The sequence below is a fragment of the Bacillus sp. Medicinal_06 genome, from assembly GCF_056711665.1.
Map to the genome: position 1 here is coordinate 1 of NZ_JBWYHD010000001.1, position 461,373 is coordinate 461,373.

462 protein-coding genes, 24 pseudogenes, 6 riboswitches and 6 other annotated features (1 of these 498 only partly in view) are annotated in these 461,373 nt (G+C 34.5%); of the genes and pseudogenes, 106 read left to right on the plus strand and 380 right to left on the minus strand.

Annotation, left to right across the window (positions count from 1 at the left end):
* Nucleotides 1-177: 177 nt before the first annotated feature.
* Together speD and AC1M36_RS00010 are read right to left on the minus strand one after the other, a co-directional pair.
* Nucleotides 178-1,044, minus strand: a complete 867-nt coding sequence (speD, locus tag AC1M36_RS00005) for an adenosylmethionine decarboxylase (RefSeq protein WP_336451116.1) — start codon at nt 1,042-1,044, stop codon at nt 178-180.
* Nucleotides 1,045-1,402: 358 nt separating this feature from the next.
* The gene (locus tag AC1M36_RS00010) at nt 1,403-1,531 is read right to left on the minus strand and encodes a hypothetical protein (RefSeq protein ID WP_479845607.1); all 129 of its coding nucleotides are present in this window, start codon (nt 1,529-1,531) and stop codon (nt 1,403-1,405) included.
* A 326-nt stretch (nt 1,532-1,857) separates the two neighbouring features.
* On the opposite strand from AC1M36_RS00010, the gene AC1M36_RS00015 reads away from it, so the two are divergent.
* Together AC1M36_RS00015 and AC1M36_RS00020 are read left to right on the plus strand one after the other, a co-directional pair.
* The gene (locus AC1M36_RS00015; protein ID WP_174099851.1) at nt 1,858-2,013 is read left to right on the plus strand and encodes a hypothetical protein; all 156 of its coding nucleotides are present in this window, start codon (nt 1,858-1,860) and stop codon (nt 2,011-2,013) included.
* Nucleotides 2,014-2,315: 302 nt separating this feature from the next.
* A complete protein-coding gene (locus AC1M36_RS00020) occupies nt 2,316-2,639 on the plus strand; it encodes a hypothetical protein (protein ID WP_336451117.1) in 324 nt (107 codons plus the stop codon).
* 93 nt (nt 2,640-2,732) lie between these two features.
* Here AC1M36_RS00020 and AC1M36_RS00025 read toward each other — a convergent pair whose 3' ends face one another.
* A complete protein-coding gene (locus tag AC1M36_RS00025; RefSeq protein WP_336451118.1) occupies nt 2,733-3,248 on the minus strand; it encodes a GrpB family protein in 516 nt (171 codons plus the stop codon).
* Between the two features lie 128 nt (nt 3,249-3,376).
* On the opposite strand from AC1M36_RS00025, the gene AC1M36_RS00030 reads away from it, so the two are divergent.
* Together AC1M36_RS00030 and AC1M36_RS00035 are read left to right on the plus strand one after the other, a co-directional pair.
* Nucleotides 3,377-3,550 carry a hypothetical protein gene (locus tag AC1M36_RS00030; protein ID WP_420792330.1) on the plus strand — a complete coding sequence of 58 codons (174 nt, stop codon included), beginning with the start codon at nt 3,377-3,379 and terminating at the stop codon, nt 3,548-3,550.
* Between the two features lie 135 nt (nt 3,551-3,685).
* Nucleotides 3,686-4,942: a HAMP domain-containing sensor histidine kinase gene (locus tag AC1M36_RS00035; protein ID WP_336451119.1), complete on the plus strand. Its 1,257-nt coding sequence runs from the start codon at nt 3,686-3,688 to the stop codon at nt 4,940-4,942.
* Nucleotides 4,943-5,067: 125 nt separating this feature from the next.
* On the opposite strand, the gene AC1M36_RS00040 is transcribed toward AC1M36_RS00035, so the two are convergent.
* From AC1M36_RS00040 to AC1M36_RS00060, 5 genes are all read right to left on the minus strand, one after another.
* Nucleotides 5,068-5,862: an alpha/beta fold hydrolase gene (locus AC1M36_RS00040; RefSeq protein ID WP_336451120.1), complete on the minus strand. Its 795-nt coding sequence runs from the start codon at nt 5,860-5,862 to the stop codon at nt 5,068-5,070.
* 598 nt (nt 5,863-6,460) lie between these two features.
* Nucleotides 6,461-6,568 carry a YjcZ family sporulation protein gene (locus AC1M36_RS00045; RefSeq protein WP_336451121.1) on the minus strand — a complete coding sequence of 36 codons (108 nt, stop codon included), beginning with the start codon at nt 6,566-6,568 and terminating at the stop codon, nt 6,461-6,463.
* Nucleotides 6,569-6,730: 162 nt separating this feature from the next.
* Nucleotides 6,731-7,558 (minus strand): energy-coupling factor transporter transmembrane component T family protein, encoded by an 828-nt coding sequence (locus AC1M36_RS00050; RefSeq protein ID WP_336451122.1) that lies wholly within the window; start codon nt 7,556-7,558, stop codon nt 6,731-6,733.
* Complete coding sequence (locus AC1M36_RS00055) at nt 7,551-9,251, minus strand: ABC transporter ATP-binding protein (protein WP_336451123.1); 1,701 nt, start codon at nt 9,249-9,251, stop codon at nt 7,551-7,553. The genes AC1M36_RS00050 and AC1M36_RS00055 overlap by 8 nt, the downstream gene beginning before the upstream one ends.
* 10 nt (nt 9,252-9,261) lie before the next feature.
* A complete protein-coding gene (locus AC1M36_RS00060; RefSeq protein ID WP_336451124.1) occupies nt 9,262-9,810 on the minus strand; it encodes an ECF-type riboflavin transporter substrate-binding protein in 549 nt (182 codons plus the stop codon).
* A gap of 138 nt (nt 9,811-9,948) precedes the next feature.
* Nucleotides 9,949-10,066, minus strand: a riboswitch (SAM riboswitch).
* A 155-nt stretch (nt 10,067-10,221) separates the two neighbouring features.
* On the opposite strand from AC1M36_RS00060, the gene AC1M36_RS00065 reads away from it, so the two are divergent.
* Nucleotides 10,222-10,902, plus strand: a complete 681-nt coding sequence (locus AC1M36_RS00065) for an aspartate/glutamate racemase family protein (protein ID WP_336451125.1) — start codon at nt 10,222-10,224, stop codon at nt 10,900-10,902.
* Nucleotides 10,903-10,986: 84 nt separating this feature from the next.
* Here the strand turns inward: AC1M36_RS00065 and AC1M36_RS00070 are convergent, their stop codons facing one another.
* The 3 genes from AC1M36_RS00070 to AC1M36_RS00080 form a co-directional block, all read right to left on the minus strand.
* On the minus strand, nt 10,987-12,768 hold the full coding sequence (locus AC1M36_RS00070) for an ATP-binding protein (RefSeq protein ID WP_479845473.1): 1,782 nt from the start codon (nt 12,766-12,768) through the stop codon (nt 10,987-10,989).
* Between the two features lie 329 nt (nt 12,769-13,097).
* Entirely contained in the window at nt 13,098-13,958 is an 861-nt protein-coding gene (locus tag AC1M36_RS00075) for a Cof-type HAD-IIB family hydrolase (RefSeq protein ID WP_479845474.1), read from the minus strand.
* 329 nt (nt 13,959-14,287) lie between these two features.
* The gene (locus AC1M36_RS00080) at nt 14,288-15,499 is read right to left on the minus strand and encodes a cytochrome P450 (protein ID WP_479845475.1); all 1,212 of its coding nucleotides are present in this window, start codon (nt 15,497-15,499) and stop codon (nt 14,288-14,290) included.
* A gap of 140 nt (nt 15,500-15,639) precedes the next feature.
* On the opposite strand from AC1M36_RS00080, the gene AC1M36_RS00085 reads away from it, so the two are divergent.
* Nucleotides 15,640-16,161, plus strand: a complete 522-nt coding sequence (locus AC1M36_RS00085; protein WP_479845476.1) for a PadR family transcriptional regulator — start codon at nt 15,640-15,642, stop codon at nt 16,159-16,161.
* 66 nt (nt 16,162-16,227) lie between these two features.
* On the opposite strand, the gene AC1M36_RS00090 is transcribed toward AC1M36_RS00085, so the two are convergent.
* The 20 genes from AC1M36_RS00090 to AC1M36_RS00185 form a co-directional block, all read right to left on the minus strand.
* On the minus strand, nt 16,228-16,383 hold the full coding sequence (locus tag AC1M36_RS00090; protein ID WP_174099877.1) for a DUF1540 domain-containing protein: 156 nt from the start codon (nt 16,381-16,383) through the stop codon (nt 16,228-16,230).
* 72 nt (nt 16,384-16,455) lie between these two features.
* Nucleotides 16,456-17,106, minus strand: coding sequence for a Vat family streptogramin A O-acetyltransferase (locus tag AC1M36_RS00095; protein ID WP_336451130.1), 651 nt, complete (start codon nt 17,104-17,106; stop codon nt 16,456-16,458).
* Entirely contained in the window at nt 17,096-18,367 is a 1,272-nt protein-coding gene (locus AC1M36_RS00100; RefSeq protein WP_336451131.1) for an MFS transporter, read from the minus strand. The genes AC1M36_RS00095 and AC1M36_RS00100 overlap by 11 nt, the downstream gene beginning before the upstream one ends.
* A gap of 275 nt (nt 18,368-18,642) precedes the next feature.
* On the minus strand, nt 18,643-19,878 hold the full coding sequence (locus tag AC1M36_RS00105; protein WP_479845477.1) for a cytochrome P450 family protein: 1,236 nt from the start codon (nt 19,876-19,878) through the stop codon (nt 18,643-18,645).
* Between the two features lie 176 nt (nt 19,879-20,054).
* On the minus strand, nt 20,055-20,471 hold the full coding sequence (locus AC1M36_RS00110; RefSeq protein WP_336451133.1) for a hypothetical protein: 417 nt from the start codon (nt 20,469-20,471) through the stop codon (nt 20,055-20,057).
* A gap of 230 nt (nt 20,472-20,701) precedes the next feature.
* Entirely contained in the window at nt 20,702-21,721 is a 1,020-nt protein-coding gene (locus AC1M36_RS00115; RefSeq protein WP_336451134.1) for a DUF1835 domain-containing protein, read from the minus strand.
* A gap of 73 nt (nt 21,722-21,794) precedes the next feature.
* Complete coding sequence (locus AC1M36_RS00120; protein ID WP_336451135.1) at nt 21,795-22,211, minus strand: DUF3995 domain-containing protein; 417 nt, start codon at nt 22,209-22,211, stop codon at nt 21,795-21,797.
* 299 nt (nt 22,212-22,510) lie between these two features.
* Entirely contained in the window at nt 22,511-23,701 is a 1,191-nt protein-coding gene (trpB, locus tag AC1M36_RS00125; protein WP_336451136.1) for a tryptophan synthase subunit beta, read from the minus strand.
* A gap of 82 nt (nt 23,702-23,783) precedes the next feature.
* Nucleotides 23,784-24,048: a binding site (T-box leader), on the minus strand.
* A 221-nt stretch (nt 24,049-24,269) separates the two neighbouring features.
* Nucleotides 24,270-25,037 carry a DUF3959 family protein gene (locus AC1M36_RS00130; RefSeq protein WP_336451137.1) on the minus strand — a complete coding sequence of 256 codons (768 nt, stop codon included), beginning with the start codon at nt 25,035-25,037 and terminating at the stop codon, nt 24,270-24,272.
* A gap of 303 nt (nt 25,038-25,340) precedes the next feature.
* Entirely contained in the window at nt 25,341-26,261 is a 921-nt protein-coding gene (locus AC1M36_RS00135; RefSeq protein WP_479845478.1) for a macrolide 2'-phosphotransferase, read from the minus strand.
* A gap of 107 nt (nt 26,262-26,368) precedes the next feature.
* Nucleotides 26,369-27,901, minus strand: coding sequence for an alpha/beta hydrolase (locus AC1M36_RS00140; RefSeq protein ID WP_479845479.1), 1,533 nt, complete (start codon nt 27,899-27,901; stop codon nt 26,369-26,371).
* Between the two features lie 323 nt (nt 27,902-28,224).
* Nucleotides 28,225-28,914 (minus strand): thiaminase II, encoded by a 690-nt coding sequence (tenA, locus tag AC1M36_RS00145; RefSeq protein WP_479845480.1) that lies wholly within the window; start codon nt 28,912-28,914, stop codon nt 28,225-28,227.
* Between the two features lie 180 nt (nt 28,915-29,094).
* Nucleotides 29,095-29,201, minus strand: a riboswitch (TPP riboswitch).
* A gap of 102 nt (nt 29,202-29,303) precedes the next feature.
* Entirely contained in the window at nt 29,304-30,026 is a 723-nt protein-coding gene (locus AC1M36_RS00150) for an MBL fold metallo-hydrolase (protein ID WP_336451141.1), read from the minus strand.
* Between the two features lie 157 nt (nt 30,027-30,183).
* A complete protein-coding gene (locus AC1M36_RS00155; RefSeq protein WP_336451142.1) occupies nt 30,184-31,209 on the minus strand; it encodes a homoserine dehydrogenase in 1,026 nt (341 codons plus the stop codon).
* A gap of 135 nt (nt 31,210-31,344) precedes the next feature.
* Nucleotides 31,345-32,532: an esterase/lipase family protein gene (locus tag AC1M36_RS00160; protein WP_336451401.1), complete on the minus strand. Its 1,188-nt coding sequence runs from the start codon at nt 32,530-32,532 to the stop codon at nt 31,345-31,347.
* Between the two features lie 303 nt (nt 32,533-32,835).
* Nucleotides 32,836-33,516 carry a lipoprotein BA_5634 family protein gene (locus tag AC1M36_RS00165; protein WP_336451143.1) on the minus strand — a complete coding sequence of 227 codons (681 nt, stop codon included), beginning with the start codon at nt 33,514-33,516 and terminating at the stop codon, nt 32,836-32,838.
* A gap of 96 nt (nt 33,517-33,612) precedes the next feature.
* Nucleotides 33,613-35,550, minus strand: a complete 1,938-nt coding sequence (locus AC1M36_RS00170; RefSeq protein ID WP_336451144.1) for an ABC transporter permease — start codon at nt 35,548-35,550, stop codon at nt 33,613-33,615.
* Complete coding sequence (locus AC1M36_RS00175) at nt 35,525-36,295, minus strand: ABC transporter ATP-binding protein (RefSeq protein WP_174099893.1); 771 nt, start codon at nt 36,293-36,295, stop codon at nt 35,525-35,527. The genes AC1M36_RS00170 and AC1M36_RS00175 overlap by 26 nt, the downstream gene beginning before the upstream one ends.
* 144 nt (nt 36,296-36,439) lie before the next feature.
* Complete coding sequence (locus tag AC1M36_RS00180) at nt 36,440-37,423, minus strand: sensor histidine kinase (RefSeq protein ID WP_336451145.1); 984 nt, start codon at nt 37,421-37,423, stop codon at nt 36,440-36,442.
* The gene (locus AC1M36_RS00185) at nt 37,420-38,127 is read right to left on the minus strand and encodes a response regulator transcription factor (protein ID WP_336451146.1); all 708 of its coding nucleotides are present in this window, start codon (nt 38,125-38,127) and stop codon (nt 37,420-37,422) included. Before AC1M36_RS00185 ends, AC1M36_RS00180 begins: the two co-directional genes overlap by 4 nt.
* A gap of 209 nt (nt 38,128-38,336) precedes the next feature.
* On the opposite strand from AC1M36_RS00185, the gene AC1M36_RS00190 reads away from it, so the two are divergent.
* The 3 genes from AC1M36_RS00190 (at nt 38,337) to AC1M36_RS00200 (ending at nt 41,345) form a co-directional block, all read left to right on the plus strand.
* Complete coding sequence (locus AC1M36_RS00190; protein WP_336451147.1) at nt 38,337-39,485, plus strand: DUF418 domain-containing protein; 1,149 nt, start codon at nt 38,337-38,339, stop codon at nt 39,483-39,485.
* A 101-nt stretch (nt 39,486-39,586) separates the two neighbouring features.
* On the plus strand, nt 39,587-40,705 hold the full coding sequence (locus AC1M36_RS00195; RefSeq protein WP_336451148.1) for a sensor histidine kinase: 1,119 nt from the start codon (nt 39,587-39,589) through the stop codon (nt 40,703-40,705).
* A 34-nt stretch (nt 40,706-40,739) separates the two neighbouring features.
* Complete coding sequence (locus tag AC1M36_RS00200; protein ID WP_336451149.1) at nt 40,740-41,345, plus strand: response regulator transcription factor; 606 nt, start codon at nt 40,740-40,742, stop codon at nt 41,343-41,345.
* Between the two features lie 144 nt (nt 41,346-41,489).
* On the opposite strand, the gene lysS is transcribed toward AC1M36_RS00200, so the two are convergent.
* Nucleotides 41,490-43,049 carry a lysine--tRNA ligase gene (lysS, locus tag AC1M36_RS00205; protein WP_336451150.1) on the minus strand — a complete coding sequence of 520 codons (1,560 nt, stop codon included), beginning with the start codon at nt 43,047-43,049 and terminating at the stop codon, nt 41,490-41,492.
* A gap of 84 nt (nt 43,050-43,133) precedes the next feature.
* Nucleotides 43,134-43,391 (minus strand) — a binding site (T-box leader).
* Nucleotides 43,392-43,519: 128 nt separating this feature from the next.
* On the opposite strand from lysS, the gene AC1M36_RS00210 reads away from it, so the two are divergent.
* Both AC1M36_RS00210 and AC1M36_RS00215 read left to right on the plus strand, forming a co-directional pair.
* A complete protein-coding gene (locus tag AC1M36_RS00210) occupies nt 43,520-44,419 on the plus strand; it encodes an SMP-30/gluconolactonase/LRE family protein (protein ID WP_479845481.1) in 900 nt (299 codons plus the stop codon).
* The gene (locus AC1M36_RS00215; RefSeq protein WP_336451152.1) at nt 44,416-45,120 is read left to right on the plus strand and encodes a class I SAM-dependent methyltransferase; all 705 of its coding nucleotides are present in this window, start codon (nt 44,416-44,418) and stop codon (nt 45,118-45,120) included. The genes AC1M36_RS00210 and AC1M36_RS00215 overlap by 4 nt, the downstream gene beginning before the upstream one ends.
* A gap of 74 nt (nt 45,121-45,194) precedes the next feature.
* Here AC1M36_RS00215 and AC1M36_RS00220 read toward each other — a convergent pair whose 3' ends face one another.
* Nucleotides 45,195-45,542 carry a hypothetical protein gene (locus AC1M36_RS00220; RefSeq protein WP_336451153.1) on the minus strand — a complete coding sequence of 116 codons (348 nt, stop codon included), beginning with the start codon at nt 45,540-45,542 and terminating at the stop codon, nt 45,195-45,197.
* An 11-nt stretch (nt 45,543-45,553) separates the two neighbouring features.
* A complete protein-coding gene (locus AC1M36_RS00225; RefSeq protein ID WP_336451154.1) occupies nt 45,554-46,723 on the minus strand; it encodes a ParM/StbA family protein in 1,170 nt (389 codons plus the stop codon).
* A gap of 243 nt (nt 46,724-46,966) precedes the next feature.
* Between AC1M36_RS00225 and AC1M36_RS00230 the strand changes: the two genes are divergently transcribed.
* A complete protein-coding gene (locus AC1M36_RS00230) occupies nt 46,967-47,371 on the plus strand; it encodes a hypothetical protein (protein ID WP_336451155.1) in 405 nt (134 codons plus the stop codon).
* Nucleotides 47,372-47,637: 266 nt separating this feature from the next.
* Here the strand turns inward: AC1M36_RS00230 and AC1M36_RS00235 are convergent, their stop codons facing one another.
* The 4 genes from AC1M36_RS00235 to sleB all read right to left on the minus strand — a co-directional run bounded on the left by AC1M36_RS00235 (nt 47,638) and on the right by sleB (nt 51,035).
* Nucleotides 47,638-48,147, minus strand: coding sequence for a GNAT family N-acetyltransferase (locus AC1M36_RS00235; protein WP_479845482.1), 510 nt, complete (start codon nt 48,145-48,147; stop codon nt 47,638-47,640).
* Between the two features lie 153 nt (nt 48,148-48,300).
* Nucleotides 48,301-48,897 (minus strand): YhcN/YlaJ family sporulation lipoprotein, encoded by a 597-nt coding sequence (locus AC1M36_RS00240; RefSeq protein WP_336451157.1) that lies wholly within the window; start codon nt 48,895-48,897, stop codon nt 48,301-48,303.
* A 26-nt stretch (nt 48,898-48,923) separates the two neighbouring features.
* A complete protein-coding gene (ypeB, locus tag AC1M36_RS00245) occupies nt 48,924-50,264 on the minus strand; it encodes a germination protein YpeB (RefSeq protein WP_336451158.1) in 1,341 nt (446 codons plus the stop codon).
* 15 nt (nt 50,265-50,279) lie between these two features.
* The gene (gene sleB, locus AC1M36_RS00250; RefSeq protein ID WP_336451159.1) at nt 50,280-51,035 is read right to left on the minus strand and encodes a spore cortex-lytic enzyme; all 756 of its coding nucleotides are present in this window, start codon (nt 51,033-51,035) and stop codon (nt 50,280-50,282) included.
* A 144-nt stretch (nt 51,036-51,179) separates the two neighbouring features.
* Here sleB and AC1M36_RS00255 point away from each other — a divergent pair, with 144 nt between their 5' ends.
* The gene (locus AC1M36_RS00255; protein ID WP_336451160.1) at nt 51,180-51,512 is read left to right on the plus strand and encodes a YqzG/YhdC family protein; all 333 of its coding nucleotides are present in this window, start codon (nt 51,180-51,182) and stop codon (nt 51,510-51,512) included.
* A 434-nt stretch (nt 51,513-51,946) separates the two neighbouring features.
* Here the strand turns inward: AC1M36_RS00255 and AC1M36_RS00260 are convergent, their stop codons facing one another.
* From AC1M36_RS00260 to AC1M36_RS00270, 3 genes are all read right to left on the minus strand, one after another.
* The gene (locus AC1M36_RS00260; RefSeq protein WP_336451161.1) at nt 51,947-52,672 is read right to left on the minus strand and encodes a nucleotidyltransferase domain-containing protein; all 726 of its coding nucleotides are present in this window, start codon (nt 52,670-52,672) and stop codon (nt 51,947-51,949) included.
* A 219-nt stretch (nt 52,673-52,891) separates the two neighbouring features.
* Nucleotides 52,892-53,353 carry a hypothetical protein gene (locus tag AC1M36_RS00265; RefSeq protein WP_336451162.1) on the minus strand — a complete coding sequence of 154 codons (462 nt, stop codon included), beginning with the start codon at nt 53,351-53,353 and terminating at the stop codon, nt 52,892-52,894.
* A gap of 250 nt (nt 53,354-53,603) precedes the next feature.
* The gene (locus AC1M36_RS00270; RefSeq protein WP_336451163.1) at nt 53,604-54,512 is read right to left on the minus strand and encodes a serine hydrolase domain-containing protein; all 909 of its coding nucleotides are present in this window, start codon (nt 54,510-54,512) and stop codon (nt 53,604-53,606) included.
* A 210-nt stretch (nt 54,513-54,722) separates the two neighbouring features.
* Between AC1M36_RS00270 and AC1M36_RS00275 the strand changes: the two genes are divergently transcribed.
* Entirely contained in the window at nt 54,723-54,875 is a 153-nt protein-coding gene (locus tag AC1M36_RS00275) for a DUF4021 domain-containing protein (RefSeq protein WP_336451164.1), read from the plus strand.
* A 34-nt stretch (nt 54,876-54,909) separates the two neighbouring features.
* Here the strand turns inward: AC1M36_RS00275 and kynA are convergent, their stop codons facing one another.
* The 3 genes from kynA to kynU are packed head-to-tail and all read right to left on the minus strand — an operon-like array spanning nt 54,910 to nt 57,703.
* Nucleotides 54,910-55,749 (minus strand): tryptophan 2,3-dioxygenase, encoded by an 840-nt coding sequence (gene kynA, locus AC1M36_RS00280; protein WP_336451165.1) that lies wholly within the window; start codon nt 55,747-55,749, stop codon nt 54,910-54,912.
* A gap of 34 nt (nt 55,750-55,783) precedes the next feature.
* On the minus strand, nt 55,784-56,413 hold the full coding sequence (gene kynB, locus AC1M36_RS00285) for an arylformamidase (RefSeq protein ID WP_336451166.1): 630 nt from the start codon (nt 56,411-56,413) through the stop codon (nt 55,784-55,786).
* Nucleotides 56,414-56,416: 3 nt separating this feature from the next.
* Complete coding sequence (gene kynU / locus AC1M36_RS00290) at nt 56,417-57,703, minus strand: kynureninase (protein ID WP_336451167.1); 1,287 nt, start codon at nt 57,701-57,703, stop codon at nt 56,417-56,419.
* Nucleotides 57,704-57,864: 161 nt separating this feature from the next.
* On the opposite strand from kynU, the gene AC1M36_RS00295 reads away from it, so the two are divergent.
* A complete protein-coding gene (locus AC1M36_RS00295) occupies nt 57,865-58,482 on the plus strand; it encodes a TetR/AcrR family transcriptional regulator (RefSeq protein WP_336451168.1) in 618 nt (205 codons plus the stop codon).
* Between the two features lie 41 nt (nt 58,483-58,523).
* On the opposite strand, the gene AC1M36_RS00300 is transcribed toward AC1M36_RS00295, so the two are convergent.
* From AC1M36_RS00300 to AC1M36_RS00330, 7 genes and pseudogenes are all read right to left on the minus strand, one after another.
* Nucleotides 58,524-58,961: an NUDIX domain-containing protein gene (locus tag AC1M36_RS00300; RefSeq protein WP_336451169.1), complete on the minus strand. Its 438-nt coding sequence runs from the start codon at nt 58,959-58,961 to the stop codon at nt 58,524-58,526.
* Between the two features lie 387 nt (nt 58,962-59,348).
* A pseudogene (locus AC1M36_RS00305) lies at nt 59,349-59,615 on the minus strand (YxeA family protein); the annotation flags it as partial.
* Nucleotides 59,616-59,807: 192 nt separating this feature from the next.
* Nucleotides 59,808-60,281: a YbaK/EbsC family protein gene (locus AC1M36_RS00310; protein WP_479845483.1), complete on the minus strand. Its 474-nt coding sequence runs from the start codon at nt 60,279-60,281 to the stop codon at nt 59,808-59,810.
* 134 nt (nt 60,282-60,415) lie between these two features.
* Entirely contained in the window at nt 60,416-61,270 is an 855-nt protein-coding gene (locus AC1M36_RS00315; protein WP_336451171.1) for a DMT family transporter, read from the minus strand.
* Between the two features lie 353 nt (nt 61,271-61,623).
* Nucleotides 61,624-61,986 (minus strand): annotated as a pseudogene (locus AC1M36_RS00320) (RidA family protein); the annotation flags it as partial.
* Nucleotides 61,987-62,106: 120 nt separating this feature from the next.
* Nucleotides 62,107-62,883, minus strand: a complete 777-nt coding sequence (locus AC1M36_RS00325) for a PhzF family phenazine biosynthesis protein (RefSeq protein ID WP_479845484.1) — start codon at nt 62,881-62,883, stop codon at nt 62,107-62,109.
* 56 nt (nt 62,884-62,939) lie between these two features.
* Nucleotides 62,940-63,359, minus strand: a complete 420-nt coding sequence (locus AC1M36_RS00330; RefSeq protein ID WP_336451173.1) for an acyl-CoA thioesterase — start codon at nt 63,357-63,359, stop codon at nt 62,940-62,942.
* A 369-nt stretch (nt 63,360-63,728) separates the two neighbouring features.
* Between AC1M36_RS00330 and pdxR (AC1M36_RS00335) the strand changes: the two are divergent.
* A pseudogene (pdxR, locus tag AC1M36_RS00335) lies at nt 63,729-65,213 on the plus strand (MocR-like pyridoxine biosynthesis transcription factor PdxR).
* Between the two features lie 454 nt (nt 65,214-65,667).
* Here the strand turns inward: pdxR (AC1M36_RS00335) and AC1M36_RS00340 are convergent.
* The 4 genes from AC1M36_RS00340 to AC1M36_RS00355 all read right to left on the minus strand — a co-directional run bounded on the left by AC1M36_RS00340 (nt 65,668) and on the right by AC1M36_RS00355 (nt 68,841).
* Nucleotides 65,668-65,997, minus strand: a complete 330-nt coding sequence (locus AC1M36_RS00340) for a TnsA endonuclease N-terminal domain-containing protein (protein ID WP_336451174.1) — start codon at nt 65,995-65,997, stop codon at nt 65,668-65,670.
* 280 nt (nt 65,998-66,277) lie between these two features.
* Nucleotides 66,278-67,732: an Msr family ABC-F type ribosomal protection protein gene (locus tag AC1M36_RS00345; RefSeq protein ID WP_336451175.1), complete on the minus strand. Its 1,455-nt coding sequence runs from the start codon at nt 67,730-67,732 to the stop codon at nt 66,278-66,280.
* 398 nt (nt 67,733-68,130) lie between these two features.
* Entirely contained in the window at nt 68,131-68,175 is a 45-nt protein-coding gene (locus tag AC1M36_RS00350; protein ID WP_135111488.1) for an erythromycin resistance leader peptide, read from the minus strand.
* Between the two features lie 429 nt (nt 68,176-68,604).
* On the minus strand, nt 68,605-68,841 hold the full coding sequence (locus AC1M36_RS00355) for a DUF3977 family protein (RefSeq protein ID WP_336451176.1): 237 nt from the start codon (nt 68,839-68,841) through the stop codon (nt 68,605-68,607).
* A gap of 186 nt (nt 68,842-69,027) precedes the next feature.
* Between AC1M36_RS00355 and AC1M36_RS00360 the strand changes: the two genes are divergently transcribed.
* Complete coding sequence (locus AC1M36_RS00360) at nt 69,028-69,579, plus strand: hypothetical protein (protein ID WP_336451177.1); 552 nt, start codon at nt 69,028-69,030, stop codon at nt 69,577-69,579.
* A gap of 135 nt (nt 69,580-69,714) precedes the next feature.
* On the opposite strand, the gene AC1M36_RS00365 is transcribed toward AC1M36_RS00360, so the two are convergent.
* From AC1M36_RS00365 to AC1M36_RS00410, 10 genes and pseudogenes are all read right to left on the minus strand, one after another.
* Nucleotides 69,715-71,571: a sigma-54-dependent Fis family transcriptional regulator gene (locus AC1M36_RS00365; RefSeq protein WP_479845485.1), complete on the minus strand. Its 1,857-nt coding sequence runs from the start codon at nt 71,569-71,571 to the stop codon at nt 69,715-69,717.
* 353 nt (nt 71,572-71,924) lie between these two features.
* Complete coding sequence (locus tag AC1M36_RS00370) at nt 71,925-72,473, minus strand: N-acetyltransferase family protein (protein ID WP_479845486.1); 549 nt, start codon at nt 72,471-72,473, stop codon at nt 71,925-71,927.
* Between the two features lie 232 nt (nt 72,474-72,705).
* The gene (locus AC1M36_RS00375) at nt 72,706-73,539 is read right to left on the minus strand and encodes an alpha/beta fold hydrolase (RefSeq protein WP_479845487.1); all 834 of its coding nucleotides are present in this window, start codon (nt 73,537-73,539) and stop codon (nt 72,706-72,708) included.
* Nucleotides 73,540-73,886: 347 nt separating this feature from the next.
* On the minus strand, nt 73,887-75,266 hold the full coding sequence (lpdA, locus tag AC1M36_RS00380) for a dihydrolipoyl dehydrogenase (protein ID WP_479845488.1): 1,380 nt from the start codon (nt 75,264-75,266) through the stop codon (nt 73,887-73,889).
* Nucleotides 75,267-75,281: 15 nt separating this feature from the next.
* On the minus strand, nt 75,282-76,487 hold the full coding sequence (locus tag AC1M36_RS00385) for a dihydrolipoamide acetyltransferase family protein (protein WP_479845489.1): 1,206 nt from the start codon (nt 76,485-76,487) through the stop codon (nt 75,282-75,284).
* A gap of 17 nt (nt 76,488-76,504) precedes the next feature.
* Complete coding sequence (gene acoB, locus AC1M36_RS00390; RefSeq protein WP_336451183.1) at nt 76,505-77,539, minus strand: acetoin:2,6-dichlorophenolindophenol oxidoreductase subunit beta; 1,035 nt, start codon at nt 77,537-77,539, stop codon at nt 76,505-76,507.
* Nucleotides 77,540-77,556: 17 nt separating this feature from the next.
* Nucleotides 77,557-78,555, minus strand: coding sequence for an acetoin:2,6-dichlorophenolindophenol oxidoreductase subunit alpha (gene acoA / locus AC1M36_RS00395; protein ID WP_336451184.1), 999 nt, complete (start codon nt 78,553-78,555; stop codon nt 77,557-77,559).
* Between the two features lie 230 nt (nt 78,556-78,785).
* Complete coding sequence (locus tag AC1M36_RS00400; protein WP_479845490.1) at nt 78,786-79,616, minus strand: alpha/beta fold hydrolase; 831 nt, start codon at nt 79,614-79,616, stop codon at nt 78,786-78,788.
* Nucleotides 79,617-79,775: 159 nt separating this feature from the next.
* Nucleotides 79,776-80,072, minus strand: a pseudogene (locus AC1M36_RS00405) (MFS transporter); the annotation flags it as partial.
* A pseudogene (locus AC1M36_RS00410) lies at nt 80,063-80,383 on the minus strand (AraC family transcriptional regulator); the annotation flags it as partial. The pseudogenes AC1M36_RS00410 and AC1M36_RS00405, both read right to left, overlap by 10 nt.
* A 174-nt stretch (nt 80,384-80,557) precedes the next feature.
* Between AC1M36_RS00410 and AC1M36_RS00415 the strand changes: the two are divergent.
* Nucleotides 80,558-81,400 carry an SDR family oxidoreductase gene (locus tag AC1M36_RS00415; protein WP_479845491.1) on the plus strand — a complete coding sequence of 281 codons (843 nt, stop codon included), beginning with the start codon at nt 80,558-80,560 and terminating at the stop codon, nt 81,398-81,400.
* Between the two features lie 48 nt (nt 81,401-81,448).
* Here the strand turns inward: AC1M36_RS00415 and AC1M36_RS00420 are convergent, their stop codons facing one another.
* From AC1M36_RS00420 to AC1M36_RS00430, 3 genes are read right to left on the minus strand one after another with little or no spacing between them, the layout of a single operon-like run.
* Nucleotides 81,449-81,922 (minus strand): NUDIX domain-containing protein, encoded by a 474-nt coding sequence (locus tag AC1M36_RS00420; RefSeq protein WP_336451186.1) that lies wholly within the window; start codon nt 81,920-81,922, stop codon nt 81,449-81,451.
* Between the two features lie 31 nt (nt 81,923-81,953).
* Nucleotides 81,954-82,778: a PP2C family serine/threonine-protein phosphatase gene (locus tag AC1M36_RS00425; RefSeq protein ID WP_336451187.1), complete on the minus strand. Its 825-nt coding sequence runs from the start codon at nt 82,776-82,778 to the stop codon at nt 81,954-81,956.
* Nucleotides 82,762-83,235, minus strand: coding sequence for an HIT family protein (locus AC1M36_RS00430; RefSeq protein WP_479845492.1), 474 nt, complete (start codon nt 83,233-83,235; stop codon nt 82,762-82,764). The genes AC1M36_RS00425 and AC1M36_RS00430 overlap by 17 nt, the downstream gene beginning before the upstream one ends.
* Nucleotides 83,236-83,448: 213 nt before the next feature.
* Between AC1M36_RS00430 and AC1M36_RS00435 the strand changes: the two are divergent.
* Nucleotides 83,449-83,694: pseudogene (locus AC1M36_RS00435) on the plus strand (hypothetical protein).
* A gap of 78 nt (nt 83,695-83,772) precedes the next feature.
* Here the strand turns inward: AC1M36_RS00435 and AC1M36_RS00440 are convergent.
* Entirely contained in the window at nt 83,773-84,612 is an 840-nt protein-coding gene (locus AC1M36_RS00440) for an ABC transporter permease (protein ID WP_336451402.1), read from the minus strand.
* Nucleotides 84,605-85,810, minus strand: coding sequence for a quaternary amine ABC transporter ATP-binding protein (locus AC1M36_RS00445; RefSeq protein WP_336451189.1), 1,206 nt, complete (start codon nt 85,808-85,810; stop codon nt 84,605-84,607). The genes AC1M36_RS00440 and AC1M36_RS00445 overlap by 8 nt, the downstream gene beginning before the upstream one ends.
* 202 nt (nt 85,811-86,012) lie before the next feature.
* Between AC1M36_RS00445 and AC1M36_RS00450 the strand changes: the two genes are divergently transcribed.
* Entirely contained in the window at nt 86,013-86,870 is an 858-nt protein-coding gene (locus tag AC1M36_RS00450) for a glycine betaine ABC transporter substrate-binding protein (protein ID WP_336451190.1), read from the plus strand.
* Nucleotides 86,871-86,923: 53 nt separating this feature from the next.
* Here the strand turns inward: AC1M36_RS00450 and clpP are convergent, their stop codons facing one another.
* Nucleotides 86,924-87,505: an ATP-dependent Clp endopeptidase proteolytic subunit ClpP gene (gene clpP, locus AC1M36_RS00455; protein ID WP_336451403.1), complete on the minus strand. Its 582-nt coding sequence runs from the start codon at nt 87,503-87,505 to the stop codon at nt 86,924-86,926.
* Between the two features lie 21 nt (nt 87,506-87,526).
* Nucleotides 87,527-88,225, minus strand: coding sequence for an RNA polymerase subunit sigma-70 (locus AC1M36_RS00460; protein ID WP_336451191.1), 699 nt, complete (start codon nt 88,223-88,225; stop codon nt 87,527-87,529).
* Between the two features lie 147 nt (nt 88,226-88,372).
* Here AC1M36_RS00460 and AC1M36_RS00465 point away from each other — a divergent pair, with 147 nt between their 5' ends.
* Both AC1M36_RS00465 and rpiA read left to right on the plus strand, forming a co-directional pair.
* Nucleotides 88,373-88,693: a 2Fe-2S iron-sulfur cluster-binding protein gene (locus tag AC1M36_RS00465; RefSeq protein ID WP_336451192.1), complete on the plus strand. Its 321-nt coding sequence runs from the start codon at nt 88,373-88,375 to the stop codon at nt 88,691-88,693.
* A gap of 16 nt (nt 88,694-88,709) precedes the next feature.
* Nucleotides 88,710-89,372 carry a ribose 5-phosphate isomerase A gene (rpiA, locus tag AC1M36_RS00470; RefSeq protein WP_479845493.1) on the plus strand — a complete coding sequence of 221 codons (663 nt, stop codon included), beginning with the start codon at nt 88,710-88,712 and terminating at the stop codon, nt 89,370-89,372.
* A gap of 330 nt (nt 89,373-89,702) precedes the next feature.
* Here rpiA and ppsA read toward each other — a convergent pair whose 3' ends face one another.
* From ppsA to AC1M36_RS00530, 12 genes and pseudogenes are all read right to left on the minus strand, one after another.
* Entirely contained in the window at nt 89,703-92,318 is a 2,616-nt protein-coding gene (ppsA, locus tag AC1M36_RS00475) for a phosphoenolpyruvate synthase (RefSeq protein WP_336451194.1), read from the minus strand.
* 755 nt (nt 92,319-93,073) lie between these two features.
* Complete coding sequence (locus AC1M36_RS00480) at nt 93,074-93,319, minus strand: hemolysin XhlA family protein (RefSeq protein WP_336451195.1); 246 nt, start codon at nt 93,317-93,319, stop codon at nt 93,074-93,076.
* Nucleotides 93,320-93,583: 264 nt separating this feature from the next.
* Nucleotides 93,584-93,973 (minus strand): ribosomal maturation YjgA family protein, encoded by a 390-nt coding sequence (locus tag AC1M36_RS00485; RefSeq protein ID WP_336451196.1) that lies wholly within the window; start codon nt 93,971-93,973, stop codon nt 93,584-93,586.
* A gap of 242 nt (nt 93,974-94,215) precedes the next feature.
* On the minus strand, nt 94,216-94,659 hold the full coding sequence (locus AC1M36_RS00490; RefSeq protein WP_336451404.1) for a DUF6241 domain-containing protein: 444 nt from the start codon (nt 94,657-94,659) through the stop codon (nt 94,216-94,218).
* Between the two features lie 189 nt (nt 94,660-94,848).
* A complete protein-coding gene (locus AC1M36_RS00495; protein WP_336451197.1) occupies nt 94,849-95,460 on the minus strand; it encodes a DUF4241 domain-containing protein in 612 nt (203 codons plus the stop codon).
* 138 nt (nt 95,461-95,598) lie between these two features.
* Nucleotides 95,599-96,060: pseudogene (locus AC1M36_RS00500) on the minus strand (DUF2441 domain-containing protein); the annotation flags it as partial.
* Nucleotides 96,003-96,296: a hypothetical protein gene (locus AC1M36_RS00505; protein ID WP_420792331.1), complete on the minus strand. Its 294-nt coding sequence runs from the start codon at nt 96,294-96,296 to the stop codon at nt 96,003-96,005. The pseudogene AC1M36_RS00500 and the gene AC1M36_RS00505, both read right to left, overlap by 58 nt.
* 50 nt (nt 96,297-96,346) lie before the next feature.
* Complete coding sequence (locus tag AC1M36_RS00510; protein WP_336451198.1) at nt 96,347-96,775, minus strand: GNAT family N-acetyltransferase; 429 nt, start codon at nt 96,773-96,775, stop codon at nt 96,347-96,349.
* A gap of 132 nt (nt 96,776-96,907) precedes the next feature.
* Entirely contained in the window at nt 96,908-97,687 is a 780-nt protein-coding gene (locus AC1M36_RS00515; RefSeq protein ID WP_479845494.1) for a serine hydrolase, read from the minus strand.
* Between the two features lie 92 nt (nt 97,688-97,779).
* The gene (locus AC1M36_RS00520) at nt 97,780-98,118 is read right to left on the minus strand and encodes a DUF952 domain-containing protein (RefSeq protein ID WP_336451200.1); all 339 of its coding nucleotides are present in this window, start codon (nt 98,116-98,118) and stop codon (nt 97,780-97,782) included.
* An 87-nt stretch (nt 98,119-98,205) separates the two neighbouring features.
* A complete protein-coding gene (locus AC1M36_RS00525) occupies nt 98,206-100,302 on the minus strand; it encodes a HelD family protein (RefSeq protein ID WP_336451201.1) in 2,097 nt (698 codons plus the stop codon).
* Nucleotides 100,303-100,491: 189 nt separating this feature from the next.
* The gene (locus AC1M36_RS00530; RefSeq protein WP_336451202.1) at nt 100,492-101,739 is read right to left on the minus strand and encodes a tetratricopeptide repeat protein; all 1,248 of its coding nucleotides are present in this window, start codon (nt 101,737-101,739) and stop codon (nt 100,492-100,494) included.
* A 288-nt stretch (nt 101,740-102,027) separates the two neighbouring features.
* Here AC1M36_RS00530 and AC1M36_RS00535 point away from each other — a divergent pair, with 288 nt between their 5' ends.
* A complete protein-coding gene (locus tag AC1M36_RS00535; RefSeq protein ID WP_336451203.1) occupies nt 102,028-103,230 on the plus strand; it encodes an MFS transporter in 1,203 nt (400 codons plus the stop codon).
* A gap of 50 nt (nt 103,231-103,280) precedes the next feature.
* Here AC1M36_RS00535 and AC1M36_RS00540 read toward each other — a convergent pair whose 3' ends face one another.
* Genes AC1M36_RS00540 through AC1M36_RS00550 form a run of 3 tightly spaced genes read right to left on the minus strand, consistent with a single transcriptional unit; the run spans nt 103,281 to nt 106,783 of the window.
* The gene (locus AC1M36_RS00540; protein ID WP_336451204.1) at nt 103,281-103,679 is read right to left on the minus strand and encodes a gamma-glutamylcyclotransferase family protein; all 399 of its coding nucleotides are present in this window, start codon (nt 103,677-103,679) and stop codon (nt 103,281-103,283) included.
* 22 nt (nt 103,680-103,701) lie between these two features.
* Nucleotides 103,702-105,819, minus strand: a complete 2,118-nt coding sequence (recQ, locus tag AC1M36_RS00545) for a DNA helicase RecQ (protein WP_336451205.1) — start codon at nt 105,817-105,819, stop codon at nt 103,702-103,704.
* A 49-nt stretch (nt 105,820-105,868) separates the two neighbouring features.
* Nucleotides 105,869-106,783 carry a LysR family transcriptional regulator gene (locus AC1M36_RS00550; RefSeq protein WP_336451206.1) on the minus strand — a complete coding sequence of 305 codons (915 nt, stop codon included), beginning with the start codon at nt 106,781-106,783 and terminating at the stop codon, nt 105,869-105,871.
* Between the two features lie 133 nt (nt 106,784-106,916).
* Here AC1M36_RS00550 and AC1M36_RS00555 point away from each other — a divergent pair, with 133 nt between their 5' ends.
* Together AC1M36_RS00555 and AC1M36_RS00560 are read left to right on the plus strand one after the other, a co-directional pair.
* A complete protein-coding gene (locus AC1M36_RS00555; RefSeq protein WP_431612984.1) occupies nt 106,917-108,182 on the plus strand; it encodes an APC family permease in 1,266 nt (421 codons plus the stop codon).
* 885 nt (nt 108,183-109,067) lie between these two features.
* Nucleotides 109,068-109,436, plus strand: coding sequence for a cytoplasmic protein (locus AC1M36_RS00560; RefSeq protein WP_336451208.1), 369 nt, complete (start codon nt 109,068-109,070; stop codon nt 109,434-109,436).
* A 60-nt stretch (nt 109,437-109,496) separates the two neighbouring features.
* On the opposite strand, the gene AC1M36_RS00565 is transcribed toward AC1M36_RS00560, so the two are convergent.
* From AC1M36_RS00565 to ppaC, 3 genes are all read right to left on the minus strand, one after another.
* Nucleotides 109,497-109,880 carry a hypothetical protein gene (locus AC1M36_RS00565; protein WP_336451209.1) on the minus strand — a complete coding sequence of 128 codons (384 nt, stop codon included), beginning with the start codon at nt 109,878-109,880 and terminating at the stop codon, nt 109,497-109,499.
* 97 nt (nt 109,881-109,977) lie between these two features.
* Nucleotides 109,978-110,430 carry a DUF6884 domain-containing protein gene (locus AC1M36_RS00570; RefSeq protein WP_336451210.1) on the minus strand — a complete coding sequence of 151 codons (453 nt, stop codon included), beginning with the start codon at nt 110,428-110,430 and terminating at the stop codon, nt 109,978-109,980.
* 390 nt (nt 110,431-110,820) lie between these two features.
* Entirely contained in the window at nt 110,821-111,753 is a 933-nt protein-coding gene (gene ppaC / locus AC1M36_RS00575) for a manganese-dependent inorganic pyrophosphatase (protein WP_336451211.1), read from the minus strand.
* 182 nt (nt 111,754-111,935) lie between these two features.
* Here ppaC and AC1M36_RS00580 point away from each other — a divergent pair, with 182 nt between their 5' ends.
* Nucleotides 111,936-112,742: an alpha/beta fold hydrolase gene (locus AC1M36_RS00580; protein WP_336451212.1), complete on the plus strand. Its 807-nt coding sequence runs from the start codon at nt 111,936-111,938 to the stop codon at nt 112,740-112,742.
* Between the two features lie 80 nt (nt 112,743-112,822).
* On the opposite strand, the pseudogene AC1M36_RS00585 reads toward AC1M36_RS00580, so the two are convergent.
* The 5 genes and pseudogenes from AC1M36_RS00585 to AC1M36_RS00605 form a co-directional block, all read right to left on the minus strand.
* A pseudogene (locus AC1M36_RS00585) lies at nt 112,823-113,152 on the minus strand (lytic polysaccharide monooxygenase); the annotation flags it as partial.
* A 76-nt stretch (nt 113,153-113,228) separates the two neighbouring features.
* Nucleotides 113,229-113,594 (minus strand): carboxymuconolactone decarboxylase family protein, encoded by a 366-nt coding sequence (locus AC1M36_RS00590; RefSeq protein WP_336451213.1) that lies wholly within the window; start codon nt 113,592-113,594, stop codon nt 113,229-113,231.
* Nucleotides 113,595-113,724: 130 nt separating this feature from the next.
* Nucleotides 113,725-115,215: an alanine/glycine:cation symporter family protein gene (locus tag AC1M36_RS00595; protein WP_336451214.1), complete on the minus strand. Its 1,491-nt coding sequence runs from the start codon at nt 115,213-115,215 to the stop codon at nt 113,725-113,727.
* Between the two features lie 279 nt (nt 115,216-115,494).
* Complete coding sequence (locus tag AC1M36_RS00600) at nt 115,495-115,803, minus strand: YxcD family protein (RefSeq protein WP_336451215.1); 309 nt, start codon at nt 115,801-115,803, stop codon at nt 115,495-115,497.
* Entirely contained in the window at nt 115,791-116,240 is a 450-nt protein-coding gene (locus AC1M36_RS00605; RefSeq protein ID WP_336451216.1) for a hypothetical protein, read from the minus strand. The genes AC1M36_RS00600 and AC1M36_RS00605 overlap by 13 nt, the downstream gene beginning before the upstream one ends.
* A gap of 256 nt (nt 116,241-116,496) precedes the next feature.
* Here AC1M36_RS00605 and AC1M36_RS00610 point away from each other — a divergent pair, with 256 nt between their 5' ends.
* Nucleotides 116,497-117,258, plus strand: a complete 762-nt coding sequence (locus AC1M36_RS00610; RefSeq protein ID WP_336451217.1) for a DUF1836 domain-containing protein — start codon at nt 116,497-116,499, stop codon at nt 117,256-117,258.
* Nucleotides 117,259-117,332: 74 nt separating this feature from the next.
* Here the strand turns inward: AC1M36_RS00610 and AC1M36_RS00615 are convergent, their stop codons facing one another.
* Nucleotides 117,333-118,019 (minus strand): DUF421 domain-containing protein, encoded by a 687-nt coding sequence (locus AC1M36_RS00615; protein WP_336451218.1) that lies wholly within the window; start codon nt 118,017-118,019, stop codon nt 117,333-117,335.
* A gap of 185 nt (nt 118,020-118,204) precedes the next feature.
* Between AC1M36_RS00615 and AC1M36_RS00620 the strand changes: the two genes are divergently transcribed.
* The gene (locus AC1M36_RS00620) at nt 118,205-118,378 is read left to right on the plus strand and encodes a hypothetical protein (RefSeq protein ID WP_336451219.1); all 174 of its coding nucleotides are present in this window, start codon (nt 118,205-118,207) and stop codon (nt 118,376-118,378) included.
* A gap of 331 nt (nt 118,379-118,709) precedes the next feature.
* Here the strand turns inward: AC1M36_RS00620 and AC1M36_RS00625 are convergent, their stop codons facing one another.
* On the minus strand, nt 118,710-118,994 hold the full coding sequence (locus AC1M36_RS00625; RefSeq protein ID WP_336451405.1) for a hypothetical protein: 285 nt from the start codon (nt 118,992-118,994) through the stop codon (nt 118,710-118,712).
* Nucleotides 118,995-119,079: 85 nt separating this feature from the next.
* On the opposite strand from AC1M36_RS00625, the gene AC1M36_RS00630 reads away from it, so the two are divergent.
* A complete protein-coding gene (locus tag AC1M36_RS00630; protein WP_336451220.1) occupies nt 119,080-120,759 on the plus strand; it encodes a DUF6044 family protein in 1,680 nt (559 codons plus the stop codon).
* 82 nt (nt 120,760-120,841) lie between these two features.
* On the opposite strand, the gene AC1M36_RS00635 is transcribed toward AC1M36_RS00630, so the two are convergent.
* Complete coding sequence (locus AC1M36_RS00635; protein WP_420792332.1) at nt 120,842-120,985, minus strand: hypothetical protein; 144 nt, start codon at nt 120,983-120,985, stop codon at nt 120,842-120,844.
* Nucleotides 120,986-121,146: 161 nt separating this feature from the next.
* Here AC1M36_RS00635 and AC1M36_RS00640 point away from each other — a divergent pair, with 161 nt between their 5' ends.
* On the plus strand, nt 121,147-121,371 hold the full coding sequence (locus tag AC1M36_RS00640) for a hypothetical protein (protein WP_336451221.1): 225 nt from the start codon (nt 121,147-121,149) through the stop codon (nt 121,369-121,371).
* 56 nt (nt 121,372-121,427) lie between these two features.
* On the opposite strand, the gene dltD is transcribed toward AC1M36_RS00640, so the two are convergent.
* The 8 genes from dltD to AC1M36_RS00680 all read right to left on the minus strand — a co-directional run bounded on the left by dltD (nt 121,428) and on the right by AC1M36_RS00680 (nt 129,501).
* Complete coding sequence (dltD, locus tag AC1M36_RS00645; protein WP_336451222.1) at nt 121,428-122,609, minus strand: D-alanyl-lipoteichoic acid biosynthesis protein DltD; 1,182 nt, start codon at nt 122,607-122,609, stop codon at nt 121,428-121,430.
* A gap of 368 nt (nt 122,610-122,977) precedes the next feature.
* On the minus strand, nt 122,978-123,496 hold the full coding sequence (locus AC1M36_RS00650; RefSeq protein ID WP_336451223.1) for a GNAT family N-acetyltransferase: 519 nt from the start codon (nt 123,494-123,496) through the stop codon (nt 122,978-122,980).
* Between the two features lie 354 nt (nt 123,497-123,850).
* Entirely contained in the window at nt 123,851-125,473 is a 1,623-nt protein-coding gene (locus AC1M36_RS00655; RefSeq protein ID WP_336451224.1) for a peptide ABC transporter substrate-binding protein, read from the minus strand.
* Nucleotides 125,474-125,514: 41 nt separating this feature from the next.
* On the minus strand, nt 125,515-126,516 hold the full coding sequence (locus AC1M36_RS00660) for a C40 family peptidase (protein WP_336451225.1): 1,002 nt from the start codon (nt 126,514-126,516) through the stop codon (nt 125,515-125,517).
* Between the two features lie 70 nt (nt 126,517-126,586).
* Nucleotides 126,587-127,636 carry a dipeptide epimerase gene (locus tag AC1M36_RS00665; protein ID WP_336451226.1) on the minus strand — a complete coding sequence of 350 codons (1,050 nt, stop codon included), beginning with the start codon at nt 127,634-127,636 and terminating at the stop codon, nt 126,587-126,589.
* 67 nt (nt 127,637-127,703) lie between these two features.
* A complete protein-coding gene (locus AC1M36_RS00670; RefSeq protein ID WP_336451227.1) occupies nt 127,704-128,030 on the minus strand; it encodes a DUF3870 domain-containing protein in 327 nt (108 codons plus the stop codon).
* 129 nt (nt 128,031-128,159) lie between these two features.
* Entirely contained in the window at nt 128,160-128,912 is a 753-nt protein-coding gene (locus tag AC1M36_RS00675; RefSeq protein ID WP_336451228.1) for a serine hydrolase, read from the minus strand.
* A 232-nt stretch (nt 128,913-129,144) separates the two neighbouring features.
* Nucleotides 129,145-129,501, minus strand: a complete 357-nt coding sequence (locus AC1M36_RS00680) for an FtsB family cell division protein (protein WP_336451229.1) — start codon at nt 129,499-129,501, stop codon at nt 129,145-129,147.
* A gap of 283 nt (nt 129,502-129,784) precedes the next feature.
* Here AC1M36_RS00680 and AC1M36_RS00685 point away from each other — a divergent pair, with 283 nt between their 5' ends.
* Complete coding sequence (locus tag AC1M36_RS00685) at nt 129,785-130,711, plus strand: aldo/keto reductase (RefSeq protein ID WP_431612994.1); 927 nt, start codon at nt 129,785-129,787, stop codon at nt 130,709-130,711.
* Between the two features lie 89 nt (nt 130,712-130,800).
* Here the strand turns inward: AC1M36_RS00685 and AC1M36_RS00690 are convergent, their stop codons facing one another.
* From AC1M36_RS00690 to AC1M36_RS00705, 4 genes are all read right to left on the minus strand, one after another.
* Nucleotides 130,801-131,274, minus strand: a complete 474-nt coding sequence (locus AC1M36_RS00690; protein ID WP_336451231.1) for an ankyrin repeat domain-containing protein — start codon at nt 131,272-131,274, stop codon at nt 130,801-130,803.
* Nucleotides 131,275-131,723: 449 nt separating this feature from the next.
* A complete protein-coding gene (locus AC1M36_RS00695) occupies nt 131,724-131,954 on the minus strand; it encodes a hypothetical protein (protein WP_003198034.1) in 231 nt (76 codons plus the stop codon).
* Between the two features lie 246 nt (nt 131,955-132,200).
* On the minus strand, nt 132,201-134,000 hold the full coding sequence (locus AC1M36_RS00700; protein ID WP_336451232.1) for a Xaa-Pro dipeptidyl-peptidase: 1,800 nt from the start codon (nt 133,998-134,000) through the stop codon (nt 132,201-132,203).
* Between the two features lie 104 nt (nt 134,001-134,104).
* On the minus strand, nt 134,105-134,599 hold the full coding sequence (locus tag AC1M36_RS00705) for a transglycosylase SLT domain-containing protein (protein ID WP_336451233.1): 495 nt from the start codon (nt 134,597-134,599) through the stop codon (nt 134,105-134,107).
* A 617-nt stretch (nt 134,600-135,216) separates the two neighbouring features.
* On the opposite strand from AC1M36_RS00705, the gene AC1M36_RS00710 reads away from it, so the two are divergent.
* A complete protein-coding gene (locus AC1M36_RS00710; protein WP_336451234.1) occupies nt 135,217-135,486 on the plus strand; it encodes a DUF1292 domain-containing protein in 270 nt (89 codons plus the stop codon).
* Nucleotides 135,487-135,711: 225 nt separating this feature from the next.
* Complete coding sequence (locus AC1M36_RS00715; protein ID WP_336451235.1) at nt 135,712-135,921, plus strand: hypothetical protein; 210 nt, start codon at nt 135,712-135,714, stop codon at nt 135,919-135,921.
* A 197-nt stretch (nt 135,922-136,118) separates the two neighbouring features.
* On the opposite strand, the gene AC1M36_RS00720 is transcribed toward AC1M36_RS00715, so the two are convergent.
* From AC1M36_RS00720 to AC1M36_RS00740, 5 genes and pseudogenes are all read right to left on the minus strand, one after another.
* Nucleotides 136,119-136,748 carry a class I SAM-dependent methyltransferase gene (locus tag AC1M36_RS00720; protein WP_336451236.1) on the minus strand — a complete coding sequence of 210 codons (630 nt, stop codon included), beginning with the start codon at nt 136,746-136,748 and terminating at the stop codon, nt 136,119-136,121.
* Nucleotides 136,745-136,932 (minus strand): annotated as a pseudogene (locus tag AC1M36_RS00725) (hypothetical protein); the annotation flags it as partial. The gene AC1M36_RS00720 and the pseudogene AC1M36_RS00725, both read right to left, overlap by 4 nt.
* Nucleotides 136,933-136,937: 5 nt before the next feature.
* Entirely contained in the window at nt 136,938-137,351 is a 414-nt protein-coding gene (locus tag AC1M36_RS00730; RefSeq protein WP_336451237.1) for an Rrf2 family transcriptional regulator, read from the minus strand.
* 324 nt (nt 137,352-137,675) lie between these two features.
* Nucleotides 137,676-139,058: a sensor histidine kinase gene (locus tag AC1M36_RS00735; protein ID WP_336451238.1), complete on the minus strand. Its 1,383-nt coding sequence runs from the start codon at nt 139,056-139,058 to the stop codon at nt 137,676-137,678.
* Nucleotides 139,051-139,698 (minus strand): response regulator transcription factor, encoded by a 648-nt coding sequence (locus AC1M36_RS00740; protein WP_336451239.1) that lies wholly within the window; start codon nt 139,696-139,698, stop codon nt 139,051-139,053. The genes AC1M36_RS00735 and AC1M36_RS00740 overlap by 8 nt, the downstream gene beginning before the upstream one ends.
* Nucleotides 139,699-139,855: 157 nt before the next feature.
* Between AC1M36_RS00740 and AC1M36_RS00745 the strand changes: the two genes are divergently transcribed.
* Complete coding sequence (locus tag AC1M36_RS00745; protein WP_336451240.1) at nt 139,856-140,272, plus strand: hypothetical protein; 417 nt, start codon at nt 139,856-139,858, stop codon at nt 140,270-140,272.
* 47 nt (nt 140,273-140,319) lie between these two features.
* Here the strand turns inward: AC1M36_RS00745 and AC1M36_RS00750 are convergent, their stop codons facing one another.
* The 5 genes from AC1M36_RS00750 to AC1M36_RS00770 all read right to left on the minus strand — a co-directional run bounded on the left by AC1M36_RS00750 (nt 140,320) and on the right by AC1M36_RS00770 (nt 145,441).
* Entirely contained in the window at nt 140,320-140,766 is a 447-nt protein-coding gene (locus tag AC1M36_RS00750) for a GNAT family N-acetyltransferase (protein WP_479845495.1), read from the minus strand.
* A gap of 78 nt (nt 140,767-140,844) precedes the next feature.
* On the minus strand, nt 140,845-141,546 hold the full coding sequence (locus AC1M36_RS00755) for a 5'-methylthioadenosine/adenosylhomocysteine nucleosidase (protein WP_336451242.1): 702 nt from the start codon (nt 141,544-141,546) through the stop codon (nt 140,845-140,847).
* A gap of 39 nt (nt 141,547-141,585) precedes the next feature.
* The gene (locus AC1M36_RS00760; RefSeq protein ID WP_336451243.1) at nt 141,586-142,338 is read right to left on the minus strand and encodes a WecB/TagA/CpsF family glycosyltransferase; all 753 of its coding nucleotides are present in this window, start codon (nt 142,336-142,338) and stop codon (nt 141,586-141,588) included.
* Nucleotides 142,339-142,384: 46 nt separating this feature from the next.
* Entirely contained in the window at nt 142,385-144,025 is a 1,641-nt protein-coding gene (locus tag AC1M36_RS00765; protein ID WP_479845496.1) for a M3 family metallopeptidase, read from the minus strand.
* A gap of 135 nt (nt 144,026-144,160) precedes the next feature.
* Nucleotides 144,161-145,441 carry an APC family permease gene (locus AC1M36_RS00770; protein ID WP_479845497.1) on the minus strand — a complete coding sequence of 427 codons (1,281 nt, stop codon included), beginning with the start codon at nt 145,439-145,441 and terminating at the stop codon, nt 144,161-144,163.
* A 142-nt stretch (nt 145,442-145,583) separates the two neighbouring features.
* Between AC1M36_RS00770 and AC1M36_RS00775 the strand changes: the two genes are divergently transcribed.
* Nucleotides 145,584-146,018, plus strand: coding sequence for an Lrp/AsnC family transcriptional regulator (locus AC1M36_RS00775; RefSeq protein WP_479845498.1), 435 nt, complete (start codon nt 145,584-145,586; stop codon nt 146,016-146,018).
* 73 nt (nt 146,019-146,091) lie between these two features.
* Here the strand turns inward: AC1M36_RS00775 and AC1M36_RS00780 are convergent, their stop codons facing one another.
* From AC1M36_RS00780 to AC1M36_RS00790, 3 genes and pseudogenes are all read right to left on the minus strand, one after another.
* On the minus strand, nt 146,092-146,928 hold the full coding sequence (locus AC1M36_RS00780) for an endonuclease I family protein (protein ID WP_336451247.1): 837 nt from the start codon (nt 146,926-146,928) through the stop codon (nt 146,092-146,094).
* Between the two features lie 87 nt (nt 146,929-147,015).
* Entirely contained in the window at nt 147,016-148,437 is a 1,422-nt protein-coding gene (locus AC1M36_RS00785) for a zinc dependent phospholipase C family protein (protein WP_479845499.1), read from the minus strand.
* A gap of 232 nt (nt 148,438-148,669) precedes the next feature.
* A pseudogene (locus AC1M36_RS00790) lies at nt 148,670-148,807 on the minus strand (helix-turn-helix domain-containing protein); the annotation flags it as partial.
* A gap of 480 nt (nt 148,808-149,287) precedes the next feature.
* On the opposite strand from AC1M36_RS00790, the gene AC1M36_RS00795 reads away from it, so the two are divergent.
* Nucleotides 149,288-149,491, plus strand: a complete 204-nt coding sequence (locus AC1M36_RS00795; RefSeq protein WP_336451249.1) for a hypothetical protein — start codon at nt 149,288-149,290, stop codon at nt 149,489-149,491.
* A gap of 174 nt (nt 149,492-149,665) precedes the next feature.
* Here AC1M36_RS00795 and AC1M36_RS00800 read toward each other — a convergent pair whose 3' ends face one another.
* Nucleotides 149,666-150,583 (minus strand): aminoglycoside phosphotransferase family protein, encoded by a 918-nt coding sequence (locus AC1M36_RS00800; RefSeq protein WP_479845500.1) that lies wholly within the window; start codon nt 150,581-150,583, stop codon nt 149,666-149,668.
* Nucleotides 150,584-150,872: 289 nt separating this feature from the next.
* Complete coding sequence (locus AC1M36_RS00805; protein WP_336451251.1) at nt 150,873-151,733, minus strand: DegV family protein; 861 nt, start codon at nt 151,731-151,733, stop codon at nt 150,873-150,875.
* Nucleotides 151,734-152,001: 268 nt separating this feature from the next.
* On the opposite strand from AC1M36_RS00805, the gene AC1M36_RS00810 reads away from it, so the two are divergent.
* A complete protein-coding gene (locus AC1M36_RS00810) occupies nt 152,002-152,433 on the plus strand; it encodes a GNAT family N-acetyltransferase (RefSeq protein WP_336451252.1) in 432 nt (143 codons plus the stop codon).
* Between the two features lie 77 nt (nt 152,434-152,510).
* Here the strand turns inward: AC1M36_RS00810 and AC1M36_RS00815 are convergent, their stop codons facing one another.
* The 3 genes from AC1M36_RS00815 to AC1M36_RS00825 are packed head-to-tail and all read right to left on the minus strand — an operon-like array spanning nt 152,511 to nt 153,687.
* Complete coding sequence (locus tag AC1M36_RS00815) at nt 152,511-152,789, minus strand: hypothetical protein (protein WP_336451253.1); 279 nt, start codon at nt 152,787-152,789, stop codon at nt 152,511-152,513.
* 42 nt (nt 152,790-152,831) lie between these two features.
* Nucleotides 152,832-153,059 (minus strand): alpha/beta fold hydrolase, encoded by a 228-nt coding sequence (locus tag AC1M36_RS00820; RefSeq protein ID WP_479845501.1) that lies wholly within the window; start codon nt 153,057-153,059, stop codon nt 152,832-152,834.
* Nucleotide 153,060: 1 nt separating this feature from the next.
* Complete coding sequence (locus tag AC1M36_RS00825; RefSeq protein WP_479845502.1) at nt 153,061-153,687, minus strand: alpha/beta fold hydrolase; 627 nt, start codon at nt 153,685-153,687, stop codon at nt 153,061-153,063.
* 286 nt (nt 153,688-153,973) lie between these two features.
* Here AC1M36_RS00825 and AC1M36_RS00830 point away from each other — a divergent pair, with 286 nt between their 5' ends.
* A complete protein-coding gene (locus AC1M36_RS00830) occupies nt 153,974-154,294 on the plus strand; it encodes a hypothetical protein (RefSeq protein WP_336451255.1) in 321 nt (106 codons plus the stop codon).
* Nucleotides 154,295-154,351: 57 nt separating this feature from the next.
* Here the strand turns inward: AC1M36_RS00830 and AC1M36_RS00835 are convergent, their stop codons facing one another.
* The 5 genes and pseudogenes from AC1M36_RS00835 to AC1M36_RS00855 form a co-directional block, all read right to left on the minus strand.
* A complete protein-coding gene (locus AC1M36_RS00835; RefSeq protein ID WP_336451256.1) occupies nt 154,352-155,887 on the minus strand; it encodes an MDR family MFS transporter in 1,536 nt (511 codons plus the stop codon).
* Nucleotides 155,888-155,910: 23 nt separating this feature from the next.
* Entirely contained in the window at nt 155,911-156,618 is a 708-nt protein-coding gene (locus AC1M36_RS00840) for a cytoplasmic protein (protein WP_431613010.1), read from the minus strand.
* Nucleotides 156,619-156,642: 24 nt separating this feature from the next.
* Nucleotides 156,643-157,353 (minus strand): polymer-forming cytoskeletal protein, encoded by a 711-nt coding sequence (locus AC1M36_RS00845; RefSeq protein WP_336451258.1) that lies wholly within the window; start codon nt 157,351-157,353, stop codon nt 156,643-156,645.
* Nucleotides 157,354-157,365: 12 nt separating this feature from the next.
* A pseudogene (locus AC1M36_RS00850) lies at nt 157,366-157,989 on the minus strand (YhbD family protein).
* Between the two features lie 153 nt (nt 157,990-158,142).
* The gene (locus AC1M36_RS00855; protein WP_431613011.1) at nt 158,143-159,933 is read right to left on the minus strand and encodes an SgrR family transcriptional regulator; all 1,791 of its coding nucleotides are present in this window, start codon (nt 159,931-159,933) and stop codon (nt 158,143-158,145) included.
* Nucleotides 159,934-159,981: 48 nt separating this feature from the next.
* Here AC1M36_RS00855 and AC1M36_RS00860 point away from each other — a divergent pair, with 48 nt between their 5' ends.
* A complete protein-coding gene (locus AC1M36_RS00860) occupies nt 159,982-161,187 on the plus strand; it encodes an MDR family MFS transporter (protein WP_479845503.1) in 1,206 nt (401 codons plus the stop codon).
* A gap of 27 nt (nt 161,188-161,214) precedes the next feature.
* Here AC1M36_RS00860 and AC1M36_RS00865 read toward each other — a convergent pair whose 3' ends face one another.
* The 3 genes from AC1M36_RS00865 to AC1M36_RS00875 form a co-directional block, all read right to left on the minus strand.
* Nucleotides 161,215-161,898, minus strand: a complete 684-nt coding sequence (locus AC1M36_RS00865; protein WP_479845597.1) for a YjgB family protein — start codon at nt 161,896-161,898, stop codon at nt 161,215-161,217.
* A 225-nt stretch (nt 161,899-162,123) separates the two neighbouring features.
* Nucleotides 162,124-162,519: a hypothetical protein gene (locus tag AC1M36_RS00870; RefSeq protein ID WP_017151969.1), complete on the minus strand. Its 396-nt coding sequence runs from the start codon at nt 162,517-162,519 to the stop codon at nt 162,124-162,126.
* Nucleotides 162,520-162,614: 95 nt separating this feature from the next.
* Nucleotides 162,615-162,863, minus strand: coding sequence for a GlsB/YeaQ/YmgE family stress response membrane protein (locus tag AC1M36_RS00875; protein ID WP_336451262.1), 249 nt, complete (start codon nt 162,861-162,863; stop codon nt 162,615-162,617).
* Between the two features lie 338 nt (nt 162,864-163,201).
* On the opposite strand from AC1M36_RS00875, the gene AC1M36_RS00880 reads away from it, so the two are divergent.
* Complete coding sequence (locus AC1M36_RS00880; protein WP_479845504.1) at nt 163,202-163,690, plus strand: DinB family protein; 489 nt, start codon at nt 163,202-163,204, stop codon at nt 163,688-163,690.
* A gap of 109 nt (nt 163,691-163,799) precedes the next feature.
* Here the strand turns inward: AC1M36_RS00880 and AC1M36_RS00885 are convergent, their stop codons facing one another.
* The 4 genes from AC1M36_RS00885 to AC1M36_RS00900 all read right to left on the minus strand — a co-directional run bounded on the left by AC1M36_RS00885 (nt 163,800) and on the right by AC1M36_RS00900 (nt 166,613).
* Entirely contained in the window at nt 163,800-164,765 is a 966-nt protein-coding gene (locus AC1M36_RS00885; RefSeq protein WP_336451264.1) for a nucleoside hydrolase, read from the minus strand.
* A gap of 75 nt (nt 164,766-164,840) precedes the next feature.
* Nucleotides 164,841-165,029, minus strand: coding sequence for a YvzF family protein (locus tag AC1M36_RS00890; protein WP_336451265.1), 189 nt, complete (start codon nt 165,027-165,029; stop codon nt 164,841-164,843).
* A 68-nt stretch (nt 165,030-165,097) separates the two neighbouring features.
* Nucleotides 165,098-165,883, minus strand: a complete 786-nt coding sequence (locus AC1M36_RS00895) for a class I SAM-dependent methyltransferase (RefSeq protein WP_336451266.1) — start codon at nt 165,881-165,883, stop codon at nt 165,098-165,100.
* A 142-nt stretch (nt 165,884-166,025) separates the two neighbouring features.
* Complete coding sequence (locus AC1M36_RS00900) at nt 166,026-166,613, minus strand: hypothetical protein (RefSeq protein WP_479845505.1); 588 nt, start codon at nt 166,611-166,613, stop codon at nt 166,026-166,028.
* Between the two features lie 231 nt (nt 166,614-166,844).
* On the opposite strand from AC1M36_RS00900, the gene AC1M36_RS00905 reads away from it, so the two are divergent.
* A complete protein-coding gene (locus AC1M36_RS00905) occupies nt 166,845-168,047 on the plus strand; it encodes an MFS transporter (protein WP_336451268.1) in 1,203 nt (400 codons plus the stop codon).
* Between the two features lie 32 nt (nt 168,048-168,079).
* Here the strand turns inward: AC1M36_RS00905 and pduL are convergent, their stop codons facing one another.
* Nucleotides 168,080-168,649 (minus strand): phosphate propanoyltransferase, encoded by a 570-nt coding sequence (gene pduL / locus AC1M36_RS00910; protein WP_336451269.1) that lies wholly within the window; start codon nt 168,647-168,649, stop codon nt 168,080-168,082.
* A 183-nt stretch (nt 168,650-168,832) separates the two neighbouring features.
* On the opposite strand from pduL, the gene AC1M36_RS00915 reads away from it, so the two are divergent.
* From AC1M36_RS00915 to AC1M36_RS00930, 4 genes are all read left to right on the plus strand, one after another.
* Nucleotides 168,833-170,032, plus strand: coding sequence for an LL-diaminopimelate aminotransferase (locus AC1M36_RS00915; RefSeq protein WP_336451270.1), 1,200 nt, complete (start codon nt 168,833-168,835; stop codon nt 170,030-170,032).
* 70 nt (nt 170,033-170,102) lie between these two features.
* Nucleotides 170,103-170,510, plus strand: coding sequence for a 3-hydroxyacyl-ACP dehydratase FabZ family protein (locus AC1M36_RS00920; RefSeq protein ID WP_336451271.1), 408 nt, complete (start codon nt 170,103-170,105; stop codon nt 170,508-170,510).
* Nucleotides 170,511-170,565: 55 nt separating this feature from the next.
* Nucleotides 170,566-171,387, plus strand: coding sequence for a type II pantothenate kinase (gene coaW / locus AC1M36_RS00925; protein WP_336451272.1), 822 nt, complete (start codon nt 170,566-170,568; stop codon nt 171,385-171,387).
* Between the two features lie 24 nt (nt 171,388-171,411).
* Nucleotides 171,412-171,897: a DUF6584 family protein gene (locus AC1M36_RS00930; RefSeq protein WP_336451273.1), complete on the plus strand. Its 486-nt coding sequence runs from the start codon at nt 171,412-171,414 to the stop codon at nt 171,895-171,897.
* A gap of 41 nt (nt 171,898-171,938) precedes the next feature.
* On the opposite strand, the gene helD is transcribed toward AC1M36_RS00930, so the two are convergent.
* The 7 genes from helD to AC1M36_RS00965 form a co-directional block, all read right to left on the minus strand.
* Entirely contained in the window at nt 171,939-174,305 is a 2,367-nt protein-coding gene (helD, locus tag AC1M36_RS00935) for an RNA polymerase recycling motor HelD (protein WP_479845506.1), read from the minus strand.
* A gap of 303 nt (nt 174,306-174,608) precedes the next feature.
* Entirely contained in the window at nt 174,609-175,115 is a 507-nt protein-coding gene (locus tag AC1M36_RS00940) for a 2'-5' RNA ligase family protein (RefSeq protein ID WP_336451275.1), read from the minus strand.
* A 20-nt stretch (nt 175,116-175,135) separates the two neighbouring features.
* On the minus strand, nt 175,136-175,603 hold the full coding sequence (locus tag AC1M36_RS00945; RefSeq protein WP_336451276.1) for a CcdC family protein: 468 nt from the start codon (nt 175,601-175,603) through the stop codon (nt 175,136-175,138).
* 50 nt (nt 175,604-175,653) lie between these two features.
* Nucleotides 175,654-176,313 carry a DUF4052 family protein gene (locus AC1M36_RS00950; protein ID WP_336451407.1) on the minus strand — a complete coding sequence of 220 codons (660 nt, stop codon included), beginning with the start codon at nt 176,311-176,313 and terminating at the stop codon, nt 175,654-175,656.
* Nucleotides 176,314-176,315: 2 nt separating this feature from the next.
* Nucleotides 176,316-177,191 (minus strand): ABC transporter ATP-binding protein, encoded by an 876-nt coding sequence (locus AC1M36_RS00955; RefSeq protein ID WP_336451277.1) that lies wholly within the window; start codon nt 177,189-177,191, stop codon nt 176,316-176,318.
* Complete coding sequence (locus AC1M36_RS00960; RefSeq protein ID WP_336451278.1) at nt 177,188-177,565, minus strand: GntR family transcriptional regulator; 378 nt, start codon at nt 177,563-177,565, stop codon at nt 177,188-177,190. The genes AC1M36_RS00955 and AC1M36_RS00960 overlap by 4 nt, the downstream gene beginning before the upstream one ends.
* A 134-nt stretch (nt 177,566-177,699) precedes the next feature.
* The gene (locus AC1M36_RS00965; RefSeq protein WP_336451279.1) at nt 177,700-178,197 is read right to left on the minus strand and encodes a DinB family protein; all 498 of its coding nucleotides are present in this window, start codon (nt 178,195-178,197) and stop codon (nt 177,700-177,702) included.
* Between the two features lie 471 nt (nt 178,198-178,668).
* Here AC1M36_RS00965 and AC1M36_RS00970 point away from each other — a divergent pair, with 471 nt between their 5' ends.
* From AC1M36_RS00970 to AC1M36_RS00990, 5 genes are read left to right on the plus strand one after another with little or no spacing between them, the layout of a single operon-like run.
* On the plus strand, nt 178,669-178,803 hold the full coding sequence (locus tag AC1M36_RS00970) for a YrzI family small protein (RefSeq protein ID WP_336451280.1): 135 nt from the start codon (nt 178,669-178,671) through the stop codon (nt 178,801-178,803).
* A gap of 27 nt (nt 178,804-178,830) precedes the next feature.
* The gene (locus tag AC1M36_RS00975; protein WP_336451281.1) at nt 178,831-178,974 is read left to right on the plus strand and encodes a YrzI family small protein; all 144 of its coding nucleotides are present in this window, start codon (nt 178,831-178,833) and stop codon (nt 178,972-178,974) included.
* A 30-nt stretch (nt 178,975-179,004) separates the two neighbouring features.
* Nucleotides 179,005-179,148, plus strand: a complete 144-nt coding sequence (locus AC1M36_RS00980) for a YrzI family small protein (RefSeq protein ID WP_336451282.1) — start codon at nt 179,005-179,007, stop codon at nt 179,146-179,148.
* A 29-nt stretch (nt 179,149-179,177) separates the two neighbouring features.
* On the plus strand, nt 179,178-179,318 hold the full coding sequence (locus AC1M36_RS00985; RefSeq protein WP_336451283.1) for a YrzI family small protein: 141 nt from the start codon (nt 179,178-179,180) through the stop codon (nt 179,316-179,318).
* 27 nt (nt 179,319-179,345) lie between these two features.
* Nucleotides 179,346-179,486, plus strand: coding sequence for a YrzI family small protein (locus AC1M36_RS00990; RefSeq protein WP_336451284.1), 141 nt, complete (start codon nt 179,346-179,348; stop codon nt 179,484-179,486).
* A gap of 261 nt (nt 179,487-179,747) precedes the next feature.
* Here AC1M36_RS00990 and AC1M36_RS00995 read toward each other — a convergent pair whose 3' ends face one another.
* Nucleotides 179,748-180,833 (minus strand): AI-2E family transporter, encoded by a 1,086-nt coding sequence (locus AC1M36_RS00995; RefSeq protein WP_336451285.1) that lies wholly within the window; start codon nt 180,831-180,833, stop codon nt 179,748-179,750.
* A gap of 151 nt (nt 180,834-180,984) precedes the next feature.
* On the opposite strand from AC1M36_RS00995, the gene AC1M36_RS01000 reads away from it, so the two are divergent.
* The gene (locus AC1M36_RS01000) at nt 180,985-181,815 is read left to right on the plus strand and encodes an HNH endonuclease (protein ID WP_336451286.1); all 831 of its coding nucleotides are present in this window, start codon (nt 180,985-180,987) and stop codon (nt 181,813-181,815) included.
* Between the two features lie 300 nt (nt 181,816-182,115).
* Here the strand turns inward: AC1M36_RS01000 and AC1M36_RS01005 are convergent, their stop codons facing one another.
* The 22 genes and pseudogenes from AC1M36_RS01005 to AC1M36_RS01110 all read right to left on the minus strand — a co-directional run.
* A complete protein-coding gene (locus AC1M36_RS01005; protein WP_001289320.1) occupies nt 182,116-182,208 on the minus strand; it encodes a putative holin-like toxin in 93 nt (30 codons plus the stop codon).
* Between the two features lie 144 nt (nt 182,209-182,352).
* Nucleotides 182,353-183,474, minus strand: coding sequence for an FMNH2-dependent alkanesulfonate monooxygenase (ssuD, locus tag AC1M36_RS01010; RefSeq protein WP_336451287.1), 1,122 nt, complete (start codon nt 183,472-183,474; stop codon nt 182,353-182,355).
* Between the two features lie 331 nt (nt 183,475-183,805).
* On the minus strand, nt 183,806-184,657 hold the full coding sequence (locus AC1M36_RS01015; protein WP_336451288.1) for an ABC transporter permease: 852 nt from the start codon (nt 184,655-184,657) through the stop codon (nt 183,806-183,808).
* Nucleotides 184,658-184,674: 17 nt separating this feature from the next.
* Nucleotides 184,675-185,613, minus strand: a complete 939-nt coding sequence (locus AC1M36_RS01020) for an aliphatic sulfonate ABC transporter substrate-binding protein (RefSeq protein ID WP_479845598.1) — start codon at nt 185,611-185,613, stop codon at nt 184,675-184,677.
* Between the two features lie 69 nt (nt 185,614-185,682).
* Nucleotides 185,683-186,438 (minus strand): ABC transporter ATP-binding protein, encoded by a 756-nt coding sequence (locus AC1M36_RS01025; RefSeq protein WP_336451289.1) that lies wholly within the window; start codon nt 186,436-186,438, stop codon nt 185,683-185,685.
* Nucleotides 186,439-186,816: 378 nt separating this feature from the next.
* Nucleotides 186,817-187,875: a hypothetical protein gene (locus tag AC1M36_RS01030; RefSeq protein ID WP_336451290.1), complete on the minus strand. Its 1,059-nt coding sequence runs from the start codon at nt 187,873-187,875 to the stop codon at nt 186,817-186,819.
* A gap of 14 nt (nt 187,876-187,889) precedes the next feature.
* Nucleotides 187,890-188,363, minus strand: coding sequence for a tetratricopeptide repeat protein (locus AC1M36_RS01035; protein ID WP_479845507.1), 474 nt, complete (start codon nt 188,361-188,363; stop codon nt 187,890-187,892).
* Nucleotides 188,323-189,135, minus strand: a complete 813-nt coding sequence (locus tag AC1M36_RS01040; protein WP_336451409.1) for an HAD family hydrolase — start codon at nt 189,133-189,135, stop codon at nt 188,323-188,325. Before AC1M36_RS01040 ends, AC1M36_RS01035 begins: the two co-directional genes overlap by 41 nt.
* Nucleotides 189,136-189,165: 30 nt before the next feature.
* Nucleotides 189,166-189,879, minus strand: a complete 714-nt coding sequence (locus tag AC1M36_RS01045; protein WP_336451292.1) for a phosphopantothenoylcysteine decarboxylase domain-containing protein — start codon at nt 189,877-189,879, stop codon at nt 189,166-189,168.
* Between the two features lie 3 nt (nt 189,880-189,882).
* Nucleotides 189,883-190,689 carry an AAC(3) family N-acetyltransferase gene (locus tag AC1M36_RS01050; protein ID WP_479845508.1) on the minus strand — a complete coding sequence of 269 codons (807 nt, stop codon included), beginning with the start codon at nt 190,687-190,689 and terminating at the stop codon, nt 189,883-189,885.
* A 204-nt stretch (nt 190,690-190,893) separates the two neighbouring features.
* Nucleotides 190,894-192,108: a GNAT family N-acetyltransferase gene (locus AC1M36_RS01055; protein WP_336451294.1), complete on the minus strand. Its 1,215-nt coding sequence runs from the start codon at nt 192,106-192,108 to the stop codon at nt 190,894-190,896.
* Nucleotides 192,109-192,227: 119 nt separating this feature from the next.
* Nucleotides 192,228-192,644, minus strand: coding sequence for a GNAT family N-acetyltransferase (locus AC1M36_RS01060; RefSeq protein ID WP_336451295.1), 417 nt, complete (start codon nt 192,642-192,644; stop codon nt 192,228-192,230).
* Nucleotides 192,645-192,791: 147 nt separating this feature from the next.
* Entirely contained in the window at nt 192,792-193,511 is a 720-nt protein-coding gene (locus AC1M36_RS01065; protein ID WP_336451296.1) for a histidine phosphatase family protein, read from the minus strand.
* Nucleotides 193,512-193,809: 298 nt separating this feature from the next.
* Complete coding sequence (locus AC1M36_RS01070) at nt 193,810-194,043, minus strand: hypothetical protein (RefSeq protein WP_336451297.1); 234 nt, start codon at nt 194,041-194,043, stop codon at nt 193,810-193,812.
* Nucleotides 194,044-194,100: 57 nt separating this feature from the next.
* Entirely contained in the window at nt 194,101-195,039 is a 939-nt protein-coding gene (locus tag AC1M36_RS01075; protein WP_336451298.1) for a DMT family transporter, read from the minus strand.
* Between the two features lie 93 nt (nt 195,040-195,132).
* The gene (locus AC1M36_RS01080; RefSeq protein WP_336451299.1) at nt 195,133-195,651 is read right to left on the minus strand and encodes a DinB family protein; all 519 of its coding nucleotides are present in this window, start codon (nt 195,649-195,651) and stop codon (nt 195,133-195,135) included.
* On the minus strand, nt 195,648-196,592 hold the full coding sequence (locus tag AC1M36_RS01085; RefSeq protein ID WP_336451300.1) for an alpha/beta fold hydrolase: 945 nt from the start codon (nt 196,590-196,592) through the stop codon (nt 195,648-195,650). The genes AC1M36_RS01080 and AC1M36_RS01085 overlap by 4 nt, the downstream gene beginning before the upstream one ends.
* Nucleotides 196,593-196,615: 23 nt before the next feature.
* Nucleotides 196,616-197,116, minus strand: coding sequence for a GNAT family N-acetyltransferase (locus tag AC1M36_RS01090; protein ID WP_336451301.1), 501 nt, complete (start codon nt 197,114-197,116; stop codon nt 196,616-196,618).
* Between the two features lie 69 nt (nt 197,117-197,185).
* The gene (locus tag AC1M36_RS01095; RefSeq protein WP_479845509.1) at nt 197,186-197,728 is read right to left on the minus strand and encodes a GNAT family N-acetyltransferase; all 543 of its coding nucleotides are present in this window, start codon (nt 197,726-197,728) and stop codon (nt 197,186-197,188) included.
* Nucleotides 197,729-197,743: 15 nt separating this feature from the next.
* Nucleotides 197,744-198,445: a nucleotidyltransferase domain-containing protein gene (locus AC1M36_RS01100; protein WP_336451303.1), complete on the minus strand. Its 702-nt coding sequence runs from the start codon at nt 198,443-198,445 to the stop codon at nt 197,744-197,746.
* 291 nt (nt 198,446-198,736) lie between these two features.
* On the minus strand, nt 198,737-199,402 hold the full coding sequence (locus AC1M36_RS01105; protein ID WP_336451304.1) for a hypothetical protein: 666 nt from the start codon (nt 199,400-199,402) through the stop codon (nt 198,737-198,739).
* 139 nt (nt 199,403-199,541) lie between these two features.
* A pseudogene (locus tag AC1M36_RS01110) lies at nt 199,542-199,739 on the minus strand (DinB family protein); the annotation flags it as partial.
* Between the two features lie 592 nt (nt 199,740-200,331).
* On the opposite strand from AC1M36_RS01110, the gene AC1M36_RS01115 reads away from it, so the two are divergent.
* Complete coding sequence (locus tag AC1M36_RS01115) at nt 200,332-201,159, plus strand: peptidoglycan-N-acetylglucosamine deacetylase (protein WP_479845510.1); 828 nt, start codon at nt 200,332-200,334, stop codon at nt 201,157-201,159.
* Nucleotides 201,160-201,212: 53 nt separating this feature from the next.
* Here AC1M36_RS01115 and AC1M36_RS01120 read toward each other — a convergent pair whose 3' ends face one another.
* The 15 genes from AC1M36_RS01120 to AC1M36_RS01190 form a co-directional block, all read right to left on the minus strand.
* The gene (locus tag AC1M36_RS01120; protein ID WP_479845511.1) at nt 201,213-202,484 is read right to left on the minus strand and encodes a PTS ascorbate transporter subunit IIC; all 1,272 of its coding nucleotides are present in this window, start codon (nt 202,482-202,484) and stop codon (nt 201,213-201,215) included.
* Nucleotides 202,485-202,518: 34 nt separating this feature from the next.
* Nucleotides 202,519-202,788, minus strand: coding sequence for a PTS sugar transporter subunit IIB (locus AC1M36_RS01125; RefSeq protein ID WP_000757314.1), 270 nt, complete (start codon nt 202,786-202,788; stop codon nt 202,519-202,521).
* A gap of 12 nt (nt 202,789-202,800) precedes the next feature.
* Nucleotides 202,801-204,906 (minus strand): BglG family transcription antiterminator, encoded by a 2,106-nt coding sequence (locus tag AC1M36_RS01130; protein ID WP_336451307.1) that lies wholly within the window; start codon nt 204,904-204,906, stop codon nt 202,801-202,803.
* A 299-nt stretch (nt 204,907-205,205) separates the two neighbouring features.
* The gene (gene ltaS, locus AC1M36_RS01135; RefSeq protein ID WP_336451308.1) at nt 205,206-207,179 is read right to left on the minus strand and encodes a lipoteichoic acid synthase; all 1,974 of its coding nucleotides are present in this window, start codon (nt 207,177-207,179) and stop codon (nt 205,206-205,208) included.
* 414 nt (nt 207,180-207,593) lie between these two features.
* The gene (locus AC1M36_RS01140; protein ID WP_017151930.1) at nt 207,594-209,219 is read right to left on the minus strand and encodes an ABC-F family ATP-binding cassette domain-containing protein; all 1,626 of its coding nucleotides are present in this window, start codon (nt 209,217-209,219) and stop codon (nt 207,594-207,596) included.
* Nucleotides 209,220-209,356: 137 nt separating this feature from the next.
* Complete coding sequence (locus AC1M36_RS01145) at nt 209,357-210,529, minus strand: GNAT family N-acetyltransferase (RefSeq protein ID WP_336451309.1); 1,173 nt, start codon at nt 210,527-210,529, stop codon at nt 209,357-209,359.
* A 126-nt stretch (nt 210,530-210,655) separates the two neighbouring features.
* On the minus strand, nt 210,656-211,780 hold the full coding sequence (tnpB, locus tag AC1M36_RS01150) for an IS200/IS605 family element RNA-guided endonuclease TnpB (protein ID WP_336451310.1): 1,125 nt from the start codon (nt 211,778-211,780) through the stop codon (nt 210,656-210,658).
* A 348-nt stretch (nt 211,781-212,128) separates the two neighbouring features.
* On the minus strand, nt 212,129-215,245 hold the full coding sequence (locus AC1M36_RS01155; RefSeq protein WP_336451311.1) for an MMPL family transporter: 3,117 nt from the start codon (nt 215,243-215,245) through the stop codon (nt 212,129-212,131).
* A gap of 115 nt (nt 215,246-215,360) precedes the next feature.
* Entirely contained in the window at nt 215,361-215,927 is a 567-nt protein-coding gene (locus AC1M36_RS01160) for a TetR/AcrR family transcriptional regulator (RefSeq protein WP_336451312.1), read from the minus strand.
* Nucleotides 215,928-216,186: 259 nt separating this feature from the next.
* The gene (gene aroA, locus AC1M36_RS01165) at nt 216,187-217,476 is read right to left on the minus strand and encodes a 3-phosphoshikimate 1-carboxyvinyltransferase (RefSeq protein WP_336451313.1); all 1,290 of its coding nucleotides are present in this window, start codon (nt 217,474-217,476) and stop codon (nt 216,187-216,189) included.
* Between the two features lie 16 nt (nt 217,477-217,492).
* The gene (gene tyrA, locus AC1M36_RS01170) at nt 217,493-218,593 is read right to left on the minus strand and encodes a prephenate dehydrogenase (RefSeq protein ID WP_336451314.1); all 1,101 of its coding nucleotides are present in this window, start codon (nt 218,591-218,593) and stop codon (nt 217,493-217,495) included.
* A complete protein-coding gene (gene hisC / locus AC1M36_RS01175; RefSeq protein ID WP_336451315.1) occupies nt 218,586-219,686 on the minus strand; it encodes a histidinol-phosphate transaminase in 1,101 nt (366 codons plus the stop codon). Before hisC ends, tyrA begins: the two co-directional genes overlap by 8 nt.
* A 16-nt stretch (nt 219,687-219,702) precedes the next feature.
* Entirely contained in the window at nt 219,703-220,875 is a 1,173-nt protein-coding gene (gene aroC, locus AC1M36_RS01180) for a chorismate synthase (protein WP_336451316.1), read from the minus strand.
* Nucleotides 220,876-220,927: 52 nt separating this feature from the next.
* Nucleotides 220,928-221,162: a binding site (T-box leader), on the minus strand.
* Between the two features lie 9 nt (nt 221,163-221,171).
* Nucleotides 221,172-222,248: a bifunctional 3-deoxy-7-phosphoheptulonate synthase/chorismate mutase gene (locus AC1M36_RS01185; protein WP_336451317.1), complete on the minus strand. Its 1,077-nt coding sequence runs from the start codon at nt 222,246-222,248 to the stop codon at nt 221,172-221,174.
* A 139-nt stretch (nt 222,249-222,387) separates the two neighbouring features.
* Nucleotides 222,388-222,622, minus strand: a binding site (T-box leader).
* Between the two features lie 56 nt (nt 222,623-222,678).
* Nucleotides 222,679-222,911: a binding site (T-box leader), on the minus strand.
* A 112-nt stretch (nt 222,912-223,023) separates the two neighbouring features.
* Nucleotides 223,024-226,521 carry a DUF4020 domain-containing protein gene (locus tag AC1M36_RS01190; RefSeq protein ID WP_479845512.1) on the minus strand — a complete coding sequence of 1,166 codons (3,498 nt, stop codon included), beginning with the start codon at nt 226,519-226,521 and terminating at the stop codon, nt 223,024-223,026.
* Nucleotides 226,522-226,699: 178 nt separating this feature from the next.
* Between AC1M36_RS01190 and AC1M36_RS01195 the strand changes: the two genes are divergently transcribed.
* On the plus strand, nt 226,700-227,137 hold the full coding sequence (locus tag AC1M36_RS01195) for a YndM family protein (protein WP_241816258.1): 438 nt from the start codon (nt 226,700-226,702) through the stop codon (nt 227,135-227,137).
* A 132-nt stretch (nt 227,138-227,269) separates the two neighbouring features.
* Here the strand turns inward: AC1M36_RS01195 and AC1M36_RS01200 are convergent, their stop codons facing one another.
* Nucleotides 227,270-227,794, minus strand: a complete 525-nt coding sequence (locus AC1M36_RS01200; protein ID WP_336451319.1) for a cysteine hydrolase family protein — start codon at nt 227,792-227,794, stop codon at nt 227,270-227,272.
* Between the two features lie 20 nt (nt 227,795-227,814).
* The gene (locus AC1M36_RS01205; protein WP_336451320.1) at nt 227,815-228,351 is read right to left on the minus strand and encodes a GNAT family N-acetyltransferase; all 537 of its coding nucleotides are present in this window, start codon (nt 228,349-228,351) and stop codon (nt 227,815-227,817) included.
* 201 nt (nt 228,352-228,552) lie between these two features.
* Between AC1M36_RS01205 and AC1M36_RS01210 the strand changes: the two genes are divergently transcribed.
* The 3 genes from AC1M36_RS01210 to AC1M36_RS01220 are packed head-to-tail and all read left to right on the plus strand — an operon-like array spanning nt 228,553 to nt 229,945.
* Nucleotides 228,553-228,972: an SgcJ/EcaC family oxidoreductase gene (locus AC1M36_RS01210; protein WP_336451321.1), complete on the plus strand. Its 420-nt coding sequence runs from the start codon at nt 228,553-228,555 to the stop codon at nt 228,970-228,972.
* 40 nt (nt 228,973-229,012) lie between these two features.
* A complete protein-coding gene (locus AC1M36_RS01215; protein WP_336451322.1) occupies nt 229,013-229,492 on the plus strand; it encodes a GNAT family N-acetyltransferase in 480 nt (159 codons plus the stop codon).
* Entirely contained in the window at nt 229,493-229,945 is a 453-nt protein-coding gene (locus AC1M36_RS01220) for a VOC family protein (protein WP_336451323.1), read from the plus strand. It begins immediately after the preceding gene.
* A gap of 317 nt (nt 229,946-230,262) precedes the next feature.
* Here AC1M36_RS01220 and AC1M36_RS01225 read toward each other — a convergent pair whose 3' ends face one another.
* A complete protein-coding gene (locus tag AC1M36_RS01225; protein ID WP_479845513.1) occupies nt 230,263-230,829 on the minus strand; it encodes a GNAT family N-acetyltransferase in 567 nt (188 codons plus the stop codon).
* 39 nt (nt 230,830-230,868) lie between these two features.
* Nucleotides 230,869-231,360, minus strand: coding sequence for a nitroreductase (locus AC1M36_RS01230; protein ID WP_336451325.1), 492 nt, complete (start codon nt 231,358-231,360; stop codon nt 230,869-230,871).
* Between the two features lie 302 nt (nt 231,361-231,662).
* Between AC1M36_RS01230 and AC1M36_RS01235 the strand changes: the two genes are divergently transcribed.
* The gene (locus AC1M36_RS01235; RefSeq protein WP_336451326.1) at nt 231,663-232,043 is read left to right on the plus strand and encodes a VOC family protein; all 381 of its coding nucleotides are present in this window, start codon (nt 231,663-231,665) and stop codon (nt 232,041-232,043) included.
* Between the two features lie 149 nt (nt 232,044-232,192).
* Here the strand turns inward: AC1M36_RS01235 and AC1M36_RS01240 are convergent, their stop codons facing one another.
* Nucleotides 232,193-232,945 (minus strand): aminoglycoside phosphotransferase family protein, encoded by a 753-nt coding sequence (locus AC1M36_RS01240; protein WP_336451327.1) that lies wholly within the window; start codon nt 232,943-232,945, stop codon nt 232,193-232,195.
* A 266-nt stretch (nt 232,946-233,211) separates the two neighbouring features.
* On the opposite strand from AC1M36_RS01240, the gene AC1M36_RS01245 reads away from it, so the two are divergent.
* A complete protein-coding gene (locus AC1M36_RS01245) occupies nt 233,212-233,796 on the plus strand; it encodes an HAD-IA family hydrolase (RefSeq protein ID WP_479845514.1) in 585 nt (194 codons plus the stop codon).
* 147 nt (nt 233,797-233,943) lie between these two features.
* On the opposite strand, the gene AC1M36_RS01250 is transcribed toward AC1M36_RS01245, so the two are convergent.
* Nucleotides 233,944-234,324: a VOC family protein gene (locus AC1M36_RS01250; protein WP_479845599.1), complete on the minus strand. Its 381-nt coding sequence runs from the start codon at nt 234,322-234,324 to the stop codon at nt 233,944-233,946.
* A 210-nt stretch (nt 234,325-234,534) separates the two neighbouring features.
* Nucleotides 234,535-235,413 carry an aminoglycoside phosphotransferase family protein gene (locus tag AC1M36_RS01255; protein ID WP_336451329.1) on the minus strand — a complete coding sequence of 293 codons (879 nt, stop codon included), beginning with the start codon at nt 235,411-235,413 and terminating at the stop codon, nt 234,535-234,537.
* Between the two features lie 269 nt (nt 235,414-235,682).
* On the opposite strand from AC1M36_RS01255, the pseudogene AC1M36_RS01260 reads away from it, so the two are divergent.
* Nucleotides 235,683-236,042, plus strand: a pseudogene (locus AC1M36_RS01260) (IS6 family transposase); the annotation flags it as partial.
* Nucleotides 236,043-236,329: 287 nt separating this feature from the next.
* Here AC1M36_RS01260 and AC1M36_RS01265 read toward each other — a convergent pair.
* Complete coding sequence (locus tag AC1M36_RS01265; RefSeq protein WP_336451330.1) at nt 236,330-236,764, minus strand: hypothetical protein; 435 nt, start codon at nt 236,762-236,764, stop codon at nt 236,330-236,332.
* Between the two features lie 182 nt (nt 236,765-236,946).
* Between AC1M36_RS01265 and AC1M36_RS01270 the strand changes: the two genes are divergently transcribed.
* From AC1M36_RS01270 to AC1M36_RS01280, 3 genes and pseudogenes are all read left to right on the plus strand, one after another.
* Entirely contained in the window at nt 236,947-237,555 is a 609-nt protein-coding gene (locus AC1M36_RS01270) for a TetR/AcrR family transcriptional regulator (RefSeq protein ID WP_336451331.1), read from the plus strand.
* A gap of 342 nt (nt 237,556-237,897) precedes the next feature.
* Nucleotides 237,898-238,443 (plus strand): hypothetical protein, encoded by a 546-nt coding sequence (locus AC1M36_RS01275; RefSeq protein WP_336451332.1) that lies wholly within the window; start codon nt 237,898-237,900, stop codon nt 238,441-238,443.
* A gap of 195 nt (nt 238,444-238,638) precedes the next feature.
* A pseudogene (locus tag AC1M36_RS01280) lies at nt 238,639-238,896 on the plus strand (IS6 family transposase); the annotation flags it as partial.
* A gap of 159 nt (nt 238,897-239,055) precedes the next feature.
* Here the strand turns inward: AC1M36_RS01280 and AC1M36_RS01285 are convergent.
* From AC1M36_RS01285 to AC1M36_RS01320, 8 genes and pseudogenes are all read right to left on the minus strand, one after another.
* A pseudogene (locus tag AC1M36_RS01285) lies at nt 239,056-240,052 on the minus strand (hypothetical protein).
* Nucleotides 240,042-240,617 carry a sigma-70 family RNA polymerase sigma factor gene (locus tag AC1M36_RS01290; RefSeq protein ID WP_336451333.1) on the minus strand — a complete coding sequence of 192 codons (576 nt, stop codon included), beginning with the start codon at nt 240,615-240,617 and terminating at the stop codon, nt 240,042-240,044. Before AC1M36_RS01290 ends, AC1M36_RS01285 begins: the two are co-directional and overlap by 11 nt.
* A 149-nt stretch (nt 240,618-240,766) precedes the next feature.
* Complete coding sequence (locus AC1M36_RS01295; protein WP_336451334.1) at nt 240,767-241,813, minus strand: DUF2332 domain-containing protein; 1,047 nt, start codon at nt 241,811-241,813, stop codon at nt 240,767-240,769.
* 115 nt (nt 241,814-241,928) lie between these two features.
* Nucleotides 241,929-242,528: a VOC family protein gene (locus AC1M36_RS01300; RefSeq protein ID WP_336451335.1), complete on the minus strand. Its 600-nt coding sequence runs from the start codon at nt 242,526-242,528 to the stop codon at nt 241,929-241,931.
* A 174-nt stretch (nt 242,529-242,702) separates the two neighbouring features.
* Nucleotides 242,703-243,746 (minus strand): autoinducer 2 ABC transporter substrate-binding protein LsrB, encoded by a 1,044-nt coding sequence (gene lsrB, locus AC1M36_RS01305; protein ID WP_336451336.1) that lies wholly within the window; start codon nt 243,744-243,746, stop codon nt 242,703-242,705.
* Entirely contained in the window at nt 243,743-244,741 is a 999-nt protein-coding gene (locus AC1M36_RS01310; protein WP_336451337.1) for an ABC transporter permease, read from the minus strand. Before AC1M36_RS01310 ends, lsrB begins: the two co-directional genes overlap by 4 nt.
* Complete coding sequence (locus AC1M36_RS01315) at nt 244,738-245,715, minus strand: ABC transporter permease subunit (RefSeq protein WP_336451338.1); 978 nt, start codon at nt 245,713-245,715, stop codon at nt 244,738-244,740. The genes AC1M36_RS01310 and AC1M36_RS01315 overlap by 4 nt, the downstream gene beginning before the upstream one ends.
* Entirely contained in the window at nt 245,712-247,205 is a 1,494-nt protein-coding gene (locus tag AC1M36_RS01320) for a sugar ABC transporter ATP-binding protein (RefSeq protein WP_336451339.1), read from the minus strand. Before AC1M36_RS01320 ends, AC1M36_RS01315 begins: the two co-directional genes overlap by 4 nt.
* Nucleotides 247,206-247,385: 180 nt before the next feature.
* On the opposite strand from AC1M36_RS01320, the gene AC1M36_RS01325 reads away from it, so the two are divergent.
* From AC1M36_RS01325 to lsrF, 4 genes are read left to right on the plus strand one after another with little or no spacing between them, the layout of a single operon-like run.
* Entirely contained in the window at nt 247,386-248,336 is a 951-nt protein-coding gene (locus AC1M36_RS01325; protein WP_336451410.1) for a sugar-binding transcriptional regulator, read from the plus strand.
* Complete coding sequence (lsrK, locus tag AC1M36_RS01330; protein ID WP_336451340.1) at nt 248,336-249,898, plus strand: autoinducer-2 kinase; 1,563 nt, start codon at nt 248,336-248,338, stop codon at nt 249,896-249,898. The genes AC1M36_RS01325 and lsrK overlap by 1 nt, the downstream gene beginning before the upstream one ends.
* A 25-nt stretch (nt 249,899-249,923) precedes the next feature.
* A complete protein-coding gene (locus AC1M36_RS01335) occupies nt 249,924-250,286 on the plus strand; it encodes a cupin domain-containing protein (protein WP_336451341.1) in 363 nt (120 codons plus the stop codon).
* Between the two features lie 6 nt (nt 250,287-250,292).
* Nucleotides 250,293-251,075 carry a 3-hydroxy-5-phosphonooxypentane-2,4-dione thiolase gene (lsrF, locus tag AC1M36_RS01340; RefSeq protein ID WP_336451342.1) on the plus strand — a complete coding sequence of 261 codons (783 nt, stop codon included), beginning with the start codon at nt 250,293-250,295 and terminating at the stop codon, nt 251,073-251,075.
* Between the two features lie 84 nt (nt 251,076-251,159).
* On the opposite strand, the gene AC1M36_RS01345 is transcribed toward lsrF, so the two are convergent.
* The 3 genes from AC1M36_RS01345 to bla form a co-directional block, all read right to left on the minus strand.
* The gene (locus AC1M36_RS01345) at nt 251,160-253,139 is read right to left on the minus strand and encodes a penicillin-binding transpeptidase domain-containing protein (RefSeq protein WP_479845515.1); all 1,980 of its coding nucleotides are present in this window, start codon (nt 253,137-253,139) and stop codon (nt 251,160-251,162) included.
* Between the two features lie 382 nt (nt 253,140-253,521).
* On the minus strand, nt 253,522-255,654 hold the full coding sequence (locus AC1M36_RS01350; protein WP_336451344.1) for a peptidoglycan D,D-transpeptidase FtsI family protein: 2,133 nt from the start codon (nt 255,652-255,654) through the stop codon (nt 253,522-253,524).
* A gap of 386 nt (nt 255,655-256,040) precedes the next feature.
* Nucleotides 256,041-256,817: a subclass B1 metallo-beta-lactamase gene (gene bla / locus AC1M36_RS01355; RefSeq protein WP_479845600.1), complete on the minus strand. Its 777-nt coding sequence runs from the start codon at nt 256,815-256,817 to the stop codon at nt 256,041-256,043.
* Between the two features lie 156 nt (nt 256,818-256,973).
* Here bla and AC1M36_RS01360 point away from each other — a divergent pair.
* A pseudogene (locus tag AC1M36_RS01360) lies at nt 256,974-258,753 on the plus strand (peptidoglycan D,D-transpeptidase FtsI family protein).
* An 11-nt stretch (nt 258,754-258,764) separates the two neighbouring features.
* On the opposite strand, the gene AC1M36_RS01365 reads toward AC1M36_RS01360, so the two are convergent.
* The 5 genes from AC1M36_RS01365 to AC1M36_RS01385 all read right to left on the minus strand — a co-directional run bounded on the left by AC1M36_RS01365 (nt 258,765) and on the right by AC1M36_RS01385 (nt 263,609).
* Nucleotides 258,765-259,592 (minus strand): SH3 domain-containing protein, encoded by an 828-nt coding sequence (locus AC1M36_RS01365; protein ID WP_336451347.1) that lies wholly within the window; start codon nt 259,590-259,592, stop codon nt 258,765-258,767.
* Nucleotides 259,589-260,113, minus strand: coding sequence for an RNA polymerase sigma factor (locus AC1M36_RS01370; RefSeq protein WP_336451348.1), 525 nt, complete (start codon nt 260,111-260,113; stop codon nt 259,589-259,591). The genes AC1M36_RS01365 and AC1M36_RS01370 overlap by 4 nt, the downstream gene beginning before the upstream one ends.
* Before the next feature lie 744 nt (nt 260,114-260,857).
* Complete coding sequence (locus AC1M36_RS01375) at nt 260,858-261,184, minus strand: antibiotic biosynthesis monooxygenase family protein (protein ID WP_241818558.1); 327 nt, start codon at nt 261,182-261,184, stop codon at nt 260,858-260,860.
* Between the two features lie 82 nt (nt 261,185-261,266).
* Nucleotides 261,267-262,544, minus strand: coding sequence for an MFS transporter (locus AC1M36_RS01380; protein WP_479845601.1), 1,278 nt, complete (start codon nt 262,542-262,544; stop codon nt 261,267-261,269).
* Between the two features lie 21 nt (nt 262,545-262,565).
* Nucleotides 262,566-263,609, minus strand: coding sequence for an ArsR/SmtB family transcription factor (locus tag AC1M36_RS01385; RefSeq protein WP_336451350.1), 1,044 nt, complete (start codon nt 263,607-263,609; stop codon nt 262,566-262,568).
* Nucleotides 263,610-263,771: 162 nt separating this feature from the next.
* On the opposite strand from AC1M36_RS01385, the gene AC1M36_RS01390 reads away from it, so the two are divergent.
* Nucleotides 263,772-264,416: an alpha/beta family hydrolase gene (locus AC1M36_RS01390; protein ID WP_336451351.1), complete on the plus strand. Its 645-nt coding sequence runs from the start codon at nt 263,772-263,774 to the stop codon at nt 264,414-264,416.
* Between the two features lie 330 nt (nt 264,417-264,746).
* Here the strand turns inward: AC1M36_RS01390 and AC1M36_RS01395 are convergent, their stop codons facing one another.
* The 5 genes from AC1M36_RS01395 to AC1M36_RS01415 all read right to left on the minus strand — a co-directional run bounded on the left by AC1M36_RS01395 (nt 264,747) and on the right by AC1M36_RS01415 (nt 267,592).
* Entirely contained in the window at nt 264,747-265,307 is a 561-nt protein-coding gene (locus AC1M36_RS01395) for a class I SAM-dependent methyltransferase (protein WP_336451352.1), read from the minus strand.
* Between the two features lie 167 nt (nt 265,308-265,474).
* Nucleotides 265,475-265,978 (minus strand): GNAT family N-acetyltransferase, encoded by a 504-nt coding sequence (locus AC1M36_RS01400; protein ID WP_336451353.1) that lies wholly within the window; start codon nt 265,976-265,978, stop codon nt 265,475-265,477.
* Nucleotides 265,979-266,068: 90 nt separating this feature from the next.
* Nucleotides 266,069-266,647 (minus strand): kinase, encoded by a 579-nt coding sequence (locus AC1M36_RS01405; RefSeq protein WP_336451354.1) that lies wholly within the window; start codon nt 266,645-266,647, stop codon nt 266,069-266,071.
* Nucleotides 266,648-266,651: 4 nt separating this feature from the next.
* Nucleotides 266,652-267,194: a GNAT family N-acetyltransferase gene (locus AC1M36_RS01410; RefSeq protein WP_336451355.1), complete on the minus strand. Its 543-nt coding sequence runs from the start codon at nt 267,192-267,194 to the stop codon at nt 266,652-266,654.
* Nucleotides 267,195-267,208: 14 nt separating this feature from the next.
* The gene (locus tag AC1M36_RS01415) at nt 267,209-267,592 is read right to left on the minus strand and encodes a VOC family protein (RefSeq protein WP_336451356.1); all 384 of its coding nucleotides are present in this window, start codon (nt 267,590-267,592) and stop codon (nt 267,209-267,211) included.
* A 327-nt stretch (nt 267,593-267,919) separates the two neighbouring features.
* Here AC1M36_RS01415 and AC1M36_RS01420 point away from each other — a divergent pair, with 327 nt between their 5' ends.
* Nucleotides 267,920-268,165, plus strand: coding sequence for a DNA alkylation repair protein (locus AC1M36_RS01420; protein WP_336451357.1), 246 nt, complete (start codon nt 267,920-267,922; stop codon nt 268,163-268,165).
* Between the two features lie 74 nt (nt 268,166-268,239).
* Here AC1M36_RS01420 and AC1M36_RS01425 read toward each other — a convergent pair whose 3' ends face one another.
* The 3 genes from AC1M36_RS01425 to AC1M36_RS01435 form a co-directional block, all read right to left on the minus strand.
* Entirely contained in the window at nt 268,240-268,518 is a 279-nt protein-coding gene (locus AC1M36_RS01425) for a hypothetical protein (RefSeq protein WP_479845516.1), read from the minus strand.
* 165 nt (nt 268,519-268,683) lie between these two features.
* Nucleotides 268,684-269,217, minus strand: a complete 534-nt coding sequence (locus AC1M36_RS01430) for a DUF2812 domain-containing protein (RefSeq protein ID WP_336451359.1) — start codon at nt 269,215-269,217, stop codon at nt 268,684-268,686.
* A gap of 1 nt (nt 269,218) precedes the next feature.
* A complete protein-coding gene (locus tag AC1M36_RS01435) occupies nt 269,219-269,542 on the minus strand; it encodes a PadR family transcriptional regulator (protein ID WP_336451360.1) in 324 nt (107 codons plus the stop codon).
* Nucleotides 269,543-269,759: 217 nt separating this feature from the next.
* Here AC1M36_RS01435 and AC1M36_RS01440 point away from each other — a divergent pair, with 217 nt between their 5' ends.
* From AC1M36_RS01440 to AC1M36_RS01450, 3 genes are read left to right on the plus strand one after another with little or no spacing between them, the layout of a single operon-like run.
* A complete protein-coding gene (locus tag AC1M36_RS01440) occupies nt 269,760-270,689 on the plus strand; it encodes an AAA family ATPase (RefSeq protein ID WP_336451361.1) in 930 nt (309 codons plus the stop codon).
* Complete coding sequence (locus AC1M36_RS01445; protein WP_336451362.1) at nt 270,686-271,852, plus strand: DUF58 domain-containing protein; 1,167 nt, start codon at nt 270,686-270,688, stop codon at nt 271,850-271,852. Before AC1M36_RS01440 ends, AC1M36_RS01445 begins: the two co-directional genes overlap by 4 nt.
* Nucleotides 271,830-272,930: a DUF4018 domain-containing protein gene (locus AC1M36_RS01450; RefSeq protein ID WP_479845602.1), complete on the plus strand. Its 1,101-nt coding sequence runs from the start codon at nt 271,830-271,832 to the stop codon at nt 272,928-272,930. The genes AC1M36_RS01445 and AC1M36_RS01450 overlap by 23 nt, the downstream gene beginning before the upstream one ends.
* 48 nt (nt 272,931-272,978) lie before the next feature.
* On the opposite strand, the gene AC1M36_RS01455 is transcribed toward AC1M36_RS01450, so the two are convergent.
* The 10 genes from AC1M36_RS01455 to AC1M36_RS01500 all read right to left on the minus strand — a co-directional run bounded on the left by AC1M36_RS01455 (nt 272,979) and on the right by AC1M36_RS01500 (nt 280,425).
* On the minus strand, nt 272,979-273,272 hold the full coding sequence (locus tag AC1M36_RS01455) for a putative quinol monooxygenase (protein ID WP_336451364.1): 294 nt from the start codon (nt 273,270-273,272) through the stop codon (nt 272,979-272,981).
* A 25-nt stretch (nt 273,273-273,297) separates the two neighbouring features.
* Entirely contained in the window at nt 273,298-273,936 is a 639-nt protein-coding gene (locus AC1M36_RS01460; protein ID WP_336451365.1) for a nitroreductase family protein, read from the minus strand.
* A 29-nt stretch (nt 273,937-273,965) separates the two neighbouring features.
* Nucleotides 273,966-274,394 carry a MarR family winged helix-turn-helix transcriptional regulator gene (locus AC1M36_RS01465; RefSeq protein WP_336451366.1) on the minus strand — a complete coding sequence of 143 codons (429 nt, stop codon included), beginning with the start codon at nt 274,392-274,394 and terminating at the stop codon, nt 273,966-273,968.
* A gap of 178 nt (nt 274,395-274,572) precedes the next feature.
* Nucleotides 274,573-275,115 (minus strand): TetR/AcrR family transcriptional regulator, encoded by a 543-nt coding sequence (locus tag AC1M36_RS01470; RefSeq protein WP_336451367.1) that lies wholly within the window; start codon nt 275,113-275,115, stop codon nt 274,573-274,575.
* Between the two features lie 166 nt (nt 275,116-275,281).
* On the minus strand, nt 275,282-276,184 hold the full coding sequence (locus AC1M36_RS01475) for an alpha/beta hydrolase (RefSeq protein ID WP_336451368.1): 903 nt from the start codon (nt 276,182-276,184) through the stop codon (nt 275,282-275,284).
* Nucleotides 276,185-276,498: 314 nt separating this feature from the next.
* The gene (locus AC1M36_RS01480; protein WP_479845517.1) at nt 276,499-277,482 is read right to left on the minus strand and encodes a DUF4003 domain-containing protein; all 984 of its coding nucleotides are present in this window, start codon (nt 277,480-277,482) and stop codon (nt 276,499-276,501) included.
* Nucleotides 277,483-277,597: 115 nt separating this feature from the next.
* Nucleotides 277,598-278,065 carry an NUDIX hydrolase gene (locus AC1M36_RS01485; RefSeq protein ID WP_336451370.1) on the minus strand — a complete coding sequence of 156 codons (468 nt, stop codon included), beginning with the start codon at nt 278,063-278,065 and terminating at the stop codon, nt 277,598-277,600.
* 31 nt (nt 278,066-278,096) lie between these two features.
* Nucleotides 278,097-279,566 (minus strand): serine hydrolase domain-containing protein, encoded by a 1,470-nt coding sequence (locus tag AC1M36_RS01490; RefSeq protein ID WP_336451371.1) that lies wholly within the window; start codon nt 279,564-279,566, stop codon nt 278,097-278,099.
* A gap of 8 nt (nt 279,567-279,574) precedes the next feature.
* Complete coding sequence (locus tag AC1M36_RS01495) at nt 279,575-280,087, minus strand: hypothetical protein (protein WP_336451372.1); 513 nt, start codon at nt 280,085-280,087, stop codon at nt 279,575-279,577.
* Nucleotides 280,084-280,425, minus strand: a complete 342-nt coding sequence (locus AC1M36_RS01500) for a PadR family transcriptional regulator (RefSeq protein ID WP_336451373.1) — start codon at nt 280,423-280,425, stop codon at nt 280,084-280,086. The genes AC1M36_RS01495 and AC1M36_RS01500 overlap by 4 nt, the downstream gene beginning before the upstream one ends.
* Nucleotides 280,426-280,606: 181 nt before the next feature.
* Here AC1M36_RS01500 and AC1M36_RS01505 point away from each other — a divergent pair, with 181 nt between their 5' ends.
* Nucleotides 280,607-281,167: a hypothetical protein gene (locus tag AC1M36_RS01505; protein WP_336451374.1), complete on the plus strand. Its 561-nt coding sequence runs from the start codon at nt 280,607-280,609 to the stop codon at nt 281,165-281,167.
* A 99-nt stretch (nt 281,168-281,266) separates the two neighbouring features.
* On the opposite strand, the gene AC1M36_RS01510 is transcribed toward AC1M36_RS01505, so the two are convergent.
* From AC1M36_RS01510 to AC1M36_RS01525, 4 genes are all read right to left on the minus strand, one after another.
* Nucleotides 281,267-281,485, minus strand: coding sequence for a penicillin-binding protein (locus AC1M36_RS01510; RefSeq protein WP_336451375.1), 219 nt, complete (start codon nt 281,483-281,485; stop codon nt 281,267-281,269).
* Between the two features lie 240 nt (nt 281,486-281,725).
* Nucleotides 281,726-282,763: an NAD-dependent epimerase/dehydratase family protein gene (locus tag AC1M36_RS01515; protein WP_479845518.1), complete on the minus strand. Its 1,038-nt coding sequence runs from the start codon at nt 282,761-282,763 to the stop codon at nt 281,726-281,728.
* Nucleotides 282,764-282,933: 170 nt separating this feature from the next.
* The gene (locus tag AC1M36_RS01520) at nt 282,934-283,503 is read right to left on the minus strand and encodes a histidine phosphatase family protein (protein ID WP_336451377.1); all 570 of its coding nucleotides are present in this window, start codon (nt 283,501-283,503) and stop codon (nt 282,934-282,936) included.
* 31 nt (nt 283,504-283,534) lie between these two features.
* A complete protein-coding gene (locus AC1M36_RS01525; protein ID WP_336451378.1) occupies nt 283,535-284,005 on the minus strand; it encodes a GNAT family N-acetyltransferase in 471 nt (156 codons plus the stop codon).
* A 186-nt stretch (nt 284,006-284,191) separates the two neighbouring features.
* Here AC1M36_RS01525 and AC1M36_RS01530 point away from each other — a divergent pair, with 186 nt between their 5' ends.
* Together AC1M36_RS01530 and AC1M36_RS01535 are read left to right on the plus strand one after the other, a co-directional pair.
* Nucleotides 284,192-285,493 carry an MFS transporter gene (locus tag AC1M36_RS01530; RefSeq protein WP_479845519.1) on the plus strand — a complete coding sequence of 434 codons (1,302 nt, stop codon included), beginning with the start codon at nt 284,192-284,194 and terminating at the stop codon, nt 285,491-285,493.
* A gap of 54 nt (nt 285,494-285,547) precedes the next feature.
* Nucleotides 285,548-286,531, plus strand: coding sequence for an ornithine cyclodeaminase family protein (locus tag AC1M36_RS01535; RefSeq protein WP_479845520.1), 984 nt, complete (start codon nt 285,548-285,550; stop codon nt 286,529-286,531).
* 184 nt (nt 286,532-286,715) lie between these two features.
* Here AC1M36_RS01535 and AC1M36_RS01540 read toward each other — a convergent pair whose 3' ends face one another.
* On the minus strand, nt 286,716-287,117 hold the full coding sequence (locus tag AC1M36_RS01540; RefSeq protein WP_479845521.1) for a DUF3980 domain-containing protein: 402 nt from the start codon (nt 287,115-287,117) through the stop codon (nt 286,716-286,718).
* Nucleotides 287,118-287,246: 129 nt separating this feature from the next.
* Between AC1M36_RS01540 and AC1M36_RS01545 the strand changes: the two genes are divergently transcribed.
* Nucleotides 287,247-287,693: an NUDIX hydrolase gene (locus AC1M36_RS01545; protein WP_336451382.1), complete on the plus strand. Its 447-nt coding sequence runs from the start codon at nt 287,247-287,249 to the stop codon at nt 287,691-287,693.
* 36 nt (nt 287,694-287,729) lie between these two features.
* Here AC1M36_RS01545 and AC1M36_RS01550 read toward each other — a convergent pair whose 3' ends face one another.
* Nucleotides 287,730-288,641: a DMT family transporter gene (locus AC1M36_RS01550; protein WP_479845522.1), complete on the minus strand. Its 912-nt coding sequence runs from the start codon at nt 288,639-288,641 to the stop codon at nt 287,730-287,732.
* A gap of 128 nt (nt 288,642-288,769) precedes the next feature.
* On the opposite strand from AC1M36_RS01550, the gene pdxR (AC1M36_RS01555) reads away from it, so the two are divergent.
* The gene (gene pdxR, locus AC1M36_RS01555; protein WP_336451384.1) at nt 288,770-290,233 is read left to right on the plus strand and encodes a MocR-like pyridoxine biosynthesis transcription factor PdxR; all 1,464 of its coding nucleotides are present in this window, start codon (nt 288,770-288,772) and stop codon (nt 290,231-290,233) included.
* Between the two features lie 293 nt (nt 290,234-290,526).
* Here pdxR (AC1M36_RS01555) and AC1M36_RS01560 read toward each other — a convergent pair.
* The 8 genes and pseudogenes from AC1M36_RS01560 to AC1M36_RS01595 form a co-directional block, all read right to left on the minus strand.
* Nucleotides 290,527-292,197, minus strand: a pseudogene (locus AC1M36_RS01560) (IS200/IS605 family accessory protein TnpB-related protein).
* Nucleotides 292,198-292,500: 303 nt separating this feature from the next.
* Nucleotides 292,501-293,748, minus strand: a complete 1,248-nt coding sequence (locus AC1M36_RS01565) for a DUF4153 domain-containing protein (protein ID WP_479845523.1) — start codon at nt 293,746-293,748, stop codon at nt 292,501-292,503.
* A gap of 48 nt (nt 293,749-293,796) precedes the next feature.
* Entirely contained in the window at nt 293,797-294,012 is a 216-nt protein-coding gene (locus AC1M36_RS01570; RefSeq protein WP_336451386.1) for a helix-turn-helix domain-containing protein, read from the minus strand.
* 11 nt (nt 294,013-294,023) lie between these two features.
* The gene (locus AC1M36_RS01575) at nt 294,024-294,506 is read right to left on the minus strand and encodes a DUF2975 domain-containing protein (protein WP_479845524.1); all 483 of its coding nucleotides are present in this window, start codon (nt 294,504-294,506) and stop codon (nt 294,024-294,026) included.
* Between the two features lie 688 nt (nt 294,507-295,194).
* Nucleotides 295,195-295,392 (minus strand): hypothetical protein, encoded by a 198-nt coding sequence (locus tag AC1M36_RS01580; protein WP_336451387.1) that lies wholly within the window; start codon nt 295,390-295,392, stop codon nt 295,195-295,197.
* 149 nt (nt 295,393-295,541) lie between these two features.
* A complete protein-coding gene (locus AC1M36_RS01585) occupies nt 295,542-296,282 on the minus strand; it encodes a metallophosphoesterase family protein (RefSeq protein ID WP_336451388.1) in 741 nt (246 codons plus the stop codon).
* Between the two features lie 14 nt (nt 296,283-296,296).
* On the minus strand, nt 296,297-297,238 hold the full coding sequence (locus AC1M36_RS01590; RefSeq protein ID WP_336451389.1) for an aminoglycoside phosphotransferase family protein: 942 nt from the start codon (nt 297,236-297,238) through the stop codon (nt 296,297-296,299).
* Between the two features lie 14 nt (nt 297,239-297,252).
* Nucleotides 297,253-298,056 carry a VOC family protein gene (locus tag AC1M36_RS01595; RefSeq protein ID WP_336451390.1) on the minus strand — a complete coding sequence of 268 codons (804 nt, stop codon included), beginning with the start codon at nt 298,054-298,056 and terminating at the stop codon, nt 297,253-297,255.
* 209 nt (nt 298,057-298,265) lie between these two features.
* Between AC1M36_RS01595 and AC1M36_RS01600 the strand changes: the two genes are divergently transcribed.
* The 5 genes from AC1M36_RS01600 (at nt 298,266) to AC1M36_RS01620 (ending at nt 302,956) form a co-directional block, all read left to right on the plus strand.
* Nucleotides 298,266-299,165 (plus strand): sulfite exporter TauE/SafE family protein, encoded by a 900-nt coding sequence (locus tag AC1M36_RS01600; protein ID WP_479845525.1) that lies wholly within the window; start codon nt 298,266-298,268, stop codon nt 299,163-299,165.
* Between the two features lie 410 nt (nt 299,166-299,575).
* A riboswitch (Lysine riboswitch) is annotated at nt 299,576-299,768 on the plus strand.
* A gap of 113 nt (nt 299,769-299,881) precedes the next feature.
* Nucleotides 299,882-301,345 (plus strand): amino acid permease, encoded by a 1,464-nt coding sequence (locus AC1M36_RS01605; RefSeq protein WP_336451392.1) that lies wholly within the window; start codon nt 299,882-299,884, stop codon nt 301,343-301,345.
* Nucleotides 301,346-301,447: 102 nt separating this feature from the next.
* Nucleotides 301,448-302,053, plus strand: coding sequence for a GNAT family N-acetyltransferase (locus AC1M36_RS01610; RefSeq protein WP_336451393.1), 606 nt, complete (start codon nt 301,448-301,450; stop codon nt 302,051-302,053).
* The gene (locus AC1M36_RS01615) at nt 302,050-302,559 is read left to right on the plus strand and encodes a GNAT family N-acetyltransferase (protein ID WP_479845526.1); all 510 of its coding nucleotides are present in this window, start codon (nt 302,050-302,052) and stop codon (nt 302,557-302,559) included. Before AC1M36_RS01610 ends, AC1M36_RS01615 begins: the two co-directional genes overlap by 4 nt.
* A 97-nt stretch (nt 302,560-302,656) precedes the next feature.
* Complete coding sequence (locus AC1M36_RS01620) at nt 302,657-302,956, plus strand: Fe-S cluster assembly protein HesB (RefSeq protein ID WP_336451395.1); 300 nt, start codon at nt 302,657-302,659, stop codon at nt 302,954-302,956.
* A gap of 46 nt (nt 302,957-303,002) precedes the next feature.
* Here AC1M36_RS01620 and AC1M36_RS01625 read toward each other — a convergent pair whose 3' ends face one another.
* Nucleotides 303,003-303,779, minus strand: a complete 777-nt coding sequence (locus AC1M36_RS01625) for a TerC family protein (RefSeq protein WP_479845527.1) — start codon at nt 303,777-303,779, stop codon at nt 303,003-303,005.
* Nucleotides 303,780-304,356: 577 nt separating this feature from the next.
* Here AC1M36_RS01625 and AC1M36_RS01630 point away from each other — a divergent pair.
* Entirely contained in the window at nt 304,357-305,118 is a 762-nt protein-coding gene (locus AC1M36_RS01630; protein ID WP_479845528.1) for a class I SAM-dependent methyltransferase, read from the plus strand.
* 293 nt (nt 305,119-305,411) lie between these two features.
* Here the strand turns inward: AC1M36_RS01630 and AC1M36_RS01635 are convergent, their stop codons facing one another.
* The 5 genes and pseudogenes from AC1M36_RS01635 to AC1M36_RS01655 form a co-directional block, all read right to left on the minus strand.
* The gene (locus AC1M36_RS01635) at nt 305,412-307,082 is read right to left on the minus strand and encodes an IS200/IS605 family accessory protein TnpB-related protein (protein WP_479845529.1); all 1,671 of its coding nucleotides are present in this window, start codon (nt 307,080-307,082) and stop codon (nt 305,412-305,414) included.
* Nucleotides 307,083-307,326: 244 nt separating this feature from the next.
* Nucleotides 307,327-309,480, minus strand: a complete 2,154-nt coding sequence (locus tag AC1M36_RS01640) for a peptidoglycan D,D-transpeptidase FtsI family protein (RefSeq protein WP_479845530.1) — start codon at nt 309,478-309,480, stop codon at nt 307,327-307,329.
* Between the two features lie 827 nt (nt 309,481-310,307).
* Nucleotides 310,308-310,715: a DUF3942 family protein gene (locus AC1M36_RS01645; protein WP_420792389.1), complete on the minus strand. Its 408-nt coding sequence runs from the start codon at nt 310,713-310,715 to the stop codon at nt 310,308-310,310.
* Between the two features lie 361 nt (nt 310,716-311,076).
* On the minus strand, nt 311,077-311,796 hold the full coding sequence (locus AC1M36_RS01650; RefSeq protein ID WP_336454537.1) for an NAD-dependent protein deacylase: 720 nt from the start codon (nt 311,794-311,796) through the stop codon (nt 311,077-311,079).
* A gap of 69 nt (nt 311,797-311,865) precedes the next feature.
* A pseudogene (locus AC1M36_RS01655) lies at nt 311,866-312,218 on the minus strand (pyroglutamyl-peptidase I family protein); the annotation flags it as partial.
* 149 nt (nt 312,219-312,367) lie between these two features.
* Here AC1M36_RS01655 and AC1M36_RS01660 point away from each other — a divergent pair.
* On the plus strand, nt 312,368-312,586 hold the full coding sequence (locus AC1M36_RS01660; protein WP_336454536.1) for a hypothetical protein: 219 nt from the start codon (nt 312,368-312,370) through the stop codon (nt 312,584-312,586).
* A 412-nt stretch (nt 312,587-312,998) separates the two neighbouring features.
* Here the strand turns inward: AC1M36_RS01660 and AC1M36_RS01665 are convergent.
* A pseudogene (locus AC1M36_RS01665) lies at nt 312,999-313,273 on the minus strand (DUF2953 domain-containing protein); the annotation flags it as partial.
* A gap of 117 nt (nt 313,274-313,390) precedes the next feature.
* Between AC1M36_RS01665 and AC1M36_RS01670 the strand changes: the two are divergent.
* Nucleotides 313,391-314,008, plus strand: a complete 618-nt coding sequence (locus AC1M36_RS01670) for a DUF2238 domain-containing protein (RefSeq protein WP_336454535.1) — start codon at nt 313,391-313,393, stop codon at nt 314,006-314,008.
* Nucleotides 314,009-314,877: 869 nt separating this feature from the next.
* Here the strand turns inward: AC1M36_RS01670 and AC1M36_RS01675 are convergent.
* The 3 genes from AC1M36_RS01675 to AC1M36_RS01685 all read right to left on the minus strand — a co-directional run bounded on the left by AC1M36_RS01675 (nt 314,878) and on the right by AC1M36_RS01685 (nt 319,098).
* On the minus strand, nt 314,878-316,548 hold the full coding sequence (locus tag AC1M36_RS01675; protein ID WP_479845531.1) for an IS200/IS605 family accessory protein TnpB-related protein: 1,671 nt from the start codon (nt 316,546-316,548) through the stop codon (nt 314,878-314,880).
* 475 nt (nt 316,549-317,023) lie between these two features.
* Entirely contained in the window at nt 317,024-317,851 is an 828-nt protein-coding gene (locus AC1M36_RS01680; RefSeq protein ID WP_336452225.1) for an alpha/beta fold hydrolase, read from the minus strand.
* A gap of 107 nt (nt 317,852-317,958) precedes the next feature.
* Nucleotides 317,959-319,098 (minus strand): MGDG synthase family glycosyltransferase, encoded by a 1,140-nt coding sequence (locus AC1M36_RS01685; protein WP_336452226.1) that lies wholly within the window; start codon nt 319,096-319,098, stop codon nt 317,959-317,961.
* A gap of 185 nt (nt 319,099-319,283) precedes the next feature.
* On the opposite strand from AC1M36_RS01685, the gene AC1M36_RS01690 reads away from it, so the two are divergent.
* Nucleotides 319,284-320,135, plus strand: a complete 852-nt coding sequence (locus AC1M36_RS01690; RefSeq protein WP_336452227.1) for a metallophosphoesterase — start codon at nt 319,284-319,286, stop codon at nt 320,133-320,135.
* 256 nt (nt 320,136-320,391) lie between these two features.
* Here AC1M36_RS01690 and AC1M36_RS01695 read toward each other — a convergent pair whose 3' ends face one another.
* Nucleotides 320,392-320,991 (minus strand): YkoP family protein, encoded by a 600-nt coding sequence (locus AC1M36_RS01695; protein ID WP_336452228.1) that lies wholly within the window; start codon nt 320,989-320,991, stop codon nt 320,392-320,394.
* Between the two features lie 212 nt (nt 320,992-321,203).
* Here AC1M36_RS01695 and AC1M36_RS01700 point away from each other — a divergent pair, with 212 nt between their 5' ends.
* Nucleotides 321,204-321,503 (plus strand): hypothetical protein, encoded by a 300-nt coding sequence (locus AC1M36_RS01700; protein WP_336452229.1) that lies wholly within the window; start codon nt 321,204-321,206, stop codon nt 321,501-321,503.
* Between the two features lie 137 nt (nt 321,504-321,640).
* Here AC1M36_RS01700 and pcp read toward each other — a convergent pair whose 3' ends face one another.
* The 9 genes from pcp to AC1M36_RS01745 form a co-directional block, all read right to left on the minus strand.
* A complete protein-coding gene (pcp, locus tag AC1M36_RS01705; protein ID WP_336452230.1) occupies nt 321,641-322,288 on the minus strand; it encodes a pyroglutamyl-peptidase I in 648 nt (215 codons plus the stop codon).
* Nucleotides 322,289-322,303: 15 nt separating this feature from the next.
* On the minus strand, nt 322,304-323,266 hold the full coding sequence (locus tag AC1M36_RS01710; RefSeq protein ID WP_336452231.1) for a DUF979 domain-containing protein: 963 nt from the start codon (nt 323,264-323,266) through the stop codon (nt 322,304-322,306).
* Nucleotide 323,267: 1 nt separating this feature from the next.
* Nucleotides 323,268-323,963, minus strand: a complete 696-nt coding sequence (locus tag AC1M36_RS01715; protein ID WP_336452232.1) for a DUF969 domain-containing protein — start codon at nt 323,961-323,963, stop codon at nt 323,268-323,270.
* A gap of 20 nt (nt 323,964-323,983) precedes the next feature.
* A complete protein-coding gene (pxpA, locus tag AC1M36_RS01720; protein ID WP_336452233.1) occupies nt 323,984-324,742 on the minus strand; it encodes a 5-oxoprolinase subunit PxpA in 759 nt (252 codons plus the stop codon).
* A gap of 14 nt (nt 324,743-324,756) precedes the next feature.
* The gene (locus AC1M36_RS01725) at nt 324,757-325,746 is read right to left on the minus strand and encodes a 5-oxoprolinase subunit C family protein (protein WP_431613193.1); all 990 of its coding nucleotides are present in this window, start codon (nt 325,744-325,746) and stop codon (nt 324,757-324,759) included.
* Nucleotides 325,743-326,450, minus strand: coding sequence for a 5-oxoprolinase subunit PxpB (gene pxpB, locus AC1M36_RS01730; protein WP_336452235.1), 708 nt, complete (start codon nt 326,448-326,450; stop codon nt 325,743-325,745). Before pxpB ends, AC1M36_RS01725 begins: the two co-directional genes overlap by 4 nt.
* Nucleotides 326,450-327,217 (minus strand): IclR family transcriptional regulator, encoded by a 768-nt coding sequence (locus AC1M36_RS01735; RefSeq protein WP_336452236.1) that lies wholly within the window; start codon nt 327,215-327,217, stop codon nt 326,450-326,452. Before AC1M36_RS01735 ends, pxpB begins: the two co-directional genes overlap by 1 nt.
* A 170-nt stretch (nt 327,218-327,387) precedes the next feature.
* Nucleotides 327,388-327,942, minus strand: a complete 555-nt coding sequence (gene lepB, locus AC1M36_RS01740) for a signal peptidase I (RefSeq protein WP_431613192.1) — start codon at nt 327,940-327,942, stop codon at nt 327,388-327,390.
* A 21-nt stretch (nt 327,943-327,963) separates the two neighbouring features.
* Nucleotides 327,964-328,647 carry a copper homeostasis protein CutC gene (locus tag AC1M36_RS01745; RefSeq protein WP_336452238.1) on the minus strand — a complete coding sequence of 228 codons (684 nt, stop codon included), beginning with the start codon at nt 328,645-328,647 and terminating at the stop codon, nt 327,964-327,966.
* 407 nt (nt 328,648-329,054) lie between these two features.
* On the opposite strand from AC1M36_RS01745, the gene AC1M36_RS01750 reads away from it, so the two are divergent.
* A complete protein-coding gene (locus AC1M36_RS01750) occupies nt 329,055-330,203 on the plus strand; it encodes an SH3 domain-containing protein (protein WP_336452239.1) in 1,149 nt (382 codons plus the stop codon).
* A 438-nt stretch (nt 330,204-330,641) separates the two neighbouring features.
* Here AC1M36_RS01750 and AC1M36_RS01755 read toward each other — a convergent pair whose 3' ends face one another.
* The 19 genes and pseudogenes from AC1M36_RS01755 to AC1M36_RS01845 form a co-directional block, all read right to left on the minus strand.
* Nucleotides 330,642-330,863 (minus strand): YdbC family protein, encoded by a 222-nt coding sequence (locus AC1M36_RS01755; RefSeq protein WP_174101151.1) that lies wholly within the window; start codon nt 330,861-330,863, stop codon nt 330,642-330,644.
* Between the two features lie 155 nt (nt 330,864-331,018).
* Nucleotides 331,019-331,681, minus strand: a complete 663-nt coding sequence (locus AC1M36_RS01760; protein WP_336452241.1) for a methionine ABC transporter permease — start codon at nt 331,679-331,681, stop codon at nt 331,019-331,021.
* Nucleotides 331,671-332,432: a methionine ABC transporter ATP-binding protein gene (locus AC1M36_RS01765; RefSeq protein ID WP_336452242.1), complete on the minus strand. Its 762-nt coding sequence runs from the start codon at nt 332,430-332,432 to the stop codon at nt 331,671-331,673. Before AC1M36_RS01765 ends, AC1M36_RS01760 begins: the two co-directional genes overlap by 11 nt.
* Nucleotides 332,433-332,438: 6 nt before the next feature.
* Nucleotides 332,439-333,599, minus strand: a complete 1,161-nt coding sequence (locus tag AC1M36_RS01770; RefSeq protein WP_336452243.1) for an acyl-CoA dehydrogenase family protein — start codon at nt 333,597-333,599, stop codon at nt 332,439-332,441.
* A gap of 13 nt (nt 333,600-333,612) precedes the next feature.
* On the minus strand, nt 333,613-334,431 hold the full coding sequence (locus AC1M36_RS01775) for a MetQ/NlpA family ABC transporter substrate-binding protein (RefSeq protein ID WP_336452244.1): 819 nt from the start codon (nt 334,429-334,431) through the stop codon (nt 333,613-333,615).
* A 58-nt stretch (nt 334,432-334,489) separates the two neighbouring features.
* A riboswitch (SAM riboswitch) is annotated at nt 334,490-334,580 on the minus strand.
* Between the two features lie 170 nt (nt 334,581-334,750).
* Nucleotides 334,751-335,380: a YdcF family protein gene (locus AC1M36_RS01780; RefSeq protein ID WP_479845532.1), complete on the minus strand. Its 630-nt coding sequence runs from the start codon at nt 335,378-335,380 to the stop codon at nt 334,751-334,753.
* A gap of 332 nt (nt 335,381-335,712) precedes the next feature.
* Nucleotides 335,713-336,210 (minus strand): GNAT family N-acetyltransferase, encoded by a 498-nt coding sequence (locus AC1M36_RS01785; protein WP_479845533.1) that lies wholly within the window; start codon nt 336,208-336,210, stop codon nt 335,713-335,715.
* A 9-nt stretch (nt 336,211-336,219) separates the two neighbouring features.
* Entirely contained in the window at nt 336,220-336,798 is a 579-nt protein-coding gene (locus tag AC1M36_RS01790; protein ID WP_479845534.1) for a GNAT family N-acetyltransferase, read from the minus strand.
* 452 nt (nt 336,799-337,250) lie between these two features.
* A complete protein-coding gene (locus AC1M36_RS01795) occupies nt 337,251-338,579 on the minus strand; it encodes a YjiH family protein (protein ID WP_479845535.1) in 1,329 nt (442 codons plus the stop codon).
* 465 nt (nt 338,580-339,044) lie between these two features.
* Nucleotides 339,045-339,440 carry a YidH family protein gene (locus AC1M36_RS01800; RefSeq protein WP_336452249.1) on the minus strand — a complete coding sequence of 132 codons (396 nt, stop codon included), beginning with the start codon at nt 339,438-339,440 and terminating at the stop codon, nt 339,045-339,047.
* Nucleotides 339,441-339,602: 162 nt separating this feature from the next.
* A complete protein-coding gene (locus AC1M36_RS01805; RefSeq protein WP_479845536.1) occupies nt 339,603-341,027 on the minus strand; it encodes a M20 family metallopeptidase in 1,425 nt (474 codons plus the stop codon).
* Between the two features lie 224 nt (nt 341,028-341,251).
* Nucleotides 341,252-342,490, minus strand: coding sequence for an MFS transporter (locus tag AC1M36_RS01810; RefSeq protein WP_479845537.1), 1,239 nt, complete (start codon nt 342,488-342,490; stop codon nt 341,252-341,254).
* A gap of 88 nt (nt 342,491-342,578) precedes the next feature.
* Entirely contained in the window at nt 342,579-344,147 is a 1,569-nt protein-coding gene (locus tag AC1M36_RS01815; protein WP_479845538.1) for a class I adenylate-forming enzyme family protein, read from the minus strand.
* 25 nt (nt 344,148-344,172) lie between these two features.
* Nucleotides 344,173-345,357 (minus strand): CaiB/BaiF CoA transferase family protein, encoded by a 1,185-nt coding sequence (locus AC1M36_RS01820; RefSeq protein ID WP_479845539.1) that lies wholly within the window; start codon nt 345,355-345,357, stop codon nt 344,173-344,175.
* A gap of 18 nt (nt 345,358-345,375) precedes the next feature.
* Nucleotides 345,376-346,578, minus strand: coding sequence for an acyl-CoA dehydrogenase family protein (locus tag AC1M36_RS01825; RefSeq protein WP_479845540.1), 1,203 nt, complete (start codon nt 346,576-346,578; stop codon nt 345,376-345,378).
* Nucleotides 346,579-346,869: 291 nt separating this feature from the next.
* Nucleotides 346,870-347,778, minus strand: coding sequence for a LysR family transcriptional regulator (locus AC1M36_RS01830; RefSeq protein ID WP_479845541.1), 909 nt, complete (start codon nt 347,776-347,778; stop codon nt 346,870-346,872).
* A gap of 245 nt (nt 347,779-348,023) precedes the next feature.
* Entirely contained in the window at nt 348,024-348,539 is a 516-nt protein-coding gene (locus AC1M36_RS01835) for a GNAT family N-acetyltransferase (protein ID WP_336452256.1), read from the minus strand.
* Between the two features lie 55 nt (nt 348,540-348,594).
* Nucleotides 348,595-349,604, minus strand: a pseudogene (locus tag AC1M36_RS01840) (phosphotransferase enzyme family protein).
* Nucleotides 349,605-349,927: 323 nt separating this feature from the next.
* Entirely contained in the window at nt 349,928-350,749 is an 822-nt protein-coding gene (locus AC1M36_RS01845; protein WP_336452258.1) for a UTP--glucose-1-phosphate uridylyltransferase, read from the minus strand.
* Between the two features lie 202 nt (nt 350,750-350,951).
* Between AC1M36_RS01845 and AC1M36_RS01850 the strand changes: the two genes are divergently transcribed.
* Nucleotides 350,952-352,241, plus strand: coding sequence for a UDP-glucose dehydrogenase family protein (locus tag AC1M36_RS01850; RefSeq protein ID WP_479845542.1), 1,290 nt, complete (start codon nt 350,952-350,954; stop codon nt 352,239-352,241).
* Nucleotides 352,238-353,191 carry an NAD-dependent epimerase/dehydratase family protein gene (locus AC1M36_RS01855; protein WP_336452260.1) on the plus strand — a complete coding sequence of 318 codons (954 nt, stop codon included), beginning with the start codon at nt 352,238-352,240 and terminating at the stop codon, nt 353,189-353,191. Before AC1M36_RS01850 ends, AC1M36_RS01855 begins: the two co-directional genes overlap by 4 nt.
* A gap of 194 nt (nt 353,192-353,385) precedes the next feature.
* Here AC1M36_RS01855 and AC1M36_RS01860 read toward each other — a convergent pair whose 3' ends face one another.
* The 4 genes from AC1M36_RS01860 to AC1M36_RS01875 form a co-directional block, all read right to left on the minus strand.
* Entirely contained in the window at nt 353,386-353,853 is a 468-nt protein-coding gene (locus AC1M36_RS01860) for a hypothetical protein (protein WP_479845543.1), read from the minus strand.
* Nucleotides 353,854-353,938: 85 nt separating this feature from the next.
* Nucleotides 353,939-354,601 (minus strand): hypothetical protein, encoded by a 663-nt coding sequence (locus AC1M36_RS01865; RefSeq protein WP_479845544.1) that lies wholly within the window; start codon nt 354,599-354,601, stop codon nt 353,939-353,941.
* A 1-nt stretch (nt 354,602) separates the two neighbouring features.
* On the minus strand, nt 354,603-355,670 hold the full coding sequence (gene cotS, locus AC1M36_RS01870; RefSeq protein WP_420792348.1) for a spore coat putative kinase CotS: 1,068 nt from the start codon (nt 355,668-355,670) through the stop codon (nt 354,603-354,605).
* Between the two features lie 6 nt (nt 355,671-355,676).
* Nucleotides 355,677-356,822, minus strand: coding sequence for a glycosyltransferase family 4 protein (locus tag AC1M36_RS01875; RefSeq protein WP_336452264.1), 1,146 nt, complete (start codon nt 356,820-356,822; stop codon nt 355,677-355,679).
* 201 nt (nt 356,823-357,023) lie between these two features.
* On the opposite strand from AC1M36_RS01875, the gene AC1M36_RS01880 reads away from it, so the two are divergent.
* The gene (locus tag AC1M36_RS01880) at nt 357,024-358,088 is read left to right on the plus strand and encodes a CotS family spore coat protein (RefSeq protein ID WP_336452265.1); all 1,065 of its coding nucleotides are present in this window, start codon (nt 357,024-357,026) and stop codon (nt 358,086-358,088) included.
* 103 nt (nt 358,089-358,191) lie between these two features.
* Here the strand turns inward: AC1M36_RS01880 and AC1M36_RS01885 are convergent, their stop codons facing one another.
* Both AC1M36_RS01885 and AC1M36_RS01890 read right to left on the minus strand, forming a co-directional pair.
* A complete protein-coding gene (locus AC1M36_RS01885) occupies nt 358,192-359,394 on the minus strand; it encodes a M20 family metallopeptidase (RefSeq protein ID WP_336452266.1) in 1,203 nt (400 codons plus the stop codon).
* 92 nt (nt 359,395-359,486) lie between these two features.
* Nucleotides 359,487-359,591: riboswitch (SAM riboswitch) on the minus strand.
* Nucleotides 359,592-359,677: 86 nt separating this feature from the next.
* Nucleotides 359,678-361,987 (minus strand): AAA domain-containing protein, encoded by a 2,310-nt coding sequence (locus tag AC1M36_RS01890; RefSeq protein ID WP_336452267.1) that lies wholly within the window; start codon nt 361,985-361,987, stop codon nt 359,678-359,680.
* A 371-nt stretch (nt 361,988-362,358) separates the two neighbouring features.
* Here AC1M36_RS01890 and AC1M36_RS01895 point away from each other — a divergent pair, with 371 nt between their 5' ends.
* Nucleotides 362,359-362,751 carry a VOC family protein gene (locus tag AC1M36_RS01895; protein WP_336452268.1) on the plus strand — a complete coding sequence of 131 codons (393 nt, stop codon included), beginning with the start codon at nt 362,359-362,361 and terminating at the stop codon, nt 362,749-362,751.
* A 60-nt stretch (nt 362,752-362,811) separates the two neighbouring features.
* Here the strand turns inward: AC1M36_RS01895 and cuyA are convergent, their stop codons facing one another.
* Nucleotides 362,812-363,807 carry a D-cysteate sulfo-lyase gene (gene cuyA, locus AC1M36_RS01900; protein ID WP_479845545.1) on the minus strand — a complete coding sequence of 332 codons (996 nt, stop codon included), beginning with the start codon at nt 363,805-363,807 and terminating at the stop codon, nt 362,812-362,814.
* 202 nt (nt 363,808-364,009) lie between these two features.
* Here cuyA and AC1M36_RS01905 point away from each other — a divergent pair.
* Nucleotides 364,010-364,374 (plus strand): annotated as a pseudogene (locus AC1M36_RS01905) (class I SAM-dependent methyltransferase); the annotation flags it as partial.
* A 39-nt stretch (nt 364,375-364,413) separates the two neighbouring features.
* Nucleotides 364,414-365,454: a serine hydrolase domain-containing protein gene (locus AC1M36_RS01910; RefSeq protein ID WP_336452270.1), complete on the plus strand. Its 1,041-nt coding sequence runs from the start codon at nt 364,414-364,416 to the stop codon at nt 365,452-365,454.
* A gap of 242 nt (nt 365,455-365,696) precedes the next feature.
* On the opposite strand, the gene AC1M36_RS01915 is transcribed toward AC1M36_RS01910, so the two are convergent.
* The 40 genes and pseudogenes from AC1M36_RS01915 to pulA form a co-directional block, all read right to left on the minus strand.
* The gene (locus AC1M36_RS01915) at nt 365,697-366,935 is read right to left on the minus strand and encodes a DUF4073 domain-containing protein (RefSeq protein ID WP_479845546.1); all 1,239 of its coding nucleotides are present in this window, start codon (nt 366,933-366,935) and stop codon (nt 365,697-365,699) included.
* A gap of 280 nt (nt 366,936-367,215) precedes the next feature.
* The gene (locus AC1M36_RS01920) at nt 367,216-367,563 is read right to left on the minus strand and encodes a DUF4260 domain-containing protein (RefSeq protein WP_336452272.1); all 348 of its coding nucleotides are present in this window, start codon (nt 367,561-367,563) and stop codon (nt 367,216-367,218) included.
* Between the two features lie 112 nt (nt 367,564-367,675).
* Nucleotides 367,676-368,347, minus strand: a complete 672-nt coding sequence (locus AC1M36_RS01925) for an ABC transporter ATP-binding protein (protein WP_479845547.1) — start codon at nt 368,345-368,347, stop codon at nt 367,676-367,678.
* Nucleotides 368,347-369,411, minus strand: coding sequence for an ABC transporter permease (locus AC1M36_RS01930; protein WP_336452274.1), 1,065 nt, complete (start codon nt 369,409-369,411; stop codon nt 368,347-368,349). The genes AC1M36_RS01925 and AC1M36_RS01930 overlap by 1 nt, the downstream gene beginning before the upstream one ends.
* 199 nt (nt 369,412-369,610) lie before the next feature.
* Complete coding sequence (locus tag AC1M36_RS01935) at nt 369,611-370,081, minus strand: YbaK/EbsC family protein (protein WP_336452275.1); 471 nt, start codon at nt 370,079-370,081, stop codon at nt 369,611-369,613.
* 168 nt (nt 370,082-370,249) lie between these two features.
* The gene (locus tag AC1M36_RS01940; protein WP_336452276.1) at nt 370,250-370,930 is read right to left on the minus strand and encodes an HAD family hydrolase; all 681 of its coding nucleotides are present in this window, start codon (nt 370,928-370,930) and stop codon (nt 370,250-370,252) included.
* 132 nt (nt 370,931-371,062) lie between these two features.
* Nucleotides 371,063-371,230, minus strand: a pseudogene (locus AC1M36_RS01945) (ATP-binding protein); the annotation flags it as partial.
* A 43-nt stretch (nt 371,231-371,273) separates the two neighbouring features.
* Nucleotides 371,274-371,897 carry a response regulator transcription factor gene (locus AC1M36_RS01950; RefSeq protein WP_336452277.1) on the minus strand — a complete coding sequence of 208 codons (624 nt, stop codon included), beginning with the start codon at nt 371,895-371,897 and terminating at the stop codon, nt 371,274-371,276.
* Nucleotides 371,866-373,449, minus strand: coding sequence for an ATP-binding protein (locus AC1M36_RS01955; RefSeq protein ID WP_479845548.1), 1,584 nt, complete (start codon nt 373,447-373,449; stop codon nt 371,866-371,868). Before AC1M36_RS01955 ends, AC1M36_RS01950 begins: the two co-directional genes overlap by 32 nt.
* A 78-nt stretch (nt 373,450-373,527) precedes the next feature.
* Nucleotides 373,528-375,498, minus strand: coding sequence for an ABC transporter permease (locus AC1M36_RS01960; protein WP_336452279.1), 1,971 nt, complete (start codon nt 375,496-375,498; stop codon nt 373,528-373,530).
* Nucleotides 375,499-375,521: 23 nt separating this feature from the next.
* Entirely contained in the window at nt 375,522-376,277 is a 756-nt protein-coding gene (locus AC1M36_RS01965; RefSeq protein WP_336452280.1) for an ABC transporter ATP-binding protein, read from the minus strand.
* A 278-nt stretch (nt 376,278-376,555) separates the two neighbouring features.
* Nucleotides 376,556-377,932 carry a sensor histidine kinase gene (locus tag AC1M36_RS01970; protein WP_479845549.1) on the minus strand — a complete coding sequence of 459 codons (1,377 nt, stop codon included), beginning with the start codon at nt 377,930-377,932 and terminating at the stop codon, nt 376,556-376,558.
* A 1-nt stretch (nt 377,933) separates the two neighbouring features.
* Nucleotides 377,934-378,611, minus strand: a complete 678-nt coding sequence (locus tag AC1M36_RS01975; protein ID WP_336452282.1) for a response regulator transcription factor — start codon at nt 378,609-378,611, stop codon at nt 377,934-377,936.
* An 81-nt stretch (nt 378,612-378,692) separates the two neighbouring features.
* Entirely contained in the window at nt 378,693-379,148 is a 456-nt protein-coding gene (locus AC1M36_RS01980; RefSeq protein ID WP_336452283.1) for an AraC family transcriptional regulator, read from the minus strand.
* Nucleotides 379,149-379,647: 499 nt separating this feature from the next.
* Nucleotides 379,648-380,895 carry a DUF1015 domain-containing protein gene (locus tag AC1M36_RS01985; protein ID WP_336452284.1) on the minus strand — a complete coding sequence of 416 codons (1,248 nt, stop codon included), beginning with the start codon at nt 380,893-380,895 and terminating at the stop codon, nt 379,648-379,650.
* A gap of 13 nt (nt 380,896-380,908) precedes the next feature.
* On the minus strand, nt 380,909-382,081 hold the full coding sequence (locus AC1M36_RS01990) for a 3-phosphoglycerate dehydrogenase family protein (protein WP_336452285.1): 1,173 nt from the start codon (nt 382,079-382,081) through the stop codon (nt 380,909-380,911).
* A 12-nt stretch (nt 382,082-382,093) separates the two neighbouring features.
* Complete coding sequence (serC, locus tag AC1M36_RS01995; RefSeq protein ID WP_336452451.1) at nt 382,094-383,176, minus strand: 3-phosphoserine/phosphohydroxythreonine transaminase; 1,083 nt, start codon at nt 383,174-383,176, stop codon at nt 382,094-382,096.
* Nucleotides 383,177-383,383: 207 nt separating this feature from the next.
* Nucleotides 383,384-383,575 (minus strand): DUF378 domain-containing protein, encoded by a 192-nt coding sequence (locus tag AC1M36_RS02000; protein WP_241816663.1) that lies wholly within the window; start codon nt 383,573-383,575, stop codon nt 383,384-383,386.
* A gap of 84 nt (nt 383,576-383,659) precedes the next feature.
* Nucleotides 383,660-384,688: a glycoside hydrolase family 113 gene (locus tag AC1M36_RS02005; RefSeq protein ID WP_431613188.1), complete on the minus strand. Its 1,029-nt coding sequence runs from the start codon at nt 384,686-384,688 to the stop codon at nt 383,660-383,662.
* 84 nt (nt 384,689-384,772) lie between these two features.
* Nucleotides 384,773-385,123: a hypothetical protein gene (locus tag AC1M36_RS02010; RefSeq protein WP_336452287.1), complete on the minus strand. Its 351-nt coding sequence runs from the start codon at nt 385,121-385,123 to the stop codon at nt 384,773-384,775.
* A 141-nt stretch (nt 385,124-385,264) separates the two neighbouring features.
* Nucleotides 385,265-385,984, minus strand: a complete 720-nt coding sequence (locus AC1M36_RS02015; protein WP_336452288.1) for an endonuclease V — start codon at nt 385,982-385,984, stop codon at nt 385,265-385,267.
* A 21-nt stretch (nt 385,985-386,005) separates the two neighbouring features.
* On the minus strand, nt 386,006-386,398 hold the full coding sequence (locus AC1M36_RS02020) for an immunity 22 family protein (protein ID WP_336452289.1): 393 nt from the start codon (nt 386,396-386,398) through the stop codon (nt 386,006-386,008).
* A gap of 111 nt (nt 386,399-386,509) precedes the next feature.
* Nucleotides 386,510-387,001 carry a hypothetical protein gene (locus tag AC1M36_RS02025; protein WP_336452290.1) on the minus strand — a complete coding sequence of 164 codons (492 nt, stop codon included), beginning with the start codon at nt 386,999-387,001 and terminating at the stop codon, nt 386,510-386,512.
* A gap of 86 nt (nt 387,002-387,087) precedes the next feature.
* Nucleotides 387,088-387,606 (minus strand): SecY-interacting protein Syd, encoded by a 519-nt coding sequence (locus AC1M36_RS02030; RefSeq protein WP_336452291.1) that lies wholly within the window; start codon nt 387,604-387,606, stop codon nt 387,088-387,090.
* Between the two features lie 107 nt (nt 387,607-387,713).
* Nucleotides 387,714-388,061, minus strand: a complete 348-nt coding sequence (locus AC1M36_RS02035; protein ID WP_479845550.1) for an immunity protein Imm33 domain-containing protein — start codon at nt 388,059-388,061, stop codon at nt 387,714-387,716.
* Nucleotides 388,062-388,104: 43 nt separating this feature from the next.
* Entirely contained in the window at nt 388,105-388,548 is a 444-nt protein-coding gene (locus tag AC1M36_RS02040) for a hypothetical protein (RefSeq protein WP_336452293.1), read from the minus strand.
* A 116-nt stretch (nt 388,549-388,664) separates the two neighbouring features.
* Nucleotides 388,665-391,052, minus strand: a pseudogene (locus AC1M36_RS02045) (penicillin acylase family protein).
* Nucleotides 391,053-391,735: 683 nt separating this feature from the next.
* Nucleotides 391,736-392,350, minus strand: a complete 615-nt coding sequence (locus AC1M36_RS02050; RefSeq protein WP_336452294.1) for an immunity protein Imm33 domain-containing protein — start codon at nt 392,348-392,350, stop codon at nt 391,736-391,738.
* 34 nt (nt 392,351-392,384) lie between these two features.
* A complete protein-coding gene (locus AC1M36_RS02055; RefSeq protein ID WP_431613187.1) occupies nt 392,385-392,951 on the minus strand; it encodes a DUF1444 domain-containing protein in 567 nt (188 codons plus the stop codon).
* Nucleotides 392,952-393,026: 75 nt separating this feature from the next.
* Entirely contained in the window at nt 393,027-393,554 is a 528-nt protein-coding gene (locus AC1M36_RS02060) for a SecY-interacting protein Syd (RefSeq protein ID WP_336452296.1), read from the minus strand.
* Nucleotides 393,555-393,560: 6 nt separating this feature from the next.
* Nucleotides 393,561-394,097 carry a SecY-interacting protein Syd gene (locus AC1M36_RS02065; protein WP_336452297.1) on the minus strand — a complete coding sequence of 179 codons (537 nt, stop codon included), beginning with the start codon at nt 394,095-394,097 and terminating at the stop codon, nt 393,561-393,563.
* Nucleotides 394,098-394,540: 443 nt separating this feature from the next.
* Nucleotides 394,541-395,272, minus strand: coding sequence for a DUF4261 domain-containing protein (locus tag AC1M36_RS02070; protein ID WP_336452298.1), 732 nt, complete (start codon nt 395,270-395,272; stop codon nt 394,541-394,543).
* Nucleotides 395,273-395,355: 83 nt separating this feature from the next.
* The gene (locus AC1M36_RS02075; protein WP_420792349.1) at nt 395,356-395,598 is read right to left on the minus strand and encodes a hypothetical protein; all 243 of its coding nucleotides are present in this window, start codon (nt 395,596-395,598) and stop codon (nt 395,356-395,358) included.
* Nucleotides 395,591-395,983 (minus strand): immunity 22 family protein, encoded by a 393-nt coding sequence (locus AC1M36_RS02080; RefSeq protein ID WP_336452299.1) that lies wholly within the window; start codon nt 395,981-395,983, stop codon nt 395,591-395,593. The genes AC1M36_RS02075 and AC1M36_RS02080 overlap by 8 nt, the downstream gene beginning before the upstream one ends.
* Before the next feature lie 137 nt (nt 395,984-396,120).
* Entirely contained in the window at nt 396,121-396,627 is a 507-nt protein-coding gene (locus AC1M36_RS02085) for a hypothetical protein (protein ID WP_336452453.1), read from the minus strand.
* A 44-nt stretch (nt 396,628-396,671) separates the two neighbouring features.
* Nucleotides 396,672-397,223, minus strand: coding sequence for an SUKH-4 family immunity protein (locus AC1M36_RS02090; protein WP_336452300.1), 552 nt, complete (start codon nt 397,221-397,223; stop codon nt 396,672-396,674).
* 68 nt (nt 397,224-397,291) lie between these two features.
* The gene (locus tag AC1M36_RS02095; RefSeq protein ID WP_479845551.1) at nt 397,292-397,888 is read right to left on the minus strand and encodes an SUKH-4 family immunity protein; all 597 of its coding nucleotides are present in this window, start codon (nt 397,886-397,888) and stop codon (nt 397,292-397,294) included.
* Between the two features lie 46 nt (nt 397,889-397,934).
* A complete protein-coding gene (locus AC1M36_RS02100) occupies nt 397,935-398,291 on the minus strand; it encodes an Imm3 family immunity protein (protein WP_336452302.1) in 357 nt (118 codons plus the stop codon).
* 152 nt (nt 398,292-398,443) lie between these two features.
* A complete protein-coding gene (locus tag AC1M36_RS02105) occupies nt 398,444-398,809 on the minus strand; it encodes a hypothetical protein (RefSeq protein WP_336452303.1) in 366 nt (121 codons plus the stop codon).
* Between the two features lie 243 nt (nt 398,810-399,052).
* Nucleotides 399,053-401,617 (minus strand): type I pullulanase, encoded by a 2,565-nt coding sequence (gene pulA, locus AC1M36_RS02110; RefSeq protein WP_479845552.1) that lies wholly within the window; start codon nt 401,615-401,617, stop codon nt 399,053-399,055.
* A 654-nt stretch (nt 401,618-402,271) separates the two neighbouring features.
* Between pulA and AC1M36_RS02115 the strand changes: the two genes are divergently transcribed.
* Entirely contained in the window at nt 402,272-403,093 is an 822-nt protein-coding gene (locus tag AC1M36_RS02115; RefSeq protein ID WP_479845553.1) for an alpha/beta fold hydrolase, read from the plus strand.
* A 56-nt stretch (nt 403,094-403,149) separates the two neighbouring features.
* On the opposite strand, the gene AC1M36_RS02120 is transcribed toward AC1M36_RS02115, so the two are convergent.
* The 15 genes from AC1M36_RS02120 to AC1M36_RS02190 all read right to left on the minus strand — a co-directional run bounded on the left by AC1M36_RS02120 (nt 403,150) and on the right by AC1M36_RS02190 (nt 417,768).
* Nucleotides 403,150-403,332 carry a hypothetical protein gene (locus AC1M36_RS02120; RefSeq protein ID WP_336452305.1) on the minus strand — a complete coding sequence of 61 codons (183 nt, stop codon included), beginning with the start codon at nt 403,330-403,332 and terminating at the stop codon, nt 403,150-403,152.
* Complete coding sequence (locus AC1M36_RS02125; protein ID WP_479845554.1) at nt 403,333-403,488, minus strand: hypothetical protein; 156 nt, start codon at nt 403,486-403,488, stop codon at nt 403,333-403,335.
* A 50-nt stretch (nt 403,489-403,538) separates the two neighbouring features.
* On the minus strand, nt 403,539-403,946 hold the full coding sequence (gene imm47 / locus AC1M36_RS02130) for an Imm47 family immunity protein (protein WP_479845603.1): 408 nt from the start codon (nt 403,944-403,946) through the stop codon (nt 403,539-403,541).
* 298 nt (nt 403,947-404,244) lie between these two features.
* Nucleotides 404,245-404,709 carry a GNAT family N-acetyltransferase gene (locus AC1M36_RS02135; RefSeq protein WP_336452306.1) on the minus strand — a complete coding sequence of 155 codons (465 nt, stop codon included), beginning with the start codon at nt 404,707-404,709 and terminating at the stop codon, nt 404,245-404,247.
* A 124-nt stretch (nt 404,710-404,833) separates the two neighbouring features.
* A complete protein-coding gene (locus tag AC1M36_RS02140; protein WP_336452307.1) occupies nt 404,834-405,331 on the minus strand; it encodes an SMI1/KNR4 family protein in 498 nt (165 codons plus the stop codon).
* A gap of 155 nt (nt 405,332-405,486) precedes the next feature.
* Nucleotides 405,487-405,957, minus strand: coding sequence for an SMI1/KNR4 family protein (locus AC1M36_RS02145; protein ID WP_336452308.1), 471 nt, complete (start codon nt 405,955-405,957; stop codon nt 405,487-405,489).
* Between the two features lie 27 nt (nt 405,958-405,984).
* Nucleotides 405,985-406,491, minus strand: coding sequence for a hypothetical protein (locus AC1M36_RS02150; RefSeq protein ID WP_336452309.1), 507 nt, complete (start codon nt 406,489-406,491; stop codon nt 405,985-405,987).
* A 131-nt stretch (nt 406,492-406,622) separates the two neighbouring features.
* A complete protein-coding gene (locus tag AC1M36_RS02155; protein WP_479845555.1) occupies nt 406,623-406,751 on the minus strand; it encodes a hypothetical protein in 129 nt (42 codons plus the stop codon).
* A complete protein-coding gene (locus tag AC1M36_RS02160; protein ID WP_479845556.1) occupies nt 406,739-407,617 on the minus strand; it encodes a DnaD domain-containing protein in 879 nt (292 codons plus the stop codon). The genes AC1M36_RS02155 and AC1M36_RS02160 overlap by 13 nt, the downstream gene beginning before the upstream one ends.
* A gap of 368 nt (nt 407,618-407,985) precedes the next feature.
* Complete coding sequence (locus tag AC1M36_RS02165; RefSeq protein ID WP_336452311.1) at nt 407,986-408,264, minus strand: hypothetical protein; 279 nt, start codon at nt 408,262-408,264, stop codon at nt 407,986-407,988.
* The gene (locus tag AC1M36_RS02170; RefSeq protein WP_479845557.1) at nt 408,236-409,873 is read right to left on the minus strand and encodes an SWIM zinc finger family protein; all 1,638 of its coding nucleotides are present in this window, start codon (nt 409,871-409,873) and stop codon (nt 408,236-408,238) included. The genes AC1M36_RS02165 and AC1M36_RS02170 overlap by 29 nt, the downstream gene beginning before the upstream one ends.
* On the minus strand, nt 409,849-410,955 hold the full coding sequence (locus AC1M36_RS02175; RefSeq protein ID WP_336452312.1) for a VWA domain-containing protein: 1,107 nt from the start codon (nt 410,953-410,955) through the stop codon (nt 409,849-409,851). The genes AC1M36_RS02170 and AC1M36_RS02175 overlap by 25 nt, the downstream gene beginning before the upstream one ends.
* The gene (locus AC1M36_RS02180; protein WP_336452313.1) at nt 410,945-413,251 is read right to left on the minus strand and encodes a DUF5682 family protein; all 2,307 of its coding nucleotides are present in this window, start codon (nt 413,249-413,251) and stop codon (nt 410,945-410,947) included. Before AC1M36_RS02180 ends, AC1M36_RS02175 begins: the two co-directional genes overlap by 11 nt.
* Nucleotides 413,212-414,318, minus strand: a complete 1,107-nt coding sequence (locus tag AC1M36_RS02185; protein ID WP_336452314.1) for an ATP-binding protein — start codon at nt 414,316-414,318, stop codon at nt 413,212-413,214. The genes AC1M36_RS02180 and AC1M36_RS02185 overlap by 40 nt, the downstream gene beginning before the upstream one ends.
* Nucleotides 414,319-414,333: 15 nt before the next feature.
* Nucleotides 414,334-417,768, minus strand: coding sequence for a DUF4132 domain-containing protein (locus AC1M36_RS02190; RefSeq protein ID WP_336452315.1), 3,435 nt, complete (start codon nt 417,766-417,768; stop codon nt 414,334-414,336).
* A 570-nt stretch (nt 417,769-418,338) separates the two neighbouring features.
* On the opposite strand from AC1M36_RS02190, the gene AC1M36_RS02195 reads away from it, so the two are divergent.
* Nucleotides 418,339-418,878, plus strand: coding sequence for an STM3941 family protein (locus AC1M36_RS02195; protein WP_336452316.1), 540 nt, complete (start codon nt 418,339-418,341; stop codon nt 418,876-418,878).
* Between the two features lie 303 nt (nt 418,879-419,181).
* Here the strand turns inward: AC1M36_RS02195 and AC1M36_RS02200 are convergent, their stop codons facing one another.
* A complete protein-coding gene (locus AC1M36_RS02200) occupies nt 419,182-420,297 on the minus strand; it encodes an RNA-guided endonuclease InsQ/TnpB family protein (protein WP_479845558.1) in 1,116 nt (371 codons plus the stop codon).
* Nucleotides 420,298-420,737: 440 nt separating this feature from the next.
* Between AC1M36_RS02200 and AC1M36_RS02205 the strand changes: the two genes are divergently transcribed.
* Nucleotides 420,738-421,370, plus strand: coding sequence for a DUF6985 domain-containing protein (locus AC1M36_RS02205; RefSeq protein ID WP_479845559.1), 633 nt, complete (start codon nt 420,738-420,740; stop codon nt 421,368-421,370).
* A gap of 342 nt (nt 421,371-421,712) precedes the next feature.
* On the opposite strand, the gene AC1M36_RS02210 is transcribed toward AC1M36_RS02205, so the two are convergent.
* From AC1M36_RS02210 to phaZ, 14 genes are all read right to left on the minus strand, one after another.
* The gene (locus AC1M36_RS02210; protein ID WP_479845560.1) at nt 421,713-422,207 is read right to left on the minus strand and encodes a hypothetical protein; all 495 of its coding nucleotides are present in this window, start codon (nt 422,205-422,207) and stop codon (nt 421,713-421,715) included.
* Nucleotides 422,208-422,720: 513 nt separating this feature from the next.
* Entirely contained in the window at nt 422,721-423,122 is a 402-nt protein-coding gene (gene imm48 / locus AC1M36_RS02215; protein WP_479845561.1) for an Imm48 family immunity protein, read from the minus strand.
* A gap of 10 nt (nt 423,123-423,132) precedes the next feature.
* Nucleotides 423,133-423,618, minus strand: a complete 486-nt coding sequence (locus tag AC1M36_RS02220; protein ID WP_479845562.1) for a hypothetical protein — start codon at nt 423,616-423,618, stop codon at nt 423,133-423,135.
* Nucleotides 423,619-423,630: 12 nt separating this feature from the next.
* Nucleotides 423,631-424,020, minus strand: coding sequence for a type IV secretion protein Rhs (locus AC1M36_RS02225; RefSeq protein ID WP_479845563.1), 390 nt, complete (start codon nt 424,018-424,020; stop codon nt 423,631-423,633).
* Nucleotides 424,017-424,322 (minus strand): hypothetical protein, encoded by a 306-nt coding sequence (locus AC1M36_RS02230; protein ID WP_479845564.1) that lies wholly within the window; start codon nt 424,320-424,322, stop codon nt 424,017-424,019. Before AC1M36_RS02230 ends, AC1M36_RS02225 begins: the two co-directional genes overlap by 4 nt.
* A 357-nt stretch (nt 424,323-424,679) precedes the next feature.
* Entirely contained in the window at nt 424,680-425,219 is a 540-nt protein-coding gene (locus AC1M36_RS02235) for a T6SS immunity protein Tdi1 domain-containing protein (RefSeq protein ID WP_336452323.1), read from the minus strand.
* 8 nt (nt 425,220-425,227) lie between these two features.
* Entirely contained in the window at nt 425,228-426,907 is a 1,680-nt protein-coding gene (locus AC1M36_RS02240; protein ID WP_479845565.1) for a polymorphic toxin type 15 domain-containing protein, read from the minus strand.
* A 32-nt stretch (nt 426,908-426,939) separates the two neighbouring features.
* On the minus strand, nt 426,940-427,278 hold the full coding sequence (locus tag AC1M36_RS02245; protein ID WP_343267194.1) for a hypothetical protein: 339 nt from the start codon (nt 427,276-427,278) through the stop codon (nt 426,940-426,942).
* Nucleotides 427,278-428,009: a DUF5081 family protein gene (locus AC1M36_RS02250; protein WP_336452326.1), complete on the minus strand. Its 732-nt coding sequence runs from the start codon at nt 428,007-428,009 to the stop codon at nt 427,278-427,280. The genes AC1M36_RS02245 and AC1M36_RS02250 overlap by 1 nt, the downstream gene beginning before the upstream one ends.
* Nucleotides 428,010-428,032: 23 nt before the next feature.
* A complete protein-coding gene (locus AC1M36_RS02255; RefSeq protein WP_174102493.1) occupies nt 428,033-428,338 on the minus strand; it encodes a WXG100 family type VII secretion target in 306 nt (101 codons plus the stop codon).
* Between the two features lie 40 nt (nt 428,339-428,378).
* Entirely contained in the window at nt 428,379-428,789 is a 411-nt protein-coding gene (locus tag AC1M36_RS02260; protein WP_336452327.1) for a hypothetical protein, read from the minus strand.
* 241 nt (nt 428,790-429,030) lie between these two features.
* On the minus strand, nt 429,031-429,231 hold the full coding sequence (locus AC1M36_RS02265) for an NETI motif-containing protein (protein ID WP_336452328.1): 201 nt from the start codon (nt 429,229-429,231) through the stop codon (nt 429,031-429,033).
* Nucleotides 429,215-430,411, minus strand: a complete 1,197-nt coding sequence (locus AC1M36_RS02270) for an MFS transporter (RefSeq protein ID WP_336452329.1) — start codon at nt 430,409-430,411, stop codon at nt 429,215-429,217. Before AC1M36_RS02270 ends, AC1M36_RS02265 begins: the two co-directional genes overlap by 17 nt.
* A gap of 121 nt (nt 430,412-430,532) precedes the next feature.
* Nucleotides 430,533-431,450, minus strand: a complete 918-nt coding sequence (gene phaZ / locus AC1M36_RS02275) for an intracellular short-chain-length polyhydroxyalkanoate depolymerase (protein WP_336452330.1) — start codon at nt 431,448-431,450, stop codon at nt 430,533-430,535.
* A gap of 174 nt (nt 431,451-431,624) precedes the next feature.
* Here phaZ and AC1M36_RS02280 point away from each other — a divergent pair, with 174 nt between their 5' ends.
* The 4 genes from AC1M36_RS02280 to AC1M36_RS02295 all read left to right on the plus strand — a co-directional run bounded on the left by AC1M36_RS02280 (nt 431,625) and on the right by AC1M36_RS02295 (nt 436,231).
* Nucleotides 431,625-432,044 carry a MarR family winged helix-turn-helix transcriptional regulator gene (locus tag AC1M36_RS02280; protein WP_241816628.1) on the plus strand — a complete coding sequence of 140 codons (420 nt, stop codon included), beginning with the start codon at nt 431,625-431,627 and terminating at the stop codon, nt 432,042-432,044.
* Nucleotides 432,045-432,058: 14 nt separating this feature from the next.
* Nucleotides 432,059-433,258: an MFS transporter gene (locus AC1M36_RS02285; RefSeq protein WP_336452331.1), complete on the plus strand. Its 1,200-nt coding sequence runs from the start codon at nt 432,059-432,061 to the stop codon at nt 433,256-433,258.
* Between the two features lie 100 nt (nt 433,259-433,358).
* On the plus strand, nt 433,359-434,618 hold the full coding sequence (locus AC1M36_RS02290; RefSeq protein ID WP_336452332.1) for a serine hydrolase domain-containing protein: 1,260 nt from the start codon (nt 433,359-433,361) through the stop codon (nt 434,616-434,618).
* A 266-nt stretch (nt 434,619-434,884) separates the two neighbouring features.
* Nucleotides 434,885-436,231 (plus strand): short-chain fatty acid transporter, encoded by a 1,347-nt coding sequence (locus tag AC1M36_RS02295; protein ID WP_431613184.1) that lies wholly within the window; start codon nt 434,885-434,887, stop codon nt 436,229-436,231.
* A 63-nt stretch (nt 436,232-436,294) separates the two neighbouring features.
* Here the strand turns inward: AC1M36_RS02295 and AC1M36_RS02300 are convergent.
* The 3 genes and pseudogenes from AC1M36_RS02300 to AC1M36_RS02310 form a co-directional block, all read right to left on the minus strand.
* Nucleotides 436,295-436,648 (minus strand): annotated as a pseudogene (locus tag AC1M36_RS02300) (group-specific protein).
* Nucleotides 436,636-437,220: an NAD(P)H-dependent oxidoreductase gene (locus AC1M36_RS02305; protein WP_336452334.1), complete on the minus strand. Its 585-nt coding sequence runs from the start codon at nt 437,218-437,220 to the stop codon at nt 436,636-436,638. Before AC1M36_RS02305 ends, AC1M36_RS02300 begins: the two are co-directional and overlap by 13 nt.
* Nucleotides 437,221-437,502: 282 nt before the next feature.
* On the minus strand, nt 437,503-437,763 hold the full coding sequence (locus AC1M36_RS02310; RefSeq protein WP_420792352.1) for a hypothetical protein: 261 nt from the start codon (nt 437,761-437,763) through the stop codon (nt 437,503-437,505).
* Between the two features lie 102 nt (nt 437,764-437,865).
* Nucleotides 437,866-437,964: riboswitch (SAM riboswitch) on the minus strand.
* A 122-nt stretch (nt 437,965-438,086) separates the two neighbouring features.
* Here AC1M36_RS02310 and AC1M36_RS02315 point away from each other — a divergent pair.
* Nucleotides 438,087-438,278, plus strand: a complete 192-nt coding sequence (locus AC1M36_RS02315; RefSeq protein WP_336452335.1) for a hypothetical protein — start codon at nt 438,087-438,089, stop codon at nt 438,276-438,278.
* A 34-nt stretch (nt 438,279-438,312) separates the two neighbouring features.
* On the opposite strand, the gene AC1M36_RS02320 is transcribed toward AC1M36_RS02315, so the two are convergent.
* The 7 genes from AC1M36_RS02320 to rraA form a co-directional block, all read right to left on the minus strand.
* Nucleotides 438,313-439,035, minus strand: a complete 723-nt coding sequence (locus AC1M36_RS02320) for a YwiC-like family protein (protein WP_431613183.1) — start codon at nt 439,033-439,035, stop codon at nt 438,313-438,315.
* Between the two features lie 216 nt (nt 439,036-439,251).
* A complete protein-coding gene (locus AC1M36_RS02325; protein WP_336452337.1) occupies nt 439,252-439,971 on the minus strand; it encodes an ECF transporter S component in 720 nt (239 codons plus the stop codon).
* Entirely contained in the window at nt 439,944-441,605 is a 1,662-nt protein-coding gene (locus AC1M36_RS02330) for an ABC transporter ATP-binding protein (protein ID WP_336452338.1), read from the minus strand. Before AC1M36_RS02330 ends, AC1M36_RS02325 begins: the two co-directional genes overlap by 28 nt.
* Nucleotides 441,578-442,456: an energy-coupling factor transporter transmembrane component T gene (locus AC1M36_RS02335; protein WP_336452339.1), complete on the minus strand. Its 879-nt coding sequence runs from the start codon at nt 442,454-442,456 to the stop codon at nt 441,578-441,580. Before AC1M36_RS02335 ends, AC1M36_RS02330 begins: the two co-directional genes overlap by 28 nt.
* 22 nt (nt 442,457-442,478) lie before the next feature.
* A complete protein-coding gene (locus tag AC1M36_RS02340) occupies nt 442,479-443,321 on the minus strand; it encodes a DUF4430 domain-containing protein (protein ID WP_431613182.1) in 843 nt (280 codons plus the stop codon).
* Between the two features lie 55 nt (nt 443,322-443,376).
* The gene (locus AC1M36_RS02345; protein ID WP_336452341.1) at nt 443,377-445,302 is read right to left on the minus strand and encodes a DUF4430 domain-containing protein; all 1,926 of its coding nucleotides are present in this window, start codon (nt 445,300-445,302) and stop codon (nt 443,377-443,379) included.
* Between the two features lie 375 nt (nt 445,303-445,677).
* The gene (rraA, locus tag AC1M36_RS02350) at nt 445,678-446,157 is read right to left on the minus strand and encodes a ribonuclease E activity regulator RraA (protein ID WP_336452342.1); all 480 of its coding nucleotides are present in this window, start codon (nt 446,155-446,157) and stop codon (nt 445,678-445,680) included.
* 406 nt (nt 446,158-446,563) lie between these two features.
* Here rraA and AC1M36_RS02355 point away from each other — a divergent pair, with 406 nt between their 5' ends.
* A complete protein-coding gene (locus AC1M36_RS02355; protein ID WP_336452343.1) occupies nt 446,564-446,773 on the plus strand; it encodes a hypothetical protein in 210 nt (69 codons plus the stop codon).
* A 149-nt stretch (nt 446,774-446,922) separates the two neighbouring features.
* Here the strand turns inward: AC1M36_RS02355 and ybaK are convergent, their stop codons facing one another.
* The gene (ybaK, locus tag AC1M36_RS02360) at nt 446,923-447,396 is read right to left on the minus strand and encodes a Cys-tRNA(Pro) deacylase (protein WP_336452344.1); all 474 of its coding nucleotides are present in this window, start codon (nt 447,394-447,396) and stop codon (nt 446,923-446,925) included.
* 461 nt (nt 447,397-447,857) lie between these two features.
* Here ybaK and AC1M36_RS02365 point away from each other — a divergent pair, with 461 nt between their 5' ends.
* On the plus strand, nt 447,858-449,150 hold the full coding sequence (locus AC1M36_RS02365; protein WP_336452345.1) for a histidine--tRNA ligase: 1,293 nt from the start codon (nt 447,858-447,860) through the stop codon (nt 449,148-449,150).
* A 290-nt stretch (nt 449,151-449,440) separates the two neighbouring features.
* Here the strand turns inward: AC1M36_RS02365 and AC1M36_RS02370 are convergent, their stop codons facing one another.
* From AC1M36_RS02370 to AC1M36_RS02410, 9 genes are all read right to left on the minus strand, one after another.
* Entirely contained in the window at nt 449,441-450,403 is a 963-nt protein-coding gene (locus AC1M36_RS02370) for an aromatic ring-hydroxylating dioxygenase subunit alpha (RefSeq protein ID WP_336452346.1), read from the minus strand.
* Between the two features lie 120 nt (nt 450,404-450,523).
* The gene (locus tag AC1M36_RS02375; protein ID WP_336452347.1) at nt 450,524-451,216 is read right to left on the minus strand and encodes a hypothetical protein; all 693 of its coding nucleotides are present in this window, start codon (nt 451,214-451,216) and stop codon (nt 450,524-450,526) included.
* 360 nt (nt 451,217-451,576) lie between these two features.
* Nucleotides 451,577-452,335 carry an SDR family oxidoreductase gene (locus AC1M36_RS02380; RefSeq protein WP_336452348.1) on the minus strand — a complete coding sequence of 253 codons (759 nt, stop codon included), beginning with the start codon at nt 452,333-452,335 and terminating at the stop codon, nt 451,577-451,579.
* A 61-nt stretch (nt 452,336-452,396) separates the two neighbouring features.
* Nucleotides 452,397-454,052, minus strand: coding sequence for a putative ABC transporter permease subunit (locus AC1M36_RS02385; protein WP_336452349.1), 1,656 nt, complete (start codon nt 454,050-454,052; stop codon nt 452,397-452,399).
* Complete coding sequence (locus tag AC1M36_RS02390) at nt 454,045-454,770, minus strand: ABC transporter ATP-binding protein (RefSeq protein ID WP_336452350.1); 726 nt, start codon at nt 454,768-454,770, stop codon at nt 454,045-454,047. Before AC1M36_RS02390 ends, AC1M36_RS02385 begins: the two co-directional genes overlap by 8 nt.
* A 237-nt stretch (nt 454,771-455,007) precedes the next feature.
* Nucleotides 455,008-455,202: a hypothetical protein gene (locus AC1M36_RS02395; RefSeq protein WP_241816601.1), complete on the minus strand. Its 195-nt coding sequence runs from the start codon at nt 455,200-455,202 to the stop codon at nt 455,008-455,010.
* Nucleotides 455,203-455,492: 290 nt separating this feature from the next.
* Entirely contained in the window at nt 455,493-456,188 is a 696-nt protein-coding gene (locus tag AC1M36_RS02400; protein WP_336452351.1) for a YjjG family noncanonical pyrimidine nucleotidase, read from the minus strand.
* Nucleotides 456,189-456,261: 73 nt separating this feature from the next.
* Entirely contained in the window at nt 456,262-457,284 is a 1,023-nt protein-coding gene (locus AC1M36_RS02405) for a tyrosine-protein phosphatase (protein ID WP_336452352.1), read from the minus strand.
* 123 nt (nt 457,285-457,407) lie between these two features.
* Nucleotides 457,408-458,241, minus strand: a complete 834-nt coding sequence (locus tag AC1M36_RS02410; RefSeq protein WP_431613181.1) for a hypothetical protein — start codon at nt 458,239-458,241, stop codon at nt 457,408-457,410.
* A 126-nt stretch (nt 458,242-458,367) separates the two neighbouring features.
* Between AC1M36_RS02410 and AC1M36_RS02415 the strand changes: the two genes are divergently transcribed.
* Nucleotides 458,368-459,207 carry a DUF2785 domain-containing protein gene (locus AC1M36_RS02415; protein WP_336452354.1) on the plus strand — a complete coding sequence of 280 codons (840 nt, stop codon included), beginning with the start codon at nt 458,368-458,370 and terminating at the stop codon, nt 459,205-459,207.
* A gap of 20 nt (nt 459,208-459,227) precedes the next feature.
* Complete coding sequence (locus tag AC1M36_RS02420) at nt 459,228-459,695, plus strand: NUDIX hydrolase (RefSeq protein ID WP_336452355.1); 468 nt, start codon at nt 459,228-459,230, stop codon at nt 459,693-459,695.
* An 8-nt stretch (nt 459,696-459,703) separates the two neighbouring features.
* On the opposite strand, the gene AC1M36_RS02425 is transcribed toward AC1M36_RS02420, so the two are convergent.
* On the minus strand, nt 459,704-460,702 hold the full coding sequence (locus AC1M36_RS02425; RefSeq protein WP_336452356.1) for a tryptophan--tRNA ligase: 999 nt from the start codon (nt 460,700-460,702) through the stop codon (nt 459,704-459,706).
* A gap of 42 nt (nt 460,703-460,744) precedes the next feature.
* Nucleotides 460,745-460,956, minus strand: a binding site (T-box leader).
* Between the two features lie 132 nt (nt 460,957-461,088).
* On the minus strand, nt 461,089-461,373 hold the end of the coding sequence (locus AC1M36_RS02430) for an AI-2E family transporter (protein WP_431613180.1). Its footprint extends 837 nt past the window's final position; only the last 285 of its 1,122 coding nucleotides appear in the window; the start codon falls outside the window, past its right edge; it ends in the stop codon at nt 461,089-461,091.

Consider the following 461,373-nt stretch of genomic DNA (forward strand, 5'->3'; position numbering starts at 1 on the left):
AATATATCTACTTCTATAACTATAAACGATTCCAAAAACGACTCAACCACCGAGCTCCGATAGAATATCGAATCTTGATGGCTGCTTAGTCTTTTTTATAGCTGTCTACTTAACAGGGCTAACACCACTAGCAAGGCTTTTTCTTTTGGACATTCCATAATTAATTTCTAAATGGACCTAGGAGTTATTTGTATTTTCCGGAAAAGAATGATCATTCAGAACTTCCTCAATTAATCCATGATTCATGTTTTTTCCGTAAAATATTTCATCCATTTCTGTTTTTAACTTTTGAGTAATTTCCTCTTGTTCTTTTACCGATAATTTTTCTTGTGTATATCCAAATAGATAGTTGTTCAAATCAAATTCTTTTAGTTTACATTTTGTATGAAAGATATGTTCTTGATAAACATTGACATCAATCATATCGTAGAGGCTTTTCACGTTATTTGGAATGTAATTTTGTATAGAACTTATTTCGTGATCGATAAATAATTTGTTACCTGTTATATCTCTTGTAAAGCCCCTAACACGATAATCAATTGTCATAATATCTGTATCAAATGAGTGAATTAGATAATTTAACGCTTTAAGAGGTGAGATTTCACCGCATGTAGCCACATCAATATCAGCTCTAAAAGTGCTAATACCTTCGTCTGGGTGATATTCAGGATACGTATGAACCGTTATATGACTTTTATCTAACTGCATGACAACGGAATCTGGAAGAGGTCCAGGAGATTCGGTGAATGATTCAGTTGGCACTTCTACCACTGGGCCTTCTGATACTAATATAGTTACGCTTGCGCCTTGTGGTACATAGTCTTGTTTAGCGATATTTAATACATGCGCTCCTATAATATCCGAGACATTTTTCAAAATCTTAGTTAATCTGTCTGCATTATATTGTTCATCTATGTATTCTATATAAGCTTCTCGTTCCTCTTTTGTTTTTGTATAGCAAATATCATACATGTTAAAACTTAATGATTTTGTAAGGTTATTAAATCCATGTAATTGAATCCGTTGCTCTGGTGTTAGTTTCATGATAAAATTCCCCATTCTGCTGTTGAATAATATTTGATAAATCCTTTACGCAATATAATTCCATACTACAACTTTTTCATGCATGCTCTTTTGAATTAGAATTACTTGAAATATATTAGTTATTTCTAATTCACGACTGACAATTAATTGAATTGAATATTTTTTATTGTAAAAATACGGTAAATGAAATTTAGAATAACAACAATATAGAATTTGAATCAAGAAACCATTGTGACTAGATTAACCAAAAATGAAAAGATGTACGAGTTTATGTTAACCTGTACATCTTTTCATTTTCTTTGTGATCAAGACTAATTAGATACTGTGTCAACCTGTATAATTAGTCTCAATTTAAACTTTATTTGTTTAAATCTTTTTTTGTTACTTCACTTCTAATATTCACATCTTTTGAGAATTCAGTATCGTTTTTTAGATTATTCAGATGTTGATCTTTACGCTTGCGATTATCATTCCGATTCGTCATCATTTATCCCCCTCTTATTAACGTTCGTACCTATTTTGTACAGAAGGAACTATTTCATACAGATTATTTCGTAAATATAGTCTCATATTATTGAGAATTTTAGTTAGATTTTATTATCTTATAAAATAAATTAAGTTGTTATCTACTGTCTTCGGCATTAGGAATGATTCATAAAAAGTATATGTTTTGTTCATTGTTTTAATCTCTTTCGTCTAATGCACTATGAATCGATTGATGAGGTCTATAACCATTTTCCACTTTTTATGAAATTTCTTTTTGGCAAAACACTTGCTTGTTGGTGCATACTATGATTATTGGAGGTGACAATCATGGGACACAATCAAAACCCGTTTACAACAAAGAAGCGTAATGCCAACGGACAATACGATAAAGAAGCACATAGCATCGACAGCCATGGTAATTTTGTACCTAACACACCAACGAATGACGCTGTTCTTCGCGCTGAAAGACCGAAGAACAAATAAAAAACCCCTGGATTTCTCCTGTTTTTTTATTTCTAATTAATTTTCATTGATATCGTTTGTCAAAAATAACGAGTGTATGATTATCTCTCTTCCATTGGCGGTTACTGCTTGAGTACCAATTACTGATGGAAGAAGCGATTTTTATGACTAGAAACAGAATAAAATTAATTCAAGAAGCTTACACGCTAGATGTAAGCTTCTTTCAGCCTGCGCAATGAAGATTCGAATTTCATCCCATTTAACACAATGTGTTCAATATCTTTCCAAACTATTTGGACATGATAAAGAATGAGGTGACTGTAATGAAAAATGAAATATCAAAGTTAGTACCAGAAGCAGTTAGCAAGTTAATTCAGAAAGAAGTTAAAGATAGAAACCAACGCATTATTGACTTAATTATCGATGATGCAACTGCATATGGATTTGATTCGGAGCAAGTGGTCCCTTGTATCATGGCTGCTTATTATGCTCATCAGTCCGCGCATTATCCTAGTGAAATGGAAGATGAGTGGATCGGAATCTTAGTCTTCTACACAGCTATACGTTCAGCAATGAAGCTTTTATCTTACGGTAAATTTAAAGCAAAGCGATCAGAGAGTGGATGGATGACGTATACAGATCATTGAACAAATCTTATTTTGGAGTAAGAGATTTCTATTAACGAACCGCGGAAATCTCTTACTTATTGACAAATAAATACGAGGTTATATTTAAGTAATTTAATCTAATGTTTCTTCTGCTAACGAAATAATCTTTTCAATATATGGAGATTTTCCATTTGTATACGACACTCGATCAAATGGGTACTTCATGGCAAGCTCTTGTTTTAATTGTTTATATTCCATACGTGCCCATTCATGATTTCTCATAAAATCACGGAATAATAAATTGTTCTTCCACTCTTCACCACCATACGTATAGACGTGTAAATGATGTGTACCTGCTCTCCATTTCCCTTTTCTAAAAAAACGTCTCTGTGGAAAATGTTTATGAAATACATATTCATATCCTATTGTTTGCATTGGTTCTATCCAATCATCAACTACTTTTAAATCTTTAACACCTATCATCATATCAATGAGCGGTTTCGCGTCTAATCCTTCTACTGACGTACTTCCAATATGTTCAATCTCTAAGATGTCCTTTTCTAGTAATGCGATAAATTTCTCTTTCTCTTTCAAAAATTCTGTATGCCAATTTAAATTATACGGTTCAATGATTATTTCTTTATCCATCTCTTCCTCCTTTTATACTCGTAATCTAAGTTTATAAGCTATCTTTTTTATTAATCAAAATAGGACATTCTGCATCACTCTCGAATATATCAATGTTTAATTTAATTATATAAAATAAGAGGCGTAAAATGAACGAAATTCCGATAACAATTCATTTAGATGATGCCCCTTTTCAATTAAAGGAATATCAAGGTTTCGATTGGCTTGTAAGACTTGGTAGAGTAGTTGCAGTGTTCGATCAGCGAGATTCAGCGAATATTTACTTCGGTATTGAAAAAAAAATCAACGCTATACGCAAGTGAAAGAGTTTTATTTAGCATAGGGATTTACTCGTAACAAACATTCTCATTGTAGTAAAATAATTAATAATGAAGAAGTTACATTTTTTCTGTATAATACTTATTAGTATTGAAAACTACAATAATGAGGCATGCTAGATGAATTTTATGTACATCAATCAAAACGTATTAAATAATTTGCTTTACATTTTAAGTAGCGTCTTTGTTTTTTATTTTATATATGATAACGGGATGTTTTTCAAAAAATACAAAAAAACCCTTATTGTAATCTGCACGAGTATACCGTTAATTTTATGTATGAAATACCCTATATATATTGATGAAAATTGCGTTCATGATTTAAGACAAATTCCATTTTTCATAGGTACACTTTATGGTGGATTACCGGTTGGAATCGCTTTATTAACTATCATGTTATTAATTCGGTTTGTTTTTTATGGTGTGAACTTTTTAACAGTTATTGTTTATATTGCAATGCTAATTTTTACTGCTCTTGCCTCTTCTAAATTTAATCAATTAAATAGAAGAAAAAAACTCATTATGTCAATATTTTTACCTTTTTCTCTTGCTTTACTTACAACATTTATCGCTGTAATTTTATCGGATTTTCCAATTACACAGCCATATATTACTTATTTTATTATACTGCCCCCTATTATCATGTTATTTGTTGTATATATGAATGAAGTTTTAAGAGATGCCTTTATGATGAGATCTAAATTAGTAAAAATGGAGAAAATGGAGATTGTGAGTCAACTTGCTGCAAGTATTTCGCATGAAGTTAGAAATCCTCTTACTGTAGTAAAAGGATTTACTCAGCTCCTGAAAACACCAGATTTATCACAAGAGTCGCGAGAACAGTATATTGAACATATTCTGGGAGAGTTAAACCGTGCACAAGTTATCATTGATGATTACTTAACATTCGCTAAGCCTGCATCACAAAAAGTTGATAACATTATAATAGATCAAGAATTAAAAAGAGTAATAAGTATGATGATGCCATTATGTAATATGAATTCTATAAATGTTTCTGAAGAATTAGTAACAGGATCCATTATTGGGAATACACAGCATTTTCAACAATGCTTTTTAAACTTGATAAAAAATAGCATTGAAGCAATGCCAAATGGCGGGAAACTTCGTGTTCAATCATCGGTTTTTGAAAACAAAGTTACGATTGTTATTAAGGATAGTGGAATTGGTATGACGCCAGAACAAATAAATCGATTTGGCGAACCATATTTTAGCACAAAAACAAAAGGAACAGGTTTAGGTACGATGGTTGCAGTAAAAATCATTGAAACGATGAACGGTACTTTAGATATAAAGAGTATTGTTAATAAAGGAACGACTTTAACGATTACATTTCCACAAAATAATGAGGTTGCTTAATAAAATAACATCTTGATTTAAAAGGAGCTCCTATGCTCCTTTTTATTTTCCCTTATATAAAAAGCTATGCTTTTATAAGATTTTGCATAAATTAGTTATATAAAAACCTTAATATTCATCCATCTTTATGAGTGTGGAAAAAGTCTCATCTCGGTATGAATAAAAACAAACTGCTGAATCATTTCATTTAAACATTTCGCTGCTTTTGTAGGAATTTGATGCTTTGCATTATCAATAAATTTTAATTCATTACATGGTAATTTTCCATGCAGTAATTTCGCATGGCTATAAAATACCTTATCTTTCTTACCATAAACTAACAAAACCGGAAGCTGAATATTTCTAAGCTGATTCGTACAATTATAGTGCAAACTATAACGATAATATTGCCAAATATTTTTGGCATTCCCTTTTCGTGCTTCTTTAAACATCTTTTTGAACAATTTATGTGTATTTGAATTGCCCCATGAAATAGACCATGCTAAAAATGAAATCGCTCCCACTTTCGCAAGTTTCACGCCAAGTGAAATCTTATTCTTTAGATATCCATCCCTCACTTCTGACATCCCCCCAATTAGAATACCCCCTAACGCTCTTTCAGCAAAAGCCAATAAAAATTCTAATGCGACAGAGCTTCCAGTCGAATATCCACATACAAATGCTTTTTTGATCTCCAAATGATCCAACAAACATCTAATGTCTTCAGCAATCAGTGGATAGGTTATCGGTTGTTTTGAATACTGACTCCTTCCATGCCCTCTAATATCAAAAGTAATCACTTTAAAATTTTGGGATAATTCCTCTATTTGGTACTCAAAATTCTCACAAGTAAGTACAGGAGGATGGATAAAAACAATAGGAACCCCTTTTCCTTTAACGATATAATACAGACTACTACCGTCCACATCCAACATTGGCATATATGTAATCACCTCAACAATCTAAAATCATCCCAACTCATTTTTAGAAAAATATCTCTAAAAATGATGCATACTAAAAATTAATTTTAGTACATGAGTATTCTCCTTTTGTTATTAATTCCTTTCTAATTTACTAGCCGTAAGCTGTCGATGATATTCTGTTATACATTCCTGATAACGTTGAAACTGATTTTTATTTTAAAAAATGAATTTAGTTGTCCGTCAAGTTTTTATTTTTTCATTTATTTAGACAGAAAAATAAATAACTTCTTACAGTACACTTGATGATGTGCTTTTTCACTCATTTCCGTTATTATGTGGCACTTCTTTTTTTCTATTCTGGCAACTATTTAGAATAAATTACATAGAAAATGAATATCACTCCTTTTAATCTTATTTGGCATATACTTCATCTCATTGAGTAAGAATCAATCATCGGTACACAAAAAAATTCAAAACTCTAGAAAATTTCTATTGAAAAAAGGAGCATGATAGCTCCTTTTTCATGTTGAATCTCGTATTGATACTAAAGAAGTATCTTTAATAGTTTTTCTGATTACATGATTCTGCGACGAATGATTAAAAAATCGTTTGTTTTTTAATACCCTCCGCCCCAGCAGCTGCATCCAACAATAATTAATAAAATAAATAAAACAACTAATAAAGCAAATCCTCCGCCAAAACCGCAAGAACCAACATGACTCATATTTTCTCCTCCTTTTAGTAATAAAACTAATGGGTAATTAATCGTTTATTAACGGGTTCGTATTATACAGTATGTATCTATGTAAATTTGGAGCATGTCTTGGATAAATTAAAAAAAGCACTCCGCGAGTGCCTAAATTTTATCTGAATAACATCGAGAAACTTACAATGGATACCAAAACCCTTTGAAAACGTTGAATTTCAAATAAATGGCAAGTGATAAAATTATAATACCAATAATGAGTCCTATATAGTCCTCTTGTTTTGCCTTTGTTGTAAAATACCATGTTCGTTTCTCTTTTTTTCCGAATCCTCGTAAATCCATCGCATTTGAAACGGTATCGATTCGCTCTAAAGATTGAATAACAAGTGGCCCAAAAATGAGTACCCGGTTTTTAATACGTTCCAAAAAATTCGCCTCTCCTCTTTCAAATGGTACACCTCTTGCTTCTTGAGCCTGTTTAATCAATTTGTATTCCGCTTGTATATTCGGTATGTAACGGAGTGCAATGTTTATTGCATAGGCAATCTTATACGGTAAACCAATTTTATATAAGCTGCTAGCAAACTCACTTGGATGTGTCGTGTATATAAAAATAAGTGTAAATGGTAATAACGTAAAATACTTTAACGAAAGCGTAAGAGCATAAAAAAGCGTTTCGAATGTAATGGTAGCGTATCCAATATGCAAGAATGCTGTACTTGTACCAGTCAACTCAGATCCATGGGTTGGTGTAATCAATAAAATCATAACCGAATTTAGCATACTAAATGTGAAAATGACACTAAATATAATGACAACTTTTTTCAAAGGGATTTTAGCAATCACTAACCCTAAACAACCAATGAAAAATAAGCATAATAAAATACGAAAATCAAAAAATATAAATGTAAGAGTCATCCAAATTATAAATAACAACAATTTAATTGCGCCGTCCATACGATGAAAATATGTATGATTATCTATATAAAATAAATCTGATTTACTCATAATCTCCCCTCCTTTTTGCCTCCATATACATTTGTACAAAAACTTCTGGAAAGGGGATTTTGCTCAATTTTGCTAATGTTGTTAACGAACTTTCCTGTAAGTTAGCTTGTTGTAATACTTGGCTATTTGCTAATACGATTGGAACTGTATCATCGGCAAGTATTTTTCCTTGATGAAGAACAACTGCACGGTCTGCATATTCTAAAGCTAGGTTCATATCATGTGTAATAAAGATAAATGATATTCCTTTTGCCGCTAATACACTTATACAAGACATAAATTGTTCATAATGAAAATAATCTTGTCCTGCTGTTGGCTCGTCTAAGATGATGAGCTTCGGATTCGTTGTTAAAACTGATGCAATGGTAAGCCTCTTTTTTTGCCCGTAGCTTAACGCTTGAATCGGCCAATTTCGAAATGGATATAACCCACAAATTTGCAACGCATCTTCCACTCGTTTATGTATTTCTGCCTTAGAAACCTTCTGTAATTTTAATGAAAAAGCAACTTCATCCCAAACAGTAGATTGTGTAATCATATGATTAGGATTTTGCATGACGTAAGATATCACTTCTCCACGTTTCCGAATAGACCATGAAGTTATATTATCATTATCAAGTACAATTTTCCCTTCCTGTGCTGTGTTCATTCCAGTTAATAAATGTGCAAATGTAGATTTGCCTGCACCATTATGACCTAATAATGCTAATATTTCTCCTCTTCGTATAGAGAGTGTTATGTCCTTTAATGTGAAATTTTTGTGGGAATATGAAAATGAGAGATTTTCTATTTGACATAAGACTTCTTTTTTACATTGTTTTTTAGAAGCAGTAGAACTCATCATCCATTGCTTTATCGTTTTATTTAACTCCTCATTATTTAAAGTTTCAATTGGATAAATTTCTTCATCTAAAATATTCATTTTTAGATTTTTTAACACTTCAATATATATAGGTTCTCTTAACCCTATACTTTGTAAAATGTTTGCTTGTAAAATCTTTTTTGGTGAATCGATTGCTACAATATTCCCTTCATCTATTAATATAATTTTATCTAAGTCTAATTTTAATATCTCTTCTATTCTATGCTCAATAATAACGATTGTTTTATTTAATTGTTGATGTACCTTTTGAATAAGTTCTACTGCTTTTAAACTACTTATTGGGTCTAGATTTGCTAATGGCTCATCAAATAGTAATATGTCAGCATCCGTCGTTAGTAGCCCAGCAAGAGAGACAGTTTGTTTTTGACCACCAGATAATTCATGTGGGCTTCGTGAGTGAAATCTATGCATCTGTACTTTCTGTAAAGAGTCCATAACAACCGCCTTCATTTCCTCCTGTTCTACGCAATCATTTTCTAACGAAAATGCAACATCTTCCCCTACAGTTAACCCAATAAACTGGGAATCTTGATCTTGCAAAATAGTTCCTACAAGCTTACTTTGCTCAAAAATACTACTTTTTCGTGGATCCTTACCACATATTGAAATGTTCCCAGTACTTGATCCCTCATATGAAAAAGGGATCAGCCCATTTATACAATGGGCCAATGTAGATTTTCCTGATCCACTTCGACCAGCAATCAATACTTTTTCACCTGGATAAATATGAAGTGTGATATTCTTTAAAGTAGGTTCTGTCACTTGTTGATATTGAAATGTAAATTGTTCAAAGGAAATAATCGGCTTCATTGTGCTATCCCTACTTTTCAATTTTTAAATGTGTATGTTTTTTATTTGCTTTCGCTAATCCAAGTGTAATTGGTAAACCAAGGATTAAGAAAACAAGGACATCTGCAATCGTTGCACCAAGTACTTGAATAATAATTTTATCTAAAGGCTCTCCCATCACGATAATATCGAAAGCGCCGGCAAATATAATTCCAATAACAATCCCAAGTAAACCTGTTACAGCAAAATATGAAATATCTCGATTACCGAATGTTCCATTTTCCACACTGAAACTTGCTCGTTTTTGTACAAGTCCCATCGTAAATCCAATAATGCCTGAGCTAAGTACCCATCCCCACCATATTCCCCATCCAGCGATAGTATCTGTCACTGTATGACCGATAAGACCAATCAAAAGTCCTGCAAATGGTCCGAAAATCGCACCAAAAATTGTTAATATGGCCAGAGCTGGTTTTATAAATGTATTTGGGGCAATTGAAAGTCCCCATAGACCTAATACCCCATATATTGCAGAACCAATTCCAATTGCTACGACTAATTTTGTAGATAATTTGTTCATATGAATTCCCCCTCATTCTAGTTAGCTTATATTAGTCCTATATGTAAAAGAAAATGGAATTATTCATCTTCACTTCCTTTCTCCCCAATAAAAAATGACCTCTTATAGAAGAGGTCATTTGCGTATGGATATATGATCCTCTTATCTTTCAAAAGACAATATGTCTTTTGTGGAATTAGCACCTTCCTATTTCTATGAATAAATAGGGGTTGCTGAGGTTTCATAGGGCCGTTCCCTCCACCTCTCTGGATAAGTATTCGTTTGTAATTTGTATTATTGCACTAACGTGAATTAATTTCAATATTATTCTCACTATTTTTATTTTTATATAAAATGACAAATAAATCATTGTATTCTTATCGGAATTATGGAATAATTAATAACAAAACAGGTTAACAGGGGGAATGAGACATGAAAGTAATTGGGTTAATTGGTGGATTAAGCTGGGAATCAACATCTCTTTATTATAAACATATTAATACACTAACTTTATCTCAGTATAATCATAATGCAAAGCTTGTTCTATATAGCATGGATTTTGGCGAAGTGACGAATTTACTACAAAATCAACAATATGAAGAAGTGCAAAACCAACTCGTTCAAGTAGCTAAAAAAGTAGAACACTCCGGTGCAGATTGTATACTTATGTGTTCAAATACAGTACACCAATTTGCGGAAGAAGTAGAAAAAGCAATCTCTATCCCACTTCTTCATATTGGCGATGTAAGCGCTGAAGAAATTGTTGAACATGATGTGAAGCGGATTGGTTTGCTTGGAACAAAACAAACAATGGAACAAGATTTTTATAAAACGAGACTAGCTAATTATGGTATTGAAACAATTATTCCCAAAGAAGATGAACGAAATTTCATTCATCATGTCATTCTCCAAGAGTTAAGTAAAGGTATTATTTTAAAGCAATCCAAAGACCGTTTCTTACAAATTGTTCAAAATCTCATTAAAAACGGGGCAGAAGGAATTTTATTAGGATGCACAGAAATACCGTTACTCATTTCACAACAAGATCTTTCTATCCCTGTATTTGATACTGCTTTTTTACATGCCAAAATTGCAGTGCAATTCGCTGGCTAATCAAGAAAAGAAGCTATCTTACAAGATAATAAGATAGCTTCTTTTCTTTGCTGCTACTCTATATGAAATGGAAATTAATCTCTATTACCAAGACCCTGTTATAGATGGCATAGCTGAATGAGAAGTACCCTGCTCACTTTGAAACATAGGTAAATAAATAGTAACGGATGTTCCTACTCCTACCTCACTCATGATACTAATTCTTCCTTGATGACTTTCAATGATTTTATAACTGAGCATGAGTCCAATGCCAGTTCCTTTTTCCTTTGTACTATAAAAAGGTTCACCAAGCCTTTTTATTCTTTCTTCAGGAATTCCTACGCCCTCATCAACTATATTAATAATAACCTCTTCACGTTCTAATTTTTTCACAGAAATAGAGATTTGCCCTCCATCTGGCATTGCTTCAATTGAGTTTTGTAAAATATTAATAAAAACTTGTTTTAATTGATTTTCACAGCAATCAATTATTAATTCTTTTGATTCTATATGGAGATTAATTTGAATATTTGTCATGATTGCCTTTGTATTAATTAATGAAACGACATTTCTTAATATCAAACAAATATTTTTCTTTTCAGTTGGAATGACATCAGTCTTTGCGATTGATAAAAACTCATGAAGGATAGATTCAATTCGCTCAATTTCTGACAGCATAAGATCGAAGTATTTATCCTGATCTTCTTGATTAATTTGAAATAGTTGAATAAATCCTTTAATCACTGTCAGTGGATTTCGAACTTCATGAGCTACCCCAGCAGCTAACTGTCCAATTGCTGCAAGTGTATCTGATTTATTCAATAACTCTTCAGTCTTTTTCCGCTCAGTAATATCTCGAACAATTATCATAATCTTATCTTGTAAAAGTGGTAAACACCTAGCTTCAAAGAAACTAATACTTCCTTTAAGCGTTAACGGATATTCAACAATAACTGTAGATTCTTTTTGCCTTACTTGGTGAATCGCTCCTCGAAATTGCTGTGCTACAGGTGATGGTAAGACTTCATAAAACTTTTTCCCCATAAACGATTCTGCAGGTACGTAAAACTTAGCTGGTGAACCAGCTTTATAATCTATAATTGTTCCATCAGCTTCGGTTAAAAAACACAAATCAGGTAATGCTTTAAAAATAAGCTCTAGCTCAGATGTTTGTTGCTTTAATTGTTCTTCAATTCCTTTTCGATGCGTAATATCAACTCCAACTGCCCAGTAACTATAACCAGGTACTGGAAAATGTTCTGAGATGTTTGACCACATGATTGTCTTTATTTCTCCATTTTTGCATGTTAAATTCATTTCCCAATCTCGAAAACTTTTTCCACGCATCGAAAATTTCTTTTGAATGTGTCTGCGATAACTTTCATCAGGATATAGCAATTCAAGTGCTTTTGGATTTTCAATGATTTCTTCTGCAGCATAACCTGTTACAAGCTCACATTCTCGGTTCCATAATATAAAATTCCCATCTTTATCAAGAGCATCAACCATAATGGGCATATTTTGCAAGATTGTATGTAACTGTTCTTCTTTTTTAGAAAGTAAATGTATATTTTTTGTTTGATTTTGAAGTTTATTCATTGCATTATCTACAATGAGATTTGAAAGCATTTCGAAGTATTTTTGACAAGTACGGATATCTTTTTTTATTGAACAAGCAACAAATGACCCAAGATGTTGCTCATGTAAAAAAAACGGAATTTCAATCTTTATAAGTTCTATATGTTCTTCTCGATTCATACCAAATGAAAAAATACATTCCATATTTTGATCAAGAAGTTGATGTGAAATGTTTGTTAAGTTATAAAATTGTTCTGCCATGGTTTCTATTGTGTTCACGTCAATGAGTTCCAATAGCCGAGCATTCATTCTCTTTCCACCTCTATATGTAAAATTAATACCATTTTTTATTCACGCTTCTTCATTATACGAATAATGTTCTCGTAGGTATATAGCAAGAGCATAATTATTCAAATAAATTTTATTTTTCAATAAAAAACATTCCCAACGTTCTATAATTCTCTTTATATCAATGTATTGAAATTTAAATATTCACAAAATATTCATAAATATATTGAAAAACATATACATTTTTTTCCAATATATTCTATAAAATAAAAAGTAATAAGGCTTCTATGAATCTCATAGAATACCTTACCCCTAATAAAAATAAAAAAGAATCCAACAAGGATTCTTTTTTATTTTTTGACCATGACATATTGATAAAGAGCATGTGCCACTCCATGTTCTTCATTCGTCAGTGTTTCATAATCACAAATCTGCTTCATTTCGTCTACTGCATTTCCCATTGCGATAGATATATTTGCCTTTTTCATCATAGAAATATCATTTAGACCATCACCTATTGCAACAGTATTTTCTACTGGAATATTAAGATATTCCGCTAAGGTATATAAACCATTACCCTTTTGAGCGTCACAATGATTAATCTCTACATTATGCCAATATGAAGCAGTAATTGCTAGCTCAGTATGATGTTGAAAGTGCATTTTTAACTTTGTTAATTTCTCAATATCATAGGAAAATGGTAAAAGTTTATGCACATAAATCTCTCCTTCTAATATTGATTTACAACTTTCTATTATATGAAACGCTGTATGCTCAAGGTACAACGCTGCAATAGTTTCAAGCTCTTCTTGATCAATATCTTTATTTGACCTTTTTATCCATTCTATTTCATGATTCACACTTTCTTCACCGTATGCCGGAACGTATACTCCCCTGTCTGTATACAGTTGATAATACATACGATTTTGTTCAAGATACTCGACAATTTCGAGTACCTTTGTATTTTGAATTGGGTATCGCTTCATCATTTGTTGATCTGTATAAATAAGAGCACCGTTTTCTGCGATAATAGGACATTGTAAATTAGCTTCTAGTAGCAAATGTTCAATATCTACGATAGAACGTCCTGTACAAATCACCACTACATGTCCCTGCTCCTGACATTTCCGAATTGCTTCTGCATTTTCTTTACTAATTATTTTATTTCCTGAAAGAAGAGTTCCATCTAAGTCAATTGCGATTAGTTTCATTGTTTCGTCACCACTTTCTATAAATAAACATACTCGGATAAAGTTTTACTTATTGTGATTTTACAGACAGTTGATTCCTCCACTTGCTTTCACTATAATTTAAGGTGGAAGATTTTCTGTTCGTAAATAGCGGAATAAATATACAAACTAGGTATCGTTTCCATATTTACTTTGCCAAGCACAACTTAGTTATAATTTATGAAAAGCGTTTCAGGTCAAGGAATATTTTTTAAGTCGTTTAAAAAGTTTATAGAGAACAGTAAGATAAATATAAAAAGCAAGTAAAAATCCCTACTTAAACAGGAATTTTCACTTGCTTTTAAATATGCTTATTTCATTAAAAGAATAGGCAGTTGTTTTAACGTTTGTTCATTCTCTAATATACAGTTTTCTAGATGAAAGGATGGAGAAAGCACCAGTCTTTTAAAATTGCTAATAAACGTAGTTAATGCAATTTCAGCTTCTAAACGAGCAAGTGGCGCACCTAAACAAAAGTGTGGCCCTTTCCCAAACGTTAAATGTTTTTCATTTCCAGGTCGGTGTAAATCAAAGCGATCTGCTTGCAGGAATTTATTTTCATCTAAATTGGCAGCACTGATCCATGTAACAATCATTTGTCCTTTTTTCATTTTTGGTCCAAATATTGTTGTATCTTCCGTTATAGTACGAGCTAACGTGACAGGGAAACGATAGCGTAGTACCTCTTCTATCGCTTGAGGAATCAGCCCTAAATTGTTACTTAACTCATTGTATACATGGGGTGCATCTACTAAAAAGCAATAAAAGCTATTAATAATGAGGTTTGTAGTCGTTTCATTCCCTGCGGCTAAAAGTCCTAATGCAAATGTAACAATTTCATCGTCAGTCAACCTTTCTCCCTCATACTCTGCTCTGATTAAGTCTGAAATAATATCTTCTTTCAAATGGTATCTTTTTTCCTGAACAATCGGCAAAAGATAGGCTTTAAAATCATGTAAAGCAACTTCTTTCTGTGTATCTAAATCGCTAAATTGTTCTTTGCTATATGGCATGAACAAAATATCTGACCACATCTTAATTTTTTTCCTGTCTGTTGTTGGAACACCTAATAAATCAGAAATAACGGTTACAGGTAGAGGTGCAGCAAACTGCTCTACAATATCAATTTCAGTATAATTATTCATATCTTGCACCAGTTCATTTGCAATTGCTTGTATTCGTGGTTTCCAATGCTGAAGACTTCTTGGGGTAAATGCTTTTGAAACAATTGAGCGGACATTTCGATGCTCTGGAGGATCAGAAGAATTTAAATTCACTCTTGTTTCTAAAGGTGGGACAGAAAATTGACGACGATCTCTTCTACTTGAAAATAAGCGATAATCAGATAAAACACGATTCACATCATCATATAAAAAGACGTTCCATACATCTTGCTCTGGATCATAGTAGACTGGATGATTTTCCCTCATATGTTTATACCACTCATAAGGATTCCATAGCTCTTCTTTTGTTTTGAGCTTTGAAATTTCATGAACCAAAATCACATTTTCAGGCGAATTCATAGTACTTTCCTCCCTTTTCTTTTAAAATAAAAAATAATAGGTAGTCAGTGCAAAGGTGTATAGGCTAACATATGTTATTTTAACATATGTTAAAGAAATATTTATGGATATAAACTTGAGAAAAAATTAGGAGGATACATATGTATGTTGATATTTTGCTACTCGCAGAATTAACTTCTGGACCAAAGTATGGTTATGAAATAAAGAAAAATATTCAAAATCGTCTTGGAGAAAATTTTGAATTGAATCATAACATGCTCTACCCTGCTCTTCGTCGTTTTGAAGATATGGGAGCAATTACAAAAGAGATTCATCAACAAATAGGCAAACCAAACCGTAACATTTACAAATTAACTCCTACAGGTGAAGAAATCTTTTACGAAATGATGCGAGAGTTTCCAGAGAAACTAGCTGCTAATGAGGCTGAATTTCTTGTACGTGTTGCACTATTTGAGAAACTGGATTACGAAGCTCGTAAAGAGGTTTTAACGACTCGTCAAAATGTGTTACATACACAATTAACCTCTATTCAATCTTTAGCTGAAACATCACTTTTTATTTCTGAGGTCGTAAAGCATAGAAAATCATGTATTGAACATGAGTTAGCTTGGATTACATCTCTTATGAAAAAAATAACAAAAAAAGAAAAAAACTATGAATGAAAATGAGATTTATTATCAATACTATAATTAATAAAAGGGCAACCAGATGCGGTTACCCTTTCTCGTTTAAGCTTCCGGAATGAATGTTTTGCAATCAGTTTCTTCCGTTTTCGATGCTTTGTTACCTTTATGACTCACTACATAAATTGCATCTGCATTACATTTGTTTCCGTTACCCCAATATTTACAGTTGTTTACTTCACATAAAACATCTTGTGCCATAAGTATCACACCTCCTTATTCTTTTATCATTAACAAATTTGTGAGGTATGATACCATTTGGTGATCCGTTTTTTACTTTTGACGTACTTTTTTGCTTAGGGCAATCTTTCTTAAAGCTCCTATATCTCCACTTACAATCACATGAATATTGTTAGAAATAGTCTGAATGTCCAAGTCCCACCACTTCATCTCTAACAATTCACTTATTACATCATTTGAAAATCGCTTTTTTATCTCAATAGCAGGATTACCACCAGCAATTGTATATGGTGGAACGTCTTTTGTTATAACAGCTTTAGCAGCAATAATTGCTCCGTCCCCTATCTTAACTCCAGGCATAATCGTCGCATCCATTCCAATCCATACATCATTTCCGATTACCGTATCTCCTTTAAACGGTAAATCAGAAAGCGTAGGTGTGAATTTCTCCCAGCCATGACCGAAAATATTAAATGGATAAGCTGAAAACCCATCCATTCTATGGTTTGCGCCATTCATAATAAATGTAACTCCAGGTGCTATGCAACAGAATTTTCCCATAACCAATCGATCTCCAAAAAATTCATAGTGGTATAGCACTTGATCTTCGAATGTTTCTTCATTTTTCGAATCATAATAAGAATAATCTCCAACAATAATATTTGGTTTGGTTATTGTATTTTTAATAAAATGAACACTCTTGTTTCCTTCGATAGGATACTTCACATTCGGATTAGGATTCATGCTGGACAGCACCACCTTCATTTGAAGTTTCTACTATTGGTTTCAAATTGTATATTGGCAAAATAAATAAGGAACCAATAATAAATAATAATGCTGTTCCTTCATACATTGTACTAAGTGAAAATACTTCTTTTAATGAACCGGCAATACTCATCGTTAATACCATCGAACCCGTAAATAAAGGGCTCAAAATCCCATTTACGCGTCCAATAAAGTCTGTATCCGAATTTTGAATAATGAGTGTGTTTATCCCGATTTGGATACAAGGAAGAGCGAGACCACTGAAAAACTGAGCGATAAGTGTGATCCATAAATTTGTCGAAAATCCAATGATACCAATACCAATTGCCTGTGCAACCATCCCTAAAATTAACATCTTTTGCGGAGCGATATTTTTCGCAAATACCATTGCTAAAGCTCCACCAATAATCATCCCAGCACCATTTACAGTTAATAGCCATTGTAAGCTTTCTTTTGATAGACCTAATTGCTCTGTCACGATAAAAATACCTAGTGGCTGAATGAGACCAATTCCTAATCCTGCTGCCATAAAACAAATACCAAGTAATGTTAATGCTTTCTTTGCTTTTACATATTTAATTCCATCCACCATTTCTTGCAGTATGCTCACTTTTTTCTTTTCTTCCTGTTCTTCAGCATCTTTTGGCAGAAATAACAAAACTAACGCCGCAAGTAAAAAAGCAATACCTGTCACAATAATAGAAGTGTAAATTCCGAAGGCTTGAAATATAAATGTTCCAAGTATAGGACCTAATACCATAAAAATTGCAAAAATGGTTTGATATAAAGACATCGCCAATTGTACTTCTTCTGTAGATAGATGTTGTTTAAATAATTTCATACCTGAAGGCTGTGAAAACTGCGAAAGAATTGCAGAGATAAGCGTAACAAAAAACACAACTTTCCATGTACCAAACATAAGTGCGAAAAGTACTGCAAATACAGATAATGAACTTAAAGTTTCGCACCAAATCATCGTTCTTTTTGGTTTCCACCTATCCGCGAATGTGCCTCCTATAAATGAAAAAATAAAAATTGGGGCAAATTCCGCAACTGAAATCATAGAAATGGCAAACGCATCGCCATTTGTCATTTCCATTACAAAAAGCAGTACCGCAAAGTTTCGGATCCAAATCCCTACCTGGAGAAATAATGCCGAAGCAATAATTGCTTGCACAAATCGATTTTTTAATACTACAGACATATTACTCTTTTGTTTCACTTCTACATTCATTGACATAAAAAAGCCCCCTATTCCGCATTCTAAATAGGAGGCAGCACAATCATATCATAAAAGACAGGTCTATTCGCAGTGCGAAAATACATCCCTTTTACATATAAAAATGTACATACTAATCCTATTCAGAAGAATATTTCGTTCTATAACGAAGATTTCTTAAAAAATAGAATTAGTTGATCATTGGGATGTCTTCACCCTTCCGTTTCAATTTAAAATCACACATACATACTCTATGTAAACCACCAAACATGTATGCGTGTCTCAATTTATTTATTCTAGAAAGACAATGGTAATTCCTCTAAAGAACGCATTAAATAATTACCTTGCCACTTCACTTTTTCACGCTCACCTTTTATTTGTATGTTCGGCATATGGGTTAGCAATGTGGAAATTGCAATTTTTGCTTCTAGCCGGGCAAGTGGTGCTCCTAAACAAAAATGACTCCCCAGTCCAAAAGCAATGTGCCTGTTATTTTTCCTTGTAATATCAAAAACCTCTGGATTTATAAAAACATTCTCATCGCGATTCGCTGAAGCTAATGAAATAGTCACCATATCCCCTTTTTGAATTTCTTGACCATGTATCATAAAAGGTTCAGCTGCCCAGCGTGCTGTCGTAACTTCAACAGGGGAATAATAACGTAATCCTTCTTCAATCGCCGAATCAATAAGCTCTGGTTGTTCTTCTAATAACTGTAGTTGACTTGGATTCTCCAGTAAAGCCAAAACTGTATTGGTAATTAGATTCACAGTCGTTTCATGCCCAGCTACAATTAGTAACATAATCATTGAATAAAGTTCTCGGGCACTTAACTTACTACCTTCACTTTCAGCTTGGATTAATGCACTAACCAAATCTTCTTTTGGATTTTTCCGCTTTATATCAACCAAGTATTGGAGATATGTAATGAATTCTGCTAGTTTCATTTCAGTTCCCTTTATTTCTTCAGGGGTTTCGGGTGAATCAATTACCGCATGAGACCACAATCTAAATTTTTCTTGATCCTCTTTTGGAATCCCTAGCATTTCACTGATTACATTGATTGGCAATGGAAATGCATAGTCATTAACAAGGTTTAAAGAGCGTTTCTGTTCGGCATGATCTAATAAAGTATCCGCAATATGCTGAATACGTTCATCTAATTGTGAAATCATCTTAGGAGTAAATGCTTTCTGAACTAATGAGCGTAATCGATTATGATCAGGCGGATCCGAATTTAACATATGAGTCGTTAAATAATCTCCATTGTCTACAGAAAGAAATGGATTAACCTCTACTTTTTCAAATACATTTTCAGGGTTTTTCTTTAAACGAGAATCTTTTAAAAACGCTAATGCATCTTCATATCTTGTAATGAGCCATTCTGTCCCAAGTTCACTCTGATTTACGAACAAAATAGGTTGTGATTTACGTGATTCCTTATAAATCTCATAAGCATCTTCTTTAAACTCTGCAGAAGCTAAATAAATACCATTTTCTATTTTGTAGCCCACCATGTTTTTGAAAGACATCGTACTCCCTCGCTCTCTTCTATTTGTGAAACTCACTCCAACATATGAATTATAACTTATAAAAAGAGGGAATTTTGTTAATTTTTCGTTATAAGCTTACTTTATATATTGAAAAATAATTCTTTTCAAAAAACAAGCGATAAGAAGATGAGTTCTTCTTATTGCTTGTTTTTTCACTAAGAAAAGCACATAAAATTACTAATTTGCTGGTATCGATAACTAACTTTACGGCGACGGCCACCTTGCCATGTATAGCCCGAAACTCCATTCCGTCTTACTTCCGTTGGAAAAAACCATAAATCTCTTCCAAACGGACCTGGGCGATGTAAACGTAAGTATCCCCATCTCCCTAAACAATTGCACATCCATGATTTTATATTACCGCTTTGTACAGGAGATGCGAATGTTGATGGTACGGCAGGCGCTTGTGATGGAGGGGGTCCCGTTGGAGCATCCTCAGCATCATCTGGTCGATATTCTTCAAGTTCGACATCTCTCATTTCATCAGATGCTTCATAGCTAGGAATTTGTGGGTTATAATATGCTGTTTGATTATAATCTGCATACGGAAAATACGTTGGTTGATTATACATAGAAAAAATCACCTCTTATGATTTATTACTCTATCCATTCATATGTTGTATCGCTTTTATATGAAGCTTATTTATATAGCCCAAAATAGAAGTTGAGGGATTCTGTATTGAAATTACTGTAAAACAATAAAAGGGGTCTCATTTCTTTCTCTGAACAAAAAGCCCAATTTCTCAACTTTAATGCTGAGAGATTGGGCTTTTTATAATGGACACTGCAAAGCAATCCTTTCTTAATGGTTCCTCTTCAGCTTGACGCTATAATAGCGCATCGCTTTCAAAGTACCTTCCATTTTAAATACACCTTGCCCAATTAACGTACGCAAGCGATATTCAAGAAAAACATCTCCAACTGACTGTTCCAAATTCCCAAGAACTTCACCAATTAGTCTTGGAGCCTTATAAAAGTCTCCTTCTATTCTTTCTTTCTCCAAATTCTTTGCACATTCAATGATGAAAGAATCGAAATAATCTTCTTGTACAGATTGGACTTGGTTTTCATTCCAAATTCGTAATAAATCCGTAGTCTCAGAGAGTAATTCCCATTCTCGCTCAAGAGTTTTCCGTGCCTCATTAGTCAGTAATGTATCTTTACCGTACTTTTCATAAATATCTGCTAGTTTCTCTGGAGATAACTCCCCTGTTGCGCGTATATCATAACCTTCTGGGAACAGTTCTCTATATGTTTCAGATGTGTTAATTACACGAATATTGTCTCGATCTTGTAAATGTGCAAGTACAAAACAAAGCCCCACATGTTCATGTGCATTATTAGCTTTCCAAATTGTGATTGGTATATCTTGAGGAATAGACTGTAATTCCTCCATCGATTGTCTAAATGTTGATAAATATTCTTCTTCAAAATAAAGATCATAAGAGTTTAAATTTCTAGATAGCCATTGCTGACGAGCTACTTGTCCAGCTTCTAACTCCAATTGATGAATTGGACCGATAGAAAATGCATCTGAGAAGAGAATAACATAGTCTTCTGTTAAATTAGCTTGTTTCAGCATGTACTTAATACACCCAGCTGGTGAGTCACCAAATGCTATATGTACATGTTTACTCTCTTTGATATGTAACCTAGGTTTTTGTGATTCAATGAGTTGTTTTGGGATTTCTGTTAAAATTGCCATTCTATCTTCACTTGGCTCTGTTTCCATTAAATCAAGTTGAATTAAGATGAGGCGGAGTAATGATTTTGCTTCATCTTCTGGCATATTATCGATTACTTTACTTAAATTATCTATCATATATTTCCCTCTATTCATTTCTAAAATAATGTAGTTTATAGCGTAACATATAATGAGACACATGCTATTCTTTTCATCTAATAATTGCCAAGAAAAATGAAAATGATAAAAAAACACATAGCGGGACAAACAACATTGTATCCATTTTAGCAAAATATGTATCTTTTTTTCTTTTAAAAATACCAAAGTAGTTGAATTCTCCAACCACTCTTAATCCAAACACAATCATACAAATCCAAGAGCCGATTTGAACAATGATATGTGGAATAAAAGAGGAAATAACATTTGCCTGTAATAACAAAAGTAACGCCGCTACACATAGTAATAGTGCAACTAATAATGTCATACCCGTTCCAGGAGAAAAAGCTTTTTCTCCTGACTCAGTTGGAATCGCTGCCTTTATTCCTCGTTTTCCACCAAATGCCCAGTAAACATGCAATAAACTAATACTTACTAAGAGACATGCTGATATAGTGATGATAATAAGCAATATTAATCCCTCCGTCAATGTGCTTCTTTTAAAGTTAAGAATATTCAACAAAACAACAATGAACAATCTATTTCTAAATTGTTCACAATATCGTCATTTGTAATATTATTTAATTTTCATTTTTTATATTCCGAAACCGTATAAAAACAATAGAATATAAAGGCATTAAGTTTACTTGTAATTAATGGGCGGATTGCTCTAATTGAAAAAGGATGTGATTCCGGTGAAAAACATAGAGAAAAGCGATTTTCTATTCAAAACTGAACGAAAAATCGCTTTTCCAATTCTTTTACATACGTTTATTTCTGGTTATTCATTTCAAATACTTGCTGTACGTCTTTATCGCCGCGCCCAGATAAATTAACAATAATACTTTGATCATTTCGTAAAGTTGCTGCTAATTTCATAGCATAGGCCACTGCATGAGAACTTTCCAATGCAGGAATAATCCCTTCCACACGAGACAATTTATGAAATGCTTCTAATGCTTCATGATCATTAATCGCTACATATTCTGCACGTCCAGTTTCTTTATAATAACTATGCTCTGGTCCAACACCTTGGTAATCCAGTCCTGCCGCAATGGAGTGCGCCTCTGCAATTTCTCCATTTTCATCTTTCATCATATAACACTTAAATCCATGGATGATACCAGGTCCTCCTGCTGTAAGAGGTGCTGCATGCAACCCTGTTTCAATCCCTTTACCACCTGGTTCAACACCTACCATTTTTACTTCTTTATCATGATAAAATGGAGCAAATAACCCAATCGCATTACTTCCTCCACCTACACAAGCAACCAAATAGTCAGGTAGACGCTGTTCTTTTTCAATGTGTTGTGCTCTTGCTTCCCTTCCAATTACAGCTTGGAAATGACGAACGATTGTTGGATATGGATGTGGTCCCAGTGCAGAACCTAATAAATAAAATGTATTTTCATAGTTTTGAGCGTAATCTTCAAGTGCTGCATCTACCGCCTCCTTAAGAGTACGTCCTCCTTCTTGAACAGCAATTACTTTCGCCCCTAATAATTCCATACGAAATACATTTAATTGTTGACGTTCTGTATCCATTCCTCCCATATAAATCGTACAATCTATTCCAAACATAGCACAAGCAGTAGCTGTAGCCACTCCGTGCTGTCCTGCCCCAGTTTCTGCAATGATACGTTTTGCTCCCATTCTCTTTGCGAGCAAAATTTGTCCTAATACATTGTTAATTTTATGGGCTCCTGTATGATTAAGGTCTTCTCTTTTAAGATAGATTTTTGCACCACCGATTTCTTCACTCAAACGATTGGCATAATACAATGGATTTGGACGCCCTACATATTCTTTAAGATAGTATTCATATTCATTTATAAACTCTGGGTCATCTTTATATTGATGAAACGCGCTCTCCAAGTGAAGTAAAGCCTCTTGGAGTTGTTCTGGCACAAAACTACCCCCAAATTCGCCAAAATATCCATTTTCCGCTTGTAATAAATTCATGTTAATTCCTCCCTTTGGTTTTTAATTGTTGTATAAGAAAAAGCGTGTGAACGCAAAAAGCCCCCTACATGCATTAAAGCATGTAGAGGGCGATATATCCGATTATACCGTGGTGCCACCTCTTTTGATTCTTTGTCACATAGACTAAGAACCCTCTCGTTTTTGGATACAGAAAAACAAATTCGATATCCTCATCCTTGTAACGGCGGAACCCGGGTCGCATACTCCTAACGTTTCAGCGTACCTCTCCTAAGTCCATTCAGTATAATCTATCGTACTGGATTGCACCATCTCCAGCTCTCTGTAACGCATCAATTACACGTACTCTTCTTAGTCAACGATTTTTATTATTTAAATTTAATTATGATATTATCGAACTATTTTTATTTTGTCAATAACAATAGAAAGAAAATTCATTCTTTTGTGATTAGTTAATCGATTTGTTCATCTTATATTTCATAGTAATTTTAAATAATTAATATATTTATTCAACAATAGTAAAAAACACAATACCCTTTCATCGTACAAAAGGGCATTGTGTTTTTAAATCTTTGTTTAGGAATATCCTCTACACATTATAACGATTTCTTCTTCGTTCCATCCTTGTTTGGCCTTGTGTTGTTTCCATTTCATGATGTTGATGCTCTGTTTGCGCTGTATGATACGTCGGTACTCTTTCTTCACGGTTTGGTTCATACGTGCGTGTTTCTTTTGCTTTAGAAGATTTTCTACCGACTTTAAACATCTTAATTTTTAATCTTGGCAGGCTCGGAATACGAATTTTAAACTTAGGCTTGAATGATTTCTTCTTTTGTTTAAATAGATTTGTTTTTTCTTGTTTTTCATTACTATTCCCACGATGTAGTGCATTTGCAAGAAACCCACCAAATAAAAAGCCTGCTACCAGCAGTAATAGATACAAACGTTCTGTAGTCAATAAGTTCATAATACGTCCGAGAACAGCTAATGATTGGGCTTGTTTCATATCCCATAATAAACCACCCCATAATGCAAGTAACCCTAAAGTAATTGCATATGTACGGAATCGGAGTATAAGTGGAATAACGGCAATACATGCAGCGATTTTAGCATTTGCTAGTAACGAACTAGCTGTTGCGTATTGATTCCAAATCGCCAGCAAAAACGTAATAAATATAGTGTAAGCAAGCCAACTACATATTCGTGAATACATTCGTTTCGCATAGTAGCTTCCAAAACTTGTGAAAAACAACAGTCCTCCTAAATACAATGACAATTCAAGAGAAATTTGTTTCATAATACCTGCAATTGGAAATAGGAAGCTGAGTACCATTAAAAGCACATCAAGTTTCTTCATAACTCTCATCCCTTTCAGTTTTCTACCTTTCTTCTATATAACAAAGCAAATTTTGTTGTTTTTAGCATATTCCTCACTTCCACCAAATTATAAATAACATTCCTAAAAATCATCTTAATCCTACTAGTACCCAAAAGTAAACAAAAAAACAAAGCTATAATTGACAATAGAGATCTAGATTTGTATAAAGAAATGACAAATCCCGCTATTTGTAAATTAGCGGGATTTTGAAATTATCTTGCTGTATATTTAATATGATTATACTTTCCCTCACAACGCAGCTACTTCACACAATATAATTTACTATTTTTCACCTATCCCTAAAGCTCCACGTGCCATTTCCATATGTGCTTCTTTCTTTGTCTGTAGTGCAAATAATCCAATCATAACTGGATAAGCAGCGCCAAGTTCAATAATATGTTCAAGCATTCTCGGCCAAACTTTCCCTCCTGCTTTTTCATATTCGTTTAATAGTACTTTCAAATTCTCCTGTCCAAAGATTGTAAGATAAAGAGTGAAATCAGTAGCTGGATCTGTCACTTTCGCTTCTGTCCAATCCAAAAGTCCTGTTACTTTGTCATTTTTATCAACTAAAATATGCGGCGGATGTAAGTCACCATGAACAAATGAAGAGTGCTTTGGCCAATACGATTCATCTGCAAGCCATGTTTGCCAACGCTCCCATAGTTCATCTGAAACACCAAGTTTTGATTTTATTTGATGCATTCTATCTATTAACAATTGCTTTGCTTCAGCAGGTTGAAGAACTTCAATTCCCTTTTTAGTAGCCTCATTATAATCAATCGAATGCAAGGCGACAAGTGACTCTGCTAAAGATCGGATAAATGTCATAGATGGTGGATCATTTTGAATATGCCACACATAATTTTGTATTTCTAAATCAATCACTGCTGCAGGGTTACCCTTTACTAATGGATAAGCAATTAATTCTGGTGTGTTGATTTTCCAATTTGGTACTGCAACAGGTACATATTTTTGAACAAGCTCAAGTATTTTCCCTTCTAATGCCCCTCTTTCAATTACATCTGGTCTTCTTGGTTTCCGGAGAACCCATGAAACACCCTTTTCATCAGTAGCAAATACAACTTGAAAGTCCATTCCTGATTCATTTAATTCAGCGCTTTCTTTATTTAATTGTAAACCATTCTTTTCTGCAATCTTTAACATTGCTTCTATACTTTTCTGTTCATTTGTATTTGTCATAGATAGACACTCCTCTGAAATTTTTCATATAATTACAAAAAACACAGACTGGGTGCCCGTGTTTTTTGTAAACGAAATGAGCTCTTATAAATATACTGTCCTTATTTTTATTTCGCTCTTCCTTGCACCCACGTAGCAATATCATTTATAACATACTCAGGAATATTGGCTGGACTATAATATTCATCCGGTTTACTTAATTCCCCATCTCCTTCTGTAAAGAAGTGATTTAACTTTGGATAAAGTCGATAATCTACATTATCTCGCTCTTTTAATTGTTCTTTCCAAAGAGGAATTTCGATTTTTGATTGAACTTGATAGTCTCTTTCTCCTTGAATAATAAGAAGCGGTGTCTTTTGTTCTTTAGACATTTCTGCCGCCTTAATTTTACGGATAGAATCCCAAAATACAGGCGCTCCTAAATAAAAATCTTTTGGAGGGTTTTTTCCAGAAAAATTAGGGTCATTTAATAATTCATATTGCGCTTTATAAAATTTATATTCCTCAGCTGTCATTCTGCCGATAGAATACAAGTAATCAAATTGATCTAAAACAACATCCTGGAATGTACGAGCTGGTCCTCCCATCACAATTGCCCCAGCAATATTTTGATTTTGGTCTTTTTCGATCATTTTCGGAACCATCATTCCGCCTTGACTATGGCCGAGAACATAAATTTGATTCTTGTCTATCATAGGATTATTTTGAAGAAAACGAGTCGCAAAAAGTGCATCATCTGTTGTTTCTTTATCAACTGTATAAAACGGACTAAATTGTGTTTTCAATCCATGTTCATATGTTCGTTTATTATAGCGAAGAACAGCAATTCCTTTCGAAGCAAGACCTTCAGCTAAATCGCGAAACGGTTTTAAAGCAAACGCAGTTTCATCTCGATCGCTTGCTCCAGATCCTTGCACAAGAATAACCGCTGGGAAAGGCCCCTCTCCCTTTGGAACAGACAGTGCTCCTGGTAATGGGAACGCGCCACTTCCGACTACTACTTCTTCTTCAGTAAACGAATCAGGATTACTATATGCCGGGCGCTGTGCAACAGAGTCGGATGACATACTAAGCTGGAAATCGTCTATTTTTCCAGATGGATCTAATCTAAACATGAAAGGTACAGTGAATTTTTCAAATACTAATCCAATTTCAATGTTTGTATGAACGGAATTCGTCTCTTTTTGCTTTACCTCTCCAATTCCAATAAAAGAACCTGCTTGTAACTGCAGGGGAAGTTCCTTCCAATAACTCTCCAGCCACTTTTCAGATATTATCTTCTGTAAAGGTCGAGAAGTTAAATCAAATGCAGATTTATAATTTTCAGTATGCATATAACGGATAAATGTAAGAGTAGTAGATATAACAGGATTTTCATCATCAGCATTGTTTATTTCTTTTATATTTGTGTTTGTTTCTTTGGATGTTGAGGTAAATTGATGGTTGAATGGATTATTATATGTATAAGGATAAAAACTTATTTTCAATGCATCTGTATTTCCCCTCTCATACAGACTTGGAGAAATTGCAAAATTTTTAGGTTGAATGGATTCTGCTGCGTATGAAACTGAGGGAATGCTTATTGCACAAATTGTACTAACGAGTAAAATCTTATTCGTTATTCGTTTTCTCGTTTTCATATTTATTGACTCCTTTCAAAGTTAAATTCTTTTAATACAACATTCCAAGCATTGTAAGGAAAATAAAAAACATCAAAGAGATTAATAAATTTCTTTACGCCCTCTAACAAAGAATGTGATATTATAAACAAACTTCAATAAAAACTACCTTCTTCCTCCTTTTTATTATGTAATTTTTTAATAATATATGAGCATCTAATTAGTGAAGTTGATTCTTCTAAAAACAGAGAAATAGAAATATTATTTTCGTACAAAAAAATGACTAAACTAAGTTAGTCATTTTCTATACTTTTTACACGCGTGATAAGAGACATATTTGTTTCTTATAAACTTATATCTTCTACTTGTTTTTCTACTGGCCATTTTTCTAATGTGTAAGCCATCTCCCAAAATGAATATTCATATTGACTACTAATGACAAAATGCTGTTTCATGCGCTTACGATCAGTTTCTGTTACTGTTTCTGCAATGGCATCTAATCTGGCAATTTGCTCTTCTACTAAAGTACGGAACCAGTCAGAACCATATGCAGAAATCCACTCTTGGTAAATGGGTTCTTCCGGTTTACATTCCTTAAGTCGCTCACCAATTTCATAATAAAGCCAATAGCACGGCAAAATCGCTGCGATAACATCCCCAATATGTCCCTCGTATGCAGCGCGATACATATGTGATGTATACGCATAAGCCGTCGGTGCAGGAATGAACGATTCTTTTTCTTTTTCCGTAATTCCTAATTTTTTCGCAAAATTCTCATGCAGCGATAATTCAGCTTGGTATGTATTTTGTGCATGGTGCGCCATACGAGCTGTCGTTTCTAATTCAATCGCTTTTGCTGCTCCTAACGATTGGACTCTTGCAAAATGACTTAAATAATATGAATCTTGCAGAACGTAATAGCGAAAACTAGCTAAATCTAATGTTCCGTTCCCTAGTTTTGTCACAAATGGATGATTAAAACTTGCTTCCCAAATCGGATTAACTTCTTTACGTAATAACTGTGAAAATAACATGATAGACCCTCCAATAAACGTTTTAATAATAAAAAAATGAAACAAGTTTCTTAACGAATTGCTCGTTAGCTACTAGATTACTGAGACTCACTTCAAGTAGGTGCGCAAAATAAAAAAGCTTTCTTTACACACACGTAAAGAAAGCGGACTGGACATTATCAATATTTAAAAAAATATCATATTCTGTCACTTCCACTTCCCTACGCTGGTATTACCCAGATCAGGTCCTAAGGGTTTCAAAGATATTTTTTGATCTCAGCCTTTAAAAGGCCCCCCTAGTGGATAAATATATATAACTATTTAACTTTGATATTAATCATAACATATTCTAGAATACTATCAAATATTATTTGTAAATTCAATATCGCTAACATATAGGCACGAAAATGTTAGCAATCCTCTTCTACTAATCTCGCTATTTGCTCCTTCACATTCAAATTACAAACACCACCGTGATAACAAATCACCGTCTCAATATCAAATTCTAAAAATCTTCTAAGCGATTTTGTAGCTGTATCCATGTCTGGCGTTGTATGCGGAACAGGTCCTTTTAAGTTTCCACCAACGCATACTATCGCGTCGCCCGCAATTAATGTTTTATATTTTTCACTATATAAACTAATATGTCCCGGAGTATGCCCTGGTGTATGAATCACTTCAATGCCTCCGAAAAATGGTAGTCTTTCTCCGTCTTCTAATGTCCGATTTACTTTTGCCGTCGGAGGATTTTCATATAGAAATTGCATAACTTCTGGAAGTGCATCCCATTTGTCTTTACTCATTTTACTTGGATCCGTTTTCATTAAATGCACTTGTCCTTCAATATATGGCTTGTCTAATTCATGTGCGTATACTTCAATAGAATGGCCTGCCTTCTGCTGTATTTCAGGAAGACTTCCAATATGGTCTATATCTTGATGGGTTAAAATAACTGCTTGTAATTGTTCAAAAGGGACACCAATACCAATCATTGCATCACGAATCCCTTCTAATTGGCCTGGCATACCAGTATCGATTAATATAGCTTCTTTTTCATCCCAAAGTAACGTGGGATTTAATTCGAATTCTTGAATTTTTAATTTTAACACCGCTAAACCGTTTTCTATTTTCATATTACACGTCTCCCTCGATACATAAATTAGTGAAGGTATTTCACTTACTAAAATGTATCACGTTAAGGATATTTAATCAAACACTAAATTTATAATCATAACACAAAAATATTTATTTGTCAAATTTCTTTATTTGATCTACAACCAGAATTTTTCATCACACATCTTTCCGATACAAATTAATTAAATCTTTCAGAGCTGCCGCTGCTGCTGCTCTTGGGTTCGAGGCTCCCCCGATTGAAGTAACTCTTCCCATCGTATCAGTATGAAAAGTGATTCCTTTTTCCGTTCCATTTACATGAGCTAAAGGATGCTCTTTCCCTATTTCACGCGGACATACTTCAAGTTTAGGGTTCCCTGAATGGTCTCTATATGCCGCTCCAATTAGTTTTAGAGATTTACCTTGTGCTTTTGCTTTCTCTATATCTTGTTTCGTAATACCCTCTATCCCATTTACATTTACGTAATCAAGAGAGTATTCTGACTGAAATAAACTGTTCGCTAACAATAATAGTTTACAGGCACTGTCCATTCCACTTACGTCTAATGATGGGTTTGTTTCAGCGATTCCTTTTTGCTGCGCTTGATGCAGTGCTTCCTCAAATGTTACATCTTTTTCGTACATCTTTGTAAGAATATAATTTGTTGTTCCATTTAAAATACCTTCTATACTTTCAATTTGGCACCCTGCTAAACTAAATTGTCCAATATCTAATGTAGGGAGCGCAGCTGCAGTTGCACCACTATAACGAATACGTACGTTAGCTTTCGTTGCTTTTTGCTTTATTTCTTTCCATGCGCTAACGAGTGCACCTTTTGAAATAGCGACTACATCCATATGATTTTCAATCGCTGTTTCAATATATGTTCTTCCAGGTTCACCTGTTTGAAGATTAGTTGGTGTTGATTCTATTAATACATGACCAAAAGGCATTTTTTCACTTTTATCGAGTGGATAGTTTTTGAGATATCTCTCCAATGCATTAGAACCTGTACCATAAGTTAATAATTCTTTAATATGTAAACCTTTGGCGCTAAAGAGATTGACTGTACTTCCCATAACTCCAGTAAGGACAAGTTCGATACCGTACATCTCATTTATATATAAAGCTTTCTCAAATACCAATCTTACAAACTCTTTTCCAACAGTTCCATATCCAGATATTACTATGTTAACTCTCACATCATCACCTCAAACTATTGTGCTATTTTAATGTTAACTCCATTATACTCCGAAAATATGATGTGATTCACGAAAGAAAACTCCCTCAAAAAAATTTGAAGGAGCTGCTACATTTCAATATAAATATGAAGCCAGTTATTTCGGTAAATTGGATAGCTTTTCAGCAATCTTTCGGTAAAAAGCATTAATATCAGAGAACCCTAAGGAATCCGAGACACTTAATCCAACCATATCGAGGTGATCCCAGTTTTGTTTTGTCTCAATATGATTCCATTTCCCAAGTTCTGGCGCACTACTATTATTTATAACCACATCAGTTGATGGTCCTACCATAGAGTTTGTATTTACTACTCCGTCATTTTCCCACCAGGATGAATCAATGAATGTACGATTCTGTTCGTATCTTGCATATGACCCTAAGAAAATTGCATTTCCCATCAGTGCCTTATTCATGGTGATGTGCGGTAAATGAATTCCCGTTATAGGTGCTACTTGTGTTGCATGTCCACTGTAAGAAAAATAATATACATCTGGTTGCGCTTTTACCCAAGTGTTCAATTCCTTTGCTCCATCTGTACTTAAATCCCATTGGCTTATATCTTTTGTATCCTTCAAAATGGAACTATTTAAGACACGGTTTGAATATTGATAAAATGATTCCCCAGCTCTTTTTTTAATTCCCCATTGATCCAATTTAAAATCGTATAGTGATAGATTGTTATTTTCTCCAACTCCAGCAGTTGCGACGAGTAATTGCTTTACAGCTGGCAAGAGTAAACTTCCATCTGCAAGGGTTGTCCCATTGTGAGGAGTGGCTAATGTCGTTACACTATGAACGTATGATTTTCCTCCCTGAAACAACGGAGACATTTTCACATCAGCATGTTGTTTTACATATTCTCTCTCTTCTTGATTCCCTTCTTTTAACAATTGGACTAGCGTACGTATTGTTTGTCCTCCCATACTATGTCCTACTAAATGAAGCTTATTTGTCTCACTCCAATTTTGAACAAACCCTGTATATGTTCTTCCATATCGATCGTGTCCATGTTTTTCGGCATGAGCTGCTCCATAATCTACTGTTCCACCATTGATTTGAGCGTATAACTCACAAGCACGATCCCAGTTACTTGATAACGGCCCAACAGCGGCAGTATGAACATTGTATCCATCTCTCTTTAAATTTTCTTGAATATCGTGAACACCACCCCAATACTTTACACCCAATAATTCATCTCTGCCCCATCCTGTAAAACCATGTACAAGAATAATCGGATTGTTATTTTTCTTCCCTTCTTCTGCTTGTATTGGCATCGGTAGCATTACACTCGAAGCGATACAACATAAAATTAATAATCCCCAAAGTAATCTTTTCATTTTACATCCCCTTTTCTTTTTCTCTACATCCCTAATAAAACGCTTTCAATTCTACCTCCTTCTTATGTGATAGAAAAAAGATCCACAAAGATATACCAACGCAATTTGCAATGGCTATATAATGTGGATCTCCAATTCTCTATCACATTTATTAACTTAAAAATAATGTAAACAATATTATTTGAATTGTCTATCTATTATGAAATATTACATAGTTGATAAAGTTTTGTTGACAATTCCCTTTCCCTTTTAACCTTCATCCTCAAAAGTAACAAATTTGACCGATATTAATTTATGAAAATCTTTGACTTGCCTTTTTATCTTTAAATATTCAGTTTTTAATGTATTATCTGTCGACATTTTAGGCTTTTCGTAACCCAATAATTTTTTGAAGTGAATAATCTGTAACTTTGTTTCATCCGCTTTTATCTTTCTATATACATCCTTTTTTGCAACAATAAGATACCATTGAGACTTATAATCACGAGAATTTCCAATCCAAGCATCGCTGTCATATGAAACAGGAATTTCTTTACTGTTTAAATCGATACTTGTAATATGTTTTTCCTCTTCATGTGTAAATAATAACGAAGCTTCTTTTGGGATTTCCGGTAATTTTTTTATAGAAGTATAACCGGAGCGATTATTCATATCATTCTTCCGCAAAATTCGATCTTTTATCATAGCTTGCGCTGTTGTTTCATCTATAATAAGCACTTTATTTTCACCAAAAACGCCCGTTTTCACTTCAAATACTTCTTTTTCTTCTATATTTTCTTTGTAACGTTCAAAAATAGGTAAAGTAAATTGTTCGTCTCCAATCATTATCATCCCGTTCGCAGGCCGTTTATTTTCTTCAGAGGAAGAACAGGCACTTAGGCTTATGACAATCAGGACAATTAATATAAAAAAAGATATTGTTTTTCTCATTATGACTCCTTTCATTGTCTAAATTAATTTTCAAGTATACTCATTATGGTTATTTTCCATTTACCTTTGATACAATCAAAACTTAATAGTCATATTTTACTGATCCATAGTCCTATAAAGTTTTTGTAAGTAACGCCAACGAGTCATAAAAAAATACAAGATTTGTATACATACAAATGAAATTAAGATGATAATTGAACTATTTAAAATAGAAAAATCCACTAATTGTTGCAGTGCGGTATATGCAACTGCAGTATGAATTACCGCAACAACAATTGGTAAAAAGAACATGATTAACAACTGTCTTGTTACAACACCTTTTAGTTCTCGCTTACTTAATCCCATTTTTGAAATCATTTTATATTGTTGTTGATCCCGGTCTAAATCTGTATATAAACGGAAATAAATAAAGCTCGCTGCAAATGTAAAAAAGACAATTCCTACTAAAACACTCGCCATAAGTAACAATCCGTTTGTTTGTTTCGCTTGTAACCACTGCAATGCTAAAGCTTCAAAATAAAAGCTACGCTCTCCATTCTCTATACCCAATATGTTATTTAATTGATGTGAAATTTCCTTTGTTCTCATCCAATCATCTACAACAAATCCGTAAATACGCTCTTTAGAGAACGTGATATCCTCACGAGCAATGAATGGAACTTTATCATATACTTGGTCTTGTACTGCAATTAAAGTATTTCCTACTTCATGTGGTAGAACCAAGTTCTTTACAGCTTTCTTTACATGAAATGTTTTCATCCAATCCCCATGAATCACTTCAATTTCCTTTTTAAATTGATTATTTTCAAACTCTTGTTTTTGCGCTATCCACCCTGGAACTAGCAAAATTTCATCTTCTCTATCAAGCGTTTCTTTTTGGTAGCCAAGAGACTTCGCAAGATCATTATATTCACTTAATTTCATAACAGAAACATCGCTTTCTGTATATTTAGTAGAGGCAGAACCCAGTCGATAAGCAATATTTGCCTCATTAAGATATTTCTTAATTAAAGCAAGGTGCTCATTTTCCATCTTATTGTCTTCAAAACTCATATAGGTAAACGTATACGGATTGGTCATTCTTGACAGTTCTTTATTTCCAAGTGCAGCAGTAGTTCCAATTGCAGTGAACGCGACTGCCGAAATGATAGACACAATAAAAAACATCATTGCATTATCTTTCATTCGATATATTAACTCTGAAAACGTTAGTATATTTGTTTTCTTTAAAAATAAAGATTCCCGCTTTTTGGCAGCTTGCAATAGAAAAACACTGCATTGCGTATACAGAAAATATGTACCAATTATAACCAATAACACACCTAATCCTAATAACGGAAAAGAGATGATTCTTCTAAAGATAATATACAGTACGATTCCATATCCAGAACTGATACTAACAAATGATAGAAGCGATAAAATAATAGAAGCTTTCGGTTCAGGCTTTGGTTTTTCTTCTGCTTGAATAAGTTCCACAAGTTCAGTTACTTTAATCATCTTAAAAGTAACAAGTGATACAATTAAAAATAAGATAAGGAATGTAACAATAGTTAGTAGAATCGCTTGAATTGGAATATAAAAAGGTAGTCCCTTGTTAATCATTAAAATACTTGCACTAATAAGTAGTACCAACTTGGAAAATATAAGGCCAATCATAATGCCTATAAAGATTGAACCAAATCCAATTAACATATTTTCAATAAGCACTAACTTTTTCAACTGTCTTATAGACATTCCTTGCATCATTAAAATGCCAAACTCTTTTTTACGTGTTTTTAAAAATGAGCTTACTGAATATAAGATAAAGAAAAATGAAAACACAAAAATCAAGCTTTGTGAGATCCTAAATCCAATTGTACCAAGTTCACTTATCGTTTCACTTGTCGATTTTAACTCACCAGTTAAATCAGGGTGAAATAATAAAAGCGCATACGTAAAGAAAATCATAATAGAAAATGTACTACTTAAAAAATGAGCGGCGTACGTCCGTTTATTACGGAAAACATTATTAAATGCGAATTGACGAAAAGTCATGTCTTTTCCCTCCTAACAACGAGAGAACATCCATAATTTTTTGATAAAAAGCTTGTCTACTTTCACCGCAATAAATTTCATTATACAATTCACCGTCTTTAATAAAGATAACGCGACTACAATAACTTGCTGCATATGGATCATGAGTAACAAGCATCATGGTTGCACGTTCTTTCTTATTCAGTTCTTCTAACATACTCATCACATCATTCGAAGACTTAGAATCTAAATTTCCCGTAGGTTCATCCGCTAATAACAATTGTGGTTTATGAATGATTGCACGAGCAATTGCGGTTCGCTGTGCTTGACCACCTGAAATTTCATATGTTCTTTTATGCAAAATATCCAGAATGCCTAACTTTTCTGCAACTTCTTCTACCCGCTTATTCATTTCCTTTACAGCCACTCCATCTAACGTCATTGGCAACACAATATTTTCTTTTACGGTAAGTGTACTGAGAAGATTAAAAGACTGAAAAACAAATCCTAGCTGTTGTCGACGGAATAATGCTAGTTTTTCAGATGACAGCTGAAAAGGATTCATCCCATTTATTAAAATGTTTCCTGATGTTGGTGAATCAATCGTAGATACCATATTTAACAATGTTGTTTTCCCACTACCAGACGGACCCATAATACCAACAAACTCACCTTCTTGAATAGATAAATCAATATCAGCAAGAGCTTTATAAGGAACTTTCCCCTTATATACTTTACTAATTCCTTTCGCCTGCAATATTTCCATACCACATTCTCCCTTCATTTATTCTGCTTAGTTTAAAGTGTAAAGGAGTTATCTTACATCTCATATTGATTCGTCTTTCATTCACCTTACAACTTTGTAAGATTTCTAAAAAAGCTGATGAAAAAGTCTATTTCATCAGCTTTTTTATGAAGTGTAAAAAATAATTCTTACAGTTGTACCTTTTCCAACTTCAGAATGTATTTCTACTTGATGACCTAACTGTTTCGCAATTTCATATACGAGGTATAAACCCATCCCAGTAGATTCTTTGAAATCTCTACCATTTTCTCCTGTAAAGAAAGGTTGAAACACACGTGGCATATCTTGTTTTGGTATGCCTACTCCAAAATCTCTTACTTCTAAGGTGACGGTCTTATCTACACTATATGCTTTTATTATAATTTTTTCTCTACTACCGGCTGAATACTTAATTGCATTAGATAAAATTTGACCAACTAAAAATCGAAGCCACTTCACGTCACTTTCTACAACGATGTCTTTTTCTATTTTGACTTCTGGATATACAAAATTCCGAATAAAAAAGCGCTTATGTTCATGTATTGCTTCGTTTACTAAATTATATAATTGCACTCTTTCTACGTAGAAATCTTGTGTGAAAGTTTCTAGCCGCGCAACATATAAAGCCATTTCTAACCCTTTTTTTAGTTTATCTGCTTCTTCGTTAATACTAACAAATCGAGGGTCAACTTCATCTTGTGTCATTAATTCAATAACAGATAAAGGTGTTTTCATTTGGTGAATCCATTGATTCATAAAAGTTAAATGTTCCTCATTTTTACGTTCCTGCACTTGTAATTGATTCTGATAATGACGATATTGTACTTCTAATAACTCATGCAATGCAGTTGACAAAGGGGAGAAGTCAGATTTTTGTACAGATTCATCTAATGATTGCATCGGATTTGCTAACCTTTCATAAAAAGACTTATGAGTAAAATAGCGATATAATAAATAAGCAAGTAAAAAACATACTCCTAAAAACATTGCATAAAGCGCGGTGGTTACATGGCGATAGCCATCAAACCAATACACAAGAAAAATAGCGATGAGCTGGAAAGCTGTAAAACATAGAAGCGGGATATGTTCTCGTAGAAACAGTTTTATCATTTTCTCCCACCATTTTCCCATGTAATATGTAAACGATAGCCAACACTCCGAATTGTTTCAATCGCCTCTCGAATTCCTAATGCTTGGAGTTTTTTACGAACACGCGTTGTGTTGACGCTTAACGTATTATCATCAACGTAAGATTCACTATCCCAAAGCTTATTTAATAATACTTCCCTACTTACAACACGCGGATAATTTTTCATTAGCATCTCTAACAAAATCGCTTCATTTCTTGTTACATCAACTTCTTGACTGCGCAATTGTAATACTAAGCGCTCTGGAAATAAAGTAAATCCTTGCTGCTCAATCATTCGCTCTTCTATTTTTGGTGCATAATCTCCATATGCACGTCTTAGTTGACTACGAATTTTCGCCATTACAACTTCATAATGAAACGGCTTTGGTATATAATCATCCCCGCCATTTTCTAAAGCCATGACTTGATCCATCGTACCTTCACGAGCTGAAATAAATAAAATGGGACACGTAGAAACAGCACGAATTTGCCTACACCAATAATAGCCATCAAAACTTGGTAAATTAATATCTAATAACACCAAGTCTGGTTTTGCTTGTAAAAAAACATCTAATACGCGTTGAAAATCGACGATAACAATTCCTTGATACCCATATTTTTCGATGTAAGAAGATAATAATTCTGCGATTTTAGGATCATCTTCCACAATCATAATTTTAACCATTTTTTCATTCCTTTCTTATAATCTCTACGTAAGCATATACTACCATATTTTTTCGTACTTATTTTTAAGAATTCATTGCATGACTATTTAAATACTTCATTTCTTCACCTATATGACAGGTGTCATTTCCTTTAACTGACACCTGTGCATATAAAAAATTCCTTTTTAAAGATACAATAATGACAAAATTATAAGAAAAGAGGAAAACAATGAGAAATAACAACAAAAGAATTCGTTTGCTTGATATATTAAGGGGTTTCGCTGTGTTAGGAACACTCGGTACAAACATTTGGATTTTTGCATATCTAGGAGATCTTTCTTATATTTTTACGTTTGATCATGCAATTTGGTGGGCGTCACTTAATGATTTCATTCGGCTTTTCTTCTTATTTTTAGTAAACGGGAAACTTCTTGGTTTATTAACAATCATGTTTGGTGTAGGACTTGAATTGAAATATCAACAATCTTTACGAAAAGGCAATACATGGCCTGGTGTTTACCTATGGACTTCTTTTCTACTTTTATTAGAAGGTTTCATTCATTTCACTCTTGTTATGGAATATGATATTTTAATGAGCTATGGAATAACCGCAATGATTGTTGCTTTTATGATTAAACGTGGTGATAAATGGATTCATCGAGCTATGAAGATAATAGGTATCTTTCATGGAACTGTTATGCTTTTGATTCTTGCTATATTTATGTATTTAAAATTTACAGGAATCAACATTTCATTAGGTAGCGCTAATGAAGTTGTAGCACTTTATAGCAATGGAACTTGGTTCGAACAAATTCACTATCGACTAACAAACTTTATTTTGAATCGAATAGAAGTCATTTTTGTTATCCCAATGAATATTTTTCTTTTCTTATTAGGAATACGTCTTATGCGTGCTGGAGCCTTTTCCCCTGATGAAAACGGGAAAAGAATTCGTACAAAAATGCTAAAAATCGGAATTGTGATTGGTGTCCCTCTCAATCTGTTAATCTTTATTCCAGGCGGTATCTTTGATTTACCAGTTCGCTATTTATTTGCACCTTTCTTTTCTATTTTGTATATTGCATTGATTGCTAAAATGATAGAAGGATTTGAAGACTTTTGGCTATGGCAGCGCCTTGAAAACGTAGGAAAAATGTCTCTTAGCTGTTATGTTCTTCAAAACATCCTCTCTTCTATACTCTTTTACGGTTGGGGCTTCGGCTTTGGCGGGAAAGTGACTTCATTATCGATTGTCTTTATTTGGCTCTGCATCTGCCTATTTGAAATTTACTTTGCAACATTTTGGCTAGCTAGATTTAAATTTGGTCCAATGGAGGCCGCTCGAAGATACACAGCTGGTTTAATGAAGGATTCTTAGTGGGATTTCACTAAGAATTCTCCTTTCACGTTCTTGTGAGCTTTAACCTAAAATAGGACTTATTACAAGGCCTTATTCCCTCTTTGTAGGAGGATAGTGGAATGTTAAAAAAAATTTATCCACACGATCAAATCGAAAAGTACTTATACTTAGATGTTATTTTTATTGTCCTTTTAATTTACAATGTAATTCGAGCAGAAACGAGCGTTAACTTATTCTTAAAAATTGTTCTTTTACTGCTCGTTTTATTATCTTTTTATTTCGAATTGTGGTATAGAGATTGGCGCCTTCTCCTTTCCAGTTTATGTAGCTGCGTATTATTTGCACTACTTGCAATACTCATCGAATCATGGCTACTTTTATATGGTTTTATCATCGGAAATTTATTAGGAAGAGCCCAATCTAAATTGTATATCGGCATCGGTACAGTCGGTATCGCAATGATGTTTTTTCTAGTTAGTTGGTATACCTTTGGTCACCCTTTTTACATATTAAAAACTTCATTTCTTCTTGCTTTTATTCTTCAACTTGTACAGCCAATTGTTATCCATATTCGTGAAAAAGCGAAGTCTTTACAAAAAGAGCTGAGCGTCGCAAACTCTCAAATTGAAAGATATATTCAAGAAGAAGAAAGACACCGCATCGCAAGAGACCTTCATGATACACTCGGACAAACATTAACAATGATTAAACTGAAAAGTGAACTGACAATACGATTAATAGAAAAGGATCCACTACAAGCAAAACAAGAATTAAATGATATTTTAGATACATCACGTTTTGCATTAAAACAAGTACGTGAACTTGTTACTGATATGAAATACATATCAATAGAAAGTGAATTAGCTCATGTACAAGAGCTATTACATACAGCCGGCATCCAGTTCACTATGAAAACAGCTGGAAATGCACCTTTGCTTTCAAATGTTGCAGAAACAATGATTGCTCTCTCTATAAGAGAAGCCGTCACAAACCTTTTAAGACATAGTCAAGCAAAACAATGCACAATTATTCAAGAAACAGACGGAAAATGGCATCAAATCAAAATAAGTGATGACGGAATTGGTTTCCAACATGATTCGCTTGGTTTTGGGATTCAATCCATTCAAGAGCGAATGAAGATATTGCAAGGCAACGTAGATATACATACATTACGAAACAACGGGACAACAATTCTATTAAAAATACCGATTTCAGCAAATATAAGAAAAATAAATTAGCTTTGTAAATTGAGAAAAGAAAGGCGGAAGTGAAATGATTCGTATCGTAATTGCGGAAGATCAAAAGATGCTTCGCGGAGCACTCGTTTCTTTATTAAAGCTAGAAGATGATATCGAAGTAATCGCAGAAGTTTCAAATGGACAAGATGCCTGGGATATTATTTTGGGTCAACAACCTGATGTATGCCTTCTTGATATTGAAATCCCAGACATTACTGGACTAGAAATTGCCGACAAATTAAGAACTATAAGGCACCCTTGTAAAATAATGATCGTTACAACTTTTGCTCGTCCAGGATATTTACAAAAAGCGATGGACGCAAAAGTAGAAGCATATTTATTAAAGGACGAACCGATTGACTTTCTTATTGAATCTATTCGTAAAGTAATGAACGGAGAACGTCTAGTGAGTACAGACTTAGCTGCTACATTGTTTTTAAAAGAAGATAACCCACTAACTGACCGTGAAGCAGAAATACTCCGTATGGTTAAAAACGGAATGACAACGAGAGAAATCGGCAGAACATTGTATTTAACAAACGGGACTGTTAGAAACTATCTATCATCCGCTATGCAAAAACTTGAAGCGGAATCAAGGTTTCAAGCTATCCGTATTGCTGATGAAAAAGGATGGATATGATGTAAGATGTAGTGTAGAAAAAGGGATGCTTTTACATCCCCTTTCCTCTCTTTTAAAATATAGTATAAAATGTTTTGTATGTTATTAATCACCTCATACATAGTTTAATACCATAATTTTCACTTAAGGTAGTCCCTATCCTAATTACTCACAAAAATCTAATAATGAAACAACTTTTTCAACGCCTATTGCATCTATAAGTAGTGGTATTCGTGGACCGCTTGGATGATTAATAACAAGTCTATAAATGATTCTAAAAAGTAATTTTTGATTCTCTTTCATTATCTTTTTATTTTCATTCTGACAAATTGCATATATTTGTTCCATTAAATTTGAACTATCTGCATTCATACGAACCAGTTCACAAACTTCTAAAATCCATTTTCTCTGTTCATCTTCTAATGTTTCGTAAAACTCCCAATTTTTCCCTTGATTTGCTTCGATTAGTTTTTGAGGCTGTAAATTTCGAATCCAGTGTTCTACACGGTTACTTATTTTCATGATGTCAATCAAGTTATAGTCTTCATCCGTTTTTACTAATACTTCCTGTAAAATTTGATTATCAAAATTCACTAATGGTAAGATACCTGCTACTTGATTAAACTTTGGTAGTTTAACTTTTTCAGTATTCGTTCTTGAAAGTTTCAATGCATTACATAGATCTTCATTATTTAACATTTTGTTTTGATAGCTTTCCTTATATCTTTCATACTCTGTATAATTCCGAATTACATCTTCATCCATACCAATATGAAACGCTGCATTTGGTTTATATTTTGAAAACATAAATAGAATGACCTCTGGTAAATATACATTTAATAACTCACTCGGGGTAATAATGTTCCCAGCGGAACTGGACATTTTTTGATTATCCCCTTTTATTCTAATGAAATCGTAGGCAACATAATTCGGTGCCTCATAATGAAAAATTTTACTAGCTATCTCCTTTGAAACATTGTAGCTACCCGTTTCAGCTGAATGATCTCTACCTCCCGGCTCAAAAATCACATCTTCCACCATCCACCTCATCGGCCAATCAATTTTCCATTTTAATTTTAGAAGATTCGTTTGCATTACTGCTAATGTATTTTGCTTTCCACATTCACACTCATATCGGATTGTTTCCGATATTTCATCAAAATTTGTTATTTTCGTTGAATCTTTCTCGCATCGCTCGCAATATAGGGTAATTGGATAAAAATTCTCTCGCTCTTCTTCAGTTGGTTCACTCGTTTTAAATTTTATTAATACATCATAGATTTCTTTTCTTCGTTTTAATGCCTGGAGTATATGTTGATTATATCGACCCGTTCTATATTCTTGATGCTGATAAATAAACTCTACTTCAATACCAAAAGTTTCTAATGATTTTTCAAATTCTTTTTCAAAATGCTCTGCATATGATTTGTGGCAACCATACGGATCTGGAATATCACAGTATGGCATGCCTATATATTCCTCGAATGATGGATCAATATTTTTAGGAACTTTTCTAAAGCGGTCATAATCATCCCATGAAAATATAAATCTTGTTTTTTTTCCTAAATCTTGAAGTGCTCTTACAACAAAGTAAGTGGTTATAACTTCTCGAAAGTTTCCTATATGAACAGATCCAGAAGGACTAATTCCAGATGCGCATACAAACATTTCTTTATTTGGGTGTTTTCGAATCAGTTCATGCGCTATTTGATACGCCCAATGCATATAATTCACCTCGGTATAAATTTTTTTGTTTATTAATTTCTTTTTAAATACAATAAAAAAACTCCCACCCCCAAGATTATTCATCTTGAGGACGAGAGTTGTTCACTTCGTGGTACCACCTCAGTTTATTAATATGTCACCATATTAATCTCTTCAGGTACGGCAATTATTTGCTTATACCCTATCTCTATAACGGGAGAACCCGTCGCATCATCCCTAAATAAATTAGTTCCATGCGCAGCTCCAAGTCTTTTTTCATTAAGATTCTTACTCCTCCTTCTCAGCTACCGGAGTTCTCTGTATGCAATCATTCTTAACTACTCTTCTCTTCATTGCTATTTTTGTTATAAGTTATTTTCCATATAATAATTTATAATGTTATGATTGTCAATTTTTTCCGCAATAAAAGGTTTTGTCACCATTTTCATCGAATTTTTATAAGTTAGCCTTTTAGAAAGGAGAAAAATACATTGTTAGGAAAATTAGAATTAGTTATTGATGCTAAAACGAGTTTAGGAGAAGGTCCTTGTTGGGATGAACAGAAACACCTGCTATACTGGGTTGATATTCTAGAAAAAAAGTTGTTTATATATAATCCTATTACAAATATAAATCGTGAAATTTCATTTGACCAACAAATTGGATGCATCATTCCAGATACATCTGGCGGAGTTATATTAGCTATGGAGCGTGGTTTCCATTCTCTTAATCTTGAAACAGAGGAACTAATGCTTATTCATGACCCGGAACCTCATCTGCCAGAAAATCGCTTTAACGATGGGAAGTGTGATCCGGCTGGTCGCTTTTGGGCTGGAACTACAGATTTATATGGTATTAATGGAGCTGGTTCTCTCTACTGTTTAGATGCTGATTTTAGTGTGAAAAAGAAATTGAAACACGTCAACACATCCAATGGCTTAGCTTGGTCACCTGACCATCGATACCTTTACTTCATTGACACACCTACTAAAAAGGTCACTCGCTTTGATTATGATATACATACTGGAACAATTAGTACTCCAATAGATATTATTACTATTCCTAATGATGAAGGGCTACCAGATGGCATGACAATTGATGAAGAAGGCTTTTTATGGATTTCACATTGGGGCGGTGCCAAAATTACAAGATGGAATCCAACTACTGGCGAAAAGGTTTTAACCGTTCCTATTCCAGCACTGAATGTAACTTCCTGTACATTTGGAGGACCAGATTTAACAGAATTATATATAACTACTGCCAGAACAAGAATGAATCCGGATCAATTAGAAGTTTATCCGTATGCTGGTGGTGTATTCCGAATAAAAACACAAATTAAAGGTTGTCAAACCTATCCGTTTAATTATAAGAAATCGCAGGTGAAAAAATGAATCAAATAGCGTACATTAGACAAGAAGAAAAAAAGTATCATGACCTTTGTTATGAACAATATAAATTGTTCGAGGCTGGCTCTTGGCTTTACAAACCAGTAAAAACAGTAATGGATATGATGAGTTATTTTGAAAACAAAGCTCAAGTGAAAGTACTCGATCTCGGTTCTGGCGTCGGAAGAAATAGTATTCCAATCGCACAAAATATAATCGATAATGGCGGGAAAGTTACATGTGTCGATTTACTAGACTCTGCATTAACAAAGTTAAAAGAAAATAGTAAAGAACACCATGTACTTGACGCAATCGAAATAATAAAAGCAGAAATTGAAAATTATGATATTCAGCCTGAAAGTTATGATTACATTGTTGCAGTGTCGAGCTTAGAACATGTCCAGTCAAAAGAAGCCTTTGAAAAAGTACTTCTATCAATGAAAAATGGGACGAAACATAACGGCATCAATTGTCTCATTGTAAATTCTAATGTTCAAGAAATTGATTTAACTACGAATGAAGAACTTGAGGCGCTAATAGAAATAAATCTTTCTACTGAAATCATGCTGGATACACTTAAAAATATGTATAAGAGATGGAAAGAAATCCATATAGAAGTTAAAAATTTAACATATAACATCATGCGTAACAATAAATCAATTCAGCTAAAAACAAATGCGGTAACTTTTGTTGTTCAAAACGTGTAACCTGCAAAATTAAAAAAGGCCTTCCACTTAATCCATATGTACAGTGGAAGGCCTTAAATATTCTTTCATATGTGTTAAAAAAAAGGACAATCTATTTCATCAGTAAATGCCCAAGGTTTATTTTCTACACGTTCAGTAGACTCTTTCTTTCTCATGGTTACATTTTGGGTTACATTTTTAAAAGGATTTACTTCAATTTTAAACATAGAAGTAGGTTCAATGTAAACGGAAAAAACATGGCTGCTTGGTAACGTTTTTGATACATCAATATCCCCTACTTGTTTAAATAGTTGCTGCACACCGTATAAAAAAAAGTTTGTTACATCAGATTGCTTATTAATCCAAGTAATCATTTCAGGAGATACAGATTTATTTAAATATATTTTTACCCGATCACCACATTTATACTTCTTACGCCGCATACTCACACCAACTAACTAATTGTTAGATTCGTAAACCCTAATTCTTTTTGTTTATATTCTCTATACCGTGGTGAACATGTGTAAACTAATAATCCGCGTGCATTTGTAAATAAAGGGTTTTCTACAAAAATTACATTTTTCAAACGGCCTTTTTGTTTTAAAATAAGTTCTAAGCTATTTTTGATGATAACCGCTCCACCCCCATAAATAAATACATATGGATCATCTTTCATATCATCAATTTTATTAATAATGTCCGTTGCAACTCGTGCAGCCAATCCTAGAAATGCTTGTTGTGACTCTTCTACTAGCATTGCATGTCTTGGGTGTTTCTCATTTAAATAAATTTGATTAAACTCTGTAATACTATCTATCGTTTTTGTGGGATGCTTCCGGTTCCATCTTGTAATAATCTGCAATAAAGTTTCTTTCACTCCATAGGACAATCCTTTACTTAATTGTGGTCTAAAATTCACTCCAAATGAAACTACTTCTTCAGTTGTACCAGCACCTATATCAAAAGATAATAATGTTTTGTCAACGAAATCAATCTCAGTTGTTTTATTTTTTTCACCTTCGACTTTATGTTTTAAGACATTACCATCTTCATCGTATACGATTCCCCAAGTTCCAGATGCTCCTTCAGGCAAACATTTACAGTACTCAATGGAGACATTTATCGTTACATCTCTTCCGTTTGGATAATGAAAAATAACTTTATGATTTCCCATATAACGTTTCGCATTTTCTGCCGCTACTTCTTGCGTAATAATTTGCATTGGAAGAGCAACTGATAAATCGTAGCGAATATTAATATGATCTAATTTTGGACTATGACGCATAGCACCAATTGCTAAACCTGATAAAATCGTTAGAACCATTAATTCGTCTGTAGATTTATCAGATTTCTTCTCTACTTCTGTCCCTTTCAACTGATCATTGATAACCTTTTGCCCAACAATGTAACGTACATTATTTAACATGAGAGATGGTGAATTTATAGTTACATCAATATGATTTTCCACTTCAGTTATCGGTACATCTTCTTCATCCAATAAACCTGTCGTCTCCCCAATATATAGTGAATATATACTTGGAATATAAATCGGATTTTGGCCTTTTACCATTAATTTTAAGCCATTATTTCCAGCGTCTGCACCCGCTTTTAAAAGTATGGACATATTTACCCCCCAATTTAATCTGACATCCCTTCCCAATATATGCGGTTCATCACTTTGACATTCAAACCAAATAAAAATCTTTTCATTTTTGTATTTTTATATTTGTCTCTAAAATGAGAAATCAATTGTAAAGTTTTTTAAGATTATCTATTTATGTAAAATATATTTGACATTAACCTCTACCATTTTTATACTATTAATTGTAAAAATTTTTTTACAATTAGTTGTAAAAGAGGAACTATATTGAATCAGAAGAAGTTTATTTTTCTAATTTCTCTACTATCATTATTTGGGGTATTCATACATGGGACATATAAATATGTAACTGGAGGAGCAATTTTAGGAGGGACTATTTTTGGTGGTTCTTTAATCCTTAGTTATTTAATAAATCATATTACATGGGGAGATCCAAACGGTGTGTCAGAAGAAAGTCAAGATGAAATGGGCCAACACATTGCATATAAAAGTTTCAAAATTGGGTATTTTGTATTAGTTGTTATTATGTTTATTTTATTAATTTGGTCAGAAGAATTTTCTGCCTTATACTCACTTGACAATGTTCAAAATCTTCCTTTGTTTATTGCACTTTGTTCTTCATTCATTGTCATTCCACTTGTAGAGTTCATTGTTTCAAAACGATATGTATAAAGAAATATATCATAAGAGAAGGCATTCCTTTACTTAGGAACGCCTTCTCTTTCTTTTTCATATTTTCTACAAACTCGTTCTAATTCTTCTAACATGTCATGAATTGATAATATTTCAAATAAAATAATAGCTTCACTTATTCACGAATTCCTTCATTTCTGTTTCGTTTTTACATCTTTACAAAATATTATTCCACCTATATCGTAACAAATAAAAAAGCTTACTGCATAAAATATTTTTGAAGTAAGCTTTTTCACTATAATTATTTACTTTTCTAATGGTAGATATAAAATCAGTTGCCTTCCAATTGGCCCCATTCTTCTTTGGCCTCTATCTTCAAAACCTACTTTGAAATACAACTTTTGAGCAGGAATATTCCGTTCGTTTACAGCTAGTACAATTTCATTTTTATCCGAAAAATAGGATGCAACAAAGTCATGCAACAATGCTAATCCTTTTTGGGCATACCCTTTTCCTTGTTTCTCATAATTGATAGAAAAGGAAATCAAAAGTAAAGCATTCGGATTATCTGTGTATTCAGCTACCCTTGTTCCTGATTGCAATGCAAAAACCCCAACTGGTATTTGGTTTGCCGTAATGACTACTACATTTCGTGTTGTATCTTTTTTTGCTTTTTCTAGTAAGTCACTTGGTTTTGCTGTAAACTGAATTTGTTCACCAGGTAAAGTAAATACTTCTATGATTTCTTTATATTTTTCATCATATGGAATTAGCTGAATCTCTTCTGTTTGTAAATTCACTTTCATTTCCCCCATCTCTTTTCGATTATTTCTAAGTGATTTGATAGAACTTTAGGAATTATCAAACCTTAATCCTATTATTATTATTAAAACATATACTCACCTTTAAATAAACTGAATATTAGTAGATAAAAAAACATCTCGTACTATATAGCACGAGATGTTTTTTTATCTGTTAAGATGATTATTCGATTGATCATTTTGTTCTTTTCTTAATTCATTCTCTTCACCTTTCGGTAATTGTTTATCATTCTCTTTAATCGGATTTGTTTCTTTATTTTCTATCATGTCATTTGGTACTTGCGGCATAACCCGTCCCACAATGGCAGCAAGCTCATCAAGAATTCCTTCTCCTGCTTTCCCATGTCTAATTTGATTACCCATTTGTTTTAATCGTTCATACGTATCAACATCGGCTACAACTACTGCATTTGCACCATTTGGATCATGTTTTAGACTTTCAGCAACAGCATATTTGATTGATTCTACTCGGGAGCGATCCAATTTCGCTTTTACATCTATCCCAACGACTGCGTATTTTCCTACAACTACTGCTGTAGCATCTCTTACGCCTGGTATACTAGCAGCTAAAGATGCTAGATGATCAGCTACCTTTTCATTTGGTCTGTTTTGATCTGCCCTATAATTAACGTTTCTCATAGAAATATTTCTTTGCTCTGGTTTTTCTTGAGCATTATCTTGCGTTCCAATGCTACACCCAGTAATAGCAAAACAAATCATAAGCATGTATATAAGAAGTTTCATTATTCTCACCACTTTATCATTGATGTTTAATCATAAACCTTTTCTACAGCCTGCATCTTTTGCACTTTTTCTTCTGTTCCGTCATTTGCATTAATAAAAATTTGATACGTATCTTTTCCTAATGTACCAACAAATTCATAACACAGTACTTCCTTATGCACATCATTTACAACAAGCGCCTTACGTTCTTCCATCACTTTTACATCTGGATTGATTTTCTTTCTTGCATCAGCAACTGTTAATTTTGCAGTTGGAATAGTCCGTTTTTGATACGATGCTAAATAATTCTTTGCTGAAAATCCAACAATTGATCCATCATCTAAAGCAATTTTCATTTGAATGGCTTCTGGGTAAATGCGCACATTATTTTCATTAACAACGTACGTAAACACACCAATATTATCGTATTGTGAACTATCATAAAGCTCCATATTGGTGAACTTATGGTCCTTTAAGAAAGTTAATCCTTTATTTCCTGCGTCATTCAAACTAATTTTTTGTTCCTTAATCTCACGGTTATTCATTACCCAAATTGGATATCCACCTTTTTCGGTAATATCCATATAAAATTCATTTTTTGTTGCAGGATCTTGAATTTTCACACTGTAAAAAGATTCTTTCGCACCTTTTCCACTTTTCTCAACTTCTACTTTTTCATTTCCTTTTAAATTTAAAAACGTTTTTGCGATTTTTGCCGCTTCATCTTTTGAAATTGCTTTACCCGTTGCTTCAAATCCACCTTTTTTAGCTTTTTGCATACTTGTAAAAGTCGGCCCAAAATTATTTGATGAATAGGATGCGACGTTCTTTTCAACCGTTTTGAGCCCATCAATAATCGTGTTATCTGCTGGATCTTTATTTGATGCAAGCGCAAGTTCTACATCCATCCAACGCAAATTATTTTTTAAAACAAGATGTTGTACTTTCCGAAGCTCGTCTTGAATATCACTTGCATTTGAATATAAATTTTGCAATGATTTGTATTCTTGATCATTTAAAGGCTCTTTCTCTAAATCACGAATTGCAGTGCGATAACTAAAATCGCCAATATTCGCTAGAAATTCCTCCGTTTTATTAAAGGGCATTAATGTTAAAGGAAGTTGTCCTACATCAGAACGAGCTTCCGATGTTAAACGCCATACATCCGCTAATGCCGGTGATAAAGATGTGCGCGAATTCATTGCGAGTGTCGTTCCAATTTTATCGTGCAGTAAGTCGACCTCATATGCTAAATCATGAAATGCACGCTGATAACTGTTTTCAGCTCGAATCAATACCGCATTTTTTTCTTGATGTTCTTTATACCCCCAATATCCTGTTCCAACTACGCCGATTGTTAGCAATACGATGATGATACCTCTTAACATTTCTTCACCTCCGCTCTATTTACAAAAAATATGTTTGCCGATTTTTTTAATTTGTGGTCGAGTCCAAATCCATTTACTTGTCGCGGTATCTGGATTGAAATAATACAGTGCATTTCCGGTAGGATCCCAGCCGTTAATCGCATCTAATACAGCTTTTTTTGCCGTTTCATTTGGTGTTAAGTAAATTTGTCCATCAGCAACTGCTGTAAATGCACGTGGTTCAAAGATTACCCCAGAAACTGTATTCGGGAATGATGCACTTGTCACGCGATTCAAAATAACTGCCGCAACTGCTACTTGGCCTAAATATGGTTCACCACGTGATTCGCCATAAACTGCATTCGCCATTAATTGAATATCATTTTGCGAGTAACCATTTGGTACATTTGTAGCTTTATTCTGGGTTGGTTTTTTACCTTGTCCACCCGTTTGTCCTTTATTAGCAGTCGATTTCTCATACTTTGTCGCTTTTACAAGCATCTGTTTCGTCTTAGCACCCGCTAAACCATCTACAGGTAAACCAAACTTTTGTTGAAAATTTCTTAGTGCCCAATATGTACCCCAGCCAAATACACCATCCACTTTTCCTTTATAAAATCCGTTATATTTCAAGCGAGACTGTAATTCAATAACATCCTCTCCAGAGGCACCTCTTTGAATCACTTGATTAGAAAAAGCTTGGACATTTCTCATTTGCCCACTACTAACAATTACAGATATACCGATTAATACAAACAAAATCAGTATTTTAAAAATAACTGTATGACGCATATGTTCCCTCCTTATTTGCAGTAATGATTTCATGGTTATGTTTTGTAAATAAAACGCTTTTATGTAAAAAAGACAAAAAAATCCACACTTATATGATTTAGACTGCATGTATACAATAAGGAAAACGAATAAAAGGAGTTTATTATGAAGCGTATTTTTGCATGTTTCGTATTAGGAATTGTATGTATTACAACATATTACAATACATATACCCATTCATCAGTTGTTCACGCACAACCACCATATGCAAAATGGGGGAAACTTGCAGTAGAAAAAACAAAAGAAAAGTATCCAAAAGCGCAAATTATTGATTACCTTCATATAGGAAGAAAACCGAAGACGGTGAACATAACAACTGAAAAATTCAAATTATGGCTGCGTGAAGGTGGAAAAGAGTATGGAGTTTTTGTTGATGTAGAGTTTGATACAAAAACGGAGAAGTTTTTGGAGATTACATTTCAAAAAAGCAGTAGATAAAGTTTAACTAACCAAGCCGATACAGCTTTTTATTTTCTCATCTATCTTCTGTTATTTCTTTGATTCTTAACCTTATAATCTTACTGTCAGCAAATAGCGGGATAAAAAAGAGGAAATCATTTCGATTCCCTCTTTTTATTACTATTTAATTTTTATTTTTATTTTACGACCTGCAAGGTTTTTACATAACCATCTCTTTTCTCAAGATTTTTTGGCCCTTTAGCTGTTAATACGTAGTCGGCAAACAAACGTGTTTGTTTGAGTGCCAAGAAGGTCTTCGCATACAGCAGATTGTCAATTCCTTCATGCTCTCTTTGGTTGGTTTACCATTGGCAATCGCCAAATATGGCATTGCACATTTTTATAAAATTGAAAACAACGATTCAATTGTTTGGAAGGCGTTAAAAATGATCCTTGTTAAACTTACGCATCCGTTAACTCAATAAGGAATTATCTATTTGCTGTTCTAAATTCAATAGAACCCACTCAATAATTAAAATTGCTGAATGAATACGTTCAGTCGTATTACCTAGGAATATTTTATTAAGCAAGTCATCTAAATGAGTGCGTCTATTAGATAATTCTTTAATATGTACCAAAACAGATCCAGAAGGAGGTATTGGTTTGTTGTTTATGGCCCATATGCCTTCTAACATTACCCAAGTTGATGTGTTCAATATATATGAAGCTTTTAATACATTATTTACTTTTAGGGCAGCATTAATCTTAATGAGTGAACTATTTAACCAATGAGAAATTCCTTTTATTTTATTTTCAAAGATACAATAATCATTATATTTTTGTTGAGCTATCCTCATTAATTGCTTCAGAACCCCTTTATTATCAAATAAAATTTTACCATCTAAAAAAGAGTATAGTTCCATTGGATTCTTATCAAAGTTTAATTGGACTTGATTAAAATCTGCATATTTATACTCAATTAAAATATCTCCTTTAATCTCAGAATGGAATTTTTTATTATATCCATTTTCTAAAAGAAAATATAAATCTAAATCGGAGTCAGGGTAAGCATCTCCTCTTGCAACAGAACCAATAAGCACTAATCCAATAATTTCATCTTTAACCATACAATCATTTAAGATTGTTCGGACTAATTTTTTATGGTGTTCATAATGAATGAATGAAAGGTTTTCTATCATTTTAACCCTCCGAATTTAATTTTGTTTAATAAGACGTTCGGCCCTCTCTTCTTAAACTATACTGATCGCATGTATAAACCTGATATGTCACAAGATGTTAAACGTAGTAACAGAACAGGTAGACTACACATAATATTTATTTTTGTTATATTTCATTTCCTTTCTTATTGTTATTTTATAATAAAAAAATATTACAAACTAATAAACAAAAATAAAATTCTATGATTCTGTATCATGCAAGAAACGATAGTAATCCAAACACTGTAGTGGTTTTTCTTCCTCTTCATCTGGAACATAGTATTCTCGATTGCTATATGGCAGCTCTAATTCACTCCATTTTTCCATATCATCTAGGCATTTTACAAAAGTCGTATATCCTTCTCCATCAGATGTAAATGAATTATAGCGCGCTTCACCTTGCAGGAGTGCACGATCAATTGCATTACGTAATTGCTGTAACGATTCTCGATTTGCAATAATGTACGCATCATCGTGCCACATTTGTTGACAATATAAATGCTGTGTTTGATTAAAAACTTCAACACGTTTTTCCAAAACGGCTCGAAATGCTTGAATCGCACTTTCGTGAGAAAAGGAATCAATCTTTACATCCATTTCATAGATTTGAGCAGGATTACCTAACATTTCTAAATATAACGTTAAATATGGTGTTATATTCACGAATAAAATTTGCTTTTCTATAAAGTAATATGTATGAACTTCTTCCCCATTCTTCTTATAACAAATATACTGAACATCATCTTTACACTGTTTTCGTTCTATTTGTTTAAAATCAAATTATTTTTTGTTCGCATTCTTTATGAAACACATCGTTTTTGAATCTAAAGCAATAAAAAAATATGGTGGATTCACTTCATACATTCCCCCTTTTATTATCATTTAACTTTACATCAATATAAAAAACAAGAGTTTACGAAAACTCTTGTACATGCTCTATAAATAATTTCAGCGGTACTAGTCCACGCTTGGGCATTTGACTGCTTATAACAGCAACAAGCTCTAGTTGTGGCACAATGATAATATATTGTCCACCATATCCCATAGCAAAATACATACAATACGGTATGTGAAATCTTACGTTATCTATCACCCACCAATGATAACCGTATGCTCCAACATGTTCATATGTTAAAAAAAGATTCTTACTTGATTGTTCAATCCAACTTGAAGATATAACCTTTTCTCCATGCCAGTATCCATTTTGTAAACATAATAGTCCTAATTTTAATAAATCGTCCGCTTTCATTTTCATGCCGAATCCACCAACATAAATACCTTGTGGGTCTTGTTGCCACTCATATTCGGTAATTTGTAAAGGGTTAAATAGATATTCCTTTGCAAATTGTTCTGTTGTCTTTCCGGTTGCAATTTGTAGTATATAACTTAATAAATGTGAAGAACCTGAATTATAATTCATTTTCGTACCCATCTCTTCTATTAAAGGCTTCTGCAAAATATATTTTATCCAATCATCTGATTCCACAAAATCGTTTGGAAATACCACTCCATTTCCAAACTCTTTCCAATCTTCACCGGTTGTCATTGTCAGCAAGTGATAAATGGTTAATTCCTTCTTTTCTTTGGGTACATTTGGAATCCACTTTACTATAGGCGTATGTATATCATTTATATAACCTTTGTCTATTGCTATACCGATTAACATCGATACGATACTTTTCGTGATAGAGTTAATTTTATATAAATTGTCTGCACATTCTTTTGTTTTATAATAATTTGTCGTTAATTCACCTTTTTGGTATACGAGAAATGCATTCACTTTCTTTTTCATAAACATATTTTCTAACTTGTAAAAATCCAATATATGTTCCTCCAAATGCGTACTTTTTCTTGTTATTCTTTATTATTCTACTCAAATCCAATAAATATTTCTATTTATATATGCCTTCTTAGAAAAAGTGAACCTTTAACCAGTGGAGATTTCCCTCACCTCTCGCCTCACCACTTTGTTGTTCCATTATCATGAATATACATCTTACTATTTGCCATTCTATAAATGGAGGTGAGTGAAATGAAAAAACAATACGCTAAGGAAGTAAATGTAGATAAAAATGACTATAATACTGTTGGACTTGATCAAGATGAACAAGCTATGAACGGCCTATATGGAATGCCTGAAACAAATATTGAAGATAGAGCTAGAAAAAATAAAAACGAATTATAAAAAAATCAGCATCTCTTAGGAGATGCTGATTTTTTTATAATTTTGTCCGCACATTCCAAAGTTCAGGGAAAAAGCGTTGATCAAGAACGCGTTTTAAATACGATACTCCAGACGATCCACCCGTTCCCATTTTATGACCAATAATACGCTCTACTGTTTTCATATGACGGAATCGCCACTGTTGGAGCCAATCTTCAATATCGATTAATTTCTCCGCAAGTTGATATAAATCCCAATATTTTTTCACATCAGCATACACTTCTAACCATGCTGCTTCAACTGTCGCATCTTCTTCATAGGGCTGTGTAATATCACGATTTAATACATCTTTGCTAATTGGGAACCCTTCCTTTACAAGCGCCTGAATCGCAACATCGTATAGACTTGGTGAATGAAGAGCTTTATGCAAGCGAGCATGTAACTCTGGATCTTTTTCATAAATTTTTAATGCGTGCGGTGTTTTATAACCAAGTGCATATTCAATCATACGGTATTGATACGATTGAAATCCAGATGCTTGACCGAGTGAATCTCGAAACTCAATATATTCTGATGGTGTAAGCGTCGCAAGAATATCCCAAGATTGGATAATTTGCGATTGAATTTTTGAAACGCGCGCAAGCATTTTAAAAGCTGGTGCCAATCTTTCATTTTGAATCGATTCAATCGCTGCGCTCAGTTCATGTAAAATTAGCTTCATCCACAGCTCACTTGCTTGATGAATAATAATAAACAGCATTTCATCATGATGGTCGGAAAGCCTTTTTTGACTCCCTAGTAGACTATCTAATTGTAAATACTCTCCATATGTCATATTCTCTTTAAAATCTGTGTGGATTCCTTTTTCCATAATTACTTTTTCGTTTTCTTTCATAAGCTGAACATCCCCTCTATGCATTATGACTATTCTATAGTGGTCTTATTACCGCACGAACTGGACTACCATCTGCATCTGTCAATGCAAGCGGCAAGGCAATCAGTTCATAATCTCCGTCTTGTACGTGATCTAATACAACGTTTTCTAAAATATGAATACCGTGCTTAAATAGTTGATGATGCGCTGCTAATTCTTTATCATCGAGCGGATCTACAGAAGGTACATCTACTCCGATTAATCGAATGCCTTTTTCCGAAAGAAACGGCGCAATATCGGCACGTAAATATGGTATTGTTTTAGGAAATTGTTGTGCATTTCCATGTGAAGAGGTCCGTAGCAACAATCTCTCTACACCATCTAACACAAATCCCTCTAATTCTTTTGCGCCAATACTTTCCATACCTGATACATCAATGATTCGAGCTTTCCCAACATAGACATTAATATCTAAATCTAGTACCCTTTTTCCGTTGTTATCAAAATGGAATGGTGCATCAATATGCGTTCCTGTATGAATGCTCATCATTAACTTTCCAACATTGACAGATCCACTTTGTTCTTTTGACCACGAAACTTCATATAAAAATGGTGTATCTCCTGGCCATGTCGCAATGTTATTATTTAATGGCTGTGAAATATCAATCCAATCAGATTCTTTCATCGCTTAAGCCACAACCTCTCGCTTATTTTCAAATTTTTTATATTCTTCATCCTTCATGATTTTCTTTAAAATTTGCACAGACTTCCAAACCTCTTCATAAGTGTTGTATAAAGCAACTGGCGCAAGGCGAACTCCATTCGGTGCCCGAAAATCAGGAATTACTCCATTTGCTTTTAAAGCTTTACATATACGTGCAGCCTCTGGATGTTCTAAATAAATATGTCCCCCGCGCTTATCATCTTCTAATGGATTTCCAATTGTAAAACCCATACCCTTCAATTCATGATTGATTAAATTTAGCATATAGCGGGTAATGTGTAATGACTTTTCTCGTAATCTTTCAATGCCGGCTTCTTTGAAAATCTCAAGTGAACCGATTAGTGGCGCTGTACTTAACACGTGAGGTGTACCAATTTGATATGCTCCAGCATGTTCAGCTGCTGTTAATGTATGTTCCATATCAAATTGCTTATCTTTTCTAGAACTAAACCAACCAGAAAGTCCTGGCAGACGCTCAAAATGTTTCTTGTTTACATATAACCCTGCAACACCACCAGGGCCTGCATTTAAATATTTATAATTACACCATACTGCAAAATCAACATCCCATCCCTTGAAATCATGCGGAATTGAACCGATGGAATGGCATAAATCAAAACCAATATGGATACCACGTTTATGTGCTTCAGCAGTTAATCGCTTCATATCTAAAATTTGCCCACTACGATATAACACAGCTGGTAATAAAATTAACGCAATATCATCCGTCATCGCATCAATAATATCTTCCTCTTGAAGTGTTCTACCATCTCGGCTCTTTACTCGTACAAGATGTTCATCTGGATCTAACCCTTTTAAACGGATTTGACTTTGCAAAGCATAAATATCTGACGGAAACGTTAGTTCATCCGCAAGAATCTTTGTACGAATTCCTTTCGGTTCATAAAACGTCGCAATAACTTGATGAATATTCGTTGTCGTGGAACCGGTTACAATTACTTCTTCCGGCAAAGCACCAACAAGTGGAGCTGTTAATTCACCTAATCGCTCTGAAAGAAAGAACCAAGGATGTTCTCCCTCTGTCCATCCATCAATACCATACTCTTTCCATGAATCTAGCATAATAAGTAAAGATTTCTCTGCTCTTTTCGAAAGTAACCCGAGTGAATTTCCATCTAAATATATTGTATCTACTTTTTTATAAAATTCTTTTTGAAAATCAGCAAGATCGTCGTGTTTATCACATTCCATTGCATACTCATAAGACGGTTCAAATGGTTTTTGATACATTCTTTCACCTTCTCTTAATTTTCTTTTTATTCTAACTAGTTGAAATATACCATTATAACTGACATAACGTCAATGATATTATGTCAGTTGACTTTTAGTATTCACTTCTACTAGAATAAAGTTATATTTTCAGATATTTCAGTATAAAGGAGGTATTATTTATGGAAAAAGGTCTTCTTTCAACAAGACAACAGCGATCTATAGAAACGAGAAATAAGTTATTAAAATCCGCACGCGATGTTTTTTTAGAAAACGGCTTTCACAAAACAACAATCTCTCAAATTATTAAACATGCTGAAACTGGTTATGGTACGGCATATGTTTATTTTAAAAATAAAGATGAGCTCCTTATTGTCCTTATGGAAGATGTTATGAATCGTTTTTATCAAATTGCCGAACGTTCTTTTTTTCCTAAAACAAAAAAAGAAGCTCACAGTATGATACAAAATCAAGTGCGAGCTTTTTTACAATTAGCTGATGAAGAAAGAAACATTCTACAAGTCGTTGAAGAAGCTATTGGTACATCAAAGGAAGTTCGCAAAAAATGGAATGAAATCCGCGAACGTTTTATTAGCCGAATTATACAAGATATTACCTATTCTCAAAATAATGGATTAGCTAGAAAGGAATTAAATAAAGCAATCGTGGCACGCAGTTGGTTTTATATGAACGAAATGTTTCAGTGGGAGATCGTCCGAAATGAGGCCGGTGTAAATCTAGAGGAAGTTGTTTGTACATTAACAGAGATGTATACGACAGGTTTATATAAAAATGAATAGCACACTCTCGTCTCTATAAAGAAAGTGTGCTGTTCAATCGTTTATAGGAATATTTCTTCTGGGTATGGCAATGCTAGCTTTGGTTTTTCATGTGATGAAAAATATTGAAGTTTTAATGATTCTCCATCTATTGCCCTCAATTCTCCTTCCATTACTTCGCATTCAAACACAACAACGATATATTCCACCTGATCTCCATTTGAGTAGGTATGGCGAAATTCTTCTCCTCCATATACGCCTTTTATCCCTTTTATTTGTACTCGTAAACCTGTTTCCTCCCACACTTCGCGAACAACTGCTTCTTCTGGTGTTTCACCAGGTTCAATTGCCCCTGCAGGAAGACTCCAAAATTTTCCGCCGGGATATTGGAATAAGATCTCTCCTAACTCATTTTTTATGACCGCCGCTACACTTGGCATGAAAATAAGGCTAGATCCTAATTTTTCACGGATTTTTTTGTAGTATGTAGAAATTGGCATGTTCATTCTCCTTATATATTTTCTATTTATACAAATCTTTGTAAGTAATTCTTTTTTTATGTATGAATTCCTTCCTTAATAATTTTTATAAACTACTATGTAATGATTTACTTCATTATTGTACAACGACATGATTCTCTAAACTATTATGACAAGAAAGTCTAAACTATGAACAACTTAACATATACTTTCGTTTGAAAATAATCTATTCTCATTCATATTGTTTTATTTCTGGCTAAGTAGTTTAGAGTTTCTTGTCCTTTTATTGAGATATGAAAGTACCAAAAATGTTTATGATAATGGCTATCTATCAATGTGTGTTCATAACATTTTAGTTTAGACTTAAAAAACTACATCTTATATAGAATGTAGTTTTTATGGATATTTTCAATTCTCATTTATTTTTTCAAGTATATTTTCTGGAATACCTTCTTTTTTGATAACTGAAATATCATGCATTCTTGTATCGCTTCCTTTTTTCACTACCTTAATATATGTGCCTATCGGGAATTTATTATCTGACCCAAAACCTAAGTCAATTTTATTTAAATCCTTATCATATCCAATTAAATCATACGAATAATTAATTACATCCTTAGGGGCTTTAGGGTTTCTTTTAGCTTCTCCTTTTACTACACCGTATACATCTGTCTCACTTGTAAAAGGACTATAACGATCCTATTGTTCACAGCCAACCAATCCAATACTAAATAGCATAACTAACATTAATATGAAAAATCTTTTTTTCACTCTTATTCAATCCCTCTGTAATTTATATTCCTATGAAAATATCGTACAGACGTACATATTTGTAAGATTATCCGAAGATTCATCTAAGATCGGTTCTTAGTTTGCAAATCCCTTACAAACATCAATCCACTTTAAATATTTTGAGTATCTTTCTAGTTCTTCTATTGTTAATTCAATAGCACTATTTCCACTACCACAAGCAGGAAAGACAGTCATAAATCTTTGTAGTGATACATCCAAATACACTTCTACATCTTCATTTACAGCAAATGGGCAAACACCACCTATTGCGTGACCAATTAACTCTTCTACTTTGTTTGCATCAATCATCTTTGCTTTAACACCAAATTGTTCCTTATATTTACGATTATCAATTTTAGCATCACCTGCGGTTACTATTACTAAAACACGATCTTCTATTTGAAAAGATAAAGTCTTTGCGATTCTTTGAGGTTCACATTGCAACGCTTTTGCTGCTAATTCAACTGTTGCACTAGATTCTGTTACCTCTATAATTCTATCTTCCATACCATATTGTTTGAAATAGGAAATGACTTTTTCTAATGACATTTTACGATCCTTCCTTTTCATAAAATTTTTATTTATATTCATGCACATACATGCTTACTATCATCACTAATATTTCATAATTAAATCTTCCATTGTTCGTTTAGCTCTACTATTATTGTTCACTTTTAGCAATCTTATAAACTTGCTAAAATAGCCCCCAAAATAGTGATGAGACCGCCAACAACCGTGATGATAGATATCTGTTCTTGTAATAAAAGAACTCCTAGTAACACTGTCCATACTGGAAGTAAGTTAATATAAGGTGCAGCATGTCCTGCTCCAACTATTTTTACCCCTTTATTCCATGCGAAATAGGCAATTACAGATGCAAAAGTACTAACATAAATAATACAAACCCATGCACTTTTGGTTATATGAATCATATTTGTCTGTACAGTGCCCATACAACTTATTGCACTAAAAATTGTCCCGTAAAACGCTGCTCCAGCAGTCATTACTAGAGGGTCTATATTTCCCCCATACTTTTTCCCGAATACTGTATATAAACCCCAGGCGACACATGATAAAAGTATCTCAGCATCCCCAACAATCGAGTCTTCAATTGGATTTGAAGATTTCCCTCGAATTAAAACCATGACACCAACTATAGAAACCAGTGCACCAATCCATGCCTTTGTTTTAATCTTTTCTTTAAGAATAAAAGGCGTGAAAAGTAAAATCATAATGGGAATCCCTGCTGAAATCATTCCTGCTCTGGATGCGCTAATGGTTTGGAGTCCTAAATAATTTAAAGTTGAAAAGGCATATACACCTAAAAAACCTTGTATACTAAATTCTTTCCAATTTTTAAAGAGAGGCAATCTTTGCTTATTGAGCATTAACAAGCAAATAAGAATCATTGTAGAAATTGCCCATCGAATGGTGTTAAGTAATATTGGTGGTAATGCAGGCCCTAAAAAACGCCCACAAATGTAGTTTCCTGCCCACAGGAATGTCGCAAATATTAGTAATAGAATTCCTTTTTTCATACTTGCATCCCTTTCCTACCTTGTAAACAAAGAAAATTTGGACTTTGTTATATGAGTTAATACTATTGCTTTGTTCTTCTAGTGAAAAATTTCAATAAATCTTTACAAGAAAATAAAGATTGATATTTATAAAATGATTCATATTGCCACTGATCACTATTTGAAAGTTTAAGAGTTTTACATTTGTTTTGATTAACAATTAAATCATTCTTTTTATTCATATATTCTTCTCCATCTAATGCAAGTGTTATAATTGAAAGCTAAATTATAATACTTGCTAAATATCCTTATAATCTAGAAGTTAATTTTAGTATGTGTTAGTAATTTAAGGAAAAACTTCGTTTTTAATCCGCTTATTGGGCCTGAACTTCAAATATAGAATCAATTTCCACTGTGATATTCATGGGTAGCTGATTAACTCCAACTACCGTCCGGGCATGTTGACCTTTCACTCCAAAAATATCCTGTAACAATTTTGAAGTAGTATTAATAACGATATGTTGTTGATCGAAGTGAGCTTCACTATTCACAAAGGCTTGCAGTTTAATTACATTTACAATACGGTCTAAATCACCAATATAGTCTTTGACTGCTGCTAGCGTATTGATTATACAAATTGTTGCTGCTTCTTGTGCTTCTTCTACGGTTCTTTCTCCACCGACTTTTCCTGTATAAGCGGGTGTACCATCAATAAAAGGAGCTTGTCCTGAAACAAAAAGGGAATTCCCTAATTATTTGACAGGTACGTACAATGCTTTAGCAGGCGAAGTTTTCGGTAAAATAATACCAAGTTCTTCAATTCTTTGTTCTATTTTCATTTTCCATCCTCATTATCATTATATTCGAATGTTACCGATAGCATATACAACTGCTGTTCCAGCAATTTTTACTCTGTCTCCTTCATGTTTACAATATAGTGTTCCACCTCGGTCAGACAGTTGCCTTGCTACCATTTCATCTTTACCAAGACGTTGCGCCCAAAATGGGATGAAACTACAATGTGCTGAACCGCAAACTGAATCTTCATTTACATTTAGTTTTGGGAAAAAGACTCTGGAAACAAAATCATATTTAGCACTTCTGGCTGTAACTGATACGGCTAATCCTTCTGGTAACTCCTTCATTTTCGCAAAATCAGGAACTAGATTTCGAACATCCTCTTCATCTTCTAATACGAATATCAAATCTCTACCTAAGTAGCTTTCAACAGGTTTTATACCAATTGCTTCAACCATTTCATCTGTTAATGTAATTTTTTCAGGCATTCTGCTAGGGAAATCCAGCTCATAAATATCCTCTTTCTTTGTTACAACAAGCTCCCCGCTTTTTGTTAGAAATTTAATTTCTTCAATACCATTTTCATAATAATTTGCAATTACGTATGCTGCCGCTAAAGTTGCATGACCGCAAAGATCAATTTCTCCTCCAGGAGTAAACCATCTTAGTTTGTAGCCCTTCCCTTCTTTTACAGCATAAGCTGTTTCAGAAAGGTTATTTTCTATCGCAATTCTTTGCATCAACTCATTTGAAATCCACTCTTCCATGATACAGATTGCCGCAGGGTTTCCTTCAAATACGTTTTCTGCAAATGCGTCTACAACATAATATTTCATTGTATATACCTCCATATTGTCCTCTTTTATATTAAGATTAAATGATTGTGGTGTTATTATCTCAGCATCGGAACACCTTTAGGTGCCTCATTATGTTTCGAAAGTACGCGCCTTATTTCTTTGGGTAAAGGAATTGATTTTTGTGATTGAAAATTAAAATGAACTAAAATAACTTTACCTCTTGCAATCCAATTTTGATTTTTATCTTGTATAACATGTTCAACTTGAAAACTTGCATTACCAATTTCACTAATCCATGTATAAACAGTTATTTTTTGAGCATAAGCCGCCTCTCGAATAAAGTCGCATTGAGTTGAAGCAACAATTAAATTCCAGGATTCTATCTCTAGACTCGGATTAAAAATTTTAAAGAGTTCATTTCTTGCTTCTTCAAAGTACGTAAAATAATTTGCATTGTTTACATGTCCTAAAGAATCACATTCACTAAAACGTACAATAATATCTTGTTTAAACATAATATATCTCCTTATAAGCGTGGTAATCTAACAATCCCTGGCTACATAGAAAAATATTGAGTCAAAATTAAATATTTGCATGAATTTTAAAAATCGAGTATATTGCCTTTATACTATAAGACTCGTTTAGTTAACATTACTTAATAGGCTGTAAATATATAACGCTTTTGTGCTAAATGATTAAAACATCGTCACAGATGGGTATCTTTTTAAGCAAATACGTTTAACCTAATACTTATCAATAGAGCTATTACCTCCTTTCGTATTTTTAATTCTTCATTTCAAAAAATCCCTTGAACTACTTGTATCTTATATCGAAACCATATATAACACGCAACCACCTTCTATAACACTGAAAGGAGATTTAATATGCATTTTGAAATTCAACGTAACAGTGAAACTTCACTTTCCAAACAAATATATCTATCTATTGTCGATCAAATTCGTTCTGGCTTTCTACAAGAAGGAACACAATTACCTTCTATACGCACACTTACAAAACAATTGAAGGTGAGTCTAGTGACAGTAGCAAAAGCATATAAGAAACTCGAAGAAGATGGCTTTGTTACCTCCATTCAAGGAAAAGGATCCTTTGTTAATCCAGAAAGAAAAGAAGTTGTTAATCGGCAACCAAAAGTTTCTCCTTATAATTGGCAGCTATCAATTCAGGATTACTTACCTAGGTCTCAATTTTCTCGTTTTCATCATGTTCCAGAAATGATTCAATTATCATCTTCGATGATTGATCCAAGGCTATTTCCGAACCGTTTTTTAGAACAAGAAGTTCAAAAAATATTTGTTCATAATCCAAGAATTTTATCTCAATATGCAGAAGTTCAAGGAGATCTTGAACTCAGAGTTGAAATGGCTGCATATTTAAAAAGTATGGAAATTACTACAGTTCCAGAAAATATTTTAGTTACAAACGGTTCTCAACAAGGAATTGGTCTTATTGCTCGTACATTTATCGGGCCGGATGATGTGGTTATAATGGAGGCTCCTACTTACCCAGGAGCAATCGATGTTTTTCGTGGAAGAGGTGCACATTCCAATCGATAAAGATGGCATGAGGATAGATATCCTTCAGAGTTTATGCGATAAATATAAACCAAAGGTCATATATACAGTCCCCACTTTTCATAATCCAACAGGTATTGTCACGACCGCCAAAAAACGTAGACAAATTCTTAATATAGCTCAAAGTAGTAATAGCATAATTATAGAAGATGATCCATGGAGTGAAATTTACTTTAGTAAAAAACCACCCGCTCCTATAAAAAACTTAGATAATTCCGGTCATGTTATTTATTTGAAAGGATTAAGTAAAACATTTGCACCTGGTTGTAGAATTGGAGTTTTAGTTGCTTCTGGTTCCATATTTAATCGATTATTAGCAGCAAAAGCTAACGCAGACTTAGGCAGTCCTTTACTCACTCAAAAAATGATATTGCCGTTTATTAAATCAGAGAAATCAATGGAACATATAAAAAATTAAGAACCGCATTGAAATTACGAAGAGATCTAGTTTTAGATTTGTTGTCAAATCATGTTCCTTCTGAAGTTTCATGGTACATTCCTGAAGGAGGATTAAATCTTTGGATTAGTCTACCTGATTGGATAGATACAAATTCTATTCTTTTAGAAGCACAAAAGAAAAAAGTGACATTTTTGCCTGGTTCAGCTTGTTATCCTGTAGAACTAGAAAATCACCATATGAGATTAAGTTATTCTTACATGAGTGAGCAACAATTAAAAGATGGTGTTAAAATTTTATGTAGTATATTCCGTTCTTTCATTTCAGCGAAGAAATCTCACGACAATTCACCATTTTTTAACACCAAGTTAACATTATAAAATCCAAGTATTTTTAATTAACAGGAATATAATTTATCAATATATTTTGTAACAGGGACTTTTTATTAGTCCCTTTTGGTATATTAATTAAATATCATTAAAAGGTTAATGAACCAAAAAGATAGATAAGCCTGAGAAATAGCTTTATCTATCTTTTTTGGTAATTTAATTGAAAGTGTGTATATAAAATTACTACACCTATAACTAAAAGGACACGTCCAATGGATATTAATAATCTATTTGAGGGGATTTGAGTTGCTGTAATTAGTGAATTTAGTTGGGTTCTTTGTGTTCTATTATGTTTTAATATCTTCATAATTTGATATCTATCGGTATCGATTTATTTCTTTTGTTGTTTATTTCCTTTTACAAGTGTCTTTGAATTAGAAAGTAAAGTTCTATTTGCACGAATAACTCCTTCTGTTCTTATACGATGCTGGAATCCATATTCTGCTCACCAATATTTTTGAGTGAAAATCTGATTTATTACCTTTTGTTTAATCAAATCTGAGGAATATTTAATTTCTATAAATTCTTCACTTCCATCGGAATATTTTACCCACATATCGACAATAGAAGTCACTGATTTTCCATTTATACATGCAGTCATTACTAAAGGTTGTTCACAAAAATTTATAATTTTTGGGTTTGATTCTACCATTAACCAATGTTCGTATTCTAAATCACTGAATAAAAAAACTTCTCTTTGTAATTTAGAGCTATACGTTACCCACCTATTATTCCCGTACTTCTTACTAACATTAGTAACTAGCGGTTTATACATCAACTTCCCCCTTGTATTATTAATTCATCTAAAGGCCTGAATTTTAGGAATTTTATACTTTCGTGTCTTTAGTTTAAAAATTTTAGACATTCTTGTCCACTACAAAAAACAAAAAAGTACCTACAAAACAAGTTGTAAGTACAGCTAAATCAATATTTTTTTGCTTTAAATTTAGTTTAGAATTTCATGTCTTTTTACAATTATGCAATCTATTGAAATACTCACAACAAATAAGCCACCAAGGTTGTCTCAGTAGCTTATTTAGAAATCAACTAAAAAATCAAACTCGAATTAACTTTCCTGCATCAATTTTATATTGCAGTTCTGCTACATGATTGATAAAGGTTTGATCATGAGATACAAATACGATTGTTCCTTCATATGCGGCCATAAACCGTTCCAAAGCCTCAATCGCATAAATATCTAAAAAATTGGTCGGTTCGTCTAACAATAAAATGTTATATTCCCCTAAGAACAGCTGACAAAGCTGAAGACGAATTGCTTCTCCCCCGCTTAATGATTTCACACTCTTTATTATATCTGTGCCAACAAACTGCATCGAGTGTAAAACACTTCGTAAAAATCCATCATCATATTCCGAGCGATTTTTGACAAATTGTAATACCGTTTCGTCACTTGTAAATTGATAACTCATTTGAGTAAAATAACCAATTTTTGCTTTTGGCGAAATAGTTAAACCTGCACCTTGATTCGCAATGTGTTGAAGCAACGTACTTTTTCCACTACCATTTGCACCAGTAATCGCTATTTTTTTACCGAGAGGAAGTTGGAAACTCACTCCATTCAATAACACTTTGTCCTGTACTTGAAGAGTTAGTCGGTCTGCCATAATTGGGAACTTATTATGCAGTTCACTCGCCTTTGATTGGCGGAACACAATTTTCCGTTCCTCCTGTACAGCTTCAATTTTTTGCAGCCTTTCCATTCTTTGTTCAATCGCTTTTGCTGCGCGATATATTGCTTTTTGGCTCGTGCCTTTCGATTTCGATTCAAACATACGATTCGCTTTCGCCTTTGATTCTTTCTTTGACATATTTCCCGCTTGCGCGATTTTGTTAGCCTTTTTTATTTTTTCCTGCGCCGCTTTTTCAAGTCGATTTTTTTCTTTTATAAATTGCTCGTGAGCTTGCTTCTGTTGTTCTCGTTCTAACTGTTTCTGCATCGTATATTCACTATAATTCCCGGAATATACATGTACTTTACCTTCATCTACTTCCCAAATCGTTGTGACAAGTTCATCGAGAACAGCACGGTCATGACTAATCAAAACAAGCGCTCCATAATAATATCGCAGTTCATCAAGCAAAAATGAAATGCCCTCCTGATCCAAATGTGTTGTCGGTTCATCAATAAGCAATGCCTCGTGATAATGTGTAAACAGTTGTGCAAGCTTTAATCTTGTTTGCTCTCCACCACTTAACCCATTCGTATTTTTCGGAATAGCTAATCTTCCGAGTAACACTGCATCAGCTTCGCTAGTGGTAGGAGCTTCAAGTTGTTCAAAATAACCAGATTCTACATGAAACTTTACTACACCACTTGTGGGTTCAATTTTACCAGCAAGTAACTTTAATAACGTACTTTTTCCAACGCCGTTCTTTCCCACAATACCGATGCGGTCAAATTGATGTATAGCTAATCGTTCCATTTTCAATACTTCTTTATCTAAATATGTCACTTCGACATTCTCTAATTCAAAACATAATTTTTCCATGTTCGCTACCTCCGAAATTTTGTTATTTCGTATCGATAGCTAGGATCGATACGAGCTTCGCTTACTTAGCTCGTATCAATAGAAGAGTAACATCATCATATAAAGCCCCCCAATCATATAAAATGACAACAAAAAATCACAGACAATCTGACTGTGATTCAGAGTAAAGGGAATTTAATCCATCCTTTAAGAGGGAATCTAAATAAAAGTAACGATTACCAAATAAATTCCCTTTATTGTTAAACACAAAAAAGAAAATTTATATAAAAATAAAGAAAGGCAGAACCATCCACCTTTCTTCATCGTACATAATTGTATTGGAAATGAAGTTTATTAAAAAAGGACAGACTACTCCCGTTTACTCTGCATATACAAACAGAGTCTTTGAACGTATTCAATTACTGGTTCAAAGTTGGGAAACGTAATTTCATTGCGTGTGTCATTTTTTAATAATCCTCCTTAAAAACTTAATAGTATAATAATTATTATAGGGTTTCTTTTACAAATAGTCAAAGTAAACAATTTTTTGCCAACTAAAATGATAATGTTTTAAAGAAATATTACAATGACAAAAAACAGAATCTGTGTTAACACCTTCTGAACTAACTTATTGGATAACGGAAAAATTTCAAATTGATCGAGTATTATATGAGCGTACTGTAGCAATATGTAATGAGAAGCGCATTGCTTACTAGAAAATAAACGTTACCAACATATAATTGGTAACGTTTATCGCCCCTTAAGTTGCTAAACCTATACAACATACTTTTTTTGAATTATCCTCCAGCTATAAGCGGTGTATCTCATTACAATGATTGCTAATAAAAATATCACAATTCTTATAAACAAGCATCCCCTTTCCCTATTTATGATCATTTACTCACAATTCCCAAAATAAACTTATACTCATTTCGCTTCTTTTGTACTTTCTTAAACCCTTCTTTAGAATCTAAAATGAAACAAGTTTTTCGAAACCAAATCCGTACATATAGGGATTCAAAGTAGATAGGTTTCGCAACTCCTTTTTGCTCATACTCAGTTCCATCTACCCGCTCTGTTTCTGTTCGAACTAGCCATTTATTTCCGATACCAACTTCTATGTACTTCACGTATAACTCTCCTTCTTCATTGCTTTTAGGAAATTTTTTTAAACATTCTACTATTTCCTTGGTAAGCGCAAGTTTTGACATATTCCTCTTTGTTTCTGCTTTACTAAAGTTAGAGAAAGGGAAAAGTTTTATAATGCCGAATAATTCAAAAGTGAGTAAGTATTTCTTAAGAAAGGTATATGAGTTATGAATCATCAGTTTACTAGTCTATTAAGTGAAATGATTTTTATAGAAAGACAAAATAAACTTCTAAATCCAGATGTTGTTCTTTACCACCCTGGTCATTACGCTGAATTAAATGAGCAAATCATTACATTATTTCATCAAGAAGGCTTTAAGAAGCTCATGATTCCAAGTATATATAATAGATTTTTAAATGAAAATGAGTTTATCTTTCATAAAGAAATACTAGTAAAATCAGGAATTCCTGAGGAACTAGTATTTCCAATAACAGGAGAGGCTCATACAGCTAATGATGTTATTAAAAACGCCATGCTTCATCTTTCAAAAATAGCTATAAACCAAAATATTTTATTAGCAGGTAAAAGCTTTTTTATGAAAAGGTTCTTACTTATAGCTACTGCATTTGCTACTAGTGATATGGTGATAGATGTTCTTCCGTTACAAGATCATAGAAATATTACAAAAGATACATGGCACCTAACCGATATAGGTAGAAAAAGGATTTTGAATGAGTATCACATGATCTCCCAATTCCTTCAGCAAAATTACATTTGAAATACATCTTTGTTACCATAATTTATTTCCATATATGGCATCCTATTATTGTTTACTATTTCCCCGGTAAGCGCATATTCCGACAGAACGCGCACTAACATATAAAAGAAGCAGATTGATAGAAACCTGCTTCTTTTATAACTGAAATCGCTGCATTCGTTTATAAAATGTACTGCGCGGGACATCTAATAGTTTTGCTGCAAGTGATACATTTCCCTTTGTTTTTTGAAGTACTTCAATCATTCCGTCTCGCTGTATTTTTTCCCGGAAGGTTAGTGTATGCTTATGCTCAATCTCTTTTTTTTCTCTTAGTTCAAGACTCTTTTGATTTACATTCATTGTTTGTAACAAGAAAGAAATTTGCTTTTCACATATTTCCCGCCCTTGTGAAAGAATGTATATGCGCTCTAACACATTTAACAATTCACGAATATTCCCTGGCCATTCATGTTGTAGAAACTGATTACATATGCTAGTTGGGAATTGAACATCCCAGTCTTTCTTTTTACAAAAATCTTGAATAAAATAGGGAATATCCTCTTTTCTTTCACATAAAGAAGGTACATAAATCGGATATACATGTAACCGGTAATATAAGTCTTGACGAAAAATCCCTTCCTCTACTAGCTGCAGTAAATCACGGTGCGTTGCCGTAATGACACGAATATCTACTGCCACTTCTTTCGTGCTTCCAATCGGTGTTACTTTACGCTCTTGTAAAACCCGCAATAGAGCTACCTGCATTTCCGGGGGAACTTCTCCTATTTCATCAAGAAAAATCGTTCCACCATTCGCTTGTTCAAACTTCCCTTTATATCCTTGGCGGCGTGCCCCTGTAAAGGCTCCTTCTACATAACCAAACAATTCACTCTCCATCAATTCTTTTGGTAATGCTCCGCAATTAACAGCTACAAACGGTCCATTTTTCCTTGTACTGTTTTCATGAATTGCTTTGGCAACATACTCTTTCCCGACCCCAGTTTCCCCGCAAACATAGACACTTGCATCCGTCTGCGAAACGAGTTTAATTTCTTCTAACGTACGCTGGAACGAATCACTTATTCCAACAACCCCTGGGAAATGTACTGCCTTTTGCATTTGAAAAGAGTGGTGCTTTTTTTGGAATTGATTTTCTGATAGGTATATACATTTCCCGATCATCCTATCATTATTATATACAGGTACCTCCATCCTACTTCGAAATCCGTACTGTAATAAATCATTTACTTTCATCCGTGACCAATTAGAAACGTGTTCCCGAACTGGTTTACTTGCCGAAATGACAACTTGTCGATGATTACAAATGACTAAAGACTCCTCACTCTCAATTACATCTAAAAAACGGTGAATTAATTCTAATTCATGTTGATGCACACGAATGCTACATTCACGCTCAATTGCATGTGCAATGGATGTTACCATGCCAAACATATATGGATGTGAAAATTCAATCGGGCACGAAAAATCAAGGACACCAATTAATTTCCCATCGTCATTACGAATGGGTGCGGCTGCACAGCTCCAGCTATGAGACGCGACAGAATAATGTTCTGTACCACTTATCATAATTGCTTCTTCTATCGCAAGCGCTGTACCAATTGCATTCGTCCCAACAGCCGCTTCGGTCCAGTTCACACCTTCGATAAAATTAATATGATTTGCCTGTTTTAATGTCTTTTTATTTCCTGTTATGGAAAGTACATATCCATCAGGATCGATTAAGAGTGCCATCATCTGTAAGTCATGAATTGTTTTTTGCATATTTTGCAAATGCGGTAAAGCGATATCAAGGAAAATTTCACTTTTTTGTTTTTGTTCATCAAACGTATCTGAAGTTAAAATATTCTGACCTTTATTCATATGCGGATTGACATTCGCTTGTTTACAGCGATGCCATGATTCTGAAATTCTTTTATTTATTCTAGCAGAATCAAGAACACCTTCATCAACAAATTTTTTCCAAGTATGTAAGTAAAACGGTGAAGCTAACATTCTATCATCTCCCTTTTTATTATTTTGGAGATTCTTTTTTAGGAGTTCATGCGAGGAAATATAATTTTATTATAAAACTCCATAAAAACGTTTTCAATAAAATGAGGAAGATGACACAAACATGTTAACAATTCGAATATTTTAATGAACACTTTTATATTTTCTAAATAACACTACATTTTGTACAACAGAGCTCACCGTTATACAAACCCATAACCATTTCATCGGATAATTGTCCATAAAAAAGATTGTACTTGCTATAATGAACAACATAGTAGACACGATACTTATATAAAACCTGATTTTAAGTTGCAAGGTTCTCACTCCTTTACATCTATATGTAATTTTATAAACTATTCCCCGTGAAATCTCCCCATAATGATAGTATTATAATATTGACCATCAGCAAGCCTTTTATCATTTTTTAATATCCCTTCAATTTCAAATCCTAACTTTTTATACAGTTTAATAGCTTTCTCATTTATTTCCAACACATTCAAAGTAATCTTTTTAATTCCATTGGTGTCAGCCCAAGAAATAGACTTTTGTAAAAGATTTTTACCAATCCCATGTCCCCAAAACTCTTTTAATACACATACTCCAAACTCTATTTTATGAGAGAATCTCTTTAAATACACTCCTTCGCATCTTGAAAACCCGACGATTTGATCATTCACTACAGCAACTAAAAATAAGTTCCTCGGACTTTCAGTATCCTTTTTTATAATTTCTTTAAACCCTGGTATATCTATGAATGCCTCTCCTTTTTCTCTATCCATATTTTCAGTCTCGCCATCAATCTGTAATCTTAAATCAGATAAATCTTTTGCATCTTTTTCAAGTGCGGATCTAACAGTATAATTGATCCCATTTACATAAAATTCTTGTTTGTTAATTATCATGGTACACTCCTTTGATATGAAGTTGATTTAAAGAATACAACAAGTAAAAATCTTTGTAATTCACAACAATTCTAGCCAAATAACCTACCCTAATTTATTGCCATAGGATATTTTTCGTATGGTAAATATCGGTAACATCAGTCTATCATAGATTACTTGACAATCTATAATACAGTGCATTTTTTACACATTCTTCTCCTCGAAATATCCTTAAAAAGGTGACCTTATTGATTTAACGAATCTTCTGTTTCTTTTCATACGGATTCTCTGTTCGTTTCATCCATTCCCCTACTAAACTCTCAAATAGCTCAGGTTGTTCAATTTGTAAATTATGACCAGCCATATCTAAAACAGCAAATGTTGCTCTTGGATACTCTTCAATAGTCTCCAATAAATCTTGATATCCTACAACTATATCCTGCCTCCCAGCAAGTAAAAGAACTGGTTTTTCATATTTTTGTCCATCTGTATTGAATGATAATGTATAATTGCATTGCAACATTTCCACAAACTCTGTATTAGCCACGGTAAGGCCTGATTTGATTTCTCTTTTATATCGGTTGTATGTATATTCATTTGCTATCACTGCTAACTCACAAAACTCGTTTTTTTCATCCGATGAAAGTTTATTTAAAAATTCATCATCACTTATAATCCTATTATATTTTGGAACTGTTCTCGCTTTATGATTTGCAATTATAACAGGGCATATGAGTAATAAACCATCAATTCGCTGAGACATTTTCGAAAGTATTGCTCTAGACAAATATCCGCCATATGATTCTCCTACGAGTAAAAAATTTTCATCAGGAATAATCTTTTCGATAAATAAAATCAAGATATCTAATAAAATATCTGAACTATTTATACAATTAGGGGCCGTCGATTTTCCCATACCCGGTAAATCAATAAAAATGCGCTTATAGCCTGCATGTTTCTGAAACACTGATTCCATACATCCCATCATCAACCTATGATCGACAGAACATCCGTGTAAGAGAATTACAGGTTTTCCCTCACCAATTATTTCATAATATATTTGTGCATCTTTAATATGGCATATCATAAAAAATCCTCCTTATTTTAAAAACAGAATCTTTTCTATTCCATTTCTTCATTCAACTCACAATATACTTTACATGTCTGATTTTCAATCAATAAAGTTTCAACATATTAGTTCAAGGACTTGCTATATTAATACTTTTCCAGAAGATATCTTTGTATCTATCTACTAGAATATACGTTCTTATTATATAGCACCCAGCCAATAACTGACAACTTTGATTTTTCAGATCGCAATGTTTTCACTTACAAATAAACAGTCTATATCGATGCCAAGTTATTTTGCAATTTGGTCATACAATAAAAAAGAACAAGTTTAATATCAAACTTGTTCTTTTCCACCTATATTCTTCACGCATGCACAGCATGCCCTATCGCCTGTAACACCGCTTCATGAATTGCTTCCGATAACGTCGGATGCGCTGCGATAAAATCTCTCATGATATCAGCTGTTACTTCCGTATGAAGCATGACAGTTCCTTGTCCAATCAATTCTGTTGCATGGGGTCCAACAATAGAGATTCCAATGATTTCTTGATATTTCGGTTCAACAATTACTTTCACTTTTCCAATTTGTTCTCCTAAAATAAGCGCTTTTCCGTTTGCGTTAAATGGAAATTCGCCAACGAGAATATCTCCATATTGATTACGTGCACCTTTTTCAGTTAAACCAACACTTGCGATTTCTGGTGCTGTATAGATGCACCGCGGTACTGCGTGATAATTCACTTTCGCTTCTTCACCACACGCATGTAGTGCAGCTGTAGCTCCTTCATGGAAAGCGACATGAGCAAGCTGGGTTCCACCAATAATATCACCTGCTGCGTAAATGTGTGAAACGTTCGTCTGCATGTGTTCATTTACAGGAATGCCTTTACTCGAAAATTCTATTCCTGCTGTTTCAAGCCCCAATTCATTCACACGTGGTTTTCTACCAACTGAAACAAGAACATACTCTGGATCTAGTTCATGAGAGCCATCCTTATTTTCAAACAATGCTTGTTTCTTATGATTATTCAAACCTTTCAAGCTTGTTTCAGTAAAAATTTGAACACCATCACTCTCTAGTTTTTCTCTTAAAATACTTGCGATATCTTCATCTTCACCAGGCAAAATTTGCGATGCCATTTCAACAATTGTTACTTTTGTCCCAAGCCTACTATAAATACTAGCAAACTCACATCCTATTACTCCGCCACCAACAATGAGTAAGGATGCTGGTATATGATCAAGGGACATCGTATGACTGCTATTCAAAATCCAGTTCCCATCGAACGGTGCAAATGGCAATTCAGTAGGCTCTGATCCAGATGCGATAATAAATTGATTTGCATCTACAGCTTCTTCTTTGTTACCCTGTATAATTTGTAAACGATGATCCGTTTGAAAGCGAGCTTTTCCTTTTATCACTTTAATTTTATTTTTCTTCATTAAATATTGAATACCTTGTACAAGCTGTGTAACGATTTTCTGTTTCCGATTTTGCATTTGTTGCCAATCAATTAAAATATCATTTTGAGGAAGTCTTACTCCAAATTCCTTTGCATGTTTCACTATATCGTGTACTTCTGCACTTTCTAACAACGATTTTGTCGGCATACACCCTACGTTTAAACATGTACCACCAAGCGCATCTTCTTCAATGAGAACAACTTCTTTCCCGTTTTGAGCAGCAGTAATTGCTGCTACATATCCAGCTGGGCCCCCGCCAATTACAGCTAATTTACTCATTCTCTCACCTTCTTTTTATAAAAGAATTGTTATCGGCTCTTCTAAATATTGTTTAATCGTACGCAGTAATGCAGCGGCTGGCGCACCATCTAATACACGATGATCAAATGTTAAGCTTAACGGTAAAATGCTGCCTTTTTGTAATTCTTCTCCTTTATATACAGGTACATGTTCAATTACGCCTATACCTAAAATTCCTGTCTCAGGTGTATTAAGTACCGGTGTAAAATATTCAATTCCATACGCACCTAAGTTACTAATTGTAAATGTTGTACCTTGCATATCATCACTACTTAATGTACCTTCTCTCGCTTTTGATGCAACCACTTTGATTTCTTTCGATAATTGCACAAGTGATAAATTGTTCGCAAAACGAATCGCTGGGACAACCAAGCCATTTTCTAATGCAACTGCCATACCTAAATGAACATGTTCAAATTGATGGATAGTATCATCGATATACGCACTATTCATACCTTTATGTTCTAATAGTGCTAAAACAACAGTGCGAGAAACAAAATCTGTAATTGTTAATTTATTTTCATAACGTTTTTGCATGCTATCAGCCAGCTGTTTATGTAATGCAACTAAATCCGTAACGTCCACTTTCATCGTTAATGTTAATTGCGCGCTGTTTTGTAAACTTGCATGCATACGGCTCGCAATTGCTTTCCGCATCCCTACAACAGGTATTTGCTTACTTTGTTCTTGCGCGGTCGCTTTTGAGAGTATATTTTTTTCTTCTAACGCTTTTAACACATCAACTTTCGTAATTCTTCCTCCAGGTCCTGTCCCTATTAATTTCGTAATATCAAGCTTTTCAGCTCTCGCCATCTTTTTAGCTACTGGAGAAATTTTAATTCTTTGTTTTGTTTCTTCTTTCGCATATGGTTCTGGGCGTTGTACATTTTTAGCAAGTGTTTCTATTTTAAGTGCTGTTTTTTCTGAAATAGATTGTTCTTCATGCTGTGGTAATGCTTCATTTGGTTTACCGATATAACAAATAACAGTACCAGGAGGAACGCCTTGATCCTCTTCTATAGCTATGTCTAAAACAGTACCATCTGCCGGAGCTTCGATTTCCATTTCAATCTTTTCGGAGTTAATACTTGCAATTGATTCACCTTTTGTCACATGATCGCCCGTTTTTATGTTCCAAGCAGTGACAATTCCTTCTTTCATTGCCATTCCTAGTTTCGGCATTACAACTTCAACAGCCATACCTCTCTCTCCCTTCGTTATACGTTTAATAATGAACGGTCTCCAATCATTTCAGATACTGTTTCAATTACTTTTTCAGGCGTTGGTAAATATAACTTTTCAAGCGGTGGTGAGAACGGAACTGGTGTATGTGGTGCTGTAATTCGTTTAATTGGTGCATCTAGTAAATCAAATCCTTTATCTGCAACAATGGCTGCAATATCCGTTGCAATGCTACATCTTGGGTTCGCTTCATCAATTACAATTAGGCGATTTGTTTTTTCAACAGATTTCAAAATTGTATCTTCATCAAGCGGTGATAAACAGCGCGGGTCAATTACTTCTACTTCAAATCCTTTCTTCGTTAACTGCTTCGCAGCTTCTAACGCCGTATGCACTTGTTTCCCAATTGCTACAATCGTCACATCAGATCCCTCTCGTTTTACATCTGCTTTTCCTAATGGAATTGTGTAATAGTCTTCCGGAACTTCTCCTTTCATATTGTAAAGCGTTTTATCTTCAAAGAAGATTACCGGATCATCATCTTCAATTGATGCTAGTAATAGCCCTTTTGCATCATACGGAGTTGACGGAACAACTACTTTAATGCCAGGAATACTTGTAAATAATGCATATAAACTTTGTGAATGCTGCGCTGCTGCACTAAATCCAGCTCCGTGCATTGTACGAACCGTAACAGGTACTTTCGCTTTACCGCCAAACATGTAGCGGAATTTCGCCCCTTGGTTTAACACTTGATCCAGACAGCTACCAATAAAGTCATTAAACATTAACTCAGCAATTGGACGTAATCCTGTCGCAGCAGCAGCCATCGCAGCCCCCATATAACCAGCTTCAGAAATTGGCGTATCTAAAATACGCTCGCGGCCAAATTCTTGAACTAGTCCTTTTGTAACCCCAAGGACACCGCCCCATGCTTCGTCATCTTGTAAGTGATCTACTTGTGCACCACCCGCAACGTCTTCCCCCATTAAAATGACATTTTCATCACGGCGCATCGCTAATTTCATCGCTTCATTAATTGCAGTTGACATACTCTCAATTCTAGTCATTCTTTTTCACCCTCCTCTTATTTATAAGAAACATATACATCTGTTAATAACTCACTATTCTCTGGATATGGACTATTTTCACTAAATTCAATTGCTTTTTGCACTGCCTCATCGACTGCTTTTTCCATATTTACAAGCTCAGTTTCTGTCAGCAAGCCTTCATTGATTAAATGTTTGCGGAAATTGACAATCGCATCTTTTTCATTTAAATGCTCTTCTCTTTCTTCTGCTGTTTTATATGTTTGTGCTTCACCTTCGAAGTGACCGTAATTTCGATATGTCATGCACTCAATTAAAGTTGGTCCTTCTCCATTACGCGCACGTTCAACCGCTTCTTCCGCCGCTTTATATACTGCTAGAAGGTCTTTTCCATCAACGCGAACGCCAGGAATATTATAAGCCTTCGCACGATCCGCAATTGATTTACAACTAGACGCATATTCAAACGGTGTAGCTTCACCATAACCATTATTTTCAGCAACAAAGATAACCGGCAGTTTCCAAATCGCAGCTAAATTCACACCTTCATGAAACGTCCCTTCATTGTTTGCACCATCCCCAAAGAAACAAACACTTACATCCTTTGTCCCTTTATACTTTGCTGTTAACGCAGAACCGCATGCAAGTGGAAATCCACCTCCTACAATACCGTTTGCACCAAGCATTCCTTTATCTAAATCGGCAATGTGCATAGAGCCGCCTTTTCCTTTACATAATCCAGTTGCTTTTCCGAAAAGTTCAGCCATCATACCATCTAAATCGCAGCCTTTTGCAATACAATGTCCATGCCCTCTATGTGTACTTGTAATACTATCGCTATCTGTTAAATGGGCACACACACCAACTGCTACCGCTTCTTCCCCGGCATATAAATGAACGAAACCTGGTAATACACCTTGCGCGAACAATTCGTGTACCTTATCTTCAAATTTACGAATCTCTAACATTTTTTCGTACATCCAACGAGCTTGTTCTTTTGTCATTTCATTCCCTTTACTTTCAGTTGTTTTTAACATGTTTCAGCCCTCCTATTTTCTTGTTCACTTTTTAAATTGCAAGTATCGTGCCAAATTTAAAACGTTAGAATGATGGGACTTTTCTCTTTTTAAAAGAGAAAAAAGTGGACATAACGAGACAGCTGTCTCATTATGTCCACTTTTGTACACTTCATAGATTTAAACTCTTTTATTACTATAAAAATATAATTTATTATGAAATTTCTTCTTAATTATATTGGTGTAAATGACTAAAAAACATCATTTAAACTCGCAACAGTATTTACTCTCACTAACCATTCTTTCACTAAAGCTTCGAATAATTCAGGCTGTTCAATCTGTAAGTTATGCCCTGCCATATCTAGAACAGCGAATGTCGCCCTTGGGTAATCTTCAATGACATCCAATAAATCTTGATACCCCACAACGATATCTTGCCGCCCTGCAAGCAAAAGTACCGGATTTACATATTTTTGTTCATTTTCAGAATAGGTAAGACGATAATTTTTTTGTAAATTTTCGATAAACTCATCATCAGCTACTGTAAGCCCTGGCTTAATTTCTTCATTATATCGATTATATGTATACTCGTTTGCTATTACTGCTAGTTCGCAAAACTCTCTTCTCTCTTCTAGTGAAAGACTGTTTAAAAATACATCATCACCCTTCATAAGGTTAGTACTTGGAACTGTTCTCTTTTCATGCTCTGCAATTACAACCGGACAAATTAGCAATAAACCGTCAATTTTGTTAGGTATTTTTGAGGTGATTGCTCTAGATAAATATCCTCCATAAGATTCTCCAACAAGTAAAAAGTTTTCATTAGGAAGAATCTTTTTTAAACAGGAAGTTAAAATATCCAATAACATTTCAGAACTATCTATCCATCTAGGTGCATTCGATTTCCCCATACCTGGTAAGTCAATATATATCCGCTTATAACCTGTATGTTGCTGAAAGATTGGTTCCATACATCCCTTCATTGCTCTATGGTCAATAGAACATCCATGCAGCATAACGATGGGTTTTCCTTCGCCAATAATTTCATAATATATTTCCGCATCTTGAATATGACATATCATAATAACTCCCCCTTTGCATCTCTCTTTTCTCATTAATCATTCAAATACTCGCTCTTAATAGAACGTACGATCTTATTTTATATTATCCACTATTAGCTAATAAATCAAATTTTTCGTTACTATGTCATAATTCGATATTTTCTATATTTAAACTATACATTATTTTTCTAACGGTTTACGCTTCAACAATTTCAAATCCGTACTTCTTTCACTTTTTAAAATCATGCCAATACAGAAACTAATAAGAAAACCAAAAACGCCTAACCCATATGATGCCGCAAAACCATACCTTTCAATCATCCAGCCAGCGAGACCTGGTCCCACCATTTGCCCTACTGCATAAAAAATAGAAATAAATCCTATTGCCACCGAAACATATTTTGATGATACTTGTTTTGATGCTGCAACTTGAATTAGTAATAGAACACCTCCTAAACTTGATCCCCAAATGACACTTCAAAATCTCTCATAAAATACAAATAACAATTTCCAGACACAAGATTATAAGATGAATTAGAAATATGTATTTCCCCTGACCCTTGTAAACAAAAATTAAGTTCAACCATTGCCGCACCTGATGCAAATTGAATACGATGATTATTATGAAATTGATAGTTTGATAAAACAATTTCCATACCGGAAAATGAGGTCCATCTTTGTATTTCTCCCTCTCCTATCGGCTTTAATACACGCATCGTCTGTTCTTGTTCTACATGTAATCCATTGAAATATTTATAAAAAATATCATGAAAACCGCTAAGCCCCATGAAATTCACACTCCTTTTTTCATAACAACACCCTATTATAATTGATAATCATTTTCAATTATTACAAATATATAGAGAGAAACAATATCTATGCTTGGCTATGTAATATAAGAGAATAATAGATTTTCTTTACATAAATCGTTATGATGTAAGAAAAAAGAAAGTGAGCGGAAAATGAATAAAATCGCGATTATTACAGGTGCATCCAGTGGATTTGGCCTTTTAACTACCCTCGAGCTTGCAAAAAAGGACTATTTCGTCATCGCTACAATGCGTAATCTTGATAAACAAGCAGAATTATTATCTCAAGCGACTGCATTACACTTACAAAAAAATATCAAAATCCATCAACTAGATGTAACAAATCAAAAATCTATACATACATTTCAATCATTTTTAAAAGAATTAAAACGAATTGACCTTCTCATCAATAACGCAGGGTATGCGAGCGGTGGATTTATAGAGGAAATTCCGGTAAAAGAATATCGCAGACAATTTGAGACAAATGTATTTGGAGCAATATCCATAACTCAAATTGTATTACCTTATATGCGAAAACAAAAAAGCGGAAAAATTATTAATGTAAGTAGTATTAGTGGCCAAGTTGGATTTCCTGGTTTATCTCCCTATGTTTCTTCAAAATACGCATTAGAAGGTTGGAGCGAATCCCTCCGCTTAGAAGTAAAACCATTTGGGATAGATGTTTCTTTGATCGAACCAGGTTCCTATAACACAAACATATGGGAAGTTGGTAAAGAACTTGCTGAAAATTATTCAGAAGCAGACTCTCCTTATAAAGATTATATGGATAAAATACAACGTCATATTAATAGTGGGAGTGATACATTTGGCAATCCGATTGATGTCGCTCAAAAGGTTGTAGCGATTGCTGCTGCAAAACATACAACACTTCGATATCCAATTGGAAAAGGCGTAAAATTGATGATGCTTGTGAAAAAAATGCTTCCGTGGAGAGTGTGGGAATTTCTTGTACTTAAAAGTTTTAAAAAAATGTAATGACAAGTAAAAAAACAAGAGTAGTTACACACTACTCTTGTTTTGACTTTAAAACAAATACATTACAACACTGAATGAAATCGTTAAGCATATAACTCCAAAAAAAGAAATTACATATTCCTTTGATTCTATTAAAGAAACAATTCCTTCAGGATAAGTCGGTTTATCTTTCAGCTCCTGTATCTTTTTCCATGTAAGAATAATATTTTCATGTTCTTTATGAAATAACGGTTCATTTATCTCCGTTATCGACTTACACCAATGAAATAACGTACATTGATGATGTAGCTTTCCATCAATTTGAAATATATGTTCATTTACAATCGCTAATGTCTCCACTTGAACTTGTAAATCATATTCCTCAAATAATTCCCGATTAATTGCTTCACATGCTAGCTCACCAAATTCAATGGATCCGCCAGGGAAACGATAGAATGTTTCTTTGTCGTCACATTGAACAAGAACCTTAGAACGCTCCTCATTCATGATACTGGCTTCCGCACGCAATAAAGGTCTTTTCATTTTCTTACCCCTTATTTTACTGATTGGAAGATTATCTTTTCTCCGGTTGATCACTCGGATAAGTAGAATAAACATGATTTTCATAGTCCCAACTAATTATTGTCGCACTATCTCTCCCAAGTTGATGATGAACATGCTCTAGCACATTTTGAATACATTCTGTTAGTTTTACTTTATTTTCGTATATATCCTTATATAAATGAATTGGATTTTCATAACGACGCTCTCCACATTCGAGTACACCATCTGTTACCATTACGATTCTATTGCTTCCTGTACGTAGCTCTCGAACACCTGAAGAATAACATGGAACGGGTAAAGAAAATGTATTCACATTCCCAATCCATTCATAAAAATGACGTTGGTTTAGCATATGCTGTCCTAATTTATGCAACTCTTCATGAAATACATAAACAAGACAATCTCCGATAGAAAGCCACCAAATATAATTTTCTTTTCGTACGCATATTAAGCACGCTGTTTCACCCTTCACTTGCTGACACGCCTGTTTAAATGAATGAGATTGAAAAAGTGTAAGAATATGATGTTCAACAGAACGAAATACCGTTTCAATGGGTTCTTCTAATAAAACTTTTATATTCTCATAGGCATTTTGGATTGTATGTACGACTAAAGCGACACTTTCTACACTATTGTGTCCATCTAATATCATCGCAAATTCCCAATTTCCATTTGACCAAAACAAGGCACCGTCTTCATTCTTTTTTGCACCTGCACTTGTATTCCCACCATATCTGCCAAGCGCCATATCACCATACTGCTGAACTGAAATTTCCCCTAAACACATTTCATCACTACCAACCCATAAATATTGTGTATTATTTGTTGTATGCATATTCGTTCACCATATACGTTCGTATTCTTTCACATAATTTTTGTATTTGTTCTGCTTGTCCATGAGGAGCGCCTTCCCAATTTACAAGTTTAGCCGGAGACCAAAATTCTTGCGGCATGTTTGGGTAACGGGGAATGAGATGCATATGATTTGCCCCATTACCAGAAACGACAGCGTATATATGTTCTGCACCCTCACATTCTTTTAGCGCACGGCTCACTCTACTCATAATTAGGCCGAAACCTTTTGCCTCTTCTTCAGTTAATTCAGCTAGCCCTGGTGTATGTCTTTTTATATCAATCATTACATATCCAAGATACGTTTCATCTTCTTCCCAATGAACATGTCCCACATATACGAGCTCATCTTTATAGATTGCCCCGCCTGGCACTTTAATTTCCCCTCTATGTTTCCGACATATAAAACAGTGTTCTTCAGCGTGACTTTGTGTAGACATGTATATCCCTCTATTCTTTGAATTTACCATAATAATACCATAAAATGCCGTATATTTCAGACTATTCGGAAGAAGCTTGTTGTATATTCCTATTATTACAAACCAAAAATATAAGACCTTGTAATTCCTTTGCTTTTTCATCGAGTCACTTTTTAAACAGAGATGGGCATTTATTATAGAGAAAAATTCTTTCTTGAAGAAGGAGAAAATCATATGCACCCACATTGGAATTCTCATATGAATGATCCACCCATCCCCTATCCAAACAACACTGTATGAACTACAACACCAATTCCTCATGGTTCTCATTACACGATACAACGAATGACAAATCTTGAAAATCAATTAGCAAAATTGATCTCATTAATCGAAGAAAACCATCAATTAATAAAATCGATGGAACAAAAACAAAATCAAGTGTGTACACCAGCTGGAGGTTCAGTAATTGTGTGTATGTAATCCTGTTTCATTCTATACTTTCATTCAAATAAAAAACACGCATCGTAACCTCGCTTACGATGCGTGTTTCATTTCTCTTTACACTCTTTTTTTCTTATGAAATCCTTGTGTAATCCGATCTAATATAATCGCAATGACTACAATAGCTAGTCCAGCTTCAAATCCCATTCCAATATTTACTTGGGTTACAGAACGATATACATCTACCCCAAGTCCAGGTGCTCCTACAAGTGAAGCTGTAACAACCATCGATAAAGACAGCATGATGCTTTGGTTTACACCAGCCATAATAGTTCCTGTTGCGAGAGGTAACTGAACTTTAAATAACTTTTGCGATGTAGTTGAACCAAATGCATTTGCAGCTTCAATTAAGTCTTCCGGTACTTGCCTAATTCCAAGATCAGTAAATCGAATCGTCGGTGGCATCGCAAAAATGACAGATGCAATAATACCAGGAACAACACCTACTCCGAAAAATGTAATCGCTGGAATTAAGTATACAAAAGCCGGCATTGTTTGCATAAAGTCTAATGTTGGTTTTAATATTTTTGAAAACCGTTCATTTTGGGATGCTAAAATACCAATTGGAATCCCAACAATAATGGAAATAATGACTGATGTGAGAACAAGCGCCAATGTTTGCATCGTTTGTCCCCAATAGTTAATGTTTAGAATAAATAATAAGCCGATTAACGTAAATACCACTAAAGATATTTTCCTTGTAGTATACCAAACGAGAAAACATACGATTATAATCATTAAAAATGCTGGAATCCATGTTAAGGAATTTGTCAGTAAATCAACGAAACCACCAATCACATATGAAAATCCTCTAAAGAGTCCTTCAAAATTCTCATATAAACTTGCAACAAATGCATCAACCCATTCACCTAAAGGAATACGCGGAATACTATTCATCGTCATTCACCTCTTCCTCGATATTTCCTGCAAGGGCTTGAATGACACTTTCCCGTTTTATGATGCCTCTTAGCCTTTTCTTTTCATCAATGACTGGTAACGGTAGCTTCATTTCCGCCATTTTTGCATACGTTTCTTCCAACAATGTATCTACATACACGTGCGGAATATCTTTTATTAACAAATCAGCAATTGGCCACTGTTTGTGAACGGCTTTACTCGCATCATCAGCTGTTAATACCCCTAAAAATTCATGTTTTTTATTTACAACATATACGGTAGACACCCCCGCATTTCTCATAATTTGCAGGGCTACTCGAGGACCACGGTCAATTAATAATGTTTCCGGTCTTTTTAAAATTGATTCAGCGGTAATAACCTTACCTAAATTCACATCTGCAACGAATTTCTCTACGAACTCATTTGCAGGACTCATCATAATTTCTTCAGGCGTTCCGATTTGTACAATTTCTCCGTCTTTCATTAACGCAATACGATCACCAATTCGAAGCGCTTCATCTAAATCATGCGTAATAAAAATGATTGTTTTTTCCATTTTATCTTGGAGCTCTAACAATTCATCTTGCATTTCTTTTCGAATAAGCGGATCTAATGCGCTAAATGACTCGTCCATGAGAAGAACATCTGGATCATTCGTAAGAGCCCTTGCAATCCCAACACGCTGCTGCATTCCGCCGCTTAGCTGGCCTGGAAAGCTATCTTTATGATGATCTAATCCTACTAACTTAAGTGATTCCAGTGCCTTTTCTTCTCTTTCTTCTACTGGAACTCCTTGTATCTCTAAACCATAAGCAACATTTTGTATAACTGTACGATGCGGAAATAACGCAAACTTTTGAAAGACCATGCTCATCTTGGTTCTTCGGACTTTTCGGAGTGCCTCTTTCCCCATTGTCGCGATATCTTCTCCATCTATGTATATATGACCTGTTGTTGGTTTTATTAATTGGTTTAGCATACGTACAAGAGTTGATTTCCCGCTCCCAGATAGCCCCATAATGACAAAAATTTCTCCTGTATATACTTCAAACGTTGCTTTTTTCACTCCAACGTTCATTCCCGTTTCTTTTAATATTTCTGATTTACTTTTTCCTTCCTTTAATAAGGCAACTGCTCTTTGAGGATTTTTTCCAAATACTTTTGTTACGTTTTCAACACGTACTTTTGTATTTTCCATACAACGACTCCTTTTCTGCCTATCTATTCACATAGTGTAACGATTTTAAACAGAAATATTACATAGAAATGACATAAATAAGCTTTTTTTAAAATTCTTGTTTCCGTTCATAATAAGAAGGTTCACTTATAGATTTATTCATAAAAGCAATGCTATACAAAATGAAACAAAACAATTTTTATTTATGAAACGGGAGGATTCAATGAAACGGAAAATATGTCTTATAAGCATTTTGTTATTTATCAGCATGATTATTACCTCTTGTAATGCTACGAATGCAAATATGAAAGGGAAAATTAAACTTGGTGTAACAAGTTGGAAAGAAAATATTGCAACCGCAAATATGTGGAAAGTTTTATTAGAACAAAAAGGCTATAAAGTTGAACTCATGTATTTAGAAAAAGCAGCTATTTGGACTGGTGTCGCCCGCGGTGATGTTGATGCAAACTTAGAAGTATGGCTTCCGGTTACCGATAAACCCTTAAATGATCGGTATAAAAATGACATTGTCTTAAAGTCGAAATGGTATGAAGGAACTGGACTTGGTTTAGTCGTCCCTTCTTATATGAAAGACATTAACAGCATCGAGGATTTAAACGCCCATAAGGATGAATTGAACAACAAAATTGTTGGAATTGAACCTGGTAGTAGCCTTATGAATTTAACGGGTAAAGCAATGAAAGAATATGATATAAAGCTAAAACTTGTCCAATCTTCAGAAGCGGCAATGATGAGTGAGTTAAAAAAAGCTTATACGCAAAAGAAACCAATCGCTGTTACGCTTTGGAATCCACACTGGGGCTTTTCAGAATTTGATTTAAAATATTTAAAAGACCCTAAGAAAGTATATGGTGAAAAAGACGACATTTATTACTCTGTACGTAAAGGTTTCGAAAAAGATTATCCGGAAATTGTGAAATACTTCGATAAATGGAAAATGAATGATGAACAGCTTGGTACATTGATGGTGATGTTAAATGAAACGAAGGATCCTGAAGAGGCTGCCCGAAAATGGATTAAAAAGAACCAGGCATTAGTAGATCAATGGATAAAAGACTAATTTCTCATACAAAAATAGACCAGAGAAGATAATAGTCTCTGGTCTATTTTAAATTATTTTTTCTCAATAACAGCATCAACGATACCATATGTTTTCGCTTCTTCCGCTGTCATAAAGTAATCTCTTTCTGTATCATGCGCTACTTTTTCAATTGGTTGACCTGTTCGATCCGATATAATTTTGTTAATATCGTGTTTTAACTTTAATATGCGTTTTGCGGTTATTTCAATCTCTGTCGCTTGCCCTTTCACTCCGCCAAGCGGCTGATGAATCATAATCTCACTATTTGGAAGCGCAAACCTTTTTCCTTTTGCTCCAGCAAGCAACAATAATGCTCCAAATGACGCTGCAAATCCCATACAAAGTGTTTGAACATCTGGTTTAATAAGATTCATCGTATCCAATATCGCAAATCCTGCTGTAGTGGAACCACCTGGGCTATTAATATATAGAAAGATATCCTTCTCCGCATCTTCGGCTTCTAAAAATAATAACTGCGCGACTATACTGCTTGCTACTTGATCATTAATTTCTGATCCAATCATAACAATTCGGTCTTTTAACAACCTTGAATATATATCATAGGAGCGTTCTCCTAATTTTGTTTGTTCTACAACATAAGGAATTGCATTCATCATAATCCCTCCATCTACTTTTTAAGCTGCGCATCGCATATCACCGTAAGAAAAAGGTGTTTTCGTATTGAATAGTAGTACTGGCTGCTTCGATGATAGATGTGTAAAGTCGATTGTTGGAAGAAGTTTTGTCAACAATTCTGGTCTTTGTTCACGAATGGCTGTTACAACTACTTCAACATCATCCTCCTGCCCTGCTAATTCAATCTCCCCTTCTTCATTTACTATTTTCAACCTATTTCTACTACGAAACAGTGAGGCCTTTACTGCACCTTCTGATATTGAACATATCTCCGCAATATCGGATAAACTATATTGAAAAACATCTTTTAATAAGAAGATGACGGATTGCTGTACATTTAATAATGACAAAACTTTCTCCACCATCTCATGCACATCAGCAATTTTTTCATGTGGTTCTTCAAATGTAATCTCCTGCTCTAATTTCTTCTTAACTGATTTTGCTTTCATTTGATCTAGCCATTGATTTCGAGCGATTTTATATAGAAGCGTAATACAAACCTCTTTATATTCTGCACCTACATATTTTTGGAGTACTTTACAAACCGTTTCTTGGGCAAGATCTTCTCCGTCCCATTTGCTTTTTGTTAAAAACGTACAGTACCTTTTTAACTCCGCATAATTTTCAATGATAAAGTTTATATTTGAATGATTCATATCGATATGATTTTTTAACATTCGAGTTATTTTTGTGCACAAAATAACCACTCCTTTTCAGCGCTTACTTTATAAACGATTTTACCGATAAAAAAGTTACGGGTCTGATAAAAAATTTTACAACGTTTATGATTACGAAAATGGGGTCATAAATATGTTATGTAGAATTTTACATGAGGAGGCAATCATATGCCAAAATTAACCGTTATAGGTAGTGGCACGTTTGATGTAAAAGAAGGAACAAAATTAGTACTAGCACTTGAAGATAATGGTGTCCATATTCTTCATCGATGCGGAGGGAAAGCACGTTGTACCACTTGCCGCGTTGAAATTATAGATGGAGATTTTCGCGAACCTACACATATTGAGAAGAATGCGATTACTGAAAAAGGAATTGAAGACCACCTGCGATTATCATGTCAAATGTACGTACATACAGATCTCACCGTTCGTCCCATATTAACAGTTGAAAATTCCGGATTAGATGCTGGACCACGACCTGCAGAATAACTTTTGGAGAATGATAATGAATTTAAAACGTTTAGCTGGTGAATATGCTGCTGATTTTATAAAAGATGGGATGAAAATCGGACTTGGCACTGGTTCTACTGTATACTGGACGATACAAAAATTAGGACAGCTAGTTAGCGAAGGTTTAACGATTCAAGCTGTACCAACATCAATAGAAACTAAACAGTTGGCACAACAACTATCTATCCCTTTAATCTCGTTAGATGACATAGATTATCTTGATCTCACCATTGATGGCGCAGATGAGATTAATCCCAACTTACAATTAATTAAGGGGGGCGGTGGTGCTCTTCTACGTGAAAAAATAGTCGCCACTTCTTCCCAAAAATTTACTATTATTGCTGATGAATCGAAACTTGTAACACATTTAGGTACCTTTCCTCTTCCTATTGAAATCGTACCGTTCGCTTGGGAACAAACCGCAAAAAGAATTCGATCATTTGGTTGTCAGACAATTTTACGTATGCAAAACAATCAACCGTTTATAACAGACAATGGTAATCTAATCTTAGATTGTGTTTTTCCAAACCAAATAACCAAACCAATCGAAACTCATCAGCAGTTAAAAATGATAACTGGTGTAATTGAAACTGGTCTATTTATTAATATGGTGGATAAAGCAATTATTGCTACGGAAAACGGTAAAAAAGAATTATAATGAAAAGGCTGACTATAATTACGTATCATCGTTGAAGTCAGCCTTTCTGTATTGATAACTGTAATTTTGGAATACAGTTTACTAAAAACGGATTCCCTTGTTATAAATCTGAATTCATTTTTTATAAAAAAGTTTGATTATAATTCTTTTAGAATTCTTTAGTTAAAAAGAAGAAAAACGTTGTCATATATACCTTTTTACAGAAAATCATTATATTTTTTCTCTAATTAAAGTAACCAACCTTTTCTCTGAATCCCCCTCCATATCCACCAAGATCTCCATGATTCTCCTAATTCACATTCTCTTCTTTTATGATTTAAATGTAAAGAATTATAGTATTTCTATATACCCTTCTGTTCCATTCACCCTGATCCTTTGTCCATCCTTAATCATCTTCGTAGCATTTTCCACACCGACAACTGCTGGTAAGCCATATTCACGTGCGATAACTGCTCCATGGGTCATCAGTCCACCAACTTCGGTAACTAGACCTTTTATGGATACAAATAATGGTGTCCAGCCAGGATCAGTAAAGGAGGTGACTAATATATCTCCATCTTCTAAATCAGCGTCTTCCATGTTTAAGATGACACGTGCTCTTCCCTCTATAACTCCGGAAGAAACAGGCAGACCTAAAATCGCTTCAGCTGGGAGATTTTCTCGTTTGTACTCACCCGCAATAATTTCACCATCAGACGTAATAACACGTGGGGGAGTTAGTTTTTCATATAATTTGTACTCGTCTTTTCGTTTGCTGATGATCTGGTAATCCAGTTTGTTTGTACGTACGACTTCGTGAAGTTCTTCAAAAGTGAGATAGTATATATCTTCTTTTTCATGAATAACGCTGGATTGTACGAGTTGTTCGGCTTCTTTCAGTAAAGCCTGCTTATAAACGAAGTAACGATTAATCATGCCGTATTTTGGATATTCACGATAACCGATGAAATTCCGTATTATGCTAATCATTCGTTTTGTCTCTTTGGCTTTTCGTTTACCATCCGGTAATTGCTTCAATCGATCTAATAACTCTTGTTCTTTTTTCAAAGCTTCCTGTCGCCCTTGCTCAAATTTCCGATTTCCAGAATTAGGCTCAAATTCTTTGATGTTATTGAGAATCATGTGGACAAGTGTAGTTGGTTTTTCACTCCAACGAGTTTTAGTAATATCGATTTCTCCGGCACATCGCATTCCGTATTTGTTGAGATAAGCATAGATAGCGTCTTGGATTTCCTTGCCACCATCAAACTTAACCAGTTCATCCAAAAAGTTATTATCTTTTACATGTTGTAAATAATCAATTACTTCTGGATAAGGACGAATCACATCTGCGACATCCAATAGCGCCAGACCCATTTCTGAAGTAATATTGTTTGGTGCAGATAAAGAAAGCGTGTCTGCTACGTTTTTTTCACCTAACCACTTGTTCATTTTTTCATTGATCCATGATGAAGCATCCATAGCAGCCATAATCACACCCAAACTTTGTGGGTCAAATAAAATCTTCTTTAATTTCTGGATATCTTCTAGAATAAAATCAAATAAATCTGATCCTGATTTCGTTTGGATGTTTTGTTTTAACTCTTCTATCGATGTTTGACTACTCTTAATTAAATCAGAAACGATTGTCAGATCGTTTTCGATTTGTGCTTGAAAACCTGAAGACGATATATCTTTATTGCTTTTACTAGGACTCGGTGCTTGCTTATCATCTGGTGACGATTTTATAAAATCTTCTCGCTCTATTATAGTCATGAGTGCGTCTTTTATGAGCGGATCGGATTGTCCCAAGGTATCTATTATCGTTTTTCTGCTGACAGGCGAAGCCAGATTATGCGTGATATCAACAAATAACCTTCCAGCAGCTTTAAACCTGGGTCCAAAAGATGTTAACTGGAATAAAGACATTCCCAATGGTTTCATGGGATCAGTCATCATTTGTTGATGACCAACAGATACATAGACGTGATTTTCTTGATCGTTCGCTTCAGGGATGGGGTATAAAGTAGTGATTGGACGACTCTGGACAATATAAAATGTATCATCAACCAAACTCCATTCGATATCTTGCGGACAGCCAAAATACGCTTCCAGCTTTCTACCGACCCTTTCAAGTTCTAACACTTGCTCATCTAAAAGTGTAGATATATTCTGCTGGTTCGGCTCAATCTCCTTTTTCTCCGTTCCGCCTTCTTTTCGTACATGTATAGCCAACTTTTTGGTAGAAATCGTCTTCTCCACAATACTACCTTCCCGCACTTTATAATTGTCCGCAGACACTAAGCCAGAGACAAGTGCCTCACCCAGTCCAAAGCTAGCATCGATCGACAGCACCTTTCGGTTTGAGGTAACTGGATCAGCGGTAAATAGTATTCCGGAAGCTTGCGAAAAAATCATCCTTTGAATAACAACAGACAGATAAACCTTTCGATGGTCAAATCCGTTTTGCATGCGATAAATCACTGCACGATCAGTAAATAGCGAAGCCCAGCACTTGCTAATATGTTGTAAAATTGCATCTTTTCCTTTGATGTTTAGATAGGTGTCCTGTTGACCAGCAAAGGAGGCGTGTGGTAAATCTTCAGCAGTTGCACTGGAACGAACTGCATAAGCATGTTCATTGCCAAACCGGGAGAGATAGTGAGCAACAGCTTTCACAACATCGGAAGGAATTTCTACTTCCAAAATGATTTTCCGAATCTCCCTACTGATTTCACCAATTTGATTTCGACCCTCTACTTTTAGCAGTGTTAGTTGATCCAACAATGCATGGAAGGCTTCATTTTTTTCGAGGGATTTTCTATAAGCTTTTGTCGTAACACAAAATCCTTCTGGCACTTGTATTCCATGAATCTTCGATAGTTCCCCTAAATTACCCCCTTTTCCTCCAACCACCATTTGTCTCGTTTTATCAATCTCCCGAAACTCTAGAACATATGATTCCATTTCTTTCCCTCCCATTTATCCCGCATTAATGGGCAGTAAGACCCCCACCTCAAGATTCAGAGAGAAACGAGGAAAATAAGTGGGGGGCAACTGCCCGTAAAGCCCGATTGGTGAAGGCTAATAATCAGTGGGGAATGAAGAACCCCCCCACTGATTAAAGTTTCACTTTATCGCTCAATACCAAAACGAATCATATGACAAAAATTGTTCATCTCATCAACTACTTACGTTTAAATATATCATCGAAGAAGCAACTTCATTTTATTAATACTAACAATTTAATAAATAAAAAACAGACTAAAAATGGTGAGTTAATAATGGTATAATTAAATTAGGGAAAAGGACAGTTACCGATTATTTATCGTCACTGTCCTTTTTGTAACAAATCATTCTTGAACTATCCTGCATCGTTAGTTGAAGAAGGAAACTAATGTGTTATAAATTCATAAAATATTCCGTAATCTTCCCCTCTTCTTTTTCAAGTAATTGTTTATTTTCTTCTTCTAAATTTTTTATTCTTTTTTTACATATTTTTAATCCATCTTACCCACTAGGCGACCATGATTGGTAAGCATACTAGAAAAAATAAGCTTACTTCACATTTATTGTGATATAAATTTATACATATATGCATCTCAAAAATAGTCAAACAAAAAAGGCTACTGCAGTTCTTCCAGCATAAATGCAGTTCACCTTCTTTGAAAAGTAAACAAGAGAGAAATCGTTCCTCTTTTCTGTAAAAATATTAATTTATATCATAACGTTGCTTTAATTATCAACCCTAATACCCCTGTTAAAACTGCCCCTATTATAATCCGCAAAATCCAAGTCGTATTCATATTAATTCTTTCTAATCGCTTATTAATGGTAGATATATCCTTTTTATTTATATTTACACGTGTTTCTAAAAGGCGAATATCTTTTGTCATTTCTTTTATGGTTACTTGTAAATCGTCAATTTCTTCATGCAAATCTCGAATCTCTTCATCTGAACTTTTCATGCCACCACATCCTTTAAATGAAAAATCTATCTCTATATAATATGAGACAAGTTTTTCAAGGTGAATGTGTATACCAATACATTTATAGTGAACTACCCACCACTTAGCTACCGCCTACCGAAAATTCATCCCCCACCTACTCGCTGGGCCACGCCCTTCTCGCTCCTTGAGGAAGGGGACTTCTCTTCGGAACATATGTTAAAATCCCTTTTCTACATCAGTGAAAAGGGATTTTAACATTTTGTTATTATACTGCTGTCACACTTATAATCTTTTTTGAAAAACGAATTCACAAAGCATACCAACACCAACCCCAATTGTATAAGCCAATAAATCACTCCACAAGAACCCATACCCTAATACAAGTCCCCCTAAAGTCGTTGCACGAATATTATCTATCCATTCCGCATGATATAATTGACTCATTTCAATCCCATAGCAAAATAGCAAACTCAATAAAGCAACCTTTTGGGTCCCCATTTTATGAAAAAGGAATCCAAATCCAATAAAAATCATGAGAGCCCATAATGCATCTCCTAAGTAATCATTCAATAAATCTGGTAAAGCGTATGCAAATTTTCTTGATACCAATCCTAAGATGATTACTGTTATAGTTAATACCGCATACAGTAGTCTATTTCGTTTATAATCCATTCTTAAATCCTCTCTTATCACCACAAACTTTTTACAAAACCCGTCTCTTGTGCAAGGTGTTGAAGAATATATGAAGATAGATGTCGCTGTAGTTCTGCAATGAACAAATGAAACTCATCTACAATAATAGATTCATACAACAACGCCATCCTTTCTGCGTATTTCTACAAAAGAATAACGCTTTCTATGAATGATGGTATAAAGTCATCTTAGATTGATAGTAATGTGACGCTACCCCTTTATTATTTTTCAGACTTCGCTTGTTCTAGAATGTATTCTTCTTCTTGCTCCGGTGTAGCTAATTCGTATGCTTTACCATTGCTAGTATTTTCCCATTCCCATAATAAATTATGCTCCTTAACCGCTTGAGAGAAATCCCCTTCATACCAACGGGTCAAAATCTTGAGGTACTGTTCTTTATGTTGTAATGTTCCACTATTACTTTCATCAATCATTCTTCGCACTTCTTCGATGTTTTCTGGAGTCATTTTGATAAATCCTTGCTTTTCCTGAGATAATACTTTTTGATGAGTCATTTTGTGCATTGTATTAATTATATGACGATCTGAATTGAGATCAAATGTTATCTTTTCTCCTTTAACTCTCTCAGTCTGCCTGTCTTCACTGTCTGAACCTACATACGTACCTACTTTGTAACCAATAAAAATACCAGTAACGATAGTAATAACTCAGATTGATATGATTTTAATCCACTTTTTCAAACCTCTTCTCCCCTTAAAAAAGAACTATATACCTACATTTATATTATGAGATTTATATAACGTATCATTTGCAATTATATTTTTTACTAGGTACATTTAAATCCCTCTGAGAAATCTAATTTATCTCATGAAAAAACAGCAATTCTTTCATTCTCAATCCTCGTTATATAACACATTAAAATCAGTAACAATTGAAACGATATTCCCTCTTTCATCAATCCCCCAATAAGAAGGATAAAAACCGTCACCATAACCGGAACGGAACATAATCACATTACTTCCTGTTTCCTCACAAACTACACAGTTTCCCCATTCATCATCATGTTCTGTTAGAATGTCGTCTATCAAATCATCATACAAGCTTATAAATTCGTCTCCTAATTCTTGGTGTAGCCTATCTTCTATTTCTTCTAATTTATCAATTGCTTTTACATCTGCAAAACATCCTAGTCCTGTATCGACTGGGTAACCAAAAATATATCCTTCCTCTAGTTCGCTTACATTCTGCCCTGGTTTTGTTGCCATCTTCCACTCAATCACCTTTGATTCCGCTAATTTCAATTCAGCGCCCGCAATTACGCCGTCGTTCCACCAAGCCACAACTGGATATGTACCGGGCTGAATTGTATGTTCGAAGTGATTTTTATGAAAAATAAGAGGGTCACAAGCAATGATTTTCCCCGAAGTAACTTTTAAGTTCTCTAATACTTCAGAACGTAAAACCTCACTATTCGGTTTGGATAATTCATGTAGTAGTTTTGACATAATATTTCTCTTCCTTCCGTTTTCTGATAAGTTTACATTTTATTTCAACCAAGTTTGAATATGAGGACCAAAATATTTACCAATTTTCTCAACTTCAGTTATTATACGACTGATCCCAATATACAATTTTCCTAGAATTTAAACTGAGAAATCATCAATAATTTCTATCACTTCAATTTTTCCGTTAATCAAAAGCTCAGGAAGCTCATTTTTCACATTACCCTTCCAATATTCTTTAGCTTGTTCAATTTTTCGAGAAAAAGGAGCACCATCTTCCTTTGGTAAAAGGTTTCCATCACCCTCAAAAGAATTCCCAATCACTCGAAGTTTAGCAATCTGAAAAACCTTCCGATTGTAAGAATCAAATAATTTTTTCCATTTCAAAGCATCTTCATAGCTTTTCGCAGCGTATAAGCAAGACAATCTTGAAGGATATTCAGGATATTCTTGTAATCTAACCATTTCTACTATCACTTCTCTAAGCGCCCTGATTGTTTGATCTACATATTTCATAGCTACTTCAGTATTTTCTTTATTCATGTTCAAGCCTTCATTTGTATCATGGCCTTGTAAAATCTGAAAAAAATCTTCACCACTTGATTGTTTAAAAGTAGCTTTTTTATAATTTTTCGAGCTCTTTTTCCATTAGAACCTTTAAGATCATACTCACTTTTCCCTATTTGAACACCTTTATGATTCCTTAAACGCCAGGTACACTCTACAGTTAAAAAGCCATCTTGAAACATAATAGTAAGAGGAGTATCTATTTCTAGATTTATTTCTTGAATACACTGATTAATTAATTCTGAGAAATAATTCTCACTTAAAATTTGCATATGGCTCTCCTTCTTTATTTACTTAACCCTATTACTAAAAATTGGTATTTTTAAATATCAATATCTATTCTTTTTTCGAAAAAGTGCTGACTATAACCTTTCGGATGATCTTCAACTACCCCAAACTCCCTGTAACCATGTTTCTTGTAAAATTCAGGGGCCTGAAAACTAAATGAGTCAAGCAGTATCAATCTACATCCTTTTTCTTTTGCAATTTCTTCTATTTTATTTAGCAGTTGACTACCATATCCTTCATGGCGTACTGACTCATCCACCCATAAAAAATCAATATGAAGATGATAAAAATACATCGTTCCTGTTATGCCGCCAAATATTTTGCCAGCATCGTCTTTTACTAGAAAGCTTACATGCTCTAATGGGCTTTTTACTTCATCTGGTAGTACAGACATATTGTATTGAATTACTTTATTTTTTATATACTCACTTTCGTTTGGTGTGTACTGTTCGGTAATTTTCATATAATAATACTTCCTTTCCTAATTAATGAAATAAGGACTAAAAGTCTCTTTTACTTAAGAAACTTTTAGTCCACATTATTTAATTGTCTTTATTTTTCTAGTCAAAAGACTAACAATAACAAATCCCTCTGCTTATATATGAACATATTTCATTTCTTTTCTAACACACTCTTTATACAGACACCTTAAAACTTCCATTATTTTAGAATCAACTTCTTGATTCTCATAGCGATTTGGTAGATCCATTCCGCCAACAACATAAAGCAATGGATTTTCATGAAATGTTCCTAGTATACCGATATTTATAACAGCAGTAGGCAATCCACCTGTCATATGCGCCAAGTGGTAATTTGGTATTCCCTCATAGTTTCCTTGTTGTCTCACCATTCCATTTATAATGGGTTCCCATAACACCGGATTCGATTCATATCCTTGGAATATACGAATTAAAAGTTTAAGAACTTGTTTTAATTTCCCAACGTTTTTCGCATCCCTTGGGTCTTTCGTAATATTAATCTTTGAAAAAGAACTTTGAATTCTCTTATTTACCGCTTCCCATCCCCCGCAAAATCCTACAACAGATTGTGCAATAAAATTGTCATGACATGCAATCATTACTTCCACAGCATTTCTGAGTGTTAATACTGTTCTTTTTTGTAGATGCGGATATATTTCTTTACTATTCTCTTTGTGACTAAATGCTATATTGTCGATCTCATCACTCCAGCAAATCTGGTTTTCTTCAACCATTTTAGCTACAGCAAATCCGATTACAATTTTTGCTGCCGACGCTAACGGAACCAATATATCATCATTATATAAAGTGACAATATTTTGGCTTTCTGCTGAATAAACAACTATACCTACCTGACTTGATTTTATCTCCTTTATTTTCTTGATTACTTCCTCCATTTGTACGCCTCTTCTCGATTTCGTTTTATCCCTTTCAGTATTTCGATAATACGAATCAAAAATCCTTTTATGAGGTTAACAAATGTATTCTATTATTTTCGTTCTAATTCTACCGGTAAAACATAGACGCCATTTTCTTTCTGAAGTTCTACTACTTTCACAACGGCATTAGCATTTACGGTTCCATATATGTGTGGATAGGTTTGTCCATTAGACGCCAATTCATATTTTATATCCGCAGCAACTAATGACGGATCAATAAAAAGTAATACCAACTCCATTTCCGTACGAAAATGCTTTTCTGCAACTTCAAGCGATTGTTCTAAAAAAGAACAGTGAATAACCCCTTCTTGCTGAAGTGACACTTCGATGATTTCTCCTTTTGTTTTTCCTACTTCCCATTCACTTTTTCTCATTACCTTAGTAATCATAATGATCCTCCTTTTTTCCCGTCTTTGTTATAGAAAAAACAAGAGGATTTTCCCGCTTACCACTTGAAAACCCTCTTTAAATATTCATTATTTACTTTCATAAAACTCTTTTGGTATTCCTTGAATTAAAGGCGAAGCCTCCCCAGAATAAAAAATTCGTAAATCATGGAGAGATCTTGTACATCCAACATATAATAACTTTGCATCATGCTTTGTACCTTTATAATGTACTTCATCAACATCGATAAGAAGAACTGCATCAAATTCTAATCCTTTTGCTAAATAAACTGGTACAACTGAAATACCGCCTTCATATTTACTTTGATTTGCTTCAATGACATTGACAGTTATTCCTACAGCAGTTAGCTTCTCATATATATCACGGCACTCATCATCTGTTCTTCCTATTACAGCGATCGTCTTCACATTTTCTCGTTGCATTTTTTGTAGTGTTTGTACAATCTCCGCAAATTGGTCGTCTGTAGAAATAATCTTTACTTTCTCACCGCTACGAAAAACAGGCGTTGCAAGCCCTACTGGAATGTCCGCGTTTTTAATGACTTCATTTGCAAACTCAATAATTTCTTTTGTAGAACGATAACTTCTTGTCAGTTCATAGTAACCCGTTTCTTGAAATACCTCTCTAAAGTCATTCCAGTCTTCAATTCCTTGATAATCATATATCGCTTGCGATAAATCCCCTAAAATCGTAAACGAGTTACCCATTGTAATTTCTTTTAATATATGAATTTGGAAGGGTGAAAAATCTTGCGCTTCATCTATTACAACATGGTGGAATTTTTGCCCGATTTCAATACCTGCCAATCGATGGTGAATATGAATAAGAGGCGCTAAATCTTCTACATACACTTCTTTTTTACGGCAATTTTTTTCTGTTTCTTGCACAAGTTCTTCAGGCAAAACATCTAATATTTCTTTTTGCTTCATGAGCGAACTGTAAAATGATAATGGGCTCATTTTTGGCCAAAATTTCATATAAGCATTTAATTTCTTCGTCGCTTCTTTTTTCAACTCTTTTTTCTTGTTCGTTCCTTCAAACTTTTTCAGTTCAATTTCAATCCAGCGTTTCATTCGTCCCATCAATCGCTCTCTGCGCTTTGCTAATGGGTAGTGCTTATATTCAACTTGTATCCATTTTTTGATTTCTTCTACTGTAATAACCGCTTTATCCCACGCTTCAAAATCTTTAACTGGTACTACATTCTTTTCAAATTGAACAACGCTTTCCTCAATAAATGCTTTAAATTTCATCGTTCCTTTTAATTTACCGAGCATAATTTTGTTTTCATCACGATTGATTGAAAAGGCTTGTTTCAACTTTTCTTCCGTATCTTTCAACTTCACCGCATCATCTAATGTACGCAGTGCCCAATCTTGAAATGTTGTTTGCCTAATATTTCCGACGCCAAGTTCAGGAAGTACACTAGAAATATAATCTAAAAACAAACTGTTTGGTGCAAATACAATCATTCGTTCCGCCTCTAACTGCTCACGATATTCGTAAATTAAAAAAGCAAGGCGATGTAAAGCGATTGTTGTTTTTCCGCTTCCTGCAACTCCTTGAATCAATAGTGGTAAATTCTTCTCTGCACGAATAATATCATTTTGTTCTGATTGTATCGTTGAAACGATATCTTTTAATTTATTATCTTTGTTCTCACCTAATCGATATAGAAGAAAATCATCTGCAAGTGATACATCTTCACTTCCTTTTACATATGTATCCACAACACGTTCTAGTTCCCTTTTACGAATGGCAATGTTTCGCTTTAAATGAACATCTCCTTCTACTAATCCATCTGGTGAATGATAAAAAGCCGGTTCTTCACCACCAGCAAATGAATAAAACATACTCGCAACAGGCGCACGCCAATCAATAACAATCGGTTTCATCGTTTCTTCATCTGAAACACCAACTTTACCGATATAAATCGGATTTGGCTCTAACTGTCCATCCTCTTGAAAATCTAGTCGTCCAAAGTATGGTTCTTGTACACCGACGCGTAAGTTTCTCCGACTTGATTCTCTCATACTTTCAAGAATTTGCTCTTTAAAATCATCCCCATAATAAACTGGAACCTTTTCTAGTCTGTCCAATTGCTCATCCATTGTAGATAAGGTCTCTTTCATCCGCTGTAATTCTTCTTCAAATATGTTGCTCATTATGATGATTCCCTCCTGTCCGTTCTAAATTTTCAGTCGAGATACAATTGTATAAAAAATCCATTCACAAAGTCAATAGTTTAATTGAGAATTTTCTAAAATATAAAAAAGACAGGAACTCCTCCCTGTCTTTTTTTATTCATTATCTTTAGTATATAAATACTTGCTTAACCATAGAAAGATACTGTTTTATATAGTTATTAAATAGCTCTTATGCTCTTCATCTAATAGATCCTCTTTTTCCCATGTTTCGAGATATTTTCTAAACACTGGCTGTAGATCATGATTTAATTCCTTTGCGATATTAAACCCATTTATCCCTGCTGATATATTCGTAGAATCTAATTTTAGTGTTTGAAGAAACTCATGAAGCGACTCTTCTTTCCTTCCTACCAAGTTGAAGCAATACCCTAACATGAAGTGTGTAAAAGTCACTCTTGGTAAACCAACTTCTTTAGCTTTTTCAAACATTGAAAGTGCTTTTTCTGGCTTATTCATTTTCAAATAAAATTCGGCCATTTCATGATAAGATATACTCCAATTAGGATCCGTGGCTATTAAGTCATATCCAGCACGTTCTGCTTGATTATAGTTTTTCGATAAATAAATATGTTCCTTCAGTTCTGATTCATAGCAGGTTTTAATAGCATCTAATTTTCGGTATTCCTCTAAATCATTAGTGGCTTGAGCAAAATTAGCATAATATAGCGCTTTTTGCATCTCTTCTCTTGTTTCATTTTTCTCTTTCTTTTCAGCTGGTATCATTGCAAATGCACGGTGAAAAGAAGAGATTGCAATATGTTCACTAAAGTTATTTCCTTCTTTCATTTTTCTGCGGGAACTTACCCCTTGGTCTATATACCATCGAAAGAGCTCATTTCCTACTCTTTTTTGTTTTAATTCCCATACTATTGCTTGAGTAGCTATTTTTAATCTTAAAGTTTCTGGAAAGCGGTTTCTCTCTAACAACTCTTTCATTTTATTAAATTCTAATTCATAAGACATTTCATCTAAGCGGTTTTTCAAAAGAAAGCTTAAATAATAATAACGAAGTTTTTCTTGAGCTGAAAATTGCTCTGGATTAATTAGTTGGAGAATATGTGAAGTATATTCATAACGCGATATTGATAAAAGGCTGTGGGCAAGGTTCAATTTTTCTAATGGAGATAATTCTTTAATAACTGATAAACGACTTTGTAGCTGTTGAATAGGCCCTTCCGAAACATAATCTAATTTCAATACGTTTTCTATTGGAATCTTTGTAATCTCAGATACTTCAAATAAAATAGATGGCTCTAGTATTTGCCCTAACGTGTATGATGAATCATCAAGTGCATGAAACTTGAAAGAACGACAAACAGTCTTTGACCAAATATTAGAATTCTCATCCGTTTCCTTTAGGTGTATGATTGCTGATAAAAATGCGTTCTCACCCATATCCATTGTACCTCCTTCAAATAAAACGATAAGTTTTTTGATATATTTTATTAGAGATATGTATATATTATAATTTTAATAAACTTATTTAGGGAGAAAATAGTGAACCCCTATAATGCGATTCACTATTTTCAAAGTGTTATTAGTTAAATAGTCCAGATAACATGTTGATTTTTTTGCTTGAGAATTTCACCATATTTCTCACCTCCTCAAAACTTATAGTTATGTTATACTATAGCAAGTGTATAAAATTCAATATTTTCAGAAAAATAAAAAGGGGGAAATATATTGAGAAAAAAATTATGGACAAAAAGTTTTATCTTTCTTTCTCTTAGTAATTTTTTTACCTTTGTAAGTTTTTATATGCTACTTCCCACATTACCTGTATTTTTATTAGAGGTTTTGAAGGGAAAAGAAGAACAAATTGGACTCATTATTGGATTTTTTACATCGGCACAAATATTTTCTCGTCCTTTATCTGGTAAATGGCTAGATGAATTTGGACGAAAAAAAGTTTTTTTAATTGGAAGACTTTTGTTTTTCTTCTTGATGTTTTTTTATTTAAAAATTATGGGACTCATTTTGTTTCTTCTACTTCGCTTTATACATGGCTTTAGCTTCGGGGTTGCATCTACTGCAGCAGGCACTATTATCGCAGATATCATACCAGAGGAAAGACGCGCGGAAGGAATCGGATATTACAGCGGATTTACTAGTCTAGCTTTAGTCATAGGACCTTCTATCGGATTATTAATAATGAATAAATACGACTATAACATACTATTTATATCTTGTTTCATATTAGCTGGAATTAGTGTGATTTTAGGTTATCTTGTAGAATTTAAAGATTCGCCAAAGTCTAACAAAACACTTGATAACAGAACATTCGTTGAAAAATATATTGAACCTAAAGCAATCCCAATTTCTATCATTTCCATATTATTAGTAGCTGTTTATGGAGGCATCGTTTCCTTTATTTCTTTATATGCTATGGAATTAGGTGTAGTATCTGCAGCAGGCTATTTTTTCTCCGTTTATTCAATCGCACTTTTAATTTCTAGACCAATAACGGGTAAAATATCTGATCGATTTGGTCCTAATTATGTTATTTATCCTGGCATGATTACTTGTATTATTGGAATCATTCTACTTAGTCAAGCACACTCTACCATATCATTTTTAATATCTGCGCTCATGATTGGAATAGGATTAGGTTCCCTTCAGCCTACTTTAAATGCTATGGTCATTCAATCTGTTTCTCCAGAACGAAGAGGTGCAGCAACTGCTACATATTTTATGTCTGTTGATATCGGTATTGCACTAGGAGCATTTATCCTTGGCGTTATTGCAAAGTTTGTAGGATACAATGGTGCCTTTTTATCTTCAGCATTCTTTGTTGGCTTCAGCTTACTTTTTTATTATCTCTATCAAATGAAGCAATCAAAAAAATTAAGCAACTCTACTAATGAAATAACAAAAACATCTTTATAACAATAAAAAACGTTCATTCCTTTTGAACGTTTTTTATTGTTGAGAAAATATTATATTTTATTTTGATTGGATAATTTCAAGTAATCCAACCAATCACCTGAAATTATAGGCTCCAGTAACATATGCTCGCTATAGGCAATATATACATACGCTGTAATCGTTTTATCGCCTAAATAAACTGGTTGAGTTATCCTGTTATATAAATCTTTTTCAGGATTATCTGTATATTCTTCTAACTCATCTAATTTTTCTAAAACCATATCACTTACCTCATAAACTTCTCCGTATACTTTTTCACCTTTTGAGAGAATCATTGCCGGATAACCTTCATTTGTATCAAAAAGTCTCCCATAAGTCCATGCTTCTTCAGCTATACATGTTGCCTCATGTAAATAATGAGCATTTGCCTGTTGTTTTCTTAATGTGCCGTAAACAAATACATACTGCATTTCCCTATCCCCCTCGTTCTCTTTATTTTCTCATTTGTAAATATGCACGAATCATAAAGTAACTTACTTCAGCTGGAAGTTGTTCTTTAATCGACTTTAATCCACCTTCTGCATGTTGTATTGCTGTTTCAATAAGAGATTCATATTCTGCCGGTACAAAACTTGACCAATCCACTTCCATTCGTTCCTCAAAACAACGAATTAAATGATTTTCAACCGTTTGACGTGATAAACCTCGTTCTTTTGCAATCGTACTTAACTCAGTTCCTTGTTTATACATTTCATACGTTTCTAAGTGAGAATTGGTTGATGCTTTTCCAGATTTTTTGCGTTCCGTAACAACTTCTGTTTTAATCGTATCAGCGTAATCAGGGTTTTGTTCAATAAAATGAATGACTGCCTGTAAAAAGTGAGAACCGTACTTCGCAAGTTTATGTTCCCCAATCCCTTTTACTTGTAAAAGTTCCGCATCACTTTGTGGCATTTTCGCACACATATCTTTTAAAGTTTGATCAGAAAAAATAACAAACGGTGGTACGCCTTCTCCTTGTGCGATTTCTTTCCGCACTTCACGAAGTATTTCAAACAGTGGATGATCTTGTACAATTTGTCTTGTTTCCACTCTTTCTTTACGTAACACATTTTCATTTCCAAGTAATACTTCTTTCCCTTTTGCCGTTACTTTTAAGGTTGGATACGTCCCGTGTTCCACCGCAATTAACTCTTCTGAAATTAAAAACTCAATAAACTCACTTACCTCTTTTACACTACGATTCGATAAAAGGCCGTAAGTTGGTAATGTATGAAAATTAAATTCAATCACTTTTTTATTTTTTGATCCGGTCAACACTTGCGCAATCATTTGCTTTCCAAATCGCTGGTTTGTTCGAATCATACACGATAAGACCATTTGTGATTCTCGCGTAACGTCGACGCTTTCACGTTCATCAATGCAATTCCCGCAGCGCCCACAATCTTCTTTCGGTTTTTCTCCAAAGTACTCTAGAATAAATGATTGTAAACATTGTTCTGTATGACAGTAATCTGTCATATGTTGTAGTTTTTCCAGTTCATTTGAGAAACGTGATTCCCCGGTAGACTGATCAATTAAAAAGCGCTGCACTTGTACATCCTGAGAAGAATATAACAAAATACACTCACTATCTAGTCCGTCACGTCCTGCACGTCCTGCTTCTTGATAATAACTCTCCATGTTTTTTGGAAGTTGATAATGAATCACGTACCGTATGTTTGACTTATCGATTCCCATACCAAATGCAGACGTCGCTACCATAACGCTCACTTCATCACGTAAAAATCGCTCTTGCTGTTCATTGCGATCATGATCACTCATTCCTGCATGATAACGTGCAACTGAAACGTCTGCTTTATATAAATCTTCATACAATTGATCCACAACTTTTCTTGTCGCTGCATAAATAATTCCAGATTCCTTTTTATTTTGACGGATATAATCTGCTAAATATGCATTTCGGTCCTGTCCCTTAATCACTGAAAATGATAGGTTTTCCCGTTCAAACGTTGTCATAATTGTATTCTTTTGATCGATTTCTAGCGCACGACAAATATCTTCACGCACTTGCGGTGTTGCAGTTGCCGTTAACGCAAGTACAAGCGGTTTTTCTGGGAGATAATCTAATATGCGGTGTATATGTAAATAACTCGGGCGGAAATCATGTCCCCATTGTGAAATACAGTGTGCTTCATCAATTGCAATCATCGGTATTTTCATATCAATTAATTGATCTACAAATTCCATTGAATCAAGGCGCTCTGGCGCCACATATAAGAGCTTATAATGACCTTGTTTCGCCAATTGGATTCGTTGATTTGCTTCTGTTATTGAAATAGAACTATTAATATATGTAGCTGAGATTCCGTTTTGTACTAACGTATCTACTTGGTCCTTCATAAGGGAAATGAGCGGCGATATAACTAATGTTGTTCCCTCAAATACTAATGCCGGAATTTGATAACAAATCGATTTACCACCGCCTGTTGGCATAATACAAACGGTATCTTTTCCATCCAATACATTTTTAATTGTCTCATCTTGTCCTCTGCGGAATGATGAATAACCAAAATAGGACGCTAAAAGTTCTTGTGCTTTTGTAAACAAAAAAGATTCACCTGCTTTTCTTAGTCTTTCGTCTACTAGTATTATATCATTACTTAAAAGTCATTGTACTCTCTACTTGTCTCCATACCTTCGCATGCTTACGTATAATCGTTAAAAACTCATGCAGGGCTGGAGAAAACCATTTGTTTTTATGATACGCAAGTTGCGTTGCAAACCTTGTTTCATTTGAAATAACAGCGTGCAATCTCTTATCTTTCCATTCTTGCTGGACCGTAATAATTGGTAATAAAGAAATTCCTAATCCACACATTACACATTGTTTTATCGCCTCAATACTCCAAAATTCAAATGTACTTTCATGTTGGATACCTTGTTTTTGTAAATAATGTTCAAAAAATGCTCGGTAACTACAATCACGTTCTGTATACAAAAAAGTTTCCTCTTGAGAAAATTGGACATTTTGCGAATCTGTTTGTCTCACAGTGTAATCTTTTGGAAAAACAAACGCCATTTGCTCCATGACAAGTTGCTCAATATGTAAATCCTCTTCATGGCGCTCGGTGTCTAAGAGGAAAGCAATATCTATATTTCCACTCTTTAAATCATTTCGCAATTCCCAACACGTTGAAGCTTTTAATGTGATTTTTACTTTTGGATACTTTTTTTTATATTCATGAAGAATAGAGGGCAGTCGGTAAATTGTTAATGATTCTGGAGCACCAATTACAATTTTTCCAGTAATCTCATTATCCGCGCTTGGAATTTGTTTTGCTTTCTCAGACAAAGCAATCATTTCATTTGCATAAGGTAGTAAATGCTTTCCTACATCTGTTAACACCATTTTTTTCCCTAACCGATTGAATACAGGCTGTCCCATTTCTTGTTCAATTGCTTGAATATGCCCTGTTACAGTAGATTGTGCATAGCCTAAATAGTCAGCTGCTCTCGTATATCCTCCTAACTCCACAATCGTTTTAAAAGTTTTCAAATGTCGAATCTCCACTTCAATCTCCCCATTCTAACATCATGATTTCCGATCATTAACTTCATATATATCTATTTTACTGATAGATATACTCCAATTACAATAAAAGCAACGCAATATTTTAACTTTTCAAAAGGAGATGTATATAAATATGAGAAAGAAAAAATTAGGGGCTGTACTTCTCAGTGGTTTAATTATTGGTCCAATTTTAGGATCAGGAATCATTTTACTCCCTCCACTTATTTACAAAACAACTGGAGATTATGCCATTATTGCTTGGCTACTTATTATGGGAGTTGGATTTCTATTTGCATCATTATTTGGTAAGTTAAGCATTTACTTCCCTAGTGAATCTGGAGTTGCACATGCAGTAGATCAAGCTTTCGGACCTTCTATGAAACAATTAACTTCTATTTTCTTTATCATCGCTGGTTGTCTAGGACCTACTGCTGTTCTTATGACGGCCAGTCAATATATCGCTGCTTTATTTCCACACTTTAATGTTCCGTTAGAGGGAATTGGTTTTCTTTTAATGAGCCTTTGTGTATTGATTTTAGTATTAGATATATCATCTATCGGAAAAATATCATTTGTATTTTCAACAGTTGCAACCGTTCTTTTACTAAGCGGAGGAATCAGTTCTATTCCTCATTTCCGATCAGAACAGCTATTTCAAACACCTTTTTCTTTTGGAGATTTTGGATATAGTATTTTATTGCTCTTTTGGGCTTTGGTAGGTTGGGAGATTATTGGGAATTACAGTATGGATGTCAAAAATCGAAAGAAAACGATTCCACAAGCAATTGCGATAAGTACACTTACTGTAACGATTGTTTGTCTTGTCGTAGCAGGCGCCACACAATGGATTGAAATTCCCAGTTCAAATCAAGAAGACTTACGAATAACAGCCATATTAGCTACTTTATTCGGAGAGTTTGCTATTCCTCTTATTGCCTTTATTACTACTGTACTTTGCATGAGTACATATTTATTGGTTGTTGGCGGTGTCTCACGGCTCATCGCTTCTGAGGCAAAATATATAAAAAAATTATCTAAACTTTCCTATCGTACAAAATCGAATGTACCAATCATTTCTTTACTGTTATTAATAAGTATACATACTACTGTATTCATCTGCCTATATAACCATCTCATTACAGTTGAACAAATCGTAGCCATTGCAAATGCTTTCTTTATCTGTAATGCCATATGTGGAATCTTTGCAGCATATAAATTATTACCAGGTCTCTTTAACAAAGTTCTTTCTTTAAGTTTAATTGTCTGTTTCTTAATCATTCTGTCTTTCTCTTCTATCTGGATTTTAATGAGTATTGGAATACTAGTTTCTTTTTATGGATTACAGTATTTCAAAAACAGATCAAATCCTTATGAAAAGGAAATTTCAATAAAACAATAAAAAATCATTAAAAACGATTCATCACACAACTTACACATTCATTTTCATAATATATACGCATCAAATTAAGGGAGGTTTATTTATGAAATGTAACAATAATCTAATTGATTTTCGTACTTCAAATAAACAACTCAAAGTTTCTAATCTTGATGCTTGGAAAAATGAATCTATTTATAAATATCGGCCTTTATTTTCATACAAAAAGCTTATTAGCATCTTTTTTAAAGAAACAAAACATTGATATTTTTCATACAAAGTTTCTCAACATGTAACCTATAGACTTCATTCATCGTAATTGGTAGCATGTAAGTAAACTGTTGAACTAAAACCCCTTTTTACGACCTGCTTTATACTTGTAGGTCTTTTTTTATTTTTTCATCCAATAAATATGTAGTACAAAACACCAAAATAAAGAAACATGATATGAATCAAGCAAATTCACATCACAGTTTTATTTTTTCTCAATACACAAAATGAATTTCATTTGTTACGATAAAAGTACTCCAGATGGGTTATTCTCATCAACATTATCTAGTTAAAGGGACCTGCCGCGGGAAGTAGGTCTCTTTGACTTTGTTTAAAAGATTTCTTACAAGCCCTCCATTCATTTGGACACATTTACCAGGTTCCTTTCCAAGAAATTCATGTTAAGATTATTTTGTCGATTCCGATATTCTCGACTATACCCTTACGAATCCCTGTAACTTCCCTTACAGGGATTCATTTCTTTTATATTCACTTTAAACATCTACTTCAACTAAATTTTCTATAATTTACTTAAGAATATTCTCCGTAAACTTTTACCAGTCAGCTTATCTCTTTACATTTAACATGTATCAAGATATTTTATTAATATCTTTGTTTACATTTGTAGGAGGAAACGTATTGATTAATGCACTAGGTCTCGCTTTTATTCTGTCTAATAAGCCTGAAAAGAAGAAAAAAGTTTATCTTAATGATAGATTTGCACTAATAGACATTATTGAATCTAAAGATGTATATGATTCTGAAGGTAACCCACTAGTAGAGCTAACATGTAAATATAGTATTTATTTGGATGAAAAATACTATTGTAAATCTCTCGAAGACTACACTGGACAAGTATTTCCTTTCCTAAGTGCAAAAGTTGGAAAAGGTCTTATTAGAAATTTAAATTATCATTTTTCATATGTTGATGTATACGATAAAAAACCACCAGTTAAAGAAATAAGAAGCCGTATGGAACAAGTAATAAATTATACATGTTCTAAATGAAGGTTCTCTATCAAAAAAAGGGGGGATTTCTACAACCTCCCTTTTTTCATGAACGAATGATTAATTTTCATCTCGATATGTTAATTCGGTTAAAAATTTTTCTAGTGAATCGCTATGTAAAAGTGGCTCCCACGCATCCATGCCATGTTCAGCTGTATACACTGGAAAATGAACATCTTTTACATCAACAAAAAATGGATCACCCATTAATTCCTCATATCCAATAACAAACCAGCTATCTTTCCAATCTCCTTTTTCGTTTCCAATAAGAGATTCATTCTCTAATCCTCCTACACGGTAACCTAGTTGTCCTTCCTCAAACTCATCTCTAGAAAATATATAAACAGGCACCATTTCATCAGTAATATCTAAAATTTCTACCTCATGAGTTTTTAACCGCTCAAGCATACATAGTAATTTATCAATTTCATTTTTGTAGGACATTTTACTATCTCCTCATCTAAGTTTTCGTCTTATAAGCCTATATTTCTAACAATACACAACACGTTGATGTACACTATAAATCAAATCCTTTTAACTTTTACTGAATCTCGTTATGATTTTCAACCGCACACTTCAACTTCTGCAACATATATCCAATCCCTTTACATCCTTCTAGCGGATAGGAAATCATTTCTTCTGGATATAACTTTGTCACTACTTTTTTATGCTTCTTTCCTGCAAGCAAAACAATTTCATCAAATTCTAGCAGTCCTTTATCAATCATCTGCTTTTTTAATTGTTCTATACGAATAATCTCATCGCTTTTTGAATCAAAAGCAAGGTCATAGTTTTCTTTCACTATATCAGTCGGTCGTAAAAAGCCATGCTTTGCGGATAAAATAACCCAGTTCTCAAAAAACTCAGAAGCATACGCTTGGCACGCTTTTCCAAACGGACTAATGTATACATCTTTCGCTTCTATCGGCCCTTTATCAGGATACTTATCCCATACCTTCTTTTTTCCGCATGGAATTATACATAGCCTTTTCATTGTTATATTCTTACCTCTTTTCTCCCTCAATCCCATATAAAGTGAAACTTTAATCAGTGGGGGTTTTCCTCATCCCCCACTGATTATCAGCCTTCACCAATCGGGCCTTTACGGGCAGTTTATCTCCCACCTAACTTCTTTTCTCCCGCCGAATTTTAAGGTGGGAGTATTACTGCCCTAAAGTAGCGGGATAATCTATCCATAATGAAATCATAGCATGTTTTCATTCATAGATAAAAAGATGAGATATTTCTTTTCCCCTATCCAATTTCTATTTTTCCTAAATGAAACATGAGAATAACAGACCTTAATATCCGAAATTGTATGTTTCCTAAACACAAAAAAAGAACAAGCAGACTATATATCTGCTTGTTCCATCCAAAGTTACTCTTATAGAGCTTGGAACGTTTCTGTTAATACAGGAACGATTTGTTTTTTACGAGATACAACACCTTTTAATGTAGCAGTGTTGTTTTCTAGTGATACATTGTAAGCTTTCTCAACAGCTTGTGCTGATTTACCGATCGCAAGACCAACAGAATCGTTCGTTAAGATATCAGTTACAACGAATAAGAATAGGTCTAAACCTTTTTCTTCTACTACTGTAGAAATTACTTTTTCTAATTCCGCTTGGTGTACAAGAACGTCGTTTGTATCAACAGCGTTTACTTGTGCGATTTCAACTTTCGCATCGCCCATTTGGAATTCTTTTGCGTCAAGGGAGATTAATTGCTCCATTGTTTTACCGCTTAAATCTGCACCAGCTTTTAACATTTCTAAGCCATAGCTTTCTGCGTCAACGCCAGCGATTTCCGCTAATTCACGAGCTGCAGCTACGTCTTGTTCTGTACAAGTTGGAGATTTAAATAATAAAGAATCTGAGATAATTGCAGATAACATTAAACCTGCAACTTCTTTACGAATTGCAACGCCATTTTCTTTGTACATTTTGTTTAAGATTGTAGCTGTACAACCAACTGGCTCACAACGGTAGTATAAAGGATCGCTTGTCTCAAAGTTAGCAATACGGTGATGATCGATAACTTCTAACACACGAACAGATTCGATATCGTTAGCACTTTGTTGACGTTCGTTATGGTCAACTAAAATAACGTTTTCCACTTCATTTGCTACTGTCTCAACAAAACGCGGTCCTTCTACTTTGAAATGATCTAACGCAAATTGAGTTTCACCGCTGATTTCACCTAAACGTACAGGCTCAGCATTCATTCCTAATTCTTTTTTCAGCTCTGCATAAGCAATTGCAGAACAAATTGCATCTGTATCTGGGTTTTTATGCCCGAAAACTAGTACTTTTTCCATGATTTCCACCTCTTCATGAAAAGGATATCTTAAAGAAGCAAATATGACAATATTTTAAACACATTTTTTATAAATAAAATCAAGTTTTTATCATATTTACAAAAAAAACATCTCTCTTCTCTTATATAAGAGGAAAAAAGTTTGAAAAAGCGAATAAAATCATGAAAAGGAGGTTTATTATTATGCCTATTATAAAGCTTGAAAATGGTGTGGAATTATACTATGAAGAGCAAGGAAAAGGTACGCCTGTTCTTTTTATTCACGGTGTTTGGATGAGCAGCCGTTTTTTTCATAAACAAATCCCCTATTTTAGTGAAAAATATCGTGCGATTTCAATTGATTTACGAAGTCACGGGCGCTCTCCTCATATTGAAACTGGGCACACGATTGCAAACTATGCCCAAGATGTACATGATTTTATAGAAAGTTTATCTTTAAAAGATGTTATCTTAGTCGGTTGGTCAATGGGGGCATTTGTTATATGGGAATATATAAAGCAATTTGGAGAGGAAAATATTAAAGCTTCTGTTATTGTAGATGAACTTGCATCAGATTTTAAATGGCCCGACTTTCCCATCGGTGCCTTTGATTTTCCAACGCTTATACATTTCATGAGAGAAATTCAAACAAATCAAACTGAATTTCTAAAGGGATTTATTCCTCTCATGTTTAAAAACTCTCTTTCTACAGAAGATGAAACTTGGATGCTTGAAGAAGTAACAAAAGTTCCAGCATCTATTGCGAGCGCTATTTTGTTTGATCAATCTGTTGTTGATTACCGTGAAGAATTAAAGGCAATTACAAAACCAACTTTACTTTGCTTTGGCAGAGAAGAAAAATTAATTCCGGTGGCTGCGGGGGAACACCTATATAAGCATATTCCTAATTCCGAACTTATTATTTTTGAAAATAGCTGTCATTGCCCATTTTTAGAAGAAACAGAGCGTTTTAATAATATACTAGACTCTTTTATTCAATCTATTTCATAGCTTTTCATTTCTATTAACATAAAAAATAAAGGTCAACCTATACTAGGAATGACCTTTATTCAACTTATTTACTGTTGTCCTCAGAATAGACGCGAAGGAGGTAAATCTAAATATGAATATTGATGCGTCGCATCAGTTACGCCATGATTTACAAGATTCACATCTATAACTTGATAAAAAGCATTCCCTGTATCAGCAATTTCCCATACAGCTAAAATGAGTTGATAACCACTGCGATCAACCGGTACATTCGCTTCATGAGTAACAGTTGTTCCTGGTCTCACACCGCCATCATTTTTTACATAAAACGGTACTAAATCCAAATCAGCACGAGTTAATGGTTTATTGGGGTTCCAATCTTTTTTCGTAATATAATATTTCCATTCTTTCGTACTGTGTGGTGCAGTTAATTAGCTCTCACCAATCGGTTTTTTATAGGCAGTTAATGTGGGATAAAAAACCCCTCTTTAATTAAGAGGGGGGGACTTAATGTTTCTGATTTCTTAATTCTGTCATACATTCCTGCACTAAAGTTACCGCCTGACTCATTGCAGCTCCACCTGCAAATGCTGCCGAAACACCACAAGCTTCTAAAATTTCTTTATCGGAGCAGCCCTCATCAAGGCAACCCTTTGTATGATAAACTGTACAGTATTCATCTTGTGTTGCTAGACTAATTCCTAATGCAATGAGCTGCTTTTCACGTTTCGTTAATGCACCTTCTTGAAAACAGGCTTGTGTAAAAGCGTTATATGTTTCTGCAATTTCTGGAATTTGTTTTGTAAAATTACCAATTCCTTCTTTATAATGACGCAATACATCATTTGTAGAACCATGCTGTTGATATTCCATTATATATCTCCTCCATCTGCTCAAATCAATACAACCTTTAGTATAAGTAGATGGAAAAAATAGTATCCTTTTTTCTCTCTAAAATAAAATTAATTAAATTTTCAGAATAATAAAAGCGTATTTCGTGTAACTAAAATTTTATTCCCTTATCAATCGGTATAGGCGAATTAGAAACCTTCTCTTCTAATTCATTATATCTTTCTTCCCAAAATGCAGCACCTTCAATTCCTACTCTTTTAGGATCAAAAACAGGATCTTTTCCTTCTTTTTTCTGAGCTTCATAGTCCCTTAATACTTTTAAAGCGGTCTTACTAAGTAGTAAAATTGCTAAAAGGTTGAGCCACGCCATACTTCCGATTCCAAGATCCCCAAGATTCCATAATAAAGAGGCTGACTCGACACTTCCGATATAAACCATGATTAAAAATGCTATTTTTAACACTGTATTACCCCATTGAAATTTTAATTTTTGATCTAAATACGTAAGTGTAGTTTCTGCAATATAGTAATAAGCAAGTAGAGTCGTAAATGCAAAGAAGAAAATCGCGATAGAAACAAATAATGAGCCGAAACCAGTAAACACAGTTTCTACAGCTTGTTGTGTATAAATTGGACCCGCTTCAACATTTCCCATCGTTTTTACAATTGCACTCTTTCCTTCTGGCATAACATTATACATTCCTGTTATGAGAATCATAAGTGCTGTCGCTGTACATACAACAATCGTATCAATATAAACCGAGAATGCTTGAACTAGCCCTTGTTTAGCAGGATGTGATACTTCAGCTGCCGCTGAGCTATATGTTGCCTCTCCGACTCCTGCAACATTGGAAAACACTGCTCTTTTTACCCCCCAAGCAATAGCAGCTCCAACAATTCCCCCAAACATTTCATTCACTCCAAATGCACTGGAGAAAATGAGCACAAACATACTAGGGATTTCTGTTATATTCGCGATTAAAACGATGCATGTAACGACAACATATCCAACTGCCATAAAAGGCACAAGTGTTTGAGAGACTCCTGCAATTCTCTTAACCCCACCAAAAATGATCGCCCCAAGTAATATGACTAAAAGAATACCAGTCATATATTTACTTATGCCAGAAGAGTTTTCAAACCCAACCGCAATACTACTCGATTGAATTCCCGGTAATAAAACACCATATGAAACTGTAACAACAATCGCTACCAATACTGCAAACCATTTAATTTTTAAGCCTTTTTCAATAAAGTATGGTGTACCTCCTCGATATTCATTGCCTATCTTACTTTTATATAATTGAGCAAGTGTTGATTCGATAAATGCACTAGCTGCCCCTAATAATGCCATAACCCACATCCAAAAAACGGCCCCAGGTCCTCCAAAAGCAATTGCCGTCGCAACACCGGCAATATTACCGATTCCAACGCGCCCTGATAAAGCTAAACAAAAAGCTTGAAAAGATGATATCCCTGTTTCTGAAGTCTTCCCTTCAAACAATAACTTGATCATCTCTTTAAAGTACCTAATTTGCAAAAAACGAGTAACAATCGAAAAAAACACCCCTGCTCCTAACGCGAAAATGACTAGCCCAATACTCCAAACTTGTCCAACTAACCATTCTACCAATTTCTCCATCCAATCCCCCCTAAATAATCTCACCATTTCATCATGCAATTCACATACCAACTCATGATAAATTTTTGCATACTTAGGGATGACTATTTGTGAGACAGAATATTTTTACACACCCGTGTAAAATTTTTTTGAATTGTTATTACTTTTTTACATAAATATAACATTATATAATTTTTATGTATTGAACAATAGATGTTTTTTAAAATTCAAGGTTTATTCCATTTAAAAATATACATGCTAAAAAGAGCTGTCGAGATTACTCTCAACAACTCCTTTTCACTACTCATCTGAATTATTTAAATTCGCTAATGCGAAAATACCTTCTTCATCATCTAACTCAAGCTGTAATCTTACCGCAAATGGATTGACATTGTACTCCCTATCAAGCCATAAGCGAAGTGCTTCAATTAAGTTTGCTTGAATTAATATTTGTTTGCGACCATTTACTTCTACTTCCGCAGAAAAACCATAGTCATCATCATACATCAGTTCCGCTAATACCTCTTCTGGACCAACTTGACGCTTTTCAGCGATATATACACATAGCGCGTTTATTAGCTCTTGTTCCGAAATTTTTATCGTTTCCATGCTGCTTCTTCCGCCTGCTTCTTACGTTGATTTTTGAAATATTTAAACGCTCGAATTGCTAACATTATGATACCAGCCATTACCAACATGTTTACCATGAACGCTAATACAGAACCAAGTGCTCCCATGTTTGCGAATAAGCTTCCCATTAGTAATCCACCAAGACCACCAAGTAATAAACCTTTCATAAAGCTTCCTTTATTACTTTTTGGTGCTGTGTTTGATGCTTTTGTTTTTGTATCAGGATTTGTTTTCTGTGCATTTACATTGGAGTCTTTTTTGTTTAAATCAACTTTTGACTTTTGACCTGAACTTGGTGTAAATGATTTTTTACCAGATTTGTAACTTTTCGCTGCTGCATGATCTACAAATACAAAGCTACTAGCTCCAAAAACAACCATGAATGCAGTCATTACTGTAACGAGTTTTTTCAACATAGTATACCCATTCTCCTTTTACTATAGATATATGTTAAATCTACCTTTCTTTAAAATAAGAATGATAGATTTATTTTAAACTTAAATAAAAAGTTCTTATGAACTTATTATATGAACTTTTTTTGAATTTAGCAAGCATTATTTATTCATGATAATTTAATGAAACAGGAAAAATTAAGCAAAACAGAATTGACTTTAAACGAAACAAAACATATTATATGGTCATAAGAACTTTTTAAATTTTGGAGGTGAAAAGATGGAAACATTTCATCTCACACGAAACGAAATGGCGACGCTCCTTCTTTCTCTTAGAGGATGGAATGCAAAAAAACCTCTCGTTATTTTACAAGAAGCTTGGGCAAAGTCACATAAAAAAGATATTGAGTGTGGTCAAAGTGTTACAGCTTTTATTACAACCGCTCTTTCACCTATTTTTGAAAAACTGATTAAAATTGAAGATACAGACATTGGTTTTTCTTTAAATGAGATTGTTGCGCTTGGTAATCAAATTGAAAATACCAGTTTTTCTGTAACAGCTATGCAAAACTGGGTAAAACGAGATATAAAAGAAATGATTGGTTCACCGCAAAAAGGAAAAAAATACTCAATTGAACAAGCAGCACTACTATTCATTGTAGAAGATTTAAAAACCGCACTGGACTTTGAATCTATACGTAAGTTATTAAGACTAATTGTAAATGACCCAGCCGATCGTAGTGATGATTTAATCAACCCCGTTCATTTATACGTCGCTTACTCCTCTTTATTTGAAGAGTTGAATCAAGGTGGTTGTTTATTAAACGCAACTGATACCATTCATACAATTGAAAATACTGTAAAAGAAAAAGCGGATAAAATCGCAAGCAAGCTGGATCAAATCAATAACGAACAACGAGAAGCCATTCGCAATGCGATTATTATCGCTACACTCTCTGTACATACAGCATATGTACAAATGTTAGCAAAGCGCTATGTATCCGCAACATTATTTTTACAAAACTTAGATGTGAAACCATAAAAAATAGGAGCATAAAATGCTCCTATTTTTTATTGCATGAAAGTATAATCAGCAATCTCAAACTACTATTACAACTATATTGTACAATCAAAAGTTTGAACGAATAATCCATCTCCCTCTAACCACTCTGCAATAAATACATGTTTATACTCCGTAATCCCCTGTTTTTTTAGTTCATATTTTATCCATTGCTCATCTCTCCCAAGATCATTTAGTTCATCCTGTAATACTTCTCCATCTCTAATAATCGTTACAGGCACATGAACGGACGTTCTCGGAAGATTAAAGTCTTCTTGCGTTGTCTTTTGATAAGCTGACTGTTTCAATATACTAAGTGAACCATTTGCTTCTAAATAACAATATGCAACCTCACGCATTGAAAAAGTTTCTGATTGTCGTAATAAACTTTGAAGCTGATTTAAGTTCATCCGACTTTTTTTAAGCTGATCGCGATTTACTATCCCATTTCGAATCAACACCGCCGGTTTCCCTTCAAAAAATCCGCGCATTTTTAAAAACCTTTGTCCTAAAATTTCAACCCCAAACAATAAACCTCCCCATAAACACATAGCGTAGATGACATATTGCACCCCCACCTTATCATCATATAACGCATTTCCTAGTAACTCTCCTAAAACAATCGCTGCAATAAATGTAAATGGTGTAGCTTGATTTATTATTTTTTTACCAAGTACTTTTATAAGGATAAATAAAAAAAAGAATCCAATTACTAATTCTAGTGTTAAATAAGACAGCTTCATCACTAATATCTCCTAACAATTGATGTTAGTACAATTTTATCCCATTCTTTAAATTTTATTGATTTTACCAAAACAAATACGATATCTCTAAATACGATGGAAAAAAAAGTAATCCTAAATTCTACATAGTATCCTCTTTCCAAGTAAATATTAATGGCAGCTTGATAAAAAGGAGGAAACATTCCATGAAAAAGAAAAAATATTTATTCGCTCTAATGGCTACAGTTTTATCGACAGGATTATTATTTGGTTGCAATCCCGGTGTTGATGAACAAGAACCCGATCCAACAGAAGAGCCTTCTGAACAAAAACAGCAAGACGAAAGACAAAATGAAAATAATACTAACAACAATCAATAATTGATTATCGTAATACAAAGGCTACAGATAAATTTTCCATACATTAAACATAGAATTATCAATATACACCATCTTCTAATCTGAGGATGACATAGATTAGAGAAATGTATTTGAATTTATCCATAATCACCATTGCTAGTAACAGATTATATCGATTTTTAAAATCACTTTTCCATTTCTCTATGCGATCATAAAAAAATAGGAGCAATTTTGCCCCTATTTTTTTATAATTAACGTAAACGTCAAATAACTTCAAAATCAACTTTTATTGTATATTTTGGAGTTACTTGACGTTTACATATATTTAATTCTGTCATACTAACGGGCATTACTATGTTTGTATAGATGATTCATACCATTTCCTATCAATGTAATACCAACCTTCCACTCGAATACCGCTAGCATTATAATAGCTCCAGTAATACTCATGATAATACCAATCTTTTACCATTTCACCTTTACTAGGGTTTAAGTAGTATGTGTTATTTTCTTCGTATAAGTGACCGGTTTCCATTCTTCTAGAAACACTAAAATGATACCACTTTCCTCTAATATTTTGCCATCCTATTCTACGCTTACATTTAGATAAGAATTTTCTTGTTTGTAAAAAATTGATAGTAACTTGATTACCGAGGGGATAATTTCTTTCGTTTCGGAAATTTTATAAGTAAACTTTTTAAGAATTTCTTGAGGTGTAGTGAATGTTTTCAATCCAGAACAACCACGAAAAAAAGTTACTTGTTTTTGCAGCAATTATACTCATTCTTTATTTGTCTCCTTTATTTATTCTTGGAGAAAATGCGCATATTCGCGTTCATGATAATCTTGATTCCAATTTGTCTTGGTATAAGGTTTTGGCAAGAAGCGGGGAGATACTAGGTCCGATTGATGCTACAATTCCACAGGTGATAAACAATCAATTATCAAGAAACGCATTTAGCACGGAATTTAGTAGTATTGTTTGGTTGTATGCTTTTTTTCCAAATATGGTTGCGTATGCATTAAGTCAGACGATTACAAGAGTGGTTGCTTTTATAGGGATGTATCTTCTTTTAAAACATCATTTTTTACCTAGAGAGGAATGGATAATCATTTCGGTTGGAGTTTCATTGGCTTTTGCTCTTACTCCTTTTTGGCCGTCAGGAATGCTTAGTACTCTCGGAATGCCTCTTGCACTTTGGGCATTTTTAAATATTCGAAAAGGGGAAAGGTCGTGGAAGAACTATTTCGTACTCACTCTTATTCCTCTATATTCGAGTATTGTTTTAGGTTTTTTCTTCTTTTTAAGCGGGATGGGTGTTCTTTGGTTAGTGGATGTAGTAATAAAGAAAGAATGGAACTTTCGTTTCCTTTTTTCAATTGTTTATATGACGCTCATTTACATGATTGTAGAATATCGCTTAGTATCTTCTTTCTTCTTATCCACTGCACCTAACAGCAGAGATGAATATTTTCATGCAAGATTATCGTTATGGCGGTCTCTCCGTCTTACAGTGAAAAATTTTCTTTTAGGACATAACCATGTCATGACAGTCCATACATTTGTTATTTTACCTGTCATACTTATTGCGTTGTATTTTATCATTTCCAAGGGGCTATGGAAGCAAGAAAAACTCTTTGTTTTTTTGTTCTGGTTTAACATAGCATTATCAATTTGGTATGCTTTTTGGTTTTATAAAGGTTGGCTTCCATTAACAATACGTTTTCACATTTTGGATACGTTTAATTTTGCACGTTATCATTTTTTGCGCCCGTTAGTTATTTATGTTTTATTTGCTCTTGGATTAAAAGTTTTATGGTTACAAGGGAAAATATGGAGACACGCAGTGACAGGTTTTGTGATAGCTCAAATTATTTTGTTAAGCTTTTTTAATGAGGAAATTATTTTTCAAAGTAAACCTTCAGTAAAGGAATTTTTTGCAGAAAAACAATTTCAGGAGATAAAAGAGTACATCGGTTTACCTTTGGAGCAGTACCGTGTCGCTAGTATTGGTTTACATCCTGCCATCGCTCAGTACAATGGATTCTATACACTTGATACATATAACAATTTTTATCCGCTATCCTATAAATATGAATTTCGAAAAATAATCGAGAAGGAACTAGCGAAAAATAAAACGATTCGTACGTATTTTGACGAGTGGGGTGGCCGTTGTTATATTTTCACCGATGAACTTGGAAAACACTATATGTTTAAGAAAAACTCGAAAAAACGCTTGGAAAATTTACAACTAAATATAGAGCATTTTAAAAAAATGGGTGGTCGATACATGTTTTCTGCTGTCCCTATTGAAAATGCAGTAGAAAACAATTTATCCCTTGAGAAAGTGTTTACATCAAAGACATCCGCTTGGAAAATATATTTGTATAAGGCAATATAGATGCGTGAAATAAATTGCCTCTCTCGATGTAAATTCATAAAAACCAAACTAATATTTAGATGCAATATTAGTTTGGTTTTTACTATTTCGTATTAAAATAAATGATGAAATGTGATATAACACCTGCAATTCCCCAAGATCCAGTTCGAGAAGGCTGAAACCATACATCATCAGGTACAGGTTTTAATCCTTGGCACCATTTGTTTAAGTTTAACTTTTTATTCAAAATAGATTCTTTTTCTATGTTCCTCTCTTTTTTTCTATTACAAATCGTTAACTTTGACTTATTCTAGACAGTACAAGAAAATCCTTCAACATAAAATCAGACGGATAAGCAACCATCTCTTCTCTCAGTTCGTATATTATCGTAAAAGGAGGAATATACACATGCAATGGCAACAAAAAGTACAGTATTTAATTGGTCAACCAGTTGGTGTTTCTCTCGTAAACGGTCAAGGAACATCTGGAGTTTTATGCGGTGTACACGGTGGACATATTTATTTGTATGAGTACTTATATCAAGCACAATTCGCAATGAAACATTATGATTTTAGACAAATCCAAGATATACATCCCTTCCCAAATTGTCCACATCAAAATCCCCTGTATTAAAAAAGAGGAACAGCTTAAAAAGCTAGCTGTTCCTGTTTTTATGTTTGTCCTAAATATTATTGTCCCGCATGAAATTGCTGTAATGCTTCATCCACATATACCCAGCCTTTCCATCCTAAATGAATGGTATCCTTTAAAAAATACTTGTCATATTCATGACTAGTAAAATCTGCAACTGGAAATCCAGCTGCCTCAACTTGTTCCCGAACTTTCTTATAATAAACATCACGGCGTTCTTTTGGGAATCCTGCGTAATCATACCAAGGTCCATTTACAGGGACAGAAATGAAAAGTGGTTTCACTTTCTTTTGTTTGAAAATATCTAAAATGATTTGTAAATCTTCATATTCTGGCGATTCATCATAAGATTCTTTTGCTTTATATCCTTTTAGTCCATGTAACTTCTTTTGAAATTTGTTTTTATAGTAATATGGATTTTCAATTCCGAATGTATTTGATGTAGACTCTACTTTCCCAACTTGTTCAGCATGCTTTCTTGTTTCTTCCCAAGAAAGTGAACGTAATTCCATATTTCTTTGTTCTTTTTTTGGTTTTACATTAAATAAAGATTTCACTAAATCTTTATGATCCGTAATATTTCGATTTATATAGATAACAGGCTTAAATACTCCCGCTTTTATCTTCTGAATTGTATCATTGTATACAATTCCTTCTAATGAAGTTTTTAATATAAAATCGTCGCGGACAACTTTAAAATCTAACAACCGCTTCGCGATTTTTTTCTTCATTTCAGGTTTTATTTCATCATTAAAAATAAAATGATATGTTTGCTGTTTTGAGAAATTAGTACTAAAATTCCCTTCATTTACACCCTGTTTGGTAAACCATTGTGGTGAAAGGATAAATACTACTTTTTTTCCTTCTAATTGATCCATTGTGGAAGTCACATTTAAAATATGAGCAAGACTCTGCGTCCCGCCCGTCCCTATTAGAAACGGTGTAAATCCTTCAGGTTTTACTTTAAAATAGTTAGACGGATGATATGCATCCATCCGAGAAAATTCAGATGAACCATACATCGGTAAATACTTCGAATTCTCTAACATTTTTTGTTGTAAAAAAACACCTTGTAATTTTTCTTTTTGTAATGAAGTCGCCGCATCTTCTATCTTTTCATTACTAATAAGTGAAACTAAATATTTGGATGGAATAAGCAATATAACCATAAAGATTATACATGCTAAAATGATTGGGCCAAAAGCATGTTTCATCTTCATTTGTTGACCCACTCTCTTTTCCAAGTAATAAAATCCCTTACCATCATTCTCTTACTAACTCGGTATTGCATGTCTACCGATAACTCTAACCCTTGTTTACAACACGTCATCATTCTTTTTCTTCTCCTTTATCCTGTCAAATGCTCCATTCTATTAATCTCTTATTTATTTTCCTCCTTTAAAAACTTATTTATCAATCTTAGAAAAAGTTTCCAGGTAAACATTTTAATTATATAGGATTTTCTATTTCTTTCACACTCTAAATTCAGCAATGATTTTATTTCTTGACAAAATATATTTATATACAAAGATACATTTTTTCTAAACTACCTGGATAGTTCCTCTGAATATTGAAATTTTCATAGAATTTAATTCTTATACACATAATATGATAATTGACTTCCATCAAAATCTACATTATGTGTGTACTTAAATCCAGCCTTTTCTAAAACGTTCTTTGATTTTTCATTTGCAATTCTAATTCTTGCGGTTAATTTTTCAACCTTTAAATCATGAAAAGCATATTGGATTGTTGCACGAGTTGCCTCCGTAGCATATCCTTTTCCCCAAAACTTCGGATCAAGAAGATACATGATTTCTACCTCTTTTGTTCCAGCGATATACCTTAAACCACAATGCCCCATCATTTCTTCGGTGATGTGATTGAATATGAGCCACACACCAAAAGCATTTTTATCCCAATGATCTATAAACTTCCGAATATATTGTTCGGTTTCTTCTAATGACATGCCTCTTGATATAGCAAGCCACTTACCTACCTCACTTTTTTTTACAATTTGATAGAAATCATCAATATCTTCTAGACTCGGTTTTCTCATATAGAGTCTTTTCGTATTCATTGACTTTTCATTCCCATGAATGGACATATCCTCTTCCCCTTTAATATAATTCTAATGTGCATCTTGGTGTTGCTTTGAAATAAAGTTTGATCAAAATAAATTCTTCTTTAGCATATTTAGGTTTCGCTTTTATAAAAAAGTTTGATCATTTTCTACCTCTGGTCTTCAACAATAGTGCCCTCTAACGGAACAACTTTATTGGCATTCAACAGTTCTTTAATCGATCTTTCAATTCAGATGTCCTTTTAAACGGTATGACTTTATTTCAAATTCACACATGGTAAATTATACCATAAAATCTCTCCACAATATATGAGCACGCCATTTTTATACAAAAAAACAGACCGTTTCCTCAACACAGTCTGTTTTGTATACTTCATTTTATTTTTTCACATCCGCCCATTTTAAGCTAGTCGCCGGTCCGAATTGATGTACATATAAATCTTTCACATATGGTTTTTGTAAATACGATAATCCGCGCTGAAACACCGGTGCAATAACCGCTTCATCTAACAACATTTTTTCTGCATCTTGCATCGCTTTCCAACGTGCTTTTTCATCATTTCCTAAATCCGTTTTTATTTTTTTGATTAATGCATCATACTCCGGATTTGCATACCCCGTATTATTAACGCCACTTTCTGAAATAAAGACCTCTAAGTATGTCATTGGATCTGGATAATCAGGTAACCAACGTGATAATGACATTTCATATTCTTTCTTTTTCTCTAATGCTAGTTTCTGAGAATGTGGTTGTAGTTTCACATTCACCGTTAGTCCTGGTAAGTTCTTCTCTAATTGCTCTTTAATATATTCTCCTACCTTTTTAAAGTTTTCTAAATCATAGTTGAGCATTTCTACAGTAACTTCATTCGTTCCTGTTTCTTGCTTCGCCTTTTCCCAATATTCCTTTGCTTGTTTTACATTCGTTTTATTAAACTCTGTCGTTGTTTCCCTGAAATCTTTTTTATCTGGTCCTTTTAAGAAGCCATTTGGAATGTAGTAGTTTGCAGGTACTGATCCATCATTTAAAAATGAAGTCGCAAGCCCTTTTTTATCAAAAGCCATACTAAGCGCAAGGCGAGCATTTTTATTTTTTAAAATTGGGACATTTTCATTAAAGCGGAAGAAATACATGACCGGATCTGTATATTGTTTCAATTCTTTATCATTTTTATATTTATCAACAAATTCTGTTGAAATAACAGCACGATCGATTTTATTTGTTTGATATAGATTTACTACCGTCGAAATTTCTTTAACAATTTGGTAGTTTACTTCATCTAATTTTACTTCTTTTTTATCCCAATATTGATTATTTTTCTTCATCGTAAAGCTTGCTTCGTGCTTCCATTCTGATAATGTAAATGGACCATTATATATGGTTGTATTTGCTTCTAAACCATATTTATCTCCTTGCCCCTTTGCATACTTTGGATTAATTGGATAAAAGGATGGTAAACAAAGTAGTTTTGTAAAGTATGGAACAGGATGCTCTAACTCTACAGTAAAAGTTTTTTCATCTTGTGCTTTTACTCCTAATTCGTCCAGACCCATCTGCTTCTTGTTTATTTTTTCCGCATTTTTCACGTCGTACATAATATATGCATATTCAGACCCTGTTTCTGGATTAATAAGCTGTCTCCAAGCAAATTCAAAATCGTGAGCTGTTACAGGATCACCGTTAGACCATTTCGCATCACGCAAATGAAATGTATATGTTTTCCCATCTTTACTCACCTCATACTTTTCCGCAATCCCAGGAATGACCTCATCATTTTTTGAAAGTCTAAATAATCCCTCCATTACATTATTTAATACGTTAAATGAAACAGCGTCTGTTACTTTTAAGGAATTCAATGATGGAATTTCTCCTGTTTCTGTTAACTGCAATATTTTCTTCTCTTCTTTTGGTTTTGTAGTCGTTTTTTCTTTTCCACAACCAGCTAAAAATGAAGAAAGTAGTAACGTACTAACTAATGAAAAACGAACAACTTTGTTCATTCAAAAACCCCCTTGTATTATTGTTCTATTACTCTCTCTTGTTATGGTAAATAACGGCGCGCACCTGCATATTCTTCAATGTACCCTGGCGTGTTCACAGGGATAATTTCAACGGTCTTCGCTGCGTTTGGAGAATGAATCATTTTCCCGTCCCCAATATACATACCTACGTGATGAACACTTCCCTTTCCTTGATTATAAGCAAAGAATATTAAGTCACCTTTTTGTAAGTTTTCTTTTTCAACAGCAACCCCCGCTTTTGATTGTGGACCGGAGTCACGTGGAATTGTAATACCATGAGATTTGTAAATCGTATGTGTAAAACCAGAACAGTCAAAGCCGAAACCACTTGTTCCAGCCCATATATATGGCAATCCTAAAAATAATTTCCCAGTATTCACTAAATCATCACCTGTTGGAGCCGGAATATCATTTTGCGATTTATATACTTTTCCGTCATTTTTCCGTAACCATGCTCTTTGTCCGTTTGGTAACAATACTCGATACGATATATGATCTTCACTTATTAATGGTAAGCGTGTGTTATAACTAACCTCTAAAGATTTATATTTATCAGATGGATTCATGTATAAAATAGCTGTCGGCTTTGTAATAAGAACAAATGGTTGTTCCTTTTTCTCTGCAAATTCTTGATTATAGGTTAGTTGTTTTATTGGGACCCATCCTGGATAACCAGCCTCATTTCTTGGCGTTGGCTGACCATGAACTACTACTTTTGCCCACTCACCTTGCCGATCTATGATTGTTACTTCCTGCCCTAATAAAGCTTGTGTTTCTAATTTATTAGTACTTGTTAGCCAAAGTTTTTCATCGAGTGTCATCGATTTCGTCCATTTCCATAGATTAACAGGGTTCGTCGCACTTGGCTCATCAATTGGACGAAGCAAATTGGGCCCAGTCCATAACGTTGCAGCTGCTACATCGACATACGCTTCATTACTTTTTGCTTCTTCAGCATTTACAACAGAAAAAGATGAAAATACTAACAAACTACTAAAAAGTCCAGTAATAAGTTTCCTCATAAGCACATCCCCTTTATTCATAATTTTCCTGTTCAAACAGGTTATAGCTTGTAAAACAACAACTAAAGCTTTATTTTATATTCACTGCATGATGCAGGTTAACCTTTGGCCCGTTATATGTGATTCCGCCTGGCTCTTCCATTAACCATAAAGGAGCATCCAGATCAAAGTAATGAATGTTCGGATGAGCTGCTGCTACATGTGTAATCGCTGCCACAGAAAGCGATGATTCCATCATGCTACCAACCATGCATTTTACACCGGCAGCGCCAGCAATATCAGCAATCTTCCACGCTTCTCGTATCCCTCCGCATTTCATTAATTTAATATTTAATAAATCAGCGTACTGTCCTTGAACAAGTTTTAAAGCATCCTGCGCCGAAAACACACTTTCATCAGCCATAATTGGTGTTTGCACATGATCTTTTACATATTTCATTCCTTCCCAATCTTTCGCGTGAACGGGTTGTTCTACGAATTCTATATTTAAATTTCTATTTTCCATTTCTCGAATAATCGATACAGCTTCTTTTGGACTCCATCCTTGATTTGCATCTAATCGTAAAGTTACATCCTTCGGCACAACATTTCTAATCGCTTCAATGCGTTCTAAATCCAATTCTGCTGATTTACCAACTTTAATTTTTAATGTGTTAAATCCTTTTTCTACATGACTTTTTGCTTCTTTCGCCATTAATATAGGTTCATCAACACTTACTGTAATGTCCGTTTGAATCTCTTTCTGTCCACCTAGCAACGCATATAATGGGATATTATGAAACTGGCAATACACATCATATAAAGCCATATCAACTGCTGCCTTTGCACTCGTATTTCCTACACAGCTCATTTGAATCTGTAACAACAACGCTTGAAATTGCTGCAATTCTTTCCCAATTAGTACAGAACGGATCGGCCCTAAAATAGCTTCTTCCATTCCACTCGCAAAATCTCCTGTAATAACTGGTGTCGCAGTTCCAGCGCCTTTCCCTATAACCCCTTCATCTGTATGAATAAAAACATCAATACTTTCGATTTCAGTTACAGTGCGCAAAGCTGTTTTAAATGGTGTATGAAGCTTGATATAACGATGTTTTACTGTTAAATCTATGATTTTCATTTCATTCATCCTTTCTGTCTAATAAAAAAATCCAGCCATAAGAACGAATCTTATGGCTGGATTTTGTCTATGAATGTGTAGACAAAGCAGCAATTTGATTATATTTTTTTTGTGCATCTTTTAAAGCTACAAGCAATGCTTTTTGAGACGATCCGAAATACCGAGTTCTAATCTCTTCTACTAATTGTGGGTCATTTATATTTCTATGTAGAAATAAATGTTTTACAAACTGACTCGTCAATGAAATGGTTGCTGAACAATCCGCATCCACAATCTTTCCTGTATCTTTTTCAACAACAAATGCAACGAAATAACTCTTGAATTTTTCTGTAATCGGATTGTTTTGAGGTGCTTTTGCGTCCCCTACGATATAAATCGTATTAGAAGCGTACACATAAATCTTCCTTTCTTATACGAGGATAACGGTTTTCTTAACAGTCGAATAAGCTGATGACTCATCGTTAATCAAGAAATGTATCCGCTTACTGAATATTATATACAATTGACAGAATTTTAACAATATTTATTTTAGTAAATATTGTACAATTAGACTTCCAATCTCTGAAAATATATAATTTGTATGATTTATACATTCAACATTTGAACTTAGGACAGCTACATATACCGTCTTATTATTTATGTTCAGCCTTGCAGCATCATGTGTAACAGTTTGTAATTCTCCCGTTTTGTTCGCTGTTAAAAGTCCTTTCATCCCATCTAACTTCCCACATAATTTATAGGTAAATTGTTGATTTTGAAGCGGGTTATAAAATTGTTCTTTATTCTCATAATGCTTTAGTAGAGACACAATATCTTCAGCTGTTGTAAAATTATCCTTTCCCGGTTCCTGAGGTGGTTGCATCATATATCGTTGTAGTTTCGTTCCATTTAACTGCAGTGAATCAATGTGTTCTTGAATGCGATTCATTTTCAACTTATTTATAAGCCAATTTGTCGCAGTGTTATCAGAAACTGTAATCATCAATGTAATAAGATCTTGTATCGTTACATTTGGTGTATGTAATGAAGCAACAATACCGCTTCCACCAGTCTTTTCAAGAGATGAAACAGAAATTACTTCATATGGATTTAAAATTCCATCCTTCATCGTTTCTATCGCACACGAAAGAATAGGTAACTTAATAAGGCTAGCTGATGGATGTACCAAATGTTCATTGTACCGATACATCATTTCTCCTTGTATCATGACGCTTACATTTCCATTTATACTTTTAATTCGTTTTTCTATTTCATATATAAAGTCTGCTTTTTTCATATTTACCTCTTTACCTCTCCTTTTTGAAAATTATAGCACTAATAACTATTCGCGGTTATTGATATATCTCTTTAAAAAGTGCTTGACTCAGTAGCATTTTTCTTCTCCTAACCAACTACTTTGTAAAAAAAGTCGTGTTTCCTAAAAAGAATTAATAAAAAACTGCACCCCAACTGTAGACAGTGTCTAACAATTCGGGTGCAGTTCGCTTTATTTACTGCTTTTTACATTCTTACTTAGGTAGTACAAATATAGTTTCGTTCGGCTTAGAGAATTGATACTCCTTTCTTGCATACTTTAAAATTTCTTCTTCATTATCTGTCAAATTATTAACTTCGCTTTTTAAATAACGTGAATCTTTTTCTAAAGAAATTAATTGCTTTTGCTGATTTTTAATCGTATCTCGCTTTTCTACAATTATTTCTTGCTGCTTATTAAGAATATATTGGACATAAAAAGTGGCGGAAAAAATAAAAATAAAAACGAAAATAAACCGGCGTAATTTTTTCTTATTTATAACTCGATATTCATTAGACTGTATTTGCTGTTGTGGCGTATTAGGAACATTTACTTTCTTGAGTTTCCTCATTTTTTAAATCCCCCTAACTCATTTTATTTCACTACCACAGGTGTACTTTCTTACTACCCTAAATTCTCTTCTCATAAAATAAGCTCCTCCATAAAAAAATCTCATAAATTAACCAATTAGAGATAGCTTTCGACGACATCTCTATATTTCAGATGAAAATTTTATTTTTTGTGCTATAAATTAGTGTTTTATGTTTTTAAGCTAAGCAAAAAGATCTCACAAACACATTCGCTTTTTCACTGAATAATTTATTAGGTATTCCTTTTATTAAGGAGGTAAACAAATGAAATACCGTGCATTAGGAAAAACCGGTTTAACTGTTTCTGAAATTGGATTTGGAGCATGGGCAATTGGCGGTGATGAATGGGGTCCTGTAAATGACAAACATTCTATCTCTGCAATGAAAACAGCAGTTGAATGCGGAGTGAATTTTATTGATACCGCTGATGTATATGGTTTAGGGCATAGCGAAAAATTAGTGGCACAAGCAATAAAAGAACATCGAAATGATATCGTTCTTTCCACAAAGGGAGGATTAGTTGGTCATCACTATGATCCTAATGGAGAACCTGTCTACGATACAGCAGAAAAGGTAATTGCAGTATTTGAAACGAGTTTACTCCGCCTTCAAACAGATTACATTGATGTTTATTTTTGTCATATTTGGTGGGATAAAAAAGAAGAAACCGAAGCCTTCCTTCGCGCATTTGAAATTTTAAAACGAGATGGAAAAGTAAGAGCAGTTGGTGTTTCTACGCATGACTTACAATATATTAAAAACTTTAATAAAGCCGGGAAAATTGATGTTGTACAGCTTGACTACAGCATACTAAACCGAGAACCTGAAAATGATATTTTACCTTACTTACAAGAGAAAAACTTAGGAGCTGTCATTCGGGGGCCATTAAAAATGGGGATATTGACTGGAAAGTTTACAGAACAAACAACATTTCCTGATGGTGATTTACGACAAGATTGGCCAAAAGAAACATGGTTTCAAGATGCTTTACGAAAGGTTGAGAAATTGAGATCACTTTCAAACCCTAAACGAACTTTGGGGCAACTGGCCCTTCGCTATGTACTATCGCATCCTGCTGTATCTGTTGCTATTCCCGGAGCAAAAACAGCTAATCAAGCAGCCGAAAATGCAGCTGCTTCTGTACGCCCTCTTCTATTAGAAGAAGAATTGGCATATATACAAGACTTCTAAAAAAAGATTGGTAGCAATGCAATGCTACCAATCTTTTTTGTTATTTTATTATTCTCATATTATATATGTATTGTTTATTTCAATTTCCTTTATACAAGATGTAGTAGATGCTGATGTCCCTTCTCTAACGCGATATCATATGCTGTTTTACCATCCTCTTTCTTAATATTTTTATCCGCTCCGTTTTCAATAAGTAAAGCTACGATTTTTTCATCGCCTAATAAAGCTGCTTCATGGAGCCCTGTCCAACCACCACTTTGTACAGCATTAACATCTGCCCCTTGTTCAATTAAAAATATAGCGAGTTCAATTTTTTTGTTTGCAATTGCTGCTTGAAGGGGTGTATTTTCATTTTGATTCTTCGCTTTCACATGTAAATTAGCACCCTTTTTCAGAAGGAAATTTGCAATTTCTTTATAACCAAAATAAGCTGCTAAATGAAGAGGTGTCCAGCCATCCTCACTATAAGAATGCACAAGATCTTGATCTTCATTTATTAATCCCACTACCTTCTCCTCTTCCCCATTCATTACTGCATTTGTAATTGCTACAATTGAATTCATCGTTATCCCCCCTTTTACATAGAATTATTTTATTTTCTAGCATAAATAATTCTATTAAACATGGTAAATTCCTTTTTTATCTAATTCGGTTTACATAATAATATTATAAGTATTATTTCATTTTCATTAATCATACAAAAAATGTTTTTATATTAAAAAGCAGCCCATTTCAAAAATGGACTGCTTTAGATTTAAACAAAACATATTTTTATATCATTTTTCTATTTCTTAATAAATACAAAAACATACACTACCAAATTGATCACTCTTTATTTTTTAAAATTCGGATATTCCTTTATAAATTAAAAAAAATGATTGTTAATTTAATAAAAAATAATGGTTAGGCAGCATCTATTTGGATTATTTTTTCAAATAAAATTTAAAAATCATTTTTATGTTTCATCTGAAAAATAATTGAATTTTATATTCTTTTAAAGATACAATAACTCCTACATTAACCTATAGCAATTTTGCCTTCTTCCCTTACCCGTCTCTTTTAATACGTACGATTTTACCACGAGTTCCGTTAACGAATCTGTTAATGTTTTATATGATAAATTAGATAGTGCTAGCAAATCATTTGTATATAAAATTCTATGTTTTTCTAACAGTAATAATACTAATCGTTCAGATGGCTTTAATGTTTCATCACTTTCTAGTATAAAATCTACATCTTTCATAGGATATATTCTCCTTATTTTAAAAATTACAATTATCCATTATTAATACGAAAATATTATATAATAAATCTGTTGTTATTTCAAAATAACATATTACCTATGCTAGGATTATAAGATATCCTTTTAGTGAAAAATAATCTCTCCCCTTCTTCTCTCCTTTATAACATCCTTTTGAAAATTTCATTTAACATCCATCTCCTTTTTTCAATACAAAAAAACAAAGCCTCCGAATGTGGAGGCTTCTTTCTATTTTACAATTGGTAATGTTACTTCACTTAATTTTACTGTAAGTTTCGTTCCTGCTTTTGGGCGAATTGTATAGTCATAGTCACTTGCAATTAATACGACTCCTATTTGATGGCCGGCTTGGAATACATAATCATCCGGCTGCATGTCCCATGTAAATGTATAATCTTTCCCTGGTATAATTGGCGTTGACTGTTCTTTTCCATTCAAGTTTTGTGGATCCATCCATCCTCTCGTTACAATTTCTGGTTTCGCACCGCCATAATCAACAAGTAATGCAGTTAAATTTGAGACTGGACGATCAATACTTCCCTTAAATGAAATTTTTGGTGTACCACTTATTCTCATTTCTTTTTCGAGCTTAGGCATTACATATACTAACCGATTTGATGATTCTAATTCTGGATTTGCTGCTAATTGATTCGATTTAATTTTTGCATCATCTAACAATGAAGATACTTGTTGCATCGCACCCACTCGAAGTGGTAAATCTACGGCTTTATTACTTAAAAGCATACGTATTTTAGACGAAGCTGCTGCAGGGTCTGGCCAATTTTTTAATTTCTGCCACGTTTTATTTTCTCGCTCGACATCTACCATCGGTTCGTTCATAATCCCATTTTCAATTCCGTATAACCAATAGTCAAACCATTTATTTTGTGTTTGCTGCCAGTTATTACTTGATGTTCCACCATGTCCACCTTGATGTAACCACATTTTGCGAGGAATATTATTTTCTCCAAGAGCTTCCCACCACTCTGAAAACTGTTTTGTCTTTACATTCCAATCGTTTAAACCATGTACAACAAATACACTTGCCTTTATATTTTTAGCATCCTTCACGTAGTTACGCTTATCCCAAAAATCATTATAATCTCCTGTTTTTCGGTCTTGCCCTTCAGTTAGCTCTTTCGTAATTTTTTGACAAACTTCAGGATTCTCTCTCGTTAATACTGCTTCGGCCATATTATCTGTATCTTCACCTTGGTAACCACCTGGTGCAACAACTGCACCATTTGCACGGTAATAATCGTACCAGCTACTAATTGCGGCAATCGGAATAATTGTTTTTAATCCTTCAACTCCGGTTGTTGCAACAGCGTTTGGTAATGTACCATTATAGGAAACTCCTGTCATCCCGACATTTCCTGTAGACCAATCCGCCTGTATTTCCTTACCATCTGCTGTGAATGCTTTCGCTCGTCCATTTACCCAATCAATGACAGATTTTGTACCGAGAATTTCTTGTTCGTCACCAGTTGTTGGACATCCATCTGATTTTCCAGTTCCGATGCTTTCTCCTAAAATAACGGCATATCCACGAGGAACATAGTAATTTCCATATGAACCGAGATTAGCTGGTCCTGCATAAGGTTTGCCTTCAGTAGGATGTAATTCTTCATCTACATTATAAACTGGGACGTCTTTTATTCCCGAACGGTAAGGACTCATTTCATAAATAACGGGAATTTTCACACCCGGTTCTGTTTTCGGTCGCATTACCTTTATCGATACACGATCTCTTTTTCCATCTCGGTCGCTATCAATCTCAGTTTCTACAAATAAATTTTCTACAATCGCCTCATCAGTTGAATAAATGGGCTTCGTCATTCCATTTTCCAACTCAATCTTTGTTGACTGAGCTAATGTTTCTGGCACTTTACCATTTAACGGTAAAGCAGAAAATTTTATCGAACTCTCTTCGCTTTTTTCTGCATGTACTGTAATACTCGAAATACTTGATGTAAATGTTAAAGAAAACATTGCTGAGAGTGCAACTGCTAGCTTTTTTTTCTTCAAATTTCTTCCCCCTTTATATTTTTCTATTACATCTTTCACTATACAACAAAATAACAGAAAATTCAGTTTGTTAAAGGGTGAAAACTTGAGAAATTTGTAATACTTTAATCTTTCTTATATAATTTATAGGATTTTTCTAATCCCACGTTGTATTTCGTATTGTTATCCGTCCAAGCTTCTTCTAAATTCCCAGGCCATCCTGATGTATTAGCTACATATTTTAAAAGCGCTAATTCTGTTAATCCTTTGTTTACTCCGCGTTTATAGGAATTTACCATATGCGAGATTGCTATTGTCGCATTCGTTTTTGCATCTTTTAAATTCTCTTCTGATAGTTGCGCAGGTGCTAATCCACCCCGATGTAACTGAAATAATCCAAAAGATGTCCCTTTATCTCCAACAGCTTTTCGATTAAATTTTGTTTCATGATCGGCAATTGTAAGTGGGATCCATTCTGGTATACCGTACTGTTTTGAGACTTCACTAATTACTAATTTATTATTTTCAATTTCTTTTTGTTTTTCATACTTCATATAAGCTGCATAACATAAAAGTGTCAACGTGCAAATTACTACTATATATTTTAATAATTGTTTCATAGATTCATCCCCTATATTGTGTATGTTTAATCCTGTATACCCCTACTATAAAATGTTCATGTGACATCTATTTGACAGAATGAAATTAAAAAATAAAAGACCGATTTTGCTAACATACTATTATTCGAAGAAGATACTATATTCAATATAGAAGCATAAATCCAAACGACTATGAACTGATAAATATACTGGCAGTACTCATGCACAGTTAAGATAAACTGTGTATAAATTGAGTAAGATAATAGTTTATCTATTTTTTCAGTTAAGTGGATCTTGATTTTCTGCTACTTATGTTTACCGCCACATGCCCATCAAGCTAATATTTTAAAATGTCTCCAAAACGGAAATTTTATTATTTTACAGTTATTTATGAAAGTTCAACTCATTTTTTTCGTTTTTTGGGGCAACCCATTTCTTAAGTTAATGGGCATATGACGAGAACCTAAAATGTATTCATTCATATTCACAGATGATGTCCTTTTAGTGGGATTCTTACGCTGAAGCAACAAGAAATTGTTGTTCTTTACGCATGAATTTGATTTTTTATGGAAAGATATACTAGTACGTATACGATTTGAACGTTCTATTTTTTAGAGCATAACAGGAGGAGAATGAATATGTCGGAAATTGAAGTAGGCGAAATTTTTACCCTTAGCGATGAGAGTAATGAGGAGCAGGAAGTTGAAGTGCTCGGAACGATGAATGTCGAAGGAGCAGAATACATTGCAGTTGGCTTTGTAGAAGACATTCAAACGGAAACAGAGGACGACATTGATATCTTCTTTTTAAAAGTAGAAGAAGATAGTGAATTCTCATACATTGAGAGCGACGAGGAATTTGAAAAGGTATCTGCTGCGTTTGAGAAAATTATGGACGAGCAAGAATAATATTAGTTGGGCACAAGAGGGGGATGTATATCTCCCCTCTGTTCTTGTATATAGGGATATCACCCCATTGTCATCAGCCTAGTACCTTGAAGTATCCCCAAAACGAATTTTCTATTTTATAGTTATTTATTAGAACTCAGATTATTTTTTTGTTTTACGGAACAACCCATTTCTTAAGTTGATGGGCATGTGGCGATTTCTCATATAAAGTAATTTTTATAAAAAATGAAGCAAGGAATAACTCTAGCTGAGTTTGCATCTAAAAAAGGCATAGATGAAGCAAAGTTAATCCATTATTTTGCAATAGAACAAAAAAAACAATTAGATATTGCACTAAATAAAGGGGAAATAGATCCTCAGATGTATCAAGATCTCTTACCTGATATCCATCATAGTATTTATAGAACTATTCATTATAATCCTAATTCTAAATAGACGTTTCCTTCTTGAGTTAGGATGAGATATACTTGATTAATTCAAATCATAAATTTAAATGATTATCAATGAACTTTCATGCTTTTCAAACGGCTTTATTGTAAATTAAACAATTTTTTGTTACTTAACGTGAATAGGTTACACATAAGCTTTATCAATTAACAATTCACTATTTTTGTTTTTTTATGCAATTGTAATTATAGTTCTTTTTGACATTTTACCATTATAAATTTAAATGGAGGTTTATTTTCCATATTCTTATGTGGCTCAACAATTTCCGAAAATTCTATCAGCCCATATTTTCCGAATTCTTGTTTTATCGAGTCAGAATCATAAAAAAACATTTTTACCCCTTCCATTATCTCGAAATAATCTTTACCCAGTTGTTTGCCCTTTCCAAACATTGGGGCTTCTTTTGAAATAGTAGTAAAAATCATATATCCGTTTGGCTTTAACTGATTATAGCAATCTTTAATAAACTTCTCTCTCTCACGATTATTCAATAAGTGAATAAGTGCATAACAAAATATACCATCATAAAGTTTGTTATCAAAAGGCATATCGGTTATTGAACCATGAAAAATACTAATATTAAGCTCATTTCGCCTTGCCAATTCAATCGCTGTTTTTGAAATCTCAATACCGGTTACATTCATTCCGTTGTCAATAAAAACCTTTGCATTTCTACCATATCCAATACCAGGAATCAATATATCCTTAACTTTCTTTTCAAGGAAAAAGTCCTTTGTCAAGATTGCGGAGTCTGAAGGTTCAAATCCCCACATCATTTGATTTTCTATAAAACTTGATTCCCAGAATTCTGTCATACTTCAATCTCCTTTACAAATATTAGCTCTCTTTTTTAAAACCTGCTGTTTTTGTATAAGCATAGGCTACATTACATTGAACCATAAAATTCTTTACCTTTATTGCTTCTTTATGTTTTCCTCTTTTTACACGCTTATGGTCTAATGAAAAATCATGGGCGAACTGAACATAACTCTTATTGGAGACATTTATGATTTTTTATTGATTTGGTTTGCAATATCAATAATATATTTATTGTTTAGTTCATCTTTCATCTTTTTTTCTGCTTCAAACATCACATTTTCAATTAAACAATCTCCATTTTTCAAGTCTTCATGTTCTAAAGAACATGTGAATAAAGTTGTTTTACCTTCAATAGCTTGAATTACATCTAAAAAAGAAATATTACCAGACTTTCTTACTATACTATATCCACCATTAACACCAGGATTGGATTCAATTAGTCCTGCTTTAACAAGTTTTGTTAAAATCTTAGAAAGATATGTTGGTGAGAGATTTTGAATTTTAGCTAACTGTTCTACTCCAATCGCTTTTCCTTTTGGTGTTAGTGTTAAATATACCATTGTGTGTAAAGCATAATTTGTAGCTTTTGAATATTTCATTACTTCCCCCCATTATAAATACATTAAAGATCTTTTATGTCTGGAATTCATTTTAATTTAAAGTGAAAGAAATAGCAAGCTTTTATGCAGAGTCTGAACATACTACGCACTTATTCACCCCCCTTCCTTTTCGTACAATAAAAAAAACCGCATCACTATCATTTCAGATAAGAGATTCCGTTACTCTTTTTATAAACGGTACAACTTTCTTATAAACAATGCATCTTTGTTTCAAACCGATAATAAAAAGAGCAAAAGCTCTCACAAATTAGTCATATCTAATTTGTGAGAGCTTCTTATTTTTAGCATTTAGGTCTTGCTAACTCAAAGTAAGTTCTTTTCTATATACATATAAAATTGTATTTCATTTTTTATAATGGAGACACCATACTCAAAACCATGTCGTTCTAAAATACTCTTTACAATAGCTAATCCTAATCCAGTCCCTGATATTTCTTTATTACGTGAAGCTTCTAATACATAAAATGGTTCCCAAATTTTTTCGATATCTGTACTTACTTCAGGGTTAATTCCATTTTGAATACTAAAATATACACAATCATTTCTTTCTTCCAATACAATCTTGATATTTTGATTTTCTGTATATTTGATTGCATTGGAAATTAAATTATTAAATACCATGTGCATTTTATCCAAATCTGCATATATACTAGCATTTTCTACGTAACAATCCATTTGTAAATGTATGCCTTTAGCCTGGAGTTCAATTTCATATTTATCAATTACACTTTGAATAAGTGGTACTACCTGAAATTCTTCTTTCTGCAGTAAGTCTCTTTCAAGCTTAGAAAAGCGAAGCAGTTCCTCTATTAAATTTGACATTTGATCCGTTTGTTTAATAATTGTATCCAAATATGTCCCATCATCTAGTCCATCTTGAATCCCCATTGAATATGCCTTAACTAATGCAATTGGTGTTTTTAGTTCATGAGTAATATCACCCATAAACTGCTTCAAATGTTCATTTCTATCCGTTAAATCTTGATGAGCTTCATGTAACTTATTACTCATAATATTAATGCTACTAGCTAATTCACCAATTTCATCGTTTGTTTTTACCTGCGATTGCTTAAATTTAAGGTTAGAAATATCTTCTGCGACATCGCTTAATTCTTTTAATGGAGTTGTAATTGTTTTGGATAGTACCCAGACTAGTACAACGACAAGTAATATTGAAAATCCTAAAATATATAAATAAAATGTGTTAAGTACCTCTATCAGTTCGTTTGAATGCGCAATCGAAACCCCTACTAAAATTAACATATCATTTTTAGCGATATATTTTGCAAAAAAGCTCGCTTTAAGCTTCTCTTGATCATATAATTTATTCGATTGTCCAGAACGCTTTACTTTCATTACCTCTTCTTTTGTAATCCAAAGCTTATTCAATGTCACCCTCTTATGGGCAAGCTGCGAACGTAATGCGTCATTCATTTCATCTTCTGTGCCTTTTATAGAAGTGTAAACAATTGTTACATTGTTTTCATTCTCAATTCGATTGATCATATCTACTAGTGTTTCATCAGAGGCAGATTGTATTTGAGTCGTAATTTCATTTAGGCTTTCTCTTGTCTTGTATATATTATATTTCGGCAAAAAATAATTTATTAATAATAGCGAAATTGTAAAAATAAGAATAATCGTTAAGGAAATACTTAGAAACAGTTTTTTACCAAGTTTATTCACGAGCTTCCTCCAAACTATACCCTAAACCACGATGCGTTTTAATAATCTCTTCACCTATTTTTTTTCGCAATCGTCTAACATGTGTATCCACTGTTCGCTCATCCCCGAAATAATCAAAGCCCCATACGATATCTAGTAACTTTTTACGCGTTAATATTGTACCTTTATGATTTAAAAAACATTTTATTAATTCTAACTCTGTTTTTGTAATTTCTAATTCTTTATCATTTTTATATACTTTATTTTTTAGTAAATTGATTTTTAAATTTTGAACTTGTATGACTTCATCTTGATTTAAAAGTTTTTTAGCACGTGTAAGTAAAATCCCTGGATGAAATGGCTTTTTTACATATTCATCCGCCCCGTTTTGCAAAGCCGCAAGTTCATCCTCATTTTCACTTTTAGCAGTTAGCATTAACACTTTCACGCTTGAGTTCTTTTTTATTTCCTGACATACAGTGATTCCATTCCTTTTTGGCATCATCCAGTCTAAAATAGCTAAATCAATTTTTTCTTCATAAAATCTTTCAAGTGCTTCTTCTCCATCCTTTGCTAGGAGAACTTGGAATCCTTCTTTCTCGAAATAAGCTTTTAATATTTTAAGCATATCCTGTTCATCATCCGCGATTAATACTTTCATGTGTTTCTTCCTCCATTAACTATCTGTAAACCTTATCATACCAAAGTAAAATGAGAAATTCATACTTATGGCGCTATCATACACTTTCTTTGTTACATAAATGTGACAAAAAATATTTATAGGATTTGAGGGAATAATAAATATGAGGTGTTGTTCCATGTTTAAAAAAATAGGATTCCTTTTTCTGTTTTCATTTTTATTATCAACAAATGTTCTCGCAGAAACAAATAAACAAATTGAAGTATTTGATTGTCAAAAAGAGATGGTCGTGCAAAAACAATCTCTAGATGCAGAAATTCAAAAAGAGGCAATACAATATGCAAAATCCATTACTGGCCCATTTAAAAATCTAAACGTTGTCCCTAAAACTGGTCATTTGATAAAAATCCCTTTATCTAAACCGGTTACCATTACAAACCAATGGATACATACAACGATAGATGAAGTTCTTGTACTCCTTCCGCTTAACGAAAAACCCTATATCATGATTTATGATGATGAAAATAATCCGCATTTTTATTATGTACAAGGTCATCCTGAACATTTATTGAAGCATTTAAAAGTAAAATTATAATTACTTATAAAAAAGATTCCATAAGCTTGTGCCGTATGGAATCTTTTTTATAACCTTAAATAATGAGTCGATCCTCGATACCCTTCACTTTTCCTAAATCCATTTGAAATATAAAATTGACTACCTTGTTTTGTGTCTGTATACAGAACGACAATTTGAAAATGCTCTTTTGCATCAGATAAGATTTTCTTTAATAATAAATTTCCTATCCCTTTCCTTCGATATGTTTTAGAAATATAAAACCTTCTTAACCGTCCAACTGCTTTAACTTTCGTATACGGATCTTGATTTATGCCACCAATTCCGATAAGAACTTCATCTTGAAAAACGCCATACAAGCACTCCCCCTTTTGATTAAATGTATTTGTTTTATCTCTGTATTCATTTACTAACTTTATAAGAAAGTTAAATCCTTCTTTTTTACTTTCTTCCACAAGATGAGTGGTATCAACTTGTGATAAGCTTTCAATTTGTTTCAATTGAAAGTTCCACATCTCCATCACCTACCAATAATATGAATTACTACCAAAAAAGGACTTTCCCCTTTACAAGAAGTCCTTTTTTCATTCCTATCACACTACTATATTACTTTTCATATTCTTAATCATTTCAACAATAATCCTCGAAGATTGATTCGCTGCGACTTTTGCAAAGCTTTCATAAGATATAGTTGCCTCATCATCTGCAGTATCAGAAATACACCGAATGACAAGAAATGGTACATCATTTATATACGCAACATGACCAATCGCCGAACCTTCCATCTCTACACAATGCGGCAAGTATTCAGCAATTAATTTCTCTTTCAGCTGCGCATCTTCAACAAAGCATTCTCCGCTTACAATTCTTCCCTCATAAACATTTCCTTCTAGCCCAATTGTATTACATGATTGTAATGCAAGCTCTCTCAATTCCTTATTTGCAATGAACGTTTCTTGAAACGGAAATAAATTCTTCATTTGTCCTTTATCTACATCATGATGTGTAACATTCGTGGAAATTACGAGATCTCCAACTTTAATACCTGTATGTAATCCACCTGCAACGCCAGTATTAATCATACAATCTACTTCGAATTTGTTTATTAAAGTTTGTGCACATGAAGCAGCATTCACCTTTCCAACACCACAGCGAGTAAGGATAATTTCTTTATTCATAAATGTTCCTTTATAAAAAGGCATTTTGGCAATCGTAAATTCTTCTTGAATCTCTATTTTTTCTAAAAGTAAGTCTATTTCAATTTGCATTGCTCCAATAATACCGATTTTTTTCATTTGTCATTTCCCTCTTCTCGATTACATATACAGTTTAAGTTAATGAACACTTTTCCGGACTCTCTCAGCCATAACTGATACTAAAAATTTCGGAAGGACAAGCTGCCTTTTTATTCTCTTAGGCTGTGTTACTAATCTATATAACCATTCTGTACCAGTATCCCTCATTAGTTTTGGAGCTCGTTTTACTGTTCCGGATAAAATATCAATCATACCTCCAATCCCAATAGATAAAGGTACGTTTAATTTTTGCAGATTTTCATAGATGAATAACTCTTGCTTAGGAGATCCTAACCCTACCAATAGTAAGTGCGGTTCGAATTGTTGAATTCGAAGTTTAACTTCTTCTATCTGCTCTTCATTTACAAAGCCATGTTGTCCTTCAAAAGTAGCATGTGGAAAACGCATTTTTAAATTTCCTAATGCTTTCTCATTACTTTCTGGTGCAGCACCAAAAAGAAACACACGGTATCCCTTTTGATTACAATACTCTATTAAGTCATGCGTTAAATCTGCACCTGTCACACGCTCTTTCAATTTTCCTTTTAAAATTTTAGAGCCGAGTATCACACCTATTCCATCTGCTGTTATTAAATCCGCAGATAGTAAAATGTTTTTGAAACGTACAGATTCAGCTGAAGTTTCTTTAGCAGACATCACAATTTCAGGATTCGCTGTAACAATAAACCTTGGTTTATTTTCCTTTTCAGATAACCAATTTTTTAATAAAGCTATTACTTTTTTATACTCTAAGCTACAAAATGGTATTCCTTTTATGTACTGTTGTTCCATTTCTTACATACACTTCCCTTATGGTTCTTATATTATAATAAATGACTTATACTTCTTCTTTTACAAGCTGTAAATACTCATCAACATCCTTATTTATTTGAAGCAATGCTTTCTCCCAAAACTCATAATTAGCAAGGTCGATATGAAAATATTGTTTCACCAACTCTTCAACTGGACGCTTTCCAGTCTCACACAAGAATTTTTTGTACTTCGAATGCAATTCACCACCATCTTGCTTTGCAATTTCTAATAATCCTAAACTGAGTAGATAACCAAATGTATATGGATAGTTATAAAATGGAACATTTGCCGTATAAAATTGAACATATTTCATCCAAACAAAAGGTTGATATTCTGTTAAACAATTACCATAAGCTACTTCTTGTGAACGTATAGATATGTTTTCTATTTCATCTGCACTTAACGGCCCTTTTTGAATTTCTTCATAAAAAGTTTGCTCAAATTGAAAGGATGCTCGAATGGCCATTACATAATTAAAGCTATTTCTGATTTTCCAGCTGAGCAACGATTTTCTCAGCTCTCTACACTCTGCTGTTTTAACTAAGTAATCTACAAGTACCATTTCAAAGAAAATGGATGCTGATTCAGCCATACTCATTGGAAGATAATCATCCAAAAATGCGGTAGACTGCTCATGACTCATTACATAAAAATGCCATGCATGTCCTAATTCATGCGCTAATACTCTTACACTATCAATTGTTCCATCATACCGTAATGAAATTCGAGACTCTCCTTCGCTTAAAAAAGGAGCACAAAATCCACTAGGAGGCTTATTATCTCTTGGCTCAGCATCTACCCAACCATTCATAATAGCGTGCTGTGCAAATTGTGCTAATTCTTCATCAATACTCTTTAAAGCATCGTATATATCCTTTACTGCTAGTGAAAAAGGGATTTCAATCTGATTACTTTCTTCTAATGTCATCAAATCATGCCAAGTAAATATCTCTTTATTACTTTTATGAAACGCTATAACACTTGATAACTTTTCAAGATTCCTTTCAATTGCATCCCACATTTCCAATAATGCATTTTTAGAGATACCGTTTGCTTGAAGAGATTGTGACAAGACTCCCTTTTCTTGCAGCAGATTACTTTTTAGATTACGCAATCTCCCCATTTGATTAAGTACGCTAGCAAATACTGTTTTCTCTTTTTCTAATGCCTTAGTAAAAGAAGAAAATACTGATAATCTTTCATGATGAGTTTCAGCATTCATCGCAAGATAGTTTGCTTTTCCAAATGAAAAGACTTCATTATTATTATGTATTTCCAGTCTATTTCGTAATTGTATGTACATGTCTTCCCAAGTTTTTAATTCATTTTCTATAAAATTGATATTTTGATATTCGGAGAAGTTACTTTTTTCACAATTCGCTTCTTGTAGTAATAAACGAACTTCAGTTTTTAAATCATTTATTTTTGTATGTGGTAAAACAACTGTAGATTCATCTACTTGTTCAGTAGAAAGACAGTAGAAGTAATACTCTGCCTTTTCAATACTTTGTATAATTCTTGAAAGGATTGCTGAGTCTCGATTTTCTTTATATGTTGCTATTAATTGCTCAATTTTCTCTTTTTCTGTAGAAAACATAGGGTCTTTTGTTTCAGGATATAATCTTTCCAAATCCCACCGCGTTGGATGATTGATGATTTGATTCATTTTATAGCCTCCTGCTTTTACAGATACTTACAATCATGCATTCATTCGCTAATTATATACGAATTATTTTAATTTTAATATCTTGAAATATTCCGACTTTTATGTAAGTATTTTATTTTCCTTTTCTATTTCTTCTTATCTATATATCGTGCATTTACTGCCTCTTCTTTTGGGTATGTATAGATACACTAAACACATCAACGCAACTACAATCGGAATGGCAATTACATCACCAATAAACGGATATACCATTACGCAACATGTAAATGCTGTTACAGAAAAAATCTTTCCTAGTCTATTCTTGATTAGCTTTATTCCCGCTGCAGTACCTACTATATATGTAACAATTCCTAACGAATTAGGGATTAATACTAATTTATCTAGGTTAATATGAAAAATAAAACTTATGAAAATCCCTGCTATTGCGATGAACCCAACTGTCATTAAGGCATACGTCGGTGTATTCCTTTTATTATTTAAATATCCAAGATACTTAGGTGCAAATCCTTCTTTTCCTAAAGAATAACCAAGCCGGCTCATACTTACTATAAATGCATTTGTTGTACCTAAGCAAATCATGAAAGCTACTAATCCAACTAACCATGCAAATTGGTCACCTAATATATCTTTGATAACGATTACTAGAGCAGTACTATTATCAGACTCTGTAGAATATGATTTCGTACCAATTACTGAAACGGCAATGCCTATATATAAAAATCCAATAATCACAATAGCAACTCCTGTAGAAAAAATGATATTCCTTTTTCTTGGAGATTTAAATTCTGGTGCTAAACTTGAAATTGCTTCCCATCCAAAAAAAGACCAAAAAATTAATAATGACGCATGTAAAATAGGTTGTATATTATTTACTGAAACGTTCATGTTCATATTCTTCATTTCAATATTAGGTAATGAGCAAACAATGGTTATAAATAAAATAAGAAAAGTTAATACGCCTATACACACTTGAAATACTCCGCTCATTTGTAACCCGAAGACATTTGAACAAATAGCTGTACTTAATATAATAAAAGCAATTACATATGCAAAGTAAGCAGGGAAATCGAAGACTTTAGTAATATACATCCCGACCGTTAGAGACACGATAATTTGTCCAACACTTCCAGCAATAAAAAAACACCACCCTATTATAGCCCCAACATTTTTCCCAAAAGCTTTTTCAGAAAACGTTGCAATTCCACCTGCACTAGGATACTCAATAGATAAAAAGGCAAACGTAAACGCAAGCGGGATACTGAGCAAAATCATTATAAACCAAGAAATAATAGCATTTCCCTCCGCTATACTAGCTGTCATACCTGGTAAAATAAGAATTCCTGATCCTAAAACTGCTCCTACATATAAAGCGGTTCCCTTTCGAATAGAAATCGTTTCCTTAAAATCATTAGACATTCTATGCACCCCCATTTATATTTAAATTATAGAAAGTTATTTATCTATTTTATATTCAAAAATGAACATAGTTTTTTTCTAAACTTTATATTATGAAGGTATTTTAGTTACTTATTTTCACTTTCGTAAAGGAGTGCATATTATGGATGAAATCGATAAAAAAATAATTTTACTTTTACAAGAAGAAGCCAGAATGACGATTAAAGAAATGACGGAACATTTACACCTTAGTCGTCCTAGTGTTACGGAAAGACTCAAACGATTACATGATGCAGGGATAATCGAAAAATATACAGCACGTATTTCTCCTGATGCAGTTGGCAAAGGAATTCAAGCGTTTTTAAGAATAGAGAACTTAAAAATCTCCTGTAAAAAATTCGAAGAGAAAATATACAACGAACATAGAATACTTGAATGTCATCGAGTAACAGGAGAAAGTAGCTATTACTTAAAAGTAGCTGTGCAATCAATGAAAGAATTAGAAGCATTAATCGATATTGTAATCCCATTTTGTTCTGTAAAAACCTCTATGATACTCTCCTCACCAATCCCTTATAGACCAATTATTGTAGAATAAATATAAGAAAGGAGTGGTCATAAGGACCACTCCTTTCTACTTTAAATTTTTACAAAATCATGATTTTACTTATTTATTTCCAAATCTCATTTACCCATTCAGGATGATCAATAAATGGATTCCGGTTATGTTGATACTTTGTATAGATAATTTCATTGCGATTTTGTTCAAAATCATCGACAGGATCTTGTTCATTCCATTTTAGTAAGACTGATAGTTTCCCCATATATGGATCTTTATTGTTATTCACTTTTTCATTAAGTTCTAAATCTATTTCACCATTATCTCCTTCATAACGAACAGCCATGTAAAACAACATTCTAGCGATATCTCCTTTTACACTATCACGAGGTTCCCAAGAATCACTATCAAATTTACATTCTGTTGCTTCCGAATGATTCACACCGCCATTATCAAAATCCAAATTTCCACGTGAACTATTTACAGATACATCCGTCGCTCTTAAATGGTGAAGATCCGTTCCTGGTCCTGCTGCTGTCCCAAAATCACCATGAGATTTTGCCCAAACATGCTCTCGGTTCCAATTATCTACTCCTGAACCATTTGTAAATTTTCCTTGCGAACGCCCTGTATATAAAAGAAGCACGTTATTTTTATTATTTGGATCTTCATCAGTATCTCTTAGTGCTTCCCAAACCGCACTGTATGATATCTTTGTATGATTATCAATAATAGTATGAAGCTCCTTTTTTAATTCTGAACCCGTTTTCCCCTTCGCACTATTATAATACGTATCATCATAATTAGTTGCGATTACCCCTTGATTTACTTTTGAGGCCGAGGAAGCTCCTTCACCATATACGGTATCTGTAAATGCTAGGGATGAAGAACCTAAAATAAAAAATGAAGAAATAGTAAAAATAGCAAGTTTTGTATTTCGAAACGTCATATACAGCTATCCCCTTTAAAATTTAATATAAACACATTAAATATTTCAAAATTACATACACATTTTCTCTCTTTACGATAGAAAATCCTATTCAGCCTGTATAAATTTCCATGCTTTTGGTTTTTCTGTTTTCTTTCCTAACACTATCCAGCTTTTCTCTTTTCCATTTTCTTGATAATTCACTGGGTATCCATCTGTATATAGGTAGTATTCAGATGGATTACCCGGATTTGGATACACTTTAAACTGCGCAGTATTTGTTTTTTGTTTTGCAAGATGTACCCAGTTTGTCAAGTTAGAGTAGTTTAGAAATACGTAATTATCATAATTTGATTGCGTCATTTTCAGCAGTACACTTTCTCCCCTATGAAGGATACCGTTATTCTCTTTATCAAATACAAACTGAACTGGCGTACCATGAACTTTATTATCGTCTACGTAATTAGATAATAGTGCATAGTCATTCCTCGCATACACTTCAAAGGTCAAACCTCTATTTGAAAGCTCACTTGGCACAATGAAGTATTTTTTATTTTCTTGTATTGCTTCTCCTTCAGAATCTTTCACTACAGTATTTTCAATTTCTTCAGCGGCAGCATTTCCAACAAATGTTTTAAACCATAAATGAATAAATCCCGCTGTATTTCTTTGTGCGTTCTCTAAACTTCTCTGGACAGCTGGCATAACTTCTTGTTGCCAAAGAACATTGTTCCCTTTATTATAGTGAGATTTAATCTCGTCATTGGTAATGTTCCCGATTTCCACTTTTGCGAGTCTCGCTGTTTCATGTATCCACTGTTTCGGATCATTAGAATCAACTAAATTATATGTTCCCTTGTCATCCTTCACTTCAAATTGTGTCTGAATAGTAGTCACATAATTCTCAAAAGCGCTATGAAACTTTAAAGCACTCATATCAACAGCCGTAAAATTAGCGGCATGCATTGGTTGAGTCGCATCTGTAAAATAATGCGTTGCAACACCTAAATAATAAAAAGCTTGTTTTTGATCACCCTTCTTAAAGTATTCACCTGCTAAATTAAAATATTTATCTCCTTGCGAGAGGGCTGTTGGCTCCTCTTCCCCTTTATAGTTCTTTCTCGTATCAGGATCGTAGAAATGAGATTTCCATCCTCCCCTAATTAGCCCATCGATGCCGATTGTACCTGTACCTCCATCGTTAAACTCATCAATGTAATCAGCATCATAAAGACCTCTTTCAAATAACTCCTTATATTCAGGAGTATTTAAAAATTGCAATTCATTTTCTTGAACCGTCTTATCTTGATTGCGACTCATAATTTGAATCGCATTTCGTGCAATCCATAAATGCGTACTTTCATTAGGGTGATGCGGATGCTCTGCAGACCACCTCTTCACACGTTTGTGCTCTTGATTCTCCTGTTTCATTACTTCTCCTATTCCACAAGCTTCTGCTACTGTTGGGATTACTGTAGCACTAGAAGTAATTGCTGTTATGAGAGCCAATGTACATAATTTATTTTTCATACCATTCTCCTAAGTCTTAATTTCATTGATAACGTAAACGGTTTCACTTCGAAGTAAAAATATCCTTCTACATTAAAAATGTAGTTTAATAATAACTTATATATTTTGATTTATTTATGCAATTATACATATTTGATTACTAGCTAAAAAGGAAACGGTTCACAATAAAAATCTCTATGTAACAAAATATAAAACAGAAGATTAAAAATAAGAGTTACTACCATTTTCAATATTCTGACACCTTAGCTAAGAAACCATTTGATTTTAATATTCTACTTAAATCAGCGATAGAGCATACTCTCGACACGAGTTCACCTTGTGACATTCCTTTATGTATACGAATTTGACGGATTCTTTCCCCGATTTGCATGTTTCCACCTCTCATTTAAACATTCCCAATAATGAAATAACTATTTAAATACTGATGTACTATATTTTAATTGTACTGTTGTAATTCTATAATTTCTATCCACTTGTTAAAAAAATTGGTAAAAAATCCAATTTTTTCGTCATTTTTTTTATAAAATTTAACTACTTGTTATTAACATAAGCAGCATTGTATACTTTAAATACGATAAACTTGCTAGAAAAAATTTGAAACAATTGTTATTTTTATCCTATCTTTAGTAGCTTGCACTTATTTTTTACACAAATAAGATGAATCGGATATTATACATGTAATATCCGATTCATCACACCAACTTATTACATATGGATTTATCTATTACGTATTCAAAAAATCAAAATATCTTAATAGACAAAATAACGGTTGTTATGTGAGCAACAAGTAGTTATAGTTTATCGATTATTACAATCAAAAATATTTATTAAATAAGAAAGAGGGATGAATATGGTTTGGAGAACACATGACAGAAAGGCACGAAAAATAGTAAGATATGCTGCAGGATTTGTTATCCTTTTAATACTAGTATCCTTTATCTATCAGTGGAATAACGGTTTAGTGATTGATACAACTGAAAGAGTTTCTTTCGGGCTAGTTCTTACTACTTTCCTTTCAAGCTTCTTACCCGTTAAAAAACAAATTAATGAATAAAAAAAGCACTTGCGGTTTGACCTAAGTAGTTCAGTTATTATGGGGAAAATTCCTAATCACAGCCTCAATATTAAATCACATAGTAAATAGCACATAAAAAGCTCAGAGTTTATGTATCTGAGCTTTTCTTTTTAAAGACAGCACTAAATTAAAGCCCTATTTAATAATAGTAAATTATTTAAAGGAGTTATACCATATAGGCTTATTCGAATTAAAAAAATCATGGTCTCTTACTATTAAATCAATCCTTTCTAAAGCATCATTAAATGATGCAGGATCATATTTTCTAGTCCATACAATGGTAGAAAATATATTCATCGCGGCATATAGTGCGTACAACCGCCAGAATGTTTCGTCAGGTTCGTATCGAAAATAACCTTGTATCTGTCCAATACAAAAAGGGATACTTTGCCTTCTACTAAATAATGAAAGGTTATAGAAATCATGATATGGGTCACCAAAGTCATATCCATTAAAATCAATTACTCCATTATAATTATCATGAAGTACTATGATATGTCCTAAATGAAAATCATCATGAAGTAATGTTACTGGTCTATTCTTTAACAAAGATATGTTATCCTCAATGAACGTGATTAATTTATCTTCCTTTTGAAGTTGGAAGTTGTCTCTTTTATACTCATTTAAATAAAAGTTAAATTTCTTTTTTTGAACTTCCTCCCAGTTCATATATTTGGGAGCTTTAAATTGATGGATTTTTCTTAATTCTTCCCCTGCAGCTATTCCAATTTTATATTGCTTTTCATCAGATATATAAGCAATTACTTCATTTACAGGAGTTCCTTCAATATAACTCATTACCATCAAAGATAGTTGCTTATCTTTTAATACTCTATATTCTATCGGCTTGTGAGTTTGTACATGTAATGTATCTAATTCTTTAAGTAATGTAAATTCTAATTCTTTCTTATCATTTTGTTTTGTATCTAAAACACGCAGAAAATAATCGTTATTCCCCACGCTGACAATGTATTTACTATCTAATGAATACCCCTTTTCAATTTTTCGGATAGATGAATATCCATTTAGACACGGTAATTCATCAATTATATCGTTAATCAAGTATGACATATTCTCACTCTCTCTATGAAAATTTCAGAAAAATAGAATAACAATTTATACAATATCTGTCAAAAAAATATGTGTATTCTTTTCATCTAGCAATGAATCCTATCATCTTATCCTTCTCTATTTCATAAAGTGAAACTTTAATCAGCCCTCACCAATCGGGCCTTTACGGGCAGTTTATCTTCCACCTAACTTCTTTTCTCCCGCCGAATTTTGAGATGGGAGTATTACTGCCCTAAAGTAGCGGGATAAAAATGGTATAACAAAAAGGATTGATCAAAAGATCAATCCTTTACTCTACTTCATTTAAGAAAAACAATGTTAAAACACCTGGCCCTGTATGTGCCCCGATTGCTGCTCCAATTGTATTGACAATAAATACTTCACAACCAAATTTTTCAGTAATTAATGCTTTTAATGCATTCGCAGTTTCTAAATCATCACCATGTGTGATTCCGATTGTTTGTCCCTTCAGTTCTTTACCGCGTTCTTCCATGATATCAACAATTCGGCCTAAAACTTTCTTTCTACCTCTTATTTTTTCAAGTGGTACAAGCTTTCCTTCTTCTACATTTAATATCGGTTTAATGTTTAATAAACCCCCAATAAATCCAGCTACTTTACTTAAGCGACCACCTCTTACAAGATACTGCAGGTCAGCTACAGTAAAGATATGCTCCATATGTTTTGTTAGAAAAGCAATTCGGTTCAAAATTTCTTCTTTTGATGCGCCCTCTTTCGCCATTTTTGCAGCTTCTATTACTACAAGCCCTTGCCCAAGTGAAGCACATTTTGTATCAATAATTTCTAAATCTAAATCTGCATATGTTTCTTTCACTTCTTCTTTAATAACTACTGAAGATTGATATGTACCTGAAAGTTCAGAGGAAAAAGCTAAATATATACAAGGTGTACCTAGCTTTGCATATGTAACAAATTTTTCTTGAAATGTTTCTAGTGAAGGTAGCGATGTTTTATACACTTCGCCTTCTCTCATCTTTTGCAACAAGTGAGTTGATTCTAATGTTACTCCGTCTAAATACTCTGCTTCTGCTTCATCATATACACGGAGTGGAATTAAATCTATATCGTAAGCTTGCAGCAATTCTTTTGGTAAATCGGCCGCACTATCCGTAATGATTTTAACGCTCATTTTTAAACCTCTATTCTATTATAAGTATACTAATATAAGAACAATTACCTTTAAATTATATACGTAAAACAGGAATGAAGAAAGAGAAAGTGTTATTAAAGTATTCTATATTCTATATTCTATGCTCGAAATGTTCAGAAATTAACCTCATTATTAAAATGATTTTTTATAACAGGAATATTGATTCAAATGAAACACCGAATTTTCATTACAATTCATTTTCTTCTATATATAATAAACATATCAGAAAGTTAAGGGGGCTTAAGTTATGGGAATTAAATTCGCTACATCAGAAGACTTAGAATGGATTAATAATCAATATGTGTCAGTGGGATTTGTTCCAAGTGATTTAAAACAAGATAAAGTCGCAATTATCACATACAACGGTGAGAATGTAGGATTAGGACGTTTAGTATATATTGACCAGAATACGATAGAAATGGGCGGTATTTACATACTTCCCGAATACAGAGGTAATAAATTAGCCGGAGATCTCGTCTCTTTTTTAGTACAAGAAGCCAAACAATCAAACGCATCTCATGTCTATTGTATCCCTTTTGAGGAACTTGCCACTTTTTATAAAAAATATGGTTATAAAGAAGTTGATACAGATCAAGAACCTGTTCATCCTACTATCATGGCGAAATATAAATGGTGTTTGCAAGAATATGATAAAAATGTTTTATTGTTTGCATTATAAAATTTAAATCAGTTACGACTGACAGAAGTCCCCTCCCTGACACTTGCTTGAGGAAGGAGACTTCTGTTCGAGTGCTGTTAAAGTGTATTATATTTTTTCACTTGTAACGGAATGGTAACTACATATAAATCAACAGCATAATAAGTAATCCAAATCCCTTTGCCTTCCGCATCAAGCTTTGATTGAAAAAATTGTTCTGAAACTTTTCTTTTCCCCCACTTTTTAGGAAACCATTGAAATACTTTCGGAACATTATATTTCTTGTTGGACCATACCTTTAATCTCCAAAGAACGACAATAACTGCAATAAAGATGATAAGATTAACAAAATCAGAATAGGAAATTTTCAAAAACATATCTTTCTACCTTTTTATTCTTTTTTTATAAATATAACATAATTAAATCATCAACTCTTTCTTCCCTCTAATAAAGTTAAATGCCACGTTACACATCTTTTCTGGTTGTTCCACAACTGTCCAATGACCACATTCCTCAATTTCTACTAATTGTATGTGTGGTATATGTTCTGAAAATAACTCTTTAATAATAGAGGGCGTTAAAATATCGTGACTCCCTTGCGCAATAAGGATAGGAATGTTTGAAAGATGATGTAAATCTCCAGTCACATCATAGTTGTTTTCCCATATCTTTTCCGATTGTTTTATTTACTTCGCTGCTAAATGTGATTTTTTCTTTACGTTTTAAAGTTTCTTGAGAGAAAACATAATAGGGGTCTAGTATATGAAGAATATCATATATTGAAGATTCTCCAATTTTAAGTTGCTCCTCCAATTCGGAAAGTTTACGTTGATCATCCTCGGTTAGTCTCTTCTCCAGTTCTTTACTAAACCTTTCTAATCCCTTAACAGTAACACCTATTGCAGCTGTTAACAGTATTTTATTCACTCTCTCTGGGTATGTAGTTGCGTAAAGTAAAGCAAGCATAGATCCCCATGATTCTCCGAATAAGTTCATTTTCTCAAAACCGAATTTTATGCGCAGTGCCTCTAAATTTTCCACTTCATTTTTCATAGAGTATTGGTTATTTTCCGATAGATCTGATTTCCCGCAACCTCTTTGATCATAGAAGACTAGCTGAAACTCTTTTGATAACGGAATCATATGCGGAAGAAAAAAGCGGTGTTCACTTCCTGGTCCTCCGTGGAGAAATACGATTGGCTCTCCTTCACCTATAAGATTAACATACAATTGATAATCGTTGATTTTAATAAAACTAACACTTTTTGTATCCATAATGCCCCCTATATTCTTACTTTATATTTCATTTCTTCTTTTTTATAAAAATCCCCTTTTCAACAGGTTTATAAAGTAAAACTTTAAGCAGTGGGGATCTTAACTACACGTTAATAAAATTATTATTTTTAGAGATAATTCAAAGTTTGATTAGCCTGTTATGGTAAAGTTAAATTTCATTCCCCATCAATTTTAATTTAATAAAGGAAACAATTTCATGTTTCCACTAAAAAACGTTATAATAAACTGTAGCCTCTACGATTACGTTATAAAGGAGAATGAAACAATGGCTAAAATTAAAGTATATCAAGCAAAAGAAGAACACATGGAAACAGTAAAAGACATTATTGACGTTCAAGAAGAAAACCCAACTGCTGAACATTTACAAATTCTATACACATGTGTATTAGATACAGAGGATATGGCATTGCCTGAATCATATATGGAAGAAGATATTTTAATTGATTCTATTGAAGTAATGGTAAATGTTTCTCAAAATAAATTAAGAGATCTAGGTCCATACGATGTAATTGAAGTACAAAACAAAGGTAAAAAAACTCAAATTTTATTATTAGCAGACGAAGAATACGAAGTAATCGAAGGTTAATTTATAACGTTACATACGAAAAACTCCTTTCTAATCTAGAAAGGAGTTTTTCATTTTCTATGCTTTTGATGTCTCTGCTTTTATCTTTTCTTGTTGTTTCTGGTATACCATTCGTTCATTCCCCATAAAGAAAATAAATACGAATGCTAGGCCGGCTGGAACTAATGCCCACATAAATATCTGAACGATAGAACTAGAAAGGGCTTCAATAATTTTATCTAATATTTGCGGCGGAATTTGAGATCTTGCACCTTCTGAAAGAATCGCTCTTGAATCCCCTAGCACGTTGCTACCCACTCCGCTTCCCATTCCTTTAAACACTTCTTCTAATTTGTCTTGAAAACTTGTTCTTTGAATCATACCAAAGATTGTAATTCCAAGCGTCATCCCTAGTGAACGAACAAAGTTACTCGTTGAAGTTGCTGATCCTCGTTGATTCATACCAAAGTTATGGATTGCAGCCATACTTAATACCGAGAATGAGAAACCTACGCCAAAACCGATAATAATCATATAAATTGTTAACCATACACGGCTTGTTTCCGGTGTTAATGTACTTAATAAGAACAATCCACCTAACATAATAACAGCTGAGATAATCATGATATTACGATAGCTTAACTTTGATGTTAAAAATCCACCTAAATGCGCTGTAACGACTGATCCTAACATCATTGGTAATAGTAATAAACCGGAATTGGTTGCGGACCCGCCATATACGCCTTGAATAAATAAAGGAATATAGACAGTTGCTGACATGAAAGCAGCCCCGTAAAATAACGCGATAATTGTACTCATCCCAAATAAACGCTGTTTAAACATTTCAAACGATATGATAGGTTCTGCCACTTTTCTTTCAATAAAAATAAATATAATCATTAAAATAGCAAATGCTGCAAATAAACTTAAAATAAAAGTAGAATCCCATTCATACTTCTGTCCACCAAGTTCTAATGCAAACATTAAGCAGACGACTGCACCAACTAATGTAATTGCACCAAACCAATCAATCTTTTGTTTTTGGTGAACGCGTGATTCTTTATAGAAGAATACAATAAAAATAAGTGATAGAATGCCTAATGGTAAGTTAATGTAAAACACCCAGTGCCAACTAATATAATCTGTAATATATGCACCAAGTAACGGTCCGAAAATGCTAGATAACCCAAACACTGCACCAAATAATCCACCCATTTTCCCGCGCTTTTCGGGTGGGAAAATATCAAATACTATTGTAAATGCAATCGGAACAAGCGCTCCTCCGCCAATACCTTGAATCGCACGATAAATACCTAACTGCGTAATATTTTCTGCTGTACCACAGAGTGCCGAACCAATCATAAAAACAATTAAACCGAAAATAAAAAACCTCTTTCTACCATACATATCTGATAGCTTTCCGAAAATCGGCATCCCTGCCATTTCTGCTACCATATAGGCGGATACGACCCAGACAAAGTTTTCTAATCCACCTAAATCACCAACGATTGTCCCCATCGCTGTCACAACAATGGTATTATCCATTGATGCCATTAAAATCCCTAGTAATAAACCGGCAACTACAAAACCGAGTTTACTGTTCTTTGCAACCATATTTCTTGCTCTCCCTCTTACACCTATATTTGTTTATGTTCTTTTACAACGGATCTTCCTTTTTGATTAAAACTCGTATGATATTCTACAACACTGATTTCACAGCCAGGGCCAATTGTAACGTTGTTTCCTCTTACTATTTCAGCTACTGTGTGTTCTAAATAAATGTCATCCCCTTCAATAATTGATGTTTGAAGGTTACCAGTATGACTAGTGAAAGGAATAAATCTAGCTTTTTTTCGTACGGTAATCTTTTTTCCACCAATTTCTCTTACTTTACTTCCTTCATAACGCAAAATGATATTAATATTTTCAGCATTTAAAAGCCCTTCATTTTCAAGACCACCAACTAATAAAAGCTCTTCTACTTCAATATCTTCTTTTACTGTAAGACCTCCTTTAATATCTACAAAGTTTCCAGATAGCTTGCCATTCACTTCAAGCATCCCTCGAATTTTTGTTTTGTTTATATGACAATCACGCTGAACTTGTGTATTACCATACACTTTCAAATACTCCGCATGTAAACTCCCTTGTACTTCACTATCCCCATATACAATATACGACTTTGCTGTCATATCACCTCGAACATCACTCGTTCCATATGCCTTAAATTCATTACAGCTCACATCATTTGAAATTGTTCCTTCGCCTCGAATTTTCACCTTATTGTATGCTCCACCAGATGAACTACCAGACCCATTCAAAGTGAGACTATTTTGCTTTTCCATTGCCATTCCTCTCTCCATAAGAAATTAAACTTGCTGAATTTCTTTTACTTTCGCATTTTTATCCACATGAAGAACTCCTGTATATTCAATCAGTCCAATCTCGCAATTTGGCCCTACCGTAACATTGTTCCCTCTTACGGTTTGAATTTGTACGTAATCAATATCAATATTGTCACCTTCTAACAATTCAGCTTCTAAATGCGATCCAAATACCGTTTGAAAAAGTCTACTAAATGCTGTCGCTCTATGCCTTACTTTAATTGTTTGACCACCTATTTCTTTTGCTCTACATGTACCGTGAATATCGATGTCAATTTCATCTGCACTTAGTAAGCCACCGACTGTGAACTGTCCTTCTGACGAAAAGATATCTACTTCGCAATTACCGTCAATCGTCGCTTGCCCACAGATTTTAAGCTCTTCACCTTTCAAAGTACCACCAATTGTTCCTTTACCAGCAATTTTTAAATTGTTAGCCTTTACATCTTTTGTAATCGTTGCTTTTCCATCGATTCGCATGTTTTCAGTATCTACTTTCCCATCAACTTTGCCAGAACCGCTAATTCTTGTACGTTCACTTTTCAAATCACCATTCACATTACCTGACCCGTTGCATTCAAAATCATCGCAATCTATATTTCCATTAACAGTCCCTTTTCCATTTAACTGTACTTTATGAAACTCCCCACCATTAGAAGAACCGTAACCATTTATAATTAATTTTTCTGATCGCATCATTTTCCCCCACTACAATAGTTTTGATTTTAACGCTTCTGTATATTGCATGATTGCTAAACGTACCACTATCTTCGTTCCTTTTTCAAACAGTAAATCATCTACATTTGAAATTAAGAAACATGTAGAAACACCCAGCTTCCGAACCACAACTAATTCGCTATTCTTTTGTTTCATGATTTCATAATGTTCGTGAAGTACTTACAGTATCATCTTGCCTTCTTCCAAGCTAATTTCTCCAGATTGAAGCAATTCCTCTAAAATAAATACATAAAGAATATCAGCAAACTGAAATTCTGCCTGTTTATTCATTTGTTCTATAAAAAATTGTACAACCGGTTCTGAAGCAATACCCTTTCGGATGATGTCTTCTTTCATGAAAGAAATCTCAGATACACTTGGTGAAAACATATTTGCTAGTTCATCAAGCGATAGGTCTTCTTTCATCGTTTGAATTTTATCAATACGCTCTAATATCTTTTCTTTCGGAAAAAATGTTTCTTGCCCTGTAAAAGTCGATTTCCTGATAAACCAATCTTCTGGTATTAAATTCTTTCGTTTCCACCTATATAGTTGCCCGTATGAAATACCAGTCAGTTCCAATAAATCTTTTTTTGAAATTAAATCTGTACTCAACTGTATAACACTCCTTCCTGATAACAACATAACACTGTTACATTGTAAATGAGCGTTTATAAAAACATGCGTAACAATGTTCAAAACCAACCTTTTATTCCATACAAAAAGGCCCTTTCGTACTCCATTTAATACCGAAAGAACCTTTATATATCAATGTTTAAACCATATATGATAAAAATCAATCCAGCCCTGAGAATTAATCATTATATTTTGTACTTTTTCATGTGTACTTATGTGCTGTTTATTACGATATAAAGGAATAATATGAATGTTACGTAACAATGTGTCCTCCACATCGCGTAACAGTGTAATTCGTTTTTCTAAATTAAGTTCAATAAAATATGAATGGAATTGTTCATTCCAATCAAAAGAGCTATGTTGATTTATAAAACTATTTTTCGCAAGAAACATTTGTAAAAAGCTTAGTTCTATTTGCTCACTAATTGTAGCACTATCATGAATCATATCTGCTTGTTCAATTGTTTCTACTTGTAATAATTCCTGCGCATCGAGAAAATGTATTTCAATCGTTATTCCGTACTTTGCACATTCTGTTTGAATCCATTTAGAATCTTCCACATGATCTTGTTCTTTAAACGTATACAAGTATAATACTTCGCCATTATATTTGCTCTTTTGTAGCAGATTATTCATATCCTCTTTTATTCTCCAAACAGTGCGATTTCCTAACAACAATTCATCTGCGACCTCACCGCGTTCTCCCCCTAACTCGTCTATCATTTTGTTACTATGAATCATTTTATATAATGCTTGCCTGAATGTGATATCTTGTAAAGGCCCTTGTTTTTTAGTATTTAACGTAACATATGTTACGTTGGATTCCATTTTAGAAAGTTCTTTATGAGGGCTCTCTATCCCTTTATGCTCGGATTTCATCGAAACGTCATATTCATCCATACTTCTCGGTACATTCCAAAGTTCAATTCGATCAAGAAAGGGGCGTTCACGAAAGTATAAATTATGTGCTTCTAATACAAAGATAGAATCGTTATTTTCTCGTAGTTTAAATGGCCCCGTTCCACTTAAATTTCCTTCCTCATCTTCCGTTACAATAGAACACTGTTCTGTACCTAAAATATGTAATAATAACTTATTTTCTGTATGCAAGTAAATCTCCACAATATATTCGTTTACAATATGGATTTTTTCAACATGTTGCAACATCCACAAATACGGATTATCTTTCTTATTCAGAAACCTATTCAATGTATATGCAACGTCATCAGCAATAAATCGTTTACCATTATGAAACTGTACACCTTTACGTAAATAAAAAGTCCACACTTTTTGATCGTTATTATATTCCCAGTGAAACGCAAGTCTCGGTTCTATTACGTTTGTACTCTCGTTCACATATACAAGCGTGTCATATATATGTTTCACCATATGACATTCGGAACGCATTGTAGCATATACAGGATCCAAAAAAATCTTCGGCCTCATTTCAACTTGTAAACGAAGTACATCTTGTCTACCTTGAGTAGTCATTTCAATTTGATAACCAAATATTGAATTTATCCAAGTTTGGAATTGTTTTTGCAACGATGGAAAATACACAATATATTGTTCAACAAATGCTTTTCCACCCCTTACATCTCCTTGTTTGGTTATTTCTTTCCCATGTTCTAAAATTAAGAAAGCTGGATTCTTTTGAAATGATACCTTTGACCGATTCCCTCTCCCGCGTCCTGGAAACCAACAAACCCAACCTAGCTCTTCTAATTTTTTAATAATAAATTTACTATTACGATCGGTACAAAATAACATTTCCGATATGTTTTGTAGTGATATTTCTATTTTTTCTTCCCCTGTTCTCCCTTTTCCATACTGGAGCCACAGCTGTATATATTGCTCCAAAATAACCATACTTTTCCCCCTAAAAGATGAAAATTTTCCCTCTTTTATTCTACCCTTTTTCATTTTTCACTTCCATCTTAAGATTTCAATATAGAAAGGAGGAAATGAAAAATGAAAGTTCTTATAAAACGCTATAGCAAACCAATTTGGATTCGACTACTAGGTGAATTGTTAACAAGAACGACTGAGGCGATGTTAGCGATAATTTTTATTGTACATGTCAATAAAGCTTTAGAAGGAAATGTCGTCCTGACGATGCTTCTCTTTGGCTTGCAACCTCTTTCTGATATTGTGTTCACAATCATTGCTGGAGGTGTGACAGATAAATACGGCAGAAAGAAAATTATGTTACTTGGATTATTCGTACAGGCAATTGCAATCGGCGGATTTGTTTTTGCTACATCAGTCCCTTTCTTTGCTTTGTTATATGTAATGAATGGTGTTGGCCGCTCCTTATATATTCCTGCTCAGCGTGCTCAAATTGCAGACTTAACTGCACCAGAACAACAAGCGGAAATATTTGCTGTTCTTCAATCAGTAGGAGCAATCGGAGCTGTAATTGGTCCGTTCATTAGTGCCTTTTTTTATAATAGTCATCCTGAATACTTATTTATGATTCAAGCTATGACTCTCCTGCTATATGCCATTCTCGTATGGACGCAGCTTCCCGAAACAGCGCCAATCATTCAAACAGCTCAAAAATCAACACAAGTCACAACAAAGAAAGAATTTATTTTTAAGCATTATGTCGTATTTGGACTTATGATATCTACTCTTCCGATTAGCTTTTTCTATGCGCAAACTGAAACGAATTATCGCGTATTTGCAGAGAATATCTTTCCAAATTTCTTATTCGTTCTCGCATTCATTTCAACTTGTAGAGCAATTATGGAAATCATACTACAAGTTGGTCTTGTCAAATGGTCTGAACGATTTTCAATGCCCAAAATTATCGTGATTTCATATTTTTTCTATACATTGGCTGCCATTGGTTATGGCTATTCCACAACATTATGGTCACTCTTCTTTACACTGCTTTTCCTTACAATTGGTGAAAGCATTGCTTTAAATCATCTACTCCGATTTGTTTCGGGAATCGCACCGAGTCATATGCGTGGATTATATTTTTCTATTTACGGGATACACTGGGACATTTCTCGAACATGCGGTCCGGTTATTGGAGCAATGATATTAGGTCATGTAAATGGCAGTACCCTATTTTATATTTGTGCCTGCTTATTAATAATCGGTGGAATCATTCAAACCTATTTTGTTTCTTCCGTAGAGAGTAACAAAGCAAAAGAGCTGTCCTTATAAAAGAACAGCTCTTTTTTCTTCCCTTTACTAGCCTGCCATATTATTAATACTATCTTCTGGAGAAAATACAGAAATATGATCGACTTTTCCAGTAGAATTTGGAATTACAAATTTCAATTCAAATTGGCCATTCGCTTTATAAATATATATTTTGTCATTCCCATTTACCTTAACTGAAATAGGTTTCCCTAAAACTTTTTCGATGTCTTGTAAAGTAAGTGTGTGAAGCTCTGAATGATTGGAACGAATGTCAAAAATTTGAGATCCTTTATTAAATCCAATAACAACATTTTTATTCGTAAAAGTTGCATACATACCTTTCCCTGCTGGCTCAGTTTTATCAGCTTTCCCCCATACCTTTTCAACTTCTTCAATATCTCCTGTATGTGCAGCAAATGTAACATTCGGTACTTTTCCTTGTTTTGCTTGTTCTAATATATTCTTAATTCGATTACTTTTTTTAGGGTCTATAGATGAATTTGACGGATTTTGTGGCTTTGGTTTGGGATCTGTTGTTTCCGATTTATCTGAAGGTGGTTTTTCATTCTTCTTTTCAGTTGACTGATCAGCAAAAGAATCTGATTTCACTTCAGAATTCTTCTCAGGTGTTTGTGTAGTTAGTCTCTGTTCATCTGAACTCTTACAAGCTGTTAGAGTTAACAATGTCAAACTAAAAAACAATATGAGTATTCTTTTACAACTTTTCATGATTTCAACCTCCTACCTTATCGTATTCACCCTTACATCCAATCCATTACACTCAAGTTAATATCATCATATAACAGTTTCCTAAACAATCTCATCAAAAATACGCTGTATTGTAATAAGCAAAAAATGGTTTTATATTGAAGGAAGTATAAAAATAGGAAACAGATTTGTTGAATTCATTCTAAATAAAAAAACTGCCCTATTTATAGGGCAGCGCCAAATATGTAATTACACTTCAATACTCTTTCCATCTTCAACGATATGGTAAAGTAAGTGAGCTAAATGATGAATCGGACCATATTCTTCCTCTTCTTCATCTGTTTCACCTTGGAATTCAAGGTCATTTAAGTAAAGTGCTAAAAATTGATAGAATAATTTTAAATCAAATCCGTAGCAAGCACTTGGTTCTTCGTGATCTCCCTCATATTGCAACATTAAGTATTGTTCGTTTCCTTCTGCATCTTCTGCATCAAAGAATACAAAGAAACCGACATTTGTATCTAAATCAAATAAATGACGAGTACCATTCTCTGTTGCTTTATTAAAATCCTCTTCACTTAACTTATGTACTGTTGTTGCTTTTGCATTGTCTTCTTGATGAAAGTTTACTGTAAATGATTTCAATGCTGACACCTCCTGATTGTATAACAGTAGCATAACAGATTAGAACACATAATACAAAAATGGATTGCCTACTATTGTAGGCAATCCATCTCATTTCACTTTCGGATCGCGCGAAGTAATAAGCTTACAATAAAAATTAAAACAATGGCACCTATTAATGCCGGAATAATTGCATATCCTCCGATAACCGGTCCAAACGTCCCCAATAACCATGTTCCAAGCCAAGAACCAATAATCCCAGCGATAATATTTCCAATTACACCACCAGGTATATCTTTACCAACGATTAAACTTGCTAGCCATCCTAAAATACCTCCGACAATTAAAGACCATATAAATGCCATATTATTTTACCTCCTTAATTTTACAAAACAAAAATAATGACAAAAAATTATTGCTTACCATTAGTTATGCTACTTTTTTATTGAGTTATACTATCAACTTGTGGATAGTAGAAGTACGATTATACCGAACGATTTAAAGTGACACTTCCATCGCCAACAGCCCTTTTTTTAGAGAAATCATCCATATCTTTATTCTTTGATCTAATTATTCAAAACTGAGTTTAGGGGGCATGTAAAATCCCACTCTAAAGGTACCTACAAAACGAATAAATATTTTGATATGTTTCTTAAAATTCAGTAAACTGAAAAATGAGTATATGAACAGGGGGGAACATAACTTGAATAATGTCGATTTGTTATTATTAAACCTATCAGAAGTAAGAAGACGAAGCATAAAAGTTTGGACAACTATTCCTGAGGAGAGATTAGATTGGAGACCAGATTCTGAGGCATTGAGTTGTAAAGAGACGATAAGGCATGTTTTAGAAGCTGAATATCTTTATCTACAAATATTAAGAAATCAAGATAATGTCCAAAATATAACATCACCTTTTGAAGCAAAAGTATTTACATCTGTTAAAGACGAGCTCCATTTTGCACAACCATACCATGAACTGTTTATTGATTTTGTCAGATCTTTATCAAATGAAGAATTAGAAAATATAAAAATAGATCGTTCAAACCTAACTGAACTTGGCTACACGGGCTATATTCGTTCTTTAGGTGACATGCTACTACGAATCGCGTATCATGAAGGTGTTCATACAGGACAAATATTAGATTATATGAGAACGATGCAGATAGACCGACCGGATATTTGGGACTAAAGTCCTTGATATTTACATATTTAAGGGAATAATTCTCTTTTAATTAAGCATACTATTGTATTTTCTAACACAGATTGTTCTTGCTTCTTCACGTATTCATATATACCATCTAAGAACAATCTGGTTTCAACATTGTTCTCATAAATTCTCTTTTAAACGCTTGATAATTAAAATCAACAGCAATTCTTTGTACAGGTCTATTATCAAATCTTTTCAGTTCAGCAATCTCTCTAAAATCAGCTACACTTTGCCCTCTTGTTTCATCATTTGTTGTACTTATCCATATAGCAGACTTTTTATATTCAAAGATATTATCATTGATTAATGAAATGAATGGTAATAGATCATGAATCGGACTTCCACCAATTCCAGGGTATTCTTTTTTATAAAAGTTTTCATAATAAAAATCAATCATTGGCTTAATTAGTTTTGCTTGCCCTGTTCCTTTTTGATGAATAACGTTTACCATTTGAGGAGTAATAAGTGCTCGCTGCGTTACGTTTAACGGATAAACACTAACATTCTTGGCATATTTCATGACAATATTAGTAGCCATTGGGTCTCCATAAAAGTTAGCTTCTGAAACAGGAGTAACATTACCTGGAAATAAAAATGCACCGCCCATTATATAATAAGAGCATACTTGGTCCATTACATCTGGATACAAAAGAAATAGTGTCGCAAGTGAAGTTAAACGTCCTGTCGCCACAATAATAATATCTTCTGGACATTGTTCAATAAGCTTAATGACTTCGCAAAAGTTTTCTCTTTCCGGCCCTCTCATTTTCGCTGGAATAATTGATCCCAAACCGTGATCTCCATGGATTTCTGGAAAAAACAAAGGATCTTCCGCCGTCATCGGCCGACTTGCTCCTTTTATTATTTTTACCTTCGTAGCATAGTAGTTCTCTAAAAAATAAACATTTTCGGTTACAATCTCTCTTGAAATGTTACCATAATCGGCCACAACCCCAAGGATATCAATATTACATGTTTTATCAGCATAAATTAAAGCAACTGCATCATCGATACCAAAATCTCCAAAAAAGATTATTTTTTTATTAACGCCTCTCACCCTCCTCACCATATTCTACTATTATTATTATGTAGAAAAGACAAGGCGGTGAAACAGTTTAAAAGAAAAAACCACCTATTTATTGGTGGTTCCCAGCTTTTTATATGATAAATATGCTAACACATTCTTACTGTTTTCATACTTCGGGTTATTTCCTTTTCTCGGCTCCCTCGTATGTGTTTTTTCAAATCCAGTAATTTCAGGCATGTTCTCCAAAAAATCAACAATCTCTTTTTCAGTTCCCTCAATACGTACACGAATCATTATGACTACTCCTCAATCCTATTTTCTCTATAACAAGTATAACGTACTCGGGAAAGACTGCAAGATAATTATCTTTTTAAAGTTGCACTTTTCTGGCAAACAAAGAGTGCCATCTCAGTATAGAACGATTCAACTTTATTATTTTCAACATGTATTTTGAAAAACTCCTTCATTTCATTGGAGGTTTTCATCATGCAATCTGTTAACTTTGAACGGATTTCCTGTGGTACATCCATCATATTGCACCACCAATCAAAATCAAATTGTTTCTCAAATGTGAGGCATGATTGCATTTGCAAACCATTTTTCTCTAATAATGAAATCCATTCTGTTTTTTTCAGCGCGCGCCTATGGCTCGGATCTCGCTTTTTCTCAATAAAGTTATAAAATGTATCGTATTCATTATTTTCAGGAGCAACATTGTCAATTAATATAAATAACCCATTTTCTTCTAACGTGCGATGTACTTCAAAAATAAATTGTGAAGGATTTGAGAAATGATGCGCTGCAATACGACACACAATTGTATCAAACGATTCATTAGAAAATGGTAAATCCTCTGCATTTCCTATAACAAATGAAACATGATCATGTCCATTAGCATGAATGAATTTTTTTGCTTTTTCCAACATTTTTTCCGTTAAATCAAGAGCGACTACGCTTTTGAATAATGGCGCTAGCGTATTCGCTACATGCCCACCACCTGTAGCAATATCAAGAAGACGAGTATTTTTACGATTTTTTACTTGCTGAACTAAATATTGCAAATCTGATCCTTTTGCATGAATTTGACTTTTGACATACTTTTCAGCGTTACTACCAAACTGAGTCTTTACAAGTTCTTCATTACTCATTCTGGATCATCTTCTTTCTACATATATTTACATATTCTTTTCAGCAAGAATACGCAAATCTCCTCTTTTAACTAGACTTTGAAAAAAGTCTCTTATCTCTATGTGTAAACAACAATGTAATTCCTCTCTATTCCTTTTTTACTCAATGAACTAATAGCTCTATTTCTTTCTGACTTTCCTCTCGCTTCATATATTCACGTACATTCGTACTATATGCTTGTACGATTAAGGACAGTGACAATACGAATAGTTTCTTTAACACATTCTCTTCATACTCATCAATCCAATCCTTTGCCTCTACACAATGATTCAAAATCGATGTATAGAAACTCGCAAATTCAATTTCTGTTTTATCCACTCCTATTTCTCTTAGCAATTCTTTACATAATAACGAGCGCTTCTTAATAAAACGCGGAAAGTAATACGCATAAATCATTTCACGGCACTTTTCTCTAATCATTTCTTCAAATTTTATATGATATATTTCAATTCCTACATAGAATGTTCCTCTCATTCCCCCACTATACCCTCGTAAAAAATCTTCAATTGTATGATACGTATAATCTTCGTGTGTTTGATTCATATGTACCAAAACACCACTAGCATTCACAATATATTTAGGAACTGCTATGTAATAATAAACCACCCAAAAACAAAGTTTTTCTAGTATTTCCTCTTCTTGTTCCTGTAAAAATTGGTCAAGCAGTTTCTTGAAAAATTGTTGTACCATCAACTCGCCTCCCCTCATATATTTTAAATTTATCCTCGTCTACTTTCCAATGTGTAAAATTTGTTTTTAGCCCTACAAAAACAAATTTTTATCTAAATCAAAAAGATTGAACTTTGATTATCAAACACGTAATATAGACTCTGGCTCTAAAAAATAATGATTAACATATAGGAATGAAAAGGAGGATTTATATACGATTTTTTCTATTTTAAAAGACTGTGAGGTTTTGTTATGTGGCGTAATAGAAATGTCTGGATTGTTCTAATCGGTGAATTTATTGCCGGACTCGGTTTATGGCTAGGGATTCTTGGCAATCTAGAATTTATGCAGAAATATGTTCCTTCTGATTTTATGAAATCAGTCATTTTATTTATTGGGTTATTAGCCGGTGTTTTAGTTGGTCCTATGGCGGGACGAGTAATTGATCAATATGAAAAAAAGAAAGTTCTCCTTTACGCAGGCTTTGGCCGCGTTATCAGTGTGATTTTTATGTTTTTCGCTATTCAATATGAGAGTATTGCCTTTATGATTGTTTTTATGATCGCCATTCAAATTTCGGCAGCTTTTTATTTCCCTGCTTTGCAGTCTGTTATTCCGCTTATCGTTCGTGAGCATGAATTATTACAGATGAACGGTGTACATATGAATATCGGAACGATTGCTCGTATTGCTGGAACCTCCCTAGGCGGTGTTCTTCTGGTCGTAATGAGCTTACAGTATATGTATGCATTTTCAATGGCTGCCTACTCTTTATTATTCCTTTCGACCTTTTTCCTACAATTCGAGGATCGAAAATCTAATATATCAAGTAAAAAGGCAGCGAAAGATAATAGTTTTATAGAAGTATTTCGTATTTTAAAAGGGATTCCAGTCGCATTCCGTGCACTTATTTTAAGTATTATCCCCCTTTTATTTATCGCGGGTTTCAATTTAATGGTAATTAATATTAGCGAAATGCAACATGATCCAACAATTAAAGGGTTTATTTATACAATTGAAGGTATAGCTTTTATGTTAGGTGCTTTCGTAATCAAGCGTTTATCTGATTATTTTTCACCTGAAAAATTGCTTTATTTCTTTGCATTCTGTACTGCTGTTGCACACCTCTCACTATTCTTTAGTGATGTGAAATGGATGGCGCTTGTATCATTTGGCCTGTTTGGATTTAGTGTTGGCTGTTTCTTCCCTATTATGTCGACAATTTTCCAAACAAAAGTTGAAAAAAGTTATCATGGGCGTCTTTTCTCATTCCGCAATATGTTTGAAAGGGTTATGTTCCAAATTGTCTTACTTGGAACAGGCTTCTTCTTAGATACAATTGGATTACAGTATATGGTGCTTATTTTCGGTGTTATTTCATTATTTATTATTTTTATGTCCTTATCAAAACAGAAGCAGACGAATAAAAATACTTCCCAAGTATCAAACATGTAAAATCCATCTCAATTTTGAGATGGATTTTACCTTTATTGTAAGAGTTGACCTAAGTCCCCGGTTATTACATTCCCGCTATTGGCTTCATCCGTATCAATATGCATATCTAATGCGTACGTATCTTTTACACGAATTAATACTCGATTAAAAACTAATCCTCTGTCTCCTTCTACTTTAACACTTACATACTGTCCATCTTTCACTTGAAATTTCTCAGCATCTTGAGACGTCATATGGATATGACGTTCAGCAATAATTACACCTTTTTCAATTTTTAAAGATCCCTTTGGACCAATAAGAGTAATCCCTGGTGTTCCGTCAATATTGCCTGATGCCCGAATCGGAGCATCCACCCCTAATTTGCGTGCATCTGTTTTTGAAATTTCAACCTGCGTAAATTTCCGAATAGGACCAAGGATACGAACCTTTGAAATTTCTGCTTTGTCAGTCTTAATGGTTACTGTTTCTTTTGCTGCAAACTCTCCTGGTTGTGAAAGTTCTTTTGCAACCGCTAGCTCATATCCTTCCCCAAAAAGTTTTTCTAAATCTTCGTTTGTCAGATGGATATGCCGATTTGATACACCAATTGGAATTTGTTTCACCTAAAACACCTCTTCATTATGTAATAGTATTCCTAATCTTTAGCTTTCCCTTCTTTTTCTTTTTACACAACTACGTTTTGAATTCTGCCCCAAAAGTGATAAAATATAATTATGTGTTTTCAGAATAATAAAAGAATATACAAACTACAGAAATGAAAGCACAGTTTTTTAGGAGGGGTTTTGATGACTTATACGTTGGCAACTAGAATGAAAGCATTTCAATCTTCTATATTTAGTGAACTAGCAGCTTATAAAAAAGAAAAAATTGCAGCAGGTCACAAAATGATTGATTTAAGTATCGGCAATCCAGATATGCCTCCTGCTGATATTGTAAAAGAAGCTATGATACATACAGCAAGCGGAAAAGAAAATTACGGTTATACTTTAACAGGTATTCAAGAATTTCACGAATCAGTAACTGAATATTACGATAACACTCACAATGTTACATTAGATCCAAACAAGGAAGTTTTATTATTGATGGGTTCCCAAGATGGACTTGTTCACTTACCTATGGTATTTGCAAATCCAGGTGACCTCATTTTAGTACCTGATCCTGGCTATACAGCATATGAAACAGGCATTCAAATGGCAGGTGCAAAACCCTACTTCATGCCTTTAAAGAAAGAAAATGACTTTTTACCTAACTTACAAGACATCCCTGAGGAAATTGCTAAACAAGCAAAAATGATGATATTAAACTTCCCTGGAAATCCAGTTCCAGCAATGGCTCATGAAGATTTCTTCAAAGAAGTAATTGCGTTCGCAAAACAGCACCATATTATTGTCGTACATGATTTCGCCTATGCTGAATTTTATTACGATGGAAAGAAACCAATCAGTTTCTTATCTGTTCCTGGCGCTAAAGAAGTTGGTGTTGAAATTAATTCCCTATCCAAAAGCTATAGCTTAGCTGGTAGCCGCATTGGTTATATGATTGGAAATGAAGAAATTGTAGGTGCACTAGCGCAATTTAAATCAAATACAGATTACGGCGTATTCTTGCCAATTCAAAAGGCTGCATCAGTTGCCTTGCGTCAAGGGGCTGATTTCTGCGCAAAAAACCGCATCATCTACCAAGAACGTAGGGATACGTTAGTTGACGGATTCGCTTCTTTCGGATGGCATGTTGATAAACCAGCTGGTAGTATGTTCGTATGGGCCGAAATACCAAAAGGTTGGACTTCATTAGAATTTGCTTATGCATTAATGGATCGTGCGCATGTTGTTGTAACCCCTGGCCATGCTTTTGGACCTCATGGTGAAGGTTTTGTTCGCATCGCACTTGTCCAAGATAAAGAAGTATTACAACAAGTTGTTGAAAACATTAAAAATAGCGGTATTTTCTCTCTTGAAAGAGCAGATGCATTAGTCAAAAATTAATTACAAATCCCCTGCCCATTTTTAGCAGGGGTTATTTTCATTTTTCTTTTGAAAATTAGGAGGTACATATATGAATATGAAAAATATTAAAGACACTCTCCCTCATCGGCATCCATTTTTAATGATTGATAGAATCACAGAAATTGAAAATGAAAAATCCGTAAAAGGATACAAACTAATTACAAGTAACGAATGGTTTATAAATGAGCATCAAAACAGTATGCCTCATATGCTAATTGTAGAGGCACTTGCACAACTTGGAGCATTCGTAGGAACAAGTGGGTCGAATGGATTAGGATTTCTCTCCTCATTAGACGGTGTAACATTTAACGGAACTACTATACCTGGTGACAAGCTAGATTTACAATATGAAGTTCTGCGGAATAAACGAGGGTTTATTCTCGGAAAAGGAATTGCTTCTGTAAATGGAAAAACGATTGTTACAGTTGAAAAATTACTAGTTTATATTACACAATAAAGATTGTATTTTAAATGTTCACTATAATAACTATACAATGACAAGGGGTACAAAAATGAAGAGCGCCGTTGGTATTGATGCTGGGGGAACACTAACAAAAATTGCTTATTTTAATCAAGACAATGAATTACGTTTCGAAAAATTTTACTCCCATGAACAAAACAAAATTAAAGATTGGTTACATAACAATAAATATATAAATAGACTATCTATAACTGGTGGTAAAGCTGAGCAATTACAAACGTTATTTTTAGGAAAATATAATATAGAGCACCTTGCAGAATTTGACGCCACGCTTTCAGGTGTTCATTACCTCATTGATGTAGAAAAGCACCTTATCAATAACTTTGTTTTAACCAATATCGGTACAGGTACATCCATTCATTATGTCCAAAATACCGAGTATATTCGTGCTGGCGGAACAGGGGTTGGTGGAGGCACTATCATGGGATTATCAAAGCTATTAACAAACATAGATCATTTTGAAGAAGTCATCGGGCATACAAAACTAGGATCTAGGCGGAGTCTTGATATTACAGTTGGAGATATTTATAACGGCATTCTTTCTCCTATTGATAGTAACTTAACAGCTAGTAATTTCGGAAAAGCTGCTATTCATGAACCTGATTATAACAAGTCCGATTTAATCGCCACCCTTCAAGGTCTTGTTGGTGAAGTAGTTACTGCATTAAGCCTTCAATTTGCAGAAGCAAAAGATATAGATCATATCGTTTATATTGGATCTACACTTTCAAACAATAAACATCTACGAGAGATTATAAGTAATTATACCGTGTATCAAAATAGAACACCTATATTCTTACAAGATCATGGCTTCAGTGGAGCTATAGGTGCTTTATTGAGTGCAACAAAATAAATTTATTACACAAAGGAGGCTTCTGTGAAAGAAAAAACATTACTTAAAATTGAAAAAGACATCGAAAATCATGACTTAGGAAAAGCAAGAGAGCGCCTTCACGGCTTAATTCATTCTTATCCTAGTGACCTGTCACTTCGCAAAAAATTAGGTGATATCTATTTTAGGTTACACTATCCAACAATGGCTGGACGATATTGGTATCTTGAAGAAAACAAAACGCCCGAAATGATTCAAGCATGCCAACAATTTGAAAAATCGTTGGGCAACAGCCCTAATGAGATTGTAAGAGCTTTGAAATTTAAAGGTGATTCCGCAATAATTAATAATTTATCATTAAAATATAGCTGCTCAGTTATACAAAGTCGTGTAATAGAACAAATTGCACAAGAACCTGAAGAAACGTGGAAAGATAACTTAGTTCACATTGGATGTATTTCTATAGTAGCTGCAATCTTTGTTTCTACTTGTATTGGTCTGTATACCATTTTCAATTGGTTATTTTCATAATATATGATTCAATAAAAAAACTGGCATGTAAGCCAGTTTTTTTATTGAATCTTTTCCTTTTCTAACATATACGTATCTGTAGAAACAGACTGTAAGAACGTATTCATCTTCATCTCCCCTACAGAATAAATATATAACTCATGCATCGCACGCGTACAAGCAGTATAAAATAATTTCCGTTCACTTTCCCTGCCGTATTTTTCCGTTGATGCATCATAGATGATAACTGCATCAAACTCTACCCCTTTCGATAAATACGATGGGATAATCAAAATACCTTCATCAAACGAGCTCGTTTCTTTCTTAATAAGACGAACTGGCAATGATGTTTGCAGGGCATGGTATGCTTCTTCACTTTCTTCCGCTGTTTTACAAATAACCGCAATTGTCTTGTGACCATCTTGTTGCAGTTGTTTGATTTGATTCATAATCTTTTTATGATGCTCCTCCCGATCTTTCACTTCTGTTATAACCGGTTGCATACCATCACGCTGAAACGGTTCAATTTCATCACCATTCGTAATTAACTGCTTCGTAAATTCAATGATTTGTTTTGTGGAGCGATAACTACGCGTAAGAACAATTCTTTCACTTAGTTCTTCCCCATACAGCGTACTTAACTGCGAAAATTCATTCTCTGACGCATGTTCATAAATAGTCTGATTAAAATCACCTAGTATTGTCATTTTTGTATGCGGAAATATTCGTTTCAAAAATGCATATTGAAATGCAGAATAATCCTGCGCTTCATCAATAAATACGTGCTGCACAGATGTATTTTTTTGCAATTCTTCCAGTTGATCTTTCAAATATAAATAAGGCGTTGCATCTTCATATGACATATAAAAATCTTGTATTTTTTCTATTGTTTCTTTACATATTTCATTCCATCTTTGCGGTAATTTATGTTCTTCTACAAGTTGTTTAGCGAACTCAGGATCTTTAAATAACTGTATATAAAGTGCCGGTGTATGAATGAATTGTAAATTTTTCACACGTCTTTTCAGCGGTTTAAAATGCTCTTTTACAACAATTGCTGCTAGCATCTTCTGTTCCCGCTCAAAATCATCAAATGCACCATTTGAATGTTCTTCTTCTCGTTGCAATTGATGATACACTTTCGCATATGTTTCTTTATCTAATAACTGTATTTCTTCTTCCACCCATAACTCTTTTCTCTCTATTTTTTCTTGTTTTCTTAACTCTTTTAATAACCACTCAGAAATTAATTTTATTCGATTTGGAATTCGGATTGAAGAATCAAATTCATAAAACTTTTCTTTCATTTGTTCTTTAGAGATTAATACTTTCCCTCTAAATTTTATATCTTTAAATAACATACCTTCTCGTTTTAAATAAGATACATACTGATTTACTACTTCAATAAAATCAGTACTTGCTTTATATTTAATTCCTTCTAATCGTGTTTCATAGCTCTCTTCTTCCATTCTTGTCAATACATATTCCATCTGTGTAAATGGATCTTCTAATTCAAATTTCTTATCAATATGACGTGCTAAGTATTCTTGGAATGTCGTTTGCTTCATATTGTCTTCACCAAGTTCTGGCAGTACTGTGGAAACATAGCTATTAAACATCGAATTTGGAGAAAAAAGAATGATTTGATCAGCGTGTAATGTCTTACGATAACGATACAATAAATATGCGATGCGCTGAAGTGCTGCCGATGTTTTACCGCTTCCTGCAGCTCCTTGCACAACCAGCAAACGACTTTTTTCATTCCTAATAATTTGATTTTGTTCCTTTTGAATTGTTGAAACAATGCTTTTCATTTGTGTGTTCGCGTTATTTCCTAATACTTCTTGCAATAATTTATCGCCAATCGTAACACCTGTATCAAACATACTTATAATTTGACCATTCCGAATCACATATTGCCTTTTTAATGTCATTTCACCCGAAATCGTATCATTAGGTGCCATGTATTTTGCTCTTCCTACAGAATAGTCATAATACAAACTTGATATAGGGGCTCGCCAGTCATATACAAGAAATTGTTCTGTAGTTTCATCGTAGAATGAGTGAATACCAAGATAAATAGCATCCTCACTTTTTTCACCGTCTTCTAAAAAGTCTACCCTTCCAAAGTATGGTGATTGCTGTAATCTCTGTAATCCTTTTAGTTGATTATAAGCATGGCGATGACTTTGTTCTCGTTCGGATAATAGCTCTGCTTGTTGCTTAATACTTGCTGCCGTTTCTATAGCCTCTTCTGTATTATCAACATTCACAGTTACATCGTCCCAAAAATGTTTGCGAATCTGGACAACATCTTTTGTTGTTGCACTTGTATAACGTTCTAATGTATCAATATGTTTTTCAATCTTTCCAACTACGTCTTCCACACGATGTTGTTCCTGTTTCCATTCTTGACTTGTTTTTTCCATATCGCCACTCCTTATCAACTGATCGTTCTGATGCTCATTGTTTGATGCAATACAGTAAAACTTTAATCAGCCCCCACCCAACTTCTTTACTTTCGGTGAATTTTAAAACGGGGACTTGCCACCTGTTAATGCGGGATAAAATTTTTCAACAAACCGTTTGACAAACAAGCAAATAGTTTGTTATAATTAAATTGGGTAATTATTGAGTTTTTTACAATAGAATAAACAATGAGCGTTTTTTCATTTTAACACATATATATGAAAAAGCAACAAAAAGGAGATACAAATTTGTATCTCCTTTTTTTATTTTGAAAGTTCTACTTCAAATTCTATTATCGATTCTCCACTTTCCCCAATACGTTCAATACTCACCTTTTCAATTAAACATCGCAATCGCATGCTTAATCTCGGCATCTTCTCTACAATTTCTATTGCCTGTTTTTCATTTTCTTTTCGTCCAACTGTAACGTGCGGTATGTAGGGTATATCACTTCGTAAAAATTCCGCTAACGGCCCTTCGTATAACGTATCATGCAACTTCTTTACTTGTTCTTTCCCTTTTTCAACATTTAAAAAGATATATTCTCCTTCATTGCGAATGTGATTAGTAAACTCAATCGCTATCGGGGGAATCCCTTCTACCTTTTCAATTATATGCTGTTTTAATGCATCCTTAGAAATTGCACTTTCAAAAGGAAATACGAGTGTAATATGCGGCTTGATTAACCCAAATAAAGGATCGTGTTTTTGTCTAATCGTTTCAATTTCATCTAGTTGTGTTTCGTCTTGAAAAAACAAAATCGTACGCACTTTCCATCCCTCCTTCACCTCTATGAAACCGCCTGAAAAACCTTTCTAAACTTCATATAGCAACCAATTCGCCACGGTACAATATAAGAAATCGCAACAACATAAAACAATAATCCTATCGTTTGCTGATCTAAATTAATGATATATTGCCTTGAGACATATCTTAACGCTACAATACCAATAAACGTCATAAGAAAAGCTACACTTTTTTTCGTATATATGTTGCCATCTTCTCTTCTTTCATAGTTTGTAAGGATGATAAGTGGAATCGCGAAAAGAAATCCAAATAACATCGCAAAACTAATGTACAATGTGGCTGGATGAACAGGGCCAAAAAACATAAAAATACCTGGTGATAAAAATAATAGCGGCAATAAAATTCGCTTTCCATTTCCTTTTATCGGTTTATGCATAGAGCGGTAACGTCTCCATAAAATTAGCATTGCAATACATAAAAACATCATTACTAATGAAGATGTATCTCTCATATGTTTTCCTTCTCTCCTAAAATATCTATTTAACACTATTATACAATTTATTAAACCATTTGTTCTAGAGAAATTTTACGAATAAAGATGCCACTAACCAGGAAGTAAAGTATAATTAGCCCAATGGAAATGATGATAAACGAAGGGATATTCATCAAAACTTCAGTTTTTGTAAGCGTCATTTTTAAGCCTGTATTATAACATACACTTGTTAAGCCTATAAAAAAGATCGAACCAATTGCGCATCCAATCCAGTTAAATCTTTGCTGGAAAATAACAATACCTTGGAAAAGGCTTGCGACCGTAACATACAGTAAAAACTGTACAAAGAACTGCTCAATTGAACCATCTAACAAACTATTACTTTCTATATGATAAAATAGACCCGGTAAAAAAAGAATTTGAAGAAGCGAAAAAAATGCTGATTGTAAAACAATATAACAAATCGATCCAATAAAAAATTGTAACCTTGTTGCTCCAAAAGAAACTGCTAAGTGAAATAGATCTAACTGTATAAAGAAAGTACTCACTACAATGAAAAATATAACCGCAATAGAAGGATTGTTAATAACATCTTGCAAAAAGCCAATTCGTATATCTTTTATATCTATGAAATTCGGTAAAATTTGAATAATGAACGCCAAAGCCCAAAATACGAAAATAGCTTTGTAATGATAATTGATTTGTAATTTCAACTGTTTCATTAACATCTTCACTTTACATCACCATCCGTTATATAAATAAATAATTTCTGAAACGAAACCCCCTCAATTTCTAAATCCTCACTTTTGATATAATCATAGTCTTCCTCAGAAAACTCTCCCCACATAACACCAATCCCTTTGTTCCCAAAGTATTCTCGATGAACAACATGTTTATTCATCATAAATTCATCTATTTTATCTTTTCGTCCTGATATGTAATGGGCTTGCTGTAAGAAATCTTCAACAGCTGATTGAACAATTACTTGCCCATCCTTCAAAATCAACACATCTTCGACAATATGCGCTACCTCTTCTACTAAATGCGTCGATAAAATAATTGTTCGCGGGTGATCACCATAATCTTCTAATAAAACGTTATAAAACAAGTCTCGGTGTGCTGCATCTAAACCAGTCGTCGGTTCATCAAAAATAGTAATGGGTGCCCGGCTCGCTAACCCTTTAATAATTCCAACAACAGTTTGCATACCATGCGACAACTTATGGTACTTTTCGTTTACATCCATTTGAAACTTAACTACAAGTTCCTCCGCAAATTCTCGGTCCCAATTTGGATAAAATAGGTTACATAGCTTAAAGATTTCTTTCACTTTATAACTCGAATAAATCTCCTCTTTCACTTTAACAAAACAAATGTTTTGCAACGCATGACTATTTTCATACACATCTTCACCAAATATAGATACGCTTCCTTCACTTGAAACAATTTGTCCAGTAAGAAGGTGTAGTAGTGTCGTTTTTCCAGCCCCATTTCTACCAAGCAAACCATATATTTTATTCTCTTCTAGCGAAAAAGTTAATCCATTTACAGCTATCTTTTTCTTATATTGTTTTGTTAATCCTTCAGTTTTAATTGCGATTGTCATTCTTCCCCCTCCTTTGCGGCCATTTGAATCATTTGAATGAGCTCCTCTTTTGAAATTTCAAGCACTTTCGCTTCTTCCAACACTTTAGGCAAAAATTCATTTTGAAAAGCGCTTTGCCGCTTCTTTAGTACCACTTCCTTCGCTCCCTTTGTAACAAACATTCCAATCCCCCTCTTTTTATATAAAATCCCTTCATCAACTAACAAATTTACTCCTTTCGCCGCTGTAGCTGGATTAATTTGTAACATCTTTGCAAATTGGTTTGTTGACGGAACCTTTTCTTCTTCAAGTAGGATCCCCTTTAAAATATCCGATTCAATCGTTTCTGCGATTTGTATGTATATTAACTTATTTTGTTCAAGAGATTGTTTCATATTTTCACCCCCTCAGGTTCATAGGTTCATTACTTATGTAATTAACCATATCACAAGAATATATTTCCATTCAATATTTTTCCATGATTTTTTACAAAAAAAAGAAGTATCATACCTTGGAGGATGATACTTCTCTATAAAATCGTTGTATTTTCTATACACAACCTTAATTTCTTTTCATTCAAACCATTTTGACAAAAATCAAACTTCTTTCCCTTTAATAATTTGGTTCGATCTACCACCTGTCCTAAATGATAACTTGTATGCTCAACTAAATGAAACAAGCTATGTATGTCTATACGAGTATTTTCATTATAAGCTTTAACATACTCTTGTTTCCATTCATCAAATATTCCTTGTATAATTTCAGATAACGTTTTGGAATCCAACCGCATAACCGGAAAGTATTCTTCAATCCCGTTTTCAAAGTGTATATTCGGATTCGAATAACGACTGCTATTCCTTTTTATATGCTCACAAATATGTAATACAATGCCACCAATTGAATTGACTGTCCCTTCTGTTTTCCACAACTCGTCCTCATTTAAGTATCCAATTGTTTGCAGTAGTTTAGGCAAATAATGATCATACATTCGGTGATAGGCAATCTTGTAAAACAACTCTACTTTCATCCTCCATCTCTTCACTCAGCTTAATCTTTTCATTTAATCAATTTCTTTAAATACTTACAAAACCACGCTTCACTTTCCCCATAATAAATACGTAAATTTATTGAAATCACCTTCCGAAAAATACGCACTTTAATCAAAATTAAAAATTTTCATTTTTCATGTTTACAATTATCCACTAATTGTATATAATTACTAACGTAAGAAAAAAATTCTAAAAGGAGGTCGAATAAAATGATGAAATTAAAATTACATGTTGCACCTGTTTTACAATTAAATATGAATTCGACCACCCTAATGGAGAATTGAAAATCGTTCGGTATTTTCTTTAATTAACAAATTCGCCACAGGAGGTCGTATACTTTCCTGTGGCTTTTTCACGCCCTGCCGCAGGAGAACTATATCATTCTGTGGCTTTTTTGTGCGATTTTTTAATCTCTAACACTATTTCTTTTCGAAAGGAGCAAATATCCAATGACTTTTCACGTACTATTTTTCAGCATTACAATTCAGCGAAAGCAATTATCTGAAGTCGAAATGATGCACGATCTACACATTGAAAAAGCTATGAGTGATATAAAGGAGCGTCAAAGTCCTTACAGTATGTAATTCCTTTACGAAAGGAGGAATTCATTTATGACTTTTCATATTTTCTTTTTTACGATTACTCTTCAGAAGGAATCTTTATCTGAAACTGAAATTTTACGTAAACAGCAATTAAAAGAGATTATAGACAAAGTAAGAGATCGTAAAAGTTCTTATTATAATCAAATGTATTAAAAAATAGTTTTCAAAAGGAGCAATCATCTAATGAAATTTCGAGTATTCTTTTTAACCATTACGATTCACAAAAGTAATTTTTCTGAGACTGAGATTTTACATGAACAGCAAATTCGAAAAATTATGACTGAAACAAAAGAGCGTCAAGTTTCTTATTACAACCATATGTACTAAAAACTCATATTAAGAGGAGGATTCACCTAATGAAATTACAAGTATTCTTTTTAACCATCACGATTCAAAAAAACAAACTTTCCGAGTTTGAAATGTTACACGAACAACAAATTCAAAATGCTATGGATGAAGTGAAAGAACGGCAACTCCCTTATTGCAGTCACCTATAATTCCTTTACGAAAGGAGGAATTTATGTATGAAATTCCATGTTTTCTTTTTAACAATTACGATTCAAAAGAAGCGATTATCTGAAGCTGAAATTGCACAAGAACAGCAATATAAAAAGATTATGGATGACATCCGAGATTGTAGAAGCAAATACTATACGCATCTATAATGATCTAACTTAAATATAATGAAAGGAGAAGATTAAGATGTTAATGGTGCGCTGCAAGGAAATGATTTGGATTATTGAGAGGGATTCCACATAGTCTACAATTTTTTAAAAGGCTAATTCTTTCAAAAAAATCAGTAAAAATTACACAATAAAAATGCCTAGTTCTCATTTTAAAACTAGGCATTTTTATTGCTCTAAATCATCATAAAAAAGATACATCACTTAAAGCAATGTATCTTTTATGATTCCTATCAATACTTTTTATTTCCGATTATTTCTTTTCATCTTAAATAATCTCACCAAATTTGAAACAATTGTTTTCGTCACAGCGTAAACTGGTACTGCTAAAATCATTCCAATAATACCAGCGAAATTACCTACACCAAGAATTAACACAATAATTGTTAAAGGATGGATATTTAATTTCGAACTCATAATACGCGGTGAAATGATGTTACTCTCAAATTGTTGCACAATGGTTACGATAACGATTACCCAAGCTGCTTGCACCGGGGATACGAATAAAGCAACAATAACAGCTGGTGCCGCTCCAATAAAAGGGCCTAAATTTGGGATAATATTTGTAAATGCCGCTATAATTCCTAAAACGAAGGCATATGGCAAATCAATAATTACATAACCTATAAACGTAAATGCCCCAACAAATAAACAAACTAATGCTTGCCCTTGAATATACGCAGATAACGTTTCATTTGTTTCTTTTAAAATGCGCAGTCCTTCTTCACGATACGATTCTGGTAAAAAACTAACAGCTTTCCCTGGGAATGCATGACCATCTTTAAACATGTAAAACAAGATAAATGGTACTGTAAATACGACTAATGCAACGTTTGTAATAATACCAAATAAAGCCGTTGCACTCGACGTTATCGTGTTTGGTATTTCCTTTAAATACTCAATTGCGTTTTGTTCAATCGTTTCAATCGATACATAATTTTGTGTAGCTAACCATTCAAATAGCCTATGATGAGATAATTCTTGTATGTATACTTTCCCCTCTTTAATATATGTTGGCATGTTTTTCACTAGGTCCATTAGCTGCTGTGAAATCGTCGGAACGACTACACCAATTGCGACTGCAGTCAGTGAAATGATAAAAACATATAACAACAATATCGCTAAGCTTCTAGGAACTTTTTTCGCCTCTAAAAACACTAATACAGGATTAAAGATAAAGTATAAAAACAAAGCGATTAAAATTGGGAAAAATAAAGTTGAAATGAATATGCCAATCGGTTGAAATAAAAATGATATTTTTGTGCAAATAAATATAATCCCTACAACCATTAGCACTTCTAATGTCCAAAAGTGCACTTTCGATTTCAAAAAAACGGCCTCCTTTAAACTAGCACTTCCCTCTATTGTATCAAAACATCTATGAATTTTACACGCTATTTTCATCTTCAATGTTCCAAAATACGAATAAATACACTACAATGAGATTACATACAAATTTGCAGGGTAAAAGGTGATAAATATGACGCAATGTATCATTTGCAGAAAAGAAACGAAAGAACTTAGTGAACAACATGTTATCCCAGAGATTTTATGTGGACATTATTTAACAAAATCAATTTGTGATACTTGTTATGAACATCTCACAACAAACGTTGATCGACCATTAATTAGACACAAACTGATTCAATATAAAATCGAACAAATGAAGCAACAAATTGATTCTCCTCTTTATACGAATGAATATGGTCAAGAATTGGCTGCAGCGGAAACTGAAGAAGTGGAAACGAATGACGAAATATACTATTCTAATGAGTTAATTATGAAACTATGTAAAAAACATGATATTTCATTACATAATGAAATTTGGAAAGAAGAACGCGTAACCAAAGTAGCAAGCTCCATTCAACGTGAATTACTTTTAGATAACCGTAAATATAAAATGAGTATCTTAAAAATGGCTTATACATTCGCAGTACATACAATTGAAGGTTATTTTAATGATCCAGATGCGATGGATATTTCTACTATTATATCTAATGTTGACTTTATCGAATTAAAAGAACGAAGTATTGTTCGTGATTTAAGTAAAAGTTCATTGTGGAATACCCTCAATACAACGAGCGATAACCACTACTTTATTTTATTAAGTGATAAAGACGGCTTATTCTGCTTCATCCGTCTATTTGATATTTTTGATGTGGTTGTCCACCTCTCTAGAAAAAAATATGAACTTTCCTCTCCAATTGTTGGGGTGAATGATGTAGAAAAACAAGAATTCTATATTGAGAGCTTAAAACAATACATGGATGAGTTATTTAAACAAAAGAGTACACAAGCTACTCGGGTTTAAAAATACAGAAAGGAAATAACTTGGTAACAAAGTTATTTTTTACGAATTGAATCATAGTTAAATCACAATAATTCAAAATAAGAACATACGGTCTCCTTTCTTGATGAAAAGACACTATGTTATAATGAGTATGAAAAGAACAATACAATCACATAAAACAATTATAAATTGTATATAAATAAAAAAGACTAGTGTGCGGCTACACACCAGTCCATGTAACTTAGCAGATTGGATTGTTCATTTATCCTATTTGTTTCTTACAAACGAGACAACCCACATTCTATTGGCGTAGGTGGGTTGTTATTTTTTGAGCTTATCGATTAAAACGACAACAAACGTTAACAATGCAACGAGAAATAATCCGCCTTGCAATAATAACGCAATTTCACTCATACATTATCACCTCCCTTCTACCCTGGAGAAGTGATAATTGAACAACCAACCATACCATAAGTTACCTCTTAATTTTATCATATTTTTTAATAGTTTACGATGAAAACCAGCAAGCGAGGAGCTTGCTGGTTTATTCTTTTCTCTCTATTTTTTTAATGCATATGCGTCCGCTATCATTTCTCCAACAATTTTATCTTTTTGATTCGTCTTATTGTTTGATAGGGGTAAAAGTGGAAATAATAATTCTGCCACTTGATAAGCTTCTTCTAAATGCGGATATCCTGATAAAATAAATGTATCTATACCTAAAGCTTCATATTCTTTTATTCTTTCAGCTACAGTATTGGGATCTCCTACTAGTGCAGTTCCTGCTCCGCCACGTACTAATCCAATTCCAGCCCATAAATTTGGACTAATTTCCAATGACTCTCTCGTCCCTTTATTTAAATAGGTCATTCGCTGTTGACCAACTGAATCATAACGTGCAAATGTTTTTTGCGCTAGTTCAATCGCCTCATTATCCACATATTGAATCAATCTCTCAGCTTCTTCCCACGCCTCTTCCTCTGTCTCCCTTACAATAACATGTAATCGGATACCAAAGCGGACTGTACGCCCTTTCGCTTCTGCAAGTTTCCTTACTTTTTTGATTTTCTGTTCTACCTGCGCTGGTGGTTCACCCCACGTTAAATATACATCACTATGCTCTGCTGCTACTACTTGCCCGGCTTTTGATGACCCTCCAAAATAAATGGGCGGATAAGGAGATTGAACTGGCGGGAATACAACTTTACTGTCCTTAACTGTAATATGTTTTCCCTCTAAAGAAACATTCTCCCCTTGTAAAAGTGATTTCCATACTTTCAAAAATTCATCTGCTGCTTCATAACGTGCATCATGGTCAAGGAAAAGACCGTCTCCCTGCAGCTCTACTGGATCCCCTCCGGCTACAACATTAATTAGTAAACGGCCATTCGAAATTCTATCAAACGTAGATGCCATTCTTGCAGCAACTGTTGGTGACATAAGCCCTGGTCTTACTGCAACTAAAAAACGTAATTTTTCCGTTTCAGCTGCGAGTGCAGAAGCAAGGACCCAAGGATCTTCACACCCTTGACCAGTCGGTAATAACACACCGCTATAACCTAAATAGTCGACTGCCTGAGCCACTTGTTTATAGTACCCATACTCAGCAGCTCTCCCTCTTTTTGTTGTCCCTAAATACCGGCCATCTCCATAAGCAGGAATAAACCATAATACTTCCATTTCGTAACACTCCTTTTATATATTCTCCAATAAAGTGAAACTTTAATTAGTGGGGGTTTTCCTCATCCCCCACTGATTATTAGCCCTCACCAATCGGGCCGTTACGGGCAGTTTATCTCCCACCTAACTTCTTTAGAAAAGCGGAAGCGCCTCGTCCGAGGGGGTGCGGGCGACCGAAGATTCTAGCCGCTAGAGCTGGACATTGCTCCCGCCGAATTTTGAGGTGGGAGTATTACTGCCCTAAAGTAGCGGGATAAAATTACTTATACAACGCCCCTCTCATAACGCACTTATCACATAAATTTACTAGAATTTATATCTATTACATTCTCTAATTTATATTTTCTCCCTTATAGTTATCTCTCCATCTTAAAAATCTAACTTCTAATAATCGAACTAACGAATCGGAAAATTTCCCAACAAACGCAAAAATAATAATCCCTACAAAGACAATATCTGTATTTGAGAATTGCCTTGCATCCATAATCATATATCCAATCCCTTCAGTTGACCCCATTAATTCTGCAACTACTAAACTTACCCAAGCAACCCCTAATGATAATCTCGCTCCTAATAAGAGATTCGGCAAAGCAGCAGGTAAAATCAATTTCGTAATTAATTTCCTTTTACTAAATTCTAAAACTCTTGCAACATCAAATAATTTAGAATCAACACCACGTATTCCTAAAAAGGCATTTACATAAAGAGGGAAGAATGCCCCGTCTGCAATAAGTAATACTTTCGATATTTCTCCAAAACCAAACCATAATACAAAAAGTGGCGCAACAGCTAAATGAGGAACTGTCCTTAACATCTGTACTGATGGATCCAAATATTGCTCACTTCTAGTTGAAAAACCGACAATTGTTCCTAATAAAATACCTAAACTCCCTCCTATCAGAAAACCAACAGCAGCTCGAAATACACTGATACCTAAATGGTTAAATAGTTCGCCTGATTGAATAAGCCCTTGAAAAGCTAAGAAAATATCCCAAGGTGTAGGCAAAACTGTTTTAGAAACAAAACCCAAAATCCCTGCTAATTGCCATATTATTAAAACAATGATTGGTATAATAAGTGCTCTTGTCACAATAGATACTTTCCTTTTACGTGTACGAAGTACTTCTTTTTTTGAAAGACCATGCACTTTCGTTGGTTCAATCATTATTTTGGTACTTTCCAATTTACAACACCTCCCTGTTATTTCTCTTTTAAGGCTTTCTCAACGTACGAATTATCAACAACCTGAGCTGGCTTAATTTTCTTTTTAATAGAATGAAGCTTATATTGAAAATCCGCTGTACGTTGTTGTTCTTCTACTATGTCTTTTGTAATTGGAACTAAGATAGGTTTGTCATGATTAAATACTTCTTTAACAATTTCAGCATCAATTTTCTTTGCAGAAGCATAAATATTTATTGCCTCTTCTAAGTTATTCTCCTGCCAAACACGCGCTTTTTCGTATACTTTAAGAAATCGTACGACTAATTCTGGATTCTCTTCAGCGAATTTTGTTCTAGTAATTACAAATTCGGGTGATGAAATATTTAATGTTTCACCATCTGCGATAACTTTCGCCCCTTTTTTTAACGTATGTAATGATATGAATGGATCCCAAATTGCCCACGCATCTACAGAGCCTGATTCAAATGCTGGCTGTGCTTCATCAGGTTGTAATTGAATCACATCTACATCTTTTGCATCTAATCCTTCTTGCTCCAATGCCCGATATAATAAATTAAATGCGCTACTTCCCTTTGCTACTGCAATTTTTTTCCCCTTTAATTCTTTGATACTACTGATTTTACTGTCCTTCTGCACAAGAATCCCTGTTCCTTTTCTCGCGTAACTTGTATTCGCTATTTCTGTAAAACCAATATTAGCAGCTTGAGCCGAAATAACTGGTGAATTCCCTACTTCTCCGAAATCTAAACGATCCGATGCAATAGCCTCAAAATATGGAGGACCACTTTGAAACTCAGTCCACTTCACTTTTACACCAATTTTCTTAAATTCCTCTTCAAACCAACCCTTTTTCTGTGCTAACAACAACGGACTTAGTCCTTGCTGTATACCTATTTGAATTGTTATATCTTTTTTCTTATTCTTTCCGCTTGCTGCATTGCTCTGACATCCCATCAGAAAAAGTAAAATTGCTACAATAAAATAAATGAATCCAGTTCTTTTCTTCACCTCAAGTCCTCCTCTTTATACGCTTTTGTTTACAAGCTCTCCATACTCAAATTCTTGCAGTACTTTACTTCTAAATTGTTGAAACAAAGAGGAAGTTTTACTTCGTGGATACGGTAAATCATTCGGAATAATTTTATTTATCTTCCCTGGTCTTGCACTCATAATCACAACACGATTTGAAAGATAAATTGCTTCATCTATGTCATGTGTCACTAAAATCATTGTTGTTTTCTTTTTTTCCCAAATATCAAGTAAAACGTCTTGCAAATGAGTTCTCGTAAATGCATCTAATGCACCAAATGGTTCATCTAGCAATAATACGTTAGGACCCCGTAATAAAGCTCTTGCAATCGCAACCCTTTGCGACATTCCACCAGATATTTCTTTCGGATATGATTTCTCGAACCCTTCCAAACGAACAATTTCAATCCATTCTTTTACATGTTTTTGAACTTCTTGTTGTTTTAATGACAAGTTAGCAGCGATATTTTCTTCCACTGTTAACCATGGGAAAAGACGATGCTCTTGGAAAATAAATCCTTGTTTCATACTTGGTTTAACAACATGTTCCCCATCAATTAAAATCTCACCGTCATAATCGTTGTCTAAGCCAGCTATTATTTTTAATAAAGTGCTTTTACCACAACCACTCGGGCCAATTACTGTTACAAAATCCCCTCTTTCCAAAAGTAAATTTATATCCTCTAAAACTTGAACGCGTCCGGAAGTCTTCAAAAAAGACTTCGTTACCTGTTGAATTGAAACTGTCACTCTTTCTACCTCCTTTTCAGATGTAATTTCTCTTAATCCTCTTTAAACATCCCTCCTTAAAACAATTAATATAGATTAATTGATTCTTTAATTATGTAACCAATAAAAAAACCAAAGGACATTTCATCAAATTATGAAATGCCTTTGGTTTTTCCAATCAGCTATAAAGACTTATTGAATTAACTACATAATATATAAACATTTCCGATAAGTCAACTATGAATTATGTAAAAATTTCTCAATAAACTATTTTAAACCTCTATTCCCTCCTAATTTCAGTACAAAAGAAGCTGCTAATTTTAAGAGATTAGCAGCTTCTTTTGTATACATTCTTCCTCAACATCGAACACTCGACGCTACTTTCTACCTATGTTTATATCATCTATCTTGTTCTATTTTTCCATCAATCGCTTCATAAAATTCTCTCTCATCATCCACATTTACATGTACACGATTTACCTTTTTAGTAAACCCATATAATAACTGCGCTGTTAACGGTTCTTTTAATTTTATTTCAAAAGTAGCTGGTTCTTTCATAAATTCCATTATAGTTGCTTCAAATACTACTTTTTCTTCTTCTTTCGTTAATACATCACCTTTATAAAATGAAATTTCTTCTATTTGAACAAATGGTACAACAATTTTTTTACCTAATCCAACTTGGATTATAATTTCTTGTTCTGTCATAATATATGGATTTTTACGGATTGCTTGTATCTCAGCTAAAAAATATAATATTCCATATATATTTAAAATGAGTAAAATCCAAGCTAAGACCGGATTCCATTGATGAAGTAAATAATGAAATCCAATACTTTCAATTAATGTTGCATGAATTAACATGATATAAAATGCAATTGCTCCTGTTTTTTTATGATATGAAAAAGTATTTTTATTTTCTAGAGACTTTGTATGCCAAGAAAATAGCGCATAATATAGTAATTTCCATTCTGACACAATAACATTTACCGCTACGGTTCTTTTCAATGTAGCATCAATTGCTTTGTCAATTGCATATGAAAAATTTAGAAATTCTAATTTATGTTCTTTATACCTTTTCATAATCTTAGGTAGTTTTCTTGCAATCTTATATAATATAAATAACTCAAAACATACAAAAGCAATTTCTCCTGCAACTATAATATAAGAAACAAACGAAAACGACTGTAAATAATCGCTTGGAATAACGAATCTTGCGGCAATATAGCCCACTATTACAACTGGAAATATATAAGTTAACGAATAGCGTTTACGTATAATAAAAAAATACGTAATTACGGGAATGACAATAAGAAAATCTAACAAAGATCCTAGCACCATTTCTTTCGGTACAGCCGGTACAATAGGAAGTGTGTATGCTAGATAATTTGATATTACAATTAAAGCTATAAAACCAATCGAAATATTCCTTCGTTTACGTGAAATTGAACTACTCATGCACTCCCTCCTTTTCATTTAAAAATCTTATGAAGATGCTCTTTATAAAACGAGATAGCTCCTTCGTATTCTTTTACACTTTCTAGTTTTACAACAGTTTCAAGCAATAATTTCATTGCTTCTTCATAAGCTTTTACGTTATATTTCGCTAATGAAAGAAATACTTTCATCGCATCACTGTTTGGAAACTGTTTGAGTCCAGCTTCTAACGTAACCATCGCTTTATCGTATTCACCAATGCAGCGGTATGTACTTCCAAGTCCAATATATGCTCCGCATAGTGATTCCCCTGTAAGTCCGTTAGCAATTGCCTGTTCATAGTATGAAGCAGCTTCTGTTTCAAGTCCCATCGCATCATGTGTCCATGCGCATTGATAGAAGACTTCGGGATTTTGAGTTAAGTTCGCTAAACTGACTAATATGTCTCTTGATTCTTCATACTTCTTTTCATCCCGGAGTTGAATCGCTTGCTCGAGTAACTGTTTCACCTGCATCGCTCCTTATTTGTTCCAGAATAGATGCTACACCATCATCTTCATTGCTATCCGTTATATAATATGCTAATTCTTTCAACTCTGAAATTGCATTTTCCATTGCAATTGGATAACCACATTCTTTGAACAAACCGATATCATTCCAATCATCACCAAATACCATTACTTGTTTTGCACTTATCTCATGCTTTTGGCACCAATTTAGAACTGCATTCTCTTTTGAAACATTACGCCCCATAATTTGGATGAGCTGATTTTGATCAGTACAAATTACATTTACTTTATGCTGAAATTGTTCTTTTAATTTCTCATAGTGAGAAAACGAGTGTAACAGTATTTTAGATACAGAACGTTGCCTCATTTCTTCATTTGTAATCACAATCGGCTTCGTTGCTGTTATAAAATTCGTTTTTATATTTTGATTTATGTAACATATATCTTCTACCTCAATAGCGATGAAAGAAGCAGGTTGTGTTTGCGTAACAAAATTGATAATTTCTGCTGTGTGAATTGCATCAATTGGATAATGATAGTTTACTTTTGCTATTGGATCACGTAATAGAGCTCCATTGTAATACACGATCATTCCGATGCTTTGTAATTCTTTCGGAAGAAACTGCTTTACAGAACGAGGGGCTCTTGCTGTCGCAAAAATGATAGGTATTCCTTTTCTATAGCAATCCATAATTGCTTTTCTATTTCTCTCTGATACCTTCTTTTCATGATTTAATAATGTGCCATCTAAATCTAATACAACGGCTTTAATATCTTAAAAAAACATGAACACCTCTCCCTTTTATAAACGACTCAAACTCCCCTCTTCTACACGATTGCATAACTGTTCTAACCTATTTACAATCTCTTTCGCTGTTTCGTCTTTCCCTTCACATAGACCAACATTTCCATCCTCTCCAATCACATGATGGATGGCTGCATGTGAATATAATGAATGCGGAGAATTTGCTATCATAAGATTTGCTTTCGCCTGCCCCATTCTTTCACTTGCACGTTGAATTAGCTCTACCTCATTGACATCGCTTTCAAGTTTGAATCCAACTAAAATCGTTTCAGGATCCCATTGTTTAATTTGTTTTAATATTTTAGGCGCTTTTTGAAAATGAATAATTGGTGCTATATTACTTGAAATCTTTCCATTCATATCAAGTACATTTCCATCTTTATCACAAATTTTATCAACGATCCAATCTGATCCAGCAGCTGCCATAATAACTACATCGATTTTCTCATGTGTAATAATACTTTTCATTTTATCTTGTAAATCAATAATCCCTTCAAATGGATGTAATTCTAATTGGTTATTTATAGCATTCGGCTTTTCAGCAAAATAACCATGTAAGTATATAACATGCGCTCCTTTTGACATCGCTTCTTCAGCCAACATTCTTCCAATTGTACCTTTTGCTAAATTTGTATGACCGCGTACTTGGTCCCATTTCTCTAAACAGCCACCACTTGTAATTAAAATCTTTTTCCCTTTCATCATAACCATCCCTTACTTATTTTTCGAACGAAACCATTGTACACCAAAGTCAACAATTTCTCGTTGTTTCATTAATCTACACGTTGCATTTCCAACTTTACCAATTGTTACAGCGTTTATTTGCTCAAACTCTCTTCCAATCTCAACAAACAAGTCAGAATCATAGTCCATTTCATCGAACTCTTTCCATACCCTTGTACCATTTTCTATAATTGGCGCTCCAACTTTTACTAGTTCACGTGCTCCCGTACGTATTTCAGATAAATGCACGGATGTGTTCGAATCATAGCCTACACCTATCAACAATACATATCCATCTAAATCATATATTTTCTTTAATGGTGAATGCTCTCCCAAACTAATTGAAAGTGAATGCTCAGCTATAATAGCCTCTGCATGTTTCCCCCATGCTGCGAAACTATTTAAAGGATGATTACTACGTTTTACATTCGGATATGTACGGAAACATTCTACAACTTTTCCCATCGCTAGTGTTGGAGTTATATCTGGATGAAACGCTGGAACATTGTCTCGAATAATTTGCCACCAGCTTTCTGGAACAGGTGGTCTTACCCAATTTTTCGGATCTGATAAATCCGATGTTTGCGTTGGCATGATAATCGTACCGTCTTCAGTAACTACATTCATTAAAGCTTCAACTACAGAGACTGCTCCTCCAGATATCCATCCAATTGAACTAAGAGAAGAATGGACAATCACTGTCATTCCTTTTTTTAGTCCTAATGTAAGCAAGTCATTTGATATCGTTTCAATTGTATTTGGTAATTGAGTTCCTGCCACTATATCATTTATCTTCATGATTATCCCCCGTCTACTTTATCGCAACTCTTATAAACTTAAATTTTGAACTCACACCTAATATTTTATCATATTTTTCTTAATTTTCAATCTGATTAAACCCATGGCTAACTCTATTTAAGAGAATATAAACAACAATAAGTGCAAGAATAAAAAAATCTCTCCAAAGTAAATCATACATTACTTTGGAGAGATTTCTGTGTTTTAAAAGTAATCAAAGAAACAGGGTGGTGAATCCGGAATAGCATCCTCTAGTACTTCTACCATTTCGTAAGGTCCTTTTATTCTTCCGATATCATACAAAAATGCAGGGCTTTTATAGCTTAGCAACATAGTTGCTAATGTTTGAATCGTTAATGACATTCCCTTCATATCATTCATTTCTTTCTCATACGTTATATGTAATTGTTTGTCAGAATTCCACTCTAGAGAATAAGTCCCTTTATTCCACTCCAACATAGGATCATCTAGATGCAAAATTAGTTTTTCACTTTTCACCCGTTTAAATGGGTATTGTTTCAGAAAACCAATGACGTCCACAATTCTTCCCATATAGTAAGGCGCAATTGTCTGTTTGATTTCGCTATCTTCAAGTAAGAAAGCGACTGGTTCATGAACGCATGTCTTTCCTTTCACATAATACACCATCGAAAAATGAGCACTAATGAAATTCCATAACCCTCTTCTCGCCTCTTCATTTAAATAAATCATTTCTTCTATATAAAATTTTTCCTCAAGGACTCGATAAAATAAGTACCCATGGGGAATATCTTCATCTGTGTAAAAAATCGCTAATTGCAAATCAATTGTTTCCTCGCGAAATCTTTCTTCCCATGCGAGTGTATTTCGAACCATCGCCCCATTTGTTTTTCTCGCAAAATCATCATAAATCTTTTCTTTTTCTTTACTTTTTAATCCAACTCTCCTTACTCGCCCACTAATGTTGCCACGGTACTTCGGAAGCTGTGTATCTTTAATTTGGTATTCAATGATATCAGAAATAATTTCCCAGCCTTTTTTCCGGTAATAAGGAATCGAATAAGGGAACAAATACGAAATATATTGTCCATTCTCTCTCATCGTTTTTAAGCTTTCTTTCATTAATGAATTCATTAATCCATGCCCGGCATACTCTGGATATGTCCCAACTCCAGTAACTCCCCCCATTTCATAAATCACACCATGAATATTGACTTGAAAAGGAAGAACGACAATTTGAGAAATTAATTTATCATGATCAAACCAGCCTAAAGCGGTCCCTGGCTTTAACTGATGACTTTTCTTTTGCACCATTTTCTCTTCATCATTAATCATTTTTTTAGAAACTTGGAACACGTATTTCATCAAATTTGAAAACTGTTCCACTTCACTTTCTTTAATCGGTCTCATAACCAAACCTTTATAATACTTCTCATTCATTTTTATATGCTCCTTTATACCATTACCTATAAACCCAACCATTTTGTTAGTATATACAAAATGCGTTATAAACAAGCATGTATAATGAGATTGTTATTGAATGTAGTGGGCGATAGGAATCAGCTGTTTTCATTATGAATGAATAAAGCACAATGAAACCTTTCTATCCCCGGATATTTCTCTCCCAAACTTGTAACGGTAAAGCCACATTTTTTATAAAATCCTACCGCTTCATCATCTGTTTCTGCTTCTACATAAATTAATCCATGCATATGAATCACTTTCTTTATCATTTCGAAAGCAATTCCTTTATAACGACTATTTGGCAAAACTGCTATATGGCATATTCTCGCTTGTCTTTCAGCATAAAATTCCATGCCAATACAAGCTATCGCTTTATAATGATATAGTGCGGTATTTCTATTTTCTTCATAGAACTTTATAGCTTTTTGTAAACTTTTTTCCCGGGGCCCCACTGCATACTTTAATAGCGGAACCATTTTATCCTCACTTAGATTTCGCACAATAATCACCATATTCTTCCTCCTTTACAATACAAAATTATTCCGCTAGTCATGAACAGTAAAACATTCAACTCTAAATTCGGTAAAATTAAAGAAAAAGGCATCCTTACCTCTGTAAGAAATCTGCCTTTTTCGCATTCTAACAATCTATAGTACTTTTTATAATTCTGCAATTTCGCTTCCTTTTTCAGCATAACTCATATCACCAACAGACTCTACTGTATATTCTCCATCTTTATAGAGAATTTTAGTTACACTTGCATTTTTTACCCCCATTTTTGTTTTACTACTATCAAGCATTTCTACTAATGCAGTGATCATCATTCCATGACATACGACTAAAACGTTACCTCCTCCATTTTTGGCCGTGTCTTCACTAATTGTATCGATTTCTTTTTTTATACGAGTTGAAAATACTTCCCAATTTTCAGCTTGTTTCGTAGCATCTGCTTTTGCAATAAAATTCGTAAATTCTTTAATAGAAAACTCTATTGATTCAGTTGTGTCTTTAACACCGGCAGTATTTTGAATAGCCTGCAACATATTTTCAACCTTATCACCTTCAAAAATCCCAAAACTCAATTCACGTAAACCTTTCCGTTGTTCAAGTTTTAACTTTGACTGTCCACTATACTTTAATACTAAGTTAGCAGTTTCAATTGCACGGCCACTATCACTACTATAAGCATCAACAAAAGGTATATCTTGTAATCCATTTCCTAAACCTTTCACTACTTCAATTCCCTTCTCCACTAATGGAGAATCTGCCCAGCCTTGTACACGTTTATTCGTGTTTAATATTGTTTTTCCATGTCTCGTAACATATAACGTAACGATGTTATCTTTATTTTTATGTGTTGTATTCATATCTTTTTCCATATTTCTCTCCCTTTAGACTATTTCATTTATTTTAAAGTCTTCATTCCTTCCCAAACCCAAAGACATCTCAGTAAACTTAAAAATCTGATTCATTTACTGATATATTATAATTTTAGTTTATATAAATTCATATTATATACTATGAAAACGCAACAAAAAAGGAACCGATTCCACAATTATAAATCAATTCCTTTTCACCCTTTTTATACTGTTATCTTTTCACTCGTCTTCATAACACCTGCAACATGAAAGGTCAGTCCTATTCTTATCTATCTTGAAATCTTGCTAATCTCTTTACTTAATCACTACAATCTGCAAACAGGAAATCAATCTCTTTCCCATCATAAAAATCCCCATCAACAATAAACTTTTCAATCCCAACTGTGCCATTCTCCATAAATTTAATCTCCCATCGTTGACCTACTGCAGCCACTTCGACCATAACACTTTCCCTTCTCACTTTACTTAGTTTATAGAATATATGATTGTCTTCTAATCTATTTAGAAAATGAATGAATTCTTTTAATGCCATGTAATTTCCTCCACATAAAAAATATTAGCTCTTTATTTTTAAAGAGCTAATATTCATTCACGCTGTTATCTTTTCTTCTTTTTTCACAACCACTGCAACATAACTATGCAGAATCATTCCTACAACAACAAGGCTCATTCCAACCCATGATAATGATGATGGAAATGGAGCAGATAGCCAGATTAGCTCTCCTAGTAACGCAAATAAAACTTCACCAGATTGTGTCGCTTCTACTGTTGCCAATTTCTGCGGATCATCTTTTACAAGATCTGTTGCAAAGAAAAATAATACAGTCGCAATTAAACCAGAACTAATCGCTACGATAAAGCATTGGAAAACTTGGTCACTTGATGGTAATCCGCTTGTTGCAACCTCATATCCAGACAATAAAAACCAGAACGGTAAACTTGCTAATGTCATTCCGAGAACTCGTTGAAAGACATCTAACTCTCCTCTACACACCTGCATCATTTTTCGGTTTCCAAGTGGATAAGCAAATGCTGCAACAATTACTGGAACCACACATAAAACGGTTTCACGAATCCCTAATGAAGAAGCGTGCTCTACTTGCATTAGAAGAACACCAAGTAATATAACCGCAGACATCATCAATTCTTTCATTGGAACTTTTTTATGCAGTGAATTTGTTGCGAATAATGGCGTTAATAAAATTCCTGCTATAATTGTAATTTGCCATGTGGAAGCAACAAGCCACCCTGGTCCAAATGCACCCGCGAAGCTAAGCGGTGCGTAAAACAGACCAAAACCAACAATACTCCATAACAACCACTCTCTCGGGTTACCTTTCATATATTGAAAGAGTTGCTTTAAGTTTCCTCTATACATGACAATTATGACAAGTAGCGGAACCATAAAGTAATACCGCAGTGATGCACTCCAAATCCAGCTTCCCCCTTGTAAGTCCATCGCACGGTTTAAAATAAACGTAAAGGCAAAGAAAAACGATGCCAATACCCCCGCTGCAATTGCTTTCATCCTAAAACTCCTTATACAGTTTTCTTCTACTATATAACAGAATACATTTGATTTAAAATAAATTTCTAAAATTTCATACTACAAATAGTGTTTTTATACGCTTATTTCTTGGGGATACAATTTACGTAATCGGCTTATATGAGCTTGATGATAGCGGTTATGGTCAGCTATATGCCAAATTCCCCACCTAATTGTAGCCGTTTGACCTTTTTCATAATAGACTTCGCGGGTTAAATCCGCTTCCGTTAGTTTCATACATTCATCATAAAACATATTTTGAACATCTTGATAAGATTGCATGAGTTCTTGCAAAGAACCTTTTTGGATATTAGGTAATTCTCCTTTTTCATTAAGCATAGGGCCATATTTTTCTTGTAATGATATTGGAACTTGCACACCTTTCAGGCGAAATACCCAATGTAAATCTACAACAGCTAAATGTTGCAACAATTGTCCAATACTATTCTCATCATTAGCAGGACCTTTATAATATAGTTCTCCTTTTCCCACGCCTTCTACTAAGTCTCTTAATCTTTTGAATGTGTCACTTACAGTAGCATATAATATTGCAACGTGCGGATTCATATCCCTTTCTAAATATAAATCTTTCATTGTATTTCTCCCATCCAACTCTTTATCTTCTCATTGATTTCATTGGCCTGTTCATGATGAATATAGTGATTTGTACTTGGAAGTATAACTTTTTCCGTTCGTGAAGGGATGTTTGACAGTTCATTCTGCGTCTTCTCCCAATTTTCATAGCCATTATTTGTGGAAGAAAATTGCAATACCGGCATGGTTCCTAAATTTCCATTTTCTATTATCTTTTTTCCGTTTTTACTCATTGAATCTAATTCTTCTTTCATATTTCGGTTATTTGTATTTTTAAGAGCCATTGAAACTTTGAGTTCCTGTAATTCTCTCGGTAAATTAGGGATATCTATAAACATATGATCCATCAGTCCAAACAACGATAACGTGCGCAATATTCCGATATTTTTACCTATATTCATAGTATACCAACTAACATTCATACCTATATCCATTTTAAAATTCTTTGCATACTCTGGACTAATTCCATCAATAAAGACTAACCCTACAATTTCATTTGGATATAACTGTGCATACCGAATGCTTTCTAACACCCCCATCGAATGTCCTACTAATATAAAAGGAGGTTTCTCGCCTGATCTCATTAATAATGAACGCAATTCATTTACAATTGTATCAATATCTCTACTTTTCTCTGTTTGTTCACTATATCCATAACCAGGCCGTTCATATACAACTATTCTATTTTCTTTCTCCAATTGATGATAAAGCGGATAAAAATCCGCATACGGTGTTGTCGTACCGCTTCCTGCTGTCATCACGATCGTTGGTTTATCTTCACGTTTCCCTGTTGTAAAAATGTGCATATCATGATTGTTAACTTCAATTACCTTACCAGGTACTTTCATATCGTTATTTACAGAAACAGCTTGATATAGTGTGCTAGCCATAAAAACAATGAACGCAATAAACAATGCAATCCGCTTCTTGCTTTTAAACATCCGCTACTCCTTTTCTATAACTTTTAAATAAATAAAACCATTAATTCATCATCACGATATATTCCATTCATTTTTAGAGCCTTACTTTCTATCCCATACGTTGCAAACCCCATTGATTGATACAGTTTTTTCGCTACTTCATTATCTGAAACAACCCCTAAATTAATTTTCTCTATTTCTAGTTCTTTTGCTTTTTCAATTAACGCTCGAATTAAACCTTTTGCTAAACCTTTCCCTCTACTTTGATGATCCACATACATCGCAACAAGATGTCCTTTATGTTGATAAGCTGCTTTTTGCTCCGTAAGCAACGTGACTACACCTAGCAATCTATTTTCTTCATTAAAAGCACCGAATGTGTAACTCGTTTTTGAATTTAAATTTTGAGCAACTTCCTCCACGGGATTTTCTTTTTGCATCGCTTCTTCATACGTTGTTACAAATGCATCTGGATTTACTTGCAATGCTTGTAAACGTAAGGCCCAATATTGTACTGCATCTAATTCTGATAAAATTCGAAGCATTTATATACATCCTCTCATCATTAAGTTTCTAAATTTAACCCACAATTGTTTACATAATAATATTATATATTACATGTTATTAATAATTTCATATTCTTCTTTCAACATACTAAAGCGATAACGATTAATAAATACACCTTCTCGCAATCTATCATTTCTCATAATTCCTTCACAAACGAATCCAGCTTTTTCATAACTTTTAATTGCTTTTACGTTATCGACATCAACGCGTAGCCACACTTTCTCTAAACCAAACTCATAAAATCCAATTTGTAACATGCTGTATAACGCTGCAATCCCATATTTGCGTCCCCAATATTCTTTATTCCCAATTGCAATTCCTAATTCAGCATTTTTATTCGTTTTATCAAAGTTTTTCAGATCAACCCAGCCGATATGCACACCATCTTCAGAAACAATAGCTCTTTGTTCATACTCATTTTCACGATTCATACACATCTTAATCCATCTTCTTGTCTCATCACGTGTAAAAGGTGGATATTGATCGGGTACAACTAAATGTTTTGTCACTTCTTTATCTAATGACCATTGATATCGATCTTCTATATCATCTAATGTAAGTTCTCTTAATACAATAACTGGTACATTCATTTTTCTATCTCCCCTTTATTTCCCTACAGAAAACCCCTCAAACAACCTGCCTCCATATTTTTCTAGCGTTCCTTCTATAAAATCAATCAGTTTCACCTTCTCACCAGTTCTATAAAAATGATCAAAAGCCTCTACAAACTCTTCCGCAAATACTTCATCATATTTTCTTAAAACGCGAATAAACCATTTAGAATTCCCCACCCATTGTCCGTTTACTCTAAGAACATATTCATGAACTAAATCAGCGAGAAGATTCGCGATAAACAATTCCTCTTCCCTCTTTGTTGTCCCAATAAAATCGTCTAATGCATCTGTTAGAAAGTACCGTTTCTGTCTCATAAGCTCTTCTGTCCATTTTTCAGGACCTTGATCTATTAATTGCCTAGCTTCTTGTTTTAAGCTTGTTACAATTTCTTTTTCTCCCCTTAACACAATTCCTTCAGAGACAAGTTGAGGTAGCGTCGGCTTCCCTCTCTCACAATCACTTTTAAAATATTTTTTATATGTTTCAAAATTATGTACAAACACTTCCACTGGCCAACCGTTACTAATAAAAGATTCGCGATAACAATTGGGTAGCTTACTATCAATGATGATAATATCAAGATCAGATGTTTTTGTTGCTTCCCCCCTTGCAACACTTCCTCCTAATAATGCAACATCGCAATTTAAAAATTGTAATTTGATAATTTTTTGTGCAGCGTCGATTGCTTTCATGCGGTTTTCCTTCTTTCATTTTCTTTTTTATTTTTCCTTGCCTAAAATATGTACTTACGATATATTCGACACTATTTCTTATTTTCCTAGTTTTTTTCTTCCGGTACGGTATGTGAAATTAATCATACCTAAAAACAAAATCACTTTATATAAAGTGATTTCTTCATGCTCTACTGGTTGTTTTCATGGCCAATCAAACTTTTACTGTAGTAAGATATTTTTATGAAAAGATGCCCCTAAATATCTTACTTAACTAAAGAAGGAATTTTGATTTATTTCATCTCGTATTTCTCACTTTCCCCTTAATGTTATTCGGTTCAGACTGTACTCGGCCAAAATGTCTAATGGATTGATTATTCTCTTCCTTGTTCTCTGTTCACACTTTTCAGCAGCATCTACCATTGATAATTGTGCAACCGAAATAATCTGATTTTCATCTTTCATGAGCTGATATATATACTTACTCACTTTATCATCATATTCTTCTTTACGTCCTTGTATAATTAATTCAAAAGTATCTTCAATAATCATTACTTTAATATCTATAGATTTCTGTTTTTGCTGTGCATATTGATTCAAGCGCTTCACTGTCCCAGTGACAGTACTAGGATTTGTGAATAATATCGTTTGCGGCCCTTCAACCTTACATATCATTTCAAAGAATGATTCATCAATTTTTAATATAGGTTTTGCAATTAAAAACTCTTCCTCCTGTACTAGCGTGATATAATTTGTACATGTAATTAGAACTGCATCTATATTACTTTCTGCTATCCACTTCAGCTGATCCTTCAACTTGTTTTGGGCTTGCTTTCTTCCAAACCCTTTATCACTTTCCATCCTCTTAGATAATATGGGATCTACAAAGTGGATCAATTCTATCTCAAATAATTCAAATGCCCTCTCTATATACGCAATATTTGAATGATGAGCATGTAAACAAGCTAGTTTTTTCATTTTTATCACACCTTTTTCATTTTGGCTTTGTCCATGTAAAGTGTTGATATTTTGAGATATAAAAAATCAACACCTGCAAAAATGGTGATTTTTTCGTATTTTACTGTTTAAGATGCTGTAAAATTAATCCTTTACCATTTTCATCAGCAGTAGCAAATGAAAAATCTGCTCGCTTTTGGTTAAATGCAAATGATTCAAGCCAATATCGATAGCAATCAGCTACATGAATACGAGTCTTTATAATGCTATCACTTCCAAAATTCGGAACGGTGCTGTGCAACTTTTGCAGTGGGATTCCTTCTAAAAAGATAAATAAAGTTTCCCTGGTAGAGCTAATAAAGCCATATTGTTGCTATAAAACATTTAACATTCAATACCACTCCCCTTTATTTACGTCATACGCAATATAAATATAGAAACTAACTCTATACTCACCAGGATGAAACCTTTTTCACTTTAGAAACCTTATGTAAGAATATAGGCACTCTTGTTTTATTACGTATATTTCCTCACAATCATTCTTAAGGTTCCTATGTAACAGGTCCCTAGCTGCTGTATAGTTTAATAGCGTAATTAATTTTGATAAATTGTCCATCTAAAATAACTCATTCAGATTGGTGAAATCCACGACTTGTTTAATAATGAATAAACTCATCACCTTTCATTCGCTATATTACGATCAAAATCCTTCATTATAAAAGGTAAATTGAAACAATGACGTTTTTTTCTTCATCCTCTAGCTTCTTTACTTCTGCTGAATTTTGATGTGAGGATCTTACTACCTCTAGAATAGTGGAAAAAATACTAAACAACAAAATCTTACATACTCTTTTACAATTTTTTTGTATTTATACCAATCTTTTTTTGCATTTACCTACCTAAAATTGCTAATATAGTAGAGTAGAACAATTATAGAGAGAAGGAAAATTATGCACAATGGAATTCGAATGACGACCTTAGTAAAAAGAGCATTGTTGATTTGCGTCGGGGTATTATTTTTATATGAAGCGGTTTATGGATCAACTCATATTGCTTTAGCAAGTACGGAAGATGAAACAAAATCCGTTCAACTTGTAAGTGAAATTCAAACTGCTCTAACTCCAAAAGAAGCTCCAAAGCAATATAACGGACAAGTGAGAAAAGTTGCTTACTTAACATTTGACGATGGTCCTGGCAAATACACTGCTGAGCTGTTAGACATGTTGAAAAAAGAAGATGCGAAAGCTACATTTTTCCTTATTGGAGCAAATGTTAAAGCATTTCCTGATCTTGTAAAGCGTGAAGATGCTGAAGGACATTATGTTGGTATGCACAGTATGACACATAACTATAAAAAACTTTATACAGAAGGTCGTTATGTGGATGAAATGAAAGAAGACCAAGGCTTAATCGCTGGCGTTATCGGAAAATCACCTGTATTAACTCGTCCATCTTACGGATCTATGCCTGGATTAAATGAAGCGCTTCGTAATAAAGTTGTCGAAAACAGTCTAAAAGTTTGGGACTGGACAATTGATTCCTTAGACTGGAGATACAATAAAATGCCAGTAGACGCTGCTGCTGCACAAATTGTACAAAATGTTCTCGCTGGTGCAACAAACCCAACAGAGGTCATTTTAATGCACGATATTCATCCACAATCTGTGAAAGCTGTACCTGCTATTATTAAAGGTCTAAAAGAAAAAGGTTATGAATTTGAAAGTTATCATGAAGATGAACATTTCCCATTAAACTTCTGGCATGATAAACGCATTTAACGAAAAAAGGCTTGATTTTCTTCTTTAGAAAATCAAGTCTTTTTTCATTTCTTTTAGAAAATTGCTGATAATAATTTTGCAATTTCACTTATCAAAATACCAACTACTGCGAAATCAGAATCACCAAATGTTGTATTTTCAAAACCTAATCCGCCTAATACCGGTAATAACAATGCTGGTAAGAACGATATAAGTAATCCATTTACAAAGGCTCCTAAAATAGCTCCTCTTCTTCCCCCAGTTGCATTTCCAAACACACCCGCTGTTGCGCCTGTAAAGAAATGAGGAATAAGACCTGGTACAATGACACTTAGACCAACTATTGGAAGAATAAACATAGACAATAATCCAGCAACGAAACTTGTTAAGAATCCGATAATAACTGCGTTTGGCGCAAACGGGAAGATTGTTGGACAATCTAACGCTGGTTTCGCATTTGGTACAAGCTTATCTGCAATCCCTTTAAATGCAGGTACAATTTCCGCAATCAACATACGAACACCCGCTAAAATAATGTACACACCTGCCGCAAACGTAATCGCCTGCATGAAAGAATAGACAAGGTAGTTTTGTCCGTTACTAAGTTCTGTTTCAATAAATTGTTTTCCCGCGAATGGTGCGACAATAAAGAATAGAATTGCCATTGTGAGTGACATAGAAACCGATGTATCACGTAGAAATCCTAGAAACTTCGGCACTTGAATTTGCTCTGTAGATTTTTCTTTATTTCCAAATTTACTACCGACAAAACCTGCTGCCAAATACCCAACAGATCCAAAATGTCCAATTGCAATATCATCCATACCTGTGATTTTTCTTACATATGGCTGTAATAGTGCTGGAAAAATTACCATGAGTAGTCCTAAAAGGATAGATCCCATCATTACAAGTGAAAAACCTTTTAGTCCTGCTGTAGAAAATACAGCGGAAATTAAACATGCCATAAAAAGCGTATGATGTCCAGTTAAAAATACATATTTAAATTTTGTAAATCGAGCGATAAGTAAATTCACAATCATCCCAAATACCATAATAAACGCTGTTTCTTTTCCTAGTGTTTGCTGAGCAATCGCAACGACAGCTTCATTATTTGGAATAATTCCTTTTATATGGAACGCTTTATCAAACATTTTTCCAAAAACATCTAGCGCTCCAATTAATATTGTGGCTCCGCCTCCTAGTACAACGAAGCCCATAATTGTTTTTAATGTCCCGGACACTGTATCAGCAAAACTTTTCTTTTGTAAGAGTAAACCACACATCGCAAATAATCCAACAAGTATTGCTGGTTGTCCTAAAATATCTTTCATGATTAAGTCAAACATAACACTGCTCCTCCCTCAGATGTTTAACACTTTCTTACATCAGATGTTTTTGCAATGCCTCTTTAATTTCATTTTGATCTAAAATGTTTGTTAACCCTGCCACTGTACGAACACCATCTTCAAGATTACAAATGATATCCTTTGCTCCTAAATATAAATCTGCTTGTTCTGATTTACTTGATGCTAAATCTGTATGAGAAACTTCAGCTTGTAAACCAAGCTCCCCTAAAATCTTCTTCACATTCATCTCCACAATAAAGCTACTTCCTAATCCATTTCCACAAACAACTAATACTTTTTTCATTTTACTTCCCCCTTAATTAGAATATTTAGCTATCATTTCTAGCATTTGTTCTTTTGAATTTGAATGAATTAATGTTTCTACATTTTCAGGTTGAGATAGCATATCGCTTAATTGTGCCAATGCTTTTAAATGTGTTTCATTATCAATCGCTGCCAGAACAATGATTAAATTTGCAGCGTGCTCTTGCTTTTCTGAAAATGAAATACTTTCTTTCAACTGTAATAAACTCATACCTAACTTTTTCACTCCCGCTTCAGGGCGAGCATGAGGAATTGCAATTTTAGGTGCAATCACGATGTAAGGTCCTAACTTGTTTACATTCGCAATCATTTCTTGAATGTATTCTTCTGAAATATACTCCGTTTGTAACAACGGTTTAGCTGCCACTTGAATTGCTTCCTCCCAAGAATCAACACGATCCTGAAGCTGAATATATTCTCTCGTCAATAGTTCGTTTAACATAGGTTTGTATTTCTCCTCCTTGCACAAATGCGCTGGACCACTTATAAACTCTCTCAATTCTTTCTTTAATGAATATTCGTCTATCACATTCGCATATTTTTGAATAACCTGCATCATAATATCAACTGAATCATTTTGATCCTTGCTAAATAATGCTGCATTTACTTTTCTGAGTAGCGATGCTTTTTCAGAATCTGTTAAAATAGGATTCACCATAAAAATAGGTATTGTCCCCTTCTCTAATTCAGTTGTAGTAATAATACAATCTACGTCAAATGTATGTGACTCATATTCTCGCTTTGAGATCGCTTGCAAAATATCAATACTCGAAAATAATTGCTCTAATTGATATTGCAACATACGCGATGTACCAATCCCATTTGGACAAACAAGTAGAGCTGTTTTCCTAGGATTGGGAACGATTCCCTCTTTCCTCATCCAAGCACCAAAATGCATAGTGATATACGCAATTTCATCTTCTGAAAGTTGTTTTCCAACATGTTCTTCAAAATGATGCACCACTTTTTTCGTAAGGATATATACTTCTTCATAACTTTTTTGAATCATATGCAGTAATGGATTTTCGATTTCAATTCCATATTTCACACGATAAAACGTTGGTTTCATATGCAGATATAAATCTGAAGCAAGTCCCGTAAAATCTTGAAATATAACACAAGCATAGTGCTGAAAATCCTTTATCATACGATCTACGATAAAATGGATACCTTTCACATCATTCTTTTCATACTCTTTTTGCTGAGCATTTACTTTTGCACCTAATAAATGAGTCGTAATATAATAAATCTCATCTTTTGGAAACTTCACATGTAACAATTTTTCAAACTGCTTTCCAATATATTTCGCTGCTTCAAAATGTTTTGTTTCACGAAGAACATCTTTTTCAGCTTCTTCCATTTCAACGCATTGTCCTTTAACAATACGATTGTGAAACAAGTACATGTAAACGCTTAAATTTTCAAGCACCTCATCTGTATATTGAACACCTAAAAACTCTTCGCAATTTGATAAAATACTTTTTATTACAAACAGTTCTTCTTGCTCTTTCTTGTTCTTTTCACTTTCTTCACGATTTACAATCCGTCTTACATGAGATATTAAATATTCCCATCCATGCTTTGCAATTAACTGTGAAAGATAAAAGGTGAGTAGATTTCGTTTTCCTTGTTCAGTACCTTCGATATAATATCCCTGCTTACGATTAAAGTGTAAAGAGAGCTTAAACTTCAACAAGTCTGCTTTCATTTTTTTCAAATCAGTAAGTGTCGTATTACGACTTACCTGTACAAGATCAATTAAATCTTCTAATAAGATTCTTTTTTCTTTCGTTAATACATACAAAGCTAACCAAGCTTTTCGTTCTTGTGGAGAATAATCGTATTGAGCCATTGTAAATCCGTGTAGCTTTTGAATGACCGTTTGTTTTGTTTCATCATCTAAACAATATCCGAATGAGCGAACATATTTGATTGGTGCTAAGTGCTCTGTCTGTAACCAATCATCTACTTTCTTCATATCGTAATAAACTGTTCTTTTAGAGATTTGTAATACTTCCATAAGTTGCTCTACAGAAGTATAGCCATCCGCTTGAATAATTTGCTGTAAAATAGCGGTACTGCGGTGATCTAATATCATATATGATGTACATCCTTTCTATACTTGTTTTGATTTGTCTTGCAAGTATAGATACTAACTTTGCAAAATTAGATTTTTAAAATCACTTTCTACTACTATAGTATCTCTTCTTTCTTACAAAATTAAGTCCAAATTATCGTTTTTATATCGTGCAACGATTGTACCTTTTTATATCATAATCATATAGTAACAGTATGGTATGTGAAATTATAAAAAATATGTTATCATTTTTCTTCATACAACAAAAAATCCTACTCATATGGTATTGTTCCATACGAATAGGATTTCATTATATGAAGTTATTCAGTTGTACCTTCTTGCGTTGTTTTTACCTTCGTTTTATTTTTATCACGATGATTATAGTTATACTTCGAACGATCTACTGGCGTAAATCCTTCCGGTGTGTAGAATCGGAGTAAATCCCCATTTACAACTTGGTCAGAAAACTTAAGTTTCTGCTGAACCATTTGTTCATTTTGTTTGATTTCATCTGTTACTTCTACAGATTTTCCAGTAGTTGTATCATAATACTTTCCGTTCAGTGCAGTAACCGTCGGACTTACATAATTACCATTACGGAATGCCACAACTTGCTTATGCTCTGGCGATAATAAATCCGTACCAAATTGGATATAATTTTTTGTATCCGTACCTAGTAAATGTAACAACGTTGGAAGGACATCGATTTCTCCACCGTATTGATGCTGAACTCCGCCCTGCATACCTGGAACACGAATAATTAATGGTACACGTTGCAATTGTGCATTTTCAAATGAATTGATTTCTTTACCCATTATTTTTGACATTGCTGCATTATGGTTATCTGAAATACCGTAATGATCTCCATACATAACAATAATGGAATTATCATATAAACCAGATTGCTTCAAATAATCCATAAAGCTTTTTACAGCTTCATCTAAATAACGTGCTGTTTGGAAATACGTATCTACAGATGAATCGCCTGTTTTAGCTGGTTCAATTGTCGCTTCTTCCTTATTTATTGGATAAGGGAAATGATTTGATAGTGTAATAAATTTCGTATAGAACGGTTGTTTTAACGTTTGTAACAACGGAATAGATTCATTAAAGAATGGCTTATCTTTCAAACCATAGTTTACAACATCTTTCTCATTCATATCGTAATAGGTTGCGTCAAAGAATTTATTGAAACCAAATGATTTGTAAATATCATCACGGTTCCAGAATGTTTTATAGTTACCATGAAACACTGCAGATGTGTATCCTTGTTGTCCTAAAATAGCTGGTGCGGATTGATACGTATTATGAGATTTTGTTGTAAATACAGACCCTTGTGGTAATCCAAACATTGAATTCTCTAACATGAACTCCGCATCAGACGTTTTACCTTGTCCTGTTTGGTGGAAAAAATTATCAAAGTACAAGGTATTCGCATCTTTCGTAAATGAATTTAAAAATGGTGTTACCTCTTGACCATTCAAATTGTAATCAATTAAGAAGTTTTGGAACGATTCTAAATGAATGTAAATAACATTCATACCTTTTCCCTTACCGAAATAATCTGGATTTGGGCTTGCATAGTTAGATGCGATAAAGTTTCGCACACCTGTCATACTATCTCCATCAGCTAATGCTCGTTCCGTTGATGCTTTCATACTTTGAATCCCATCATAAATCGTATAGTTGTATGCTCCTAAATATTTTACAATATAGTTTCTGTCAAATGTTCTTGTTAATAATTCAGGACGATCCTTTTCTGCTAATCCTAAATTAACACTAAAAATTAAAATTGCTGAGATAAATACAAGCGAAAGTTTATGCTTTGCAACACGAATAGGTTTTGGGTTTGCAAATTTCGTTACTACTAATACAAGTAAAATAATTGTATCTAAGAAATACAATGGGTCATACGGTTGTAATAATGCAAGAATACTTCCGCCTAATTCTCCGAAGTTATTCGTCTGTGTTAACGTCGGAAACGTAATAAAATCACTGAAAAAGCGATAATATACAACGTTCGCATATAAAAGACTTGTCATGAGTAAGTTAATGATAATTAACCATACATATGATTTTCTTCCTTTTGCAAATAATGCCAGTCCTAAAAATAGAACTGCTGAGCTTAGCGGGTTGAAAAATAGTAAAAACTTTTGGATTGTATTTGATATTCCTAAGTTAAATTCTGTCACATATGCTGCATATGTTTTCAACCAGAACAACACAACCGCAAATACGAAAAAACCGAAGTGATTACTTAAAACACGTCTGCTCTTTAACAATAATTGTTTCATCTCTCCACCTCTTTTAATCATCCAAGGCTTATTTTTTATAAGTCTATCTCTCTTTTTATGTGTCTTCTCCAAATAGTCTTCTCAATTATTTAACCATGTGAAGAATATTAGTAATTATAAGTTTAAACTTTTATTTATTCAACTATTTCTTATGAAATATGTTGACCTAGATATATATTTAATGAAATACATTTGTAACATTTTTTCATCGTTAAAATCTAATGACCACCCGTGTAACAAGATACAATTACTATAAACCTTTATAATCTACTTCGCAAACATTCTTATTTCCAAAATTACCAATTGGATTTATTGTTACTAATTTATTCATGTGAAGAAATTAGTAACAACATCTAAAATGCCAACAAAAATAAACCCTTTACTCTTTTAAAGTAAAGGGTTTATTTGGATCTATTATTTACCTTGGTACATTGCATCCACTTGTTTTTGAAGTTCTTCATTTTCTAAGAACTCATCGTATGTTGCTTCTTTATCGATTACACCGTTTGGCGTTACTTCGATAATACGGTTTGCAATTGTTTGTACGAACTGATGGTCGTGAGATGTAAATAGTAATGTTCCTTTAAATGCGATTAAACCGTTGTTTAATGCTGTGATAGACTCAAGGTCTAAATGGTTCGTTGGATCATCAAGTGTTAATACGTTTGCGCCACTTAACATCATTTTAGAAAGCATACAACGAACTTTTTCTCCACCAGAAAGTACAGAAACATTTTTCTTTACTTCTTCACCAGAGAATAGCATACGACCTAAGAAACCACGTAAGAAGCTTTCTGTTTCATCTTGTGGGGAGAACTGACGTAACCATTCAACTAAGTTATATTCACTGTTCTCGAAGTACTTAGAGTTATCTCTTGGGAAGTAAGCTTGAGATGTTGTAACGCCCCACTTAAATGAACCGCTATCTGGCTCCATTTCGCCCATAAGAATTTTAAATAATGTTGTCATTGCAATATCATTACGTCCGATAAATGCAACTTTATCACCTTTATTTAATGTGAAGTATACATTATCTAATACCTTTTCTCCATCAATCGTTTTTGAAAGACCTTCAACAGTTAATAAGTCATTTCCTACTTCACGCTCTGGTGTGAAACCAACGAATGGATAACGACGTGATGATGGTTTAATATCATCTAATGTAATTTTATCTAATAATTTTTTACGAGAAGTCGCTTGCTTCGCTTTAGATGCGTTTGAACTAAAGCGTGCGATGAAGTTTTGTAACTCTTTTACTTTCTCTTCTTTTTTCTTATTTGCATCCTGTGTTAGTTTTAATGCTAATTGGCTTGACTCATACCAGAAGTCATAGTTACCAACATATAATTGAATTTTACCGAAATCAAGATCCGCCATGTGCGTACATACTTTATTTAAGAAGTGACGGTCATGGGATACAACGATAACTGTATTTTCAAAGTTCATTAAGAAGTTTTCTAACCATTGAATCGCTTTTAAGTCTAAATGGTTGGTAGGCTCATCTAGTAATAGAATGTCAGGTTGACCAAATAGTGCTTGAGCAAGTAATACTTTTACTTTTTCTGCCCCTGTTAACTCAGACATCTTTTTATCATGAAGATCTTCTCCAATGCCTAATCCTTTTAAAAGGATTGCAGCTTCAGATTCAGCTTCCCAACCGTTTAACTCAGCAAATTCACCTTCAAGTTCTGCCGCGCGCATACCATCTTCATCACTGAAATCTTCTTTCATGTAAATCGCATTTTTTTCTTGCATTACTTTGTAAAGACGTGTGTGACCCATAATTACTGTTTCTAATACAGGAAACTCTTCGTATTCGAAATGGTTCTGTTTTAATACTGCTAAACGCTCACCTGGCGTAATATGCACATCGCCTGTTGATGGGTCAATTTCTCCAGATAAAATCTTTAGAAATGTTGATTTACCAGCACCGTTTGCTCCGATTAAACCATAGCAGTTACCTGGTGTGAATTTTATGTTAACATCTTCAAATAATTTTCTGTCCGCAAAGCGTAATCCTACGTTACTAACTGTAATCATGTGGTTCCTCCAATTTTGATACTTTTATATACATACTTCACTTACTATAACATATTTAGCCATCTAAAGGTATATCTAATCATCTTTCTATTTCAGCAATCGAAATTTTCTATTTTAAGTCAAAAATAAAAAAACACTTAAAAGAAATCATAAAGAAACGGTCTATGTAATGGAATCAAATGTTCAAGCTCTTCTACTTCTTTCTCAGTTCCTGAAAGAGTACCAATTTCGTATAGTTCTAATGGACGCTTATATCCAAATAACATTGCTGATAAATCATTTATATTTAAATGGATTCCTCGACTGTTCTGCGTTTCTTTTTCTTCGTTATGAATCATTACTATTTCTTTATTCTGTAATTGAACCGTCACATTATTCCATGGTGCAAATGAGTCTGAAATATGTAAAATAACTTCATTTTGTTGATTACTCCAAACAAATGAATATTGATTTAAAAACTGCTCCACGTCTACAATTCGAGTCATAAAATAAGGAGTGATTTCAGCCTTAACTCGAGGCTCTTGTAAAGTATAAAGTAATGGCTCTGTTTCACTTAGTATCATCTTAAGGTCTTTTATCATCGAATCATGCTGACAAATAAAATTCCAAAGTCCATTTCTAGCTTCATTGTTTAGCGGTACAAATTCTTCTACTGTCATTTTTGAATCATTTATTTTGTACAACATATAACCAGTAGCTTCATTTTCTTCATTGTAATAGACTGCCGCCGTCAAATCATGATAAACTGCCTGCCTCCACCATTCACGGCTGCGAACTAACATACCTGCAAACCGTTTCGCAAACGTTTCATATATTGCCTCAATTTCATTTGGATGATTATCTTTATTAAAGCGTCTTATATTCCCTTTTACATGCTTTTGCATCACTAAATCACTCTTCGTCATTGAACATATGAAACGGTTTGCAAATAGTTCCCATCCATACTTTCTGTAAAATGAAACTGCAAATGGATGTAACATAGATACGCTAAATCCGTCTTGTTTCATTTTTTGCAGCGCATACTTCAATAATTCTTTTACATGTCCACTCCGTCTATACTCTGGGTATGTCGCCACCCCTGCAATTCCACCCATTTTAAAAATTTCATCACCAATATTTATTTCTAACGGAAGAAGATGCAGTTTTGCTGCAAGGTGATCACTTTCCAAAACCCCAAACAGTTGATGGTGTTTTTTCATTAATGTAAGGCGCTGTTCAATCTGATCTTCCGGTACTTTATATTGAAAAGCATATTCAGATAAGGTAATGGCTTCTTTATATTGGTGCTCTGCTAATTCAACTACTTTCATAAATATTTCCTCCTATCCCCTTTATTACATTCGTACTCATACAGTTGAACTATCCGCCACTTAACGTCCTTACAGACTGTTTGAAGTGGAGGATTCCTACGAACACCAAATTAATCCTCGGTTATCTTAGTAGGCTAACCCCGTAGTTCCTACGGTTAGAAGTCTTATGGCTTCATTTTTAAGGTTTTGTCCTGCGTTAATATCTCTGTCATGATGCATATCACAAGAAGGGCACTCCCATTCACGGAGGTTTAGATTCTTAACGTCTTTGTTTTGGTAGCCACAACAAGAACAAAGCTGACTGGAAGCGAATGTTTTAGACACAGCGATGACTTGTTTGCCGTACCATTTTGCTTTGTACACTAACATCTTTCTAAATTGCGACCAAGATACTTCACTTATGGCTTTCGCTAATCTATGGTTTTTTCGCATATTCGATACTTGCAAATCTTCAATACCAATGATGTCGTGGTTTTTGACAATTTCGGTAGAGACTTTTTGCAAGTAATCTGTTCTTGCGTTTGTGATGTACTCATGGATTCTTGCAACTTGAATCCGTTGCTTATTCCAATTTGAAGAACCTTTCACACGTTTGGAAAGAATACGCTGTGCTTTCGCTAATTTTTCTTCAAGCTTACGAAACCATTTTGGGTTAGAGAACACCTCTCCAGTTGAAAGAACAGCAAAATCTTTTAATCCAACGTCTACACCAACAGCCGAACCCGTTTTAGGTAATTCCTGCACTTCTGTTTCAACAAGAAGTGAAACAAAATATTTACCGCTTGGATTACGTCTAACGGTAGCGTTTAGACTACGCCCATGTACTTCACGACTTTTCACAAAGCGAATAAGACCAAGTTTTGGTAACTTTATTTTGTCGGCTACAACCGCAATATTTCCGTTGGTGTGCTTCGTTTGGTAGGACTGTACTTTGTTCCTTTTAGACTTAAATCGCGGGGCATCATTTTGTTTTTCAAAGAAGCGAGCAAACGCATCTGCAAGATTGCTGACAGATGACTGTAATGCAGTGCTGTCTACTTCTTTTAACCAAACAAATTCTTTCTTCAGCTTAGGAAGTTCTGCTGAACATGTTCCATACGCTAACCCCTTTCCCGCTTCCTTATATGCATCGTTCCATTTAGAAAGGAAATGATTAAATACAAATTGAGAACAGCCAATTGTTTTATTGATTAAAGTTGCTTGTTCTTTGTTTGGGTATATCCGGAATTTGTATGCTTTATTGACAATCATGACTTTCACCTCCCCTACATGCCGCAATATCCATATTATACTATTTTTGATATGTTTCTTCCTATCATTTCAGGAGTAGAAACATAAAAAAAACAAACAGTATCCTTAACATTCTTTTAGAAAGAGTGGATGCCTACAAAGCGCAAAAGGGTTTTGGTACTCGTACGCAAGCTATTTTTCATTTATTACAAGTAGCGCTCGAACAGTCGGACAATCGAGACGACAAATTGCCATCTCTTGTCCGAAGGCAATTCATCCCCCACCTACTTATTGGGCTACACCCTTCACATTTCTTGAGGTGGGGGTATTCTCGCCTATTTTAGATAAAAAACATCCTTTTGAATTTAATTACTTCGCATCAATTATTTTCTTTTTATAACTCTGTATTTTACTCGTTAACCCTATTAATGCAGGTAACAAAATCGGCATAATAATTAAAGCTAATAGTAAAAGGGCAATGCCAACAACTGCTGCAACTTGTATAAGCGTTAATACACCAGAAGGAATTAACGCTGCAAATGTCCCTCCTAAAATAAGCGCCGCTGATAATACGACTCCTCCTATATGACGAGATGCTGTTACAATTTTTGTTATTGAATCTCCTTCCAATTCGTTATAGCGCATCATTAAGAAAATGCTATAATCCACTCCTAAGGCGACAATCATAATGAAGCTAAAGAATGGAACATTCCAGCTTAGTGACTCTACATTTAATAAGTGTGAACTAATTTGTTCACTTATACCAAGTGATGTAAAGTACACTAAAATTAATGAACCGATAATAAAGATTGAATGTAAGAATGAACGGGTAATAACGATTAATACAAGCGCAATACCGATTAACATAATCGTAGCTGTACGTAAGAAATCTTGTTGTGTTACTTCTTTTAAATCAACGTTTCTAGCTGTTGTCCCGCCGATTGCTTTTTTCGCACTCTTTAATTCTGTACCATTTAAAGTACCGTCTACTGTTTTATTAATCTCTTGAATGATTGGCATCGCCTCTTTTGAATACGGATTTACATTTAAAATGATTGTCATTTTAGCAGTCTTTCTATCATGTGACATATACGTATTCAATGCTTTCTGAAAATCTTCTCCTTCTAAAACTTCTTTTGGAATATAAAATTTCTCAGAACTTTTCGATTCATTAAGATCGCTTAAATACTTTTGAGCATCCTGCAAACCGTTGCTTACTTTTCCAAGTCCTTCTGTACTTTTAGATAAACCGGATTGCAATTGCCCCATCTTTTCTTGCAAATCTTTAAGCCCAGTTAATAGCTGCCCTTGCCCATCGTTTATTTTCGTTAAACCAGATTGCAAATCAGCTGACTTGTTCGCAATTTCTTTTGAACCTGTAGCTCCTTCGTTCAATCCATTTTTTAGTTCGGCAGCTCCTTTTTGTAACTCAGTAACTCCATTATTCATTTCCTTTAAGCCGTTATCTACTTTCATTAATGACTGATTCGCCTCTTTAAATGAATTCATAGCTGCTTTGTGCTGCACAGTTAATTGATTTAACTCATTTGAAAGTCCACTTAGTTGCTTCTGAGCCCCCTTTGCAATTCCTAATGTTTGCTGTACGTTAGGATCATTTGCTAGTTCTGGCTTTGTTCTAATTAAATTGTTCATTAACGTTTCAATTTGTTCGTATCCTTTTTTCGCACCATCAATCGCTTGTGAAATATTTTCGAAGTATTGATCGTAAGAACTTAAACCTTTTTCTAACTGAGCATAACCCGCATGAAGCTGTGAAGTTGCATTAGATAAAACATTTATATTTTCGTTTAATGAGGCTAATCCATCCTCAATTTGTTTCGCTCCTTGTGCTCCATCGTTTATGCCTTTCGTTAATTGATTTAAAGCCGTTCCTAATGCCGACACACCATTTTCCGCCTCATTTGTTCCATCAATTAGCTTTTGAACATTTGCAAGACTATTTGAGTCATTCCCACCCATTTTATCTTTAGCATCAGTTAGTCCGTCATTAATTTCTTTTATGCCACCATTGGCATCTCCTATGCCTGTATTCAGTTCTCCCGCCTGTTTATTTAAATATAATTCTTTAATCTTATCTCCAGTTGGACGCGTCGGTGAATATACTTCTGAAACCTCTTTAACTTTCGAAATTTTATCAGCTAGTTCATCTAAAGTTTGTAAAGAAGTCGTCTCATCTAGCTTTTGATCAGATTGAATTACCAACGTACTTGGTGAAGAAAAACCAGGCGAAAAATGCTCTTCTATTACGTTAATCCCCATCTTTGATTCATACTTATTATCCACTTCAAATAAATCATTATAATTAAGAGTGTTAGAATATTTTAATACGAAAGGAATTGATATTACGAATACAATGATTAAAGCAACAAATGGTCTTACTACTGAGTTTTTCGCAAAGAATCCCCATAAACGACTATCCTCATGCTCTTTAAATGTTTTAACTGGATAAAACATTCCTCTTCCTAATAACACCATGAAAAAAGGATTTAAAGTGATTAATACAAGTAATAATACTGCAATCCCAATCGCTACTGCCGAAGTAGCTTGATACAATTTAAAACTTGCTAAAATGAGTGATGCAAAACCTATAAGCACTGCCACCCCACTATATAATACGGTTTTTCCTGCCGATTTAAATGTCTCTTTCGTAGCTAAAAATACATTTTCTTGGTTGCTTAATTCTTCTTTAAATCTCGTATATAACAAAATGTTATAATCTGTTCCTACTCCAAATAGAACAACGACTAAAAAGACTTGGGTAAAATTTGAAAATGGAAAATGAAATTGATCTACCAGATGAGCAATTACTCCCATTGAAACTAAATAGGATATCCCAACTGTAAGAAGAGAAACAATCGGAACAATTGGTGAACGGAAAACAACAATTAAAACAACAAGAATGAAAATGATTGAGATAACTTCTGTTTTTTGTACTCCCTCTTGTGTAGATTTAAGAAAATCATCTCCTATTAAATCACTTCCTGTTAAATACGTTTTCACACTTTCTGGTTTCATTTTATTATGAAGCTCATTTGCAACTTTTGATATTTCACCATGTTTTTTATCTACCGATATTTGTGTTAAAATAGTCGTATTATCTTTAGAGACTAATTGTTTCTCCAAGTCTTTATTATCTAGATGTGAAACAATTTCTTTAATTCCTAATTGCTCTTTTTCATTTTGTAAAGAATTGATAACTTTCGCTATTTCCTCTTTTTGTTCACTTGTTAAAGCCGTCTTACTCCCGCTATTAAACACGGCTATAATTTCATACTTTTCAACGCCCTCCTGATCCATTTCTTTTATCATCTTGTCAGCAATACTACTTTGCTCTGTTTTAGGAATAGTAATTTGCCCTTTCTCTTTCACTAATCTATCCATATTAGGCATCGTTACTATCATAGTAATAGTAATAACTATCCATAATAGAAAAGATAAACTTCTCCAATTCTTTAGCTTACTCATGTTGATCCTCTCCCGCTATTTGAGTTTTAGATTAGAATAGGAATGAATATTCATTCCTATTCTAATCTTTTTTTACGGAATGAACGTTCATTCCTATTCTTTTAAAGCTATAGAATCAATTGATTCTAATAGCATTCCAAGAACTTTCTTCCAATTCTTTTACCAATTCTTTTGTGTATTTTAATTCCCCTGTCGCCATTACTTTAATTAATTTTTCAATTGGTTGATATACAATAATAATTAAAGCAACTGGCGGTAATGGACGAAGAAAACCTTTTTCGATTCCATCCTCTATAATATTCATAAAGAAGCCCATAAAATCATCAAATATTTCCTTACTATGTTCATCGAGAAAATAACTATCACAGTGAGAATTTGTAAAAAGAAAAGCATCCACATTGTGTCTCGCAAATTCAAATAAACGGTTGTACGTATGACTAAACTGTTCACGAATATTTGCATCAACTGGAAAATCAGTTTTTATTAATTCAGATAATTGTAAAACGCACTTTGTAAATAAAGAATTAACGAGCGACTCTTTATTTTCGAAATAACGATAAATGGTACCTGCACCTACATTTGCTTTTTCAGCAATCATCGGGATTGTTGTACCATCATAACCTCGCTCTGCGAAAAGTTGCATAGCAGCATCAAAAATATCGTCTTGTTTGTTTTTAGCCATTTTTCCCACCTCAATTTCCAGGAATGAAAATTCATTCCGTTTTTTATTATAAATTACACTGCTTAAAAGTCAAGTGTTGGGCAAAGATAGTACATCGTACATTTCCTAACTTCTCTTCTTTTAATTGTATGACGTTCATATGTCGCAACTTGAAATATAATATATCAGCGATTCGCCAAAAGTTATCAAATTCCCAACAAATATCGATATGGATTCATATAAAAAAGGCAAATGCATTACGCATCTGCCTCTCATCATATTACTTAGCTAACTTTTGAAGTTCTTCAAAAAATGTAGGATACGATACCCCTACTGCTGCTGCATCTTGGATCGTTGTTTCTCCTTCAGCTATACAGCCGGCAATCGCAAGCATCATTCCGATGCGGTGATCACCGTAACTATGTACTGTATTGCCTTTTAAAGTTGATTTACCGTAAATAATCATTCCGTCATCTGTTGCTTCAATCCGAGCTCCTAGTTTCGTTAGTTCGGCAACAACTGTGTCGATACGATTCGTTTCTTTCACTTTTAGCTCATGTGCATCTTTAATAACCGTAATTCCCTCAGCTTGCGTTGCTGCTAATGCGATAATTGGAATTTCATCGATTAACTTTGGAATAATATCCCCGCCAATTTCGATTCCTTTTAGTGAAGATGTTTCAATCGTAATGTTTGCAGCTGGCTCTGATGCTCCTTTGTTAATTAGTTCTACAGTGAACGTAGCACCCATTCTCTCTAAAACATCTATAATACCTGTACGAGTCGGATTCATTCCTACATTTTGTAATTGTATTTTACTATTTGGAATGATCGCTCCTGCTACTAAGAAAAACGCTGCTGATGATACGTCACCTGGAACTTGAACGTCTGTTCCAGTTAATTTTTGGCCACCTGCTAGTTTTACAGTTTTCCCTTCACGAGTTACTGTAACACCAAACGCCTCTAACATTCTTTCTGTATGGTCTCGTGAAATGTGCGGTTCTGTAACAGCTGTTACACCTTCTGCGCAAAGACCTGCAAGTAAAATAGCTGACTTTACTTGTGCACTTGCAACTGGGGAAGTGTATTGGATTGCTTTTAACGCTCCACCTCTTATTGTTAGCGGTGTGTACGTCCCGCCTTCTCGGCCATCAATGTTGGCACCCATTTGCTTTAATGGATCTGTTACACGTTTCATCGGTCTTTTTGCAATAGAAGCATCTCCTTGTACACAAGAAAAGAATGGCGTGTTTGCCAATATTCCTGACATTAAACGTATCGTAGTTCCAGAATTACCGACATCTAATACAGCTTTTGGTTCTTGTAAACCTTCAATTCCTTTTCCGATTACAGTAACTTCATCACCGTTTTGCGTAATATCTACTCCCATTTCTTTAAAGCAAGAAATAGTACTTAAACAGTCTGCACCAGGTAGGAAGCCTTTAATTGTTGTTTTTCCCTCTGCAATTGCGCCGAACATCACAGCGCGGTGTGAAATGGATTTATCACCAGGAATTGTAATGGTACCGTTCAATCCGTTATTAACAGGTTGTATAGTTCTTTCTTTCACGTTTTCACCTTCTCATTTAAATTGTTTCATATGTTTGGTATTCTTCTTTTCCAAGCGCTAGTTTTGCTTTCATACGATCTTCCTCTATTTGAAAGCTAATTCGTAACACCCCAAGCAACCCTTCACGCGCTTCTAATATTTGCAAGTTCGTAATACTAATTTCTTCGCGCGCCAAAATGCTCGTAATATGAGCTAATGCCCCTACTTTATCTAAAACATCGACGTATAAGTCATAATAGGCAGGAATAGCTCCTCTTTTTCTCACTGGTAAAGAATCACGATATTCTTTCGCATCTGCAAAGTAGTTTTGTATTTCACTGGCATCTCCTATAGAAACCGTCTTATATAACTCTTCCATTTCAGAGATCCACTCTTTTAATAATACCATTAAATGCTCACGATTTTGCTTTACAATGTCACTCCACATTTTCGGACTGCTAGATGCGATACGTGTAATATCTTTAAATCCACCGGCAGCTAGTTGATGAATGAGCGGATTATCTCCTGCATGTTTCTCGACTTGTTTTACTAATCCTGCCGCAATAAGATGCGGAAAATGGCTAACGATTCCTGTTACATAATCGTGTTCTTCTGTATTTAAGACGAGAAAATGTGATCCTGTCCCTTTTAACAATACTTTTAGCTCTTCCACTTGATCATTTGACACATGATTCATCGGTGTTAAAATGTAAAATGCATTTTCAAATAAATGCGCCTTTGCACTTTCGACACCAGTTTTATGAGACCCTGCCATCGGATGTCCGCCAATGAAAGAAACTTTCTTTGAAAATAAAGCTTCCGCTTCATTCATAATTGTTCCTTTTGTACTTCCAACATCGGTCACTATTACATCATCTCGTAAACGAAATGACGCTAGTTTGTGTAATAACTTCTTCGTTTCTTCAACTGGAGAGGCAAAAACAATTAAATTTGCCTCTTCACATGCACGCTGCAAATCTATTGCCACTTCATCTACTACATGCAATTCTTTCGCACGCTCTACCTGCTCTTTAAATATATCATAACCTGTTATCGTTACATCGTGCTCTTTCTTAATTGCTAATGCGAGAGAGCCTCCTATTAATCCTGTTCCAATTAATACTACCTTTTTACACATTGGTCTCATCTCGAGACTTATGTTTTTTATTTTCAAAGTGTTGCTTTAACACTGAAATCACTCCTTCATTTTGTTCCCTTGTTCCGATTGTAATACGAACGCCGTTTGGAAACGGACGAATAATAAACCCTGTGTGTGCGCAAGCTTCATAAATTTCTCCAGCATCATCTACCGGCAAGAAGATGAAGTTTGTTTGCGACGGATAGAATGGAATTTCATTTTCCTTACAAAAACTTTCGTATTGCTGTAGCCCCTCTTTATTAACACGTACTATCTTTTCAATAAACGACTCATCACTTAAGGCAATCATTGCTGCTTTTTGTGCCAATGTAGATACGTTAAACGGCAAACGTACGACATTTAATTTCTCGATTAATTCTTCATGTCCAATCGCATACCCAGCGCGGAATGATGCTAATCCGTATGCTTTAGAAAACGTTCTTAATGTAAGAATGTTTTTATGTTTTTCTAGAAGCGGTAATGTCTCTGGGAAATCTTTTGCTGTTACGTATTCATAGTACGCTTCATCAATGACAATTAACGTATTTTTACTAATTCCCTCAATGAATTGAGTCAATTTTCGATCATTTACATATGTGCCCGTCGGATTATTCGGATTACAAATCCATACGATTTTTGTGTTGTGATCGATTGCTTTAGTGATTGCATCTAAGTCATATGCCCCTTCATTAAGTGGCACTTCTTTCACTTCACAACCTTCAATTACTGCATGATGACGATATTGCGGGAACGTTTCTCCCGCTGTTACAATATTATCGCCTGCGCGGAGCACTGTACGACTGATGATTTGAATGACTTCATCAAGTCCACTTCCACATATGATTTGTTCCTTTTGAACTTGCAGTTTTTCTGCGATTGTTTCGCGGAGTTCTACAGCTCCTCCATCAGGATATAAAGCATGTTCCTCCCACACTTTTTGTAATTCTTCCATCACACGCGGTGAACAACCAAATGGATTTTCATTTGATGCTAATTTTACAAATGAATGATCTCCATATACTTCTTTCATTTGCTGCGCTGATTTACCTGGCTTGTATGGCTGTAATGATGATAATTGCTCTTTTACCTTCATTTATAACTCATCCTTTTTAAAATTCTTTTGCATATTTGTTATGCTGCGTAATATTTTGCTGGATTAATTCCATACGATCTTTTCCGAATTGTTCAACTAATGCATCTGCAAGTTCCCATGCAACAACCGCTTCTGCGACAACACTTGCAGCTGGTACTGCACAGCTATCAGATCTTTCAATACTCGCTTGGAATGCTTCTTTCGTATCAATATCTACACTTGCAAGTGGTTTATATAATGTAGGAATTGGCTTCATAACACCTCGCACTACAATCGGCATTCCTGTTGTCATACCTCCCTCTAACCCACCTGCGTTATTTGTTTTTCTTGTATAGCCTTTTTCTTCATCCCAGATGATTTCATCATGTACCGAACTTCCAGGCTGCCTTGCCGCTTCAAATCCAATTCCAATTTCAGCGCCTTTAAAAGCATTAATACTCATAATTGCGCCAGCAAGTTTTGCATCTAATTTTCGGTCATAATGTACATAACTCCCAACGCCGATTGGCATCCCTTCCGCAATGACTTCTACAATTCCACCAATGGAATCTCCACTGCTTTTCGCAGTATCAATTGCATCCATCATTTGTTGCTCTACTTCTTTATCTAGACAACGAACAGGTGAATTTTCTGTAATGGTTTGGATTTCTTCTATTGGGAATTGATCTACTCGATTTGCTTGAACTCCGCCAATTTCAAGAACATGTCCAGCAATCTGTACACCTAATCCTTTTAAAATTTGTTTTGCAACCGCACCAGCTGCTACTCTGACAGTTGTTTCCCTTGCAGAAGAACGTTCTAAAACATTTCGTATATCACGGTGACCATATTTAATTGCACCGTTTAAATCTGCATGTCCTGGACGTGGTTTTGTAATTGTACGTTTCATTTCTTTACTTTCTTGCTCCGAAATCGGTTCCGCTCCCATTACTTTCGTCCAATGTTTGAAATCATCATTTTTTACGATTAATGTAATGGGTGAACCAAGCGTCACCCCGTGGCGTACACCACTTACAATCTCTACTGTATCTGTTTCAATTTGCATGCGTCTCCCGCGACCATGCCCTTTTTGTCTTCTTAATAATTCCTTATTTATATGTTCTGCTTGTAACGATAACCCTGCAGGTACACCTTCTAAAATGACTGTTAACTGCGGACCATGTGATTCTCCGGCTGTAATATATCTCATTTTTCTTACCCCTTTATTATTTTTTGTACAAAAAAGCCCCTACTGAGCGCTCAGTAGGGACGATGATTATCGCGGTACCACCCTAATTGTAGACTATATTTGTCTACCTCTTATCATTTTTAACGATCTATGAGACCGTCTTTCCCTTCATAAAGATTATTATCTTTACTACGAAAAAGATGCTCTAGGGCTGTAATTCATGCTTACCTTTGTACTGATTCACACCAACCATCAGCTCTCTATAAACAGGGAGATAAGCACTACTGTTTCCCTTTCAATGCATATTCAATATGAAATTAAGATAATTTATTTTTGAATCCTTTTAACTCTTCCATGAATTTATGGAACTCTGGAATATCCATTTGCTGCGCTGAATCAGATAATGCAACCGCTGGGTCTGGATGAACTTCTGCCATAACTGCATCTGCCCCAATTGCTAGTGCTGCTTTTGCAGTAGGTAATAATAAATCTCTACGTCCTGTAGAATGCGTTACGTCTACAACAACAGGTAAATGTGTTTCTTTCTTTAAGATTGGTACAGCTGAAATATCTAACGTATTACGCGTTGCTCTTTCGTATGTGCGGATACCGCGCTCACATAATATAATTTGATCATTTCCTTGTGCGATGATGTATTCAGCTGCATTAATGAACTCATCAATTGTTGCTGCTAAACCTCGTTTTAATAACACAGGTTTATTTACTTTACCCACAGCTCTTAATAAATCAAAGTTTTGCATATTTCGTGCCCCGACTTGAATGACATCAACGTAATCAAGAGCCATTTCTACATCGTTTGGATTTAAGATTTCACTGATAATCGCTAGATCAAATTCATCAGCTACTTGTCGTAAAATTTGTAGTCCTTCTATCCCTAATCCTTGGAAATCGTATGGTGATGTTCTCGGTTTGAAAGCACCGCCGCGCATTAATTTTAATCCTTGTTTTTTCATCGCTTGCCCTACTAGGCGAACTTGCTCTAAGCTTTCTACAGCACAAGGTCCCATGATGAATGTTTGCGTTCCATTTCCTAGTAACTCACCTTTTACATCAACGATTGTATTCTCTTTTTTCTTTTTACGTGAAACAAGTAATGCTTTACGGTTGTCATCTTCTTGCAGTTCTAAGCTCGCTTTGAAAATTGTTTTGAAAATGTGTTGAACTGTTGAAGTTTCGAAAGGACCTTCATTGTGTTCTGCGATCATATCAAGCACTTCACGCTCACGTACTGGGTCAAAACGTTTCGTACCTTGCACTTGCTTTTGTTCTCCAATCTTTTGAACGATTTTACCTCTCTCATTTAAAAGTTCTAGTAACTGTAAATTGATTTTATCCACCTGTTTACGTAATTGTTCTAACTCATGATTTGCCATTTTAAAATCCTCCTTTTAATGTTTAAAACTATTGCAAGAGAATAAAAATTCCCTATTTTCTGAATTGAAAACTTACAAAACCTTAGTATGAGATCGATACCGCCTTTTCTGTGTACAAAAAATCCCTACTGATCTACTCAGTAGGGACGATATTTATCGCGGTACCACCCTAATTGTAGACTGATTTCGTCTACCTCTCTTCACTGTTAACGATCGTTCGACCGTCTTTCCCTTCATAAAGAAAACAAATCTTTACTACGAAAAAGATGCTCCAGGACTGTAATTCGCACTTGTTTTTGTACTGGTTCACACCAACCACCAGCTCTCTGTTACAGGGAAACAACTACTACTCCTTTTCCTTTCACCGCATGTCATATTCCATTGTCAAGCCATACCACAAAAAATACAAAAAGTCCCTACTGATCCAATCAGTAGGGACGATATTTATCGCGGTACCACCCTAGTTGTAGACTAATTTCGTCTACCTCTCTTCACTGTTAACGATCATTTGACCGCCTTTTCTTCATAAAGAATATATGTCTTTAATCCAAAAAAGATGCTCCAGGACTGTAATTCATGATTATCCCTGTACTGATTCACACCAACCATCAGCTCTCTGTTACAGTAAGATCCTCACTACTGTGATCCCTTCATTGCACTTTGTTTATCCAAATGTTTTTGAAATTGAATAAGTTATGATTCGTATTATAGAATGCTTTTTCAAAGACTGTCAATAACTTTTTATTTGTTTTTTTTAAAATCCACTCTTTACCCATTATCCACCTTGTAAATTTGTCATTATAATTCCAATTCGTATCATTTCGTTTTGAATAGATGTAAGTAAATCACTTTTCAATTGGTACTCTGTTAATAATTGTTTAATTTCAATGATTTCATTTTCAAAAGAATTTGCTTCGTGAAGGTTTTGTAATAGCGAAAAAAACAACTCACCATAGGCTTCTACATGGTCTTTCATGTTCTTTTTCTTTTCTAAAACAGACAAAAATAGTTGCTTTATTTCTGCTTGATTGTAACGTTCTGATGGTGGCGAAAAATGGGTAAGAATTGTTTGCAATCCCTTTTCTGCAACTTCATCCATACATAAAACAAAGCGTAAAAACATGACATATTCCCTACCTGTTATAGAACTCATTTTTGGACGTTCCATTAAAAATCCAGCTAACCAAAATTCCCAAAATTTTTGTTGTTCTCTTGCGCTTAATGTTTTCACATAATAACATAAATGTTCCATAAACTTAATTTTGTCGTTTTCCGTTTCCTGTATAAAAAGTAGATATAACCAATCTGCTCGCTGCTCCCAATACAATACACATTTAATAAAAACAAAGCTGAGCCACTTTAAGAACACTTCTTTTGTATGAGGATGTAACAAATATAAATGCTGGGCCGCATATGTAATGTATCTCTTTATCTCTGTAAATAACGGTAAATTTATTTGTGTATAGCAGAGTCCTGCCCATGCATATTTGATTGCTTTTTCTTGTTTTTTTAAATCAAGATAAGGGAGCAAATTTTTTCTACACCATTGTTTCTCAATATGATATAAAAATGTTATATCTGCCGTTAACCGTGCAAACATGTAATTTGTATTCCGTGAACAGATTCGCATTTGTTCTTCAAATAAAAACAAGTATTCGTAAATATTCCGATCGTATAAGTGGTCATACGCGAGTAACTTTAATAATACTGACGTCACCTTTCCAATAGGATGCTGAATAGATTCATTATAAAAGTCATGTTCTTCTAAATTGAAATTCAAATCACTTCTCATCACTTGAGGAAATACAGAGACGGAAAATCGTTTCACAACCCGTATACTATCCTCTTGAAATTCTTCTAATCGGTTGCTAATTTCATAAAGAAAACTGCTAATTAACCAATGAAAAGATGGATTTCTTACAAATTGTTGTAAGAGTGGAATGATTTTTTGTATCTGTTGATTTGTAAGCTTGCGATTATTTCTCCATGCCCTAATACAGACAAACCATACTTCATTACTTACCTTACTTTCCCTAGCTAATTGATAGGCAAGTGAAATGCTCCACTCTATATTCAATTTACATGCTTTTGATAACATTTCTAAAAAATGTCGTTGTTCAAAAATACCGTCATGAGAAAAGAGCCTAACTTGTTCCATCATTTCATGGTCTTTCAGCTGCAATAACCCATCGGCTGTTACATTACATGTAATACTTTGGACAGCATCCTCTACTTGCTTTTCACCGTAACGTTTTGGGGAAAAATGAGGGTGTTTTTGTTTCATTTTTTTATATGCCTCTGCTGTACAATTACTATCCGGATCACATATATAAAGTAAATCCATAACAAAACAAGCATCAAAAATCCTATCATTAACAAGCTGTTTCATCACCTTTTGTAACACTTCTTGCTTACTTTGTTCCGAAGCAAGTGAATAATGGTTCTTTAAAAACTTAAATACTTCATGTCTATATGTAACATGTAAAAGTAACTTTTGCTCTAATAACCATTTCATTTTTTCATCGTCAGTTACAAATATATTTTTACTCATCGCAGCTATGGCAATTCTTTTTTTTAATATACTATCAGTTTCAATCATTTGGGCGATATAGTAGTTAGCTTTTCTCTTATTATTTTCACATAAATATGTGAGACACTCTTTTACAATACGAATTAAAAATGTAAAACCTTTTGGCTGTAAATCATGCTCTGAAAATTCGACTGTATGATATGTCACACCGTCCTTTTTCTCCAATGCAGCCTGTCTTAAAAATAACATTTGCATTTTTTCTAATCCCATAACCATAATGGGATCGGCAAAATACGCAATGTGCGGTTTCATTCTTTCATCCCAAATCTGTTGTACGAATGAAAACACCGAAACTGGCAACCGACTTGTTTCTTCTAATTCAATCGAATCTTGCATATCGTGTTCCCATTTTCTCACACGTTTTAATTTAATTTTCCCATCCAAAATAAACGCCAACAATAAGACGCAAATCTCTTTATGTTCAGGAAAAGAACATTTATGTAACAAATATGAAACCAATTCTATAGAGCCGCTATTTTTTTCTGCTGTTTCTAGTAAAAGTAATGTCCATTTTGCGAATAGTAGCGGTTCAATCTGCTCTTTTGTCTCGTTTAAATACGTGCAAATCGTTCGCCATAACAAAGGAGAAATTTTCGAGTGATTTCTATAAATAAGCTGAAATAATTCCTTTTGATGGCTAAAAAGAAATTGTTTGACGAGCCAAGCAGACAGCAATTCATCCTCTTCGTTATGGATAGCAGACAGCAAAAATAAATTTTGAAGTTTTCCTTCTGCCTCTAACCATTCCACCCACTCATAATCGCGAGCAAATTCTATAAAATACCGGAGTGTTTCAATTTTTTTTACGGATTGCTTTATATATGATAATTGCTCTTGTTCAACTGACGGTGGGACTGTCACGATATCGCGAATCCGCATTCTTTTTGTAATATAATTATCTCCCATTAATTCAGCCCAGCGCTTCACCGCTTGAACAAGCGCTTGATGATTGTTTGCTTTATTTGGATAGACAATAGGCCTTACTCCTAAATGCTCCCAATGATATGTATTATCTCCTTGTGCAACAAATGCATAACGTCTTGTACTCGGCGGCAAGCCTGTTGCTAAATATTTCATAACAGGATCATTATGACTATATCCGATGAATAATACTGTATAATTTGAAAATAAATCGACTAAAAATCTTCTTGCCCATCCTTCCGTCAAGTAAGCCCTTCCAAAGTCACCATCTGTTAATATTAAATTTTCTTTTTCCTGTTCTACATTACCATGTATATATGCTAATCCTTTAAACGCTCTACCTGTTGGAAGTGCAGGTGCATAATATATATTGATATCTCGATTCATTTCTCGAATTACACTTGTAAAATGTTGATCAAAATTTGTTGTTACAATGCGGACATCGATATCATCTGAAAAAAGCCGTGGAATTGCATAATGTAATGGATTCGGTTTTGAATTTTTCACATCAACAAGATCTTGTGCCACTTGATGTACATCTTTTGTCTTCGCAACTTTTCCGAGATAATAATCATGTGGTTCTGTTATTTCACGCTTGTCGACATATAAAGCGTTCGCAATTTCATCCACTAAATCATCAAAGTTTGGTAAGTTTGATTTCCCTTTCATAGAAACCCCTGCTCCGACAAATAATACAAGCCTACCTTGCTCAAGATTATCAAATAATTCATCTGGAATTTCTACTTCTGAAGTAATCCACATCTGGATCCCCCCTTACCTAAAAATGTCATACGCTCTCATTTTACTATAACATTTTTCATTTGTTTTTTTAATATTTAGACAAGTTGTTCCACATGAAAAAATTTTATTTACGATCATGTAGAAATGTATGAACTTCTCGTTTTATACCAAAACTATGGAAAAACAGGAGGTGTGCACCTTGAGCAATTTTACTATTGTGCTTATTAAATTCGTATCGTGTATCATTGCTTTTGCTATCGGGCTTGATTTGTTTTTCGATGCAACAATCGTTGACGTTATTTCCTTTAGCTTATTCGTAACCATTGTTTCTTACATGTTTGTTGATAAAATCCTTTTGGACCGTGTTGGCAATTCCGCTGCTATTATGGCTGACTTTTTGTTAACCTATTTAAGCGTGTGGATTTTCGGTAACATTTTATTGGACAATTACATGCAAATCGCATGGGGGAGTATTTTGTCTGCTCTTGTCTTTACATTATCTGAAGTATTTGTGCATCGTTTTTCTCATACGCATGAAAGACATAAAGGTGAACGAATTAATATGAATGGCCGATTCGCATATGGAACTGAATTTGCTGAAGAACAAAATATTTTAGATAAAGATAAGAAAAAATAAACAAAGAAGGATGTCACAAACTATATCATGACATCCTTCTTTTACATTAACTTTTCTTTTGGTTATATTGCTCCATAATAGATTATGGAAGCATTCCGCTATCTGTTGTCACTATTTCCTTTCAATTCGATTTTATACTTCAATCTTTATATTTTTGAAATCCACAACATCAGCAAATGCACCCAGTACTGTATTATGATGCTTAACAATTTCTTCCGCACTTAATTGCTCCGAGTCAAATGTACTATGTGCATCGCGAACCAAAGTTATTTTATATCCTTCACTAAATGCTCTACGAGTCGTCGTATCCACACAGTATTCAGTTTGCATCCCTGACATGATGACATGTTCAATTTCATTATCTTGTAATACTTTACGTAGATTCGTTTTATGGAATGAATCTGGTGTTTCTTTTTCGATCATGATGTCACCATCTTTCGGTGCAATGGCAGAATGAATATTCCATTCCGGTTTTCCTTTTGCTAAAGGGTGACCTTTGGGGCCATTATGCTGGACATAAATAACAGGAATTTCATGTAAACGACATTTTCGAATTAACTCTTGCAACGTTTTTAATAACTCCCGCCCTTTGTATACTGGTCCTCCTGCTGTATACATACCTTCTTGAACATCTATTACTAACAATGCTTTTTTCATCATACATCGCTCCCTTCCCCTTATTTTCTATACTCCATCATCCAACAGTCTTCTAATTTCCCTTCATGAAGCTCATGTTCTTTTAATTTTTTCACCTTTTGAAATCCACATTTTTCATAACAACGAATAGCACGTTCGTTACTTACTCTTGGATCCATCGCAATTGCTTCTGCCTCTAATTCATTGATAATATATGTAATCGCAGCTTTCACAAGCTCTGTACCGATTCCCTTATTCCAATATGCTGTGTCGCCAATGAATTGATCCATCCCCCATATATTTTGTTTTTTTATATAACCATATAGATTTTTCCATTCTGAATCTACGGGATAAATTTGTATATATCCAATTGGTTTCCCTGCGTATTCTACCACACATTTTTTCTCATCACTCTTTATGTTATGAACAAAATGAGTTCGTACTTGCTCTGGCGTTTGTGGATTATCTCGTCCTTCGTAATATTGTAAAACTTCTGAAGTTGTTAACCATTTTGAGATGGTTTTCACATCATCTTCTACAACATATCTAATCGACAATTTACCTTTTTGCAATAACATACTTTTCCCCCTTATTCATAACATTATAATATTCTAGACTTATTGGGTTTACTCCTTTTATTAGACAGTGAATATGATACACCGCCTTGCCATCATACCTTCGTATCAGTTTTTATTCAAAAAAATACTACTCTTGCTGGATGTTACAGAAACTTTAATTTAGTAATCTATAGATATCAAACCAACATAGGAGGAATAAATATGTCTAAAGCTTTCGATTCAAAAGAACAACAACAAGGAGAAATATATGCAATCCAGCATACAATTACTGAAGTTGAAAATGCATTTAATGCACATAATGCGGATGAATTAGATCGCCACTTCACCTTGAATGCCACATGGGTTAACGCATTTGGCAAGAAGCTATCTGGTTGGAAACAAATCAATGAGACGCACAAAGTTCTTTTAGCGGGACCTCTTCGTGATTCATATGCTTGTTATACAGTTGAAAGTATTACATTTATACGTTCCGACGTAGCTATCACACATATTAGACAATATCCAACAACCTCTGAAGGAAAAATAATAGAAGATGAGCAAGGCAGTCTTGCTGTTTATGTAATGGTCAAAGAAAAGGAAACGTGGAAAATTGCTGCCGGGCAGAATACACTAGTTCAATAGCTTTTCCCATATCCCCTATTTAGACTGGAGGTTACGACTTATGCCTCAAGTAACTTTGAAGAAAATAACTTCTGACAATTGGCGAGAGGCTCTCACGCTTTCTGTAAACATTGAGCAGCAAAAGTTCGTTTCTGAAATTACACCACCTGTTGCTATTGCACTTGCTAAAGCATATATTAGGCCGGATGATAAAATGATTGAACCTTTTGGAATTTATCATAATGAAAAAATGGTTGGTTTCTTTAATTTGCACTACGAACCGGATTGTCAAAAGGACTTTTGGCTGTTTCATTTTTTTATCGACAAAGGATATCAAGGAAAAGGGTTTGGAGCCACGGCAATCAAAGCGATAATTGACCATATAAAAACCGTTCATCTATCTTGCCACCGCATTCGCTTAACTGTGCATCCTGAAAATGCTTCGGGCCAAAAATTCTATAAAAAACTTGGTTTTTCTGATGATAACATTTACACATACGGTGAAATGACATATTCCTTAATTTTAAGGAAGTATATATAGATGATAATAGGATTATATGAAGCGCATTTACCAGTTAGCGATTTAAAGCGTTCGATTGAATTTTACAAAGGACTTGGTTTGGAATTTTCCCATCGTCATGAAGATAAAGTGGCATTCTTATGGATTGAAAAAAATAAAAGTTGGTTGGGATTATGGGAAACAGACAAAGTAGAACTTGAATATCACCCTTCAATAAGACACATAGCTTTTCAAGTTTCTTTAGAAGGATTAAAAAATTCAGTTGCTTGGTTGAATGAAAAAGGATTTGAACCTAGAGAAACATTTGGATTTAAACCAATTGAACCATTTGTTATGGCACATAGTAGCATAGCTCATGCAAAAATCCATTTTAATGACCCTGATGGGAACAGTTTAGAATTTATATGTAAACTTGAAAACCCTAAAAATATTACAAAGCGTATGTATTTAAGTGAATGGACACAATCAAATTAGCATCCTATTCAACTAAAGAGGTATTAGTTTAACCCAGAATAGGGAAACCTATATAAAGTGAAACTTTAATCAGTGGGGGGTCCTCATCCCCCACTGATTATTAGCCCTCACCAATCGGACCTTTACAGGCAGTTTATCTCCTACCTAACTTCTTTACTTTCACCGAATTTTGAGGTGGGAGTATTACTGCCCTAAAGTAGCGGGATAAATTGGGTTTCCTTTGAATTTTTATTAAAAATCATTAACATATTTTAACAGATCCTTCATAAAAGAAGAGCACCTTTACATTTTTAAAGTTACTCTTCTTTTACTTGTTTCTATTCAAATATAAAATACCAGTAAATTGCAATTTCATCACTTTGCTCATTTATCCCTTTATATACAAGAAAATCAAAGCCACCTATAACAAATCCACAACTCTCATAAAACTTGCATGCTCTAACGTTATTGTACTGTGTCTCCAGCATGATTCCTGGCATTTCACAAGCTTGCGCCCAATGCTTTGCCCGTTCAATTAATCTTTTGCCAACTCCAAGCTGTCTAAACTGCTTATCTACTTTTATATCTTCCACGTAAGCAAAACCATTCCAATTCCTCTTTAATATAATCATTCCAATTATTTGGTGATCCATAAACGCCAAATAAATGATTTTATCTGGATTATTAACATATTCGCTATAATCTAAATCACCCTCTTGATCCTCCGTATATCTATCCTCTGAATAATTTTTCTCATAGCTTGGTATTTCTTGCACTGTGTATTCTATTCGTTGATCCATCGCCCTTAATGAAAGAACTAGCTTAGAATCCACCGTAAAACTAGCATCAATTTCAGGAAATTCATTCAAATCTTCTAATTCTAGTTTCCTAATAAAAATATCCATCCTTATCTCCTCTAACTAAAACATAATATATTCCTCGTACTAAATATTTATAGCAATTCCAGCAATGAATAAACTAGCAATTATGAGGAAAGGCGTACCAATCATTGCCCCTCTTAGATGCATCTTATAATCTTTATATCCTTTCATCCCTTCTGTACTGGGAATAATAACAAATCTCGGGGTAATCCAGCAAAATATAAGCCAATCTATAATGAGTAAATCCACCAAATTAAAAATCATTAATATTCCAAAAGAATGCAAAAAAGCATCTATAAACAATAATTTCTCATGTTGATTTAGTAAAAAAGTTGAAATCAACGGTGTTCCGAAAAGAATTACATTATATACAATTCCAAAATATAAAGTTTGTCTTTTTTCATCAATTGTTTTTGGCAGAACAGCTTTTTGAATATCCTTAGGATAGTCATTTAGCCATAGACGCGGATTATAATATAATGACCCTAAAATCATAATTGATAGTATAATAGACATAATTGCTCCCACTAGTAACATTTGTTCATATTGACCCATAAATTCTCTCCCTCCTTACTTGTAATTACCAGAAACCTTTTATTACTATGTAAAAGACTCATTTTATTACAAATTCTATGTATTCCCGTGTCAAAAAATTAGCATAAACCTTTGCTAAATAACTTTTCCATTTCTATATCTAAAATCGCTTTCTTCCAGCATTCATTCTTATTTCTTGAAATATCGTTTCAAATTTAATAAAGTGAAGCTCTAATCAGTGTTTTCATCTCCACTGATTATTAGTCCATAAATATTTGGCTGAGTCTATATAAATTCACATAAGAATAGGACTGGTGAAACAAATGAAAATTGAACATATAGCGATTTGGGTAAATGATTTAGAGGTAATGCGCACTTTCTATACACAATACTTTAATGGAGAGGCAAATTCTTTATATCACAATAAAGCTAAACACTTTGAATCTTACTTTATTACTTTTGAATCTGGAGCACGTCTTGAAATTATGCGAAAGAAAGGAATAGAAGATAAACCTAATCCCAATATAACTGGTTATGCTCACTTGGCTTTTTCTGTTGGTAGTGAAGAAAATGTGAATCAACTAACCAAAACATTAAAAGAAGCTGGATATCCTGTATTAAATGGACCACGCTTCACTGGAGATGGCTATTATGAAAGCGTAATTAGTGATCCAGAAGGAAATCATATTGAGATAACTATCTAGCAAAATACATTTATTTATTATTTGATATTTAAATTATGAAATGCAATAACACCAAAAAACCGTTCGAAAATTTTGAACGGTTTTACTGTCTAATACTGTCGCGTTTTAAAATTTTGGTGATTACAGAAATGCTGATTCTATCGTTTCTCTTAATTACAATACTGGTCTACCAACCTCTTTAGATGTTCTATATTTTCTGAAGATAAATTTTCTGATAATCTTGCCCCAGCAATAATAGGAGCCCAATCCAAAACATTATCCCTTGATAAACCGGTATTTTTGCAATATATACGTAAATACATTTCAGCTAATTCTACTGAAGACTGGGCATACAATAAATATGTTCGGTATACATCTGCACAAATATCTCCCGAGCTAGCATCAACCCAGTCAATAATTTTCACGTCATCATTATTCATGATCAAATTAAATGGATGAAAATCTCCATGACATAGCCTAGGTTCAAATACCATTGAATCTAATTTCCTCAACAATTTATTCTTTTGTTTCTCATCTAGATACCGTACAGATTCAATTTGGCGATGTAGCTTTTCTGACATCAGTTCAAGTAAATCCGAATCAGAAACAACAGCATGCACCTTTTGTTGTGTATTAACACAAATACCTATGTAATGCTCAGCTCGTTCCATATTCTGAATTAAGAGATCACCTACTGTTTTCCCTTTTACATATTCCATTATTATTGCTTGTCTACTATTTATTTCTTTGACTTCTAATACCCTTGGGACGTGAAGCCCGCATGAATAAGCGTATTTTTGTTTCTTTGCTTCATATAAAGATTCTGTATTTGGAAAATGCTTTTTAAATACTTTTATAATTTTATTATCATAAAGATATATCTTCGCTGTATTCCCAATAGCTATTGGATTACCTAGGTTCATGTATTCCCTCTCCTTAAGATAAATTACAATAATACCTTACACTTCATCTAATAAATTCGATGTAATTATAGTGAAGACCTTTCATTACTAAACTATCTCTTTCTTTACTAAAAGACTCTGTTCACAATATTGGCGCAAAGGATGCATTATTAAATCTCGTATTTAGGATTATACCCTGTTCGTCCATTCGGGTAGGTCTATAAAAGGAGGAGTTTACATTAGCTTAACGAATTTATATTGATATAATTATAAAAAGGGTGGTTTAATTGAACATTTTATGGGATTTTGATGGCACATTATTTGATACTTATCCTGCGTATACAAACATACTCTCTCAGGCTTTAGGAAATGTGGTGGATAAACAGGAAATCTATGAAAAGTTGAAAATTCCGTATTCTCATGCAATTGATTACTATAACATTTCCAGCAATCAAGAAAAAGAAATAAAAACTCTACAGAAGAAACTGTCTCCAAAAGAAATGAAACCGTTTGATAATGTAGAAAAAGTCTTGAAATTTGCAAATAAAAATGTAATTATGACCCATAAGCATAGGGACGGGGTTTTAGCTATCTTAAATTACTATGGATGGGATAAATACTTTGCTGATATGGTTACGATTGACGATGGTTTCCCTCGAAAACCCAATCCATTAGCATATGTTCATTTACACACAAAACACAGAATCGATTTAGTTATTGGAGACAGAGAATTAGATTTATTACCCGCTAAAGAATTAGGAATTTCAACATGCATATTTCAAAGTCAAAGTGATTTAGCTGATTATCATTTACAGGACTACTCAGAGTTTTTTAATATTGATATTGCGTTAACGAAACAAGTGGCCGATTAACAATATATACAGTAAAAGGACTAAAGTTTGGTTCTTTTACTGTATTATTATCAACATAATTCATTAACAGAGCCTAATAAAATAAGACCCTGTAAAGCAGGATCTTAACATTCTTTAAAACGACATAATATCATTTCCAATCGACAATTACTTTTTCTCCATAATTGCAAAATAATTCCCCTCATGATCAGCAAAATTAAAAGCTCTACCAGACGGCATATTTACAATTTCCCCGACTGTAATTTCCTTCCCTACAAAGTCTTTATATAACTTATCGATGTCTTGGGTGAAAAACAACATGGATGGTGTATTCAAGTTTAATTTAGGCTGCATTTTTGCAATTAACTCTTTATTATGTAGCACAATGCTCGTTTCAGCTTTCTCTGTTGGCGCAATTTCAATCCACCTAAACCCTTGACCGTTATTTTCATCGGAAACTAAGTGGAATCCTACTTTTTCTGTCCAAAATTGTATAGCCTCATCTTGATTGTTTACATATAACATAATTTGACCGACTTTATGAATCATCATCTTTTCTTCCCTTCTTCTACTTCAATTGTATTCAGTATATACGAACTAGCATTCTCTTCAAAGTGTTTTTATGATTAAAAATTTTTTAGATTTCTAACATTTTTTAATGTTTCTAGAGGCTTTATGTATTTCTTATCTCTTATTTTTTAGGGGTAGCGTCACATCGCTATCAAGCTAACAAAGTACAACTACCCCCTACTTCACCAATCAAAACAATTCGTCTCTCAGCACTAGATCGAGCCAGGCTTTCGCCTCATTGTAAAGAATCGGATTGTTTTCCGGCGTGTAGTAAGCGAGGATTGCGACTGCTTGTGATACGACCCATCCACGGGCCCTTGCCCACGTAGCGTCATCCATCGGAAAAGCCTCACGGAACGCATCACGCGCCGCTGGCGAATGCAACTTCCATGCAACCATCACATCGCACGCAGGATCGCCGATGCCCATTTCACCCCAATCAATCACACCGCTAATGCGCTTATTTCGTACGAGCCAGTTACGTACATCTAGATCGCCGTGATGCCAAACAGGAGGGCCGTTCCACGGAGGTGCAGCAAGAGCCGACTCCCACACAGCAGAAACTGCAGGGTCGCCATCAAATCGCGCTAGCCAGTATCGAAAGTCCTTGTCCCGTTGGGCCAAAGGAATGCCACGTCCTAACGGCCCTCCCGATGAATCGACTTGTTGCAGTGCTGCGATGAACACTGCAAGATCACGCGCTGCCTGAATCTCGTCAATCTCCTCTATAGGCACCGTATCGCCCTCAACCCACGTATGTACCTCCCAAAACCATGGATATTCGTTATTGGGACGCCCCTGAGCGATAGGCATAGGGATATCAAGCGAAACTAATGGTGCAAGTTTTGGCAGCCATGTGAACTCGCGACTTTCTGGTGTCGTCGGACCTGCCCTTCGTGCGAGCCGAACGGAATATTCGTCGCCAAGTCGGAAAATGGCGTTTACCGTGCCAATTGGCTCGACCCGCCGTAGGGACAGTTTTGCCCAGTTTGGGAACTGATCCACAAGCAAACTACGCACAAGGCGCTCGTCAATTTCCAATTCGTCAACGTGCATCTTCTCACACATCGCACGCTCCCCCCTCCGTAGCTCTGACGTACAATTCGCAACCGTCGTGTCCTTCATAAACGTTCTGATATTTCCATCCCGTAAAATTCATCACATTGTAACCCCCTCGGATCATTACATGTCACCCAACTTGTTTTTTTGGTTGAGTATTATGGAGCATTGCTCCCCATTAGATTAAAGGTTCTGTTGCAAAAACCTCAAGATAATTGCAAGTAATCTCTAAATCTTGGACATACTAATACTAGTATTCTAAAAAGGACGTGATCAGTATGAAAAATCAAAATCTATTCAAGTGGAAACATTATCAACCGGATATTATTTTATTAACCGTGAGATGGTACCTACGGTACAACTTAAGTTTCCATGATTTGGTGGAAATGATGGAGGAACGAGGCCTATCCATATTTCACACAATCATTATACGTTGGGTACATCAATATGGTCCTGAGTTGGATAAGCGAATTCGACGTTATCTCAAACAAACAAATGACTCATGGAAAGTGAACGAAACGTCCATCAAAGTAAAAGGACAATGGATGTATCTGTATCGTGCTGTTGATTCGAAAGGAAACACAATCGATTTTTGCCTAAGTAAAACAAGAGATCAGAAGGCTGCAAAGCACTTTTTTTGAAGAAGAAACACAATTCAACTTATGTATAATACATTCATTTCTAGTTCACATAACGTCTCATTATCGGGATTCAATGTATTTAGAAGACTATTAAAAGTCCTCCAGATTGTTTAACTGGAGGACTTTTGTGTTCACATAATTCTTGAAGCCGGAAGTTAATTAAATAAACTTTTAGGTGCTTACCGTTTGTTATATTCCAAAGTACTGTTAACATGTTTAAATCAACTAGATTTAGTCTAATACATTTTTTTAATGAAAAAATAAGAATATTTGCATCACCTTTGTTACTTTTTCCATTCAACTACCAAGTTTTTGCCACTTACTTTAGTCCAATATATATGATCCCTAATGTCTACATTATATGATCCAGGTAACATGTTATAAAACTGTACCCGTCCATAACCTGATTTAATTGTGTCGAATGTTTTATATCCTGTACAATTTCCTGAATTAAAAGTACATAAGCGAACTGATAATTGAGTAGGACGAACTGGAAATGGATTCCAGTTATCTGTAATTCTCGTTAAATTCCAAACATCAATTTGTACATTTGTACCACCACTTGAATAAGCAGTATTGTCATATTTTCCATCCTCAGTAGTAAAAGTCTGGGTTCCAGCAGCATCTGCTTTAGATTGAGGAAAAATTGCAAAAAACATTGAAAAACATAAAACAAATACTAACAACCATTTTTTTATAATTCCTTGAGATAATGTCATTAAACCAACTCCTTATTATTAGATAAATTCATACTAAACGGTTATAATGTTTTTATATTATTATGAATTATCTGCAAATATGACACTGAAATTACCAAATATTTGTTTAAATGATTAAAAATATAATATGTCGATATGGATGATTTACGAATTTATAGGATAGATAAAGGAGAGGTTTGTATATGAAGTATATAAAAGGTAAAGAAACTAAAAAGAAAGTTATCGATTCCGCTTTTCAATTGCTTGCAGATAAGGGATATGATGCAATGAGTATTGATGAGATTATGAAAGGCGCTGGAAAAACAAAAGGTTCATTCTATGTTCATTTTAAGAATAAAGAAGAATTGCTATATGAAGTTATAAAAAATCGATTAGATCGAGATTTTGATCACATCGTAGAAGAGATTTTAAACGAATTATTGGATGAAACATGTAATGTTAAATTGGTATTAAAACGATTGATGAATTTAGTACATGCAGGTACAGGAGGAGTAGATCGGGAGTTATGGACTGTTGCTCATCATCAGATGGTCGTTCTTTCAAGGAAAAATCAAATGGTTCGTGAATGGATGCTAAATCAGTATCAGGCTTGGGTAGACTTCATGTCAAAGATTATCCGTAGAGGACAAGAGTTAGGACAAATTCGTACTGATATAGATGTTTGTGTTATGGTCAATATGCTTATCAGTTTATTGGAAGGTTATGAACTTCGTTCAATGGTTGATCCAGAAATCGATGTTTATGAACAATTAAAACTCATCGAATTGTTTTGTATGGATGATAATTTATGAATACTCTATACATATAATGTTAACATAACGCACAATTATCGGTAGCAAGGTTTTACTAGAATCCTTGTATTTATGAGGTTTTTTCTTCTTTTTTATATAAAATCGATATGCAAGATTTTATACAATATTGATTTGACAAGATTTATTGTGCTTAAGTTTGGCTGTTTTGGTACAGAAACTTGTATAAAATGTTGCATATTTTTTAAGGGAAATTTACGCTAAACAATATTATATATTTCAAATGAAGACACTTCTTTGAGAAAAGGAGTGTCTTTTAAGAATAAATGGATTTTTATGTTAAAATCTTACTATCAATAATTTCGCGGAAGAGGTCTTTTAAAAATGAATATATTAAGAAGAATGATATTTAGTAAGATGGGGATAATCATTTTAGTAGTAATAATATTGATTACAGGATTTTCATATTGGACGAATAAAGATAGAATTTCTAATAACTTTGCTGAACAACTATTTAAATATCCCCTTCCTCCACAAACCAAAGTCATCGAAAAGGAACAAGCTAATGGAAAATCCCTTGTATGGGGAAATGGTGGATATTGGGGTGTTATTGCATCTGTTCACCTATCTACTAAACTAAGTAAAGCAGAAATATTGTCGTATTATAAAAAAATTGGTTTATTTAAATACCCTAAAAGTGATAAAAAAGGTGTTGAACCTGAAATCTACTTTCAAGATGACTTAAAAAAGGTGGAAAAACCAGAAGGTTTTTATTACACGACAAACGATGGTGGAAATAACCCGTTACACAGTTACTTCAACAAAGATGGAAGTATGAAAATAGAACAAAGTACTAATGAACATACAGGACAAATGGAATATGTGATACAGATAACAAGTGACTTTGATTACTTTCTAAATATTGATTGACACTAACATTAAATTAAAAGAGCTAGGGAATCTAGCTCTTTTTTGTTGTGATTTATACTGTGAATTGGTTTGTTAATTCAATGCGAATTATAGTTCGTTTTTGTTGGTTCTGGTGTAAAAACTTTAATATACGCGTAAGTAATCTCTAAAACTTGGATATACTGATTCTATTACTCTAGAAAAGGTGTGATTGATATGGAAAAGGAACATGTATTCAAGTGGAAACATTATCAGCCTGATGTTATCTTATTAACGGTGAGATGGTATCTGCGGTACAACCTCAGTTTTCGTGATTTAGTCGAAATGATGGAGGAACGGGGCTTATCCATTGCTCATACAACGATTATGCGTTGGGTTCATCAATATGGTCCTGAGCTAGATAAGAGAGTTCGTCGTCATCTTAAGAAAACGAATGATTCTTGGCGAGTAGACGAGACGTATATTAAGGTCAAAAACATCCACACTAATTAATTATCTATAATTATATTATGTTAACAATTGAATTGATTATTATTGAATCACTACTTAACATGTAGAGCTTAATTTATCCCCCCTTTCTATTTATCATAAAAAATGAAAGTAACTCGTTACCTCCATTTTTTTACACACTCTCTATTCAACTACCGACAGTAAAATCTTCTCAAGCTCTTTTTTAGGTAGCGTACTTTCATTTATATAAACCTGGTATGAATTTCTCCCTTCCCTGGCTGGAACCACTAATTTCATTCCTCTTACATTCAACCCTTCATACTCTCCAAATATAATATCATATCCTTTTAATTTGTATGTTTTTATTTCTTTATAAAAGCGTGGTCCCTTTTCAGTTTCCTGATCAAACGGTTTATCCACATGATCTCTTTGTTCATCAAATACTCCAAATTGATACAGTCTAAACCCTAAATCTGCATCTGATTTTGTTGGTCCTTTTTTCACATTACTATCTTCGTATCTCATTGTAATAAGTGGTCTCGGTTTTCCTGTCGTCACATCTATCTGCCTTTGCTTCTTCCCATATTAAATGATGCCCTTTAGGAATATAACTAGGATGTTTTATTGGAAAACCAGCTATTTTTTCTGCTTGTTCAAATGTATATATGAAATGAGCAACTAATTTTTCTTCATACTTTTGTAATTCTACTATGACCTCGCTATCTCTCTTTTTCTCTTCTGGACTTAAGCGATCTGTTGATGTATATTGTTTTTCTCCATTCTTCATAACACTAACTTTTTTATAAAAATGATATGCTTCTTTTAATAAAGCAATATATTTTTCAAACTCTTCTTCTGTAAATAACTTCTTAGCAATTTCTACTCTCTCTATCGTTCCTTTATATCCATCCTCAGTCATTCCCATATCTCTTCTTGCTTCCTGGGGTGTACCAATGATCTTATCAATTAACGTTGTACCTGCAAAAGTCCCTGTCGGTATAAGAACAGCAACGGCTATGAACCCGATTAACAGCCTTTTCTTCATTGATTTTCTATCCTTCTTATTTCCTTGATAGTATGCATCAAAAGAGCTTTTTACCCTTGTTTGCAGATTACTAGATGGTTCCATTGCTTCGGCTTTCCTTTGCAATTCATCCCGTAAATGCTTTTCAAAATCCATTTGCTTCCTCCTCCTGTATAGCTGATACATTCTCCATTTCAATTCGTAAACGCTTCAATGCTGTATGTAATCGTGACTTTACTGTACCAACAGGTATATGAAGCAGCGCTGCAATTTCATCTAAGCTATATTCATGGAAATAACGCATAATGACGACTTCACGATGCTTATATGAAAGCTTTTGTACAAAGTCTGCTAACTCACTACGTGTTTCTTTATGTAAAATATCCTCGTCTACTATGTAAAACTGATCTTGCGCATACATTTTCTTCTTTTCGAAAATACGAAAGCGTCGCCATGACCTACGCCGCCAATCTTGTACTTGTTTCACAATTAATCCATGTAACCAAAAACGGAAAGAACGATTCACATCATAATTAGCTATTGACTTCCACATTTGAATATATACTTCATTCACAATATCCTCTACATCCTGCTTATCTACTACTAAAAAAACTACTGTTCTATAAATATCTTTACATGTAAATTCATAAATAATCCGAAAGGCTTGTTGATCTCCAGAGACCATTCTCTGCAGCCATTCCTTTAGTTCTATTTCATCCAATTCTCGTTCTCCTCTCATATTCTCTAAAAAGCTTTCACATTATATTCGCCCGTTTCTCGCAAAAGGTTCATTTTACATAAAAATTTATTTATTTCAATAATAAAAAGACAACTAATTTTAGCTGTCTCTTCATTGTTATACAAAAAAACCTAGCATAATGACTTATCTTCCAATCTCCAACTAAACCACCGCGCATGACCATCTGTTTCTCCAACTGTTTCATTATATTCTTTTCCATTTATAAAATAATCAAGATGAAGATATCTATCCCACATGTTGTTATAAAGGTGGAAAACATCACGTTTTGCGCCCATTTCTTTCACTGTATCTATTAATTTATGTTTAACACTCTCTGGTATTTGATTCGCCACATGTGTGTGGAAAATACAAATTACTGCATCCTCTGAAATTTGTTCCGCAATCTCGGAGAGAAGAGCTACTCCATCCCCTTCTACCAGTTTCACAGATTGTTCTTTTAAACAAGCTGCTGCTTGATCAAACATTTCAAGCCTTTCTGTATGCTCTGGCCAAATAAGTGAGCGTAACCATAAATAGTCCTCCTCATTATTTAGATCATTTATATGTAAATCAAGTCCGATTTTTTCTGTGACAGGAGGACTTTGTTTTAGGAAAAATGGCTGATTCTCTCCTTTTATTTCCGATTTCAAGTGAACGTTAGAGTCTTTATTTCCAAACACCTCTTCTGTTCCATATGAATAACTATATTGATCCCAAAGCAGCTGTAAACCAGCACTTGTCCCGATTTCAATTAACGCTAAAGGTTTATTAACTTTATGAAACATATAACAAAAACTCGGATATAAATACGCACATCGTCTTACTTCATTTGTTTGTACTAGCTTCGTTTTTAAAATAGTGATAATCTCTTCTCTATGAAGCTTACAAAAACTTTTAAAGTGTTGAAAAGCATGCTCCAAATTTTTTTCTGGAGCCCCAACAAGACTACCATAGTATTGTTTTAATGCATGACTATTCCCTTTCAATAATAAATAATGAACAGCACCAAGTAATAAATTTGGGGTTGGCTGACCAAGTTGTGCATGTGAGGCTAATGCAAGGAGTTCCTCATCATCTGAAATTTTTAATGATAAATGTTCGTATAAATCGCTCGATCCTTTACATTCTTTTGTAGAAAAATTTTTAAATAAATTGGAGATTTGTTCTGGCGTTAGCATTCATACTCCTCCTTTAAACTCAAGTTAAAATATTCAAAATAATCATAACACAATCACTTGAAATGGTATATTTTCACAAACATCCTGTTAATCTACTTAAAATCACAAATGAATATTATGCATATATCTCCACACCATTCGGATCTGTTTGTTTCCTTTGATAGAAAGAATTCAAATATACATGTTTCAATATCGTTTTATTATCACGAATCGTTTCAATACTTTTTATTTCTTTTTGAAATAGAAAAGAAAGGTCCTGTTCTAATCCAGTTTGTTTTGTTGACATGACAATTTTCTGCAACTCTTCTATGCTCTCGCTGTCATCTATTACATCAAGATGTGTTTGAAGCTCAATGCGAAATCCATATGGTGTTAAAATAAAAGTTCTCTTTTCTCCCACATCTACTTTCCAGTGTAGCTTTTCTGCTTGCTTACAAATTGTTTCGCACTCCTCTTTTGACACAAGAAAACCAATATGATCAAATGAAACCTTTTTTCCATAGCCAAATGTGATATTTATCTTGCCTTTTCTAGCCTCAATAATCCGAAAAAGTATCTGTTTATCACGAAAATCATCCCAAGTTACTGGCGGATCAAATTGTTGAAATTCTCCATTGTACTTTCCAATTCTTGTAGAAATACGGAAACCACAATTTTTATAAAAATTCTCCATCTCTTCTAAATGAGGCGTCCAAAAATGATAATGAAACAACATTTACATTTCTCCTCTGCATTATATATATTTAATATAATTGTATAAACATAGTGTTATAATCACCTCTATCCAAAGAGGGAATTATATAAAAAACTCTTCATACTTTTGTAGGATAAATCTCATCAAAAACAATAAAAAGTTCATTCCCGTATACCTAGGAATGAACTCCCCATCTTAAAAATTGTACTTATCAATATTATCTTTTGTAAACACAACTCGTTCCGGCAGTACGATAATTCCATTTCCATCTGCTTCGTAGTCATAACCTTGAATAGAATTCGGCTCTACTTTTACTTTACCTATATTCGGAACTTCAAAGCTATCCCCAACCTTTAATTTTTTCCCTTTCACAACGATTTCATTTGCCACATAAGTTGCCAGTGCTCCTTGTTGTTTTACATCCCATAATCCAAATTGCTGAACCGTCCCCCGTTTGACATAATCACGCATTACATTAGGTGTTGAAAACCCAGTAACAACTACCTTTTTATCCATTTTTAAATTTTCAGCAGCTTGCGCCATTGCTGGAAGCGCCGTTGCATCCGGACAAATTACCGCATTGATATCTGGATATGTTTTTAAAATACTTTCTCCAACCGATAATGATTTTTGTGCGTTATTTTCTCCGTATTGCGTCGTTACAATTTCCCAGTTCGGATATTTTTCCTTTATAATTTCTTTTGCTTTTGTTACCCATTGGTTTTGATCTGTTACAGTCGGACTCGAATAGAAGAATGCTACTTTTCCTTTATCTCCAATTTGCGATGAAGTCATTTGAATTAATAGATTTGCAAGTTGCTCCGGCGTTCCTTGACTTATATAAAATGAACGATCTTTCGGATTCACATCAGAATCCCACGTTAATACTGTCATTCCCTTTTTCTTTGCTCTCTGTAATGATTGTGAAAGTCCATCAACCGATGTAGATGAAACCATTAACGCATCATAGTTTTGATTAATAAAATTATTTATATATTTCACTTGGCCTGATACACTTGCCTCTGATGGTCCATCATACTTCACTTGCACACCTAACTTATCGCCCATTTCTTTTGCCCCTTCACCACCTGATGTAAAGAAGCCAACCCCTGTTAATTTTGGAATGAATGCAAATTTCACATCATCTGCTTTTTTCTTATCTGCTGTTTTGCTGGAACATGCAATTAAGCCGATGATACAAACGCACATAATAATAATGATCCCCAGTTTTCTTTTCATGACATTTCCCCCTTATGCAATTCCCTTCTTTTCCACATAGTGAGTTGCTGTAATTTGAAATGCCTAATAATAACAGAGAGGATAAGTATGATACCAATAACAACATTTGACTGTTCGTTCGTTAAACCAGTCATTTGTAAACCGTACTGCATCATGCCAATAAATATACTTGCTAGTACTGTTCCGAGAATGCTCCCTTTTCCTCCAGTGATGAGTGTCCCGCCTAATACAACCGCCGTAATAACTGGCAGAATGGTCTCGCTTCCAATATCAGCTCGAGCTGATCCGAAATACGCGGTTAAAAAAGCTCCTCCTAATCCACCTCCTAACCCAGAAAGAATATATGCGAGAATGACTGCCTTTTTTGTGCGAATTCCAGAATATTTAGCAGCTTTTTCGTTCGTACCAGTCAGCATGACATAACGACCATACTTCGTTCGATGGAGTAAGATCGTAAATAGCACGGTCAAAAACAAAAGCAGCCATAATAAGTTAGGAATTCCTATAAAACTCCCATTTGCAAGTTGTACGTAGGAATCTGGTAAACCACTTATCCCTTCATATCCACTGGCATTTGATCCACCCGAGATAACAAGAGCAATTCCTGCATATAAAAACATCGTTCCAAGTGTAACAACAAGAGGTTCTACATCTGTCGTTTTAATAATCAGCCCGTTGATACAACCTGCTAGACAACTAATAAATAAAGCAATAATCACAGCTAACATAACTGGAATTCCATTCATCCAGAGTACACCAATAAGGATTGAGGTAAGCCCCATGACTGATCCGACAGATACATCAATTCCACCTGTTACAATTACAAATGTCATTGGAATTGCGGCAATCGTAATAAAAACGAAGTCATTCATACTGAAAAGTAAATTACTAACATGAAAAAAATCACTGTTAAATAAACCAAAGAGAATAAACTCTATAATAAGTAATACAACAAGAATTCCTTCCCATCTTAAAAATCCACGTGTATACTTCATAAATTCATCCTTCTTTCTTCTAAGCGGTGCTTTTCTTGCCATTTTTTCAAAATACTATCTACTATGATAATGAGCAAAAGTAAAGAGCCAGAGATAGTACTATTCCAAAAAGCAGGTATTTTTAAAAAGACTAGTGAACTACTTATAACTTCTAAAAAAATAGCCCCTAGTGCTGCTCCAAATATAGAACCTGTTCCACCTTTTAGATGAATTCCACCTAGAACAGCGGCAGCAATTACTTGCAACTCAATTCCTGTACCAGTTTGATTTGGTACAAATCCGATATTCATAACAAATATGCATCCTGCAACCCCTGCGCTTATTCCCGAAATAATAAATGCATATATTTTCACCTTATCTACCGGTATTCCGATGAGACGTGCTCCATCCTCGTTATCTCCAGCAGCATAAAAATATCTTCCAAAAGGCGCTTTTGTTAAAAAGATATATAATAATAGTAAAATAGCTAGAACGATCGATACTGTAACAGGAAGACCTAGTATCATGATAGAAGACATTTGTTTATAAGAATTAGGAATATCTTCAATCCATTTGCCACCTGTATAGATTAACATCGTTCCTCTAATAACTCCTAACATTCCTAATGTCATAATAATTGCCGGTACACCAAACTTTGCAACCCCTATTCCATTTATCAAACCAACGATAGCCCCAAGCAAGATTGCAGCAATGATTGAAATGAGAATACTATTACCATTTGTCAAAAACATTCCACAAATTGCTGCGCTTAACCCCATAATAGATCCGACTGAAACATCGATATTTTTCGTAAATAATACGAACGATTGACCAATAGCTAGTATGACTAAAATAAGACTTGATTTCATCATTAAAGAAAGCGAGCTAAATTGAACAAAACTAGGATTTATCATTCCTACGAAGGCTATGTAAATAAGTAATAAAATGATAATAGAAGTTTCATGCATTTTAAATATATTTGGAAAGCGTTTCATTCCGTTACACCTTCCCTTCCCCCATATGCGAGACGTGTAACTTCATTTATACAAACTTCTCCTTTCTCTAAGTGAGAAACAACCTTCCCATTTCTCATCACATATACTCTGTTCGCCAATTGAATAATTTCTTCTACATCTGAAGAAATAAGTATAATTGCAAGTCCTGATTGTTTTAAACTTTGAATTACCTCATACACTTCTAACCTTGCTTTCGCATCAATCCCGCGCGTTGGTTCATCTAAAATAATTAATTTCGGGTTACAAGCAAGATATTTTGCTAATACAACTTTTTGCTGGTTTCCTCCCGATAAAGATGTCATTTTTTCATTTATATGGGCAGCAACGATCCGAAACTTATTCATATACGATTCCGTTAAAGCGCTTTCTTTTTTGTGGTTTAAGAAAAAATTGCTCATTCGCTGTAAAGAAGCTGCCGTTACATTCTCTTTAATAGACGCAATTGAAAAGATACCATTCCCCGCTCTATCTTCTGGAACATATACCATCCCTTTATCTAACCTTTCATTCGTTGAACATTTTGCAATTGACTCCCCTGCTAATGAAATTGTTCCAGACAGCATTGTTCTTAATCCACATAGTACTTCTGCTAATTCCGTTCTCCCCGCCCCAACCATACCAGCAATTCCTACAATCTCCCCAGCATGTACAGTTAGTGATATATCCTGAAATGCATAGCTCGACAAATTTGTTACCTCTAATATTTGTTGAGAAAGTTTCATAGTTTCTTTTGTGTCCACTTTCTTCTCCTCTTGCTTATAACCTTTTGGCAATAACCCCTCCATTAGCATGTCATATGTGTAGTCTGATACCTCACCTTGACTTACTATCATTCCATCACGTAAAATAGCGACCTTATTAGCAATCTCAAAAATTTCTGGGAAACGGTGTGTAATATAAATCATACCGATTCCTTTTTCCTTTAAATTTCTCAGCAGCACAAAAAGACTCTTTATTTCATGAGTTGTTAATGTCGATGTTGGCTCATCTAAAATAAGAATCTCGGCTTCTCTTATTAATCCCCTTAATATTTCTACTAATTGTTGCTGCGCAATAGATAATGAACTCCCTATTGCACTTAGCTCTATATTCCATCCCAAACTTTTTATCAAGTCTTTTACTTTTGTACGAAGTTCTTTTTTCTTTGCTTTTATGCCGATACATATATTTTCCTCAATTGTCATATGAGGAAAAATTAACGGTTCTTGTGGAATTAAATAAATACCATTTGCATGTGCTTCTGCTGGATTAGAAAAGCTTTGCACCATTCGTTTTACATATATCTCCCCAGTATCATAAGAGTATAGACCAGTTAATATTTTCATCAGTGTTGATTTCCCAGCGCCATTTCCTCCTACTAGAGCGTACACATCTCCGCGTTGTAATTCTAAAGTAACCTCTTTTAATACATGTTGGTCTGAAAATGATTTACTAATTTGTTTCACCTCTAATAAGGGCACGTTCTCCACATCTTGTCATCCTCCTTTATGTGGAACAATTTTTGAGAAAATGATTTTTTGTTCTACTTGTTTTGTAGCATTGTATATCTCTTTTTTCATATCTAGAACACATTTTTTCTTGAAATCCCTGCTTGCGTCTAGCGGTATAATCTCAAAATGAAATACATATGTTTAAGCATCGGTCAATTGTTGAAAGGGATGAAGGGGATGTCACAGCTAAACTTTGAAGAAAATTTGTTAACAAAAGTTGCTTGGTATTACTATAAAGATCACCTAACGCAGCAAGAGATCGCCTCCTTGCTTCACATTTCACGAAATAAAGTCGTTCGTTTATTAGATAAAGCACGCACCGAAGGCATTGTTACATTTCATGTAAAAGGCACCGGCTTACATTGTTTGAGTATTGAACGTGAACTCATTCGGACGTTTCATTTAAAAGACGCTTTCATTATCCCTACACCGGTGGAGAGTCCTACCTACTCTTTAGGAAAAGCTGCCGCACAGTATTTAGAAACTCATCTACAACAAGGAGATTTACTTGGGATTGGCTGGGGAGAAACAATATCAAAAATGCTAGAAAACATTCATTTTGAACCATCTATGCAACTTTCAATTGTTACCCTTACAGGCGGTGTAAATCACTATCTTCCTAGGAAACAAAATTATTTAAATCACATGCAAGGAGAACTGCATATCATTCCTACTCCATTTTTAGCATCTACCGATGAAATGGCGCAAAGTATCCTTTCGGAACCGTCCGTTAAAGATATGCTGCATGTCGCTTCGCTTGCTAATACAGCAGTAGTCGGTATTGGTGGTTTATCTCAAGATGCAACGATTTTAAAAGAAGATAAAATAACGCTTCGCGAAATGACCTATATACGTAGTCAAAATGGTGCCGGAGATATTCTCGGACAATTTTATAATGCATATGGAGAATTGCTTGAGCTCCCTCACCATGCTCGACTAATCGGTACACCTCTTTCCATTCTTCAAAAAATGAAACATGTAGTTGGTGTAGCTGGCGGCGAAGAAAAATTAGATGCCATTTATGGAGCTGTAAAAGGGAAATTCATTCATACATTAATTACCGATGAAGAAACCGCCCTCTCTCTATTAAGAAAGGAAGGTGAATCATAATGTATACCCTATTAGCTTACGATGCAGGTACTGGTAGTATCCGGGCTGTCCTTTTTGATTTAGAAGGAAATCAGCTTGCGGTGAGCCAAAAAGAATGGATTCATAAAGCGGACCCTCGTTATCCTGGTTCTATGAATTTCGATGTGGTAGAGAATTGGAAACTCGTTCAAGAATGTACAAAAGATGTACTTCAAAAAAGCAATACAAACCCTTCCTCTATTAAAGCGATTAGTGCCACAAGTATGCGGGAAGGTTTTGTTTTATACGATAAAGAGGGCCGTGAGATATGGGCATGCGCGAATGTTGATGGTCGTGCTTCTCATGAAGTAAGTGAGTTAAAACAAATCCGTCCCCTTCTTGAGGAGGATTTATACGCAAAATCAGGGCAAACCTTTTCTTTAGGTGCTTTGCCTAGATTGCTTTGGATTAAAAAGCATCAACCTGATATATACGATAAAATCCACTCCTTTACAATGTTGAACGATTGGATTCTTTATAAATTGAGTGGTGTACTGCAAATAGATCCTTCAAATGGATGTACATCTGGTATTTTTGATTTACAAAATAGAACTTGGAATAATTCGATTGCCGAGCAATGTGGTCTAGCTTTATCATTTTCTCCAACTGTAAATGAAGCCGGTACTGTCATTGGTAGTGTCACAAAACAAAGTGCAGAGTTAACAGGGTTACATACAGGGACATTGGTCGTTGCTGGTGGCGGTGATGCTCAGATGGCTTCACTCGGTTCGGGAGTCGTAAAGCCTGACCAAACCTTTATTTGCGGGGGAAGCTTTTGGCAACAAGAAGTAAATATAACAAATCCAAAAACGGATCCAAATGCTCGTATTCGTGTGAATTGCCACGTGATTCCAAAACTTTGGCAATATGAAACGATCGCGTTTTTCCCAGGTCTCGTTATGCGATGGTTTCGAGATGCCTTTTGTCAGGAAGAAAAACGACTTGCAGATGAACTTGGTGTGGATGCTTATGAATTATTAGAGGAACAAGCAAAGCATGTACCGATCGGATCATACGGTATTATGCCGATTTTTTCAAATGTTATGAATTATATATCTTGGCGTCATGCTGCCCCTTCCTTTATTAATTTAAGCCTAGATGCTGATAAATGCGGGAAGAAAGAATTGTTCCGTGCAATTGAAGAAAATGCTGCATTTGTAACACTTGGTAATTTAAAGTTAATACAATCATTAACCGGAAAATTCCCTTCTGAAGTGATATTTGCGGGCGGCGCTGCAAAAGGAAAACTATGGCCGCAAATCGTTGCGGATGTTCTTGGAATTCCTGTCAAAGTACCAGTTGTCAAAGAAGCAGCTGCTTTAGGAACAGCAATTGCAGCAGGAATTGGCGCCGGAATATACGACTCTATGGAAACAATCGCTCAAGAATTTGTAAAGTGGGAAAGCACATATGAACCGAATGCTGAACATCACAAGCTATATCAACAATTCTATCAAACATGGAAATCTGTTTATGAAAAACAACTCCCATTAGCAGATGAAGAACTAACATCACATATGTGGATCGCACCAGGTGCATTGTAATCCATTACATAAAGGAGTGAACAATATGCTTAAAGTGAATGAAGAGGATTTCTCCTATCGCTTTGGTAACCATGGCCCTAAATATTTATTGAAAGGCCCTAACATTGACCTTGGGATTGTAGTCATTCAGCCTGGGCAAGAATTTCAAAATCATTATCATACAACTTGTGAAGAGATTTTTTATGCCCTTGAAGGCGAAATTGATTTCTATATTGATAACGAAAGAGTTCCAGTAAAACAGGGTGACGTCTTACAAGTTCGTCCTCACGAATCTCACTATCTCATTAACCACTCAAATCAAATCTTTAAAGCTGTTTTTATTAAATCACCACATTTACAAGAAAAAGATACGGTGCAAACCGAAAATCCAAAATTAACGAAGGAGTGACTTATAATGACTTGGGGATTTCAAAATCGATTAAACACAATTCTACCTGATGGAAAAGCTGTTATGTTGGCAATTGATCACGGTTACTTTTTAGGGCCGATTCATGGATTAGAGCAACCATTAGAAACAGTGAAACATTTACTTTCCTATACAGATTCTCTCTTTTTAACAAGGGGCGTACTCAATTCCTGTATTCCTGAAGACTGCAAAACACCGATGGTAATGCGTGTTTCAGGTGGAGCAACTGTAGTCGGTAAAGATTTAGCAAACGAGACCATTGTTACCCCAATCAAAGAAGCGTTGCGGCAAAATGTAGTCGGAGTCGGCGTATCTGTTTTTGTCGGTTCGGAATACGAAACACAAACCGTTACGAATTTAGCTAATGTTGTTTCTGAAGCTCATGATTACGGTTTACCTGTCCTTGGTATTACAGCCGTAGCAAAAGAACTACAAAAACGAGAAGCTCGCTTCCTAGCACTCGCATCACGTGTATGTGTTGAAATGGGTGCTGACATTGTTAAAACATATTACTGTGAAGGATTTGAAAAAATCACAAGTACTTGCCCTGCTCCAGTCGTCATCGCAGGAGGGCCAAAATTAGATTCGATTGAAGATGCATTAACCATTACGTATCAAGCATTGCAAGAAGGTGCAATTGGGGTTGATATGGGACGTAATATTTGGCAGTCTGAACATCCAGCTGCGATGATTCAAGCGATTCATGGCATCGTCAAAAATGGCTTGAATGTGAAAGAAGGACTAGAATTATATGACGAGATGAAAAATTGAATCAGATGATTAAATAATGTATTTTCACTTTAAAAAAGAACCCTCTTTATAAGAGGATTCTTTTTTAATGATTAAATCTAAGTATCACTTCTGAAAAATATGTTTTATTTTTTCACCTGGAACATTACTCCCCCCTCTTCCTTTCACATCTTCAATCATCATTGTAACAATCATATTCGGTGCATTTGCATCGAAAGCTGCAAACCATCCGAGTTCCTTTCCATCTGCTTCTTTTGATTCTTTTAGTTCTACTGTACCTGTTTTACCAGCAAGAGTCATGTCATCAATCTTGGCAATTCTCCCGGCACCATCGGAATCATTAATTACTTTTATTAACGCACTTTTTAATATTCTTTGACTTTCTTTAGAAATCACATTCTCTTTCCAATTCTTCACTTCTTTTTGTATCAGGTGTGGAGATGGAATATTCCCTTCATTTACAATCGGTGCATATGTTAAAGCTAAATGAAGAGGTGTCATTAATACTTGTCCTTGACCGTATCCTGTATCTGCCAGTTGAATATCGTTTTTAATCCCATCTTTTGCAATGATTGAAATTGGAAATTCGTATTCGATTGGCAACTTTTCATGAAACCCGAACTTCTTAAGCATACTTACATACTGATCTTTTCCTATTTTTAAAGCTTGCTTTGCAAAATAAATATTGTCAGAGTACTTCATTGCCTTATCGAAATCAATTGGACTAGCATCTTTTACACGTGTTACATAATAATTCCCCCATGATGAATCTTTTGTCCACTTTAACCCTTCAATTTTAAACTCTTCCGTTGGATTTATAACGTTTGCTTCCAAACCGATTGCCCCTGTAATTGTTTTAAATACAGATCCTGGTACAACTGCCTGTGTGAAACGGTTTATCATTGGATTTTTCAAATCATTATTCCATGCTTCACGTTGTGCTTTTGATGCTCCTCTAACTATTATATTGGGATTATAAGCAGGACTACTTACAAGTGCAATGGTTTCACCCGTTTTTGGATTAATCGCTGCACTAGATCCTGCTTCATTTTTCATTTCATTATAGATTTTTTCTTGAATGGAGGCATCGATTGTTAATGTAACATTCTCTCCATCTCTTGCTTCTTTTTTTGCTAAGTTTCTAATCTCTTTTCCGTTCTCATCTTCCATAAATACGCGTCCACCCTTTTCACCGCGCAATTTATTTTCTAACACTTTCTCTAACCCTGTCTTACCTACTAAATCATCCGTTTGATATCCTTGTTTCTGAAGCGATTTTAACTCCTCTGCATTTACTTTTCCTATATATCCCGTTAAGTGTGCTGCCGCTTCTCCTAATGGATATGTACGAACTTTTACCGGACGAGACGAAACACCTTCCAGCGAAATATAATCACTTTGTGTTCGTCCTTCTGGTAAAATACCAATTGGTACATAGGAATCTGGTTTAATCCATTTTGCTGTAAGTTTCTGGTCAACTTCTTCGACAGACATATTAAGTAATTGCGCTATTGTTTCTTTCGTTTGTGTTGCAGTATCTCCTAATTTTTCTGGAATAATTCCAACCTCAGTTGCCTTTCCATTCATTACAAGTCCTTTTCCATTTCGATCATATATTTCACCGCGTTTTCCTTGCTCTGTCTGCAGACGGACTTTATAATTTTTTTTCATCCCTGGAATGATAAAGTCTGGGGTCCAATTTATTTTCCAAGATTTCTTATCTCCATCTTTTTCTTGCACAAGTTTTGCTTCATGTGAGAAAGAGATTTCTCCTCCTGCTGTATCCATACTTACAGTAAATAAAATGACCTTATTTTCCGTTTTATCTTTAATTACTTCCTTTCTTTTAACTTTTAAATTCTCAACTCCAATACCTTCGTAAATTTTTTCATTTTTCTCTGTAAATTCTTTTTTTGAAATGGATTCCTTTGCATGTTCTGACAATTGATCATACATATCTGCAAATTTTTTGTCATTCCATAATTTGATATATGTTTCAAATGCTTGTTCTGAAGTTTCGCCTTTATTGCATCCTACCAATATAAATGTGAAACAAAAGAAAAGTAGTATCCATATTTTTTTCAATTTAAACTTCTCCTTTAAATAAATCAAAATAGCTTAAATAATTCTTGTCATTCGTTTTACATTAGTAACTTGCTATAAATAGTGTACATCCGCTCGTTTTCTACTGATTCATGTGATCCTGAGATTTAATAATGTTCTATGTCTTGGTAAAAATCATGTGGAATAATAACTGTATTAGCTACTATTCCACAAAATTGCTTCCATTCTTTTATTCAAAAAGCCTCTTATATAGCCCATAATAACCGGGTTTTTACGGGCATTTGATCCTCACCTAACTTCTTTACTTTCGCCGAATTTTGAGGTGAGAGTCTTACTGCCTGCAAACAAGATATCTTGGAACCTAGTAATCATTGCCCTCCCTATAGAGAGTTAAATTTCACTGTTATTGATTAGAATTCGCTATATTAGTAGCTTCACCATTCATACGTTGTTTTTTCAAGTCAAAGTATATATCTAATATATCCTTTCCAATTAATGAATTAATACCACTTTTATCATTGTGAACCCAAGGGACTACTACAGAAAATGCTATTTCAGGATTATCGTATGGAGCATATCCAACTAATGTTAAATTGTAACACTCAATACGTTCTCCCTTCTCGTTCCTTCCAATTTTACTTTCTCCTCCATATACTGTCTGCGCTGTTCCTGTTTTCCCAGCTGGTTTATACGGAGCGTTTCGGAAATATTTAACACCGGTTCCATCGCCTTCTTGAAATACCCATCTAAACCCTTCTTTTACTCGATCAATATATTCCGATTTCACATCCACTCGATTTAACACAACAGGTTCCATAGATTGCACAACTTTCCCAATTTCTTCTTTTTTACTTGTTTGTTCTCGAATCTCTTGGACAATTTGAGGCTGCATTCGGTATCCATCATTTGCAATGGTTGAAATATATTGTGCCAATTGTAGTGGTGTATACGTATCATACTGTCCAATAGAAAAATCTAATAAAAAACCAGGTTGACTATCTTTCTGCCTTGTTTGTCCAGTTATTTCATTCGGTAAATTAATTCCTGTTGGGACGCCTAAACCAAATTGTTTAAAATAATAACGCATTGTGTCAAATGCTGCTTGTTTAATATCCAATGAACTATTTGGTACATAATTCACTCCAGCTATTTGTAACGCGGTATGAAACATGTATACATTTGATGATACTTGTAAAGCCCTTAAATCATTAATATTTCCAAATCCGGATACATTCCATGATTTTTTAACTCTCGTACCTTTAAACTTCATAGGTGTGTCATAAAATTGAGTCCCTGGTTGTATAGCTCCGGTTTCGTATCCAGTTAATAAAGTAGCCCCTTTTACAGCTGATCCTAACTCATAAGAAGTTACCATGTTGCCTAATGCAAAATCTTCTACTTCTGCTTTCCCATCTTTTTCTACCAATCTCTTACCAGCCATAGATAATAGTTGTCCGGTTTTCGGATCCATCATGACAACAAAAGCACGATCCATTAATGGTTCAGAACTCTTAAAAGCTTTTAAATTTTTTTCTATACTTTCTTCTACTTTTTTTTGTAACTCCATATCAATTGTTAAAGTTAAATTGTTACCACTTTTTCCTTTAGAGACTGTTTCCGTTTGAATAACATTTCCTGCTTTATCAATATTATTTTTAACTTCTTTTTTTGTTCCATGTAATACATCTTCATATCGTTGTTCAATATAACTTTTCCCTACGCGATCGTTCCGATTATATCCGCGGACCAAATAAGAATCTAAATGTTCTTTTGGCAATCCTTCTTCAGCACTTGTTATATTACCTAATACCGAACGAAATAAATCACCATTTACATAGTTTCGTTCCCAATCAACTGTCGCATCTATCCCTGGAAATTTTGCTAAATTTTCACTTATCCTCGTATACTCTTGCTCTGTCACATCTTTTTTAATAATTTGTGGTGTCATTTGATAACCAGAACTCATTTTACTTTTAATAACTAATACTTTTAACTCTTGTGGCGTGAGCTCTGTTAATTCTTCTTCTGTAATGCGCTTTCGTCTTAACTCTTCGATTCTCTTGTCTAACTCCTTCCCTTCTACACCCCTTTCTCTAAATTTTTCCTCGTCTTGCTTCGTGATTTTTGCTTCGGCACGCTTCTTATTTAATTGCATCCAAAAATCTTTTTTATCTACTTCAGTTAATTTATTTATTTCTTCTTCTGATATTTCAATTATATTCGCAATATCTTTAGCTGTTTTTAAAATGTCTTCAGAGCTTACTCCCTTCAATCTTGTATACGTAATCGTACGAAGCGCTCTATTATCAACAACCGGTTTCCCTTCTCGATCATAAATTTTCCCACGTGGAACTGGAATACTCGTTGTTGCGTTTTCATTTTTTTTCACTTGATTTTTATAAGTCTCTCCGTCAACAATTTGTACTTTTCCTAGCTGAAAAATGATAGCCGAAAACAGTATAAATACGCAAAAAAATAGGATGTTTAACCGGATAGATATCGATGTCTTCTGCTTCTTTCCTGTCTGCTTTTTCATATATCCTCCATACTTTATTTTAATGAATTTCGTTCAGATTACAGTTTTATATGCAAATTTGCTCATACGTTATCCACTCTTTATACAAAAAAACTAAAAGGTAGGGCTTCACTCAATTAATGGAATAAAGATGGAATCGTTCCTCTATTTACATAAAGTGAAACTTCCATCAGTGGGGTCTTTCTTCATCTCTCACTGATGGTTAGCCCTCACCTATCTTCCTCATTTTTCTCTGACTCTTAAAGCGGGGGCTTACTACCCGTTAATGCGCGACAAAGAATAAGAGAAACTGCATTCAATCAGAAGCAGTTTCCCTTATTCTTTTATTAATATATCTAAAACAAAAATTAGAATGTTCCTCTATATTACGTGGCCGTCATACCATATTAATTTTCATTATTTTTTAACAAGTTCAATGTATGAATAAATAAACGATTATCTCCGGGATCTCCATGTCCTGGTACAATCATATTTATATTATTGTATTTCTTTTCTACTTTTTTAATTGCCTTTGACCAATTAGATACATATGAACCTGGAGTCTGTACAATCTCTTGTGTATCTAATGATTTTATTAAACATCCTCCAAATAGGATTTTATACTTTGGTAACCACACTGTAATGTTATCTTGTGTATGCCCTTTTCCTGGATAAAATGTTTCCACGTTTATATCACCAAATCGCATATTATCGCGTTTCTTCAAGTCACCAAGAGGTCTATCAAAACCTTGTTTCTCTGCTAAATCAGCAGTTAAAGCCGTACTGTGTACCTTGACACCTTTTTTAATCAGCGTTTTAATTCCTCCTATACGATCGTCATGAGCATGAGTCACAATTGCTTCTGTGACCTCTTTTGTAGGAAATTGTTTTTTTAGTATTTGAAGCAGTTGATCTGTAAGAGCATCATTCCAAGGTGTATCAATCAGTACCAATCCTTTAGATGTTTCAAGAATTAAACCATTTGCAGGAATACGTGCTTCATTTACCACTCCAATACTCGTATGCATCCATACCTTTGGATGCAACTGTGAAATAGATACATCTTTCTCTTGATCTTTATTTTTTATTTGCTCTACTTTTTCAGCAGCCTGTACTGGAAATATCGAACTAACAAATTGGCTAAACCCCAATATACTTGTACATAAACCTACTTTTAATATCATTTTCTTTTTCACTATCATTGCTCCTTTCTTAGCAGCTTCTTTCTCTAAAAGTGCTATTACACTTAATAGACAATCCACATGATAAATTTGTTCCCACATTTACAAAAAAAATAATAAATTTTAATATAGAATAGAATCTGGGTAAGGGAGGATTTTATGTTACATAAAAAATCGAAGAGGTGGATAATTTTAGCGATTTTTTTCATTTTAGGAGTTGTTTTGACGTTTTTATTCACAACAAGGTTTATTTCGTTTACTATCACAACTTCTGCAGCTGAAAGAGGAAAAATTATTGACCAAAATGGAGTCATACTAGCCACAAATAAAAAAATAAAGTCTTCGTATTACGTCTATAATAATGGTTGTCCAACCAATCAAGAAGTGGCGAAGATATCAAGTTTTCTAAATCAGTTTTCATCCAAGTTTAACCGTAAAATTTCAGTAGATGACATACATTCACAATTACAAAAATCTTGTAAACATCATGATAAAAATAAAATACAATTACATACAAACTTAAATGATAAAGAGGCCGCATTTATAAACGAAAATAATTCCCAAAATGTAATAGTAAAAAATGAAGTGGTACGTGTTTATCCACATCATGAAATTGCTTCACAAGTAATTGGGTATGTTGACTATGAAAAAAACAATTCGGATTCTAATTATGTTCCTGTTGGGAAAAACGGAATTGAACTTCAATATGAAAATGATTTAAAAGGGAAACCAGGAAAAACTCTCACTTTTAAATTGAAAAATAAAAAGTTCTTATGGAACATACAAAGTCCTCAAAGAGGAAAAGATATTCAGCTAGCACTAGACTATAAACTTCAGCAAAAAACAGAAGAAGCACTAAGATCCCAAATTCAGAAAACCCCTGATGCTACTGCTGGTTATGCTGTCGTGATAGATGTTAAAACAGGAAAAATATTAACTATGGTTAACTCGCCAGTTTTTGATCCAAATATGTTCAATACACCTTTATCATCGTCTGAAAAAGAAAATGTCAAATTACTTGCTCAAAATAAAACAATCCAAAAATTAAAGTATGGTGATTCCTATGTAAATATGGCATCAACTATAAAACCGCTTACTATATTAATTGGGTTAAACGAAAAGCTTTTTCAGCCTGAAGATACATATTTAGATAAAGGGCGTTTTCAGTATAATAATCAAAATAACATCACCAATGCTGCTGGAACTCCAACTGGTGAAATTACACCGAGTCAAGCTATCATTAATTCATCAAATACATTTATGACAGCAAAAGTAGCAATTCCATTATTCAATAAAAATAATGGGAATTTAGAAAAAGTAGCAACCTTGTGGACAAACTATTTAAAACAATTCGGCCTTCGCTCCAAAACAGGGATTGATTTACCCTTTGAAGAAGAAGGACAATATAAGTTGCATGCATCTAGTAAGTTTGAGAGTGGAATTTCTGCTTTATTGAATGCTTCTTGGGGCGCAAATGAAGTGCACACTCCTCTCCAACTTGCTCAATATGCAGCTGCTCTTGCAAACAAAGGAGACAAATACAAACCTCAAATGGTGCATGCAATTACGGAAAACGATGATAAAAGAACAAAAGAATTTAAACCCATTTTAGAAAGTTCTAATCATTATCCTTCAAGTTCTTGGGATGTCTTACAAAGTGGAATGAGTCAAAATATACAAGAAATTAAAAACTTGCCCTTTGACGTTGCTGGTAAAACTGGAATTACAGGTTCGCCAAACGAACAAGAAAAAGTTATCAATCATTCTCTATTTATTTCATATGCTCCTACTCAAAATCCGCATATTGCTATTTCTGTTATTATTCCTGGTGGTAATTCTGAAACAAATAGTGCAGCCCTTGTTGCAGCGGAAATTTTAAAGGCTTGGGATACTCTCCAAAAAGAGAATAAAAAATAAAGAGAAAGGTTCAATAAAGTGAACCTTTCTCTTTTACCATATAGAATCTATACTCTTTATTTTCCACATGCCATCATTTTGTTTCTCAAAAATGAAAGAATACTGAATATCTATTGAAACATGATCTTCTTTTACATAGCCAGTATAACCATTCATTGTAGTTATTTTTATATATCCATCATTCTTCACCTTCTCCGGAATCCATGCTTTTACAGTTTCGTTAGATACCCGATATAAAACACGTGAATCAGGTTTGGGTTGAGTTAAAATTTTTGTTTCTTCACCAACAACAGTAGCATATAAAAAGCGTTCCTGCTTCTTTTGGTTACTTTCTGCCAATCCACTAGGTATTTTATATACTGTTTTCGTATCATTCACAAATTCTCCTCCCATTGCAAGAGCTACTTGTAAATCATGAAAAATACTATCATCAAACTTCCATTCATTTTCACTATACTGTTTTCCCTTAAAAACAAATTCTTCATCCAGTACTCTATATAAATCGTTCTTATTTTTTAAGCTCGTGTTTTGATTTAATTCATCCATAAATTGTTTTAATGATTGATCTTGATTAGATTCATCTTTCATCTTCACTTCAATTTGAGTGCTACTTTGCACTGGTGGTTCATTTTTGCCCGGCCAGAATTGTTGAAAGTTAAACAGCACAGCCGTAAAAACTAGAACAACCGCAGCAGTGAATACCTTTATACGAAATGGCCGTCTAATTTTCGGACCATCTTCCTTCCTATTTTGGTATATAGATTTTTTTATTTTATAAATAAATTCCTCTTCGTCTTGAGGCTGTTTCACTGGCCCACTTTTTAATTCTTTATACCAATCCGGCTTTCTATCATTGTTCATAATTCATCCTCCGATAATATTTTTGAAACTCGTGCACGAGCGCGATGTAGCCTAGATTTCACAGTTCCAATAGACACGCCTAATGTTTCAGCAATTTCATCATAAGATAATTCATATTTTGCATCTAGTATTAATACTTCACGATGTTTTTGTGGCAATTTTAATACAATGTCCCAAACTTCATTCATAGTTTCTTTTTCTAAAAATTGTTTTTCTGCTGACGGATATTCCTTATCATTTCGAAAGAAACTTACTAAAGAAATCCGCTTAAAATAGGAGGACTTCAAATAATTTAAAGCTGTATTCCTTGTAATTTTTAATAACCACGTTTTAACAGACGACTCATTTCGAAATGAATTCCATTTTTTAAATACTTTTATAAACACCTCTTGCGTTATATCATCTGATAAATGGGTATCTTTTGTAATAATAAATGAATAATTCCATACATCTTGCCAATGTTCTCTTATAACATAATCAATTTCATCATGGTTGCAATTTTCAATAACCTTATGTTCCATCTCAACACCTCAAGCTTATTTGCATAAGCATAAACACCTTTCCTCATGTTTTATAATTGACTCCTTTATATAGACAAGATAAAAGTTGCTTTTGTTCCATTTTCTATTAAAAATCATACTGAAGAGTTCTGTCATTAAAATTCCAAGATACTTGTATGCAATCTTATAACATTTGACATACGAATTGTTTCTCTTTTTCAAGTGCTTACATATCCAATTTCTTGTATAGAATCTACCATTGCCATGCAACAGGTTGTATCATTTAGAAATATGTACATTCACCCTATATGTGGATAGAATTATCATTTCATGTCTATTTTGCTTAACGTAACTTTTTAAAAATACTGGTGATACTTATAATCACCAGCAAAATAAAATTGAGTCTCCAAAGGTCTTTTTCTCATGTTGTTTACATGTTTAATATTATTTGTGTTTCTTTAAACATTTACACGTACCAATAAAGTGAAACTTTAATCAGCGGGGGTTTTCTTCATCCCCCACTGATTATTAGCCTTCACGAATCGGGCTTTTACGGGCAGTTGATCCCCACCTATTCTTCCCCGTTTCTCTCTGAACCTTGAGGTGGGGGTCTTACTGCCCGTTAATGCGGAATAAAATAAAAAAGTACACCACTACATATCGTGTGATGTACTCTTTTCATATATTATAGATAAGACATTAATATAAAAAAACTTTATAACACTTCCATGTCTTTTATTTCACAACATTCATTTCCTTTTTTGATTAAGACTGCTGATACGCAGATTTCGATGACTTCACATAATAAACCGCATGCTCTACTTGAATAATATGATCCGGCTTCGGCTTCCCGCGGCTTGCTCTATGTCCTGCTAAGTGCTCTTCACTTGTTTCCCAGTTTTTCCATGCTTCTTCTGATTCCCAGCGAATCATTACAACAACTTCTTCGTCCCCTCTTCTCACCTTTTTAACAAGAACGCTTAAATCGATAAATCCTTCAAATTTTTCAATGATTCCTTCTCCAGTAAAATGTTGAACAACAAGATCCGAAGTACCTTCTTTTACTGTAAATGTTTTTGTTTCGATAAACATAGATCCCACTCCCTTTGTATGTAAATATTTCTAGTATTCTTTTATTATAATTGATTATGATAATTATTTTCAATTAAAATATTTAAGCGGATTTTTTTTGAATCGATTCATCGAGAAATTTGAAGTATGGAAGCATGATTCCAGCGAAAGACGTCACACATATAATTGATCCTATACAAATATACAGCGCCCTTACTCCCCATAGCTCACTCAATACTCCTCCAATTAAAACACCTAGTGGCATCGCACCTCTTATTAAAAATAATCGTACTGAAAAGACTTTTCCCATCATATCATTTGGCACTGTTTGCTGGCATATGGTCGTGTTATAAACATTAAAAAACGCCATACATACGCCCGCTACAACTTCGATAATGACCGCTAAAATGACGCTTTGATTGAGCCCTAAAGAAATATAAGTTGCACCCCCTATTAATAATGCCCCAAGCATAAGGTAACGTCGACTATCATGCTTTACTTTTCCTACTAGCATAGAGCCAATCACATACCCAAGAGGAAAACCTGCCAAAAAATAGCCATACGCCGCGTAACTTGCCGATAGTTCATCTATTATATACGGTAAATTAGTAACCATCGCTACTCCCACTCCAAATTGAACAAATGTGAGAAAAACACCTAACCAAACGATAATCCGCTGTTTGAAATAGTATGTGAACCCTTCAATAGATTGTTTGAACCAACTTTTACGAACTTCTTGAATCACTCTATGCTCCTGTATAAATAGCAGTAAAGTACCGCTTATAAATAGAAATAAGCAGACGAAAAATAAAGTTAGCTTTACTCCTATAAACTCAACAACAACTCCCCCTAATACAGGGGCTAAAAACATCATAAGACGAACCATACCATCTAGATAAGCATTCGCTGTTTGCAATTCTTCTTTAGATACAATTGTCGGTGTAATCGCTTGATTGGCTGGTACATAAAGTGGTGTGATAAGTCCGACTATGATTTGTACAACAAAAACATGCCACGTCTCTACACTTCCAGTACTCATCATCAATAAAGGCAGTAAAAAAGCTAGTCCACGTGTCCACTGAGATACAATCATAATCCATTTCCGGCTCCACTTATCAATGAATGGACCTATGACAAGTTGTAAAAGAAGCGACGGGATAAAGTAAAGGAGCCACATACTCCCTAAAGCCATTTTCGAGCCCGTTAATTGATAAATCAGAATAGAATTACATAACGTACCAAATGCACCGCCTAATTCAGAAATCGCACTACCAATCCACATAAAGAAAAACGATCGATTTTTTAAAATACTTTTCTCCATTTCGCACCAACTTTTCTTTTTATTTCTCCTCCTATTGTGCGTATTCTGGAAAGGTAAAATATTTTTACCTTTTGATGTAAATTAACGATTTAAATAGATTTCCAACTCTTTTGCTATAGCCTCTACTGCTTTCTTTTTCAACACATACTTTGCATCTTGAATTTCAACTAACTTCGCTGATCTTAAAATTTTCAAATGATGATGAATGGTTGATTTTCCAAGATTTAATTGTTCCGTTATCTCCTGCAATGTACGATCTTTTTCAAACAATAATTTTACGATGCGCAATCTTGCTTCATCTCCAAGTGCCTTATGTTTATGAACTAAAAAATAACTTGGCTCATATGGATCTTCTGGATGTATGCTTTCATTAGCGATTGGATAATGAAATATTTTTGTATCCTCTATATCCGCTTCAATGTTCCAAGGCCGATACGTATATTGCGGGATCAGCAAAACATGATGTACACTTGGCTCTGGAAAATATGTAACACCACCTGTTGCCCATTCAACAAACTCTTCTGGCTGCATCTTTTCACTCATTTCACGTTTCATGTCATGGTCTTGTTTTAGTATGCGTGATAACTTTTCTGCTTCAGGTTCAATAACAGCTTCATACCAGCCTGTCATAACGGCGATGAGGTGATCTTTAAGTAACTGTATATTCACTTCACAAATAAAATTGATGTAAGCAGGGAAAAATGGATTGCTACTTGTAATTTCTTGTAATGCTTGCACTGCTTCCCTCTCGCCATTTGCTGCATTCTTTCTCTTTTCTTCATATTTATAGCCGACAAATGGAATGCATATATACTTTAATCCAGATTCTGACAACGAATTGATATACTGAGTAAACTCATATAAATCCTGAAAATCTTCTTGATATAGTAGTTGTAGCAACGCTTTCCATGTATTATGTTTCTCTACGAAATGTAAATGCTCTTGCAATTCTACCGATACGGATTGTCTCATCTCTTCCCATTCACTTCGAGATTTTTCTAACGTATCAATCAGCCTCGTATTCGTAATCGCTGCAATTCCAAGAGCGCATTCGAAAAGTATCGAATACTTGACTTGAACGTCATATGTTTCTCTTTTTCTACTTGTTACATGTAAAACTTCCATTGTATCCCTCCTCATTTTGTTATGTATTAAATTCTATAAACACCGAATTTTACCTTCTATAATTTCGGAACATTAAAAATAAACCGACAAAATAAAATTACATTATCAATTTATGGATATAATTCATGTTATAATATTTTAAAAGTTTCGGAGGGGAACAGGATGAAAGGAACTAAAAAGGAGATACAAGCAAACGACAAAGTGATTCGTTATACACATATAGAAATGGGTTTCAAAACGATTTGCTTTATGTTTTCAGGTTCAGGTTACAATTACGATAAACCATTGTTTTATTATTCGACGATATTAATGCTCCAAAACAAAATCGATGTTGTCCATATTCATTACTCCTACGATAAACAAATGATGGAAAAACCGATTGATGAAATAACAACAATAATGATGGATGATATTCATCCTGTGATTGTAGATGTTTTAAACAATGGGCAATACAACGATTCGATTTTTTTAGGAAAATCACTCGGAACAATTCCAATTGCGAATCACTTAATGAAGAGAGAGGAATTCTTAAAGTCAAAAATAATTTTATTCACCCCTCTCATACATTTCGATTCGATTTTTGACTCAATCTTGAATAGTCATCATGAAGGGCTTTTCGTTATCGGGGATAAAGACCATTATTACAATGCAAATAAAATTGATCAATTAAATAAATCAAGTGTAACAATTCATGTTATCCCAAATGCAAACCACTCCATGAATGTTGGAGAATTTGAAACAGCCCATTCAATTTCAGCTATTTCAAGAGTGATGGAAAAACTCCAACAAACTGTTAGGAATTACTAAAATACATATAAAAAAGGATAGTAATTGTGTCATAGCCATCCAGTAAAAAAATAAACTACCTGCCCAAATTCAGCATAGGGAACAGGTAGTTTATTTTTTTACTTCGATCTACGAAGCTATAATGAAGCGAACTAAAAGTATTACGTTGATTATTGAGAAGGTTAGCTCGTTCATAAAAATAAAAAAGGTATAAATCATACGACACAAAACGTGTAGGGAATTTAAAGATTTGCATACGAAATAAACCATAATGGATTACTGCACAAACAAAAAAAGCCGCATTTGCGACTCATGAACTTATAGAACTAACGCATGCGTTAGTTGAATTACTTACCGTTTAATCGCAGCAACAATTAGCGATGGAAAACCAAGTTTATCTCCTTGATTTCTAGAATCATACCTTTTTGAACGGAAAATAACACCATCGTTCGCATCCCATTCGTTGTAATAAAATTGCCCATTTTCATCACAATATTCAAGTAAAACCACTTCAAATCCAGCAGTTTCAAACATTTTAGTTAATGTTTTATAATTATGAACTATTTTATGGCTTGCAGCTGGATGGTCTTTAGGTCCAGGTCCGCCTACTTTAACTATATTTTGGTAGGTTTCATCTGGGAAAAATGCATCAGGGACACCACAACGAATATAACCTGATGGTTTTAAAAATTCATAACAAATTTTAGCTGCTTTTACACCTTCTTCAAAAGTAAGATGTTCCCATACATGCTCAGCTAAAATAGCTGAAATAGAATTATATTCAAATCTTTCTTCCCATGTAGTTTCAACTAATAAGTTAAGTTCATCTTCTTGAGTTTGAATCCAACCTGGATTATTGTTAAATGCTCCAGCTCCAACTACTACTTTAATTTCGTTTTGTTTTATTACCATCACTTTCACCTCATAAGAACTTTAATTCATTCTCTTTCATATAAAAAACGGCGTTATGAAATCCTCTATTCAACCTAACACGATTTTTTAGCATTCTGTTTTCCCCTTAAACTTTCGATTTACAAGAACACTTTTACTAAAAAATGAATGTTACTAAAAATCTCGTCTTACATGTATTTCAAAATCTTAGACATATAATAGCTATCAACTAAGTTTCCATCAATAATACAAGAAGCTCTTTTTATTCCCTCAACCTCATAACCTAATTTCTTATATAAAGAAATTGCTGATGTATTATTTATCCTTACCGTCAACTCTAATCGAATTACACCAATCGTTTTTGCCCAATTTTCAAGTTCTTTAAATAATTGGGTTCCAATGCCTTTGCCGCTATTTTCATGTGTGACACCTGCAACAATATAAACACTATGTCTGATTCTTTTAGGTTTACTACCAATTGCCATCAAATATCCTACTAATTTATTTTCAATCTCAGCAACAAAAATTGCTGAATTAGGAGATTGATTTATTTTTTTGATCATATTTTGTTGCTGTTCAATTGTAGTAGCCCTTTCCCCTTCCTCAAATAACATAAATTCCGTTTCTTCATCAATCTTTTTACATAATTCTAAAAAAGGTTCTGCATCTTTTTCCATAATGAATCGAACCATATAATATAAACCCCTCGTGAACTAAATTTTCATGCAAAAATAATTCGATATATACAAATTAACTAGTATTTTAGCTTAATAAACATAAATTTATCCATTTATAATCAAATCAGCCTTTTGTTTCGGAAATTCCGTCCTCAAATAAAAATCTTCTGCTTTCCAATATCTCCGCTCAAACTTGGCGCGATTTCTTTTTGTTTTCTCACTTTCGCGGAGAAATCTTTGTTCCTTTTGGCAATCTAAATACACCATATAATCAAAGTATTTCCGCCACTCTTTTCGCTGAAGAAAGACTCCTTCTATTATAATAGTACAAGGACTCGGTATAATTATCTCTTTCGTTTCACACGTATCCGTTTGATCATTATAGAACGGAAGGCTTAGCTGATTTTCCATCCTTAATTGTTGAAACAAATGTTTTTGTAACCATTCCACATCCCATTGCAATTGATAGTACTCATACCACTCTTCATATTCAGTATCATAACGTTTATTGCGCTCTACAATATGATCATCGATATGAAAAAAATAAAACGGAATACCTTCTTTTTTCATATTGCCTTCTAACTGCTTTACGAGTGTTGTTTTACCTGAACGACTTAAACCATCTATACCTAAAATCCACCGTTCACTTTTATTTTGTGAAACAAGGTTTAATAACTCTTTCAAAATATTATCCTTGCCACTCTTCGTTTAATAATGAATATATTACGGTATCATGAGCAATATTGTTTTGAATCATATTTTTTCGAAGTAATCCTTCCTCTTGAAATCCAGCCCTTTTCAATAACCGATGTGAAGCTTCATTTTCTGTATAAACAACTGCTGCAATTCTTATGAGCTGCATCGTTTCAAATCCATATGTAAGAATTACCTGCATTGCCTCAGATGCATAACCTTTCCCCCAATATGTATCATCTAATTCATAGCCAATTTCAGCTCTCTTATGATTTGGATTGATTAAATGAAATCCACATGTACCGATTAATTGATTTGTTCCTTTTAACTCTATTCCCCAGCGAATGACATTTCCTTCTTCATATCTTTTTCTAAAAGTTTGAATCGTATTTTTCACCTGTTCAATATCTTGAAACGAGTCCATACCAAAATAACGGATAACAGATTCCTTCTCAAAATAATGAAACATTGTTTCAGCGTCTAATAGTGTTAATTCTCGTAATTTTAAACGCTCTGTTTCTAAAATTGGAAACCCCATTCTCTTTTCTCCCTCTACTCTAATGAGCTGCAAATTTCGATGTAATTCCCATCTGGATCAGACACATAAGCGATCGTCTGCCCCCATGGTTTCGTGATTGGCTCCACCAATACTTTTACACCTTGTTCTCTTAATCCCGAAATTGTTTCATTAACATCATCTACAACAAATCCAATTTCAAAATGAGAGGATTCTAGTGCACCATTTGGAATGGACAATCCCGTTAACTCTCGTACATCCTCTCTACTATTCATTGCTAAAATTGTTGCCCCGGTATCAAATTCAATGTATGTACCATGTTCCCCTTTTATTGGCAAGCGTAAAAGCTCCTTATAAAATCGAAGACATTCTTCATACCGGTCTACATATAAAATGACATATTTCATTTTTAAGTTCATTGTAATCCCCCTTTCAAATTCTCTTTTAAAAATTCGACAAAGGATATAGAAAACCTTGTTTACGGTATTCATAATTGCAAACAAAAAAGAAGGCCGATTTCTCGGCCTCAAACATATTGGCATAAAACAGGAGATTGGTTTGGACATAACCAGCTCATACATTGATTATATTTTATTTTTTCTGAATTTTAAATATAACAATTGATGATTTATATTGAGAAACTTTTTGGAATAAATAGTTAAAAACAACTACTTTTACATCAATACCTTTTACTTTTGAATAAATTTCTTCCTATAAAGAAATGCTACAAATGGAGGTGTATACATATGGAACCAATGCTTTGCCCAAACTGTAAAACCAATCGCACTCGCTTTAATATTCTTGAGCAACAAGTCAAACCAGTCAAACTAAATCCACAAACTGGTCAAATTGAAGAAGAATATACAAATGAAACTATGGATGCTTTTCATATGGCATATCAAGGACCTACATATCGCGTGCAATGTGCTGTATGTGGTCTTGTGGAGAATCCTGAACAGTTTATTAAACTTGCGCAAAATCGATCATTTTAACTTTAGGAAACTCGATTCATCCTTTATAGTCCAAAAGGTAACATAAAATACTTCATTACCTTTTGGATTATTTATCAATTACTCACTTTTAACTGCTCTGCTCTACTCATCTCTTCATATCGCTTTCTTACCTTCTCTTGCAATTGACTATATGCAACTTCCACTTGTTTTTCTTGTTTCTCAACTAAATCATTTACCCTTTTCTCTATTTCTTCTGCTAATTCTTGGCTAATTTTTTTATCTTTATATAAAGTTGTAACTGTGTGTTTCATAGCAATCTGAACACTACAACTCTTTTTGAAACCAATAAAAAACGCCACTTGTTTTCCAAGTAACGTTTTTTCATTCTCCATATCTTCTTAAAACTCACTGTAAAATTACTTTCCCCTTTAATACAAATAATCGAACAAGTACAAGTAAATCTACTATGATATGTAGTAGCATGGATGGATAAATGGATCCAATGGTCACATACAATCAGTGAAATGAAACTGTACTTTGTTTTGAAACCGCGTCGTTCACAAAACTTCGTTTTTTAATTCTCGTACCTTCCAAAATAACCTTATTAATACATATACATCTATACACCCGCAAAGTCCTAGAATAAGTTTTATCCAAATAGGACTATTGACCGAAGGCCCTAAGTAATTCAAATACATACCTGGTATCATAATGGCAAAGATAAGTGCAAAAAATCTCATTAAATCCATCAATTTTTCAATCTTCGTTTCTTTTTCAGAATAAATATCGGGTAATTCATGATCATCCGTTACTTCTTTAGAAAAATAGTGCCACTTCGTAAAACTTGTTACATGCTTCCAACCAGACATTTCATATATTTCAATGTATTCTTTTTGATTCATTTGTGAGTTTCGATTATCTAATTTGAAATCTGCTTTATAAACAACATCCTTCGGCTCTGTTTTCTTGAATGTGTACATAAAATTGTAGTTTTGGAATGCCCAGCCTTCTTGATGCATTTTTCTTAAATACGCCTCTTCTTTTTCTAGGTTCCACGCTGCAAAAAATTTAAACGTCTTCTTACCTTCCATGTTACATCCCCTCTTCTAAAATATTTCTTCCATTTTGAATAGAACGTTGTAACCGTTTAAATTCAAGTTCTAACACTTCTCTACCAATTGGGGTTAGCACGTAACATTTTTTTCTATCTGTAGACGCTACTTCTACAATCAGTTTTTCTTTCAATAACTTTGTCGTGTTTCCATATAACGTACCAGGCCCAAGCTTTACTTCCCCATTCGTCATTTCTTCCACCATCTGCATAATCCCATAACCATGCATAGGCTTTACCAATGACAACAAAATATAATACGTTGCCTCTGTCAATGGAATATATTTTTGTGCTTTCACACTCATTATAACTACCTCCAATACATCGGTGTATGATATATCGACTTACGATACATCGTATATCGATATTGTATATCCTATTCCAAATAAATACAACTGAAAACGAAGTGATTTTTAGAAATTTTATATTTATTCTATACAAAAATATTATTATATTAATTTTCAGAAAAATTTGTTAAAATATAACAAATGTAATTTCCTATTTTTTGAAAGGATGATACCTATGATACATACATTAAAAGAAAATATAAGCTCTGTTTTTGTTGGGAAAGAAAATGTGGTTGATTTGCTCCTTGTTTCATTACTTGCAGATGGTCACGTGCTGCTTGAGGATGTACCTGGAACAGGAAAGACATTACTAGCGAAGACAATTGCCAAAAGTATTGGCGGCGGATTTTCTCGGGTTCAATTCACCCCTGATGTGCTTCCAAGTGACGTAACCGGAATTGAATATTTTAATCCGAAAACGAGTGAATTCGAACTAAGATTCGGACCAGTTATGACAAATATATTACTAGCAGATGAAATAAACCGTGCTATGCCTAGAACACAATCTAGTTTATTAGAAGCAATGGAAGAGCGCCAAGTAACACTCGAAAAGCAGTCCACACCTCTTCCTAAACCATTCTTTGTCATTGCGACGCAAAATCCAATTGAATCACAAGGAACTTTCCCTCTTCCAGATGCACAACTCGATCGTTTTTTAATGACCATTTCAATTGGCTATCCTTCTTTAGAAGATGAACTAAAAATGATGCGCCGTTTTCGAAATAACAAACCTTTAGATAACATGCGTTCTGTTATCACTTTAGAAGAAATTTTACAAGTACAACAAAAAGTAAAAGAAATACACGTATCCGAACCGTTAGAGCTCTATATCATTCAGCTCGCTAACGCTACGCGAAATCATGATTATATCGCCAACGGTGTTAGTCCGCGTGCAACACTTACCTTAGTCAGAGCGATACAAGCATTAGCTTTTTTGCGTGATCGTGAATACTGTACGCCTGAAGATATACAATTTTTACTTCCTTTCGTATGGAAACATCGTCTCATTTTATCAATGGAAGGTGCTCTGCGCACGACAAAACAGAAGTTAATTGAAAGTATTTTAAAGGAAGTAGATGTTCCGGTGGAGATTGAGCAATCATGAATGGTCAGCGCGTAGTAACTGTACCTTTATTTTTTCAAACTCATATTATTCAATTAACTATTCCAGTTGCGTTGCTATTTACGTTTGTTCTACCACAACGATTTTTCATGTTTCTATTTTTCTTTTATTATTTGTTTGCATTTTTTATTTATCGATATGTTACTTATATTGAAAAACAGTTCCAAATTATGAATGACAAGCAAACAACTCGCTTATTTCCAGAAGAGACTGGGCAATTACATATCCGTTTAAAAAATGGTGCGAAATTACCCCTTGTCAATGGTACATGTTATTTTCATTTGAACCCATCCTTACTTCCACATACGGATCAAGGAATTACAAAAATATCGAAAACATTGTTTTCTTTTCCATTTTCTCAACCTGCTCATTCGCAGCAAAATTGGGAGTTATCATTAACAACTACAAAACGAGGCGTGTTTCAAATTGAACAATTTGAATGTGTCCTTGGAGATCCTTTTCAAATTCTCTCTGTACATTTGCCAATTTTAGATAAACTAAAAACGGAAATTATCGTTTACCCTACTCCTAAAAAAGTAGCTGGTTTACAGGAAATTCAGCAATTATTAATGGGATCTTATAAAACAAACTTTTCCTTTTTCCAAGATGAAACATCAATTATTGACGTAAAGCGATACGAACGCGAATCTTTTCGTTCCATCCACTGGAAAGCCTCTGCAAAAATGCAAAGTTTACAAGCGAAGCAATATGAATCTGTTAAAAATTACAACTGGACAATTTGTCTTTCGTTAGCTGCCGAACGTGGATTTGGCTGGAAACATAATATTGAAGAGCTCGTATCTTATACAACATACATTTGTCAATATGCAACAAAACATCAAATTCCGTTTGAATTATTTATTAGCGTTTTAGTCGAAGCTGGTCCTATACATTTACCAGTGAATGAGGGACACATGCATTATGCAAAAGCATTAGAAGAATTGGCACGTATTTCAGATGACAGTACATTACTACCACAACCAGGATTTCTTCACTATATAATGCGGAAAAGAGAACGTTCTTCAACGATGATTTATCTAGGTATTCCAAAGGAAGATTTACCTCTCACAATGCAACCTACGTTTCTCATTCATCATGAAGGGATGGTGGAACCAGTTGAAAATGCGACTACAATACGTGCATGATTTTATTCTCCTTCTACTTCTTTCTTTACTTACGGAAAGAGATGAAATAATAAGTGTAATGATCTTTTTATCAACTAGTTACATAGCATTATTTGCCGTAAAGAAATTTATAAAGAAGAAAAATACAGGATTAGTTGCACTCTTAATCCTTCAAATCATTGGTTGTTCTGTTTTTCTATCGTTTTCTGTTTTAGGTACAATGCTTTTACCGCTGTTCTTTTTTATCGTACATGCAACGGATTTCAGTTCCCCAGTCCAAAAATCGATTGGTGCTATTGTATGGTTTGTCGTTTCAGCGTTATTCTATCCTCCATTTCCTTCGTTATGGAAGTTGATGTTACTAATATTACATATTCTAATAACCTTTTGGCTAACTGGTGCGAATCGAAATCAACAACTCGTACGCTTTATTTTTCTTATTACGATTGGAATCATAAGCGCTTTGCTGATCCCAATATTTCCGTACATTCGTCTCGTTCTATCTTTTATCGTTGAAAAAATCGCTTTAGGGTTTGGATTTGCTTTAAACCCACTGTTCTCAGCAGCTGAATTAACAGATACAGATGATTTTTGGAATAATAAGGGGCAGTTAAATAAGCCACAAATTGAAGAAGGGATTCCACAAGAATTCGATCCGATACTCGTAAATAGTATTATGATTCTCATTACTACTTTCATCGCAGTTTATATCATTTGGAAAGTTTATAAAAAGCGCGATTATTTTAAATTACCTACTATCCCTGTTTTTGAATCTACTTTAATTACAGATAAAGAAGGAACACGCACAAAACAAGTACGATACAATAAACCACCAAAAAATGAAATTCGAAAAGAAATTTTCAAACTAGAAAAGAAATTAAAACCACCTTTAAATAGAAATCGTGGTGAAACAATTGACGCATGGATGGAGCGAATTCAGACCGAGGAAGGTGTTTCTATTGAAGTGGATACAATTATAAAAGCTTACAATACTGTACGATATGCTGATCAGGAGAACACTGAACTTTTCCGTGAATTTAAAGAAGAAGTAAATAAACTTTACGCTGATCAAAAAACATTGAAAAAGAAGAAAAAATAAAACACCCCCCTCGAGGGCTCTATGTTAGAGTAATCGAGGGGGTATTGATTATTTTACTAGTTGTGCATCGTAAACTTTAATATCCAATGGAGCTGTCAAAAATTGATTCGCTTTTTTAACAAAAGAAGTAAAATGTTCACTTGTATTATGGCCAGCCACTGCTTCTGCATCTTGCCAAACTTCTACCATTGTATAAACATTTTCTTTTTCAGTATCTTTATATAAATCATATGATACGTTTCCATTTTCTTCTCTGGAAGCACGAATTAGTGGCCGAATTTCTTCTACAAATGCTTGTTGTTTTGCTGAGTCTACTTGAAATACTGCGTGAATAATGATCATGGTATTTCCCCTCTCGTATCTAAAATTACTTCCACTGAGCAATTTTATCGATTGGAAGACGAACTGACTTGTATCCACTATCAGCTGCTTTTCCAATTGAAATTAACATAACTGGTACATAACGATCTTTTTCTAAACCGAAAGCTTCTGCAATTTTATCTTTTTCAAATCCGCCAATTGGACATGTATCATATCCATGTGCACGTGCTGCTAACATAAACTGCATAGATGCAAGACCACCATCAATTAAAACCGTATCTCTCATCACTTCTGGTGAAACCATAGAGAAATAAGCAGAAAGCTTTTGCATTTGATCTTCTTTCACTTCTGCTGGCATAAACCCGCGTTCAACGGCTGTTCCATAAATTTCTTCCGCGTTATCAAAGTTTTGCAAATCACCAAATACCGCAATCATAGCTGATGATGTTTCTACTTGAAGTTGATTGAATTTCGCAAGCGGCGCAAGTGTTGCTTTTCCTTCCTCACTATCAATCACAAGAAAACGCCAAGGCTGCATGTTTACTGAAGATGGTGCAAGCGTTGCTTCTGTTAAAATCTCTGTCATTTCTTCTTTACTAATTTTCACGTTTGTATCGTACTTACGAATCGAACGACGTCCTGTTAAAATTTCTGTAAAATCATTTATTTTTGTTACGTTACTCATAGATGTAATCTCCCTTTTCCATTTTATATTTAGACTTCTTGTATATTTGCTTCAATGCGATTTAACATATTTAAAAGGTTATCGCACTCTTCTTCACTTAAACCTTTTAACGCAGTAGCCGCAAAGCGCTCTTTCTCTTCTTGAAAGGCATGAACTTTATTTCGTCCATCTTTCGTAAGAGAAACTAAAGTAATCCTGTTATCATCTGGATTTTTACGTCTTGTAATCATTCCATTTTCCTCAAGCTGCTTTAAATGTCTTGTAACCGCAGCATTATCAATATTCACTTCTTGTTGAAGTGCTTTTTGACTAATTTCATCAACCTCATATAGCTGAAGTATAAGCTCCAGCCTAGATTGACTCATACCTGTACAACCTTCAAACTTCGAACTTACTTCTTTATTAAGAAAGTGTATTTTATATAAAATAATCGCTTCCTTTGAACATGAATTGGTCAATGTACTCCTCCTTTGCAAAGGTATTACACAATTAATTGACATATCAATTATTGATACATCAATTAATATATCTGATTAAAATTTAAAATGCAACCCTTTTGTTTATTTATTTTTTGCTGACATAAAAAAAATAAAACCTCTTTCCTTTTACAAAGAGGTTTTATTCATTCCGCTCAAATTATAAATTTCTCTCTAACAATATTCCCACCTGCTCCGCAACGACACGAGATGGTTCATTTAATTCATTCGTGAAATACGATTCTACGATTCCTACAATCGCTACTCCTAAAAATTGAATAATGACATCTTTATTTAACCCTTGATTTTTTCCTTCGTTTACATTTACTTCATCTTTTAACTCTTTGATGACAAACTCAAGGAACCGACTACGAAAATAAGGCGCTCCCTTACTTTTTAACAGTGTGGAGAAAAATGAATAATTGTTTTCAAGGTATTCAAACCAGATTACATTTGCATCTATAAAATCTAAATCCGATGACCATGCACAGATTTTTTCTAGCTCGTTAATATGTTCTTCAGTGAACTTATCTAGTAAATCGTATTTATCCAAGTAATGAGAGTAGAAAGTTCTACGACCAATATTTGCCCTATCGGTAATATCTTGTATCGTAATTTGATCGAAATTCTTCTCAGACATTAGTTCAACAAAAGCATTTTTTATTGCTTCTTTCGTTTTAACTATTCGTCTATCTATAGCCAATGTACATCACCAAGCTTTCTAAAAATAACTTAATCAACTATCACAAATCATATTCATTTGATTATTACAAACATTTTTTTGGAGGTAAACTATATAGCTCCCAAAAACAATATAAAGCCGTCTCCCTATATACAAAACTGGGAAACGGCCTCATCTTTCTTACCTATTACAGATTTTCACCAAAGAAGGCTTTTAACTTAACTACAGCTGGTGTTACATATTCTAATTTATCATACATATCAATATGAGTTGCTCCCTCAATCCAGAACAATTCTTTTGGTCCATTCGATAACGCGTAAAATTCTTCACTATAGTTACGTGTATCAGCCTCAGTTCCTACGATCAATAACATCGGTTGAGTTAAATAGTTACTTATATTGCTTGTTGCTGAAAATTCCATAATTTTGTCAACACTACTAAACAAAAATCGATTTGGAGAATTTGGGTGCTGACATCTAGGTGTTCTATAGTAGTCATAAGCTTCGCGCATAAGCACAGGTGTATTTTCATTTATTTCTTCAAGTGTATCAGGTGCCCAAGTCAGTAACATCGCTTCTGTACCCTTCGCTTCTGCAGTACGCTGCTTAGCAACAGCCTCAAGTGTTTGCAATTGTGTTGCAAGGTCACCCTGCCCGCGGTACATCGCACCGATATCAACCGCACTAACAGTCGCTACTGCTTTAATACGACGTTCCGTTTGAGTTGCAGCTACTGCGTAACCACCACCCGCACAAATACCAAGTGCGCCAATCTTTTCTTCATTAACAAACGGAAGAGTCGTCAAATAATCCACTGCACAGCGCACATCTTCTACTCTCGCAGCCGGGTCTTCAAGTAAACGTGGTTCACCACCACTCTCTCCCTGATAAGACGCATCAAATGCTAATGCAACAAAGCCATTGCTAGCAAGATTCTGTGCATATAAACCTGCAGTCTGTTCTTTTACTCCTCCACCAGGATGAACGGTAACAACCGCAGGATATTTTTTATTTTCATCAAATCCTTCTGGCAAATAAAGATTCCCTGCCATACTAATATTATTATTTTTAAATGTGATTGATTTTTTCATGTTATTTCTCCTTTTTAAGTGTTTTTAATGCACATACGAGTAATAAGTAACTCGTGTGTTTAATTATAAACGGAGATAGATTATCATCAATAACCAGATTACTTCTATTCGTGTATTAGTGCACAAATCGTTTTAATCTGTGTCATTATGTTTAAAATTTCATGGGGAAATAAAATAGAGGATCACGTTGAAACAAAAAATCACTTATCAACAGATAAGCGATTTTTTCGTTAAATAAGATGAATGTATGTAGCTCTTTTGGAAAATCTTAAGTATAGCGACAGTGCGCTTGCATTCATACAGCAAATTACACGTTATGAACTACTGCTGGCAGTGGCTGCTGCGGAGGAAGCGGTAATTGCTGCAATCATAGCTGCCTGCTGCGCCTGTATAAGAACCTCTATCATTGTTTGCAAGCCTGTATTGGCAGCTTGGCTTTCTGCACCTTTCTGACTTACGAATAGCTGAATCGCAATCAGAATACTTACATCCGTATGCCAGCGGAATAGCTTATCACCTTGCAATTTCTCAATAAATGCCTGAACAGAACGGACTTCTTTCTCTCCATCTTCAAGCAAAGCTAGTAGTCCAATTGCCGGATAATGCATCTGTTTCACTTTTACTTTTTCTTGCTTTAACGAATTCCATATGTTTATGTATCGCACTCCTAAAATATCTTCACTGACATCCTTATTTAGAGAAAGAATATGACTCAAAAATTGAAGATCATTCCCTTTGCGCATGCCAGCTGCCGCCAGCTTCTGATAAAGATGTTCCACTCGGTCCATAAGCGTTTCTACTTTCTCTTGTTGCCCTGCTAACAAAACAGCGAGCGGATAATCATTTTGTCCTGTAAGAAAGAAATGATCCTCTTTCATGCGTTTATATACTTGCATGGACCGCTGAATACGTGTGTCATACTGCACCGTTTCTTCTTGTAAAAGCGCAGCTGCTGCCAGATAAGTGAATATACTTCGGCTAAATCCACCATCAACTAATCGTTCATATAAGTCTAGAAACTTCCGAAACGCTTCTTTGTAATGTGGAAAGTGAATATCTAATGTTGCCGCAACCACAAAGCGATGATAAGACTTTAAGTATGAAAACATTCCTACCTGATCTTTAATATAACTACTAATCTCTAAAAATCGTCCAAGATGAAACGGTTTATCGCTGCCTGCATACATAGCGGCAATCATCATCCCTGTCCGAGAATCACTCGTTTTCCACTTTAGTTCCCCTTTTAGCTGTGCATATATGTGTGTGTACTGCTCCAGCTTCTGTTGTAATGTAATCATAGTGACCCCCTCGTTTTTCTTCTACTTATCTTCTATTATACTATAATTCCATATTTAGGAATACTGTTTTGATACAGACTTAGTGAAGTCCCAATTCCCATCTTCCTATCTATACTTATTCATTCTTAATAATATGTTCCATATGAACCGGCAAATCACGCACTTTATCTTTTAGGAAATCCGGTTTCAAGTTATATTCACTTACATGCTCTAAAGGTACCCATTGAAATACATACCTTCTGCCGTCTTCTTCAAGAACAAAAGTATCCTCTCCCTTTGCAGGGAGCTTCAGCAACGCTACTTCATAATAAAAACTAATTTCATGGAATTGGTGCGAATCATATGTAAAGAAATTTTCAGCTGTCCATAGCAGCCTTTTCACATCCACATCTACCCCAAGTTCTTCTCTAAGTTCCCTCTTCACCGCCGCTTCACTACTTTCTAGCATCTGCACTCGTCCTCCTGGTACATACCAGAAATCTTCCCCTTCATCTTGAATCATTAACATTTTATTATTCTGTTTACATACTGCACCGACTCGATAGTTAAAACACGTTTTTTCTGATTTGAATGTTAGATCCATTGTTATATATCCCCCTTAAATGATTTGAAATTTAACTACTAAAATATTTTACTTGCAAATTTTGTTTATAAGCAATTATGATACAAAGCAAGCCATTAAGCGCTAAAAAGGTAACCACTCCAATTAATAAGTAGGCTAAATCTGGAGAAAATATATAAATCGCATGCCATGGCGAATCCGTACTATAAATTAATATCGGGATTGTAGCAAGAGATAGCACGAAAAAAATAAGACCGGAAATGTACCATATACTTCTTTTACGAATTTTTTTTGATTTCATCTTTACAAACAGGTAAATAAGCATTATAAAAAGCAAGCATATTACCCCAATTATAACGAGTTGAGCAATAGGAGTATTGGAAGGTATATCAACTAGTTCATCTCCATTTATTATATTTATAATGCCTTGCTTCAAATAGGAAAGCGCCTCTTCTTCCAGAATATGATTTTTATTGGTGAGGATCACACCACCCCAACCCGTTTCCGGTATAAAAAACATTTCTGCATGTGAATCAGTAGTCGAACCAGAATGCCATATCATTTTCTTCTCAGAATCTGGATTTGTAATTCTTATCCCTAATCCGTAGTAACGGGTTTCACCCGTTTGAACATGCGGTGATACATAAAGATTCATCGTGTTTTCAGTTAAAAAATCGGCATTCTCTTGTCCACTAAGGAATTTTATATATTGAACCATATCTTCCGCACTTGCTGTTATGTATCCATATGGTGCACCGCCATTATCATATGTTATCGAACTTTTCCGAGGAATTCCAAACCATGACTGATAGCCAGCTAAATATCCTTTTTTATACGCCGAATCATTGTCAGCTGCCGCACTTCTCATACCTAATGGTAAAAAAACTTCCTTCTTCATGTACTCAGAATACGCTTGCTTTGTAACTTCTTCAATAAGAGCACCAAGAATTAAGAAATTTGCATTACTATATTGATGCTTTTCTCCAGGTCGAGCGGTAAGTACAACGTTTGATAGACTTTCCACATTGTTTTTAATAGCATTAACATCTTTAGATTCTTTATCTGATATTGATAAACCAGAATACGTACTGATCCCACTTGAATGAGTAAGTAAATGCTTAATTGTTATTTTCGATGCTGCTTCTTTATCTTTCAGTGTAAACCATGGGATGTGTTTTTGAACTGGATCTTCTAGGTGAACGGTACCTTCTTCCATTAATTTCATTATAGCTAAACCTGTTAATGATTTACTTATCGAGCCTATTGTAAAAGGAGTTTCAGTAGTTACTTTTTCCTCAGTTTCTCCCGTTACACCCCATGCTTTCGAATAAAACAAATTATTTTCATGAACAATAGCAATCGCGGCGCCTGGAATTCGATGTTCTTTAAAAAAAGTTTCTACATAGTTGTCTATCGTATTCTTAATATCTTTTTCCGCGGAGACTTTCGAGACTGGTAGAAATAAATCAAATACGTTCCATAATAAGCATATAAAAATGATCATGAATTTTAGTATTTTCATATTAAATTTCACCTGCTTATATTTACTTTTCGTATATAAAGCACTACCAGCATGGAAATTAGTGCAGAAATTAAAATGCTAGTAATCATTAACAGAGAATTCCACCAAGAATTATCTGCTATGTGATACAAAATATTATAGTTAAACGAGTTATTAGTATGTAGTGGGTTAAATGATTCTGTTAAAAACATAGAAAGTAAGAGTTGTGACGTGAGGTAGGTAACGATTGAAGTAACGAATCCAATCACAAATAAAATTCCAATTTTATTTTTTGATTTTTGTATCTGTTTTATTTCAGAATGAAGATCTATTTCATTCATTTCTAAAAAATCTTTAATAAATGTTGTTGTATCTCCTAAATCATTGATACTATTTTGGCCGTGTTCACGGCATTCTTGTATATGCTCTAAAAGTTGTTGTTTCAAAATCTTTCTGTTTTTTGAACTTACCTTGTATTGTTTTAATTCTTCAAGAACTTCATTTAAAAATTGTTCTTCTTCCATATTCAATTTCATGTTCATTCGAAATGTTCTCCTTTCAAACCACTTTGCAGTAGGGATTTTATATCCTGTTGTAACTCCAACCACTCGTTGATTTTTTTCTGAAGATGCATTTCCCCTTTTCCATTGATTTCATAATAAACTCTAACCTTACCACTTTCTGTCATTTCACGGTAAGTATGAACCCATTCTTGGTCTTTAAGCTTAGTCAAAATCGGATAAATGCTTCCTACTCCTTTCAGTTTTAAATTGTGTTTTTCTAACTCCTTCATAATTTCATATCCATAACTTTTTTCCTTTGACAAAATAGATAACACACACATCTCTAAATGACCTTTAATTAAACTTGTTCTATCCATAGGATAAATTTAACAAAAATATATACTTCATTCAAGTATATATTTAGCATTTTTTAACTTTTCTTGAAATATCGTTAAAATAAAGTTTGATAAAAATGAAGTCCCTTCCCCCCTACTTCTCCTGAATTTTAAGATGGTCTTACTGCCCGCGAATAGCGGGATAACATTTCAACTTAAGGGCATGAGGTCATCGCCATCAAGCTCATTCTTTCTAATGTCCCCAAAATTCTTGCCCAGTCACTCTTTTTGTATCATTCATACGTTAGTAAAAAAGGGGGTAATCCTTATAGTAGCTTTCCTACAATTAATTAGACCCTCCGCATTTAGAGCTATAAAAGCAGTTAACCAGAATATACTTACAGCACAATTTCAACAAATTACGTATGAAACGAAACAATTTGATTTAAAAGATGAGTATAATATATCCGATTCGACCTTTGTTCCTACAAGAAAGGGAGTATATACTATTACTGCAGGTGCAGCATTTCTTGCTAAGTTTCCTTTTGATGTTCCCCGTACTATAACAATGTTAATACGTGTAAATGATATCGATGTTGTTAAAGAAGATCACTATTTTATACCAAAATTAGCTGGACGATCCCATGCCGTAAGAGTAAGTACGATTTTACAATTAAAGAAAATGGATAAAGTTCAAGCATGGACAATGATTAGTGGAGGAAACATGACTATTTTGAATAACGAAGGAACACATTTTGAAGCAGCTAGATTTTCATCTCCATAAGATTGCATCAATGTATTCACAATTAAAGAAGAGCAACTTTTTTATTCTTCTTTATAAAAAGAAAAAAGAGCTTTTTTTAAAGCTCTTTTTCCTATCTAACTATTGAATTCGAAGTGCTAAAATATCTCCACAATCTAAAACAATTATAGTTCCTGCTTCTGTTGTATTATCTACAAAAGTTGCACAAAAATTTTCCATATTGAAATTAACAAAAGTTACGTCTTCGATTGTATTTCCACTTAGGAAAATATCTACTTCTGTACCTAATGGTAAAGTTGCTAACTGTTCGCATACGCATTTATCATGATTATGATTCATTTATAAACACCTCCTTATAGAGAATTCACTCTATTATATGTTCAGATACAAGAATAGCTTGTTTACTAGTCTATATTTTAAAAGAGTAGTGTTTTACTATCATATACAAGATTTCATACAAAAAAAATCGCGAAGATCTTTGGAATCCTCGCTATAACAACAATGTATGAAATTCTATATATCAGAATACAAAAATTATTATCCACTAATAAATTCTCCTCTGTTGAATACATATCCTCATCACAATTTCTCTTTCTGAAACCAAGCCTCTAACAATTCCTGCTCTCTTTCCCTTGAGATACCTGCTTTTCGTTCTATATCCCCTCTCGATTTCTCCCATTGATACACATCATAAATAGTATCTTCAATAGGTCTAAAAGACAGACCAGCGTTAACTGCTTTTTCTATACTAACGAAAAAAACACCTTTCCATGGTTCTGTTTCCCCCTCTAACGGGAAAGTTTCAGGTATCCATAAAGGCATCTCCGTCCATGGCTGTGCTTTATTTTCCAGTAGAAATCGTTCTTCTACCCATACAAATTCAGCATTACTGTTTGTTACTACTTTACAAGTATTTAATAATTCTTCTATTGTTAATTCATCACTCGGCCCTATTACATTAAATGTGCCTACTTTTCTCTTTTCTGCCATATCGAACGCCCAAGTTGCCACATCTCTTACATCAATTAATTGAACAGGACGATCTGAACGCCCCGGCACCATTACCTTTCCACCTTGTGCTACACGCCCAACCCAGTACGGGAGCCGATCTGAATAGTCAAATGATCCAACGAGAAGCCCTGCTCTTACATGCAAAACACGCCCTGGCCAATGTTTTTCTGCTTCTTCTTCGCATAACACTTTCAACGCGCCATAATACTCGTAAGGAGATATCTCTCCCGCCTCAATCGCTTTCAACTTATCACTAGGTGGCAGAGGTTGTACATCATAATCTTCCTTAATATGAAGTGGAATCCAATCTTTATAAGTAGAGATACTGGATATGAAAGTATAATGTTCAATGTTGTCTCCAAGTACAGCAGCAACTTTTTTCATTTGATGCGGAGCAAATCCACATGTATCCATTACAACATCCCACTTCCGATTTTTTAAGATTGATACATCACTATCCCTATTGCCGATTAGCTGCTCCACCTCAGGAAATACATCTTTATTCGTACCACGATTAAACAAAGTAACCTCATGCCCTCTTTTCAGCGCTTCTTCTGCCATAGCTCTTCCTAAAAAACGAGTACCTCCTAATATTAGGACTTTCATACATTTCCCCCTTCCATTTTCATAACCTATTAATTTAGTATTCATTTTAAATAACGATTTTCCTACTTAAAAGGTTACGGAAGATGATGAAAAAATTAATAAATGATGTTGCTTTTGTTCAAAATAGTATGGCACTTTTTGGATGACAACATTATCTTTAAATTTTCACTTTATTTCCACAACCTTTTAACCTCCACCAATTCCTGACCATGAAATTCCATTCTATATATATCTGGTTTTGATGTATGTAGTAAAAAATTCAAATCGTACTGAATGTCATAATACCCCAGCATCAAAGTCATAACAGCTCCATGAGTGCCTAATACTACTTTCTGTCCTCGATAAGTGTTCAATAATTCTTTTAAAACTCTTATAGCCCGCCCTTGACAGGCTGCATTAGATTCTCCTCCCATTAAAGCAAAATTGGGATTAGAAAATGATCTTTTTAATAAAGGCATTAACTCCTTATCGGATATTCGCTTATCCCCAGCAGAAAAAACTCGCTCTTTTAAATCTTCAAATACGACAACATCTTGCCCTAAACGTTTTGCTAATCCCTGAATCGTTAGGATGGACCGATTGTATGGGCTTGAAACAAAGACCTCAATGCCCTCTCTTTGTAATATGTCAGTGATTCGATAAGCATCTAATTTTCCTTTTTCAGTTAACCCTCTTGTTCTTTCATTTCCTTCTGTTTTTGGTGATTCACCATGTCTCACCATGTAAATGAATGTTTTCATCCGTCTCTCCCTTTACATCTTTTACTGTTATCTACACCCTCTTCACAAACAAAACCCTACTCCCTCCATCACCATCATAATTTGTATGTATAAACACTCCATCTACTTCTTCATCACCTTTTTCAATTTCAAATCCAATTTCTTGATGGAATTGAATAGACCTTTTATTTACGGGTGATGTTACAGCTTTTACAATATGACGATGATTCACGCGTACCGCATCAAAAAAATAAGAATAGAGCGCAGAAGCAATTCCCTTTCTTCTATGCTTCGGATTTACCCCAATGAAATGAACATATGCCTCATCTTTATATGTTTGTGATAAGAACCCACATAAAAATCCTAATATCTCACCATCCTCTTCAATGATAAAACTCGTTTCCCGAAAATGAACGAAGAAAAGTTTCGGTAACATATCCGCCATATTTCTCCCGCCCCACCATTCATTAAGCACGGAATGGATTGCTACATAATCTTCCCCGTGTATGTTCCTAACTTTCATTTGTTCTCCCTCTCATTCTATTATTTTCTATACATAGAACCATAACATCCTAATGAAAAGTAACATTTTATAGTATTTGCTACTTATCGTATCACTTCCTTCTATCTTCAAATTTTGACATAAAAATCATTTTTACATAAAATATTCATAATAGTTAGAAAAAATAAATCAAAAAGAGGTGAATGTATGCAACAACAAAGTTCAGTCCAAAGAAAAGCACTTATAGCTAGTTTAATAGGTAGTTCTATCGAATGGTTTGATTTCTTCTTGTATGGGACTGCTGCCGCACTTGTATTTAACAAATTATTTTTTGTAAACGAAGATCCTCTTGTTGCACTTATGCTTTCTTATCTTTCTTTTGGTATTCCATTTTTTATTCGTCCACTTGGAGGGATTATCTTTAGTCATATCGGTGACAAAATTGGAAGAAAAAAGACACTTGTGTTAACACTCTCTCTTATGGGAGGCGCGACAGTATGTATCGGTTTACTTCCCTCCTATGAAAGTATTGGTATACTCGCTCCTATTCTTTTAATATTGCTACGAATTATTCAAGGACTAGGAATTGGCGGCGAATGGGGCGGTGCATTATTACTAGCTGTAGAATATGCACCAAAGGAAAGAAAAGGATTTTTTGGTAGCATTCCTCAAACAGGTGTTACAATTGGAATGTTACTTGGAACTGTGGCAATCTCTTTCATGACAATGATTTCTGGTGATAGTTTTGTGACGTGGGGATGGCGAGTTCCGTTTATTCTTAGTGCGGTACTCGTATTCATAGGATTATGGATTCGAAATGGATTAGATGAAACACCTGATTTCAAAAAGGCAAAAGAAAACGGAAATATTTCCAAACTACCTATTGCTGATACTTTGCGTCATCATTGGAAATCAGTACTTATCGCGACCGGCGCAAAGGTAGCGGAAACAGGTCCTTTCTATATTTTCTCGACATTCATTGTTTCCTATGGTACATCGCAGCTGAAATTACCAAATACAACTGTCCTAAACGCAGTTACAATCGCTATGCTCATTACAACTATTATGATTCCGATTATGGGAAAACTTTCAGATTCAATTGGAAGAAAGAAAATGTACATATGGGGTACCGTTGCAATTCTCTTATATGCATTTCCCTATTTCTTACTACTAAACCAAGGAACAACTTTCTCGATCATTATCGCAACTGTTATCGGTTTAGGCATTTTATGGGCACCGGTAACAGCTGTATTAGGTACATTATTCTCTGAAATTTTCTCTACTCAAGTACGCTATACTGGCGTTACGTTAGGTTATCAATTAGGCGCTGCACTAGCTGGTGGGACAGCACCAATGATTGCTGCTTATTTAATGAATGTATATAACAATTCTTGGATTCCAGTAGCTTTATATATTGTACTCACTTGCTGCATCTCTTTAATTGCGATCGCTGCAGTTTCAACGAAGCAAATTGCAGAGAATGTACAAAATCAAGATATTCAAGCCTAGTCCATCGGGGGATTCCCATCTCCCCCTTTTCTATTAAAAAGGAGGATGATCTACATGATTCATATTACAGAAGAAATGGTAAAAGACATTTATAAAATGAAAGATTGCTTGCAAGACGTAGAAAAAGCATTCCAGTATTATATGAATAATGAGATTACAACACCTGTAAGGCTGAATATCCAGCACTCTCAAGAAGAGGCAAATTCCCTTTATATGCCCTCTTATGTAGCTCCAATCGAATTTGCATCTACGAAAATCGTTAGTATCTTCCCTCAAAATACGCAAAAAGGAAAAAAAGCACTACAGAGCTTAATCGTTTTAACAGAAACAAACACCGGTGATCATGTTGCAACAATTGAAGCATCTTATTTAACGACGCTTCGAACAGGAGCAATGAGCGGTATTGCGACAGAACATTTCGCTCGGCAAGATGCTAGTGTTTGCGCTGTCATTGGCTGCGGCGCTCAAGCACTCGGACAAATACAAGCTGTAATGGAAGTTCGTTCCCTAACACGCATTCTTCTCGTCAATCGTACAATACAAAAAGCATTTGAATTTAAAAACCAATTACGCTCCTTATATCCAAATTGGAGTGGATCCATTGAAATTATGGAATCAGCTGACGATGCGGTTGCAATGGCTGATATCATCATTTGCAGTACCACTTCCACTACTCCTGTATTTGATGGTACACACCTTAAACCTGGTACTCATATTAATGGAATTGGTTCGTATCAACCTCATATGCAAGAACTTGATTTCATTACACTACAGCGCAGCGAGAAAATTATTGTAGATACACTAGAAGGTGTGCAGCATGAAGCTGGAGATTTCCTAATTGCGAGTGAGCAAAACAAATGGGATTTTTCAAATATATATAGTGAGCTTGGGGATATTATTTTAGGTCATAAACAAGGGCGAGCAAATCCTGATGAAATTACTTTATTTAAATCTGTTGGGGTTGCCTTTTTAGATACAGTAGTGGCTGGTTCGATCTATCAAAAATATACAGAAAAGTTACCGGTCGAATGGGAATGAAATAAAACGAATAAAAACCGCCAATAATTGGCGGTTTTCTCATACACTGTTATATCTCTAACTCCGCTATAACCGGTCATGGTTTGTTTGCGTTATTCATGATTTGTGTCCTCCTATTAATATAAGACACTCCCAAATAACACCTCTTACACATTCATTGTTTTTCGGTGGGAAATTTATTCCCTCACTTCATTTTCTCATAAATTTTAATCACCGTTTCTACTAACACAATAAATACCCAAATCGCGCAAAAAATTAAAATGGATTGAAATATGGAACCTAGTACAATAAAGCCCACTGCCCCAGATCCTTCGACAGATATAGATGTTTGAAATTCATGACTAGGTCCATTTATAAGAGAAGCGGTATATACAGAAGCTAAAATTGAAACGACTAAATAAATAACGCTCATCACTTTTAATATTTTTATAGAAAGATAGGAAGGTTTTTCTTGTGGCATTTCAAATTCCCCATTCTCTACCCCTTTTTGCAAGCAATCTTCACATAAAAATTCATCTTGAATTGCTTTTCCCCCATGCATTGTGCCAGTTATCTCTTTACAGCGCGAACACTTTCGATTAATCATAATTGTTACCTCCCCTATGTATGCCATTTATACTTACTATATTCGCTTTTTTGACTATACCCCCTTTTCAATTTGAATTTTTTTACAATCATATTCGAAATTATATATTGTGAAAGGAGAAATTTTTATATGAGTCTAAAGCCCTCCTTTGGTTATAAAAAGGAGAACCAACACTATATATTGCGTCCCAGTTGCTATGTTGTTATCTTTAATGAGCATTATACGGAAATAGCAATTATTAAAAAAGGAACAAAGTATTTCTTGCCAGGGGGCGGTATGGAAAATGACGAAACACAGGAAACGTGCTTGCACCGTGAACTATTAGAGGAACTAGGCTGGCGGATAGAGATTAAGCAATATATCGGCAATGCTGAACGATATTTTTATGCTGAAAAAGAAGATATATATTATTTAAATGACGGTTATTTCTATCTTTGCAAGCAGATAGATGAACAGACTGATAGAATGGAGCAAGATCATATGTTACATTGGCTCTCCCCTTCCGAAGCACAACATCTACTGATACACGAACATCAACAATGGGCTGTGAAGCAAGTTTTAGCATTACAAAAATAAGATGAGCTCCTTCCTAAGAAAGAGCTCATCTTAACATTAACTCACTTTTTTCAAATTGAGAGCCGGCTTTTTTACCGCTCCTTTTTTCACAACATATAAACCGATAAAGATAACGAACCCGCCGACTAATTGCATCATATTCATTCTTTCCCCAATTGTTACTGCAGCGACAATAACTGCAAATAGTGGTACGAGATACATATAGACCATTACTTTTGTAGAACCAATTTTGCTGATGCCGACGTACCACATTGCCAGCCCAAAGACTGTCGCAAAAACAATGGAATAACCTAATGATCCCCAGCTTAGCATATCTGCTGGCCATGTTAATGCGTTTATATTAAATAAACAATATATAACAAGTGGCACAATGCCAATTAATGTAGACCAAGATGTTACGCGCATCGCTGAATATTTTGTGATAAGCGGCTGTGCAAGTATTGGATACCAGCCCCACGCAATGGCAGCGACTAATCCAATTCCATTTCCTAACCAAGCATACTCATATGTAGATTGATTCGTATGCCCTGTCAATAATACAAGCGCTGCTCCGCTAAACGATAATAAAGAGCCGATCTGAATTTTCATCGAAAAGCGCTCTTGTTTGTGTAATACTGCTAAAATCCCTGTGAAAATTGGTGACATTGCGATTAACAAAGACGCATTTGTTGCTGATGTATATTTTACAGATAACATAAATAACGTTTGATATAACGTTGTTCCAACAATTCCAACGGCTACTAATCTAAGCCAATCTTTTCTTTCAATACGTAACGATCGTTCTAAAATAAATGTAATCAATAATAATACCGGAGATGCCACTAAAAATCGTAAGCTATTAAATTGAATGGATGACATATACGCCACGCCATATTTTCCAATTGTGTAATTTGCTCCCCATATTAAAGCAACTGATATTAGGAGCCATTCCATTTGCCATCGTTTCATCCGAATCTCCCCTTCCACTACTTTAGCATAGTAAAATTGGCTGGATACTGCACCGTCCAATTGGCTGTTTTTTCACCCAGCCAATTTGCTATAATGAAAACAGCTAAAACTTGAAGGAGTCGTTTTATATGGAATGGCAGTTAGATACAGAAAGTAAAATCCCAATATACCAACAAGTTGTCGACTATATCGAAAGACGAATTATGTACGGAGAGCTTCCTCCTGGTAGTTTCTTGCCGTCAGAACGAAAACTAGCAATCCAGCTAAATGTGAACCGTAGCACTGTAACAACTGCTTATAATGAACTACGCGCTATGGGAATTGTGGAAAGTACAACTGGAAGAGGCACACGTGTCAGCACACATATGTGGGGTGTTTCACCAACATTCACGCCCAACTGGAGAGGTTTCGTAGATGGTGGAACTTTTTTACCGAATTTACCACTACTTCGTCATATTCGAGAGCAAGTCCAGCAAAATGAAAATATAATTGATTTCGCAAATGGAGAACTTGGTTGTAACTTGTTCCCCCATGAGCAGTTGCAAGAAATTTTACATAAACAACCTTTAACACAATCACTTAGCTATGATCATCCGCAAGGCTATCTTCCATTAAGACAAGCCGCAGCGAAATATATGAAAGATTACCTAAAAATTGAGGCGACCGAACAGTCGATTATGATTACTTCTGGGGCACAACAAGCACTTCATCTTATCGTTCAATGCTTATTAAATCCAGGTGATGCAGTTGCGTTTGAAAGTCCGTCACATTGTTACTCTTTACCCCTCTTCCAGTCAGCAGGTATTCGAATTTTTCCGTTGCCTGTTGATGAGAATGGAATTAACCCGGAAGATGTACATGAACTATACCGAAAGCACCGGATTAAAATGATTTTTTTAAATCCGAATTTCCAAAACCCAACCGGTACGATGCTTCATCCGAACCGGAGAAAGAAGCTGCTCTCTCTCTGCGCAGACTTACGTATTCCGATCGTAGAAGATGATCCTTCCAGCTTATTAACATTGGAAAATAAACAACCTTGCCCTACTTTGAAGTCGATTGATGAGAACGGAACTGTCATTTATGTTCATTCATTATCGAAAATGATTGCTCCAGGTCTTCGGATTGGTTGGCTTGTCGCTCCGCAGTCAGTAGTGGAAAGATTATCAGATGCACGGCATCAAATGGAATTAGGAATGAGTATTTTTCCTCAGTGGCTCATGCAGCAATTTTTTGAGACTGTTCCTTTTGATACGCATATGAAGCAATTACGGGGACAGCTCGTACAAAAAAGAGATATACTTATCGATTCCTTAAACTACTATCTTCAAGATAAAATTTCTTTTTTAAACCCGAATGGCGGGATTTACATATGGGGAAAATTAAAGGAACCTATTAATGAAAAACAGCTGATTATGCAAAGTCTAAAACAGCAAGTAGCCTTCATGCCTGGCAGTATTTTCGGGGCAAAAGATGGTTACATTCGGTTATCGTATGGGAAAGTAGATATGAATCAAATAGATGATGGGATTTCTCGTTTGCATGCAGCTATAACAGCTTGTCTACAATCAAGTGATGTTGAGTTGAATTGAACTACCCCCACCTACCTCTACAAGAGCTTGAGGTGGAGGATTCTCCTGTCTCTGTACTCACAAAAACAGTTCCTCTCGTTTAACAAAGAGAATACAACGATATAGAGTTCGGTAGTGTCTGTATGGAATGTAAGACGACCTATTATTCTATCTTCCGACGAAAGGCAAACAAAATAGGTACAACTACTTTTTCTTATATCGAGGCTAGAACACTTTGTCATGCATCCAGTTCCTAGACTTATTATCTGCTCTGGTAATAGGCATAAAAATCTGGGACAAAGTGTTCTTTTTTATCATGCAAATCGTTTTGCTAGTTTTTTCTTTTCATTTTCAAATAAGTGTAACCGCTCGATTTGTAAGACTTCTGTCGGCTGATCTACATCGTATAGCTGATAGAACTGATGTATGCGAATATCCAATCGATTGTTTAATTGATGCCAATGACTCCAGTGGTGCGCTTCTTTCTTTGGAATATAAGATTTCAGAACCCGAGGCACTTTTTCTTTATATCCTAATCCACGACGACCAATTATAAAGGCCGCGGATTGATGAATAGAAATCCCGAATTTTCGCATGTATTTCATCTTTCCGGAGATTGAAGTATAAGCGGGATTCACTTGAAAGACAGCCACGCCCCTTTTATCTGCACGATTCAGAATGGCACTTGTCATCTTCTCATATGCAAACATACTCTTCATCCGATTCACATGTTTATTTCCATATCGATTCCCTGTTTTCGATTGGGTCGTATCTAACTTCTCGATGACAATCGGCTTGTTATACCGCTCCGCTAAGTCCACCAAGCGAATTGCTTCCACTTCGATGATTTTTGTGATTTGTCCTGTAGATTTCCCCATGATAGAAAAACGAAGGGAACCACTTCCTTTGTAATTTCCATCCTTCGTTACATTTGCCCAAGCAAAATGCTCAAGATTACAATCTACACCGATGACACCATCTGATGTACTGTAATTCGTGTGTGGATTTTCCGGTACATCGACTAAACATTTCACAATATAATAGGAACCATAGTCTTCCACAGACCACGCAATCGGTTTGCCATCCTTTTTCTTATTCTTACACTGTAGTTGGGTTGTGATTACTTCTTCAATCATTTCTTGCCCATACGGGAACGTAACAGCTGGAAACATAAGTGTTTTCCCAGAACTTGTCGTCATCCACAATTCTTTTGTCTCGAGCACATATTAAAATACAAAATTGCCATGTTTGGCATCTTTCCGTCCAGATAGGATCAGTTGTTTATTTAGAGCACGAGAAAATAATGTTTTCCATTTGTCATGGTTACGTACAAACTCGCGGATGGTAAATTGCGAGCAAAACAGTTTTTTACTTCCAAATACTGCGCTTGGAATATGCGTTTGATCGGATGAAAGTTTTTGGGTTAAACGGGATTCTCTGTAAGTGAGATGACCGATTTTCGCCTGAATTCTTTTGATTTGCACATCTAAGTATTGGTGTTCAAACAGATATTCACTCAGCCAAATTAAGGTGTCTTTTTTACGGGATAAGGAGATGAGGTTGTTGTGCTTCGCGAAGCGGGTGTTTTTCGGAAACGTCAGCGTTCCTTTCACACAACTTTGTTTGATTTTGCGAAGATTTGTTAGTTTTGTCCGTTCTTGTTTCAACTTTTTCTTGAGCTTCTTAAGCTTCTCTTGCGTTTGCTTCTCATATCGTTTTTGTAACGCCATTAAACCTGTAAACAATGCCTTTGCTTCTTGCGCTACACTGTTTGCATAATAATCATTCAATTGATATTTCCGCTTGAGAACGAGATGAAGACTGTCTGTATACAACTTACGGCTCCAACGTTTTTCACGAACAATCGTTTGAAATGCAAATCGTTTCGCTCGATTAAATGTTTCGACTGTCTCTGCCAATGCATCTACCATTTCATGCGGTACATCTATCTTGTAGATCCGTTTCGAAAAATGCGCTTTCTTCACCTGTTCTCACCTCTTTTTATTTGATAAGATCATTATACACCAAACCGAACTCTTGTTCCACAAAAAAAAGAGACGTTTTCTTTAAAAAGAAAAAAACGATTCATCCCCCACCTTCACTTCGTTTAGAGGAGGGAGTCTTCCCGGTTAAATCGATAAATTTTAACCAAAAAATCTCCACAAACCCATATTATATGGGAAATAAGCCGATATTATGCAACTCTGTATAAAAAGCTGCATAATATCGGCTTTAAGGATTTTATACGTTATAGAAGATTAACTTTTCGTTACATTAACAGAGCCTTTCTAATTAAAAATTATAGGAAAAGTAAATGTAACGAAAGCTGCCCAAAGTCCATAGACTGGCAAATACTTAGTAACGGCATCTTGGATAGTTGAAGGTCCGGATTTGTTTTGTAAAAAACGTATATAGGAGAGCATAATCCAAATTAGATTTGCCCAGATAAGTATGTTTACTCCTAAAACAGCAAGTCTATTAGGCGTAATCCCATAAGAAGAAAGTCTGAACACGATGGCCGACAAAGCCACACTGTCAATGATAAGCGCAAGAACAATTAAGGTGAAATTTATATAATCTGAAATGTTCTTTTTCTCGTCTGAGTCGCTCTCAATACTGGAAAATATGGTAACGGCCAATACACCAAGGAGTATTCCGTTGAAGGCTATCAGGAAATTGCGGTCCAAGAATGGATTTTTCCCGACCCATATAACCGTTATAAGATAGATCAACAATGTGACCAGGACAAGAGGACTAAAAATTTTAGCTATATATGGTGTAATATTCTTAGCAAGTTTAAGATTCATTGATACCAGGTATGTAGCCACAATAGCGAGAGCGGCAGCACCGAATAAAACGACATTACTAAAATAGAAGTCTTCTATATCCAAGTCAACAAAGCTAAATAACTGCATGGTTAATGCTGCTAGTACCATTCCGCTAACTGCCATGCTGGCGTAGAGAATACAATATTCCAAATTAAATTTAATATAGGCTAGTCTTGTACTGCCTTTTGAATATTCATTTCCTGTAAATGCAAGCCCTACCAATACCCATAAGAATATAGGAAGGTGTAAATAAGCAAGGATAATACTGTCTTTATAATTTAATGGTAGCATATTAAGATAAAACCCAGAAATTAAGAACAACGCTACAAGGGAATAAATAACACTTTTTTTCGGAGTATTATTGTAAACAAAATAGGCAGCAATAAAGGGAATTATACCAAAAGCTAGGTTAATTGGAGCAATTGCTTCCTGTTCGACAAAATGGAAAATGATCCTGGTGCTTATCCCGGCCAGAATGGCTAAAATGCCCATGAATAAGAAACCTTTTTGAAGCAAGGACGTTTTTTCTGTATTTGCCGTCTCATTGAAATGCAATCTTTCATACCAAACACCAAGAACCTGAGAATCAGGATTTTGTTCCCATGCGTGTGAGAATGACTTTTTAAAAGCTTTCGGGTCTTTTCTATACATTCTCTCCAACTCATGAGGGTTAGTAATATTTTCAATAATCAAATTGTTAATGTCCATCGTTATACCTCTCCTAATAATTGTTATATTAAGCTTCCTCCACAATGTTTAACTGTCTTCGTCACTTTTGTATTCTAAAATATCTCTAGGCTGACATTCTAAAGCCTTACAAATTGCCTCTAAAGTGGATAATCGAATCGCTTTTGCCTTTCCATTTTTCAATATAGAAAGGTTTGCCATTGTTATTCCAACCTGCTCCGAAAGTTCTGTTACGCTCATTTTCCTTTTTGCTAACATCACATCAATATTAATTATAATTGCCATTGTTATTCACCTCAGACCGTTAAATCATTTTCTGATTTGATATTAATTGCATCTTGTAAAAGTTTTTGGAGAACAGCCGCAAAGACTGCGATAACCATCGAAGCGAAAGGAACAACCAATCCGACAAAGATAACTCCTGGTGCGTCGTCGACTTCCGCAAAGATATAGAAGAGCGGCCAAACTAGCACATGCAAAATACTGATTGTGATGGCACAGTATTTGATTTTCTTTAAAGCTTTTACAGATAAATCGGAGAAAGCTTTATTTTTGTCAATATAGCATAAGAGTTTGAAAGCCTGATACAAAGCAAAGTAAAAAGGTATAGCCGATGCATCAAAAGCGATAAAAACGAGATATTTTATAAAAGCAAACTGTGGAAGCAATTTTGCTGCAAGATTCGCCATCTCAGGCACCAAAAAGATGCACAGAGCAAGAACTGGGACTCCTAAAAGAATAACAGCTATTTTTAAAAACAACGTTGTTACTTTTTTCATAAAAAGCACCTCACTTATTTATTCTGATTTTGATTTTAATATACAATTTATCGTTTTACAATAAATTTTTATTAATTTAAACAATATTTTTATTGTATGTTTTTTAAGCAAAAATAAAAAGCATTCCTCATTCAAAGAAACGCTCTATAACTTTAAACCATTAAATTTATAACTTGTACAGCTAACCTGCCCTTTAGTTTAAGCGCAAACCTTCACAATCTCTTTTGTATTTCAAACACAAATATCCAATTTTCAATACAGGTGCTGTTCAACGATCTGGCCCCTTAGTAGAGTAACTTTATTGCTACTCAACAGTTCCTTACTTCACCTTTCAGTGCAGATCTTCTTTTCACTATAAAAACATCCCTTTAGATAAACAGATCCAATGGTGCAAAACATCGCAATTTTTTTATAAACATCGCGTCTTTCTTATAAACTTCGTAACTTTATTTCAAATCCACAAGTGAAACTTTAATCACCCTTCATCAATCAGGCTTTTACGGGCAGTTGATCCCCCACCTACCTTCATTAGAAAAGTGAAAATAGCTCGCTCAGAATCGCAGGACGTCGGAATTAGACATTGCCTTCGCTGAATTTTGAGGTGGAGGTCTTACTACCCGCGAATAGCGGGATAAAATGAACATAAAACAGGTGCAAGAAAAATTTCTTGCACCTGCTTCCTTCAAACTTACTGACCCCATATTTTCTTAAAAGACTTCGTATATATGATTGCAATTACGGCTTGTGCAATAATAAATAGTGATCCAGTTATTGTTTTTATATTTTGATCCAATACTCCTAATACGCCAAATACTACACCAATTAAAATGAAGAATATACTTAGAGGAGGTGTAATTTTCATTAAGATTCTAAACTTTTTATTCATACAATCGCCTCCTATTCTTTTTTCGAAAAATTCTATGTATATAATAATTATACACAAAACAAATATAGAAATATATGGTTATTTTTACAATTCAATATAGTGTTTAATTGTACGTTTTTAGGAGGCTTCCTTTCCCTTCAAACACCCATCTACTTTTTTAATCCACGATACATAGCAGTCGTCAATTCTTGTGCGTATTCATCAAGCTCTGGCATGCTGACGTCTTTTGCCAGCTGAATCGCCCTTTCAATGTCATACGGTACGCGAACAAGTTGAATAGAAAAACTCGCTGCCTCTTTTTGATTATACATTCCTTCAAAAATTAAATAAGAAGCTTGTGTAATTTCAAGCGGATTCCCTACACTTCCCGCATTACATAATGTTTTCCCTCTAAAATTTTGAACATATGCTTGATGAACATCTCCATAACAAACAACATCTGGTTTTCTTTCACCTTCGATATTTTCTGTCAGATCACTATTTTCAAACATGCTTACGCGCTCTTCTCTTGATGCATACGGTTGAATTCTTTCGTATAGACTTCGAGGTGAAGCATGAAACATTCGAATGAATTTCCCGCTCATGATAAACTCAATTGAAAAAGGTAACCCTCTTAAATAATCCTCATGTTCTTCTGAAAGCTGCCTTTGATGCCACTTTATTGTCTCAAATTCAGTTGGTTTTGTGATAAAATCATCCCAGTTTCCCATCACAACATGCTCGCATTCTTTCTGCACTATATCAATTACATCACTAGACTGCGGCCCTTTCCCTACTAAATCGCCTAAGCAAAAAATTCGTTCTATTCCTCTTAATTTTATATCTTCAAGAACCGCCTCTAACGCAGGGATATTACCATGAATATCTGAAATAACCGCTATTTTATCCATATAAACACCTCCAATTATTCTATATTTATTATATCTTTATTAAAAGATTTATACCAACTTGGAATATAGGATGTAAAACTATCATGTTCTTCTAAAGTCCTTCTTAGCCTCATTTTCATTCCATCTAGTAAATTAGGTGTGATTCGATTTGCCCACACAATATCTGCTGGGAAAATCATCGCTGCATACAGTGCATACAATTTCCAAAAATGAAGCGATGCTTCACCACCACAATACCCGTGAACTTGTCCAACCGCAAACGGTACACTTATATCATTTGTAAACAAAGGCATTTTGTAAAAATCATGAATCGGATCTCCAAAATCAAATCTTGCAAAATCAATAACAGCACGAAACTCATTACGATAAAACATAAGATTCGCTGGGTGAAAATCGTCATGTAAAAATACGATAGGCCGGCCTCGCAGTAAATGTTTATGATTTTCTACAAAAGTTAACACCGATTTTAAATCAATAAAATCAGTCTCATATTCTTCTAATGCTTGCAAGTATCTCTCGTACTTACTCCACCGAAACACTTCCCAAGATTCTTCTATATTCTTTCTCTTCACTGAATGAATTGTCTTTAATACTTCCCCTGCCCGTTTTCCAGCTAAGTATTGCTCTTTCTCAGTTAATTTCCCAAGTATGTCTTCCCCATCTTCTCCATCAATCCATTCAAATACTTGTACACATTGGTTTAATTTATCCAGATTTACGAAATAAAGTAGTTTTGGCATTGGTATCCCTAATGATTCAAAGTGGCTCATATATTCATATTCTTCAAGCTTACGTTCACGAGTCAAACTATCACACACTTTAATAAAATAGCGTTCCTGATTTGCTAATTCAATTTTATACTTTTGATCTAATGAAAATCCTTTTGAAATAACGGTACATTTTACTGCGCGAGGCCAATTTAATTGTTTTTCTAATTCCCTTAATACTTCTTGCACATTGATTCCCCCGATTAATATACGTATGAACTGTCTAGCACTTGCTTTTTACTCTTCTGCTTATTTGCTCCTTGTAATTCAACAGCAAAAGGACACTCCCCATGTTGTACTAACTGTTCTCGCACAAATCCTTCATCGATCGGTTCACAAAATTGGATGTTTACATTTTTTAGTACGATGCTTTGACAAAGTGCATTCCATTCTTTATGTTTTTCTGGTGAAGTCACTTGTACCTCAAGGATCTCTTTCCATCTTTCTACTGTTTCACGTACACTTTTCACAGCATAGTATATGGTCTGAATTTCTTTTACACCATTGCGATGCGGGGCAATGACACCTACTTCTTGTAAGTCTCTCCTTCTGTCCTCATCAACTTCTTCCCACTGTATAAAGAAAGGTAATTTCGGTCTACTCTCTTCCTGCTTTACAAATAACATTTTCCATTCTATAAGATGTCCGTCGTTTCTCATTCGCTTTCCTTCGAATGGTCCTTTCACTTGCAACCCTTTTTCCATAAGCTTTACAGCTAATTCTTCAATATGATTTGTACGAAGGGCAATTTGGAGCATTCCTTCTCCATGTTGCAATTTCTCAACAGTCTCTTGAACAAGTGGATTATCCGCTTTCTTCGCTTTATCTTCATGTTGCACCGCTAAAAATTCAATATAAGATAAATCAAAATAACATAAACTATTCCACGTTCCCCAGTTCGTATGTTCCCCGCCTTGCACGGTATGAAATCCAAGTTCCTTCATTTTCCCTTCTGCTTCTTTTGGTGTGCACCCAACAGCATGAACGAGATGATCAAATGCTAACATGATTTTCCCTCCCTTTATCTACATCTTTTTATTATATAACTGTTCTGTCATTTCAATCAATTTAAAAAACTTTAAAAACCCAGTTGCTTTATCAGATTAATATGCATTATAATAATAAAAACTAAATGTTAAGCTGATTGGAAAAACCAAAGGCTCTTTTCTCACTCGAGAAAAGAGCCTTTTTATTTATTATTACAGGGGGATTATACATGCAGAAATTAATTGTCTTTGCTATTATTGGTTTTTTTGCTCAACTGATTGACGGAGCACTTGGGATGGCGTATGGGGTAACATCTTCCTCATTATTATTAATGTTTGGAATCGCACCTGCTGTCGCTTCCGCTTCCGTACATTTAGCGGAAGTTGTTACAACTGCAGCTTCTGGTGTATCTCATATTCGATTTGGAAACGTTGATAAATATACTGTTTCCAGACTAACATTGCCTGGTGCAATTGGCGCTTTTGTCGGTGCATGTTTTTTAAGTAACTTACCAGGCGATTTAATTAAACCGTACATTTCACTCTTTTTATTTACGTTAGGCGTCTACATTTTATTGCGATTTATTATTCAAAAACAAATTGTGAAATCAAGTAAACGTATGTCTGGTAAACAACTTATCCCACTTGGATTATTCGCTGGGTTTGTTGATTCAACTGGCGGCGGTGGCTGGGGTCCTATCACTACACCAGTACTACTGGCACGAGGAAATGAAGCACGCAAAGTAATCGGTTCTGTTGATACAAGTGAATTTCCGGTATCATTAGCCGCAACAATTGGATTTTTCATTTCATTAGGATGGGAACAAGTGAGCTGGGTTTGGGTATTTGCTCTTATGTTAGGTGGCATTTTGGCAGCTCCAATTGCTGCATGGTTAGTACGAATTGTTCCTTCCCATTTACTTGGTGTACTCGTTGGCGGGCTCATTATTTTTACAAATATCCGGACGCTGCTTACATCATTTAAAGTAGATCCAACAATTATTAACCTTTCCTATGTTGCAGTTGGTCTTATCGTTATTATTGCACTTTTCATTTCAGTTCGGAATCATTCCGTATCTGCAAAACAAAATGTTGGATATACGACTGGTCAAAAACGTGTTTTGCCTTAAATCAGAACGAGTTGTGGAGTATGGAGGTAAGCAAATGATGTGTTTGCTTACCTTTTTAATTCCTCACTTCAAATTTATTCATTTACAATTGTCGTACCTCTCTTTTCCACTTACAAACTTCATGCATTCATTCATAACTATGTTTACATAAACAATGTCGAATTTACTTTTCTGAATTTTCTTTTAATTTTAGAGGATTTTCCCTATCTTTTTGCGAAACATTTGTATAACAATTTTTTTATCATTTTTTACATATTTCAGTAGGTTCGGGTGGAATTTTGAAAACGTTTCCCATACAATAACCGATTATTTTTGATAATTTCCTACAAAAATTCCTTGCAATATTTTCAGAAACTAATTACAATTGCCATATATTAAAAATCATAGCAATGAACAAATCCTCATCAATCCGATGAGGTAGAGGTTGCGGCATTTATTAGTAAAACGGATGAGACACAGAGAATGTCAATGACTCCGCTTTAAAGGAAATGCTGCCGAAGTTTGTATTTCTTCTCTGGAAATATAGGCTGGGGCTGTCTCCGAATAGGAACAGAACTGTCACGTTTACAAAATACCGTGTAAACGTGGGGTGCTATCTTAACGGAAGGGTATGATGGGGTGGTTATTTGTGAAACGTTCCGCCAAATTCCTTTGGCGGTTTTTTGTATTTTTCTTCCCCGTTCCTTCCTAATCTTATAAGAAAAGGAGTGTTGAACATGAATAGCATGGCGAATCAAGCTACCTCTAAAACTCAATCTACACAAGGAAAAGGCGAACTAAGGCGTGGGTTAAAATCTCGCCACCTTACAATGATTTCTCTCGGCGGTACAATTGGTACCGGACTCTTTCTTGCTAGTGGTGGTGTCATTCACACAGCAGGACCTGGCGGAGCTCTCTTAGCCTATGCGGCAATCGGAATTATGGTTTACTTTTTAATGACAAGCTTAGCTGAATTAGCAGCGTATATGCCTGTCACGGGCTCATTTAGCACATACGCAACAAAATTTGTCGATCCATCACTTGGCTTTGCACTCGGCTGGAATTATTGGTATAACTGGGCAATTACTGTTGCAGCTGAACTAGCAGCAGTTACATTAATTATGAAATTTTGGTTTCCAAATACCCCTTCTTTAATTTGGAGTGGTCTTTGTTTAGCTATTATATTTCTTTTTAATTATTTATCTGTTAAAGGGTTTGGTGAAGCAGAGTATTGGTTCGCTCTTATTAAAGTAGCAACTGTTATTATCTTTTTAATTGTTGGATTTATGATGATTTTCGGCATTATGGGCGGCGAACCTGTTGGATTTAAAAACTTTACTGTTGCGGATGCACCATTTAACGGCGGTATCATGGCAATCATCGGTGTATTTATGGCTGCTGGTTTCTCATTCCAAGGAACTGAATTATTAGGTGTAGCTGCTGGTGAAACGGCTGATCCAGAACGTAGTATTCCAAAAGCAATTCGTTCTATCTTTTGGCGTATTCTACTATTCTACATCTTTGCCATTCTTGTTATCAGTTTATTGATTCCTTATACAACTGAAAGTCTTGCAGCAAGTGATGTAACAGTAAGTCCATTTACACTTGTATTTGAAAAAGCAGGTGTAGCATTTGCAGCTTCTGTTATGAACGCTGTTATTTTAACAGCTGTTTTATCGGCTGGTAACTCTGGTATGTATGCTTGCACTCGTATGCTTTGGGACTTAGCGCGTCAAGGAAAAGCACCAAAATTTTTAGGTAAACTAAATAGTCGTGGTGTACCCGTTAACGCTTTAATTGCAACATCTCTAGTTGGATGTGCTGCTTTCTTAGCTTCTTTATACGGCGACGGCGTTGTATATGTTTGGCTATTAAACGCTTCTGGAATGTCTGGCTTTATCGCATGGGTCGGAATTGCTATTAGTCACTATCGTTTCCGAAAAGCATATATTGCACAAGGAAAAGATTTAAATGACCTTCCTTATAAAGCAAAATGGTTCCCATTTGGTCCAATTTTCGCATTTGCACTTTGTATCATTGTTATCTTAGGACAAAATTACGGTGCATTTATGGGGGAATCAATCGATTGGAACGGTGTACTCGTTTCTTATATCGGATTACCACTCTTCCTTGTATTGTGGTTAGGATATAAATTTACAAAGAAAACAAAAGTAATACCTCTTGATAAATGTGAACTATAAGTGAGAAAGGTGAGCAAACGCTATGTTTGCTCACCTTTTTTTGCTGGAATGAATTTTCATATTGAAAGGATATACTCATTTTCTGTGAATGGTGTATTACATGTGAAAAATCAACATAAAGAAGGTGTGACATACATGTTTGTAAATGCTCGAATTGAAACAGAAAGACTACATATACGACCTTATAGGATCTGTGATGCATCAGCCTTATACGAATTACAAAAACAACCTGAAGTAAATCTCTATATTCCAGAACCTATTTATTCTCTTAAAGAAATTGAAGATATTATTTACTGGAGCATAGATATGAATCAAAGAAATACTGTAAACCATATTGGTAAATTTAATCTTTCTATTATAGAAAAGACTTCTCAAAAATTAATCGGCTATTGTGGATTAGGTCCATCTGATTTCGAACCAACTTCAACTGAACTATATTACGCACTTTCGCGTGATACATGGGGAAAAGGTTTTGCCACCGAAGCAACGTCCGCTCTTTTACAATATGCTTTTTCAACTATTGAAATCGAGACAATTATGGCCTCCGTCTTTCCAGAAAACAAAAAATCTATTCATGTATTAAATAGACTTGGATTTGAATTCAAAGAAACTGTACAAAACTTGGAGAAAACACTTCAAGAATATGAAGGTATGCTGTACTTTCAGATTACAAAGGAGTTATTTTTACAAAAGGCGGTATTAAAATGAACATTACCCTTGAAGCTGTTTCTACAGCGCAAAGAGAGATATTAAGAAATTTTTATTCGTTATACTTACATGATTTATCCGAATTCTCTCCTACCCTTCATCCGAATGAAAAGGGATTTTTTGAATTTGATGCTTTTGAACTTATTTGTACTCGAGAAGAGCTTGTTCCCTACTTGATTAAATATGAAGAAAAATATATTGGTTTTCTTCTGTTTGCACGTTCACCATTCACCACACCTGAAACCAATTATTGTATTAACGACTTTTTTCTATTAAAAGCATATCGCGGTAAAAAGATAGCAAATCAAGCGATTTTAGAACTATTGAAACAGTACAACGGAACTTATTATGTCATGCAACTAAAAAGTAACACAAAAGCGGTAAACTTCTGGAAAAAATTTTATCAAAAGAATGAAATCATGTATCAAGAAGTTGAGAAAATAATTGATAACGAATTATGCTTCACACAAACATTTACAGTTCGATCTTTACTTTCCAAACCATAATCTCTATGCGTGTATCATTCAACGAATCCCTTTACTTCCCTATTCCTCATGTTTTTGCAATAATAGAATAAGAACTATAAACGAAAGTTGGGATTCCATGAACATTCGCGTAACAGATGAGGCAAAAGCAATATTACATAAATCAAACGATAAAACTATTATACGTATTAGAGGTACGATGACGAATTCTTGCAGTATATTTGTTGATGTTGATTTAATTTTTGATGAATATAACTCAAATGAAGTTGTTTATGAAGAGGAACAACTGATTATTCAAATGGATGAGTTTGCAAAAGACTATGTTGGCGATACATTAAAACTTGATTATAAAACGACTGGTTTTAGTATTACGACTCCTAGTGAAACACTTGTGTATGGTTTATCGATAAAAAAATGAAGAGTCCCCCCTGTTTCTTAACCGAAGCATGGGGAATTCTTCATTTTTACTTTGTAGAACTTTTCTGAACTGACTTATTTCCCGGCGCAAACCAACCAATTAGGGCAATACCGACTAATACGCCATAGAAGATCAAAGTCCAAGCTGTACTGTGTGGAAAATCCTGGTCTAAGACACCAATATCCTCATGGGCAAGTGTAATTACAGCAAGTTTGACACCGACCCAGGCAACAATTGCATATGCTGTTGTTTCCAATGCTGGACGTTTTTCAAGAAGTTGTACAAACCAGGTTGCTGCAAATTTAATTAAGATAAGTCCGGCAATACCTCCAAGAAGAACAACAATGAACTGTCCTCCATCCATACCACCGAAATCGTCTAGCGGTGAATCTGGAAGACCCAGGGCAAGAGCAACCGCAGCTAGTATCGAATCAATTGCAAAAGCAAGGTCAGCTAATGCAATCTTTCCTACTGTGAACCAGTACCCTTTACCTGCCGATTCCTTTTCATCGTCCTTATGAATATTCTTATTCTCTTTTCCGAATCGTGCCTGAATGACATGCTTTAATCCTAGGTAAAGAAGATAAGCTGCTCCTATTGCCTGTATCTGCCAGACATTTGCAATAAATGAAATAGCAAAAAGGGCAGCAAATCGGAAAGCGAAGGCCATAATGATTCCGTAATTTATAGCTCTTTTTTTCTGATCTTCGGGTAAATGCTTGGCTATCACTGCTAGTACAAGGGCATTGTCAGCCGATAACAATCCTTCTAATCCGATTAGAATTAATAGTGCCCAAGCATACTCTAGCCATAATGACTCCATCCACTTCTCTCCTTTCTAAAACTAAAAATTAGGTAAAAGCTTTGCTAACAATAGAATTTCCCATTAAGCCAAATGAAATCCTAAAACTTATGGCTAAAATATTTTGACAGTTACTTCTTCGTCTTCTATTTATTGTAATTTCAACCAAAACAAAAAAGTACCGCTAACTAACATGAATGACATTTTTAAACAATTTTATTATTATGAAACATGATTTGAAATAAAAACTATGACACCTTTGCGCTAAAGATTATTTTGGCTAGAAACGTTTTTACAGTTTTAATAATTTGTTTTCGGTGTAAGTTGAAGTGCCTCCAAAACAAAAAGTTTGCATATCATCATCTAGAGATATCAATTTTCTCGTTTCAGGTTCGTACAATACTACAGCTACACCTATTTTATTTATTACTGTTAGCAGGTATCCTACTTACAAACCTAGAAGATAAAACAACAGACTTTTCCAGGAGTGATTCCTTATGAATATACTAGAACACGAAACGTAACAACCGTATATTGTAATTAGAGATCCTCCCCCACTGTTTATTCACTACTCATATAATAAACAGGAGGATCTAATATGAAAAATGACAAATTATTTTTAGCACTTTTAGAAAATGCAAATGCGAGTTTTAGTGGATGGGATTTTTCCTTTATTACGGAAACGGGGCGTATGAAAAGTCAATTACTTTCGTGGTCTTACGGAAGCATGGCTTTCTCGCTTATGCAACATGCTACTTCTATGCTTGATATGGGAACAGGCGGGGGAGAATTTTTATCCTTGTTACGCCCTTTTCCTGCTACTATTTACGCGACGGAAGGCTATGCTCCTAATATTCCTATCTCCAAAAAGCAGTTAGAACCTTTAGGTATAGAAGTTGTAGAAGTAACAGATGATAACGCATTACCATTTGAAAATGGTCAGTTCGATTTCATTTTAAATCAACATGAATCTTACTCACCTTGCGAAGTAAAGAGAATCCTCTCTCCAAATGGCATCTTTCTTACTCAGCAAGTAGGTGGACTGGATTGCGCTGAAATCAATGAAGCACTAGGGGTACCGCTTAATTCTGAATTTACAAATTGGAATTTAGAAACTGCTCTAAGTGAGATTAAGCAACATGGTTTTAAAGTTTTAACATATAAAGAAGAGTTTCCTGTTCAAAGGTTTTATGATATCGGCGCTCTCGTCTATTATTTACAAGTAATCTCATGGCAAGTACCTGATTTCAAAACTGAAACATATATAAATGAATTATATAAGATACATCAGATTATCTTGCAAAAAGGGTATTTTGATGCGAAACAACATCGCTTTATGATTAACACTCAAAATATATAAATTGAACTACCCCCACCTACCTCTACAAGAGCTTGAGGTTGGGGATTCCCCTGTCTCTGTCCTCACAAAAACAGTTCCTCTCGTTCAACAAAGAGGATACAACGATATAGAGTTCGGTAGTGTCTATATGTAGTAAGACGACCCATTCTATCTTCCGACAAAAGGCAAACAAAATAGGTACAACTACTTTTTCTTATATCGAGGCCAGAACACTTTGTCATGCATCCAGTTCCTAGACCTATTATCTGCTCTGGTAATAAGCGTAAAAATCTGGGACAAAGTGCTCTGTTTCTTTATGCAAACAATTTCTCTAGTTTTTTCTTTTCATTTTCAAACAAGTGTAACTGTTCGATTTGTAAAGCTTCTGTCGGTTGATCTACATCGTATAGCTGATAGAAATGATGTATGCGAATATCCAATTGATTGTTTAATTGATGCCAATGACTCCAATGATGTGCGTCTTTCTTTGGAATATAAGGCTGAAGCACCCGAGGCACTTTTTCTTTATATCCTAATCCACGACGCCCAATCGTAAAAGCAGCGGATTGATGAATAGAGATGCCGAATTTCCGCATGTATTTCATCTTTCCAGAGATTGAAGTGTAAGCGGGATTCACTTGAAAGACAGCCACACCTCTTTTATCAGCACGATTCAGAATTGCACTTGTCATCTTCTCATACGCGAACATACTCTTCATTCGATTTGCTTGTTTATTTCCGTATCGATCTCCTGTTTTCGATTGGGTTGTATCTAACTTCTCGATGACAATCGTTTTATTATACCGCTCCGCTAAGTCGACTAAGCGAATGGCTTCCACTTCGATGATCTTTGTGATTTGTCCGGTGGATTTACCCATAATAGAAAAACGAAGGGAGCCACTTCCTTTATAATCCCCATCCTTCGTTACATTTGCCCAAGCAAAATGCTCAAGATTGCAATCTACACCGATCACACCATCTGATGTGCTGTAATTCGTGTGTGGATTTTCCGGTACATCGACTAAACATTTCACAATATAATAGGAACCATAGTCTTCCACAAACCACGCAATCGGTTTGCCATCCTTTTTCTTATTCTTACACTGTAATTGAGTTGTGATTACTTCTTCAATGGCTTCTTGTCCATATGGGAACGTAACAACTGGAAACATAAGTGTTTTCCCAGAACTTGTCGTCATCCACAATTCTTTTGTCTCGAGCACATACTGAAATACAAAATTGCCATGTTTAGAATCTTTCCGGCCAGATAGGATCAGTTGTTTATTTCGAGCACGAGAAAATAATGTTTTCCATTTGTCATGGTTCCGTACAAACTCGCGGATGGTAAATTGCGAGCGAAACAGTTTTTTACTTCCAAATACTGCGCTTGGAATATGCGTTTGATCAGATGAAAGTTTTTGGGTTAAACGGGATTGTCTGTGAGTGAGATGACCAATTTTCGCCTGAATTCTTTTGATTTGTACATCTAAGTATTGGTGTTCAAACAGATATTCACTCAGCCAAATTAAGGTGTTTTTTTTACGAGATAAGGAGATGAGGTTGTTGTGCTTCGCGAAGCGGGTGTTTTTCAGAAACGTCAGCGTCCCTTTCACACAACTTTGTTTGATTTTGCGAAGATTTGTTAGTTTTGTCCGTTCTTGTTTCAACTTTTTCTTGAGCTTCTTAAGCTTCTCTTGCGTTTGCTTCTCATATCGTTTTTGTAACGCCATTAAACCTGTAAACAACGCCTTTGCTTCTTGCACCGCACTGTTTGCATAATAATCATTCAATTGATATTTCCGCTTGAGAACGAGATGAAGACTGTCTGGATACAACTTACGGTTCCAACGTTTTTCCCGAACCATCGTTTGAAATGCAAAACGTTTTGCCTGATTAAATGTTTCGACTGTCTCTGCCAATGCATCTACCATTTCATGCGGTACACCTATCTTGTAGATCCGTTTCGAAAAATGCGCTTTCTTCACCTGTTCTCACCTCTTTTTATTTGATAAGCTCATTATACACTAAATCGAACGTTAGTTCTACAAAAAAAGAGACGTTTTCTTTAAAAAGAAAAAACCGAGAAGACCCCCACCTTCACTTCGTTTAGAGGAGGGGGTCTTCTCGGTTAAAATGATAAATAAATAAGACAAAGCTCTCCTCAGTGTTTGCAATATATCTACCATTATAAATTTTCTTGCTCAAACAAACTCCCTCTTCAAAGATCTTTTATTGCGGTTTATTCGGATTTGGCTGTACTACAGAAACTGGATTCTCACCAAATTTTTTCACTTTCAATTCAAAATAGGCATCTAAAATTTCCCTTCCAATTTTAGAATTAATCCCTGATTTATCATCGTTTACCCATGGGACAACAACTGAAAATGCAACTTCTGGATCAGCATCATAAGGCGCATAGCCAGCTAAGGTTAAGTTATAACATTTTTTTCTATCTCCATTCTCATCCTTACCTATATCACTATCGCCACCATACACCGTTTCTGCTGTTCCTGTTTTTCCAGCAGGCTTATAAGGAAGGTTTTGAAAATGAGCTACACCGGTTCCATCCATTTCTTGAAACACCTTTCTAAATCCTTCTTTTACTTGATTAATGTAGAGAATATCCATATCTACACGATTTAAAATAACCGGCTCTATCGATTGAACTACCTTACCGATATCCTCTGCTTTATTTGGTTGCTCTCTAATTTCTTGTACAATTTGTGGTTTCATACGATAACCGCCATTTGCAATCGTCGAAATGTATTGCGCAAGCTGAAGCGGAGTATACGTATCATATTGACCGATTGAATAATCAAGTAAGAATCCTGGTGTATGATCTTTTTTTCCCTTTTGCCCCGCAGTCTCATTTGGTAAATCAATACCTGTTGGGACACCTAAACCAAATTGTCCAAAATGATAACGCATTTTATTAAAAGTTTCTTGTTTAATATTTAACGGACTATTCGGTACGTAATCTATCCCCGCGATTTTTAAAGCGGTGTTAAACATATATACGTTAGAAGATACTTGCAGGGCTCTAACATCATCAATATCACCAAAATCTTTCCATGATTTCTTTGCTTTTGTTGTTCCTTTAAATGTCATTGGTGCATCGATAAAATGAGTAAATGGTTGAATCGCACCTGTTTGATAACCCGTTAATAAAGTCGCACCTTTTACTGTTGAGCCTAATTCATAAGAGCTCGTCATTGTACCAAGTGCATAGTCTTCTACTTGTACATTCCCATCTTTATTTACTAGTTTTTTTCCTGAAATAGATAATAGCTGTCCTGTTTTCGGGTTCATCATAACGACAAAAGCTCGATCCATCATTGGCTCTGAAGCTTTAAATGCCATTAAATTTCTTTCGATACTTTCATCCACTTGCTTCTGCAGTTCCATATCAATCGTTAACATTAAATTATTGCCACTTTTCCCTTTTACCACTTGTTCCGTGTGAATGATATTTCCTTCTTTATCAGTAGTATTTTTTGATTGTGCTTTTATGCCATGGAGCGCATCTTCATATTGTTTTTCAATATAACTTTTGCCAACGCGATCATTACGGTTATAATCGCGGACTAAATAGTAATCTAATTGCTCTTTCGGTAGTCCCTCATCAGCACTAGAAACATTTCCAAGTACAGATCGTAGTAATTTATCATATGGATATTCCCGTTCCCAATCAATAGTTGTATCCACCCCTGGAAGATTTGCTAACTTCTCACTAACGACTGCGTATTCCTCCGGCTTGACATCCTTTTTGATAACTTTCGGAATCATATTGTAACCTGCACTCATTTTACTTTTAATTGCTAGTACTTCTATATCTTGTCGTGTAAGTTCATTTAATTCTTCCGCTGTAATACGTTCTCGTCTTAGTTCTTCTACTTTTTTATCAAATTCTTTCCCTGTTAATTTGTTGGCTCTTAACTTCTGCTCATCTTCCTTCGTTACTTTTGCTATTGCACGCTTCTTGTTTAATTGCATCCAAAAATCTTTCTTATCTACATCTGTTAACTTTTCCATAGCCTCCTGCGGCATTTCAATCATCCCAGCAAGTTGTGTCGCTGTATGTAAAATTTGTTCCGCATTCACACTTTTCATCTTTGTATATGTAATCGTTCTTAATGCTTTATTATCAACAACCGCATGACCTTCTCGATCAAAAATTTTACCGCGCGGAACAGGCTTACTTACTGTTTTCTCTTCCTTTCTCTCTGCTTCATTTTTGTACGTTTCACCATCAATAATTTGAACCTTACCTAACTGAATAATTACAGTTGAAAACATAAGAAATACAAAGAAAAATAGCACATTTAATCGGAAGGGAATATGCGTTTTCTTTTTCCGTTTCTTTTTCTGTTCCTTCTTTTTCATTAGGCTCTCCTCTTTCTAGTATCTAAACTATCTTTATCCCGCATTAACGGACAGTAAGACTCCCACCTCAAAGTTCAGTAATAACAAAGAAGTTAGGTAGGAGATTAACTGTCCGTAAAAGCCCGATTGGTGAGGGCTACTAATCAGTGGGGATGAAAAAAATCCCCACTGATTAAAGTTTCACCTTATCTCGTGCATAACAACAAATTAAACCGTACTTTCTCATCTAGATATAAAAATCTTCTCTATTAATAATATTAAAGCACATAGATAATATAATTTATAGTATTTTTATAGAAAATTAAGAAAATTCAACCACCAAAAAACGAGATAAACTCCTCTTATATTTTCCTTAGAGATTATACCCGTTAACTTTACAAGAACATTGATATATCAATGTTTATTCATTATTATTTTTTCATTAAGTCGGATTTTTATTTGCATGTTTTGTTCAACAAAAGAAATAATATAATGTATTTCTTCTATTATTGGTAAAGATATTTGAACTCATCTATATCTAAAAGTTCTTTTACTTTATCAATCGTTACATTATTGTATCTATTGCGAGTAATAATGTCTCTGATCTGTGTGTATCTATAATAAATAAAGCGAGCACCTGTATGAAAGACGTTTCGCTCTATGCTCATTCGTTCCTAAGAAGGTAGCAATCTAAGATTATAAAAGTTTAATTTCAGATGAGATTGTTTCTTTTTTTAAAGATCGAGTAAATGTTATTTAAAGATTTGCGTACAAAAATGCCATCCATTAGACCACCTATGTAATTTTCACGCAATAAAAAGCACTCCATAAGGAATGCTTTAAAATAGTTAATTAGTGAGTGATAATCCTAGTTTTTCACTAAATGTTTCACGCAGATAGTCTTCTAAGATCTCTGTCGTAAATTTTTCATTACGACCTAAAGCGAACAATTCTCCATCTTTTGCAATAATTGTATCAAGAGGAGTAACTACTTCATCAACAATTTTGGTAATTTCAATGATATTATTTTCAGTATGTACTTCTGTTTTAAATTCAATATTTTCTACTACTATATGAGTACGTCTACCAGATGTAAAAAAATTAAAATTAGGATTCTTTATAAAACCTATCTTAATTTCTAATTCATATAAATATTGATAGATTACATCTCTGTGCCCGTTCTTGATAATTTTTTTATCCTTCTCGTCTTCTAAATATTCTTTTATTTTTATTGCAAATTCATCTGGGAAGCTCACTTTTTCCAACACTCCTTTCCGCATTTAATATCAGAATTATTAATCAATATAATTGTATCATAGCGAAAAACAAGTTCCCAATAAATAATAAGACGCTGTACCGATTACGGCAGCGCCTAAGAAAATTGATACTACTTAATCTACGAATCAAAGCTAAACACACTGAAATACTGAATTCTTTTTTTATCCCCAAGAAAAATGATATATATATACTGCTGTTGGGCCATCTTTGATCCCAACAACTCTAGCAAATTTCACTTGAACCGCACCACGAAGAAAATGTATTACAATTGCCACTGTTTGTTGTGACCATAGAAGTGTGTAATACTCCTTGATTCGCTCCTTCGTTGAAACAATTAAATCATTTAAAACAACCTACAAACTGCCCAATCTTCTGCTGGAAGACATAATCAAAATGATATTCTTGCCCTGTTAACTCTTCATTCACTAATATAGTCGTTGCGCCTACTTCTCTTTTTGCAATTTGCGGGAACGATGCAACCGGCTGCACTTTTAATGAAGTTCCCATCACAAGTAATACGTCCGTTTCATATAAGCGCTGCATTGCATTTTGATATTGTGGTAATGTATCACCATATAAAACGACATCTGGATTCAAAATAAAATTACATGTTTCACATCGTGGCACTTCATGATCGATCATATATTGCAAATCATACTTCGCTTTACATTTTGGACAATGAGCAGTTTGGAGTGTACCATGTAAATCGATAACATGCTTGCTCCCGCCTAATTGGTGTAAGCCATCGATATTTTGTGTTAATACCGTGATATCTTTTCCTTTTCTTTCTAAATCAGCTAAAAATTCATGCCCACGATTCGGTTTATATTGATGAAACGTGTTAATTTGAAATATTTCTTTATAATGTTTCCAAAACTCTTTTGGACTCCGGTTATAATATCCCCTTGATAAGTACATTTCTACTTTTGCATCTGCATACAGTCCATTTGCTGAGCGAAAATCTGGAATTCCACTTTCAGTACTTGCCCCAGCACCCGTTAATACCGTAATCTTATTTGCTTTTTCTAGAACAGAACGAACTTCCTCATATTGTTGCATTGCTCTCACCTCTATGTATCATTCTTCCTATATTATAACATTTGTCCATGGCAGGCGTTGCATTTTTGCTCAGTGTGTTGTTCCACCACATTCTATAATATCTGTTTCTACTTCTAATGCGACCTGTACGAATCGTTTCATTCCATTCGTAATCGTTGAAAACGACATACTCGGTTGCCCCGGATGACTACTTGCTTGTTCGGGTAGAAATGGAATCCACAACGAATCCTATTTTCACTTTTTCTAACATGTGCATAAAAGAGATGATTACAAACAAATGTACCTGCCGTTTGCGAAACAGAAGCTGGTATGCCTTCTTCCCGAAGTTTTTTCACAGTAGCTTTCAGAGGAAGTGTAGACCAATACGCAGCTGGTCCCCCTTCTATAATAGGCATATCAACCGGTTGATTCCCTTCATTTTCACAGTAACTAATCAGAATTGCAAATACTTCAAACCGAAAAGAAATTTCCAGCTTTCAAAAGCTCAAGATATATGAAAAATGTACATAAAAAATGATACAGAAGAAAATCATATAAGAGTAAAAAAATGCAATATAGGAGGAAACAAAAAATGCCACAACAAATTGATACTAACCAATTAAAAAAAGCACAAGCAGCAGTATCCCTTTCTAAAGGACTTATTACACAAGCAATTGAACAATCTGCTGCAGATCAACTACTATGTGAAGAAGCTTTAAAACAAGCTTCAACTGAAATAGCTCAAGCCCAAACTCTTATAAGTCAAGTACAATCGTCCCTACAAACACAGTCAGCTCAACAATCACAATAAAAACAAACTCATGTGAAAAGAAAATACTGATGATAAGTACAAAAAGATGGCTTAAAAGCGTCTTTTTTTCACATAACCCATACCATTGATGGTAAGTAAAAAGTATCATCCCTACTATAATTAAAGTTGAGCTTTTTATGAAATCTTAGTGCAGGAATGTATACACCTTTGTTGTATTAATAAAAATCTCTCATAAATGACTTTATTTCCTGTATATAAATGTCGAATGACTATAATGCAACATCTTTATTGTTATGTAACAATAAATTGAGTATTCACTCTTGAGCATACTACTTTATAAATTACTTATCTTTTCATATCATCTAGGGATGGATCTAAACCATTTTCCAAACCAAATAATAAACTGAAAAAAGCGCCTAGTTTAAATGCTTTTTTCAGTTTATATTCTCTATTTTTTTACTATCTCTCCAATGCTATCAAGCTGTACCATTACTTTATTTTCAATACCGCCCTCTTCTTCTGCTTTTTCAATTTTTTTGTCCAGTCTTTTCTTCTGTTTTGCATTCTTTCTAACACATCAAACGTATATCGAATTATCCATATTTTCACTTGTAGCAAACACTGTTTTTCTATTTATGAATATAAGAAAGTAACTTTCAACGATATTTTCGACAACAAAATAAGTAATAGAACAATTTCGATTACAAGGCACTTCATCCCTATCATCCTTTCACTCCATATCCATTCGTGTAAACTAAGGCAAACTGTTCTAAGTACTCTGTATACGAGACTGCGTTTTTTCAAATACTTTAAGCGAAAAGCCTTTCAATAGGAGTGAAAAAAGTGATAAGAGACAAAAATAAAATGATTCATCTATTTTTATTACTGGTTGTTACCGCAGTTTTTATATGGTCTGTTATTAAGCCTGCAAGATACTCGACATGGGCAGCGGAAGCTATTCCTGCCGTTCTCGGTCTAATCATTATAATTGCAATATACAATAAGTTTCGCTTTACCACTCTCTCTTATATCATTATTGCAATACTAGCTATTATAATGTTCGTCGGCGGTCATTACACATACTCAAAGGTTCCTTTTTTTAATTGGATAAAAGATGTTTTTGATTTAAATCGAAATCATTACGATCGATTTGGACATTTGATAAAAGGCTTGTTTACAATTGTGATAAGAGAAATATTACTACGGAAAACTCAACTAACTAACGGCTTTTGGTTAGTGACGATTAGTATAAGCATTTCGCTTGCTATCGCTGCATTATACGAAATCATCGAATGGATAGCATTTAAAATAACAAAGGGAGGAACGGCAGCTAAAGACTTTTTAGGTACACAAGGCGACGTTTGGGATGCACAATGGGATATGTCACTTGCCTTAGTGGGTTCGATTCTCGCATTACTCACCCTTTCAACACTACATAATCGGTTGTTAAAAAAAGAATGAATAAAAGGTTGAGTATAGAGGAATCTGTTTAGCAATAAAACTAAATCATGTTATATACCTTAATGAACATAAAAAAACTATTTTCATTTCAATAATGTTTATTCATAATACTCATAGAAGTTCTTCTCTATCCTCATCAAGCTAAGATTGGTTTGTATTCTCATAATGAAAAAACGCTATTCTTTATGTATATTTCTACAAAGAGAATAGCATTTTTTTGCATAATATTCCAAATCTCGTCCATACTATAGATAGGCTGGTGAATAGCCACAATCCAATTTTGTAGTACCCTACCCAAACTTATTTCTCCCTGGGCTGAGCAATTAGCTTATGCGAGCTGCTCTTTTTAGATTGCTTGTACCACTTTTGTTTCCCTTCGTTACAATATGATTCAAATGGATCGTTTTTTCTAGCTAGAGCATCATCGCATTAGCGTACTATTCCAATACTTATAAGAATTCAACCACATCAGAATCCCGTAAATCTCCCTCTTTATGAATATAGCCGTATGCCCATAAAGCTAAGATGAATTTTTATCTACTAGATCTATTAATGTTTAATGTTGATTTTTTGTATTGAATTACCCCCACCTACCTCTACAAGAGCTTGAGGTTGGGGATTCCCCTGTCTCTGTCCTCACAAAAACAGTTCCTCTCGTTCAACAAAGAGGATACAACGATATAGAGTTCGGTAGTGTCTATATGGAATGTAAGACGACCCATTCTATCTTCCGACGAAAGGCAAACAAAATAGGTACAACTACTTTTTCTTATATCGAGGCTAGAACACTTTGTCATGCATCCAGTTCCTAGACCTATTATCTGCTCTGGTAATAAGCGTAAAAATCTGGGACAAAGTGTTCTTCTTTATCATACAGATAGTTTTGCTAGTTTTTTCTTTTCATTTTCAAACAAGTGTAATCGCTCGATTTGTAATGCCTCTTGCGGTTGATCTACATCATATAGCTGATAGAAATGATGCGTGCGAATATCCAATTGATTGTTTAATTGATGCCAATGACTCCAATGATGTGCGTCTTTCTTTGGAATATATGGCTGAAGCACCCGAGGTACTTTTTCTTTATATCTTAATCCCCGGCGACCAATTGTAAAGGCCGCGGATTGATGAATAGAGATGCCGAATTTCCGCATGTATTTCATCTTTCCAGAGATTGAAGTGTAAGCGGGATTCACTTGAAAGACAGCCACGCCCCTTTTATTTGCACGATTCAGAATGGCACTTGTCATCTTCTCATACGCAAACATACTCTTCATTCGATTGGCTCGCTTATTCCCATATCGATTTCCTGTTTTCGATTGGGTCGTATCTAGTTTCTCTAGTACAATCGGCTTGTTATACCGCTCCGCTAAGTCCACTAAGCGAATCGCTTCCACTTCGATGATTTTTGTGATTTGTCCTGTAGATTTACCCATAATAGAAAAACGAAGGGAACCACTTCCTTTATAATTCCCATCCTTCGTTACATGTGCCCAAGCAAAATGCTCAAGATTACAATCTACACCGATCACACCATCTGATGTGCTGTAATTCGTGTGTGGATTTTCTGGTACATCGACTACACATTTCACAATATAATAGGAACCATAGTCTTCCACAGACCACGCAATCGGTTTGCCATCCTTTTTCTTATTCTTACACTGTAATTGAGTTGTGATTACTTCTTCAATCATTTCTTGCCCATATGGGAACATAACAGCTGGAAACATAAGTGTTTTTCCGGAACTTGTCGTCATCCACAATTCTTTTGTCTCCAGCACATACTGAAATACAAAATTGCCATGTTTGGCATCTTTCCGTCCAGATAGGATCAGTTGTTTATTTCGAGCACGAGAAAATAATGTTTTCCATTTGTCATGGTTCCGTACAAACTCGCGGATGGTAAATTGCGAGCGAAACAGTTTTTTACTTCCAAATACTGCGCTTGGAATATGCGTTTGATCAGATGAAAGTTTTTGCGTTAAACGGGATTGTCTGTGAGTGAGATGACCGATTTTCGCCTGAATTCTTTTGATTTGAACATCTAAGTATTGGTGTTCAAACAGATATTCATTTAGCCAAATTAAGGTGTCTTTTTTACGGGATAAGGAGATGAGGTTGTTGTGCTTTGCGAAGCGGGTGTTTTTCGGAAACGTCAGCGTCCCTTTCACACAACTTTGTTTGATTTTGCGAAGATTTGTTAGTTTTGTCCGTTCTTGTTTCAACTTTTTCTTGAGCTTCTTAAGCTTCTCTTGCGTTTGCTTCTCATATCGTTTTTGTAACGCCATTAAACCTGTAAACAACGCCTTTGCTTCTTGCGCCGCACTGTTTGCATAATAATCATTCAATTGATATTTCCGCTTGAGAACGAGATGAAGACTGTCTGGATACAACTTACGGTTCCAACGTTTTTCTCGAACCATCGTTTGAAATGCAAAACGTTTTGCCTGATTAAATGTTTCGACTGTCTCTGCCAATGCATCTACCATTTCATGCGGTACATCTATCTTGTAGATCCGTTTCGAAAAATACGCTTTCTTCACCTGTTCTCACCTCTTTTTATTTGATAAGCTCATTATACACCAAATCGAACGTTAGTTCTACAAAAAGAGAGACGTTTTCTTTAAAAAGAAAAAACCGATTCATCCCCCACCTTCACTTCATTTAGAGGAGGGGGTCTTCTCGGTTAAAATGATAAAAAACCACCTTTCAATTGGCGGGTGGTCATGCTTTTTCTAACCTCTTTTATATTACTACCACTTTCTATTTTTTAAATTGAAAATGGTTATTTTTAATTTTCTCAGGATATCGGTTTCAAAATTCGAAGTATGATATACGGAAAACGAATCACCTTCTCAAATAAATGATATTGTATTATTATTAGGATGAAATTGTACATGACTTTGATGGAGACTATTCTGAATCTCGTGTAAAAACGAAAGAATCCAAACGATAGGTGGAGGCGTCACTTCGCATATTTTTGCTAAATGCCGGCTCTCCACCATTGGAATTTTCACTTTATTCTTGAGACATCAACTCTTTTACTGGTAAAGAAAAAGTTTCTTCCTTATTCATCTTGGTATGGATAAAAACAAACTGCTTAATCATTTCATTTAAATCCTTTGCTGCTTTTGTAGGAATTTGATGCTTTACGTTATCAATAAATTCTAATTCATTACATGGCAATTTTTCATGCAGTAATTTCGCATGGCTATAAAACACCTTATCTTTCTTACCATAAACCAACAAAACCGGAAGCTGAATATCTCTAAGATGATTGGTACAATTATAGTGCAAACTGTAACGATAATACTGCTCGAAATTTTCAGCATTTCCTTTTCGAGCTTCTTTAAACATCTTTCTGAACAATTTATGTGTGTTTGAATTGCCCCATGAAATAGACAATGCTAGAAATGAAACTGCCCCTGCTTTCGCCAATTTCACACCTAGTGAAATCTTATTCTTTAGATATCCATCCCTCACTTCTGACATTCCACCGATCAGAATCCCACCTAATGTCCTTTCCACGTAAGTTAACAAAAATTCTAACGCGACAGAGCTTCCGGTCGAATATCCGCACATGAACGCTTTTTCGACTTTTAAATGATCCAATAAACGTCTAATATCTTCTGCAATCAGTGGATAGGTTATCGGTTGTTTTGAATACTGACTTCTTCCATGTCCTCTAATATCAAAAGCAATCACTTTAAACTTTTGGGATAATTCCTCTATTTGGTACTCAAAATTCACACAAGTGAGTACAGGAGGATGAATAAAAACAATAGGAACTCCTTCTCCCTTAACGATATAATACAGACTACTACCGTCCACGTTCAACATTGGCATGTATGTAATCACCTCAACAATCTGAAATCATTCCTAACTCTTCTTTAAAGAAAAAAGTAACTTTCAAAAAATGATGCATAATAAAAATTGATGTGAGTATCTATGCGTTATCTATTCGTTATTACTTCCTTTATAATTTGTGAAGGCTCTTTCGTAATAAGCTGCCCGTGATATTCTGTTATACGTTCCTGATAACGTTGGACCTGATTTTTATTTTGAAAAAATGAATATATTTGCTCTTCAAGTGTTTCTTTTTCATCTTTCCATTTATTTAAATAGAAAATCACACCTAACTTTTTTAGTTGTTGTAAATTAATTTCTTCTTGCCCTGGTAGTACATGATAAATAAAAATAGGTTTTCTTTTGAATAAACTTTCACTTATTGTTACTCCCCCAGGCTTTGTAACGATTGCATCTATTTGATCATAGAGTTTGTTCATTTTTTCCCTACATGTAATATATTTTAAAGGTGTTATGTTATCTCGTTGTAATTGTTGAAGCTTTTGATATAAATTGTCATTTTTTCCGCATAACACATAAAAGTGAATTTTTGTTTCCGTACCTATTTTGTGAATTAAATCTTCTATTGCTCCAACCCCTAAACTTCCTCCGGTAATTAAAACTGACAATGCAGAAGAAGTAAACTTTACTATATGCTCTTTTTGTTTTTTTATCTTTTTATGAATAGGAATTCCTGTTATAAAAATTTTTTCATTACTTATTCCCTTGTTTTTTAAAAATTCCTTCATATGATGAGACGGTACAAAATGAAAATCAATATTTTTAATGCCCCAACAACTATGAATGAAATAATCTGTATATACATTTATAACTGGTGTTTTCAATTCACCTTTTTCTTTCAAATAGTTTAATACATATGAAGGTAAAGCATGAGTGCAAATGATCAGATCAGGTTGTTTATCCCTTAGTAATTTTCTCATGAATGGTACAAACAGAAGTTCATATAATCGATAACGTTTGTTCTCTTCGACATTTTTGTAGACAGAATTTTGATATATCCAATTATAAAAATCAGGGAATTCTTTAATCCATTTTAAATAAACATTTGAAACCAATGCTTCTATTCTTCCATAACTATACGAGAGAATATCCACTAGATCACATTTTATATTGAATTGATCCTTTTGTATTCCTTCTATTAATGCTTGTGCAACTTGATGATGGCCTGATGGAATCTGCAAAAATGGCAAAAACAAGATAGTCTTCTGTGTTGAATGTTGCTTCATAAATCACCTCTTGAAATACACTTAACGATGTGTCTTTTCATTTATTTCTATTATTATGTAGCACTTCTTTTTTTCTATTCTGGCTACTATTTAGAATACATTACGTACGATGGATTTCGTTCCATAAATTACATACAAAATGATAGGTTTTTTCATGTATAATTTTTATAGAAGGAGTGATGTAATTGAAAATTTTATTACTATCCGTTTTATTTATTATTCTCTTCTATCTATTCAAAAAAGCTCACAAAAACACGACCGATATCGTGATGAATAAAGTTCAAATAAATCAAAAGCAAACCTGCGGACATGATCCGATACTAAATATTCTACACCTTTCCGATATGCATCTTGAAAATATATCTATTTCCCCAGCTCAGCTTTATGAAAAGCTAAAAGATGAACCAATTGATTTGATTGCACTTACTGGAGATTTCCTTGACCGTAAACGTACGATTTCTAAACTTGCTCCATATTTAGAGGTATTAAGTCAATTACATGCAAAGCATGGTATATACGCTGTTTTTGGTAACCATGATTATGTATTACGTGAAAAGGACTTACAAAAATTAAAAGAAATACTTGAACAATACGACTGTAAAGTAATGCAAAATGAAAATCATGTTATTTATGTTCAAGGTAATCGTGTAAATATCATTGGTATTGATGATTTTAGTACGAAACGCAGTGATTTAACAGCTTCTTATCGAGAAGTTAGATCGGGAACAAATTTAGTATTAACTCATGATCCGAACATTGTGCTCCATATGAAAGAATATCATTTTGACTATTTATTATCTGGTCATTTCCATGGTGGCCAAATTTGCTATCCAAAAGCTTATCACCTTGCAAAAATGGGTAAGCTTGCAAGAATGAACGTTATAAAAGGACTTCATATGCAAGATGGAAAACCTTTTTATATTAGTGAAGGACTAGGTCAAACAGGAGTAAATATTCGAGTGGGAAGTCGACCAGAAATTACATTGCACCAACTATCAATATCAACAATTAAAAATAAAGAACTACCTGCAGTATAAAATATAAGGCTGTTAACGGACCTAGTTAACAGCCTTTATATTTTACTGTCAAATCATTTTGAGTGCAGTATATAAAGTGAAACTTTAATCAGTGGGGGGTTTCTTCATCCCCCACTGATTATTAGCCTTCACCAATCGGGCCGTTACGGGCAGTTTATCTCCTACCTAACTTCTTTGCTTCGCCGAATTTTGAGGTGGGAGTATTACTGCCCTAAAGTAGCGGGATAAAATTGCATTGACTTTTTAACAAATGCGATTAACATTTTCTTTTAGTAATTTCATCTCGAGATTCACAATTATATATTTGTAATAAATTCTCCTTAGACATAAATAAATATTTTGGTGGGGCAGATATATTGTTCTTTATCATTTTGAAAATCGAATCGTTATTAGATAATAAACATATTGGTAAAAATGCTAACCATTTAAACCATTTATAAAAAGGATTAGAAATAGCAACAAATTCAAAACCTAATCGATCAGCTCCTCTATTTAACATTGAAATCCCAATTATTCCTTTAATCTCATCTGCCTTAGAATGATTTTGAATATATGATCCAAGACTAGGCAAGGACTTTTTAACATACTGATAAATAAATCGTCCTTTTGTAATGTCATTTTTAACAGACTTCATTTCATTGATTAAACGCACATTATGTAAATGAATTTTAACCAAGATATCATTCTTATTGATTTGTGTGCCGTCAGAAAGAGTAACATGTTTCCCCTTGTAACGAGTGAGCCTTACACGTAAAATATTTTCCTTGTGAATTTCGTTATGAATATAAGTTAAGCGAGTGAATTTATAATATATTGGATCAAGAAAATTCCAAACCAATAATACATAGCTTTTCATTTTGTTTTCATTTCCCTTTTTAAATTTTTGATAAAACTATTTTGCATATTTTCATTAAAAATATTTAGGGAATCTTAGGGGTTTTAGGAAGAAAAATCAAGAAGGATTAGTATAAGTTGGCATCATAAATTTCTATAAAACATTGCAACATAAATCATGTGAAATTGAACTTAGTGTTTCAGTTTCCTAATTATTTTTACAGGGGGCAAAAAATGAATATCCTTAACTTCTTGATGTCATTATTCAATTCTGGAAGAAGAACTCAGCAAATGTTTAATTTATTTAGAAATAGACGGAATAATAGAGGATGGATTTGGGTTTCTTTACTAGGATTAGGAACAGTTTTTAGTGTAATAGCAACGCGTAATTCAAATATGATGAAACCTATCCAACGTTTGTTCCAAGGCACGACAAGAACGTTTATTCCACCCAAAGTAAACTTGGCAAATATGGAATTTGCTAATGAAATTACGCCTTACAGTCAAAAAAAGCAAGGTAATCAAAACCAATAACTATCGTGAATAATAAAAAACTCGTTTTTAGTCACGAGTTTTTTATTATTCTTAATGACTCTATAGCTGCGTCGAATAGATTTTCCCTTTTTTATTACAACTTCACTTCATTGTTGATAACCAATAACATAATTTATTTAATGTGTTGCCCCGCCGCACGCTACAATATCATGTTCTACTTCTAATGCGACTTGTATTAACAATTCAATTCCTTTTGTAATAGTAGAAAGTGACATACTCGGTTGCCCTGGATGACTACTTGCTTGTTCTGGTAAAAACGGAATGTGTATAAATCCGCCTCGAACTGCATTTTCGCTTTTTGCTAACATACGCATCAGTCCATAAAAGAGATGATTACAAACAAATGTACCTGCCGTTTGCGAAACAGAAGCCGGTATGCCTTTTTCACGAAGTTTTTTCACAATCGCTTTCATCGGAAGTGTAGACCAGTACGCAGCTGGTCCCTCTTCTATAATAGGTTCATCAATTGGTTGATTCCCTTCATTATCCGCGATTCGTGCATCATCTACATTAATTGCAACGCGTTCCACTGTAATGTCTGGTCGTCCTCCTGCTTGTCCTATACATATGATAAGCTCTGGTTCTATTTCTTCTATATAAGACTGCAGCACTTGTAATGATTTATGAAACACAGTCGGAACTTGTTTACTAACAACCCTGTAATCTCCAATCACTTGTCCATCAAGCTGTTTTGCAACTTCCCAAGCAGGATTAATCTCCTCTCCACCAAAAGGTTCAAAACCAGTTAACAATACGCTTTTCATCCTTCCCACTCCTTACTAAAATCGATATACAAGCCCATACATGATAAACATATTAATAACAAAAATAGTAATCGCAATAGGTGCTTGCGCTTTAATTACCGCATTTTTATCTTTTAATTCTAATAGCATCGCTGGTACAATGTTGAAATTCGCTGCCATTGGCGTTAACAATGTCCCGCAATACCCTGCAAACATTCCAAGCGCTGCCATAATCGCTGGGTTACCACCATGCATTTGTACGATAAGAGGTAAACCAATCCCGCCTGTAATAACAGCAAATGCCGCAAATGCATTCCCCATTACAACGGTAAACAACATCATTCCTAAACAATATGCCATAACAGCAACAAATGGATATTCTGTTGGCAATACTTGTCCTACTAAATCAGATACAACTTGACCCACACCAGACTTTGCAAAAATACCACCAAGCGCCGCTAACATTTGTGGTAAAATAACTGCCCACCCGACAGCTTGTAATAATCTACTTCCTTCTTGTACAGGAGCTGTTATTTTTGCTTTTGTGATTCCCATTGCCGCTACGAAAGCGAGCAATGCGCCTAGAGCTAACGCGATTAATGTGACTTTATCAGGATCAACGAGAGATACATTTCCAAACTTTAACTTTCCTAGAGTTAACGTACCAATAATCGTAAAAATAGGAATTAAAATAGCAGGCATGAATATTTTGTTTCTTAAGTTTTCTGCATGTTTCACTCTCTCTTCAGTAGGTGCTTCTTTTTCATTTGATTTTGTTACTTTATTCAATGATGCTAGAACGACCATCGCTAATACAATACAACCGATATAAAAAGATGGAATGATATTCCCAAATAAAAATGTGATAGAAAATAATGCCCAAAATAAACTTGAACCAAAGCGATTTGGATGCCTACGATCAAAAGCGACACGAATTGCGACAAAAGCAACAATAATACCTAATAAATAATAAATTGTATCAAGTGTAATCAAATTCATCTTATATCGCCTCCTTTTTTTGACTTTCTTCTTTTTTCATCGTTTTTTCAATATATTTATCAAACTGTTTAAATCGAATCCAACTTACAATAAAAGCTGAGATTGCCGTAGGAATTCCCCAAAGCGCCATATCCCACACACCAACATGCATTCCTACAGAATCAAAGAATCCTTTCATTAATAAAATTGCTCCTGTTGCGATAAAAATATCTTCGCCGAAAAACCATGCTGTATTTTCAGCTGCCGCTGCATTCGCTTTAATCTTTTCTTTCAGTTTCTCTGGAAGTTTTCCGTAACGACCTTGCGCAGCGCCTTCTGCCATCGGTGCAACTAATGGTCTTACTGTTTGTGCATGTCCACCAATGTTAAGTCCTACTGCCGCTGATCCTTCGCGAATCGCAAAATATGACATAAGTACTCTTCCTGTTGTAGCTCCTTTTGATTTCGTTATTAACGCTTCCGCTCTTTCTTTCAGTCCATACCGTTCTAATATTCCAATAACAGGAAGTGTTAATAAAATTGGCATCGACATATATCGATTTTCTATGAAAAACTTTCCAAACATACTAATCACATCATAAAAACTCATCCCTGAAATCATACCTGTTGCAATTCCTGCAACCATAACAACTAATAACGTGTTCAGACGAAATAAAAAGCCAATCGCTACAAGCAATATTCCAATTAATTTCAACATCTATGTATCTCTCCCTTATTCTATTTTAGTGTACAAACAGAAATATCATTTAATTTCAATATTCTGTATATTTTCTCTGCGAATTGCACAGCCCTCTCGCCATCACCATGTATACAAATTGTTTGTGCATGTATGGATACAGAATTTCCATCAACAGCTTGTACATTCCCCTCTTGCACCATTTGCAAGACTTGCTTAATTGCTATATCTTCATTTTTTATAAGGGCGTTTTCTTCTGTTCGGCTCGTCAACGTTCCATCCGGTTGATACGTACGATCTGCAAATGCCTCTTGTACAAGCTTCAATTCATATTTTTCAGCTGCTTGTATAAATTTGCTATTCGCTAACCCATATAAAAATAACGCTGGATTTATATCGTAGATTGCTTTTGCAATTGCGTCTGCAATCTCCTGATCAGTAGCTGCCATATTATAAAGGGCACCGTGCGGTTTAACATGATGCATACTCCCTCCTGCCGCCCTTACAAATCCATCTAATGCTCCGATTTGATATAAAACGTAATCATATACCTCATCTGGTGAAACGCGCATTGTCCTTCTCCCAAACCCTAATAAATCTGGAAAACCAGGATGGGCGCCTATTTCTACATTATTTTTCAATGCCTTTTCAACTGTTTGGCGCATAACAGTTGGATCGCCTGCATGAAAACCACATGCAATATTTACTGATGAAACAAATGGAAGGATTTTATCATCATTTCCTATCTTATATGCACCAAATCCTTCTCCTAAATCACAATTTAAATCAATGGTAACCATATTCTACTCCTCCTTTAAACTTTTAACGCAATGAATTCCTTTAATAGATTCATATTTTGTTCTTGCTCTATGTACAGCTCTGTCGCTTCTGTTATAGAAGTCTTTACAAACGTGACATAATCACCTGGTTTCAATTGTGCGAGAATAGGTAAATCAACTGATATAACATTACCAATTCGTGGATAACCACCTGTCGTTTGTCTATCTGCCATTAAAATAATGGGATGACCACCTGACGGCACCTGAATTGTTCCAAATGTAACTGCACTTGATAGAATCTCAGATTGTTCTATTCTTTTTAGTTCTTCACCTTCAAACCGATACCCCATACGATCTGCATAATTAGAAACTCTATATTCTTTTGTAAAAAAAGCTTCTAAACTCTCATCCTTAAATTGATCCCACTCAAAATCTGGAATAACACGAATGATTGGACTACGACTGTATTTAGGTAGGACGTGATTACATATACCCCAAGGTGTTGCTACTCTTTCTTCATCTATCAATTTCTTTATCATACAAGTAGTAAATTTTGACGGTGTACCAATTTGAAAGACATCCCCCTTTTTCAGTGCTCGCCCCTCTAATCCACCTAACCTCGCTCTTATATATGTACTTTTACTTCCCATACTACTTACAACATCAATTCCTCCTGCAAATGTTACATATGTCCGACATCCAAACTGCGCTTTCCCGAAGCAAAGCATGCTCCCTTCTTTTGCCAGCACTGGTTGCCATAACGGAATGGGTTCCCCGTTTAACAGAGGTTCCATATTCGCACCACCAATTGCTAGCAATGTTGTTTTCTTTATAAGAAGTTTCGGTCCCATCATTGTAATTTCTAATCCAGCTTCATTCTCTTCATTCCCAACTAACATATTAATCATTCTTAATGCTCTCTGGTCCATCGCACCGCCAACAGGTACACCATATTGTTGATAGTGATATCTTCCTAAATCTTGAACGGTTGTAAACATCCCTGCATGTAAAACCTCGACATTCATTTCTTATCTCCCTCCATAACCAGATACTCTTCCTCTGTTATTGGGATAAAACGTAAATGCATTCCACTCTGCACATATGTAGGTGGCTCTTTAGTTGGCTGAAACAAAGAAACAGGTGTCCGGCCAATAATATTCCAGCCCCCTGGTGTTTCTAGTGGATATATCCCTGTTTGACTTCCACCAATTCCAACCGAACCAGGTGCTATTTGTAAACGTGGTGTTTGTTTTCTAGGTGTTTCTAACTCTTTAGGCATTCCACCCAAATATGGAAAACCGGGTGTGAATCCTAGCATATAAACAAAATAGGTTACTTCACTGTGAAGGCGAATCACATCACTTGCATGTAGTTCATGATATGCCGCAACTTCTTCTAAATCAGGTCCATATTCTCCTCCATAACAAACTGGAATTGAGATGCATTCATATTGTTTTTGCACTTCATTTTGATTATGACAAAGTAACTTTTTCATATATTCACATACAAAATCATAAGGTGCTACCTTTCTTTCATTTTTCCTCCATAACTTATATACATCATAGTAAACCGTTAAAGAAGAAAAAGAAGGTACACACTCAATCATCCCATCAAACGGATTTTTCTTTAATAGAGCACGTAAATTTTGCACATTTTCATATATATCCAAATCGATTTTCTCCCCAAACGTAACAACAACTGCTTGATCCCCTAACGCTGAAAATTTCATCACATACCTTCCTTTTCACCTATCCAGCCAAGTTCTTTTGAGATTTGGTGTGCCGTTTCTTTTACTTTTATAATAAAGTTTGGAATTGCCGATTCATTATACTCTACTTCTAATCCTGAAATACTAATACCAGCTATTACAGTGCCATCACTTGCAAAAATAGGCGCTGCAATGGCAGCTGTATGATTCTCAAGTTCCGAATAACTGATCGTATACCCATCTCTTTTCGCCTTACGTAACCGGCCTTGCAACTCTTCTTTATCTACAATCGTTCCATCTGCAAATCGTTGTAACTGCACTTTCTCTATATACTGCTTTTGATCATCTTCTGAAAAATATGAAAGTAAAATACGCGGACATGCTCCTGCATATAAAGGCGCCCGTCTTCCAATCTCTGTGTATACCCTTACTGGTTGGTCGCCATCCATTTTCTCAATATAAATTGCCTCATTATCATCTTGAATAATTAAATTGACAGCTTGCCCAAGAGAATCTCTAAGTTTTTTCATATATGGCTTTGCAATATTTCGTACGGATAATCGCTTTGACACAAGTTGACCGAATCGTAAAAATACCAACCCCAGCCTATAACTTCCCTTTTTTGTCTTTTGTAAAAAGCCCATTTCTTCAAGTGAACCAATTAAACGGTATACAGAAGTTTTTGGCATACCTGTATGATGAACCATTTCCGTTAACGTTAATTCTTCATGTTCATAAAAAAGTTCTAAAATATCCATCGTCTTTACTGCCGTTTTATTTACACTCATCTTAACTCTCCTACATTCCACAATTCGGAACAATAATTCCGTTTTTCGAAACAATAATATAATTTAAAATTATAAAATATTCTTTCTATTTAAACAATATTTTTCTCAAATAAAAAAAGCATTGAAATTAACATTCAATGCTTTTTCACGCAAATATGAAAATCCTCTCTTTAATGCAGTGCTCTTACTTGTTGCAACGGCCAAAATACCGCTTCACCTTTTCCGACAATTTGATCTTCAGAAACAAATCCAAACATGCGACTATCTTTTGAAACTTGACGATTATCTCCTAATACAAACACTTGACCTTCCGGTACTTTTGTTTTCCCAGTTTTTTGTTCTAGTGTAAAATCAGGCGTTAATGTTCCTTTAGGTACTTCGGCCTTATAACCTTCCAAGTATGGTTCATCGACCGCTTTTCCATTGACGTATAATACATCATTTTTATACCCAACCGTATCTCCTGGCAAGCCAATTACACGCTTCACTAAATCATGTCCTTCTTTTCCATGAAAAACGATAATATCAAAGCGATCTAACCCCTGTATATTAAAACCGATTTTATTTACAAGTACACGTTCATTATTTTCTAGCGTGGGCATCATAGATTCACCTTGGACGAGTGAAGGGGTAAATAAAATACCACGTACAATAAAAGCGATTCCTACTGTAATACCTATCGTTTTCACCCATGAAATGATTTCTTTTTTCTTACTTTTCTTCATCTTTTCTCCTCTTCTCTAGCATTATAATGACTTTGTTAATTCCACTAAATCTTGTACAGATTTTTGATCAATTTCAGCAAAACAAGACTTATCTTCTCGAACTGCAGTACCAACATGTGCTTCTGAAATTCCTGTTTCGTTCAATAGTCGCTTTATATTTTCTTTTGTCACACCACTTCCAACAATAAGCTGGAAATCACCTTGACTTACTCTTTGCATTTCATGAAGTACAGGTATATTTTCTTCTATCTTCCCTTGACCACCAGAAGTTAAAATGTGAGTAATCTTTTCAAAATTACGTAATGTTTGAACTGCACCAACAAGATCATCCACTTCATCTATCGCACGATGAAATGTAACATTCATTCCATCTACAACAGATAATAGATCAGCCAAGTTTTTTTCATCAATTTGGTTCTGCTCATTTAATACACCTAAAACAACACCTGCTACGCCAAGTTCTTGTGCAATTTGTATGTCCTCTTTCATCATTTCGATTTCTTCTGCCGTATATATAAACGATTTAGCATGCGGACGAATCATAACATGGATCGGTATGTTTACTGCTTTTACCGCTTTTTTTATAAAAGCATAACTTGGCGTTAACCCACCTTCTGTATATGCTGAAATGAGCTCAATTCGATTTCCACCAGCTTTTTCAATTCGTTTCACATCTTCTAAACAAGTTGCAATGATTTCTAGCATAAAGCTACCTCTTTTCATACTTTTTCCACATTATTATACCGCAGCACAAATCAGAAACCTAGGTTTCCCATGTAAAACATGAAAAAAGGAATAAAAAAGAAAGATTTTTCAAACTCCTATAAAACAAAGCCTTGCTAGATTATAAATGAAGTAGATTAGTAAATACATGAGAAGATTCATGTGTCATTGATAACATTAAAATTCTCTCCTGAATAGATTTCTATATCGTGTAGCAAAAAGAGTTCGGCCCCTCAAGGCATCGAACTCTTTTTTCACGATAGGGCTTTTGACATACTTGAGAAATATATGAATTTATTTTCTTTATTTCCATAATACCTATATTTCTGGTATTCTTTTAATATAATTCTAAATTTTGTAACAAGTCATACAAGGGGGCTCATTATACGATGAATATGAAAGTTACAACATTGACAGCAACAACTATCGCAATCACTTCTCTTCTCCCATCGATTACTGAAGCGGATATGCAAACAACAGCTGTACAACCAAAGAACAATGTAAAAATCGGATACGTAAAACTTGATAACGTCCAACTATATCAAGGAAATACAACAAATAGTGATTCCCTTGGAAATATTTCATATAACACACCTGTTATTATTCTTGAGACTACACATGACTGGTATAAAGTAAACGCCCAAAACAAAATTGGTTACATACAAAAATCTAATTTGTCTTTGAAAAAGCTAAATCAAGAGCGCAATCAGTATATCGTAAATACAAGCGCTTTAAACCTTCGTTCTGAACCAAATATTCAATCAGCGATTCTTGATGTATTACCAAACGGGACATTTATTTCTGTGCAAGAAACGCACAGTGACTGGTACCTCATCTCTCACAATGGAAAAACAGGATACGTAAAAAAAGAATTTGTATCCAATCGTTCACAGCCATTCGTTAAAGGAATTACTATACAAAATAACTCTTACTATGTTGCAACTCCTAGATTAAAAGTACGAAGTGGGGCAGGAACAAATACCGCTGTTATTGGCTCTTTGCAAAACGGCACACAAATACAAGTAGTAGGTAAAGTAGGTTCATGGTATAAAATTCGTTTTGGCTCTGGATATGGATATATTGCTCAACATTATGTATTACAAAATGAACAACAAAAAAAGTCTGTGTCACCTTCTATCCCTGCTGTTTTTAAATTTCCAACACAGGGACAAGTTAGCTCAAATTTTGAAGTTAGATGGGGACAAATGCATTATGGTGTCGATTTTACAGCAGATGGGGATATGCCTATTCGTGCTGCAGCCGCAGGAAAAGTTATCAAATCCTATTATTCTAACAGCTACGGGAACGTCGTTTTCGTTACCCATTACATAAAAGGAAAATTATATACAACTGTTTATGCGCATATGAAAAACCGATCTGTACAAGTCGGAGATCGCGTTCAAACTGGACAAATGTTAGGTCAGATGGGGAATACTGGACATTCAACAGGGCAGCACCTTCATTTTGAATTACATAATGGGGCATGGAATTTTAAAAAAACAAATGCCGTTGATCCACTTCCTTACTTAGTTAGGTAGGTAACATCTTATGCTGCGTAATATTCCATTACTCATTGAGTATCTAGCTTTTTTCGGCCTGATCTGTTGTTTCCTTATTTATGATACCAATATATATTTTTTAAGTATGCTCATCTTATTTGTATGCTGTGAAATATTACTAGAAGTATTTAAAATACGCTTCAAAAAATACATTTCTCATTTATATACAGCACTCATTATTATCTCCTGTTTCATCACTATTTTAAAAATTGATGGTCTATTTATATCGAGTATGTTCCCTGCATTTTTTATAAGCATTCTTCTTATCGTATCCCAATATATCTACGTACCTGAACATCACAAAAAAGAAAATAAAGAGACAAAAATTGTATAGCCTTTTCTAACATAATATCCATGCAAAAAACCACTTTTGAAACATGATTCAAAAGTGGTTTTTTCTGCATAAAGTATTTCGCTTTATAACTCCATACTGTTTAAAATATCTTTTAATGCCTTTAACTCTTCAACCGTCAATGTAACGCCTTTTCCCATTTTGTCATGCTCTGGTGCCCAATCACGCAGATCATATTTTGGCTCTTTACCGTTCCAACTAATTAAATTAAGCTCTTTATTCCAGCCTTTAGGTGACTGTGATATAGCTCCAAAAGTTTCTTTAATATCAAATTTGATTTCTGCCACGATCATTCCTCCTTTACCATATATATTCCCTAATTGATTCTCCTACATTCTCTCATATGTTATATCGATAGAGCTAATTTTCTGCACGTCGATTATTGAACACCTTTAACGATTCATCTCTCTATATAAAAAGGACTTCGCCTCTTTTTTCACACTTACCTTTTATCAATCTTCGCAGCAATTCGATTCCCAATAAATTGAACAGATTGAACAAGAACAACAAGCATAAGTACCGTAACAACCATAACATCTGTTTGGAAGCGATAATATCCAAAGCGGATTGCTAGGTCCCCAACACCACCGCCTCCGACAACTCCCGCCATAGCGGAATAGGAAATAAAACTTACCGTTAAAACAGTTAAGCTTAATACAAGGCCTGAACGCGCTTCAACGAGCAGTACTTTCCACACGATTTGCAGCGGCGTTGCTCCCATTGCTTCAGCAGCTTCGATTACTCCTTTTGGAACTTCGCGCAATGCTTGCTCTACGAGTCTCGCAAAATAAGGGATGGCTGCTACTGATAAAGGAATCGTTGCAGCGATTGGACCGATTGTAGTTCCCAATAAAGTTCTTGTGAGAGGCACAAGTGCTACTAGTAAAATGATAAATGGAAATGAACGAATAATATTGACAATGCCGTTTAAAATACGATGAACAATATTTTGTTCCAAAATTTGTCCTTTGCTAGTAAAATATAAAATTACTCCTAAAGGAATACCTAAAATAATTGCTGCTCCAACTGAAAGTCCAACCATTAATAATGTTTGTAAAAGTGATGTCCAAATCTCTGGAAGGAGCGGAATAACATTATTGAACATGTGCAATGCCCCTCTCTTGCTCTACTCCTAATAAAAGTTTCGCAATTTCTGTTGTTGGTTTTAAATGTTGGTCGCGTAAGTGGAATGATTCAACAACTTCTCCTTCTTCCATTACCGCTACTTTATTACAAATTTGTTTAATGACATTCATTTCATGCGTTACAATTACGATTGTAACTCCTAATTCTTTATTTATCTTTTGTAAAAATTGCAAAATAGATCGTGTCGTTTTCGGATCAAGTGCCGATGTTGGCTCATCACAAAGTAATACCTTAGGATCATTTGCTAATGCACGCGCAATCGCAACACGCTGTTTTTGCCCACCGCTTAGCTGTGAAGGAAAATGATGTGCTTTATCACTTAAACTAACAATCTCCAAGCATTCTCTTACACGTTTTTCTTTCTCTTCTTTTGAAACTGATTTCAATTCTAATGGCAAAGCAATATTATCCGATACACTTTTATTATGAAGAAGATGAAAGTGTTGAAAAATCATACCGATTGACTGTCTGGCTGTTCGTAATTCTTTCTTTGATAGCTTTGTTAAGTCTTCACCATTTACAATGACTGCACCTGAATCCGGCTTTTCCAGTAAATTCATTGTACGTAATAATGTAGACTTTCCAGCGCCGCTTAAGCCCGCAATTCCATATATATCATGTTCTTCAATTTGCAAAGATACTGATTTTACACCGTGAAATAAACCTTCTTTCGTCTGAAACGTTTTATTTATATCGCGTAACGTTATCATGTTCACTCACTCCTTTTCAATTGATTTATAAGCATCTTCTGCTAGTAATGAGAGTGTTACATCATCCATTGGTGGATTGTGTAAACCAGCGCGAACATTTAAATAATAGCGGTGCAGTGGATTCTTTTCAGATAAACTTTTTGCTCCTACAATTCTCATTGCCTTATCAACAATTGATATCGCCGCATTCGTCGCAATATATTTCGCCGCTGCTAATTCCGCTTGCAGGGATTGTTTATCTTCCGCCTCATCATATTTTTTCGCAACTTGGTATAAAAAAGTACGAGCTTGCAAGAGTTCGAGCTCTAATTCGCCTACTAATCTCCTAACGTTTGGAAGTAAACTGATTGGATGATTTAAACTATTCGGTTGATATGATTTCGCAAAATGAATTGCATAATTTCTTGCAGCCTGCGCAATTCCTAAATAGCATGCTGGTATGTGAAGTAACCATCCAATTCCTTTCGGTTTCGACTGTGAACCTTTTACATCTGTAAAAAATTTATCTGGGATTTCAACATTCTGCAGTACAAGATCATGGCTAGCGGTTCCACGCATCGCAACACTATCCCATGTCTCTTCAATCAACACACCCTTTTCATGTCTTGGAATCACAAATTCTCCTATCTCATCTCGCCCTTCAATGCTCGCAGATATAATGAAATAATCAAGTACTGGCGCCATTGTTGTGAACGTTTTTCTTCCATTTATAATCCACTTATCACCTTTTTGGACAGCGAGCGTTTCTGGCTTTCCTCCCCGCGTTGGACTCCCTGTCTTTGGTTCAGTTGCTGCCCGGTTAAAAAGAGCGCCTTTTTTTACTTCTTCACAAAACCAAGAAAACATCTCAGGTTTCCATGAGCGATTTTCCGCAAGTTCTTTCACTATTCCAAGATGCCAACCGATTGATAAAGCTGTTGCTCCGTCTCCCTCTGCAATCTTTTCTTGAAATAAAACAAAATCATACAATGAAATGGCCTTTCCTCCGACATCTTTTGGTAATGTTAACTTCGTATAACCGATATGCTGCAACTCTTTAATATTTTCAAAAGGAAAAGATCCGAGTTCACTCAGTTGATGTTCCCTTCCTGCAAATTGCGGAACTAGCTCCTTTAGTTTCTCCAATACGAGAACTTGTTCTTCTGTTTCTATAAATGATAATGTCATATCAAGATCTCCTTTACTTTAAGTAATCAGGAAGCACGAATCCTTCAAATTGTTCTTCAGATTGAATCATCTTTTTAAATTCTGGTGAATGGTACGCTTCAATTAAGTCTTTCGCAAATTGTTTTGCTTTATCTTCATCACGAACAGTAACAATAATTCTGTGTTGCGAAGGTGTTTTTTCTAATTCCAATGCTTCTTTTAACTTATGTCCAGATGAAATGACAAGGTTTCCGTTAATAATACCGTAATCTAAGTCTTTCATCGCTCTTGGGATCTGTGGTGATTCAAGCGGTACTAATTTGAAATCTTTCTTTTTAAACGTAATGTCTTTTTCAGAGATTGTTAAAATATTTACATTTTCTTTTAATTTCACCCAGCCAATCCCTTCTAAAATACGTAATGCTCGTTCTAAATTAACTGGATCATTTGGTACCCCAATCTTCATTCCATCTTTCAAATCATCTAATGATTTATGTTTTTCAGAGTATACACCTTGAGGTGCTGATGGAACTTGAATAATACTTGAAATTTTCGCATTATTTTCTTTTGCGTAAGACTTCATAAAAGCAGTACTTTGAAATATATTTGCATCAATATCCTTATTCGTTAATGCTGGATTTGTTTCGTTTGGTGAATTAAACTCAACAATTTTAATTTTGTACCCCTTTTTCTCTAAGTACGGTTGTACTGCTTTTTTCACTTGATCGCTATATGGGCCAGGTGTAAAGCCTAAACGAATCTCTTTTTGATCGCCCCCTGATTTCTGCGTACAACCAGTAATAATAAATAAACTACATACAATACTTACAAGTGCAAAAAATAAACGCTTCATCCCTTCTCCTCCTACTAAAAAACAACCTTACATATAAGAAGGTTGTCATCTCTTTTCCTTCTTATCTACTCGGAATTAGCACCTTTTTTATTAACAGATAGGTTGCTGAAGTTTCATTGGGCCGTTCCCTCCACTTCTCTCGATAAGATTATATTTGATTATGCATTCTATTGTGTCACTATTCCGATGAAAATACAAGGTTTTTTATTTAAAAATTTTCTATAATTTGTAAAGTCATAAAAAATCCGCATCATATTTGCATAAAAAAGGATAGACTCCGTAGAACCACTCTACCTTTGTCTATCCTTTTCTTTATTTTTTAATCGCCTTTCAACATACGTAAAGGTAACGATGCAACATACCCAATATAAGAACATAATTCTTTAAAGAAAAATGGAATTTCTGTATCTAATGTTTTATACGCTGACGTTGGCGTTGGTGATGCATATGCATCCATCCCAATATGCTTCGCTATTTTCATCGCTCGCTTCATATGAAGGGGATCACTTACAATCGTGTATGTATGTAAGCCATTATCAATTCCGACCTGCTTTGCATTCTTTAAATTATCTTCTGTAAAACGCGACTGTGTTTCAATTAATATATCTTCATCCTTTACGTTATGCTTTAATGCATACGCTTTCGCAGTGCGTGCTTCTTCCTGCTCTGCTTCAAATTTCGTACCACCTGTAAAAATAATTTTTTTAATACTTCCATTCTTATACAAAGAAATTGCATGATTGATTCTTTCACGAAATACAGGAGACGGTTTTCCGTTCCAAGAAGCCGCCCCTAGTACAATAGCAGCATCTGTATCCACCTCATCTGTTTTAAAACGATAACTCCAAATATCGTAAGCTGCATAACTTATAAATACAATGATAGAACTAACCATGAGTAAGAACACTTGCAAAACTCTTCTTTTTTTACTTTTTTTATTTTGTTTCATTTGTACTGGCCCCCGTGCATTATCCATACTTCTAAAAAATAATCTATTTTAAATCATTATATTTGAGTTCATTTGAAAGAAGGCACGTTTCTAAACAATTGATTCGTGCTATAAAGGGTTTTCATTCAAATAGAGGATTTTTCATTTACTATTTTTTGTGGTTCATATTTTATGAATTTGATTTATGTACAAAATTTCTCATACAACTCTATTGTAACGAATTTCTTCACAGAAGGGAATGATGAAACAAAAGTATATAAAAAAAGGAATCACTTTGTAAGAAAAAAGAAGTGATTTTCCTAATTTCATAGAAACACACCTCTTTTTTCTATCTACTTTATAATCCAATATTTCATATGCTGTTCTTCCAGTACACATTTGAATCCTGTTTTTTCTAAAACCTTACTTGAGGCAATATTACTCTTGAAACAATCCGCTTTAATGATTTGCACCTCATTAGTCTGCTGTAGCCATTCAACGAAAGCTTTTGCCATTTCAGTTGCATAGCCATTCCCTTGATATTCTGGCACAATACTATATCCAATCTCTACTGTATCCCTTGAATCAGGTGCACCTTTACAACCCATATCACCAATAATTAGATTATCTTCCTTATGAATAATGAGCCCACTCCATTTACTTTGCTTTGGATTTTTTCGTAAACCTTCTGCAATCCACGGCAAGATATCTTTATAATCAGGCATGGGCCATTCTAAAGATACTTTATATGGTATGATTTCTTGCAGCTCTTCTCTTCCTTTTATCGTTGCCTCAACAAGTTCTAATGTAAAGGGAATCATTTTTAGTCTCTTTGTTTCAATATTTGTCACGTATGCCCCCTATTTATGTAAATCCATTTTTTTCAGTAGTTGCTCTTTCACTACTGGCCACTCACTCGAAATGATGCTATATACTACCGCATCCCTTACATAGCCACTCGGTAACTTTCTCTCATTTCGTAGTACACCTTCTTTTACAGCACCAAGCCTTTCAATCGCTCGCTGCGCTTTTTCATTTCGTAAATCTGTCTTTATTTGCACGCGTAGCATTTGTAACTCTTCAAACGCATATTGCAATAGCATGTACTTACATTCCGTATTAATACTCGTTCGTTGTACACTCGGATGATACCATGTTTGGCCGAGTTCAACCGTTTTGTTATCATTTGAAATACTATACAAACGTGTACTCCCTACAACTTCATTCGTTTTTTGATCTATCACAACAAATGGTAAATCCGTTCCTTTTTTATAACGTTTTACTGCCGTTTCAACATATCGTTCCATATCTTGATAGTTGTCCATTTTAGCTATTAAATACGTCCATATTTCTTTATTTCCTTCCACAATAGCAAATAATTTTTCTACATCATTTGCACCCATTAATCGTAGCATTGCTCTTTCGTTTACTATTTCCATAAACAATTCCCCTTTTCTCTTGTATCTAGCTATATTATAATTCGTCTTACAACGTATATCAAAATATTCAAAACTTTATTTTCTATCACTTAAAATCTAATCATACAGAAAAAAGGCTCACTTTTATAACGCAAGTGAGCCTTTTTCATCTCTCAAAGTAAATTTAATCCCTTTCCTCCGAATTATTATTTTTGTGCTCTACAATTTTTTCTAACAAATTTTCAATAGATTGTAATTTCCATTTAATTTGAAGTCCGATCGTGATGATACTAAATATGATTCCTCCCAACATTCCAAATAACAAAGAATCCATATTATCTCTTCCATTATTTATTTCAATAACCGTATACATACCGAATCTTGTACATGGTGAATGGTTCGTACCCAAAAATTTCTTTCACTAGAAATTCAAAAGGAATCACTTTAATAATATAAGAGAGACCTTTACACCCTTAAAGCAAAACATATGCAATTGGCGTAATAATCACCAATGCTAAAATTGTTCTTTGCACATACAAAATAATAAGTTCGGAAACTTTTAACGGAATATCTGTAGACAAAATACATGGAATCGATGCTGAAAAAAATAAAATAGACGATACGGATACAACTGCGATGACAAACTTAGTTACAAGTGGCGCACTCACAACAAGTAATGACGGTAAAAACATCTCCGCAATTCCAACTGATGCTGCTTTTGCAGCTAGTTCGGCTTCTGGAAGCTGCATAATCCATGTAAACGGATAAAAAATATAACTAATCCAATCGAATACCGGCGTATATTTCGCTAGTAAGATACCGATTAATCCAACAGACATAATGGATGGCAAAATCCCCATCGTCATAATGAACCCGTCTTTTAAGTTAACCAAAATATTTTTCATCACACTCGGCGCCGATTTCGATACTTCTAACGCATCTTCCCAAGCACGCTCTAACATCTTCTCTTTATAAACTGGTTCTGGAAAACCTTCTTTCGTAATATATGTATCTGGTTTCGTTCGTAGTGGCGGGATTCTTACGGTGATAGCGGTTACAATGAATGTTACGATAAGTGTGGTCCAAAAATATAAATTCCATAAGTGCATAATATTTAGCGTTTTAGCAATGATGATCATAAATGTTGCCGAAACCGTTGAAAAGCCTGTTGCAATAATGGCAGCTTCTTTAATTGTATACTTCCCCTCTTTATACACGCGGTTCGTAATTAATAAGGCCAAAGAATAGCTTCCAACAAAAGACGCTACCGCATCAATTGCTGAACGCCCTGGTGTTTTCCATAACGGCCTCATAATTGGTCTACAAAATGTCCCGATAAATTCTAATAGGCCATATCCGACTAATAGTGCTAAAAATGCTGATCCAATTGGTACAAGTAAGCTTACCGACACGACTAGTTTTTCATAAAGAAACGGTCCAACATCAGGAGCAAAAAACCAAGCGGGTCCTATTTTAAAGCAGTACAATACTCCGAATACGACTCCAATAACTTTTAAGAATGAAAAACAAATATCTACAATTGATGCACTCCATTTCTTTGTATAAAATGGATATATTGCACCAATTGTCATGACAAATAAAGCATAATATGGTACAGCTGTTGGAACCGCTCCTCGAATCCAAGATACAATGTGATCAATCATGATTGATGACGTACCGTTGATTGTAACAGGTACAAAAAACATAAAGATACCAACCAAACTAGCAAGGATAAAACGAAGAATGATTTGTTTCTCCTGCCTTGTTTTTACGATTTTGTTTTCTAATTCAATTTGGCTCAATTCCTTTACACCTCCAGTTATCTAAATATTCTGTATAAATATTTCATAATCCTCTTTTTTCTGTATATAGTAAATAACAAACTTAATGTGTAAAGTGTTAACAAGCTATCCGAAAAAAGAATGGGAGCTATTTCCTCATCCTTTTTCGATACTTATTATGACCATCAACCACACCGAAATGCTCAAAACCATTGTTTTTGTAGAAGTTGTTTAGTTTCGTATTATTTGCAACACAATCCAACTTTAAATACTCTTTATCACCTTGCATATTTTCTTGTATCCAGCGCAATATCATTTTACCTATGCCATACATACTTCATATTTTTAGGTATAACAGCAAGTCTATGTAAATAAAGTGAATTAGAAATCTCTTATTCTCCAATAAATATGTCGATCCCATTCACTTTGTATAGGAGATACTGTAAAAGTAGCTATTATTTCATTAAACTCAATTTTCTAATGTGATTAAGGTTTCATAAATAGTATGAGAGACAGATACATAAAAATCATAAAAATTAACAACGAAAAAAGGATTGATACAAAAATAATAGACTGATTAGCCGGAATAAAGATACCTGCTTGAATTTCTCTTCTTTTTCTTGCATATTGAACAGTAGACAACACGCTAGTTATGAAACCAATAACACACGCAAAAATTCCAAGAACTATTACTAATATATTAACATATGAATTAGAGCTAATTTTAATAGTAAAATGTAATGAAGTCGTTAAAAAACCTACTCCTGTAATAGATATAGCAGTTCGTATCCATGCAAGATAAGTTCTTTCATTAGCTAAATACTGTTGGGCATATTTCACACTTTCTTCTGGTAATCCTTTCTTCTTATTTAAAGCTTCCATAATTAAGAAATCCCCTCCTTTATTAGCGAATTTTTATAAAGAGACATAGCAAAAACCATTACTTAATAAAAGAATCCAAAGTTTCGAAGCAAAATAATAAGATAAAAAAATAGCCCTTCGTTATCAAGCGGCAACTGTCGGGGCTAAATAGATTTTAGGAAGCTATTGACTTTTAATAGGATTGCTCTCCTCTGGAATTGGACAAATATAACTAGCACCATTTAACCTTTCTTTTAGCTCAGCTTTTGCTTTGTTGACAAGTTCCGTACTTTGCAAAATTTCGATAGCAGTAGCTGCCATTACTTTTCCAGCATGAAGCATACCTTTATGAGCAATAGATGTCCCTCCTTGCGCTACAACTTGCCAAGTATGAGGCTGCGTCCCCATCGCAAAGCAATTAGTCGTGCACTGTACAGTGGGGACTATCCAGCTGACATCTCCTACATCGGTCGAACTCTTCATTTCAAACGTTTTGTTTATGTAAGGTAAGAGTACAGTAGAAAGCTCCTCTTCTTTCAGCTGATTCATGAAATCTTTATCTACCTGTATTGGAAACATATTTTGTTTATCCGCTTCCGATAGGGTAGAGCGAATTTGACGAGCAAATTCCTTTTCTGCTTCATCAAAAGTAGGAACACCTAGCTTACGGAAGTTATTGTACATAATAGTTTCTAGCGTTTGGTTAGGAATCAGGTTGGAACATCCCTTGTCAAAAATGATATCCACTTCTGTTTCAGTCATCATGGCTGCACCGTGGGCAACCTTACATACACGCTGATACAATTCTTCTAATTGAGACATTTTCGGGGCGCGGACTTTATAGAGTACTTCCGCTTCCGCCTGCACAACATTTGGTGAGAATCCCCCTGGATTAGTAATCGCGTAATGAATACGAGCCTCTGGAACAATATGTTCACGAAGAAAGTTAACCCCAATGTTCATTAGCTCTACGGCGTCCAGTGCACTGCGTCCAAGATGAGGAGCAGAAGAGGCATGTACTGCTTTTCCCTTAAACTTAAAATACACTTGATAGTTTGCCAGATTGGTCACCGATACTACCGCGTTTATAGGAAAGGGATGCCACGAAACAGCAATGTCCACATCCTGAAACAAGCCTTCGCGAACCATAATCGTTTTTCCAGCTCCTCCCTCTTCCGCTGGACAGCCATAGTAACGAACTGTTCCTTCTATTTTATTCTCTTCCATATAATGCCGTACAGCGACTGCAGCGGCCAATGAACCCGCACCAAGCAAATTATGCCCACACCCATGACCGTTTCCTCCTTGCTGAATCGGTTGATAAATCGTCATTCCACGCTCTTGACTTAAACCATAGAGAGCATCATATTCTCCGAGGATAGCTATGATAGGACCTTCACTTCCGTAACTTCCAATAAATGCAGTTTCCATACCTGCGACTCCACGTTCCACTGTAAATCCTTCCTCTTCTAGTACCTCGCAAAGTAGATTGGCAGAGCGAAACTCCTCAAATCGAGTTTCAGCGTAATCCCATATACGGTCGCTTATATGAATAAACATTTCCCTCTTATCTTCAATAATTTCTACAATTCTTTTATGATTTAACATAGTAAACACCCCTTCTTTTGAATAATAAAACGGAGTAATTCAACATTTAGCTCACTCATCGTGACTATACCTATTTTTAGATTTTACCTATCTATGCTTTTGACCCTCGTGTATGTATTATAATAGGCAAGATTTATAAAATTATCCCGCCAAGAAGTGAAACACAAAGTTACATCATATAGGAGGTGAGGATGACCAGATTTGCTAATTCTCTCCTCTCATAATTAAATTGATACTGTCTTTTCAGCCTGTTTTCCAGATAAATGCATTTTGTTTGTATTTATAGTAAACCCGGCAATTGCAACTAAAAACGCAGAAACGATTAAAAACCAAAACGCTGCATCATAGGAGCCATTAAACAGACTAATAATGAATCCAATCACAGCTGGGGAAATCGCGCCGGCAATTTGAGCAACAAAACTTATAACCCCTGTTACAGAGCCGATGAGTTCCTTTGGCCCATATTTTAATATAATAGTAAGAAGCGTTGTTCCGATGAAAGATATAGCCATCGCAGTTAATGTAAAAAACGTGATAAAAAGCGTTATGGATGTAGCATTAAACATGAAGCTGATAAATAATGCAGTGAAAAGGGAACCTATGATAATAAGATACTTCTCTCGGCCTACCATATATTTATCAAGAAGCCAACCACTTATATTAAACATTAGAAAGCTGGCAATATACGGAATAACTATTAACCCACCTGCAGATACCAAATCAAGCCCCTTCTCCTTCACCAAGTACATCGGCATCCAAGAGATAAGACCCCAGTTTACGATACTTGAAAAAAACTTGGCAAAAATGATTTTCCCTATGTTATCTACTTTAAATAACACTCTTAAAGAAACTTTATTTAAGCGTTGGTTACTTTTTTTGGGAGTTTGGACTTCTTGAGGTTTCAAGACAAACCAGAATGCTATAGCTACTAAAATCCCCGGAATGCCAAGGCTGATAAACATCCACCGCCATCCTAGAGTTACTACCATTGATGCAGCAACTATGCTTCCCAAAACGCCTCCAATACTTTGAGCAGACATAAAAAATGAATTTGCTCTTCCTCTTTCTTTTTCATGAAAATTCTCATGAATAGACAATACTGCTGCCGAATGGAACGGCCCTTCCCCTAATCCAAATAAAAAGCGAATAAATAATAAGGAGGCAAAAGACCAAGCAAAACCTGTCATCATTGTGAACACTGACCAGCTTATGAGAGAAATAATTATCATTACCCTTGCACCAAATCTATCTGTCAGCCATCCACCTAATAGCTGCATAAAAGAGTAACTAATAAAGAATGCACTTATCAGCACTCCAGTCTGGGAAGGGCTAAGTTGAAACTCTTCTTCAATAGGAATAATCCCCACATTAATTGCCAAACGATCAAAAAAACTTAAAATCATTGCTATAAATAGAAAACCCAAAATAATAAATTTTCGCTTACCGCCCGAATAACTATCCATTCGCTTTCACCTCTTTTTTAGAAAATACTTCTAAACAAAAAGAGCTTATAGCCGAGAATATAATAAGCCTCGGCTTTTAAGTTATCCATTAGTTAATATTCGTTGCAAGCACATCTGTTTTTAACGCCTTCTTATCGATTTTTCCGATTGTTGTGAGCGGAAAGGTATCTCGGAAATAAACTTCTTTAGGTACCATATATTTAGAAGTGTTCTTCCTACAAAAATCGATGATTTCCTCTTCCGTACAGCTAACTCCATCCCTTGGAGACACAATTACACAGACTGCTTCACCCCAATCAGGATGAGGAACACCGATGCAAGCACATAATGAAACAGCCGGATGCTGATTTACCACGCGCTCCACTTCTGCTGAATATACGTTCATTCCTCCTGAAATAATCATATCTTTCTTTCGATCCACAATATATAAAAAACCATTTTCATCCCGCTTACCGATGTCACCGGTGTAAAGCCAGCCGTCACGGATTGTCTCTATAGTTAGTTCAGGTTTTTGATAATATCCCTCCATCATAGTTGGAGATTTCACAATAATTTCTCCGAGCTCTAATGGCTTAACATCATTCCCATTGTCGTCAATAATACGTACTTCGGTCATCAAACACGGCTGTCCGCAACTCTTCAATACTTCCATGTTATTATGATAAGCCCAAATATGAGCGCTTTTAGAAAGTCTCGAAATAACGATATTACATTCTGTCATCCCATATTGCTGACGGATAACTGGTCCAAATACTTCAAAGGCTTCCTTCAAACGCTCTTGAGAAATAGGAGAAGCACCATAATAGATATTCTTGACGGAGCTCACGTCATAGTCTATTTCCTTCGCCAAATCAAGTAGTCTGTACAACATGGTCGGTACCATGAATGTAGACGTAATTCTGTATTGCTTAATTGTATTCATAATATATTCAGCTTGGAATCCACGCATAATATACACGTGTACTCCTGAAATAAGAGACCTCCAAAGTAGCGAACCAGCTGAATGTACGAGTGGGGTGCTCAGTAGCAAACAATCTTGGTCATCAAGTGAATCCTCGATGCTAGCTGAGATCATAGCAGCTCCTAGTCCTCTCTGAGAATGCATTACTCCTTTAGGTGTACCTGTTGTTCCACCTGTATAAGACAAAAGTGCGATATCTTCTGGCAAGACAGTCGGTAAATCTGGACAAACTGTCTCTTCTGGCCATTGGAATACCTCAAACTTATTAGGATAGTCGATACCGAATTTAGACAGACCGATAACGCGTACAGAACCATCTTCCGCTCCCTGCAAGTATTCAAGAACTGTTTCGACATGAGGTTGTGTTGCCATAATGACAACTTTAGGTTTTGATTCTTTCAAAATAAAATCAACCTCATGAACCCCTAGCTTTTCTCCTAACGGAACCAAAATAGCACCGCATTGCGAAATAGCTACATTGAACAGCACATTCTCCAGGCTATTTGGAATAATGGTAGCAACATGGGTGCCTCTCCCTACACCTAAACTGAGTAAATATTCAGTTATACGTCGTGATTTTTCTAACAACTCCTTGTACGTTAATGTTTCCTCTGCTGGTAATAAGGTTATCGCCGGCAAGTCCCCAAACCTGTTCATTCCTTTCAAAAGCAGTGACTGAAATGTCGTCTGTTGCATAGAAATTTAATACCTCCCTAATAGTCTATTTGTAGATTCCAACAGCTTTTATTTCTCGTAAATGATCCACTGTTGAAGATTGATAATTCAAGCTTTGTAATATTTCTTCGGTATGTTCTCCTAACGCTGGAGCTGCACTTTGACAAGTTGGAAGTGATGTAGAAAATAATGTAGGGAATCTGACATGAAGCTCTTTCTCACCTGTTTCCTGATTAAAACAGTGATAGAATATCTGTCTTGCTTTCAAATGTGGATCTCTAATAACATCAATGGCACTGTTAACAGGAGTCCATGGAATATCCGATGAACCAAAAATTTTCTCCCAATAACTGAATGGCTTAGACAGAATAATTCCTTTTATCAAATGGTGTAGCTCTATCTTTCTATGCATTCTTTCCACCGGGCTTCTCCATTGCTTCAAACTGAGGGCTGGAAATTCCTCCTGCAGACAATGTAGGAATTTCGCCCAAAATTTATCTTCATTTAATCCGAGAGCAAGCCATTTCCTATCTTTAGCTTCATACATGTCATTTCCAGGCATCACCAATGGAGACTCCCTTTCAGAAAGCGCTTTCTCGTTTTTGATCAGAGCAGGCAAGAATAATCCCACCCAAGTGACCAATACATCTGTCATAGAAACATCGACATACTGCCCCTGCTTTGAATGTTTGGACTCCATGAGGGCAGCAAGAATTGAAAATGCGGCCATCATCCCTCCAGCCAAATCGGCTATCCGAGTAGCAGGACGTGTCGTAGGCATTTCCATTTGTGATGGAATACCAACCATACCGGCTAATGCCAAAAAATTTAAATCGTGGCCGGCGCGATCCTTATAAGGACCCGTTTGTCCGAACCCGGAAAGAGAACAATAAACAATCTGTGGATTTATTCCTTTCACCTGTTCATATCCGAATCCTAAGCGATCTAAAACACCAGGGCGGAACCCTTCCAAAAAAACATCCGCCTCTGCTACCAGCTGACAGAGAACTTCTCTCCCTTCTTCCTGCTTAAGATCAATAGCGATTGACTTCTTATTGCGATTCACCATATTGAATATCGGTTTTGCCATATCTCTTGTGATATCCTCATGCGCAATATCTTCAACCTTTATGATTTCCATTCCTAAATCACCTAGCAGCATGGTACAGTAAGGTCCAGGAAGTATCCGAGATAAGTCAATGACTTTTATCTGCTTAAAATATTCATACATTATACGTCTATTCTCCCTTCATTGTCTTATTAAAAAATTATTAGAGACCTGTTCTTTCAATAACTCTTTCGCAATCGTATTTTTTTGAATTTCAGAGGTGCCGCTAAGGATCCGAAACATACGTGCACTTCTATACATTTTTTCTACAGGATGCCCTTTTTCCAACCCTTGTGATCCGAAGATTTGGATTGCCTTATCAGCTACGCGGTTAACCACTTCCGATGCAAACAGCTTGGCCATCGATGCACCGGCACGATCTTCTTCTCCCCGATCGATTTTTTCAATCACATCATAAACCATGCATCTAGCTGCATAGATTTCCGTAGTCATGTCTGCAAGCATATGCTGGATAGCCTGAAATTCTGCAATATGGCGCCCAAATTGAACCCGTGTTTTAGCTTGTTCTATCGATAAATCAAGAAGATGTTGAGCCATCCCGACAAATCCGCAAGCATGTGAAGCGCGATTCGCATTAATTCTTTTCATTCCAAGAAGCAATCCTTTTCCTGGCTCTCCAATAATATTGGAAGCTGGAACTCGACATTGATTAAATATTAATTCAGCATGAATGCGTTCTCCTGAAATTGGGACTTGAATATTTCCTAATTCGAAACCGGGAATATTCGATGTTTTTTTGTCTACAAGAAAAGCAGTGATTCTCTCTTGCTTTTCATCCATCAATTCCTTGGCTATCACAATGGCAAAATCAGCATAAGGAGCTGCACTAATAAACCGCTTCTTTCCATTTAATATATAATCATCTCCGTCTCTAACAGCTGTCGTCTCAATTGCAAATGCATCTGAGCCCGCATTTGATTCCGTGAGAGCAAAACAACAACTAGATTCTCCAGTAACAATTGGAAGAAGATACTTTTCTCTCTGTTCTTGTGTAAAACTGTCCAGCATTTGTCCGATTCTTAGTGGTCCCCCTATTTCTCCGATAACCTGCCCCCATAATACTGCTCCCGAACGAGCCAGTTCTTCTTTCAACAAGCACAGCCCTTTTAAGCTAAGATTTTTTCCTCCAAGCTCCTTAGGTAGGTTAATCCCGTAAAACCCTAATTCTCTTGATCGTTTTCTAACCCATTTAATCGCTTCCATCGGAATATCCTCTTCGGCATTCAATTTCTGTTCTGCTTCATAAGGAAGTAATTCATTTTGAATAAAACTACACAATTGGGTATGAAGTACCTTTAAATTCTCTCCATTTGCTGTTATCATATTTTTCCCTTCTTTCTACTTGTTTGACTTCATATAGTTACATAATTAAGTGAATACCAGAATTATAATTTGTTAACTTACCTTGTATTATGATTTAAATCCCTTTATCTTTTCTGAATCTTTAGTTAATTATAGTTATAAATTTTATTTAAGTAAATTAACGATTAGTTATAATAACTTAAATAAAATTGATGTAAAAAAATAAAAAATAACATTCAACCTTGTTCCAAAAATATGATGAATAATCATTGAATAAAAAAATATTAGTACAAATATCACGAAGATACCGTACTAATATTTATAAGTAGATGCATAGAGTTCAAGACACTTGATAAACTCTTTGGCAGCTTTCGACAAGCAATGTTTCTTTGATTGTACCCATCCCATATCTAGGGAATTGTGTTCCATATTGATTAATGGAATAGGAATAAGTTCACCGCTTAGATAATATGGATCGGTGTTAATTCCAACGTCATAAGAAAAAGAAATAGCTAAACCTTCAGCCACAGTTTTTTTCATAATTTCTGTATTGTTTGTAGAAAATAAAATATTCATTTTACCAAAACGATTAAAAAAATATCGGATGAATGCATGCATGTTCGGTCCGTTATAGACTACAAGGTTCTGCTCAAGCAAATCCTGTGGAGTTACATTTTTTCGATTAACTAATGAAGAATTCCTACCAACAGTAACGATTAGTTTTCCTTTCAATAGAATTTGAAAATCTAATTTTTCTTCTTTCGGGTTCTTTTTCGGGATATGCATGAGTCCAATGTCAACTTTTTCCTTTACAACATCATCGATAACATAATGTCCTCCCTTTTCCTCGATAATAACGTTTACATTCGGATACTTTTTCTTGAATAAGGCTAAAGCTTTAGGCAAAATGGTCAGAAACAATCCTTGAGTTGATGATAGTCTCAATTCCTTCTCCATAGTATCTGAATAAGTCTGAGCCTTATCTCTTATTTCTTGAAGTTTGTTCACGACCTCATAAGCTTTTTGGATGATTTCCTTCCCCTCTTTTGTCGGTATTGTACCTGTTCGCGATCGCTTGAATATTTTTATACCCAGTTCTTTCTCCAGGTTTGTAATAGCCATACTGATTCCAGCCTGAGAGATGTGGAGGATTTCTGATGAACTAGAAATAGAGCGTGTCTCAGCAACCTTGATAATATATTGTAATTGTTCAATATTCATTGCAACCCACCCTTTTTAAGTTCCTTTTCCGAATCATGCATCTAAACAAATTCTCTTTCAATTATGTTTTTTCTAATTTCTTATAAAGTAGCTGAGTGCAATTACTTTTTTACCCAAATAGACTTTCGGAAGACTACTTTTACAAGGTTAATCCCATTACTGATTTCGTTGCACCTTTCTAAACTCCTCCTTAATAACAACTGTAAGATGTAAGTATAAACCAACTATCCGAAAAAAGATGGGAGCTATTTCCCCATCCTTTTTCGATACTTATTATGACCATCAACCAAACCGAAATGCTTAAAACCATTGTTTTTGTAGAAGTTGTTTAGTTTCGTATTATTTGCAACACAATCCAACTTTAAGAACTTTTTATCAGCGTGTTTATTATCTTGAATCCACATCAAAGCCTTTTCACCTATTCCGCTCTTCATATACTTTGGGATAATCGCTAGTCTATGTAAGTATAGTGAATCAGAAAAAACATCTTCTCCAAAAATATGGCGATCCCATTCATTTTGTATGGAAGACACTGTAAAAGTTCCTATCATTTCATTTTCTTTCAAAATGATGTAAGTATTTTTATTTATTACAGCTTCCATGATTTCTTCGTCATCTCCACCTTCTAAAAGATACTGCCACTGGTCGATTTCTTTTTCTTTTAACCACCGTGCAACTTCTTTTAGCATATGAATAATAAGAATACTTTCCTCGCTATGCGCAGTTCTAATTTGATAGCCTTCAAGGGTATTTTGATACATTGTTTCTTCCTCCTTTTTAGTCTCTCGACTTTTTATTAGAATAAAAAAGAAACAATCAATCTCCTTTTAATAAGGAATATAAAATTTCTCCTCGTAGCTTAAAAAATTCTAGATGTTCTTCAATTAACCTTTCACAATTTTTTCCTTCTAAAATCTCAAGTGTCTTCTTAACAAAATTCCAATTCAAGCAACCAGACAACCATAATAATGAGGACAGTCTTTCTCAGTCGAATCTAAAAAATCACCTGCATCATATCCCTTCAAAAATGCTTGAGCAACTTTAGGACAAACTTCATGTGAGAATATCCCTTGCGTTCGAGAATACCACTTTATAAGCCACGCTAACCCTTCTATACGGTCTCCATAAGTAATTGATTCAAAATCTACAATTCCCTTCACTTTCTGATTCAAACCCCAAATAATATTTAGAGGGTTTAAGTCTGATTGTATAATGAAGTTTAAGTCTTTCGAATACGCTTTCTCAATATGATATTCTGCCACTTCTAGATAACTTTGTAATGCGCTTGTGCTCTCACTCAAAATATTACGTACAGGTACTTCGTTACGAAGTAGTTTTATGAATTCCTTATATCCATGTAAATGTGATTCCTTTAAAAAAATAGAACTTTGAAATCTGCTGGAAATATCATGACACCTTCTTGCCTCTCTGCCAAATTCCTCGGCAATATTTTCGTCACAATATGTAATATGGATACCTTCAATCCATTCCGATAATACAAATCGATACGCTTCATCATTCCATGTGAAAGAAACAAATGGTTGATTAGTAGAGGATTGTATAATCCTCATAAAAGGAATATCATGCTCCCTTACATAACGCGAAAACCTTATTTGCTCTTCTAATTGCTTGTTTGTTATATGCCCAAAAGCAGGATTTTCTGTTCGTTTTTCACCTAAAAATCTTGCGGAATATCTTTTTCCATTTACATTGATTTTATAATGGAAATCTTTATTCCAACTTCTTTTGTGTAATTCATCTTCTATTTGTAATGTGTGAATATCTTTGAAATAATGACTTACAGCTCTTGTTATCAACAACCTCATTTGTTACCCTCTTTTCTAAATTCCAGGTCTCATATGCTAATTATCATGCTCTCCATGTATACTATTTACGAAAATATTTACATCTCACCAATTGTTATACCCCTTTGTGAATCTGTAAAACACTCAATTTTATTGTAATAAATTCTAATGTACATTTTAGGTTCTAAAGTTGGGAAAATAGCAAAACATTTCAAACTTCGAATCAAACTCCCTTGTTACTCTCTTTCTTTTCAATCTTATAAAAAAATCTACAACAATGCATGTGAGTAGTTTAATAAATACTTATTAAACTACTCACATGCATGAATAATTATTACCACTCTTTAATTCTTACTTCCTTTATTTTGTCCATGTATAAGATTAAGAAGTTGAATATATTCATCTTCTTGTCCAATATCATATCGGTTTCCATCGATGATTTTCCCATACACATTTTTCATTGTAAGTAAAGAATGGATTGCGTCAGTGAGTTGATACTCTCCTCCGACTCCAGGCTGTATGTTTTTTAACAAAGGAAAAATATCTGGTGTAAAAACATACCGACCAATCACTGCAAAATTAGATGGGGGATTTACTTTCGGTTTTTCAACAATATCTGTAATTTGCATATAATCCTCTTTTACTATATCCCCTTTTATAATCCCATACTTTTCTAAATTTTCATCCGGTACTGTATGGATACCTAGTACACTACTTTTTACCTCTTCGTATATCCTAATTAATTGATTTAAAGCTGGTTCTTTATCCGAAATTACGATATCATCTGGTAAAAGTACAGCAAAAGGATCATTCCCTATAAATGTTTCCGCTAGTTTTATTGCTTCACCTAGTCCCCTTGCATAAGGTTGCCTCGTATAATGAATTTGAATATCCGGAATAGAAAATTCATTTAATAAATGTGATTTCTCCTCTCTTTTTAAAAACGTTTCCAATTCTAATGAATAATCAAAATAATCAACTATTAAATTCTTTGTTCTTGAAAGAACAATTAATATTTGTTCAATTCCAGATTTTACAGCTTCTTCTACAATATAATGAATCGCAGGTTTATTTCCTATCGGAAACATCTCTTTTGGAACTACTTTTGTAATAGGAAGGCTACGCGTTCCATAACCAGCAGCTGGAATTATTGCTTTTTTTATCACGACCCTCGCTCCTTCATCCTATTTCCAATAGTATATTCAGTAATCCGTTATCCGCTCATCACTCTATCAAAAAAAGGCATTTAACTTATCTCTCCCTATCGTTTATCGTATGAATAGGGCTTTTGATATGGCACAAGTCAGACTTGTCCATCAATATAATATACAAGCAAGTACAAATTTTTAGAAAGGTGCGTGTCTTCTTATGGACATATGTATAATAGGTTCTGGCTATGTTGGACTAACTTCAGCAGCAGTATTAGCAAATTTAGGACACCATGTTGTTTGTGTTGATAACGACCAAAGTAAAATTGATATTCTTCAAAAAGGCGATCTTCCTATTTACGAACCGGATTTAAAAGAGCTTCTATATAAAAATAAAAATCGTTTAAAATTTTGTAGTGATGTTGGTCAAGTCATTCATCAAACGCCGGTTATTATGATTGCTGTTGGAACTCCTTCCGCTCCCAATGGAAAAACAGATTTACAATACATTTATTCTGTTATCGATACAATAGCTCAAAACATAAAATCATATAAAACGATTATCACAAAAAGCACAGTTCCACCTGGTACAAATCAACTCATAGGTGAAATGCTCATAAAAAAAGGGATAGACTCTTTACTTTTTAATATTGTTTCTAATCCCGAATTTCTTCGAGAAGGATCAGCCGTCCATGACATGCTCTTTCCAGATAGAACAGTGGTAGGTATACAAAAGGGCGATACAAAGTCGCTTGAAATTATGCAAGAAATATATAAAGATATTAAAGCTCCATTCTTTCATACCACTTTAAGTAGTGCAGAAATGATTAAGTACACTTCCAATGCTTTTTTAGCTACAAAAATATCTTTTATCAATGAAATTGCTAGAATTTGTGACGCATATCAAGTTGATATTACGGAAGTAGCAAAAGGAATAGGGTACGATTTCCGAATTAACCCTCATTTTCTCCAAGCTGGAATTGGATATGGTGGCTCCTGCTTCCCGAAAGATTTGAATTCATTAATCTATACAGCAAAGAGCAGACAAGTCGAGCCTCTCATTTTGCAAGCTGTACAATCTATTAATTCCACACAAGTAGACTACTATATTGAAAAAATTAAAAACAAATTTAAAGACCGTACTTCAAACCGAATAACAGTCTTAGGAATCTCATTCAAACCTCTTACAGATGATATACGCTATTCGCTTGCTATTACACTGATTGAAAAATTAATTCCTCTTGGTTACGAAATTCATACCTACGATCCAAAAGCCCACCTTCCTTCTCCTCTAAAAAAACATGTCACGGAGCATGCTCATTTGAAATCTTCTATTATAAATTCTGATTGTGTAATCATTGCGACAGAATGGAATGAATTTAAAACACTTGATTGGCAACAAGTAAAAAAATTAATGCGAGGAAATACAATTGTTGATGGTCGGAATTGTATTGAAAAAAATGAAGTAGAAAAACATGGTTTACAATATATAGGAGTTGGTCGTCCATGAAAATCCTTGTTACAGGCGCAGCCGGTTTTATCGGTTCCCATCTATGTCAAGCATTACTCAAAAACGAATCCTATCATTTAATTGGGATCGATCATTTCATCGGTCCTACTCCCATTACATCAAAACATCAAAATATACAACAATTCAAAAATCACCCACGGTTTCAATTTATACAAGGTGATATTTTAACTACAGATTTATCTAAGCTTTTACAAGATGTAAATATTGTCTATCATTTAGCTGCAATTCCCGGTGTACGAACAAGTTGGGGGAAAGATTTCGATCCATATGTGACCAATAATATTCTCGCTACACAGCGCTTACTTGAAGCCTGTAAGCATATAAATTTAAGTAAATTTATTCATATCTCTACTTCTTCCGTTTATGGTGAAAAAACAGGATCAGTTTCTGAAGATTTGTTTCCTACTCCTTTATCACCATATGGTGTGACAAAATTAAGCGGAGAACATCTATGTCATATATATCAAACAAACTTCCATATACCGATTGTTATTCTAAGATACTTTACAGTATATGGACCTCGCCAACGCCCTGATATGGCGTTTCATAGACTAATAAAACAAATGTTAGAAGATAAACCTCTTACTATTTTTGGTGACGGAACTCAAACACGTGATTTTACTTATATCGATGACTGTATACGCGGTACCATAGCTGCATTAGAAACACAAAATCATATAACAGGTGAAATCATCAATATCGGCGGAAAAGAACGAGCATCCGTTTTAGATATCATTTCCTTGCTAGAGAAAAAACTCGGTAAGACAGCAAAAATACATTTTCTCAACGCAGTACCTGGAGAACCTAAACACACATGGGCGGATATTTCTAAAGCAACTTCCCTCCTACAATATTCCCCTTCCATTTCGTTAGCTGACGGGTTACAAGCAGAGATCAATTATTTAAACCAACTCTACAACAGAGGATAACTTATGAAAATATCATATATATCTACAGAAAAGCTGCCCTCTCTAGCAATTAGAAGTGAAATCATCCAAGTTGCAACATCCAGCTGATAGGCTAGAACATATGTATGAAAATTTTGTAAAAACAATCGATTCTCCTCAATCCACATGCAAATAATCTAAAATAAAACAATACCCCCTTATTTGGGGGTATTGTTTTATTCTTCATCTTCTTCTTCTTCGTCTTCTTCTTCGTCATCGCCATCTTCTTCGTCTTCTTCTTCATCTTCTTCTTCGTCATCGCCATCTTCTTCGTCTTCTTCTTCATCTTCTTCATCTTCTTCTTCGTCTTCTTCATCTTCTTCTTCGTCTTCTTCATCTTCTTCTTCTTCGTCTTCTTCATCTTCTTCATCTTCTTCTTCGTCTTCTTCGTCTTCTTCGTCTTCATCTTCTTCTTCTTCGTCGCCTTCTTCGTTTCCTTCTGCTTCGCTTTCGTCTTCTTCTTCGTTAGTGAAATTCACCTCTGACTCATCTACATACTGAAGTTCGACTTCTATACCATTGTGTGATCCAGATTGAATTGCATCAACTAAAACTCTTAAAGCTTCCTGTAAATCATTTCCTGAATCAAAGTTAAAACCGTTTTCAAAATCCAACTTTATTTCTGCTTTTTTCACTTCAGACATTGATAAACCTCCTTTATTATAGTTTCATAAATATAGTATGTTAAACTCATATCAAAAGATTGATATACTTGCGGACTTTTTCTCTTTACTTCCTTTTCTTTTTAAAAATTTGAGCACCTTCTATTAGCCTTGGAGCTACTGGTTGATTAGGTGCAATAATCTTGATTTTTAGTTTCGGTTTTTCCGGTTCAAACGAAACTAATTCTTCTTTCTCTTCCAACTCAATTATTTCATCCGTTACTTCGTCGTTCACCTCAGTATTTACTTCTTCATTTATTTCCTCATTTACTTCTTCATTTACCTCAGCATTACTACCAACTATTAGCCTTGGAGCTATTAATTGATCAGGTGCAATAATCTTAACTTTTAGTTTCGATTTTTCCGGTTCAAGCGAAACTAACTCTTCTTTCTCTTCCAACTCAATTATTTCATCTGTTATTCCGTCGTTTACCTCAGTATTTACTTCTTCATTTACCGCTTCTACTAACTCCTCACTTGTTGCAATTTCTTGGTTATTATCCACCTCTTTTACATCGAGAAAGCTAATTGTTGGTAATTCAACTAACTCCACTCCTTTAACAGCTGCTAAATTTTCTACTACAGATAATTCATTCAACACAATATCTTGAGGTTTATTCATCGTTTGTTCATATTCTGAAAGAGCCCATCCCATTGGACCAGGTGGAGAAAAAATAAATTTGTCTAGGTCAAGAAGTGGGATAACCATTTTCTCCTGTTTATATTTCATTTTATTTCCCTCCGCTTCCACTTTTAATTACATGAAAAATATCAGGAAAATTTTGTAGAAATTCCTCTTTTGAATCCTCCAAAGCAATAATATTTTGTAATGCCCAAATATATTTTTCGTCAGACCAAGACCTCTTCTGCGCCAAGTAATATTTATGAGCAATTGCACAAAATGAATGCGGGAATGATAATTCTGTCCAAAGAACACGATATTGTTCTTGTGACAAGGGATTCTCAGAATCATAGGCCTTCAACATATGAACAGCAAAGTCAGTATCCCAAACTGACATTTTTTTCATTACTTTATTTAAAATAATACGTAAATCTCGAACTGGTAAATCATTTGTAATAGAGTGTAACTCCTTCATAAAAACAGTGTCTTCCATTTCTGTAAATCTCGCTAAAGTAAAATCTTGTTGACAAAAACCTTTTGATGCGATAACTTCCTTTGTCCATTGGCTATAGTATGGCTCATCAATTTCTTGTAATGCTTTCTTACCACGCGCTAACATTTTATCTGCATACTCTAAAAACATGATTGAAAATGGATCATTTGGAAAAGAAAGAGCAATCCTTTTATTTCCTTCTAATTCTTGTAATTTCCATCTATACAACTTATGCCACTTTCCTAATCGACTTCGTATTTTACTTTCTGGTTCTGAAATATATCCCTCGGATGCTCGTTGAAATTGCCCTGCATATATAAGCACTTTTTCTAGTTGTTCTTTACTGTAATAAATGATTTCCTTTCCCTGATGTTTATCATATAGTACATATGCATAATCACCAGCCCCAATACAAAAAGCCCCTCTCTTCGTCTTATGAAGCTTTGTAATTGGCAAACCATTGTTTAAAAGGTGTAAATGTGCTCCTGCAACAAATAACATTCTTTTGGGGTTCATATGTGCTTGTTTTAATATTTTTACCCCTTCATTTGTTTCTACTTCCCAAATTGTTCTTCCACTTCTGCTTGATTGTAACGTAATATTATTCGGCTCAAATGGATAAAATTGCAGTACTTTCTCTAAATGTTCATACTCTAAACTAGTTTCCTCTCCCAATTCCCTCATCCTCTCTTACTTCTTTCTAGATACTTCTTCATATACGCCAAGTAAATTCATAGCAACACGATTCCAACTGAAATCCTTCTCAACTTTTAATCGTCCATTTCTTCCCATTTGTTCGCACTTGCTTCTATTATTTAATAGATTAATAATCTTTTCAGCATATACATCAGGATTCTCGAAGTCATGCACAATATAACCATTTTTCCCTTCAACGATTACTTCTGGGTTACCACCCCGGTTACTCGTAATAATAGGTAAACCTGCAGCCATCGCTTCATAATGCACCCTAGCTAGCGGCTCTTGCCACTGTGAAGAACAAACGAAAAGATCTGACATCGCATAGAGAGTCGGTATATCCTTCGGCTTTACGAATTTAATAAAAGTTACATGTTCTTTATACATCGCACCTAATGTATACAAATGCTTCACATAATTATTTAAGTTGTCATCCCCAAACCATTTTGACCCAATAAAAACCATCATAATATCTGGGTGCTGTTCAATAATTTTGGGAAGTGCTTGTAGCAATATATGAGGTCCCTTTACTTTACTCAATCGACCAACAAATAAAACTACTTTTTTATTCTGGAAATTCAACTCTTTTTGAACATCTCTTCTTACTGCTTTCCCCCTCGCTGTCCAAGCAGGAGTATATTGATCTAAATCTACACCCGAATATACTGTCTTTGTCTTATTTTTCGCTGCTGGGAAACGAGAAGTAATTGTCTTACCAATATAATCACTTACTGTTACAATTTTTGAAACGACTGAAAGACATGCCTCCCCTTCCTCATCACTTATTTTTTCATATGCAAACATCTCATTATGCACACTTAATACAAATTTTGTTTTTGGCGCAGCATCGTATAAAACTTTCATCCAGTTTGGACGATTACATAAATGAACTACATCATAATTTTCCTTGCTTATATGTTCAACAATACGAGGAACATACTCATCTTCTGAAAAACGTATATACCGAACACCTTCTCTTTTTTCAAAATCTTTCAAATCCGGATCATTTATTGAAATAATTGTCACATCTTTTCCTTTTGAAGCAATAATAGAAGCAACGGCATCCATATAAATTTGAATAGCTCCTCCTCGTATTGCTGGTACGGGTAGTTTTTCAGTAGATATTATTGCAATTTTCATACGTTAACCCTCCATTTCACAAAGAATACAACCCTCTTCAACATATGTTACGAAAAAGCTCTTACCATTGTGAGTAATCGAGCACCTTTTTCCAAATACCAAACACAAAATAGGTAAAAGCTCTACTTTTTATCCTTACAGGCGAATGGCTAGAACAACCAATTGTCTTGTACCATAAAGTAATAAGAGAATGTATAAAGGATGGTGACATATATGGAAAAACACACAGAAGAAGCAGAATATATATTATCGCCTGAAGAGGAGAGCAAATTACTATCGTTAGCTGAAACAATGATTCAAGATTGGGATATTACTGTAAATGCCATTGAATTAATACAGGGGGGACAACTTGCATTAGTATGGAAAATTCATACACCGGATGGACCTGTTTGTTTAAAAAGAATTCATCGTCCAGAAAAGAAAGCGTTATTTTCTATTCATGCACAAGATTATCTTGCAAAAAAAGGAATGCGTGTTCCAAGTATTATTCCTAACAAAAATAATCAGTTATACACAAAACATGGCCCATTTTTATTTGTCGGATACGAATGGATTGAGGGAAGACCTTTCGAACTTACTATGCAAGAAGACCTTGAAATGATTATGAAGGGATTAGCTGACTTCCATCTTGCGTCTATTGGTTACAGGCCACCACCAGGGGTTCCTATTTTCACAAAACTAGGACGTTGGCCAAACCATTACATCAAGAGATTCCAACAAATGGATGTTTGGAAGAACTTAGCTGAAAATACTAAGGAAGATCCATTTTCGCAATTGTACTTAGCTGAAATTGATCCTTTTATTCTAGAAGCACAACATACACTTCAGCGACTATTAGCTTCTGAATATACAACCTGGACAAATCAATTACAATCAAACCCTAACCTGTGCCATCAAGATTACGGTACAGGAAATTCCCTTCTTGACCCAAATAATCAAATTTGGGTAATTGATTTAGATACCGTGTCTTTTGATCTTCCGATTCGTGATTTGCGTAAAATGATTATTCCTTTATTAGATACAACGGGAGTTTGGAATGAGGATCAATTTAATATTATGATTAACGCTTACGAATCAATTTCTCCTCTAACAGCTGAACAAAAAAAGATCATGTTTATCGATATGCTATTTCCATATGAACTTTACGATGTAATTCGTGAAAGATATGTTAGAAAATCTCCTCTTCTTGCTGATGAACTCGCCGGCGCTATGGAATATGAGAGAATAAAATCTAAAGCTTTAAATACTTTAATTGAGAAATTTTAAAATCTAGTACGTGAAACTAAAAAATAAGAAGCCTACCAAATAGATGTTAGGCTTCTTCTACTATCATTTTGCAATTTCTAAGTCTAAAAACTATATTTCTACATCACTGATTTCGCTGCGCTTCTTTAAATTCTTCCTTAATTTGAGCAAGTGTTCCTTCTTCTGTAATTAATCTGTATGCTGCATACGCTAATGCTTTTGCAGATGTAATTAATGCTTTATCGCCAAGTTCCGAACGAGCTGCTTCTCTAAATTCATTCGTATGAGCAATTAAATTGTCTGGACCAATTTTAATGTAAGGATGAATTGTTGGTACGACTTGACTTACATTCCCTGCATCTGTTGAACCGATTCCAAGTCTCTCTTTACGATTTACATCTTCACCAAGGTTTTCTAATTCCTCAGCAATCACTTCATTAAATGTTTTTGTTACTAATAATTCATCAATTTCATTTTGGAACTGATTGATTTTTACTGTTGTTCCTGTTGCTAATGCGGATCCCTGTGCAATATTTCGTACCTTTTCAGTTACTTCAGCACATCTTTTACGCGTTGCTGCGCGAATGAAAAAGCGAGCTGCTGCGTAATCTGGAATAATATTCGGCGCCTTTCCACCTTCAGTAATGACACCATGAATTTTCACATCTGCTGGAAGTTGTTGGCGAAGTGCATTAATCCCACTGTAAAGCTGAATAATCGCATCTAATGCATTAATTCCTTCCTCTGGTGATGCTGCCGCATGTGCAGACTTTCCATAAAAATGAAAATCAAGTGGATCAACTGCTAGCGATGGACTTGTTGTTGCTGTTTTTCCACTCGGGTGAATCATAAGTGCTGCATCGATATTGTTAAACAAACCTGCTTTCACATAACTTGCTTTGGCACTTCCATTTGGTCCACCTTCTTCTGCTGGTGTTCCAAATACGACGATTTCACCTCCAATTTCTTCAATTGTTTCTGATAATGCAATCGCTGCCGCAACACTTATTGTGCCAATTAAATTATGACCACACGCATGACCTAATCCAGGCAAAGCGTCATACTCTGCTAAAAAAGCAATTGTAGGTCCTTGTTTCCCTGAGCTTTTCCGTGCGATAAAGCCTGTTTCATGTCCTGCTATATTGTGTTGCAGTTGAAAACCTGCACTTCCTAGTAATAAGCTTAATGTTCTTGATGCAAAGAATTCTTGATTACCAATTTCAGGGTTCTCATGTATATCATGACTTGTTTTTACATACGTCTCTTTATTTCTTTCTATGCTTTCAGTAATACTATTTCGGTGTGACGTTACTTGTTTTGTTGTCATTTTCCTATTCCTCCTTTAAATTTACATATAAAAAAGCCTCTCTCTAAAAGATAGAAAGAGGCTTGAAAAATACAGATTCAAAAATGCCTTCTTTCTTATCTTTCAAGTCTTTCACTTGCTGGAATTGGCACAGTATTCATATTGAATCCGCTGCCGAGGTTTCATAGGGCCAGTCCCTCTACCTCTCTTGATAAGAAAATCGTTTTTATTTTCATAAAATTATATTAAATTATTTTCATTCTAGTTTTATTCCGACTAAATGTCAAGGAATTCCGATTTGATTTTACCGAATATCTAAAAATCCTTTTAAAACGCCAATCGTTTCAGGAGTATGCATTCTCGCACATATATAAGGGAATTCTGGACTTCCTTCAAACGTCATTTGTGACGTTAACGGCGCACCTACCCAAAAGATTTCATCATCAATACATATAAATGGAAGTGATTTATTTTGTCTTTGTACTCTTACATTTTTTAATGGAATGGGTCCATCGCTATATATTGTGACTTGCGCCACTGTACGCATTAATGCCTGCCATACTCTTTTATCTACCTGTCTTGTACTTGGAAGCGAAATAATAATTTTTTGTTTTGCTGACAAAATATCTTTTAACAATACTTTTGTCTCTTCCAAATTCATTTGCATAAACCATCTCAAGCGCTTTGTAATTTTTCGTTCGAACAACGGACGTGATGACCTGCGATCATACACATTTCCGTGTCTTTCTATGTGAGAAGTTAAATGAGATAACGCTTGTTTTCTCGAAAGATTTTTCCGCATATATTGGCAGTCCGATAACTGAATGAACTTCCCTCTTGCCCTCGTTACCGCAACGTTTACAAGACGATGATTTTTATGATCAAAAAATAACACACCAGGTCTTTCTTGCGGATAACTATCTACTGTATCAAATATCATCATGTCTCGTTCAGACCCTTGAAATTTATGAACAGTTGCCGCTAAAACAGGTGTATTTCGATACTTTGTTTTTTGCAATAGTTCTCTTATGCATGTTGATAAGAAACGGGACTGTGCGCGATATGGTGTGACAACTCCAATGGATTGAACACCATCTAATAAACCGATTAAAATCATTTGCATCGCAACAAGACCGGACATCATATTAAAACGTGAACCAGAAGCTGCATCTTTTAAAGAATAGGCTCCCATCAAACTAGTATCAAATAGAGCAGTCGCTTCATTTGCAAATGGCTGTAATTCCGCTAATTCCTGCCTTGCCGAAACAGAAGGATGGTCGAACACTCTATTCTTATAAATAAATGAGTTTGTAAATTTAGATATATCCTCATGCATCCGTCTTTGTTCTTGCAGCATAAATAAATTTGGATGTGCTTCATAACTATTTACAGATTGGACAATGCCAGCATGATAAAACATATCTTCCCCTAGCCATTTTCTAACAAGCTCATGGTTTGCCATCGCAATTGGAGGCAACTGTAAAAAGTCACCACAAACGACAATTCTTTTACCAAGAGAAGCAGCTAATGCGAGTTGCGGCACATATGCCATACTCACTTCATCTACAACAACTAAGTCAAATGTTCGCTCATAAATAAGAGAATCAATTGCGCATTTGGATAGCGTCGCACCAATTACTTTTGCATTTTCAATATATTCTCTTTCTACTTCTTTAATTTTCGCTCTTTGTTTTCTGAGGTCTCCTTCAATTTCTTGCATACGCTTTTTATCAGAAGCAGTTGCTTTATACGATAAGATTTTTTGTCGAAGATCTTGACGCATTTCCTCTAAATAGAGCTTTTCTTCTCCCCATGATCCATTCGTTGTTTCCACTAGTCTAGAAGCTAGTAATGTATCATGATTCCGTATATGTTCATGTTGGCTAAATCCATACCGGACGATTTCTCCTGGTGTCCATTTTTCTTTCTTTTCGATTTGCTTTGTTACTTCACTCATTAATACATCAACCGCTGCATTACTATGAGCAAGTACAAGTACTGATTTTCCTTTTTGATAATGCGCGGAAATAATACGTGATAAATTATAAGATTTCCCCGTTCCTGGTGGTCCCCACACATACGTCGTCCTATTGTAAAAAGAACGATATGCCAGTTCATTCTTCGGATTTTTCATCTTCTCTATATGCTTTGGCGTACTCTTTCCATCTAAAAGACGTTTTACACGCTGACGCTTTTGCTTATCTTTTCGAACCTCTTTCAAACGTTCTTGTAGCTGTTCTAATAGCTGCCATGGTTCACTATATAAAACCGCTTCTCTTATTTCGCCTTGTATATAATCATTTAATTTTAGTTCAATTTCTAATCCATGTACAGATAATACTTCTCCGGTTGCTTCCTCACCATCAAATTCAATTCGAATGGGAGTACCATCAGGTAAGCTTACTTCCGAAATAAGCTGAAACACATACACCGTACTTTCATAATCTGTATATAGAAAACGACCATTGATAATAGATAGTTTACTACCGCCTATCGTTTTCCAATGTTTAATTTCATATGCTAACGCTTGATGCCACTCTTTCATCGTTTCCGTTAATGAAGGAGTTTGCGAAGTTGTGTTCATCTTTTTGTCTCCTTCCTTCTCTCCAAACATACTTTCTCACTATATCATAGAACGCCATACAATTTGTAAGGTTTTTATCTTGCTTATTTTCTTAATTTTCAATATTATGATACATATGAAATTTATCCCGCACTAACGGGCAGTAATACCCCACCTCAAAATTCGGTGCAAGCAATGTCCCGCTCTAGTGGCTAGAATCTCCGGTCGTTTCGCTGAGGCAAAAAGCATCTCTCTGTCAGGGGCGCGGGCGTCCTGGATTCTGAACGAGCCGCTTCCGCTTTTCTAAAGAAGTTAGGCGGGAGATAAACTGCCCGTAAATGCCCGATTGGTGAGGGCTGATAATCAGTTGGGGGATGCTCCCACTGATTAAAGTTTCACTTTATAGAAAGAAGGAATTCATCATGCCAATAAGAAGAATCGAACATGTCGGAATCATGGTTGCAAACTTAGAAACATCGATCTCATTTTATGAAAAAGTGGTTAGGCTAAAACTGATCAAACGTATGGGGCACCCAAATCCAAACTTAAAACTCGCTTTTTTAGGTGTAGAAGAATCACAAGAAACAATTCTTGAATTAATTGAAGGCTATAACCCTTCTCTTCCAACAGAAGGAAAAGTACATCACATTTGCTTTAAAGTGGATTCATTAGAGGATGAAATTGAACGACTAAAAAAATTAGAGGTTACTTTTTTATTAAGTAAAGAAATTGAAACATTACCTGATGGAACGCGTTATATTTTCTTCGCTGGTCCTGACGGAGAGTGGATTGAGTTTTTTGAGACGGAGAGATAATTATACTTCTTTTCAATAAAAAATCAGCACCACTTATTTTGGTGCTGATTTTCTTACATATTAGGAAAATAGTGATGTATTCGCATATAGCGCAGGTGAACCGCCTGAATGTACAAATAAAATGTTATCTTCTTTCTTAAATGTACCTTTTCTGATTAAGTCTATTAGTCCCGCTACTGCTTTTCCTGTATATACTGGATCTAGTAAAATCCCTTCTGTTTTTGCTAAAAGCTGAACAGCTTCTACCATTTCAGATGTTGGTAATGCATAACCTGGCCCAACATATTCCTCAAAACATACCACTGCCTCACGCGGAATAAAGTTTGGAATGCCAACGTGTGCTGAAGTTTCTTCTACAAGCTTACATACTTTTTCTTCTTGTTCAGCTTTTCCGCGGCTCACATTGATTCCGATTACCGGTATCCCCGTTTGATTTCCATAAAATCCAGTGATTAAACCAGCATGCATACCTCCGCTACCACTTACACAAACGACCGCATTGAAATCAATTCCTTGCTCAAACGATTGCGCCATAATTTCCTCTGCACAAGCAATGTATCCCATTGCACCGGTAGGATTAGATCCTCCAACTGGAATGACGTATGGTGTATCTCCTTTTTCGGTTACTTCTTTCGCTACTTTTTGCATCTCATCCATAAGGTCAGTTCCGTTTGGCACAACGATTACATTTTCAGCACCTAATAAATGATATAAGAAGTAATTCCCATTAAAATCTGGTTTTTCTTCCGGTTCAAGTCCTTCTTCTAATACAAGAATGCACTTCATTTTCTCTTTTACCGCAGCCGCTAATGTTAATCGGCAATGATTGGACTGAATACCACCAGCAGTAATTAGCGTATCTGCACCTTTCGCTTGTGCATCCGCCACAAGGAATTCTAATTTTCTCGTTTTATTTCCGCCAGCTGTTAAACCAAGTAAATCATCTCGCTTAAAATAAATAGAAGGTCCTCCTAGCACTTCAGAAAAATGATTTAGTTTTTCAATTGGCGTGTATGATTCTGTGTATTTTTTTCTAGGGAATTTTGCTAAGTTCATATTCTTTCTCCTTTATATCTCTCTTCATTCTCTAATTGCTGCTCTCCGCTATATGTATGGGGATTAAAGCAAATTATTTTCAGGAAACATTTTTCAGTATACTGGATTCATCCAAGTAAAGCGACTCTAATGATGAAAAACACTGTTAAAAAATATAAAAAAGAGCTTTTCCCATAAATAAAGTCGTTTCATATTTTAATGCGATACACCTAAAATCTTTAATGACTATATAGCTAAAGATTTAATTTCACAAATAGAATATAACGTCATCAAAAGAGAATATGGTTAAAGACATACAAGTTTTTCAACAAAGATATAGCGCAAAAATTCAAAGAAAATAAAGAAGAAATATTAAAATGGATTACATAGATTTAACTTTCTCCAACGCCCTTAACACGTGCTGCCTATTGTGAAAAAGTATTACTTAATGAAGTTATATTAGGATTAAAACAATATGTCATACATGGTGCCGGGTTAGATACTTTTAGCTTTCGACATCTAGAATTCAAAAACATCCTAAAAATATTTGAAATTGATCCCCCTGCTACACAGGAATTTAAAAGGAAATTCGCATTAAAATGAGAAATAATACATTACTATCGATTTATGAGGGGGATTATGTTGAGCAATCAAGTTTTAAATCTTACTAAAACAATTCATAACATAATAGATAAGCAATTTTCTGGAGCTATTTACATCAAGGATAACCATGAAGTCCTATTTGAATCCGCATTTGGTTATGCGAACAGAGCTGATCAAAAATTGAATACTGTTCATACACGCTTTGGAATTGCATCTGGCTGTAAGTTGTTTACAACTGTTGCGATTTGCCAACTCGTTGAAAAAGGTTTACTATCCTTCGAAACTCGTCTTGAAGATTGTTTGAACATACAATTTCCGCATTTTAACAAAGACATAACGATTCATCACCTTTTAACTCACAGTTCTGGAATACCAGACTATTTTGATGAACAAGTAATGAATAACTTTGAAGACCTTTGGAAACAAACACCTATGTATCTTTTGAATGACGTAAAAGATTTTCTTCCTTTATTTCAAAATGGGGAGATGATATTCCAACCTGGAGAAAAATTCCACTACAATAATGCTGGATTTATTGTTTTAGGTTTAATTGTGGAACAACAATCAGGACTTTCTTTTACCGACTATATTAAAGCAAATCTCTTCCAACGATGTGGAATGAATGATTCAGGATATTTCCCTTTAGACCGACTCCCTAAAAACACTGCCTATGGGTACATAGATAATAAAGATGGAACATGGAGAACAAATATCTACTCGATTCCAATAAAAGGTGGAGCTGATGGAGGCGCTTTTATCACACCATCAGATATGATCAAATTTTGGGAGGCATTGTTTACTCATCAGCTTTTAAGTAAAGAATGCACAGAAACACTTTTAAATTCACAAATCCATGTGAAAGATGGGGTAGATTATGGATATGGACTTTGGATTACTAAAAACGAAGAATCTATAATTAAGTATCATGTAATGGGATATGACCCTGGCGTAAGCTTCCATTCTGCTTTTTATCCTAAATCAGGAATCAAGTTAGCAATCCTTTCAAATAAAAGTTCTGGAGCCTTTGAAGTAATGAAGGGAATCGAGAAAATTTTTGAGATATAATTAAACTTTTTTATCAAGGTAATTCGTATCAATTTGAATAAACCTTATACTAAAGCAACATCAATACGTATACCGTCGCTGGTACACACCGCTTGAATAGTCGTCAAACAAAGATTATAGAGCAAAAGGGTGATACATATTATACATGACTAATATGTATCACCCTTTATTTTTATAGATTTATATCATTTAGATCTTTATACTTGTAAAGAACGCCCTTTATATAAGGCAGAGTGTTTGTACTATTCATTAGCTAAGAACCGAACAATTTGCGTTAAACCAGGTTGCAAATTCATTTCCCCTTTATGACGTACATATACCGTTTGATCCCCTTCAAACTTAGGGAGGTGTGCTGGATTATACGTATGCCATTCATTCGTTCCTTCTATAGCATATTCCATATACTGCGTTGCACCAACAATCAAATTCTTTATATCATCAGCTGTTACATCTGGTGCCATTTGCGTAATCTTTCCATCATGAATCGATAACTTTTTAATCGCTTTATCACGTTTATAATCATAAGCAGTTACCATTACATCGTTACCATACGCTTTCACCTGTAATCCTTGCTTGAAAGAATAATCATCCGGTGCTACCTTCTCACCACCGTTCGGTCCGGCTGACATCCAGCCCGTTTCAATACCGCCCGTATTAACCACTGTAAACCCGCGTTCATCTCCGCCTTCAAATTTCTTTTTCCCAGCCCAATCCGGTAAATTTAAGTCCCAATGCGTGTGGCTTGTAAAGAAAACAACTTGAGGATAGTCTTTTAAAATATCGTATAGCTTATCTACATTTAAATAATCTTGTAAATACGGTGATTGACGTGATCCCGATACAGTATCAGGAAGAACATGATGAGAGAAAATGAAGATTGGTTTATTTTTATCTTTTTGACTATACAGTTCTAAATTTTGTTTAAGCCAGCCAAGCTGTTCATCACTAAGATATACCTCATCCCACATTTTTGGATCATGATATTTCATATATTTCTCTGTTCCTAGAAATAAAAGAGGATATCCATCTAATTCTTTTTTATGATATACCTTTTCTTCACCACTGAATTGTAAATATCGGTCAAATAGTGATTGTTCTGATATACCATTTGGCCATGTATTTTGAGCAAGTTTACCGTCAGCTGTCCATTTTGGTGCGTAAAACTCATGGTTTCCTACTGTAGACCAAACATTTTCTGGGAGCTTATTTTTATGTAATACACGTTTCACATCATCGTATTGGTATTGCAATCCTGTCCCTGTAATATCACCATTTATAATTAAAGCACGGTAATGAGGCGTTACTTTATTCATATCTTTTAATACATGGTCAAAATCCCCTAAGTCCCCTTGAATATCACTCACTACATTGAACATCGTTGCTGATTTTCTCACCCGGTCCTGTTCTTTCGTCTCAGCATTCACTGAAAAAACTGGCAATAATGCTGTAATAGCTGCCAATGATAAAACTGTCTTTTTCACGTGTTCTCCCCCTAATCATATGATAATCCCATTGACACGTGTTGTTTTATTCTCAGATGCTTGTCCCATTCATAGTATAAAGAGAGTTTGTAAAAAGCAGTTAAATACAGTTTTAAGTATTCTTTAAGAAAAACTATTTTTCATATGAATCCCAAAGCAAATTTGCAGTAGGAATATATGAATTCAAGTACAGAAAATATAAATTCTATGTAAAAATGTAAAGAATCATTGTGTGTTTTTTCGTGCAGAAATCATATAACCAACTTGGTATTGTGGTATTTTATAACTTTTGAATGTGAGTATCTTTAAAACCTGTTTTATACTTCAGTCCATATCCTAGCATACGATCCATTCCAATATGAGCCGTCCAAATGAGGCCGATCATCAAAATCACATCTAATTTAAAAAACACCCCAATTCCCACTAGTAATATAGATACTACATATGTATGAAACAAATTATAAATCTGCGCCCCAACCTGGTCATTCAAAAGATATGCAAGCATTGAAATATCCGGTGCTAGAAGCAATAAGAAAAATATAAACCAACTAAAATCACATAATGAATACGTATATATACTTGTGACTAAAACAATAAGCCCTTCAAGATGTATGATTTTCTTTTCCACACTTTCCCCTCCAATCATTCGAATAACAGAATAATAAAATTATTATAACATTTAAAGTTAAATGAATGTAAAAAAGCACAGGAATCTCTCCCTGTGCTTTTCCCTATCGTACCTATACTAATTTCCCATCACGCAATGTTAAAATGCGATCACATACATCAAGCATTCTCTCATCATGCGTAATCATAATCGCTGCTTTTTGACTTTCTTTTACTTCTCGTTTCATCATTTCAACAACTTCGCGCCCATGTTTTGAATCAAGGCTTGCTGTTGGTTCATCCGCTAAAATTAAATCTGGATTATTCATGAAAGCACGTGCAATTGCAACCCTTTGTCTTTCACCGCCGGATAATTGATTTGGGTAATGGTTGCTTCTCTGAGATAATCCAAAAGCTGCTAACAAATGATCTGCACGCTTTTCAGATTCTTTTTTGTCTTCTTTCTTTAATTTTGCAATGTAAAGTAATTGTTCTTTCACATTTAAATAGGGAACAAGATTTGCAAATTGAAAAATGAAACCCATCTTTCTTAAACGAATGTCTGTCATTTCCTTTTCTGATAAACGCGTGATATTTTGCTCGCGAATATAAATATTCCCTTTTGACGGCGATAATAACGCTCCCGCAATCGATAATAGTGTACTTTTCCCTGATCCAGAGGGACCAACAATGCCGATAAATTCCCCTGCCTTCACATCAAGTGAAATTGGATATAGAGCCGTTACTTCTGTATTTCCTTCTCCATATACTTTACTTACTTCCTCTAATTTTAATAATGAAGTCATTACATGCCACCTCCAATTGCTTCTAATGCATCAACCTTTAATACTTGATATAAGGAAATAAGCGTTCCAAGAATACTAATAACGATAAAGATTCCTGCATATTGACCAATCATAGCCGTTGTTAATAAAAACGGCATGCTTTCCGGTAAAATCTTTTGCAATCCTTCTACTAATACAATGCTGATCCCCATCGCGACAACAGATAAGAATAATGCTTGCACAACTAAACTATTTGCTAAATACGAATTTTTCGTTCCAATTGCTTTTAGTACGCCTAATTGCTGTGTTTTTTGTAGTGTAATGACATAGAAGAATACACCGATTAATAAGGCAGCAATCACAAGCAAGAATGCAATGATCATCGTTAATGTTCCTTGTTCCTCTTTATACCCTGGAATACTTTGAAGAACTTCTTTTTTCTCGATTACATGTGCATTTTTCACTTCTTTATCCGTACGAAGTGCAATTGCGCTATAATCCTTTTGGTTTGGCTGCGCGATTTCTCCCCATACATCTTGATTCACATACACAACTGGTGTGTGACTAAACATTTGGTCTTTCGTAAAACCAACAATTTTGAATTCTTTTTTAGAGACCGGATCGATAATTGTATCTCCAATATCTATGCCTTTTTCTTTAATTGATTCATCAGCAACCATTTCATCTTGCGCTGTTCCTAATGCATTCCCTTGTACAATCTTTGGTTCTAAGAACGTATCACGTTCGCTTGCAAAAATTGCAATATCAACCTTTTTTGAACTACCCTTCTTTTCATACGTAGAAACTTTTACATGAAATGGTACAGCATCTTTCGCATCTACTTGCCCCACTACCGCATCTACATCTTCTTTCTTCATTTGTGAACGGAGTAATTTATTTTCGGCATCATCTGCTAAAACAAATTTGGCTGCATCCATATTTTGAATGGAAGAGGCATTATCATATGATAAACCATTTGCTAATCCTGAAATCACAAGGACTAAAAATGATAATAAAACCATGATGAGTCCGATTAATCCATATCTTAATTTTGATTGTCTTAATTCACGCAGAGCTAAAAACATTTCGCTCGCTCCTTCCTATTTCTTTCTATGTACTCATCTTAAAAAAGAAATATGAACGGAATATGAACAGAAGATTACAAACAAAGAGACTGCTTTTGTAGCAATCTCTTTTTATTCACTCACTATATTGTTTTTCTTCCTCTAACTTATACTTTAAAATATGTTAATTTGTATTTTTTCATATATCTTCTTATTCTTTTTACTTCACACAAACGACTCGTCCCCGCGTTATTCCTCTTAATTGTACAGGCGTTAATTGAAATACTGCTTTCGGATGCCCCGCAGCTGCCCAAATCTCATGATATTGTAGAAGATCTTCATCAATAAAAGTCGTGATTTCTCGAACATGTCCAAATGGAGGGACACCGCCAATTACAAATCCAGTATGTGTACGAACAAAGTCTGCATCTGCCTTTCCGAGCTTTTCACCAAGCAATTGGCCTATTTTCTTTTCATTTACTCGATTAATTCCACTAGCTACAACGAGAATGGGTTCATTAGAATTTTTCAATTTAAAAATAATCGATTTAGCAATTTGCGCTACCCCACACCCAATGGCATCTGCAGCCTCTTGCGCCGTACGGGTACTTTCTGGCAATTCTACTACTTCATTTTTTAAGCCTAATTCTATTAATTTATTTTGTACAATTTGTGCACTTTCTTTTAACATATTGATCACTCCATTCTGTACCTACTATGTTATTCCACATTTTTATATAACTTCCTATAAAGAAAAACTAAAAAACATTTCTAATAACACGGTCATTCACATTATAAATCGCATTCTTAATAGAAAAAACGCTCAGAGATACACTATCTGAACGCTTTTGTATTTCGCTTATTCAGTTAAAGCTCCGGTTTGTTTCGTAACTTCAGACAATATTCCTTTTAATTCCATTAAATCATTTATTACAAAATCAGCCTGTACAAGTTCATCTTCCTGCGCAAAATCAAAATTACATCCAATTGCAATTAAACCATTATCTTTAGCTGCATTTATATCGGATAGGCGATCTCCAACTACTGCTGCCTGTTTTATATCATATTTTTGTATAATTGTTTTAACTAAATCACCTTTATTAAGCGTTTGGATTTGCTGAATACTACATGTTTCAGTAACCCAATGATCCAATTTATAGTAACTCACAATTGCTTGCAAATACTCCGTTAAACCGTTACTCGCTATGTAAATGGCACAGTGATTCTCTTTTAGATAACTGAAAACTTCCTTTACATGAGGATATAAATCCCCTTTCCCACTTCTTATGTTTTCAACTAATCTTTCCAGAAAATAAGCATCCGTTTGTTCCCTTATTTCATTTGAATGATGAGGTAACAAAGCTTCCCAAACTTTTGGCAAAGGTGCACCCATTATTTCACGGTATTTATCAATAGGGGTTGCTGCATCCCATAAATTGAGTGATCGCAAATGGTTATACGTATCATCAAGTGATAATTCTAAAATTTTTTCTGTTTGAAATAAAGTTCCATCCATATCAAAAATCAGTGCTTGTAACATTTCTTTCTCCCCTTTTTATCATTGCTAAATAACTTCTAAATTTTAATATAAAATTACAGAAATTTCCCTTTTTTATTATCTAGAATGTTTCTCCCCGAAAACGGAATTACTTATTTCAAATAACTCTTCTCATCATTTAAGAATTTCAATTCGAAACTTCGTACCTTTCCCTTTCTTACTCTCCACTGAAATTGTCCCATGATGCAGTTCAACAATTTTCTTCACACTGGATAACCCTAAGCCGCTTCCCTCTATATTACGAGCCCTTGCTATATCCACTTTATAAAACCGATTAAAAATGTACCATTAAATAAAATACATGGAACTCAAGCTCATGGCTTCATTAACAATTTCTATATTGAGGTTGAATATACCCTAATTGTATTCCTTTTGTTACAGCTTCTAATGAGGATGAAACATCTAATTTATTAAATATATGTTGAATGTGGTTTGATATTGTGCGTTCACTAGCATATAACATAGTAGCAATTTCTTTACGCTTATATCCTCCACATAGTAGCTGTAAAATTTGTTTTTCACTATCCGTTAATTCTTCAACATAATCCGTGGACATTGGAAAATAACATGCGCCTTCGTTAATCTTAATTAAAATTTCCAGCAACTTATCTGGCATAATATTTTTATTAATAAAGCCACTTACACCAACTTTTTGAGCTTCATATCGGTAAACAGGTAAATCATAACCTGTTAATATAACTACTTTCGTTTCATATTTACTATCTAAAATACTTTTTGCTATTTCTAAACCATCTTCGCTACTGATATTGTTTAAATTTATATCTACTAAAATAATGTCTGGCTTAAACTCTTTTATGATTGTGATAACATTTTCAACATTTTGCAATGAATAGAATTCATCTATCTCAGGATAATCTTCTAAAGCTATTTCCAAACTTTTTGAAAACAAAGCATGGTCATCTATTAATAAAATATTGATAGGAATCATCTCCTTTCATAGGAATAAAAATAAAAATACATAAACCAGAAGGCTCGCATTTTGAAATTGTCATATTACCGTTTAACAAAAATAGTTGTTCTTTAATAGAATTCAATCCTCTATGTTCATTAGGAATATGATGCTTTCCCATACCCACCCCATTATCTTTTACGATAAGCTCTATTTCGTTATTTTCTTGTACCAAACTCAAAACTAACTGAGAGCATTCAGAATGTTTGAATGCATTTGTTACTAATTCTTTTAAAATTCGATATATAACAAGATTATACGGTTCAACTAAGAATAAATTTTCATTGCAGTTAAAAGATATATCAATATTTTTCATTCCGTACTTTTGCTGGATCATCTCAAGCAAATTGCTATAATTCTTTTTTAATGTGAGTGTCTTTAATAAAGTTGGATGGTATTCTTGCATTTGTACGCGTATAGACTGATTTAAGTCATCCAATGTTCTTACTATCATTTTATGAATTTCTTCTTTGTTAGATTTATTCATCATATTTTTAACCGCTAATATATCTTGCAATATTTCATCATGCAGATAATTAGAAAACTGACTTTTCAACTTCTCCTCTTTCGCTATCTGCAACAGATTGTGAACATAAGAGCTTTCCGGCACAGCTCTGGCTTCTTCTGTATCCACATTTACGATTTTATTTTTTACGTCTTGAAATAATAGTGTAAAATAAAGAAGAACAAACCAAAAAATCGTATGTATAATGATAAAATAGGTAATCATATTAAATCTAAACAGCATCCCAAGGGAACTTATAAAAACAATACAACATAAAAACATGAATACCATTTTTTCTTCTTTTAAAAGAAAATATTGTTTTATAAATAGATGGCTTTTAAAAGCAATGGCATGAATACTGAATAAAGGTAATAGGATCACGATATACCACCCTAAATTACTTAAATATTCAGGGCTTCTTGCAAACAACAGAGCATACACAATAAAGAGAGCGATAAGAATAGCAAAGGATTTAAGTAAATGATTTTTTTCGCTTGTGAAGATAAATTTGATTCGTTTTCGATGTTTCAAAAACAGAAAAATAATACATAAAAAACTAAAAATCCATTGACACAAAAATAAAACGGCAAATAGTTTTTCGTTTATCAATTTCACAACCAGCGTTGATACACACATAACCTTTAAAATCCAGTCAGTTTCTTTTTTATAAGTATAAATAGAATCTTGGAAAAAGAATACAAGCAAAAATTGTACTGTCTTATATAGAATGACTACACTAAGTAATATACTTAGCGTATAAAAAATGTGATTCCCATTAAGTGTAAGTAAAAATTGCCATGAAGCAAAAAGCAGCAATTTCGAGAATTTTGATAACGTGTTATTTTCTTTTATGTTTACAAAACTAATATAGGCCCCATATATGACCATTATCGTTATAAGTGTTAGTGGAAGTAACTTTTCTGTTCCTGCAATATTCCCTTGCAAAAATTCATAGCATAAAAAAATAATCATACAAAGTTGATTCATTAAAATAAAGATTTGTTTTTGCTCATAATACTTTTTCATAGGCTCACTTACCTTTACTAGATTACATACAGATAAAGCTGATGCTTGTTTATTATCATCAGCTTTATCTGTAAATTTTTACTTTTTATTGTTAAATATAATTTTATAGCAAGCTCTTTTTGTTAACAAATAATAAATGATGTAAACCACTGTAAAAATAGTTACCGCAAAAAGAATCGGTAATATAAAGGCACTGCTTTTTCCTAATAAATCGTCCATTAAAGCAGTTTTATATGCTATCAATGCAAAAATACTATGTGCTATCCCTAATGTATAAGGGATGCTAAATAACGTAAAGATTTCTTTTCTAATTATCTTTTTGATCTTTTTCTTGTTATATCCCATTCTTTGTAAAATAGTAAATTCATCTTTATTTGACATCATACTCGAAAGATTATGGAAATAGAGTATGCTACCTGTTGCAATAAAAAAGATGATAGTAACAAAACTAATGAGCAGAAATGTTGAGCTATTTTGTTCAATAATATAATCATTCTTTTGATAACTACTTGTAAAATAGATATTATCTTTAAATAGTGGAACTAAGTTTTCATAAACTTCTTTGTTATCTCTCATATCTGTTCCGTTCATACTCATCACAGCCTTTTCTGGAAGCCCTAATGCTTTTATTTCTTTGTAAAGTTTGTCAGAAATAATAAGGGTCCCTACACTATTTGCAAATCCAATTGGATTAAGTAATGTAGTCTCTTTCACTTTTACATCCACACTATTCGTAGATGTTACGTTCAAAGTATATGTATTCCCTTTATCTAACTTTTCTTTTTCAGGCCTATATTTCACTAAAATACTTTCATGTTTAGCTAAATTTTCAAATTCTACATTTTTCCCCTGAAAATTTATTAACTCCCTGTAATCCGACTCAGAGATAAGATCAAATCCATGCTCTTTCTTTACACTGTATTCTTTAGGCAAATTTTCAGAAGAGGATGTTCCTTGAATAATAGTTGTTTCTTTATAATTTATGTTTTCTTTTCCAACAGTATCTTGCACAACTTTAATTGCTTTAACAGCCAATTCTTTATCTTCTACTGGAAACTCAATAGCTGACGGTACAATACGTTCTGTAGCAGCAACTGGATAGTAAAGCGTTAGTACAGTGGAGCCAAATATAGCTAAAGTTCCTGTAGCTAATAGAGTTAACAAAATTAAAGTTTTTGCCTTCGAACGGATTTTAAATATAAAGTTCGAAATGATAATAATATTCGATTCCTTATAAAACCATTTTTTCTTTTTCTTCAATTTTTGAATAGCAAAAGGTAAAAAGGAGTGAATAAAGAAAATCGTCCCTAATACCACACTTAACATTGTTACAAGTGCGATTGGTGAAAACCCTATCTTTTTCCACAATGATTCGGTTCCTCTTATAATATCAATAGCTAAGAAATAGCCTATCAAAATCAAGAATAATCCTAATAGGGATAAAAATGTACTAACTTTCACCTGCTTTTCTTCCTTTTTCTCCATGCGTACCAAAGTAAGTAAGGAACTTTTTCGAAGGATTATCCAGTTTGATAAAAATAAGACGGTCAAAACAGCAAATATAAAAATAAAAGTAAATCGTACCGAATCAAGATTAATTAATGGCACTTCAGACGTATTAATGTTTAATTTTAATACTCTAACTATCACCTCGATAATTCCTTTATGAGCAACTGCCCCCAGCACGATACCTACAATTAGAGCAGTAAAACAAATTATTATATTTTCAAAGGTTAGTAATTTTACCATAGTTGACTTTCGATAGCCCAAGAGTGAATAAATTCCCAACTCTTTCATTCTTTTTTTCATAAAGAAAGTATTGGAGTATGACATATAGAATAGTACAAATGCCATAACGAAGATTGCCACCGTTCTCGACATTGTTTCTACTCTACCATCAGACGAAATCTTTTCCATAATAATATCGTTCATGGAAAAAGAAATAAAGGCGAAAAATACCATCAAAACGAAAGCCACTGAAACGAAATAAAACGAATAGAAGGAAAAGTTATTCTTCAAATTCTTTGTTGCTATTGTTAATAATCCCACAGTCGTACCTTCCTTTCACACCCTTAGTTATATCGCTTTTCATCAATTTTTGAGATTTCCTTTAATATCTCTTCAAAAAACTCTTTTCTATCCTTTTCGTTTCTTTTTAATTCTTTTAAAACATTTCCATCCTTGAATATTAGGATTCTACTCGAAAAACTTGCTGCATAAGCGTCATGAGTTACCATTAAAATGGTTGTATGAAAATCCTCATTAACCTCTCTTAACTTTTGAAGTAGCTCTGTTGCAGAGTTCGAATCTAACGCACCAGTTGGTTCATCTGCAAATAGTATACTTGGCTGTTTCGCAATCGCTCTTGCTGCCGCAACCCTCTGTTTTTGTCCTCCAGAAAGTTGACTAGGGTACTTTGATAATTGTTCGAATATGCCAAAACGCTTTGCCAAACTTTCTATAGTCGATTGGATTTCGTTTGGAGATTTGTTTAACAGAGTAAGTGGTACAGCAATATTTTCCTGTACCGTTAAACTATCTAGTAAAAAATACTCTTGAAAAATAAAACCTAAATGATCCTTCCTAAAATCCGCAGTTTTGTTATCATTAAGTGTTTTAATATTGATACCATCTATCAAAACCTCTCCATCTGTCGGTGTATCAATAGTTGATAGTATATTTAATAAAGTTGTCTTCCCAGATCCTGAAGCACCCATAATACCAATAAACTCACCTGATTCAATATTAAAAGATACTTGCTTCAGTCCAGGCAATTGATTATTATTATAAATTTTTGTAACATTTTTCGCGGATAATAATGTATTCATCCTATTTGCTCCTTCCAATTTATTGATATATTAATTTTATTCTTCAATATATAAAGAAGCATGAGTAAAAAACGCAATCTTCTACTTACATTACAAATTCACTTTATTTGTTCTCCCGTTTAACTGTCTCACAGATAACAAAAATTTTTCATTTTCAAATGAATAATCCCAACAATCAATCTCATACGATTTACATATTTTTAACATTTCATCCTCTATATAGCCTCCTATAAAAAAAGACTGATTTAAAGATTCTCTCTTCAAATCAGCCCTTCTCATTATTTAGGAATTTCAATTCGAAATGTTGTACCTTTCCCTTTCTTACTCTCCACTGAAATTGTCCCATGATGCAGTTCAACAATTTTCTTCACAATGGATAAACCTAAGCCACTTCCTTCTACATTACGAGCCCTTGCTGTATCCACCTTATAAAACCGATCAAAAATCCGCTCTATTTCTTCTTGCCCCATACCAATCCCATTATCTGAGATGGAAACCACTACACTCGTTTCCAACTCCCTAGCAGCAAACTCTATCGTTTCGCCTTGATCTGTAAACTTTATACTATTTGTAAATATATTTGTCCAAACTTGATGAAGTAAATTTTCATCGCCTGTTATATTGATGTTAGGCACATCAAATTCAATCGCTATATCTTTTTCACGCCATTTCCATTCGAGCATAAAAATGACATCTTTCATTTGCTTGTGCAAATCAAACTCTTTTATTTGCAGAACCTTTTCCTCTTTATCTAATGAAGCAAGCGTCAGCAACTGTTTACATAAACTAGACATTCGTTTACTTTCAGCTTCAATAATTTGCAAATAATGTTTCCGTTCCGTTTCTGTCATCTTTTCTGACTGTAATGTCTTCGAAAAACCTTGAATAGAAGATAACGGAGATTGAAATTCGTGAGATACGTTGGAAACAAACTCTTGTCTCATTTGATCTAACTCTTTTATACTTTTTGTCATCTTTTTAAAACTTGTAGATAATGTCCCAATTTCATCTTTGCGTCCTTCGTCTAGTTCAATATCATATTCACCACTCGCAATTTTCTGCGTCGCTTTTGTAAATGTTTGAATTGGACGAACGATATAACGCGCTGCAATCGCAATAAAAATGATACTTAATACAACAATAAACCCGAGTAATAGCGCCAAGAAAATCCTCATTTCACCAAACTGCTGCTGAATATCAGGGCGAATAAATAAAGCATATTGCTTATCATCATGTTTCAGCGGAACCCCTACACTATTAATTAATTCATTATCAAAAAAGCCTGTTATAAATAAGCGTGTTGGATAGGTAGAAACACCATTATATGTTTCACCTTGTAAGACTTTGTTAATAGTAGCATCACTAATCTTTATCGTCCGAAAAGCATTCCCAATTCGTTTTCCTTGTTTTTGATCATCTACTACATAAATCTCATACCCTAATTTCGCAATGGAATGTAAATACTCTTCTCGATTTTCTACAGTTTGTTTTTCATATAAATACTTTACTTCCTCTGCATAACGTAAAATCTTTTCACTATTATACGGTTTTAATTTCACTTGATAATATACATTTGTTAATAAAAAACCAATCACACTACTAAGCAGCATGATCCCAATCGTAATCAATACAAATCTTGAATAAAGTGATTTCATCTTATTTCAGCTCCAACTTATAACCAAGTCCACGTACTGTTTTAATTTGAAAATCATCTGTTCGTTTTGAAAAACGATCGCGAAGACGTTTTATGTGAACATCCACCGTACGTTCATCCCCTTCAAAATCCATCCCCCAAACAAGTTCAATTAACTCTTCTCTTGAAAATGTTCTACCAGGATAACCTGCAAGTTGTGACAGTAATTCAAATTCCTTTAAAGGTAATAGAATCGTTTGTTCATTACATTTCACTTCGAAGCTTTTTCTGTCAATCGTTGTTCCATGTAATGTAATAACATCTGCGCTTAGCATTTGATAACGACGAAGTAAAGCTTTCATGCGAAAGATCACTTCTGCTGGTTCAAATGGTTTTACAATATAATCATCCGTTCCTGAAATAAATCCTTTTTCTTTATCTACTAATTGATCTTTAGCAGTTAATAAAATAACAGGTATATCATGATATTTTCTAATTTCTTCGCATAAAGTATATCCATCAACAAACGGCATCATAATATCGACAATAGCAAGGTGGATATTTTCCTTTTCTAATATAGATTGCGCTACTTTTCCATCCTCAGCTTCAAAAACTTTATACCCTTCCTTTTGTAGGTGGTAATGTAATAATTCTCTAATGTGCTTATCATCATCTGCTAATAAAATATGTATCATACTCATTAAGTCCTTCCTTGTTTATCCTTCTACACCATAACATTAAGAAACAATTGTGTTTTTTGCAAGGAAAAGAAAATTACTACTTTAAAATACGGGCACACAAATTTCACAATGATGATTATTCACCATTTTAACTACATACCTTTCGATGATTGGTCTTGTTTCATCAAATCGATATCTTTGTCTTGATAATTCTGGAAAAATATCAATCCATGCTTTCTGAACTGCTTCTGCTGTATGGTTAATTTTAAAAACAGCATATTTCCCTCCAACAATATTACCTTGTCTTACATAGCCATCCGTTACTGAATATTCGTTTGAAACAACTATGCAAGTATCATAACGACAGTTTTCAGGTTTAGTAGTTTCAGGATTATCCTGAGCAATTCCAAAAATTATCGAGTCGGCATTAAATAATTGGTTAGATTTTGCCCATTCTTTTAATTTTTCCATTGTTCGCACATTGTTAATTCCATAAGGGCCTATCTGCCTTATGTAAGCAATTCGATATGCTAGAATCTTTTCAATCATCATATCCATTATTTGTTTGCCCCCTTTAAATAATATATAAAGTGAAACTTTAATCAGTGGGGGTTTTCTTCATTCCCCACTGATTATCAGCCCTCACCAATCGGGCTTTTACGGGCAGTTTATCTCTCACCTAACTTCTTTGATTCTACCGAATTTTGAGGTGAGAGTATTACTGCCCGTTAATGCGGGATAACTTGTTCACTACAAGATTAATACGATTTAAAATAAAATGCACAGCATTTTTTAAAATTATTTACAAATATTTTAAATATTTACATCTATCATTTTTTAATAAGTTTGTCTCCTTTCAATTCTGTCCATGTATTCCCTTGTTATTTTGTCATTCCCTCCCCAAATCCGGCCCTCCTCTTCCTTCCCTTATTCTTCTGAACTATATAGAAAATCACTTTAGCCATATCTGAAGACGTATCGAATCCTTGTATGACAAGGAATTGAAAGAGCATTGGACAAAAGAAAAAAGACAGCACGTAATATGCTGTCTTTCCCTCTATTCTAAAGAATGTATAAAAAGTCCACTACGAAGCTTCGGTTCAAACCATGTTGACTTTGGTGGCATCACTTCTCCCGCATCAGCAATTGCTAATAAATCTTCCATAGATGTCGGATATAAAGCAAACGCTACTTTATAATTACCAAGATTCACAAGGCGCTCTAGCTCTTCTAAACCGCGAATACCACCAACAAAATCAATGCGGCTATCTGCACGTGGATCGTGAATTTGTAATACTTGACTGAGTAAATGGTCTTGTAAAATAGAAACATCTAAACGTTTTACAACATCATGTGCATCAAACGTTTCTTCTTTTACGATTAATTTATACCATCTCTGATCCAAATACATACCAAATGTTTTTGGTTCAGTTGGTTTATGTGGAGAGACACCTATTTCTTCCACATAAAAATATTGTGAAATCTGCTGTAAAAACTGTTCTTCTGATAAACCATTTAAATCTTTCACAACGCGATTGTAGTCCCAAATTGATAGTTCATCATGAGGGAATAAAACAGATAAAAAGACGTTAAATTCTTCTTCCCCCGTATAACTTGGATATTGTTCTCTACGCATAAGTCCAACTTTCACGGCAGATGCTGATCGATGGTGTCCATCCGCAATATATAAGGAAGGAATCTCTTCAAATAATTTTACTAACGCAGAAATCGCATCAGCTTCTGCGATTTTCCATATGACATGCTCCACACCATCATCCGCAGTAAATTGATAAATTGGCGTATGATTTTCTTGCCAAGTTGCAATTAACTTTGTTACTTCTTCTTTCGTACGATATGTTAAAAATATCGGTCCCGTATTTGCATTACATACATCTACATGACGAATGCGATCTTGTTCTTTTTCATGACGAGTTCGCTCATGTTTTTTAATTGTATTGTTCGTATACTCATCAATTGATGTACAAACGACAAGTCCAGACTGCGTTCTCCCTTGCATCGTTAATTGATAAATATACAGACATGGCTCTTCATCTTGTATCAATACTTCTTCTTTCATTAAACGTTGTAAATTTTCACTTGCCTTTTCATATACACTGTTATCATATGGGGAAACAGCTGGGTCTAAGTCTATTTCTGCTTTATCAATATGTAAAAAGGAATATGGATTTCCCTTTACAACTTCTCTTGCTTCTTCACTATTTAACACATCATACGGCAATGCTGCAACTTGTGCAGCTTTATCAGATACTGGACGAATTGCCCTGAATGGTCGAATTGTCGCCAAATTTCTCTCTCCTTTATACAATCATTCGAACAGCTACTATACCTGTAATTTTCTTTATGTTTTCAACTACATTTTCTTTAATTATATCATCAATTCCGTTATCGATATCAATCATTGTATATGCAAAAGAGCCTTTACTACGGTTTATCATATCCGCAATATTAATATGATGTTCTGCTAAACATCCTGTAATTTGCCCCACCATGTTCGGAACGTTTTGATGCATAATTGTAATTCGTTTCTTTCCGACATAAGGAAGTTCTACATTCGGATAGTTTACTGAATTACGAATATTTCCTGTCTCCAAATAGTCACGTAACTGGCGGGCAGCCATAATTGCACAATTCTCTTCAGATTCATATGTGGAAGCGCCAAGGTGAGGTGTTGCCGTTACATTTTTCATTTTTATAACATTCTTATTTGGAAAGTCAGTTACGTAATGATTCATAATTCCTTCTTCTAAAGCTTTTGCTAATGCAATTTCATCCACAAGTTCTCCTCTTGAGAAGTTAAAGAGACGAACACCTTTTTTCATCGTTTGCACTGCGTGTTCTCCAATAATACCTCTCGTTTGATCTGTCAGTGGAATGTGCAATGTAATATAGTCACATGTTGAGAAGATTTCATCCAAGCTAAATGCACGTTGTACATGTGTTGATAATCGCCATGCTGTTTCAACAGATATATATGGATCATATCCAACAACATCCATACCAAGGGATAATGCATCATTTGCGACAAGAGCGCCAATTGCACCAAGTCCAATCACACCAAGTCGTTTTCCTGCTATTTCTGAGCCAACGAATTGTTTTTTTCCTGCTTCTACAAGCTGTGGAACTTCTTCACCTTCTAATGCTTTTGTCCAGCCAACCCCATTTATTATATTACGTGATGACATAATAAGACTCGCTAGAATTAGTTCTTTCACTGCATTCGCATTTGCTCCTGGTGTGTTGAAAACAACGATACCTCTTTCTGTACAACGTTCTACAGGAATATTATTTACACCAGCTCCCGCTCGTGCAATTGCCTTTACATCCTTTGAAAATTCCTCTTGATGCAAAGAGAAACTTCGGAGTAATATACCATCTGGATGCTCTAATCCTTCTCCCACTTCATATCGTTCTTTCTCAAAAATTTGCAAGCCTTTTTCAGCAATTTGATTTAATGTTTGAATGCGCAACATTTCCCCATCTCCCTATCTATTCTCTAGCTCAAAATCCTTCATGCAATCTACTAATCTTTGAACGCCTTCAACTGGCATTGCATTATAAATACTCGCTCTCATTCCCCCTACAGAACGATGCCCTTTTAACGTAACAAGACCTAACGTTTTCGCCTTTTGTAAAAATTGCTCATTTAAATCATTGGATGGTGTTGTAAATGGAATATTCATAAGCGAACGGTGCGCTGGATCGACCGGTGAAGTAAATAATTTTGATTCATCTAAAAAATTGTATAGAATCGCTGCTTTTTTCCTATTTTGTTCTTCAATCGCAGGTACGCCGCCCTGCTCCTTTAGCCATTCTAGTACTAGCTTCGTCACATAAATACTAAAGGATGGTGGTGTATTATATAAGGAATTATTTTTACTGTAAGTTTCATAGTTTAACATTGTAGGGCAAGAAGGATTCGCTTTACCAATTAAGTCTTTTCTAATAATCGCAATCGTTAATCCTGCAGGCCCTAAATTTTTTTGTGCTCCCGCATAAATCAAAGCAAATTTCTCTACATCGTATTCTTCTGATAAAATATTTGAAGACATATCAGCAATAAGTGGAATATTCTCTAACTGTGGTAACTCGGCGTATTTCGTGCCTTCAATCGTATTATTCGTTGTTATATGTACATAATCTAGTTCTTTTGAAACCATTGAACTATCTACATGTGGAATCGTTGAAAAATGCTTTTCCTTCGATGAAGCAATAACTTCTGCTTCCCCAATTTTTTGTGCCTCCTGTAAGGCTTTTTTAGACCATGAGCCTGTGATTATGTATCCAGCTCTCTTATGTTCAGTCATTACATTTAATGGAACCATTGAAAACTGCAGGGATGCCCCTCCTTGTAAAAACAAAACATCATAATTCTCAGGAATGTGCATCAATTCACGAAGCAAGCTACTTGCTTCATCTATAATATTTTGAAACTGCGAAGATCGGTGACTCATTTCAATAACAGACATGCCTGTCCCGTTATAATTTAAAAGCTCCTTTTGCACTTTTTCCAAAACTGGCAAAGGGAGTATAGATGGTCCTGCTGAAAAATTGTAAACCCTCTCCATCACTCTTACGACCTCCCTGTTTCTATATTTGTTAATTTTTAAACTTTCTGAATTATAACCCATATAAAATATACGGTCAATTTGTTTTGCTTTATTGGGTTGTAAGATGCAATGGAACCGTTTGCAGATGTATTTGTATTCATAAACATACAAAAAAGTGTTAAGCATTCTATCATGCCTAACACCCCATCCATAAATTTATAAGAGCTAATTGTCCGTAAAGAACCGATCATAAATTTGATAAATAGCAGAAAGACCAAAAAGCCAATAAATAGTATCCACAAGAGCTGGTGTAGAACCAAACCATTTCTCAACTACATTATAATCCAGCGCCACAAACAACCAATTCAAACCGCCAAGAATCACCAGAATTACTGTAAGGTAAGACAAAAATTTCATTATGATTGCCCCCTAGGTGATAAAATGGTGAAAGGCCTTTCACTAAAATATATGTAACAAATCTCAAAACTTGCGCGTTTCTCATTAATTTATTTTTTTATACCAGTCCTTTATAACCATTTCAGCTTCCTTACTATGAATTTGATATGCGTGAGTTTGATCATTAGAACCAATAAACCATATGGAAAATCCTTTAAAGTATGGTTTCGGCTCTAAAACATCTCGAAATGTACGCCAACCATTCGATTGCACCTCTGAGGAGAAGACCTTTGAAACATCTGGATTCCATGGATTTCGCAACCCAAATTCTCGTGCAGGAATATTAAAACCTCCAAAGTAAATCGGTTTTCCAGTTACATTATGCAACTGTTCAAGCTGCTGAATCACATTTTGCCCACGATTGTAAACTGTCGTCGCATATAAGCTTTTCTTTATTTCTTCGTATGTTGGATTTTTCTCATCTGAAACTTCAAACCAACTATCAATGCTCACAATATCTACTTTTTTTAAATACGGGCGATGTATTTTTTCTATAAATTTCACTTCATAAGATGGATCCCAATTTGCAGTTGACCACCAATTCATCTGATATAGAACATTTCCTTTATACCGCTGACGGACAAAATCAATCGTATCATTCCAATACCCTTCTGCATATTCCATATTAACAAAATTAGAAGCAACCTTTAATCCGTAAATATTGTACTTACTTGTAATCGTTTCAAAAATATCCTGTAACACTACTGTCTTCCAATTCCAAAAGAAATCATTTATATTACTTGGATTCCACTCCGTTTCCCCAATATTGCCTTGTTGAATATATGGAAATGGTTCAACTATGACTTGAATATTACGTTTTAATAATTCCTGAATTAAGTGAATCGCTTGTTGTTTTTGCGCCTCATTGATTTCCATTTTTGAAGCACTCACATGGGGAATATCTACTTGAATTGGTACATTCACCGTATTTAAATTCAAACGTTCCACATCTTCTAAAACTTTCGCTACATTGTCTACTTCCCATACTGTTACATTTCCTGCCTTTATTTTTCCAGGTTGTACAGTAGATACATCCGCCTTCGCAGACCCTTGGAAACAAAAAGAAAATAACATGATACATACTCCTAAATTACCTAATCGTCTTCTATTTTTTTCATAAACATTCTCCTATAATAAGTATTTATATTGGAATGAATGCTAGGATGTTATTTGCGGAGAACCTTTTAATTTTCTAAAAGCCAACCCACCAGAAACTATATACAAAATAGCCGGCAAAGATAAAAATAAAAACGAGCCTCCTATCGTAATAACACCAATACCAATCATCAATCCCCCATATAACTTATGATTCATTTTATTAACACTACAACTTAAAACGATTGCTCCAATTTGGAGGATAAAAATGAGGAATGGTATTATCAGTAACCACGTTATCGCTTGGTGAATAGCCAGAATAAAAGCATATATAACAAATACCGCTGCTCCCAAGAATGTTCCCATTATAGAACCAATCAGTCCTGTAATGAATTCAGATCTTTGTTGTTTCATGCTGCAATTTCCCCTTACTAAAAAAGTATCGTATTCCAAAAAGTATCATAACAAACAAGCTTCCGTCACATTGTCGGATTTTGTCGTACAAAAACAAAAAAAGGGATAATTCCTCCATCCCTTTTTGCATTGCATACATGACTATGCTGTTTCATTTTCACTTTTCTCTCTTCTCACCTTATGTGTTTCTAAATCTGCCAATCTAACCGGAATTGGTAATCTACTTTCTTTCCCTATTAAACACGATACAATTTGAACACTCGTATCTAAATCGATATTATTTCCGCAAGAGACAAAAATAGGCTTTACATTCTCTTTCGTTCTTAGAGTCCTTCCATATACCTCGTCATCAATCATAATATCACTAAAAGCAAATTCCTTATTCTCTGGCATAATAAAATCAACATCTTTAATCTTAAGATAGCTTTTCGCTACACCGATTGTAGGCTTTTGTAAGAAAAAAGAGGCATGCGTTGCAATCCCCATATGTTTATAGTGTAAATAGCCATTTCCATCGAACATAACTATATCTGGATTAGAAGTAAGTTTTTTGGCTGCTTCTATTACTAAAGGCAACTCACGAAACGCTAAAAAACCTGGTATATAAGGCACTGCCACTTCCCCATAGCTATAAACCTTCTCCACTTCCTCCTTCGTATGATAATCAATCACAACAATACAACACGTTCCGTAGTGCTTATCATCTTTTTCCCAATATGCTAAATCTACTCCAGCAATTAAACTGACATCTTCTAGATAAAAGTTATTTTTCAATTCAATGCTATGTATGAGTTTATCTTGAATTTCAGAAAATTCTTCTTCTGAATGTAGATGAAATGAATGTATTTCTCTAACTTCCATGTTCTCATCCTCTTTTTATTATTATTTATACAAAACGGCTCCTATGTATTTCATTTCATAACGATTTTCATTTTTATTTATTATTTCACCACTATATTCATAGTTATATATCATAATAATCGTGTTATACTTCATCTCTAGTATATTTGAAGTAAGTCTTTTCATCTGTGGTATCACAACTTCTTCATAAGAACACCCTGCTAGTAAAGTTTCTAGATGATTACTTCGTTTGAAATAAAATTCTTTTTCGATAAAGCCTTCATCAATATCATACATACAAATATGAAAATCTTTTATAAATGATGATGGTATGGAATCACCATCCTCTGTATATTTTATACGGAAATAATCCTCTAAAAGATCTTCAGATTCCATATTTCCTAGCCATAATGAGACCATGCCTTCTTTTTCCATGCATACAATCTCCATTCATATATCGTTTTTTTAACACACAAAAGTAATTCTCAAACCCTCTACTTACTACACTTCAATACTAATCACGATACTACATGTAAAGCACTAGCTTTAAACGAATCCATTTAATTCTAACAGTTTATACCACTCGTCCTCTTCACTTCCAATAGGATTCGTTATTTCACCCGATTCCATAAAAGACAGCCCGATATCAATGTATTTACTTCCTAAAAAATAATCTTCTAAAAAACTGTTAAAATTACCGTATGATTCAATCACAAAATTTTGATCAATTAAATCTCCAAACAAACAAGATACTTCTCCATCCACTTTATTAATAAATAACGGATAGTTTTCTACTGCCCCTATGCAAATCCATTTATCATCTCTAACTGGCATCTCTTCCACATAAAACTGAATACTTTCAAGTTTTTGATGGCCGTATATAGTAATTACTCCACCATTCAATATTTTGTATTTTCTTGTAATAAAATAATAATCTTTTAAAATATTATCTACTAATTTTTCAGCTATTTGGTTTTCTTCTTCTACAATTTCACCAATAACCAAACTAAATGGATCTTTCCCTAAAGCATTTTTCATTACATCAATTTTTTCTAGTACTAATTAATCATCTTCATTACCTCTTAACTTATATCTTACATGGAACGCTCCATTATATATTTTCGCTAAAGCATGGAAATAAGTTCAGCTAAACTATTACTAATCACTTCAAAACTTCCTCTTTCATAGTCTTCTATCTTCACCTGTCCATTTTCATTATCTACAACAATTAAAAGTCCATTACACTCCATACCTATAGGAATATTCTTTAACTCATTATGGTGCGCTTTTTTGTAGCCTTGTAAAGAAGTATAAAAATCTCGAAGTTCAATTCCTGGTATAACAGAATTTAATTCTAGGTTATACTCTAAATAATTGCCAGCTAAATCTAAAAACCAGTAGGAATTATAGTATTCTTTAATAGAATGATGGAATTGTATGGCTAAGTCCCTTTCTATATTAGAAAAATCATGAAATATATCTTTTTCGGTAGGCTTCCAAAAGATATATCCCTCTGTATCTGGTTCTCCTTCATATATAAAAGAATCTGCTTCTTCTCTCCACACAGATTTTGGTAATGAATGATTATAGTGTTTCCATTCCTTAAGTAATGTATGAAAATACTGTTTCATCTCTTCTTTCATTTTTATTACTCCTAAACTATTATTTAGAATTGCACAAAAACTACAACTGGATTATCAGTATGCCCTTTATAAACCAAACAAATTAAAATTCATAATGCTATGTTATTTTAATGGTACAAAAAATCGATAACCTCTTCTGTTATATTATCAATAAAATAACACCTTCCCTTCTCTACCACTAGTTGTAGGTCACTACCAACTGGAAAGGAATACACCGCTAAAATAGCAGGTTCAATTTGAGCTACTGTATTAAAATCACATACAACCAAGTTATCTGGATCATTTACATAATCATCATCATCAATATCCGAAAAAAATCTCCAGCCATTATCAACACTCGTTACAGATTCATCTCTAACCAACCATTTTAACCTTCCATTCTCCTCCAAAATGTTTTTTGATACGATACAGCCGCCTGCATTTTTAATAAACTCTGACTTTATGTAAATGGACATATTCTCTCACCCTTTCCATTGTTTCTTTTTATGATTGTTTACCTTATACACTCTCATCAATAATTTTGAACCCACTATATTCAATTAAAGCTCTAAACACATCACTCCCTCCGTATGGCCAAGCATAAGGATAAAATTCAATTCTCCCAATATTGTTTGTTGCCTTTTCACAAGAGACGAGTTCATATTCCCCAGAGGCAAACGTATCAATCATAGATTCAAAATCCCATGGAGTTCTTAGTTTAGGGTCTGTTAAACGTTTTTCTACAGGAGTTTGTTCCCATAAAACCTGGTAATTTTGTAACTCTTCTTCCGTCGGCCACCAAAACTGTTTTAACACCTCTTCCTCAAAATACGCTAACCACATAGAATCATTACAATCTATCATCTCTTTTTCTTTCTCTTCCTTAAGTTTATAAAAAAATTCTCTTAGCCTACGAAAACGAGCCTCTTTATGTATTACAAATTCAAAATAACAATTCGTCATGTATTCACCCCTATATGTGTATAACTATGAAATTCTCCTTCTCTAAATTATAGCATTCCATAATTTGCTTATGGTATAGTTATAAGACTCTTACATGTGTAAGAGTCTTATAACTTCTATTTTGGTTTTAAGGTTAATGTTTTACCATCTATGCGATCTGTACGAAGTGTAGTCACATGATAGTTTCCATTTACCCAATCTTCTATTTGATCATGATACCAGTCACTTTTAAAATGTCCTGATTGTCCTGGACCTACAATATGATAGCCATTCGACATATCCTTTGTATCTATTACAAATCGCCAAGATGCTCCATGATTCACAATGCCATCATCTCCATAACTTGCTGCTTGGACTGTAATATTACTTCCTCCAATTGGTACAGGTTTTTCACGATTGAAAAAGAACGCGAGTACATCAGATGATTTTGAAACAGGGTGTATAAACGAAAGTTGATGATATGCTCCCCACTTCCATTTCGTTACGTCTCGTCCATATTGTTTTTCAAGCTTTTTCATTACCTTTGAATACGACATATGTAAAACTTCTGCGAAGCCTCCATGTTTAGAAAACCATACGCTATTTTCTCCATTCATTTGTTTCCGTATCAATTCATCAATCACTTGTTGCTTGCCTTCAAACAATTCCATTACATCCTTCGGTATTTCTTTTGAAAATAGAGTATTAGATATTTCCTTCATCCATAAATGAAAAATTAACGGGGCCGCTTGATCTTTACTATCGTAAAAATCCCAATTTGTTAACTCTTTTATTCCCTGTTTCTCCACGTCTGATACGTTTACTTTATCCAATTCTTTTAAAAACACGGGAACAAACTCTCTTGCGTGAAGGTTCTTTTGATCCATTTGCAATGTTTGTAAATCCGCTACAGTCAATTTATCCTTTTCCTGTAAAAACTCTTGAATACGCATTTGACGATACGGCTGCGCCCAAATATGACTAATATGATATGGATAATCATCATTTATAATTTTATTATTGGCTGTCGAAATAAATCCCTGCTTTGGATTTATGACCTTCGGAAGTTTATCAAACGGAATGTAGCCGTCCCATTCATATTCATCTGTCCACCCAGGAACGGGTAAAATCCCATCTCCCTTTTTACGTATCGGTATGTTTCCATTGGCTTTATAAGCAATCGTGCCATCTGTGGATGCAAATAAAAAGTTTTGAGTAGGAGTATGAAAATCTTCCAGCGCTGATTCGAATTCAGTCCAATTTGTTGCTTTATTCATATTGAGTACGGCCTTTAATTCCGCTGAAGGTTCGAGTGCCGTCCATTTAAGAGCAAAAACAGCCTCATCTTTATTTTTATAAGCAAATTCCGAAATAACAGGACCGTGTCTCGTAACCGTTACTTCGTGTGGAATTGTTTTTCCGCCATTCACCTTTATCGGTTCCTTCACAATCGTAGCTTTTTCTCATTTTTCGTTATACAAAAATTCATTTGGATTGTCAGGGTTTCTTTTTTCAATATATAAATCTTGTACATCCGGACCTGTATTCGTAACACCCCAAGCAATTTTTTCATTGTGTCCTAACATAATACCGGGAACACCCGCAAAAATAACGCCGCTCACATTTATGTCTTTCATCTCTAAATGCATTTGATACCATATGGATGGCGTCGCCAAAGAAAGATGAGGATCATCCGCAAGTATAGGCATTCCAGATGCGCTTTTTTCTCCACTTACAACCCAATTATTGCTCCCATTAGATTCTGGCGGAATAATCGCTTTCGCAAAGCTGCTGGCCACATTCACATTCAGATCTTGTAACTGCGCTAATAGCCTAGGCGCATCCTTTGGATAAGTTGGAAACAGCTCATATGCCTGCTCTTTTGAAAGATGTTGAAGTGCCCAAAAACGAAATGCTTGTCCATGCCAATGACCACCTAAATCAAAAGCCATATACTTGCCAATTGTTAAAGAATCAACCGGAGTCCATTCAGCAGGTTCATATCCGAGTAAATGAAACTCTACTGGCAATCTCCCTTCTTTTTTCGCTTCCTTTATAAATGCATTTACTCCATCGGCAAACGACTGCAATGCATCTTTTGCTTCGCCAGTATATTGATTCTCGGATGCTTTTGCTGCCCGTCTAAGCCCAAGTGTTCGAAATAATTTATCCTTATCTAGCGCTGCCTTCCCAACTACTTCGCTTAATGTTCCGGATGCTTGTCTTCTACTTAAGTCCATTTGAAACAACCGATCTTGCGCCTGAACATACCCTTGTGAAAAATATAAATCATGCGCATTTTCAGCTTTAATATGAGGTACCCCTCTTTCATCTCGTGTTACTTGAACCGATTTTTGCAACCCACCAACATGAACCGTCCCTTCTACCTTTGGCATGGACTTCATCACGAATACGTTTGCAAAAACTGCCGCGGCAACAAATATAAAAAGAATGATACTACCAGACCAAATGAAAATTCTTTTTCCCTTACCTCTTTTCTTCCGCTGCTTCACAACCACTTCTATACAAGCTTCCCTCCTTTTTCAATGTATTCGCTCATCTTAGGAGAGAACCCTTTCAGATTGTAGAGAACCTCTCATCTTTCATATGTAGCGCATTTTTTACTTTTTCACATCCTTATCTTGAGCTGTCATACATAAAAAAGTCCCAGTAACGTTCGATTTACTGAGATTCTTTTTTATATTTTTATCTTAAAAAGCATGTCCAACAAAGGAATTTTAAACGCACCAAAAAATCTCGGAATGACAAATGCAATAATAAGAAAAAGCACTTCCACAGCCACCTTTTTCCACTTAGAATTCGGTACGTACTTCTGATAGAAATAACAGCTGACAAAAGCTAAAAATATAAATATCCCTCCGATGAGAACTGGATATAAATATGGCATAACCATTGGAACATATTCCGTACTCATATCAGCATTCGGATCGTCCCAAAACAAAGCTACCGTAACTGCAATAAAGAAAAAAATACAAAATTCATCATATGGAAAACTGTTAGTAAAATAAACATGATTAATATAATTTTATCCTTAACAACATGAAATAAACTGTCTTTATAAGCCAAGAATGTTCCTCCCTAAGTAATTGCTCCATTATGTAATTAGGCTTATCCTACCTCAATTCGATTCTACGATATTACTGAAGTACTGACTTTAACAAATTACTAGCTCTTTTTCTCTACTAGATTATAAATCGTTGACTCTATCCAAAATGTTCACATTATTTTCATCTACCACTGCTGTCACTACATCTTTTTCAAAGATTACAAGATATCCAGAAGGCAATGTTAACACTTGAAGAAGAGAAGGCCTTAATTTTAGTAATTCATATGCATAAAACGCTTCATACTCTTCTATGTCATGCTCATCATGAATAGGACCAATATACCAACCAGAGTCACCATCTTCACAACCCTTTGTTCTTTCTAAGTAAATATCATCTAATTTCAATACATTTTTAGCAGCTACAATTTTGTCACAAAAGCGTAGTAATTCCCCTTCAATTGTTAATGACTTTACAAAGCTCACTTGATTTAATAATATCCATAAAGATATCGTCAAATCATCTGTCATATCTTGAAATGGATTCTTCGTATAATCATGTACGATAATATGATAGCCATCTTCTCTTTTATCAAGAAAGTAAATCGACCAACCAACTTGTATAGAAAAACCATCTATTAATCGATCATTTTCTACTTCAGTTAAAAAATGAAATAATCCTTCTACCTGCATCGCAAAGATTTTTTCTGCCTGAGCAATGAAAGTCTTATCCCCTATCTTCTTCATAAACTTTTCCACTAATTTCCCTCCACTTTTCCTAAGTACTTCGTTTTCACTCTAAATAACTCCATTTCCCCTCACTTCTCATCAAAATTTTATCAATAAGTAAATGATCTCCATCTTCCCAAACTTTTTCTATAATACTTTTCATTTTTTCAATTCCGTTACTAGCATTACAATCACAAAAGACAAGAATATCTCTCGCTGGTATCGCAACCGCATATCCATTTGATACGAATTCTTTTAGTGAGTAATCCCATAAATCGTCTAAAACAATTAAGCTAGCTTCGAAACTTCCGTCAAGAATTAAAGCAAAACACCCTTCCGATAGTGTGTGAACCCGTAGTTCTTTTTCATCTGCTAATTTATAAAGATTATCTACCCCAATCTCTAATAGCTGCTCCTCATCCAATCCTTCTTCTAATATATGCCTATTTTGAACATAATGAAAATAATTGTTCTGATGGTCATCAACTAAAAAAGTAATGATTAAATCTTTATTAAAAAATGTATGGACAAAACTATTTTCTTCGGATAGGGTAAAACACTCTTCATCTAGATCCTCTTTTATTACTGGTTTTAAGTATGCAACTGCTTCCTTACAAAACCGGATTGTCATATAAATACGCCCCTTTACTTGCTATAACACTACACACCAATTAACAGATATAAAGCCAACAAAACACTACCAAATTCATCGGAAGCTTAATCGAGAAATGAGTTTCTTTAAACTTGCACTAAGATGCCGATACTCTTCCGTTTCAAAATCTTCTATAACAATTTCTCCAGTACGATTGTTCATAAGGATTAACATCCCACCACTTTCAAATCCTATAGGAATATATATTTCATCTTTCTGTCTAAGAGATAAATAATCTTGGACACGCTCTATAAATAAATGCGGTTCAACACCTGGTGTTACAGAGAATAAGCTAATATTGTAATTATCAATCCAACCAATCATCTCGAGAAACCAATAGGAATTATAATATTCTTTCATATCAGAATGAAGGGTAGCATTTAGTTCTGTTTCAAATTCTTGAAAATCATCATATTTATCTTTCTCCTTTGGCTTCCAAAATATATAGCCTTCCTCATCCTTTTCACCAATATATAAGCGATGATCAATCTCTGCATCAAATGGAATCTGCGGGTGTGTTCCGTTCCAATCGCTCCATTTCAATAAGTAACTTTCAAAATAACGTTGCATAATCGCTTTCAACGCCGTTCACCTCTTCAAACGTAAATTTGAAATCAATTCTTGTATACTTTCTGAAATCGTTTCAAATGAATCTCTCTCAAAATCTTCTAATTTAACTTTCCCATTTTCATTGTCAATCACAACTAACATTCCGTTGCCTTCAATACCTATTGGGATATGTTTTAATCTCTCTTGGTGGTTCTCCTTATAACCCTTTAACTGTTCTTCGAATGAATTCAATTCAATATTCGGCAATACCGTTTCTAATTCAATATAATAATTTTTATAAAAACCATTTAATTCAGCGAACCAATAGGAATTAAAATACATAATAACTGTTTGATGAAATTGAACATCCATTTCTTGTTCTAAGTGAATAAAATCATGTACGATATTTTTTTCTATTGGTTTCCATAGAATATAACCTTCCTCATCTATTTCTCCTTCATAAAGAATAGGATTCACTTCTTCAAGAACTGGTGTTTTTAATAGAAAATCTAAGCCTTCGTGTGCTAATTTTATTCTTAACCTAAAGTATTGTTGCATTGCATTCTGAATAGACACACATATCTCCCTCTACTTCACTTAATTTTCCCCCTACAAATCTTTCATCAAAAATGGATTTGTATCTCTTCAATAAATGCCTCTGTAAATATGCCCCTAAATTAGAAGCACTCCATTCTTATTCACCTGTATCCATACCAACTCTCATCATTTCTACAGTTAGTTATTTACAACAAATCGGATTTCCTACACCATCTATTCCTATCACAATAAATTCCGCATCCTTTAACCTTAAAATAACTGCCTCACCAACTACTCCAAATCCATTACATTAAAAGAAATCTTTTATAACTACCTGGGAGCTTTATTTATAAAGCCTCTTCAGCTTGTGCAACTTCCTCAACCGTAATTGCCAAATGCTTCAGGACATTTTTTATATTCCCTATAAATCGCTTTAACAAGTTCTACACTCATTTATCTCGAATTCACGGAAAATTTTTATACTAGTCCTTCTTTACTAAAGCCCAAATACCATACTGATTATAAAACAATTCATCTTCTAAAAAATGTTTACACTCCGTATGTTGCAATATGAAATGAGGATTTTCTTCATCTAAGCTGAACGTAGAATAGTCCGTTAAGCTAGGATTTTCAATGAGATTATACAGACAAAAAACGTTCATTAATTCTTGAGCATATTGCGGAGTTACTTGATCTTTAAAAGTAATTACATCCGGGAGTCCAAAGCAATGCATACCACACGTATAGTAAAAATCATCTTCTTCTGCCACTGTAACAAAAGCTTGAAATAATTCTACTGCATCATCTGTATGATACATATCATTCCAGCTTTCAATTGTATTTGCAGTACCTGAAGATTCAACTTTCACGCCAAGTCCTCCAGCTTTTACAAGTGCATTTGCAGTATCAACTAATTTCCTTATCTTTTCAATGGAACCTCCGTCCCCAATTAAATACAAAGTTAAGGAATGCCCTCTAATAAGATCAAGTTCTTCCTCAGTAAATGAATTGTATCCAGCAATTTCAAAAGCTTCCGCTACTCGCTCGTCATGTTCATATATATCAACTTCAAAAAAAATACTCGAATCCCCTAGTTTACTAATATAATTCCCAGCAAATATATATCCCTCACTTTTTCTTACAATTGCTTCAATAAGTTCACTTCTATTCTTCCATAAACCAGGTATACATAATACAACTTTTGAGCTTTCCATCTAACCCTCTCCTTATCTACAACATTTCTCTATGTAAATACAAATACAATCCCCTTCTAAACCCTCTCAGCTACTTATTTAAATTATTCCTTCTCTTTCTTATAGCTTAATGCAATCTCAACTACTTCTTCGATTGTTAATTCTATATCATTCCAAAATATTAGGTCACTAGGTGCTGGATGGGGAACATTTGCTTCTAAAATATTAATATATTTACTACCTAACTCATCCAGCAATTTAGGGTCACATATCATTTTCACAAGTTCAATAAGTTCCTCTCTACTCATTTGGCTTTTCACATCACTCAATCCCTTAAAGCTATTCATAATAAGGTACAGCACCAACAAATATAAATTCTAAACCTTCATATGCATCTTTCACTTTCTCTCCATCGTATTGAAAATCATAAAGCACGATAACAGAATTTATATTGTCTTCTACATCTACTCTTTTCATTAAATCTTTAAATCTCGGAATGATAATTTCACTATAAGAGAAATCCTGCAAAACCTCTTCTATATGTATTTTAGCTTCCTCATAAAACATAATTTCGATTTGATATTCATCATAATAACCAAAACCGAAATTCACTCCAAATTTCGAATCTATACTATCTCCATCTTCTGTATATTCCATATCCACATATTTTTGAAGCTGATTAAGTGATTGACTCGTTCCAAGCCACAACGAAGCCATCCCTTTATATTCCATATTGTCTCTCCTTATTATACTATCGTATAAAGGTCCATACCCGCACAGCAAACACCCTTATCTTGCAAAACTTTATTAATATGTATGTTTTCTCGTTCTATAGTTTAAATATCTTGATAATCAACTTCTACAATTCGTTAAAAATTACGCCAAAATACATGATCTACTGTTTGTTGGAAAACAGGTGCTTTCATAAAGTTTAATAGAATATCTTTCTCATTTGTCCCAACATATTCATCGTTATCTACATTATAAAATTGAAGGACTTCCACTTTATATACTCCATTTTCAATGTTAATTTTATAATTAGAGCAGTTTTCATCAGGTACTTTCTCATCTTCAAATTGTGCAGCCATTGTAAGGTAGTCATAATCAACTAAATATAATTGGTTCTCAGTTACTCTTATATAACCCTCTGCTTTTCTGAAGCACTCTTGCTTTATTGGTTCTTCTCCAACTTTCACTTCTGCATTCCACGAATGCTCAATACCTTCTTCAGTCATCTGGAATACTAAAGCATTACCGTTTTTCATTTCATCAGTAAAATGCTGTAGCAACATTTCTAATTCCCAATCCTCATCCACAAATGACTTGTATTGCTCCGCATTTACAACCCCAATAAAATTCGTATCGCCAAATCCCATACAAAACTTCATCTTTGACCTCCTGGATATAAAAATCCACTCTGTTATTCAGTTAGATTTTCAATTTCCTCAAACCAAAACGTATTCTTTTCCACAGCCTTTGGATCGATACGCCTTAATTCATTTTCAAACCATATACATACTGATTCCGGAATTTCATTATCTAAAAAAGCAAATTCACCATTTAAGTGAATCGCTTCATCAATTAACTTAGAAAACAATAGAAGGCTGTCTGCAAATTGATGAATGGAAGAATTCATGAAGATTTCTTCATAGTTGTTTCCATGATGTAAATAGACTACCTTATTTGTTCTTTCATCAATACAAAGAGGATCTCCAGAACCGGTCGTACCTATCAACCAATAAAACTCAAAATCTTTTGGCATGCCAAATTTTTGAGTTACATTCTGCATTGGTTCAGTTGCATGATTAAACTCTATAAACGGAGCAGCTGATGCTGGAAGACCCGCTTCACTTAAAAACCTTCTCGTATCGATAGATAAATTTGTACGCTGCAACATATCTCGATCTAATTTGTTTAATGGCCCGTCTCTTTTTTCATTCCATTGATCATAAAATTCTCTAGGTGAAATCATCTATATACCTCTTTCCTTTTTCATTCCCATAATTTTCTCCTACATATTCCTCTTCATCTTTATAAGTTCTAATCTTTATGAAAAAGATTTATTTCTTCATTCCAAAAGGTATTATGATTCAGACAATCCTTATCAATTCCAATGAATGTTTCAATAATAACTTCTAACTCTTCTTTCTTACATTCTCTATTCAAATATGCATGTCTACCATTCGCTTCTTTGATTCTTTTTATAAACTCACTATATTCCAAAATACATGCAGCTAATTGTGGTATAGATTGATTTACATATACTTCTTCCATTGTTTCATGGTCTACACATACGACTATTCCTGAAGGTTCTTTCATAGATAAAATATTTCCTACACCTGTAAATCCTAAATATATATTCTTTTCATAACTTGCATCTAAATTATATTTTTCCTTTAGGCTTAATAAGCTGCCATTTTTTGTTGATTCAAAATTCAAAAATGGTGCCGCAGATTCAGGTAATCCAGCTTTTAATAAAAAATGTTTGCATACTACAGGGATATCTAAATTTTTGAGTTTATCTTCTTCGTAATGAACGAATGGATATACTTTTGGGTTCCATCTTTTTCGAAATTCATTGGGATTCATCAATTTTAACATTTCCTTCCATGCAAATATAGCTTTTCTACTACTCATTTACCTTCAAATACTTCCTCTTTAGCATGAAAGAGAATACATCGCGTTATTCTGCTGAAGGATTATAATCAATCTCTACTTTTCCAAGACCTTCCAATACTTTATGTATTCTACTAGTTAAATCTCTTATTTCTTCTTGTGTTAATTCCCCCACTGCGTCTAGTGGATGAAACTTGCTTAATCTCTTTGTTATACCTTTTATATACCCAATAAAAACTTTGTCATGAGTTAGCAATATTTCACCTATAGCTGTATCAGCAATAACGTCTTCTATTTCTCCTAGATTTATATACTCATCAGAAGCTCTTGCTATTGCATATCTATATCCCCTATTTAATATTAAAAAATCATTATAGGCCTCTTTGATGTCTTCAAACAATTCATTGTATTCCCAGTTTTCCATTTCAGATCCCTCCATTAGACATTCATTATCATGGTAAATTTGAAGTAATTATTTAGACATAGATATTCACTAGTTACTAAAATACAAAACACCATTTAAACAATTATGATGTAAAAAAACAGCAGAGTTTTTAAAATCTCTGCTGTTTCCTATTATTTAATTTCTAACGTGAACCAATTATTGATTGAATAAACAAGCGTTACTAAGCAGCCGATTACACCAAACAAAATAACATTAGGACCAATCATGGAACCAAATAACACCGCTATTAACGATGCCATAAACAATAGCATTGCTAGACCATTAATCTTAATTTCGACTATATCGCCACTTTTTACTTGCTTTTCTTTACTTCCGAAAAACAATTGATTTACTTTTATCTTTGCTTCTTTTACATCAGAAGGAAGCATGTACTCTTCATTATTTTCTAATTTCATTACAACTTCATTATCCACTTTTAAAGCTACTCTTGTAGCTCCGCCCATCATTCCTGTTGCCCTTATTACTTTTATACTCATTTTAAACTCCCCTTAAACTTTTGTTCATCTAATAAAAAGATTCCCACTTTTTCGTTTAGTATATTTTCTACAATTTTCCATCTTTTTTCCACAATATACATATTATCATATTTGAGATTCATTTATTAATAGGAAGATGAGTATTTTTACCTTTTACTTTACAGTCTATAACAAAGAACCTTTTGCAATCCCGATGTAGATACTGTTTATTTCAAACAAAATTTTCTTTTACATCTTCTATTCTTATTTAATCGGTTTCTCTGTTTTCAAAACAAATGAACTTAATGCAGGAACCTTCATCTTATTATCATGAGAAACATACAGTACTTTACTTCCTGCACGTTCACCATCTACTAGTACTTTCCAAGGGCCTTTTGATGGAAGAGTTATTTCTACCGCTTCTCTATTCGCATTGTGAGCTACAACGAAATATTCGTTTTTATTACCATTTGTTTTGCCATCTATTGTATACGCTACAACATTTTTTGGCGCATCCATGAACGTTATATGTTTTTTAATTTGTTCAGCAATTGTCATACGAAAAGCTGAATACTTGTTACGCAGCTCTATTAAGCCTTTCATATACTCTACTTCTTTATCAAATGCCACGCGGCGCACCCAATCCATCTGGTTAATCGAATCAGGAGATTTGTAGCTATTATGGTCACCATATTTTGTACGCATGAACTCTTGCCCTGCATGCAAGAATGAAACCCCTTGCGATGTCAATATGATAGAAGAAGACAACTTGTGCATTTGTTTACGTACTTCTTCACTGTCGCCAGGATTCGTCAAAGCAAGTTTATCCCATAATGTATGGTTATCATGTGCTTCAACATACGTTAGAACTTGCTCAGGATCCTGATAAGTAGCCACCTTTTTATCATAGTCGATACCAGCCGTAATTCCTTTTTTCATGCGCTCTTCCATGTTTTGCATTCCGTTCACAAAACCATTATCCTGATCCCCAAATACGCTTCCTTTCAATCCATCACGTATATCATCATTAAAATGAGCGATTCCGTTCATTTTCTCCGCATTTTTTTGATTTGCTTTTAAATCAGATGCTAGAGGAGTATTTAAATCCCATCCTTCTCCATGAAGAATAATAGAAGGATCAATTTGATGAACCGCTTTACGGATCGCATTCATTGTTTCGACATCATGAATACCCATCAAATCAAAACGGAATCCATCTAAATTATACTCTTTCGTCCAATACACGACGGAATCTATCATAAATTTCCTCATCATCTTTCGTTCAGAGGCCGTATCATTCCCTACACCTGTTCCATTTGCGAGTGAGCCATCCTCATTGTAACGATAATAATACCCTGGAACTAACTTGTGAAAATTAGATTCAGCCGCATTATACATATGATTATATACAACGTCCATTACAACGCGAAGTTTATTATCATGTAGTGTTTGAATCATCTGCTTTAATTCAGTAATTCGAACAGTCGGCTCATAAGGATTTGTAGAATAGGAGCCTTCTGGTACATTGTAATTTTCCGGATCATATCCCCAGTTATATTGTGGTTCATTTAATTTTTCTTCATTTACTGAAGCATAATCAAATATCGGTAAAAACTGGACATGAGTAACACCGAGATCTTTAATATGATCAAGACCTGTTTTTACGCCACCTGGTCCTCTCGTTCCTTTTTCCGTAACACCAAGATATTTTCCTTTTTGTTTAATACCACTTTCAGATTGAATGGAAAGATCACGGACTTGCAACTCATAAATAATAGCATCTTCCGGATTTTTAAATTTCGGCTTTTTATTCCCCTTCCAATTTTTCGGATTCGTTTCTTTTAAATCAACGACTGCACCTTTATCACCGTTAACAGAAGCAGCACGCACATATGGATCAACGGCCTCAGTCCATTTGTTTCCAACCTTCACCTTATATGTATAAAATAGGCCTTTTTGATCACCTGTAAGTTTTGCAGTCCAAGTTCCTTTTTCAGCTTGATCCATGCTTATTTCAGTACCTTTTTCATCATTCCATTTTTTGTAAGCGACCAACTTTGCCTCGCTCGCAGTGGGAGCCCATAAACGAAACTTGGTTTCCCTCGGTGTATATATATTCCCTAGATCATTACCATCATAATAAAATAAATGATCAAATTCCTCGCTACGAATCACTTTACCAATTTCAGTATGAGCTTCAACCGAATTTCCCATTTTAATTTTGTATGTTTGTTTTACATCAAGATTCTTTTCTGTACTGATTTTGACCTTATTGGTAATATCTCCATTCTTCGTATCATATGGACTAACTTTCTCAATGTTAACGCCCTCAACTTCAATTTTTTGCTCCTTAATATTGAACGGAGCATTGGTAGTTACAGTAATCTCATTGAAGCTATCAACAGTGGCCTTCTGAATAGAAAGTTCAGAAGAAGGCTTTGAATCATATACTTTATCATCGCCAGAAAGAACCCATACTTCAGCACGGCCATCCTTAATATTTTCGATCCAACGATCCTCACCGTCTTTTTCCCAGTCATTCGTACGCACGATAAATCCAACGCGATTATAATCACCATCTATTTTCACCTTAGCATACTTACCAAACTCATCTTCCCCAGTAAATTCATAGGACCTACCACTCGCATTTTCAGTCCACATCCAAAGATTCCAGTCTTTTGTATTTCCAGCCTTCTCCTTATAATGAACGATAATTTCAGTTGTTTTCATATTTGATTCTGCTTGTGTACTCTGAAAAGAAAAACCAGATAATAGCAAAGCAATTACAGTAAGTAATAAAAACGTCTTGTTTATTATATTTTTTGTCATATACACTCCATCCACCCTTTCTAAAAATATTACGAACCATTCATTTTGAATAACTCTGCATAGATTAATCTAGAAATTGCTTTTATAACACCTCCATATGGAATTTTACTTATTTATTTCAATGATCTTTTAATAGAAAAATCAAAGATAGAAAGGAATAAGAAAATAACGAAAACGTTTGCATTAAACATCAAAAAAAAGACTTACTTATTCCTTGTTATATCTCTAAACATCAAAAGATCACGGAAAACATTTTTAAGAAAACGTTTGTTATCGCTTTCAATTTTATAGTATGAACTATAAAAAGGTCAATATATTATTAATTTTCTGTTTTTATACCGTACACATATTTCAAGAAATAAATCTATTGTACTAAATATACCTATAAGCGCTACAGTATTTTCACCTGTCCGTCCAATATAAATCCCTACCCTATAATATCATTCCGAAATTATAATAAATCCTACAATATTTCAAAGCAACAATTTGATCAGACGTTGAGATATGGTGACTTTGTTTCTTAGTTAATTTCTGCATTTAACATCATTCACCAATCATATAAAGTAAAGAGGATTACCGATTATAGTTAATAACGATGAAAATGGAATCTCTTATTCATTTTTTGATAGATAAGAGAAAGGAGAGAGTTTACAAATGACTATAGTGAAGAATGGAACATTGCAAGTGCCTGGAGCGAGCATCTACTACGACGTTCGCGGAAAAGGACCTGTACTTCTAATGATTCATGGCGGTGGTGGTGACGCTGATAAATTTCTTAAAGTCGCTGACCATCTTGCTGATTGGTATACAGTTGTTACCTACGACCGTCGGGGTCATTCCCGCAGTCATCTTACCAATCAAACTGAGGATTACCGCGTAGAAACACATAGTGACGACGCACACCGTCTGCTAGCTAAACTGACCGATGAACCGGCATACGTATTTGGAAGTAGCTCCGGTGCTGTTATCGGACTCGACCTATGTATACGCCATCCGGCGCAGGTAAAGCTACTAATCCCTCACGAACCCGTCTTATTGCAACTTTTATTCGGTGATGAGCAGATGCAGGCTAGAAAATTCATGGAAGACCTTAAGAAAAATCATCAAAATGAAGTCATAAAGTTATTATCAAATGTAGGAGCGGACACTAGCAATCAAAAACAACCGAAAGATGGGCAAACAGAGCGGATGCTTAGTAATTCAACGTATTTCGTTCAGTATGAAATCCCAGGAATTCTTGGTTATTCACTAGATATCGATGCTTTGAAAACCACATTAAAATCTTCATCAATGCAGGTGCTTCCAGCCGGGGGAATTGATTCACGGGATTTTTTCGCTTACCGCTGCGCAGTCGCATTATCCGAACAACTAGGAACAGAAATCGTGGAGTTTTCAGGGCATCATGGAGGCTATAACACAAGTCATTATAAAGAGTTTACTGAAAAGTTGCACGAGATTTGTTGTTTACATTCATAAAGACAAATAAAAACTAGCAAAATGAAATTTGCTAGTTTTTATTTGTTTTGGGACTACTATTCATCGAAATCATCCCCAAATATTACATTATCAATTGCTTCCCTGTCTTTTGCAACTCCTTCTATTGTCCCAATTAAGTTTCTTACCATCTCAAGTGTAATCCATTCTCCATCTTCATAAACTTTTATACTTGCTCCCATTGAAAGTAATTCCTCAGCAAATTTCACTAACGATTTCAATTAATCTGCATCACTATAGTTACATTCCATTACAGGTCGTTCTGTTTTCATATTTTGTTTGATTTCACTTATCGATTTAGATGTTTTCTTTCTAATCAAAGGAAGATATTTATTAGAATTCAAATCATGAAGCACTACTAGATTTACAGTAACCAAATCTACTTCCCTCCTTCAATTAAGATTCTATTATTCCATCATTTCAACCACTATGCTAACGTAAACCCATAAAAATATTTTTGCCCTCTTTCCCAATCTCTTTTCGAGATAGCATCTATATAAGCTACAAAATCTTTATAGTTATCATTACGAATTATCGTATGATAATCAGCAGGTACTTTCTCTCCTGTCCAAATTGATAATAAGGATGGCATCAACTCCATTTTTAATGGTTCTTCATGATTTGCTGCTCTTATTACTCTTTCAAACAGTTTTTTTGTTAAATCTCCAGGAAACACCGGACTCTGATAGAAATAATATTTTTCCATATCACAGTTTTTCGTGTAATTAAGATAAAATTCCCCAATCTCTTCTACACTTGCTTCTTCTCCAATCACCTCTTGATAGTTTATAAAAAAGTCAATAGAATCTCTTATGATCATCGACGTATCTGTTATTTCATCCTACTTTTCAAGTAACACTAATAAATACGGAATAATCTCCATTAATTATTTAACATAAAACAATCATATATTATGATGTTCATAATTTTAATACTTCTTAATTTTTTTATATTACAAATACTCTAGAATATTGGTTTAGCATAGAGTTTAATTATTAAATAGCTACAAATACTGATTGTACAATAAAAAGAAACGCTCAACTTGAAAAAAGGTTGATCAAAATGAGCGCTTTATATTTCAGTTACATATAAGTTTTTATAACGTTACTTTGATACACTATACAGTTCCTTTTTTAGATAGCCTTCACCATATTTATATTTGTAATTTCATAACCTAACTGTTCATATAACCTACGTGCAACTTTGTTATGTCCAAAAACATGAAGACCAATTTTATTCATTCCTAATTCTTTAGCAATAATTTCAATTTCTTTCATTGCTTGCTTACCATACCCTTGTCCTTGGTGTGGCTTATAGATTATAAAATCAAAAATATAGCCTTGATCTGGATTTGTAGTTGATGTTTTTGCAATCCAAATCATTCCGACTAGTTGTTGGTCTTGAAAAATAGAGTATAGGTAATTCAGCTCAGATTTCTCATCTTTAGGTAAAAGTCTAGAAAATTCTTTTTTAGATAGATTCATTGCTTCATCTTCACTCCAGTTTCCTGAAGTCACTTTGTTTTTCGCATAGTTCTCAATTGCACTAGAAATGTATAGTTGAAATTCTTCTCTATTCATCGGTCTTAATGTAATCACTTAATCCCCTCCTACTTTAACGTGATTGAGCTAGTTTATATAAACAACAAGTCCTCTTTCAATAAAAAATCATTTTTCTCTATTCTGTGATACCCTAAATCTGTTAATGAAACTTTATTATCTGCTACTCTCTTAAAACAAATACTTCTTCCCGGTTATAATCAATCATCTTTAAAAAGTACTCTTCGAAATTTTCAAATCGATCTATTTCCTCTCCAGCAAACCAAACGACCGCTCCAGGCGTAGAAGAATTTGGCAAACATAATGTAAATAAATCTCTGTCAAATTCAGTGACTGCGATTGGCAGTAATTGATTTCTAAAAACACCACTTTCCTTTAAGATATCTTCCTCAATTGCATTTAATAATTTCTCTGCATAATGCATTGTTGTTTTAAGTTGTTCTGTCCCAAATAAATCAACTGTTTGATAAAACCCTTTCCAGCCATTCGCATATTTCAGAAAATTTCTATACTTTTGATTAAGTTTGTATCCTATTTTTTTCTCAACAAGGCAGATCTCTGCCTCATTTGCTCCAACCTCCGGAAAGTGATGTGGCCATATTTGCTCCACATCCTGTTTCACCGCTACCATTGCCGATATATGAACCTTCCAGTTTATCATCGTTTAAATCCCCTTTTATAACCAAAAATATTGTATAGCATAATGAATATCAATTGTAAAATCCGTATTCTAGATAGACTCTATATGTATACTACTTATCATTCACTAGACAACTTTGCCGATTATTGTTTTGGTGAATAGCAACCTAAGATTTATTAATGAAGCATGTCTAGAAACTGTTGAAAAGTATCTGTAACATGATAAACTACTGGCTCAAGCTCAGCAGAATTTTCATGATCCCACACACAAACTGTAGGACTATTTCTTGATTCGCGAAAATCTAAACATAAAACATCACCAGCAAACAAAACAGCAATTGGCAATAAAGCTACTCCTAGTAAATCCCCATCATCTGTAAGCCTTTCATCAAATCGAGACCATATTACATCAATATCAAACATGCCACTTTCAATATGTTCTGGAGCTTCAAGGATACATAAGAACCGAATAACTGCGTAACTATGATTATTACAAATAAAAGAGTTCTCTTCTGGAAGCCCACCATTATGCAGTTTTATAAAATTCTTATAATCTAGCGGTAATTCAACTCTCCAAGCCTTTTCTTTCTTAAATATTAAGTCTTCAGAAGGTAACGGAAAAATCACTGAATCTTTTTTTATTCTCATTAAAAATACGCCTTTATCTTCTGAGTTTTAATCCCACCACTTTTCCTCATCAGAAACCCATATATTTTTCTGTAAGTCAAATGATTGATTAGCATCATGAAAACCACAATAGGCGGGGAATTTTATACTTCCTCCATCTGCTTTATTCCAGCAATCAACAAACCATTCCACGATGATTTTTTCCTCATCTGCCGATATGATCTCATCGTTTTCTTCATAAAACTCCCAGAACTCGTCTGATTGATCATCAGAAAGGTTATAGTATGATATACGTTCGAGTAATTCATGACTTCCTGCAAAAACACTACTATCATTTCCTTCATAAAAAACTTCACCTGCTTCTCTATTCATAGAAAACATCATGATAGAAAGATCAAATGATCCAATAAAAATCATAAAATCTAGCAACTCTATTTTAATGTAATAATTAAAACTACGAATTTTTCTTATATTTTTAATCAACCTTTCTGAATTTTTTTCAAGATTTTCTTTTACCGAGCTAATATATGTATCTTTTGTAAACAATTCATTCACCTCATGCTTTATTCAAATTTCAATATAAATTAAAACTCTTTATACATAATATAATTGAGTGCCTTCTTTTCTTCATCAATTTCATATTTTAAAAGAAAACGCTAAGCTATCTTTATATCACTCCACCCTATTCAAATCGCAACATCTTGATAGTCTACTTCGTTTACTTTTTCATTGATAAGAAGTTTTGTTTGTAATACTCTAAAATCGGTTACCAAAGGCTTTGTTGCACTTGTTCCGCCTAGACTCACGGCTTCCACCCTTCTTCCTGCAAGAACTTCTGTAATTCTTCCTCAGATGGTACATTCTTCTCCCACTCTTCACATTCCTTCAAAAACTCCTCCGTTTCATTAAGAAGAGACGGCTCTTTCTTTCGAAATTTCACTGCTGCTTCCTCTACTTCACTGAGCTTCGTATATCCTTTCCCATGCCAATCTCGTAAAATCCCCTTCACATAAGCAAGCATTCGCTTATTATTTTCATATGCAATCTGGAGTGCTTTTAATACGAGCTCTTCTGATAATTTCCCCATCCATTCACTTAATATTTCCACTGCATAAGATGACAAACTACCGAAGTTTTGTTCATAAAATGCGAATACATTGCTACCGGAATTTACTTCTTCCTTAACCTCTACTTCTTCTACTTTCTCCTCCCGCCCACAATCTTGAACAACTTCTTGCGTAATCACATCAGATGCTCCAATCGGCATTCCGAAATACTCTAGCAATAGCGGAATATTCAATTCTTCCTCTAGGCATCTTTGAATAAACATATGTACAAGCTCTATATTTTTCACAGTCTTTAATTCACGTAACACACACTTTTCTATATTCGTATTCGTAATAGGATTATAACGCAACCAATTTAGAACATATAATTCCTTCGTTTTCGCGTCATATAATATCTTTCCATACGTAACAAACCGCTGCAACAACTTCTCAACTGTTTCACGATTATACCCCGTTTCCATCTCTACCAAACGTAGTGGCAGTGGGTAAATTCCGCATTGTCTCGTCTTCGAACATGTTAACAAGTATATATAAAAGTAACGTTCCTCTGGCGTTAAATCTAGTACAAACTCATCTTGCCAAAAATTTATCTGTACACTCCGATATACTCCCATGTTTCTTCCTCCCGCCCTTTTAGTGATAAATATAGAGTTGGTGACTCCTTACTATATATAGGATTACAAGAAGGAATTTGGTGAATTTATTTTATATTTTTTTACTAATACGAGAATGTTACTTTTTTATTTTCTTGTAGTTGTTTTTTTGTAATTCTTTTTGTTCTTGTAGTTGTTTTTCTTTTATTTATTTAATTGATTTATTACTTGATAGTGGTTTATAAGAGGCTTGGAATGGGCTTATATGGGGCTTCTTTTATTACATGCATGGGTTTGTCATCTGCTGAAGAACTTATAATATGATCACTTCTTTATGAGCGACTAAATCATAAAGAAGTGACTAAAAATACGTCTTGTCCGAAGCTAAATCATATATGTAGCATTTCAGCTTTTACAACTTGAATATATTCCTGCAACTTACAAAATGCTTCTGTCAATTTGCTTGTTTCTTCTTTATGAAGAAAGCGGGCCTTGTTTCTCTCTTCTTCTATAATAAGCAACTGCGCGGCAGCATAGGAAAGACCGTACTTTTCGCATTCTCGTTTTATATCATGGAACAAAGAAAGTGGTATACTCCCCGCTCCTGAAATAAGCATCTCATCTAGAAGTTGTTCTAATTCATCGATTATTTGTACTAACTTTATCATAGAACGTTTCTCCTTCATTGAGTGTAATATTTATAATTTCACCTGCTTCTGTATACAAGATGACAGGTGTAACAACGAGCTTTGTTCCTTCTTGATAAGAATGGACTAGCATTTTCTTTACATGTAACGAGTCCAAATATATTTTTACAATTCGAATCATCCGCTCATTTTCTGGTCGTTCCATCATTTGCATTTGCAATACTTTACCATTCTTATCGATAAGAGGTAGGATCCATTTTTGTTCTTGCTTCTGAAATTCCCATTCTCCTATTTCAGCAACTTCGATACAAAAGACTCCTTGTTTATTTGCCTCTAACCTGTTCTCTTTTACTTTTTTTAGTAGTTCTTCCCATGAGGTTAAAAAGAGAGATTTCCACTCTGCCACATTTGTTTTTCCTTCCACTTCTCCTACTGTCTGTGAGCTAGATGACAATTGAAAATCAGCGTTAAGTTTTGCCTGCTTCAACCCGAAAGATGAACGAGATAGTTCGTATCCTTTCCCTGCAATCGCCCATGGTGCTTGCCTTTCATGGAGTTCTTCAGGAGTTGTGCTACTCCCTTCATAAAACATAGGGCGCGACTGCGTGTATGTGATCCACTTTTCCTGTTCTCGGTTATAGAAATAATACGTCACACCAACATAACGGGACTTCGTTTGCCAGCCGGATGCACCAAAAGCATGCAAAGTAAGTGGTGGAACTTCATAATATTCCGAACGAAACGGACTCTCTTGCAGATGGTGGCGCCCTAGCAACAAAATGTATTCATAAATCGCGGACAGCGTTTGCCGATAGGATGCCATTTGAAAAGATGCATGTTTCATCCGGTATAGCCTAATATCGGCCCCAAGCTTACGAAATAAATTTTCTAGCTTTGCTAGTTTCAAAGAACGGGCTTTTACAGAAAGTTGTTCTATTTCATAGATTGTATTTTCAGTAAGCCGCGTTAATCCAAAGTGAACAACTTGCTCAATCATCTCTTTGAAAATAGATAGCTTATCCGTCGCAATGATAAGAGGTTGCATCTGTTTCGTTTCATGCGAAATTCCTTTCTCTTTTTGATACCAGTATACCGCTTCTGCCTTATGCCGGCATATTCCCTCTGCTTTACACGTACAGATCGCATCCGCTACCGATTCAGCTGTCAGAAAGCGAACCGTTATATTCTCTTCTGGGAAGGACGCAATTAAAGCACCCTCTTCTTCTAAAACAAACTTTTGCTGAAATGTTTCGCGGAACATTATTTCAGCCCACATTTTTTCGGAGACAATATTGCGAACGTCCACATTCAAAAGAGCAGAGAAATCAACTTTTATATTCTCTTCACCTTGGTACATCTTCTTTGCTTCTAATAGAGCCATAATGACATGCTTACAAATCGAACGGGCTTCACACGTGCAAGAGTAACTGCGTATATCACCCGTAAACGTTACAGTAATTCCATCACCAAGATGTATTTGCGCTGCCCCCTCTTCTACGTCCATTTTGACATTTGTTGCGGCAGCCAAATCCTTCATTGCTCTCTTATATGTTCCTTTGTTGGACATGGCGATTAAGTATGTTTCATCAATAGAGGAAAGAACATTTAAGAAATGATTGTTGCGATCCATTGTGCCAACCTCCCTGGTGTTAATGCTGCTACATGAGCACCGAGCGCCGCCATTTTTTTAGCTGCCTGTTTATCATAAAAAGGCTGTGCAGTCGGATCAAGAGAAGTAAGCACAATCAATTTTGCTCCTGATTCTACAATCTTCATCGCTTCTCTGTACATTTCATTGTAACTGCCACCTTCATATAAATCCGTTACAAGCACGACAATTGTTTTATGAGGCATCTCGATTTTATTCGTTGCGTAGCGCAGTGCCTGAGCAATATATGTTCCTCCCCCAAGCTGTACACTCATAAGTGTTTCCACCGGGTCATCAATACGATCCGTTAAATCAACAACAGCTGTATCAAAGATGAACAAATCTGTCTTAATCGTCGGTAAGCTTGCAAAAATGCCAGCCATAACTGCACTATGAATAACAGAATCAATCATACTTCCACTCTCGTCTACTGCGAGAATCACACGCCATGGGCTAACATACTTCGTCGCAGCATAGAAGTACGGTTTTTCAATATGTATGGTGTTTGTTTCCTTGTCAAAATGCTTCAAGTTCTTTCGAATCGTTTTCTTAAAATCAAAGTTGCGCATCGTGCGCACGCGACTAGAGCGATTTCGATCCGGTCTACCGCTTAAAGCATGCTTCACTTCTTGCTCTAAATTACGACGTAACTCCTCGGCAACTTTCGCTACAATACGCTTAGCTGTATCCAATACATCCGGTTTTACATAATCTTTAAATTGTAAAATGCATTTTAATAAATTCATATTCGGCTCCATTTTTTCAAGCGTTTGTTTCTCTTGTAATAGAGCCGTTAATTCATACTTCTCTAGCGCATGATTTTCCATAATTTCAATTGTTTCTTGCGGAAATAACTCCCGCACTTTCGAAACCCAAGTAGGCATTGTTAACTGAGAGGGATCCAGCGACCCGCCACGTTCCTCTCCGCGTTCCCGTTCGTATAAAAATTCCAGCACCTCATCCATTTCTCTGTATGCACGGTTTTCTTCCTGAAATGTAATTTGGTCATCCGCATATTTTCCAAGGACAAGACGCCAGCGATTTAAAGAAATGTTATTCTCCATCTTCTAGCCCCCGTCTCATTAAAATCTCACGTGCCTTCCGATCTAACTGCATTGCATACGCCAGCACATCTTCTGAAATCGCTTCTTCTTTTATCACTTCTTCTGTGGCACCATATAACCCGGCAACCTGTCTAGCAATCGTACCAACCTCAAGCGGCGTGAATTGGCTGAACAAGAGGCGTAAATGCGGCAACACTTGTAAAAATGTCTCTTCATCAAGTACTTCTAGAACATGGGACATTCCATCAAGCAGTGACTCGTTATATAAAAAGATATCTTTTGCGCCAGCAAACAAACCACTCAAAAATATCGGGGCTTGTTTTTGCATATCGCCACTTCCATAAAAATATCCTTCTGCCACTTGCATGACCTCATCGATTTTCCGCTTCCCTAAAGAAGTTAACAGCCCAAATACCGCTCCCTCTACTTGGCTTTCTCGTTTTTCCTTTTGCAAATAAAGCTCCAGCGCTTCAATAAATTGCTGGTCTGCAGGCTGCATTGTGTACAAATCGATAAGCTTTTCCGCAATAATTGCTGGTTCGCCTCCATCTAAAACAGAAAATAACGAAAGTGCTTTATGTCTAGCATGATTCGCTTGCTGATTTGCTTTTTCTATTTGTGATAAATAGTAAGCACAATCTGCCATTGAAGCAAAATCTCCATCCGCCTGTATTGCTTCATCTATAAACGGGTTGTACAAGGTGAAATCAGAAAATAAACCACTTAAGTAGGCTTCTAGCAATAAAAGGGCCACCTCTCCAGCCCGTCCCTTTGCCTTGTGCAGCTTTGCTCTTAGCATTTCCTGTGCGGCTTCCCTCACAGTTCCACCATACACAGATAAATCAATCAGAGCACTTTCCACTTGTGCTGAAAAACGATATTTCCAAGTTTCACGCATAAGATTGATGTTCTGCTTTCTCGCAAGATTAGGACCGCGCAACTTCTCACAAAACGGAACTCCTAAAAAAGTGAGGCAATGAAAGAATTGACTTAAACGCTGGTGTCGTTCTTTCTTATATATGTCAAGAATCGTCTCATGTGGTACAGTAGAACGCGCTGGAAGGCGAAATGAACGAACAGAAGCACGAAAATCATGTACGAGCGGCGGTACATCCGCTTCTTTTGACAATTTTCCGCGCTTTGTCCCTTGCAAACTCTTCTGAAGCACCGTTAAAGGCTTATCTACCGAGAATATCTCACCTTTCACGAATGTACTGCTCACTGCATCCATCAGTTCATACAATCCAGGTTGCATCTTTCCCCGAAGCAGTGCAAGTTCACGTATCATTCGCGCAGCCTCAATCTCATCTGCCATTGATATTCCTTCTGCCTTTAGCTGCCGAGCAATTCGTATCATAAATTGCTCAGCTACCGCTTCATCCCTGTTCTCCCAAATATGTTGGTAGAAAGCAGGTGCAGGCATACCACTCTCATAACCATGCGTCTGATCACTTTCCAAAAAGGAATACGGCATAAGATAGTTTTTTGCATATGTTTTAGACAATGGACTTTTGGGCAGTTTTTTCTGTTTTCCTTCCAATTCGAGAAGCCCTTTCACATGAAAGCCTCCAGTAATAACGAGCACCTTGTCATATACTTTACGTGCTTTTTCAATTTCCTTTGCCATATGTATCTCTCTGGCTGCGCATCCGTCTTCTATCAACATCTCCTGCGTGTAATCCACGCGCGTATAATAACAATAATGAAAGAGCTGACGGACAAACTCCTCGCTTGTCATATGAAAGCCTTGCAACTCAAAATATTTCTCCCAAAATTCATGAAAGTTTCGGCACCCCGTTTTTTCCGAAAGCATGCGAACGTATTGACTATGCTGAAAATATTGTTCGTCATACTTCCCATGCTCTTCCTCATTTTTCTCTAAAAATAAATATTCTTTATAAGGAAGATCAATAAATGAAACAGGAATGCTTTTTGCAGCTCCTTCCCGCAGCGCAACAAGTTCCGGTGAATAGTTGAGAAAGGGATAGTACGCACGGTACTTTCCACTCTCTCCTCTTTCAAGCACATCCGTTTTATCATCATAACTGCAATATATACAAATCGGAGCCTCACTTTCTGCACTCACAATATGCGGAATAAGAGGGTTGCAATCTATCGGTCCTTCTATAAGAATCGCATCCGGTTTATATAATGCAACGATTTTTTGTACATGAAAAGAGCACGCAGGACTATGATGGCGAATCGGCACATATACGACGTTGTGATCTAAATTGTAAGCTCTTTGAAACCATGCATTTACTTCAGCTGATTGCGAGCTTCGAAAAACGACTTCCATACCTCTCCTCCTACTTGCCCTCGCGCCCTAACGATGCTTGTAAAGTAACTGCGCAGCTTTTCTAAATCATCCTTGTTTTCTTTCGCAATTGTGCCCGACAAATACCGAACAAGTGCATCCATTTTCACTTGTCCGCTTCCATAATAGTACGCATCCATTGCACTTTGATAATATACAGATACGGCTTCTGCAGTACTCATTACAGAAGATGGCTGATCAATTCGTTTCCCTTCAGCAGTTACGCCTTCACGTAGTTCATGAAAAACAGTCGCTAACAGCTGAACAACCGCCCTATCCACTTCTGGCGTGATGCCCGACGCTCCTAATAACCGTGTTACTTGTGACTCTATTATTTTTGCTTCAAGCTTTACATCCTTAATTGGATGCACCGTTTCAAAATTAAAACGACGCTTCAATGCACTACTCATTTCATTCACACCGCGATCGCGCGTGTTGGCCGTGGCAATAATATTGAACCCAGGCTTTGCCGTAAGAATTCCTTGTTCTCCAAACTCCGGAATATTCAGCACCTTATCGCTCAGAACACTGATTAATGAATCCTGCACTTCCTGCGGGCAGCGCGTCAATTCTTCAAATCTAGTTAATATCCCTTGTTCCATCCCAACGAAGAGAGGCCCTGGCACAAGTGCCTCTCTTACAGGTCCTTTCGCAAGTAGAAGTGCATAGTTCCACGAATACTTAATCGTATCTTCCATCGTAGCAGCTGTTCCTTGAACAGTGTTGCGACTATTTCTGCATATTGCGGCAGAAAGTAGCTCACTCAGCATCGTCTTTGCTGTTCCTGGCTCTCCAATTAACATAAGCCCGCGATTCCCTGCTAATGTAACAATCGCACGTTCCACAAGCGCATCATTCCCATAAAACTTACGACTAATCTCCGCTTCTTTTCCTTCCCAAAGAAGCGGTTCCTCTTGTCCGATAATAAACGTACGAACGGCACGCGGTGACAATCGCCAGTTAGGTGGTTTGGGAAACGAATCATTCGCTTCTAACGCATTCAATTCTATTTCATATAATTCTTCCATTAATGGTTTAATAGACTGCATATGTCATTTCCTTTCTTATCGCTTACTGCGCCAGTTTTCATCACGGCCAAGGTTCGATTCTGTTGCCCGTTTTATATCATATAAAATTTCACTGAAAAAGCGTTCCGATACTTGTTTTGGTAAAACGCGTCTCTCATGATCAATTTCGTCGTAATCATATGAACCGCGGCTCACCGTTCCTGCTTTGTAAAATTGAATTTCAAATACGCACACATCCTCCTCGCCTTCATATCCAACCGGTGTCCCTTCAAACGCAAGCTCCGCTCCTAATCCAGCGCGAGTATCTTCTTTATAGAATGTATAATATACACCGGCATCTTGAACTGATCCACGACTCCATCCGTACTTCGTCATCTTACCAAACAGTGAACGGCCATTGATCTGAGTACCAGCAAACCTCTCCACAGTAACTTCCTCATTTTCCTCAACCTGAAATACTTCACGGTCAATTTGCGGAAATGGCTGAGTCACCTCATAATCATCTAGCTGTTCCTTCCATAATTCCCGTTCCTCTTCGGACAATTCTAGTGGATGAATTAAACCAATAACGGTATCTGGTGTAAGCTCATGCTCTTCTTCATCAATTGTATTAAACGTGCCATCCTCCATATAACGGAACATCGCAAGCAACTTTCCTTTCTTATATTCACCCCAAATAAGCGAGATAGCAAATTGCTGCATAATTGGATTTTCCACAAACAGAGACTGCCATGTATGTTGTGACCAATAGCGATTAAGAGAAAGCGCTGTTTCAAGACGCTGCGTTTGCATCGTAATCATAGTCCGGAGCTGTTTCTTTATAGAGGATAACTCCGCCTTAGCCTCCTCTGCTTTTTCCGCATCATCTTTTGCATTTGGTTTCGAAAGCGACTTCAGTCGTTTTCCTTCTTCCGTCTTTAACTCAATCTTCAAATTTGGAGTTAAATAAGCAATAAACGTTCTATTGCCATAATCAATTGTTTTTTCACCGCGTTTATTAAAACCAAGGTCTGGAACAAGCTGATCTTCTAATTCTTCTTCTGTTATACCACGCGTTTTAGCAGCGAGACTCAGCGCTTCTTTCGCAGCATTACGCACTTGCTTATGTTTATACTTAAATGCCATCGCATGAATAGACATAAGCCCAATGTGCGACTTAGACAACGCTAGCGCCTGAACGGCCGCAGCAGCAATAGCTCCGCGCATACCAAGTGCCCACTCATCAATCTGCTTTTTAAGCTGCATCACCATCTCATCATCACTGTAAATGCCATACAGCGAAAGAATGCCGCGTTTCTTCGATTCCGCACCTTGAGAAATCCAAAGTTGGTAAATTGCTTGTATATTTTCTTTCAAGTCTTGTTCGTTAAGAGCGGCGCTTATCACTTCTGCCACTTCCTTCTTCTCAATAACAGAATCTGATACGTACTGCTGGAAATATGCAAGAGGAATCATTGCATCTGCAATTGCTTCAGAATCACGAAGGCGAATTTGTGGTTCAAACCCGAGCCACTGCACAAGTGCATTCCTTTTTTGCGGCGTTAAAATACGCGCGCAAAGCGCTTCAATATTACCTGATGCTCCTTCTAAGTCCCCCTCATCAAGCAATGGAGCAAATTTCTCCATCAAAGAAGCATTTTTCTTTTCTTGTAATGCTTCCTGTACAAGTTTTGTATATTTGTCAGTTTTATAATATAAAAGTGTTTGCATTACATGTTCGCGTACAACTTTCTTTCTATGATTTAATTCCTTTGCTACATCCTCTGCAGCTTCTATATCTTTTGTAAGAAGTTCAACTGCAGCGGTACGTACTTTTTTAGAAGAATCCCCAAGGCTTTGAATGAGAAGATCACGCGTCTGAACGGCGTTATCCTTTGCCAACTCATCCAAAATAAAAATTCGTTCATCTGCAGAATACTCCGCGAATTTCTCTGTTACATATGTCCGTTCTTTTACAAACAAACGAACGAGTGCCTCCGTCGCCTTATCTCGCTTCTCACTATGCCCGAAAGCTTGTTCAATAGAATAAGAAACGAGTTTCTCCATCGATAAACCGTAGGAAAGCAGATCTTCTAGCACCTGTTCTGGTGAGTTCTCCATCGCAGCATACCGCTGCAGAAGTTCGTATAAACTATAGTGATAGCTGTAATTTCTCCCAAGTTGAAGCGTAAGAGCTGCTTCTCTCTTTGCCGCTTCCTCTATATCCCAAAGTAATGCAATTTCTAAAACCGGCATTCTCCAGTAATTATTTCTAAACTTCGAACTTTCGAACCATCGCTTCATATCCTCAAATGATACATTTCCTAATAAATAGTTACGATATGTACCACGTATGTCAGATGATTTCGTTTGAAGGACAACCGTTAAAAACTCTTCACGTACTCTATTTTTATGTAGCTCGTACCCTTTTTCCGCTAAAAGCATTGATACAAAAAGGTAATGACTTTGCCTTAAATATTGCAGTGTACGTTGTACAAATTCTGATTGTTCTTCCACCATTTGAAGCAACAATTGGTATTCATATACGCGATCAAAATCAACAACACCTAACTGATGCTGTGCAAGGCGATATGCGAAAAATCTTTCCTCTAGAATACCGAATTGCTCACACAAATCTCGGGTTGTTTCATATAATTGTGCATAAAAACTTTTTGTTTTTTTGTAATTTCCAGACTGTTCAAGAGTATGGCTGACATGCGAAATTGCATAATTCATAAAATTTTTAACAGAGCATTTCACTAACAATTCCATATATCTTCTTGCAACATCCGAATGCGTATACAAACGAAAAATTTGCTGCCAAGTAAAATCAGGTAAAGACCCACCAGCAAACACCTTACTAACAGATTCACCTCGAACGTACCTTTTGGCTGCTTCAACCTTCTCTTCTGCTCCGCTTAACCTCAATATATACTCCGCTTGCTCTTGCAATTCATCTTCCAGTAAAGAACGATAAGGTAGAAATCTCTCATAATCTGCATCTAACATAACTAGAAGTAAAAGTAATTTTTGTTGTCCTGTTATAACTTGTAACTGCTCTTCTATATACCTCGGATTCTCCCTTATTAATTCTCTAAGAAAAACATCCGCTTCATTTACAGAACGCGAAAGATTCGTTAAATATTTACAAGCAAATGCTACAAGTCTATCAAATGAAAGATCGCTTTTTTCGAAATAAACCTTTATATCTGGAAAACTCATATATGAAAAGCGCACGAGAAGAACATTCAACAGTTGATCCTCAAGCAAATGATAGAATAACCGAAAATAACCTGAATCTTGCTTATACGTTTTCCTAAAATCATTCATAAACTGCCAAGCAAAATCACTACGCTTATTTTCGCGAATCGTCGTTTGTTCTATATGTTTTAAAACTTCTTCATCCCTCGTCTGCAAGTAACGTAACGCTAATTCTTCTTGTTCCCCTGTCATATTAAGGTGTTGAAACAACTGAAATGTACTGACTGCCATCCTCTCTGCCTCCCTGTTCATCACTACAACTTGTAGGTAGTTACATCATATAATTATGATAACACTCATTTTTGCATATATCTGAAATTTCCGTTTTGAAAATACGGAATATATTTACATTATTAGTATATCATACCACTCCAAAAACGAACATACGTTTCTTTTAAAACTTTATATTTACTTAAAACAATTATTGAAGATTTGGTTTAGAGATAAAGTGAAACTTTAATCAGCAGGGATTTTCTTCATCCCTCACTAATTACTAGCTCTCACCAATCGGGCTTTTACGGACAATTTATCTCCCGCCTAACTTCTTTGCTTTCGTCGAATTTCGAGGTGGGTATATTACTACTTCCCCGTTAATACGGGGTAAACAAAGTAAGTAATGAATGTTTTCATGATATGATATATAAATACCAATTTTTGAGAAAGTCAATTGAAGCCTCAATTGACAAGTACCAACTAATATATTTGAAAGAAAAGTTATTGGTGGTGTTTGCAAATGTATAAAAGTTGTGCCAAGACATGAAAAAGCATTACCGGTAGATTGTTAGAAAATGGAGGAATCGTATGAGAAGATATGATATTTATGAATCAAAGAGAAAAGTAGTTGGATTATTTTTTTTGACTTTGGTAATTGAAGTGATGTTTCTCTTTTTTGTTATGTATGCATTTTCATCTGAGGAGCCTAATTTCATAGTTGGATTTTTATTTGGAGCTCTTGCATTCGTTGTACTAATTGCGCTTTGGAAATTTATCCAAAAAATGATTACGAAAAAACCAGCTATCATTTTAGAGCAAGAATACATTACAATTATTAACAACCCAAAATATCCTGTAAAAATTGCTTTGGAGGATGTATACGGTGTTTTACCTTATGCAATCCAAGGGCAAAAGTATTTAGGAATTGTGATGGAAGATGATGTTGAAGATCGATATATCGCCTCTATACCTTCAAAAGGACAACGGCTGTATCGAGTTAATAAACGTGCTGGATTTATACCATTTAATATTCATATGAATTTATTGAAAATCGATGGAGAAGCATTACTTGAGAAGTTAGATGAGTATGATATAAGCTTTTTAATTCCTGAAGATGAAGCGCAATAATATAACGAAAGAATTAATTTAGGTATAAGGAAGAAAGAACATCTCGATAAAAAAGATGTTCTTCTATATTTATTTTGTTCTGCTGCTTCCATTAAATAGTTATAATTTTAGTCAACAACCCGCCACTTAACACCCTTACGGGTCGTTTGAAGTGGGGGCTTGCGTCTGTCGGAGTTCGACAGTGCTTCTCCCCTCATAGAGAGCAACTACGCTTATTCCTACCCAGTAGTACGAACGAGCAATGCTCTCCTACCTTAGTATGGTGGAGCATAAGGACGGTTGACTTCGCCCCTACCACAAGAGCTATACTCCTGTGGTAACTACACCGATATGCTCAATTCCCTTACGGTGTAGATTCATCGCACCAATACGGTCATCATTTGATTGGTATTGGCAATTTTTACACTTAAAAGTGTGTAGCTTTTTATTACGATTCGCTTTTTCAATGTTTCCGCACTTAGGGCAAGTTTGGGAAGTATATTTGGGGTCTACCACAATTACCTTTTGTCCATTCAATTCAGCTTTATACTCAAGCATTTGACGGAACTGATAGAAAGCCCAAGACACAGAAACATAGCGGTTTTTCACTCGCACTTTTTCTGTCGCAGAACGAACACCTGTTAAGTCTTCTAAAACAAACATAGTACCTCTAGGGTATTCATCAACGAGTGCCTTTGTAATTTGATGGTTTACATCAGTTACATAACGGTTTTCTCTTGAGCCAATTTGTTTTAATTTCTTACGAGAAGATGGTGTTTGTCGTGTTTGTAATTGCTTACGAGTAGCTTTAAATTTACCACGCTTATGTTTAACAATATTTCCGTTGTAGAAAGTTGTTTTTCCTTGACTATCATAAGTGGTTGCAAGGAAGTTGATTCTTAAATCAACACCAACGATGTTGTTTACATCTGCGAAATCTAATGTTTGGTACTCTTTTGTCATCGGAATATGTAAGAACCACTTTTTGTACTTATGCACTAATTTAGCAGTACCAAATTTCCAAGTGCTGTTGAAGTATTTCTTCATAGCCTTACGCTCATAATTTAGTTTTAGGCGACCTTCAAGCGTGTTTACACTAAATTGGTTTTTGGTTAGTGAGTAATCTCGATTCCAGACTAAATCATATTCTGCAAGTTTGAAGCCAATCAAAGACCATTCATGTCCATTTGATTTAGCCGACTTGTAACGAGCAATTACAGTTTTCATCACAGATTGAGCCATTTGACTTTTTAACCTAAATTGATTTCGCAAATCAGAATAATATAAGTTATTGAGATTTACTTGATTAAGGTTCTTTGTTTCAAATATGTGTTTTGATAACCAATTACAAGCCTTGCGGTAAGCGTTCGTTGTTATCTTTAGACTTTCAGCTTGATTATCGGAAACATGGATTTTTATTTTTGCAGTAATTGTAGGCATTATTTTCACCGCCTTTTACTAATTAAATTGTAACAGATTTTTAGTGAAAGCAAACAACTTAAATAGAGAAAGGAGGAAGCAAGGTGGAAGTTTCAGATACTTGATATGGTACAGAATCTTACGATTTTCAACGTATCATACCGTATCTGCCGGCAATTCCTCCCCCACTTATCGTTGGGCTATCGCCCTTCACACGATTGAAGTAGGGGTATCCTTGCCGATTTTAGATGAATGAGTATATTTATAATCCCCATTCTTTATCGATTTGCAATTATACTATGAAAGAATGGGGGGACATTATGGTTTTAATTGCTTTAAATCTATTATCTTTTCTTTCTAGAATAGAAAACTAGTATTGGTCAACTCATTTATTTTGCCGTTAAACTTCGCTAATAAGAAGCATTAATTATGAATAACAAAATTTAATTAGGTAGGTGTGAATGTTGTTATACAAAGTAGACAATTTTAAGTTTTCCGAAGAACACGACTGTTGGGATGGATCTATAAACGTAAATTGTTCTGTTTCGTTTTTTAAACAAAAAAACATTGAGATAGGTGGGTATTTAGAAAGTAATCAACCTTTAACAAAAGAAGCTTACAATACGCTATGTTATTTAAAGGAACACTTTGATATTATTTATGAAAATATACTAAATGCTCTATTTGAATTGCAATTTAAAGATTTAATGAGATACGAAATATACAATGAAAATGACCATTCTTTTAGCCCTATTACTTTTAATAGTATGGCAGAAATCCATTCTTATTTAGGAACCCCTACATTTGAGATTTTACCTGACTATACGAAGGACAACTATGCTTACTTTGCAATTTCATTTCATAAAAATTGCTTGCTATCTATTGAACATGGTCTTACAGCTTTATTTTTTAAAAATGATATGATTCATATTCAGCCATCTGATTCATACTGTATGCTTCAGATGCTTACGGATTACGAGGAAGACTGTTCAAAGTGGCAAAAGAATTTTTGGTTAGTGTGTTTTGAACTAGCTAAGAACAACTTATTAGAAGATAAGGAATTGCTTAGGGATAAGTGGTTGAAAAGTAAATAACCCTTTCTACTAAAATTAACGTTTGTAGCATCTTTTTAATTAATTTTTTCAAGTACTTGTCTTGTGCACTTTTGTATTTTTAATTAAAGTTTAAGAAAGACTCTGGTAATTCTAGCCTCCAAAACTATACTTTCTTACTATTTCTTCCGCACTTATCCTATTATTCTATCCCTAATTTACAAAAGAAAACACCTAAACAACTTAAAGTGTTTAGGTGTTCTATTCAACCTTATTAACATGTATTTTCTCGATTCAAGTCAAATGTTACTTCAACGTCATTTTTCATTAATTTTTGTAATAATACATCGTATGGTGCGTATTAAACCAATCAAGTTCTATGATTTAATCAAACCATTTATCACCATCAGTAATCCATTTATTGTTATGTAAATCAAAGCATTGATCATAATCATGAAAACTAAAATAAGAGCGTAATTTCACGCTTGTACCACCTGCTTTATTCCAGCAGGCAGCAAACCATTCCACTATAGCTTTTGTTTCAATTTCAGATATTACTTCATCGTTTTGTTCATAAAACTCCCAAAATTCATCTGATTTACCATCAGGGAATTTGTAGTATTCTACATCATCTATCAAATCGTAACTGCCTGAAAAGATACTGCTATCATTTCCTTCATAAAAGACTTCACTTGCTCCTCCATCCATAGAATACATTACAATGGACATTTCAAATGACTGAACAAAAGCTATGAAATCTAATAAATCTATCCCCTTATAATAATTAAAATGAAGTGTCTCTTTTATATTTTGAATAAGATCATTAGAATTTTTTTGAAGACCCTTTTTTAAAGAACTTGTGTAATCTTGGTTGACCATCAAAAATTTGCTCTAGTTGTAACGGGCTGAATATTTCTTTTGATATTTTCCCATCCTCTATTTCCTTTTTCAAAGCATTGGTGCAAGATTTAAATTGATCGATATCCCTTGCAATTAACAAGTCCTCTCTTCACTTATTTGTAAATTTACCATTATATCTAATATTTTCAGTAAAAATCACGAATACTTTGAATAGGATATCTAGCAGAGTGCATTGCCCTTAATTTATTGAAACGATAACCTTGTAATGCTATATACCGATTTCTTTAAACCTTTATCCGCTTTGCCTATCTATCTCTTTCCTTAATAATCTTTTTCACCAATAATAAAAACTTTTCTATCCATCTATTCTCTTAACAATTTTTTTATCCAATACTTATACACGATTATCACCAATTTTAGTATAAGTTTCACTTTCCATATTAATCCAAACTAGTTTGCAATTTCTTTTATTAGCGCTATACACAAAGGGCATTAACTAAGATTAAATTTCCTCAGTCAATACCCTAAATTTTAATGATTCTTTACTACTTCAATTACATTCTCAATATTATCTTTCAACTCATTATGTTTAGCCTCTTCATATTGATAATACCCTTGAATTCCTCTATGGATGATAGAATGCATAGTTGGATGAAATGATTTATCTGTGCACTCAATTAAAAAATTACAGAATTCCGCACTAGCTGCTGGAGAATAGAAGAACATTTCTATCAATATATCAATTGTAGCTCCCTGTATTTGTATGGCATTCTTTTTATTTTTTAAAGAATAACCATTTATCATACCAAAACAAAATGTTGCTACTATTTGTTTTTCTTGTTCGTTTAATATTTCTGGAACCAATTGTGAAGTATTTAAAAACTGCTGAATTATTTTTTTCACTTCACTGTAATATTCTACATCATTAGTCATTTTTGTCCCTCTAGTATATAGATATATTTCCTTCTGGGTACTTTCCATTCCACCCACAAGGAATATGTCCGCTTAAATAGATTTCTAGTATTTCGTTATAAAATACTGACTTATAATATTCTTCATAAGATAGTACCATTATTATACTTACTATATCGAACTTAACAGCATTTAATATATCTTTTGATAACCCCAATCTTATTATTTGTTTTTCAATATCATCAGTAATTTTTGGTAATATCTCTGCTTTAATTTTTTTAACCAAAGTATTCCCATTATATATTTCAGGTTCATTCTTTGCTAAATAGCCTGTTAAATTATTTCTTTCTTCAAGACAAATATTTTCCCATTCTATCCCATTCACACTCTTAACCATTTTCTTTTTATTTGATAAATAGGTATATTCAATTCCTTGAGGAAAATTGCTCTCTGTTCCACAATATTTTAACCAATTATTAGACAATACAGCTTCCACTACAGAAGTATTTAATTTCATGTAATTGCTCCTTTATTTACGTTTTGGTAAATTAATTCTACCAGGAATCCTTGGAACAAATGAATCTCCAGTTAATTTATAAAACACTTGTTGTTCCATGGCTCTTTGAACAACCTTCTGTGCTTGTGTATCACTCAAACCAGCTGACTTCAAAGATACGTATAATGCCTCGTTATATTCTGAAACGGTAGGCATTTCGCTAAAACGTTCTCCGTTTTTTCTAAAAGTATTCCAAAATTCTTCTAGACTTTGATGAGCTAAAAAATGTGGACTATCAACATCCTTAAATATATTTCCTTCTAGTTCTACAGATAAACCTTCTTTTTTAGGAATAACATCCCTAAAAGCTGCATCTTGGCTTAGATGATGTGCTTGGCCTGTAATTTCTTTGTTTTTTCTCATATTATCAAGATGTTCCCAGTCTCACTAACTCCTGAACCACCATTCCCTATTCTCGTAGCAAGCGAAGCCTCACGCCCCTGAATCTTACCATCCACAAACTTAGTACTCTCTGCATGGCGTGTATTAACCCACTCAGTACCCTTCCCTGGACCAATTTGCTTCCCTATCAATGTACCGTCTCCAGCTGCCTCAACGCCTTTGAAGAAAGCTGTTACATAATCTACACCCCCGGCTATTGTTTGGCCGAGCTGATACATTTTTTCATTTCCGTATTTTTCTACTTTTAGGCTTGCTAGTCTCATGCAGTCAAGCGCAATATTTTTGCTGGCTTGGAATGATTGTACTATATTTAGATTAAAACTGGTTTCTCCAATTCGCAGCTTCGCTAATAACCCAAGGTTTGTTGTTATTTCGATCCTTTTTACAATTGTTTCTCTACTATCCTATAGCCGTTACAATCTATTAAAACAGTAATAAAAATTCAACACTGAGTCCACTTATAAAACTATAATGCACCTTTTCTATACTAAAACGCCAAAAAGCACTCGTTACGCATCATAGACGACCGAGTGCTCTGAATTCATATATTTTCTAAATTTACAAGTTTAATCTCATTATAACGAAAGTATATCACTTTTTAACGCCATTGTATTTAATACTTATTCAATCGGCCCCATAAATTGAGTAATTAAATAAATGTGTTCAATCAATTTAACTTTTTGCAGATTCTCTACTTTTTCTGATCCACCTAATCCAAGAAGCGGCGTGTAACCAAAACATTCATCAAATGCAAGTTCTCCATATCTATCTTTCGCTTCTTGATAAGGGTTCCAATCCAATACTCTTTCCAAAAAATAATCATCTGCTGCATTATTGAAGAAGAACTTAAATTTCCCAGCAGCTACATCTACTACACCTTTTCGATAATTAAGTAATAATAAATAATTATTTTCCCACACGAGAATATCTCCCATACCGGTTGTAAAAACTGGTATAGCTTCCTGATAACGAATATAACTGTCCTTTAATATTTCTAAATATTTTTCAGGATTCACAACTCTTAAATAGCCATTTAGCATACTTCCAAATCCATATTTTTTCCAAATATCTATTATCTGCTCTGGGATTTTTCCAACATACTTTTCGATAACTTCTGTTGGCGCTTTTTCAATCGATATAAAACTTTTTATATTTTCCATAATATTCCTCACTTTGATTTCAATTTAACATTAAGATATGTCGATTTCTTTTCTTCGCCTGAAATATTCTCAGCAACTTCCCTAATTTTCTTATCTACATCAACTATTCTACTTTTCCATTGCGAACCTAGTGATGAATTAATTCTAGAATCTCCCATACCAGTTATAGTTAACGGATGACCACCTGCTATTTGATCTGGGTCATGTAATGCGGCTTTACCTTTTATCCACTTCGAAGCCTGTTCTTCTGCCTCTCTAAATGAAAGTCCTTCTTCCATTAACTCATCTATTTTATCTTGAATAGCTTGTTTTCTAGCTAATCTTTGTGCTGCATTTCCTTGCTTCGATCTTCCTTCTAGCAGATACTGATCGCGATTCCGAATAAATTCATCAACTGTCAATCTACCCATTCCATCTTCTTGGTTTTGTAATTGACGTAGAAACTCCTCCTCATCATGTTTTGGATTACGTTTAAATTGAACTTCAATTTCATCAATGCGTGCTCTATTATTAGCCGCATCACTAACTTCTTTATTAACTTCCGAACCACCATTCCCCTTCGCAAGTTGATAAGCATCATCTTTAGCGGCTGCACGCGCCCTTGCAAAGTTTTCCGCTATTTCTCCAACAGTTGAATGTTCTATATAAGGAATTTTTATTCCCATTCCAGTGTCTGCTGACCTGATTGCTACTGGGACTTTCGTTTTTTTCAATGTATGTAATGCATTCTTTAACGTCTCATTATCCTTTAACGATTGTACCACATTTTTCCCCACATTTGGATTGAAATCAGCGATTCCTTCTTTCAATTTTGTTAGTTTTGCAAGGGATCCGAGGTCGAGTGTTCCTTTGAATGCTTTTGCTGCTGAACCTAGCCCTGGGATGAGGTCGAGTGCTCCGAAGAAGCCAGCTTCTAATCGTTCTTCTTTACTTAGTTTTCGGTGCGTACCCCAGTCTTCCCCTTCGATGGCACTTTTTACTTGTAGACCACCGTATGCAACTGAAGCGGCGATTCCGAGCGGCGGACAGAGGATTGTAGTGACGATTAGTGCTCCTCCTATTGCTAAATCACGCCATGTTTCTAATTTTTTTTGCTCGTCTTCTCTTGATGTATACTCGAATCCTCGCATAGACGGGACTAGTTTTCGATATTCCCCGTAGCTTAGTTTCGCATCTGGATTTTGCTTTTTGACTTCTTTATACTGCGTGCGAAGCACATGATCAAAGGCAAGTGATTCTTTAAAAATGTCATCTACTGTTATTTTATCTTTTTTTGTCGTAATTGTTTGCGGGGCCCCATACGCATGCTCACTTGGTAATGTTGTTGTCGTTGTGGTACCAATTCGATTTTCTGTTTTAAAGTCCCGAATAGATAAGTCTCTCATTTTTTGAGCAAATTCATCCATATCTTTATAGAACGGCTCATCTATATGTTCATAAACGACACGTCCTGCATCATCGCAGTATGTATGTAAAGTTGTATAATCCTCAAGTAATGTATTTATTTTCCTTTCTTGGTTTCTATGATGGAAATAAATGCATCTATCTGAATCTAAGTCTTGTATTCTATCTTGTATATCACCTAGAAGTTCATTTGCTTCCCGTAATTTCATAATTGCATCTTTTGTAATCTCATTTATCCCATCTTTCATTTGTTGCCAAGGTTCTGGCCTATATTGCACATCCATCTCTTTTCCATCCCCCCACTACCGCACCTTGATTACTCAAGAGTTTGTAATATTTTTTGTAATTCCTCGTCTTTTTTTATCATTTCTTCAAGTGTATAGTTCACAACCATTGCAGCTTGTTTATAGTTATCTGCCAATTCCATTGTTTTTTCTAATATGTCTTTATAATGATCGGTAACTTTTGTTGCCTCACCTTTTTGATAGAAATGTGAATTTGCTAGATTATTAATATTTTGCTGCACACCATTCGCATACAGGTTATAAATCGTTTCAAGGCGCATCGCGATTGTAACCATTTCAGAAAAATTTACTAATACTTCTGAATTACCACCTGCTCCTCCTGTACTTCCATCGCTCATAGATACTTGCATTAACGTATTCCTCCTAATGAGAATTGTCTTGGATCAATTAACTTTTTATATGGCATTTTCAAGCCGTCGTATAACTTCTTATTCACGGCATATAAACTAGCCCACTCGTACTGCTTACGTTCGATATCAACTTGAATGAAGTTTTCCCCCTCCGTAAAGTACAAGAAGCATTCCCATTTCCCCTTGTTGCCTACCCGCCGATCCCGCGGACGAGAAAATGTTTCAACGGCCAATAAATCTTTTTTTGACAAATCCATTTCCTCAAAGAACCGCTGCTTTTCTTCTGTCATTTTATTCGTTAAAAAAGTATGCTCTATTTCTCTCGGTTCTCTCATTAAAAATGGAACACGTTGTAATAACGAGAAATAGACATCGCGCTTCGCTATGTAATCAATTTCGTATTCCTCATTTTGTTTTCGTTCCGTGAATACGGCTACTCTATCTTTATCTTGTGGCAAAAATCCGATTAAAAGATTATTAAACCGTGTGTACTCGTTACTTTCCTGATACGCTTTTAATAATTCAATTAGTTGAAAGGCTGCTGGTGTGAGACCATTCTCCTCTGTAATTAATCTCTTCGCTTTCAACTTTTCTGTCGCTTTTGTTACACAGTCTGGATCCGCTAAAGTAAGTTTTTCTCGCTCTGGTAAACCAAATAAATATGTAATGCCAGCGGCACCAGCTAATACATAAAGCTCACCAGGGGTAAAACTCTCAATTGTATGTACCATTTCCTCATTCCCCCAGTCCTATTTCACAGTTTCTTTACGCCTTCAACTTCAGGACGATTTGTAAAGGATTGAATATGTTTATCAAGCTCTTTAAGTGCTTTCGTATGCCCTTCAAGTGCTTCTGCCATTTTTGTATTAAATTGAATTAATAATTCTAAATAGCTTAAAAAAGCATCACGTGTTTTCCCATTCCAATGTGAACTTATGACGTATGCTTGTAATTCCTTTGCTTGCTGGAGTGAATCTTTTACCCCTTTTTCAATTTGCTCAGCATAAGAAATAGCATTTAACGCTTCGCTTCCAGAAATTTCGATTTCTTTACCGTGCATTTCTATTCCCCCATCGTATTCCATACTTCTTTATCTTCGCTTATTTTCCGAATAAATTCTTTAACGCATTAGCCGCCGCTTCAGCTTCAGCTTTATTTTCCGCATCTGCTTTTGATTTATATTCCTCCCACTTGTAATACGCTTTATTTTTAGCAGACGTAACGTCTCCTAGCATTTGGCGAAAATAATTTATCGTCTCGGTTAATTCCGAATCTTTCTTGTGCCGAGCTGCTTCAAATTCACGGGCAGGAATTTTATCTTGTGGCAATCCATGACTGCTTCCTTCGTAACTACGCTTTGCTGATTCCGCTTGCTCGATTAAAGTTCTCAGTTTACCTTCTTTCGCCTGTAAATATCCATGTAGTTTATCGTAATTATCCCGCTTTCTTTCACTATCTGTATATGAAATATGAAGAAAGTTACCAATGGAATCTATCAAATGCTCCCCCATGTTTGTCCTCCTTTATTTCCTCTAATAAAACAATCGATTTCTCAATACTTTACATACAATCTACCTTGTAATTATTTTCAAAATTTTTCTTGTATAAGTAATTTCATGTGAATATTTTACCAAAAAGTGAAAGCCATTTCACTATTTATTAAGATGAAACGCTCTCTATATAATTTACAGAAAATAATATAGCACTGATTACTACCCCATAAAAAAGAGAGGTCATTTTCACGACCTCTCCTCACTTCAATTTCCCTTCAAAAACAATTCTTCTCCCGCACGGCTCTACAACTGTTTTTCCATCTTTCTTCACTTCATGAAAGATCGGCTCTTCCATGCGGCGTGATGGTGCATATCCTTCACGTTCCATACGTGCTAAACAATCTGTAATTGTTTCATTCTCTTGTACTTCAAATTTTTTCTTATTAGGTTGTTTTGTCATGCCCTAACCTACTTTCTATTTGTCTTGATGCGGATTGACTTTTCATATATGCGATATATAGAAGTGCAATAATTGCCATTATCATCATAACCGCTATAAAAAAGCTTGTATACTGTATTTTTTCTATAAATATGCCTCCTAATACAGGCCCTATAATACTTCCAATACTAAAGGCGATTCCGGATAATATATTTCCAGCTGGCAGTAAATGTCTTGGTAATAAATCCGTCATAAAGCCAAGCCCTAAAGAGAAACAGGAACCAATTACCATTCCAGCTAATAGCATACACCCAAATACAATCCAATAATACCCGTCAAATACTGCCGCAAGTAAGAAGATGATTGTACTGATGCTGAATGTCCATGTTAAAATGCGGTCTCTTCCGTATTTATCACTTAATATACCAAGCGGAATTTGCGTAATGATTCCTCCTATTGCAAATGCTGGTAGTAAGAAAGATACATCAGAGACAGACCATCCTTTTCGAAGTGCATATACTGGCAGATTACTATTTAACATTGCTTCTAACACGCCGTACGCTAAAGGTCCCATCAGCGCAATCCAAGCTAGAACAAATACTTGTTTGTAACGAGAAAGTGATGATTCATTTTTCTCTCCTTTATGATCTTGCTCTGGAAAGGCATTTTTAGTTGGTAATAGCAATAGCCATCCAATTAAACAAAGAATTGTCGATACAATAAATGGCGTTGCAAGTCCGTATTGGACAGTGCTAGCTAAATATGGACCTACCGCAAAACCAATACCAAAAAAGACTCCATATATAGAGACTTGTCTTCCGATTTTACTAGGGTCAGCTGTCGTTGTAATCCACGTTTGTGTTCCGACATGTAACATATGATCTCCTACTCCAACTAAAAAGCGAAGGATAAACCATGCCCAAAATGAAAATGTTTGTGTAAAAAAGAATAATGAAATAATAACAAGAAAACCACCGATTACAATAATCGGTTTCATTCCAAACCGTTGCATCGGTTTTTCAAGCCATGGCGAAATAAATAAAATTCCAATGTATAACGCCGTTGCATGAAGACCGTTAAAACTAGAGCGAATCCCCTCTTGCTCAAAAATCATTGCGATTGCTGGCAGAAGCATCCCTTGCGACAATCCAGAAATCGCAACAATTCCAACCATAATCCAAAATGTAAATCGTATTGACATCCGCTTCCCTCTTCCCTTTATATGTTCACCGACCTCCATTATAAACGTTTTGAACAACAATGTGTAAGAATATAAAAAGAAGTTAGAAAACCCGCCTCTAACTTCCTTTTATATGTTCGGCTTATTTATGTTCCAACCAATTTGTAACATGCTGAATAAATTCATCTAAGCAATCGATAAACGGTGAATGTCCACAATCTTTTAATATAGTTAACTTTGCATTGGGGAGATGCTTCGCTAATTCTTCTCCGACTACTTGCGGAACAACGTAATCACGATCTCCTTGTAAAACGAGTGTCGGCACTTGCAATTGATGAATATGTCCATTTCCAGGCACAACGCCATTATGTTCATCTGAAATATTAAATGTAATTAAAGCGTAGTTCACATCTACAAAATTACGCTGCGTTAACATATCATCTAAGTACTTTTCATAACGCTCTGGTTCTGGTTTGTTATGTGTGTAAATGAGTAAGTCCCAAACCGTTCGATAATAGAGCTTGTTCATATTTTTAATTGCATCTAGTACAGGAGCAATTTGAACAGGATCTTGTGCAATTTCTTCTTTTGTTTTTAATAGAGAAGAACCAATTGGTTGACCATTTATATCTTTTTTAAAGATCGGGTAGCCTTTCATTCCAACTGATTCAACCAAAATCAACTTTTCTACGTACTCTGGATAACAAGCTGCAAACTCCATCGCAACACCACCACCCATTGACCAGCCCATCAGTGAAAACTTCTTCAATTGTAGTTCATCTATAAATAGCTTGAAATCATCTGCAAAATCTTGTAATGAGTTTATTGGTTTATGGTATGTTGATTTCCCGAATCCTCTTAAATCAATCGCATAAATATGATATTCGTCCTGTAGTTTCTCAATAACTAAATCCCAATGCTGTGAGGATGTCATATTCCCATGAATCAGTACAAGTATTTCTTTACTTTGCCTTCCAACTTTTTGATATGCAATCGTTTCTCCATTTGACAGCGAAACAAACTCCATTGTTGCAGGCTTAATCATCACAAGCTCCCCCATTCACTTTTAATAGAAAGAAAATTCTAAACTTACCTTTAGCATACCATGCAGAATGTATGTTCTCAACACAAAAACGATACAAAATTTTTACATAAAACAACATGTCCATCACTAGACAATTTTGGCAAAAGGGTATATAGTTAGCTAGGTAACTAATTTGAAAGGATCAAACAAATGGACGAAAAACAGCATTTTTTTCACATTGTCAGTCAAACTTCTCGTAAGTTTACGAAAAAATTTAATGAACGTGTGTCACCAACAGGTTTATTTAGTGCACAGTGGGCTGTCATTTTCCGCATCAACCAAACAGGACCTTGTACACAAACTGAGTTATGTCAATACTTAAACGTTGAATCTCCAACGATGACTCGTACATTAACGCGTATGGAAACAATGGGCTGGATTATTCGAACGGAAGGAAAAGATCGCCGTGAAAAGCTTATTTCCTTATCAGAAACAGCACTGAAAATGATTCCAGTATGGCAAGAAGAAGTTGATACTTTCGAAGAAAAAACGTTGCAAAATATTGATGAAGAAGATTTGCAACGAGCATTTCAAGTACTACAAAAAATTATTAAAAATTTAGATGATTAATAGGAGGGATGACGATGCAAAGTGAGAGACTTTGGACGAAGGACTTCCTTGGAACTTGTTTTAGTAGTCTGTTTCTCTTTTTAACGTTTTACATGCTTATGACCACCCTGCCCGTCTATGTAATAGACGGATTGAAAGGAAAACCTGAAGAAATTGGTTTAGTCGCAACTGTATTCCTTATTTCTTCTGTCCTATGCCGTCCGTTTACCGGGAAGTGGCTTGACGATTTAGGGAGAAAGAAGATCTTATTTATTTCTCTTTCCTTATTTTTAGCTGCTACCGTCATGTATTTCGGTGCACAAAGTTTATTCTTATTACTTGCCCTTCGCTTCCTTCACGGGATTGGGTTTGGAATGGCGACTACAGCAACAGGTACAATTGTGACAGATGTCGCACCACCTCATCGCCGCGGTGAAGCACTTGCCTATTTTGGTGTATTTATGAGTCTGCCGATGGTAATCGGTCCTTTTTTAGGTTTAACGATTATTTCACATTTTTCATTTACCGTTCTGTTTATCGTTTGTTCTGTATTTTCATTACTAGCATTTCTATTAGGTTTACTTGTAAATATCCCACATGAAAAACCAGTAAATAAACAAAAGCGTGAACGCATGAAATGGAAAGATTTAATTGAACCTACTTCCGTTCCAATTGCTCTTACAGGATTTGTTTTAGCATTTTCTTATAGTGGCATATTATCTTTTATTCCTATTTATGCAAAAGAAATTGGTGTAGGGGAAGTTGCAAGTTACTTCTTTATCGTTTACGCACTCGTTGTTGTTCTTTCTCGTCCATTTACAGGAAAGATATTTGACCGTTTCGGTGAAAATATACTTGTTTATCCTTCGATTATTATTTTTACAATTGGAATGTTCATCTTAAGCCAAGCACAAACCTCATTTTGGTTCCTTGGTGCAGGTGTATTAATCGGTTTAGGCTATGGAACATTAATTCCAAGTTTCCAAACGATTGCTATTTCCGCAGCTCCAAACCATCGCCGCGGTTCAGCAACAGCTACTTATTTTTCATTCTTTGATAGCGGTATTGGTTTTGGTTCCTTTGTACTTGGTATCGTAGCTGCACAATCAAGCTATCATAATATGTATTTCATTGCTGCCATTATCGTTGCATTTACATTACTTATCTATTACTTCCTACATGGCAGAAAACAAAAGTTCAAAAAGCAACATACAGACGGAAAATTATCAGCTTAATGTTAATAAGGAAAGTAAACTCCTCTGTTTACTTTCCTTATTTTGTATTTCTAAGACAACGAGCGTATACTTACTGTAAAAATAGCAAGGAGGTACATAGATGAACTTAAAAAAATCTCCCCTTTTATTAATTATACTTACACTATTGTTTATCGTAACTGGGCTTGGATTTGCATTTTTCAAACAAAATAAAGTCTCCCCTTCTAAAGAAAACGTGACAAAGGAAAATTGGTTACAAGATCCTTATTTACGCTGGTCATACACACATATGAAAGAACTAGCGTTAACAAGCGAAGTGAAAAACAATCCTAAGCAAGTAGCAACATTCCCTACCGCATTACAAAACTTAGATGATTTCTCTGTTAAAAAAGAATACGGAAGCAATATTCCGTTAAAGAAACTATTAGATGAGAATAAAACAGATGCCTTTGTCGTCGTGCATAACGGAAAACTTGTTTATGAACAGTATTTCAATGGATATAAACAAAATGAACCGCATGGAATGGCTTCTTTAGCGAAAGTATTTACCGGAGCACTTATACAATCATTAACGGAAGAAAAACTTATTGATGTAAATAACACTGCTGAAACATACGTGAAAGAATTACGAAATACTCCATTTGGAAAAGCAACAATTCAGCAACTAATGGACATGCAAGTTTCTGCTGAATACCCTACACATGGATATATGCAGCAAGGATTAGAAAATCAAGATGCTCAGTTGTATTTAGCCAGCAATATTCTTCCTCGTGGTAAAAACTATAACGGTCCAATGAAAATTTATGATATGTTACAAGAAGCAAAGGAAACTGCACCACCTGGAACACAGTTTTCTTATAATAACGGTTCCTCTGAATCACTCGGCTGGATTATACGAACTATCACCGGTAAATCGTTAGCGGAAAATGTGAGCGAACGAATTTGGTCCAAAATCGGTATGGAAGAAAATGCGTATTATGTTACAGATGAAACGGGAGTTGAACAAGCAAGCGCTGGTTTAAATGCGACTGCACGAGATATGGCGAAGTTTGGGCAATTGATTTTATATAACGGTCGTTACAATGGAGTTCAAGTTCTCCCCTCCTCCATTTCCGAAAATGTAAAGAACGTGCAAGAAGGCGAATTAGCAATCGGACAAGGTGCATCCATTTCTTATCATAATCAATGGTGGATTCCTCATAATGAGCAAGGCGCATTTGAAGTATTAGGAAGCTATGGGCAATGCCTCTATATAGATCCTAAAGCAAATATGGTCATTGTACATTTTTCATCAAATGCTGAGCCAAGTAGTGATGTTCATGCTACTTATTCAAATATGTATGTACAAATTGGAAAACATTTAGAAAAGGAACTATTATAGGGGAACTTTATGAAATATCGCAGAAGAAAGTGTTCATGTAACATAGTAAATGAAATTTTATCGGCGATTCGACAAAGAATATCGACCACTCGGCAAATAGCGACACAAAAATAAGAATCTATTGTCTTTCGTTTCCCAACACCCTGAGGAAAGCTTTCACAAAAGTGAAAGCTTTCCTTCATTTATCTGAATCTTCAGTTTAATAAAGGTTATCTCTTTGCCCATAGCGAATATGTAAAAGAAAAAACTTAAGGAGGTTGATTAATTTGTTTCGCTCTTTTACAAACGGTTGTGTTGCTCTTGTGCAGCGTTTTTTACCAGAGCCCTTTATTTTATCTTGTCTATTAACAATTTTTGTTATCTTCTTTGGCATGTTTGCGACGCACCAATCACCTGTAGAAATGATTGCTCATTGGGGAAATGGAATTTGGGGACTTTTAGCCTTCGCCATGCAAATGGCACTTGTACTTGTTACAGGTTCTGTATTAGCTAACGCTCCACTCATTCGCAAAGGCTTAGCAAAAGCTGCACAACTGCCAAAAACAAGCGGACAAGGTATTATCGCTATTTCTATTGTTAGTTTACTTGGTGCATACATAAACTGGGGATTCGGCATTGTAGTGTCTGTTTTATATGCAAAGGAAGTTGCAAAACACATACAAAATTTAGATTATCGACTTGCCATCGCTTCTTCTTATTCCGGATTTCTTATTTGGCACGCGGGACTTTCCGCCTCTATACCGCTTACTTTAGCATCTGGCGGCGAAACATTAATTAAAACAACTGCTGGAAGTATAAAGGAAGCAATCCCTATAACAGAAACGTTATTTTCACCATATGCGCTCGTTCCTGTACTTATATTTTTAGTAACGATGCCACTTATAAATAAGGCGATGCATCCGGATGAAAATCATACGATTACAGTGGATCCTAGCGTATTTCAAGAAGAAGCTGCTGCTCAAGAAGTAGAGACCCAGACATTTGCTGAGAAAATGGAAAATAGCATTTGGATAACGGTATGTGTTGGACTATTAGGTCTTATTTATATTGTTCATTATTTTAGTACGAAAGGTTTTAACCTGACACTTGATATCGTTATTTTTATACTGTTAATTGCTGGCCTTATTTTTCACCGTACTCCGATTCAATATATTCGCGCCTTCTCAGATTCGACGAAAAGCGCTTCTGGCATTCTACTCCAATTTCCATTTTACGCAGGAATTATGGGAATGATGATTGGAGCAAACAGCGAAGGTCTTTCACTTGGAGGAGCAATTTCTAATTTCTTTATTAGCATTTCGAATCAAACCACTTTCCCTCTATTCACGTTTTTAAGTGCAGGAATTGTAAACATTTTCGTACCATCTGGAGGCGGTCAATGGGCTGTACAAGCTCCTATCATGATCCCAGCTGGCGCAGAACTTGGTGTACCTGCTGCGAAAACCGCGATGGCAATTGCTTGGGGAGATGCTTGGACGAACTTAATACAGCCTTTCTGGGCATTACCTGCATTAGCAATCGCCGGTTTAGGTGCACGCGACATTATGGGATTTTGTGTTATTAATCTCCTTTATGCTGGCGTAGTAATTGGTTTATGTTTCCTTATCATTTAAATCGAAGCAATGTAAAAAAGCTAGTTTTATACTAGCTTTTTTACATAATAACTATAGTGATAATCATTCGTTTTCTATGCATCTAATTACATTTCCCCATTCTTCACATGAAAGATTTAACCTTTTATATGTAAATAACGTCGTACAAATGTTTTCAATCATTGATGGATTATTTCGTAAAAAATCCTATCTTAATACTCTCGGTATATCATACATTTTATACTCCTTACTTTCCTGGATAATCCCATCAACTTCTCTTTCACAAATTCCCCTTACTAAATAATCTGCTCTTAATTCTTCGCATACCTTTTTAAACGCTTCATTATGATGTTTCAATTGAAGTAAACAAACGATATACGTACGAAACAAATCATCATTCCGATTACAACATCTCATTATATTTTCTACTTCACCCATAATTTTTTAGCCTTTTCCTGTATTTCTAAAAGCCACTTTTCACGTTTTGTTTCCTTACTTGTTTTTACAGACTGAAAAGCAGAACGTTTTATTTGACGTATACCGCAAAATCGTAAAATCCCCTTTTTCATAATCACCCAATCAGCAGAGCGATATAAGAGTGCCACGTACCATAACGGTGAATCTAAAGTATTAATAACCCACGCTGTTTTCCCTATAAGCAATCCTTTCGGCATTACCCCTTCATATTTATATGCAAACCCAGCAACAAAAACGCGATCAATAAATCCTTTTAAAATAGCAGGCATGCCCCACCACCATGTTGGATAAATAAAAATAAAAGAGTCTGCTTCTTTGACCAAATTTCTATATCTCTCAGTTTCTTCTTCATATACTAAATCCCGTCTTCTCTTATCTTCATTAAAAATAAGCACTGGATTAAATTGTTCCTTATAAAGGTCAAGCAATGTAACAGAATGATGCGTCTCTTGAAGTCCTTTTTGCACATGTTCTAAAATGGATGCATTGAAACTAGATGGATTGGGATGTGCATATATGATGAGTATATTCATCTCCAAACAACACCTTTCCTTATATTCCCTTTTGACTCCCAACGGTTTGCATGATATTCTAATACATGTCAAGTGGCAAGCCCATTTGACAAACCAACTGACACCTACTCGGCGGAGGTGTCTCTTTTCGTTTCTAGCCGAATGAAATGCCTCTTTCAGGGCATATTCAACTTTTGACACTACACACTCAACACCATTCCCTTGTATCAGGCTGCTTCTGCAGTCTTTTACTCTACATACAATTTGAATTTTTAGATAAATTATAACATAAAAAAAGAGAGCTTAGCTCCCTTTTCTCGCCTTATAGTATACCCCTCTTTCAGCATAGTGGTATTCATCATTAGCTAAAGTAATTTTCCCATCCAGTTTCAATTCGTCTAATAACCTTGATAAATAAAATTGGTGTAACATTTTTTTCGTGAATTTTCCTTCATGATGCGAAACGATATGTTCTTGAATATCTAATAGTGATATGGGTTTATCTTGTTCCATCATATATTCATATACTGCATTACGCAGCTTTACGTATTTTTCAAGTGTCACAGTACAATTGCAACCCCTTTCTTCTTATGTTGTTGTTTTTGGAAGAGGTTTTTTTACAATAAAAAAACCTCTTCGATAAGAAGAAGTTACGTATATATCTTCGTCTTATCTCCCAGAACAAATATGTTCTGCTGGAATTAGCACCTGCATCGCGGTTGCTGGGTTTCATCGGGCCAGTCCCTCCACCTCTCTGGATAAGAAAATATTCACTTTATATCTTACTATAGCTATTTTTATTATAATTGTCAAACAACATACAATAAGTTATATTTTCTTTCCTAACGCCCATACTAAAATTGTATGTAAAAAAGGAGGAATTTATGATGGATAAAAATGCCCGCGGATACGTTCAAGATTCATTCCATTCATTGCAAGAAGCAAAGAATTGTTTAGAACATGCATTACAAACAGTCGAAAAGAGCGATAATCGGGAGCGAATCGAACAATCCCTACAAGCTGTGGAAGATGCGTTACAAAAATGTAATCAAACGGTTAATATTTTAGAACAAAAATAAATATTGCCCACCTCTTTAAGAGATGAGCAATATCTCAAATGGCATACGACAACAGTATTGCCGTCACAATTAAAAAATATACAGAATTAACGATTTCTAAAACTCCAACTTTTAATATAGATATTTTTTTACCATACAATACGATTGCACGAACTAGGCTCGGTATAAATACAAGAGACAGCCATGGATTTACTACGAAAGAAGCGATGATTAAGAAAATATGATATCCCCATGAAACATAACGATAAGTAGGATTATTCTTTTCACGTATCATTGTTTTCACATAAAATGTACTACCTAAGAAATAAAGGAAAGAAACAGCCGCAATCCACCATGCCGTCCCATCAATTGTCTTCATCGAAAAATAATAACTAATCAAACCACCAATGCAAAAAACAAGTATGGCACAAATATCATTTGTTAATGCTCGTTCCTTTTTTTGACGGGCAAAGTATATATTTACGATAAAGAGTGGAATCATCGTAACCGCGAACAAAAGAATTCTCCATTCATATAGTAAAGATACAATCCCGAAAACACATGCAATAACAAAATAAATAATTGCTGCATGTAAAAATTCTTTTTTTCGTGTTTGCTTCATGTACATTAAAAATGGATACGTTGCTAAATAGATAAATAACCAAGCGATAAAGAGTGGAATATGGTAAACTGTATGTTTACCAAGTAGAACACTAAGTAGAAATGGAATCAGCAGCATTCCCCATGCGCCATGCTGCTTTGGAACAACTAGCTTCATGAATATTACATCTCCTCTTTGAAAACCTTTCTCATTTCCTATTATATAAAAAGTTCCATCCGAAAGTTGAATATATTAAAACAATTTTTTGACATTTTCCAAACCAAAGTATCATTATAAAAAAATGCTTCTCACCAATGGTAAGAAGCATGAAAGAGGCAAACGAATATGTAAGTCGCGATCCTACGTTATATTCTTATGCTTTATGATATATGCTTATGCTTTGTTTCCTTGATATACTAGCTCGTTATCATCTAAAATCCCATATTTCTTTTTAAATCTCATAAGAATTCGGATCCATGATGAGCTAAACAAAACAAGAAAAATTACATTTGAAAGTGCATGAGCGAAATCAAAGTAAAAACTTGCAGCGTAGTATGCCATAAAGTCTTTCCATGTTAATCCTTCTAAAAAGCCAAGTATCCCCCACAAATTCATAATCCAGCCAAAAACAAAACCGGCTATGAACCCATAGATGACTCTTCCCCATAACTTTCTCATAATAAATGTATTTCGTAGCAAACCAGCTGTAAAACCTATCATTCCCCAAGAAAACATTTGCCAAGGTGTCCAAGGCCCTTGTCCTAAAAATATATTAGATACAAGTGCTGCCGTTGCGCCAATAATAAAACCTGTCTCACTTCCAAAAACAATTGCAGATACAATAATAATAAAAGAAGTTGGTTGTACACTCGGCATAAGAGAAAATGGTACACGACTCACTGCTGCTATGGCTGCTAAAACAGCTACAATAACGATTTCACGTGAAACAAATGCTTTCCTTTCAAATCGTATATAAAAAGGTAACATAATAATGAACAATAAAAATAAACTACACCAAATAAAATATTCATCTGTTACAAAGGAAGTAAACAGAAGTGTACTTATTATAAGAAGAAAAATAAGCGTTATGAGAGCAACATATCGTTTGGACACACTTGATACACATCCTCCCATGTTAATGCATAAGGTAATTGCTTGCGAATAAAACGATTAATAGATGTTGTATAAAAGAAATTATCACTAAAGAATTTCTTTGGCGCATCATCCATAATAACTTTCCCATCAAATAACATCATGCAATGATCCACATATTTCGCTGCAAATTCAATGTCATGTGTGGCCATCACAATTGTTGTTCCTTCCTTTTGTAACGCTTGAAACAGTTCGCCTAATCTTTCCTTTTTCTCTGGATCCAGCCCTTTTGTTGGTTCATCTAATAATAATAATTGGGGCTTAGATAACAAGGCTGTGCATAGTGCGATTAACTGTTGTTCTCCCCCGCTACAATCATGTGGATGACGATTGCGAATGGAATACAGCCAAAATCGGTTTAACATCTCTTCCGCAATTTCTTTCCCTCTATCACCATATAATTCATTTGCTCTTTCAAACACTTCATCCCACACCGTCTCAAATGTAAAATGATAATAGGGATGTTGTGATACAAATCCGATTTTTTCAAATCGTTCCTTGGACTTCATTTTATGAATTTCCGTTCCGTTCCACCGCACCTTTCCTCTTCTAGCTTTGTTTAATCCTGCTAATATAGTTAAAAGTGTTGATTTTCCTGTACCATTTTTTCCAACAAGCGCAGTCCACTTTCCTTGTTCAATCGATAGCGTTAAATCTTGCAAAATAAACGGACTATTTTTTTCATATTGAAAAGATATATGTTTTGCTTGTAGCATCACTTCTTTTGTTTCTGCCTGTGATATAGCCGGTACTTCATATTCGATTGGTAACTCGGAATGAATTTGTGTTTGCGCCTCCCTTACCGTAAATGGAATTTTCTCTATACCCCATTCTAAAAACAACCTTGGAATTTGAGGGATAAACGATCGAGATTCTTCTAGTGCCCACATTTTCGATATAACATGTTGCGGGATTCCATCATACATAATTCTCCCTGCATCCATAAACACAACTCGAGTTGCTAATGGAATGACTTCATCTAAACGATGTTCGCTCATGATAATTGTAATTCCAAGTTCTTCGTTAATCCGTTTTAATAATCCTAAAAAATCTTTTGCGGCAATTGGATCAAGTTGCGCTGTCGGTTCATCAAGAAGTAACAATTTAGGCTGCAGCACAAGAACCGCCGCTAAATTAACGAGTTGTTTTTGTCCCCCTGATAATGTGTGAACAGACTGGTGTAATAAATCTTGAAATCCTAAAAAGCTAATTAACTCAGCAATTCTCTTTTGGATGACTTTTGTTTCTAGACCAACATTCTCAAGAGAAAATGCCAATTCTTGAATAACCGTATCCATTACAAGTTGATTTTCAGGGTTTTGAAATACCATTCCGACTTCTTGCGCTGATAATAAATCAGGCATCTCGAGTAAAGAAGCTCCATTATAATACATACTACCTGTGCGCTTTCCAATCGGAAGTAACTCTTTCTTAAAATGTTTCAAAAGCGTTGTCTTACCACATCCTGAACGTCCAGCTAGCACAATAAATTCACCTTGAAAAACCGTTAACGAAACATCTGTTAATGCTTGTACATTTTCATCTGCATACGTAAAAGCTAAGTCTTTTATTTCTGCATGCGCCACCATAACCATTCCCTCCCTTCCATTTGGATTGGTAAACTAATAAATAGTAAAAATAACACGAATAGTATCCCATCATATTGCTGAAATGCAAGTGATTCCACTCTTGGATAGATTGATAATTTGCCAGCGCCGTAATAATTGAGCACAAAACTGCTTAGTAATAAAACCACTAAAGACGCAAGTATATACCAATCTTGGCTCCCCATGCGATACCGTATATACGTACTACGCTTTGTCACTCCAAACCCACGCGCTTGCATGGAATCTGCAGTTTGTAATGCATCTTCTAAAGAACAAACAAGTAACACCTGCAAAAGTTTCATTCCATTTTTGATTCTCCCGATGAATGAGCCTGAATCTAATTGAACACCTTTTGTTTTTTGAACTAGTGTAATTTGTCTTAAGCGCCGGATAAATAAAGGAACAAAACGCACCGTGATCATTGTCAATAGCGCAACTTTCGGTGAAACTCGTGAAAACAAGTACAAAAATTTATGACTTGAAATAATATCATTGTAAGAAGTAAATGTGAACATAATAGCAAGTAACGATAACCCCATGATGAGTCCATACATGCATGCTTCTAATGTAATTCGATTATCTCCTAAGCGAAATAATGTAGTGGCTCCCCTATGTGTTAGCAAAGGATTTAGCACGATAACCATCAAAAAGAAAATGAACGTACTTGGCAACATCCTTCTTATTCTCTCGCCATTTCCTTGCATAACGTTCAATAACACCATCATAATAATAGCACCCATTAAAAAAAGAGGGTGAAGACACACCATACATAGTATCATCACCCCAATATAATAGAAAAAATTCACAAAAGGATGTAAAGAAGAAAAGATAATTTTCATAACCTTTACCTAAAACCCTTCCCTAATTTGATACATACACCCATTCGATTTTATCTCCTGGTTTCACTTTATATGCACCTGCACTTCGGTTTGGAAAAGTACCATTTACACGATACTTCCATCCACTTTTTGGCCCTCTGTCAAATTCATATAAATCATTGATTCCTTTTACATATTTACTATTTCCTGATCCAGTTGAATCAATCTCCAATCCCGTACCTTTTAGTACATCAAAAACTGTAGGCTCTCCTTGAATATCTACTTTCTTTGCACCTAATACATAACCTTGATCACCACGAACAGAAATCGTAACTTGCTGGGCCTGTGGTGTTGGTGTTGGCTTTGGTTCTGGTTTTGGCACTACTGGTTTCGGTTCTGGTTGTGGTGCTGGCTGTGGCTCTAACTTAGGTTCTGGATCTTTCGGATATTCTTGCTTTGGCGTTTCTTTCGGCTGGTTAACGACTTTAGCCTCTTCTTTTACTTCTGTTTTTTCTTCTGTCTTTGTTTCTGGCGCTTTCTTTACCTCAGCGTTTTCTTGCTGTGTTTTTGGTTGTTCTGGCGCTTTTTGCTGAGCAGGTGGTTCTTGGTCTTTTTTCTCTTCTTGTTTTACTTCAGGTTGTTCTTGCTGTTTTTGTTCTTGATTATCTTTTGGCTGCTCTTGCTCTTCTGGTTGCTTTTGCTTAGCAACTGGTTCTTGCGATTCTTCCTGTTTACTTTCTTCTTTTATTTCTTCTTGTTTTTCCTTATCTTTTTGTTCTATTTGCTTTGATACCACTTGTTGCTCAGATTTTGATTCATTTTGACTACATCCAACAAGCAATCCAAATGAGAGAGCAAATGAGAGTAACCACTTCATCAGACTCATGTTTTCCTCACCTTTCCTAATAAAATTAGGAGCAAATCATTGCTCCTAATTTTCGTTAAGCTGCTTTTCGTCTCCATAAAACATATGCTGAAGCGATGCATAATACGCCCATTCCTACTGGCATAGCATTATCCCAGGCAGACGCTCCTGTTTTTGGTAATTGACGGTTTATTGCAGTTTTTTCATTATTTATTGTTTTGTCTTTTATAACAACACGAGAGTTCTCATCATGTATTTGTTCCTGCGGTTTTTGAATCACTTCTTGCTTTTCAATTACCTTTGGTTCATCTACTACAGGTTTTTTCGGCTCTTCAACTGAAGTTTTATCATTTCCAGTCAATGGATTTGTCCAATCATATATAGAGCCTTTTCCATCTACAAATGCCTTATATTGAACAAGTGCTAAAAATGCTTGTTCAGTAGCCATACCATTACCTTCTTCATCGTTTGGTAACCATTTAAATTCACCATTTGCAAGTTGATATGACAGTAAATTGTGAACTGCATTTACATGATTTTTAGTGAACGCTTCACCAGTTGGATCGATTCCTGTAATAGCAAGTCCAATAATCGCTTGCGAAACACTGTTAGAATTTTCTTGACCATCAGCTTCAAATCCACCAGTGCTTAATTGTTTATTTGCTACATACTGCACTGCTTTGTCTAAAGCTTGTTTTACCTCTGGTTGTTTTTGATATGGTGCCAACGCTGATAAAACCATACCTGTTACATCAATATTACTAGCTTCTTCCTTACTACTTTCAACATTATATGTCCATCCACCATCTGTATGCTGCGCATTTAAAATCTCTTTTACTAAAGCAGCGCGATTCCATTTCGCTCCAGCTGGCACTTCGTATTTTTTCGTATCAAGTGCAAGTAAAGCAAATGTATAACCAGTAACAGAATTTAGTTTTTCAGATTGGTACACTTCTTGTACTAAATTTTCCCCTGCAACATTCGTTGGATTTCCATTCACTGCTGACACTGCTAAAATTGTTCTTGCTATATCTGTCGCAGTAAATCGATTCATACGCTTTTCCACTGTTTGTGTTAAAGATTGTAAATAACTAATCTTTGTTTCCGTTGGAATATTATATCCTGAACGAGCAAGTGCAATAGCTACCCAATCACTATCAATTCCATCTTCCATCATCTTTTGTGATGTTTTAGCAATCGCTTGATCTAATTGTTTCATTAATAATTCATTTTTAATTGGTTCTTTCAACTCATTAGGCTTTTGCTCTTCTGGTTTTTGTTCCTCAGGCTTTTGACCATCTGGCTTTTGCTCTTCTGGTTTTTGTTCCTCGGGTTTTTGACCATCTGGCTTTTGCTCTTCTGGTTTTTGCTCCTCAGGTTTTTGGCCATCCGGCTTTTGCTCTTCTGGTTTTTGCTCCTCAGGCTTTTGACCATCTGGCTTTTGCTCTTCTGGTTTTTGTTCCTCAGGCTTTTGGCCATCTGGTTTTTGTTCCTCAGGCTTTTGCTCTTCTGGTTTTTGTTCTTCTGGGTTAGTTGTATCTGGATCTTTTTTACAAGTTCCAATCTTATCGAGCACCTGTTGCAATGTTTCTGTACTCATGTTGTTCCAATCTACAACAAAACGAAATGCAACAACATCTCCAGATTCTAATGTATAACTATCTGCCCCTACCATGGCAGCTTTATCATTTACATCATATGTCCATCCACTTGTATCACCAGCCATTAAACCATCAATACCTTTAACATAGATACCATATTTCGTATTTTCAGCTGTTACTTTCGTCCCCATAACTTTTTGTAACAAACTATAGGCTGTTTCCCCATCTTCAATTGACACTTCTTTCGGACATAAAATAACTCCTTTTTGCGATTCCCCAATGATCGCAAGTGTTGCTGTTTTACCTTCAGCAAACGTAATATGTACAGTATTTGTGAATGAAACAAATACTAATGCAACTGCCATTATCGACGTAAGCAGCCATTTTTTTATCATTGCCATTTCCGCTTATTCCTCCCCTTGCTTACTTATACAGAAAAAAGACCCTTTAAGGGCATGTAATAGCAGCACTGCTTATTAGGCGTACTACACAAAAGAACGCAACACCTCCCTTTGTCTAAATAAGTAGCGATTGGATTTGTATAGGAAAGATTATTCGGCTTATGAATGCAATATTGTGATAACATTCACTTACAATGACACTTCAAATTCCATTTCCACTCATTTTCTTTTAAAAGTTGTCAAAAAAACAATACACCTATACATTTATCACATTACAAATTTCTGTATTATTTTACTATTGACACAAGAATTTGTCTATGCTTTATCGGATTTATTTTCTAAGAATAATAGATTATTATATGCTATATATGTATGTTAATCATGAATACGCTTTTCACATACAATAATGCCATCTTCATCCGCGTACACATAGTGATTGGGAACCCATTCAATCCCTCCAAATTGTAAAGGAATTGCTGTTTCTCCTTTTCCTTCTTTTATACTTCTCTTCGGCATTGTACCTAATGCACAAATACCAATATCTATGTTTCGTAGTTCCTTAGAATCGCGAACATACCCATATACGATAATACCTGCTAAATTCCGCTCTTTTGCTATATTTGCCAAGTTGTCTCCAAGTAATGCACAGTTTGTCGAAGCCCCTCCATCAACTACTAAAACGGTTCCCTCTGGTACAGTTTGCAGTGCTTCCTTTACTAATACATTATCATCTTTCACTTTAACAGTCGCAATCTTCCCTTGAAATTGTTCTTTCATACCGTACGACTGAAACATGGGCTGACATACTTGTACTTCTTTTTCAAAGGCATCACAAAGATCAGTTGTTTTCCACATCTTTTTCCCTCTTTTCTTTTTAGTATATGTTACATATTCTTGTCGTTTCACATTTCACCTGTCTTATATTGCAAAATTTTGTATACTATAGTTTTCCCTCCTGCATAATATTTCAAATTCTGTACATACTATATAAAGGCTGGTGAACAGCTTTAATCCAATTTGTAGTACCTATAATCTTTTCTCCCTTTCCCTGGGGCAGAGCAGTTAGCTTTTGCTAGCTGCTCTTTTGTTTTAATTTCAACCGAGAAGACCCCTTCTCTAAACCAAGTGTAGGTGGGGGTAGTTCAATAAAAAGCTAGTTAACCTCTTTGTACTTTCTAATCATCAATGCTGAGAGTAGTCATGAATGAATATGACAACCTTTCCTTGTAATATTCTTTTATAAAAGAATAAGGGTGTGACAATGTTGAATAGAAAAAACGATCAAATTGTTATTTATATAATAAAAGGCTCAACAATAAAAAAATTTTTAATCTTAGATTTAGTTACTGGAACAGGAATTTATTATGTAGTTAAATTTATTTCTTCAAGTGTATTAATTGCACTTATTGGCAGCATTATGGGAACCGAAGGCATTAAGAAGATACCGAAATTCCAAAATAATACGAATTAAACTCGAGTACCTATCTCCACTACCTTCAATCCGTTAAAAGATTGGATTCTCTCAATTTAAATAATAAAAAGAGCCAAATGGCTCTTTTTATTCATTCCAGTTCATAGGTCTATCCTATCTCCAACTCGATCATCGAAATTAGCAATATGCTACTCAACTACAATATCGTGTAGTTCAAAACGAATGATTTTTTTCAAGTCTTCTAATCCCAACTCAACTTGATATCCTATCTTCCCTGCACTAAAAATGATAGTTTCAAATTCAGTAGCACTTTTATCAATGACAGTTTGAAAAGATTTTTTCATTCCAATCGGTGAGCATCCCCCATGAATATAACCAGTAAGCGAGAGTAAATCTTTTGATTTCAGCATACTGATTGATTTTTCCCGAACGCTAGCAGCTGCTTTTTTCAAATCTAATTCTTTGTTTACGGGTACAACAAAAACATAGTGCTGTCCTGATTTCCCCATGGTTACTAGTGTTTTAAATACTTGATTGGGAGATTGTCCTAATACTAACGCAACATCAATTCCACTAATCGCATCAGTATCTGCATAACTATAATGCTTATAATCGATTTTCTTCTTATCTAACAACCGCATGACATTGGTTTTGTATTCCATCGTGATAAATCCTCCTGCAATAAATTTATATGTACGATTTCATATAGGAATTGAGACGAAGATGTTAAAAATATAATTTCAAATACATTAATATTGTATCTTACTTTGGTATTTTTTCACAAGGAATGACAAACATATCCTATAACTCACACTGTTTATATACGTTATAATTCATTCATTGGTTAATCTTATTTTTATTTTCAAAAAACATTGATATTTCAAAAATCATTGATATTTCAAAAATCATTTGTTATACTTTTGAAAAAACTTAAGGAGAGACTTGATATGTGTAATTTTAATACTTCTTTCCAACTTCATCATCATACATAACGCCGTGTATCCGAAGAATTTTTTTCTTCGTGGGTACAGGGCTTTTCCTGTTACCCACGAAGCGTTCATAAAGCTATGTGGGTATTTTTATACCTGCATAGCTTTTTTTAATTTAAAAAGGAGTGATTCAAATGGATGTAAGGAATGTAAAAGGAACGAAAGATTATTTGCCCGAGGAACAGTTGTTACGAAATAAAATTAAACGGACTTGTGAAGAAACTTTTGAACGATATGGCTGTAAACCACTTGAAACACCTACTGTGAATATGTGTGAACTTATGGCCTACAAATATGGCGGCGGTGCTGAAATTTTAAAAGAAATGTATACATTACGCGATCAAGGAAATCGCGAACTCGCACTTCGGTATGATTTAACAATCCCATTTGCAAAAGTAGTAGCAATGAACCCTGATATCAGGCTCCCATTTAAACGCTATGAAATCGGAAAAGTCTTTCGTGATGGACCGATAAAACAAGGAAGGTTCCGTGAATTTATTCAATGTGACGTTGATATAGTTGGCGTAGAATCTGTTATTGCTGAAGCTGAATTAATGGCTATGGCCTTTGATCTTTTCAAAAATTTAAACTTAGATGTTACCATTCAATATAATAATCGTAAGTTATTAACAGGTATCCTTAAGTCAATTGAAATTCCAGATGAACAAACAAACGATGTTATTTTATCATTAGATAAACTTGAAAAGATTGGGATTGATGGCGTACGAAAGGATTTACAAAGCCGTGGAATCATAAATGACACTGTAGAGGTTGTTTGTAATACTGTTGAATCTTGCACAACATTAGAGCTTGATGAATTTAAACAAACTTTCTCCAATTCACTTGTTACAGATGGAATCGATGAACTACAGCAATTACAGCAATATCTACTCGCACTTGGTACCCAAAACAATACCATTTTCAATCCATTTTTAGCAAGAGGGCTTACAATGTATACAGGCACAGTTTATGAAATCTTTTTAGCAGATGGAAGTATCACTTCCAGTATTGGTAGTGGTGGACGTTATGATAATATCATTGGAGCCTTTCGTAAGGATAATGCCTCCTATCCAACAGTAGGAATTTCCTTTGGCCTAGATGTTATTTATACAGCTCTTGCGCAAAAAGAAACGGAATCTTCTTCTGTCGATATTTTTATTATTCCCATTAACACCGAAGTGGAATGTTTACGAATTACACAACAGTTACGTTTTAACAGTAACTTCAAAGTTGAATTAGAACTGACTGGGCGTAAATTAAAACGTGCGCTTAATTACGCTAACAAGGAAAGTATTCCATATGTGCTTATAATTGGTGAAAATGAAATCAGCACAGAAACAATCGTTTTACGAGATATGAAAAACAGTATTGAAAGCACCATTCCCCTATCCTGTATTGAAGATGGGACTTTAAAGGACTATTTATAAAAAAGGATCTACTAAAAAAGTTAAGCGGTTCTCGTTTGAAGTATCCGTAACTATAAAAGTAGGTATAATAGCAGAGCAATTCGCACATGAATGCGCTCTGTTTTTTTATTGTTGTATCAATGATTTGTATACGAAAAGCATTTTGATGAAGAACTTGTTTATATATACTTTTTGCAATGCGGATACCTCAAAAGAGAACCGCTTGCTAAAAGGTGGGCCACTTTTCTATACATAATCTTTTAGCTATAATTACAAATTTAGTTCACATAATAATTTTATAGTATTCTATTTTATTTATCTAAATAGCAAATTCGCTCTTCACTTGTTAAAAACTGAAACCATCTCTGCCGAAACTTAATTTGAGCTGCATCTGCGTATACATGTGCCTCCATTTTTAAAGCTTCTGGTATGGGTCTTGGATGCTGACTTTCTACTACCACTTGATCTTCTTGAAGAACTTTCAAACTATACCGGCTAAAAATTGTATGTAGAAACGGCATTTTTTTCGCAAAGTTTCTTCCTGCTAATCCAAAAATCATCGTTTCTTCTTCATCTATCGGTGTAAAAGTAACAAAATTAATAAACTTCTTGTTTACTCCTTCTAACGGCTTTAACAGCCATTGCTGAGGAAACTTATAACATAAATAGGCCTCACCATTTTTCAAGGAAAAGGCATCTAAATCACCTTCAATTTGCAATTCTTCTAACTCAGGATTCGTACCTTTCCCAATTGTATTCTTATGAACAAAACTTAAATGGACAACATCTAGTACACTTTCTACAACTCTTGTAAAGTGAGCATTCCAATTCGCTTTATACGTTGAAAATACAAAGCTTGTATCTTCAACTTCTTCAAATAGTTCCAATACCGGTAATTCCTCATCACTTACCTGGCAGTCTGGATATACCCAAATCAGTCCAGCTTTTTCAATTACAGGATAAGACTTCGTGTGTGCAAATTTCGGTATCGGTTTCGAAGGCTGAGATGGAATGCATACACAAGTACCTCCTCCATCGAACTCCCATCCATGGTATGCACATGTTACTCTCCCTTTTCTCATGGAACCTAAAGATAAATCTGCCCCTCGGTGCGGACAATAAGCCGCTATTGCTTGTATATTCCCATCTTTATTTCGAAATAAAACCAAATCCCTTCCTATTATTTTTTTCTTTATCGGTCGTCTCGTAACATCCTTTGAAAAACAGATAGCATACCAAGTACACGGGAACATGCGATTTATATTATCGTCCATATGTGCCTCCTCATCACCCTAAACTAGTATTTTCACATTGTATGTACATTCAAGTTTCAATAGACACAAATAAAAGAAGAAACCTATATTGTTTCTCCTTTTCACTATACGTTATTTCATTTAAGAAAGTTTGTTTAAAAGCTGATTTAAATCTTGCTTTGTTTTCGTCGTCAATGATTTGATCCGTTTCACATCTATTTTTTCTTTTTCAGCTGCGACAATTAAAGGGTACATACTTTGCCCAATCGTTTTATAATCAGTTGGATGAGTCGCTTCTAACTCTTTTTCGATTACATCCCATTTTTCATTAATTTGCTTTCCTAGCTTATTCACTGTATCTAGCTTAGGGTTGGCAGCTAATTGTTTATCTAAACTGTCAATAAGTTGTGCAACTGCTTTCACATTTGTTTTCACAGCCGCACTTTTATTTGTATCTTTCGTTGCAGTTTTTCCGTTCGTAGATTGTTCTGTTGCTTTTGAATTCGTTTCTTTTTCTGTCGTTTTTCCATTTGTCGCTTGCTCGTTAGTTTTAGCATTTGTTTCTTTTTCTGTAGATTTAGCATTGCTCTCCGTTCCAGACGATTCTTTGGAATTTTTGTGATCTTTTTCTGTTTTTTCATTAGTAGTTGTACTTGTTTCTTTCCCGTCGTTCTTTGTTGCAGATGTTTCATCAGCATTCGTTGTTTTTGCTTCTTCTTGTGCGTTCGTTTGTTCCTTTTTCGCTTGATCTTTTTCTGCAGAAGGACTACAAGCTGTAATGGAGAGCATTGTACCAATTGCTAGTGATGCAATCGTGATTTTTTTCATTTTCATAAAAAGCCTCCTATATTTACAATTTTATCCTCCCCTTTACGATTCTATTTTGCCATAAAAATCCCTTTTTGTTCTAACTCTCATCTTTCCGACAGAAATCTTCATATTGATATGCGATTTGACCAATTGTTTACATTTAATATTCGAGCTTTTTCTACCCGATCAACCTTTCTTAACATAAGAGAAGGAGAATATATTGTCATATCAAGAACTGTATTCTTTATATGACAATATATTCCCCTATCAAAAGCCGCTATTTACTGACAATCTATTTATTTTATATAAAAATCAATTCAATAATTATTTTTCACTTCATATTATTTCTCAACCTTTTTGTTAACATAATAAAATTATAAACTATTAATAGAATCCACCATTCGAATGAATGACTTGTCCCGTTATCCATTTTGCTTCCTTGCTTACTAAAAATTGTATGAGACGTGCTATATCTACAGGCTCTCCTATTCTTCCCGCTGGAAATTTGGTTACTAAATACGATTGAACTTCTTCTGTCATCCACCCTGTATTGGTCGGACCTGGGTCAACAGCATTTACAGTAATCCCTTTTTCCATAGCAACAGGTGCTACTGACTTAGTAAAAGCTTCAATTGCCCCTTTCGTTGCGATATAAGCAAGTTCATTTGGCATTGGACCTAACGATTGGCCAGATGTAAGGTTTACAATACTTCCACTTGTTTCAAGTGAATAATGATTAATAAATAGTGTACTTAGTAACATCGTAGCGCGCATATTTACCGTATAGTGCCTATCTAGTTGCTCTACATCAAGTTCTTCAACAGTTGTATCAGTGGAATAAGCAGCATTGTTAATGAGAATAGACGGCTCTCCTAATCGTTCTGATACCATATATAATAACCGGTTTGGTGCATACGATTGTGATAAGTTCACCTCAGCCATTTCACAACGCACGCCATAATTTTCAATTTCTCTTTTCAATAAAAATGGTTCTTCCTCATTCATACTCCATGGCATTGCCTTATCATACCTAGGCCAGTACGTGAAAAAAATATCGATGCCTTTTTGAGCAAGTGCCTTACAAATCGCTGCCCCAATTCCATTTAAACGTGTCGCACCTGTAACAATTGCTATTTTCGTCACTGGTTTATTCCCCCTATTCCGTAAAATAAATCCCCTGCATGTATGCAGAGGATTTATCGTGTTATTTAATATTCGCTAAAATGCGCTCTGCTCCTAACTGTAAACTACGTGTTACAATTACATTTATAATAATAAATGCGATTAATAAAATACTAAACATTCCCCACATACCGATGCCAAAGAAAAAGTATAATCCAACAACTCCAGCTACGATTACTAGATCCATCGCAATATTTGCAAGGAAATTCCATAAAGTTGTGTACCTGCTTTTAAACAACTTTTGCTCCGAATCCCAATGTATATCCGCCGTTTGAGCGTCCCAACGTGTACCAATTAAGTTTGTTAACCAAAGACCATTTGCACTTAGTAAAAACCATAGCAACATAAAGATTGGTGACACACCAGCAACAATTGTCATAATAAGACCAAACACAGCTAAAATTGTTATATTAATAAGCCATGCTGTAAATACTTTTGCAAAAAATATATCTGATGCCTTTACTGGTAAATAACGATTGATAAACCACGAACTCCCATCTCTAGAAAAAGATGTTGTGGCAATGACATTACTTCCCATTAAGAATAAACCTGCACAGAAACCGATGCCAAGAGCTAGACCAGACCATTCCGGTTCTTGTATAAACTTAGTTAACCACTTTAAGTTTCCCTCTTGTATGAAAAGTATAAAGAATAACATAATTGGCATCACAAAAGTTTGCACGATACAATTTATAAAAAATTGTGGTGTTCGGAATAAAATTTTAAACTCTTTTTTGACATAAGCTTTTATGTGTGAGCTTTGTACAGTTGATTTTTTTAAGTTTTCTGCTGAGATGGCCTCTTTTTTTGCAGTGCTCGTTGAAAGTCCGATAACTCCTTTTAAATACGTACGCTGTGCAACATAGAAAAACAATCCAAAAAATGCTAAGGAAATCGCTGCAAAAATTAGAACATATATAATTCCTTTCCAAGAAGCATTTTCTATTAACCCCATCGCACCAAAGTATGTTGTCGGAAAATAATTTGTCATCTGAACGAATAGAGACGATTGATTATCAGCAAAGTAATTTGCCATCATATCTCCTGATACTGCACTTTTGTTTCGCCACTGAATAAATACATTAATACCTACGACAAACAGTAAGGTTAATATTCCAATAAATATATTACTACGATCTTTATTCTTAGCTATATTTGTATAACGCATAATAACTGTCATTAAAAGTGATGCAAGTACTAGCGGGATAATGGGGAAAAATATGTAAATAAGTATTACATATAAATAGTACGTAATAAATGCACCACTTTGCACACCATATACAATAAAGATTGGAAATAAAATGAAAGATCCCATTACATATTGTGTAATTAATACCGTAATAAATTTTGCTGTAATGATCTGTGATGGTTGCAGTGGTAAAGGTAATAAAGTTTCAACATCATTATTATAATAAAATACTGTTAAAATGTTCGTAATACTAATTACAAATACCCATATGCTCGCAACAGCTAATCCCATTCCAATTATCGATGTTTCTTGTCCGATTGTTTTCATTCCAGCGTACATTCCATATGTAAGTGGACCGATAAATATAAAGCCAGCAAATAATAATGCTAGAAATGAAAATGCATACGCCCATCGTTTCTTCTTATCCGTTATGATATCTGCATAATTTAATTTCAATAATACTTTTGTTAATGTCCAAATTTTATTCATTTCCTGTCATCTCCAAGAACATTTTCTCAAGTGGTTCATCGGATTTAAAATGATCCCTCATTTCATTTAAATTACCTTGGAACTGCAAATTCCCCTTATTTATAATCGCAACTCGATCACATAATTTCTCAGCTACTTCAAGCACGTGTGTTGAGAAAAATACTATTTTCCCTTTATCTGCATGCTCTCTCATCATCTGTTTTAAAATAAACGCTGATTTTGGATCAAGCCCTGTCATTGGTTCATCTAAAATCCATACATCTGGATCATGCAGCAGTACACCAATAATAATAATCTTCTGCCTCATTCCGTGTGAATAACTTTGAATTTGATCCGACAAAGCATTATAAAGATCAAATCTCTTAGTCAACGATTGAATTTTCTCCTGCCGGATTGCATTGGGAACCTCGTACATATCAGCCATAAAATTTAAATATTCAATTCCTTTTAAACGTAAAAACATGTCTGGGCTATCCGGCACATACCCAAATGTTTTCTTTGCCTCTAAAGGTTCCTTTGTCACATCTTTTCCATTGATCGAAATTGTTCCTTTATCTATCGCATGTATACCCGTTACCATCTTAATTGTTGTCGATTTCCCAGCACCATTTGGCCCTAAGAACCCAAAAATTTCTCCGCTTGGTACTGTTAAACTTAAATCTTTTACTGCATATGACGAACCATTATAACTCTTTGATACATTGACAATCTCAATCATTTTATCCAATCCTTTCCTCAATTACCAATAAACTATATCTCTATTATAGCATACTTCTATTTTTAGATTTTTGTATTTTTCAGATTAAACAGATCGACAAAATGTATCAGTTTATTAAGAAAGGTTATTGTCCATATTTATTTTGATTTTCCGATCGTTTCACTTAATATTTGGCTAAAACCGCTTCTACGCAAAAACAAACGCTCTCGTTTTATATTGGTTTTTGATTATATATATCTAACCATTAAAATAAATATATAAACCTAGTCCAACAATTAAAACCACTGCTAATAAAAGATAAATCATTGTAAGCCTTGTAATATTACCTTTCGTTGCTTTACTATAATTTTCATCTCCATTTTTCCCGACTACTATTGTTCCAACAACTATTACTGCCACAATCATTAACATAATTAACATCCACTTAATCATACATTGCCCCCTCCCTTCCTCTTGCAACCATTTTACGATATTTTTACTGTTGATAACCTAATAATATTATCATTTTTCTGAATTTTAACTAAATATATAACCTTCATTCGTAGAGAAAGGAAGGTATAATCCTTCTTTACAACTCGCGCATAACGTTGCGAAAGCATTGAATGCTTTCATTGATGAAATTCAAAAAATCCCTCCTATTTATAGAGAGGGATTTTTATAAGAGTTACACGTATTGTTAAAAGTAATTCCTATCTAATCAACAAATATTTATTCAAGTCCCCTCAGTTCTCCTTCTCTCCTACAATCCTTATAATCTCAGTTAACTCACGAATTTCATATGTTGGTTGAATACCTATATGATTTTCCTTACCATTTGGATTAAACCAACAAGTATCAATCCCGTAATTTATTCCTCCTTGGATATCAGAAGTTAAAGAATCTCCTACAATTAACACTTCCGTTTTATCAGTAATCTTCAACTTAGAAAATGCATATTCAAAAACACCTTGGTCCGGCTTCTGAAACCCAGCTTCTTCTGAAATGATAAGATGCTCAAAGGTATTACAAAGAGGAGATTCCTCTATTCTGTTTTTTTGCACATCAGTAAATCCATTTGTTATAATAGCTAGCCTGCACCCAGTAAGACTGCTGCACAATTCTACAGCTCCCGGTACAAGATGTACTTCTTTTCCTAAGTATGTAAGATACACACTGTTAAATGTAGCCGCGTCAATCTCTAAGTTATGTTCTAAAAACAACCTTCTAAATCGTTCTACACCCAATTCTGATACAGTAGTAGTTCCCTGTTCTAAATCTCTCCATAATACTTTACTAATCTCTTTATAGCTGTTTTTATAATCTACTAGTCCCGTAGGTAATCCAAATTTTATAAAAGCTTTATGTAGTGCATTTTTTTCTGACATACTGAAATCTAATAATGTATCATCCACATCGAAGAATATAACTTTGTATTTCATAACTTCCTCCATTACGCATCTGCTGATTAATAAAAACAATCCTGTATTACTGACATAATACAGGATTGTTTGATTACTTCTCTTCTAATAACAATGTCTTCATATTTTCTAACTGGTCTTTTGTAAAACCAAGTCCTTTTTCAGCATAGTTTTCAATACTGCCAAATGTGCGTGTAATTTCATCAATTGCTGCTTGTAAATACTCCGCACGAGCTTCAAACATAGCTCCTAATATTTCTTTACTTTCCTCATTTTGCAGCTTCGCACCTAAAAAGGCCATCATTTTTTGATTTAACTTTTCACGGAATCCATTACTTAACAAATAGTCTTGCATAACCGTTTCTTCTGAAACACCAAGAAGAAGTAATAATAGTGCTGAACCAAATCCTGTTCGATCTTTTCCGGCTGTACAATGGTTCACTAAAGGTAAATTTTCCGGATTTTGAGCTAGTTGTAGAAAACGTAAAAATGCCTCATTCCCATCTACAAAACCTTTATTCATTTTTACTAAATACTCACCTGGTTTTCCAAGCATTGATAAATCCCCCACTTGGAAAAACTCATTAATATTTAAATCTTTCGCTATATCTTGCATAACTGGCAAACAAACTTGGCGAGCACCAGCAATGCTCGGATTTGGTTTATGCGTCACTTCGAAATCTGTTCGATAATCACAGATTAGTTTTAAACCAGACTGTTGTAAATAAGCAATATCCCAGTCTGTTAATCCTGCTAATTCTTCTGAACGATATAATTTCCCCCACTTTACTTTATGGCCATCACTTGTTTCATAGCCACCTAAATCGCGGAAATTAAACGCTCCTTGTAATGGCAAACGACGCTCAGCTACAGTAACTGCTTGTCCATTACTTGCTACTAATCGGAAATAAGGACGTACGTTAGGGCTAGGATCTTCTATTGTACATGAAGCTGCTTTAGTAGCGTTTAATAACAATTGTCCATTTTCTTCAATATGTTCTGATGAAGTACTCCAATAAATAGTAACTTCTCCTATTCCATCTTCCCATACTATATGTAACTTATTATCTTGATTTCGTTCTACACTTGCTTGTAACCAGTTTTTTTGTTGTGTCATAATTTCACCAATACTTTCTCTGTATAATCCATTAAATAAAGCAATACTCTATTTTATTTTATTACAAATGCATGGGTCCTGTCGTGACTATATTTATGACATTCTTTTGTCTATTCTTTGAAATTAAGAAAAGATTTCTTGTACTTTTGCGAATATTGTACATGGAGTACCACGAAATACGTAGGCAATCTGCTCGTCACCTAAATCTTGATATACAACGGTGCCACGCTGAGGATGGTTATAAAATTCTAATCCATTAATCATTTGCATTGGGCTATAATTTTGAGTCCACGAAGATACTGGATAATAATTACGCTTTACATGACGACACGCCCAAAGTGCATATAGTTGATTCTTTTTATCCCAGTACACATATTGTATTTCGTCATCTCTAAAACCAACCGATTCAAGCCGCCAATCATCTAGTGTTGTAATTGGTAACGATTCAAATTGCACTTCATTTGGTGAATACCACTTACTGCATCTACTTATTTCACCGTCAATTTGTACTCTTGCTTGAAAACTTAATTGATGAAACGGCTTATTTACATGTTTTTTTGCTTTTTCTAGATCTAATGGCTGGAAACCTTCTAAAAACTGCTCCATTTCTTGTTGCTGCACGAATCCTTCATCAATCGAAATTTCAACCTGCGTTTTCCATTTAGAGGTGACATAACTGACTTTCCCTTTATAATTTAATCCCCTCCAATATACAAGATGATTATACTGAAAACATTCACCTTGCGCTTGATAAATGCAGCTATCAGGAAATGTTGGTTCCATAATATCTAGAAAAAATTCTTTTACCCGAAACACTCCTGTTGGTGTAAAAACTTGAAACCAAAGTGTTTCCCATTTCTCTCCTTCTCTGCGCTCCGATACATTTTCAATATGCCACCCATCAAATAACACAGCTGGGTATAGTACAATCATATGTTGAAGATTTTGTTTTAACATAAGCAGCGCCCCCCTGTTGACTACTTCGAGAGAGGTTATGATTTATCCTTGCATGAGCAGGATTGTCTTTGAATATATAGAATACTAGGAAACAATGCATTACGAAAGCATAGAGGAGGAGGAGCTTTGGATATCACCACATTGCAACAACAATTGGAGCTCATTCAGCAAAATGACTATACACAGATGCAGAACATCGATCTTAATGAGTTAAGTTCCCATATGATTGGGCATATTGGAACGACCGATAGCTATGTACGTAATCAATTAATATATAAAAGTTTTGCACATTTTATTCAAAATGAATTTCTATCCCATGATAACTTAGAAACTTTGTTAACAACCTGTCTAAGTGACGATTACTTATATCAAGAAATCTCCTCTCCCAATACAGATGGAGTTTTCACTCGTTCTTATACCACTTTATTAATAGGACTAATTATACAGTTCGATAATTCTCACTCGTTCTTATTACAAGAAACTGTGCAAAACGTAAAAGAAAAGCTTATTACATATACGAATCTTGAAATGGATTATCGTGGCTATGTACAAGATAAAGGCTGGGCTCATAGCGTTGCCCATGTATCCGATGCTTTTAACGAACTGGTACACAGTGCGCATATTACCTGTTCCTGTTATGAAGAGATTGCTCATTGCTTATTAAATAAAATCTTCATTTATTCTACCGTATATCATAATAATGAAGATGAACGAATTGTAACTCCCCTCTTATCTATGCTTTATTATGACTTTCCAAGGGATCAACTTTTTTCGATTATCTATAAAAAAATAAAACGTTTAACACAGTTAAAAATTAGACTTTCTTGTCATGAATACTTTATATTATGTGCAAATGTAAAAACTTTTTTACGCACCTTGTTTTTCAGAACAAAAACAGACCCTAACCTTACTTCTGTAGCAAATCGAGCTGAAAAAATGTTAAGGGAATTACCGAAGTATTGTTAATTCTAAAGGAGAAAATGAAAATGGGATATATCGAAGACATACGAAAACTTGTAGGGAACCATCCGCTTATCATAACTGGTTCACACGTAATCGTTTTAAATAAACAAAATGAAATATTACTTCAGCTTCGCACTGATTTCAATATGTGGGGCATTATTGGTGGCGCTCTTGAATATGGAGAAACATTAGAAGAAGCTGCAAAACGAGAAGCATTTGAAGAAACAGGACTTATTGTAAAAGATTTAGAACTCTTTCACACCTTTTCAGGACCAAACTTGTTTCAAATATACCCAAACGGCGATCAAGTATTTGGTGTCATGGCAGTTTATATTTGCCAAAATTATGAAGGTGAGTTGCAATGTGACCGTACTGAATCAAAAGGATTGCGTTTTTTCTCATTGCATACACTCTCACATAATATTGGCGCTGTACCTAAAATGATTATTGATCAATTTCAGCAATCGATTGCAATGAAAACAGAAAAATAAGGGAACGCTTATCGTTCCCTCTCATATCCAATCCTCTTTTTAATTTCAGCTAAATTCACCTTCGCTATTTCCCTCACACGCTTCGCACCTTTTTCTAAAGCCTCATACAACAAGTGAGGCTCATTCATATATCTCTCATATTTTTCTCTTGGTTCTTCTAATTCTCGGTTTACAACACGAAATAGTTCTTTCTTTACCTCTCCCCAGCCAATGCCTGTTCTGTACTGCTCTCGCAAACTTTTTGTTTCTTCCTCTGTGGCAAATTCCCTATATATCATAAATAACGTCTCAGGTTCTTTCGGTTCATGAGGTGATGAAGAATCCGTTTTAATTTTAAAAATTAACTTTTTAAGCTTTTCAGGTTCTGCAAATAGCGGAATGACATTTCCATAACTTTTACTCATCTTTCGTCCATCAAGTCCTGGTAAAATAGCCCCCTCTTCTTGCACTACATACTCTGGGAGTGTAAATGTCTCTCCAAAAGTATGATTAAAATACATAGCAATATCACGAGCGATTTCAATATGTTGAATTTGATCTTTTCCAACGGGTACATGACTAGACTGAAATAATAATATGTCAGCAGCCATTAATATTGGGTACGTATATAATCCCATATTGACACCTGTATCAATATCAACACTTATTTCTTTATTTTGTTCTATCTTTGCTTTATATGCATGAGCGCGATTCATAAGTCCTTTTGGAGTCAGACAAGCCAAAATCCATGCCAATTCTAAAATTTCCGGGACTTCAGTTTGTCGATAAAAGATAATATCTTCTCCAAGTCCTAACGATAACCATGTTGCAGCTACCTCTTTTGTATAATCACAAAATAGATTAGGGTCTTGTACGGCATTTAACGCATGATAATCCGCTATAAAGTATAGGGCTTTTCCGTCTTTCTTTTTAGACATGTTTAATGCTGGTTTAATCGCTCCTATATAATTTCCTAAATGCGGGTGACCAGTTGGCTTAATTCCTGTTAACATGATTTTCTCACTCACACTAACTCCTCCTTTCTACAATTAAAAGAGTCCCTCATCCTAGAAAAGGACGAGGGACTCCCGCGGTACCACCTTAATTAACTATTAGTCATAGCTCACTTGATGCTTCTTTAACGCGAAGCAAATCGTCTTAGCCTACTCATTTCAGCTAGAAGCTCCAGAGTCCATTCCATATTCATCCCTTACTGATTTCCACCAACCATCAGCTCTCTGTAAAATTCCGAACATGTACTATTCTCCATCATTGCTTTTGTTTATTTCTTACATTTTACCACGTTTATTTTTCTAATAAACATAAATTTTCTGTTTAATTTATTTTTTACAAAAATATGAATCGGAAAATGAAAAAGAGCTAAAACAAACACATTCTGTTTTAGCTCCTCTTTTTAAGAGTTCAGTTTAATAAATCTATACCCATGTGTAACAAGCACTTTTAATATCGCATATCCCGGAATCGCTAAGATAACTCCCATAATTCCAAACAGATTCCCTGCTGTTAAAATAATAAAGATAATGGTAATTGGATGAATGTCTAATTTTTTCCCCATGACTTGTGGTGAAATAAACTTCCCTTCTGCCAATTGTACAATCATCATCACAATAATAACTTTTAGAATCATGGCTGGTGAATCAATAAAGGCAATGATTAAAGCCGGTGTAATCGCAATAAT

Excerpts from the sequence above, each read along its gene's own strand:
- AC1M36_RS00830 (WP_336451255.1), top strand. The coding sequence starts at position 153,974 with ATGGCTAAAATTAAAGTATATCAAGCAAAAGAAGAACACATGGAAACA.
- AC1M36_RS01805 (WP_479845536.1), bottom strand. The coding sequence starts at position 341,027 with ATGTTAAATCATAAAAGAATTGTAGAAATTATTGAAGATAAGAGGGAA.
- AC1M36_RS00565 (WP_336451209.1), bottom strand. The coding sequence starts at position 109,880 with ATGTCCTACAAAAATGAAATTGATAAATTACTATGTATGCTTGAGCGG.
- AC1M36_RS02100 (WP_336452302.1), bottom strand. The coding sequence starts at position 398,291 with ATGGAAAACTGGGAATACAATGAATTGTTTGAAGACATCAAAGAGGCC.
- AC1M36_RS02000 (WP_241816663.1), bottom strand. The coding sequence starts at position 383,575 with ATGAAATTTTTGTCTTACCTTACAGTAATTCTGGTGATTCTTGGCGGT.
- AC1M36_RS00175 (WP_174099893.1), bottom strand. The coding sequence starts at position 36,295 with ATGGAAATATTGCAGGCGAAAGGAATTAGTAAAGTATATAAGGGGAAA.
- AC1M36_RS02265 (WP_336452328.1), bottom strand. The coding sequence starts at position 429,231 with ATGACAAAACAACCTAATAAGAAAAAATTTGAAGTACAAGAGAATGAA.
- AC1M36_RS01850 (WP_479845542.1), top strand. The coding sequence starts at position 350,952 with ATGGACATATGTATAATAGGTTCTGGCTATGTTGGACTAACTTCAGCA.
- AC1M36_RS01515 (WP_479845518.1), bottom strand. The coding sequence starts at position 282,763 with ATGAAAGTCCTAATATTAGGAGGTACTCGTTTTTTAGGAAGAGCTATG.
- AC1M36_RS00505 (WP_420792331.1), bottom strand. The coding sequence starts at position 96,296 with ATGCAAATTTTAAGTGAGAATTATTTCTCAGAATTAATTAATCAGTGT.
- kynA (WP_336451165.1), bottom strand. The coding sequence starts at position 55,749 with ATGAAAGAAAACGAAAAAGTAATTATGGAAAAAGGAATCCACACAGAT.
- AC1M36_RS02095 (WP_479845551.1), bottom strand. The coding sequence starts at position 397,888 with ATGAGTAGTAGAAAAGCTATATTTGCATGGAAGGAAATGTTAAAATTG.
- AC1M36_RS00520 (WP_336451200.1), bottom strand. The coding sequence starts at position 98,118 with ATGATTACTAAGGTAATGAGAAAAAGTGAATGGGAAGTAGGAAAAACA.
- AC1M36_RS00730 (WP_336451237.1), bottom strand. The coding sequence starts at position 137,351 with ATGAAATATTCAAAAGCTACAAATTATGCTTTACACACAATGGTATAT.
- AC1M36_RS01145 (WP_336451309.1), bottom strand. The coding sequence starts at position 210,529 with ATGAAAGTAGTTGAATTAGCAGAGCACCAATATAAAGAAGCCATTACC.
- AC1M36_RS01780 (WP_479845532.1), bottom strand. The coding sequence starts at position 335,380 with ATGAAACAAAATAAAAAAAGTAAAAAAAGAAGAGTTTTGCAAGTGTTC.
- lsrB (WP_336451336.1), bottom strand. The coding sequence starts at position 243,746 with ATGAAAAGAAAACTGGGGATCATTATTATTATGTGCGTTTGTATCATC.
- AC1M36_RS01575 (WP_479845524.1), bottom strand. The coding sequence starts at position 294,506 with ATGAAAAAAGTAACAACGTTGTTTTTAAAAATAGCTGTTATTCTTTTA.
- trpB (WP_336451136.1), bottom strand. The coding sequence starts at position 23,701 with ATGAATTTATTACAAGCGGAAAATGGATATTTTGGCGAATTTGGGGGT.
- AC1M36_RS00215 (WP_336451152.1), top strand. The coding sequence starts at position 44,416 with ATGAATCAAATAGCGTACATTAGACAAGAAGAAAAAAAGTATCATGAC.
- AC1M36_RS01240 (WP_336451327.1), bottom strand. The coding sequence starts at position 232,945 with ATGAACCTAGGTAATCCAATAGCTATTGGGAATACAGCGAAGATATAT.
- AC1M36_RS01315 (WP_336451338.1), bottom strand. The coding sequence starts at position 245,715 with ATGAAACGCTTTCCAAATATATTTAAAATGCATGAAACTTCTATTATC.
- AC1M36_RS00235 (WP_479845482.1), bottom strand. The coding sequence starts at position 48,147 with ATGGGGGAAATGAAAGTGAATTTACAAACAGAAGAGATTCAGCTAATT.
- AC1M36_RS02385 (WP_336452349.1), bottom strand. The coding sequence starts at position 454,052 with ATGAATAAAATTTGGACATTAACAAAAGTATTATTGAAATTAAATTAT.
- AC1M36_RS00150 (WP_336451141.1), bottom strand. The coding sequence starts at position 30,026 with ATGAAAATAGAAAACGGTTTAGCGGTGTTAAAATTAAAAATTCAAGAA.
- AC1M36_RS01825 (WP_479845540.1), bottom strand. The coding sequence starts at position 346,578 with ATGATAACAGCAAATGGAGAGAATTTAAAGGTACTTCATACCCAATTG.
- AC1M36_RS01160 (WP_336451312.1), bottom strand. The coding sequence starts at position 215,927 with ATGGCTAAAAACAAACAAGACGATATTTTTGATGCTGCTATGCAACTT.
- AC1M36_RS01595 (WP_336451390.1), bottom strand. The coding sequence starts at position 298,056 with ATGTTAGCATTTGATCATCTCGTTCATGCTGTTGGGTGCACACCAAAA.
- AC1M36_RS01775 (WP_336452244.1), bottom strand. The coding sequence starts at position 334,431 with ATGAAGCGTTTATTTTTTGCACTTGTAAGTATTGTATGTAGTTTATTT.
- AC1M36_RS02375 (WP_336452347.1), bottom strand. The coding sequence starts at position 451,216 with ATGAAAATGAAAAAAATCACGATTGCATCACTAGCAATTGGTACAATG.
- AC1M36_RS01760 (WP_336452241.1), bottom strand. The coding sequence starts at position 331,681 with ATGTTCAATAATGTTATTCCGCTCCTTCCAGAGATTTGGACATCACTT.
- lysS (WP_336451150.1), bottom strand. The coding sequence starts at position 43,049 with ATGCATTGGGCGTATCAAATAGCGCATGAACTGATTCGAAAACACCCA.
- AC1M36_RS00025 (WP_336451118.1), bottom strand. The coding sequence starts at position 3,248 with ATGGATAAAGAAATAATCATTGAACCGTATAATTTAAATTGGCATACA.
- AC1M36_RS00630 (WP_336451220.1), top strand. The coding sequence starts at position 119,080 with ATGTTTTCAATCCAGAACAACCACGAAAAAAAGTTACTTGTTTTTGCA.
- AC1M36_RS00895 (WP_336451266.1), bottom strand. The coding sequence starts at position 165,883 with ATGAGTAATGAAGAACTTGTAAAGACTCAGTTTGGTAGTAACGCTGAA.
- AC1M36_RS00485 (WP_336451196.1), bottom strand. The coding sequence starts at position 93,973 with ATGGATTATAAACGAAATAGACTACTGTATGCGGTATTAACTATAACA.
- AC1M36_RS01270 (WP_336451331.1), top strand. The coding sequence starts at position 236,947 with ATGAAGTATATAAAAGGTAAAGAAACTAAAAAGAAAGTTATCGATTCC.
- AC1M36_RS02070 (WP_336452298.1), bottom strand. The coding sequence starts at position 395,272 with ATGGAAAGCTCAAAAGTTGTATTATGTATACCTGGTTTATGGAAGAAT.
- AC1M36_RS02420 (WP_336452355.1), top strand. The coding sequence starts at position 459,228 with ATGGGATATATCGAAGACATACGAAAACTTGTAGGGAACCATCCGCTT.
- AC1M36_RS01370 (WP_336451348.1), bottom strand. The coding sequence starts at position 260,113 with ATGGAACATAAGGTTATTGAAAATTGCAACCATGATGAAATTGATTAT.
- AC1M36_RS00020 (WP_336451117.1), top strand. The coding sequence starts at position 2,316 with ATGAAAAATGAAATATCAAAGTTAGTACCAGAAGCAGTTAGCAAGTTA.
- pulA (WP_479845552.1), bottom strand. The coding sequence starts at position 401,617 with ATGACAAAAAATATAATAAACAAGACGTTTTTATTACTTACTGTAATT.
- AC1M36_RS01385 (WP_336451350.1), bottom strand. The coding sequence starts at position 263,609 with ATGGAAGTTTTACATGTAACAAGTAGAAAAAGAGAAACATATGACGTT.
- AC1M36_RS02370 (WP_336452346.1), bottom strand. The coding sequence starts at position 450,403 with ATGGACGATAATATAAATCGCATGTTCCCGTGTACTTGGTATGCTATC.
- AC1M36_RS01445 (WP_336451362.1), top strand. The coding sequence starts at position 270,686 with ATGAATGGTCAGCGCGTAGTAACTGTACCTTTATTTTTTCAAACTCAT.
- AC1M36_RS02025 (WP_336452290.1), bottom strand. The coding sequence starts at position 387,001 with ATGAAAAATGCTTTAGGGAAAGATCCATTTAGTTTGGTTATTGGTGAA.
- pxpA (WP_336452233.1), bottom strand. The coding sequence starts at position 324,742 with ATGGTTACCATTGATTTAAATTGTGATTTAGGAGAAGGATTTGGTGCA.
- AC1M36_RS00385 (WP_479845489.1), bottom strand. The coding sequence starts at position 76,487 with ATGGCTGTTGAAGTTGTAATGCCGAAACTAGGAATGGCAATGAAAGAA.
- AC1M36_RS00615 (WP_336451218.1), bottom strand. The coding sequence starts at position 118,019 with ATGAAGCTGTCTTATTTAACACTAGAATTAGTAATTGGATTCTTTTTT.
- phaZ (WP_336452330.1), bottom strand. The coding sequence starts at position 431,450 with ATGGGGGAGCTTGTGATGATTAAGCCTGCAACAATGGAGTTTGTTTCG.
- AC1M36_RS00595 (WP_336451214.1), bottom strand. The coding sequence starts at position 115,215 with ATGGAGAAATTGGTAGAATGGTTAGTTGGACAAGTTTGGAGTATTGGG.
- AC1M36_RS01895 (WP_336452268.1), top strand. The coding sequence starts at position 362,359 with ATGCCAATAAGAAGAATCGAACATGTCGGAATCATGGTTGCAAACTTA.
- AC1M36_RS02250 (WP_336452326.1), bottom strand. The coding sequence starts at position 428,009 with ATGGTACATACAATTGAGAGTTTTACCCCTGGTGAGCTTTATGTATTA.
- AC1M36_RS00920 (WP_336451271.1), top strand. The coding sequence starts at position 170,103 with ATGAATATGAAAAATATTAAAGACACTCTCCCTCATCGGCATCCATTT.
- AC1M36_RS00295 (WP_336451168.1), top strand. The coding sequence starts at position 57,865 with ATGGAAAAAGGTCTTCTTTCAACAAGACAACAGCGATCTATAGAAACG.
- AC1M36_RS00110 (WP_336451133.1), bottom strand. The coding sequence starts at position 20,471 with ATGTATAATCAACCAACGTATTTTCCGTATGCAGATTATAATCAAACA.
- AC1M36_RS02180 (WP_336452313.1), bottom strand. The coding sequence starts at position 413,251 with ATGGAAGTCGTTTTTCGAAGCTCGCAATCAGCTGAAGTAAATGCATGG.
- AC1M36_RS00100 (WP_336451131.1), bottom strand. The coding sequence starts at position 18,367 with ATGTCAATGAATGTAGAAGTGAAACAAAAGAGTAATATGTCTGTAGTA.
- AC1M36_RS01965 (WP_336452280.1), bottom strand. The coding sequence starts at position 376,277 with ATGAATACATTATTATCCGCGAAAAATGTTACAAAAATTTATAATAAT.
- AC1M36_RS02055 (WP_431613187.1), bottom strand. The coding sequence starts at position 392,951 with ATGACAATCCGGTTTTGTAAGGAAGCAGTTGCATACTTAAAACCAGTA.
- AC1M36_RS02075 (WP_420792349.1), bottom strand. The coding sequence starts at position 395,598 with ATGAATAGCTTTAAGGGATTGAGTGATGTGAAAAGCCAAATGAGTAGA.
- AC1M36_RS02305 (WP_336452334.1), bottom strand. The coding sequence starts at position 437,220 with ATGAATATACTCATCATATATGCACATCCCAATCCATCTAGTTTCAAT.
- AC1M36_RS00425 (WP_336451187.1), bottom strand. The coding sequence starts at position 82,778 with ATGCATACAACAAATAATACACAATATTTATGGGTTGGTAGTGATGAA.
- AC1M36_RS00420 (WP_336451186.1), bottom strand. The coding sequence starts at position 81,922 with ATGAAAAGACCTTTATTGCGTGCGGAAGCCAGTATCATGAATGAGGAG.
- sleB (WP_336451159.1), bottom strand. The coding sequence starts at position 51,035 with ATGCGTCATACAGTTATTTTTAAAATACTGATTTTGTTTGTATTAATC.
- AC1M36_RS00835 (WP_336451256.1), bottom strand. The coding sequence starts at position 155,887 with ATGGTTGCAAAGAACAGTAAACTCGGTTTTGTAGTTGCCGGTTTATTA.
- AC1M36_RS01115 (WP_479845510.1), top strand. The coding sequence starts at position 200,332 with ATGCACAATGGAATTCGAATGACGACCTTAGTAAAAAGAGCATTGTTG.
- AC1M36_RS00675 (WP_336451228.1), bottom strand. The coding sequence starts at position 128,912 with ATGAAAAAAGCAGACTTTATATATGAAATAGAAAAACGAATTAAAAGT.
- AC1M36_RS01520 (WP_336451377.1), bottom strand. The coding sequence starts at position 283,503 with ATGAAAACATTCATTTACATGGTGAGACATGGTGAATCACCAAAAACA.
- AC1M36_RS00345 (WP_336451175.1), bottom strand. The coding sequence starts at position 67,732 with ATGGAAAAATTATGTTTTGAATTAGAGAATGTCGAAGTGACATATTTA.
- AC1M36_RS01085 (WP_336451300.1), bottom strand. The coding sequence starts at position 196,592 with ATGTTTAAAAGCAAGAAGCGGATTGCATTGTTTATTGCGTTCATTGTT.
- AC1M36_RS00495 (WP_336451197.1), bottom strand. The coding sequence starts at position 95,460 with ATGTCAAAACTACTACATGAATTATCCAAACCGAATAGTGAGGTTTTA.
- AC1M36_RS01500 (WP_336451373.1), bottom strand. The coding sequence starts at position 280,425 with ATGGATAGAACAAGTTTAATTAAAGGTCATTTAGAGATGTGTGTGTTA.
- AC1M36_RS01415 (WP_336451356.1), bottom strand. The coding sequence starts at position 267,592 with ATGAACTTAAAAATGAAATATGTCATTTTATATGTAGACCGGTATGAA.
- AC1M36_RS01095 (WP_479845509.1), bottom strand. The coding sequence starts at position 197,728 with ATGAATGTACCAGTTATTGTATTAAGAGAACTTACATTAGATGATATA.
- AC1M36_RS00430 (WP_479845492.1), bottom strand. The coding sequence starts at position 83,235 with ATGTCTACACAAAGTCACGCTGAAGAACACTGTTTTATATGTCGGAAA.
- AC1M36_RS01765 (WP_336452242.1), bottom strand. The coding sequence starts at position 332,432 with ATGATAACGTTACGCGATATAAATAAAACGTTTCAGACGAAAGAAGGT.
- AC1M36_RS01080 (WP_336451299.1), bottom strand. The coding sequence starts at position 195,651 with ATGAAAGATTTATATTTAGAAAGGGATATGAATCCGCACGTTGCAATA.
- AC1M36_RS00580 (WP_336451212.1), top strand. The coding sequence starts at position 111,936 with ATGCCTATTATAAAGCTTGAAAATGGTGTGGAATTATACTATGAAGAG.
- AC1M36_RS01070 (WP_336451297.1), bottom strand. The coding sequence starts at position 194,043 with ATGGCATTAAAAGAATTCATTCATTTTCTAAATAGATTAGAAGACAAT.
- AC1M36_RS01770 (WP_336452243.1), bottom strand. The coding sequence starts at position 333,599 with ATGACATTATCATTTATAGAAACAGAAGAACAAGTTCTCGTATTGGAG.
- AC1M36_RS00165 (WP_336451143.1), bottom strand. The coding sequence starts at position 33,516 with ATGAGAAAAACAATATCTTTTTTTATATTAATTGTCCTGATTGTCATA.
- AC1M36_RS02190 (WP_336452315.1), bottom strand. The coding sequence starts at position 417,768 with ATGGCAGTCAGTACATTTCAGTTGTTTCAACACCTTAATATGACAGGG.
- AC1M36_RS00135 (WP_479845478.1), bottom strand. The coding sequence starts at position 26,261 with ATGACAAATACAAATGAACAGAAAAGTATAGAAGCAATGTTAAAGATT.
- AC1M36_RS01750 (WP_336452239.1), top strand. The coding sequence starts at position 329,055 with ATGAATATGAAAGTTACAACATTGACAGCAACAACTATCGCAATCACT.
- AC1M36_RS01055 (WP_336451294.1), bottom strand. The coding sequence starts at position 192,108 with ATGAATGAGAAGTATTATAAAGGTTTGGTTATGAGACCGATTAAAGAA.
- AC1M36_RS02010 (WP_336452287.1), bottom strand. The coding sequence starts at position 385,123 with ATGAAACAACAAAGATCTGAATTCATTACAGGACTGATTGGTTCTATA.
- bla (WP_479845600.1), bottom strand. The coding sequence starts at position 256,817 with ATGATATTAAAAGTAGGTTTATGTACAAGTATATTGGGGTTTAGCCAA.
- AC1M36_RS01860 (WP_479845543.1), bottom strand. The coding sequence starts at position 353,853 with ATGTCTGAAGTGAAAAAAGCAGAAATAAAGTTGGATTTTGAAAACGGT.
- AC1M36_RS01930 (WP_336452274.1), bottom strand. The coding sequence starts at position 369,411 with ATGTTTTTAGCTCTGCGTGAATTAAGACAATCAAAATTAAGATATGGA.
- AC1M36_RS00745 (WP_336451240.1), top strand. The coding sequence starts at position 139,856 with ATGTTTAAAAAAATAGGATTCCTTTTTCTGTTTTCATTTTTATTATCA.
- AC1M36_RS02395 (WP_241816601.1), bottom strand. The coding sequence starts at position 455,202 with ATGATTAAGTGGATGTTAATTATGTTAATGATTGTGGCAGTAATAGTT.
- AC1M36_RS02240 (WP_479845565.1), bottom strand. The coding sequence starts at position 426,907 with ATGGATGTGCAATATAGGCCAGAACCTTGGCAACAAATGAAAGATGGG.
- AC1M36_RS02020 (WP_336452289.1), bottom strand. The coding sequence starts at position 386,398 with ATGGAAAAAGAAGGCATGGTCTCATTATGGCTAGGAAATATGGAATCT.
- AC1M36_RS02400 (WP_336452351.1), bottom strand. The coding sequence starts at position 456,188 with ATGAAATACAAAGTTATATTCTTCGATGTGGATGATACATTATTAGAT.
- AC1M36_RS01185 (WP_336451317.1), bottom strand. The coding sequence starts at position 222,248 with ATGGCAAATCATGAGTTAGAACAATTACGTAAACAGGTGGATAAAATC.
- AC1M36_RS00060 (WP_336451124.1), bottom strand. The coding sequence starts at position 9,810 with ATGAACAAATTATCTACAAAATTAGTCGTAGCAATTGGAATTGGTTCT.
- AC1M36_RS01455 (WP_336451364.1), bottom strand. The coding sequence starts at position 273,272 with ATGATCATTATTCACGCAGTATTTCAAGTAGACTCAGCAAAACAACAA.
- AC1M36_RS02330 (WP_336452338.1), bottom strand. The coding sequence starts at position 441,605 with ATGGTTATGGTGGCGCATGCAGAAATAAAAGACTTAGCTTTTACGTAT.
- hisC (WP_336451315.1), bottom strand. The coding sequence starts at position 219,686 with ATGAAGGTAAAAGAGCAATTATCATCATTACAGCCATACAAGCCAGGT.
- AC1M36_RS01910 (WP_336452270.1), top strand. The coding sequence starts at position 364,414 with ATGAGGGGGATTATGTTGAGCAATCAAGTTTTAAATCTTACTAAAACA.
- AC1M36_RS01510 (WP_336451375.1), bottom strand. The coding sequence starts at position 281,485 with ATGAATCATAATCATGATAAATGCGTATGCGAACAGTTAGCAACTTTA.
- AC1M36_RS00690 (WP_336451231.1), bottom strand. The coding sequence starts at position 131,274 with ATGAATTCAATTGTAGCAATTACAAATGCAGTAATGAATGGGGAAGAG.
- AC1M36_RS01975 (WP_336452282.1), bottom strand. The coding sequence starts at position 378,611 with ATGAGTATGATACATATTTTATTAGCAGATGATGATAAGCACATTAGA.
- AC1M36_RS01020 (WP_479845598.1), bottom strand. The coding sequence starts at position 185,613 with ATGGGATGTCAGAGCAATGCAGCAAGCGGAAAGAATAAGAAAAAAGAT.
- AC1M36_RS01865 (WP_479845544.1), bottom strand. The coding sequence starts at position 354,601 with ATGAAATATAAACAGGAGAAAATGGTTATCCCACTTCTTGACCTAGAC.
- AC1M36_RS02165 (WP_336452311.1), bottom strand. The coding sequence starts at position 408,264 with ATGATAAAGTTAGTACAAATAATCGATGAATTAGAACAACTTCTAGAT.
- AC1M36_RS01600 (WP_479845525.1), top strand. The coding sequence starts at position 298,266 with ATGCAGAAATTAATTGTCTTTGCTATTATTGGTTTTTTTGCTCAACTG.
- tenA (WP_479845480.1), bottom strand. The coding sequence starts at position 28,914 with ATGTTATTTTCACAGTTATTACGTAAAGAAGTTAATCCGATTTGGGAA.
- AC1M36_RS00400 (WP_479845490.1), bottom strand. The coding sequence starts at position 79,616 with ATGATATGTCATATTCAAGATGCGGAAATATATTATGAAATTATTGGC.
- AC1M36_RS00715 (WP_336451235.1), top strand. The coding sequence starts at position 135,712 with ATGAAGCAAGGAATAACTCTAGCTGAGTTTGCATCTAAAAAAGGCATA.
- AC1M36_RS01630 (WP_479845528.1), top strand. The coding sequence starts at position 304,357 with ATGAAAAATGACAAATTATTTTTAGCACTTTTAGAAAATGCAAATGCG.
- AC1M36_RS01220 (WP_336451323.1), top strand. The coding sequence starts at position 229,493 with ATGATAATAGGATTATATGAAGCGCATTTACCAGTTAGCGATTTAAAG.
- AC1M36_RS00795 (WP_336451249.1), top strand. The coding sequence starts at position 149,288 with ATGGTTTGGAGAACACATGACAGAAAGGCACGAAAAATAGTAAGATAT.
- AC1M36_RS02090 (WP_336452300.1), bottom strand. The coding sequence starts at position 397,223 with ATGATTTCACCTAGAGAATTTTATGATCAATGGAATGAAAAAAGAGAC.
- AC1M36_RS00440 (WP_336451402.1), bottom strand. The coding sequence starts at position 84,612 with ATGAATAGTATTCCGCGTATTCCTTTAGGTGAATGGGTTGATGCATTT.
- AC1M36_RS01695 (WP_336452228.1), bottom strand. The coding sequence starts at position 320,991 with ATGAAAAGCTATGTATTATTGGTTTGGAATTTTCTTGATCCAATATAT.
- AC1M36_RS00315 (WP_336451171.1), bottom strand. The coding sequence starts at position 61,270 with ATGAAAAAAGGAATTCTATTACTAATATTTGCGACATTCCTGTGGGCA.
- AC1M36_RS01530 (WP_479845519.1), top strand. The coding sequence starts at position 284,192 with ATGCAACAACAAAGTTCAGTCCAAAGAAAAGCACTTATAGCTAGTTTA.
- AC1M36_RS00950 (WP_336451407.1), bottom strand. The coding sequence starts at position 176,313 with ATGTTAATGAAACAGTTGAAATTACAAATCAATTATCATTACAAAGCT.
- AC1M36_RS00045 (WP_336451121.1), bottom strand. The coding sequence starts at position 6,568 with ATGAGTCATGTTGGTTCTTGCGGTTTTGGCGGAGGATTTGCTTTATTA.
- AC1M36_RS00220 (WP_336451153.1), bottom strand. The coding sequence starts at position 45,542 with ATGCGGCGTAAGAAGTATAAATGTGGTGATCGGGTAAAAATATATTTA.
- AC1M36_RS01710 (WP_336452231.1), bottom strand. The coding sequence starts at position 323,266 with ATGAATTTGATTACACTTGATACAATTTATTATTTATTAGGTATTATT.
- ypeB (WP_336451158.1), bottom strand. The coding sequence starts at position 50,264 with ATGTTAAGAGGTATCATCATCGTATTGCTAACAATCGGCGTAGTTGGA.
- AC1M36_RS00915 (WP_336451270.1), top strand. The coding sequence starts at position 168,833 with ATGACTTATACGTTGGCAACTAGAATGAAAGCATTTCAATCTTCTATA.
- AC1M36_RS01060 (WP_336451295.1), bottom strand. The coding sequence starts at position 192,644 with ATGGTGATTATTGTGCGAAATCTAAGTGAGGATAAAATGGTTCCGCTA.
- AC1M36_RS00990 (WP_336451284.1), top strand. The coding sequence starts at position 179,346 with ATGAAATTCCATGTTTTCTTTTTAACAATTACGATTCAAAAGAAGCGA.
- AC1M36_RS00070 (WP_479845473.1), bottom strand. The coding sequence starts at position 12,768 with ATGAATGCTCGGCTATTGGAACTCATTGACGTGAACACAATAGAAACC.
- AC1M36_RS02210 (WP_479845560.1), bottom strand. The coding sequence starts at position 422,207 with ATGGTCAACCAAGATTACACAAGTTCTTTAAAAAAGGGTCTTCAAAAA.
- AC1M36_RS02235 (WP_336452323.1), bottom strand. The coding sequence starts at position 425,219 with ATGGAAAATATAAAAAGTTTTATATCGATTGAAAAAGCGCCAACAGAA.
- AC1M36_RS02335 (WP_336452339.1), bottom strand. The coding sequence starts at position 442,456 with ATGAAAATTATCTTTTCTTCTTTACATCCTTTTGTGAATTTTTTCTAT.
- AC1M36_RS02220 (WP_479845562.1), bottom strand. The coding sequence starts at position 423,618 with ATGAAATTAAATACTTCTGTAGTGGAAGCTGTATTGTCTAATAATTGG.
- AC1M36_RS00660 (WP_336451225.1), bottom strand. The coding sequence starts at position 126,516 with ATGAGGAAACTTATTACTGGACTTTTTAGTAGTTTGTTAGTATTTTCA.
- AC1M36_RS00975 (WP_336451281.1), top strand. The coding sequence starts at position 178,831 with ATGACTTTTCATATTTTCTTTTTTACGATTACTCTTCAGAAGGAATCT.
- AC1M36_RS00845 (WP_336451258.1), bottom strand. The coding sequence starts at position 157,353 with ATGCGATCAGAAAAATTAATTATAAATGGTTACGGTTCTTCTAATGGT.
- AC1M36_RS00805 (WP_336451251.1), bottom strand. The coding sequence starts at position 151,733 with ATGAGCGTTAAAATCATTACGGATAGTGCGGCCGATTTACCAAAAGAA.
- AC1M36_RS01395 (WP_336451352.1), bottom strand. The coding sequence starts at position 265,307 with ATGGTAATAAAACAAAACGAAATTAAAGTAGTAGTTGGAGCTGGAGCA.
- AC1M36_RS01685 (WP_336452226.1), bottom strand. The coding sequence starts at position 319,098 with ATGAAGCAACATTCAACACAGAAGACTATCTTGTTTTTGCCATTTTTG.
- AC1M36_RS00510 (WP_336451198.1), bottom strand. The coding sequence starts at position 96,775 with ATGAAAATTACCGAACAGTACACACCAAACGAAAGTGAGTATATAAAA.
- AC1M36_RS01125 (WP_000757314.1), bottom strand. The coding sequence starts at position 202,788 with ATGAAAAAAGTATTAGTTGTTTGTGGAAATGGATTAGGAAGTAGCTTT.
- AC1M36_RS00275 (WP_336451164.1), top strand. The coding sequence starts at position 54,723 with ATGAAAAAACAATACGCTAAGGAAGTAAATGTAGATAAAAATGACTAT.
- AC1M36_RS01615 (WP_479845526.1), top strand. The coding sequence starts at position 302,050 with ATGAACATTACCCTTGAAGCTGTTTCTACAGCGCAAAGAGAGATATTA.
- AC1M36_RS00900 (WP_479845505.1), bottom strand. The coding sequence starts at position 166,613 with ATGGTACAACAATTTTTCAAGAAACTGCTTGACCAATTTTTACAGGAA.
- kynB (WP_336451166.1), bottom strand. The coding sequence starts at position 56,413 with ATGAAAGAATCTGATTGGATTGATATTTCACAGCCATTAAATAATAAC.
- AC1M36_RS00190 (WP_336451147.1), top strand. The coding sequence starts at position 38,337 with ATGAGAAATAACAACAAAAGAATTCGTTTGCTTGATATATTAAGGGGT.
- AC1M36_RS02230 (WP_479845564.1), bottom strand. The coding sequence starts at position 424,322 with ATGAGACTAGCAAGCCTAAAAGTAGAAAAATACGGAAATGAAAAAATG.
- AC1M36_RS00260 (WP_336451161.1), bottom strand. The coding sequence starts at position 52,672 with ATGATAGAAAACCTTTCATTCATTCATTATGAACACCATAAAAAATTA.
- lepB (WP_431613192.1), bottom strand. The coding sequence starts at position 327,942 with ATGAAGAAAAGTAAGAAAAAAGAAATCATTTCATGGGTGAAAACGATA.
- AC1M36_RS00225 (WP_336451154.1), bottom strand. The coding sequence starts at position 46,723 with ATGTCCATACTTTTAAAAGCGGGTGCAGACGCTGGAAATAATGGCTTA.
- AC1M36_RS00480 (WP_336451195.1), bottom strand. The coding sequence starts at position 93,319 with ATGAAAAGTTCAGATGAAGAGATTCGAGATTTGCATGAAGAAATTGAC.
- AC1M36_RS01660 (WP_336454536.1), top strand. The coding sequence starts at position 312,368 with ATGCCACAACAAATTGATACTAACCAATTAAAAAAAGCACAAGCAGCA.
- AC1M36_RS01045 (WP_336451292.1), bottom strand. The coding sequence starts at position 189,879 with ATGGTTATGATGAAAGGGAAAAAGATTTTAATTACAAGTGGTGGCTGT.
- AC1M36_RS00075 (WP_479845474.1), bottom strand. The coding sequence starts at position 13,958 with ATGAAACTAATCGCAATTGACTTAGATGGAACTCTTCTTTCAGGAAAT.
- AC1M36_RS00960 (WP_336451278.1), bottom strand. The coding sequence starts at position 177,565 with ATGAAACAATCTCTTGAACAAAATAAGTTAATATACATACAAATCGCA.
- AC1M36_RS01505 (WP_336451374.1), top strand. The coding sequence starts at position 280,607 with ATGAGGTCATCGCCATCAAGCTCATTCTTTCTAATGTCCCCAAAATTC.
- acoB (WP_336451183.1), bottom strand. The coding sequence starts at position 77,539 with ATGACTAGAATTGAGAGTATGTCAACTGCAATTAATGAAGCGATGAAA.
- AC1M36_RS00800 (WP_479845500.1), bottom strand. The coding sequence starts at position 150,583 with ATGTCATACTTGATTAACGATATAATTGATGAATTACCGTGTCTAAAT.
- rraA (WP_336452342.1), bottom strand. The coding sequence starts at position 446,157 with ATGTGGAAAACAACTGATCTTTGTGATGCCTTTGAAAAAGAAGTACAA.
- AC1M36_RS01925 (WP_479845547.1), bottom strand. The coding sequence starts at position 368,347 with ATGACTTCATTATTAAAATTAGAGGAAGTAAGTAAAGTATATGGAGAA.
- AC1M36_RS00785 (WP_479845499.1), bottom strand. The coding sequence starts at position 148,437 with ATGAAAAATAAATTATGTACATTGGCTCTCATAACAGCAATTACTTCT.
- AC1M36_RS00775 (WP_479845498.1), top strand. The coding sequence starts at position 145,584 with ATGGATGAAATCGATAAAAAAATAATTTTACTTTTACAAGAAGAAGCC.
- AC1M36_RS01390 (WP_336451351.1), top strand. The coding sequence starts at position 263,772 with ATGAAAGGAACTAAAAAGGAGATACAAGCAAACGACAAAGTGATTCGT.
- AC1M36_RS02355 (WP_336452343.1), top strand. The coding sequence starts at position 446,564 with ATGTTGAATAGAAAAAACGATCAAATTGTTATTTATATAATAAAAGGC.
- AC1M36_RS01700 (WP_336452229.1), top strand. The coding sequence starts at position 321,204 with ATGAATATCCTTAACTTCTTGATGTCATTATTCAATTCTGGAAGAAGA.
- AC1M36_RS01410 (WP_336451355.1), bottom strand. The coding sequence starts at position 267,194 with ATGGGGTTTCCAATTTTAGAAACAGAGCGTTTAAAATTACGAGAATTA.
- AC1M36_RS02005 (WP_431613188.1), bottom strand. The coding sequence starts at position 384,688 with ATGTTATTTTCTTTTTGTTTCCAAGGGTCTGCGAAGGCGGATGTATCT.
- AC1M36_RS02320 (WP_431613183.1), bottom strand. The coding sequence starts at position 439,035 with ATGAAGCTAGTTGTTCCAAAGCAGCATGGCGCATGGGGAATGCTGCTG.
- tyrA (WP_336451314.1), bottom strand. The coding sequence starts at position 218,593 with ATGTGTAAAAAGGTAGTATTAATTGGAACAGGATTAATAGGAGGCTCT.
- AC1M36_RS01830 (WP_479845541.1), bottom strand. The coding sequence starts at position 347,778 with ATGAATATTGAACAATTACAATATATTATCAAGGTTGCTGAGACACGC.
- AC1M36_RS02195 (WP_336452316.1), top strand. The coding sequence starts at position 418,339 with ATGAGAAGATATGATATTTATGAATCAAAGAGAAAAGTAGTTGGATTA.
- AC1M36_RS00015 (WP_174099851.1), top strand. The coding sequence starts at position 1,858 with ATGGGACACAATCAAAACCCGTTTACAACAAAGAAGCGTAATGCCAAC.
- AC1M36_RS00365 (WP_479845485.1), bottom strand. The coding sequence starts at position 71,571 with ATGTTAGCTTCACCGTTTTACTTACATACTTGGAAAAAATTTGTTGAT.
- AC1M36_RS01950 (WP_336452277.1), bottom strand. The coding sequence starts at position 371,897 with ATGATTCCTATCAATATTTTATTAATAGATGACCATGCTTTGTTTTCA.
- AC1M36_RS02085 (WP_336452453.1), bottom strand. The coding sequence starts at position 396,627 with ATGGGATTTGGCGATACGAATTTTATTGGGGTTGTAAATGCGGAGCAA.
- AC1M36_RS01230 (WP_336451325.1), bottom strand. The coding sequence starts at position 231,360 with ATGGGTCAATATGAACAAATGTTACTAGTGGGAGCAATTATGTCTATT.
- AC1M36_RS02015 (WP_336452288.1), bottom strand. The coding sequence starts at position 385,984 with ATGGAAGTTAGAGAAATACATTCATTTCATCTACATTCAGAAGAAGAA.
- AC1M36_RS01990 (WP_336452285.1), bottom strand. The coding sequence starts at position 382,081 with ATGTTGCGCATTCAAACATTAAATCAAATTGCTGAAAAAGGCTTGCAA.
- AC1M36_RS00780 (WP_336451247.1), bottom strand. The coding sequence starts at position 146,928 with ATGACGTTTCGAAATACAAAACTTGCTATTTTTACTATTTCTTCATTT.
- AC1M36_RS02145 (WP_336452308.1), bottom strand. The coding sequence starts at position 405,957 with ATGAGAATAAAAAAAGATTCAGTGATTTTTCCGTTACCTTCTGAAGAC.
- AC1M36_RS00860 (WP_479845503.1), top strand. The coding sequence starts at position 159,982 with ATGAAAGTTCTTATAAAACGCTATAGCAAACCAATTTGGATTCGACTA.
- AC1M36_RS01800 (WP_336452249.1), bottom strand. The coding sequence starts at position 339,440 with ATGGAAGCTTTAAATAAGAAGAAAGGATTACCAGAAGAAAGTGTGAAA.
- AC1M36_RS00760 (WP_336451243.1), bottom strand. The coding sequence starts at position 142,338 with ATGGAACAACAGTACATAAAAGGAATACCATTTTGTAGCTTAGAGTAT.
- AC1M36_RS00310 (WP_479845483.1), bottom strand. The coding sequence starts at position 60,281 with ATGTCATTAGAAAAAGTCATTTCCTATTTCAAACAATATGGTATGGAA.
- AC1M36_RS00065 (WP_336451125.1), top strand. The coding sequence starts at position 10,222 with ATGAAAGTAATTGGGTTAATTGGTGGATTAAGCTGGGAATCAACATCT.
- AC1M36_RS00970 (WP_336451280.1), top strand. The coding sequence starts at position 178,669 with ATGACTTTTCACGTACTATTTTTCAGCATTACAATTCAGCGAAAGCAA.
- AC1M36_RS01580 (WP_336451387.1), bottom strand. The coding sequence starts at position 295,392 with ATGAATAAAAAGTTTAGAATCTTAATGAAAATTACACCTCCTCTAAGT.
- AC1M36_RS02260 (WP_336452327.1), bottom strand. The coding sequence starts at position 428,789 with ATGGGGGAGCATTTGATAGATTCCATTGGTAACTTTCTTCATATTTCA.
- AC1M36_RS01235 (WP_336451326.1), top strand. The coding sequence starts at position 231,663 with ATGAAAATTGAACATATAGCGATTTGGGTAAATGATTTAGAGGTAATG.
- AC1M36_RS00570 (WP_336451210.1), bottom strand. The coding sequence starts at position 110,430 with ATGAAAAGGCTATGTATAATTCCATGCGGAAAAAAGAAGGTATGGGAT.
- cotS (WP_420792348.1), bottom strand. The coding sequence starts at position 355,670 with ATGAGGGAATTGGGAGAGGAAACTAGTTTAGAGTATGAACATTTAGAG.
- AC1M36_RS00750 (WP_479845495.1), bottom strand. The coding sequence starts at position 140,766 with ATGTGGAACTTTCAATTGAAACAAATTGAAAGCTTATCACAAGTTGAT.
- acoA (WP_336451184.1), bottom strand. The coding sequence starts at position 78,555 with ATGTTAAAAACAACTGAAAGTAAAGGGAATGAAATGACAAAAGAACAA.
- AC1M36_RS01680 (WP_336452225.1), bottom strand. The coding sequence starts at position 317,851 with ATGCCAATGTTGAACGTGGACGGTAGTAGTCTGTATTATATCGTTAAG.
- AC1M36_RS00955 (WP_336451277.1), bottom strand. The coding sequence starts at position 177,191 with ATGACAATCGCAATTAAAACTGAAGGATTAACAAAACAATATAAGAAA.
- AC1M36_RS01970 (WP_479845549.1), bottom strand. The coding sequence starts at position 377,932 with ATGAAATCACTTTATTCAAGATTTGTATTGATTACGATTGGGATCATG.
- AC1M36_RS01490 (WP_336451371.1), bottom strand. The coding sequence starts at position 279,566 with ATGAAAATACTAAAATTCATGATCATTTTTATATGCTTATTATGGAAC.
- AC1M36_RS01440 (WP_336451361.1), top strand. The coding sequence starts at position 269,760 with ATGATACATACATTAAAAGAAAATATAAGCTCTGTTTTTGTTGGGAAA.
- aroC (WP_336451316.1), bottom strand. The coding sequence starts at position 220,875 with ATGAGATATATTACAGCCGGAGAATCACATGGTCCGCAGTTAACAGTC.
- AC1M36_RS00855 (WP_431613011.1), bottom strand. The coding sequence starts at position 159,933 with ATGAAAAAGGGTAGAATAAAAGAGGGAAAATTTTCATCTTTTAGGGGG.
- AC1M36_RS01460 (WP_336451365.1), bottom strand. The coding sequence starts at position 273,936 with ATGAGTAACGTAACAAAAATAAATGATTTTACAGAAATTTTAACAGGA.
- serC (WP_336452451.1), bottom strand. The coding sequence starts at position 383,176 with ATGGAGAGGGTTTACAATTTTTCAGCAGGACCATCTATACTCCCTTTG.
- AC1M36_RS00840 (WP_431613010.1), bottom strand. The coding sequence starts at position 156,618 with ATGGAAAAGCAAAATAGTCTCACTTTGAATGGGTCTGGTAGTTCATCT.
- AC1M36_RS02170 (WP_479845557.1), bottom strand. The coding sequence starts at position 409,873 with ATGGATCGCAACAATCATTTCTTAAATGTTCTTTCCTCTATTGATGAA.
- AC1M36_RS01215 (WP_336451322.1), top strand. The coding sequence starts at position 229,013 with ATGCCTCAAGTAACTTTGAAGAAAATAACTTCTGACAATTGGCGAGAG.
- AC1M36_RS00140 (WP_479845479.1), bottom strand. The coding sequence starts at position 27,901 with ATGAAAACGAGAAAACGAATAACGAATAAGATTTTACTCGTTAGTACA.
- AC1M36_RS01545 (WP_336451382.1), top strand. The coding sequence starts at position 287,247 with ATGAGTCTAAAGCCCTCCTTTGGTTATAAAAAGGAGAACCAACACTAT.
- AC1M36_RS00040 (WP_336451120.1), bottom strand. The coding sequence starts at position 5,862 with ATGCCAATGTTGGATGTGGACGGTAGTAGTCTGTATTATATCGTTAAA.
- AC1M36_RS02225 (WP_479845563.1), bottom strand. The coding sequence starts at position 424,020 with ATGAGAAAAAACAAAGAAATTACAGGCCAAGCACATCATCTAAGCCAA.
- lsrK (WP_336451340.1), top strand. The coding sequence starts at position 248,336 with ATGTATACCCTATTAGCTTACGATGCAGGTACTGGTAGTATCCGGGCT.
- AC1M36_RS00815 (WP_336451253.1), bottom strand. The coding sequence starts at position 152,789 with ATGTTTTTGAAAATTTCCTATTCTGATTTTGTTAATCTTATCATCTTT.
- tnpB (WP_336451310.1), bottom strand. The coding sequence starts at position 211,780 with ATGATTGTCAATAAAGCATACAAATTCCGGATATACCCAAACAAAGAA.
- AC1M36_RS01715 (WP_336452232.1), bottom strand. The coding sequence starts at position 323,963 with ATGTTGAAATTAATTGGAATATTGCTTGTAGCGATTGGCTTTTTATTT.
- AC1M36_RS01640 (WP_479845530.1), bottom strand. The coding sequence starts at position 309,480 with ATGAAAAAGAAGGAACAGAAAAAGAAACGGAAAAAGAAAACGCATATT.
- AC1M36_RS02105 (WP_336452303.1), bottom strand. The coding sequence starts at position 398,809 with ATGAGTATAAAAGTAATAAGGGCAACAGGAATGATGGGCGGAGCTACA.
- AC1M36_RS01725 (WP_431613193.1), bottom strand. The coding sequence starts at position 325,746 with ATGAATGTCGAGGTTTTACATGCAGGGATGTTTACAACCGTTCAAGAT.
- AC1M36_RS02160 (WP_479845556.1), bottom strand. The coding sequence starts at position 407,617 with ATGGGAGTATATCGGAGTGTACAGATAAATTTTTGGCAAGATGAGTTT.
- AC1M36_RS01605 (WP_336451392.1), top strand. The coding sequence starts at position 299,882 with ATGAATAGCATGGCGAATCAAGCTACCTCTAAAACTCAATCTACACAA.
- AC1M36_RS00600 (WP_336451215.1), bottom strand. The coding sequence starts at position 115,803 with ATGGAAACGATAAAAATTTCGGAACAAGAGCTAATAAACGCGCTATGT.
- AC1M36_RS00770 (WP_479845497.1), bottom strand. The coding sequence starts at position 145,441 with ATGTCTAATGATTTTAAGGAAACGATTTCTATTCGAAAGGGAACCGCT.
- AC1M36_RS00050 (WP_336451122.1), bottom strand. The coding sequence starts at position 7,558 with ATGAGTAAATCAGATTTATTTTATATAGATAATCATACATATTTTCAT.
- AC1M36_RS00605 (WP_336451216.1), bottom strand. The coding sequence starts at position 116,240 with ATGTTGAAAAAACTCGTTACAGTAATGACTGCATTCATGGTTGTTTTT.
- AC1M36_RS02185 (WP_336452314.1), bottom strand. The coding sequence starts at position 414,318 with ATGCAGTCTATTAAACCATTAATGGAAGAATTATATGAAATAGAATTG.
- AC1M36_RS01205 (WP_336451320.1), bottom strand. The coding sequence starts at position 228,351 with ATGTTATTGCAAAAAGGTAAATTGTCGATTAGATATGTTGTAGAAGAT.
- AC1M36_RS00450 (WP_336451190.1), top strand. The coding sequence starts at position 86,013 with ATGAAACGGAAAATATGTCTTATAAGCATTTTGTTATTTATCAGCATG.
- pcp (WP_336452230.1), bottom strand. The coding sequence starts at position 322,288 with ATGAAAAGCGTATTGTTAACTGGTTTTGAACCTTTTGGTGGAGAGGAG.
- AC1M36_RS01400 (WP_336451353.1), bottom strand. The coding sequence starts at position 265,978 with ATGGTTCGATTCATTATGGAAAAAGATGCAGAACCTTTTTTAGAATTA.
- cuyA (WP_479845545.1), bottom strand. The coding sequence starts at position 363,807 with ATGAACTTAGCAAAATTCCCTAGAAAAAAATACACAGAATCATACACG.
- AC1M36_RS00085 (WP_479845476.1), top strand. The coding sequence starts at position 15,640 with ATGTATGTTGATATTTTGCTACTCGCAGAATTAACTTCTGGACCAAAG.
- AC1M36_RS01815 (WP_479845538.1), bottom strand. The coding sequence starts at position 344,147 with ATGCAACAGACGACATTTCAGTCACTGCTTTTGAAAGGAATGAACAGG.
- AC1M36_RS00905 (WP_336451268.1), top strand. The coding sequence starts at position 166,845 with ATGTGGCGTAATAGAAATGTCTGGATTGTTCTAATCGGTGAATTTATT.
- AC1M36_RS00105 (WP_479845477.1), bottom strand. The coding sequence starts at position 19,878 with ATGTCTTTCAAAAACATGGTGGGCTACAAAATAGAAAATGGTATTTAT.
- AC1M36_RS02245 (WP_343267194.1), bottom strand. The coding sequence starts at position 427,278 with ATGCAAGTATCTATGAGCGATGGAAGTACAGGAGGAGCAGGTGGTAAT.
- AC1M36_RS01525 (WP_336451378.1), bottom strand. The coding sequence starts at position 284,005 with ATGAAAGTTAGGAACATACACGGGGAAGATTATGTAGCAATCCATTCC.
- lsrF (WP_336451342.1), top strand. The coding sequence starts at position 250,293 with ATGACTTGGGGATTTCAAAATCGATTAAACACAATTCTACCTGATGGA.
- AC1M36_RS01420 (WP_336451357.1), top strand. The coding sequence starts at position 267,920 with ATGGAACCAATGCTTTGCCCAAACTGTAAAACCAATCGCACTCGCTTT.
- AC1M36_RS01065 (WP_336451296.1), bottom strand. The coding sequence starts at position 193,511 with ATGGAAAAAGATATGAATACAACACATAAAAATAAAGATAACATCGTT.
- AC1M36_RS02115 (WP_479845553.1), top strand. The coding sequence starts at position 402,272 with ATGACTATAGTGAAGAATGGAACATTGCAAGTGCCTGGAGCGAGCATC.
- AC1M36_RS00180 (WP_336451145.1), bottom strand. The coding sequence starts at position 37,423 with ATGATAAAACTGTTTCTACGAGAACATATCCCGCTTCTATGTTTTACA.
- AC1M36_RS02345 (WP_336452341.1), bottom strand. The coding sequence starts at position 445,302 with ATGGCAATGATAAAAAAATGGCTGCTTACGTCGATAATGGCAGTTGCA.
- AC1M36_RS00555 (WP_431612984.1), top strand. The coding sequence starts at position 106,917 with ATGAGAAAGAAAAAATTAGGGGCTGTACTTCTCAGTGGTTTAATTATT.
- AC1M36_RS01735 (WP_336452236.1), bottom strand. The coding sequence starts at position 327,217 with ATGAGTGTAAATAAAACGGCAGTAAAGACGATGGATATTTTAGAACTT.
- AC1M36_RS01980 (WP_336452283.1), bottom strand. The coding sequence starts at position 379,148 with ATGGATATGATGATTGAAAAGATTCTAGCATATCGAATTGCTTACATA.
- AC1M36_RS01155 (WP_336451311.1), bottom strand. The coding sequence starts at position 215,245 with ATGAGTAAGCTAAAGAATTGGAGAAGTTTATCTTTTCTATTATGGATA.
- AC1M36_RS01050 (WP_479845508.1), bottom strand. The coding sequence starts at position 190,689 with ATGAAGATAAATGATATAGTGGCAGGAACTCAATTACCAAATACAATT.
- AC1M36_RS01430 (WP_336451359.1), bottom strand. The coding sequence starts at position 269,217 with ATGGAAGGTAAGAAGACGTTTAAATTTTTTGCAGCGTGGAACCTAGAA.
- AC1M36_RS02280 (WP_241816628.1), top strand. The coding sequence starts at position 431,625 with ATGGACGAAAAACAGCATTTTTTTCACATTGTCAGTCAAACTTCTCGT.
- AC1M36_RS01570 (WP_336451386.1), bottom strand. The coding sequence starts at position 294,012 with ATGGCAATTATAATTAATATTGATGTGATGTTAGCAAAAAGGAAAATG.
- AC1M36_RS00810 (WP_336451252.1), top strand. The coding sequence starts at position 152,002 with ATGGGAATTAAATTCGCTACATCAGAAGACTTAGAATGGATTAATAAT.
- AC1M36_RS00370 (WP_479845486.1), bottom strand. The coding sequence starts at position 72,473 with ATGATAATTAACAAACAAGAATTTTATGTAAATGGGATCAATTATACT.
- AC1M36_RS00095 (WP_336451130.1), bottom strand. The coding sequence starts at position 17,106 with ATGAATCCTAATCCGAATGTGAAGTATCCTATCGAAGGAAACAAGAGT.
- AC1M36_RS01935 (WP_336452275.1), bottom strand. The coding sequence starts at position 370,081 with ATGTTAAAAGAAAGTGCACAAATTGTACAAAATAAATTAATAGAATTA.
- AC1M36_RS00665 (WP_336451226.1), bottom strand. The coding sequence starts at position 127,636 with ATGAAAATCATAGATTTAACAGTAAAACATCGTTATATCAAGCTTCAT.
- AC1M36_RS00255 (WP_336451160.1), top strand. The coding sequence starts at position 51,180 with ATGAAGCGTATTTTTGCATGTTTCGTATTAGGAATTGTATGTATTACA.
- AC1M36_RS01350 (WP_336451344.1), bottom strand. The coding sequence starts at position 255,654 with ATGAAAAAGCAGACAGGAAAGAAGCAGAAGACATCGATATCTATCCGG.
- AC1M36_RS01940 (WP_336452276.1), bottom strand. The coding sequence starts at position 370,930 with ATGTTACAAGCACTGATTTTTGATATGGATGGAACTTTATTTCAAACA.
- AC1M36_RS01335 (WP_336451341.1), top strand. The coding sequence starts at position 249,924 with ATGCTTAAAGTGAATGAAGAGGATTTCTCCTATCGCTTTGGTAACCAT.
- AC1M36_RS01030 (WP_336451290.1), bottom strand. The coding sequence starts at position 187,875 with ATGAGTAGTTCAATTTCACGTAAACGAAGGAATATTTCGATTGGTTTT.
- AC1M36_RS00965 (WP_336451279.1), bottom strand. The coding sequence starts at position 178,197 with ATGAAAGTAGAGTTGTTTTACAAGATTGCCTATCACCGAATGTATGAT.
- pxpB (WP_336452235.1), bottom strand. The coding sequence starts at position 326,450 with ATGAAATTTTCAGCGTTAGGGGATCAAGCAGTTGTTGTTACGTTTGGG.
- AC1M36_RS02200 (WP_479845558.1), bottom strand. The coding sequence starts at position 420,297 with ATGCCTACAATTACTGCAAAAATAAAAATCCATGTTTCCGATAATCAA.
- pdxR (WP_336451384.1), top strand. The coding sequence starts at position 288,770 with ATGGAATGGCAGTTAGATACAGAAAGTAAAATCCCAATATACCAACAA.
- AC1M36_RS00325 (WP_479845484.1), bottom strand. The coding sequence starts at position 62,883 with ATGAAATATTATGTTGTAGACGCATTTGCAGAAAACGTATTTGAAGGA.
- AC1M36_RS00010 (WP_479845607.1), bottom strand. The coding sequence starts at position 1,531 with ATGATGACGAATCGGAATGATAATCGCAAGCGTAAAGATCAACATCTG.
- AC1M36_RS00655 (WP_336451224.1), bottom strand. The coding sequence starts at position 125,473 with ATGAACAAAGTTGTTCGTTTTTCATTAGTTAGTACGTTACTACTTTCT.
- AC1M36_RS01835 (WP_336452256.1), bottom strand. The coding sequence starts at position 348,539 with ATGTATCAAAATACCCTTGAAGGCTATCAAATTAGAACTGCGCATAGC.
- AC1M36_RS01495 (WP_336451372.1), bottom strand. The coding sequence starts at position 280,087 with ATGAACATGAAATTGAATATGGAAGAAGAACAATTTTTAAATGAAGTT.
- AC1M36_RS01200 (WP_336451319.1), bottom strand. The coding sequence starts at position 227,794 with ATGAAAAAAGCATTGTTAGTAATAGATGTTCAAGAAGGTATGTATACA.
- AC1M36_RS02035 (WP_479845550.1), bottom strand. The coding sequence starts at position 388,061 with ATGTCCATTTACATAAAGTCAGAGTTTATTAAAAATGCAGGCGGCTGT.
- AC1M36_RS00980 (WP_336451282.1), top strand. The coding sequence starts at position 179,005 with ATGAAATTTCGAGTATTCTTTTTAACCATTACGATTCACAAAAGTAAT.
- AC1M36_RS00080 (WP_479845475.1), bottom strand. The coding sequence starts at position 15,499 with ATGAATTCGCCTGAAAATGTGATTTTGGTTCATGAAATTTCAAAGCTC.
- AC1M36_RS00030 (WP_420792330.1), top strand. The coding sequence starts at position 3,377 with ATGAACGAAATTCCGATAACAATTCATTTAGATGATGCCCCTTTTCAA.
- AC1M36_RS00640 (WP_336451221.1), top strand. The coding sequence starts at position 121,147 with ATGCAATGGCAACAAAAAGTACAGTATTTAATTGGTCAACCAGTTGGT.
- AC1M36_RS01585 (WP_336451388.1), bottom strand. The coding sequence starts at position 296,282 with ATGGATAAAATAGCGGTTATTTCAGATATTCATGGTAATATCCCTGCG.
- AC1M36_RS00680 (WP_336451229.1), bottom strand. The coding sequence starts at position 129,501 with ATGAGGAAACTCAAGAAAGTAAATGTTCCTAATACGCCACAACAGCAA.
- AC1M36_RS00530 (WP_336451202.1), bottom strand. The coding sequence starts at position 101,739 with ATGGGTGAGAACGCATTTTTATCAGCAATCATACACCTAAAGGAAACG.
- AC1M36_RS02030 (WP_336452291.1), bottom strand. The coding sequence starts at position 387,606 with ATGAAAGAAGAGATGAAACAGTATTTTCATACATTACTTAAGGAATGG.
- AC1M36_RS00130 (WP_336451137.1), bottom strand. The coding sequence starts at position 25,037 with ATGAAGAAACTTGATGTGCTTTTAATGGTACTCAGCTTCCTATTTCCA.
- AC1M36_RS00945 (WP_336451276.1), bottom strand. The coding sequence starts at position 175,603 with ATGAGAGATACATCTTCATTAGTAATGATGTTTTTATGTATTGCAATG.
- AC1M36_RS01480 (WP_479845517.1), bottom strand. The coding sequence starts at position 277,482 with ATGATTACATTACAACAGAAGCTGGAGCAGTACACACACATATATGCA.
- AC1M36_RS01810 (WP_479845537.1), bottom strand. The coding sequence starts at position 342,490 with ATGGATAGTTATTCGGGCGGTAAGCGAAAATTTATTATTTTGGGTTTT.
- AC1M36_RS00465 (WP_336451192.1), top strand. The coding sequence starts at position 88,373 with ATGCCAAAATTAACCGTTATAGGTAGTGGCACGTTTGATGTAAAAGAA.
- AC1M36_RS01105 (WP_336451304.1), bottom strand. The coding sequence starts at position 199,402 with ATGAAAAAACTAGCTTGTTTACATGCTCATCATTCAAATATTGCGTAT.
- kynU (WP_336451167.1), bottom strand. The coding sequence starts at position 57,703 with ATGTATCAAAAACCATTTGAACCGTCTTATGAGTATGCAATGGAATGT.
- AC1M36_RS01620 (WP_336451395.1), top strand. The coding sequence starts at position 302,657 with ATGAACATTCGCGTAACAGATGAGGCAAAAGCAATATTACATAAATCA.
- AC1M36_RS00055 (WP_336451123.1), bottom strand. The coding sequence starts at position 9,251 with ATGAAGCCGATTATTTCCTTTGAACAATTTACATTTCAATATCAACAA.
- AC1M36_RS01435 (WP_336451360.1), bottom strand. The coding sequence starts at position 269,542 with ATGAGTGTGAAAGCACAAAAATATATTCCATTGACAGAGGCAACGTAT.
- AC1M36_RS00415 (WP_479845491.1), top strand. The coding sequence starts at position 80,558 with ATGAATAAAATCGCGATTATTACAGGTGCATCCAGTGGATTTGGCCTT.
- AC1M36_RS01295 (WP_336451334.1), bottom strand. The coding sequence starts at position 241,813 with ATGCTAACGCCAGAACAAATCTCCAATTTATTTAAAAATTTTTCTACA.
- AC1M36_RS02340 (WP_431613182.1), bottom strand. The coding sequence starts at position 443,321 with ATGAGTCTGATGAAGTGGTTACTCTCATTTGCTCTCTCATTTGGATTG.
- AC1M36_RS00200 (WP_336451149.1), top strand. The coding sequence starts at position 40,740 with ATGATTCGTATCGTAATTGCGGAAGATCAAAAGATGCTTCGCGGAGCA.
- AC1M36_RS00650 (WP_336451223.1), bottom strand. The coding sequence starts at position 123,496 with ATGTCCATTCATGGGAATGAAAAGTCAATGAATACGAAAAGACTCTAT.
- AC1M36_RS00685 (WP_431612994.1), top strand. The coding sequence starts at position 129,785 with ATGAAATACCGTGCATTAGGAAAAACCGGTTTAACTGTTTCTGAAATT.
- coaW (WP_336451272.1), top strand. The coding sequence starts at position 170,566 with ATGAAGAGCGCCGTTGGTATTGATGCTGGGGGAACACTAACAAAAATT.
- AC1M36_RS01210 (WP_336451321.1), top strand. The coding sequence starts at position 228,553 with ATGTCTAAAGCTTTCGATTCAAAAGAACAACAACAAGGAGAAATATAT.
- AC1M36_RS01265 (WP_336451330.1), bottom strand. The coding sequence starts at position 236,764 with ATGACATTATCTCAAGGAATTATAAAAAAATGGTTGTTAGTATTTGTT.
- AC1M36_RS01225 (WP_479845513.1), bottom strand. The coding sequence starts at position 230,829 with ATGGATATTTTTATTAGGAAACTAGAATTAGAAGATTTGAATGAATTT.
- ssuD (WP_336451287.1), bottom strand. The coding sequence starts at position 183,474 with ATGGAAGTATTATGGTTTATTCCTGCTTATGGAGATGGCCGGTATTTA.
- AC1M36_RS00300 (WP_336451169.1), bottom strand. The coding sequence starts at position 58,961 with ATGCCAATTTCTACATACTACAAAAAAATCCGTGAAAAATTAGGATCT.
- AC1M36_RS01275 (WP_336451332.1), top strand. The coding sequence starts at position 237,898 with ATGAATATATTAAGAAGAATGATATTTAGTAAGATGGGGATAATCATT.
- AC1M36_RS01100 (WP_336451303.1), bottom strand. The coding sequence starts at position 198,445 with ATGAAAGCAATCGACGCTGCACAAAAAATTATCAAATTACAATTTTTA.
- AC1M36_RS00360 (WP_336451177.1), top strand. The coding sequence starts at position 69,028 with ATGAATCATCAGTTTACTAGTCTATTAAGTGAAATGATTTTTATAGAA.
- AC1M36_RS02390 (WP_336452350.1), bottom strand. The coding sequence starts at position 454,770 with ATGATTGAGATTGTCAATGTATCAAAGAGTTATAATGGTTCGTCATAT.
- dltD (WP_336451222.1), bottom strand. The coding sequence starts at position 122,609 with ATGAAGATGAAACATGCTTTTGGCCCAATCATTTTAGCATGTATAATC.
- AC1M36_RS02255 (WP_174102493.1), bottom strand. The coding sequence starts at position 428,338 with ATGCACGGTAAAGAAATCGAAATTTCTGGAAGCGAAGCGTTAAATGCT.
- AC1M36_RS01190 (WP_479845512.1), bottom strand. The coding sequence starts at position 226,521 with ATGTGGATTACTTCAGAAGTAGAAATTCCAGATGAATTATTTGATAAT.
- AC1M36_RS02205 (WP_479845559.1), top strand. The coding sequence starts at position 420,738 with ATGTTGTTATACAAAGTAGACAATTTTAAGTTTTCCGAAGAACACGAC.
- AC1M36_RS00540 (WP_336451204.1), bottom strand. The coding sequence starts at position 103,679 with ATGCAGTATGTATTTGTTTACGGCACATTAAGAAAACAACAGGCAAAT.
- AC1M36_RS02405 (WP_336452352.1), bottom strand. The coding sequence starts at position 457,284 with ATGACACAACAAAAAAACTGGTTACAAGCAAGTGTAGAACGAAATCAA.
- AC1M36_RS01650 (WP_336454537.1), bottom strand. The coding sequence starts at position 311,796 with ATGCAACAATATGAGGAAGTTCGTTCTGTTCTAGAAAAAGCAAATAAG.
- AC1M36_RS00185 (WP_336451146.1), bottom strand. The coding sequence starts at position 38,127 with ATGGTTAAAATTATGATTGTGGAAGATGATCCTAAAATCGCAGAATTA.
- AC1M36_RS02080 (WP_336452299.1), bottom strand. The coding sequence starts at position 395,983 with ATGGAATATAAAGGGATGGCTTCGTTGTGGCTTGGAACGAGTCAATCA.
- AC1M36_RS01120 (WP_479845511.1), bottom strand. The coding sequence starts at position 202,484 with ATGTTTGACTTAATCATGAAAGATATTTTAGGACAACCAGCAATACTT.
- AC1M36_RS00160 (WP_336451401.1), bottom strand. The coding sequence starts at position 32,532 with ATGCTACCGATGCCAATACAAGCAGAAGAAGGGAAGAAAAATAACAAT.
- AC1M36_RS00825 (WP_479845502.1), bottom strand. The coding sequence starts at position 153,687 with ATGGATACAAAAAGTGTTAGTTTTATTAAAATCAACGATTATCAATTG.
- AC1M36_RS01255 (WP_336451329.1), bottom strand. The coding sequence starts at position 235,413 with ATGTGTGAGAAGATGCACGTTGACGAATTGGAAATTGACGAGCGCCTT.
- AC1M36_RS01300 (WP_336451335.1), bottom strand. The coding sequence starts at position 242,528 with ATGTTGTTTCATTATCATTTTTGGACGCCTCATTTAGAAGAGATGGAG.
- AC1M36_RS02175 (WP_336452312.1), bottom strand. The coding sequence starts at position 410,955 with ATGGAGAATAACATTTCTTTAAATCGCTGGCGTCTTGTCCTTGGAAAA.
- AC1M36_RS00590 (WP_336451213.1), bottom strand. The coding sequence starts at position 113,594 with ATGGAATATCAACAGCATGGTTCTACAAATGATGTATTGCGTCATTAT.
- ltaS (WP_336451308.1), bottom strand. The coding sequence starts at position 207,179 with ATGAAACAATTATTGTTAAAGAGCAGACGTGTTTTAAGTAATCACTTC.
- rpiA (WP_479845493.1), top strand. The coding sequence starts at position 88,710 with ATGAATTTAAAACGTTTAGCTGGTGAATATGCTGCTGATTTTATAAAA.
- AC1M36_RS01955 (WP_479845548.1), bottom strand. The coding sequence starts at position 373,449 with ATGAAAAAGTATTATGAGCAAAAACAAATCTTTATTTTAATGAATCAA.
- AC1M36_RS01790 (WP_479845534.1), bottom strand. The coding sequence starts at position 336,798 with ATGGAAATAGTAAACGAAAGAGCAATGCTACGATTAATGGGTGCAAAT.
- AC1M36_RS01540 (WP_479845521.1), bottom strand. The coding sequence starts at position 287,117 with ATGATTAATCGAAAGTGTTCGCGCTGTAAAGAGATAACTGGCACAATG.
- AC1M36_RS01880 (WP_336452265.1), top strand. The coding sequence starts at position 357,024 with ATGGTGACATATATGGAAAAACACACAGAAGAAGCAGAATATATATTA.
- AC1M36_RS00705 (WP_336451233.1), bottom strand. The coding sequence starts at position 134,599 with ATGAAACAATTATTAAAATATATAGTAGTAATTTGCACGTTGACACTT.
- AC1M36_RS01820 (WP_479845539.1), bottom strand. The coding sequence starts at position 345,357 with ATGTATGAATATTTTAAGCAGATAAAAGTCATTGACTTATCTCGGATA.
- AC1M36_RS00035 (WP_336451119.1), top strand. The coding sequence starts at position 3,686 with ATGAATTTTATGTACATCAATCAAAACGTATTAAATAATTTGCTTTAC.
- AC1M36_RS01625 (WP_479845527.1), bottom strand. The coding sequence starts at position 303,779 with ATGGAGTCATTATGGCTAGAGTATGCTTGGGCACTATTAATTCTAATC.
- AC1M36_RS01855 (WP_336452260.1), top strand. The coding sequence starts at position 352,238 with ATGAAAATCCTTGTTACAGGCGCAGCCGGTTTTATCGGTTCCCATCTA.
- AC1M36_RS00710 (WP_336451234.1), top strand. The coding sequence starts at position 135,217 with ATGTCGGAAATTGAAGTAGGCGAAATTTTTACCCTTAGCGATGAGAGT.
- AC1M36_RS01890 (WP_336452267.1), bottom strand. The coding sequence starts at position 361,987 with ATGTTTGGAGAGAAGGAAGGAGACAAAAAGATGAACACAACTTCGCAA.
- AC1M36_RS01565 (WP_479845523.1), bottom strand. The coding sequence starts at position 293,748 with ATGGACATTAACAATTTGATTATTGAAAATATTACTAACCCTCATGAG.
- clpP (WP_336451403.1), bottom strand. The coding sequence starts at position 87,505 with ATGAATGCAATTCCTTATGTTGTAGAACAAACAAAATTAGGAGAACGC.
- AC1M36_RS00240 (WP_336451157.1), bottom strand. The coding sequence starts at position 48,897 with ATGAAACTTCTTATATACATGCTTATGATTTGTTTTGCTATTACTGGG.
- AC1M36_RS00445 (WP_336451189.1), bottom strand. The coding sequence starts at position 85,810 with ATGGAAAATACAAAAGTACGTGTTGAAAACGTAACAAAAGTATTTGGA.
- AC1M36_RS01875 (WP_336452264.1), bottom strand. The coding sequence starts at position 356,822 with ATGAAAATTGCAATAATATCTACTGAAAAACTACCCGTACCAGCAATA.
- AC1M36_RS01450 (WP_479845602.1), top strand. The coding sequence starts at position 271,830 with ATGCGACTACAATACGTGCATGATTTTATTCTCCTTCTACTTCTTTCT.
- AC1M36_RS01075 (WP_336451298.1), bottom strand. The coding sequence starts at position 195,039 with ATGAAAGCAATTGCAGCGGGGGTATTGGCATCGTTTTTCTTTGCCTTT.
- AC1M36_RS01535 (WP_479845520.1), top strand. The coding sequence starts at position 285,548 with ATGATTCATATTACAGAAGAAATGGTAAAAGACATTTATAAAATGAAA.
- AC1M36_RS00195 (WP_336451148.1), top strand. The coding sequence starts at position 39,587 with ATGTTAAAAAAAATTTATCCACACGATCAAATCGAAAAGTACTTATAC.
- AC1M36_RS01375 (WP_241818558.1), bottom strand. The coding sequence starts at position 261,184 with ATGTTTATCGAAACAAAAACATTTACAGTAAAAGAAGGTACTTCGGAT.
- AC1M36_RS02290 (WP_336452332.1), top strand. The coding sequence starts at position 433,359 with ATGAACTTAAAAAAATCTCCCCTTTTATTAATTATACTTACACTATTG.
- AC1M36_RS00985 (WP_336451283.1), top strand. The coding sequence starts at position 179,178 with ATGAAATTACAAGTATTCTTTTTAACCATCACGATTCAAAAAAACAAA.
- AC1M36_RS01365 (WP_336451347.1), bottom strand. The coding sequence starts at position 259,592 with ATGAACAATGATAGAAAGCCGGATTGGTATAAAGAATTAAAAAGTGGG.
- AC1M36_RS00115 (WP_336451134.1), bottom strand. The coding sequence starts at position 21,721 with ATGATAGATAATTTAAGTAAAGTAATCGATAATATGCCAGAAGATGAA.
- ppsA (WP_336451194.1), bottom strand. The coding sequence starts at position 92,318 with ATGGAATCATATGTTCTAGAGTTTCGGGAGATTGATAAAACGAGACAA.
- AC1M36_RS01250 (WP_479845599.1), bottom strand. The coding sequence starts at position 234,324 with ATGATTCATAAAGTCGGTCAAATTATGTTATATGTAAACAATCAAGAT.
- AC1M36_RS00340 (WP_336451174.1), bottom strand. The coding sequence starts at position 65,997 with ATGTATAAACCGCTAGTTACTAATGTTAGTAAGAAGTACGGGAATAAT.
- helD (WP_479845506.1), bottom strand. The coding sequence starts at position 174,305 with ATGGAAAAAACAAGTCAAGAATGGAAACAGGAACAACATCGTGTGGAA.
- AC1M36_RS02140 (WP_336452307.1), bottom strand. The coding sequence starts at position 405,331 with ATGATAAACTGGAAGGTTCATATATCGGCAATGGTAGCGGTGAAACAG.
- AC1M36_RS00170 (WP_336451144.1), bottom strand. The coding sequence starts at position 35,550 with ATGACTTTTCGTCAATTCGCATTTAATAATGTTTTCCGTAATAAACGG.
- AC1M36_RS00330 (WP_336451173.1), bottom strand. The coding sequence starts at position 63,359 with ATGTTTAAACAAGATATTATTGTACGTTTTAGTGAATGTGATTCTTTA.
- AC1M36_RS01310 (WP_336451337.1), bottom strand. The coding sequence starts at position 244,741 with ATGAAGTATACACGTGGATTTTTAAGATGGGAAGGAATTCTTGTTGTA.
- AC1M36_RS01090 (WP_336451301.1), bottom strand. The coding sequence starts at position 197,116 with ATGCTTCGAATTTTATCAGAATTAGATGCAGTACAATATTGGGCCTTA.
- AC1M36_RS01550 (WP_479845522.1), bottom strand. The coding sequence starts at position 288,641 with ATGAAACGATGGCAAATGGAATGGCTCCTAATATCAGTTGCTTTAATA.
- AC1M36_RS01885 (WP_336452266.1), bottom strand. The coding sequence starts at position 359,394 with ATGACAACAAAACAAGTAACGTCACACCGAAATAGTATTACTGAAAGC.
- speD (WP_336451116.1), bottom strand. The coding sequence starts at position 1,044 with ATGAAACTAACACCAGAGCAACGGATTCAATTACATGGATTTAATAAC.
- AC1M36_RS00610 (WP_336451217.1), top strand. The coding sequence starts at position 116,497 with ATGGAAACATTTCATCTCACACGAAACGAAATGGCGACGCTCCTTCTT.
- AC1M36_RS01005 (WP_001289320.1), bottom strand. The coding sequence starts at position 182,208 with ATGAGTGAAATTGCGTTATTATTGCAAGGCGGATTATTTCTCGTTGCA.
- AC1M36_RS00890 (WP_336451265.1), bottom strand. The coding sequence starts at position 165,029 with ATGATTCGTGTACGTATTGAGGGAACTGAAAAAGAGATTGTTGATTTT.
- ppaC (WP_336451211.1), bottom strand. The coding sequence starts at position 111,753 with ATGGAAAAAGTACTAGTTTTCGGGCATAAAAACCCAGATACAGATGCA.
- AC1M36_RS00740 (WP_336451239.1), bottom strand. The coding sequence starts at position 139,698 with ATGAAAGTATTAATCGCGGATGATGAACAGGATATGCTTAAAATATTA.
- AC1M36_RS00720 (WP_336451236.1), bottom strand. The coding sequence starts at position 136,748 with ATGACAGAATTCTGGGAATCAAGTTTTATAGAAAATCAAATGATGTGG.
- AC1M36_RS02285 (WP_336452331.1), top strand. The coding sequence starts at position 432,059 with ATGCAAAGTGAGAGACTTTGGACGAAGGACTTCCTTGGAACTTGTTTT.
- AC1M36_RS00375 (WP_479845487.1), bottom strand. The coding sequence starts at position 73,539 with ATGATATGCCATATTAAAGATGCACAAATATATTATGAAATAATTGGT.
- AC1M36_RS02365 (WP_336452345.1), top strand. The coding sequence starts at position 447,858 with ATGGATGTAAGGAATGTAAAAGGAACGAAAGATTATTTGCCCGAGGAA.
- AC1M36_RS01745 (WP_336452238.1), bottom strand. The coding sequence starts at position 328,647 with ATGCTAGAAATCATTGCAACTTGTTTAGAAGATGTGAAACGAATTGAA.
- AC1M36_RS00525 (WP_336451201.1), bottom strand. The coding sequence starts at position 100,302 with ATGAGCAACATATTTGAAGAAGAATTACAGCGGATGAAAGAGACCTTA.
- AC1M36_RS02040 (WP_336452293.1), bottom strand. The coding sequence starts at position 388,548 with ATGACGAATTGTTATTTTGAATTTGTAATACATAAAGAGGCTCGTTTT.
- AC1M36_RS00515 (WP_479845494.1), bottom strand. The coding sequence starts at position 97,687 with ATGGAGGAAGTAATCAAGAAAATAAAGGAGATAAAATCAAGTCAGGTA.
- AC1M36_RS00765 (WP_479845496.1), bottom strand. The coding sequence starts at position 144,025 with ATGAATCAAATCATCAATCATCCAACGCGGTGGGATTTGGAAAGATTA.
- AC1M36_RS02410 (WP_431613181.1), bottom strand. The coding sequence starts at position 458,241 with ATGTTAAAACAAAATCTTCAACATATGATTGTACTATACCCAGCTGTG.
- AC1M36_RS00620 (WP_336451219.1), top strand. The coding sequence starts at position 118,205 with ATGAAAAAGAAAAAATATTTATTCGCTCTAATGGCTACAGTTTTATCG.
- AC1M36_RS01485 (WP_336451370.1), bottom strand. The coding sequence starts at position 278,065 with ATGGATCTAACATTCAAATCAGAAAAAACGTGTTTTAACTATCGAGTC.
- imm48 (WP_479845561.1), bottom strand. The coding sequence starts at position 423,122 with ATGACTAATGATGTAGAATATTACAGTGAAGTGAAAAAAATAATTCAG.
- AC1M36_RS01130 (WP_336451307.1), bottom strand. The coding sequence starts at position 204,906 with ATGATATTAGATCACCGCAGTACCGCTATTTTACAGCAAATTATTCAA.
- AC1M36_RS01475 (WP_336451368.1), bottom strand. The coding sequence starts at position 276,184 with ATGAAAAAATCAATCACATTTAAAAATAATAATATTAGTATGGCAGGG.
- AC1M36_RS01140 (WP_017151930.1), bottom strand. The coding sequence starts at position 209,219 with ATGATTACAGTTAGTAACGTAGGATTACGCTTTGCGGACAGAAAATTA.
- AC1M36_RS00090 (WP_174099877.1), bottom strand. The coding sequence starts at position 16,383 with ATGGCACAAGATGTTTTATGTGAAGTAAACAACTGTAAATATTGGGGT.
- AC1M36_RS01000 (WP_336451286.1), top strand. The coding sequence starts at position 180,985 with ATGACGCAATGTATCATTTGCAGAAAAGAAACGAAAGAACTTAGTGAA.
- AC1M36_RS02315 (WP_336452335.1), top strand. The coding sequence starts at position 438,087 with ATGGATAAAAATGCCCGCGGATACGTTCAAGATTCATTCCATTCATTG.
- AC1M36_RS00755 (WP_336451242.1), bottom strand. The coding sequence starts at position 141,546 with ATGAAAAAAATCGGTATTATTGGAGCAATGCAAATTGAAATAGACTTA.
- lpdA (WP_479845488.1), bottom strand. The coding sequence starts at position 75,266 with ATGAGTAAATTAGCTGTAATTGGCGGGGGCCCAGCTGGATATGTAGCA.
- AC1M36_RS00875 (WP_336451262.1), bottom strand. The coding sequence starts at position 162,863 with ATGGCATTTATATGGTCTTTAATTGTCGGAGGTATTTTAGGATGGCTA.
- ybaK (WP_336452344.1), bottom strand. The coding sequence starts at position 447,396 with ATGGAATACAAAACCAATGTCATGCGGTTGTTAGATAAGAAGAAAATC.
- AC1M36_RS00695 (WP_003198034.1), bottom strand. The coding sequence starts at position 131,954 with ATGAAAGATGTAGATTTTATACTAGAAAGTGATGAAACATTAAAGCCA.
- AC1M36_RS02270 (WP_336452329.1), bottom strand. The coding sequence starts at position 430,411 with ATGTCAATACGATTTACATTTTGGATTATGGTTGGAATTGTTGCGATT.
- AC1M36_RS01425 (WP_479845516.1), bottom strand. The coding sequence starts at position 268,518 with ATGGAGAATGAAAAAACGTTACTTGGAAAACAAGTGGCGTTTTTTATT.